At 57.2% G+C, this 461,373-nt stretch carries 399 protein-coding genes, 1 tRNA gene and 1 pseudogene (2 of these 401 running past the window's edge); 215 read left to right on the forward strand and 186 right to left on the reverse strand.

What is annotated here, in order from left to right; translation table 11 throughout:
- Positions 1 to 1,222, reverse strand: partial view of an ABC transporter permease gene (locus E4T21_RS14120; protein ID WP_149285673.1) — the 5' portion only. The gene continues 32 nt to the left of window position 1, outside the view; the window shows 1,222 of its 1,254 coding nt (coding positions 1-1,222); its start codon is at positions 1,220 to 1,222; its stop codon lies off the left edge, out of view.
- Entirely contained in the window at positions 1,219 to 2,250 is a 1,032-nt protein-coding gene (locus E4T21_RS14125; protein WP_149285674.1) for an efflux RND transporter periplasmic adaptor subunit, read from the reverse strand. Before E4T21_RS14125 ends, E4T21_RS14120 begins: the two co-directional genes overlap by 4 nt.
- Before the next feature lie 161 nt (positions 2,251 to 2,411).
- On the opposite strand from E4T21_RS14125, the gene E4T21_RS14130 reads away from it, so the two are divergent.
- Both E4T21_RS14130 and E4T21_RS14135 read left to right on the forward strand, forming a co-directional pair.
- The gene (locus tag E4T21_RS14130) at positions 2,412 to 3,131 is read left to right on the forward strand and encodes a TetR/AcrR family transcriptional regulator (RefSeq protein ID WP_149285675.1); all 720 of its coding nucleotides are present in this window, start codon (positions 2,412 to 2,414) and stop codon (positions 3,129 to 3,131) included.
- A complete protein-coding gene (locus tag E4T21_RS14135; protein WP_149285676.1) occupies positions 3,128 to 3,784 on the forward strand; it encodes a YdcF family protein in 657 nt (218 codons plus the stop codon). Before E4T21_RS14130 ends, E4T21_RS14135 begins: the two co-directional genes overlap by 4 nt.
- Here E4T21_RS14135 and E4T21_RS14140 read toward each other — a convergent pair.
- Positions 3,756 to 4,628, reverse strand: coding sequence for a choline sulfate utilization transcriptional regulator (locus E4T21_RS14140; protein WP_240349153.1), 873 nt, complete (start codon positions 4,626 to 4,628; stop codon positions 3,756 to 3,758). The two genes, E4T21_RS14135 and E4T21_RS14140, sit on opposite strands and share 29 nt — an antisense overlap.
- A gap of 195 nt (positions 4,629 to 4,823) precedes the next feature.
- On the opposite strand from E4T21_RS14140, the gene betC reads away from it, so the two are divergent.
- The 4 genes from betC to E4T21_RS14160 all read left to right on the forward strand — a co-directional run bounded on the left by betC (position 4,824) and on the right by E4T21_RS14160 (position 11,267).
- On the forward strand, positions 4,824 to 6,353 hold the full coding sequence (betC, locus tag E4T21_RS14145; protein WP_149285678.1) for a choline-sulfatase: 1,530 nt from the start codon (positions 4,824 to 4,826) through the stop codon (positions 6,351 to 6,353).
- A complete protein-coding gene (locus tag E4T21_RS14150; RefSeq protein ID WP_240349154.1) occupies positions 6,350 to 7,999 on the forward strand; it encodes a SulP family inorganic anion transporter in 1,650 nt (549 codons plus the stop codon). The genes betC and E4T21_RS14150 overlap by 4 nt, the downstream gene beginning before the upstream one ends.
- Positions 8,000 to 8,009: 10 nt before the next feature.
- Positions 8,010 to 10,079 carry a choline BCCT transporter BetT gene (gene betT / locus E4T21_RS14155; protein ID WP_149285679.1) on the forward strand — a complete coding sequence of 690 codons (2,070 nt, stop codon included), beginning with the start codon at positions 8,010 to 8,012 and terminating at the stop codon, positions 10,077 to 10,079.
- Between the two features lie 186 nt (positions 10,080 to 10,265).
- Positions 10,266 to 11,267, forward strand: a complete 1,002-nt coding sequence (locus E4T21_RS14160) for an aldo/keto reductase (RefSeq protein WP_149285680.1) — start codon at positions 10,266 to 10,268, stop codon at positions 11,265 to 11,267.
- A gap of 27 nt (positions 11,268 to 11,294) precedes the next feature.
- Here E4T21_RS14160 and E4T21_RS14165 read toward each other — a convergent pair whose 3' ends face one another.
- The 9 genes from E4T21_RS14165 to E4T21_RS14205 all read right to left on the reverse strand — a co-directional run bounded on the left by E4T21_RS14165 (position 11,295) and on the right by E4T21_RS14205 (position 20,433).
- A complete protein-coding gene (locus tag E4T21_RS14165) occupies positions 11,295 to 12,086 on the reverse strand; it encodes a slipin family protein (protein ID WP_149285681.1) in 792 nt (263 codons plus the stop codon).
- Positions 12,083 to 13,609: an NfeD family protein gene (locus tag E4T21_RS14170; RefSeq protein ID WP_149285682.1), complete on the reverse strand. Its 1,527-nt coding sequence runs from the start codon at positions 13,607 to 13,609 to the stop codon at positions 12,083 to 12,085. Before E4T21_RS14170 ends, E4T21_RS14165 begins: the two co-directional genes overlap by 4 nt.
- 166 nt (positions 13,610 to 13,775) lie before the next feature.
- On the reverse strand, positions 13,776 to 14,444 hold the full coding sequence (locus E4T21_RS14175) for an amino acid ABC transporter permease (RefSeq protein WP_149285683.1): 669 nt from the start codon (positions 14,442 to 14,444) through the stop codon (positions 13,776 to 13,778).
- A 4-nt stretch (positions 14,445 to 14,448) separates the two neighbouring features.
- Entirely contained in the window at positions 14,449 to 15,189 is a 741-nt protein-coding gene (locus E4T21_RS14180) for an amino acid ABC transporter ATP-binding protein (RefSeq protein ID WP_149285684.1), read from the reverse strand.
- An 18-nt stretch (positions 15,190 to 15,207) separates the two neighbouring features.
- The gene (locus tag E4T21_RS14185) at positions 15,208 to 15,876 is read right to left on the reverse strand and encodes an amino acid ABC transporter permease (RefSeq protein WP_149285685.1); all 669 of its coding nucleotides are present in this window, start codon (positions 15,874 to 15,876) and stop codon (positions 15,208 to 15,210) included.
- Positions 15,877 to 15,946: 70 nt separating this feature from the next.
- Complete coding sequence (locus E4T21_RS14190; protein ID WP_149285686.1) at positions 15,947 to 16,804, reverse strand: transporter substrate-binding domain-containing protein; 858 nt, start codon at positions 16,802 to 16,804, stop codon at positions 15,947 to 15,949.
- Positions 16,805 to 16,855: 51 nt separating this feature from the next.
- Entirely contained in the window at positions 16,856 to 18,055 is a 1,200-nt protein-coding gene (locus tag E4T21_RS14195) for an extracellular solute-binding protein (protein WP_240349155.1), read from the reverse strand.
- A gap of 40 nt (positions 18,056 to 18,095) precedes the next feature.
- A complete protein-coding gene (locus E4T21_RS14200; protein WP_149285687.1) occupies positions 18,096 to 19,808 on the reverse strand; it encodes a chloride channel protein in 1,713 nt (570 codons plus the stop codon).
- Positions 19,809 to 19,950: 142 nt separating this feature from the next.
- Positions 19,951 to 20,433 carry a GNAT family N-acetyltransferase gene (locus tag E4T21_RS14205; RefSeq protein WP_240349156.1) on the reverse strand — a complete coding sequence of 161 codons (483 nt, stop codon included), beginning with the start codon at positions 20,431 to 20,433 and terminating at the stop codon, positions 19,951 to 19,953.
- Between the two features lie 318 nt (positions 20,434 to 20,751).
- Here E4T21_RS14205 and E4T21_RS14210 point away from each other — a divergent pair, with 318 nt between their 5' ends.
- From E4T21_RS14210 to E4T21_RS14245, 8 genes are all read left to right on the forward strand, one after another.
- Positions 20,752 to 29,151, forward strand: a complete 8,400-nt coding sequence (locus E4T21_RS14210) for a scabin-related ADP-ribosyltransferase (protein ID WP_149285688.1) — start codon at positions 20,752 to 20,754, stop codon at positions 29,149 to 29,151.
- A 541-nt stretch (positions 29,152 to 29,692) separates the two neighbouring features.
- Positions 29,693 to 29,884 (forward strand): hypothetical protein, encoded by a 192-nt coding sequence (locus E4T21_RS14215; RefSeq protein ID WP_149285689.1) that lies wholly within the window; start codon positions 29,693 to 29,695, stop codon positions 29,882 to 29,884.
- A gap of 173 nt (positions 29,885 to 30,057) precedes the next feature.
- Positions 30,058 to 31,224: a SctD/MshK family protein gene (locus E4T21_RS14220; protein ID WP_149285690.1), complete on the forward strand. Its 1,167-nt coding sequence runs from the start codon at positions 30,058 to 30,060 to the stop codon at positions 31,222 to 31,224.
- A gap of 32 nt (positions 31,225 to 31,256) precedes the next feature.
- Positions 31,257 to 31,664: a hypothetical protein gene (locus E4T21_RS14225; protein WP_149285691.1), complete on the forward strand. Its 408-nt coding sequence runs from the start codon at positions 31,257 to 31,259 to the stop codon at positions 31,662 to 31,664.
- Positions 31,661 to 31,996 (forward strand): tetratricopeptide repeat protein, encoded by a 336-nt coding sequence (locus E4T21_RS14230; protein ID WP_149285692.1) that lies wholly within the window; start codon positions 31,661 to 31,663, stop codon positions 31,994 to 31,996. Before E4T21_RS14225 ends, E4T21_RS14230 begins: the two co-directional genes overlap by 4 nt.
- Positions 31,993 to 34,155 (forward strand): type III secretion system export apparatus subunit SctV, encoded by a 2,163-nt coding sequence (sctV, locus tag E4T21_RS14235; protein ID WP_149285693.1) that lies wholly within the window; start codon positions 31,993 to 31,995, stop codon positions 34,153 to 34,155. Before E4T21_RS14230 ends, sctV begins: the two co-directional genes overlap by 4 nt.
- A 204-nt stretch (positions 34,156 to 34,359) precedes the next feature.
- Positions 34,360 to 35,718 carry a type II and III secretion system protein family protein gene (locus E4T21_RS14240; protein ID WP_240349157.1) on the forward strand — a complete coding sequence of 453 codons (1,359 nt, stop codon included), beginning with the start codon at positions 34,360 to 34,362 and terminating at the stop codon, positions 35,716 to 35,718.
- A 9-nt stretch (positions 35,719 to 35,727) separates the two neighbouring features.
- Positions 35,728 to 36,180, forward strand: a complete 453-nt coding sequence (locus E4T21_RS14245) for a hypothetical protein (RefSeq protein WP_149285694.1) — start codon at positions 35,728 to 35,730, stop codon at positions 36,178 to 36,180.
- 20 nt (positions 36,181 to 36,200) lie between these two features.
- Here the strand turns inward: E4T21_RS14245 and E4T21_RS14250 are convergent, their stop codons facing one another.
- Complete coding sequence (locus tag E4T21_RS14250; RefSeq protein ID WP_149285695.1) at positions 36,201 to 37,007, reverse strand: tetratricopeptide repeat protein; 807 nt, start codon at positions 37,005 to 37,007, stop codon at positions 36,201 to 36,203.
- A gap of 184 nt (positions 37,008 to 37,191) precedes the next feature.
- Here E4T21_RS14250 and E4T21_RS14255 point away from each other — a divergent pair, with 184 nt between their 5' ends.
- From E4T21_RS14255 to E4T21_RS14350, 20 genes are all read left to right on the forward strand, one after another.
- A complete protein-coding gene (locus tag E4T21_RS14255; protein ID WP_149285696.1) occupies positions 37,192 to 37,776 on the forward strand; it encodes a type III secretion protein in 585 nt (194 codons plus the stop codon).
- A gap of 74 nt (positions 37,777 to 37,850) precedes the next feature.
- Positions 37,851 to 38,036, forward strand: a complete 186-nt coding sequence (locus E4T21_RS14260; RefSeq protein WP_149285697.1) for a hypothetical protein — start codon at positions 37,851 to 37,853, stop codon at positions 38,034 to 38,036.
- Between the two features lie 125 nt (positions 38,037 to 38,161).
- Positions 38,162 to 38,572: a hypothetical protein gene (locus tag E4T21_RS14265; protein WP_149285698.1), complete on the forward strand. Its 411-nt coding sequence runs from the start codon at positions 38,162 to 38,164 to the stop codon at positions 38,570 to 38,572.
- A 51-nt stretch (positions 38,573 to 38,623) separates the two neighbouring features.
- The gene (gene sctJ, locus E4T21_RS14270; RefSeq protein ID WP_240349158.1) at positions 38,624 to 39,427 is read left to right on the forward strand and encodes a type III secretion system inner membrane ring lipoprotein SctJ; all 804 of its coding nucleotides are present in this window, start codon (positions 38,624 to 38,626) and stop codon (positions 39,425 to 39,427) included.
- Entirely contained in the window at positions 39,424 to 40,107 is a 684-nt protein-coding gene (locus E4T21_RS14275) for a hypothetical protein (RefSeq protein WP_149285699.1), read from the forward strand. The genes sctJ and E4T21_RS14275 overlap by 4 nt, the downstream gene beginning before the upstream one ends.
- Positions 40,104 to 40,751 carry a type III secretion system stator protein SctL gene (sctL, locus tag E4T21_RS14280; protein WP_149285700.1) on the forward strand — a complete coding sequence of 216 codons (648 nt, stop codon included), beginning with the start codon at positions 40,104 to 40,106 and terminating at the stop codon, positions 40,749 to 40,751. The genes E4T21_RS14275 and sctL overlap by 4 nt, the downstream gene beginning before the upstream one ends.
- The gene (locus E4T21_RS14285; RefSeq protein ID WP_149285701.1) at positions 40,748 to 42,097 is read left to right on the forward strand and encodes a FliI/YscN family ATPase; all 1,350 of its coding nucleotides are present in this window, start codon (positions 40,748 to 40,750) and stop codon (positions 42,095 to 42,097) included. Before sctL ends, E4T21_RS14285 begins: the two co-directional genes overlap by 4 nt.
- A gap of 30 nt (positions 42,098 to 42,127) precedes the next feature.
- A complete protein-coding gene (locus tag E4T21_RS14290) occupies positions 42,128 to 42,604 on the forward strand; it encodes a hypothetical protein (RefSeq protein WP_149285702.1) in 477 nt (158 codons plus the stop codon).
- Positions 42,604 to 43,800 (forward strand): type III secretion system cytoplasmic ring protein SctQ, encoded by a 1,197-nt coding sequence (gene sctQ, locus E4T21_RS14295; RefSeq protein ID WP_149285703.1) that lies wholly within the window; start codon positions 42,604 to 42,606, stop codon positions 43,798 to 43,800. The genes E4T21_RS14290 and sctQ overlap by 1 nt, the downstream gene beginning before the upstream one ends.
- Entirely contained in the window at positions 43,793 to 44,449 is a 657-nt protein-coding gene (gene sctR / locus E4T21_RS14300; RefSeq protein ID WP_149285704.1) for a type III secretion system export apparatus subunit SctR, read from the forward strand. Before sctQ ends, sctR begins: the two co-directional genes overlap by 8 nt.
- A gap of 6 nt (positions 44,450 to 44,455) precedes the next feature.
- The gene (locus E4T21_RS14305) at positions 44,456 to 44,725 is read left to right on the forward strand and encodes an EscS/YscS/HrcS family type III secretion system export apparatus protein (RefSeq protein ID WP_149285705.1); all 270 of its coding nucleotides are present in this window, start codon (positions 44,456 to 44,458) and stop codon (positions 44,723 to 44,725) included.
- Positions 44,726 to 44,733: 8 nt separating this feature from the next.
- Positions 44,734 to 45,561: a type III secretion system export apparatus subunit SctT gene (sctT, locus tag E4T21_RS14310; RefSeq protein WP_149285706.1), complete on the forward strand. Its 828-nt coding sequence runs from the start codon at positions 44,734 to 44,736 to the stop codon at positions 45,559 to 45,561.
- A gap of 7 nt (positions 45,562 to 45,568) precedes the next feature.
- A complete protein-coding gene (locus tag E4T21_RS14315; protein WP_149285707.1) occupies positions 45,569 to 46,618 on the forward strand; it encodes an EscU/YscU/HrcU family type III secretion system export apparatus switch protein in 1,050 nt (349 codons plus the stop codon).
- A gap of 313 nt (positions 46,619 to 46,931) precedes the next feature.
- Positions 46,932 to 50,888: a DoxX family protein gene (locus E4T21_RS14320; RefSeq protein ID WP_149285708.1), complete on the forward strand. Its 3,957-nt coding sequence runs from the start codon at positions 46,932 to 46,934 to the stop codon at positions 50,886 to 50,888.
- Positions 50,889 to 50,942: 54 nt separating this feature from the next.
- On the forward strand, positions 50,943 to 51,866 hold the full coding sequence (locus tag E4T21_RS14325; protein ID WP_149285709.1) for a LysR family transcriptional regulator: 924 nt from the start codon (positions 50,943 to 50,945) through the stop codon (positions 51,864 to 51,866).
- A gap of 166 nt (positions 51,867 to 52,032) precedes the next feature.
- Positions 52,033 to 52,926: a DMT family transporter gene (locus E4T21_RS14330; RefSeq protein WP_149285710.1), complete on the forward strand. Its 894-nt coding sequence runs from the start codon at positions 52,033 to 52,035 to the stop codon at positions 52,924 to 52,926.
- A gap of 484 nt (positions 52,927 to 53,410) precedes the next feature.
- Positions 53,411 to 55,123, forward strand: coding sequence for a BCCT family transporter (locus E4T21_RS14335; protein ID WP_240349159.1), 1,713 nt, complete (start codon positions 53,411 to 53,413; stop codon positions 55,121 to 55,123).
- A gap of 205 nt (positions 55,124 to 55,328) precedes the next feature.
- A complete protein-coding gene (vapB, locus tag E4T21_RS14340) occupies positions 55,329 to 55,559 on the forward strand; it encodes a type II toxin-antitoxin system VapB family antitoxin (RefSeq protein ID WP_149285711.1) in 231 nt (76 codons plus the stop codon).
- Positions 55,559 to 55,966, forward strand: coding sequence for a type II toxin-antitoxin system tRNA(fMet)-specific endonuclease VapC (gene vapC, locus E4T21_RS14345; protein ID WP_149285712.1), 408 nt, complete (start codon positions 55,559 to 55,561; stop codon positions 55,964 to 55,966). Before vapB ends, vapC begins: the two co-directional genes overlap by 1 nt.
- A gap of 142 nt (positions 55,967 to 56,108) precedes the next feature.
- Positions 56,109 to 56,732, forward strand: coding sequence for a TetR/AcrR family transcriptional regulator (locus tag E4T21_RS14350; protein ID WP_149285713.1), 624 nt, complete (start codon positions 56,109 to 56,111; stop codon positions 56,730 to 56,732).
- Positions 56,733 to 56,746: 14 nt separating this feature from the next.
- Here E4T21_RS14350 and E4T21_RS14355 read toward each other — a convergent pair whose 3' ends face one another.
- Positions 56,747 to 57,559: a pyrroline-5-carboxylate reductase family protein gene (locus E4T21_RS14355; RefSeq protein WP_187775004.1), complete on the reverse strand. Its 813-nt coding sequence runs from the start codon at positions 57,557 to 57,559 to the stop codon at positions 56,747 to 56,749.
- Positions 57,560 to 57,772: 213 nt separating this feature from the next.
- Between E4T21_RS14355 and E4T21_RS14360 the strand changes: the two genes are divergently transcribed.
- From E4T21_RS14360 to E4T21_RS14370, 3 genes are all read left to right on the forward strand, one after another.
- Positions 57,773 to 59,839, forward strand: a complete 2,067-nt coding sequence (locus E4T21_RS14360; RefSeq protein WP_149285715.1) for an NADH:flavin oxidoreductase — start codon at positions 57,773 to 57,775, stop codon at positions 59,837 to 59,839.
- Positions 59,840 to 60,070: 231 nt separating this feature from the next.
- A complete protein-coding gene (locus E4T21_RS14365) occupies positions 60,071 to 61,033 on the forward strand; it encodes a GlxA family transcriptional regulator (protein WP_149287235.1) in 963 nt (320 codons plus the stop codon).
- Positions 61,034 to 61,176: 143 nt separating this feature from the next.
- Complete coding sequence (locus tag E4T21_RS14370; protein WP_149285716.1) at positions 61,177 to 62,424, forward strand: TauD/TfdA family dioxygenase; 1,248 nt, start codon at positions 61,177 to 61,179, stop codon at positions 62,422 to 62,424.
- Between the two features lie 215 nt (positions 62,425 to 62,639).
- Here the strand turns inward: E4T21_RS14370 and E4T21_RS14375 are convergent, their stop codons facing one another.
- Both E4T21_RS14375 and E4T21_RS14380 read right to left on the reverse strand, forming a co-directional pair.
- Positions 62,640 to 63,257 carry a sulfotransferase family 2 domain-containing protein gene (locus E4T21_RS14375; RefSeq protein ID WP_149285717.1) on the reverse strand — a complete coding sequence of 206 codons (618 nt, stop codon included), beginning with the start codon at positions 63,255 to 63,257 and terminating at the stop codon, positions 62,640 to 62,642.
- 470 nt (positions 63,258 to 63,727) lie between these two features.
- Positions 63,728 to 64,726, reverse strand: a complete 999-nt coding sequence (locus E4T21_RS14380) for a GlxA family transcriptional regulator (RefSeq protein ID WP_149287236.1) — start codon at positions 64,724 to 64,726, stop codon at positions 63,728 to 63,730.
- A gap of 163 nt (positions 64,727 to 64,889) precedes the next feature.
- Between E4T21_RS14380 and tmpA the strand changes: the two genes are divergently transcribed.
- From tmpA to E4T21_RS14420, 8 genes are all read left to right on the forward strand, one after another.
- Positions 64,890 to 66,029, forward strand: coding sequence for a 2-trimethylaminoethylphosphonate dioxygenase (tmpA, locus tag E4T21_RS14385; protein WP_149285718.1), 1,140 nt, complete (start codon positions 64,890 to 64,892; stop codon positions 66,027 to 66,029).
- Positions 66,026 to 66,610, forward strand: coding sequence for an HD domain-containing protein (locus tag E4T21_RS14390; protein ID WP_149285719.1), 585 nt, complete (start codon positions 66,026 to 66,028; stop codon positions 66,608 to 66,610). Before tmpA ends, E4T21_RS14390 begins: the two co-directional genes overlap by 4 nt.
- Positions 66,610 to 68,205, forward strand: coding sequence for a 5-guanidino-2-oxopentanoate decarboxylase (locus E4T21_RS14395; protein ID WP_149285720.1), 1,596 nt, complete (start codon positions 66,610 to 66,612; stop codon positions 68,203 to 68,205). Before E4T21_RS14390 ends, E4T21_RS14395 begins: the two co-directional genes overlap by 1 nt.
- An 81-nt stretch (positions 68,206 to 68,286) precedes the next feature.
- On the forward strand, positions 68,287 to 69,492 hold the full coding sequence (locus E4T21_RS14400) for a pyridoxal phosphate-dependent aminotransferase (RefSeq protein WP_149285721.1): 1,206 nt from the start codon (positions 68,287 to 68,289) through the stop codon (positions 69,490 to 69,492).
- Positions 69,493 to 69,499: 7 nt separating this feature from the next.
- Complete coding sequence (locus E4T21_RS14405) at positions 69,500 to 70,294, forward strand: ABC transporter ATP-binding protein (RefSeq protein WP_149285722.1); 795 nt, start codon at positions 69,500 to 69,502, stop codon at positions 70,292 to 70,294.
- 96 nt (positions 70,295 to 70,390) lie between these two features.
- The gene (locus E4T21_RS14410) at positions 70,391 to 71,161 is read left to right on the forward strand and encodes a transporter substrate-binding domain-containing protein (protein WP_149285723.1); all 771 of its coding nucleotides are present in this window, start codon (positions 70,391 to 70,393) and stop codon (positions 71,159 to 71,161) included.
- A gap of 89 nt (positions 71,162 to 71,250) precedes the next feature.
- Positions 71,251 to 71,964, forward strand: a complete 714-nt coding sequence (locus E4T21_RS14415) for an ABC transporter permease (RefSeq protein ID WP_149285724.1) — start codon at positions 71,251 to 71,253, stop codon at positions 71,962 to 71,964.
- A gap of 1 nt (position 71,965) precedes the next feature.
- Complete coding sequence (locus tag E4T21_RS14420) at positions 71,966 to 72,721, forward strand: ABC transporter permease (protein ID WP_149285725.1); 756 nt, start codon at positions 71,966 to 71,968, stop codon at positions 72,719 to 72,721.
- A gap of 109 nt (positions 72,722 to 72,830) precedes the next feature.
- Here the strand turns inward: E4T21_RS14420 and E4T21_RS14425 are convergent, their stop codons facing one another.
- The 5 genes from E4T21_RS14425 to E4T21_RS14445 form a co-directional block, all read right to left on the reverse strand.
- Entirely contained in the window at positions 72,831 to 74,045 is a 1,215-nt protein-coding gene (locus E4T21_RS14425) for a metal-dependent hydrolase family protein (protein WP_149285726.1), read from the reverse strand.
- A gap of 94 nt (positions 74,046 to 74,139) precedes the next feature.
- Positions 74,140 to 75,534: a sodium:solute symporter family protein gene (locus E4T21_RS14430; protein WP_205423395.1), complete on the reverse strand. Its 1,395-nt coding sequence runs from the start codon at positions 75,532 to 75,534 to the stop codon at positions 74,140 to 74,142.
- Between the two features lie 54 nt (positions 75,535 to 75,588).
- Positions 75,589 to 76,188: a TetR/AcrR family transcriptional regulator gene (locus E4T21_RS14435; protein ID WP_187775005.1), complete on the reverse strand. Its 600-nt coding sequence runs from the start codon at positions 76,186 to 76,188 to the stop codon at positions 75,589 to 75,591.
- A 445-nt stretch (positions 76,189 to 76,633) separates the two neighbouring features.
- Positions 76,634 to 77,635 (reverse strand): NAD(P)H-quinone oxidoreductase, encoded by a 1,002-nt coding sequence (locus E4T21_RS14440; protein WP_149285728.1) that lies wholly within the window; start codon positions 77,633 to 77,635, stop codon positions 76,634 to 76,636.
- Positions 77,636 to 77,668: 33 nt separating this feature from the next.
- Entirely contained in the window at positions 77,669 to 78,010 is a 342-nt protein-coding gene (locus tag E4T21_RS14445) for a YbjQ family protein (RefSeq protein ID WP_149285729.1), read from the reverse strand.
- A gap of 217 nt (positions 78,011 to 78,227) precedes the next feature.
- Here E4T21_RS14445 and E4T21_RS14450 point away from each other — a divergent pair, with 217 nt between their 5' ends.
- The 7 genes from E4T21_RS14450 (at position 78,228) to E4T21_RS14480 (ending at position 85,344) form a co-directional block, all read left to right on the forward strand.
- Complete coding sequence (locus E4T21_RS14450) at positions 78,228 to 79,115, forward strand: arylamine N-acetyltransferase family protein (RefSeq protein ID WP_149285730.1); 888 nt, start codon at positions 78,228 to 78,230, stop codon at positions 79,113 to 79,115.
- Positions 79,116 to 79,202: 87 nt separating this feature from the next.
- Positions 79,203 to 79,424 carry a LysR substrate-binding domain-containing protein gene (locus E4T21_RS14455; protein ID WP_149285731.1) on the forward strand — a complete coding sequence of 74 codons (222 nt, stop codon included), beginning with the start codon at positions 79,203 to 79,205 and terminating at the stop codon, positions 79,422 to 79,424.
- A gap of 387 nt (positions 79,425 to 79,811) precedes the next feature.
- Positions 79,812 to 80,066 (forward strand): hypothetical protein, encoded by a 255-nt coding sequence (locus E4T21_RS14460; RefSeq protein ID WP_149285732.1) that lies wholly within the window; start codon positions 79,812 to 79,814, stop codon positions 80,064 to 80,066.
- 11 nt (positions 80,067 to 80,077) lie between these two features.
- Entirely contained in the window at positions 80,078 to 81,604 is a 1,527-nt protein-coding gene (locus E4T21_RS14465; protein WP_149285733.1) for a sodium:solute symporter family protein, read from the forward strand.
- Positions 81,605 to 81,708: 104 nt separating this feature from the next.
- Positions 81,709 to 82,533, forward strand: coding sequence for a FadR/GntR family transcriptional regulator (locus tag E4T21_RS14470; protein WP_149285734.1), 825 nt, complete (start codon positions 81,709 to 81,711; stop codon positions 82,531 to 82,533).
- A 19-nt stretch (positions 82,534 to 82,552) separates the two neighbouring features.
- The gene (locus E4T21_RS14475; RefSeq protein WP_149285735.1) at positions 82,553 to 83,869 is read left to right on the forward strand and encodes a Zn-dependent hydrolase; all 1,317 of its coding nucleotides are present in this window, start codon (positions 82,553 to 82,555) and stop codon (positions 83,867 to 83,869) included.
- A 2-nt stretch (positions 83,870 to 83,871) separates the two neighbouring features.
- On the forward strand, positions 83,872 to 85,344 hold the full coding sequence (locus tag E4T21_RS14480) for an amidase (RefSeq protein WP_149285736.1): 1,473 nt from the start codon (positions 83,872 to 83,874) through the stop codon (positions 85,342 to 85,344).
- A 75-nt stretch (positions 85,345 to 85,419) separates the two neighbouring features.
- Here the strand turns inward: E4T21_RS14480 and E4T21_RS14485 are convergent, their stop codons facing one another.
- Positions 85,420 to 86,631: an MFS transporter gene (locus E4T21_RS14485; protein WP_149285737.1), complete on the reverse strand. Its 1,212-nt coding sequence runs from the start codon at positions 86,629 to 86,631 to the stop codon at positions 85,420 to 85,422.
- A gap of 99 nt (positions 86,632 to 86,730) precedes the next feature.
- On the opposite strand from E4T21_RS14485, the gene E4T21_RS14490 reads away from it, so the two are divergent.
- Positions 86,731 to 87,516, forward strand: a complete 786-nt coding sequence (locus tag E4T21_RS14490) for a helix-turn-helix transcriptional regulator (RefSeq protein WP_149285738.1) — start codon at positions 86,731 to 86,733, stop codon at positions 87,514 to 87,516.
- An 81-nt stretch (positions 87,517 to 87,597) separates the two neighbouring features.
- Here the strand turns inward: E4T21_RS14490 and E4T21_RS14495 are convergent, their stop codons facing one another.
- Positions 87,598 to 87,903 carry a hypothetical protein gene (locus E4T21_RS14495; RefSeq protein ID WP_149285739.1) on the reverse strand — a complete coding sequence of 102 codons (306 nt, stop codon included), beginning with the start codon at positions 87,901 to 87,903 and terminating at the stop codon, positions 87,598 to 87,600.
- A 123-nt stretch (positions 87,904 to 88,026) separates the two neighbouring features.
- A complete protein-coding gene (locus E4T21_RS14500; protein WP_149285740.1) occupies positions 88,027 to 89,757 on the reverse strand; it encodes an alpha/beta hydrolase in 1,731 nt (576 codons plus the stop codon).
- Positions 89,758 to 90,051: 294 nt separating this feature from the next.
- Here E4T21_RS14500 and E4T21_RS14505 point away from each other — a divergent pair, with 294 nt between their 5' ends.
- Positions 90,052 to 91,851 carry a dipeptidase gene (locus E4T21_RS14505; RefSeq protein WP_149285741.1) on the forward strand — a complete coding sequence of 600 codons (1,800 nt, stop codon included), beginning with the start codon at positions 90,052 to 90,054 and terminating at the stop codon, positions 91,849 to 91,851.
- Between the two features lie 64 nt (positions 91,852 to 91,915).
- On the opposite strand, the gene E4T21_RS14510 is transcribed toward E4T21_RS14505, so the two are convergent.
- The 7 genes from E4T21_RS14510 to E4T21_RS14540 all read right to left on the reverse strand — a co-directional run bounded on the left by E4T21_RS14510 (position 91,916) and on the right by E4T21_RS14540 (position 100,562).
- Positions 91,916 to 93,154 (reverse strand): MFS transporter, encoded by a 1,239-nt coding sequence (locus tag E4T21_RS14510; RefSeq protein ID WP_149285742.1) that lies wholly within the window; start codon positions 93,152 to 93,154, stop codon positions 91,916 to 91,918.
- Between the two features lie 134 nt (positions 93,155 to 93,288).
- A complete protein-coding gene (locus E4T21_RS14515; protein WP_240349160.1) occupies positions 93,289 to 93,900 on the reverse strand; it encodes a DUF4256 domain-containing protein in 612 nt (203 codons plus the stop codon).
- Entirely contained in the window at positions 93,881 to 94,570 is a 690-nt protein-coding gene (locus E4T21_RS14520; protein ID WP_205423396.1) for a DUF899 domain-containing protein, read from the reverse strand. Before E4T21_RS14520 ends, E4T21_RS14515 begins: the two co-directional genes overlap by 20 nt.
- Before the next feature lie 176 nt (positions 94,571 to 94,746).
- On the reverse strand, positions 94,747 to 96,156 hold the full coding sequence (locus tag E4T21_RS14525) for an aminotransferase (RefSeq protein ID WP_149285743.1): 1,410 nt from the start codon (positions 96,154 to 96,156) through the stop codon (positions 94,747 to 94,749).
- Between the two features lie 80 nt (positions 96,157 to 96,236).
- On the reverse strand, positions 96,237 to 97,655 hold the full coding sequence (locus E4T21_RS14530) for an APC family permease (protein ID WP_149285744.1): 1,419 nt from the start codon (positions 97,653 to 97,655) through the stop codon (positions 96,237 to 96,239).
- 98 nt (positions 97,656 to 97,753) lie between these two features.
- Positions 97,754 to 99,223, reverse strand: coding sequence for an aldehyde dehydrogenase (locus tag E4T21_RS14535; RefSeq protein ID WP_149285745.1), 1,470 nt, complete (start codon positions 99,221 to 99,223; stop codon positions 97,754 to 97,756).
- Between the two features lie 403 nt (positions 99,224 to 99,626).
- Positions 99,627 to 100,562, reverse strand: coding sequence for a LysR family transcriptional regulator (locus E4T21_RS14540; RefSeq protein ID WP_149285746.1), 936 nt, complete (start codon positions 100,560 to 100,562; stop codon positions 99,627 to 99,629).
- A gap of 224 nt (positions 100,563 to 100,786) precedes the next feature.
- Here E4T21_RS14540 and E4T21_RS14545 point away from each other — a divergent pair, with 224 nt between their 5' ends.
- From E4T21_RS14545 to E4T21_RS14565, 5 genes are all read left to right on the forward strand, one after another.
- A complete protein-coding gene (locus E4T21_RS14545) occupies positions 100,787 to 102,157 on the forward strand; it encodes a flavin-containing monooxygenase (RefSeq protein WP_149285747.1) in 1,371 nt (456 codons plus the stop codon).
- 14 nt (positions 102,158 to 102,171) lie between these two features.
- Entirely contained in the window at positions 102,172 to 102,597 is a 426-nt protein-coding gene (locus E4T21_RS14550; RefSeq protein ID WP_149285748.1) for a RidA family protein, read from the forward strand.
- Positions 102,594 to 103,268: a DUF1028 domain-containing protein gene (locus tag E4T21_RS14555; RefSeq protein WP_149285749.1), complete on the forward strand. Its 675-nt coding sequence runs from the start codon at positions 102,594 to 102,596 to the stop codon at positions 103,266 to 103,268. The genes E4T21_RS14550 and E4T21_RS14555 overlap by 4 nt, the downstream gene beginning before the upstream one ends.
- 87 nt (positions 103,269 to 103,355) lie before the next feature.
- Complete coding sequence (gene argE, locus E4T21_RS14560; RefSeq protein ID WP_149285750.1) at positions 103,356 to 104,558, forward strand: acetylornithine deacetylase; 1,203 nt, start codon at positions 103,356 to 103,358, stop codon at positions 104,556 to 104,558.
- Between the two features lie 511 nt (positions 104,559 to 105,069).
- Positions 105,070 to 106,497: a sodium:solute symporter family protein gene (locus E4T21_RS14565; RefSeq protein WP_149285751.1), complete on the forward strand. Its 1,428-nt coding sequence runs from the start codon at positions 105,070 to 105,072 to the stop codon at positions 106,495 to 106,497.
- Between the two features lie 228 nt (positions 106,498 to 106,725).
- Here E4T21_RS14565 and E4T21_RS14570 read toward each other — a convergent pair whose 3' ends face one another.
- The 3 genes from E4T21_RS14570 to E4T21_RS14580 all read right to left on the reverse strand — a co-directional run bounded on the left by E4T21_RS14570 (position 106,726) and on the right by E4T21_RS14580 (position 110,065).
- Positions 106,726 to 106,935: a type II toxin-antitoxin system VapB family antitoxin gene (locus E4T21_RS14570; protein WP_149285752.1), complete on the reverse strand. Its 210-nt coding sequence runs from the start codon at positions 106,933 to 106,935 to the stop codon at positions 106,726 to 106,728.
- 13 nt (positions 106,936 to 106,948) lie between these two features.
- Entirely contained in the window at positions 106,949 to 109,057 is a 2,109-nt protein-coding gene (gene fusA, locus E4T21_RS14575; protein WP_149285753.1) for an elongation factor G, read from the reverse strand.
- A 105-nt stretch (positions 109,058 to 109,162) separates the two neighbouring features.
- Complete coding sequence (locus E4T21_RS14580; protein WP_149285754.1) at positions 109,163 to 110,065, reverse strand: LysR substrate-binding domain-containing protein; 903 nt, start codon at positions 110,063 to 110,065, stop codon at positions 109,163 to 109,165.
- A gap of 57 nt (positions 110,066 to 110,122) precedes the next feature.
- On the opposite strand from E4T21_RS14580, the gene E4T21_RS14585 reads away from it, so the two are divergent.
- The gene (locus E4T21_RS14585; protein ID WP_240349161.1) at positions 110,123 to 111,142 is read left to right on the forward strand and encodes a DMT family transporter; all 1,020 of its coding nucleotides are present in this window, start codon (positions 110,123 to 110,125) and stop codon (positions 111,140 to 111,142) included.
- A 28-nt stretch (positions 111,143 to 111,170) separates the two neighbouring features.
- The gene (locus tag E4T21_RS14590) at positions 111,171 to 111,560 is read left to right on the forward strand and encodes an ester cyclase (RefSeq protein WP_149285755.1); all 390 of its coding nucleotides are present in this window, start codon (positions 111,171 to 111,173) and stop codon (positions 111,558 to 111,560) included.
- 156 nt (positions 111,561 to 111,716) lie between these two features.
- Here the strand turns inward: E4T21_RS14590 and E4T21_RS14595 are convergent, their stop codons facing one another.
- From E4T21_RS14595 to E4T21_RS14645, 11 genes are all read right to left on the reverse strand, one after another.
- Positions 111,717 to 113,558 carry an ATP-binding protein gene (locus E4T21_RS14595; protein WP_149285756.1) on the reverse strand — a complete coding sequence of 614 codons (1,842 nt, stop codon included), beginning with the start codon at positions 113,556 to 113,558 and terminating at the stop codon, positions 111,717 to 111,719.
- Positions 113,559 to 113,560: 2 nt separating this feature from the next.
- Positions 113,561 to 114,733, reverse strand: coding sequence for an SIR2 family NAD-dependent protein deacylase (locus E4T21_RS14600; RefSeq protein WP_149285757.1), 1,173 nt, complete (start codon positions 114,731 to 114,733; stop codon positions 113,561 to 113,563).
- A 152-nt stretch (positions 114,734 to 114,885) separates the two neighbouring features.
- Positions 114,886 to 115,227: a hypothetical protein gene (locus E4T21_RS14605; protein WP_149285758.1), complete on the reverse strand. Its 342-nt coding sequence runs from the start codon at positions 115,225 to 115,227 to the stop codon at positions 114,886 to 114,888.
- Positions 115,228 to 115,804: 577 nt separating this feature from the next.
- Complete coding sequence (locus tag E4T21_RS14610; protein ID WP_149285759.1) at positions 115,805 to 116,230, reverse strand: N-acetyltransferase; 426 nt, start codon at positions 116,228 to 116,230, stop codon at positions 115,805 to 115,807.
- Between the two features lie 239 nt (positions 116,231 to 116,469).
- Positions 116,470 to 116,865: a GFA family protein gene (locus E4T21_RS14615; RefSeq protein WP_149285760.1), complete on the reverse strand. Its 396-nt coding sequence runs from the start codon at positions 116,863 to 116,865 to the stop codon at positions 116,470 to 116,472.
- 88 nt (positions 116,866 to 116,953) lie between these two features.
- On the reverse strand, positions 116,954 to 117,337 hold the full coding sequence (locus E4T21_RS14620) for a VOC family protein (RefSeq protein ID WP_240349162.1): 384 nt from the start codon (positions 117,335 to 117,337) through the stop codon (positions 116,954 to 116,956).
- Positions 117,338 to 117,387: 50 nt separating this feature from the next.
- Positions 117,388 to 117,873: a VOC family protein gene (locus E4T21_RS14625; RefSeq protein ID WP_149285761.1), complete on the reverse strand. Its 486-nt coding sequence runs from the start codon at positions 117,871 to 117,873 to the stop codon at positions 117,388 to 117,390.
- Positions 117,874 to 118,014: 141 nt separating this feature from the next.
- Positions 118,015 to 118,359, reverse strand: a complete 345-nt coding sequence (locus tag E4T21_RS14630) for a VOC family protein (RefSeq protein ID WP_149285762.1) — start codon at positions 118,357 to 118,359, stop codon at positions 118,015 to 118,017.
- A gap of 97 nt (positions 118,360 to 118,456) precedes the next feature.
- Complete coding sequence (locus E4T21_RS14635; RefSeq protein WP_187775006.1) at positions 118,457 to 118,915, reverse strand: helix-turn-helix transcriptional regulator; 459 nt, start codon at positions 118,913 to 118,915, stop codon at positions 118,457 to 118,459.
- 27 nt (positions 118,916 to 118,942) lie between these two features.
- Positions 118,943 to 119,419 carry an NYN domain-containing protein gene (locus tag E4T21_RS14640; RefSeq protein WP_149285764.1) on the reverse strand — a complete coding sequence of 159 codons (477 nt, stop codon included), beginning with the start codon at positions 119,417 to 119,419 and terminating at the stop codon, positions 118,943 to 118,945.
- Positions 119,420 to 119,481: 62 nt separating this feature from the next.
- Positions 119,482 to 120,243 carry an ArsR/SmtB family transcription factor gene (locus tag E4T21_RS14645; protein WP_149285765.1) on the reverse strand — a complete coding sequence of 254 codons (762 nt, stop codon included), beginning with the start codon at positions 120,241 to 120,243 and terminating at the stop codon, positions 119,482 to 119,484.
- A gap of 107 nt (positions 120,244 to 120,350) precedes the next feature.
- Between E4T21_RS14645 and E4T21_RS14650 the strand changes: the two genes are divergently transcribed.
- Positions 120,351 to 120,698: an NIPSNAP family protein gene (locus E4T21_RS14650; protein WP_149285766.1), complete on the forward strand. Its 348-nt coding sequence runs from the start codon at positions 120,351 to 120,353 to the stop codon at positions 120,696 to 120,698.
- The gene (locus E4T21_RS14655) at positions 120,695 to 121,006 is read left to right on the forward strand and encodes an antibiotic biosynthesis monooxygenase family protein (RefSeq protein WP_149285767.1); all 312 of its coding nucleotides are present in this window, start codon (positions 120,695 to 120,697) and stop codon (positions 121,004 to 121,006) included. The genes E4T21_RS14650 and E4T21_RS14655 overlap by 4 nt, the downstream gene beginning before the upstream one ends.
- A gap of 44 nt (positions 121,007 to 121,050) precedes the next feature.
- Here E4T21_RS14655 and E4T21_RS14660 read toward each other — a convergent pair whose 3' ends face one another.
- Positions 121,051 to 121,620, reverse strand: coding sequence for a dihydrofolate reductase family protein (locus E4T21_RS14660; RefSeq protein ID WP_149285768.1), 570 nt, complete (start codon positions 121,618 to 121,620; stop codon positions 121,051 to 121,053).
- 276 nt (positions 121,621 to 121,896) lie between these two features.
- Between E4T21_RS14660 and E4T21_RS14665 the strand changes: the two genes are divergently transcribed.
- From E4T21_RS14665 to E4T21_RS14685, 5 genes are all read left to right on the forward strand, one after another.
- A complete protein-coding gene (locus E4T21_RS14665; protein WP_149285769.1) occupies positions 121,897 to 122,949 on the forward strand; it encodes a sulfate ABC transporter substrate-binding protein in 1,053 nt (350 codons plus the stop codon).
- Positions 122,946 to 123,179, forward strand: a complete 234-nt coding sequence (locus E4T21_RS14670) for a hypothetical protein (RefSeq protein ID WP_149285770.1) — start codon at positions 122,946 to 122,948, stop codon at positions 123,177 to 123,179. The genes E4T21_RS14665 and E4T21_RS14670 overlap by 4 nt, the downstream gene beginning before the upstream one ends.
- A gap of 61 nt (positions 123,180 to 123,240) precedes the next feature.
- Positions 123,241 to 124,086 (forward strand): sulfate ABC transporter permease subunit CysT, encoded by an 846-nt coding sequence (cysT, locus tag E4T21_RS14675; RefSeq protein WP_149285771.1) that lies wholly within the window; start codon positions 123,241 to 123,243, stop codon positions 124,084 to 124,086.
- Positions 124,083 to 124,973, forward strand: coding sequence for a sulfate ABC transporter permease subunit CysW (gene cysW, locus E4T21_RS14680; RefSeq protein WP_149285772.1), 891 nt, complete (start codon positions 124,083 to 124,085; stop codon positions 124,971 to 124,973). Before cysT ends, cysW begins: the two co-directional genes overlap by 4 nt.
- A 51-nt stretch (positions 124,974 to 125,024) precedes the next feature.
- Positions 125,025 to 126,104, forward strand: coding sequence for a sulfate/molybdate ABC transporter ATP-binding protein (locus tag E4T21_RS14685; RefSeq protein ID WP_149285773.1), 1,080 nt, complete (start codon positions 125,025 to 125,027; stop codon positions 126,102 to 126,104).
- Positions 126,105 to 126,118: 14 nt separating this feature from the next.
- Here E4T21_RS14685 and E4T21_RS14690 read toward each other — a convergent pair whose 3' ends face one another.
- Complete coding sequence (locus E4T21_RS14690; protein WP_149285774.1) at positions 126,119 to 126,670, reverse strand: nuclear transport factor 2 family protein; 552 nt, start codon at positions 126,668 to 126,670, stop codon at positions 126,119 to 126,121.
- Positions 126,667 to 127,539: a LysR substrate-binding domain-containing protein gene (locus tag E4T21_RS14695; protein WP_149285775.1), complete on the reverse strand. Its 873-nt coding sequence runs from the start codon at positions 127,537 to 127,539 to the stop codon at positions 126,667 to 126,669. The genes E4T21_RS14690 and E4T21_RS14695 overlap by 4 nt, the downstream gene beginning before the upstream one ends.
- A 125-nt stretch (positions 127,540 to 127,664) precedes the next feature.
- Here E4T21_RS14695 and E4T21_RS14700 point away from each other — a divergent pair, with 125 nt between their 5' ends.
- Entirely contained in the window at positions 127,665 to 128,726 is a 1,062-nt protein-coding gene (locus tag E4T21_RS14700) for an NAD(P)H-dependent flavin oxidoreductase (RefSeq protein WP_149285776.1), read from the forward strand.
- Positions 128,727 to 128,751: 25 nt separating this feature from the next.
- On the opposite strand, the gene E4T21_RS14705 is transcribed toward E4T21_RS14700, so the two are convergent.
- Together E4T21_RS14705 and E4T21_RS14710 are read right to left on the reverse strand one after the other, a co-directional pair.
- On the reverse strand, positions 128,752 to 129,189 hold the full coding sequence (locus tag E4T21_RS14705; protein ID WP_149285777.1) for a GFA family protein: 438 nt from the start codon (positions 129,187 to 129,189) through the stop codon (positions 128,752 to 128,754).
- A 74-nt stretch (positions 129,190 to 129,263) separates the two neighbouring features.
- Positions 129,264 to 129,731, reverse strand: coding sequence for a phosphatidylglycerophosphatase A family protein (locus E4T21_RS14710; RefSeq protein WP_149285778.1), 468 nt, complete (start codon positions 129,729 to 129,731; stop codon positions 129,264 to 129,266).
- A gap of 395 nt (positions 129,732 to 130,126) precedes the next feature.
- On the opposite strand from E4T21_RS14710, the gene E4T21_RS14715 reads away from it, so the two are divergent.
- The 21 genes and pseudogenes from E4T21_RS14715 (at position 130,127) to E4T21_RS14820 (ending at position 152,636) form a co-directional block, all read left to right on the forward strand.
- Positions 130,127 to 132,955: a type VI secretion system Vgr family protein gene (locus tag E4T21_RS14715; RefSeq protein WP_149285779.1), complete on the forward strand. Its 2,829-nt coding sequence runs from the start codon at positions 130,127 to 130,129 to the stop codon at positions 132,953 to 132,955.
- A gap of 29 nt (positions 132,956 to 132,984) precedes the next feature.
- The gene (locus tag E4T21_RS14720) at positions 132,985 to 137,748 is read left to right on the forward strand and encodes an RHS repeat-associated core domain-containing protein (RefSeq protein WP_149285780.1); all 4,764 of its coding nucleotides are present in this window, start codon (positions 132,985 to 132,987) and stop codon (positions 137,746 to 137,748) included.
- Between the two features lie 12 nt (positions 137,749 to 137,760).
- A complete protein-coding gene (locus E4T21_RS14725) occupies positions 137,761 to 138,159 on the forward strand; it encodes an Imm50 family immunity protein (RefSeq protein ID WP_149285781.1) in 399 nt (132 codons plus the stop codon).
- A 167-nt stretch (positions 138,160 to 138,326) separates the two neighbouring features.
- A pseudogene (locus E4T21_RS21700) lies at positions 138,327 to 138,416 on the forward strand (RHS repeat-associated core domain-containing protein); the annotation flags it as partial.
- Between the two features lie 9 nt (positions 138,417 to 138,425).
- The gene (locus E4T21_RS14730) at positions 138,426 to 138,806 is read left to right on the forward strand and encodes a hypothetical protein (protein WP_187775007.1); all 381 of its coding nucleotides are present in this window, start codon (positions 138,426 to 138,428) and stop codon (positions 138,804 to 138,806) included.
- On the forward strand, positions 138,803 to 139,189 hold the full coding sequence (locus E4T21_RS14735) for a hypothetical protein (protein ID WP_149285782.1): 387 nt from the start codon (positions 138,803 to 138,805) through the stop codon (positions 139,187 to 139,189). Before E4T21_RS14730 ends, E4T21_RS14735 begins: the two co-directional genes overlap by 4 nt.
- 655 nt (positions 139,190 to 139,844) lie before the next feature.
- A complete protein-coding gene (locus tag E4T21_RS14745; RefSeq protein WP_149285783.1) occupies positions 139,845 to 141,950 on the forward strand; it encodes an RHS repeat-associated core domain-containing protein in 2,106 nt (701 codons plus the stop codon).
- A 3-nt stretch (positions 141,951 to 141,953) separates the two neighbouring features.
- Positions 141,954 to 142,571: a hypothetical protein gene (locus tag E4T21_RS14750; RefSeq protein WP_149285784.1), complete on the forward strand. Its 618-nt coding sequence runs from the start codon at positions 141,954 to 141,956 to the stop codon at positions 142,569 to 142,571.
- Positions 142,572 to 142,803: 232 nt separating this feature from the next.
- Positions 142,804 to 143,103 (forward strand): hypothetical protein, encoded by a 300-nt coding sequence (locus tag E4T21_RS14755; RefSeq protein ID WP_149285785.1) that lies wholly within the window; start codon positions 142,804 to 142,806, stop codon positions 143,101 to 143,103.
- Between the two features lie 203 nt (positions 143,104 to 143,306).
- On the forward strand, positions 143,307 to 144,254 hold the full coding sequence (locus E4T21_RS14765) for an RHS repeat domain-containing protein (protein ID WP_149285786.1): 948 nt from the start codon (positions 143,307 to 143,309) through the stop codon (positions 144,252 to 144,254).
- A 53-nt stretch (positions 144,255 to 144,307) separates the two neighbouring features.
- Positions 144,308 to 145,294, forward strand: coding sequence for an RHS repeat domain-containing protein (locus tag E4T21_RS14770; RefSeq protein ID WP_240349163.1), 987 nt, complete (start codon positions 144,308 to 144,310; stop codon positions 145,292 to 145,294).
- Between the two features lie 10 nt (positions 145,295 to 145,304).
- Complete coding sequence (locus E4T21_RS14775; RefSeq protein ID WP_149285787.1) at positions 145,305 to 145,517, forward strand: hypothetical protein; 213 nt, start codon at positions 145,305 to 145,307, stop codon at positions 145,515 to 145,517.
- 602 nt (positions 145,518 to 146,119) lie between these two features.
- A complete protein-coding gene (locus E4T21_RS14780) occupies positions 146,120 to 146,506 on the forward strand; it encodes a hypothetical protein (protein ID WP_149285788.1) in 387 nt (128 codons plus the stop codon).
- 655 nt (positions 146,507 to 147,161) lie between these two features.
- On the forward strand, positions 147,162 to 148,358 hold the full coding sequence (locus E4T21_RS14785) for an RHS repeat-associated core domain-containing protein (protein ID WP_149285789.1): 1,197 nt from the start codon (positions 147,162 to 147,164) through the stop codon (positions 148,356 to 148,358).
- Positions 148,355 to 148,822, forward strand: a complete 468-nt coding sequence (locus tag E4T21_RS14790; RefSeq protein WP_149285790.1) for a hypothetical protein — start codon at positions 148,355 to 148,357, stop codon at positions 148,820 to 148,822. The genes E4T21_RS14785 and E4T21_RS14790 overlap by 4 nt, the downstream gene beginning before the upstream one ends.
- Positions 148,823 to 149,283: 461 nt before the next feature.
- Positions 149,284 to 149,715 carry an Imm50 family immunity protein gene (locus tag E4T21_RS14795; protein ID WP_149285791.1) on the forward strand — a complete coding sequence of 144 codons (432 nt, stop codon included), beginning with the start codon at positions 149,284 to 149,286 and terminating at the stop codon, positions 149,713 to 149,715.
- 146 nt (positions 149,716 to 149,861) lie between these two features.
- Complete coding sequence (locus E4T21_RS21555) at positions 149,862 to 150,425, forward strand: RHS repeat-associated core domain-containing protein (protein WP_275898202.1); 564 nt, start codon at positions 149,862 to 149,864, stop codon at positions 150,423 to 150,425.
- Entirely contained in the window at positions 150,397 to 150,981 is a 585-nt protein-coding gene (locus tag E4T21_RS14805; protein WP_149285793.1) for a hypothetical protein, read from the forward strand. Before E4T21_RS21555 ends, E4T21_RS14805 begins: the two co-directional genes overlap by 29 nt.
- 293 nt (positions 150,982 to 151,274) lie before the next feature.
- Positions 151,275 to 151,721, forward strand: coding sequence for a hypothetical protein (locus E4T21_RS14810; protein WP_149285794.1), 447 nt, complete (start codon positions 151,275 to 151,277; stop codon positions 151,719 to 151,721).
- A 169-nt stretch (positions 151,722 to 151,890) separates the two neighbouring features.
- Positions 151,891 to 152,100, forward strand: a complete 210-nt coding sequence (locus E4T21_RS21735) for an RHS repeat-associated core domain-containing protein (protein WP_205423536.1) — start codon at positions 151,891 to 151,893, stop codon at positions 152,098 to 152,100.
- Between the two features lie 140 nt (positions 152,101 to 152,240).
- Positions 152,241 to 152,636, forward strand: coding sequence for a hypothetical protein (locus E4T21_RS14820; protein WP_149285795.1), 396 nt, complete (start codon positions 152,241 to 152,243; stop codon positions 152,634 to 152,636).
- A 210-nt stretch (positions 152,637 to 152,846) separates the two neighbouring features.
- Here E4T21_RS14820 and E4T21_RS14825 read toward each other — a convergent pair whose 3' ends face one another.
- Complete coding sequence (locus E4T21_RS14825; protein WP_149285796.1) at positions 152,847 to 153,338, reverse strand: hypothetical protein; 492 nt, start codon at positions 153,336 to 153,338, stop codon at positions 152,847 to 152,849.
- Between the two features lie 535 nt (positions 153,339 to 153,873).
- Between E4T21_RS14825 and E4T21_RS14830 the strand changes: the two genes are divergently transcribed.
- The 4 genes from E4T21_RS14830 (at position 153,874) to E4T21_RS14845 (ending at position 158,746) form a co-directional block, all read left to right on the forward strand.
- Positions 153,874 to 155,298 carry a hypothetical protein gene (locus E4T21_RS14830; RefSeq protein WP_205423397.1) on the forward strand — a complete coding sequence of 475 codons (1,425 nt, stop codon included), beginning with the start codon at positions 153,874 to 153,876 and terminating at the stop codon, positions 155,296 to 155,298.
- A gap of 94 nt (positions 155,299 to 155,392) precedes the next feature.
- Positions 155,393 to 155,929: a hypothetical protein gene (locus E4T21_RS14835; RefSeq protein WP_149285797.1), complete on the forward strand. Its 537-nt coding sequence runs from the start codon at positions 155,393 to 155,395 to the stop codon at positions 155,927 to 155,929.
- Positions 155,913 to 157,910 carry a GMC family oxidoreductase gene (locus E4T21_RS14840; RefSeq protein ID WP_149285798.1) on the forward strand — a complete coding sequence of 666 codons (1,998 nt, stop codon included), beginning with the start codon at positions 155,913 to 155,915 and terminating at the stop codon, positions 157,908 to 157,910. Before E4T21_RS14835 ends, E4T21_RS14840 begins: the two co-directional genes overlap by 17 nt.
- 389 nt (positions 157,911 to 158,299) lie before the next feature.
- Complete coding sequence (locus E4T21_RS14845; protein ID WP_149285799.1) at positions 158,300 to 158,746, forward strand: DUF2501 domain-containing protein; 447 nt, start codon at positions 158,300 to 158,302, stop codon at positions 158,744 to 158,746.
- 82 nt (positions 158,747 to 158,828) lie between these two features.
- Here E4T21_RS14845 and E4T21_RS14850 read toward each other — a convergent pair whose 3' ends face one another.
- The gene (locus E4T21_RS14850) at positions 158,829 to 159,740 is read right to left on the reverse strand and encodes a LysR family transcriptional regulator (protein WP_149285800.1); all 912 of its coding nucleotides are present in this window, start codon (positions 159,738 to 159,740) and stop codon (positions 158,829 to 158,831) included.
- Between the two features lie 149 nt (positions 159,741 to 159,889).
- On the opposite strand from E4T21_RS14850, the gene E4T21_RS14855 reads away from it, so the two are divergent.
- Positions 159,890 to 160,948 carry an aldo/keto reductase gene (locus E4T21_RS14855; protein WP_149285801.1) on the forward strand — a complete coding sequence of 353 codons (1,059 nt, stop codon included), beginning with the start codon at positions 159,890 to 159,892 and terminating at the stop codon, positions 160,946 to 160,948.
- 55 nt (positions 160,949 to 161,003) lie between these two features.
- Here the strand turns inward: E4T21_RS14855 and E4T21_RS14860 are convergent, their stop codons facing one another.
- Both E4T21_RS14860 and E4T21_RS14865 read right to left on the reverse strand, forming a co-directional pair.
- The gene (locus tag E4T21_RS14860) at positions 161,004 to 161,363 is read right to left on the reverse strand and encodes a YciI family protein (protein ID WP_149285802.1); all 360 of its coding nucleotides are present in this window, start codon (positions 161,361 to 161,363) and stop codon (positions 161,004 to 161,006) included.
- Positions 161,364 to 161,513: 150 nt separating this feature from the next.
- A complete protein-coding gene (locus E4T21_RS14865; RefSeq protein WP_149285803.1) occupies positions 161,514 to 162,200 on the reverse strand; it encodes a glutathione S-transferase family protein in 687 nt (228 codons plus the stop codon).
- Between the two features lie 539 nt (positions 162,201 to 162,739).
- Here E4T21_RS14865 and E4T21_RS14870 point away from each other — a divergent pair.
- The 6 genes from E4T21_RS14870 to E4T21_RS14895 all read left to right on the forward strand — a co-directional run bounded on the left by E4T21_RS14870 (position 162,740) and on the right by E4T21_RS14895 (position 169,304).
- Positions 162,740 to 163,888, forward strand: a complete 1,149-nt coding sequence (locus tag E4T21_RS14870) for an AI-2E family transporter (protein WP_149285804.1) — start codon at positions 162,740 to 162,742, stop codon at positions 163,886 to 163,888.
- Between the two features lie 5 nt (positions 163,889 to 163,893).
- A complete protein-coding gene (locus E4T21_RS14875) occupies positions 163,894 to 165,618 on the forward strand; it encodes an efflux transporter outer membrane subunit (protein ID WP_205423399.1) in 1,725 nt (574 codons plus the stop codon).
- Positions 165,615 to 166,802, forward strand: a complete 1,188-nt coding sequence (locus E4T21_RS14880) for an HlyD family secretion protein (RefSeq protein ID WP_205423400.1) — start codon at positions 165,615 to 165,617, stop codon at positions 166,800 to 166,802. Before E4T21_RS14875 ends, E4T21_RS14880 begins: the two co-directional genes overlap by 4 nt.
- 16 nt (positions 166,803 to 166,818) lie before the next feature.
- Positions 166,819 to 167,862, forward strand: coding sequence for a DUF2955 domain-containing protein (locus E4T21_RS14885; RefSeq protein ID WP_149285805.1), 1,044 nt, complete (start codon positions 166,819 to 166,821; stop codon positions 167,860 to 167,862).
- On the forward strand, positions 167,856 to 168,302 hold the full coding sequence (locus E4T21_RS14890; protein WP_149285806.1) for a potassium channel family protein: 447 nt from the start codon (positions 167,856 to 167,858) through the stop codon (positions 168,300 to 168,302). The genes E4T21_RS14885 and E4T21_RS14890 overlap by 7 nt, the downstream gene beginning before the upstream one ends.
- A gap of 105 nt (positions 168,303 to 168,407) precedes the next feature.
- Complete coding sequence (locus tag E4T21_RS14895) at positions 168,408 to 169,304, forward strand: LysR family transcriptional regulator (protein ID WP_149285807.1); 897 nt, start codon at positions 168,408 to 168,410, stop codon at positions 169,302 to 169,304.
- Between the two features lie 144 nt (positions 169,305 to 169,448).
- On the opposite strand, the gene E4T21_RS14900 is transcribed toward E4T21_RS14895, so the two are convergent.
- Positions 169,449 to 171,773 (reverse strand): FdhF/YdeP family oxidoreductase, encoded by a 2,325-nt coding sequence (locus E4T21_RS14900; RefSeq protein WP_149285808.1) that lies wholly within the window; start codon positions 171,771 to 171,773, stop codon positions 169,449 to 169,451.
- Between the two features lie 153 nt (positions 171,774 to 171,926).
- Positions 171,927 to 172,172 carry an EamA family transporter gene (locus tag E4T21_RS14905; RefSeq protein WP_149285809.1) on the reverse strand — a complete coding sequence of 82 codons (246 nt, stop codon included), beginning with the start codon at positions 172,170 to 172,172 and terminating at the stop codon, positions 171,927 to 171,929.
- A 193-nt stretch (positions 172,173 to 172,365) separates the two neighbouring features.
- Here E4T21_RS14905 and E4T21_RS14910 point away from each other — a divergent pair, with 193 nt between their 5' ends.
- The 3 genes from E4T21_RS14910 to E4T21_RS14920 all read left to right on the forward strand — a co-directional run bounded on the left by E4T21_RS14910 (position 172,366) and on the right by E4T21_RS14920 (position 175,921).
- Positions 172,366 to 173,310 carry a bile acid:sodium symporter family protein gene (locus tag E4T21_RS14910; protein WP_149285810.1) on the forward strand — a complete coding sequence of 315 codons (945 nt, stop codon included), beginning with the start codon at positions 172,366 to 172,368 and terminating at the stop codon, positions 173,308 to 173,310.
- A 240-nt stretch (positions 173,311 to 173,550) separates the two neighbouring features.
- The gene (locus tag E4T21_RS14915; RefSeq protein ID WP_149285811.1) at positions 173,551 to 174,594 is read left to right on the forward strand and encodes a TAXI family TRAP transporter solute-binding subunit; all 1,044 of its coding nucleotides are present in this window, start codon (positions 173,551 to 173,553) and stop codon (positions 174,592 to 174,594) included.
- 400 nt (positions 174,595 to 174,994) lie between these two features.
- The gene (locus E4T21_RS14920) at positions 174,995 to 175,921 is read left to right on the forward strand and encodes an HNH endonuclease (RefSeq protein WP_149285812.1); all 927 of its coding nucleotides are present in this window, start codon (positions 174,995 to 174,997) and stop codon (positions 175,919 to 175,921) included.
- Between the two features lie 191 nt (positions 175,922 to 176,112).
- Here the strand turns inward: E4T21_RS14920 and E4T21_RS14925 are convergent, their stop codons facing one another.
- A complete protein-coding gene (locus tag E4T21_RS14925; RefSeq protein ID WP_149285813.1) occupies positions 176,113 to 176,478 on the reverse strand; it encodes a nucleotide pyrophosphohydrolase in 366 nt (121 codons plus the stop codon).
- A gap of 715 nt (positions 176,479 to 177,193) precedes the next feature.
- On the opposite strand from E4T21_RS14925, the gene E4T21_RS14930 reads away from it, so the two are divergent.
- From E4T21_RS14930 to E4T21_RS14950, 5 genes are read left to right on the forward strand one after another with little or no spacing between them, the layout of a single operon-like run.
- A complete protein-coding gene (locus E4T21_RS14930; RefSeq protein ID WP_187775008.1) occupies positions 177,194 to 179,164 on the forward strand; it encodes an HsdM family class I SAM-dependent methyltransferase in 1,971 nt (656 codons plus the stop codon).
- On the forward strand, positions 179,157 to 181,658 hold the full coding sequence (locus tag E4T21_RS14935) for a hypothetical protein (RefSeq protein WP_149285815.1): 2,502 nt from the start codon (positions 179,157 to 179,159) through the stop codon (positions 181,656 to 181,658). Before E4T21_RS14930 ends, E4T21_RS14935 begins: the two co-directional genes overlap by 8 nt.
- Positions 181,645 to 185,811 carry a DEAD/DEAH box helicase family protein gene (locus tag E4T21_RS14940; protein ID WP_149285816.1) on the forward strand — a complete coding sequence of 1,389 codons (4,167 nt, stop codon included), beginning with the start codon at positions 181,645 to 181,647 and terminating at the stop codon, positions 185,809 to 185,811. Before E4T21_RS14935 ends, E4T21_RS14940 begins: the two co-directional genes overlap by 14 nt.
- A 12-nt stretch (positions 185,812 to 185,823) precedes the next feature.
- A complete protein-coding gene (locus E4T21_RS14945) occupies positions 185,824 to 188,079 on the forward strand; it encodes a hypothetical protein (protein WP_149285817.1) in 2,256 nt (751 codons plus the stop codon).
- On the forward strand, positions 188,060 to 188,893 hold the full coding sequence (locus E4T21_RS14950) for a phospholipase D-like domain-containing protein (protein WP_149285818.1): 834 nt from the start codon (positions 188,060 to 188,062) through the stop codon (positions 188,891 to 188,893). The genes E4T21_RS14945 and E4T21_RS14950 overlap by 20 nt, the downstream gene beginning before the upstream one ends.
- 39 nt (positions 188,894 to 188,932) lie before the next feature.
- Here E4T21_RS14950 and E4T21_RS14955 read toward each other — a convergent pair whose 3' ends face one another.
- From E4T21_RS14955 to E4T21_RS15025, 15 genes are all read right to left on the reverse strand, one after another.
- The gene (locus tag E4T21_RS14955) at positions 188,933 to 189,154 is read right to left on the reverse strand and encodes an AbrB/MazE/SpoVT family DNA-binding domain-containing protein (RefSeq protein WP_149285819.1); all 222 of its coding nucleotides are present in this window, start codon (positions 189,152 to 189,154) and stop codon (positions 188,933 to 188,935) included.
- A 60-nt stretch (positions 189,155 to 189,214) separates the two neighbouring features.
- Entirely contained in the window at positions 189,215 to 189,442 is a 228-nt protein-coding gene (locus E4T21_RS14960; protein ID WP_149285820.1) for a type I toxin-antitoxin system ptaRNA1 family toxin, read from the reverse strand.
- A 66-nt stretch (positions 189,443 to 189,508) separates the two neighbouring features.
- Positions 189,509 to 189,772, reverse strand: a complete 264-nt coding sequence (locus tag E4T21_RS14965; protein ID WP_149285821.1) for a hypothetical protein — start codon at positions 189,770 to 189,772, stop codon at positions 189,509 to 189,511.
- A 12-nt stretch (positions 189,773 to 189,784) separates the two neighbouring features.
- Positions 189,785 to 191,281: a P-type conjugative transfer protein TrbL gene (gene trbL, locus E4T21_RS14970; RefSeq protein ID WP_149285822.1), complete on the reverse strand. Its 1,497-nt coding sequence runs from the start codon at positions 191,279 to 191,281 to the stop codon at positions 189,785 to 189,787.
- 13 nt (positions 191,282 to 191,294) lie between these two features.
- Positions 191,295 to 191,525 (reverse strand): entry exclusion lipoprotein TrbK, encoded by a 231-nt coding sequence (trbK, locus tag E4T21_RS14975; RefSeq protein ID WP_016416854.1) that lies wholly within the window; start codon positions 191,523 to 191,525, stop codon positions 191,295 to 191,297.
- A gap of 10 nt (positions 191,526 to 191,535) precedes the next feature.
- Entirely contained in the window at positions 191,536 to 192,303 is a 768-nt protein-coding gene (gene trbJ, locus E4T21_RS14980; protein WP_149285823.1) for a P-type conjugative transfer protein TrbJ, read from the reverse strand.
- Positions 192,304 to 192,589: 286 nt separating this feature from the next.
- The gene (gene traI / locus E4T21_RS14985) at positions 192,590 to 194,371 is read right to left on the reverse strand and encodes a TraI/MobA(P) family conjugative relaxase (RefSeq protein ID WP_149285824.1); all 1,782 of its coding nucleotides are present in this window, start codon (positions 194,369 to 194,371) and stop codon (positions 192,590 to 192,592) included.
- Between the two features lie 34 nt (positions 194,372 to 194,405).
- Positions 194,406 to 194,777 (reverse strand): conjugal transfer transcriptional regulator TraJ, encoded by a 372-nt coding sequence (traJ, locus tag E4T21_RS14990; RefSeq protein ID WP_149285825.1) that lies wholly within the window; start codon positions 194,775 to 194,777, stop codon positions 194,406 to 194,408.
- A 606-nt stretch (positions 194,778 to 195,383) separates the two neighbouring features.
- The gene (locus E4T21_RS14995) at positions 195,384 to 195,761 is read right to left on the reverse strand and encodes a hypothetical protein (RefSeq protein WP_149285826.1); all 378 of its coding nucleotides are present in this window, start codon (positions 195,759 to 195,761) and stop codon (positions 195,384 to 195,386) included.
- Between the two features lie 9 nt (positions 195,762 to 195,770).
- Positions 195,771 to 195,983: a DNA-binding protein gene (locus E4T21_RS15000; RefSeq protein ID WP_149285827.1), complete on the reverse strand. Its 213-nt coding sequence runs from the start codon at positions 195,981 to 195,983 to the stop codon at positions 195,771 to 195,773.
- A 621-nt stretch (positions 195,984 to 196,604) separates the two neighbouring features.
- Positions 196,605 to 197,690: a protein kinase domain-containing protein gene (locus E4T21_RS15005; protein WP_149285828.1), complete on the reverse strand. Its 1,086-nt coding sequence runs from the start codon at positions 197,688 to 197,690 to the stop codon at positions 196,605 to 196,607.
- Positions 197,691 to 198,434: 744 nt separating this feature from the next.
- On the reverse strand, positions 198,435 to 199,322 hold the full coding sequence (locus E4T21_RS15010) for a hypothetical protein (protein ID WP_149285829.1): 888 nt from the start codon (positions 199,320 to 199,322) through the stop codon (positions 198,435 to 198,437).
- 272 nt (positions 199,323 to 199,594) lie between these two features.
- Positions 199,595 to 200,656 (reverse strand): tyrosine-type recombinase/integrase, encoded by a 1,062-nt coding sequence (locus tag E4T21_RS15015; protein WP_149285830.1) that lies wholly within the window; start codon positions 200,654 to 200,656, stop codon positions 199,595 to 199,597.
- Positions 200,657 to 200,753: 97 nt separating this feature from the next.
- Positions 200,754 to 200,830 (reverse strand) — tRNA-Ile (locus tag E4T21_RS15020).
- Positions 200,831 to 201,000: 170 nt separating this feature from the next.
- A complete protein-coding gene (locus tag E4T21_RS15025) occupies positions 201,001 to 202,038 on the reverse strand; it encodes a hypothetical protein (protein ID WP_149285831.1) in 1,038 nt (345 codons plus the stop codon).
- Between the two features lie 230 nt (positions 202,039 to 202,268).
- Here E4T21_RS15025 and E4T21_RS15030 point away from each other — a divergent pair, with 230 nt between their 5' ends.
- From E4T21_RS15030 to E4T21_RS15100, 15 genes are all read left to right on the forward strand, one after another.
- Complete coding sequence (locus E4T21_RS15030; protein ID WP_149285832.1) at positions 202,269 to 204,413, forward strand: TonB-dependent receptor; 2,145 nt, start codon at positions 202,269 to 202,271, stop codon at positions 204,411 to 204,413.
- 584 nt (positions 204,414 to 204,997) lie between these two features.
- Entirely contained in the window at positions 204,998 to 206,593 is a 1,596-nt protein-coding gene (locus E4T21_RS15035; protein WP_149285833.1) for a pyridoxal phosphate-dependent decarboxylase family protein, read from the forward strand.
- A gap of 65 nt (positions 206,594 to 206,658) precedes the next feature.
- Complete coding sequence (locus tag E4T21_RS15040; protein ID WP_149285834.1) at positions 206,659 to 208,029, forward strand: lysine N(6)-hydroxylase/L-ornithine N(5)-oxygenase family protein; 1,371 nt, start codon at positions 206,659 to 206,661, stop codon at positions 208,027 to 208,029.
- Positions 208,026 to 209,306 carry an MFS transporter gene (locus E4T21_RS15045; RefSeq protein ID WP_149285835.1) on the forward strand — a complete coding sequence of 427 codons (1,281 nt, stop codon included), beginning with the start codon at positions 208,026 to 208,028 and terminating at the stop codon, positions 209,304 to 209,306. Before E4T21_RS15040 ends, E4T21_RS15045 begins: the two co-directional genes overlap by 4 nt.
- 2 nt (positions 209,307 to 209,308) lie before the next feature.
- Positions 209,309 to 211,882 (forward strand): GNAT family N-acetyltransferase, encoded by a 2,574-nt coding sequence (locus tag E4T21_RS15050; RefSeq protein WP_149285836.1) that lies wholly within the window; start codon positions 209,309 to 209,311, stop codon positions 211,880 to 211,882.
- A 191-nt stretch (positions 211,883 to 212,073) separates the two neighbouring features.
- Positions 212,074 to 212,586 (forward strand): RNA polymerase sigma factor, encoded by a 513-nt coding sequence (locus E4T21_RS15055; protein ID WP_149285837.1) that lies wholly within the window; start codon positions 212,074 to 212,076, stop codon positions 212,584 to 212,586.
- Between the two features lie 87 nt (positions 212,587 to 212,673).
- The gene (locus E4T21_RS15060) at positions 212,674 to 214,170 is read left to right on the forward strand and encodes a DHA2 family efflux MFS transporter permease subunit (protein ID WP_240349165.1); all 1,497 of its coding nucleotides are present in this window, start codon (positions 212,674 to 212,676) and stop codon (positions 214,168 to 214,170) included.
- A 16-nt stretch (positions 214,171 to 214,186) separates the two neighbouring features.
- Positions 214,187 to 215,230, forward strand: a complete 1,044-nt coding sequence (locus tag E4T21_RS15065; protein ID WP_240349166.1) for an ABC transporter substrate-binding protein — start codon at positions 214,187 to 214,189, stop codon at positions 215,228 to 215,230.
- Positions 215,217 to 216,221: a FecCD family ABC transporter permease gene (locus tag E4T21_RS15070; protein ID WP_149285838.1), complete on the forward strand. Its 1,005-nt coding sequence runs from the start codon at positions 215,217 to 215,219 to the stop codon at positions 216,219 to 216,221. Before E4T21_RS15065 ends, E4T21_RS15070 begins: the two co-directional genes overlap by 14 nt.
- Positions 216,218 to 217,291, forward strand: coding sequence for a FecCD family ABC transporter permease (locus E4T21_RS15075; RefSeq protein ID WP_240349167.1), 1,074 nt, complete (start codon positions 216,218 to 216,220; stop codon positions 217,289 to 217,291). Before E4T21_RS15070 ends, E4T21_RS15075 begins: the two co-directional genes overlap by 4 nt.
- Before the next feature lie 10 nt (positions 217,292 to 217,301).
- Positions 217,302 to 217,967 (forward strand): RraA family protein, encoded by a 666-nt coding sequence (locus tag E4T21_RS15080; RefSeq protein WP_149285839.1) that lies wholly within the window; start codon positions 217,302 to 217,304, stop codon positions 217,965 to 217,967.
- Positions 217,968 to 218,188: 221 nt separating this feature from the next.
- Positions 218,189 to 221,248, forward strand: coding sequence for a toxin VasX (locus tag E4T21_RS15085; RefSeq protein WP_149285840.1), 3,060 nt, complete (start codon positions 218,189 to 218,191; stop codon positions 221,246 to 221,248).
- The gene (locus E4T21_RS15090) at positions 221,245 to 222,228 is read left to right on the forward strand and encodes a hypothetical protein (protein ID WP_149285841.1); all 984 of its coding nucleotides are present in this window, start codon (positions 221,245 to 221,247) and stop codon (positions 222,226 to 222,228) included. The genes E4T21_RS15085 and E4T21_RS15090 overlap by 4 nt, the downstream gene beginning before the upstream one ends.
- 51 nt (positions 222,229 to 222,279) lie before the next feature.
- Entirely contained in the window at positions 222,280 to 223,260 is a 981-nt protein-coding gene (locus E4T21_RS15095; protein ID WP_149285842.1) for a hypothetical protein, read from the forward strand.
- A 51-nt stretch (positions 223,261 to 223,311) separates the two neighbouring features.
- Positions 223,312 to 224,292 (forward strand): G protein-coupled receptor family protein, encoded by a 981-nt coding sequence (locus E4T21_RS15100; RefSeq protein WP_149285843.1) that lies wholly within the window; start codon positions 223,312 to 223,314, stop codon positions 224,290 to 224,292.
- Positions 224,293 to 224,490: 198 nt separating this feature from the next.
- Here E4T21_RS15100 and E4T21_RS15105 read toward each other — a convergent pair whose 3' ends face one another.
- The 8 genes from E4T21_RS15105 to E4T21_RS15140 all read right to left on the reverse strand — a co-directional run bounded on the left by E4T21_RS15105 (position 224,491) and on the right by E4T21_RS15140 (position 236,849).
- Entirely contained in the window at positions 224,491 to 224,781 is a 291-nt protein-coding gene (locus tag E4T21_RS15105) for a type II toxin-antitoxin system Phd/YefM family antitoxin (RefSeq protein ID WP_149285844.1), read from the reverse strand.
- A gap of 410 nt (positions 224,782 to 225,191) precedes the next feature.
- Positions 225,192 to 226,472, reverse strand: a complete 1,281-nt coding sequence (gene ectB / locus E4T21_RS15110; protein ID WP_149285845.1) for a diaminobutyrate--2-oxoglutarate transaminase — start codon at positions 226,470 to 226,472, stop codon at positions 225,192 to 225,194.
- 74 nt (positions 226,473 to 226,546) lie between these two features.
- Positions 226,547 to 228,553: an IucA/IucC family protein gene (locus E4T21_RS15115; protein WP_149285846.1), complete on the reverse strand. Its 2,007-nt coding sequence runs from the start codon at positions 228,551 to 228,553 to the stop codon at positions 226,547 to 226,549.
- 5 nt (positions 228,554 to 228,558) lie between these two features.
- Positions 228,559 to 229,332: an HpcH/HpaI aldolase family protein gene (locus E4T21_RS15120; protein WP_149285847.1), complete on the reverse strand. Its 774-nt coding sequence runs from the start codon at positions 229,330 to 229,332 to the stop codon at positions 228,559 to 228,561.
- Positions 229,326 to 231,311, reverse strand: coding sequence for an IucA/IucC family protein (locus tag E4T21_RS15125; RefSeq protein WP_149285848.1), 1,986 nt, complete (start codon positions 231,309 to 231,311; stop codon positions 229,326 to 229,328). The genes E4T21_RS15120 and E4T21_RS15125 overlap by 7 nt, the downstream gene beginning before the upstream one ends.
- A gap of 49 nt (positions 231,312 to 231,360) precedes the next feature.
- Positions 231,361 to 232,695, reverse strand: coding sequence for a type III PLP-dependent enzyme (locus tag E4T21_RS15130; RefSeq protein ID WP_149285849.1), 1,335 nt, complete (start codon positions 232,693 to 232,695; stop codon positions 231,361 to 231,363).
- Positions 232,688 to 234,484, reverse strand: coding sequence for an IucA/IucC family protein (locus tag E4T21_RS15135; protein WP_149285850.1), 1,797 nt, complete (start codon positions 234,482 to 234,484; stop codon positions 232,688 to 232,690). Before E4T21_RS15135 ends, E4T21_RS15130 begins: the two co-directional genes overlap by 8 nt.
- A 220-nt stretch (positions 234,485 to 234,704) precedes the next feature.
- Entirely contained in the window at positions 234,705 to 236,849 is a 2,145-nt protein-coding gene (locus E4T21_RS15140) for a TonB-dependent receptor (protein ID WP_149285851.1), read from the reverse strand.
- Between the two features lie 277 nt (positions 236,850 to 237,126).
- Between E4T21_RS15140 and E4T21_RS15145 the strand changes: the two genes are divergently transcribed.
- From E4T21_RS15145 to E4T21_RS15165, 5 genes are all read left to right on the forward strand, one after another.
- Positions 237,127 to 237,969, forward strand: a complete 843-nt coding sequence (locus tag E4T21_RS15145) for an ABC transporter ATP-binding protein (RefSeq protein WP_149285852.1) — start codon at positions 237,127 to 237,129, stop codon at positions 237,967 to 237,969.
- Positions 237,970 to 238,002: 33 nt separating this feature from the next.
- Positions 238,003 to 238,947: a sucrase ferredoxin gene (locus E4T21_RS15150; RefSeq protein ID WP_149285853.1), complete on the forward strand. Its 945-nt coding sequence runs from the start codon at positions 238,003 to 238,005 to the stop codon at positions 238,945 to 238,947.
- 85 nt (positions 238,948 to 239,032) lie between these two features.
- Positions 239,033 to 239,812 carry a siderophore-iron reductase FhuF gene (gene fhuF / locus E4T21_RS15155; protein ID WP_149285854.1) on the forward strand — a complete coding sequence of 260 codons (780 nt, stop codon included), beginning with the start codon at positions 239,033 to 239,035 and terminating at the stop codon, positions 239,810 to 239,812.
- A 13-nt stretch (positions 239,813 to 239,825) separates the two neighbouring features.
- Positions 239,826 to 240,824, forward strand: a complete 999-nt coding sequence (locus E4T21_RS15160; RefSeq protein ID WP_149285855.1) for an AraC family transcriptional regulator — start codon at positions 239,826 to 239,828, stop codon at positions 240,822 to 240,824.
- 357 nt (positions 240,825 to 241,181) lie between these two features.
- The gene (locus E4T21_RS15165; RefSeq protein ID WP_149285856.1) at positions 241,182 to 243,317 is read left to right on the forward strand and encodes a TonB-dependent siderophore receptor; all 2,136 of its coding nucleotides are present in this window, start codon (positions 241,182 to 241,184) and stop codon (positions 243,315 to 243,317) included.
- 44 nt (positions 243,318 to 243,361) lie between these two features.
- Here the strand turns inward: E4T21_RS15165 and E4T21_RS15170 are convergent, their stop codons facing one another.
- The 3 genes from E4T21_RS15170 to E4T21_RS15180 are packed head-to-tail and all read right to left on the reverse strand — an operon-like array spanning position 243,362 to position 245,825.
- Positions 243,362 to 244,294 carry a 5-oxoprolinase subunit C family protein gene (locus tag E4T21_RS15170; protein WP_149285857.1) on the reverse strand — a complete coding sequence of 311 codons (933 nt, stop codon included), beginning with the start codon at positions 244,292 to 244,294 and terminating at the stop codon, positions 243,362 to 243,364.
- The gene (gene pxpB / locus E4T21_RS15175; protein WP_149285858.1) at positions 244,291 to 245,043 is read right to left on the reverse strand and encodes a 5-oxoprolinase subunit PxpB; all 753 of its coding nucleotides are present in this window, start codon (positions 245,041 to 245,043) and stop codon (positions 244,291 to 244,293) included. The genes E4T21_RS15170 and pxpB overlap by 4 nt, the downstream gene beginning before the upstream one ends.
- A gap of 38 nt (positions 245,044 to 245,081) precedes the next feature.
- Entirely contained in the window at positions 245,082 to 245,825 is a 744-nt protein-coding gene (locus tag E4T21_RS15180) for a 5-oxoprolinase subunit PxpA (RefSeq protein ID WP_149285859.1), read from the reverse strand.
- Between the two features lie 380 nt (positions 245,826 to 246,205).
- On the opposite strand from E4T21_RS15180, the gene E4T21_RS15185 reads away from it, so the two are divergent.
- From E4T21_RS15185 to E4T21_RS15195, 3 genes are all read left to right on the forward strand, one after another.
- Complete coding sequence (locus E4T21_RS15185) at positions 246,206 to 247,177, forward strand: TRAP transporter substrate-binding protein (protein ID WP_149285860.1); 972 nt, start codon at positions 246,206 to 246,208, stop codon at positions 247,175 to 247,177.
- A 90-nt stretch (positions 247,178 to 247,267) separates the two neighbouring features.
- Complete coding sequence (locus tag E4T21_RS15190; protein WP_149285861.1) at positions 247,268 to 247,858, forward strand: TRAP transporter small permease; 591 nt, start codon at positions 247,268 to 247,270, stop codon at positions 247,856 to 247,858.
- 80 nt (positions 247,859 to 247,938) lie between these two features.
- Positions 247,939 to 249,243 (forward strand): TRAP transporter large permease, encoded by a 1,305-nt coding sequence (locus E4T21_RS15195; RefSeq protein ID WP_149285862.1) that lies wholly within the window; start codon positions 247,939 to 247,941, stop codon positions 249,241 to 249,243.
- Between the two features lie 191 nt (positions 249,244 to 249,434).
- Here E4T21_RS15195 and E4T21_RS15200 read toward each other — a convergent pair whose 3' ends face one another.
- Positions 249,435 to 250,046, reverse strand: coding sequence for a superoxide dismutase (locus E4T21_RS15200; protein ID WP_149285863.1), 612 nt, complete (start codon positions 250,044 to 250,046; stop codon positions 249,435 to 249,437).
- A gap of 226 nt (positions 250,047 to 250,272) precedes the next feature.
- Between E4T21_RS15200 and E4T21_RS15205 the strand changes: the two genes are divergently transcribed.
- From E4T21_RS15205 to E4T21_RS15225, 5 genes are all read left to right on the forward strand, one after another.
- Positions 250,273 to 251,040 (forward strand): ATP-binding cassette domain-containing protein, encoded by a 768-nt coding sequence (locus tag E4T21_RS15205; RefSeq protein WP_149285864.1) that lies wholly within the window; start codon positions 250,273 to 250,275, stop codon positions 251,038 to 251,040.
- A gap of 82 nt (positions 251,041 to 251,122) precedes the next feature.
- Positions 251,123 to 252,025 carry an iron-siderophore ABC transporter substrate-binding protein gene (locus tag E4T21_RS15210; protein ID WP_240349168.1) on the forward strand — a complete coding sequence of 301 codons (903 nt, stop codon included), beginning with the start codon at positions 251,123 to 251,125 and terminating at the stop codon, positions 252,023 to 252,025.
- Entirely contained in the window at positions 252,018 to 254,027 is a 2,010-nt protein-coding gene (fhuB, locus tag E4T21_RS15215) for a Fe(3+)-hydroxamate ABC transporter permease FhuB (RefSeq protein WP_149287250.1), read from the forward strand. Before E4T21_RS15210 ends, fhuB begins: the two co-directional genes overlap by 8 nt.
- Before the next feature lie 239 nt (positions 254,028 to 254,266).
- Positions 254,267 to 254,866 carry a peptide-methionine (S)-S-oxide reductase gene (locus E4T21_RS15220; RefSeq protein WP_149285865.1) on the forward strand — a complete coding sequence of 200 codons (600 nt, stop codon included), beginning with the start codon at positions 254,267 to 254,269 and terminating at the stop codon, positions 254,864 to 254,866.
- 120 nt (positions 254,867 to 254,986) lie between these two features.
- Positions 254,987 to 255,427 (forward strand): universal stress protein, encoded by a 441-nt coding sequence (locus E4T21_RS15225; protein WP_149285866.1) that lies wholly within the window; start codon positions 254,987 to 254,989, stop codon positions 255,425 to 255,427.
- A 228-nt stretch (positions 255,428 to 255,655) separates the two neighbouring features.
- On the opposite strand, the gene E4T21_RS15230 is transcribed toward E4T21_RS15225, so the two are convergent.
- Together E4T21_RS15230 and E4T21_RS15235 are read right to left on the reverse strand one after the other, a co-directional pair.
- Positions 255,656 to 257,764 carry a TonB-dependent siderophore receptor gene (locus E4T21_RS15230; protein ID WP_187775009.1) on the reverse strand — a complete coding sequence of 703 codons (2,109 nt, stop codon included), beginning with the start codon at positions 257,762 to 257,764 and terminating at the stop codon, positions 255,656 to 255,658.
- Between the two features lie 121 nt (positions 257,765 to 257,885).
- On the reverse strand, positions 257,886 to 259,571 hold the full coding sequence (locus tag E4T21_RS15235; RefSeq protein WP_149285867.1) for a multidrug ABC transporter permease/ATP-binding protein: 1,686 nt from the start codon (positions 259,569 to 259,571) through the stop codon (positions 257,886 to 257,888).
- Positions 259,572 to 259,901: 330 nt separating this feature from the next.
- Here E4T21_RS15235 and E4T21_RS15240 point away from each other — a divergent pair, with 330 nt between their 5' ends.
- Together E4T21_RS15240 and E4T21_RS15245 are read left to right on the forward strand one after the other, a co-directional pair.
- Entirely contained in the window at positions 259,902 to 260,450 is a 549-nt protein-coding gene (locus E4T21_RS15240; protein WP_240349170.1) for a PRC-barrel domain containing protein, read from the forward strand.
- A gap of 284 nt (positions 260,451 to 260,734) precedes the next feature.
- Positions 260,735 to 261,844 carry a PRC-barrel domain-containing protein gene (locus E4T21_RS15245; RefSeq protein ID WP_187775010.1) on the forward strand — a complete coding sequence of 370 codons (1,110 nt, stop codon included), beginning with the start codon at positions 260,735 to 260,737 and terminating at the stop codon, positions 261,842 to 261,844.
- A 79-nt stretch (positions 261,845 to 261,923) separates the two neighbouring features.
- Here the strand turns inward: E4T21_RS15245 and E4T21_RS15250 are convergent, their stop codons facing one another.
- The 5 genes from E4T21_RS15250 to E4T21_RS15270 form a co-directional block, all read right to left on the reverse strand.
- The gene (locus E4T21_RS15250) at positions 261,924 to 262,733 is read right to left on the reverse strand and encodes an ABC transporter ATP-binding protein (RefSeq protein WP_240349171.1); all 810 of its coding nucleotides are present in this window, start codon (positions 262,731 to 262,733) and stop codon (positions 261,924 to 261,926) included.
- Between the two features lie 24 nt (positions 262,734 to 262,757).
- Positions 262,758 to 263,888, reverse strand: a complete 1,131-nt coding sequence (locus tag E4T21_RS15255; RefSeq protein WP_240349172.1) for a FecCD family ABC transporter permease — start codon at positions 263,886 to 263,888, stop codon at positions 262,758 to 262,760.
- Between the two features lie 100 nt (positions 263,889 to 263,988).
- Positions 263,989 to 264,990: a FecCD family ABC transporter permease gene (locus tag E4T21_RS15260; RefSeq protein WP_187775011.1), complete on the reverse strand. Its 1,002-nt coding sequence runs from the start codon at positions 264,988 to 264,990 to the stop codon at positions 263,989 to 263,991.
- Positions 264,991 to 265,017: 27 nt separating this feature from the next.
- Positions 265,018 to 265,974: an ABC transporter substrate-binding protein gene (locus E4T21_RS15265; protein ID WP_240349173.1), complete on the reverse strand. Its 957-nt coding sequence runs from the start codon at positions 265,972 to 265,974 to the stop codon at positions 265,018 to 265,020.
- 169 nt (positions 265,975 to 266,143) lie between these two features.
- Entirely contained in the window at positions 266,144 to 268,114 is a 1,971-nt protein-coding gene (locus tag E4T21_RS15270) for a ligand-gated channel protein (protein WP_149285869.1), read from the reverse strand.
- A gap of 435 nt (positions 268,115 to 268,549) precedes the next feature.
- On the opposite strand from E4T21_RS15270, the gene E4T21_RS15275 reads away from it, so the two are divergent.
- The 9 genes from E4T21_RS15275 to E4T21_RS15315 all read left to right on the forward strand — a co-directional run bounded on the left by E4T21_RS15275 (position 268,550) and on the right by E4T21_RS15315 (position 277,843).
- Positions 268,550 to 269,500, forward strand: a complete 951-nt coding sequence (locus E4T21_RS15275) for a LysR family transcriptional regulator (RefSeq protein WP_149285870.1) — start codon at positions 268,550 to 268,552, stop codon at positions 269,498 to 269,500.
- A gap of 212 nt (positions 269,501 to 269,712) precedes the next feature.
- Positions 269,713 to 269,931: a DUF1656 domain-containing protein gene (locus E4T21_RS15280; protein ID WP_149285871.1), complete on the forward strand. Its 219-nt coding sequence runs from the start codon at positions 269,713 to 269,715 to the stop codon at positions 269,929 to 269,931.
- A complete protein-coding gene (locus E4T21_RS15285; RefSeq protein ID WP_149285872.1) occupies positions 269,932 to 270,810 on the forward strand; it encodes an efflux RND transporter periplasmic adaptor subunit in 879 nt (292 codons plus the stop codon).
- Positions 270,811 to 270,816: 6 nt separating this feature from the next.
- Positions 270,817 to 272,919 carry an FUSC family protein gene (locus E4T21_RS15290; protein ID WP_149285873.1) on the forward strand — a complete coding sequence of 701 codons (2,103 nt, stop codon included), beginning with the start codon at positions 270,817 to 270,819 and terminating at the stop codon, positions 272,917 to 272,919.
- Positions 272,920 to 273,801: an AEC family transporter gene (locus tag E4T21_RS15295; protein ID WP_149285874.1), complete on the forward strand. Its 882-nt coding sequence runs from the start codon at positions 272,920 to 272,922 to the stop codon at positions 273,799 to 273,801.
- Between the two features lie 89 nt (positions 273,802 to 273,890).
- Positions 273,891 to 275,054: a PQQ-dependent sugar dehydrogenase gene (locus E4T21_RS15300; RefSeq protein WP_149285875.1), complete on the forward strand. Its 1,164-nt coding sequence runs from the start codon at positions 273,891 to 273,893 to the stop codon at positions 275,052 to 275,054.
- Positions 275,055 to 275,155: 101 nt separating this feature from the next.
- Positions 275,156 to 275,545, forward strand: a complete 390-nt coding sequence (mntA, locus tag E4T21_RS15305) for a type VII toxin-antitoxin system MntA family adenylyltransferase antitoxin (RefSeq protein ID WP_240349174.1) — start codon at positions 275,156 to 275,158, stop codon at positions 275,543 to 275,545.
- Positions 275,535 to 275,975: a DUF86 domain-containing protein gene (locus E4T21_RS15310; protein WP_149285877.1), complete on the forward strand. Its 441-nt coding sequence runs from the start codon at positions 275,535 to 275,537 to the stop codon at positions 275,973 to 275,975. The genes mntA and E4T21_RS15310 overlap by 11 nt, the downstream gene beginning before the upstream one ends.
- 200 nt (positions 275,976 to 276,175) lie before the next feature.
- Positions 276,176 to 277,843, forward strand: coding sequence for a BCCT family transporter (locus E4T21_RS15315; RefSeq protein ID WP_149285878.1), 1,668 nt, complete (start codon positions 276,176 to 276,178; stop codon positions 277,841 to 277,843).
- Positions 277,844 to 277,949: 106 nt separating this feature from the next.
- On the opposite strand, the gene E4T21_RS15320 is transcribed toward E4T21_RS15315, so the two are convergent.
- The 4 genes from E4T21_RS15320 to E4T21_RS21495 all read right to left on the reverse strand — a co-directional run bounded on the left by E4T21_RS15320 (position 277,950) and on the right by E4T21_RS21495 (position 282,322).
- The gene (locus tag E4T21_RS15320) at positions 277,950 to 278,666 is read right to left on the reverse strand and encodes a 3'-5' exonuclease (RefSeq protein WP_149285879.1); all 717 of its coding nucleotides are present in this window, start codon (positions 278,664 to 278,666) and stop codon (positions 277,950 to 277,952) included.
- Positions 278,667 to 278,676: 10 nt separating this feature from the next.
- The gene (locus E4T21_RS15325) at positions 278,677 to 280,572 is read right to left on the reverse strand and encodes a DUF294 nucleotidyltransferase-like domain-containing protein (protein WP_149285880.1); all 1,896 of its coding nucleotides are present in this window, start codon (positions 280,570 to 280,572) and stop codon (positions 278,677 to 278,679) included.
- Positions 280,573 to 280,828: 256 nt separating this feature from the next.
- A complete protein-coding gene (locus E4T21_RS15330; protein ID WP_149285881.1) occupies positions 280,829 to 281,212 on the reverse strand; it encodes a DUF4168 domain-containing protein in 384 nt (127 codons plus the stop codon).
- A 387-nt stretch (positions 281,213 to 281,599) separates the two neighbouring features.
- A complete protein-coding gene (locus E4T21_RS21495; protein ID WP_240349175.1) occupies positions 281,600 to 282,322 on the reverse strand; it encodes a DUF4168 domain-containing protein in 723 nt (240 codons plus the stop codon).
- Positions 282,323 to 282,819: 497 nt separating this feature from the next.
- On the opposite strand from E4T21_RS21495, the gene E4T21_RS15340 reads away from it, so the two are divergent.
- The gene (locus E4T21_RS15340) at positions 282,820 to 283,722 is read left to right on the forward strand and encodes a DMT family transporter (protein ID WP_149285882.1); all 903 of its coding nucleotides are present in this window, start codon (positions 282,820 to 282,822) and stop codon (positions 283,720 to 283,722) included.
- 105 nt (positions 283,723 to 283,827) lie between these two features.
- Here E4T21_RS15340 and E4T21_RS15345 read toward each other — a convergent pair whose 3' ends face one another.
- The 7 genes from E4T21_RS15345 to doeA form a co-directional block, all read right to left on the reverse strand.
- Positions 283,828 to 284,787 carry a cyclodeaminase gene (locus E4T21_RS15345; protein WP_149285883.1) on the reverse strand — a complete coding sequence of 320 codons (960 nt, stop codon included), beginning with the start codon at positions 284,785 to 284,787 and terminating at the stop codon, positions 283,828 to 283,830.
- Between the two features lie 49 nt (positions 284,788 to 284,836).
- Positions 284,837 to 285,850, reverse strand: coding sequence for a hydroxyectoine utilization dehydratase EutB (eutB, locus tag E4T21_RS15350; RefSeq protein ID WP_187775013.1), 1,014 nt, complete (start codon positions 285,848 to 285,850; stop codon positions 284,837 to 284,839).
- A 90-nt stretch (positions 285,851 to 285,940) separates the two neighbouring features.
- Entirely contained in the window at positions 285,941 to 287,353 is a 1,413-nt protein-coding gene (locus E4T21_RS15355; protein ID WP_149285884.1) for an aminotransferase, read from the reverse strand.
- 188 nt (positions 287,354 to 287,541) lie between these two features.
- Complete coding sequence (locus E4T21_RS15360; RefSeq protein WP_187775014.1) at positions 287,542 to 289,011, reverse strand: NAD-dependent succinate-semialdehyde dehydrogenase; 1,470 nt, start codon at positions 289,009 to 289,011, stop codon at positions 287,542 to 287,544.
- Between the two features lie 306 nt (positions 289,012 to 289,317).
- Positions 289,318 to 289,809, reverse strand: a complete 492-nt coding sequence (locus E4T21_RS15365; protein ID WP_149285886.1) for an Lrp/AsnC family transcriptional regulator — start codon at positions 289,807 to 289,809, stop codon at positions 289,318 to 289,320.
- Between the two features lie 7 nt (positions 289,810 to 289,816).
- Positions 289,817 to 290,827, reverse strand: coding sequence for a N(2)-acetyl-L-2,4-diaminobutanoate deacetylase DoeB (gene doeB, locus E4T21_RS15370; RefSeq protein WP_149285887.1), 1,011 nt, complete (start codon positions 290,825 to 290,827; stop codon positions 289,817 to 289,819).
- Between the two features lie 10 nt (positions 290,828 to 290,837).
- Complete coding sequence (gene doeA, locus E4T21_RS15375; protein ID WP_149285888.1) at positions 290,838 to 292,037, reverse strand: ectoine hydrolase DoeA; 1,200 nt, start codon at positions 292,035 to 292,037, stop codon at positions 290,838 to 290,840.
- Between the two features lie 257 nt (positions 292,038 to 292,294).
- On the opposite strand from doeA, the gene ehuR reads away from it, so the two are divergent.
- The 3 genes from ehuR to E4T21_RS15390 are packed head-to-tail and all read left to right on the forward strand — an operon-like array spanning position 292,295 to position 295,524.
- On the forward strand, positions 292,295 to 293,740 hold the full coding sequence (gene ehuR, locus E4T21_RS15380; protein WP_149285889.1) for a MocR-like ectoine utilization transcription factor EhuR: 1,446 nt from the start codon (positions 292,295 to 292,297) through the stop codon (positions 293,738 to 293,740).
- Between the two features lie 38 nt (positions 293,741 to 293,778).
- Complete coding sequence (locus tag E4T21_RS15385) at positions 293,779 to 294,669, forward strand: 2-hydroxyacid dehydrogenase (protein ID WP_149285890.1); 891 nt, start codon at positions 293,779 to 293,781, stop codon at positions 294,667 to 294,669.
- Positions 294,670 to 294,687: 18 nt separating this feature from the next.
- Entirely contained in the window at positions 294,688 to 295,524 is an 837-nt protein-coding gene (locus E4T21_RS15390; RefSeq protein WP_420827744.1) for a 2-hydroxyacid dehydrogenase, read from the forward strand.
- A gap of 85 nt (positions 295,525 to 295,609) precedes the next feature.
- Here the strand turns inward: E4T21_RS15390 and yghU are convergent, their stop codons facing one another.
- From yghU to E4T21_RS15405, 3 genes are all read right to left on the reverse strand, one after another.
- Positions 295,610 to 296,479 carry a glutathione-dependent disulfide-bond oxidoreductase gene (gene yghU, locus E4T21_RS15395; protein ID WP_149285892.1) on the reverse strand — a complete coding sequence of 290 codons (870 nt, stop codon included), beginning with the start codon at positions 296,477 to 296,479 and terminating at the stop codon, positions 295,610 to 295,612.
- A gap of 58 nt (positions 296,480 to 296,537) precedes the next feature.
- The gene (locus tag E4T21_RS15400) at positions 296,538 to 297,122 is read right to left on the reverse strand and encodes a TetR/AcrR family transcriptional regulator (RefSeq protein WP_149285893.1); all 585 of its coding nucleotides are present in this window, start codon (positions 297,120 to 297,122) and stop codon (positions 296,538 to 296,540) included.
- A 116-nt stretch (positions 297,123 to 297,238) separates the two neighbouring features.
- Complete coding sequence (locus tag E4T21_RS15405) at positions 297,239 to 297,796, reverse strand: DJ-1/PfpI family protein (protein WP_149285894.1); 558 nt, start codon at positions 297,794 to 297,796, stop codon at positions 297,239 to 297,241.
- 164 nt (positions 297,797 to 297,960) lie between these two features.
- On the opposite strand from E4T21_RS15405, the gene E4T21_RS15410 reads away from it, so the two are divergent.
- From E4T21_RS15410 to E4T21_RS15435, 6 genes are all read left to right on the forward strand, one after another.
- Entirely contained in the window at positions 297,961 to 298,683 is a 723-nt protein-coding gene (locus tag E4T21_RS15410; RefSeq protein WP_149285895.1) for a hypothetical protein, read from the forward strand.
- A 153-nt stretch (positions 298,684 to 298,836) separates the two neighbouring features.
- Positions 298,837 to 299,769, forward strand: a complete 933-nt coding sequence (locus E4T21_RS15415; RefSeq protein ID WP_149285896.1) for a LysO family transporter — start codon at positions 298,837 to 298,839, stop codon at positions 299,767 to 299,769.
- Positions 299,770 to 299,865: 96 nt separating this feature from the next.
- Complete coding sequence (locus E4T21_RS15420; protein WP_240349176.1) at positions 299,866 to 300,921, forward strand: substrate-binding domain-containing protein; 1,056 nt, start codon at positions 299,866 to 299,868, stop codon at positions 300,919 to 300,921.
- Between the two features lie 117 nt (positions 300,922 to 301,038).
- Positions 301,039 to 302,472 (forward strand): ATP-binding protein, encoded by a 1,434-nt coding sequence (locus E4T21_RS15425; protein ID WP_187775016.1) that lies wholly within the window; start codon positions 301,039 to 301,041, stop codon positions 302,470 to 302,472.
- Complete coding sequence (locus E4T21_RS15430) at positions 302,469 to 303,173, forward strand: response regulator (protein ID WP_149285897.1); 705 nt, start codon at positions 302,469 to 302,471, stop codon at positions 303,171 to 303,173. The genes E4T21_RS15425 and E4T21_RS15430 overlap by 4 nt, the downstream gene beginning before the upstream one ends.
- A gap of 11 nt (positions 303,174 to 303,184) precedes the next feature.
- Positions 303,185 to 304,021, forward strand: coding sequence for a helix-turn-helix transcriptional regulator (locus E4T21_RS15435; protein ID WP_149285898.1), 837 nt, complete (start codon positions 303,185 to 303,187; stop codon positions 304,019 to 304,021).
- 37 nt (positions 304,022 to 304,058) lie between these two features.
- Here E4T21_RS15435 and E4T21_RS15440 read toward each other — a convergent pair whose 3' ends face one another.
- Positions 304,059 to 304,652 carry a LysE family translocator gene (locus E4T21_RS15440; RefSeq protein WP_149285899.1) on the reverse strand — a complete coding sequence of 198 codons (594 nt, stop codon included), beginning with the start codon at positions 304,650 to 304,652 and terminating at the stop codon, positions 304,059 to 304,061.
- 215 nt (positions 304,653 to 304,867) lie between these two features.
- Between E4T21_RS15440 and E4T21_RS15445 the strand changes: the two genes are divergently transcribed.
- Together E4T21_RS15445 and betT (E4T21_RS15450) are read left to right on the forward strand one after the other, a co-directional pair.
- Positions 304,868 to 305,524: a hypothetical protein gene (locus tag E4T21_RS15445; protein ID WP_149285900.1), complete on the forward strand. Its 657-nt coding sequence runs from the start codon at positions 304,868 to 304,870 to the stop codon at positions 305,522 to 305,524.
- A gap of 338 nt (positions 305,525 to 305,862) precedes the next feature.
- Positions 305,863 to 307,917, forward strand: a complete 2,055-nt coding sequence (gene betT / locus E4T21_RS15450) for a choline BCCT transporter BetT (protein WP_149285901.1) — start codon at positions 305,863 to 305,865, stop codon at positions 307,915 to 307,917.
- Positions 307,918 to 308,049: 132 nt separating this feature from the next.
- Here the strand turns inward: betT (E4T21_RS15450) and uxuA are convergent, their stop codons facing one another.
- The 8 genes from uxuA to E4T21_RS15490 all read right to left on the reverse strand — a co-directional run bounded on the left by uxuA (position 308,050) and on the right by E4T21_RS15490 (position 316,907).
- Complete coding sequence (gene uxuA / locus E4T21_RS15455) at positions 308,050 to 309,228, reverse strand: mannonate dehydratase (protein WP_149285902.1); 1,179 nt, start codon at positions 309,226 to 309,228, stop codon at positions 308,050 to 308,052.
- A 12-nt stretch (positions 309,229 to 309,240) separates the two neighbouring features.
- Positions 309,241 to 310,716, reverse strand: coding sequence for a mannitol dehydrogenase family protein (locus E4T21_RS15460; protein ID WP_149285903.1), 1,476 nt, complete (start codon positions 310,714 to 310,716; stop codon positions 309,241 to 309,243).
- A 5-nt stretch (positions 310,717 to 310,721) separates the two neighbouring features.
- Positions 310,722 to 312,002, reverse strand: a complete 1,281-nt coding sequence (locus E4T21_RS15465; RefSeq protein ID WP_149285904.1) for a TRAP transporter large permease — start codon at positions 312,000 to 312,002, stop codon at positions 310,722 to 310,724.
- A complete protein-coding gene (locus E4T21_RS15470; protein ID WP_187775017.1) occupies positions 312,002 to 312,571 on the reverse strand; it encodes a TRAP transporter small permease in 570 nt (189 codons plus the stop codon). The genes E4T21_RS15465 and E4T21_RS15470 overlap by 1 nt, the downstream gene beginning before the upstream one ends.
- Before the next feature lie 72 nt (positions 312,572 to 312,643).
- Positions 312,644 to 313,636: a TRAP transporter substrate-binding protein gene (locus tag E4T21_RS15475; RefSeq protein ID WP_149285906.1), complete on the reverse strand. Its 993-nt coding sequence runs from the start codon at positions 313,634 to 313,636 to the stop codon at positions 312,644 to 312,646.
- A 227-nt stretch (positions 313,637 to 313,863) separates the two neighbouring features.
- Positions 313,864 to 314,886: a Zn-dependent oxidoreductase gene (locus E4T21_RS15480; RefSeq protein ID WP_149285907.1), complete on the reverse strand. Its 1,023-nt coding sequence runs from the start codon at positions 314,884 to 314,886 to the stop codon at positions 313,864 to 313,866.
- A gap of 75 nt (positions 314,887 to 314,961) precedes the next feature.
- Positions 314,962 to 316,173: a D-mannonate dehydratase ManD gene (gene manD / locus E4T21_RS15485; RefSeq protein WP_149285908.1), complete on the reverse strand. Its 1,212-nt coding sequence runs from the start codon at positions 316,171 to 316,173 to the stop codon at positions 314,962 to 314,964.
- On the reverse strand, positions 316,170 to 316,907 hold the full coding sequence (locus E4T21_RS15490) for a GntR family transcriptional regulator (RefSeq protein WP_149285909.1): 738 nt from the start codon (positions 316,905 to 316,907) through the stop codon (positions 316,170 to 316,172). The genes manD and E4T21_RS15490 overlap by 4 nt, the downstream gene beginning before the upstream one ends.
- A gap of 145 nt (positions 316,908 to 317,052) precedes the next feature.
- Between E4T21_RS15490 and E4T21_RS15495 the strand changes: the two genes are divergently transcribed.
- Entirely contained in the window at positions 317,053 to 318,234 is a 1,182-nt protein-coding gene (locus E4T21_RS15495) for an alpha-hydroxy acid oxidase (RefSeq protein ID WP_149285910.1), read from the forward strand.
- Between the two features lie 126 nt (positions 318,235 to 318,360).
- Here E4T21_RS15495 and E4T21_RS15500 read toward each other — a convergent pair whose 3' ends face one another.
- Entirely contained in the window at positions 318,361 to 319,890 is a 1,530-nt protein-coding gene (locus E4T21_RS15500) for a carbohydrate porin (protein WP_240349177.1), read from the reverse strand.
- A 491-nt stretch (positions 319,891 to 320,381) separates the two neighbouring features.
- Between E4T21_RS15500 and E4T21_RS15505 the strand changes: the two genes are divergently transcribed.
- The 7 genes from E4T21_RS15505 to E4T21_RS15535 all read left to right on the forward strand — a co-directional run bounded on the left by E4T21_RS15505 (position 320,382) and on the right by E4T21_RS15535 (position 328,285).
- Complete coding sequence (locus tag E4T21_RS15505) at positions 320,382 to 321,665, forward strand: ABC transporter substrate-binding protein (protein WP_149285911.1); 1,284 nt, start codon at positions 320,382 to 320,384, stop codon at positions 321,663 to 321,665.
- 14 nt (positions 321,666 to 321,679) lie between these two features.
- On the forward strand, positions 321,680 to 322,681 hold the full coding sequence (locus E4T21_RS15510) for a carbohydrate ABC transporter permease (RefSeq protein WP_240349178.1): 1,002 nt from the start codon (positions 321,680 to 321,682) through the stop codon (positions 322,679 to 322,681).
- A gap of 26 nt (positions 322,682 to 322,707) precedes the next feature.
- On the forward strand, positions 322,708 to 323,550 hold the full coding sequence (locus tag E4T21_RS15515) for a carbohydrate ABC transporter permease (RefSeq protein ID WP_149287263.1): 843 nt from the start codon (positions 322,708 to 322,710) through the stop codon (positions 323,548 to 323,550).
- Positions 323,551 to 323,578: 28 nt separating this feature from the next.
- Positions 323,579 to 325,234 carry an alpha-glucosidase gene (locus E4T21_RS15520; protein WP_149285912.1) on the forward strand — a complete coding sequence of 552 codons (1,656 nt, stop codon included), beginning with the start codon at positions 323,579 to 323,581 and terminating at the stop codon, positions 325,232 to 325,234.
- A gap of 106 nt (positions 325,235 to 325,340) precedes the next feature.
- Positions 325,341 to 326,447: an ABC transporter ATP-binding protein gene (locus tag E4T21_RS15525; protein WP_149285913.1), complete on the forward strand. Its 1,107-nt coding sequence runs from the start codon at positions 325,341 to 325,343 to the stop codon at positions 326,445 to 326,447.
- A gap of 74 nt (positions 326,448 to 326,521) precedes the next feature.
- The gene (locus E4T21_RS15530; RefSeq protein WP_240349179.1) at positions 326,522 to 327,817 is read left to right on the forward strand and encodes an ABC transporter substrate-binding protein; all 1,296 of its coding nucleotides are present in this window, start codon (positions 326,522 to 326,524) and stop codon (positions 327,815 to 327,817) included.
- 66 nt (positions 327,818 to 327,883) lie between these two features.
- The gene (locus E4T21_RS15535; protein ID WP_476702814.1) at positions 327,884 to 328,285 is read left to right on the forward strand and encodes a DOPA 4,5-dioxygenase family protein; all 402 of its coding nucleotides are present in this window, start codon (positions 327,884 to 327,886) and stop codon (positions 328,283 to 328,285) included.
- Between the two features lie 14 nt (positions 328,286 to 328,299).
- Here the strand turns inward: E4T21_RS15535 and E4T21_RS15540 are convergent, their stop codons facing one another.
- Complete coding sequence (locus E4T21_RS15540) at positions 328,300 to 329,205, reverse strand: LysR family transcriptional regulator (RefSeq protein ID WP_149285914.1); 906 nt, start codon at positions 329,203 to 329,205, stop codon at positions 328,300 to 328,302.
- Between the two features lie 112 nt (positions 329,206 to 329,317).
- Here E4T21_RS15540 and E4T21_RS15545 point away from each other — a divergent pair, with 112 nt between their 5' ends.
- Both E4T21_RS15545 and ycaC read left to right on the forward strand, forming a co-directional pair.
- A complete protein-coding gene (locus E4T21_RS15545) occupies positions 329,318 to 330,193 on the forward strand; it encodes a pirin family protein (RefSeq protein ID WP_240349180.1) in 876 nt (291 codons plus the stop codon).
- Positions 330,194 to 330,241: 48 nt separating this feature from the next.
- Positions 330,242 to 330,868: an isochorismate family cysteine hydrolase YcaC gene (ycaC, locus tag E4T21_RS15550; protein ID WP_149285915.1), complete on the forward strand. Its 627-nt coding sequence runs from the start codon at positions 330,242 to 330,244 to the stop codon at positions 330,866 to 330,868.
- An 80-nt stretch (positions 330,869 to 330,948) separates the two neighbouring features.
- On the opposite strand, the gene adhP is transcribed toward ycaC, so the two are convergent.
- Together adhP and exaC are read right to left on the reverse strand one after the other, a co-directional pair.
- Positions 330,949 to 331,977: an alcohol dehydrogenase AdhP gene (gene adhP / locus E4T21_RS15555; protein WP_187775019.1), complete on the reverse strand. Its 1,029-nt coding sequence runs from the start codon at positions 331,975 to 331,977 to the stop codon at positions 330,949 to 330,951.
- Between the two features lie 143 nt (positions 331,978 to 332,120).
- Entirely contained in the window at positions 332,121 to 333,641 is a 1,521-nt protein-coding gene (gene exaC, locus E4T21_RS15560) for an acetaldehyde dehydrogenase ExaC (RefSeq protein ID WP_149285917.1), read from the reverse strand.
- A 172-nt stretch (positions 333,642 to 333,813) separates the two neighbouring features.
- On the opposite strand from exaC, the gene E4T21_RS15565 reads away from it, so the two are divergent.
- The gene (locus E4T21_RS15565; protein WP_149285918.1) at positions 333,814 to 334,503 is read left to right on the forward strand and encodes a response regulator; all 690 of its coding nucleotides are present in this window, start codon (positions 333,814 to 333,816) and stop codon (positions 334,501 to 334,503) included.
- Between the two features lie 5 nt (positions 334,504 to 334,508).
- On the opposite strand, the gene E4T21_RS15570 is transcribed toward E4T21_RS15565, so the two are convergent.
- Entirely contained in the window at positions 334,509 to 335,435 is a 927-nt protein-coding gene (locus E4T21_RS15570; RefSeq protein WP_149287267.1) for a LysR family transcriptional regulator, read from the reverse strand.
- A gap of 151 nt (positions 335,436 to 335,586) precedes the next feature.
- Between E4T21_RS15570 and E4T21_RS15575 the strand changes: the two genes are divergently transcribed.
- A complete protein-coding gene (locus E4T21_RS15575; protein ID WP_149285919.1) occupies positions 335,587 to 335,898 on the forward strand; it encodes a DUF2798 domain-containing protein in 312 nt (103 codons plus the stop codon).
- Positions 335,899 to 335,982: 84 nt separating this feature from the next.
- On the opposite strand, the gene E4T21_RS15580 is transcribed toward E4T21_RS15575, so the two are convergent.
- The 6 genes from E4T21_RS15580 to ptsP all read right to left on the reverse strand — a co-directional run bounded on the left by E4T21_RS15580 (position 335,983) and on the right by ptsP (position 345,205).
- The gene (locus E4T21_RS15580; protein ID WP_240349181.1) at positions 335,983 to 337,404 is read right to left on the reverse strand and encodes an ATP-binding response regulator; all 1,422 of its coding nucleotides are present in this window, start codon (positions 337,402 to 337,404) and stop codon (positions 335,983 to 335,985) included.
- Positions 337,388 to 338,581: a nitric oxide-sensing protein NosP gene (gene nosP / locus E4T21_RS15585; RefSeq protein ID WP_187775020.1), complete on the reverse strand. Its 1,194-nt coding sequence runs from the start codon at positions 338,579 to 338,581 to the stop codon at positions 337,388 to 337,390. Before nosP ends, E4T21_RS15580 begins: the two co-directional genes overlap by 17 nt.
- Positions 338,582 to 338,682: 101 nt before the next feature.
- Positions 338,683 to 339,249: a putative antibiotic biosynthesis monooxygenase gene (locus E4T21_RS15590; RefSeq protein ID WP_149285920.1), complete on the reverse strand. Its 567-nt coding sequence runs from the start codon at positions 339,247 to 339,249 to the stop codon at positions 338,683 to 338,685.
- Positions 339,250 to 339,603: 354 nt separating this feature from the next.
- Positions 339,604 to 341,379 (reverse strand): PTS fructose-like transporter subunit IIB, encoded by a 1,776-nt coding sequence (locus E4T21_RS15595; RefSeq protein WP_149285921.1) that lies wholly within the window; start codon positions 341,377 to 341,379, stop codon positions 339,604 to 339,606.
- Positions 341,376 to 342,341 (reverse strand): 1-phosphofructokinase family hexose kinase, encoded by a 966-nt coding sequence (locus E4T21_RS15600; protein WP_149285922.1) that lies wholly within the window; start codon positions 342,339 to 342,341, stop codon positions 341,376 to 341,378. The genes E4T21_RS15595 and E4T21_RS15600 overlap by 4 nt, the downstream gene beginning before the upstream one ends.
- A complete protein-coding gene (gene ptsP, locus E4T21_RS15605; protein WP_149285923.1) occupies positions 342,338 to 345,205 on the reverse strand; it encodes a phosphoenolpyruvate--protein phosphotransferase in 2,868 nt (955 codons plus the stop codon). Before ptsP ends, E4T21_RS15600 begins: the two co-directional genes overlap by 4 nt.
- Positions 345,206 to 345,494: 289 nt before the next feature.
- Here ptsP and cra point away from each other — a divergent pair, with 289 nt between their 5' ends.
- Positions 345,495 to 346,499 (forward strand): catabolite repressor/activator, encoded by a 1,005-nt coding sequence (gene cra / locus E4T21_RS15610; RefSeq protein WP_149285924.1) that lies wholly within the window; start codon positions 345,495 to 345,497, stop codon positions 346,497 to 346,499.
- 71 nt (positions 346,500 to 346,570) lie between these two features.
- Here the strand turns inward: cra and E4T21_RS15615 are convergent, their stop codons facing one another.
- The 5 genes from E4T21_RS15615 to E4T21_RS15635 form a co-directional block, all read right to left on the reverse strand.
- Complete coding sequence (locus E4T21_RS15615) at positions 346,571 to 348,925, reverse strand: ATP-binding protein (RefSeq protein WP_149285925.1); 2,355 nt, start codon at positions 348,923 to 348,925, stop codon at positions 346,571 to 346,573.
- Between the two features lie 88 nt (positions 348,926 to 349,013).
- Positions 349,014 to 349,457, reverse strand: coding sequence for a putative pterin-binding protein (locus E4T21_RS15620; protein ID WP_240349182.1), 444 nt, complete (start codon positions 349,455 to 349,457; stop codon positions 349,014 to 349,016).
- A 313-nt stretch (positions 349,458 to 349,770) separates the two neighbouring features.
- Positions 349,771 to 350,199, reverse strand: coding sequence for a universal stress protein (locus E4T21_RS15625; RefSeq protein WP_149285927.1), 429 nt, complete (start codon positions 350,197 to 350,199; stop codon positions 349,771 to 349,773).
- A gap of 12 nt (positions 350,200 to 350,211) precedes the next feature.
- A complete protein-coding gene (locus E4T21_RS15630) occupies positions 350,212 to 352,809 on the reverse strand; it encodes a TRAP transporter permease (RefSeq protein WP_149285928.1) in 2,598 nt (865 codons plus the stop codon).
- Between the two features lie 104 nt (positions 352,810 to 352,913).
- Entirely contained in the window at positions 352,914 to 353,897 is a 984-nt protein-coding gene (locus tag E4T21_RS15635; RefSeq protein WP_149285929.1) for a TAXI family TRAP transporter solute-binding subunit, read from the reverse strand.
- 411 nt (positions 353,898 to 354,308) lie between these two features.
- Between E4T21_RS15635 and E4T21_RS15640 the strand changes: the two genes are divergently transcribed.
- A complete protein-coding gene (locus E4T21_RS15640; protein ID WP_149285930.1) occupies positions 354,309 to 354,839 on the forward strand; it encodes a macro domain-containing protein in 531 nt (176 codons plus the stop codon).
- A gap of 61 nt (positions 354,840 to 354,900) precedes the next feature.
- Here the strand turns inward: E4T21_RS15640 and E4T21_RS15645 are convergent, their stop codons facing one another.
- The 4 genes from E4T21_RS15645 to lysM all read right to left on the reverse strand — a co-directional run bounded on the left by E4T21_RS15645 (position 354,901) and on the right by lysM (position 358,392).
- Positions 354,901 to 356,196 carry a TRAP transporter large permease gene (locus E4T21_RS15645; protein ID WP_149285931.1) on the reverse strand — a complete coding sequence of 432 codons (1,296 nt, stop codon included), beginning with the start codon at positions 356,194 to 356,196 and terminating at the stop codon, positions 354,901 to 354,903.
- Entirely contained in the window at positions 356,186 to 356,662 is a 477-nt protein-coding gene (locus E4T21_RS15650) for a TRAP transporter small permease (RefSeq protein ID WP_149285932.1), read from the reverse strand. The genes E4T21_RS15645 and E4T21_RS15650 overlap by 11 nt, the downstream gene beginning before the upstream one ends.
- A 3-nt stretch (positions 356,663 to 356,665) precedes the next feature.
- Positions 356,666 to 357,616, reverse strand: coding sequence for a DctP family TRAP transporter solute-binding subunit (locus E4T21_RS15655; protein ID WP_420827745.1), 951 nt, complete (start codon positions 357,614 to 357,616; stop codon positions 356,666 to 356,668).
- Between the two features lie 314 nt (positions 357,617 to 357,930).
- Positions 357,931 to 358,392 (reverse strand): peptidoglycan-binding protein LysM, encoded by a 462-nt coding sequence (lysM, locus tag E4T21_RS15660; RefSeq protein WP_149285934.1) that lies wholly within the window; start codon positions 358,390 to 358,392, stop codon positions 357,931 to 357,933.
- Positions 358,393 to 358,703: 311 nt separating this feature from the next.
- On the opposite strand from lysM, the gene E4T21_RS15665 reads away from it, so the two are divergent.
- The gene (locus E4T21_RS15665; protein ID WP_149285935.1) at positions 358,704 to 359,459 is read left to right on the forward strand and encodes an outer membrane protein OmpK; all 756 of its coding nucleotides are present in this window, start codon (positions 358,704 to 358,706) and stop codon (positions 359,457 to 359,459) included.
- Between the two features lie 140 nt (positions 359,460 to 359,599).
- Here E4T21_RS15665 and E4T21_RS15670 read toward each other — a convergent pair whose 3' ends face one another.
- From E4T21_RS15670 to E4T21_RS15735, 14 genes are all read right to left on the reverse strand, one after another.
- On the reverse strand, positions 359,600 to 360,115 hold the full coding sequence (locus E4T21_RS15670; protein ID WP_149285936.1) for a DUF192 domain-containing protein: 516 nt from the start codon (positions 360,113 to 360,115) through the stop codon (positions 359,600 to 359,602).
- A complete protein-coding gene (locus E4T21_RS15675) occupies positions 360,106 to 361,242 on the reverse strand; it encodes an ABC transporter ATP-binding protein (protein WP_149285937.1) in 1,137 nt (378 codons plus the stop codon). Before E4T21_RS15675 ends, E4T21_RS15670 begins: the two co-directional genes overlap by 10 nt.
- A 2-nt stretch (positions 361,243 to 361,244) precedes the next feature.
- Positions 361,245 to 361,916 (reverse strand): molybdate ABC transporter permease subunit, encoded by a 672-nt coding sequence (gene modB / locus E4T21_RS15680; protein WP_149285938.1) that lies wholly within the window; start codon positions 361,914 to 361,916, stop codon positions 361,245 to 361,247.
- Positions 361,917 to 361,926: 10 nt separating this feature from the next.
- Complete coding sequence (gene modA / locus E4T21_RS15685; RefSeq protein WP_149285939.1) at positions 361,927 to 362,760, reverse strand: molybdate ABC transporter substrate-binding protein; 834 nt, start codon at positions 362,758 to 362,760, stop codon at positions 361,927 to 361,929.
- The gene (locus E4T21_RS15690) at positions 362,760 to 363,482 is read right to left on the reverse strand and encodes a GntR family transcriptional regulator (RefSeq protein WP_149285940.1); all 723 of its coding nucleotides are present in this window, start codon (positions 363,480 to 363,482) and stop codon (positions 362,760 to 362,762) included. The genes modA and E4T21_RS15690 overlap by 1 nt, the downstream gene beginning before the upstream one ends.
- Before the next feature lie 189 nt (positions 363,483 to 363,671).
- Entirely contained in the window at positions 363,672 to 365,153 is a 1,482-nt protein-coding gene (gene pyk, locus E4T21_RS15695; protein WP_149285941.1) for a pyruvate kinase, read from the reverse strand.
- 575 nt (positions 365,154 to 365,728) lie between these two features.
- A complete protein-coding gene (locus E4T21_RS15700; RefSeq protein ID WP_149285942.1) occupies positions 365,729 to 366,616 on the reverse strand; it encodes a 2-hydroxy-3-oxopropionate reductase in 888 nt (295 codons plus the stop codon).
- Positions 366,617 to 366,679: 63 nt separating this feature from the next.
- Positions 366,680 to 367,456: a hydroxypyruvate isomerase gene (gene hyi, locus E4T21_RS15705; RefSeq protein ID WP_149285943.1), complete on the reverse strand. Its 777-nt coding sequence runs from the start codon at positions 367,454 to 367,456 to the stop codon at positions 366,680 to 366,682.
- A 259-nt stretch (positions 367,457 to 367,715) separates the two neighbouring features.
- On the reverse strand, positions 367,716 to 369,491 hold the full coding sequence (gcl, locus tag E4T21_RS15710; protein ID WP_149285944.1) for a glyoxylate carboligase: 1,776 nt from the start codon (positions 369,489 to 369,491) through the stop codon (positions 367,716 to 367,718).
- A gap of 393 nt (positions 369,492 to 369,884) precedes the next feature.
- Entirely contained in the window at positions 369,885 to 371,315 is a 1,431-nt protein-coding gene (hydA, locus tag E4T21_RS15715) for a dihydropyrimidinase (RefSeq protein ID WP_149285945.1), read from the reverse strand.
- A gap of 66 nt (positions 371,316 to 371,381) precedes the next feature.
- Positions 371,382 to 372,683 (reverse strand): TRAP transporter large permease, encoded by a 1,302-nt coding sequence (locus E4T21_RS15720; protein ID WP_187775021.1) that lies wholly within the window; start codon positions 372,681 to 372,683, stop codon positions 371,382 to 371,384.
- The gene (locus tag E4T21_RS15725) at positions 372,680 to 373,291 is read right to left on the reverse strand and encodes a TRAP transporter small permease subunit (protein WP_149285946.1); all 612 of its coding nucleotides are present in this window, start codon (positions 373,289 to 373,291) and stop codon (positions 372,680 to 372,682) included. Before E4T21_RS15725 ends, E4T21_RS15720 begins: the two co-directional genes overlap by 4 nt.
- 48 nt (positions 373,292 to 373,339) lie before the next feature.
- Positions 373,340 to 374,392, reverse strand: a complete 1,053-nt coding sequence (locus tag E4T21_RS15730) for a TRAP transporter substrate-binding protein (RefSeq protein ID WP_205423402.1) — start codon at positions 374,390 to 374,392, stop codon at positions 373,340 to 373,342.
- A gap of 96 nt (positions 374,393 to 374,488) precedes the next feature.
- On the reverse strand, positions 374,489 to 375,166 hold the full coding sequence (locus E4T21_RS15735) for a maleate cis-trans isomerase family protein (protein ID WP_149285947.1): 678 nt from the start codon (positions 375,164 to 375,166) through the stop codon (positions 374,489 to 374,491).
- A gap of 380 nt (positions 375,167 to 375,546) precedes the next feature.
- Between E4T21_RS15735 and E4T21_RS15740 the strand changes: the two genes are divergently transcribed.
- The 5 genes from E4T21_RS15740 (at position 375,547) to E4T21_RS15760 (ending at position 380,109) form a co-directional block, all read left to right on the forward strand.
- Positions 375,547 to 376,542 carry a TRAP transporter substrate-binding protein gene (locus tag E4T21_RS15740; protein WP_149285948.1) on the forward strand — a complete coding sequence of 332 codons (996 nt, stop codon included), beginning with the start codon at positions 375,547 to 375,549 and terminating at the stop codon, positions 376,540 to 376,542.
- Positions 376,539 to 377,108 (forward strand): TRAP transporter small permease, encoded by a 570-nt coding sequence (locus tag E4T21_RS15745; RefSeq protein ID WP_149285949.1) that lies wholly within the window; start codon positions 376,539 to 376,541, stop codon positions 377,106 to 377,108. The genes E4T21_RS15740 and E4T21_RS15745 overlap by 4 nt, the downstream gene beginning before the upstream one ends.
- Positions 377,108 to 378,388: a TRAP transporter large permease gene (locus E4T21_RS15750; RefSeq protein WP_149285950.1), complete on the forward strand. Its 1,281-nt coding sequence runs from the start codon at positions 377,108 to 377,110 to the stop codon at positions 378,386 to 378,388. The genes E4T21_RS15745 and E4T21_RS15750 overlap by 1 nt, the downstream gene beginning before the upstream one ends.
- 27 nt (positions 378,389 to 378,415) lie before the next feature.
- Positions 378,416 to 379,180 carry an aspartate/glutamate racemase family protein gene (locus tag E4T21_RS15755; RefSeq protein ID WP_149285951.1) on the forward strand — a complete coding sequence of 255 codons (765 nt, stop codon included), beginning with the start codon at positions 378,416 to 378,418 and terminating at the stop codon, positions 379,178 to 379,180.
- A gap of 182 nt (positions 379,181 to 379,362) precedes the next feature.
- Positions 379,363 to 380,109, forward strand: coding sequence for a GntR family transcriptional regulator (locus E4T21_RS15760; protein ID WP_205423403.1), 747 nt, complete (start codon positions 379,363 to 379,365; stop codon positions 380,107 to 380,109).
- Positions 380,110 to 380,139: 30 nt separating this feature from the next.
- Here the strand turns inward: E4T21_RS15760 and E4T21_RS15765 are convergent, their stop codons facing one another.
- Together E4T21_RS15765 and E4T21_RS15770 are read right to left on the reverse strand one after the other, a co-directional pair.
- Positions 380,140 to 380,988 (reverse strand): bifunctional allantoicase/(S)-ureidoglycine aminohydrolase, encoded by an 849-nt coding sequence (locus E4T21_RS15765; protein WP_149285952.1) that lies wholly within the window; start codon positions 380,986 to 380,988, stop codon positions 380,140 to 380,142.
- Between the two features lie 93 nt (positions 380,989 to 381,081).
- Positions 381,082 to 381,570 (reverse strand): ureidoglycolate lyase, encoded by a 489-nt coding sequence (locus E4T21_RS15770; protein ID WP_149285953.1) that lies wholly within the window; start codon positions 381,568 to 381,570, stop codon positions 381,082 to 381,084.
- Positions 381,571 to 381,835: 265 nt separating this feature from the next.
- On the opposite strand from E4T21_RS15770, the gene E4T21_RS15775 reads away from it, so the two are divergent.
- Positions 381,836 to 383,269, forward strand: coding sequence for a YfcC family protein (locus E4T21_RS15775; RefSeq protein ID WP_149285954.1), 1,434 nt, complete (start codon positions 381,836 to 381,838; stop codon positions 383,267 to 383,269).
- A gap of 98 nt (positions 383,270 to 383,367) precedes the next feature.
- Here E4T21_RS15775 and puuE read toward each other — a convergent pair whose 3' ends face one another.
- On the reverse strand, positions 383,368 to 384,300 hold the full coding sequence (puuE, locus tag E4T21_RS15780) for an allantoinase PuuE (protein ID WP_149285955.1): 933 nt from the start codon (positions 384,298 to 384,300) through the stop codon (positions 383,368 to 383,370).
- Positions 384,301 to 384,750: 450 nt separating this feature from the next.
- On the opposite strand from puuE, the gene E4T21_RS15785 reads away from it, so the two are divergent.
- The 3 genes from E4T21_RS15785 to E4T21_RS15795 all read left to right on the forward strand — a co-directional run bounded on the left by E4T21_RS15785 (position 384,751) and on the right by E4T21_RS15795 (position 388,486).
- Entirely contained in the window at positions 384,751 to 385,512 is a 762-nt protein-coding gene (locus E4T21_RS15785; RefSeq protein WP_149285956.1) for an aspartate/glutamate racemase family protein, read from the forward strand.
- A 71-nt stretch (positions 385,513 to 385,583) separates the two neighbouring features.
- Complete coding sequence (locus E4T21_RS15790; protein WP_149285957.1) at positions 385,584 to 386,945, forward strand: NCS1 family transporter; 1,362 nt, start codon at positions 385,584 to 385,586, stop codon at positions 386,943 to 386,945.
- 86 nt (positions 386,946 to 387,031) lie between these two features.
- Positions 387,032 to 388,486, forward strand: coding sequence for an NCS1 family nucleobase:cation symporter-1 (locus E4T21_RS15795; protein ID WP_149285958.1), 1,455 nt, complete (start codon positions 387,032 to 387,034; stop codon positions 388,484 to 388,486).
- 148 nt (positions 388,487 to 388,634) lie between these two features.
- Here E4T21_RS15795 and E4T21_RS15800 read toward each other — a convergent pair whose 3' ends face one another.
- The 3 genes from E4T21_RS15800 to uraH all read right to left on the reverse strand — a co-directional run bounded on the left by E4T21_RS15800 (position 388,635) and on the right by uraH (position 391,214).
- Entirely contained in the window at positions 388,635 to 389,366 is a 732-nt protein-coding gene (locus E4T21_RS15800) for a GntR family transcriptional regulator (protein ID WP_149285959.1), read from the reverse strand.
- Between the two features lie 144 nt (positions 389,367 to 389,510).
- Positions 389,511 to 390,797: a urate hydroxylase PuuD gene (locus E4T21_RS15805; RefSeq protein ID WP_149285960.1), complete on the reverse strand. Its 1,287-nt coding sequence runs from the start codon at positions 390,795 to 390,797 to the stop codon at positions 389,511 to 389,513.
- Between the two features lie 63 nt (positions 390,798 to 390,860).
- Positions 390,861 to 391,214: a hydroxyisourate hydrolase gene (gene uraH / locus E4T21_RS15810; RefSeq protein ID WP_149285961.1), complete on the reverse strand. Its 354-nt coding sequence runs from the start codon at positions 391,212 to 391,214 to the stop codon at positions 390,861 to 390,863.
- A 182-nt stretch (positions 391,215 to 391,396) separates the two neighbouring features.
- Between uraH and uraD the strand changes: the two genes are divergently transcribed.
- Together uraD and E4T21_RS15820 are read left to right on the forward strand one after the other, a co-directional pair.
- Positions 391,397 to 391,921 carry a 2-oxo-4-hydroxy-4-carboxy-5-ureidoimidazoline decarboxylase gene (gene uraD / locus E4T21_RS15815; RefSeq protein WP_149285962.1) on the forward strand — a complete coding sequence of 175 codons (525 nt, stop codon included), beginning with the start codon at positions 391,397 to 391,399 and terminating at the stop codon, positions 391,919 to 391,921.
- A gap of 385 nt (positions 391,922 to 392,306) precedes the next feature.
- On the forward strand, positions 392,307 to 392,783 hold the full coding sequence (locus E4T21_RS15820) for a PepSY domain-containing protein (RefSeq protein ID WP_187775022.1): 477 nt from the start codon (positions 392,307 to 392,309) through the stop codon (positions 392,781 to 392,783).
- A 116-nt stretch (positions 392,784 to 392,899) separates the two neighbouring features.
- Here E4T21_RS15820 and E4T21_RS15825 read toward each other — a convergent pair whose 3' ends face one another.
- Positions 392,900 to 393,610 carry a glutathione S-transferase N-terminal domain-containing protein gene (locus E4T21_RS15825; RefSeq protein WP_149285964.1) on the reverse strand — a complete coding sequence of 237 codons (711 nt, stop codon included), beginning with the start codon at positions 393,608 to 393,610 and terminating at the stop codon, positions 392,900 to 392,902.
- Between the two features lie 414 nt (positions 393,611 to 394,024).
- Between E4T21_RS15825 and E4T21_RS15830 the strand changes: the two genes are divergently transcribed.
- The gene (locus E4T21_RS15830) at positions 394,025 to 395,728 is read left to right on the forward strand and encodes an L-lactate permease (protein ID WP_149285965.1); all 1,704 of its coding nucleotides are present in this window, start codon (positions 394,025 to 394,027) and stop codon (positions 395,726 to 395,728) included.
- Positions 395,729 to 395,867: 139 nt separating this feature from the next.
- Here E4T21_RS15830 and E4T21_RS15835 read toward each other — a convergent pair whose 3' ends face one another.
- Together E4T21_RS15835 and E4T21_RS15840 are read right to left on the reverse strand one after the other, a co-directional pair.
- Positions 395,868 to 396,392, reverse strand: a complete 525-nt coding sequence (locus tag E4T21_RS15835) for a gamma carbonic anhydrase family protein (protein ID WP_149285966.1) — start codon at positions 396,390 to 396,392, stop codon at positions 395,868 to 395,870.
- A gap of 172 nt (positions 396,393 to 396,564) precedes the next feature.
- Positions 396,565 to 398,034 (reverse strand): alanine/glycine:cation symporter family protein, encoded by a 1,470-nt coding sequence (locus E4T21_RS15840; protein WP_149285967.1) that lies wholly within the window; start codon positions 398,032 to 398,034, stop codon positions 396,565 to 396,567.
- A 154-nt stretch (positions 398,035 to 398,188) separates the two neighbouring features.
- Between E4T21_RS15840 and E4T21_RS15845 the strand changes: the two genes are divergently transcribed.
- Entirely contained in the window at positions 398,189 to 399,013 is an 825-nt protein-coding gene (locus E4T21_RS15845) for a helix-turn-helix domain-containing protein (RefSeq protein WP_149285968.1), read from the forward strand.
- Positions 399,014 to 399,101: 88 nt separating this feature from the next.
- Here the strand turns inward: E4T21_RS15845 and E4T21_RS15850 are convergent, their stop codons facing one another.
- From E4T21_RS15850 to E4T21_RS15885, 8 genes are all read right to left on the reverse strand, one after another.
- The gene (locus E4T21_RS15850) at positions 399,102 to 402,143 is read right to left on the reverse strand and encodes an FAD-binding and (Fe-S)-binding domain-containing protein (RefSeq protein ID WP_149285969.1); all 3,042 of its coding nucleotides are present in this window, start codon (positions 402,141 to 402,143) and stop codon (positions 399,102 to 399,104) included.
- Positions 402,144 to 402,154: 11 nt separating this feature from the next.
- Positions 402,155 to 403,369 carry a pyridoxal-phosphate-dependent aminotransferase family protein gene (locus E4T21_RS15855; protein ID WP_149285970.1) on the reverse strand — a complete coding sequence of 405 codons (1,215 nt, stop codon included), beginning with the start codon at positions 403,367 to 403,369 and terminating at the stop codon, positions 402,155 to 402,157.
- A 211-nt stretch (positions 403,370 to 403,580) separates the two neighbouring features.
- On the reverse strand, positions 403,581 to 404,768 hold the full coding sequence (locus E4T21_RS15860; RefSeq protein WP_149285971.1) for a CaiB/BaiF CoA transferase family protein: 1,188 nt from the start codon (positions 404,766 to 404,768) through the stop codon (positions 403,581 to 403,583).
- Positions 404,769 to 404,794: 26 nt separating this feature from the next.
- Positions 404,795 to 405,589: an enoyl-CoA hydratase/isomerase family protein gene (locus E4T21_RS15865; protein ID WP_149285972.1), complete on the reverse strand. Its 795-nt coding sequence runs from the start codon at positions 405,587 to 405,589 to the stop codon at positions 404,795 to 404,797.
- A 67-nt stretch (positions 405,590 to 405,656) separates the two neighbouring features.
- Positions 405,657 to 406,943 carry a TRAP transporter large permease gene (locus E4T21_RS15870; protein ID WP_187775023.1) on the reverse strand — a complete coding sequence of 429 codons (1,287 nt, stop codon included), beginning with the start codon at positions 406,941 to 406,943 and terminating at the stop codon, positions 405,657 to 405,659.
- A gap of 15 nt (positions 406,944 to 406,958) precedes the next feature.
- Positions 406,959 to 407,537, reverse strand: a complete 579-nt coding sequence (locus E4T21_RS15875) for a TRAP transporter small permease (RefSeq protein ID WP_240349183.1) — start codon at positions 407,535 to 407,537, stop codon at positions 406,959 to 406,961.
- 82 nt (positions 407,538 to 407,619) lie between these two features.
- Entirely contained in the window at positions 407,620 to 408,600 is a 981-nt protein-coding gene (locus tag E4T21_RS15880) for a TRAP transporter substrate-binding protein (RefSeq protein ID WP_149285973.1), read from the reverse strand.
- Positions 408,601 to 408,862: 262 nt separating this feature from the next.
- Complete coding sequence (locus E4T21_RS15885; protein ID WP_149285974.1) at positions 408,863 to 409,324, reverse strand: GlcG/HbpS family heme-binding protein; 462 nt, start codon at positions 409,322 to 409,324, stop codon at positions 408,863 to 408,865.
- 347 nt (positions 409,325 to 409,671) lie between these two features.
- On the opposite strand from E4T21_RS15885, the gene E4T21_RS15890 reads away from it, so the two are divergent.
- The 8 genes from E4T21_RS15890 to E4T21_RS15925 all read left to right on the forward strand — a co-directional run bounded on the left by E4T21_RS15890 (position 409,672) and on the right by E4T21_RS15925 (position 417,510).
- Entirely contained in the window at positions 409,672 to 410,328 is a 657-nt protein-coding gene (locus E4T21_RS15890; RefSeq protein ID WP_149285975.1) for a GntR family transcriptional regulator, read from the forward strand.
- Positions 410,329 to 410,593: 265 nt separating this feature from the next.
- Positions 410,594 to 412,093 (forward strand): glycolate oxidase subunit GlcD, encoded by a 1,500-nt coding sequence (gene glcD, locus E4T21_RS15895; RefSeq protein WP_149285976.1) that lies wholly within the window; start codon positions 410,594 to 410,596, stop codon positions 412,091 to 412,093.
- A gap of 8 nt (positions 412,094 to 412,101) precedes the next feature.
- Positions 412,102 to 413,196 (forward strand): glycolate oxidase subunit GlcE, encoded by a 1,095-nt coding sequence (glcE, locus tag E4T21_RS15900; protein ID WP_149285977.1) that lies wholly within the window; start codon positions 412,102 to 412,104, stop codon positions 413,194 to 413,196.
- Positions 413,197 to 413,210: 14 nt separating this feature from the next.
- A complete protein-coding gene (glcF, locus tag E4T21_RS15905) occupies positions 413,211 to 414,455 on the forward strand; it encodes a glycolate oxidase subunit GlcF (RefSeq protein ID WP_149285978.1) in 1,245 nt (414 codons plus the stop codon).
- Between the two features lie 108 nt (positions 414,456 to 414,563).
- Positions 414,564 to 414,989 carry a GlcG/HbpS family heme-binding protein gene (locus tag E4T21_RS15910; RefSeq protein ID WP_149285979.1) on the forward strand — a complete coding sequence of 142 codons (426 nt, stop codon included), beginning with the start codon at positions 414,564 to 414,566 and terminating at the stop codon, positions 414,987 to 414,989.
- A 78-nt stretch (positions 414,990 to 415,067) separates the two neighbouring features.
- Positions 415,068 to 416,009: a DMT family transporter gene (locus E4T21_RS15915; protein ID WP_149285980.1), complete on the forward strand. Its 942-nt coding sequence runs from the start codon at positions 415,068 to 415,070 to the stop codon at positions 416,007 to 416,009.
- Positions 416,006 to 416,824: a M90 family metallopeptidase gene (locus E4T21_RS15920; RefSeq protein WP_240349184.1), complete on the forward strand. Its 819-nt coding sequence runs from the start codon at positions 416,006 to 416,008 to the stop codon at positions 416,822 to 416,824. Before E4T21_RS15915 ends, E4T21_RS15920 begins: the two co-directional genes overlap by 4 nt.
- Positions 416,824 to 417,510: a TVP38/TMEM64 family protein gene (locus tag E4T21_RS15925; RefSeq protein WP_149285981.1), complete on the forward strand. Its 687-nt coding sequence runs from the start codon at positions 416,824 to 416,826 to the stop codon at positions 417,508 to 417,510. The genes E4T21_RS15920 and E4T21_RS15925 overlap by 1 nt, the downstream gene beginning before the upstream one ends.
- Here the strand turns inward: E4T21_RS15925 and E4T21_RS15930 are convergent.
- From E4T21_RS15930 to E4T21_RS15940, 3 genes are all read right to left on the reverse strand, one after another.
- Positions 417,507 to 418,535 (reverse strand): sensor domain-containing diguanylate cyclase, encoded by a 1,029-nt coding sequence (locus E4T21_RS15930; protein WP_187775024.1) that lies wholly within the window; start codon positions 418,533 to 418,535, stop codon positions 417,507 to 417,509. The genes E4T21_RS15925 and E4T21_RS15930 overlap by 4 nt on opposite strands.
- Positions 418,536 to 418,822: 287 nt before the next feature.
- Positions 418,823 to 420,148, reverse strand: coding sequence for a glycosyltransferase (locus E4T21_RS15935; RefSeq protein WP_149285983.1), 1,326 nt, complete (start codon positions 420,146 to 420,148; stop codon positions 418,823 to 418,825).
- Between the two features lie 226 nt (positions 420,149 to 420,374).
- On the reverse strand, positions 420,375 to 421,286 hold the full coding sequence (locus E4T21_RS15940) for a LysR family transcriptional regulator (RefSeq protein ID WP_149285984.1): 912 nt from the start codon (positions 421,284 to 421,286) through the stop codon (positions 420,375 to 420,377).
- 101 nt (positions 421,287 to 421,387) lie between these two features.
- Between E4T21_RS15940 and E4T21_RS15945 the strand changes: the two genes are divergently transcribed.
- A complete protein-coding gene (locus tag E4T21_RS15945; RefSeq protein WP_275898204.1) occupies positions 421,388 to 422,470 on the forward strand; it encodes a tartrate dehydrogenase in 1,083 nt (360 codons plus the stop codon).
- Positions 422,471 to 422,618: 148 nt separating this feature from the next.
- On the opposite strand, the gene E4T21_RS15950 is transcribed toward E4T21_RS15945, so the two are convergent.
- Positions 422,619 to 423,494, reverse strand: a complete 876-nt coding sequence (locus E4T21_RS15950) for a class I SAM-dependent methyltransferase (protein WP_149285985.1) — start codon at positions 423,492 to 423,494, stop codon at positions 422,619 to 422,621.
- Positions 423,495 to 423,628: 134 nt separating this feature from the next.
- Here E4T21_RS15950 and E4T21_RS15955 point away from each other — a divergent pair, with 134 nt between their 5' ends.
- The 9 genes from E4T21_RS15955 to msrA all read left to right on the forward strand — a co-directional run bounded on the left by E4T21_RS15955 (position 423,629) and on the right by msrA (position 431,273).
- Complete coding sequence (locus E4T21_RS15955) at positions 423,629 to 424,213, forward strand: lipocalin family protein (protein WP_149285986.1); 585 nt, start codon at positions 423,629 to 423,631, stop codon at positions 424,211 to 424,213.
- 100 nt (positions 424,214 to 424,313) lie between these two features.
- On the forward strand, positions 424,314 to 425,333 hold the full coding sequence (locus tag E4T21_RS15960; protein ID WP_149285987.1) for an SMP-30/gluconolactonase/LRE family protein: 1,020 nt from the start codon (positions 424,314 to 424,316) through the stop codon (positions 425,331 to 425,333).
- Between the two features lie 229 nt (positions 425,334 to 425,562).
- The gene (locus tag E4T21_RS15965; RefSeq protein ID WP_149285988.1) at positions 425,563 to 426,552 is read left to right on the forward strand and encodes a succinylglutamate desuccinylase; all 990 of its coding nucleotides are present in this window, start codon (positions 425,563 to 425,565) and stop codon (positions 426,550 to 426,552) included.
- A gap of 259 nt (positions 426,553 to 426,811) precedes the next feature.
- Complete coding sequence (locus E4T21_RS15970) at positions 426,812 to 427,582, forward strand: ABC transporter ATP-binding protein (RefSeq protein ID WP_149285989.1); 771 nt, start codon at positions 426,812 to 426,814, stop codon at positions 427,580 to 427,582.
- 20 nt (positions 427,583 to 427,602) lie between these two features.
- The gene (locus E4T21_RS15975) at positions 427,603 to 428,310 is read left to right on the forward strand and encodes an ABC transporter permease (RefSeq protein ID WP_149285990.1); all 708 of its coding nucleotides are present in this window, start codon (positions 427,603 to 427,605) and stop codon (positions 428,308 to 428,310) included.
- Positions 428,310 to 429,038 carry an ABC transporter permease gene (locus E4T21_RS15980; protein ID WP_149285991.1) on the forward strand — a complete coding sequence of 243 codons (729 nt, stop codon included), beginning with the start codon at positions 428,310 to 428,312 and terminating at the stop codon, positions 429,036 to 429,038. The genes E4T21_RS15975 and E4T21_RS15980 overlap by 1 nt, the downstream gene beginning before the upstream one ends.
- A gap of 171 nt (positions 429,039 to 429,209) precedes the next feature.
- Positions 429,210 to 429,983 (forward strand): transporter substrate-binding domain-containing protein, encoded by a 774-nt coding sequence (locus tag E4T21_RS15985; protein ID WP_149285992.1) that lies wholly within the window; start codon positions 429,210 to 429,212, stop codon positions 429,981 to 429,983.
- Between the two features lie 340 nt (positions 429,984 to 430,323).
- On the forward strand, positions 430,324 to 430,770 hold the full coding sequence (msrB, locus tag E4T21_RS15990; RefSeq protein ID WP_149285993.1) for a peptide-methionine (R)-S-oxide reductase MsrB: 447 nt from the start codon (positions 430,324 to 430,326) through the stop codon (positions 430,768 to 430,770).
- Positions 430,771 to 430,772: 2 nt separating this feature from the next.
- Positions 430,773 to 431,273, forward strand: coding sequence for a peptide-methionine (S)-S-oxide reductase MsrA (gene msrA / locus E4T21_RS15995; protein ID WP_149285994.1), 501 nt, complete (start codon positions 430,773 to 430,775; stop codon positions 431,271 to 431,273).
- 18 nt (positions 431,274 to 431,291) lie between these two features.
- Here the strand turns inward: msrA and cadR are convergent, their stop codons facing one another.
- The gene (cadR, locus tag E4T21_RS16000; protein ID WP_149285995.1) at positions 431,292 to 431,741 is read right to left on the reverse strand and encodes a Cd(II)/Pb(II)-responsive transcriptional regulator; all 450 of its coding nucleotides are present in this window, start codon (positions 431,739 to 431,741) and stop codon (positions 431,292 to 431,294) included.
- Positions 431,742 to 431,877: 136 nt separating this feature from the next.
- Here cadR and E4T21_RS16005 point away from each other — a divergent pair, with 136 nt between their 5' ends.
- Together E4T21_RS16005 and E4T21_RS16010 are read left to right on the forward strand one after the other, a co-directional pair.
- Complete coding sequence (locus E4T21_RS16005) at positions 431,878 to 434,052, forward strand: heavy metal translocating P-type ATPase (RefSeq protein WP_149285996.1); 2,175 nt, start codon at positions 431,878 to 431,880, stop codon at positions 434,050 to 434,052.
- A 143-nt stretch (positions 434,053 to 434,195) separates the two neighbouring features.
- Positions 434,196 to 434,996, forward strand: a complete 801-nt coding sequence (locus E4T21_RS16010) for a TraX family protein (protein ID WP_149285997.1) — start codon at positions 434,196 to 434,198, stop codon at positions 434,994 to 434,996.
- A gap of 73 nt (positions 434,997 to 435,069) precedes the next feature.
- Here E4T21_RS16010 and E4T21_RS16015 read toward each other — a convergent pair whose 3' ends face one another.
- Positions 435,070 to 436,026 carry a LysR substrate-binding domain-containing protein gene (locus E4T21_RS16015; RefSeq protein WP_149285998.1) on the reverse strand — a complete coding sequence of 319 codons (957 nt, stop codon included), beginning with the start codon at positions 436,024 to 436,026 and terminating at the stop codon, positions 435,070 to 435,072.
- 97 nt (positions 436,027 to 436,123) lie between these two features.
- On the opposite strand from E4T21_RS16015, the gene E4T21_RS16020 reads away from it, so the two are divergent.
- Positions 436,124 to 437,152, forward strand: coding sequence for a YeiH family protein (locus E4T21_RS16020; RefSeq protein WP_149285999.1), 1,029 nt, complete (start codon positions 436,124 to 436,126; stop codon positions 437,150 to 437,152).
- 118 nt (positions 437,153 to 437,270) lie between these two features.
- Here E4T21_RS16020 and E4T21_RS16025 read toward each other — a convergent pair whose 3' ends face one another.
- Positions 437,271 to 438,395, reverse strand: a complete 1,125-nt coding sequence (locus E4T21_RS16025) for a 5-(carboxyamino)imidazole ribonucleotide synthase (protein ID WP_149286000.1) — start codon at positions 438,393 to 438,395, stop codon at positions 437,271 to 437,273.
- 36 nt (positions 438,396 to 438,431) lie between these two features.
- The gene (gene purE / locus E4T21_RS16030; protein WP_149286001.1) at positions 438,432 to 438,938 is read right to left on the reverse strand and encodes a 5-(carboxyamino)imidazole ribonucleotide mutase; all 507 of its coding nucleotides are present in this window, start codon (positions 438,936 to 438,938) and stop codon (positions 438,432 to 438,434) included.
- A 246-nt stretch (positions 438,939 to 439,184) separates the two neighbouring features.
- On the opposite strand from purE, the gene E4T21_RS16035 reads away from it, so the two are divergent.
- Positions 439,185 to 439,829, forward strand: a complete 645-nt coding sequence (locus E4T21_RS16035) for a YbaY family lipoprotein (RefSeq protein ID WP_187775025.1) — start codon at positions 439,185 to 439,187, stop codon at positions 439,827 to 439,829.
- A gap of 95 nt (positions 439,830 to 439,924) precedes the next feature.
- Here E4T21_RS16035 and E4T21_RS16040 read toward each other — a convergent pair whose 3' ends face one another.
- The 5 genes from E4T21_RS16040 to E4T21_RS16060 form a co-directional block, all read right to left on the reverse strand.
- Positions 439,925 to 441,931, reverse strand: coding sequence for a TRAP transporter permease (locus tag E4T21_RS16040; protein WP_149286003.1), 2,007 nt, complete (start codon positions 441,929 to 441,931; stop codon positions 439,925 to 439,927).
- Positions 441,932 to 441,986: 55 nt separating this feature from the next.
- The gene (locus tag E4T21_RS16045) at positions 441,987 to 442,520 is read right to left on the reverse strand and encodes a DUF1850 domain-containing protein (protein WP_240349185.1); all 534 of its coding nucleotides are present in this window, start codon (positions 442,518 to 442,520) and stop codon (positions 441,987 to 441,989) included.
- A gap of 104 nt (positions 442,521 to 442,624) precedes the next feature.
- The gene (locus E4T21_RS16050; RefSeq protein WP_149286005.1) at positions 442,625 to 443,587 is read right to left on the reverse strand and encodes a TAXI family TRAP transporter solute-binding subunit; all 963 of its coding nucleotides are present in this window, start codon (positions 443,585 to 443,587) and stop codon (positions 442,625 to 442,627) included.
- Between the two features lie 212 nt (positions 443,588 to 443,799).
- A complete protein-coding gene (lhgO, locus tag E4T21_RS16055) occupies positions 443,800 to 444,996 on the reverse strand; it encodes an L-2-hydroxyglutarate oxidase (protein WP_149286006.1) in 1,197 nt (398 codons plus the stop codon).
- A gap of 441 nt (positions 444,997 to 445,437) precedes the next feature.
- Positions 445,438 to 446,862 carry an APC family permease gene (locus tag E4T21_RS16060; protein WP_149286007.1) on the reverse strand — a complete coding sequence of 475 codons (1,425 nt, stop codon included), beginning with the start codon at positions 446,860 to 446,862 and terminating at the stop codon, positions 445,438 to 445,440.
- Between the two features lie 348 nt (positions 446,863 to 447,210).
- On the opposite strand from E4T21_RS16060, the gene E4T21_RS16065 reads away from it, so the two are divergent.
- Both E4T21_RS16065 and E4T21_RS16070 read left to right on the forward strand, forming a co-directional pair.
- Positions 447,211 to 447,522 carry an XRE family transcriptional regulator gene (locus E4T21_RS16065; RefSeq protein ID WP_149286008.1) on the forward strand — a complete coding sequence of 104 codons (312 nt, stop codon included), beginning with the start codon at positions 447,211 to 447,213 and terminating at the stop codon, positions 447,520 to 447,522.
- A gap of 187 nt (positions 447,523 to 447,709) precedes the next feature.
- On the forward strand, positions 447,710 to 448,375 hold the full coding sequence (locus tag E4T21_RS16070; RefSeq protein ID WP_149286009.1) for a hypothetical protein: 666 nt from the start codon (positions 447,710 to 447,712) through the stop codon (positions 448,373 to 448,375).
- 171 nt (positions 448,376 to 448,546) lie between these two features.
- Here the strand turns inward: E4T21_RS16070 and E4T21_RS16075 are convergent, their stop codons facing one another.
- Positions 448,547 to 450,046 carry a CoA-acylating methylmalonate-semialdehyde dehydrogenase gene (locus E4T21_RS16075; protein ID WP_149286010.1) on the reverse strand — a complete coding sequence of 500 codons (1,500 nt, stop codon included), beginning with the start codon at positions 450,044 to 450,046 and terminating at the stop codon, positions 448,547 to 448,549.
- A 246-nt stretch (positions 450,047 to 450,292) separates the two neighbouring features.
- Between E4T21_RS16075 and E4T21_RS16080 the strand changes: the two genes are divergently transcribed.
- Positions 450,293 to 451,234, forward strand: coding sequence for a LysR family transcriptional regulator (locus E4T21_RS16080; protein ID WP_149286011.1), 942 nt, complete (start codon positions 450,293 to 450,295; stop codon positions 451,232 to 451,234).
- Between the two features lie 99 nt (positions 451,235 to 451,333).
- On the opposite strand, the gene E4T21_RS16085 is transcribed toward E4T21_RS16080, so the two are convergent.
- The 3 genes from E4T21_RS16085 to E4T21_RS16095 all read right to left on the reverse strand — a co-directional run bounded on the left by E4T21_RS16085 (position 451,334) and on the right by E4T21_RS16095 (position 454,942).
- On the reverse strand, positions 451,334 to 451,996 hold the full coding sequence (locus E4T21_RS16085) for a response regulator (protein WP_149286012.1): 663 nt from the start codon (positions 451,994 to 451,996) through the stop codon (positions 451,334 to 451,336).
- Between the two features lie 266 nt (positions 451,997 to 452,262).
- Positions 452,263 to 454,212 carry an acetate--CoA ligase gene (acs, locus tag E4T21_RS16090; protein WP_149286013.1) on the reverse strand — a complete coding sequence of 650 codons (1,950 nt, stop codon included), beginning with the start codon at positions 454,210 to 454,212 and terminating at the stop codon, positions 452,263 to 452,265.
- A 157-nt stretch (positions 454,213 to 454,369) separates the two neighbouring features.
- The gene (locus tag E4T21_RS16095; RefSeq protein WP_149286014.1) at positions 454,370 to 454,942 is read right to left on the reverse strand and encodes a SprT family zinc-dependent metalloprotease; all 573 of its coding nucleotides are present in this window, start codon (positions 454,940 to 454,942) and stop codon (positions 454,370 to 454,372) included.
- A gap of 124 nt (positions 454,943 to 455,066) precedes the next feature.
- Here E4T21_RS16095 and E4T21_RS16100 point away from each other — a divergent pair, with 124 nt between their 5' ends.
- Positions 455,067 to 455,747, forward strand: coding sequence for a YecA/YgfB family protein (locus tag E4T21_RS16100; RefSeq protein ID WP_149286015.1), 681 nt, complete (start codon positions 455,067 to 455,069; stop codon positions 455,745 to 455,747).
- Between the two features lie 33 nt (positions 455,748 to 455,780).
- On the opposite strand, the gene E4T21_RS16105 is transcribed toward E4T21_RS16100, so the two are convergent.
- The gene (locus E4T21_RS16105; RefSeq protein WP_149286016.1) at positions 455,781 to 456,905 is read right to left on the reverse strand and encodes a phospholipase D-like domain-containing protein; all 1,125 of its coding nucleotides are present in this window, start codon (positions 456,903 to 456,905) and stop codon (positions 455,781 to 455,783) included.
- Positions 456,906 to 457,059: 154 nt separating this feature from the next.
- Between E4T21_RS16105 and plsB the strand changes: the two genes are divergently transcribed.
- Positions 457,060 to 459,573 carry a glycerol-3-phosphate 1-O-acyltransferase PlsB gene (gene plsB, locus E4T21_RS16110; RefSeq protein WP_149286017.1) on the forward strand — a complete coding sequence of 838 codons (2,514 nt, stop codon included), beginning with the start codon at positions 457,060 to 457,062 and terminating at the stop codon, positions 459,571 to 459,573.
- Here plsB and E4T21_RS16115 read toward each other — a convergent pair.
- The 3 genes from E4T21_RS16115 to adk form a co-directional block, all read right to left on the reverse strand.
- Positions 459,552 to 460,304 carry a class I SAM-dependent methyltransferase gene (locus E4T21_RS16115; protein ID WP_149286018.1) on the reverse strand — a complete coding sequence of 251 codons (753 nt, stop codon included), beginning with the start codon at positions 460,302 to 460,304 and terminating at the stop codon, positions 459,552 to 459,554. The genes plsB and E4T21_RS16115 overlap by 22 nt on opposite strands.
- The gene (gene tsaB / locus E4T21_RS16120; protein ID WP_149286019.1) at positions 460,301 to 461,002 is read right to left on the reverse strand and encodes a tRNA (adenosine(37)-N6)-threonylcarbamoyltransferase complex dimerization subunit type 1 TsaB; all 702 of its coding nucleotides are present in this window, start codon (positions 461,000 to 461,002) and stop codon (positions 460,301 to 460,303) included. The genes E4T21_RS16115 and tsaB overlap by 4 nt, the downstream gene beginning before the upstream one ends.
- Positions 461,003 to 461,107: 105 nt before the next feature.
- On the reverse strand, positions 461,108 to 461,373 hold the final stretch of the coding sequence (gene adk, locus E4T21_RS16125) for an adenylate kinase (RefSeq protein ID WP_149286020.1). It continues 391 nt past the right edge of the window; the window shows 266 of its 657 coding nt (coding positions 392-657); its start codon lies off the right edge, out of view; it ends in the stop codon at positions 461,108 to 461,110.

The raw sequence follows: 461,373 nt of genomic DNA on the forward strand, positions 1-461,373 counted from the left end.
TGAGACGTGCCGCACGTCTTGCCGGAAGATAGCCAGCCACCGCAGCCGACAGCATGGCAAAGCCGCCAGCGATCAGGTAATGCCAAATGCTCCAGGCTAACGGCAGATGAGTGATTTCCTGGCCCACCACACCGCCGCTGAGCTCAAAGCGAACCATCGACAAGGCAACGCAAAGCGCGAAGCCCAGCAACCAGCCCAGAACCGAACCGGCGACACCGAACATCAGGCCCTCGATCACGAACAGGCGGCGCATGTCTCGCGCCGTGAAACCCAGTGACTTGAGAATGGCGATGTCGCGTGCTTTCTCATGGGTCAGGGTCGAGATGATGTTATAGATGCCAAACCCGGCCACCAGCAGGATGGTGCCGACCACGGTGTACATGATCACATTGCGTATCACCAGAGCCTCGAGCAGCGACTCATTGGCTTCCTGCCAGGACACCGCCTTGTAGCCAACCTGCGCTTCAGCCCGGGCGGCGACGTCGGATGCCATGTCTGGATCGGGCAGGTAGAGGCGAATGTTGTTGATGACATTCGGGCGTTCGCTGAGAATCTGGGCCTTTTTCAACAGTACGTAGCCTTCCCCCTCATCACGCGCCGTGGTGCCAGTGTGAAACAGACCGGTGACCTTGAATGCCCGGGTCTGACCGGTCGAGGACACCAATGTCAGAGTCGTGCCGTAATCGGCTCCCAGTTTATTCGCCAGGCCATCGCCAATGACAATGTTGTTGCCACCACTGAGCAAGGATGAGAAGTCGCCGCGGATGAAGTCCTCCGCCTTGATGGCTTCTACCTCTGTCTCGGGTTGAGGCTCGATGCCGTAGATCGTGATGCCTTGGTCGCGCCCGGCATACTGCACCACCCCTTGAGTCTCCAGACGCCAGACCAGCTCACCTGGCACCCAGGCGCTCAACTGGGCGCGAATCTGCTCCGGGTTGAGCATCCCGCGGCGATCCTCGAGTGGCCGCAGACCGCGAATGCGGGTGGCGGCAAAGACGTTCTCAACCGGTTGCCGGCGGGCTTCGCGCTGTTCGTCGCTGATCTGCACATGCGGCATGTCATTGACCAACTGGTCGATCAAGTCATCCTCACCGCCCTGCATCAATGCGGCCATGGCAATGGAAAAGCCCACTCCCAGCCCTACGCTGAGAATGGCTACCCAAGTCTGACGTCCACGTCCCAGAACATGCGTGACCGCCAGATCCAGGATCAGGGTGGTCATGCATCATCTCCCTCGGTGATGGTCACCTTGCTGCCATCCTTCAGTTCCGCAGGCCAAGGCACAATGATCTGGCTGTCTTCTGCCAGCGGTGAGATCACCTCGACACGCTCGGTTCCGCGAATCCCCACTTCCAGGGTACGCCGATGGGCTTCGCCCTCCTCCACCACGAACACATCATCCTGGTGAAAGGCCTCTACAGGCAGTAACTGCGCATTTTTCACCACACGCGTGATGATATTGGCTTCCACCGTCATACCGATACGCAACGGAGAATCGTCAGACAGGCGCAGGTAGACACGATACGTTCTGGCCACCGGATCCCCTTTGGGAGTGATGCGCTCGACGTCGGCCTGTATCTGTTGTCCGGGGAAAGCATCGGACTGAATCAGTACCCGCTGACCTACCTCCACCACGGGAATATCCTCTTCATTGACCTCGGCAACGACCTCCAGTCCATCTTGCCTGCCAACCCAGAACAGCGCCGTATCTGGGCCGGCAATCTCACCGATATCGCCATCCTGACGCAGTACCTTGCCGGCTTGCGGTGCACGCAGTACATGGTGATCAAGCAAGGTTCGCTGGGCACTGGCCAGGGCACGGGCACGAAGCGCATCGCTACGTGCCTGATCCAGCGTTTGACGACTGACAGAACCCTGCCTGGCGAGACGCTCCATGCGTTGCAGGTCATCGTCCGTCTGCTTCACGCGCGCTTCCAGTTCCTCCAGCCGGGCACCTGCCTCACGATCATCAAGACGCACCAGCACAGTGCCGGCCTCGACCCACTGGTCCTCGCAGCGGCACAGGTACTCGATCCGGCCCCGCGCAAGCGGAGCCAGCTGGGCCCACTCATCGGGCTCGACCACTCCGGTGGCATAGACCACATCCGCCGCATCACCACGTTCCGGCGTCACCGTCGAGACCGGTGTCGGACGCAGCCACCACCATACCGCCAGCGCGATGATCACCAGCAGTCCTAACAGCACCAGCACACGAGATATCTGACGTGAGGACGATTGCACGCGGCTCATTCCCGGGTTACCTTTAACAGACCGACGGTCGGTCTCATTACAGACCCATGGTCGGTCACTGGTCAAGTATTATTCAGGGATTCCTCCAGGAACGCTTCCAAACGCTACGCCTGATGTCCAGGTACTTACGCTGATGTCCAGGTACTACAGGAAACACCATCATGGCTCGCCAGATAAAAAGCGCAGCACAACGACGCGGGGAACTGCTCGATAGTGCGCAGGCACTCTTCTTCGAGCATGGTTATGACAACACCACCGTCAATGACCTGATCCAGCACGCGGGGCTTTCCAAGGGGGGCTTCTATCACCATTTTTCCTCCAAGGAAGAAGTCCTGGAAGCATTGGTAGAACGCCTGGCCAGTGCCAGTATGGAACAGTTGGCTGATGTGCTGGAACATCCGCAGCTGGATGCCCTGGCCCGGCTCAATGCCTTTCTTTCACGGGCCCGGCAGATGAAGGTAGAACAGGTGCCACATATGCGCGGGCTGTTCGATACCCTGTTCCAACCGGGTAACCAGGTGCTCTACCACCGTATCAACGCCGCATCCATGGCCGTGGTATGTCCGCTATTGGCACGCATCATCGAGCAAGGCCGCCAGGAAGGTTGTTTCGATGTGCCAGACGCCCACCTCGCGGCAGAAACCATCCTCCACCTTGGCGCGGCCAGCTATCGCATCGTGGCTCGCGCATTGCACGCAGCAGGCACAGAAGATGCCTCGAAGGCTGCCGATGAGCTGGAACAGGCGCTGCATTTCCAGGGTATCGTGATTGATCGCATACTTGGCCTGGAGGATGGCAGCGTGAACTATGTCGAACATGGCTTCGCACAGGCTATCGTGCAGGCATTGGCAGCGACGGATCGACAGAAGGATGACTCATGAATCCCATCATGCGTAGCGCCCAAGTGTTGTGTGACTTTCTGAGCCAAGGCCATGCCACCCTCGCCGACAGCGATATCGTTGTGGCGTGTGGCTCTTATGACCTGCGTGTCTGCGATCACGCCTGTGAACTAGTGAAACAGGGGCTGGCACCGCGCCTGTTGATCTCCGGCAACACTGGCAACTGGACGCGTTATCTGTGGTCGCAGCCCGAAGCCGAGATATTCGCTCACCGGGCTCAGCAGAACGGCCTTGCCGAAGAACAGATCATCCTTGAACCCAAGGCCACCAACTTCGCCGAAAACATTGCCTTTGCACGCCAGCTCATGCCTGAAGCACGCAGGGTGACCTTCGTCACCAAGCCTTATTCCATTCGCCGAATTCAACAGACGCTACCATTGCAATGGCCCGGGATCGAAGCTGCCGTGAGCGCACCGCAAATCGCCTTTCCCGATGACGTCTCCAATATCATCGGGGTATTCGGCCTGATCGAGGAAATGGTCGGTGACCTGCACCGCATGCAGGTATATCCCGAGCTGGGGTTTCAGGCTCCGATCGAGATACCGGAACCTGTCATCAGTGCATGGCAAAGGTTGATCGACGCGGGGTTCGACCGCCATCTGGTGGCTACACACTCTCCAGCATCCACTCCATGAAAGCCCGCTTGGCGGCTGCGCCCATGCCAGGACGCGCATCGATCAACCCATATCCCCGTGCGGTCTGCACACTCAATTCAGGCAAGCCGACCAGGATGCCGTTCTCCAGCATGTCCTCCACCAGGCCGCGCCAGCCAATCGCCACGCCTTGCCCTGCGATCGCTGCTTGAATCAGCAAGGTGTAGTTGTTGAAGGTCAGCTCAGCGTTCTGGGGGACGCCGGTATACCCCAACAGGCCAAAGTAGCGTGGCCAATCCAGCCAGCGCTGCCCTTGCTCCGCCGTCAATGTCAGTAGCGGGGCCTGGCTCAGGGACTGAACATCCGTAATGGCACCATGCTGCTGGAGAAAACCAGGGCTACAGAGCGGCAGGACTTCCTCACGGAACAACAGCGGCACATCACCGGCCAATGTGCCCTCATCACAGAACAGAACGGCCACATCCACATCATGGGTCTGCCAGTCGAGAATGCCCTGGTTGGTGACGATCTGCACATCGATATCAGGGTGGCGCTGGCGAAATAACGGCAGACGCGGCATTAGCCAAAAGGCTGCGAAAGAGAAGTCCGTCAGAATGTTCACATGTGGATGACGATCGCGCTGACGCAAACGATCGATCGTTCTGTCGATGGTGGTAAAGCCATCCTGGACGCTGGCAAACAACGTCTGCCCCGCATCCGTCAGCCTCACGCCACGATAGATACGATCGAACAGCACCAGGCCAAGCTGCTCCTCCAGTCCACGAATCTGCTGGCTGACAGCGGACTGCGTGGAGCGCAACTCCCGGGCCGCTGCGGTGAAACTCAAATGACGTGCTGCCGCCTCAAACACTTTCAGGCTATTCAACGACGTCGTCCTGCCAATCCACGACATTAGCTCACCTAATAGAAGACATTAGATTTCAACGAGTTTACAGCATCTGGGATTAGACGAGACACTGCAACCAGTCATCACCGTCCATGGCAACATTCCATGGCAGTTGTACATGACGTCAATCCATATCGTCGATTCATAGCGACAATTCACAAGACAGGAGGCCCCATGGCGCGCAAGAAGCCCAACATTCTGTTCCTGATGGCCGATCAGATGGCTGCTTCAGTACTTCCTTTCCATGGTCACCCCTTGGTCAAGACGCCCCATCTTTCACGCCTAGCCAGTGAAGGTGTGGTGTTCGAATCTGCTTACTGCAACAGCCCATTGTGCGGGCCATCCCGCTATACCTTGATGGCCGGGCAACTGCCCTCTCGCATCGGCGGCTACGACAATGCCGCCGACTTCGCCGCCGACACACCGACCTTTGCCCATTATCTGCGTGATGCCGGCTACTACACGGCGCTGTCGGGCAAGATGCACTTCTGTGGCCCCGATCAATTGCATGGCTTCGAAGAGCGCCTGACCACTGATATCTACCCGGCCGATTACGGTTGGTTTGTCGACTGGGAAAACTTCGACACCCGACCGACCTATTATCACAATATGTCATCGGTCACTCAGGCAGGACCTTGTGTTCGCTCCAATCAGCTCGACTTCGATGACGAGGTCGCCTTCCGTGCCCGCCGCTTCCTCTACGACTATGCGCGCAATGGTGAACAGCGTCCCTTCTGCCTGACGGTATCGCTGACCCATCCTCACGACCCATACACCATTCCGCAGGAATACTGGGACCGTTACGATCATGACGCCATCGATATGCCCAAGGTGCCATATTCCCGCGACTTGATGGACCCCCACTCACAGCGCCTGCGTCATGTCTACCAGATCGACGAAGACACCGTCGACGACGCCCAGATCCGCAATGCCCGCCACGCCTATTACGGCTCCATCAGTTATGTGGATGACCAGATCGGTTCGGTGCTCAAGGTACTGGAAGAAACCGGACTGGCCGACGACACCATCATCGTGTTCTCCGGGGATCATGGCGACATGCTGGGAGAACGTGGCCTGTGGTACAAGATGAGCTGGTTCGAGAACTCAGCCCGGGTGCCGATGATCGTCCATGCCCCCAAGCGTTTCGCTCCACGCCGGGTCAAGGAGTCCGTCTCGACCATGGACCTGCTGCCCACCTTTGCCGAGATGGCTGGCGACGGCCAGGCACCAGAGTACGCCGTTCCCCTTGATGGCCGCAGCCTGATCCCTCACCTCACCGGCAATGGCGGACATGATGAGGTCATTGGTGAATACCTCGGGGAAGGTGCCATCGCACCGTTGCTGATGATCCGTCGTGGACGCTACAAGTTCGTCCACTCACAGCCGGACCCGGACCAGTTGTTCGATCTCGAGGCGGATCCCCTTGAACTCAATAATCTGGCCAACGACCCTGTGCACCTCGACCTGTGCAAACAGTTCCGCAATGAAGTCAGCGAGCGCTGGAACTACGAGCTCCTGCATCAGCAGGTACTGGACAGCCAGCGCCGACGCAAACTGGTCTCGCGCGCCCTCATGAAAGGCAAGGTGACAACCTGGGATCACCAGCCCATGTTCGATGCCAGTACCCAGTACATGCGCAATACCATTGACCTGGACGATCTCGAACGACGCGCACGCTTCCCGGTACCTTCCGATCCGTCATGATGAGATCGCCGACAGACCTCCACCGGCAATCGGCCAGACTGCAACGCATCCTGCCATTTCTCGGCTGGCTGCCACGGCAGAATGCACGCTCAATGCGCGCCGATGCCATCGCGGGATTGACCGGTGCGGTACTGGTCGTGCCCCAAGGGGTCGCCTATGCCTTGCTGGCTGGGCTGCCCCCGGTCTATGGCCTGTATACGGCTATCGTGCCGGTCGTGCTGGCCGCGCTGTTCGGCTCTTCGCGTCATGTGGTCAGCGGACCATCAGCAGCACTGTCAATCGCGTTGTTCGCCACCTTGATGCCCTTCATTGAGGCACAAGGTGGTGATTTCATCGCGCAGGTGCTGACACTGACATTCTTGACCGGGGCCTTCCAGCTGTTGCTGGGTCTGGCACGACTGGGAGTGCTGGTCGATCTTGTCTCAAATTCGGTCGTGATGGGGTTTACCGCTGGTGCCGCGCTGATCATCGCCACCAGCCAGCTACCCTATGCGCTGGGGCTGGCACCGATAGAGAGCAGTGGTTTCCTCGATATCTGGCCGCACATGTTTGCTCAGCTTGGCGATATCCACCCCGATGCCCTTGTGGTCGCCGGGTTCACGCTGGCGACATGCCTGGCGTTTCAGCGCTGGTTGCCACGTTGGCCTGGCATGCTGCTTTCACTCGTGGCCGCTTCACTGCTGGCTGCCTGGCTCGATCCAGAACATGTCAGCATCCAGCGTATTGCTGCAGTGCCTGCAGGCCTGCCACCGCTTTCGTTCCCGGACCTCTCGCTCGACACCGTACGCATGCTGACGCCAGGTGCCATTGCCCTGGGGCTGCTGGGGCTGGTTCAGACGGCAGCCATCTCACGAGCCTTCGCCGCGCGCACAGGTGAACGGCTGAACCATAATCAGGAGTTCATCGGTCAAGGGCTATCCAATCTCGGCGGAGCGTTCTGCTCCAGCTATGTCTCATCTGGATCGCTCACGCGTTCGGGGCTCAATGCCAGTGCAGGCGCATGCTCTCCCCTGGCAGCAGTCCTATCGGCACTCTTCCTGGTACCGATCGTGCTGCTGGCAGCGCCTCTGCTGCACCACATCCCCATGCCAGCCATCGCCGGCCAACTGTTGCTGATCGCGGCCAGACTGGTCGATCGACACAGCATACGCGAGGTACTGGTTGTCAGCCGTTCAGAAACGGCCGTCTTGCTGATCACCTTCTTCAGTACCCTGTTGCTGACCCTGGAGTTCGCCATCTATTTCGGTGTGCTGACATCCCTGGTGCTTTACCTGCGCCGCACGACCCGGCCTCCAGTCGTCGAGTGCCCGTTATCCTATGCGCCTGTGGCCATACAACAGGTCACGGACGCCTCCAGCAGTAGCGTCATCAGAATCGACGGTTCGTTATTCTTCGGCGCCTGCGAGTCAGTCGCAAGACGCATCGACCACTTCGACCGCCCCAACCTTGTGATTCTGGCAGCGGGCATCAACTTCATCGACCTGAGCGGCATCCACCTGCTCCAGCGTCAGGCACGTCTTTGCCATATCCGAGGAGGCAAGCTGTACCTGGCCTGGCCCAAGCCCGATGTCCTGGCTCGCCTGCAACGAGCCGGCCTCATCGACAACGACTCCTACCATGAAACGCCCACGGCAATAACAATATGAGAGGCGCCCCATGACATCCAAGCAACATGCACACCCACCAGCCAATCGCCTGAACCCAGCCGTATTCCACGGCTCGGTCGCGGGTATTCTGGTCTTTCTCGCCTACACCATCCTCTTTACCGAGCAGGCCACGGCGTTCTTCAATGCCTGCCTCAACTGGATCGGCCGAACCTTCGGCTGGTACTACATGCTCGCCATCGTGGCGTATCTGGTGTTCGTCATCGCCATCGGCGTTTCCCGTTTTGGCAAGATCCGACTAGGGCCCGATCATTCACGACCGGAGTTCTCGACGCTGTCGTGGGCGGCCATGCTGTTCGCCGCCGGGCTTGGCGGGGCCATCCTGTTCTTCGTGGTTTCCGAACCCCTGACCCACTACCTCACTCCACCGCTGGGTGAAGGCTCGACACCAGAAGCCCAGCGCCATGCCATCGTGCAGACGTTCCTGCACTGGGGCGTTTCCGGTTGGGGCTTGTATGTACTGATGGGCATGGCCCTGGCCTACTTCAGTTACCGCCATCGCCTGCCCCTGGCCATTCGCTCCACGCTTTACCCGTTGCTCGGCCAGCGTATCTACGGCCCCATCGGCAATGCAGTCGACATCACCGCCGTCGTGGCTACCGTATTCGGTATCTCCACGGCCCTGGGCATCGGTGTGATGCAGATGAACTACGGCCTGACCTACCTGTTCGGCATTCCCGAGAGCCTGTTTGCTCAAGGGGGTTTGATCATACTGGTCGTGACCCTGGCCACGTTGTCCGTCGTCAGTGGTGTTCAGCGGGGAATCCGCCGTCTGTCCGAACTCAACCTGCTGCTCATGGCGGCACTGGTGCTGTTCGTACTGCTGCAAGGTGACACCCTGCATCTGCTCAATGCCCTGGTACAGAACACCGGCGATTACCTTGATGCCCTCACAGGTAAAAGTTTCGACACTTACGCCTATGCTCCCGATGCCCAAGGCTGGTTCAGTGGCTGGACCGTGTTCTTCTGGGGGTGGTGGATTGCCTGGGCACCTTTCGTCGGCCTGTTTCTGGCACGTATTTCACGCGGCCGTACCATTCGTCAATTCGTCGCCGGCGCTCTGTTCATACCACTGCTTTTCGTCATGGTGATGATGTCCGTATTCGGCAACAGCGGTATCGACATGGTGGATAACGGGCTAACGGAACTGGGCGAGCAAGCACTCAATACGCCCCAGGCCACCATCTATACCTTCCTTGAGCAGTTCCCCTGGGTGGGATTCACGGCCACGTTGGTCACCGTATTGAGCATCGTGTTCTTTGTCACCTCTGCCGACTCGGGTGCACTGGTGCTTTCCAACTTCACCTATGTACTGCGCGACGTGAACCACGATGCCCCCATCTTGCTGCGCATCTTCTGGTCCGCCATCATTGGCGTCATCACCCTGGCCCTGCTGGTGGCAGGCGGGCTCAAGACCTTGCAGAGTGCTGTGGTCATCACCGCCCTGCCATTTTCGCTGGTCATCTTCCTGACCATGATCGGCATGTACCGCTCTCTGAAGCTGGAAAGCGACAAGGCCGAAACACGCTACCAGAACGGTGCCTCGTCCATCGCCATCAGCGACTGGCGGGAACGCCTGGATCGTACCCTGGACAGCAGCACCCGCACTCAGGCAGAAGACACTCTGCGCCATGCTATCCTCCCAGCACTCAATGAGTTTGCCGAGGAGTTGAACCGGCGCGGGCAGCAGGCCAGCGTGAGCGAGGATAAAGTGGAAGGCACCGAGCTGCTCTGTCCGACACTTCACGTCGAATTTGATGGAGCACCAAGCTTTGTCTACGGTATTCGCCCGCAACGCCTACAAGCCCCGAGTTTCCTGCCTGCCGACGACGACTACTACCTGCGGCTCGACGTCCACTTCGCCGAAGGCGGCATCGGACAGGATCTCAACGGCTACACCCGGCAGCAGGTCATGAACGATGTGATCAATGAATATCAGCACCACCTGCGCTTCCTGGCCCAGGCCAGTGAAGATGGCGGCAGCCTGGATACCATGCCCGCCACGCATGTCGCCGAAGACCTGTACGAGCAGGAGCCCCTTTCACCGCCTGTCAGAGGTTAGCGCTTAGCCGTAGCCGACTGACAACCGGCTACGGCTAACTACCGTCAACGACAGGCAGGGGTTTCTCTACACAATGGCCGAAGGCAGCAGGCGTCGCTGGCTGCCTTCGGCTTTCAGCATCCCTCCTTGCAACTCCCACCCCCACCTCGGCATCATGAGTGGCCCCCACATGTGACGAGGATATTCATGTCGACCATCTTTTCCCTCCTCAAGGAAGTTGCGGCTCCCGCTATTGGCCTAGGCTGCATGAACCTCTCCCACGGTTACGGCAATCCACTGGCGGAGCAGGAGGCACTGCGCGCCCTGGATGCAGCATTTGACATGGGATATCGTCACTTCGACACTGCCACGCTCTATGGCGCAACAGCCAATGAGAAGCTGCTGGGTAAGGCTCTGCAGGGCAAGCGTGACCAGATTCTGCTAGCCAGCAAATGTGGCATGGCCATGGACCCAGAGCAGGGCAAGAAGGTCATCGATGGTCGACCAGACACTCTCCAGCAACAGTGCGAAGACAGCCTGCGGCGCCTGAATACCGATCACCTGGATGTGTATTACCTTCATCGTCTGGATCCCCAGGTATCCATCGAAGAAAGCACAGGTGGCCTGGCCCGGCTCGTGGAGCAGGGCAAGATTCGTCATATTGGCCTCTCCGAAATATCCGCAGCCACCCTGCGCCGTGCTCGTTCAGAACATCCTATCGCCGCGGTGCAGAACGAGTACTCCCTGTGGACACGCAACCCGGAGATCGGTCTGATCAAGGCCTGCCGTGAAGCCAATACGGCACTGGTCGCCTTCAGCCCTCTGGGTAGAGGTTTCCTGACAGGCACCATCACTGACACAGTCAGCTTCGACGATGGCGACATGCGCCGCAACATGCCACGTTTCAGCGCTGACAATTACCCCAGGAATCTAAGTCTGCTGGAAAATTTCAAGAACGAAGCCCACACCCTCGGGGTGACGCCAGGCCAGCTCGCCCTCGCCTGGCTCAGGGCCCAAGGTGACGACATCCTTCCCATTCCCGGTTCACGCTCCATCGAACACATGCGTGAAAACCTGGCAGCAGACACACTCCGCCTGGATGCTGACAGCATCACCCGCGTGAACGGCATGCTGACAGTGGAGCAGGTCGCGGGGCCCCGTTACAGCGAAGCCCAGCAGAGGGAAATAGATACAGAGGAATTTGCCTGACCGCTTCTATGCTGCCTCCCCCCTTCGCTACTCCTCTCCCTCCGACGGCTCCTTGGGTGAGTGTCTTGGGCCTGTGCCGACAACTTTCTGGAACGCTTCCATGATATTGATAGGGAGTGGCACCACGATGGTGGAAGCATTCTTGTTGCTCATGTCGCTCATGGTCTGCAGGTAGCGCAACTGCAAGGCAGCCGGGTTCTCCGACATGATATTGGCGGCCTCGACCAGCTTCTTCGAGGCCTGCAACTCGCCTTCGGCATGGATGACCTTGGCGCGCCGTTCACGTTCGGCTTCTGCCTGCCGGGCAATCGCACGAATCATGCTGTCGTCAAGATCGACATGCTTGATCTCGACATTGGCCACCTTGATGCCCCAGCTTTCTGCCGAGGTATCGATGATTTCCTGGATATCGTCATTGAGTCTGTCCCGTTCGGAAAGCATCTCGTCCAGGTCATGCTTGCCCAGCACGGAACGTAGCGTGGTCTGGGCCAATTGGCTGGTAGCATTGACAAAGTGCTCTACCTGGATGATGGCCTTTTCCGGGTCCACGACCCGGAAATACAACACGGCATTGACCCTGACCGTGACATTATCCCGGGAAATCACATCCTGCTCAGGGACATCCATGGTGATGACCCGCAGGTCCACCACCTGCATCCTTTGAATGGCAGGGATGATGATCACCAGCCCAGGCCCCTTGACGGCTTGGAAGCGGCCCAGGAAGAACACCACGCCACGCTTGTACTCTGGCAGGATACGAATTGCGGCTGCCAGCAGCAGCAAGACCAGAACGAGGGGGACAAGATAGGAAAAGATCATGGTGCATTCTCCTCGTCATTGTCAGCCAGTGACCCCACCGGCTCGACCACTACAGTGAGTCCATCTACTCCGACCACTTTCACGATTTGGTCGCGACATAAGGCATGGTCACTACGCGCATTCCATCGCTCGCCATGCAAGCGCACATGTCCCTTGCCCTGGAAGTCGTCCAGTACCAGGGCCTCACTTCCCAACAACTCTTCCTGCCCAGTGCGCACACGGCTGCGGCGCAGTCCCCAGAAACGTGTCACCACCCACAGCATGATCCCTGCCGCCACCAGAGCCACACCACCAATCAACGGTATGGATATGTTCAGCGTATCTGCATCCATCAGCATCACCGATCCGATCACGAAGGCAATGATTCCACCGATCCCGAGTATCCCGAAACTGGGCATCATCGCCTCGCCGACGATCAGCCCCATTCCCACCACAATGAGCGCTAATCCGGCATAGTTGACAGGTAGCACCTGAAAAGCAAAGAGCGCCAGCAGCAGCGAGATGATGCCGATGGTGCCAGGTACCAGGCTACCAGGGTTGGAAAGCTCGAAGATCAGGCCATAGAAGCCGAGGATCATCAGGAAATAGGCCACATTAGGATTAGTGATCACCGCCAGCAGCCGGGTTCGCCAATCCGGGTCGAAGTGCTGGATGGCAAGATCCCCGGTGGACAGGGTGCGTTTGCCATCGGTCATCACCACTTCGCGCCCATCAATCTGGGTAAACAGATCGTCGAGATCCCGCGCCACGACTTCGATGACGTTCTGATCCAATGCCTCACGGGCAGTGAGGTTATGGGCTTCGCGCACCGCATCCTCAGCCCACTCAGCGTTACGCCCATGACGCTCGGCTAAAGAGCGAATGTAGGACACGGCATCTTCCAAGACCTTGCGCTCCATGGCGGTGTCGCCACGGCGCTTTTCAGGCTGTTCTGACGCTTCCTGCTTTCCATTCTCGCCCTGCTCCGCCTCTGTCGCAGGCTCGGATTCGTCATTGCCAGGCTGTTTGTCGGACGCTTCATCCTGTGCCGGATCATCCTCAGGAGGCTCGGGTTCATCATCGAGTCCCGGCAAGCCACCGCCGCCAAGCTGGACCGGCGTCGCCGAGCCCAGATGAGTCGCAGGCGCCATGGCCGCCACATGGCTGGCATAGATCAGATAAGTCCCCGCACTGGCCGCCCGCGCACCTTCCGGTGCGACATACACCACCACCGGTACCGGCGAGGCCAGCATGGCACTGATCATGTCACGCATCGAAGAATCCAGCCCACCAGGCGTATCGAGGCGCAGTACTGCCACTTCGGCACCACTTTCCTCAGCCAGCTCCAGGCCACGCTGGAAGTAATCACTGGTCGCCGGACCAATGATGTCCGAAAGGGTCATGACCAGGGCCGAGCCCCGCTCCTGTTGAGCCACATTTTGTTGGGCCAGGGCATTCCAGCCCAGAAAAGCACCCAGCAGCAGACACACCAGACTCAGTAAAGTGATGGGGTGATATAGATGACGCCTCCGCTTGACGATCATGACGTCGCGCCTCGGCAGATTGATTCATTCGCGATGAAAGCGCAGGAAGGCACTTGGCCAATGTTTCCATCGCGACCATCAGGTCTTATGTATCAGTGTAGATCTCATCGCGAAAAGTGTTTCAGAAGGATGCGATGTAATGAAGCAGAGGACGATGATGTCGCCATTACTGGGTTGTCACGCCCGGAACGAACGTCTTGCGTTCCAGCCAGCCGAGCAGACTGGCGACACTGGATGTGAGCACCAGGTAAACCAGGCCCGCCCACAGAAATACCTGGAAGAAGTCGAGGGTTCTGGACCCGATGTCCTGGGCAATAGCGGTGATCTCGACCACGCCAATGGTATAGGCAATCGAGGTGAACTTGAGCTCGATGATCGCCTCATTGGACCACTGAGGAATCACCCGACGTAGTGCCTGCGGCAGCATGATGTAGCGAATCGCCTGCCACTGGCTCATGCCGCAGGCACGAGCGGCCACCAACTGCCCCTTGGGTACCGACAGCACCGAACCACGAAAATATTCGGCCTGGTAGGCGGCACTGTTGAGGGTGATGGCAATCACTGCGGCGGTAAAAGCGTCAAACACAATGCCGACATGCGGCAATCCGAGATAAATGAAGAACATCTGCACCAGCATCGGTGTACCACGGAACAGTTCGATATATACCGTACTGAGCCAATAGCAGAATCGATTGCCGTACACTCGTGCCCAGCACAGGATCAGTCCCAGCACACAGCCCAGGCTGATGGCAATTGCCCACAGGGCCAACGTCACCGGGACGCCTTCCAGAATGCGAGGCAGCCATTCGATACCAAAACGAATGAAATCCAGCATTGGCTCACCCATGCTCTGCAATGACATTGAGAAAAGCTCGGGTACGCTCACTGGCCACATGACTGAAGAGGTTGCCAGGAGGGCCCTGCTCAACGATATGGCCATTCTCCATGAAGATGAGCTCATCGGCGGCCTGCCTGGCAAAACTCATCTCATGAGTGACCACCACCATGGTCATGCCATCGCGAGCCAATTGCTGCATCACCCGTATCACTTCGTTGGTCAGCTCTGGATCAAGCGCAGAAGTCGGTTCATCGAACAGCAGCACATCTGGATCCATGGCCAATGCCCGAGCTATCGATACACGCTGCTGTTGGCCTCCGGAAAGTTCCGCCGGATATGCCATCGCCTTGTCACCCAGCCCCACTCGTGCAAGTTCCTGCTGCGCACGCTGCGTCGCAGTTTCGCGATCAATGCCATTGACCTTGATCTGGCAGATTCTGACGTTGTCGAGCACCGTCAGATGCGAGAACAGATTGAAGTCCTGAAATACGAACCCCATGCGAGCTCGCATGGCATCGATATTGCCTTCCCGCACTTCCTCCCCCGAGAGGAAGATGCGACCTGCATCAGGCCTGGTCAGGTAATTGATACATCGCAACAACGTACTCTTTCCTGAGCCAGAAGGACCGATGAGGACCTTCGTCTCTCCCTTGCGCAAACCAAAGCCGATGCCCTTCAACACTTCCAGGCCATCGTAGCTCTTCTTTACGCCCTGCACGTCCAGGATGAGGTCATCAGTCATTGCAGCATATCTCTTGTCTTATTTTTCAAAACCAGGCACCGCCAACTTGCGTTCATAGGCGTAGAGCAGGCTGTTACCTGCCCGATTGAGGACGAAGTAGAGCAAGGCCACCACGGCAAACACGATGAGCACATTGCCTTGGGTGCTGGTAATGATGTAGTGGGCCTGGCGGGTCAGTTCCACGACACCGATGACATAGGCCAGCGAGGTTTCCTTGATCTCGGAGGAAAACTCATTGGTCCACGGACCGATGGCGTGTCTCGCCGCCTGCGGGAAGATGATGTGACGTATCGCCTTGGCCTTGGACATTCCCATGGCCCTGGCAGCCATCATCTGACCCGCCGGAACCGACTTGAAGGCACTGCGAAATATCTGCGACTGGTAGGCGGCCGAGCGCAACCCCATGGCCAGAATGGCCGCAGCAAACGCCGAAATGTCATAGACCCCGGAAATACCGTAATAGAAGATGAACAGCATGATGATGATCGGGACGCCACGAAACACGCGTTCATACAGCAACAATGGCCACTGCAATAACCGTGTCTTCGGACCATAGAGCTGCAACAGGCAGATGCTCATCCCCAGCACAAAGCCGATCATCAGGAGGGCAGCCAGCAGCACGATGGCGACGCCCAGCCCTTTCAACAGAAAGGGAAAGTCACGTATCAAGACATCATAGATATCCATACGCCCCCTCTGGATCTGGAAACAACGATTGGGTAAGCAGAATGGGAAGATTCCGTCCCTTCACACCCTTTTATTCGTTGCCCAGTTCCGGAAGGCCCGCCACCGGCTTGGCATAGGTATCGACGAAATCTGGCATGTTCCCCGGTATGGCTGGAGGCGTGATGCCAGGAATATAGTGACCGATGATTTCCTGCCACTTGCCGGATTCATATATCGCCATGATGCCCTGGTTCAGGGAGGCCAGAATGTCCTGAGGATCGCCCTTGGATACCGCCAGTGCCAGAGGAGCACGAATATAGATCTTGCCGGCTATTTCTATGGGTTTGCCCGCGTTGATATATTCCTGGGCAGAAGTGTCATCGACAATGACAGATGAAATTCTGCCAATCGCCATATCGTCTACAGCAGTGACATAACTGTCGTACTTGGCCAACTCTACATCGATATCGCTGTCGACGACGTTATCTTCCATCCAGGCTTGCTGTGAAGAGCCACCCTGCACGCCGATACGCGCGCCACAGCAGACCGCGGTGAAGACATTGAGATCGGAATCTTCTGGCACCAACACGACATCATTGGTTTCCCACCAGGGAATGGTGAAATCGATCGCCTTGCTACGTTCTTCGGTGACGGTCAACCCCGTCGCCAGAATATCGATCTTCTCTGCTGACAACGCAGGAATCAGTGAGGGAAAAGGCATGTCCTGAAACTGAATTTCGATGCCCATTTCATCGGCTATCGCCTTCATGGCATCGATAGCGATGCCCTTGAATTCTCCGCTTTCTACATATGCCCATGGAGGAAAAGAGGCCTCGACACCTACGGTGTACGGGTCTTGCGCTGATACGGCTGTCGACAGGCTGCTACCCACCAGGACGGCAGCGGCGACGGTAACACTGCGAAACAGGGATGTTGTTATAGATTTCATGATCGCCTCGCATTTTCAGGGGTTTTATTATTAGCTTTCTCACTATCTCCACTATGGTCGCCCGGCTCCAGGACTGTCAATTGAGCCCTGCTCCTCACCTTCCAACATTAAGCCCTTCTCCTCACCTTCCAACATTAAGCCCTTCTCCTCACCTTCCAGCAGTGCAGCGTGAAAGTAATCGCTGACACGTCGATAGGTGCTGGCGTACCAATCATCATCCTGGGTAACCGCACGTTCGGCATTCAATGGATGTGTCGGAATATGCAGGCGCATATCCACACCACCATCAGAATCGGCTCCGATCTGGAGCGTTGCCGAGTGGCGCGACGGCCCGTAGGGAATCAACTGGGCCAGTGCAACCTGGCGCTGGCTGGAAGTGGCAAAGCGAATGAACGCCCGCGCCATGTCAGGATGCGGAGCATGCTGTGGAATTGCCCAGGTTTCATGTTCCTGGACCTGGCCATCCCATAGTATTTCGATGGGCAGACCTCGATTGACAATAGCGTCGAAAAAGCGCCCGTTGTAGCCAGACGCCATCACGACCTTTTTTTCGGCCAGCAGGCGTACAGGAGTATCGCCAGCCTCCCACCATTGCAGGTCCTCGAGTTCGGCTATTCGCTCCAGGGCCAACGACAATCCCCGCTGCGTACTCAGCAGTTGATAGAGTTCCTGCCGAGGAACGCCATAGGACAGCAACGCCCACTCCAGATTGACGGCTGGCGTGCGCTGTAATGCACGAGGTCCGGGAAAACGCTGCTGATCGAACAGGTCATCAATCCTGGTCGGACGATATCCAGGAAAGGCATCTCGACGATAAGCCACCACCGTGGCAAAGATCGAGTGGGTGATGGCACAGCGGCCTAGAGCGCCCTCGATGAAGTCTCGTTGCGCAGGCGACCCATCAGGTGCAGGCGCCAGCAATGACCAGGAAAGAGGCTGCAGCAGGTTCTCACCACATGCTTCCTTGGCCTGACTGCGTGTCATGTCGATGACATCCCAGGGCACCCTTCCTTCTGCCACGGCCTGGCGCAAGTCTCCTATCCCGCCATCGTATTGCTGCACCCGCACAGGAATGTCGGTAGCCGCGGTAAATGGCTCGAACAAGGCTTGTCGTTGTGCACGCTCATAGGCGCCTCCCCAACTGAGCACTACCAGCTCTGTGGCAGCAACCGACGAGATCATTTGACCTGCATCTTCATCTGCACGTAATGCCGGGGACAGCAACACAACAGCAGCCAGCAGCACGCCCACGCACTGACGATACGTCCTGTACTGATAATGCCTTCTGCGCTTACCCCACACCGTGCTCCTCCCGACGCAATTCTGCGCTGTAGTTTAGATAGGCACGGGCAATGCTGGTCTCGTAGACCACACCCAGAAAGGCATCGTCATTGCTGTCATCCACCACGGCGATGGCTTCGCCGGTCACTTCCTGAAGGTATTGCATGGCCGTCCAGACCGAAGTCTCGGGGCCAAGCACCGGGCGTGGTTCACGTGGGCAGTCGCGTAGCAGGCGATCCCCCCATCCCCTGCCGCGCATGGCTTCCAGATGGACGAGCGTCAGGCTGCCCTGGTAATGCTGTCCATCATCGACCAGATGCGCCTCGGTATGGCCGCTGTTGCTGAGCAACGATATCGCATCGTTCACGCATTGTTCGGGGTGCAAGGTCACACAATCATGGCTAAGCAATTGCTTGAGCCGAGCACCTTTCAGCACCGCCTGACTGCGACCAGCCGAGAGATCCAATCCTCTCTCGGCCAGTTGGATGTCAAACAATGAACGGCCAAACAGCTGCGCCGCAATGGGGCTGGCCAGAGTAACGCTGGCCAGTGCAGCCGTCGTCAGCACATAGTTGCCTGTCAGCTCGAAGACGATCAGCAGGGTCGTCAAGGGAGCACCGATGACCGGCGCCGTCACCGCCACCATGCCGCATACGGCGTAGAATACATAAGTATCCGTTGCCAGCCCGACGGCATTCACCAACGTGCCGCACAGTGCACCAAACAAGGTGCCGATCACCAATGCGGGACTAAATACACCGCCCCCGAAGCCCATGCCCAGGCACAGTGCCGTAGCGGCAATCTTGAGCAGCAGCACAATAGCCAGCTCAACACTGCCGAAGGCGCCTTCGATGGTAGCAAAGCGCAAGGTCTCCTTGCCCATGCCCAGGATATCGGGCACCCAAAGCGCCATCAGACCCAACATGGACCCTGCCACTGCGGGGCGTAACGAGGGAATCAAGGGAAGGCGGCCGGCCCAGCGCCCGACAGCGAGAATGGCATGCATATATGCCCCGGACACCAGAGCACCAAAACCACCGATGATGATGAACAGACCAAACTCCCAGGCTTGCGGAACGGCCGTATCATTGACATGAAACAGCGCGCCCTGAGCCAGCACATCGTTGGCAATGACATAACCGACAATGGCGGCCGCGGCGACAGGAGAGAATGCACGCAACGCGTAGTGGCGAAGTATCACTTCATGGGCAAAGACAATCCCGGCCAGCGGAGCATGAAAGGCTGTGGCAATCACGGCTGCCACGCCGCAGGCAATGGCAACGTTATCGTCGGAACGCCCCAGGCGCAGCACCTTGGCACCCAGCGACCCCAGGCTGGCGCCCATATGCACCAACGGGCCATATTGCCCTACCGAAGCCCCACTACCGAGTGATGCCAGAGCGCTCAGCATGGATAACACACCCGCCCTGAACGGCAGCCGCCCACGACGTGTCTGTACTGCCGCAATCGCATCAGCCGGGCCATGGGGCCGGCGCTCAGGTATGGCACGGTGCAACTGCCCTACGACGAGCCCCCCGACAACCGGGACCAGAATCGTTGTCACCACCAGCCACTCAGGATGCGCGAACATCATGCGTCCGCGAGGAGACATCAACAGGACATCATTCAGCCACAGCACCAGACCGACAAAACCCGCCGCGGCAAGTGCCGCCACTCCCCCGATGATCCCACCAAGCACCACCAGCCCCACAAAGCGCAGCATTCCCCGCATCCCTCGAGGCGAAGGATGAAGACCGGTCGGCGCCGGTTGCCCCGGCTGGCGAGTACCGTCTTCCACATTGTTGAGCCTGATGGCCTGATCTTATTCAGGTGTAGGAGGGTTAGTCCTCAAGGGCAAACGATGATCACTTTTCCTCGTGCCCGGCCGTCCCATACTCCACCGCCAACCGCAACCTGTCCTTGTGCTGAATGCCGTGCTCATGAATCGGCTCGTCGTAATGGGTCAGGAAATAATCCCTCTCTACCGCAATGACCCGAAACCCTGCGCGCTGATAAAAAGCCAACTGGTAGCCGAATGTTCCCGTCCCCAATTCGAGTCGACGGGCCGCTTGCTGCCTGGCGGATTCGATCGCGTGCTCCAGCAGCTTCGCCCCAATGCCCTGCCCCTGGTGTCCTGGAGCTACAGCGATGTTCATCAGCTCATGAATACCGTTGCCCAACTCCTGGATGACATACACCCCCACAGCCTGCTCGCCTGACCAGGCAACCCAGCACGTCGAGTCATCAAGATAACGCTTGATGCTCTCCAGAGATGGATCGGCTTCCAGCAGCAAGTCCAAAGGAGCCTCGCAGCTTGAAACACTACCAATGGACATATTGATCAGCATAAAAATCTTCCTGAAGGAAAATAAGGAGATGGAATCCCCTACACGATATTGATGACCAGGAGATGACAATTAAAAACTAATTTTTACATTGCGTTTCATTTTCATGACTAGCTTGAGACAGATGTTCCCTCCTTGTGGAGGGAGGTGTTCCCAATTGTCTAGGGTTTGTCTCAAAAGTCGGCGAGCGATAGTCAGGGCTATCCGTGTTAGTTAAGGCTACCCGTGTTCCCGTCACGGATACGCACTTCCCACATCCATGTGGGTCGCAGCCGGTAACAACAACCTCCCCCCGCCAGAGGCTAGAGGAAGGAGCTTGCGGTGATCAATCTGATTCGAAACATTCGTCAGTTTTCTCAGGCTGACTCTGCGGATGCCTTTGCCTCGATCCTCGGTATCGCCCTTTTCAGCAAGATCCAGAGCCCTCCTCCGCCACCTCCTACACCGAGGTATACCCCGGCTTTTGATGCCATGCCTGCCGGGAATACAGGCATCCAGACACCGATATTTCACTTTCAGCCGCCGTTGAATAATGGCGAGGGGCTGGGTGTCTATTCGCCCAGCTATTCACAACCGTTCCTGGCCCAGCAGGCCAATCCTCCTTATCTGGATAATGCCCCCTTCCAGGCCCAGTACCCGTTGCTCGATACCAGTGGCCAGGGGCCAACGTTTGACGTCACCCAGGTCGATAACGGTTCTGAGCCCAATAATGGCCTAAGCACCGAAGACGCTGAAGCGCTTGCCTCGGATATCGCCGATGGCAAGAGCATCGATCAGGTGGCCGAGGACTATGGCATCAGCCGCGAGGAGGTCCTCGCCCAGCTTGAATCAGATGGTCTGGAAGTCGAAAAGACGAAGTCCGATGACGGCCGGGAACGCACAGTCGAGATCAGTGATCCGGAAAGCGGTGACACGGTTGCCAAGCACGAGCTCACTGAGCAGCAGGACGGTGTCGTCGTCGAAGAAATCACCGATGCCGATGGCGAGACCACCACGACGGTGATCAATGAACAAGGTCGGCGCACGGAACTGAAACCCGAGCAGGACACCACCCGCGCGGGCATCAACGACATCGTCGAAGGCGTTGCCGATGGCCAGAGCATCGAGGAAATTGCCGAAGCCCAGGGACTGTCCCCTGAGCAGGTGATCGCCCAGATCGAGGCCGCCGGTTACGAATACGAGACGGGGACCGAGGGCGAAGGCCCCGCCATTACCTCGACCACACACATTACGGCTGAAGAGGATGGCGAAGAGATCGTCAGCCACGAGACAGGGCCTTCTGGCACTACCACATCGGTAGTGACCGACGCCGAGGGCAACGAGACCCGGCGTACCGAGAATAATGATGGCAGTACCACGCAAACAGTCACCGAGAGAGATGGTCGCAAGACCACGACCACCGAGTATACCGATGGCAGTTCCACTAAAACCGTCACTGAAACAGATGGTCGTGAGACCACCATCGCTGAGGATGCCGATGGCAACAAGACCACCACGGTCACCTACGAGCAGAATGGCGTAACGGTAGAGGAAGTCACCGGTGATGACGGCAAGACCACAACGACAATCATCGATGAAGATAACAACCGTACGGCGCTGGACGACAGCCAGAACATTACTCGCGAAGGCATTGATGACATCGTGGCCGCGGTGGCCAATGGCAAGAGCATCGAGGAAATCGCCGAACAAAATGATCTGACCCAAGCCCAGGTGGAGGCTCAGTTGCGGGCTGCCGGTTATGTTGTCGAAACCAGCAGCGGCCAGCAGACCAATGGGCTGGAGCGCTATACCACCAAGATAGTCAGCACCGATGATCCCGGCGAGGTTATCGCAAGTCATAGCTCCGCGGCGGGTACGACACCAGAAACCTCCCTTCGTGTCGACAGCAATGGCACCGAAACCCGCACCACTGAGTACAACGATGGCCGCAGCTACGAAACCGTCACCCGCAAGGATGGACGCGAGACCTCGACCGATGTAGACGCGGATGGCAAGACGACGACGTCCATCACCGACAACGGCTATACGCTGACCACGCATCCCGATGGCGACCTGACCCTGCGCCGCGATGAAGACGGCACCGAGATCGACCTCGAACAGGGCACCCCCGAGGCCGCACTTGCCGACACGCTGATGGAAATCAACCCCGACAGCGAGGACGGCGCCGAAGCACGAGCCGCCGAAGTCGTCCAGACCGCCATCGAAGGCATGATGGCGGGAGAGCGCATCGAGGACCTGCAGTCGTCCGTCGATGACAAGACAGAGGCGCTGAATCAGGCGATAGAAGACTACGGTCCCGGTGTGAAGCCCGAGAACAACGTCACCACGGAAGATCCCTACGGCGACCCACCGACGGAGGATCCCCCCTCGGGCGGCACTTGGGTACCGATGAACGGTGTGTGGATGGACTCCGCTGTCGCCCGGGCCACGCTGGAGCTGAATGAGCTGGTTTCCGAACAGCTCGAAGCCAGTGCCGAATTCAAGGCCAGCCAGGCACAGTTGGACGTCTATGCCCGGGATAGCGACTACGACGGAGCGCTTGATCGCGCCCAGCAGATTCTCGATGAAGCTCTGGCACCCCATGGCCTGGTATGGGTATCTCCAGAGGAACCTTCCGGTAGCCTGGCCGATGCCCAGGAGCGCCTGGATGACGCCGAAGCCATGGTGGAACAGGCCGGCAACGCCAGCACCGAATTCGCCGATGCCCAAGACCTGCTGGACAGAGCCACTTCCGCCAGCAAAAACGTGCCTGACATCACGGTTCAGGGTGTCTGCACCGCGGATGATACGCCAGACGACCTCAAGCTCATGCGGGATCAGTACGAGCGAGAGCAGAGCGAGCGTAATGCCGCCCTGACCAACGTCGACTCGCTGTTCTACGACATGGGGCTGCATTTCGCCAAGGGCAATAATTTCATGGCCGACTACAGCGTCGGTTTCCATGAACAGCAACTGGCCGAAGCCGAGCCTGGCAGCAAGCAGCATAAACAGCTCACCAAAGCGCTCGAGGAAGCCCAGCAGCAACAGGAAATCAGCAACAGTCAGGTCAATGTCGCTCAGGCCTATTCCAACTACCATCACGCCTTGCGCGACCAGGCCCAGCTACAGTCCGACGCCTACGACATCCGCGATGATCTTCTCAAAGCCTTCAATGAAGACAAGGGGCTGAATGAAGAAGGCAAGGAATTCAGTCGAGTAAGCGGTGACTACCTGGGTGAATTCACCGGAAAACAGGTCATCGAAGAGCGTGAGGATGGCCTTTGGGTCACTACCCATTTCGAGCACGGCACCACGGAAGAACAACTCGCTCCCGAGGAAATGAGCGAGTTCTGGGAAAAAAACCGTGACCCGGAAGTCACCGCAAACTGGCTTGATCACCTGGAGAACCGTCAGGGTGCCCACGAGCAAGTATCGAATGCCGATTCAGCACTGTCCAACGCCCTGAACCAGGACTTCGGCATCCGTCAGGAAAACCTGGCCGACACCATTTCCGAGCTCGAGGCCGAGCGGAAAAAGTTATTCAAAACACATGATGAGGGCACCACGGAAGCCCCGGAAGATGCCTTCCCCGATGGTAGCGAACCCCAGAATATCGGCACCAAGCAACAGCCCGTTCTGGTGACTCAGGACGTCAAGGACACCTTTGATGACAAAGGCCTGCTGGCCGCTCTGAATTCCAGCGATCAGCCCGTAGGGATCAAGATCGATGGCGAGACTCGCTGGGTGCATCCTGACATTGCCATCACCACCATCGCCTTGGAGGCCGCCAAGGCTGACGACCAGGCGATTGACGATATACGTGAGGGTCTGACACAAGCCTCAGACCGCTCCACGCTGATGGCCGAGCAGCCTGCCCAGCGCATGGGCGAGTCCGATATGGACTTCGAGAACCGGCTGGAACTTGGCGCCCTAGAAGACGACAGCGACGAGGCCCTGGATACACTCTTCCAGCCCAGGTTCCAGCAGTTGGCAGAACAGGGCAAGAATGACGAACAAGGCTATGACAACACGTTCGTTACCTACAAGAACGATGAACTGGAACCGATGCTCGATGAAAGATTCGGGCTGAATCGGAACAATGATGACAGCAGCGAAGCGCTGGACGAGGTACTGGAATCGATACATGACACCGGCGGCGACGATCCACAGATCAACATTGTGCCGATGTTTCATGTCGATGAGGAAAACGGCGTCAGCCAGGTCAATCTGATTGCCGTCCAGGGGGACGACGACGAGGTTCGCTACGTCGATATGAGCGGCAAGCATTACTCGGACCTCGAGGACTTCCGCGACAACAACCAGATGTTCAGCGACGATGGCAAGCTGGTCGCACCACGTGACCTGGACATGTCCTCCGAAGATGGCAAATTCGACCTGGAAGTCGTGGATGCGCATGAGACCTCCGCGCTGGACAGCGTGGTCGACCCCCTCGTCGGTATCGGCACCGGTATCGCCACTGTTCTGTCCTTCACTCCTGCTGCACCAGTGGCCGCGCCACTGGCCTTCGCCGGCGGCGCTTATCTGGGCGGGCGAGCGGTCTTCAACCAGATTGATCATGTCAATCATGGCGGTGATTGGAATGACACTGAGTCGTGGCTGAACTATGGCTCGGTTGCCACCACTGCCTTCCCTCTCTTTTCCAGCGGTCTGCGCGCCATCGGCATGGCGCGCACCTTCAATGCAGCGAACTCCAGCGTACAGATGACGCGTGGGCAGGCCGTCCTGGCCAGTATCGGCGGCGTCAAACCTGGCTCTAACGTGGCGGAAGCTGCGACGACATTCATGAGTAGCAAAACGGCCCTGAATCGATTCGCACGATTCTTTGACTGGGCCGCCATCGCCACCGGTGTGCCCCTCATGGGCTACTCGGCCAAGAGCCTGATCACCGATGGCAGCCAGATGTCGGGGCTGCAGTTGACTGATGCCATCGTCGGCCTGACCACCGGTTTTGCCGGTACCGGACTGGGTACCTACGGCCTGTGGACGACGCGCCCCAGCCGCAACAATGGTACTGACACCACCACCAGCAGCAATACCCTGCAGCTGCACGATGTCGACGGAAGCGTGATCGACGCCAGGATTCTCGGCAACCCTCCCGAGAGTACCGAGCATGTCTACCTGCAACCCGAGATCGGCCCACGCCCGCGTGGTGACGAAGCAGGCGTCAGCAACAAGACCCATATTCTCCATCGCGATCCACAGACAGGTGAAGCCTATGTCACACCGTGGATACGCGGAGCTTCCGAGCCTTCAAGGTCACAATCACCCCCAGCGTTTGTCTATCGCCTTGATTCAAGAGACCCCAGCACCGTATTTCAAGACGGCTTTACGCCCAGATTTGGGGAGTGGACAAGGAAATACAGCGATTTTAAAGAAGCCGTCATATCGCACCTTTGGGCTGATGACTCCGTCTTCGTCTCGACATCCAGAGAATTACAGATGGCGAAGGGAGCGGGTGAGGAAGGTGAATGGATCTATATCATCGTAGACCCAAGGACAGGCACTGACGTAGATGCTCTCCTGGGGAGCTCTCACGAATGGGCGGGGTCATCGGAAGTTCTGTACGACGCGATTCCCAGCGAGAATATTATTGGTGCCAGGCAACTGAGTGGAACAAAGGAGTTTAGAAACAGAAGCAGCCAAGGCGAGGAAGGCGATAACCCGACCTGGGCAAATACCTTTTCTGGAGAGTTTGTAAGGAACCCATATTTCGATCGTTCACTATGGACCAGTAGTGAAGGCAGGAATGCTGACACCACTTCCAGCAGCAATACCCTGCAGCTGCACGATGCAGACGGAAATGTCATCGACGCCAGGATTCTCGGCAACCCGCCCGAGAGTGCCGAGCATGTCTACCTGCAACCCGAGATCGGCCCTCGCCCGCGTGGTGACGAAGCAGGCGTCAGTAACAAGACCCATATCCTCTACCGCGACCCACAGACAGGCGAGGACTATATTCTGCCGTGGATACGAGGGGCCTCCGAAGCACCAGGCACGCAATCTGTGCACACACAGCAGACCAGCACGCCTCCCGAAGGAATGCCGCGGCTCTATCGACTCGGCGACCTGGATGCCCTCAACCAGGCATCACAGGATGGCAGCCTGCCTCCAGGGCAGTTCGTGCATATCGTACGTTCGTCCAACCCTGGCATCGACAACGGCAATCTGGTCATTGCTGGCGGCACCGTGCCCAAGAGTGGCCGCGTGAACGATGATGGGCACATCGTGTGGCCATCGACTCGCCCGGAAGACAGCGTGCGCCTTTCTCTGGAATCAGGCAGCAATGGGCAGCAGCAGCTACATATCACCAACACCTCTGGCGATGCCACGCCGCGCGCGCTCAATGTCGGCAATGACACCCACTTCATTGTGCTCAGTACAGAGCGTGTGCGCGATTTCCGGGCACTGGTACAGGGTGGCGGCCTGCCCTTTGCGCTCCACGACAATGGGCAGTGGACCCTGGCTGCCAATCAGGCAACGACAGTACCGCCCCAAGCCAGCGAAGCCACACAGACAACACCCGTGGTGCACCCGACCAATGCGGAAAACGCACCAGCAGCCACGCAAGCGACGGCGGAGTCAGGCTCAGGCACTAGCCATGGTGAAATCACACTCAGCCAGGATGGCCAGGGAACCGTGGTTCACCTGCCAGGAGTGGTGGCAGACAGGTTTTCTGTCTCTGGCCAGTCAAAGCGCAGGTTCACCCCCTCCCCCTACGATCGCCATGCCAATAAAGATGCGGTACCTGACAGCGTGCTCCTGCCCCGTAGCGTGCTTGAGCAGGCGCTGTCGCCCGAAGCCGCCGCCCAGTTGCCTGACGGCGAGCATATTCGCGTATCGTTGGTCACCGACCCAGAAGCGCCGGTACAACCAGCCACCCACCAGACGGCGGACAACAGCACGTCTCCCGCACGCAACAGAACGGCAACAGGCCTTGCCGCCGGGACAGTACTTGGCTCGATGGGGCTGGTACACAGCGCAGCCAGCTTTGGTAAACCCAGCGAGTTGGTACAACGCCCAGCGCAATCAGAAACTTCGTCATATGCGGACTTTGTCGACCCCAACAATGCTCCCGGTCTGCTGTTCAATGGCCCGGGGTTCATTGTCCGCGGCATATTGAATGCCGGGAAGGCACGTTTCGATGAAAAGCTCAGGCTCCACAATGCCGCGATGGATAATGGCGAGTTGAACGCCCAAATGCTCAACTGGGAAGCTAGCCGTATCATCGCTTCGCGCAGGGCATTGAATCTGAACAACGAGCAGGTTTCCCAGGTGACCGGGCTGATCGAGGGCTTATGGGGACGCTATCAACTTCTCGATAATCTTCCCGTCACGCCGGAAAGCCAGCAGCGCGGCTGGACAGAGCAAGCCAAGAAAGCGGCGATCCAGGAAGAGGTCAACAACTACCGTTCTGAATTGGCCAATATTGCCGGGGATGATGCGCTGACCGTCAACCCGATGGAGCCTCGCACCTGGAAAGGCATCGCCTTCAATAGCTCGATCCTGACGACGCACATGATCAATGATGCCGTCTCCTGGCACTACCTGATGAACGGAGGACTGCTCGACTCCAGCTACCCATTGGCACTCCAGATCGTCGACAAGGCCGGACTGGCCGGCTTCCTGGCGGCCAATGTCGTGCTGGCAGGCAGCGCTGCCGTCAAGCTGGGTACTGGCCTGGCCAGGGTCGATCTCAAGTCGCTGCCGCTGGTCAACAAGCTGACCGGCACCAGCACCTTCCTTGGTTCCTACCTCTACGGCATCATGACCCCACCCTGGGCCGCCTTGACGCTACACAGCGCCGCAACCTCCCTGGCCGAAGGCAACTGGGTAGCCGGGGGAACCAGCCTGGCGGCACTGCCCTTCCAGATTGGCCTGTCCTACTACGGTATCAAAGGACTTCGTGATGACGCCTTCAACATGACAGGCACCTGGGACAAGAACAAGAAACCCTACAAGGCCTGGCCCAAGGCCATGACAAACTGGATATATCCAATTCCCAGCACCCTGCTGGCGGGACTTACAGCCACCGAAGCCGCCATGCAATCTTGGCATGGAGATCCTCTCGCCGGAGCGGCTCTGGCTGGAGGCACCGCAATGCAGCTGTATTTCATCAACCTGGCCAGCCGGCGACTCAACTGGGCGGATGTCGATATTCGTCATGGGCCATTCCGTCAGTTGACCGATAGCAATCTCCTCAATGCCGATGGAAACCGTATCTGGAAGGGAGTCGGCCTGACGCTGGCATTAAGCATGGTTCCTGGATGGATCAATAACTGGAGAGAATGGCTGGGAGAAGACCGACTGCCGGATTGGGAGTGGCTGGTTGGCGAACTCGACGATGAGAAGGACAAGGAAAGCGAAGCACCTGCAACGGCGGAAAATGGTTCATCTCCGTCGAACGAGCCTGGTGACGAAGCAACAATACAACCCGGCCTAGAGGATGATGACCCTGCCGCCAATGAAGACATGGCACCGCCATCGCCACAGCCGCTGGAATATATCGTCGGCCAGGGCCATCGCATCAATCCAGCCTTCGAGAATCATCGCGATTACTATGCCATCGATGTACAGCCAGGGCAGACATCGCTGGGCAGTATCATCACCGGTCAGGGATATCACGACGTGGCAGACGTCGTGGCCATGAATATGGAACATATCGTTGACCCTACGGCACTCAGGGTCGGTGATCGTATCTACTTCCCCCGCAAGACAGCCTGAACAATTGCTGTTTTACCAAATTTGACAAGCTGAAACGTCAGAAAGCCTCCCATGAATATCTCATGGGAGGCTTTTGGCATTTTATTTGCTCCGAACCATGGCGCTTTCTGATATTCACCACAATAGAACATTAACATTTAGTCGTAAGAAAATAGACACAAGACAGTAACTTGCAGGTGATACGGAAAGCCTACGAAGACGACACGAGATGACTCTCCGAATACATTTCAGTCTTGTTTCATTATCATGAAAAAACAGGGAGTGTCGCAAGAAACCCCTAAGTAAACTATGAGACAGAAAGTGAACTGATACAATGATTTTTATATATATCAATGAGTTAACATAACACATATCTTATATACACAATCTTACATATAAAGGTATTACTCCATGCAATTTTTCTTCTACTTTGTAGGAACGCATTAGTCCGTAACTTCGGTTTTCTGGAAATCAGTAGGCAAGAAACAAGGAATGGGATCAGCTTTTCAAGCCATCCTTTCTTGAGCAACAGTGTTCAATCCACTCGAAGGAGAGAAGTGAAATGGCCATGTTTTCCCTGAAACACAAGAAACAACAGGTTGAAGGTGCCGGCGACTCTGGTGGCGGCATTGATGTCAACCAGCTTAAGCAAGTGTTTGAAGAAGCTGCAAAAAAATCCATGGAAGTGAGCAAGGCCAAGACCGAAGGTAACACCGAGGTCGATACTGCCAGATCATCACGTCCTAATAACTGATGCCATCGACATCGGTGGCTGGTTTGTACAACAACCGATGTCAGCCACCGGCTACTGCCGGTGGCTCTCTGACACTGCCAGAGGCTTCCTGACAATCGTTTCATTCCCCTTGCCGGCTGCTGTCGAGACATGACAGCAGCCGGCAAGGGGGGTGTTTGGTTAGGTATACGTTCATGTCTTCTGCCTTCACGACATCCCTACGCTCATTGTTCGCTCCGGTTACCGACGTGTACTCGACATTGGAGGTGACGGATGGCTTTCATCTGGGCGTGACGATTCCTATAGAGCAACCTGTCTGCCGGATCGGCTCCTCTGCCCAGGCGGATGTGATGCTCAGCGATACGGGCGTTTCCGCCGAACATGTCACCCTGCGCTTTCATGCCCGCATGGTCGCCATCGAGGCGACGGGTGGCGATGTTTCAGTGGGCGGCAAGCTGCTCACCCAGGGTACCGGATGGCGTACCAGTCTACCGGTCAACTTCGAGATAGGGGGCGCCAAGCTGCAGCTCTCTCAACCCGAGCTGTCGTTGCCTCCCGTCATGCACCTGGCATGGGAAACCATCGAACCTGCCTGGCGAACCATACGCGAGCGTGTGCCCACGCTGTTGACCAAGGTTCAGGCATTGTTGCAGCGTGTCGTGGCGCCACTACGCCGTCCTTTAGCTGCCGGTTCACTGATGGTCAGTAGCTGGTTGGCCAGGATCCCGTTATCCGATGCCTGGCGTGCACGCTTGCAACGCCTGCTGCCGCGCAGGCAGCAACGCGATGCGACTCATCTGAAGCGCAATACCATTGCCACTGTGCTGGGGGTGGTACTGCTGAGTGTGTTCGGGGCCTATTTCTTCGGCGGCGGCGGCAAGGCAGGTGCCACCATCACAGCCACGGCCCTGCAAACCACCGCCATGCTCCATCCGCAGACAGCAGATGCAACGCTGATGCTGGCCGATTTGAGCCGGTCACCGGCAGAAGCCCTGCAGAACCGCCTGACAGAAGCCGGCCTCGACAAGCTGAAAGTGGAGGATGCGGGCAACCACCTGGTCGTATCAGGGGAGTTTGCACCGCACCAGCATGCTGACTGGCAGGCCGTGCAACGCTGGTTCGACGAGAGCTATGGCAGCCGCCAGGTTCTGATCAGCAATGCCATGCCTGGTGTCACACCCGACCATCCGGACTTCCGCTTCCAGGCCGTGTGGCTGGGGGACAACCCCTATGTCATCGGCGACAACGGAGAGCGTCTATATCCCGGCGCCGCCTTGCAGCAGGGATGGGTACTTGCCGAGATTGCCAATGATCGACTCACCCTGCGCCGAGGCGAGGATGAGATGTTCCTGACACTGTAAGCCCATGCCCCCATGAGTGAGTCCATGACGCCATGAAAGTCAGTGCCGATCGCGATATCAACAGCTACCGCCTTCATGATCAGGCCGTAGCAGATCCTCGGGAAACCGGAGCGATCAAGCCCGCCGCTGGGGATGGAGAAACGATCTTCACCCGAGTGGTGGGCAATCACGCGGCAAAACGGCAAGGGGATTCGCTGAGCGCACGCCTGTCACAGGTGGCCTCTCCCACAGTCGAGGACCCGGCACTCTTCAGTGGTGAACGCACCATCGAGCTGCTGCAGTACGTGGCAGACCAGGTGCTTCCGGTGATGAAAAGTGAACTGGAAGGTGGCAGTGACATCGCGGATCTGGCGATACAGCTGATCAACGAAGAAATAGGCATGCGCCTGGAATGGGAAATGCGACGTAGTGATGAACATGGTGAGGAGCAAGAAGCATGAATGACAGCGACGACCGCCAGGCCGCCGAACTGCTGCATCTGCTGGGCCATCTCTACGTGAAAGGCGGCGAACGCAAGCGCGGCCTGATTCTGCTGCTGCTCGCCGCCCACATGCTACCCACGCACCCCGGGATCCTGCACAGCCTGATTCAGGCCTTCATTACCACCGGTGATGCTCCACGCGCGCTGGATGCGATTGGTCGTCTCGAATACCTGCAGGGCCCTACTCCCACCCAGGTGCTGCTGCAAAGCCGAGCATTATGGGTGGCAGGTCAGGCCGATGATGCCCGCCAGCGTTTCCGTGATTACCTGCAGCTCCGGGAGGACGTATGAACCGCATACTGTCCAGGCTCAATACCATTGCCCAGAGAGCGGCGCAGCGTAGTGATGTAGTGATCGCCATGTTCATCGTGCTGGCGGTCGTCATGATGATCATTCCCTTGCCCACGTCCCTGGTGGATGCCTTGATTGGCGTCAACATCGGTTTCAGTCTGCTGATCCTGATCGTGGCGTTCTATATCTCCCATCCAGTCGAATATTCTTCCCTGCCACCGATCATTCTGCTGGCCACGTTATTTCGCCTGGCTCTGTCGATCACCACGACACGCTTGATCCTGCTGGAAGGCAATGCAGGTCAAATCGTCTCGGCATTCGGCAACTTTGTCATTGCTGGAGAAGTGGTCATTGGCCTGGTGGTATTCCTGATCATCACCGTGGCCCAGTTCCTGGTCATCACCAAGGGGGCCGAGCGAGTTGCTGAAGTCGCCGCCCGCTTCATCCTTGATGGCATGCCAGGCAAGCAGATGAGCATCGACAACGATGTGCGCAATGGCCACATCGACCAGGAAGAGGCCCGTATCAAGCGCAGCCGTCTCGAACGTGAGAGCCAGCTTTACGGCTCGATGGATGGGGCGATGAAGTTCGTCAAGGGCGACGCCATCGCAGGCCTGGTAATTCTGTGTGTCAATCTGATCGGCGGCCTGCTGATCGGTATGCTCAAGCGCGACATGCCCTTCGGCGAAGCCGTCAATACCTACTCACTGCTGACAGTCGGCGATGGTCTCATCGCCCAGATCCCGGCGCTGCTGATTGCCGTTGCTGCCGGCACTGTCGTGACACGCGTGAACTCCGATCAGGCTGGCGATCTGGGCAGCGAGATCGTGGCCCAACTGGGCAGCAACTCTCGTGCTCTGGGCCTGACCGCCACGATCCTGTTCTTCGCCGCCTTCATTCCCGGCTTTGCCACCGGCGTATTCCTGTTCCTGGCTGCCGGGCTCGGCCTGGCCGCATGGTGGGTACGGCGGCGTTACCGCCGGGAGCATCCAGAAGACAGCAGCGGCGAATCATCGGCCCCCTCCTCCTCCGTTGACAGCGCTCAGCCCTCTGCTTCTGGCGCAGAAGCATTGGCCTCGGGTCAACAATTGCCAACCACCCAGCACCGGCTTGTCGTGTCGCTGGGGTCAGCTCTGGCCGAGGAAATCCCCCTCGATTCCCTGCGTGGCGTAGTGGATGCCACACGCCAGCGTGTCGCCAGTGAACTCGGCATCGACATCCCTGCCGTTGGCGTACGCAGTGATGCTTTCCGCGAAGCTCAGGGCATGGCGATCGAACTCGATGAAGTTCCCGTGCTGGAAGGTGAAGTTCCTGCAGACCATGTACTGCTTGATGACGACCCCATGCACCTGGAACTGCTTGAAGTCGAATACCTCAGCCGCCCCTCGCTGACCAGCCGCGCCTCGAGCCATTGGGTGGATGCCCAGTCACAGTCACTGCTCGACGAAGCAGGTATCGGCTACCAGCTACCGCAACAGGTGCTGTGCCAGTGCCTTGAGCGCGTCCTGACTCGCTATGCCGGCGAATTCGTCGGCATCCAGGAGACACGCTCTCTGCTGTCGCAGATGGAACAGGATTACTCCGAACTGGTCGGTGAAGCTGTCCGTGTCGTATCCCTGCAGAAAATGGCTGATGTGCTGCGACGCCTGGTGGAAGAAGGTGTTCCCTTGCGTGCACTGCGCACCATTCTTGAAGCCATGGTGACCTGGGGAGCGCAGGAGCAGAGTGTTGGGCGACTAGTCGAACGGATTCGTGGTGCTTTGGCACGTCAGATCTGCCACCGCTATGCGCGCAATGACCGCGTCCTGCCCGCCTGGGTCATCACCCGCCAGTTGGAAGAAACGATTCGCTCGGCATTGCGCGACAACGACGGTACTCCCAGGACCAGCAACCTGCCGGTGCCACTGTCTCGCTCGCTGAACAACTGGTTCCAGCACCGCTTGAGCGAGCTGGACGCAGATGTGTCTCCGGTGATCGTCGCCTCCAGCGACGTACGCCCGGTCCTGCAGCAATGGGTTAATCGCCACCACCTGGACCTTCCCGTGATGTCCTGGCAGGAGATCGCAGCAGAATTCAACCTCCAGGCACTGGCCCAGGTTCGCCTGCCCACGGCATCGACCCAGGGAGGCACTCCTTCGGCAGCGGCGTCCAGGGAGTAGCACAGCGCCATCATGATGACTCACGTCGGAGCAGCGTGCCGATAGGGATAAAAAACATTTAACAACAAGGCATTGGAAGAAAAACATCAGGAGCAAAATGTCAGTAGCACCAGGTTAAAAACAGCACGTTGAAAACAACATTTTTTGCAAACAACATTTTGAAAACAATGCTTTAAAAGCAAAGCCTTGCATGGAGCCATGCCTGTGACGCAAGCAACGTCCATAATGCCCTTGATGGCACGTCGTCCCACCACGACGCCACCGCTAGTCCACCTGTTCTACTGCGCGATGACGCGAGTCATGACGCCGCTGATGCTACTGCTGGCATTCATTGGCCATGCGCATGCCCAATCAGAGTCAGCACTGTCTCTGGAAACCGGGCAAGGCCGTATCCTGCGCTTTGGTCAGGATGTCGCTTCCGTGTTCGTTGCCAACCCGGAGGTTGCCGATGTTCAAGTCGTGTCACCCGGGGTGGTTTATGTGTTCGGTAAGCGCCATGGCGACACCAATCTGATTGCGCTCAGCAGTGACGAACAGACACAGGCATCCATGCGCCTGATGGTCAGCGATGGCGATCAGGGCGCCAATCGTGCGCTGCATGCTGCTGACCGCAACAGCCAGATTTATTTGAGCATGGCAGGCAATCAGTTGATTGCCGAAGGAGAAAGTCAGGATATCGAAGGCGCCATGGCCACCCAGTCCACGCTGGAAAGCCACACACCGGAGAATGGCGGCGTTCTAAACAACACCACCTACGATAGCGCGACCCAGATCAATCTGCGTGTTCGTTTTGCCGAGGTAGCGCGTGAGGAACTGCTGCAGTATGGCGTCAGCTGGAGCGCACTGATCAACAACGGCTCATTCTCCCTGGGCGTCTTCCCCGGCTCGATGGCCAACGCCTCTTTCGGCACTCTCGCTGGTGCTGGAGACAGCGTCGATGGTCTGCTCCAGGCCCTGCAGGAAAATAACCTGCTGCAGATCCTGGCCGAGCCCAATATCACCGCCAAGACGGGCGAAACCGCCAGTTTCCTGGCCGGTGGCGAAATTCCCATTCCCGTACCGGCGGGTAACGAGCTGGTCGGCATCGAGTACAAGCAGTTCGGTGTCTCGTTGATGTTCACACCGGTGCTGCTGCCCAATGGCCGCATCTCGCTGGAAGTACGTCCGGAAGTCAGCAGCCTGACCAACGAAGGTATCGAGATCGCTGGTACCAGTGTGCCAGGGCTTCAGGTACGACGTGCCGACACCATCGTTGAAGTAGGCAGCGGACAGACCTTCGCCATCGCCGGTCTGTTCCAGCGCAACGCCTCCAACGATATCGAACGTATTCCGGTGCTTGGCGATATGCCGATCCTCGGCAATCTGTTCCGCTCCCGGCGTTTCCAGCGTGACGAGACCGAACTGGTCATCCTCATCACGCCTTATGTCGTAGCACCGGTCGAAGGACGCTCGTACAGGACACCGCTGGATCAAGCACGCGTGAGCAATGGCGCTGTGCGTGTCAATGATATGGCACCTCCCCTGCAGGTCAGGGATGACCCCTTCGGCTTCTATCTGCAGTAAGGAGTGGCAATGACGCATTCAAGTAAATCGTCAATCTGGGCCAGGTTCTTGCCGAGGCTTGTGCTGCCAGGGCTTGTACTGCCAGTACTGGTGAGTGGCTGTTCCTCGTCTCTGGGACCGATGTCCTGGGAAACAGGCTATCGCACCACCGAAGTCACCAACTCGGAGAACCCCGAGACCCAGCGCATGGCCTTGATCCCCAATACCTGCGCCTTGCCTACCGGGACGAACGGCATCATGACCTTGCCTTCTGGCTGTGCCAACGACCTCAACCTGCAGTACATGGCAGATCGCCCCCAGGACCTGCTGGTGGGACGGGAAATGGGGCCCGCACAAGCTGGGCCAGTGGCCAGTGCGGCTCGCGAGCGTCTCACCGATCGTGAACAGAGCAGGATACGGCGAGATCGCATTGGCGAAGAAGCACGCGGTTCGACCAGCTACGTCACCACAGGAGACATGTAGTCGATGAGCAGCGGATTCGGTTACTGGTTCATGGCAAGCCCGATGGCTCGCGCCTGCTCGCTGGGCGTGGAAATGTCGCGGATCTGCTGGGCTCGCTCGATCAGCGACTGGCGGCGGGAGACCGGCATGTCAGGAATTCGGATGCTCTGCGCCTGGGCGTCGTCCCCCGCCATTACCAGAACCAGAATCAGGCTGCGGAAATGGCGTTCTTCCGCCAAGGGCGAAGCGGTGACATCCCGCATCAACGCGACAGCTTCACTGCCCCGCCCTGCCAATGCCTGGGCCACGGCAAGGTTGGTCTGGAGGTCAGCATCATCCGGTGCCAGCTCTACGGCACGGGAAAAGTCAGTCACCGATGCATCGCCTTGTCCCAGCAGCGCCTGGGCGGCTCCCAGACGGCTCCAGGCAGCCGGGGTATCAATCTTGGGTGCCGCATGGCGCAGGTTACGCTCTGCACTTTCGACCTTACCCAGGCGCAATTGGGCGCTGCCCAGGCCAAACAAGGCGTCGGCATTGTTGATGTCCTGCTTCAACGCAGCCCGATATGAATCCACTGCGCCCAGGAAGTCACCAGCGGCGAGTTTTGCATCACCGAGGCGCACATGAATATCGACACCATCCCCGCCCGGCACTTCGGCAGCGCGTTCGTACATGCTGGCAGCAGTGGCATAGTCACCGTGTGCAGCAATATCGTCCGCCAGCTTCAGCAGGCGAGATTCTTCGGCACTCTGTGTGGAAGCACAAGCCGCCAGCAACGAACACAGCATAGGGATGGTCAGGCGTACGCAGCAGCGCATCAGGCACTCCTTGTCATGAAGACATGGCATGTTGTTTTTCAAAAAACACCCAATAACCGCGGGTATTGAGTCATTCAATTGCAATCACGTCAACTAGATACTTATTAGGAACACTAGCGTTCCATTGGCAGGATCCCTGAACCACATGATGCCGAAACGAAAAAGATCACAGTGCTTTTTTTACCCTGAAAAAAAGGGAGTCTTGATAACGCAGATGCTGTTCGCGAGCCTGATCGCAGTGGCGATATCCACTACCACTCAGGCAGCTCCTCAGACACCTGAAGGTCAGGTGCACGGGGAAAGCGGATGGATGACACGAGACTATCACTACATCATCGTCGAACAGGATGTACGTGACGTACTGAAGGAGTTCGGTAGAAACCTTGCGCTTCCTGTCGAGGTTTCCCGCAATGTCAGAGGCAAGGTCAAGGGAGAAATCAGGGCCACCACTGCGCGCGAGTTTCTGGAACAGGTCTGCGCCTCCAATGACCTGGCCTGGTATTTCGATGGTGGCGTATTGCACATCGCGACTCGCCAGGAACTAAGCCAGAGGACCTTCGACCTGGCCAGGGTCAATGGCGAGCAATTGATGGAAGATATTAACAATAGCGGCACAGGTGAGCCATTACGCGCTAGGCTGACAGAAGATGGCTCGACACTGCAGGCCTGGGGCATGGATGCCTGGCTGGAAAGTATCGCACGCAACATCGAAAGGCTGCGCAGCCCGGCGGCATCGGGCCGCGGTGAAGTAAGAGTGTTTCGCGGCAGTACCAGTACCGCACCGAGTTCTGCCGAATGACAGTAACGTGGCATTAAGCAACACCTTCAATCGCAGCGTCTTTAATCACATCACCAAAGGCAAAGGAGGTTGATATGGCAACACCAGAAGTTTCAAACGTGGCTGGTGCCGATCAGACATCGGCCCAGGATCAACAGCAAGCCTTCGAGCAGGCTGCCGAGAATGCCCGAGTCCAGCAGATCGTTGGCCAGGCCATCGGCTCTCTGGCTTCCACGCAGTTGATGGAATATGCCGGAGACATGCTCAAGGACGAAGGCTAGGGCTTGTCTGAAAAGTCGGTGAGTTCAGGCACTTTTCTCACACAGCCTTACGCAGCCAGGGATTCAACCGACTGCATGGCGACGGGTTGAATCCCGGGTCACCTTTCAACAACTCAGGAGCGTTGATGATGATTCCCGCGACAGAGGCAGGTGCCACTCCCTTGAGTGCTCCGAATGCGTCAGGTATGCAAAACCTGACCTCACAGAACCTGTTCGAACATATTGCCGGCCAGCAGGGAACGACGCTGCAGGCGACGACACCGGCTGAACTGGGGTCCGATCTCATGAATGCCTTGGAAAACCCCATTGAACAGGCGCAGAGCTTTGCCAGCGCCCTACGAGCAGAACGGGCCGGACATGCGCCTTCCGGTGCCAGCGTGCCAGGCAGTGACGCAGAGGGACTTGGCGACATGCAGTTCGATCGCATGCTCAACTCATTGACCGCCATGTTCGACCACGCAACGTTGATGAAGCTGATGTCGTCCTGCGCGTCCCAGACTTCCGGCGCCTTCCGAACACTGCTGCGAGGACAGTGACACTTGGCTTACATCTCGTCTATGCAAGCTGTTTCCATGAAAGCTGTTTCCATGCAAAACATGTCACCCCGGAAGGTAACGCTTCCGGGCGTCCTCAAGCTGCTGTTGGTGGTGGTCACGGCGCTGCTGCTGCAGGCCTGCGATACCGAGCTCTACACCGACCTCAACGAGCGTGAGGCCAATATCATGGTCGCCAGTCTGGCGCGCCATGGCATCCCGGCAAAACGTGTCGTCCAGGAGGGCGGCCTCATGAGCGTGACCGTCGATGAGGACAACTTCGCTGAAGCAGTCAGTATTCTCGATCGGCTGGGCCTTCCGCAGCAGAAGTTCTCCAATCTTGGCACAGTATTCGAAAGCAACAGCCTAGTGTCCTCGCCAGTGCAGGAGCGCGCCCAGATGGTCTACGCGCTCAGTGAAGAACTGTCCCATACCGTGTCCCAGATCGATGGCATCCTCTCGGCGCGTGTCCATGTCGTGCTGCCGGACAACGACCTGCTCGAACGCAACAGCACTCCCTCGTCGGCCTCGGTGTTCATACGCTACTCACCGACCCTCGATGTCAATCCGCTGATCCCGAAGATCAAGACATTGGTGGCCAACAGCATTTCCGGTCTCGAATATGACAGTGTCTCGGTCGTTCCGGTTGCGGCGGTGTCCCTGGATATCGCTGAAGGCGCGCCCACCATGACCTTGAGCTCTTTCCTGGGTATCGCCATGCCAGCCTCCAGTGTGGCACGCGCCGGCTGGATCTTCGGTACTCTGCTGGTCCTGGTGCTGGGCCTGGCCGCCGCCCTCGGCTGGATCCTGTGGCATCAGCGCCGGCGTGGCCCTTATGAGCTGGAGACACCACCATGAGTTCGGCCGTACCGGACACCTGGCAGGACTTCATTGCATCACCGGCGCGTAGTGTTGCACTGCGTTGGCTGAGCGCCATGCTGGGCGACGTGGCGGATGAAGCGACCCAGACGGCACTGGCACAGCACCCTCGCTTCGAGCAACGTCTGGTCGAGCGTCTGATTGCGCAACACAAGCTGACGCCTCCCGCCGCGTTACCGGTACCGGCAGAGGAAGACATTGCTCTGTTCCGCCTGTCCCCCGATGCGGGAAGCGATCTCGTGCGTCACTGCGGCATGATCTGCCATGCCCCGCTCTTCGTGCGCGAGATCCGGGCTCCGAGGGTGGTCGCGCTAAAGGAACGCTTCGGTGAAGCGCCATTTTTGGCCGCATTGGCCAATCGCGAGCTGGCCATCGTCGACACCGGTAATGCCCATGTTGATGACGATGCACTGGCTCACGCGGTACAGCGTGATGGCCTGGCGTGTTTCGCTGTCTGGCTGTCGCGTCAGCCGACAGAACTGGCCAACTGGCTGCGCCTGGGCATCGCAGAAGATCGGCGCCTTTCTCAAGCTCAAGGGACATCTCAAGAGGCGTCTCCAGACGATCTGGAGATCGCACCAGCGGTGCGTGAAAAAGGCATCGATATTGTGCGTCGTGCCGCCTCGGCCATGCTGAAACGCGGGGAGCTGACGCCATGAACGAGCTACCGACGCGTCCAGGCAAGATCATCCTCAAGGCTCGGGAAGCCCAGGCATGGATCGATGGCTATGCCTTTATCGAGCAGGCCCGACAGCATGCCAGCGATGTCGAGAAGGAAGCGCGACAGACGACCGCAAAAGCCTACGCCGAAGGCTTTGCCGAAGGACGTCGCGATGGCGAAGCCCAGGCGGCAGAACTCTTGTCCCACACCACTCAAAGAGTCGAGGGATATCTTGCTGGGCTTGATCAGTCCATGGCCGAGCTGTGTCTGAAAATGGTGCGCAGGATCTTGGGCGAATTCGACGATGCCCAGTTGATTGCCCGCTGCGTGCGCCAGGCGCTTGTCGAGTACCGTCACGATATGGCCGTGACGGTGCGGGTCGCCCCGGAGCGCGTCAACGAAGTCGCGGCCCAGCTGGCGGCAGATGAGCGCCAGGACAGCCCCTCCTGCCGGGTCGAGGGGGATGCTCAACTGGGCCCAGGCCAGTGTCTGCTGGTCAGCCCCATTGCCGTCGTCGACGTAGGGCTGGAAGCCCAACTGAACGCCCTGAGAGAGGCCCTGGCCCCCGGTTCTGCAAACGGGGCTGATAGAAATAGAAACAGCCATGAGAGCGGAACAGGCAGCATGGGGAGATCCGCATGAGCCCCAGCAAGCCGCTACCCGATATCGATTTCGATGCCCTGTTGCCACGTCTCGGAGAGCGTGCCGAACAGGCCGAACTGCGCCCCGTGCGTGGCCGGGTACGCAGAATTCTCGGCCAACTGGTACATGCCAGCGTCGAAGGCACCGGCATCGGTGAATTGTGCTATCTACGCGATCCTCTCACTGGGCGGCGTGTTGCCGCTGAAGTCATCGGTTTCGAGGAAGAAGCTGCCGTGCTGTCGCCTATCGGCGACCTGCAGGGAATGTCGACGCGAGCCGAAGTCATCGCCACCGGCGCGCCACAGAACGTGCCTGTCGGCAGAGCGCTTCTCGGACGTGTTGTCAGCCCTCTCGGAGAGTTTGTGGATGGCCTGCCGCCCCCTCTTCCCGGAACCCTGAGCGACTATCCGGTACATGGCGAGCCTCCTTCACCGCTGTCGCGTCAATTGATCCAGCACCCCCTGACACTGGGCATCCGTTCCATCGATGGCCTGCTCAGCGTGGCGCGGGGGCAGCGCATGGGCATCTTCGGTGAGCCGGGTGTCGGCAAGTCCTCCCTGCTCTCCGCCATCGTGCGTGGCAGTGAAGCGGATGTCATCGTGCTGGGGCTGGTCGGCGAACGTGGCCGTGAAGTGCGTGAACTTCTGGAAGTACAACTGGATGCCGAGGCACGCCGACGCACGGTATGTGTCGTTGCCACATCGGACCGCCCGGCCATCGAACGCGCCCGTTCGGCGATGGTGGCCACCAGCATTGCCGAATATTTCCGCGACCAGGGACGAGATGTGCTGTTGCTGGTCGACAGCATCACACGCTTCGCCCGAGCCCAACGTGAAATCGGCCTGGCAGCGGGTGAGCCGCCGACACGACGGGGGTTTCCTCCGTCACTGTTCGCCGCGCTGCCGCGCCTGCTGGAACGTGCCGGCCCCGGCACCAAGGGCAGCATCACCGCACTTTACACCGTCCTCACCGAAGGTGACGGCACTCTTGACCCTGTGGCAGAGGAAACCCGGGCCATTCTCGATGGCCATATCGTACTGAGCGCCGACCTGGCACAACGCGATCACTTCCCCGCCATCGACGTACTGGCCAGTCGTAGTCGCCTGATGGAAACCGTGGCCAGCAGCGACCATCGCCATAGTGCCGGTCGCATACGCGACCTGATGGCACGCTACCAGGATGTCGAGCTGTTGCTGCAGGTCGGGGAATACCACCGCGGACAGGATGCACGTACCGATGAGGCCGTGGACAAGCATGCCGCCATCGAGGCCTTCCTGCGCCAGACCAGTGGCGAAGTGAGCAGCCTGGACGACACTCTGCAACGCATGAACGAGATCCTGTCATGAAAGAGATCCTGTCATGAAAGAGCACCTGTCATGAAAGAGCACCAGCGACTCGAGAAATTGATGGCGTTGCGCCAGCAGCGTCTGCGCCGAGCCGAGAATGCATTGGCTGAGCAACAACAACGCTGCCGCCGTGATGCCGAGCAACTGGCGGCCATGACCGAGCAGCTTGCCAGTCAGCGCCAGGACTTCGATCGCCACGAGCAGGCATGGTTCGAAGCCACTGCCAACGACCAGCTGTCTGCCCCCCAGATCGATGATGTGCGCCAGGCCATGGATGACCATTACCGAGCACAGGCCGCCCTGCATGCACAACACAACCAGTTGAACCAGCAATACCAACTTCACCTGTCCGAACGTGACAAGCGCTCCATTGAATGGGCACGCTGTGTTCGCTCGCAACGCGCTCTGGAAATGCTGCAGGATCGCCATCGCGATACCCAGCAGCGTCGTCTTGAGCTGCATGCCGAGCTGGAGACTGAAGATGCCACCTCGCGAGGGGGGCGTTGATGGCAGAAAGGAATATATCTATCGACAGCATGGAGCAGCATCAACAGCATAGTGCCCAGGCCGGGCCGGAAGTTCCCGCCCTGCCCATTATCCCGCCAAGTGCCGTACCAGTGCTCAACGCCATGAGCCGCCCTCGTGGCGCGTTCACGCTGCCCCTTGGCCAACTCTCGCTGACCTGTCATCTCGACCGCCGGCCCATCACGCATGAGGCAGCGCTGTCGCTGGGGCTGACGCTGGGCGACATGCCCGCACTCTTGCGCCTCGACGCCAGCGCGGTGGAGATCCTGTCCTCGCCCTTGTCATTGCAGCGCCCTCTGGCCGGCTGCCCGGCGGATGTCGCCGCGCTGTGGCTGGAATATGCCCTGCTGGAGTGGCTGGAACCGCTGGAAAGTGCACTGGGAGACAACATGCGGCTGCAAGGTGATGACACAGGGGTGAGTGATGACACTCTTCCCATCCAGCTGTCCTTGAACCTGACAGACGGTCATCGGCAGGGAAAACTCTCGCTGTTATTGTCCCAGCCCTTCGCCGAAGCACTGCAGCCCTGGTTCGATGAGACCTGCCCAGTGGCTCCCAGGCCCTGTTCGAACGTGATCTGGCCGCTGCAGGGCATTGCGGGATACCAGACCCTGACCCTCGCCGAGCTGCGTGACCTGGCACCAGGTGACGTGGTGATGCTCGATAGTCCGGTCATCAATGGTTCTGGCCTCGATTCATCCGCCCCAACTCCTCCCGGCCCCGATAACCGCGGACAAGCCTCTGCAGTGCTGGTCGGCGAGCGCCTGATGGCCAGCGCCCAGACTCACCGTGACGGAGTACGCCTGCTGTCCCGACTCCATCCCCTGACCCAAGGAGACCTTGCCATGGCCCCGCCTGCCAACGACAACGACAATAACAACAACGCTCAACCTCAGACTGGCAGCACTGCAGTAGACAGAACTGCAGCAGGCCGCATGACCGCAGACAGCACGGGGCTGGACCAGTTACCCCTTCGGCTGGTGTGTGAGTTCGGCCGTCTCGAACTATCGCTGGGGGAACTGCGTGAACTCGATCAAGGCAGCGTACTGCCCCTGTCACGCCCGGAGGATGAAGCCGTGGACCTGGTGGTTAATGGCCGCATCCTGGGCAAGGGCCGGGTGGTGAAGATCGGCGATGGCCTGGGGGTGCAGATTGTGAGGCTCGCCACCGATGAGTGAATACGAGCCCAATCTGATTGGGATTATCCTTGTCGTCACATCGCTTGGCCTGTTGCCACTGGCGGTGGTGACCATGACCTCGTTCCTCAAGATCTCCGTGGTGCTGTTCCTGATCCGCAACGCCCTTGGCGTGCAGCAGACGCCTCCCAATCTGGTGCTGTACGGCATTGCCCTGGTACTGACCGTGTACATCACCACTCCACTGGTGGGGGACATGCTCTATCGGCTCGAAAACAGCTCGACGGAGTTGAGCAGCGTGGAAGACATCAAGGCGACGGGGGAACTATTGCGTGAGCCGCTCAAGGAATACCTGTCGACCTACGCCGATGAACGCGAGCGGGCCTTCTTCCTCGATGCCACCCGCAGCATCTGGTCGCCGGAAGCCCGCGAGAATGTGCGCGACGATGATCTGGTGACTCTGATACCCGCGTTCGTCACCTCCGAACTGGCCCGGGCCTTCGAAATCGGCTTTCTGATCTACATTCCTTTCCTGGTCATCGACCTGATCGTTGCCAATGTGCTGATGGCGATGGGCATGGTCATGGTCGCGCCGCCATTGATATCGGTCCCGTTGAAGATATTTCTGTTCGTCGCCATTGATGGCTGGTCACGCCTGATGCATGGGCTGATTCTCAGCTATGGAGGGTAACGCTCGATGAGCGAGGATATTTTCCTGACGATCATGAGCGATGCCCTGTGGACAGTACTGTTGCTGTCGGCACCGGCACTGCTGACCGCCATCGTGCTCGGTTTCGGCATTGGCCTGCTGCAGGCCTTGACACAGATTCAGGATCAGTCGCTACCACAGTCCGTCAAGGTGATCGTGATCATGCTGGTATTGATCATCGGCGGTCCTCTGCTGGTCGGTCAGTTGGTCAACCTGGCCGATCAGGTACTCGATAACTTCGCGACCTGGTCACGCTGAGGAAGACCATGGAGTATGACAACCTCGCCAGCGCACTGACCGATCAGGTCTATCCCATTCTGGCTGCCCTGGCCATCTGCATGGCACGGGCCACCGGCGTCATCCTGATCACCCCGGCATTCAATCGCCTCGGCCTGACGGGCCTGATTCGTTCCGCCGTGGCCATGACCTTGTCATTGCCGATGTTGCTGCCGGTTCTCGATAGCCTGTCGGGCATGGATATCACGGGATTCACCGTCGCCGGCCTGTTGCTCAAGGAACTGCTGATCGGCGTGCTCATCGGCATGGTGTTCGGTATCCCGTTCTGGGCAGCAGAAGTCGCAGGGGAAGCCGTCGACCTGCAACGCGCCTCGACCATGGGTCAGTTGCTCGATCCCATGGGCAGCAGCGAATCAGGCGTTACCAGTACGCTGCTGGTGATCACTCTGGTTGCACTGTTCTTCGCCACAGGCGGCTTCAATGTCCTGCTCGATGGCTTCTATCGCAGCTATACCTTATGGCCCGTGGATGCGTTCATGCCTGCGCTGGACACCCGTACGGCACTGGTGATGCTAGGCTTTCTGGATCAAGTGATGAAGATTGGCATCCTGATGGTGGCACCATTGATCATCGCCATGCTAGTCACTGACCTGATGCTGGCCTATCTGGCACGCATGGCACCCAGCCTCAATGTGTTCATTCTGTCACTGCCGATCAAGAACCTGCTGTTCACCTTCCTGATGCTGCTCTACGTCGTCTTCCTGGTACCGCGCATGTTCCACGAGCTAGGGGCGCTTCAGGGACACTACAAGTATTTCGAATCATTGTTCGACGCCCCCTCTTCAAGTAACCGGTAGAAGGCACATGAGCCAGCAGCCCAGCGAAGAAAAATCCCTTCCGCCATCGCAGAAAAAGCTGCGTGACATACGCAAGAAGGGACAGGTGGAAAAGAGCAGTGACATGATCACTGCTGTCGTCATGCTTGGCTGCACGCTCTACCTGGTCTTCTACGTCGACACCATCGAATCCCGGCTGCGTGGTCTGATTTCTCTGACTACGAGACTCTATACCGAGCCTTTCGATACGCTGTGGCCACGCGTGATGGCCGCTGCCATGGAAGTGCTGGTGTGGTCGGTACTACCCATTATCGTGATCACCGTCACAGCGGTCGTCCTGACCAATATCCTCATCATGCGTGGCATGGTGTTCTCGATCGAACCCATCAAGCCAAAATTCGAGCACATCAATCCTGCCGAAGGTTTCAAACGCATCTTCTCCGTACGCGGCATCATCGAATTCATCAAGTCCTTGCTCAAGATCGTGATACTCACCACGGCCTTCGTCGTCGTATGCCGCATGAGCTTGCAGGCATTGATGGAGTCATCACGCTGCGGTTATGGCTGCCTCAACGAGATTTTCCTGGCATTCCTGCAACCCCTGGTCATCACGGCACTGGTCGTCTTCTTCATCGTGGGGCTGCTCGATGTCAGGACACAGCGCTGGCTGTTTCATCGTGACCAGCGCATGACACGTACCGAGTTCAAGCGCGAACGCAAGGACATGGAAGGCGACCCAGAGATTCGCCGGGCCCGCCAACGTCAGCGCAGCGACATTCAGACTTACTCCGCCCGGGCCGGCGTAGAACGTGCCTCTCTGATGATTGGCGCCAGTGGTGACTGGATGGTAGGCATCCGCTATGTCAAGGGCGAAACCCCGGTGCCGGTCGTCGTGTGCAAGGCAAATCCAAGCGGCTCGCCTGCCCTTCAGCGGCAGGCCACCACATACGGGCTTGCCGTGATAGACAATCGCAAACTGGCAGAACGGATTGGCTCACGCAGCGCCAACGGCGACCCTGTCCCGGAAGATACCTTTCAGCCGGTGGCCGATATTCTGGTCGCTGCCGGGTTGCTTTAAATCACTCCGCTTAATCCCTTCATTAAATTACTTCGCTTAACCCCTTCATTCTCCGATATTTCGTATAAATCTAGACAAGTCATCAGCATAAAGTTGTAGATGAAAAATTTGCCCTTCCCGCATTCGTGTTCGATCATTTGATCGATCAATGATTCACTTGATCATCCTGCCAGGCACCATCGCAATACTCGGTGGGTCTTTTTCTGCCACAAACAGGAGGTGGCGATTCTGCCCAGCACCGCCCTTTCACGATTGCCAGCCTGACGATCCCGGAATGTTCATCCGCCACATGCGTTGAGACAGGAGCGAGACCATGTCTGTATCAGGAGTGAAGTCTTCCACCGAAAATGCAGTTGCACTGCGACCTTCTTCTCAAGGCACTTTTCACAACCTGGCGGTGAAGCACAGTCAAAAGCCTGACGGTGAGACAGAGGGGGTCGCGGATGCCAAGGAGTTCCGGGACCTGGCGGAAGAAAACGATTGGAAGGTACTCGAAGAAGGTGATGTGCTGCCACCAGTGTCACAGCTGGATCCAGAACGTCAGAATGCGACGACCATCACCTATGAGTACGATGGAACGACATATGCGGTCTCGTCCTACATCGCACCATTCAAGTATTCCGTACTGGGCAGCAAGATAGCGGGAACCGAAATCAGCCATGTGGATAACAACGTCAAGATCGACGTTGCCGATTCCGAAGCCACAGACTTCATGAATGCTGAAACGAGCGAGGACGGAAAGACCGTCGGCGAGCTGTTTCATGACAAGATGAAGGATGAATGGGGTGACCTGGATCTGGATGATCCCCGCCGCCAGTATTACGAACTGCTGCAGGCCAAGACAGCGCTGGTCGGTGGTTTTGATTACCTTCCCTACCAAACCGAAAAGGATGCTTTCCCCTGGGATGGGGATACCACCGGTTATCTAAAGAACTCGACCATCATGGATCAAGCCAGCACTTATGGCTTGCTCAAGGAAAAGGAAATCAACGATAAGCTGGCTGAACTGTCCGAAGATGAACAAGTTATTGATGGCATCGATGGTTTCATGCAAGACGCCGTCAGCAAGATAAAAGACAAGAAAGGCCTGACCAACAGAATTTATGAGGCCATGAGCAGCCCGGAATACATGGAGATGCTCGAGGGAATGAACAGTGATGCGGCCAAGGTGCGTTTTTCCAACGACCTGAAATCACTGGATTACCTGGATAGCGAAAAAGCCAGCGAGATTAGAAACAACGCTCTGGATCAGGGCCTGGCCGAGGAGATATCCAACATCATCGAGAGTGGAGATTATGCTGGCGAGTCCCTGGAACTTGCCATCAGTGACCATGTGCAAACTGCGTTACAAGGAACCTGGTCCGCAATCTTTGGCCTCTCCTTCTCGGACAGAGCAGTACAGAACTATCTGAAGAATGGTGGCGGCGACTTGCCGGATGATGTGAAAAAGGGCCTGGATAGCTACAAGGCTGCAGTCAAGGTTGCGACCGATGCCGTCACGGATTCCTTCAAGTCCAACGGCAAGTTCGATATCCACGATGTGTCTAAAAAAATCTCTGCTGCATTGCAGGAAGGTCATGAAGGAGCACCAAAAAGTGTTCAAGTTCGTAATGGTGCAGCCGCGCTATTACATGCCAGCATGACCAGCGGTGCCCTCCCCGCCATTGCCGGCACCCTGACCGCAACAGCCGCCATCTACACCCTGACCAAGAACCAGGGTGACACCGTCGAAGAGCGGATGGCTGCCGCTCGTGCGTTAATGATCACTCTGGCAACTTCCCCTGCGATGGCGACCGTGGTACTGAAAACAATATTCAACCAGCCAGGGATGGTCACCAAGCTGGGGTTGGATGCAGGTTCCAATACACAGCTTCGAGAAGCCTACCTGAAATTATTTCCAAAGGCTGATGATGCTGTCAGCGTCCCATCGCAATCCAGCAGCCTTGAGACGCAGGAACAGTATCGTGCGGCTATCGGCGGCGATTTGCCTCAAGTAGGTGGCATTGTTGAAGAAGGCTGGGCCGATGACATCATACGCAGCTTTGATGACATTGGCTCAGGCACAAACGTAGATTTTGAACCGCAGTCCCGTAATGCAGAGATAAGTTTTCAGGAGGTCATGGAAGAGCCGAATGATCGCCTTTCACGGGCCAGTTCGGTCTTCACCATCAACTGGGATATGTTGGAGGAAATGGACCCGGAGCGTCGAGCCGCCATGATGTCGACAGTGGATCAACGTTTCGAAGGTATGGGTATTGATCCCAGTAGCATGGATACCCCCAGTAAGCTCCGGCTGGTGGGAACCATGCTCCATACGGTAGGCGGTCTTGCCGATGTGGCCGGGGGGGTGCTGGACCTGGCACTGGGGGCCATGTCGATCGACAAGCTGATCGGCAATCCCGATGCTCTGGATAGCGAATTTGCCGCCGCCTCTCTGCAACTGCTGGGCGGGATCAGCATTGCAGGAGCCGCAGGCACCAACCTGGCCAGCATGATCGCCGGTGGCTCCTTGGCCACCGGACTCGGCATTGCCTCCGGGGCCTTGGGTATTGCCGGGGTCGCCCTGGGGGGAATTGCCGCCATTGTGATGGGGGTCGTTGCCAAGCAAAAATCGGATCAAAAAGCAGAAGAAGTGCTGAATACTTTTGAGAACTGGAGTGCTCTCGGTATTACCGAGGATGATTGGGGCGACAAGCTCAACTACACCATCCACTCTCGCTATGAATACGACCAAGAATATGGCTCGGATGCTTATTACGACCTTTATCCGGAAGACAAGCCAGTCTGGGAGTCACGTCCGGAGCAGTATGAAGACTTCACGGACTATGTGGCGGACCACAAGAATATCTCCGATGACTGGTTCTCCGACTGGGATGATGAACATGATTCCGGTATCGGAGAGAACGGACCGGATCCTTCCGGGCGACAGCGCTTCGGCGATGACGGAGACCCGGGAAGCTTCGGCGAATTCAAGAAAGATGTCGACCGGGTTGATGTCGGCTCCATCGAGCTTGCCGACAATGGCCGGGTCTTCTTTACCAAGGATGGGGTAAAACAGGTCATCGATCCCTTTATTGGAGAAGAGGCCAGTGACTCCACTCGCCAGAACATCATCGACTATCTCACCCAGTTATATGAAATCTCGCATCCCGATGGAAAGAAAGATCACGATATCATTGATGAAATAACATCCCTCCATGATAAGTCAGATAAATATAACGAAATCGATGACCTGAAACGTGCCCTGGATGATTCACAACCACCGCTCTTCGGCGTTGACGATGACAAGCCAGGCACCTTCGATAACTTCAAGATGGATATCGACCGTGTGGATGTTGGCTCCATTGAGTTAGATCCCAGTGATAGCAGTGTCATCACCTTCGTCAAGGACGGTAAAAAATGGCAGCTGGACAAGGATAATCATGGCGACCTGAAGGACTATCATGCGGAAGACATCTTCGATTATCTGAAAGACCTGCATATTCTGACCCATCCGGACGACAAGCTGGACGAAGACCTGGTCGACAAGATCACCCAGCTTCATGATAAGTCTGATGATTACAATGATATCGAGGATCTGCGTGACGAGCTGGACCTGGATATCGACCCGACAGGACTCCCAGTATTTGGCGATGGAGGAAAGCCCGGGAGTTTTGGCGAGTTCAAGAAAGATGTTGACCGTGTTGACGTGGAATCCATCAAACTACTGGACGATGGCCGGGTGATCTTTGTCAAGGATGGCGTCAAGCAGATCATCAACCCTTCCCAGGGAGACACTGCATCCCGTGAAGTTCGTGATGACATCGTCGAATACCTCGAAGGCCTGTACGATATCACGCACCCTGAAGGAAAATTCAGTCAAGAACGTGCGGACTTGATGAATGAAGTGTTTGGCAGAACCGACGACTATAACAGCCTGGATGATATTCGTTCCTACGTTGAATCAGAAGAAAAGCTGTCCGGTTTTGGCAAGGAGTTCATTGAAAAGAACAGGGACTATATCGACACCATCGTGGAATCCTGGGATGACTGGAATGGCGGCGACTCTATTGTCAGCATGGATAATCTGGAGGACATCAGCCAGGACGATGACAGAAGTAAAGCCGAGCAAGAGGCTGCACAATTTCTGATAGATGAATGGAAATTCTTTGAAACGCTGGATACCGCCAAGCACAAGGATGATGCGGATGGAAAAATCAGCACCAATGACCTGGATAGCTGGTTGGCCTCTGTTGATGAAGGCGGGTTCGACGAGTATTCAAGATCGTAGCCAGACACCGATGAATCCGATATACAGGAGCAATAGTTCATCTTGTGCCTGTATATGGATTCATCGGATACCATCACCCTGGAACGCATGCGCACCTTTGTGCGAGTCGTCGAGCGTGGCAACCTCTCCGCCGTCGCGCGGGAATTCGGCATCGGCCAATCGACCGTGACGCGCCACATCCGGGAGCTCGAAGAGGCTCTCGGTGTCCCTTTGCTAAGCAGAACGACACGCCGGGTCACGATTACCGAGGAAGGCAGCCGTTATTACGCCCATAGCCTCCAGATCCTGCGACTCGTCGAACAAGCAGGCTCTGAAGCGCGCAATGCACGTGGTGCACAGAGCGGGACTATCCGCCTTTCATGCACGGCTGCCATCGGCGTCCTGCACATCAGTCGGCTGATCTTTCAGTTTCAGGATCGCTATCCGGATATCCATATCGACCTCAATCTGACGGATGAACGCATCGACCTGGTTCAGGAAGGTGTCGATCTTGCCATTCGGCTCGGCCCACTTGCCGATAGTTCAATGAAGTTGCGTGCGCTTGGCCAATCACAGCGTGTATTGGTGGCGGCCCCCGACTATCTGAACACTCACGGAACACCGACAACGCCGGATGACCTGATCGGTCACGAAGGCATACGCATGTCCAATGTCGCTGGCAGCGAAACACTTGCCCTGCGAGGACCAGAGGGAGAACACCACGCCCTTCCCTTGCAGGGGCGCTTTGTCGTCGACCATGGCCTGGGCGCGCGCGAGGCATTGATCGCCGGACGCGGCATCGCCCCGGCCCATCGCTGGCTCATCGACGACCTGTTGACCAACGGCCGTCTCAAGCAGATCCTTCCTGACTATGCACTTCCATCCACGCCGTTGAACCTGCTGATTGTTCCCGGGCGAGCCGGCATCGCACGAGTTCGCCTGCTGATCGACTTTCTCATCGAACAGAGCGGCCATATTCCCGGTATCGAAACACCATGACGGCAAGCCTGGTGTTTCTTGGACCAGAGCGCTGACGCTGGGACCTCGAACAATGACGCAAAGAAGACAATCGATCTTGATATGCCGCGTATGATTATCAGCCTAGGCTTTAAAGGGGACTGAACGTTTTCCCTCTGAGCAGGCGCTATCGATCAGGAGTACATGGATGCCGCACTCTCTGCACGACCATCGCCAGGGGCTGATCATGGCCGCTGGTGGCGTTGTTGTCCTCAGCATCGACAGTCTGCTGGTGCGCCTGGCGGCCAGCGATGGCTGGGACATCATCTTCTGGCGAGGCGCCCTGATGGGGCTTTCTCTAAGCCTGTTGTGCCTTGGCGGGAAGCGCTTGGTATCGCTGCGCGGCCACATGATGATGTCTCTCGGCTCTGCGCTCTTGCTGGGCCTGTCCTCCGGCCTTTTTGTGCTCGCCGTGATGAACACCAAGGTGGCCAATGTCGTGGTGATTCTGAGTGCGGCCCCCTTGTTTGCCGCCATCTTCACGCGCATGTTCCTGCATGAAGCCGTGCCCATACGTACCTGGCTGGCCATCGTCCTGGCCATGCTTGGCCTGCTGGTGGTCTTCGCGGGCGGACTGAGCGGCGAGGGGTTGCTGGGCGACCTCTATGCGCTGGCTGCTGCCGCCGCCGTAGGCGGCAACCTGACCCTGCTGCGTCATCACCCTACGGTGGACCGAGTCCCGCTGATTGCCATTGGCGGCTTCATATCAGCATTGATTGCCCTGCCGATGGCCACGCCTCTGGCCCTGGCTCCCAAGAGCTACGCCGTATTGGCGCTAATGGGGCTGTTGCAGATGCCGCTTGCCACTGTGTTGATCAACAGCGCCACTCGCTACCTGCCCTCGGCCGAGGTTGCCCTGTTCTATCTACTGGAAGCCGTATTGGGAACGCTGTGGGTCTGGTGGTGGCTGGATGAGCAGCCTCCCCACGCCACCCTGCTGGGCGGCACCCTGATCCTGCTGACCCTTGTCATCAATGCGTGGCTTGGCCTGCGTCAATCCGGCAACAGGAAAGCGCTGCAGTATGGCGAGTACAGCAAATGACAGCGTTTAGGGTTTGTCTCTTTTTTTAAGCGGTATCTACATCTAGCGATATATGCATTAAACAACATATTTATTCGCTAGGTGGGTAATAACTAGAAGGTCAACAACTAGACGGATAACAAATAAGCGGCATGTTGATCATCAACATGCCCAAAATACATTCTTCGACGAAGAATGCCTCGCTGAAACAGGTCTCGTTGAGAATATCTGTGGATTGCTCGGCAGGAGCAAACAGGAAATGCAAGCAACCGATATTCTGGCATATTTGAATGATAAGGAATCATGGCTCGGACAAAAATAGATCCCTGTGCGTACTGCTCATATCTCTATGCGACATCTTGATCAAAAGATCATAAACAATGCTTCATGAGTTACAAAAACTCATGATTTCATGACGAAAAATATATTGTTCTCTGCCTTCTATCCCCTCAGCCTCGCATAGGTCCGTGACCTCCCCCTGATTCCTCTAAACATAAGAAAATCTATGAGTAACGCCATACGTTCCGAAAGAGGCCTATTAAAGGGCCTCAATCCGACGGTGACCATTGCCTCGAAAGTGCTGGTCATCGGCTTTGTCATCTTCTGTACCATGCTCGCCGACAGGGCTGGCACCATCTTCCAGAATGCCTCGACTGCCGTCCTCGACAATGCCAAATGGTTCTATCTGGGGCTGGTCAGTGCCGTACTGGCTTTCCTGCTCTATCTGATGGTCAGCCGCTTTGGCCATATCCGCCTTGGCAAGGACAATGAACGCCCTGAGTTCAGCTACCTGTCCTGGGTCAGCATGCTGTTTTCGGGCGGCATGGGCATCGGGCTGATCTTCTGGTCCGTGGCAGAGCCGATGCTGCACTACGCTGCCAATCCCTTCACCGAGGGCATGAGTGATGCATCCGCCAGCATGGCCATGCGCCTGACCTACTTCCACTGGGGCCTGCATCCCTGGGCCACCTTCATCATCATTGCCCTGGCCCTTTCTTATTTTTCCTACCGTAAAGGGCTCCCCCTGACGCTGCGCTCCATCCTTTACCCGTTCATCGGAGAGCGGATCTACGGCCCGATCGGCCACACGGTGGATATCCTCACCGTTGCCATCACCGCATTCGGGGTATCCACGTCCCTGGGCATGGGCGTAATTCAGATGAACAGTGGGCTGAACAATGTGTTCGGCATCGAGATCGGTACCGGCACCCAATTGGCACTGATTGTGCTGATCATGGCCTTTGCCATCATCTCCGTGGCCACAGGCGTTGGCCGTGGCATGAAGCGACTTTCCGAACTGAACATGTTGCTGTCACTGCTGATCGTGGCCATCGTGCTGGCCATCGGCCCTACTCGCTATATTCTCAACACCCTGCTGCAGAGCACCGGGGATTACGCCAACAACCTGATCAGCATGAGCCTGTGGAGCGATGCCAACGCCGACAGTGGCTGGCAGAACTGGTGGACCGCCTTCTACTGGCCATGGTGGATGACCTGGGCTCCCTTCGTCGGCATGTTCATTGCCCGCATCTCCCGGGGACGCACCATCCGTGAGCTGATCAGTGGTGCTCTTATCGTCCCGACCCTGGTGACCTTAGTGTGGATGGCGGTATTCGGTGGTAGCGCACTATTCGAAGAACAACAGGTACGTCATGCCCATGAATCCATCATGGCGGCCAGCGAAGTGAAGGTAGATGCGGACTTTGCCGGGGGGGCCGTGCTCCAGGCTACCCAGCAAGACACCACTCATGCGCTGTTCACCCTGTTCGACATACTGGACCCAGGCATGCTGGGCAACCTGCTGTCGGTACTGGCAGTGCTGTTGCTGGCCACCTATTTCATCACTTCCGCCGACTCGGGCACCCTGGTGCTGTGCATTCTGGATAGTGCCGGCAATCCCGAACCTCCCCAGTCCATCAGGATAATGTGGGGTATCGTGATTGCCTGCATTGCTGGCGCCCTGCTGTTCGCTGGTGGCCTGGAAACCATTCAGACCGCGTCGATCATCGCCGGCCTGCCAATTGCCATATTCATCATGGTGATGGCCCTGAGCCTCTATCGCATGTTACGCCGCGAACCGGCCGCGGCCTGGATGCTTCCCCCTGCGGTACGCCCCGACAATGCCGAGCTGGATTTCAGCAGTGGCCAGAATGAGGTGGAACGTACCCTGGCGCAGGATGCCTATCTATCCAGAAAATCTGCCCCCGAAAACGCATAGCACCCTTTAGTGACAGCAAGAAGCCCAGCACATTGCTGGGCTTCTTGCTGTCGCAAGGATGCCATGGCACTGGTGGTGGCCGCTGTTACACCACTTCGTCGACCTCGTCTGGCACCAGCAGCGATAGGATAATGTATATGCCATTGACATATCCCAAACTGCCGCCATGATGTATATACCCAACGTATATCCCGAGGTAGAAAATATGGTCCAAGGATCCGTATTTCAGTCCAACCGTAGTCAGGCAGTGCGCCTGCCCAAGGCAGTTGCCCTGCCTGATGATGTCAAACGAGTTGATGTGGTTGCTGTTGGCAGGACGCGAATCATCACGCCTGCGGGTGAGGCGTGGGATAGCTGGTTTGATGAAGAAGGTGTCACCACAGACTTCATGGGCGAACGCGACCAGCCGCTTGAGCAGGAACGTGAGACTCTCTGATGATCAAATATATGCTCGATACCAACATCTGTATCTATACCATCAAGAACAAGCCGCCTCAGGTGCGTGAAGTGTTCAAGCGACATCATGAGCAACTGTGCATGAGTAGTGTGACGCTCATGGAGCTGATCTACGGAGCGGAGAAATCGGCTAACCCCGAGCGCAACCTGCACGTGATCGAAGGGTTCGCTGCTCGACTCGAGGTTTTGCCATTCAACAATGATGCAGCAGCCCATACCGGCCAACTCAGAGCCGAACTGGCCAAGGCGGGTACACCGATTGGCCCGTATGACCAGATGATTGCTGGCCATGCTCGCTCAATGGGCTTGGTGGTAGTCACCAACAACGTTCGTGAGTTTCAACGCGTCCCTGGCCTGCGCATTGAAGATTGGTCCATGACCTGCTGAGCAAGACCGCTCTTCATGTCCATAACCTCTCATACACATAACCTTTATGTACATAAATTGGACACACATGTACACTGCCCGTTCTTCCGGTGCAGTGCGATATGGCGTGCCGATCCAACCTGTTCCTTGAGAGGCTAACTCCATGCCACCTGCTGACATCAGTGACAAGGGCTCTCGTGACGCCTGGCTCGATGCCGCCTTCAACCTGCTGCTCGAATCCGGCGTGGATAGCGTGAAGATCCTGCCACTGGCCAAGCGCCTCAACCTTTCGCGGACCAGCTTCTACTGGTTCTTCAAGGACCGGGAAGCGCTACTGAATGCCCTGATCGAGCGCTGGCGGGAAAAAAACACCCAGGGCCTGGTGCGTCAGAGTGAGGCTTATGCCGAGAACATCGTCGAGGCGATTCTCAATGTATTCGATTGCTGGCTCGATCCCGACATATTCGATTCCCAGCTGGAGTTCGCCATGCGCAGTTGGGCGTTGCAGTCGAATGCAGTATCTCGGGAAATCGATAACGCAGATGAAGCGCGCATCGACGCACTGACACAGATGTTCGTACGCCATGGCTTCGAACCACTGGCAGCCAACGTACGCGGACGCACCATCTACCTGACCCAGATCGGTTATATCTCGATGAACTCCCAGGAATCCCTGGTCATTCGCATGCAGCGCATTCCCTCCTATGTCGAGATCTTCACCGGTCAGACACCGCAGCAGCGCGACCTGCAGCGTTTTCATGCCCGGCATGCTTACATGCCAGACTAGCGGCCGCAGGTCTTCTATACAGAATCACTGCTCGCCGCCTGATAGGCCGCATCAAGCCCACGCTGGATCACCTCATCGATATTCCCGCCGATCATCGCGCGCAGCCCCTTGGCCGTGGTGCCGTTATAGGCAATCAAGCGTTCCACCATCTCGCCTGGGTCACTGCCCAGGCTTTCCAGCAGCAGGCTGCCCCCCACCAGGGTCTGCATGACAGCTTCAAGGGCAATGTCATCCGCGATTCCCTTGTTCCTGGCATGCTCCAGCATCACCTTGGCCAGCAAGGCCGGATAGGCAGGACCGGCGCCACTCAAGGCCGTCATGTAATCGAGAGCGCTCTCTGAAGGAAGCTCTCGCGCCATTCCACAACTCGCCAGCAACGCCTGCACAAGCTCCTGATCAGGCTGAGTGACCTGCTCCGAGGCATACCAGGGAAAATAGCCACGACGAATTTCCGCTGCCGCGTTCGGCATGGCGCGCACCACACGACAACTCCCGAGCTGGCTGGAAATCGCCTGCACAGGAGCCATCGCCAGCAGCGAAATGATCAGCTTGTCGTGTGCCTCGATATGGATATGGCAAAGGTCCTCTGGACGCACCGACAACACGATGACATCCACCCTCTCAACCAATGCTTGATTGTCCTGAACGCAACGGACCCCGGGCCAGTCACGATAGGCATCACCACGCCCTGAACGCGCGGAAACCACCAACTGGTCAGCCGACAGAAGGTTCTGCTCCAGCCAGGCAAGCCCCAGGGAGCGCCCCATCCATCCCTGGCCACCAATAATCCCGATCGTTGTGTTCATCTTCGTTGTGACTGGCTTCATGATTTTTTCGGCCTTCGCTGCCTGCCTCTGTACACAGGTGAACATCTAATTGACAACTATGTACAGTCACGACTAGTTTTGTCAAGCACACAACAAGACAACGCTCTGAAAGACAACGCTCTGAAAAACTAAGCCCTGAAAGACAAAAGCCCTGAAAGACCAAGCTCTAAAAACAAAGCCTGAAAGACGAGCCCGCAAGATAGAGAACTGACCATGACTAACGATCCGCTGCTGACCCCCTTTCAACTCAAGCACTTGACCTTGAAGAACCGGCTGATGATGACCTCCCACGAGCCTGCCTATCCTGAAGACGGCATGCCCAAGGAGCTTTATCGTGCCTATCACGTCGAGCGGGCCAAGGCAGGCATCGGCCTGACCATGACCGCCGGGTCGGCAGCGGTATCCAAGGACAGCCCGCCTGTCTTCAACAACATCCTGGCCTACAAGGACGAGGTGGTCCCCTGGATGCGCGAACTGACCGATGCTTGTCATGAGCACGGCACGGCAGTCATGATCCAGTTGACTCACCTGGGCCGACGCACGCGTTGGGACAAGGGGGATTGGTTGCCAGCGGTGTCATCCTCTCACCGTCGCGAAGCATCGCACCGGGCCTTTCCCAAGCAGGTCGAGGACTGGGATATCGAGCGTCTGATTCGCGACTATGCCGATGCCGCCGAACGCATGCATGCCGCCGGACTTGATGGCATTGAACTGCAGGCCTATGGCCATTTGATGGATCAGTTCTGGTCGCCACTGACCAATACCCTCGAAGGGCCTTATGGGGGTGACCTCGATAACCGGCTGCGTTTCACCTTCGAGGTGTTGCATGCCATTCGCCAGCGAGTCGGCGAGAAGTTTCTTGTCGGTGTGCGCTACACCGGTGATGAGATGCTGCCAGGCGGGCTGACCGCCAGCGATGGCATGGAGATTTCCCGACGCCTGAAAGACAGTGGCCTGGTGGATTTCCTCAACGTGGTCCGCGGCCATATCGATACCGATGCCGGGCTGACGGATGTCATCCCCATTCAAGGCATGCCCAGCGCCCCGCACCTGGAATTTGCCGGTGAAATACGTCGCCAGGTGGACTTCCCCACCTTCCATGGCGCCAAGATTCAGGATGTCGCTACGGCCCGCTACGCCATCTCTTCCGGTACAGTCGACATGATAGGCATGACCCGTGCCCACATGGCCGACCCGCATATCGTGCGCAAGATCATGGAGGGACGCGAAGAAGAGATTCGCCCTTGTGTCGGGGCCAACTACTGTCTCGATCGCATTTACCAGGGCGGTGCTGCCTACTGCATCCACAATGCTGCCACCGGCCGCGAAACCACCATGCCGCACACCATTCCCAAGGCAGCGCACAAGCGCCGGGTGGTGATCATCGGCGCCGGCCCCGCAGGCCTGGAAGCCGCCCGGGTGGCTGGCGAGCGCGGACATGATGTCGTCGTGCTGGAGGCTTCCAGTGATGCTGGCGGCCAGGTACGCCTGACGGCACAGAGCGAGCGTCGACGTGAAATGATGGGCATCATCGACTGGCGCCTCGCCCGTTGCGAAGCGCTCGGTGTCGAGATCCGCTACAACGTCTGGGCAGAAGTCGAAGATGTGCTTCAGGAACAGCCGGATGTGGTCATCGTGGCGACCGGCGGCTTTCCCCAGGAAGACCAGCCCGCCATGGGCAGCGAGCTAGTGGTCACCACATGGGATGTGATTTCCGGACATGTCGCCCCAGGCCAGAACGTACTACTGTTCGACGAGGCTGGCGACCATGCCGCCATGCAGGCAGCGGAGATCATCGCGGCAACAGGAGCACAACTCGAGATCATGACACCAGACAGGACTTTCTCGGCAGAGATCATGGCCATGAACCTGGTGCCTTACATGCGCTCCCTGCAGCGCCCCAATGTCACCTTCACGCCGACCTATCGCTTGAAGTCCGTGCAACGGGACGACAATGCCCTGCTGGCCAGGATCACCAGTGATTATTTTCCTCAAGGTCCGTCCCCCCAGGACCGGCAGGACCTGGACCAGGAGCGACGCATCGATCAGGTGGTGGTCAATTACGGCATCACGCCAATGGCCGATATCTACTTCGAGCTGAAACCCCATTCCAGCAATGGTGGAGAAGTGAATTACGAAGATCTGATCGTGGGCAGTCCCCAGGCCGTCATCCGTCACCAGGACGGCAAGTTCCAACTGTTCCGCATCGGCGATGCCGTCGAACCACGCAACACCCATGCGGCCATTTATGATGCACTCAGGCTGGTCAAGGACCTGTAACCTCATGCCCCAGCAGACGCCTTGCGCACATGACGCTTTACGCACATGATGCGCCCAAGCCGCTTTGTTGTATGTGTCGGTCACGTCCAGGTATCCACCTCCTCGGACAACATTGACTTTTTCGTCCGAAGATTGATGATCTGGGGTTATGGCAAGCTGGCTGGTCAAGCGCTTGCCAGACCTTTCCGTTCCTTCAGCCAATTCCTTCACCCACCGCCGGTTGCCTTTTTCATGCGCTTACAGCCTCATGTCCCTGCACCGGAATCCATCGGCTTTCTCTTGCTGCCGCGTTTTGCCATGGTGGCCTTCTTCTCGGCCATCGAGCCGCTGCGCATCGCCAACCGCATCAGCGGCCAGACGTTGTTCCAGTGGGAAGTCATCAGCAAGGACGGCGCACCGGTCACGGCTTCCAACGACATGACACTTGCTGCCACCTGGTCGCTGCATGACGCTCCGATGACCCCGAGCCTGGCCGTATGTGCAAGCTTTTCACCGGAAAATGCCATCGATGCGGAATTGGTGGAGTGGCTGAACGCACGGGCCAACGCTGGCTGCATGCTGGGTGGGATGGATACTGGTTGTTTCGTGCTCGCCGCAGCGGGTCTATTGAATGAGCAGACCGTCACCCTGCACTGGGAAAGCCTGCCAGAATTTCGCGAGCGCTTCCCGGATATCGAAGCGGTCGAATCGCTTTATGAGGTCTCGGCAGAAGGCTTCTCCTGCGCTGGTGGCAGCTCTGCCATCGACATGAGCCTGGACCTGATTGCCCGCCGGCATGGCACTCGACTGGCCAGCCTGGTACGTGAGCAACTCATTCACGATCAAGGTCGTCTGCCCGCCAGCCGTCAGCGATATACACCTGTTTCTCCCTGCGCTGATCCTATGCTCGACCGCGCCATCGCCTTGATGGAAATGCATCTGGAAGCACCGTTGAGCATCCAGGCCCTGGCCAATGAGCTTGGCTTGTCCTGGCGTGGCCTCGAACGCCTCTTCGAGCGTTATCTGGGGCAATCCCCGCTGCATGTCTATCGGGAACGTCGCCTCAGCCACGCCCATCAACTGCTGCTCGAAACCCGCCACGGTGTCATGGACATCGCTCTGGCCAGTGGCTTTGCCTCTGCCTCAAGCTTTACCCGAGCCTTCCGCCAGCGCTATCTCCTGACGCCCAGGCAGTTGCGCCAGCATTACCGGTAACCCTAAGCGATCCTTCACGCCTTGAGAAAAGCGTCCTGCAACTGTCGAATCTGGCACAGTCATTGTCGAATCATGTGGCTTTTGTTCCTCCAGCCGCTGGCATGCTGGCCTCACCCAGCACTTGCCAGCCACCAGGAGGTTCCATGACCACCACCGCCCTTCCCCTGACACCGGATTACGATGCCTGGCCGGTCGAGTCCCGCATCAAGCATGTGGAGAGCACGCCTCGCCTGGTCACCGTGCACTGGAGCGACGGTGTGATCAGCCGCTACCACAGCATCTGGCTGCGCGAGAATGCGGCTGACGACACCACGGTGAATCCAGCAACCCGAGAACGCATCCTGGACCTTTCCACCCTCCCCGCCTGGCCGGAAATCGCCTATGCACAAATCGATACCCACGGTGCGCTGTGTATCGATTTCATGCCCGAAGAGCGTCGCCTGCGCTTTCATCCAGGCTGGCTGCGTGCCCACGACTACGACAACGTCTGTGACAACAATGCTGCTGATGGCGAAGCGCCACTGGTTCCCGTCACCACTTGGCGGGGAGGCCCAGGTAGCGCCCCGGATACCCTGGATGCCAGCGGCCTGCTCGACACCTCACCCGGCGCTGAAGCCGAGGAAGCCGTACTGGCTCCGGCGCTGGAAAGCCTGCTGGGCAAGGGGCTGGTACGCTTGCGCAATCTACCCACCGAGCCCGGTTCCCTGCAGTCCATCGCCAACAGGATCGGCCCATTGCGGCCCACCAACTTCGGTGAGCTATTCGACGTCAGGGCCAAGCCTGACCCGGACTCCAATGCCTATACCGCGATTGCCTTGCCACCTCATGTGGACCTGCCGACCCGCGAATATCAACCCGGTCTGCAGTGCCTGCATTGCCTGGAAAACAGTGTGGCAGGTGGTGAGGCAGTGATGCTGGATGGTTTCGCCGTGGCCGAGGCGCTGCGTCAGCGCCACCCCGAGGCATACACCACCCTGACTCGTGTCCGCTGGCGTTTCGCCAACACCTCTCGCAGCACGGATTACGTCTGGCACGCACCAATGATTCGCCAGGATGCCCGTGGAGAGCTGCTTGAAGTACGTATCGCCGATTTCCTGCGCGGCCCATTGCAAGCCACTTTCGAGGAGGTGGAACCTGCCTATGAAGCCTTGATGGCACTGCAACACCTGTTGCGCGAACCCGGCTTCGCCATCCGCTTCAGCTACCAGCCTGGTGACCTGGTGATCTTTGACAACCGACGCCTGCTCCACGCCCGGGACGCCTTCGAAGGCGACAGTGGCCATCGCTGGCTGCAAGGCTGCTACCTGGAACGCGACGAAGTTCGCTCGCGTTACCGCATGATCCTGCGCGCCCGCCGACAACGTCGTCTACTTGATAGTGCTACAAGCTGACAGTACTACAAGCGACAGTGCTAAAAGCTAGCAGTGCCACTAGCTGACACCAGCTTATGCCCTCATCAGGTGCATGCAGTGGCCTGTTGAACCAACCAGAAACAAGCATGCCCCCGGAACTGAGATCATGTTCAGAACCGGGGGCATGACGATAGGCTGCGCGCGGTAAATCAGGTCAATGATGTTTCATGACCCGATTATTTTTCATAATCCGACTATTTTTCATAACCCAACAGAGCAAAATCCTTGGCGAACAGGCGAGAAACGATCTCTCTTGATTCGGGGGTAATGTCCGAGACGGATGCCTTTTTCACCATGCTCTTGTTGACATGTGGCAAGGTGGTATTTTTCAGCCTCAACTTGTCGGCAATGGCGGCCCATTTCGCAGAAAGCTCTTCCAGCTTTATCACCTCATCAACCGCCAGCTTGCCATCCTTTGACACAAGGAAGTCTGCCTGCGGCTTCATGAACCAGTAACGCCCTTTCTTCTCTTCAAAGACGCTATCAAGCCGTGAGATGAAAGCGTTTACCTCTTCCTTTACACCAAGGTAGTTGTATGTGGAAATCAACCGGGCATAGGGGTCTCGCACTACAGTGAACTTGTAGTAATCAGAGAACATCTCCGGTGTGATGTAGCAGTTTTCTGTATATTCATCGGCTGTCAGGTGTGCCAGTCGGGGCGGAGCCTTTTCCCCTTCCACTCTCTCCCTCAACAGCAGCGGTGCTCTGTTGTCCCAATCAAGGCCCAAGTCCTCCATAAATGTCATTTCGACTGATTGCCCACCGCATTTCGGGATATGGACAAAAATGGCCTTGTGGTGATGTGAAATCATGTGGCAACACTCATAATCCTGGATTCATGAAATAACCGCAGCACTTTGGGCCCCAGGTAGAGACAAGAGAATCAGCTCTGCACCATACTGTTGCAGCATCCTATGCGAAGCAGCGTATGGAATACCTGTATCTGGCCCAGCCACCAACCATACCAGATTGATTGTTACGATGAAGGTATTAGTCGGTAGCAACTTGTGTCTCCCAGTGTCCGCTAATGGCGACAATATCTGGAACAAAAGGCTTCCTGTTTCCTGACCATGCCCCACTGGCGCAAGTCACCGGGAGTTGTGCCATCCATGACACAGACAAGCGAACTTCAGTACTGCGATATCACATCAACAGCTCATCGAATTGCAGCGGCAGTCTCGATGAGTGTTACCACTGTAGTCCGATCTTTCTGAATTCATTCGACAGGACACCACTGATATCACTCCTATGCTCCTGCAGCACCTGAAGATGCTGTCTCAGGTTAGCCGCGTTCTGCCGTCACGCTGGGAGCCTCACCGAAGCGGGAACGGTATGTCCGGGAAAAATGGGCCAGATGAGTGAAGCCGGTCGCCAGGGCGGCTTCCGTGACTCGACAACGACTGTCGGCCAACAGGCGCTGGGCCTGATCAAGCCGCATGCCCAGGTAGCATTGCTTGGGCGTCTCGCCCAGGTGGGCCATGAAGCAGCGTGTCAACTGACGCTGTGATTGCCCTACCAGGCGACAGATTTCGGGAATTGGCAACGCCTGGGCTAGATTAGCTTCCATGACGGCCAACGCTCTCAATACGCTACGAGGCAAGTGCACATAGCGTTCATCCTGACTCGATACAGGATCATCATTAGAGCGTTGGTGGACGAGTTGGCGCCCCACCGCGTTCGCCAAAGCCGGTCCATAGACTCGCTCCAGCCACATCAGCATCATGTCGATGCTCGCCGACCCACCTGCACCGGTCATCCGCGATGCACCGAGCTCGAAGCGCGCCTGGCTAACCTTTAGATGAGGAAATTCACGGCGAAATGCCGGCACGCTCTCCCAGTGCATGGCCACCCGATGTCCTTCTAGTACCCCCGCCCGCGCCATGATGAATGGTGCAGTATCCAGGCCACCCAGCCAACCTCCGTGCGCTGCGACCCGGCGCAGCACCGCATGATCCTGCAGACGAACCATCGCCTCTGCTTCATAGGATGAAACCACCATCAGTTGCGCATCATCAGCCACAGCACTGAGTTCATCATCCACGTCGATACGTACACCATTGCTGGCCACCACGCCTTCACCATCGGCAGACAGCAGCCTCCAGGCAAACAGATCCCGACCAAAGCGATTGGCAACGCGTAGCGGTTCCAGCAGGCAGAACAGGCTAAGCATCGAGAACTTGGGCAATAGCCACACATCCAGAGTATGTTCGGCCTCCTCGGGGGTCAGCAGAGGCGGCGAATCCGGTCGTGGATAGGGCCAGGTATCGGCGGTATCACTCATCATGGCCAAAAATATCAAATATAAGGCGAATTTATGCAAATCATATCTGCATAGGGGCGTTAGGGTAAAAGCAGTCGCGTATCGGCGCCGAAGGATGCGGCTTTATCGCGCGGTGTTTGACCGCACAGGTATTTATCAGTGTTTCCGTCCCCGGAGCTTTGTCATGACCGCAAGCCCTATGCTGTGGCTGTCCTCGGCTGGACAGCGACTGAGCCTTGCCACCAACCACCAGACTCATGAATTCGCAGCTCTGTGGCTGCGCGAACGCGCCCCTGACGCCGACACTCTGGATCCACGCACCGGCCAACGCCTGATCGAGGCGGCCGAGCTGCCGCTTGATCTGGCGGTGGAAAGCGCTGAACGAGCAGGCGACCATGTGAAGCTGCGCTTCAGTGACGGCCATGTCACTGACTTTTCCTTGCAGGACCTGCTCGCTGCCTGCCACAGGGCCGATACTATCGTCCCCGGACGCACCCTGTGGGACAGCCGCCTCGAGGAACCACCCAGAGCAAACTTTGCCGCCGCACTCCAGGACGACGCTGCGTTACTCGCCATGCTCGAGGAACTGCATCGAACCGGTTTCGTGCTGGTATCGGACGTGCCCACGCAAGAAGACGGCATGCAGGCACTGATCGATCGCATTGGACCGCTACGCCATACCAACTGGGGAGGTATTGCCGACGTCAAGTCAGTGGCCAATGCCTATGACCTGACCATGACGCAGCGGGGGCTCGAGCCGCACACGGATAACCCCTATCGAGACCCGATCCCTGGCTACATCTGGCTGCACTGCCTGACCAATGCGGCCGATGGCGGAGACAACACTCTAGTCGATGGCTATCAGGCCGCCTTGGCACTCAAGCAACGCAGCCCCGAAGCCTTCGAATGCCTGACGCGTATCGCTCCAAGCTTCCTTTACCATGACGACACGACCCGGCTGGAGGGCGAAGGACCGCTGATCGAACTCGATAGCCATGGCCGTGTGGCCCGTGTGCGTTTCTCCAACCGCACCGAGCGTGTCGATGCACTGCCTGCCGATGAGCTGGAACACTACTATGCCGCACGCCAGGCCTTCTATCGTTTGATCACCTCGGATGAGTTGACGTTACACCTCAAGCTTGAGCCGGGTCAGATGCTGATCATGGACAATTACCGCCTGCTTCATGGTCGGCGCGCCTATCAGCTCTCCGGCGGGATACGCCACCTGCGCCAGGGTTATGTCGACCGTGACAGCACTGCCAGTCGCCGTCTGGTGTTGCGTCAACAACTATCTGCCCACCAGCGCCAGGAGGTCAGCGCATGAACCAGGCCAGCTTTCGCCGCTTCGATGAAAGCCACCTCGAGGAATGGCACCTGATCGACGCCCGCTTTCGCGATTATCAGGCCGATGCCCCACGTCGGGTGCTCGAGCACCTCCAGCGTCTGGCTGGCGACCATCATGGCTACCCGGTAGACCGTTACGAGCACTGTCTGCAGACCGCCACCCGCGCCCTGCGCGATGGTGCCGATGAAGAAATGGTCGTGTGTGCCCTGCTTCATGACATCGGTGATGACCTGGCACCTGCCAATCATGCCGAGATCGCCGCAGGTATCCTCGAGCCCTTCATCGACCCCCTGAACGCTTGGATGATTCGCCACCACGAACTCTTTCAGGGCTATCACTATCGCCATTACTTTGGCCAGGATCGCCATGCCCGAGAGCAATTCCGTGATCACCCAGCGTATGAGCGCACAGTATATTTCTGCGATCACTGGGATCAGGTGAGCTTCGATCCTGACTACGACACCCTGCCTCTCAAGCACTTTGTGCCCATGGTGGAGCGGGTCCTGGGACGCCCTCCCTTTGGTGGCCTCCCCGATCCGATCAAGGAGAACACACAGTGATGAACTGTGCCCAGCGACTGATCCAACTGCTCGAGACCTACGGTGTCGACACAGCCTTCGGCATTCCCGGTGTGCACACCATCGAACTGTACCGAGCTCTGGGCGAGAGCCGAATGCGTCACTGCACACCGCGTCATGAACAAGGCGCCGGTTTCATGGCCGATGGTTACGCACGAGCCAGCGGCAAGCCTGCAGCCTGCTTCATCATCACTGGCCCCGGCATGACCAACATTGCCACGGCCATGGGTCAGGCCCTGGCCGACTCCGTGCCAATGCTGGTGTTCTCCAGCGTCAACCAGCGCACCTCTCTGGGCCGTGGCCAGGGACGCCTGCATGAAATGCCCAATCAGCGTGAGACGCTGGCAGGTGTCAGTGTGTTCAGTCACACCCTGCATGATCCAGAGGCCCTGCCTGAAGTGTTGGCCCGAGCCTTCGCGGTGTTTACCAGTGCGCGACCCGGCCCCGTACATATCGAGATTCCCCTGGATGTGCTGACTGCTTCGGCTCCGGCCAAGCTGGCTCGACCACCTCGTATCTTCCCACCTGCACCAGCGCCAGAAGCCATGGCACTGGCTGCCGAATGGCTCGATAGTGCCTCCCGTCCACTGGTGCTGTTGGGAGGTGGATGCAGCAATGCTGCGGATGCCGCCCGCGATCTGGTCGAACGACTCGACGCTCCAACATTCACCACCATCAATGCCAAAGGTGTACTAGGACTCGACCACCCCCTCGACCTGGGAGCAACAGCCAGCCTGCCTGCAGCACGCCGCTTGGCCCGCGAAGCCGATGTGGTTCTGGCAATCGGCACCGAGCTCGGCGAAACCGATTACGATCTAGTCTTTGATGACGGCTTTGTCCTCGATGGACGGCTGATTCGCATCGATATCGATCCTCAACAGCTCGCCCGCAACCAGTCCGCCGACCTTGCTCTGCTCGCCGAAGCGGAGCAGGCCATGCACGCATTGGCCGAGCAGCTGTCCGGCTCTGCATCACGTGGTGGCAGCGATCGCGCCGTGGCGCTGCGCAAGGAACTGGCACTCACCGACGACCCCGAACTCGCACCCTACGTGCCACTGTTCAAGACACTACGTGAATGCCTGCCTGAAGCCATTGTGGTCGGAGACTCCACCGGTCCGGTCTATGCCGGCAACTTCCTGGCCTCGCTGCCCGCACCTCGCCGCTGGTTCAATGCTGCCACCGGCTTCGGTACCCTCGGCTACGGCCTGCCTGCCGCACTCGGGGCTGCCCTGGCCCAGCCCGATCATCCCGTTGTCGCCCTGGTTGGAGACGGTGGCGTGCAGTTCGTATTAGGTGAACTAGGTACGGCTCGCGACCTGGGCAAGGCCGTCGCCGTGGTGATCTGGAACAACGACGGCTACGACGAGATACGCCGCTACATGGCCATGAATCAGGTACCACAGTTAGGTGTCGACCTGGCAGCTCCGGATTTTCAGACCATGGCACAGGCCTTCACCTGCCGCTACCGCCACGTCAGTGATCCGGCTAGCTTCAGTGAAGCCTTGGCGACACTGGAAGAAGCGACATCAGCGTTGATCATCGAAGTTGATGCGGCCAGTTGGATGACATCTTTATGATCGCGGACTCGCTCATTCACGACTTTTTCATTCACGACTTTTTCTTCCACCACACTACCCATGGCATTCAGTGAGCACCCAATGCGTTATTCCCGACTGACCGAACGAATCGCTGGCGAAGGCGCCGCGGCCTGGAATATCCACAATCGTGCACTGGCACGCCTGGAAGCCGGTGAGGACATCACTGTGCTGTCGGTGGGCGACCCTGATTTCGACACGCCGACCGCGATAGTCGAAAGCGCCGTGGAAAGCCTGCGCAACGGGGCCACACACTATCCGGATATCCAGGGCAAGGCGGCGTTGCGCCAGGCCATTGCCGAACGCTATCGCCAACGTGGCGTCGAGGCGCATCCCGAGCAGTTGATCGTGCTGGCCGGAGCCCAGTGTGGACTCTACGCTGTGGCACAGTGCCTGCTTGATCCCGGTGATGAAGTCATCGTCCCTGAACCTTGTTATGTCACCTATGAGGCGGTACTGCACTCCACCGGCGCCAGCATGATGCGCATTCCGTTACGCGGCGACAGTGGGTTTCGTCTCGACGCGGCGGATATTGAAGCCGCCATCACGCCGCGCACCCGAGCGATCATGCTCAACAGCCCTCACAACCCCACTGGCCAGCTCATCGATGCCGATACCTGGCAGGCCATCGCCGAACTATGCCTGCGCCATGACCTGTGGCTGATTTCCGATGAGGTATATGCCGAACTGATCTTCGAGGGAGAGTATGTCTGTGCCGCCTCTCTGCCAGGATTGAAAGACCGCAGCATAGTGATCGACAGTCTGTCGAAATCTCACGCCATGACGGGCTGGCGTCTGGGCTGGGTATTCGGTCCTGAAGCGCTGATCGAACACCTCGGTAATCTGGCACTATGCATGCTCTATGGCTGCCCGGACTTCATCCAGGATGCTGCCCGGGAAGCCTTGATCCAGGATCGGAATAGCCCGCAACTCAAGGCCATGCGCGAGAGCTACCGCGCACGGCGCGATACGGTATGTGCAGCACTCGCAAATTGCCCCGCCGTGCAGGTCATCAAGCCGGCAGCCGGGATGTTCCTGATGATCGATATACGTGCCACCAGGCTGTCGTCGCAAGCCTTTGCCGACCGACTACTCGACGAGTACGGAGTATCGGTACTTTCTGGCGAGGCCTTCGGCCCCTCCGCGGCCGGTTTTGTCCGCCTGAGCCTGACGGTCAAAGAAGCCCGCCTGACCGCCGCCTGTCACCGTCTGGCCAGCTGCGCCGAAGCAGCGCTGGAAGAGACCGGCCATCTTTCCACCGTCCAATGAGTCGCCTATGACATCATCGTCCAACGCTCACCTTTCACCCCCTACCGCCAATCCAGCGGTACAAGTCCGCCACCTCGTCAAGCACTATGGCGATCTCGAGGTGCTGCGTGATGTCTCCCTCGAGGTTGCCGAGGGCAGTGTCACTTCCATCATCGGCTCCAGCGGGTCTGGCAAGAGTACCCTGCTGCGTTGCCTCAATCTGCTGGAGCGCCCCGACCAGGGCGATCTGGCGATTGCGGGTGAAACCATCCGTTTCGACCGCAATCCCCAGGGCGACGTCGTCGGCCTGGACCGGCGCCAGCTGCAACGTCTGCGTGCCAAGGTCAGCATGGTCTTCCAGCAGTTCAATCTATGGCCACACTTCACCGTACTCGGCAATGTCACCGAAGCACCAATGCGCGTCCAGGGACTTTCCCGCCGACGTGCCATCGAGGTTGCCGAGCACTATCTGGAACGGGTTGGCATGGCCGACAAGCGCAATGCCTATCCGGGGTATCTCTCTGGCGGCCAGCAGCAGCGCGTGGCCATTGCCCGTGCGCTCGCCATGGAACCGCGCTTATTGCTGTTCGATGAACCAACCTCGGCACTCGACCCGGAGCGTGTCAACGAAGTGCTCTGCGTGATCCGTGACCTGGCCGGAGAAGGCCGGACCATGGTGCTGGTCACTCACGAGATGGCTTTTGCTCGGGAAGTTTCTGACCAGGTGGTGTATCTCGATCGTGGCGTCATCGGTGTCGCCGGTGCACCTTCCGAGGTCTTCGACGATCCTCGCTGCCAGCACTTCGTGTCACCGGCAGCCTGATTCCCGAACAGCACCTAACAATACCTAACGACACCCCATAGCACCGAACATGACGCCATAAGACATAACAACACGGCGTCCGATCAGGAGAAAACCATGCAGCGCTCCCTCATCCCCGCCATCGCCCTGTCCCTTGCTACTCTGGGGGCCACAGCTCACGCCGAAGAACCGCTCAAGATCGGCATCTCCGCCGAGCCTTACCCGCCCTTCACATACACGTCTTCCGAAGGTGAGTGGACCGGTTTCGAAGTGGAACTGGCCGAGTCGATCTGCGACGCCATGCAAGCCAAATGCGAGATCACACCTACCGGCTGGAGCGGCATCATTCCTTCGCTCAAGTCTGAGCGCATCGACATGATCATGAACTCCATGTCGATCACCGAAGCGCGCAAGAAGGTCATCGACTTCACCGATCCTTATTACTTCACCCCCGGCGCCTACGTTGCTGCCAAGGATGCGGAACTTAGCCTGCCGGAAGGACTGGATAGCCTGGTACTCGGCGTTCAGAGCGCCACCACCAATGCCACCTTCGCGCGCCAGGCACTGCGTGACACCGGCGTCGATATTCGCCTTTACGACCAGGCCGAGCAGGTCAACCGTGACCTGCTGTCCGGCCGCCTGGATGTGATTCTCGCCGACGAGATCGCCATGACCGAACTGGTCGAACGCGATGAAGCCAGCGATTACGAGATCAAGGGGACTGCCCCCCACCACGAGGCTTATGGCGAAGGGGTTGGCATCGGCATCCGCCAAGGCGACGATGACTTGAAGACCAAGCTCAACGCCGCGATAAAAAAGGTCCAGCAGGATGGTACCTGCACTCGGCTTTCCGAGGAGTACTTCGGCACCGATGTCTGTGTCGGCTGATCCCCTGTCGAATCCATCGTGATCCGAACCGCTGGCTGGTCATGCCATCCAGCGGCCTCGCCTGATCAACGCAAGGTACATTCCTGATCATGAACAATCACTCCCAAGAAGGGCTGGTCGATTGGGCCGGCCCAATTCTCCAGGGGGCTCTGACCACTCTGGAGATTGCTGTCCTGGCCTACGCCATTGGCCTGCTGCTGGGACTGCTCGGCGCCAGTGCCCGGCTCAGCCCCTGGGCCCCGTTACGAGGCCTGGGTACCCTATACTCCACCGCAGTGCGGGCAGTTCCCGAGCTGCTGCTGATCATTCTGCTTTATTACGCTGGCTCCCAGGCACTCACTGCCCTGACCAATGCCATGGGCCTGCCCGGCAAGGTGGCCATCAATGGTTTTGTGACAGCCGTGGGCGTGCTGGCTTTCGTCCAGGGAGCCTACATGACCGAAGTATTTCGTGGTGCCATTCTGGCCATTCCCAAGGGTCAGCTCGAGGCTGCAGATGCCTTCGGCTTCTCTCCCTGGGCACGCTTCCAACGCATTATCATCCCCGCCATGCTGCCCAATGCCTTGCCCGGCATGTCGAACCTGTGGCTGATTCTGATCAAGGATACCGCCCTGATCAGCGTCATCGGCTTCAGCGAGCTGTTCTTTACCATCCAGCAGGCTGCCGCCAGCACTCGTGCCCAATTTCTGTTCTATGCGGCCGCTGGCGTCATCTACCTGGTCATGACACTTTCGTCCACCGCGCTGTTCTCGCGCCTGGAACGTCATTTGTGCCGTGGCCGGCCAATGTCCGAGGAGGCCTGACATGGATTTTTCCTGGCTTGGCGACCCTTTCTATCAGGATTACCTGATAGAAGGGTTCATCAATACGCTGTGGTTGATCGTCATCTCGGCGATCGGCGGGCTGGCTCTGGCCGTGATCATCGCAATCACTCGGCTCAGGGGGCCCAAGCCCCTGGCCTGGTTGGCCCATGGCTTCACCACCGTGATGCGCGGTACCCCACTGTTGGTACAGCTGTTCTTCTTCTATTACGGTGTGGGCCATCTGTTCGAGGGTATCCCCGGCATCCAGGACAGTGTCATCTGGCCGGTACTGCGCGACCCGTTTTTCTATGCCACCCTGACCTTCATCCTGAGTGTCGGGGCCTATTCTGGTGAGGTCATCCGGGGCGCCCTGGTCAATGTGCCACCAGGTGAGCGCGAGGCAGCCCGTGCCTTTGGCCTGACGCCGGTTCAGGTATTCATGCGCATCTGGTTGCCACGTGCCATCCAGATATGCCTGCCGACCCTGACGGGAGAGATGATTTTGCTGCTCAAGTCTGTGCCGCTGGTCTCGACCATTGCCATGATGGATCTGCTGCAGGCGGCCAACATCATTCGCGATGAGACTTTCCTGACCTATGAGCCCCTGATGCTGATCGGTGGTGTCTATCTGGTCATGACTCTGGTACTTACCGCGCTGCTGCGTCAGGTCGAGCGCCATTTCCCCGGCATGCAACCGGAATGCCGGCGCGGCTGGCTGACACGCCATGCGCCTCCTTCAAGCCGCTTGAGCCACTAAGCCCTTTATCGCTGTCGCTGAGGAACGAAGCCAATAACGAAAAGACAGGCTCCAGAAAACAACAGGGCACACAGGAAGTCTTGAACATTCCAGCGTGCCCTGTTGAGGGTTACAGCACGACCCGGCGGCCGCCCTTGATCACTTCCTTCAGGGTCTTGTCGGGGTACTCCAGCACACCCAGGTCTTCATCCGGGCAACCATCCCACAATGCCAGATCCGCCATGGCCCCGGCCTGCACCACGCCAAGCTCACCCTCACGCTCCAGCAGGCGTGCGTTGATGGAGGTCGCCTGCTTGAGTACTTCGACAGGTGTGAACGCTTCTCCGCGCAGGGCGAACTCACGCATCTGGTAACGCTGCATTCCCCCAAGCAGGTCGCTGCCCAGCCCCACCTGAACGCCGGTTTCGCGCAGCAGCTCGAGCGCATCAAGCCCTTGCTGGCGAACATTCTCCACCTTGGCACAGCTCACCGCGGGCAAGCCCATTTCTTCGCCATGCCTGGCCAGAGCCTCGTAGGTACTGACGGTCGGTACGATGAAGGCTTCCTTGCGCTTGGCCAACTCGCAGCTTGCCCGATCGATGAGATTGGCATGTTCGATGGAACGTACGCCGTATTCGAGACAGCGTGAAATCGCCTCAGGAATGTAGGCATGCGCCAGGCAATACTTGCCCCAGGCATTGGCCTCCCAGACAATGGCGCGGATTTCCTCTTCGGTGTACTGCAATACATCAATCGGATCAGAAGGCGAGGCTACCCCGCCACCGGCCATGATCTTGATATGGTGTGCACCCTTGCGCAGCTCATCACGAGCCGCATGCTGGACACTCTCTACCCCATCGGCAATGCGCGAGATGCTGGTTGATGCGCCGCACCCACACAGGCAGCCCCCTTCAAAAGGCGTCCAGTCACCATGACCGCCTGTCTGGCTCAGCGCCTTGCCGCAGTAGAACAGCCGCGGCCCATCGATCAGCCCTTCCTCGATCGCCTGGGCAAGCCCATAGTCGGCTCCCGCTGCATCACGCACGCTGGTGAAACCACGGCGCAACATGTCACGCAACGACTGGTGGGCAAACTGCGCCACATAGGAAGGTGCCATCAGATCGACCTGGCGCAGGCTGGCATGAGCGGCCAGCACATGCACATGGGCATCGATAAGCCCTGGCGTCAGCGTTGCACCCCGTGCATCGATGACCTCGGCAACCGTCGAGCTTTCCCGTCCAGCGACGACTTCGCGGATCAGGCCATCCTCGACAATGACACTCTGGTCATCCTTGACGACATCGTTGACGCCATCGAAAACACGACAGTTGTTGATGATCAGCATTACAGACTCCTTATTGTTTCAAGGCCCGAGCTTATTGTTCCAATGCCCGAGCTTATTGTTCCAATGCTTGAACTTATTGCTTCAATGTCTGAACTTATTGCTTCAATGCCTGAACACGTTCATTGGCTGACTGGGTCAACAGGCTGACAACCACCAGCATCAGCGTGGCCAACGGCATTGCCACCAGCACACTGTTCCAGCCCAGCGGCTTGCCCAGTCCGATTTCCCACACCAGGGTCACGATGCAGCCTGTCAGCATGCCGGCCAGCCCGCCCCAGGACGTGGCCCGTTTCCACAGCAACGCAGCCAGCAAGGCCGGGGTAATGGCCGCCCCATACATGCCGTAGGAATACATCTGGATGGCCAGCACGCTGGGAAAGAAGGAACCCAGGACATAGGCCGCAATGCCAAGCCCAGCAACGCTGATACGGTTGAAACCCAGCCGCTTGTGTTCAGGAATCGATATCTTGAACAGGCCGCTGGCAATGTCCTGGGTCAGGTTGGCCGAAGCCGACAGCAGATAGGAATTCCCGGTCGTCAGAATCAATGCGAGTACCGACGACAGCAGGAACGCACCCACGATGCCGGGCAAGCCCTGCTCTGCCATCACCAGCATGGCGGTATCCGGGTTGATGTCAGGGAACATCACGCGGGTGCTGCATACCAGCACAACAATCAGGACGATGCTGACCATGCCGGTGATGCAGAATCCCAGTGCCGAACGCTTGGCCGTTCCCCCATCCGTGGCAGCGGCAAAACGCTGGAACAGGTTCTGGTCCCCCAGCAGCAGCAGAAACAACGGCAGGAAGAAGCCAATCGCCTGCCACAGGCTGAGGCCACCGGTCCAGCTCTGCTGCTCCACCGGCAAGGCGGCGTACATGCCGGACAGGCCACCGAGCTGACTCAGAATGATCGGTACACCGATCAACATGCTGACAAAGATGATCAACGCGCTGATGAAGTCGGTATAGGCCACCGAGACCAGACCACCGATGGTCGCCAGAACCGTGATGATGACCGCGGAAATCAGCGTGCCCTGCCAGGAGGGAATATCAAAGGCAAGGTGCAGTGCATAACCCGCACCAATGAACTGATAGGAAACAATGCCGATATAGGCCAGCAGGATGATGATCGATCCTACTGTGCGTGCATGGCGGCCATAGCGACGCTCGATCAGCTCAGGGATCGTCATCGCCTCGGATTCGCGAATGCGCTTGGCCAGGAACAGGTACATCACCATCGCCCCGATCGGTGTTCCGGCAAAGAAGAACACCGCGGCCCCAGGCCCGTTCTGGAACACGAAACTGGCACCGCCAATCACCGACCCCGAACCGACAAAGGTGGCCAGCAGGGTACCCGTCAACACAAAGAACGATAGTGATCGGCCCGCGACCAGGAAGTCCTTGTCGTCATGAACCTTGCGTTTTGCGTAATAGATTCCAGCGCAGACCATCAGCACCAGATACAGCGAGAGCACGAATGCATACATCGTGAATGCCTCCCTTGGGGGTTGTTGTTATGTGGCATTGGCCAATTTTCGGGGTTATGCGTCGGTGGGTTTCAACTGCTGACGAAGGATGGTTTTCCAGGTATCGAGTAGCCCGTTGAAATAGGCAGCATCCTCGCGAAAGACACTTTGCGTGCCCATGCCCCGCATCAGATTCATGGTCAGGTTCATCAAGGACTGCGCTCGTTCCGGAGGCAGTTCTGGAAACAGCTGCTGCCAGGTGTCGTTCAAACGACGATGGAAGCGACTTACCAAGGGTGTCAGCGCTGACTTGAACTCTGCTTCATGACGAGACTTGAGCGCGATTTCCAGCGTGACCATGTAGAGCTGATCGCTCATGAGCTGCCAGATCACATCCAGGCAGTCTTCGAGGCTCAGCTTGCCCGAGTGGACATCATCGACCGCGTGCCTCAACTTCTCGACAAACTCGTCGAGCAACACTTCCATGGCTTGGGTGATCAGCTCATCTCGGCTGGAGAAGTGATGCGTCAAGGCGCCTTTGGAGACGTTGGCTTCGTTGGCCACGCGAATCAGGCTTAGGTGATGAAAGCCATCACGCTCCAGGCAGGTCAGGGCGGCACGCAGGATCTTCTCGCGCGTTGCCAGACTCTTCTGCTGCTGCCATTTCATGCTCATGAGCCCTCCTTCTATCGGGCCAATTATTGTTCTTGAGCTGTTCTGATGAGATTGCTCTGATGCATCCTGCATGAACATAGCCATAAGAAAACAAACCGTCCAGTCTGTTTTTAACATTGAGCAGGCAAGGCTGGCTGACAGGCATGTCAGCAAGATCATGTTTTATTTACGTTTCAAATACATGCTTTGGGGAAACGCTGAATAAATCAACCGAGCGGGATGAGACACAAGGGGCACGTAGCACAGAGCACAGCCACCGGAGCCTATTGGGTATAGGTGAGGATTGACGGGGCGGCCATCCGTCGGGCTGGCGATCCAGCACCGCGCACCAATTCGCCGGGAGCGAATGGGAACATCCTTCGGATGGCCCGAAGGGTAGCCGCCATGGATGGCGGCTATAGCCCAGCGGATCGCACGCGTAGTTCACTCCTCAACCTGATGTGCACTAATCCAATGTCAGTACGATCTTCCCGATATGCTTGCTGGATTCCATCATTTCGTGCGCGCGTGCGACATCCTGCAAAGGGAACGTGCTGTGTATCATGGGATGACACCGCCCCGCTTCAAGAACCGGCCAGACATGCTCAAGCAATTCGTTGGCAATTTTCGCCTTCTCGGTTGATGTTCGTGCTCGCATAGTTGAACCGGTAATCACCGCTCGCTTCAGCGCCAGTTCTTGTAGATCCAGTTTTTCAGCACGAATTCCGCCAAGAAAACCGATGATGACCAGCCGACCATCCATTCCCAGGCTTCGCATGTTTGCAGAAAAATAGGATGCGCCCATGATATCGAGAATGACATCAACACCACACCCATCGGTCTGGTTCAGAATAAAATCGGCAAAATCAGTTTCACGGTAGTTGATTGGGGTGCCGCCAAGGTCTGAGATCACATCACATTTTTCATCTGACCCAGCCGTTGCATATGCATGAATACCAAACTCGCGACATAGCATCAGCGCAGTTGTGCCGATACCACTTGTCCCGCCATGAATCAGAGCACTCTGGCCTGATGTTGCGCCACCGAGATCGAACAAGTTAGCCCATACGGTGAAAAAAGTTTCGGGAAGCGCCGCCGCCTCAATCATTGACATACCAGCCGGCACCGGTAATGTCTGGCTTTCTGGCACTACGCAGTATTCCCCATAACCCCCTCCATTGGTCAGGGCACATACACGGTCTCCGACCTGAAAACCACCGACTCCCTCGCCAAGTGATGCGACAGTTCCCGCAACTTCGAGACCTGGTATTGGCGTTACACCTTCAGGCATTGGATAGTGCCCCTGACGCTGGATGACGTCTGGGCGGTTGACACCTGCGGCTTCGACGCGAACCAATATTTCTCCAGGCCCAGGGGCTGGAATCGCCATCACAAGAGGCTTTAGCACCTCAGGTCCGCCAGGTTCGGTAATTTCGATGACGGTCATTTGGTTGGAATTTGAGGACATTGGCGTGGCTCCTTGTCGTTAAATTGGCTCGACTCAGACCTTCTCGACCTTCACTGCGGTACCGGTGGCCACCAGAAACAGCATCGACTTGCCACCGCCGGAGATCTCGCTGTAGTCCAGGTCCACACCAATCACGGCATTGGCGCCTTTCTCCCTGGCTTCCTTGCGCAGTTCTTCCAGGCAAGAGGTTCGCGCATCGCGTAGCGCATTCTGGGATGACTTGTTGCGTCCGCCAAAGATGTCACGAATACCGGCGAACATGTCCTTGAATACATTCATGCCGAACACACATTCTGCCGAGACAATGTCCAGGTGCTCGGTAACGCGGTAGCCCTCAAGGTGGGAGGAAGTGGTGAGAATGATCTGATCGCTCATCGTATGGACTCCTGAATAAATAACTGACTCAGTATCTTCACTCCATAATGCTGCATTTCCAAGAGCGACACATTTCAAAGGGCACGCATTGCCATTGGCTATAAGACCGATAAACCACGCCACTCTTTACCTCAAGTTAACTTCAGGTATTAGGCTGTGCGGCAAGTCGACTGTCCCAACGTCATTGCGGCCCATGCTGCTCTTCAGGAGACCAGAAATGCAAGCAACCACCTCCCCGCTCCCATTGCATGAATCAATCCAATGGAATACTGGCCCGCTCGATCTTGATGCCTACCTGCAACGCATCGGTTATCAGGGTTCGCTGATACCGAGCGTGGAAACCCTGCGCGCGCTGCAACAAGCACACCTCTCGTCCATCCCTTTCGAGAACCTGGATATCATCACTGGCGGGGAAATTCGCCTGGACCTGGAGCATCTGCAGGACAAACTGGTGCACCACCGACGCGGCGGCTATTGCCATGAACAGAACCTCCTGTTCGGTACGCTGCTGAACCAGTTGGGTTTCCAGGTGGTCACCCGAGGTGCGCGCATGCTGATGGGGGAAGAAGCCAGCACGGCCACCGCCGTCGCCCACACCATGCTTGTCGTCAGCGCCGAAGGACGGGATTGGCTGGTCGATGTCGGCGTCGGCAATATCGGCCCCCGCGAGCCAGTACCTCTGGAAGAAGGGGTCGAGGTACGCCATGGCCACTGGGAATATCGCATGGAGCGCTCCCTGCTGGGCCTCTGGCTACTGCGCCACCGGCGCCACGACGGCTGGTTCAATGTCTACCAGTTCGGTGATGAGCTGTACTTTCGCGCCGATGCCGAGAACCACAACTTTCATGTTTCCCATCACCCGGACTCTCCCTTCGTCCGCGGCATCATCGTCCAGCACAATGGAGAGGCAGTCCGTTATTCACTCTCCAATCTGGAGTTGAAGACCTTGTCTCCAGGGCAACCTCACACTTCTCAGCAGATCACGATCAAGGCATTGCCCCAGGTACTGCGTGAGCTTTTCGGCCTGGAGCTTGCTCCGGAACAGGAACATGCCCTGCAACAGCAGGCTGCCATGCTTGTCGCAACGCCGAGCGAAGGCGACTGACAGGCATGACAGCAACATGATGCCGAGAGCAGTGGACAAGGCTCGAGTCGCAAGGAAGCGACTCAAGCCTTATGCCAGGTCACGGCGATGGTGCGCGAGGAGCGTGCCGACTTTGGCCTTTCGGTCGCGCCGAACCATACCGAAGACCTGGAGTTCACGCCGATTCTCGATGACCATAATGTAGTGGTGTGTCCGTTGGGCCATCCCTTGCTGTTGCTGGAACAAGTGCCATGGAGAAGGCTGTCGGCTTCCCCTTTCCTCGGCGGCTCGAGTGTTGTTGGACATGCTGCAAAGCAGTGTTCAACCTGATCGGTAATACAGCAGCCACGATCGCAGTATTCCCGATCTATTGCCCTTCCTTCATCGTGGCTTCCCTTGTCTCACACCGCCCTGCCTCGCATCCCTTGTAAATGCACATAACGAGCCCCTGCAGGGCCATTCCTGGCTGACGTTTGCCAGACATCTTGTCCTTGACAGTCTTGCGTCTGGCTTCTATTGGTATATTTATTCGTATAAATACAACAAATACAGCATTGCCAGCCAGGTCCCCCGCTCACCTGCGTGATCGGGATACAACCCACCCCACCGGCAAGGCATTGGAGAAAGACACGTCTCAAACCAGAACGACGTTTCTCAAACCAAAATGCTCCTCAAACCAAAGCATTCCTCAAACCAAAACAACAGGGGGAAGACACCATGCGCAAGACCTTCACGACCCGAAAACTCGCCATCTATGGCGGCATGCTGCTGGGTTTCATCATGCTGGAAAGCCCGCTCGTCATGGTCGCCAATCATGTGGAGCCCATGGTCATGGGTGTCCCGTTTCTCTTCGTCTGGAACCTGGGCTGGTGGGCCTTTCTCACCATCCTGTTCCTGATCGCCTATCTCACCAACTGGGGCAGTACGACCAGGGGCGGTATGGCAGTATCCAGCCCGAAGCGTGATGACTGAGGAGACATACCATGACCGGAAGCATTCTGATCATTGCCGCCTTCATGATCATCCCGCTGATCGTCGGGCTGGTATCCGCCCGTCAGTCTCAAGGCACCAGTGAGGATTTCTTCGTCCAGGGCAGAGCCATGGGTAGCGTTGCGGTGTTCTTTACCGTCGCTGCGACCTGGTGGAGTGCCTTTGCCTTCCTCGGCTCCAACGCAACCTTCTATACCAGTGGCCCGGTGTACCTGACGGCACTGGCCTGGAACCTGCTGTTCGGATTCATGTACTACTGGATCGGCAAACGCGTTTGGTTCCTGGGCAAGCGTTTCAACTACCTGACCCCATCCGATCTGATGGGCGACTTCTACAACAGTGAAGCACTGCGCATCCTGGTCGCCGTCATCACCCTGGTGTTTACCATTCCCTATCTGCAGATCCAGCTGACGGGCGGCGCCTACCTGATCGAAGTAGCGTCAGGCGGTGTCATTCCCTTCTGGCTGGCCGCCCTGCTGTTCTACTTCATCATCATCGTCTATGTCTGGGTTGGCGGTATTCGCGCCATTGCCTGGACGGATGTCATCTACGGTGCACTGCTGTTCTTCGGCATGATGTATGCGGGTTACTACATCTCCAATCAGGTGGGCGGCCCAACGGCACTGTTTGCCCAGCTCGCCTCGTCATCACCCGCCCACCTGACCATGCCCGGGCCGAACGGCAACATGGGTTACAGCATGTGGTTCTCCCTGTTCATGATCGTTGCCATTGGCGCTTTCATGGGGCCACAGATCTGGCTGCGCATGTATTCGGTCAAGAGCGGCCGGCTGTTCAACCTCATGCCCTTCCTGCTTGGCCTGGCCGCCTTCGCCTACGTGGGCTCCGTGCTGACAGGCTACTCCGGTGTGCTGCTCGAACCTGGACTCGAAAACCCCGACCAGGTCCTTCCGGTCATGTTGATGAACTACGCGCCGTATCTACTGGCTTCCCTGATCATGGCCGCCGGTGCCGCCGCCGCCATGTCCACGGCCAATTCCCAGATTCATGCCGTCTCCACCGTGGTGACGATGGATATCTACCAGCGCTACGTGAACCGGCATGCCAGCCAGTCGCGCATCGTCTTCATCGGGCGCCTGTCACTGGTCGGTTTCTCGCTGGCGGCCTACATCATGGCACTCACCGTGCCTGGGTTGCTGGTGACCATTGGCATCGCCGCCCTGGCAGGTACTGCGCAGCTCATCGTGCCTACCATCGGCGCCATCACCTGGCGGCGCGCGCACCCCATGGCGGCTTTCTGGGGACTGATCGGTGGTATCGCCTGCGTGCTGTGGCTGACCTATGGCGCCAGCGTCAGCAATCCGCTGGGCCTGCACGCCGGCATCTGGGGACTGATCATCAACTCTGGCCTGTTTGTGGTCCTGAGCCTGGCGCTGGAACGTCGCGACAGCGATGTGGTGGAACGCTTTGCCAAGGCTCGTCAGGACTATGTAGCGGAGTATCATCCCGAGCAGTGCGATGACGAGCAGACCGCTACCCCCCAAACCGCTCAGGCACGTTGATGCACATAGCCAGACCCGCTGGTTGTGATGCATGACTGTAGTGCAATGGCTGTGATGCGATTCCGGGGCCCGTATGAACGGGCCCCTCACCCAAGGAGCAGAACATGGTCCAGACACCCTCCCCCCAGCGCCGCCAGAAACTCGCTGAATTGATCAGCGATGACATCAAGCGCTGGATCGCCACTGAAGGCATGGTGGAAGGAGATCGTCTGCCCAACGAGCGAGCACTGATGGAGCTGTACGGCTGTGCCAAGGGCACTGTCCGCGAAGCCCTCAAGATTCTCGAGGTCGAAGGACTGATCACCTTGAAGACCGGACCTGGCGGCGGCGCCATCCTGCATACGCCGAGCATGGAACCGGCCAGCCGCATGCTGCGTAATTTCCTTCACTTTCGCTCACTTGATGGATATCAGGTGTACCAGCTGCGCCGCCTGCTCGAAGTCGAGATGGCGGTCTCCGTCGTCGGCCTTCTCACAGAGAAAGACTTCGCCACGCTGGAAGCCAACATGAGCGACTGCGAGTGCGCACAATCCGACGCAGAAGACCATCGTCGACAGCGCTTTCTGGAGCTTGAGTTTCATAACTGCCTGGCGCGAGCCTGCCCCAACCCCTTGCTGGCTTTCATGTGCCGTTTCCTCAACGACATGCTGCGCGACCTGGTCGTGGTAAAGAAAGCCTATGTGCCTGAGCGCAAGCAGTTCGACAAGGCCAACCATCGCTATCACCGCGAACTGGTAGACGCTTATCGCGCCGAGGATGTCGAGCGGGTGCGAACACTGATGGATGAGCACATGCGCGACGCCGAAGGACATATGTCCGCGCTCGAGGCGGAGATGGCCAAGCAGATGCTGATCGTGCCAGAAACCCTGGCCCAAGGTTCGGAGCACTCACCGCTGCTGCAGATGTTCCAGCAACAACAACAGCAATGACTACCCGCGAGGACCTACGATGACCACTGAACTCTCCTCTTCATGCTCTTCTTCTGCACATCCTTCTCTTGCGCTGGATGTTGCCACGGACAGCGAACGTCTCTGGCAGTCGCTGATGGAGATGGCACGCCCTGGCGCCACGCCCAAGGGAGGGGTCAATCGCCAGGCACTGACCGACCTTGATCGCCAGGCACGCGACCTGTTCATCGAGTGGTGTCGCGCCGAAGGATGCAGCATTCGGGTGGACAGCATCGGCAATATCTTTGCTCGGCGCCCCGGCACCGATCCGAACGCTGCCGTGGTCATGACCGGCAGCCATCTTGATACACAGCCCACTGGCGGCAAGTTCGATGGCTGCTACGGCGTCATGGCCGGGCTCGAGGTCATCCGCACGCTGAACCGTCACGATATTCAGACGCGCGCCCCGCTCGAAGTGGTTGCCTGGACCAATGAGGAAGGCTGCCGGTTTGCCCCCTGCATGATGGGTTCCGGCGTGTTCACCGGCCAGTTGTCCGAGCATGAAATGCTGCACCAGACCGATACCGACGGCGTATCCGTGGCCGATGCACTGGATGCCATCGGCTATCGTGGCAGCGACCAGGTCGAGCGCGAAGGTATCAAGGCCTATTTCGAATGCCATATCGAGCAAGGGCCCATTCTTGAAGACCGTGAGACCACGATTGGTGTTGTCATCGGTGCACTGGGCCAGAAGTGGTTCGATCTGACCCTGACCGGCCAGGAAGCCCATGCCGGCCCAACGCCGATGTCACTGCGCAAGGACGCTCTACTCGGTGCCGCAGAGATCACCCAGGCCATCAATACCATTGCCATGCGTCATCCCCCACACGGCCGCGGCACCGTGGGTGTTCTGCAGCTGCACCCAGGATCGCGCAACGTCATCCCCGGACAGGTGAAGATGACCATCGACATGCGCCATTTCGACGCCGAGACGCTGGCCCAGATGGCGGAAGAGCTGCAACAGGCCGTGACTGACAGCTGCCAGCGCCACGGGCTGAGCGCAGAGCTAACACCAGCGGCGGACTTTGCCCCCGAGCATTTTGCCGAAAGCTGTGTCAGTGCGGTGCGCCAAGCCGCCGAGCGCCTGGGCACCTCGCATCTCGATATCGTCAGCGGTGCTGGCCATGACGCCATTTTCATGGGACGCATTGCCCCCGCGGGCATGATCTTCGTACCGTGTGAGAACGGTATCAGCCACAATGAAATAGAGAATGCGGCTGCCACAGACCTGCATACCGGCTGCAACGTGCTGCTCTATGCAATGTTGGAACAAGCAGGATTGGAACAAGCTGGCCTTGTCGACGGAGGAGAGAAATAAGCATGCCGACTTCTGTCACCACTGACGCTATCTCCACTGAGCTGAAGGATCTTACCGCCTGCGAAGCGCTGGACATGTTTCAGCGCGGCGAGCTATCGCCAGTCGAACTGACCCGGGATTGTCTCCAGCGCATCGACCGCGACAATCCCCACGTCAATGCTTTCAGTTGCCTGGCTGCGGAAACGGCGATGGAAGCCGCCAAGGCTTCCGAAGATCGCTGGCAGGCAGGACGTCCCTGCGGTCCTCTTGATGGTATTCCTGCCACCATCAAGGATCTCACCCAGACCGCCGACATGCCGACCTACTTGGGCTCAAAGACCACAGGCTCGAAGACCACCGGTTCAAAGACTACCGGCTCAAAGACCACGTCGGCCACGGGTCCTTGGCGGGTAGATGCGCCTGTCAGCCAGCACCTCAAGAACGCGGGAGCCGTCATCCTGGGCAAGACCACCTCCCCGGAATTCGGCTGGAAAGGTGTCACCGACAATCCCTTGCATGGCATCACCCGCAACCCTTGGGATACTCGCCTGACCCCCGGGGGATCATCCGGTGGCGCCGGTGCCGCTGCCGCCTTGAATCTGGGCCTGCTGCACCAGGGCAGCGATGCGGGAGGCTCGATACGCATCCCCTGCAGTTTCACCGGCACCTTTGGCATCAAGCCTACCTTTGGCTGGGTGCCGCAGTGGCCGGCCAGTGCCATGTCCACGCTGTCCCACATCGGCCCGATGACACGCACGGCAGCAGACAGCGCGCTCATGCTGAGCGTATTGGCCCAGCCTGATTCTCGCGATGGCTATCTCGGCAACCCACGCAGTGTCGACTGGCTGGCACCGCCTCCCGCTTCCCTCAAGGGGTGGCGTATCGCCTACAGCCCGGCCCTGGGCTACGTGGATGTCGCACCGGATATTGCTGCACGCGTTGAGGATGCTATCGCCCTGGTGAAGGAACTGGGGGCCACCGTCGAGGAAGTGGATCCAGGATTCGACAGTCCCCTCGAAACCTTCAACACCCTATGGTTCGCGGGCGCCACCCAAGTACTGGAACGCCTGGATGATCATCAGAGGGAACAACTGGACCCGGGATTTCGCGATATCGCCCAGCGCGGACAGAACATCTCGCTGTCCCAATACCTGGCCGCTCGCCGCGAGCGTGAACGCCTGGTAGCCCATATGCAGGCATTCCACGAGCGCTATGACCTGCTGATCACACCGACCATGCCCCTGGCTCCCTTCACCGCTGGCCACAACGTGCCACCGGGCGGCCCTTACCGCGACTGGATGGACTGGACCCCGTTCAGCTACCCCTTCAACCTCACCCAGCAACCCGCGGCGTCACTGCCTTGCGGGCTGGACGACCAAGGCCTTCCGGTAGGCCTGCACCTGGTCGGCCCACGCTACGAGGACATGCGCGTCCTGCATGCCGCCATACTGCTGGAACAGCATCTGCCCCGGTTGACACCACCGGCGTTAGGGTAGATCCACCACGCAGCGGGGCTGTAGATGGGAGTTTCACCTTCCTTATACAGCTCCGCTGTTGCTATCGGGTTTCCGTCAACGAACTTTCCGACGCAAGTTACTGGCCTGCACCACAGCTCCCGCTGCAGCAACGACTCCGGCACCAGCCGCCAGCATCCATATCGGCAGGTTCAGAACCAATATCAATCCTCCTCCTGCAGCCCCAATAGCACTACCCAGATACAAGGCAGATTCGTTGAGAGCAACAGCCAGGTTACCGTCTCCCTGCGTTTCTCGTGCATGAATCAACTCATTATTCTGTGGTACCTGTAGTGCCCAACCAACTGCTCCCCAAATTGCGATTGGAAACAGCACCATCCAGACATTCCAGCCTGCTACCAACGGAAGCGCCAGCAGAGATAGCGACAAGGCCAGCATGATGATGAAGGTCAACTTCGGCCCCTGAATGCGATCAGCCAAGGGCCCCACCAGAAAGCTTCCAGCGACACCACCGATCCCCCAGACCCACAGATACGGAGTGATCGATTTGACCCCACCGTATTCCGAGGCCGACAGCAGCGGTGCCAGGAAGGTATACATTCCCAGACTGGCAATAGCAGCCAGTAGCGACACCAGCAGAATGACGACAACATGACCATCGACCAGCAATGACAACTTGCGCCGTAACGGAATGGATGCGGCATCAGGTAATGCTGGTAGGCGCCATGACAATCCCAGCAACGCTCCCAGCCCAAGCAGTGTGACCAACCACAGCGCAGAGGCCCAACCCCACCGTTCTGCCAACAGCAACCCTAGCGGCACCCCCAGCACAGTTCCCGCTGCCATCCCTCCCATGATGAGGGCAATGGCCTTCCCTCTTGTGGATGGAGATATTGCTGCCGCCGTAGCGATTCCCATGGCCAGATATACTCCAGCACCAATACCTGCCAGGCCACGGAATAGAAGAAGCCAGGCGAAGTCTGTGGCCAGAGCACTTGCTGCGTTGGCCAGCACGAACAGCCCTAGTGCAGCCAGTAGGCCGACACGCTGTCGATGACCTGGTAACAGGGCCACAACCACAGGCGACCCCAGCCCATAAGCCAGGGTAAAGGCTGTAACCAACTGCGCCGCAACTCCAACAGGCACGCTGAATGCCTGCTCGATCATCGGAATCAACCCTGCCGTGACATAAGAAGCCATGCCCAGAGCAAAGGCACCCAAGGCAATAAGAGGCACCGTGGGTGCGGTCGAGAATATAGTGATGGCGGGCGCAGTTCCTGCTCCGCGGGGTTCAGTACTCAAGCTCATTGATTGCTTCTCCAAGTGGTAGAAGCGATCATTTTGAGAGCCCATTTAAACTGTTACAATTTAACCGTTTATGCTATTACTTTAAGCAACAGGAACGCCATGCATAACCTCGAACGCTCCCGCGATGAACTTGCTGCCTTCCTGAGAGCAAGACGCGAACGACTTTCCCCCGCTGATGTCGGCCTGCCTAGTGGCAGTCGTCGCCGCACTCCAGGATTGCGTCGAGAGGAAGTTGCGGCGCTCGCTGGCGTAGGCCTGACCTGGTACACCTGGCTGGAACAAGGCCGAGACATCGGTGTATCCACAACCTTCCTCGACAACCTTGCTCGTGCGCTCAGACTTGATGATGCGGAGCGTCGACACCTATTCCTGCTCGCTCACGAGCGTCTTCCCGCCGAACCAGGAAAGACCTTCTGCGTAGTACCGCCCCTGATATTGCGCCTGATGAAGGACATGGCGCCCCATGCCGCCTATGTGCTCAATCTGCGCTGGGATGTGCTGGCATTCAACGAGCCGGCCAACCAGCTCTTCGGCTTCAAGCACCATGCTTCTGCACAACGCAACTTGCTATGGATGCTTTTCACCGATCAGGAACTGCGCGACCGCTTCGTCGACTGGGAAGAACAAGCAATGCAGATGTTATCCAGTTTCCGGCGCGACTATGCCCATGCCACGCAGGAAGCCGATATCCAGGCACTCGTCGACAATCTGCAGAAGGCATCACCTGATTTCCAGGAATGGTGGCGCAGGCATGATGTACATGCCCCGTGCCATGGAGTTCGCAACCTGAGACTCGATGGCAGGGAAATGACTTTCGAACACACCTCGCTGACCATTGATGCCGACCGTCATCTGAGACTGGTGGTGTACGCAGAGAATCCATAGGTGGTATCGATAGGCCTACATAAACCCTATTGCACACGCATCAGATAGAAAGGCGGCCAATGTGGCCGCCTTGTGTGATTATCAGGACAGTTCCGCTCTCCACTGACGAACCGCTTCCATGGTGAGCTCCGAATACTGCCTTGAAAGATCCCTTCCCCTGAAAGGCGACTGGCTGTCCTCGACAATGGGGGCGGTGTAATGGACGTCATGAGCCAGCGCTGAGAGATATTCGTGGCCTCCCTTTTCATAGGCGGCCAGCTCATCATCGTTCAGGGCAATGAGGTAGGTATAGCCAACAAAACTGTGGCTGCAGTTGACGTCCAGCAGCAGCGTTCCGTCATGCTCGAAAAGGAACCACGACTGGTCTTCATGATCGATCACTTTCATCGGCAATGGCTCTTTTCGGCGCTCTGTATAACCTTTCTGGGAAACCTTCAATACTTTCAATCCATCACTACTTTCCATCCATCACTACTTTCCATCCAGCACTACTTTCAAGCCATCAATTCTTCAATACGAGCCCACCTTTACATCACTTTCGGACTCGTCATTCTCTTCCGTTCCGGTTTGACCAGAAGACATGAAATCCACCAACCGCTCGCTGTCCTGCGGCTTCCATCCACGAGGATCGGTCACCGCTGCCCAGGCTTGGGTGTATTCCCCTACCGAGTAGTTATGCCCATGCCCTGGCGGTGTGTCACCGGCAGACAGCATATCCATCGCGACCTCGAAGAAGGACACCACCGGTACCCACTCGAACAACGGCGAGACATCCGGCCCCCTTGGTGGTTTCATCCAGTTGGGTTCGCGGTACCACATGCGTTCATTGAAGAAGGAGATCGCATCGGAGGGATTGACGACATAGGCAATGCGTACCGGCCCCCACTCCTGGCTTTCTACATGTCGTTGCCCCTGAGGGCCGAACACGCGGACCAGCGAACCATCTTCAAACTCCGGCTGCCAGGCAGGAGAGTTACCATGAGGACGACTCTGGATGCGGCGCCACATGCGGTTGCGAAAGGTCGGCCCCGCCCACACGGCGCCCTGAATGGGGTGATTGATGAAGGCATTCAGCGGTGCGGAGTTCTCCGAGCCCAGCGAACCCAGGCTCAAGCCGAATAGGTACAGCCGGGGACGCTCCGCTTGGGGCAAGGTCTTCCAATATTCATAGATCACATTGAAGACGATGGAAGCCGACTCCTGCGCTCGCCCAGGTTCCAGAACCAGCGAGAACGGGCTGGGCAGATAGGAATACTGCACGCCAACAATGGCGGTATCACCACCGTACATGTACTCCAGCGGTGCCAGGGCCCCATTCTGCAACCAGCCGGTCCCCGTCGGGGTCGCAATGACCAGTAGCTCCCGCGAAAATGCCCCCGTGCGTTGCAGCTCCCGAAGCGCCAGCTCGGCCTGCTGCTCTGTCTCATCGGCTGATCGCAAGCCAACATAGGCGCGTATCGGCTCCCTGGCAGGCTGGCCGGAAAAAGCCGTGATATCTGCTGCACGTGGCCCCTGATCCACATAGAGCTTCCCGGCCTTGCCCAGCAGATCCCAAGTAATCAGGGAGTCGGCGCTTCCGGAACGAGTGTCTTGAGCAGGTGGTTCAGCCCCCGGAGGATCACTGATGTCCACCGACGCCTGCACCTGGTCGACTGCGGTAATCGCATAACTGACCAGGGTGCCATTGACGGCATTGACCAACAGGGCAAGGAAGACCACCACCCCCACCAGCGATGCCACACGCCGGCGAATATAGCGCCTTGGAAAGGCTGCCGCTGCACGTATTCCCCATGCAAGCCCAGTTCCCAGAAGCAGCAGCAAGACCGCCACGCCAACGGCAACCAGCACAATCCGGACATAATAGTCACTCTCCACGGGAGACATGCCCATCAGTTGCCGGGTGGAATTCTGCCAGTCCGAGGCATGCCAGAGATGAAAGGCCAGATACACCACGATGAAGGTGACCAGAATCCAGAACAGACCAGGCCGCCAGCGATGACGAATGGTGGGCAGCTCCATGAAGCGCCACAGCCAACTCATGATCAGCCCGAGCCCATAGCCCAAGGCAAACGAAAAGCCGGTCAATATGGCCTGGAACAACCACGGACGAGGCACAAGCGAAGGCATGAACGTCAAGGCACACAGCAGGCCACCGAAAAGGAGCCCTGCCAACGAAGGGTGATACCAGCGTCTGCCTGCCGAGTACTCCGATACGTCTTGCTTTACTGAAGGCTTCAACATTCCTTTGCCTATCCTTTTATCTCGTCCTGCTGATTATCTGGTCCTGCCATTCAGACTGGCTGCTGCCGGCGAAAATGCCACGGATAAAGAGCGATCGATCAGGAAGCTCTGCCAGATGAGCACCGTTGAATCCACCTGAAAGCTCCATAATTTCAGCTTTTTAATCAGGAGTCTGGCTTTTCAATGATGACTTTTTTCTTTCATATTTGATCAAAGGGGAATATCACTCCGCCCTTATCCGTCTTACATTGTTGTAGTTCATCACCATGGACTAAAACAAGGAAGGATAAGGTCATGAAAACCCCTGCCACACTACTGGCCACAGCGCTCTTTACCCTGAGCCTGACGGGACCGGTATACGCCTCTAGTGAGTCCGATGCCGCCACTACCGGCACGCTCAAGCATGATGAAATCCTCACTATCCTGGAGACTCATGCCAAGGAGGTTCCCCCGAGCTTCAATGATTTTCTGCAGCAAGTGAGCGGTGAAAGCGACAATACCGCCCTGCAGTCGGCCATCGAAGGCTATCTGAACGGAGAAACCCTCGAGGGCGACGATTTCACCAACCTTTATCGCCTGCTGGGCATCTATACCCGCCTGCATTACGGCGACGATGTCGTCGACCTGCTCGGTGAAATGGTCGCCATTCCCACCGACAAGAAAGGTGATGCGCCGCAATACGAAAACCCCGGCATCATTCAGTTCGGCGAGCTGATCAAGGCCAAGGCCGAGGAATTCGGCCTGCAGTTCCGCAACGTGGACAACCGCATCTTCGAGGTCGAGCTGCCCGGCAGCACGGATGAAGCCTTCGGCATCCTGACCCATGGCGATACCGTACCCGCCGAAGACAGCTGGACCCTGGACGATGGCACCGAGCTCAACCCTCGTGAGATGACGCTCAAGGACGGCAAGCTCTATGGTCGTGGCACTGAAGACGACAAGGCCTCCATCGCTGCGGCCCTGTATGCCATGAAGACCATCAAGGAAAATGATGTGCCGCTCAAGCGCACCATGCGCCTGATGATCGAGACCACCGAAGAAACCGGCGGCGAAGGCTTCACCTATTACAAGGAAGTCAACGCCAAGGAAAACCAGGAACTGCCAGCCTATAACATCGTGCTCGACAGCGGCTATCCGGCAGTGATCGCAGAAAATGGGTTCGGCACCATCACTACCGATTTCCCACTCGTGGAAGGTAGTGGAGAAAGCTCTGGAGAAAGTTCTGGAGAAAGTTCAGGCGAAGGCCCCGAGATCGTCGAAGTCACGGGTGGCCTGGCCAGCAACCAGATTCCCGAAACCGCGGTAGCGACCATCCAGGCCGATGACCCGGAAGCCGTGAGCGAGACCCTGCGTGCCGAAGGCGAAGCTTATGTCGAAGCCAACGGTGGTGACTTCCAGGTGATGTCCGACGTCGAGGGCGACCAGGTCACGCTGACCGTCAAGGGCAAGTCCGCTCACTCCTCGAAGCCGGACTCCGGCCTCAACCCCGTGCCGCGCCTGGCCGGGCTGCTGGCAGAATCCGAGGTTCCCTTCCAGGACAACCACTACACCGCGGCCATGCATTATCTGAACGATAACTACGGGCTGGATTACCACGGCGAAAAGCTGGGTGTGGCCTATGAGCATGAGTTCATGGGGCCGCTGCTGGTTTCACCGACGTTCCTGCAATTGAAGGATGATCATCTGAACGTTGCCGTCAACGTGAGGGCTCCGGCAGGCGACCGTTCCCCGGAAGAACTGGCCAACGCGATCAGCGAGAAGCTGAATGCCTATGCCGAGGAACAAGGCTCCGACATGCAAGTCGCCGTGGAAATCGACGACTGGATGCTGCGCGACCCTCAAGGCGCCTGGTTGCAGACATTGCTGAATATCTTCGGTGACACCACCGGCCTGCCCGCCGATCCGGTGTCTTCTGCTGGCAGCACCACCGCCAAGCTGTTGCCCAATGCCATCAACTTCGGCCCCTCCATGCCCGGCGAAGATTACACCGGACATACCTCCGAGGAGTTCAAGAAAGTGGATAATCTGATGCTGGATATTCAGATGTTCACCGAGATGTTTGCGCGGATCGGCAATCAGCCTCAGTTGGACTAGGGCTGGACTAATCCCTGGCATTTCTGCCTTCCTGCTGGGCGCCCATAAGGCGCCCAGCTTCTTGTTACGACGGATGCCGTGAAGCCAGTGCAAAGCCCAGCAACCCGATGACCGGGCCTGGCACCAGCAGCCATGCGGCATCCAGACCGACATACTCGAACAGGGCCGACGTCGCGGCAATCGAGACGACAGTGATGGCAAAACCGATGGAGTTCTGAATGGCCAACGCTGCGCCGACCAGTTCCCTTGGGCAGGCCTGCGCCGACAGCGCGGAGAACTGGGGCGAGTCTGCCACCACGGTCACGCCCCAGATCAGCAGGAGCAAACCTAGTGCCGCAGCGGGAAGGTCACGCCAGAACAGGGCAAACACCACGGCACATGCACACGAAGATGCCAACGCTCCCAATGCGACCTTCGCACTGCCGATACGCCGCGACAACAGGCCACCGATCACACAACCCAGCGCGCCGATGCCAATGATGGCGAATGCCATGCCCGATACCCCAAGCCAGGGATACTCACTAGGCAACACCGAGCGCGCCACCCAAAGCGGCACCAGCGCCCAGAAGGCATAAAGCTCCCACATGTGCCCGAAGTACCCCCACGCGGCCGCCCGATAGCGGCTGATCTTGAACACCTGCAGGACACCTGCGCGCGACCCCGCCATGGCCGATGCAAGCGCTTTCCTCTGGCGTGCATCCGGCAGGTGGGGACCGTCCCCCAGCAGATGGATCAGCAACGCTCCCAGCAATGCCAATCCTGATGAGGCGAGGATGACGTACTGCCAGGGCAGCGTCGCCCCCACTTCCCGCAAGGCATGCGGCAACGCCGTACCCAGCGTCAGCATGGCCACCAATTGTGCCAACGCCTGGCCAGTTCCCTCAGGAACCCAGCTGACGATTAGCTTCATGCCCATGGGATAGATGCCGGCCAACGACACACCGACCAGAAAGCGGAACACCATCGCGCTGGCCAGCCCTTCTGACAGCCAGGCAAACCCCGCATTGAACAGCGCACCCGCCACCGCACTACAGACAAAGACACGACTGGCGCGATAACGATCCGCCAGACCTCCGAGCGCCAGGACCAACGTGCCGAGGATGAAGCCACCTTGTACCGAGCTGGTCAGCCAGCCAATATCGGCAGCACTGATATGCCAGATCCCCATGAGGTCATCTGCCGCACTGTTGGCACTGAACCACAGTGAAGTCCCCAACAACTGTGCAATGGCAATGATGGCAACGGGCCTGCGCAACTGCCATGAGTGTCCGGCGCTATCTTTCCTGATGCCTTCCGAGGCCATCGAATTCTCCTGTTCGCATAGCCAGAGATGGTCGAACAGGCCATATGGCCCATTGGTCCCTTTTTATCCCACTTGTTTTTATCTCGCTTGTTTTGATCTCACTTACTTTTGATCTCACTTACTTTTGATCCCACTTACACCTTGAGCGCGCCACGGAATCCTCTGGCAGCGTAATAGGACTGTACGCCGTTGTGGTACACGAACACCGTGCCATAGCGGTAGTCCCCGAAGATCGCGCCACCATGCTGGCGAATCTCATTCGGTGTGGCCAGCCAACTGGATGTCTTGGTATCGAACGGACCGAACTTCTGCAGTTCTCGGTATTGCGCTTCCGTCAGCACGTCAATGCCCATGTCAGCCGCCATATCCAGGGCATTGTTCTCTGGTTTATGGGTCTTTCGTGCATCAAGGGCTTCCCGGTCGTAGCAGACACTTCGGCGACCCTTGGGGCTTTCCGCGGAACAGTCGTAGAAGATGAATTCCCCCGTCGCCGCATCCTGCCCGATGACATCCGGCTCTCCGCCCGTTCTTTCCATTTCGCTGAGTGACCGGAGCTTGTCGGCATTGGCTTCCAGCCTGGCCTGAACATCTGCCCATGCCAGTCCTTCATGGCGAGCCATGTTGGCTTCGAAACGGGCCTTCAATGTGTCGAGTAGTGCTTCACGCTGTGCTGCCTGCATAACGGCTCCTGGTGAGTTCTCGGTGCTTATCTCATCGTGCTGTTGTTCAGTCCGAATATTCGTCATGCATACGCCACCATTCATATGGCGGAGTCTGCGGCCGGCCTTCGGGAGAGTCTTCCCAATTTTCCTGGCGCCCGTACGGCGTAAGGTCCAGCAGCCTGAAATGGGTGTCGAACAACTCCCCGCCGCGATCAGTGGTGAAATAAGTGCGATATATCCGCTGTTCATCATCGTGAATGAACACATTGAGAGCAAACCCCTTTCCTGCGCCAAAATCATCGGCAAAGCGACGGCCGTGATCGGTGTACCAGGGAGCGCTCCAGCTCATGCGCTGCTGCAGTGCCTTGATGTCTTCCTGTGGGGCCGGTGAGGTAAAGACAAAAGTAGTGTCCCGGGCATTTACATGGGCCAGGTTGTGACCGATGTTGTCCATCACCATCGAGCAACCCGAGCAAGGCGCCGCGCCCGGTTCCAGCATGGCGCAATAGACGATCAGCTGCCGACGACCATGAAACAGATCGATCAAGGAGAGCTCTCCCTCCGGCCCAGTGAAGGTGTAGTGCCTTTCCACCGGTACCATGGGCAAGCGACGTCGCTCTGCCGCCAAGGCATCCATCGCCCGGGTTGCTGCTTTCTCCTTGGCAAGCAGTGCAGTGCGGGCCGCATCCCACTCGGCATGTGACGCCACTTTCGGCAGTGCCTTCTTGTTAGCCATCACAGTGCTGGTTTTCATGGCGTGAACTCCTGTTGATCCGATGGGCTCAGAGTGCACTCCATCGTCGAATGAGCGTAGTCGATTTCGACACTCAGCGACGCTCAGCGCAGGCCTGAACCAAAACGCCGCCGCGCCTTGTTCAGGCAGCGGCGGCGGTATCAACAGAACGGTTGTTGGTATTCAGCTATCAGTATTCAGCGCGGCAGGTAACCGTCGACCTTGAGCGATTCGGTGGCGGCTTCGATGCTTTCGCGCAGTGTCTCGACCACGAAGTCGACATCCTGCCGGCTAAGAATCAGTGTCGGCGAGAGGATGTTCATGTGCGCCAGGGGGCGAACGATCAGGCCGCGCTGCTGACATTCGTCGGCGATGCGGTTGCCGATCTTGGCTTCGGGGGCGATCAGTTCCTTGGTGGTTTTATCCGCGACGCTTTCCAGGCACATCATGAACTTGCGGCCACGAACATCGCCGATGATCGGCAACGCCTTGAGCTCATGCAGGCGCTGTTCGAAATAAGCCCCTACGTCCTGAACGTGATCGCAGATGCCTTCTCGCTCCATGATCTCGATATTCTTCAGGCCGGCCGCACAGCTCACCGGGTGGCCGGAATAGGTGAAGCCGTGGGTAAACAGGGCACCATCGGCCTGGGGCTTGCTGATCACGTCGTAGATGCGATCAGAGAAGATCGTCGCTCCCAGCGGCAGGTAGCCAGAGGTCAGGCCCTTGGCACAGGTGATGATGTCCGGAACGATGCCGAACTCGTCCTCGGAGGCGAACATGTGGCCAAGGCGCCCGAAGGCCGTGACCACCTCGTCGGAGACATACAACACATCGTACTTGCGGCACACCGCCAGGGTCTTCTGGTGGTAGCCTGGCGGCGGCACGATGACACCGCCCGCGCCCATGATCGGCTCGGCAAAGAAGGCCGCCACATTATCCGGGCCCAGTTCGAGGATCTTGTCTTCCAGTTCCTGAACCTTCTCGTCGCAGAACGCTTCCAGGCTCTGTTCTTCAGGACGGCGATAAGGATTCGGACAGGAGATGTGATGCACCAGTTGCCGCTCGACATCGAAACCGATGTGGTCGAACTGCACTCCGGTAATCGACATCGCCATGTAGGTGCTGCCGTGATAGCCATCGATGCGCGAGATGATCTGCTTCTTGCTGGTCTTGCCGAGCTGGTTGAAATAGAAGTGGATCAGGCGCACGGCCGTGTCGTTGGCCACTGATCCGCCACAGCCATAGAACACATGGTTGAGATCGCCCGGCGCCAGCTCCGCGAGCTTGGCCGCCAGACGCGCCGCCGGTGCCGTCGTGTGGTGCCCGAAGGTGGAGAAATACGGGATAGCGCGAATCTGCTCGGCGACCGCCTCGGCAATCTCATCGCGGCCATAGCCAATGTTGACGCACCACAGCCCACCGATGCCATCCAGGTAACGCTTGCCATCCGCATCCTGCACCGAGACACCATCGGCCTGCTGGAAGACCATGGAACCGCTTTCCTTGAAGGTCGAGAAATCCGTCCAGGGATGAACGAAGTGATCGCGGTCCTTCTCCCAGACTTCCTGTTTGACGAAGTTCGCAGCGGGATTCTGGCTGGTCATGTTATGACTCCTCGTTGTCTTGACTCGTTGTGTTGTTCTGTATTTGTCGCTTGTGACTAAAGATTGAGTAGCGCAGACATTTATGCAGGGTTTTCTAAAGGTTCAGGGCGAAACAGCGGCTTGCGCATCACCAGCTTGATCCACAGCACCGCAATGACACTGACCACGCCCAGCACAACACCAGCATTGGTGAATACTGCTGCGGTCAGCTCCGGCGCGGGAGAGGCATGCACGATGGCATAGACCATCCCGGCGATACCGACCCATTGCGGCAATGGGTAGAAGGGAGAGCGATACGGACGTTCCGCCTCGGGATAGCGAATACGCAGGGCAATGACGTTGACGTGCGCAATGATGTAGGCGATCAGCCAGGCAATGGCCGCAGACACCAGCAGCAGGCCGACAGTGCTTGGATCATTGCCCCAGATCAGCAGTGGCAGGCCGGTCACCCCGGCAACGAACAGCACCGCCACCCAGGGCACCCTGGTCGTGCGGGTCAACCAGCCCAGCACCGGGAAGGCCTGGCCCTGCTCCGCCATGCCCTGCAGCATGCGCGGCACCGCGGCCAGAGACGTATTGACCGTACTGCAGGTCGCCGTGATCGCTGCCACCGCCAGCAGCAAGGTACCGGAGCCACCAAAGGCGGCAGTGGCATATTCCAGGTGCGGTAGCGAGGCAGAGGTCAGCACGTCCCGAGGCACATAGAACAGTGCTCCCAGGCAATACAAGGCAAAGACCACAAAGATCAGCGTCAGCCCCAGGTACATCGAGCGGGGAATATGACGCTCTGGACACCGTGATTCGCCCACCAATGGGCAGACGAACTCAGCACCCACATAGCCCCAGATGGCCAGCGCAATCAGCGTGAGAGCACCATCGCCCAGGTTGAAATCGGCCGCCAGTTGCGAAGCACCGAACTGGTGCGGAGCAAAACCGCCGCTCAACGCACTGACACCGAGCAGAGTCAGCGCCACCACCATGGCAAAGGCCAGCACATTCTGCAGCTTGGCAAAGACATCAATGCCCAACAGGTTGAGCAGCGTGAAGACGGCAAGAATGGCGAAGGCAATGTATTGTGTGCCTTCAATCGCCGGGTACAGCACGCCAAGCAGATAGTTGACCAGCAGCAGTTCGGCCGATAGCGCAAACATGGCCACTACCACGTAGCCGGAAAACACCGAAATGATCGCCAGGAAGTGCCCCAGAGCAACTTCCGTGTAGGAACTGAGGCTGCCCGCCCGGGGAATCATCAACGACAACTCGCCAAACGACGCGGCGTAACACAGCGCCAGCACCCAGGCGATGGCCAAGGGGACAATGAAGGCCGCACCGGCAATACCGACCCCCTGCAACATCAACACCATGACCCCTTGCGAGACCACCAGACCAACGGCAACCGCCATCAGGGATTTGAGACCCAGCCCTGCACCGCGAGCGGCATGCCGGGGAGGATGGGCGGCAGCGGACACCGCTGCCGGCTTGGATACGGCATCTTGCATTGTCTTAACCCTCTTGTTGTTGTGGGGTTATCGATTGCTTCAGAGAGACATCTGCTTCAGCGAGACATTTGCCTCAACCAAACATCGTCAGGAGAGACTCAGCCAAGCTGAACCCAGGTCGTCTTCAACTGCGTGAACTTATCCAGCGCATGCAGGGATAAATCACGGCCGAAACCGGATTGCTTGTAGCCGCCGAAGGGAGTGGTGAAGTCGATGGCATCCACGGTATTCACCGACACCGTGCCTGCACGCAGGCGCTTCGATACACGATGTGCGCGGGACAGGTCCCGGGTCCAGACCGACGCCGCCAGGCCATAGATAGAGTCGTTGGCAATGGCGACCGCCTCGTCCTCATCGGCAAATTCGATCAGCGCCGCCACCGGACCGAAGATCTCTTCCCGGGCAATGGTCATCTGTGGAGTGACGCCTTCGAACAGGGTCGGCGAGACGAAAGCGCTCGGCTTTCCATCGCTCGTTCTTTCACCACGTGCCCCTCCACTGTCCGGCACCTCACCCAATGCCAGACGCGCGCCCTCTTCCACTCCCAGAGAGATGTAGCCGCGCACCTTGTCGGCATGCTGGGCATCGATCAGCGAACCGACATCAGTCGCCGGATCCAGCGGATCACCAACGACCAGTTGAGAGGCAGCCGCGACGAAGCGCTCCACGAAGGCATCCTTGATCTCTCGCTGCACCAGGATGCGGGAATTGGCCGAGCACACTTCGCCCTGGTTGAAGTAGATGCCTTGAACCGCAGCCTTGGCGGCAGCATCAAGATCACAGTCGGCAAAGATCAGGTTGGGGCTCTTGCCCCCGCACTCCAGCCACACCTGCTTCATGTTCGAGCGCGCGGCATAGTCCAGGAAGCGCTTGCCGGTCATCGTGGAGCCCGTGAACGTCAGGCAATCCACATCCGGATGCAACCCCAGCGCCTGGCCAGCCGTATGGCCAAACCCCGGCAGCACATTGAACACGCCATCGGGAATGCCGGCCTCCTTGGCCAGTTCCGCAAGACGTAGTGCCGTCAGTGGCGACTGTTCCGCCGGCTTCAGGATCACGCTATTGCCTGCCGCCAGTGCCGGCGCCAGCTTCCAGGCGGTGATATCGAGCGGGAAGTTCCAGGGAATCACCGCCGCCACGACACCCACCGGTTCGCGGGTGATGGTCGCCAGGCTATCGCCAGCGGTGGGTGCCACCTCGCCATACAGCTTGTCGGTCGCCTCGGCATACCAGTTGAAGCACCCCGCCGCGCCGGGAACATCGAGTTCAAAGGCATCACGGATCGGCTTGCCGGTATCCAGCGTCTCCAGCAGGGCCAGTTCCTCGCAATGTTCCATCATCAATGCCGACAGACGCTGCAGTATGACCTTGCGCGTCACCGGCGCCGCCTGGGACCAGTCACCCGCTTCAAAACTGCGTCGAGCAGCAGATACAGCACGGTCCGCATCTTCCGCATCGCACGCTGCCACTTCGGCCAAGGCTTCGCCTGTGGCAGGGTTTGAGGTCGTCAGCGTACTGCCATCCGCCGCGCTGACAGGTTGGCCATCAATAAAGGCAGCCGTAGGCATCAGTAGGCAGGTCAGGGCAGGGCACGCATTCGCTATGTGAGCTAGGCCGCAGAATCGTTATTGTTGATACATACAACGAAGACGACTGCGGGCCGTAAGCGATAGGAGCTGTAAGCCGTAAGCCGTAAGCCGTAAGCCGTAAGCCGTAAGCCGTAAGCCGTAAGCCGTAAGCCGTAAGCCGTAAGCCGTAAGCCGTAAGCCAATGATTCAAAAAACTTCGCAGAGCCGTGTAAAGACTCCTTCGCTTTTAGCTTTTAGCTTTTAGCTTTTAGCTTTTAGCTTTTAGCTTTTAGCTTTTAGCTTTTAGCTTTTAGCTTTTAGCTTTTAGCTTTTAGCTTTTAGCTTACGGCTTACGGCTTACAGCTTCTACCACTTACCGCTTCTATCACTTACCACTGCTTGCTCATGGCTTCTTGCTGCCTTTGTGTCCCAGTACCGCGGCCGTCACGTCGCTACCTAATGCAAGGTCACGCAGCGCTTCGGCGGCGGGGCTCAAGCGCAGCCCTTTCAGGCAAGCCAATCCCATGGACAAGGGACGCACGTCATCCTCTAGCTGCAAGGCGGTGAGGCGTCGGCCATCGAAGGCCTTGTCAGTCGTCAGGGGCGTATTGAACAGGGAAAACCCAAAGCCATTCGCCACCAGCCCGCGAATCATGTCCAGTGACTTGGCGCGATAAGCCACCTGGGGCTTCAGCTCAAGGGTTTCGAAAATCGACAGAAAATACTCGCGGCTCTGCGGCCAATCCAGCAGCACCATGGGATATTCGACCAGTTCGGCGAGCTTCACTTGCCCTCTTCCACTCAGGGGATGGTCCTCGGCGACCACGGCATAGGCAGGAAAGCAATGCAGCGGCGTGAAGTCGATATTGACCGGAATCTGCAGGTCATAGGTGAATGCCAGTTCGAACTCCCCCTGATTGAGCCCCTTGACGATATCCACCTGGGTTTCTTCGTGACACAGCAGGCTGACCGCCGGGTAAGCATCGGCATAGCGCCGCAGCAACTGGTGCAGGAACACCGGTGCGAAAGTCGGAAAGGCCACCAGACGCAGCTCGCCGGCAATGTCCTCGCTCAGAGATACCGCAAACTGCTCCAGGCCTTCTGCCTCCCGCAGTAGTTGCTTGGCCCGCACCAGCAACTGTTTTCCGCTCGGGGTCAACGACAGACCCTGGGCATGATGGCGCACGAAAAGCTGCAGCCCGGTGGTTTCTTCGATCTGCTGAATCGCCGCAGAGATGGAAGGTTGTGACACATGCAGCTTCCTGGAAGCCAGGGTAACGCTGGACAGTTCACCGGCCACCGTGAAGTAGCGCAACTGCTTTAGCGTGAAGTGAAACATGGGTACCACCATCAAGATGTCGGGTTTGATGTCGAAAGCCCATTACATAGAAAAAACCGATCCAAAGCCACGAATAACTATATTTTAACTAAGCATGGCGTCCTCCTAAGCTACCCGCACAACGCCAGTTCATAACGTCAGTTCACAAAGACGGTTCATAACGTCAGTTCATAACGTTTATTTATAACGTTTATTTATAACAACAGCCCACTGGAGGACGGAATATGACGGAGAAGACAACCCAGATAGATACGCTCGTTGTCGGTGCCGGTCAGGCAGGAGTGGCCATGAGCGAACACCTGAGCAATCTTGGGGTGCCTCATCTCGTGCTGGAACGTGAGCGGATCGCCGAGCGCTGGCGTACCGCGCGCTGGGATTCGCTGGTGGCCAACGGCCCGGCCTGGCACGACCGTTTTCCCGGTATGGAATTTGCCGATATTTCCCGCGATGCCTTTGCCACCAAGGAACAGGTGGCCGAGTACTTCGAAGCCTATGCGCGCAAGATCAATGCGCCCATTCGCACAGGCGTGGCAGTCCACAAGGTCGAACGCAATGAAGGCCGGCCAGGCTTCACCATTGCGACTTCCGAAGGGTTGATCGAGGCCCAGCGTGTCGTCGCCGCTACGGGACCTTTCCAGCGTCCGATCATTCCGCCGATCGCACCGGACGACGCGTCCATCACACAGCTGCATTCCAGCGCATACCGCAACCCGCAACAGCTTCCCGAGGGAGCGGTGCTGGTGGTTGGAGCAGGCTCATCAGGCGTGCAGATTGCTGATGAGCTGCAACGTTCCGGCAAGTCGGTCTATCTGTCGGTGGGGCCCCACGACCGCCCTCCCCGTGCCTACCGCAACCGTGACTTCTGCTGGTGGCTGGGAGTGCTTGGTGAATGGGACGCCGCCGCCATGAAGCCAGGCACGGAGCACGTCACCATCGCAGTCAGTGGCGCGCGTGGCGGCCAGACCATCGACTTCCGCCGCCTTGCCTATCAGGGCATCACCCTGGTCGGGCGCACGCAGGCTTTCAATAATGGCACAGTGACCTTCGAGCAGGACCTGGCCGAGAACCTGGCACGCGGTGATGACAACTATCTGTCGCTGCTGGATGCCGCCGATGACTACATTGCCCGCAATGGCCTCGATCTCCCGGAAGAGCCGGAAGCCCGTGCCACCCTGCCGGACCCGCAATGCGTAACCCATCCGCTGCAGCAGCTCGACCTGGCCGAAGCCGGCATCACTGCGATCATCTGGGCCACCGGCTTTGCCGTGGACTACAGCTGGCTGCAGGTCGATGCCTTCGATGCCAACGGCAAGCCACGCCATCAGCGTGGTGTATCGAGCGAGCCCGGTGTCTATTTCGTTGGCCTGCCCTGGCTGTCGCGGCGTGGCTCCAGCTTCATCTGGGGGGTGTGGCACGATGCCAAGTTCATCGCCGACCACATCGCCACGCAGCGCCAGTACTTCGTCTACCACGACAGCGCGCAGGCCCAGCATTCACGAGTTCAGAATTCACAAGCTCAGGATTCAAAAGACGTTCAGGACTCCCCCGTTCGAGCCTCTCAGGCTCAGGACCCGCAAGTTCAAGCTGCCAACTGATCGAGGCCAAGTCGATGCCGACGCATACCCGTATCCGCATGTTCAATACCAAGGAAACGTATCCGAATCAGTCATTGGATAACGACTTGTGCCAAGCCGTTCGCGCGGGCAATACCCTCTATGTACGCGGCCAGGTCGGGACCGATTTCGAGGGACGTCTAGTTGGCCTTGGCGACCCTGCCGCCCAGGCCGAGCAAGCCATGAAGAACGTCAAGCAACTGCTCGAAGAAGCCGGTTCCGAGCTGAGCCATATCGTCAAGACCACCACCTATATCACCGACCCGCGCTTTCGCGAGCCGGTCTACCGCGAAGTGGGCAAGTGGCTCAAGGGTGTCTTCCCGATCTCCACAGGACTGGTGGTCGCTGGGCTCGCCCAGCCCGAGTGGCTGATGGAAATCGACGTAATCGCTGTCATCCCCGACCAGGAGAGTGCGCTATGACCTTTTCCATTGCCGGCTTCTGCCGCGACACCGGACAGTTCGGCACCGCCATCAGCTCTTCGAGCATTTGCGTGGCCAGCCGTTGCCCCTTCATTGCGCCTGGCAGGGGTGTCGTCCTGACCCAGAACGTCACCAATCCAGCGCTGGGCCTGCTTGGCGTGCAACTGCTTCAGGAAGGGCTGGACGCCGAACAGGTGCTGGCCCGCCTCATCGAAAGCGAACAGTACCCGGAGTGGCGCCAGTTGCAGGTGCTCGATGGCCAGGGTCGCAGTGCCATGCACAGCGGTACAGAGACGCTGGGTATCCATGCCACCCGCCAGGGTCGCGACTGCGTGGCCGGCGGCAATATGCTGGCAGACAGCAAGGTGATCAGCGCCATGGTCGCGGCCTTCGAAGCCCACACGGGTGAACTCGCCGAACGCTTGCTGGCGGCCATGGATGCCGGGCTGGCCGCCGGGGGGGAAATGGGGCCCGTCTACTCGGCAGGGCTGAAGGTCACCGATCAGGCCAGTTGGCCAGTGGTCGACCTGCGGGTCGACTGGCATATCGCCCCCTTGAGCGAATTGCGCATGATCTGGGAAAACTATCTGCCCCAGCGCGACGCCTATGTGTGCCGGGCAATACAGCCGGACCAGTCGCCGTCCTATGGTGTGCCGGGCGATCAGCGCTAGGTTCTGAGCGAAAGTGCCTGCGCCGAGCGTATCAGCGCCCACATCACACGGACAGACCCACTCGTTTTCAACAGAGCCGGATTCCTCATGTCGCAAGCATCTACCGTCGATTTGCTCGCTGAGTTGGTGGCATTCGATACCACCAGCCATCGTTCCAACCTACCGCTCATCGCGTTCATCGAGAGCTACCTGACGCGTCATGGAGTGAGTTCTCGTCGCGTGCTCAATGCAACAGGGGACAAGGCCAACCTCTATGCCACCATCGGCCCGGTAGATCGCTCTGGTGTGATGCTTTCCGGGCATACCGATACCGTGCCGGTCACCGGCCAGGCATGGCAATTCGAGCCCTTTCAGCTGACCGCCGAGGGCGAGCGCCTGTATGGACGCGGCACCGCCGACATGAAGGGCTTTCTCGCTGCCGTGCTGGCCGCCGTGCCGGCGATGGTCAAGGCCGATCTTGCCGTGCCCATCCATCTGGCGTTTTCCCACGACGAGGAAGTCGGCTGCCTGGGCGTACGCAGCCTGATCGCCGACCTGGCCCGCTATCCGCAGCAGCCGGTGGCCTGCGTGGTTGGCGAGCCGACATCCATGCGCCTGGCCACCGCGCACAAGGGCAAGCTGGCGGTACGCCTGCATGTACGTGGCAAGGCTTGCCATTCCGGCATGGCACCGGAAGGGGTCAACGCCATTCATGCTGCCGCCCGGCTGGTGGCCTGGGTCGAGGACAAGGCCACTGAGAAGGCCAGGCTAGGCCCCTTCGACGAGCGCTTCGCTATTCCCCACACCACGCTTCAGGTCGGTACGATCCAAGGTGGTGCAGCCTTGAACATCGTGCCCCAGGATTGCCAGCTCGACTTGGAGATTCGCAATGTTCCCGAGGATGACCCCGAGGCCCTGCTCGAGGAACTGATGGCTCTGGCAGCAAAGTTGACAAGCGAGATGCGCAAGACTCATGCCGACGCCGATATCCACATGGAGCGGCTCAGTGACTATCCCGGCTTGTCGATGGCCGACGATGATGCGCTGGTGGGATTCATTCTGGCGCTGCTCGACGACCGCACCCGCGAACGCATCGGCTATGGCACCGAAGGCGGGCTTTTCCAGCACGAACTGGGCATTCCCACCCTGGTCTGCGGCCCCGGCAGCATGGCCCAGGGACATCAGCCCGACGAGTTCGTGACCCGCGACCAACTGGCCCGCTGCGACGCCTTTCTGGCGCGCCTTATCACGGCTCTGGAAAGTGCTGAAGCCCGGCAATGCTTGACGACCGGCTCACTGCTGGTGGGTTGATGGAGAGCTAATGGAGGGCTGGCAGCGCTGTCTTGCCTGGCACCGCCCTTGCATAGAAAAAACTGAGGATGCTGTTCGAATAATAATATTTTAGTTAACCAAGGCCCTGGGGCTATCGTAATTCTCGCAGCACCTACAACAACACCTACAACAACGGAGACCCTTCCCCATGACGAGCTATCTCTTTTACTAGGCATCTCTTGTCAGGCACAAGCTGCACTCAGGCTTGCGCTGCTCGGCACTGCCAATCACAGACACATTTCAATAATGCTGCTCCCTATCCGCTGCGTGCCTGCCATGCGGTACGGGACGGGCGTGCCCCATGCCCACCATCAACCAACAGGAGATGACATGGAATCCTGGACTTTCCTCGCATTCGCTATCGCTTCCGCCATCACGCTGGGCCTGGCCGTCGCGGCCCTGCTGCTCGAACGGCGCAGTTGATTCATCACAGCAATTCATCACAGCCATCCATCACAACAACGACAACCCTGTTTCAAGGAGCCCTCTGATGTTGAACTGGCTACTGCTGGGGGTTTCAGCCGCGCTGCTGATTGCCCTGTCGCTCTATTCCATGCGTGCCGCGGGAGACAAGGAGGAATCCGGTTTCCTGGTGGCCAACAACTCTCTCGGCCCTTTCGTCGCGGCAGCCACCCTGGTCGCTACCGGCTACAGTGGCTTCGTGTTCATCGGCTCCCCCGGGGTGGCCTATGAATACGGCTCGCTCGAGCTGTTCTCGAACACCTTCTATACCCCGGCCTTCCTGATTGCCACGCTGTTCTTCGCCAACTACCTGCGCCGCAAGGCCGCTACGCTGGGCAGCCGGACAATCCCCGAATACATCGCCCAGACGCATTCCTCCGGACAGGCAGGACGCTGGTTACAAGGCATCGTGGCGCTGATCATTCTGTTGCTGCTGGGGGTATTCCTGGTATCCCAGATCAAGGCCATCGGCCTGCTGGTATCGGGATGGCTCGGGGTATCGCCGGTCATGGGTGCCTTGCTGATCACGCTGCTGGTCATCGGCTACACCATGTTCGGCGGCCTGCGTGCCGTGGCCTGGACCGATGCCGTCATGGTCCTGGGCATGGTGCTGGGCTCCTGCATCATCGCTTATGTGGTGTTCGTCGAAATCGGGCTTGGCGAACTGATCGGCAAGCTCAACGTCATCGATCCTGAATTTGCCAATCCCACCACTGGCGCGCCCTATGGCGACAGCCCGGCCTCCGCGTTTCTGCTGTTGCCCTATGCCTTCCTGTGGGCCGCTGCCCTGCCCTTCATGTCGGTACGCTTCCTGGCCATCAAGAAGGACGTGAGCATGGCGCGGGTGGGCATCTGGGTCACCGTGCTGGGTTTGCTGCTCAACTTCACACCCCTGGCGGGGCTGTATGCCAAGGCCTATTTCCCCGACCTGGCCACAGCCGACCTGGCCATGCCGACCTTCCTCGAACACGGTGTCGGCCCCTTGATGTCGAGCGTGATCACGCTGTTCATCCTGTTTGCCATGAAGTCGACGGCCAACTCGCTGATGCATACCGTATCGACCGCGCTGTCCTACGACCTGCGTTCCGCCCTGGGTCGACACGAAGGCTTCACCACCACCATGACCTTCAACCGCCTGATGGTGTTGATTGTCGGCATCTGCGCCTTCATCGGCATGGCCTATCTGCCACCGGTGATGATCCTGTGGCTGGGCATCCTCGGCAACGGCACCCTGATGGCTTCCCTGTTCGGCGTCACCCTGTGTTCGACCTTCTGGCAGGGCAACAGCACCGGCGCCTTCGCCTCCATCGCCGCTGGCTTTGGCGTCAGCGCCTACCTGTTGCTGGGCACGGATCTCGGCTGGGTACAGGGCCCGCTCTACGGCTGCCTCGCCTCCGCCGCCTGCTACATCGGCGTCAGCCTCGCCACTCGGCAAAGTGCCGCGTTGGCTACTTGAAGAACAACGCCCCTGCCCCAGTCGCCAAGTTCATTGGCGGCTGGGGGCTCGGAGAGATGAGATAAGGGCTAGCCTAAGTATCCCAGGTGACAGATAGGGACAGGCGACGGAGCCTGGTGATGGTTTCTTTAGTGCATGGACGGCGAATAGGTCACGCCGAAGCGGCCAGCCATTTCCAGAAGGCGCTTATCCAGGGTCCACAAGCGTGTTTCGCGTCGATGAATACGCTCATGGCTCGCTCGGTTCCTCGCGACGGCGCGGTATGTCCTGCGTGTCCGGTGCAGCAGCGCCTAGGGCGGCAAGACGACGGGCTGCCTGTACACGCACATAGGTCTTCAACGCCTCTCGCAAGAGGTCCGACGGTTTATCCAGTCCCGGGTCGGCCACTTCCAACGCCTGTTCGTATAAGGCGTCATCCATCGTGATAGTGATGCGCATGGCAATACCTCATCTAATGATCCTGCTCGTCATCAGGTGAACGATACGCCTTGATCAATCGCCTCTGCACGCTCTCCGGTACCGGCTCATAGTGGCTGAACCGCAGGCTGTAGGTGCCGGCTCCGCCGGTCATGGCATTGAGGCGGCTCGGATAATCGAGCACCTCGGCGAGCGGTACCAAAGCCTGGAAGCTGACCTGGTCCCCCAGGCTACGGGTGTCGAGAATACGCCCGCGGCTTGTTGTGAGATCAGCGGTGAGATCGCCCATGGCGCCACCGGGAGCATCCACGGCGAGTTCTGCCAAAGGCTCCAGCACCAGAGGGCTGGCCTTGCCCACGGCATCCAGAAAAGCCTTGCGACCCGCAATCACAAAGGCGATTTCCTTGGAGTCCACCGGATGCGTCTTACCATCGAGCACCGTGACGCGTACGTCCTGCAGCGGATAGCCTGCCAGGGCACCGCTGGACATGGCCTGACGCACGCCTTTCTCCACCGCCGGCAACAACGATGACGGAATAGCCCCGCCGCGGATGGTATCGCTGAACTCGAAGCCAGCCCCTCGGGACAGGGGCTCCACCTTCAGGAACACTTCGCCGAACTGGCCAGCGCCACCGGTCTGCTTCTTGTGCCGGCAGTGTCCTTCTGCAGGCGCGGCGATGGTCTCGCGGTAAGCAATGGAAGGTATGCTGGTCGTCACCTCTATCCTGAAACGCTGGCCGAGTCGCTCCAGGGCTGTATTCAGGTGCAGCTCGCCGAGCCCCCGCAGCACCGTTTCCTGCGTCACGCCATCCCGCGCGACCTCAAGCCCCGGATCTTCCTCCACCAGTTTGGCCAGAGCTTCGGAGAGGCGCTGCTCATCGCCATGGCGGGTGGTCTGAATCGCCAGGCCAAATACTGGTGCCGGCAGAGCCACCGGACGCAAGCGGATATGGTCTTCATCGTGGGAATCATGCAGCACGCTATCCAGCGTAGCTTCCTCCACCTTGGTCAAGGCGCAGAGTTCGCCGGGCCCACAACGCTCCACCTCTTGAGGGCGACGCCCCTGAAAGCGCAATAGCGTGCCCACTCGAAACGGCTTGCGGGCGTCCCCGGCAAATAGCCGAGTGTCGCGAGTAACAGTGCCTTGATGCACGCGAAACAAGGCCACCTTGCCCAGGTAAGGGTCATGTTCGATACGCACCACATGCGCCAGCACATGGGCCTCGGGATCAGGCTGGGCCAGGAACTCGGTTTCTTGCTTGATCTCGGTTTCTTGCTTGAGTTCTGCCTCTTCCTTGAGCCCTGTCTCTTTCTGGACCTCCGCGCGTAAAAAAGGAGGCGGGTTGCCCTCCAGCGGATTGGGCATCATGCGTTCGAAGACATTCAGCAGTTCCACGACCCCGGCGCCGCTGGTCGCTGAGACAAAGCAGATCGGCACCAGATGGCCCTGGCGCAGGGCGGCCTCGAAAGGATCATGCAGTTGGGCCGGCTCAAGGGCCTCGCCCTGCTCCAGATATAGCGCCATCAGCTCTTCATCCAGTTCCACGACCTGGTCCACCAGCATCTCGTGGACATCCGCCACCGAACCGAAATCCGACTCGCCATCGGGAGCGAAGAAACAATCCACCACTCGACTCGCTCCCTGAGCCGGAAGATTGAGAGGCAAGCATTCCGGCCCGAACTGGTCGCGCAGGCTTTCCAGCAATGCCGGCAAGCGCTCGGGAGCGGTATCGATACGATTGATGACGATCAGCCGGCACAGACCACGCTCCGCGAGCCACTGCATCATCCGCCGGGCACTGACGTCGATACCACGTTCGGCATCAATGACCACGGCCACCGTTTCCACGGCAGGCAAAATGGAGAGCGCCATGCCCTGAAAGTCGGCGTAACCAGGCGTATCGATCAGATTGATATGCGCCTCGCCCCAGGTGAGCCCCATGGGCGTGGCGGTGATGGAGTGTTCGAGCATGGCCTCCTGAGCCTGGCTATCGCCAAGGGGAGTGCCCTTGCGCAGTTGGCTGGTTTCACTTTCTCCAGCCGCCTCCAGCAGCGCTTCGGCCAATCGCGTCTTGCCTACCCCGGCCTGGCCGGCCAGAGCGATATTGCGAATCCGTTCGGGACCTCGTTCGACGTCGCTCATCGGAGCACCCTCCAGGCAGTGGCAGCCTTAAAAGGGTAGCAGCTGGAGCGCTTATCGGATCTATCGACGAATGGCCAGATTCCTTTCGAGAAACGGCCAACTTCCTCACCCTTCTTTGCGTCTTTCTTCTTTGCGCCGTTCCCCATCACCTCTAGGCGAGAGTTCTTCGCGAATCAACTCGGCCAGACGCCGGGCAGGTTCGGTGGGACGCCGCGCAGCCAGGTGCAAGGCCAGTTCCACGGCAGGCAGCGGTGGCAGACCGCTACTCTCGTCCAGCACTCGCAACTGCGCGGTCAGCATGCTGCGGGTGACCACCACGATGGCCAGGCCGGCCTGAACCATCGGTGTCAGGCCAGCCATGGACTGGCTGGTATAGGCCACTCGCCAGTCGCGGCCCGTCGTGGCCAATGCCTGCTCGACCACTTCTTGGCACCAGTCGACGCCGGGCGAGTAAAGCGCCAGCGGCAAGGGATCAGTGAGCGGGGGTTGACGTTCCAGCCCTACGGCCCAAGTCAACGGCTCGCGGCGGATCACCTCGCCCCCGGGCGCATGGCGCTGGCGGGTCACCAGCGCCATGTCCAGTTCATCGGCACGCACCTGCTCCACCAGGGAAGCACTGTTGCCACAGGTCACCTGCAGACGCACCTCGGGATAGAGCTGATGAAACCAGGAGAACACCGAGGTCAGCAGGATCGCATAGTCCTCTGGAATCCCCAGGTTAAGCTCCCCCGTCACCCGCCTGCTGCGCATGTCGGCCAGGGCTTCATCGTTGAGCGCCAACAGGCGGCGAGCGTGCCCCAGTAAGCGCTCACCATCGGCCGTAAACCGCATGCGCCGCCCTTCCCGTTCATGCAACGCCACGCCCAACGCTTCTTCCAGACGCTGCAACTGCATGCTGACGGTGGACTGGGTATAGGCCAGCCGTCGCGCGGCGGCAGTGACACCACCGGTATCGGCGACCGCCACCAAAGTACGCAGCAAGGTCAGGTCGAGAGTCGGGGCACGCATCAATACATCACCCATCTTGATGAATGAAATCAATAAAGATCGTTTTCATGATGAATCATGGCTGATTATGCTGCTGCCGTCATCCACCGGAAAGCAGGAGCTTCGACCATGCAGGCCCAGACGCCCCATCCCTATCCCTCCATCTGGCACGGCACCGGCGCCGCCCTGTTGGCAGTGGTGTTGTGGGCGCTGATCCCCCTGCTGGTGACTTCAGCCGAGGGGCTGCCGCCGCTGCGGCTCTCCACCCTGGCACTGTTGGCCGGTGCCCTGGCAACCCTGCCCATGGCGCGCCGACGCCGCCGAGGCGAATCCGATCAACCGCTCGGCCAGGGGCTGGTGGTCTACGCTGGAGTCTCCCTGCTGATTGCGGTGGCGGTGGGCGGTTGCTTCATGAGCTTTTCCCTCGCCCCGACCGCCGAAGCGGCCCTGATTGCCTATACCTGGCCGGTGTTCTTCCTGTTGGCGAGCCAGTGGTTGACCACAAGGCGCCTGACACTGACCACGCTTATCGGCGCCTTGCTGGCATTTTCGGGCGCGGCCTTGCTGGTCGCTCCCCAAGCGCTGGCGAGCGGTCTTTCCGGACCTTGGCATGGCTATCTGCTGGCACTGGCCGCCGCCCTGTGCTGGGCGCTCTATTCCCTGGCTTGCCAGGTCCCGGCTTATCGCCTCAGCCAGCGCCTGCCACACCTGCTGCTGATCGCCAGCCTGATCACCGGTGCCGCCAGCCTGGCGCTCGAAGGAATGAGCGCCATGCCTTCACCCACGGCACTGCTGGCCACTGCCGTGCTCGGTCTCGGCCCTTACGGCATCGCCATGCTGGCATGGGAACGAGCCCTGCAGGCACCCCAGGCCCAGCGCCTGGGCAACCTGGCCCACGCGGTGCCGGTGCTGGCCACCCTGTTCCTGATGCTGGCCGGAGTGACCGCACCAGACTGGCGCCTGCCGATAGCCGCCGGCCTGGTGGTATGGGGCAGCATCGTCGCCAGCGCCGGAGCCAAAGCCAGCGCACGGAGACTCAGCAACAAACGGCCAGAGATGGATATCGACTTGCAGGATGACCCCGCCCAGCTACATTGAGCGGGGTGCCATTCAATAAGGTAAAGCAATGAACAGCGACGAACTGTCGGCCCGCTATCGCGGTTATATCGAGTGCCTGAACCAACAGGACTGGGACAGCCTGGGGCGCTATGTCAGCGAGAACGTCAGCCACAATGGCAAAACCCTGGGGTTGAGCGGCTACCGTGCCATGCTGGAAGGAGATTTTGCGGCCATTCCGGATCTTTACTTCAACGTCGCCCTGCTCGTCTCACAGCCCCCACACATCGCCAGCCAATTGGTGTTCAACTGCACACCCACCGGCATGCTGTTCGGGCTGCCGGTCAACGGCAAGCCCGTACAATTCGAAGAGAATGTGTTCTATGAATTCGATGAGGATGGAAAGATCCAGAACGTCTGGTCGATCATCGACAAGGGTGCCATTGCAGAGCAGATATGAGGCAGATTGCGGGGCTTTGGGTCTAGTAGAGACTGACGTCTCTTTTCGGCCAAAAGCGGACGTTGAGGCAATGCTGATATAACGCCGCACTCACCGGTAAATTGGGAGCGAAGCGAGTAATTTACCCGTGTGCAGCGCCTTGTTATAACGCTTTTATTAGCTGCACATTCTCTCAGATATTTCCTTTAATTTTTCCAGATATAAGCGATCACTAGCCCACCCTTGAGCAAACGGAATCGTATTCGACTTCGGTAATTGCTCTTCTTTTAAATCTTTGACTCTTACTCTGGAAGGTAGAGCAGCTCCCTCGCCAACAAATATTGCTTCTTGCTGAGATAAAATAGGTAGTGCACCAACCATGCCAGATAACCCATCTGGTAAGAAGCGTGCGACATGCTGTTGATCGGCAGAATTTGTAAGTCTTAAAACGACCCACGTACCACACTGTGATATTACAGTACTGTCTACATCAGCGGGTCGCTGGCTTACCAACATTAGTCCAATTCCGTATTTTCGCCCCTCTCTTGCAATGCGCCTTATTGCGCCTTGAGCTGCTGAATATTGCGCTTCTCCATGATCAGGGACATACCTATGTGCCTCTTCACACACCAGTAAAATAGGATCTTTTTCTTTTTCATCCTGCGTTTGAAAAACCTTATACTGGAAAAGCAGTCGGGCAATCAATGCAGTAAGCGGGCCTGCAACTTCATTTGGAAGCCCTGAAATATCAATGATTCGGATATCTTTCTTTTCCTGCTTTGGTGTACCAACAAACTGGTTCAAAATCTCGTGTAATTTTATTTGATCTTTGTAATCTCGCCAACATTCCATCATAAATGAAAGCCGATTATCTCTTCGAAGAACTTTTAACTTATCTAATACTGATGATACATAAGTCATGCCAGAATCTGATGCTGGTAATGGTTCTATAACTTTTGATCCTTTTTTGAATCTACCACCTTGTATATACCGCACATGACTCTCAAACTCATCCAAGCAAAATGGTCTGGGCTTGTCTCGATCAAACTCCAGGATATCTGAAGCGTCTTTACCATCAAAAAAATCTGGATCATCAATATTGTCTAGATGACTCAAAGTCTCTGAACCAAATTCTCTTGGGCAAGGCTTTACAATTCCGGCAATAACCATTCTTGCATGTGCAAGTGCTTTTTGAACTACATTATTTTGGCTAGTGGCGCTTCTCTCGGATTTTCCAATAACTAGATTCGTAAACTCATCGCTAGCCATTAACCAGTAAGGAAGCTTTATCTCTTCTTGGCCATCCTCACCCGCTGCAATGTCATACGCACGGTATTGGACTGCTCTAGTCTTAAATGCTGAACCGTATTCTCCATGAGGGTCAATAACCACAATCTGAGGTGACAACTCTTTATCATTATTTTTATGAGACAGTACACTATGAATAATCGCTGCTACAGTGCCTGATTTTCCTGACCCTGTAGAACCAAGAACAGCACAATGCATACCAAACATCTTATTGATGTTGGCTCTACATGTTGTAGATTCAGATGCGCTATAAACTGCAAAAGGAACTAGTGGATCAACGGATTCATCTCTTGTGCCTTCTGCCGAACGGTACACAAAAGAAATTTCTTCGTTAGTTAGTAGAAATACACCTTGCTGAGGTAAGGGATAAGTTTTGATGCCACGTTTAAAAGCCAATTTGGAACTGATGTTGTTCCAACTTCCTTCAGCCAGTAACTGCACCTCCATTACGCGTTGATCTGAATCAGCGTTTACGGGAATTCCTGATTCAATTAACTCCTCTGAACGCATTCTGAGCATTGTTACTAGGCCAAAAATTATTTTGCGACCATAGTGAATTTTCACCATACTACCTATTTGCCCAATAGGGTAAACGCGGCCATTGAAGGTTCTGGATAACTCAGATATTGTATCAGATATCTCAACTTTAACATTATTTCCAGATACTTCAACAATTTGTCCTATTTTTAACTCTTCTTCCGGTGTAAACATAACTAAACCTCACATCCATTCTTTAGCACTGATGTTACACCTCTAAATGTCCACCAATAATCGCTATCGGACTTTCTTTTAAATGGTCCTTGATTTCCTACATATAGACCATGCAGAGAAGCAATAATAACTCTTGACCCAAAAAAGGAACTACGCCATCTTTCTAAACATGCTGGTATTCCATCCCTACACTCCAAGAATGCCAGCAATACAGTTTTATTTTCTTCTTTAGATAAGGCGAATTCAATTTCGTTATTAATGTGATCATCGCCAAAGCTGTAGCCACAAACCGCTAGCGTATTACTGTTACTAGAGTTTAGAGACTTTCTAAACAAATCAAACTGAGTAGAAAAAGGGTCTTGTTGGGTAGCAATGTATTTTGTGGCTTGAGGATAAATTAGTACGCGACGATCTACTTTGGGGTAGCGGTCATTGTCCCTAACTCGCCAGACATAACCTTTGTCACAAAGAAACCAATCTATCGACCCATGCATCTTGATTAAGTTTGCGCGCTGTCCATTTGATGGTGTGGGTTCGCCGTATCTCTGGGTACGATGAGCCACCGCTCCTCCCGCAAACCCATCCCAATATGGGACTTTATTTAGTGCTAAGGCATCTTCCAAAAGAGTGTCATAGTTAGTTGTGAAAATGTTAACTGTTTTTCTTCGCTCATGAACACCAGCAGACGCATGGTTAAACAGCGTATCTACAAACTCTAAATGAGCTCCAATATCGACGATTGGCACAGACGGTGTGCCTTCTTCTACTGTATTTCCATCTTTATCTTCCACATAGCCACACCTGATCACATTTGAGATAGATTCAAGAATTATATTATGTGCTTCTTCTAATCTGACTAACTCAATTTCACTACGGTTAATTGTTATTTTCTTTTCTTTGTTTCTTTCAGCTAGTGCGGCATAGTCTCCGAGATGACTGAGGACATGCTCTATATGGCAGTTTTCAGGCAATTCTTCAAAAAGCGGAGTGATAATTTCGTCATATAATTTCTTGTGACTGCTTTCTACATCTTTCTTAACTTTGTTTGTCATTGGGTACATTAGCGGTAATTTAGCATCAAAGCTGATCCCCGCTCCCATTAACCAGCTTTGCTCACTACACTTTAAGTGCTCTTCAATTTGCGAGAACCACTCCTCATCAATCAATTCATCCATTTTCTTTCCTTATTATAAATCTGTGGCCATGCTGGCAAACAAAGCGTTATAACGCTGCCAACGCGCTCAGCTTTTCAGTGGAGGCGAAGCCGCAACGAAAAAGCTGTCGCCGTGCTTGGTCTTGTTAGCAATGACGAGGCTCATAGCTTCTGCTATAACCGTTCAATCTTTTTGCTCAACGAATGAATATCTTTTAACCAATCATCAGGTTTATTTGTCTCGTTCGACTCCCGGTGTTTTTTAAATCCATTTAGGGAAATTTGATAGTTACGAATAGCCTCACTTAGGTCGCCAAGCTTCTCATATGCCGCGCCGATTTCCTTGTAAAAAAGAGGCGTCATTATACAAATAAACGGCGCCTCCTTATCTAAATCTATAATCGTTCGGGCCACCTCGATAACCTGAGCATACTCCTTCGCGCGCTTGCACTCTTTCAGTCTCTTGCGAAGTTCTTGCCAACGATCGAATTTGTTTTGATCCCAGGATGCAGGCATTCTCTTTCACCTTCTTGCTAACATAGATCATCGTACATGCAGCATATACCGAATGAACGTCCCTGCTGCCTTTGCCAGCATGTCCGCTTAGGGTCGTAAGCTGACTCCCTCCACTCCCCTTTATATGAGACACGCCTTACACCAAAACCTAGTCCATTTCATAAAAAAACAAAAGGAAACACAGATGAATCAATGCTAGCCAATAGTAGAACAAAGATTCATCTCAACCTCTTGTTAATGATTTCGCAAAACATGGTGTAAGCACTCACTTTCACTCCCTGCCTAGAAGTTACTAAGTGCTACTTTTTCTGAAGCTATCTAGATCGTGACTTCCTGATATACCTTTCCTGCCGTATAGGAAGGTAACGCCAGCATCCTGGCGACGTTTTGCCGCGGGAATGAGAGGCAGTGTGATAGAGGAAGACGGCGTCATTACCTTCACGCTGGCAACCACATTGGGTGGCTGAACCAGCAGGACCGGGACAATCTGGGCTGCTATGTCAGCGAGAATGTCAGCCACAATGGGAAGATCCTATGGCTGAGTGGATATGCACCCACAGCAAATTACGGCGAGTTTTTACGTGTGATATTCCATGATGAGTTCGGAATGGCCGGTATGTACGTCAACTTGCTCGCCATGGGAAGTAAACCCATGCTTTTCGTAAAACCTGACACTCGGGCTATTGTCCTTATAGACAGTGAGCTGTAAGCGCTCTCTCCTTCCCTTGGCATCGTCAAGCAAAGCCGTTCCCATGCCTTTGCCTTGCATATCTGGAGACACAAAGATCGCCGCCAGCGTATTGCCGAACAGGCTATAGAATCCGGCAATTTTCCCGTTGGACTCAAGCACAAAAGTCTCCGATGCCGGAATGTATATACTGCGCATATCACTAACCTTGGATTGCCAATATTCCGCGTCAACAAAGCAATGGGCTTTAATTGATGCTGACAACCAGATATCCAAGACTTCATTGATATCCGCTTCTTGATACTCACGAATCATCTCGTGGTTCCTTGAAACTCGTCACATCCACCTTCAACTGCCGATACAGGATTGCCTTGCAGCTTTCCTGCAAGGTTCTGTACGAAAAGTGCCTGCACTTGCTCATGCTTTGTTGGACTTGATCTCAAAATGCTCATTTACACCCCGTAAACTCCGCTTTTTCGATCAATTCCGCCTTGCCTGACCATCATTCGTCGACTTTTCGTACAGACCCTAGTCAGACCAAGCATCTCCCCATGCTACCGATCCGCTGGGTGATGGACGCCGTCGTTGGTAGGTACATCGGGAATATCGAAGGGATTGACGCCTTCAAGGCAGCCGACGTTGTATCCGTACTCGTTCGGGCTGGAGCGGCGTTGGTGGTGGGTATAGATGCCGCAGTTGGAGCAGAAATAGTGCTTGGCGGTATGGGTATTGAACTGATAAAGCTTCAGATGCTCTTCGCCCTTGACGATGTGAATGCCATTCAAGGGGACGGATGCGACAACCGCGCCCTTGCGTCTGCAGATAGAGCAATCGCAACGTCTGGGGCTGACGATGCCGTCAGGAAGGTCCAGCTCCAGTTCTATCGCTCCACAATGGCATGTCGCCCGATGCTTGGGCTGAATTACCACTCCGCCAACTTCCTTGAGCATTGGTGTTTTCTCCTCTAGGCACTTTTCGTACAGACCCTATGGCCAGACAGTGATTATCGTATCTATGAACAACGCGCGATTGGTAACTTTATACCGGCTTGCCGGAGGCATGGCTGGAAAAGAAGGTGATGACATGCCCGGCAGGTTCACGAAGGGTAAAGGTTTCATGGTCGATTTCCGGGCGCGGCTCAATCGGCGATGGATCAAGCCCTAGTGACACACATCGCTGATGGGTCGCATGCAGGTCATCCACCATGAGGTCGAATGGTGCGTCACCCGGCCTGATGCTGTCTGCCTGCATCAGGATCAGGTGCGTTCCGCCGCGCATCTCGTAGATGGATACCTTGGCGCCATCGAAGATGGGCCGCATGCCAATGGATTGCATAAACTGGGCAGACGCTTCCATCCGGTCGGTTTTCAGTACTACGTGTGCCACACCCACGGCTGGGCGTTGATCATTTCCATCCATCATTCTGGCCCCCAGCGCATGCAGCGTGTTCTCTGGATTTCCACCCTGCAGCCTCAGCCGCGAAGTGCTGCCTCGATGGCGGCGACGTCGATCTTTCTCATCTCCATCATGGCATTGAACGCGCGCTTGGCAGCGGCAGGGTCGGAACTCGTGACCGCCTGAGTCAGGACCACCGGGGTGATCTGCCAGGAGATGCCCCACTTGTCCTTGCACCAGCCGCATGCGCTCTCTTCGCCGCCGTTGTTGACGATGGCGTTCCAGTAGCGATCCGTTTCTTCCTGGTCGTTGGTGGCCACCTGGAACGAGAATGCTTCGTTATGCTTGAATGCTGGCCCGCCATTGAGCCCGAGACATGGAATGCCCATCACGGTGAACCAGACCGTCAATACATCCCCTTCCTGACCGGAAGGATAGTCACCCGGGGCACGGTACACCCCTTTCACGGCCGAATCAGGAAAAGTCTCGGCGTAGAAACGTGCCGCCTCCTCGGCGTCGTTGTCGTACCAAAGGCAGATCGTGTTCTTTGCTGGCGTTTCCATTTACTCCTCCATCGTGTTGGCCACCCGAAGCGGAGCAGGCAATGCCTGCGCAAGCGCCCCAGTCATGGCATAGGCGGGAGAATAGATATACTCACTGGACGGTCCCTCTGGACCATCCAGTGAGTATAGTTGGACCCGCGTCTAACGCAGTTGCTGAATCCTCAGCAAGTTCCCCGCCGGATCACGCACCGCGAAATCACGCACGCCATAAGGCTGTTCCATCGGCTCCTGGACGATATCGGCGTCGCTGGCCTGCAGGCGCTCGAAGGTGCCATCAAGATCCTTGGTGGCAAACAGCGGCGTACCTGGCCATGGAGCAAGAACAATCGAGGTGCCAGGCTGATCGACAGCGCCAACCGTGATCCAGCGCATGTCCCCGTAGGCCACATCGTTGCGTACCTCGAAGCCGAGGGTGTCGCGGTAAAAGGCCAATGCCGCTTCCGGGTCGTTATGCGGGAGGAAAGTGGAATGAAGGGTGATGTTCATGGTGATAGCCTCAGCCGTTATGGAGTCGCGGAATAAATCACTGCGCTTCATCTTGCTCGTCGATTTATTCAGCGATTCCGGATATGGAGCTATCAGCTTATGCACGCTTCTCGACCGACGCTTCTTGATTCCTGATCGGTCTGGTCACTTGCTTGGCCACGCAAGGTGGAATGCCCGCTGTGGCATATTCTGACTGCTGTCGGTAGACCGTGGGCGGCACGCCCACCAGTTCGGTAAAACGCGTGCTGAAGGTACCCAGCGATGTACAGCCCACCTCGAAGCAGACCTCCGTGACACTGAGATCGCCACGCCGCAACAGGGCCATGGCCCGCTCGATTCTGCGTGTCATCAGATAGGAATAAGGGGATTCACCGTACTCGATCCGAAACTGGCGGCTCAGGTGCCCCGCTGACATGTTCACGCCCCGGGCCAGCGCTTCCACGTTCAGTGGCTGGGCGTAATCTCGGTCCATGCGATCACGCACCCGGCGCAACTTCACCAGATCATTCAGCCGCTTGGTGGAAATGGGGGTTGTAGGAACGGGAGTTTGGGGCACAGGTATTTCACTCCACAGGGGGAAAATTCAACCCAGCAAAAGTGCTTCATCTATCGGGATAAACTTACTGGCCGCATGGACCAATGAGTTGGCGGTGAGCTGAGGCACGCCATACACCTCCACGGTCTTGCCATGCACGCGACGCAGTTTATCGGCCAGCAGATCAAAGTCGCCATCGCCGGATACCAGCACGATGACATCGGCCAGTTCGGCGTATTCCATGGCATCCAGGGTAATGCCGACATCCCAGTCCCCTTTTGCAGAGCCATCCGACCTTTGAATGAAAGGTTTCAGCTTCACCTCGAAGCCAATCGCCCGAAGGATGTTCTGAAATTCACGCTGTTTTTTATCGCCTCTATCGATGGCGTAGGCAAACGCCTTCACCACTTCTCTATCCGCAGTGACTTCTGACCAGAACTTGTTGTAGTCAAAATTGCGCCGATAGGCTTCGCGAACGGTGTAATAGACATTTTGTACATCTACAAATATCGCCACTTTTACCATGTCATGAACTCGTTCTCTCGATCGCTATCCTGGGTGACGACTGCAAAGCCAGCCTTCTGGCATTACACGGCCTTCGCTGTTCTGTCTCGTGTCGCTCTGTCCTGTACTGCTCTCTCTTGTACTGTTCTGCGTTCTTCCACACGCTCCAGTGAAAACAGGGCGCGCAGGGATTTTTCCCCTTCCTGCGTGAACACAATGGTGCGAGATCCCTTCTCGCGCTGTGCCCAGCCCTGTTCCTGAATCCGGCACAACAATGCGGCGCCCAGCGCCCCGGCAAGGTGATACCGGCGCTCGCTCCAGTCCAGGCATTCGCGACACAACGCACGCTTCTGTGCCACCGCCTGCTCGGTATCGATGCCAATACGCTCGAACCACTCACGTCCGCGTTGGGTCAGCGCCAGCCCGCCGTCGTCACGCTGAAACAGGCCATGGCGCAGCATTTCCTGGAAAACCCAGACACCCAACTCTCCGGCAAGATGGTCGTAGCACACACGCGCCTTGCGCAACGCCGGTTCGCGCGGCCCGAACAAAGGGGGAACGGGTACTGAGCTGGCGGCGAGCCCCATCAGCGATTCCAGCAGCTCGGCCACTTCATCGCCTGCCAGGCGGAAGTAACGATGCCTCCCCTGCTGGGCAACCTCGATCAACCCGGCTTCGCGCAGCTTGCCCAGATGCGAACTAATGGTCTGGCGAGTAACACCCGACATGTCGGCAAGCTCAGTGGCGGTAAGTGCATGCCCCCCCATGAGCGCGGACAGCACTTCTGCCCGTGCATTGTCGCCGATCAGCGCGGCAATGCGTGTGATGTTCGGTCCTTCCGCCATGTTTCGATCCCCATCGAATCAAGTTGAACAGGTGCTCCCTTACGCTTTGTCTAGCTCATTCATTGCCTATTCCACTGATTGCTTGCCCATTCACCGGAGACACCAGCATGACGATAGCTTGCGTGATTCGCTACGAAATCGACCCTTTCCAGAAAGAAGCCTTCAAGGCATACGCCGAGAACTGGGGACGCATCATTCCGCGTTGTGGCGGCCATCTCATCGGCTATTTCCTGCCCCATGAAGGCAGCAATGACATCGCCTGGGGCCTGGTCGCCTTCGACAGCCTTGCGGCCTATGAAGCCTATCGTGCCCGCCTGAAGTCAGACGATGGAGGACGAGCGAACTTCATTATGGCCCAGGAGCTGAAACTCATCCTCAAGGAAGAGCGCTCTTTTGTCGAAGTGGTGGAAGGCACCCTGGGTATCGCACCCGTACAAGGAGGATTCGCCCAATGATCGCGGTAATCTTTGAAGTCGAGCCCAACCCCGGCTGCCAGCAAGCCTATATGGATATCGCGGCAGAGCTGAAACCCCACCTGGAAGACATCGATGGTTTCCTCAGCATCGAACGCTTCGAAAGCCTGACCCAGCCAGGCAGGATTCTTTCACTGTCGTTCTGGCGCGATGAAGACGCCGTGCACCAATGGAAGAACTTCGAAGCGCACCGCGCCGCGCAGATCAAGGGCAAGCAAACCCTGTTTGCCGATTACCGCCTGCGTGTTGCGCATGTGGTGCGGGATTATGGGATGGAAGGAAAACAATAACAGAATGACACCGGCTTGCTCAGGCCGGTGTCAGACGTGTCACGTCAGGCATTATCCGGGTTGTCTTTGCGCACGTCATAACGCAGCTCGACCATGCCGCTGCCCATCTGCCGAACAGAAGTCAGGTGTAGAACCGGGCTTAATACCCTGCGGGGAAAAAGCGGTTTCCCCTGCCCCAATGTGGCCGAACCCACTTGCAGGATCAGTTCGTCCAGCAGGCCTGCATCGTAGAACTGTCCGGCAAGATCCCCACCGCCCACTATCCAGATATTCTTTCCTTCGGCAGCCGCCTGCATCTGGGCATGGACGTTGCGCACATCCCCATTGACGAACTGGATGTTCGCCCCCTCGATCATCGGGAGCTGGCGACTCGAGAATACCCAGGCCGGTTGGGTATATGGCCATGCAGACCCTGTTTCGGCAGCCACGCTATCCGCATGACGCAACATCCATTCATACGTTGCCGATCCCATTGCCAGGGCCCCAACACCGGAAATGAATTCGGGATAGCTCGAGTCATTCAAATCGCCGAGGGGAAATAGCCAGTCAAGGGAATCGTCTTCTGTGGCGAGAAAGCCATCAAGGCTCGTCGCGGTGAAGTATTGCGTCTTCATTGCTATGGCGGCTCCTGTTTTATCCGTCTTTTATGTTAACGACCTCTTATGTTAACGACCTCTTATTTTAATGATCTCTTATTTTGTCGGCCTCCCATCCAACAAGTCTCTGATTGTGTCTCGTAAGGATGAGGGCCAAGGCATGCGCTCGACGGTCGTCATGAAAAACCCTGCTTAAGCTAAAAACGCGATAAGAAATTCTTTTTTTATTCGTTACTGTGCTTAAAGCCCGGCATTAAGGTGGCAGGACATCGTCATTCCCGAGGAATTCGCTACATGACACTGCCACCAACACCTTTACGCCAGCTTGCTATCGTGCTGGCCACGACAGCCGCCATTGTCACCAGCGCAGTGCCTTCCAGCCAGGCATACGCGGAAGACCTTGAGCTGCTCAATGTCTCCTACGACCCGACCCGCGAACTCTATCGCGAATATAACGCCTGGTTCACCGACTACTGGAAAGCAGAGACCGGCGATGATGTCACCATTCGCCAGTCTCATGGTGGTGCCGGCGCCCAGGCACGAGCGGTGCTGGATGGCCTGCAAGCGGATGTGGTCACTCTGGCTCTGGCCTACGACATCGACCAGTTCCATGAGCGTGCTGACCTGATTGCGCCGGATTGGCAATCACGCCTGCCCAACAACAGTGCCCCTTATACCTCGACTATCGTGCTGCTGGTACGCGACGGCAACCCGAAGAATATCCAGGACTGGGACGACCTGACACGCAGTGATGTCGACGTCGTCACGCCCAATCCCAAGACCTCCGGCGGCGCACGCTGGAATTACCTGGCGGCCTGGGGCTATGCCCTCGACAAGTTCGATGGTGATGAACAAAAAGCCTTCGAGTTCGTGCGCGATATCTACGCCAACGTGCCGGTACTCGACTCCGGAGCCCGCGGCGCGACCAACACCTTCGTCCAGCGCGGCATCGGCGATGTGCTGCTGGCCTGGGAAAACGAGGCACTGCTGGCCACGCAGGAACTGGGCAAGGGCCAGTTCGAGATCGTGGTGCCATCGGAAAGCATACTCGCCGAGCCCCCTGTCAGCGTGATCGACAAGTACGCCGATGCCCACGGTACCCGCGAAGTGGCCACGGCTTACCTGGAACAACTGTATAGCGATGAGGCGCAACGCCTGGCCGGCAAGCATTACTACCGCCCCTCGAACCCACAGATCGCCAAGGAATTTGCCGATCAGTTCCCGGATGTCGCGCTGTTCACTGTCGATGACGTCTTCGGCGGCTGGACCAAGGCCCAGGAAACCCATTTCAACGATGGCGGACGTTTCGACGAGATCCTGGAACAGGTGGGCACTCCCGCTAATTGAGCGGGGGTATCCGCGCCTTTATCCCGAATCTCAGCCACGGTCTGTCCATTGCCGGCTATCGACCACCTGCTATCTATTGCCGGCTATCGACCACCTACTATCCATTGCCGGCTATCGACCACCTACTATCCATTGCCGGCTATCGACCACCTGCTATCCATTGCCGGCTATCGATCACCAACTATCCACCACTAACGACTCACTGCTGGCAACCAACCACCGACAACTGACAACCCATCACTGATATCCACCTTGGAGCTCTCTGGCTCTCTAATACTGATGAGTGACACCATGCCGTTTCTCAAACCATCCTCCAGAGTGATACCTGGCTTCGGCCTGACCATGGGGTTCTCGCTGTTTTACCTGGGGCTGATCGTTCTGCTCCCGGTCGCAGGACTGCTGGCATTCACCGCCAGTATGGACTGGGCAGACTTCTGGTCGGCGATCAGCCACCCCCAGGTGGTGGCGTCCTACAAGCTCTCCTTCGGGGCCTCGCTGATCGCTGCGGTGGTCAACCTGGTGTTCGGCATGCTGGTCGCCTGGGTGCTGGTGCGTTATCCGTTCCCCGGCAAGCGCATCATCGATGCCCTGGTCGACCTGCCCTTTGCCCTGCCCACCGCGGTGGCGGGTATCTCGCTGGTAACGCTGTATGCCAGTACCGGCTGGATTGGACAGTACCTGGACATCTTCGGCATCAAGGTCGCCTATACCCAACTCGGCGTCATCATCGCCCTGACCTACATCGGGCTGCCCTTTGTCGTGCGTACCGTACAACCGGTGCTGGAAGACCTGGATGCTGGACTGGAAGAAGCCTCGGCCAGCCTGGGTGCCAACCGCTGGACCACCTTTCGCCGGGTGATTCTGCCTGCGCTGCTGCCGGCAGCCCTGACCGGCTTTGCCCTGGCCTTCGCCCGCGCTCTGGGTGAATACGGCTCGGTGGTGTTCATCTCCGGCAACCTGCCTTATCGCACCGAGATCACCCCACTGCTGATCGTGACCAAGATCGAGCAGTTCGACTACCACGGCGCTGCCGCCATCGGCAGCGTGATGCTGCTTACTGCCTTTCTGCTGTTGCTGCTGATCAATGGCCTGCAATGGTGGACCTCACAACGTAGCGAAAGGACCTCCCTGTCATGACCTCATCGACGCTCCCGACGGTGGTCTCCACTCCCGACCTTGCGCTGCACTGGCGCCGGGCCACCGAAGAACCGGCCTGGCTACGGCGTGTGCTGGTCACTATCGCCCTGGTCTTTCTTTCTCTGTTCCTGGTGCTGCCGCTTGTCATGGTGCTCTACAGCGCCTTCAGTCAGGGCCTGAATGCCTGGCAGGCTGCCATCACCGAGCCCGATGCCCTGGCAGCCATCCGCCTGACCTTGCTGGTGGTGGCTATCGCCGTGCCTGCCAACCTGATCTTCGGCGTGGCCACAGCCTGGGCCGTGGCCAAGTTCGAATTTCGCGGCAAGTCGGTACTGATCTCGCTGATCGACATGCCATTCGCCATTTCTCCCGTCGTGGTCGGTTTGATCTTCGTGGTGATGTTCGGCTCCCAGGGCTGGCTGGGCCCATGGTTGTCGGAACATGACCTCAAGATCCTGTATGCCGTCCCTGGCATCGTGATCGTCATCATCTTCGGCACCTTGCCCTTTGTCGCCCGCGAGTTGATTCCACTGATGCAGCAGCAAGGCAAGGAAGAAGAGGAAGCTTCGCTGACTCTGGGGGCCAGCGGCTGGAAGACCTTCTGGCATGTCACCCTGCCCAACATCAAATGGGGGCTGATCTACGGCGTGATTCTGTGCAATGCCCGCGCCATGGGCGAGTTCGGTGCCGTGGCGGTGGTCTCGGGTCGCATTCGTGGCGAAACCAACACCCTGCCGCTGCATATCGAGGTGCTCTACAACGAGTACCAGTTCACCGCCGCCTTCGCCGTATCGTCACTGCTTACCGCTCTGGCCCTGGCCACCATCGTCATCAAGAGCCTGGTCGAATGGCACGATGAACGCCGCCAGCGCCTTGCCAATCTTTGATGGTCCCAGTTCATAGGGCCCACTTCAGACAACGCATTTTTGGAAACCGTCATGAGCATCGAGATCGATCACGTCAACAAGCATTTCCACGACTTCATTGCCGTCGATAACGTCAGCCTCACCCTGCGCGAAGGAGAACTGACCGCCCTGCTTGGACCTTCAGGTTCCGGCAAGACCACACTGTTACGTGTCATTGCCGGGCTCGAACGACCGGATACCGGAAGAATCCGCTTCCATGGCGAAGATACTACCGACCTGCATGTCAGCGAGCGTGGCGTCGGCTTCGTCTTTCAGCACTATGCCCTGTTCAAGCACATGACCGTATTCCAGAACGTGGCTTACGGACTCACCGTCAGGCCGCGCCGCACTCGCCCGGACAAGGCCAGCATCAAACGCAAGGTCATGGAACTGCTGGAACTGGTGCAACTTGACTGGACCGCCCATCGCTATCCGCATCAGCTTTCCGGCGGCCAGCGCCAGCGCATTGCACTGGCTCGGGCGCTGGCGGTGGAACCCAGGGTGCTGCTGCTCGACGAACCCTTCGGCGCGCTGGATGCCAAGGTGCGCGCCGAACTGCGCCGCTGGCTGCGGCGTCTGCATGATGAAATCCATGTGACCAGCGTCTTCGTCACCCATGATCAGGAAGAGGCCCTGGAAGTCTCGGACCGGGTCGTGGTGATGAACAAGGGGCGCGTGGAACAGGAAGGCTCGCCCGAAGAGGTCTACGACCACCCGGCCAACCCTTTCGTCTATCAGTTCCTGGGCAACGTCAATCTGTTCCATGCGCGAGTGCATGACGGCATGGCACGCATCGGCGACGTCACGCTACCCACACCGGAATTCCAGAACTATCGCAACGAACAAGGCCAGGCTTATGTCCGCCCTTACGATATCGAGGTGTTCGCTGATCATCACCCCAACGATGCCTTGCATGCCAAGATCGAACTGGTTTCTGTCGTCGGTCCCACCGTGCGACTTGAACTGCGCACCGACAACAGCGAAGCCCTGGTGCATGCCGAATTACCCAAGCAACACTTCCGCAGCCTGGGGCTGAACCAGGGAGGCGATGCCTGGATACGCCCAACGCATAGCCGGGTGTTTCTTCCAGATGCGCGAGTGGCCAATGGTTAGGGACATCGTTCGGTTCATTTCCTGCCCTGGGACGAACCTCCATGCAGGGCTGCATTTCCCCAGCTCTGCAGGGCATTCTGCTTGATGCTCGATATCTTCCATTCGCCCTGTATGTCACGCAGCAGGAATTCATAGTTGCCGCATGAGTGAAAGAAGTTCTCTTCTGATATTGCCGGCACCTGAGACTGAGTGTGAGCCTGGGACTGATTTTGGGTCTGAGCCTGATTTTGGGTATGAGCCTGACTTTGGGCCTGAGAAAGCTCAAAGCGCAGGATCAGGTAATTGCAGCGTGCACTGACGACGCCTTCATCCGCCTTCTGGCGAATCAGCAGGTTGGAAAAACTATGCTGCTTGGTCAGGCCATCGACCGCATTCTGCCGCCGTTTGACGAAGTCCTGAGCGCTCATGGTCGAAGGCGGCTCCCGCCCCGAGGATGCGTAATCGATGCTGACCTGAGGAGCCAGACACTCAACCATGGATGCCCAATCCCGCTGGTCGAAAGCCAGGAAAAAACGGCAAAGGACATCGTGGACCTGCAGGAAGAGCTTTGGATCGGGAGACTTCATGTTTTCTCCTGCTGAAACAACTGAACAAACGTCTGGAATGCCGGGATCTCGTAGCCGCTGCGCCATATGAGGTGAGTGCTCGCCGAACCCAGCGTCAATGTCGCCAGGCCAGTGGGGACACGGCCCAGGTCCAGCACACTGCGAGGCAGCAAGGTGACACATGAACCTGCCGCGACAGCCGCAATCATCGCGTGATAGGAACCCAGTTCCTGGATGTTCCATCCACTCCCCGCGGTGATGCCCAGCCACTCCTCCGCCATGGCCCTGTAGGTGCAGCCCGACTTGAACGCGGCCAATGAACGGGTGCCTATCTGGGCTGGCGTGGTTACCTCGGCATCACTGGCAGGCAGGAGCAACAACAGCGCTTCGCTCCACATCGGAACACTCTGCAACCCCATTTCGGCCAGGGCGGATTCACCCTGTAGCGCAGCAGGAAGTGCTACGAATGCGCAGTCCAGTTGCCCATTGCGGACCTGATCCAGCAGTTGCGCTGACGGCCCCGTGCTGACCTCGAGCCGGGTTGCTGGATGGGCTCGGTTGTATGCCGCCAGCGGTTCAGGCAACCGGCTGGCCGCGGTACTTTCCATGCTGCCGATGCGTAAGGTTCCCCCACTGCTGCCGCCCACGGCTTGCCGTGCCTCATCCGCCAGGGCAAGCATGCGCTGCGCATAGGCAAGAAAACGCTGCCCTGCCGTAGACAGCGTGATGCGCTTGCCGATGCGAATGAAGAGCTCGACTCCCAGCTCTGCTTCCAACTGCTGTATGCGCGTCGTCACGTTGGAGGGGGCTCGCCCCAGCCGGGTGGCCGCTCGGGTGATGCTCAGCTCAGCAGCCACCACCTCAAAGATCTTCAGAGTTTCCAGGTCCATGGTCTTCACACACGAGGTTCACATTCGACATTCACAAATGAGGAATAATTTGTACATTATATTCTCAATATGAGATCAATAGATACCTGTCGTTCTTGATACGCCATTTCAGAGGAGGCACAGACATGAGCACTGCTAGCCCGCTTGTCGCCCGGTTGGACATCCATCCCATCATTCAGGCACCGATGGCTGGCGTAGCCACCCCTGAACTGGCGGCCGCCGTCTCGAATGCCGGAGGGTTGGGCTCCTTGGGTATCGGGGCGAGCAGCGTGTCCCAGGCGCGGGAGATGATCGAACGGACACGTGCGCTGACTGCACGCCCTTTTAACGTCAACGTCTTCTGCCACCAGCCCGCCGTGAGAGACGCGGCACAGGAAGCCGCCTGGCTCGCGCACCTGGCACCTCTCTTTGACGCATGCGGCGCGGACGTCCCCACTTCGCTGGACGAAATCTACCAGAGCTTCATCGAGGATGATGAAGCATTCGAAATGCTCCTCGAAACCCGGCCTACGGTGGTCAGCTTCCACTTCGGCCTACCGTCGAAGGAGCGGATACGTGCGCTACAGGACGCCGGTATCTACACACTCGCAACGGCCACCCGTCTCCAGGAGGCAAGGCAGATTCAGGAACAGGGCATCGATGCGATTGTGGCCCAGGGTATCGAAGCAGGCGGACATCGCGGCATCTTCGATCCCGATGCTGCGGATGAACAACTGAGTACGTCCGTACTCGTTCGCCAGTTGGTCAAGGAAACCGATCTACCGGTCATCGCTGCCGGCGGCATCATGGATGGCCAGGGAATCCGCTCAGCCCTGGCGCTGGGGGCCGCGGCGGCTCAGCTCGGCACGGCCTTTATCCTGTGCCCTGAATCGGCGGCAAATGAGGGCTATCGCGCTAACCTCAAGAGCCCGCGTGCAGGCGAGACGCGCTTGACCTCGGCGCTGTCTGGACGACCAGCGCGCGGTATTCTCAATCGCTTCATTCGTCATGCAGATTCAGCAACCGGAACCAGACCTGCAGCCTATCCCGTGGCCTACGACGCAGCCAAGCAGCTCAACGCAGCAGCCGCCAAGCTAGGCAACCATGACTTCGCCGCGCACTGGGCAGGCCAAGGCGCAACGATGGCACGCGAGCTTCCCGCAGCCGAACTGATGCGCCAGTTGGTGCGGGAATGGCAAGAGACATGAAGCCAGATATCCCCAGCCTCACGACTCATTCCCGCGAGCCCCGCTTGCAAAGCGGGTCGTCTTCGATACGTCCTTCTTCAAAACGGCTCGCGCCATCACGGTCACGTTCATATTGCGTCATGTGATCAAATGGCGGCAGCCAGGACTCGCGACGGACGCTCCAGCTTTCGTAGGTGGGTACCAGTTGGTCCGGAGTATCCAGGGCCCCCAGGTGCACTTCAATTTCGTCTGCGCTGCGGGCAAACACGGACGAGCCACAGCGCGGACAGAAGAACCGACCGGCGTATTCGCGAGTTTCCCCTTCGATCGTCACCGCATCCTGAGGGAACACGGCAGACGCGTAAAAAAGTGCTCCGTGATGCTTGCGGCAATCGAGGCAATGGCAAAGGCCAACCCGATAAGGGTCTCCTGATGCCACCATGCGCACATTGCCGCAAAGGCAACCACCTGTGAATCGGTCCATGCTGCGCCTCCTATCACATGAGCCCCTGGCCTCTTCTCGTGTGATCCCGGTCCTTTCATCCGAGCCCCAGGCCTTCACGCACGAAAAGTACGCCATAGCTTGAGGGCAATACCGATCACCAGGGCGGCATAAATCGCGGCCACCACATCATCCGCCACGATGCCCACGCCGCCATACAGGGATTCCACCTGGGCCACGGGTGGCAGCTTGAGAATATCGAACAGGCGAAACAGTCCGTATCCCGCAATCAGCAAAGGCACGCGGCGTACCTGAGGATACGCCAGCACGGCCAGCGGCATGGCGACCCACTCATCAGCCACGATAGGCGGCATATCGCCCCCGCCCAGCCAGAGCGAGCCCCAATGGCACAGCGGTATTGCCAACACGATCAGGATAGCTGCCACTGTCCAGCGCTTCACAGGAGGATAACGCAGCAACCACCAGGCCAATGGAATGCCCAGCAAGGAGCCGAACGTTCCCGGTGCCCAGGGGGAAAGTCCCAGGCCAAGCCCTGACGCCAACCACAGCAGAGCATCTTGCATCGGTATCATCCCTATCCATTCGAAAGACACGCATTATCACATCCCTCGGGCATGCAAGACGATATATCGCCTCATCAACTGTTGGTATGGGGAGGACAGTAGATATGGGGAGGACAGTAGATATGGAGAGCGGCAGTTAAAATGGAAAGTGACAGTTAAAATGAAAAGTCACTGTTGGCAAAGAGAGTGAACGGTATACTCTCACATGCACGACTGTTACATGCTTTGACGGTTATATACACGGAAAGCGAACAACATGTATGAGATCTCGTACATGTGATTAAGACTTCGCTTACAAAAATAGCTATCAACCCCGCTGTGTTGAACAGCCTGCTTACTGTAAGGTGCACATCAGCTGAGAGTTGGGTGATATTGGCGCAGAGGAAGACGACATCATGTTCACGGATGATTCCAGTGATCTGCTGGCCCGCATTCTGTCGGGACCGCTGTCACAAAACGAGCGTTTGCTGACACTGCAGTTAGGTGGCACGGACATGATCCCCCACCGGCTGGTCGGCGAAGAGCGTGTCTCGCGCCCCTTCACCTATACCCTGGATGTCATCTCCCAGCGCGGCGATATCGAACTCAAGAGCCTGATTGCCCAATCGGCGCAATTGACCATACGCCAGGCCGACGGCCACTATCGCCCATTGCACGGCCTGGTAGAATCGGCTGCCCTGCTCGGGGAAGATGGCGGCGTCTATTATTATCAACTTGTGCTGGTACCGTGGCTGGCCATGCTCAACCTGGGGCGTGACAGCCGCATCTTCCAGGACAAGACGGTTGTCGAGATTCTCGACGCCGTGTTCGAACAGCACGAGACAGCCCAGGGCCGTTGGCGTTTCGACCTGCGCCGCGAATACCCATCCCGCAGCTTTTGTGTCCAGTATCGCGAGAGCGATGCCCATTTCGTCAGCCGGCTGGTGGAACAAGAAGGCCTGTTCTATTACTGGGAACACGCTGATTCGGAAGACGATTTCAACGGCCATCGTCTGGTCATTACCGATGATGTGGCGACCTGTACACCAGTGGCACCGCAAACCATCCGTTTCCACCGCCAGGCAGCGACCGAACACGAAGACGCCATCACCCAGTGGAGTGGCCAGCGCCGCCAGCAGGCCAAGCGCGTCAGCCTCGCCACCTTCGATTACAAGCAGCCGCGACTGGAAAAACGCACCGGCCTGGAGACCATCCGCGATCAGGGCAACCTGCCGGATATCGAGGTCTACGATTACCCCGGCGAGTACTACTATCACGACTACCCACGCGGCGAGCGCCTGACCGTCAACCGCATGGAAGCGCTGGAATCCCGCGCCAAGCGTTTCCACGGCGCCGGGGGGACTCGGCAACTGGCCGTTGGCCAGTGGTTCGAGCTCAGCCAGCACGCGCGCCATGCCCACGGTGATACAAGCGAACGTCAGTTCCTGGTGCTTGGCCTGAGCGTGCATGCCGAAAATGCCCTGCCCGTCTCGACCCACCTGCGCACCTTGCCAGGCAGCCTGCAGGAACCGCTGGCAAAGGCACGCAAGGCTCATGGGCTCGAAGACGACAGCCAGCATCGCGACGACTATCAGCAAGCCGGTACCGGCCATTACCTGGTCGACTTCGAAGCCCAGCGCCTCAGTCAGCCTTACCGTTCCACCCTCGATCATCCCCGCCCGGAGGTGACCGGGCCGCAGACCGCCATCGTGGTCGGGCCGGAGGACGAGGAAATTCACACCGATCACCTCAACCGGGTGAAGGTGCAGTTCCACTGGGACCGCCAGGGCCAGCGCAACGACCATTCCAGCTGCTGGCTGCGTGTTTCCCAACCCAATGCCGATGCTGGCTGGGGCGGCGTGTTCGTGCCGCGAATCGGTCAGGAGATGATCGTTTCCTTCATTGAAAGCGATCCTGACCGGCCCATGATTACCGGCCGGGTATACAACGGTGACCAGACCCCGGAATGGCACAGCAACGGCATTCTGTCCGGGTTCAAGACCAAGACCTATCGCGGTGGCAAGTACAACGAACTGGTGTTCGACGATGCCACCGACCAGGAGCGGATACGCCTCAATTCCGAGCATGACAAGAGCCAGCTCAACCTCGGCTACCTGATACACCAGAACGGCAATTCGCGTGGCGCTTTCCGTGGCACCGGCTTCGAGCTGCGCTCCGACGCCTACGGCGCCATTCGTGCCGACAAGGGCCTGCTGTTGACCAGTTGGGGGCAGATCGATGCGGGAGGCGAACAGCTCGACCTCACGCCTGCCACCGAGCAACTGCACAGCGCCCATCGCCTCGCCGACAGCCTGAGCGACAGCGCCACACAGCACAACGCCGAAGCCCTGGATGCCCGCGACAATCTCAAGCAGGCCGGTGACGATAGCCAGAGCCGCCATGCACCGCACGGCGCAGAGGCTGCCACCAACGCAGATCAGTCCACCGCTCAAGGGGCCAGCCAGGCAGGACGCGGCGAAGCCTCCCGCCTTGAAGCGCCCTGGCTGCACCTGAGCTCGCCTGCCGGCATTGCCCTGAGCACCCCCTCTTCCACCCATCTGGCACAAGGCAAGTCGCTCAGCGTATCCAGTGGAGAAGACATCAACCTGGCCACCGGCAAGAGTCTGATCGGTGCCCTGGGCGACAAGCTCTCGCTGTTCGTGCAACGTGCTGGCATCAAGCTGTTCGCCGCCAAGGGCAAGGTGGACGTTCAGGCCCAGAGCGATGAAATGGCCCTGACCGCCGAAAAGGACCTCAAGGTCACTTCCACCGAACACAGCGTCAACCTTGCTGCTGCCGAGGAAGTGCTGCTGGTCTGTGGCGGTGCCTATGTACGCATCAAGGGCGGCAACATCGACCTCCACGCCCCCGGCAAGATCGATGTCAAAGGTGTTTTGCAACGCCTGGGCGGCCCGACCAGCATGAGTTATGCGTTGGAAGGCCTGCCCAACAGCACACCTTCCAGCCTGGACCTGGAGCATGTGTACGCCAACGGCGAACCGGTATCAGGGGCAGCATATCGCGCCACATTGCCCGATGGCTCCGTGTTAACAGGTGTCCTGGACGAGCTAGGCAAGGCCTCGTTGGCCGGTGTGTCCCCAGGCGGAGTCGAAGTCGAGTACTTTCAGGACCCAGACGACATTGAACAAAGGCCCCAGGAATGGGCACAGAATCGGGCAACGCCACCAGACCTCTCCGCCTTGGCAAGTGGTAGCAAGCGCAATAACGATGAAGCGGCCAGCTAAGTCCGGTATAGAACGACAGGGAATTCACCATGACCGACCAGACATCGGATAACAACATACCGGATGAACTCCGCGAACTGGGCATCAACATGCGCGTGGTCACGGAGGCGATTGATGCGCCTCCGCAGACACCCAATGTGGATGTTGACCTGGAGCCTGAAAACAGTACCGCACTTCGCATCGTGCGAGAGGCAGCTTACATGCTACCCGTGGTGGGTAATGTCATGTCGCTGGCAGATGTGGCCCAGGATGTCATGGTGCTGTGCGAAGACGATGAGAAAGGGTTGCCGAATACCCAGAACACCTGGCTATGGGTCATTCTCGTCATCGATGCTGTCGGGGTCATTCCTGCTGCGGGAAATGCCTCACGCTCCATTCGAGCAGGTGCCCGGGAAGCCATTCTGACCTTCATTCGTGGCGAGGGCATTGCCATCGTCGCCGAAATTTTATGGGACAAGGCTGGCGGCGCAGCGCTGGACTTTGCCGCCAAAATGCATAAATGGCTGGAGCAGCAAAAACCTGAACTGAAGAAGTTCATTTCAGATATCGTTTCCAAACTGCAGTTGCTAGTTGCCAACCCCGTAGATGGCGCGCAGCAGTTGGGGCTTATTGAAAGCAACCCCGGGTTCTGGGATTTTTACGAACGCGGCAAGACATATGGATTCGAGCTCTTCGACAAACTGATCGAAGCCTTTGGTGAAGATGCCCGCCAAGCGCTGCTCCAGGCCTTGAGTGACCTGGGTGTAGCTGCCAAGGACATGGTCATCAAAGCCATCGACAACCTGCTTCCCGTGGTGGTGGGTTTGGCGGTAGCCATGGTTGCCTACAAGACCCGCAAGGCCAATGTGACCAAACGGGCACAGGCCAGCACAGGGCAACCCAATCGACATCAGCTCAACGCCAGAAGACAGCAATCAACACATGAAGGACGCAAGCCCAGCAAGACCCCGGCGAACTGTGCCTGTGGTGTTGCCGGAGCGAAAGTCCCGTTACAGACAAGTAATCACCCCATCGACTATGCCATGGGGGACGAAAACCTGTGGCATACCGATTTCCACGTTGCAGGCTTGATGGATGTCGAGTGGGTGCGTTTCTACCGTTCCAGCATCGACCAGCTTGATGACAGCGAACTCGGTGCACGCTGGAGTACGCCCTACCACCAGCGTTTCGAGCGGCATGGAGAACAACTGGTCTTCATCGATGTCCTGAACCGTGCTCTCGACATTGAGCCTCTCGCCATCGGTGAGAGCCGCATCCAGCCCCGCGAACGCTTCACGCTCAGCCATCCCGATGCAGATCATTACGTTCTGAGTTATCTGAACGGCACTACTGAGCGCTATCAGCGACTTCAGACAGCCGATGACAGCACTATGCATTTCCGCCTGGTGGAACAGCGCGAGCGTGATGGCCGCGCTCTGACCCTGAGCTACCGTAACGGCCGCCTGGATCGCATCACCGATGGCGCAGCACTGGAGCTTGGCTTCCACTATTACGACAACGGCCTGCTTGAGCGGGTGGTTCGCAGCTATCCACAAGGCTCTGACAGCTCGGAAACGCTGCATGAGCCAGAAGTCCTTGCGCTGTATGCCTACGACGATGAGCGCAACCTGATTACTCATCAAGATGCGCGAGACTATCGCCGCGAGTACTGCTACACCCATCACCTGCTCACGCACTACACCAACCTCAATGGCCAAGGTGTCGAGCTGACCTGGGAGTGGCCGGGCAAGGATGCAGGGGCACTGCCGGAAGCGCGTGAAGCACGCTGTGTGCGTACTCGCCTGGAAGATGGCAGCGAAGATACCCGCTTCGAGTACCATCGCGAGCTTTGGTATACGCGGGTGACCGACGCCCAGGGTGTCGTCACTATCTATCGCTACAACTATCACAACGAGATCGAATCGATCTCACATCCTTTCAACCCAGAGCTGGGTAGTGAATATTGGCAATGGGATAGCCAGGGGCGCATGGTCGCGCATACCGACGGTGAGGGGCGCTCGAGCCACTACCGCTATGACGACCAGGGACATGTCACCTCGTTCACGGATTCAGCTGGCCTCACAACCAGTATCGAGTACAACGAGCAGGGACTTCCTGTACGTGTCACTGACCCGGAAGGACGAATCCACGAGACGCGCTTTGACCGCAATGGCTTGCCGACGCAGGAGGTCGACCCCAGCGGTCGCAAGACCACCTTCGAGCACAACGCGCGAGGCCTGCTCACTGCGCTGACCGATGCCGCCGGCAATACCTACCGCTACGAGTGGAGCGATCAGGGCCTGCTGGTCAGTGCCAGCGACTGTTCCCAGAAGACTACCCGCTACCATTACGACCATCGCGGTCATCTCTGCGAGGTGGTCGATGCGGCAGGCAACCGCACGCATTACGCCCTGGATGCCGGCGGCTTACTACTGAGCATCCAGCATGCCGATGGCGGTGCCGAGATCTTTGCCCACGATGGTGAAGGCAACCTGATCGAATATCTGGACCCTGCTGGCCACAAGACCCGCTACCGTTATAACGCCGAAAACCTGTTGCTGGAGAGACGCGACCCGTTGGGACAGTCTCTCTCCTATCAATATGATCACCTGAATCGCCCGACTCATCTGACCAACCAGAACGGTGATACCTGGAGCTTCCGCTACGACGGCAGCGGCCGGGTACTGAGTGAGCGCGGCTTCGATGGCCGCACCAAGACCTATCAGTACGACATGGCCGGCCATCTGGCGGAAATGCACGAAGGCGAACAGGTCACACGCTTCCGCCGGGACAGCTTCGGCCGGTTGCTCAAGCGCACCACCGAACGCCCCGGCATGCCCCCGGTGAAGACAGACTTTGCCTACGATGCCCTGGGCCGCCTGGTGCGTGCCGCCAATCTCGACAGCGAGACCCGTTTCCATTTCGACGCTGCCGACAACCTGGTCGCCGAGATACAGCACCACCAGTTGCCCAATGGCAGCGAATATCGCGCTGTCACTCGTCACACCTACGACGCCCTGGGTAACCGCGAGGCCACTACCCTGCCGGATGGCCAGACACTGAGCTGGCTGCGCTATGGTTCTGGCCATGTGCATGCCATGGCCCTGGACCAACAGGAGCTGATCGGCTTCGAGCGTGACGACCTGCATCGCGAAGTGCGCCGTCATCATCGCGGGCGCGAGACCCAACTGCGTTATGACCCGGTCGGCCGCCTGATTGGACAGGAAGTGCATCAGGCCGGCGGACGCAAGATCCAGCGTCAGTGGCACTATGCCGAGAACGGCCTGCTCACGGCCATCGATGACAACTTGCGCGGCACCACTCGCTATGGCTACGACCCGCTGGGTCGACTGAAAAGCGCCATTTCGCCTGTTCGCGAAGAACACTTCGCCTTCGATCCGGCGGGTAACCTGGTCGATCCCCAGGACGCAGGCGATGACGGGACCACCGCAGCCACCCGCTGGCGGCAGGAACGTCCGCGTGACGCATTCGACCATGAGCCGCACGAGCGCATTCGTGTGGATTATCCCAATGCGCCCAAGCTGTCACCGGCCATGGGCAACCTGCTCAAGCGTTATGCGGGCACCCATTATCACTACGACGACTTTGGCAACCTGCAGCGCCGTATCGCCCCCAACGGCGAAACCTGGGAATACCGCTACAATGCCGAGCATCGCCTGATCGAAGCCAGCCGCTTCGCTCAGGCCCCGGCTGCCGGCGATGACAGCACGCCGTTGACCCGCGCCCAGTACGCCTATGACGCCCTGGGACGGCGGACCTACAAGCACGTCGAACAACAGCATCAGCCCAGCGAACTGACCGTGTTCACCTGGGACGGCGACCTGCTGCAGAGTGAAGAGCGCTTCCAAGGCAATATGCAAGCATCACGCGCCTTCGCCCTGCCCGAACTGGAACCAGAAGACCCGGCACGCCGCTTCTCGCTACCGCGGGCCCAACGCCAGCAGATGCTGACCGAGATGCCCGGCATCATTCCGCTGCGTCGTGTGGTGTACCTGTTCGAACCGGACAGCTTCATTCCCGCCGCCAAGCTGGAAGCCCAATACGAAGCCGTCGCCCAGGCCACTGGTACACAAGCCTACGGTTTTACCCTGTATCAACTGGCGCAACCCGCGCTCTATTACTTCCAGACCGACCACCTCGGCACCCCGCTGGAAGTCACCGACAGCGACGGCCAACTCGCCTGGGTCGGACACTACCGCGCCTGGGGCAAGCTGGAAAAAGCCAATGACGGCAACAACCGCCAAGCCGCCACGGAAAACCCCTTCCGCTTCCAGGGCCAGTACCACGACCCCGAAACCGGACTGCACTACAACCGCCACCGCTACTATGATCCAGAGATAGGCCGCTTCACCACCCAAGACCCTATCGGTCTGTTGGGTGGCGAAAACCTGTATCAGTACGCACCCAACCCGACTGGGTGGGTGGATCCGCTGGGGTTGAGTAAACAGTGTTGCAATAAGAAAACCTCGTATGAGGCAGCCAGTAGAAGAGATGCTCTCCGACAGGCGAAAAGAGACGCCGGGGTTCCTAATGCTCAGCAGCCCGAGGTTAGACATACTCCTCTGCGAGATGGAAATGGACAAAAAATTATTGGCTCTGATGGGGCGCCAGTTATGACTCGTGAGTATCATTACACAAATACAGATGGTTCTCCTGTAATGATACAGGAACATAGCTTGGGTCATGTAAAAGCAGAACCCTTGCGTGGAGCTGAACCTCACTTCAATGTAAGGCCTATTGATAACCCGAATACAGGCCACGTCCCTGGTACTCATGGACATTATAATTTCTAGAGGCTGTAGTTTATGGATTTCTTGGATCTAATAGATAGAAATGTGTTCCTCACCAAAGTTTTTCCTGACGGGCTCAATGAGCCGGTGAAAATAGGAAAGCTATGTCTTGAGGTTGGAGGGAGATCCTCTATCAATATTCATGTCAAGAAAAAGCCTGATATTGAAGTCAAGAAATGGGGAGAATGGGGAAAAGACTACAATACAATTGTATTGGTTTTATCAGGCGGGAGAGTTGATGAAATAAAGGCAACTAATTGGGAAAAATCTGATTACCAAGATATTCATATAAAATCTATCGAGAAAAAGTACTTGGTATCACAAAAAGGCCAAGATTGGGAAGTTGAGTTTTCTACAGATGGGTTTGTTTTTCAAGAATGTAGAGTATATTTTGATGACTCAACATCGAGCTAGGCACAGGATATTTGGTTTTCTCCCCATAAGATCATCAAATCCATAACATAATTTAATTGCTGAAAAAACATCATTTTTATCAAGCTGGCGGTGTACCACTTCAACAGTATATGTAGCGGACATCGCCTAATCCGGTATTTTAATACTCTAGAAATACGACCCTAGAGATAGGCCGTTTCACTACCCAGGACCCCATCGGTCTGTTGGGTGGAGAGAACCTGTATCAGTACGCACCCAACCCGACTGGATGGGTGGATCCGCTGGGGTTGAGTAAGTCTCAAGGAAGTTCATGTTGTAAATGCTTGTATCGAGGCGTCAGTTCAGGTCACCCTGCTTTAGGTGAGGCAAAACAAGGCATTGTTCGACCAGCAAAATCTGGTGCAAATTTGACACCAGAACAACATGCAGAAGGAGGGTTAACAGGAGCAAGTCAGTATGTATCATGGACTCCTGATAAGTCCCTTGCATTACAACATGCCAATAAAGACGGTGCTGGTGGCGTGCTTCCCACTGTTCCACAGGGTGCTCCTAAACCCGGCGAGCCTTGGTCATGGGGATGGACACATATCAATGACTGGGGAGAAGTGGAAATGCTTCAAGAAGGAACACGAACAGGTGTGCATGTTTCACGAGAAGGATGTCTATGATGATGGATAATCTTAAACATGCGCTATTTTTGCTTAGACAAGGAGACTCCTTGGGGCTATCTGTAGAAGCTAATTGCATATTGGCATCTCAATCCATTGATTTATATGGAGTAAACCCAAGAACATGCTTGGTTTCTTTTGCAATAAGCCAAGCTGAGCACAGAGAAAAACTGACAGAAAAAAACAATCTGCAAGCCTTTGGCATGAAGGAGTTAGTCAAATCACTTCAATCATACAAAGAAGATAAAGAAATATTTTACTATTTTATAAAAACAGAAAAATACTCTGGTGAAGTATATTATACTGGAGATATTTTGATAGGATTTCAATTCGTTAAACGAGGTAAGTCGAAATCCTTAAGAGGGTTAAATCCAAGTATTTAAATCTACATGCTTCATATCAAAAAAATGAAATATGTAGACTACAGCTTCCATTGTTCTTATGACCCACAGAAACAACCCACCAGGCTTGATGGGAGGAGAGAGACTTTATCAGTATTCACCATTCCTCAGTCTTGCGAGAAAAAGGGTTTAATATATGATCATTGAGAGACTAAAAGCATTTGGCACTAAAGTAGGATCTGAAGAGCAGATTGAGCTTGACGAAGTCTCAATCTTAGCTTCTCCTAATGACCTCAAAACTCTGGGGAAATTCTTGATTGAGTCTGCAGAGGATATGTAAGAAATCTTGTGGACTTAGCCTACAATCATGAGAGACCGCTCCAAGCATATTGACTTTTCATCGAAAAAAACTGACTAAGACGGTATACATTTACACAGCATACAAGCTGCTCTGATTGATTGAAGATTTTTGCCAGAAAGAGGTCGATAAAGGCCAGCACTATCGAAGGTAGCTCTTTTACAATTTACTCATAATATCCTTCCATTTCGGGCAACCATTATCTTGTATGCCCCGTAGCGGCGGCTACAGCACCTGACCAACCAGAACGGTGATACCTGGAGCTTCCGCTACGACGGCAGCGGCCGGGTACTGAGTGAGCGCGGCTTCGATGGTCGCACCAAGACCTATCAATACGACATGGCCGGCCACCTGGCGGAAATGCACGAAGGCGAACAGGTCACACGCTTCCGCCGGGACAGCTTCGGCCGGTTGCTCAAGCGCACCACCGAACGCCCCGGCATGCCCTCGGTAAAGACAGACTTTACCTACGATGCCCTGGGCCGCCTGGCACGTGCTGCCAATCTCGACAGCGAGACCCGTTTCCACTTCAATGCCGCCGACAACCTGGTCGCCGAGATACAGCACCACCAGTTACCCAATGGCAGCGAATATCGCGCTGTCACTCGTCACACCTACGACGCCCTGGGTAACCGCGAGACCACTACCCTGCCGGATGGCCAGACACTGAGCTGGCTGCGCTATGGCTCTGGCCATGTCCATGCCATGGCCCTGGATCAACAGGAACTGATCGGCTTCGAACGTGACGACCTGCATCGCGAAGTGCGCCGTCATCATCGCGGCCGCGAGACCCAACTGCGCTATGACCCGGTCGGCCGCCTGATTGGACAGGAAGTGCATCAGGCCGGCGGGCGCAAGATCCAGCGTCAGTGGCACTATGCCGAGAACGGCCTGCTTACGGCCATCGATGACAACCTGCGCGGCACCACTCGCTATGGCTACGACCCGCTGGGTCGACTGAAAAGCGCCATTTCGCCTGTTCGTGAAGAACACTTCGCCTTCGATCCGGCCGGTAACCTGGTCGATCCCCAGGACGCAGGCGATGACGGGACCACCGCAGCCACCCGCTGGCGGCAGGAACGTCCGCGTGACGCATTCGACCATGAGCCGCACGAGCGCATTCGTGTGGACTACCCCAATGCGCCCAAGCTGTCACCGGCCATGGGCAATCTGCTCAAGCGCTACGCGGGCACCCATTATCACTACGACGACTTCGGCAACCTGCAGCGCCGTATCGCCCCCAACGGCGAAACCTGGGAATACCGCTACAATGCCGAGCACCGCCTGATCGAGGCCAGCCGCTTCGCCCAGGCCCCGGCCGCCGGTGATGACAGCACACCACTGACCCGCGCCCGGTACGCCTATGACGCCTTGGGACGGCGGACCTACAAGCACGTCGAGCAACAAGGCCAAGCCAGCGAACTGACCGTGTTCACCTGGGACGGCGACCTGCTGCAAAGTGAAGAGCGCTTCCAGGGCAATATGCAGGTATCACGCGCCTTCGCCCTGCCCGAACTGGAACCGGAAGATCCGGAGCGCCGCTTCTCGCTGCCTCGGGCCCAACGCCAGCAGATGTTGACCGAGATTCCCGGCATCATTCCGCAGCGCCGTGTGGTCTACCTGTTCGAACCGGACAGCTTCATTCCCGCCGCCAAGCTGGAAGCCCGCTACGAAGCCGTCGCCCAGGCCACTGGCACACAGGCCTACGGCTTCACCCTGTATCAACTGGCGGAGCCTGCGCTCTATTACTTCCAGACCGACCATCTCGGCACCCCGCTGGAAGTCACCGATAGCGACGGCCAACTGGCCTGGGTGGGCCACTACCGCGCCTGGGGCAAGCTGGAAAAAGCCAATGACGGCAACAACCGCCAAGCCTCCACGGAAAACCCCTTCCGCTTCCAGGGCCAATACCACGACCCCGAAACCGGACTGCACTACAACCGCCACCGCTACTATGATCCAGAGATAGGCCGCTTCACCACCCAGGACCCCATCGGCCTGCTGGGTGGCGAGAACCTGTATCAGTACGCACCTAACCCGACTGGATGGGTGGATCCGCTGGGGTTGTCCGGTAGCCCAGCAACGGCAACTCATATCACTTATCAAGGAATCGATGCTACAACAGGTAAACCGTACATTGGTTACGCGAGCATGCAAGGACAACATACGGCAGAAGAAGTGCTGAATTACCGGTACGGCGGAAACTTCGAGCGTTTCGGTGGCCAAGCACCTGATGTACTGTATGACGGCTATGGGCAGGCAGGAAAAAACACTGCTCGAGGATTGGAGCAACGGTCATTTGAAAAGCTTGGGGGCTTAGAAGGTACAGCCAACAAACAGAACCCGGTTGGTCCGAACAATCCACGAAGAGATGACTACCTTGCTTCGGCAGATGAACACATGAATGGTGGAAGAAATGGAGGGCGCTGCTGTCGCAGACGTTGACCTATGGCCAAAAGAGTTGTCTGGAAAGTTGGAGATATTGTCAGCATTAAGCTGCGTGAGGATCTGTACACGCTGGGACAGATGCTGACCAATCCAGCAATGCGGTTCTATGATATCAGCAATAGCGATGGCGTCTGGGAGAATGTGGATCTGAACACTATCTCTCCCCTGTTTAGGGTCTTTGTTGGGAAGGCCATAAACAAAGACCTAGTTGTGGAAAAGGTTCAAGTGAAGTCAGTAATATCTAGTGGTAAACCGTACGAACCCCACTGGATCAAGCCTTACACTCTTGCTATGGATGAGAGCCACTATCCTGGCCAGCAAGGCGATTTTCCATTCATGGGAGGTAGAGTCATCGACCTTGGTCCTGATGGAGGAATAAGTACAACGTCTGCTCCGGTGGTGAAAGAAGACCTTACTCTACCTGATGATAGAGAAATAATAGAGAGTCTTGAATTGACTAATATGTGGAGTAGTGAAGATCTCGGGGATCGACTTCGTCGCTACTTTGATTCTGGTATTGACAGAGACGATCTCAAATTTGAGGTATTCCCGGGACTTTGGGAAGACAGGGAGCAACTACGGCCTTTAACTAGACGTCTACCAGTTCCTTTTCGGTAAGTTTCATACATTAATCACGCACATGCTCTACTTTACTCAGTGCATGTGCGTAAAACCGCTCCTAGGGCAAGTACTACGACCCCGAAACCGGACTGCACTACAGCCGTCATCGCTACTATAGATGTAGAGAAAGATAGGTGTCGGAGAGATTGCTTTTTATAGAAACGAATTTCTCCTTATTTAATCGCGGATATATTCATAGAATGATAACTCTCGGCTAAGGAGAGCCAACATGAGAAAATTAATTCCTGTGTCTTTAGCAGCTGCTGTGGTAACCGCCCTTGTCTCTGGATGCACCTACACATCTTCCCAAATGATTGCCCCTCATAAATACAAAGCAGTGAGTAGCGGTAGCATAGCTAATTCAAAGGAACAGCATCTTAAAAATATACGTGACGAAGCTCAGGAAGTTTGTGGCGATTCCAACTACACCTTGGAGGGCAGTAAAGATGATGCCTACTTGAGATATACGCCTACGATGGTTGGCCCCACACCTGTTACCGAGCTTGAACTGATTTTTGAATGCCACTAGGGCTTTTATTGGCGTTAGCTCTTTCACAATTTACTTATAATACTCCTCCATTTCGGGCAACCATTATCTTGTATGCCCCATAGCGGCGACTACAGCACCTGACCAATCAGAACGGTGATACCTGGAGCTTCCGCTACGACGGCAGCGGCCGGGTACTGAGTGAGCGCGGCTTCGATGGCCGCACCAAGACCTATCAATACGACATGGCCGGCCACCTGGCGGAAATGCACGAAGGCGAGCAGGTCACACGCTTCCGCCGGGACAGCTTCGGCCGGTTGCTCAAGCGCACCACCGAACGCCCCGGCATGCCCTCGGTGAAGACAGACTTTACCTACGATGCCCTGGGCCGCCTGGCACGTGCTGCCAATCTCGACAGCGAGACCCGTTTCCATTTCGACGCTGCCGACAACCTGGTCGCCGAGATACAGCACCACCAGTTGCCCAATGGCAGCGAATATCGCGCTGTCACTCGTCACACCTACGACGCCCTGGGTAACCGCGAGGCCACTACCCTGCCGGATGGCCAGACACTGAGCTGGCTGCGCTATGGTTCTGGCCATGTGCATGCCATGGCCCTGGACCAACAGGAGCTGATCGGCTTCGAGCGTGACGACCTGCATCGCGAAGTGCGCCGTCATCATCGCGGGCGCGAGACCCAACTGCGTTATGACCCGGTCGGCCGCCTGATTGGACAGGAAGTGCATCAGGCCGGCGGACGCAAGATCCAGCGTCAGTGGCACTATGCCGAGAACGGCCTGCTCACGGCCATCGATGACAACTTGCGCGGCACCACTCGCTATGGCTACGACCCGCTGGGTCGACTGAAAAGCGCCATTTCGCCTGTTCGCGAAGAACACTTCGCCTTCGATCCGGCGGGTAACCTGGTCGATCCCCAGGACGCAGGCGATGACGGGACCACCGCAGCCACCCGCTGGCGGCAGGAACGTCCGCGTGACGCATTCGACCATGAGCCGCACGAGCGCATTCGTGTGGATTATCCCAATGCGCCCAAGCTGTCACCGGCCATGGGCAACCTGCTCAAGCGTTATGCGGGCACCCATTATCACTACGACGACTTTGGCAACCTGCAGCGCCGTATCGCCCCAACGGCGAAACCTGGGAATACCGCTACAATGCCGAGCATCGCCTGATCGAAGCCAGCCGCTTCGCTCAGGCCCCGGCTGCCGGCGATGACAGCACGCCGTTGACCCGCGCCCAGTACGCCTATGACGCCCTGGGACGGCGGACCTACAAGCACGTCGAACAACAGCATCAGCCCAGCGAACTGACCGTGTTCACCTGGGACGGCGACCTGCTGCAGAGTGAAGAGCGCTTCCAAGGCAATATGCAAGCATCACGCGCCTTCGCCCTGCCCGAACTGGAACCAGAAGACCCGGCACGCCGCTTCTCGCTACCGCGGGCCCAACGCCAGCAGATGCTGACCGAGATGCCCGGCATCATTCCGCTGCGTCGTGTGGTGTACCTGTTCGAACCGGACAGCTTCATTCCCGCCGCCAAGCTGGAAGCCCAATACGAAGCCGTCGCCCAGGCCACTGGTACACAAGCCTACGGTTTTACCCTGTATCAACTGGCGCAACCCGCGCTCTATTACTTCCAGACCGACCACCTCGGCACCCCGCTGGAAGTCACCGACAGCGACGGCCAACTGGCCTGGGTCGGCCACTACCGCGCCTGGGGCAAGCTGGAAAAAGCCAATGACGGCAACAACCGCCCAGCCTCTACGGAAAACCCCTTCCGCTTCCAGGGCCAGTACCACGACCCCGAAACCGGACTGCACTACAACCGCCACCGCTACTATGATCCAGAGATAGGCCGCTTCACCACCCAGGACCCCATCGGCCTGCTGGGTGGCGAGAACCTGTATCAGTACGCACCGAACCCGACCGGGTGGGTGGATCCGCTGGGGTTGAGCAAGAAAAAGTGTAAAGGTTGTAAGACCCCATCATCACCAGGATCAATGCAGAAAGAAGTTGAGCGCGGCCAAGCACCTCGGGAAGTGGCTCGAGTTGACCGAGGACACATCCCAGAGCAAGAGCCACATGTTCATTATACTGATGGCACATCTTCCACAGTGAGTGGTGGAGTACACGACGCTCATCGTGGAATCCCCAGTCCGTCGAAGAAAACCAAAAAATGGCTGAATGGCCATGGATGGGAAGCCCCAAAGTGATTGAGGAAATATGAATATTTACGGATATGAAAGTGAAGATGGTGATTTGCTTAAGATGCAAGAAATCACTTTACAAGCAGATGCAGATGAACTTAAAAAACTTTCAAAATTTATTGATAATACAATTAAATTAATAGAAGAGAATGGAGATAGTTTTGGCCATGAACACTTCTCGGATTTTTCTGGTATGAAAGACGGACCTGACATAATTATCGCCAAGTAAATATTGATACAAAATCTCTTTGAGAGAGGCTATGCCTCTCTCAAAGATGATGTGGTTAAGGCAAAAAACGAATTCCACCGGTTGAGTGGATCCATTGGGATTGAGTAAATGCAAGCACAATGACAACGGAAAATACTTGCTGAAATTGATAATGAATGATAGAAATTCGAAGCTTTACACTATCGTGCGTAAAGCAACTCATAAACGATGGGACCCAATCGGGATTTTGTCATACTCGAATGAAGTTCATGTTGTAAGTGCTTGTATCGGGGCGTCAGTTCAGGTCACCCTGCTTTAGGTGAGGCAAAACAAGGCATTGTTCGACCAGCAAAATCTGGTGCAAATTTGACACCAGAACAACATGCAGAAGGAGGGTTAACAGGAGAAAATCAGTATGTATCATGGACTCCTGATAAGTCCCTTGCATTACAACATGCCAATAAAGACGGTGCTGGTGGCGTGCTTCTCACTGTTCCACAGGGTGCTCCTAAACCCGGCGAGCCTTGGTCATGGGGATGGACACATATCAATGACTGGGGAGAAGTGGAAATGCTTCAAGAAGGAACACGAACAGGTGTGCATGTTTCACGAGAAGGATGTCTATGATGATGGATAATCTTAAACATGCGCTATTTTTGCTTAGACAAGGAGACTCCTTGGGGCTATCTGTAGAAGCTAATTGCATATTAGCATCTCAATCCATTGATTTATATGGAGTAAACTCAAGGACATGCTTGGTTTCTTTTGCAATAAGCCAAGCTGAGCACAGAGAAAAACTGGCAGAAAAAAATAATCTGCAAGCCTTTGGCATGAAGGAGTTAGTCAAATCACTTCAATCATACAAAGAAGATAAAGAAATATTTTACTATTTTATAAAAACAGAAAAATACTCTGGTGAAGTATATTATACTGGAGATATTTTGATAGGATTTCAATTCGTTAAGCGAGGTAAGTCGAAATCCTTAAGAGGGTTAAACCCAAGTATTTAAATCTACATGCTTCATATCAAAAAAATGAAATATGTAGACTACAGTTTTCATTGTACTTATGACCCACATAAACAACCCACCAGGCTTGATGGGAGGAGAGAGACTTTATCAGTATTCACCATTCCTCAGTCTTGCGAGACAAAGGGTTTAATATATGAACATTGAGAGACTAAAAGCATTTGGCACTAAAGTAGGATCTGAAGAGCAGATTGAGCTTGACGAAGTCTCAATCTTAGCTTCTCCTAATGACCTCAAAACTCTGGGGCAGTTCTTGATTGAGTCTGCAAAGGATATGTAAGAAATCTTGTGGACTTAGCCTACAATCATGAGAGACCGCTCCAAGCATATTGACTTTTCATCGAAAAAAACTGACTAAGACGGTATACATTTACACAGCATACAAGCTGCTCTGATTGATTGAAGATTTTTGCCAGAAAGAGGTCGATAAAGGCCAGCACTATCGAAGGTAGCTCTTTTACAATTTACTCATAATATCCTTCCATTTCGGGCAACCATTATCTTGTATGCCCCGTAGCGGCGGCTACAGCACCTGACCAACCAGAACGGTGATACCTGGAGCTTCCGCTACGACGGCAGCGGCCGGGTACTGAATGAGCGCGGCTTCGATGGCCGCACCAAGACCTATCAATACGACATGGCCGGCCACCTGGCGGAAATGCACGAAGGCGATCAGGTCACACGCTTCCGCAGGGACAGTTTCGGCCGATTGCTCAAGCGCACCACCGAACGCCCTGGCATGTCCCCGGTGAAGACCAGCTTTGCCTATGATGCCCTGGGACGGCGGACCTACAAGCACGTCGAGCAACAAGGCCAACCCAGCGAACTGACCGTGTTCACCTGGGACGGCGACCTGCTGCAAAGCGAAGAGCGCTTCCAGGGCAATATGCAGACATCACGCGCCTTCGCCCTGCCCGAACTGGAACCGGAAGATCCGGAGCGCCGCTTCTCGCTGCCGCGGGCACAGCGCCAGCAGATGCTGACCGAGATGCCCGGCATCATTCCGCAGCGTCGTGTGGTCTACCTGTTCGAACCGGATAGCTTCATTCCCGCAGCCAAGCTGGAAGCCTGCTACGAAGCCGTCGCCCAGGCTACCGGCACACAAGCCTATGGCTTCACCCTGTATCAACTGGCGCAACCCGCGCTCTATTACTTCCAGACCGACCACCTCGGCACCCCGCTGGAAGTCACCGACAGCGACGGCCAACTCGCCTGGGTGGGACACTACCGCGCCTGGGGCAAGCTGGAAAAAGCCAATGACGGCAATAACCGCCAAGCCTCTACGGAAAACCCCTTCCGCTTCCAGGGCCAATACCACGACCCCGAAACCGGACTGCACTACAACCGCCATCGCTACTATGATCCAGAGATAGGCCGCTTCACCACCCAGGACCCTATCGGCCTGTTGGGTGGCGAAAACCTGTATCAGTACGCACCGAACCCGACTGGGTGGGTGGATCCGCTGGGGCTGAAGAAGTGCCCTTGTAATGTTAAGTTTAAAAGGTGGAAGGCTGGTGATGCTATCGATAAGCCCATGCCTGATGGCTCAGACCCTTCGTGGGATACTGTGCGATCTAGGTATTGGAAAAATCGAGCCGCGACCTCATCAGATGAGTTTTCGGTTGATAATATGCGCAGGATGAGATCAGGAAAAGCACCTCTGGACTTTAACCCAAGAACTGGAAACTTTGAATCTCGAGAATTACATCATGTTATGCCACAGAGAGCAGGTGGTAGTAACTCTCCACTTAACCTACGGGAACTGACGCCAGACCAACATGGAGCAGTGGATGCTTTCAGGCACACAGTTCCAACTACCGGAGGAATTTTATGAATAGTGATGAGTTTCACCAATCTGTTTCTGTTTTTATTGATTTGCCTAAGGAGTTTTCTCCTGGCGAAATCAATAGGCTGCTAAAAAGCAATGGAGCAACTCTTGATTATGATGTTTATAGCTTTTATAGACAGGAAGAAGGGCCTATCTGGCAATCAGAGTCCATTGTCCAGATTAGACTTTTTCATTCAGAGAAAGAAGTAGACGCCCAAGGTATAGTTGATAGAATTGAGCTAGAGTACCCGCTTGCTACTATAGACTCATCTTATATTAATGAGTTTGCCAGACTGACTTCTTTGTTAACTAAGACGTTTGATGGGGTGGCCACATTGAATGGTAATAGTGTCACTAAAGATGGTCTTATATCTTACTGTGACACACTGGTTTCAGACCTCATGGAAACATGGGGTGAAGAACCGGGGAGTAAAAACCTTCGGATAATGATTGAGTCAATTTATCGATAGTTAAATATATTTTCTCGCCCACAGGATCTGAGTATGAGATCTATCTACTAAGATAAAGTATTTCACGCAGTTTCTGCGGGCGAAATCCATCGAAAATAGCGTTTTCATCACAAAAAATGCCAAGATTGCAAAGTTCAACTTCCTACAGATGATTTTTATTCTCAAGTTAAGAATATACTTTGCGGTTTGATTTTAATTATAAAAATCATTCATTTTATATGGCTTTGTTAAAATAAAATTATCATTTTAAATGAAAACATAGTTTTTGTGGCACTGATTTTTCTTTCATGCCTCTATCAGCTCTATACAGAGAAGGCGTAGAATTCTAGACCATTCTTATGACCACCAAAATGAACGTCCTAAAAAATCAAGAAGCATATATTAATACCAGATAAATAAGCAACACTAGAAATGGTAGCGTCCCTGGAACGCAAGATCACTATACTTTTGGAGATTAACATATGTGTTCATGGGTAGAATTATTAACTGAAAGTAAAAAAATATCCTCAATTTTTTGGAGCGATCCCCTTCTTCTTGAGGATGTTGAACTACATGAGATCAATTTCCATCGGGATGGACCTAAAGTTACACTGAGGATGGATCTAAAAAATTACCCTTCCAATCCTCCTAAAAAGTGGCGATTAAACAATTATAACACTGTTCAAGTTCATCTTGAATTTTTAGATATTCAGTCGTGCACCTTGGAAAACTGGACAAAAACCAGCTATAGATTGAAACTAGACATTAATATGGAAAGCGACCTTGTTTCACTATCAGCAGCCAGCGATGATTTTAAAATAAAACTTAAGTCAAAATTTCTATATGTGTCAGATATTACAGCTTATCAAAATTCGCTCAGCGATGATCAAGAAATAAAAGATCATAAGAATTAATTTTCTATGTAATCTCGTTAATATCTCACATAGACCTTGGTCTTTAACATATTTCTACTGCTCTAGTAACTCGGCGACTGCTGGAGCCCATTACTAGTCTAATCTCCGGGCGATGTTGTGCCTTACCATTCTCCGAGCGCCAGCAAGTGCTGACCGATAGCGACGGCCAGCTGGCCTGGGTCGGCCACTACCGCGCCTGGGGCAAGCTGGAAAAAGCCAATGACGGCAACAACCGCCAAGCCTCCACGGAAAACCCCTTCCGCTTCCAGGGTCAGTACCACGACCCGGAAACAGGGCTGCACTACAACCGCCATCGCTACTATGATCCAGAGGTAGGCCGCTTCACCACCCAGGACCCCATCGGCCTGATAGGGGGCGAGAACCTGTATCAGTACGCGCCTAACCCGACTGGGTGGGTGGATCCACTGGGGTTATGCAGATATTTGCTAGGAAATAAAAAGCAAAAAGTAAACAGTGCAAGTGAAGGCGATATTGTTAGGACTCCAACAACTCACCCTGAAGATTTTTCTAGGGTTAGAGGTGGTGGATATAAAAATGATCATACTGGAGAGCTGTGGAGTAAAAGCAATACTGCCCACAGCGATAAAGCCGGTGAATGGAAAGTAGGCATTGGCAAAGCTGAGCCAAAGCCCCGTCAGAAAATCACAGTTGGAATGAGTGATGGAAAAATTATCAAAGTTGATAAATAGTTCTTTCTCACTGGATGAGATTGATTTTAGTGGCTTTAGTTCATCACCAGGATGGGTGGGGTACTTCGAACTTGTTGATGATTTTAGCTTTTCACAAGTCGATCACGCATTTGAGTTATTTAATGAGTTCTTCAATAGTTCGTTAAATGGTTTTTTTATTTTAAGTGCTCTTTCTTATTGTGACAATAAAGAAGATGACAATGAGGTTATTACAAGATATGGAAAGTATTATGAAATAGTGAAAGAAAAAAAACTGATAAAGCCAATGACGCCTGAATTTGAGTCATATTTATGGGGGGATAGAGACATGCCCGCCAATTTCTTAACCATCGAATTTTCAAATGAGCTTATCGAACCAATTTCTAAGCTTATTATGTGTCATGCAGGAATTGTGGGACAGTCCTTATTTCTAGTCCACCCAGAACTCAATATTGTCATCTATCCACATGAGGACATTGGGTTCGGATGTATCTCACTGAATGGCGATAAGTCCACAGCTGTTAATTTTTTGAAACACTGTCAATCTTCCTCAAGCTTTAGAGTTACTTTTGGATAGTATTCGGTCATAGCATATAAATGGAGAATACATAATATGAACCAACCAAGATAGGAACGACATTATCTCTAGGCCTGACCATTGTCATGTCTGATCAAGAAAGAAAGGCTAACAATAGCAGTGCAGCTGCCTCCGGTACCCCCTTCCGTTTCCAGGATCAGAGCGGAGCTGCACTGCATTCGCCGCCGAGACGATGACCTTAAGGTTGGCCGTTTCCCTCCCAGCCCCCATCAGTTTGATGGTTGTACAGTATTATCACAACTCTAGGGGTCATTTCAGTTAAATGGTGATTCATGAAGCATTCATATAGAGTAACTAAATATTATAAATATGACGATCAAGGTACTCTTTTCTCATCAAGTGATGAGTGGACTAGCTTTTATGATGTTGGTACAAAGGTAGATCTCAATAATTATTTAGTAGTCGAAAAACTGTATCTTGACTTTATTATGGCTGAGTGCTCTGCACATAATATAGACTTCTTGGAGATATCTTCATTAGAAGCAGACAACAAAGAGTTTCCTTATCGAGAAAAAGAGATCGTATCAGGAGAGGACATCAGGAAAGTTGCTAAGCATGTACTGAGGGAAGATGCATGGTGCAAGCTAGTTTCGAAAGATCTACAGATACATTTTGGCTATGATTTTTACATGTACCTTGTTAGTAACTCTCCAATAGATAAATCCACACATACTAATAGTCTATTAAATATAGAAGAATTTCGTTCTCCTTATCTATAGAAAAACATTTCTTTAGATAAAAAATTTTCCATAGTCGCCTGGATCATCATAGACGGGTTTCCCAGGCATGCGTTGCAATAATTAGAAAGAAGATAGTAGCAACAATGGCGACGTAATTAGCATCGATAGCTCCTTCTTCTAGGGACAATATCACGACCCCGAAACCGGGCTGCACTACAACCGCCATCGCTACTATGATCCAGAGATAGGCCGCTTCATCACCCAGGACCCCACCGGCCTGATGGGCGGCGAAAACCTGTATCAGTACGCCCCCAACCCACGACGCCTGCACCGATTTCATGGATGGCTCAACACTTTCGAGATAAAACCTTGCCCTCGATCAACAAAACGATTTCATGGCTGTTGGCGAGGTACGTGATACTTCTGTTCTCCTCTCTATACAGAATACATCTCCCCTGTGCCTGCTCTTCCTGGAGCTGGTGATTTCTTGATATCTGCTGTATGCATTCGGTCTCTTTTCAGATAGAGTCTTGATTCCATTGACAAGGAGTGCTCCTCGTGAAACACATCATCCTGACTGCTCTATTACTTGCCACAGTGTCTGGCTTATCAGCGTGTACAACGACTCAACCTATTCAAGATGTTGAGAAACAAATGGTCACATCGTCAGCAAGTCAAGATGAAGTGCGTCAAGCCATTGTTGATGCCGCAACAAGCCTTGGATGGGTGATTTCCGACGATTACGATAATGAAATAACGGCAGTCATTGATATCCGCACTCATCAAGCGACAGTGAGTATTCCTTATTCAAGTCACGATTATTCTATTCTTTACAAGAATTCCATCAACCTGGATCACCGCGGTGACAAGATTCATCGCAATTATAATCATTGGGTGGCCAATCTTGACCGGGAGATTCGCCGCAATCTCAACATTGCCAAAACAGACCTCTAAGCGACACAGAGCAGAATAGGCTGATCCGTCATTACCTCCCCAAGGGAACGGATATATCGGCATACGGCAAGGAGACGTTGGATGCCGTTTCTTTCAGGCTTAACATGCGCTCATGCAGCGTTCTGATTTTTAAGCCCCGATAGAAATAATGAGTGAGCTGATGGCGAAGTATCACGAAAGGTTATCATTCGTACAATGATGCAGTGTCACTCAGAGTCTGCATCTGCCCACCAGCTCATCTTCTTTACACACATGGGCAACCAGTGCATCAAAACTGACCTTGATAGCCTGAATATCTGAAAAAGTGGGAGGTCGATGGGAAAACCACTCTGCCTCGTCGCGTTCTCGCAGCGCGCTGTGAGGCCAAAATCGAGCCTCACAGGTTTCTCCGATCACAACAAGATAGAAGCTTCTTCGTCCATCGGTGAAGGAAATATTTCGGGGAATATATGCACCTGCTCCACAGGGAAGCGAATACCAGAGATCCTCATTACGCCACATAATATTGCCCAAGGGGGCCTTTACAGAACACCCTATAGAGTTGTGCCGGTTATATAGCACCGTATTGATCTCCGCCATAGGGAAAAGATCACGGACCGCCCTGCTCCGTCGTGACATGGACAACCTGTCCAGCCAGCTCCCTTCTGAACCATTGCCAGATGAAGAACCGCAAAGGCGCTCTTCCCGGTAATAAATATTCATGAGTAAGCCCTTATTGGTACAGTTGAAAAGCTAACACAGACCCTTTCCCCATGCTGCGCTGGATGATATCTCACCAGCCTCTCGCCCCCCAGGCACGATGAGTTGCTCAAGTAGCAGATATCTCACACTGATGGTCATTTATCTCCTACATCTTTTCCCTGACAACAGACCTAGCCTGCAAGTGCGATGCAACTAGTTTTGCATGTATTCATTTCCCACGGATGGCCTCACCCCTCCTGTCTCTGCACTGGCAGGCCAATGACTGATCTCAGTCATGCCATGGTCGCCATGCGCTGACGCTTCAGGAGATCCCACAACAGGAATGTTACCCAGATTGGCAATATGCCGGGACCAGCCGTGCTTGATGGCTTGAGTTCAGGTTGAGCAACGGGCTATTCCGCGGTCTCCGGACGGCGCGATTGTCGTGGCCGCAATTTCAATGACGATTCGGAGGGATATCACCGACAAGTCCAACATCACAGCATCACACCTATGTCCTGACAGCTTCATCTACATCAAGAATGGAGAAAGCCACATGCACGGACAGTGGAGTAAATATAAAGACCGTGGGCAGCCAATTGCCTCTGACCGCCAGGCAAAACCGCAACCGCTGCTGAAACATGGATACCACGCAGGTATCACACTGATCGGGCTGATTGCCTGTAGCCTTTCCACCAGCTTGCCAGCGCAGGAAACAAGTCAGGCGGAACCTGCAGGCGACACCACCACCTTGCCACAACTGAGCCCGACCATCCCTCTTGAAATCCCCCCCGCCAAGGACCCAGTCACGCTCGAATCCTTGCAACACGACTTCGATGTCTTTTCCTGGCAGAGCTTCATTGCGCTGAACTGGCCGGCGACTGCCGACGGTCAGCCGAACAACGACATGGTGATCGGCCAGAATCCTGGCGGCCCCGTTGTCTGGCAAAGCTGGCGCGAAAGCCGCTCGATCTTCCTGCCTGGTGGCGCCCAACCTCCGGCCTGGGGACAAGGCACCGCTGTGCCTGAAGTATGCCAGGGTATCGACCCCACCAGCATTCCCCCGGGTACCCTCCACCTGACCCAAGTCGGCAAGACGCCCGACGTGCTGGATGAAAGCGAAGAACCGTTCGAGACCGGCCCCTTGATCGATCAGAACGGCCAATATACGCGTTACGAGATCCTCACCAACGAGACCATGTTCAACTACGTGTTGGACAACCAGCTCTATTCGAAAGCGGGACAGCAGACCTTCGACAAAGCCAACGAGGTAGCTTTCCCATCGAGCGACACCAAGACGCAAGAGGTGGGATCGATCATGCTGAAAGCTGCCTGGGTCAAGATGGGCGGCAAGTACGACGAGACGAAGTACCACACGGCCACCGCACTGGTATACAACAACCCAGCCGAGCAGCCCGGCGTCAAACCGGCTTGCAGCCTGGAAAAGGTCGGGCTGGTGGGCTTTCATATCGCCCACAAGACCGAAAAAGAACCTCAATGGGTCTGGTCCACTTTCGAGCACGTGGCTAACGTGCCCACCCAGAACGAAGCGCCCCAGTTAAGCGCCTACAATTTTTACGACGCCAGCTGCACTGACTGCCCGGTCAATGAGCCGCCGCCACGTCCCTGGAACCCTGCAAACAGCAACAGCCCACCCTCTCAGATCGAACGCGTGATTCCTATCACCGCTGATACCAAGGCGCTCAATGAGCGGTACCATCAGGCCCTGAAAGCCGCAGTGCCTGACTCCGTGTGGGTGAACTACGAACTGGTGAGTACTCAGTGGCCCACCAATGCCGGCAGCAAGACCGACCCAACAGGAGTGCCAGCACCCTCCTTCCTCGCCAATACCACGCTGGAAACCTATATCCAGGGTGAGGTCAAGCAGACCTCCAGCAGTTGCATGGCCTGCCACAACAACGCTACCGACACGGCCGGCGCCTTCTCCGATTTCACCTATTTATTGCAACGAGCCCAGTAGCGATTGCAACGAGCCCAGCAACGATTAGAACAAGCCCAGCAAGAGCGTGACGGGCCCAACGAGAAGGTTCGCAACGCTTGAGGAGGACTATCCCATGAGCAGCAATGACGACATGGCCAACTTCATCGGCCTAAGCGCCGTCCTGACCGGCTTCAATGCCAACATTCTCAACCCTTTTCTGGATCCGGTGAATATCAAGTCGGAGTACCTTCCGGTTTTCTGCGCAAAAATCGCCGAGGAGTCCAAGAATCCCAAACTGGTGACAAACATTTTTGCCAAGTTCACCCAGCTCCATAACCAGAAAGACCCCAAGTTGAACGATCAACAGATCGGTGAAGCGATGCTCGACCCAGCCAACGGCGCCGACTTCGTGCTCGCCTGCCGCAAGCTGATTTTCATGTGGTACTCGGGAGCCTGGCCGACCATCATTCCCGCCACAGCAACAGCGCCAGCCAGTACTGTCAGCGAGATCATCTCCGCCAAGAGCTATACCTGTGGTCTCGTCTGGCAGGTGATGCAATCGCACCCAATGGGGGATTCCAACCTCCACTATGGCTACTGGGCCAAGGATCCCATCCCGCTCAGCGACTACACCGGCAATGGAGGAGCGCATCATGACAACGCAGAATGATGGGCAGAGCTATGATCTGGTGATCGTTGGCTCCGGCGTTGCCGGATCGATCGTCGCCTACCAGTTGGGATCCCAGGGCAAGAAAGTGCTGATACTCGAAGCCGGTCCGGAAGTGCCGGCGGACCGTAGCGGCTATATGGAGACATTCTTCAAGGCCAACGCCAAGACGCCCGAGTCGCCCTATCCGCCCGCCACACAGGGTGCTCTGGCCTCGACAGCAGACAACCCGTTGGGACTGCCCGATCCAAAACAGGAAAATACGCCGCGCTACACGGTGCTGCAGATAGGCGCCTGGCGCAAACCCGATCAATGCTATTTCGATTACACGCCACAGGACCCGAAGCTGAACGGCGATAGTCCCCAGGCCAAGTTCGCCTTCGGCAGTTCCTACGAACGCATCGGTGGCGGCACCACCTGGCACTGGCTAGGCACCAGCCTGCGTCTGTTCCCCAACGATTTTGAAATGCAGACCAAGTACAAGCAGGGCGTGGATTGGCCTGGCGGCGCCAAGTTCTATGATGCACTGGTGCCCTATTACGAGCAGGCGACCAAGCACATCGGGGTATCGGGCGACAAGCAGGCAATGGACCAGATCTACAGCGCGTTTGGGGTCTCCCCCGATGGTCACTATGGGTCGCAATACGATTACCCCATGCCCGGCATCGACCCGTCGCTGGTCGACAATAGCCTAAACATAGAAGCGGTGACGTCGCTGAAGGTCGACGATATCCCGGTTTCCATCACCCCTACGCCCCAGGGCCGCAACTCCCGACCGGGCGAGCGCCGCCAGTGCGCAGGCAACACGAACTGCATCCCTATCTGTCCTATCCAGGCCAAGTACGATGCCACGGTTACCCTGGCGCAAGCGCTGCAGACCGGTAACGTGGAAATTCGCTACCGCTGCGTGGCCAGCAACATCCGCCTGGACGATACCACTCATGAGGTCAGCGGTATCGACTACATCACCTACGATACTCAGAGCGGTATCCCGACCGGTTCGGGCAAGGCAGTCGGGGAAAAATACTTTCTCGCCGCCCATGCCATCGAGACACCCAAGTTGCTGCTGATGTCGAACAAGAATAAGAATTTCCCCAATGGCGTGGCCAACTCCAGCGACCAGGTAGGGCGCAACTTGATGGACCACATCATGTACCTGGCCTGGGGGCTGGCGAAGAATCCGGTTTTCCCCTATCGCGGCCCGCTCTCCACCTCGGGGATCGAATCGCTGCGCGACGGCAAGTTCCGCAGTGAGCGCTCGGCCTACCGTATCGAGATTGGTAACGAGGGCTGGCAATGGGCAGCCAATGACCCATTCACGACCCTCGCGGATTTCGTCTTCGGTCAGGATGCCAGCCAGACCAACGGCAATGCGGTCAACGCGCAGGAACAACCGCTGAAGTTCGACCCAAGCTTGCCGGACAATGCCCAGCTGTTCGGTGCCAAGCTCGTCAGCACCCTGAACGGGATCTACACTCGCCAGATCCGCCTGGGGTATCTGATCGAACAGTTACCCGACCCGGAGAACCGCGTGGAACTGTCAGAAACCCTAAAGGATCACCTGGGCCTGCCACGTCCCAAGATTACCTACCGGATAAAGAGCAACTACGAGCGCAACGCCTTCGTATCGGCCAAGAAGGTATCGACCGAGATCTTCCAGGCGATGGGAGCCCGTGAGTACACCAAGACACCCCCAGCCCCGGTGTTGTACGGCAGCCCCTCCGAGGTGACGTCCACCAACTTCGAATACCAAGGCCAACGCTTCACCTTCTACGGTGCCGGCCATATCGTCGGTACTTACCGGATGGGTGACAAAAAGGGCAACTCTGTGGTCAACGAACGCCAGCAATCCTGGGACCATTCCAACCTCTACATGGGAGGAAGCGGGCTGTTTCCCACGGTCGCCACGGGTAACCCCACCCTGACCATCGCCGCCCTGGCCTTCAAGACGGCAACGCATATCCTGGAGGACTTTGGTAAATAAGGCTTAAAGCCCCTGCCCTGATGCCTGGGTTTTCCTGGCATCCGGGCGGGGGTTACGCCCCTCTACTCTTTCATCTCTTTCATCTTTTTCATCTCTTTCATCTCTTCCCCCTCCTTCATCTCCTCCGCCTATTTCACCTCTTCCCTCTCCTTCCTCCCGTATGCGCAAGCAAAGCGTTCATATCATCACTCATAAAACCGTCCATAAAGCATTCACAGAATCACAGTGGGTAGGTGTCGTTGGTTCCTGCATATGCCCCTTTTCGCTAGCCGGATATAGCATCCGACTAATGGCGGATGAACTGCCCCGGCGCAGACGGGTCACACCATTGGTCACCGATGTATTTTCGAAGGATTCAGTGACCGCCCCTCAATCATGGAGAATGCTGAATGGATACACGATTCAAGACCATCGCCTTGGCTGGATTGCTTGGTTTCATGTCGATCGGACAGGCGCAGGCCTTGTCTTTCGACAGTGTGAAGGAGAGCGCGAGCAGCATGCTTTCCGAAGGCGGCGGCGAGGGAGCCGGATTATTGAGCTCGCTATCCAGCGGCTCCTTCAGTTCAGGAAGCCTTACCAACCTGACGGGTGTCATCAACTATTGCCAGGAGAAAGGCTATCTCGGCAGTACCGCCGACGTTGCGAAGGATCAACTGATGGAACAGCTTGGTGTTTCCTCGGAGCCCACGGAAGATAGCGCCTACCAGGAAGGCCTGAGCGGAATTCTGCAGGGAGAAGATGGAGAGTCGTTCAATCTGGCCTCCCTGGGTGACACTGTAGGTGAAAAGGCCTGCGGTATGGTGGCAGATCAGGCCGTGTCCATGGTGAGGGGATAAGAGATTGTTCCTGGCCCCGCTCGCTGCAGCGGGGCTCTCTATACCCAGCCTTTTCCCATTCCCCTCTATTCCCATTTCTCCTCTACTCCCTCATCTCTGCTCGCCTGCATGCCGCAATATGATCGAGAAAGGCTCGCAGCTGCGGGGTGACGAGGCGGTTGCCTGGGTAGTAGAGAGAGAACCCGGGTTCCTTTGCACACCATGGGCCGAGCACCTCGACGATATCGCCGCTCGACAATAGCTCCCATGCTTCCGGCTCAAGGAAATAGCCGATGCCAAGGCCGTCCTTGACCGCTCGCAGCCGGGTTGCCACATCATTGGTACACAACGGGCCAGTCACGGCGACCTGAACGGACTGCCCATCACGTTCGAATTCCCACTGGTACAAGTGTCCTCCACTTGGCCAGCGCATGTTGATGCAGGCATGTTCCTTCAAGTCTGCGGGATGCTCCGGTGTGCCCGCCCGCGCCAGATAGGCCGGTGATGCCACCGCAATCCAGCGCAAGGGATCACTCAGCGGCACGCCCACCATGTCCTGCTCCAGGTTTTCACCGAGGCGAAGCCCGGCATCGCATTCGCTTTCTACTACATCTTCCAGGCGATCGGAGACGACAATCTCGACCTCGATCCTGGGATATGACTGGGCAAAGCTCGTCAGGTGTGGCGCCAACGCATAGGCTGCCCCGGTGCGCGATGCATTGATGCGCAGCCGGCCACCGAGTTCGCCCTGCTGGTTCTGCAATTGAGCCTGCGCCTCGGTGATTTCCTTCAAGGCGGGCCGAATCCGTTCATACAACTGCTGCCCGGCTTCTGTCGGCCGCGTGGCACGGGTAGTTCTGTTCAGCAGGCGCTGGCCCAGGCGTACCTCCAGCCGCCGGATCGTCTGGCTGAGCGCTGAAGGCGAAACCCCGAGCCATTCCGCTGCTCGGGCGAAGTTGCCGTGCTCGATGATCGCGGCGAAGGCACGCAGCTCCGCTACGTCACTTCCTTTCATTGCGACCTTCCATGATGTATCCCAGCATCGTTGTTTATTTCAGCGCCACTGTTTATCTCAACTTCATGGTCCATGAAGATATCAGCATATTCTGTCCATTTTGAAACAGATCTATCTTCCCAGGAAGCCAACAGCGGAGGAAAGATCCCATGCAGCTCGACCATTACCGTTTGCTGGGCCGTTCAGGCCTGAAGATATCGCCCATGGCGCTTGGCACCATGACCTTCGGTACGGAATGGGGTTTCGGCGCCGATGAGCCAACGTCCCGCGCGATTTTCAATCGTTATGTCGAACGTGGCGGCAACTTCATTGATACGGCGAACTACTACACAGGCGGCACTTCCGAATCTTTTATCAGCCGCTTCGCCAAAGGGCGGCGTGAACGCCTGGTCATTGCCACGAAATACACTCTGCCAATGCGTACCAACGATCCTAATTCCGGCGGCAACAGCCGACGCAGCATGGTCCGTGCGGTAGAAGACAGCCTGACCCGCCTCGACAGCGATTATATCGACCTGCTGTACCTGCATGCCTGGGACTTCACCACGTCCGTGGAAGAGATTCTGCGTGCCATGGATGACCTGGTGACGGCAGGCAAGGTCGTGTACCTGGGGCTATCCGATATTCCCGCCTGGCAGGCCTCGCGGATGCAGGCCATTGCGGACCTTCGCGGCTGGTCACCTCTGATCGCCATGCAGCTGGAATACAACCTGATCGAACGCAGTGTGGAGCGAGACCTGGTGCCGATGTCCCGCGAAATGGGCATGGGTATTGTGCCCTGGTCACCCCTGGCCAGCGGGTTGCTGACCGGGAAGTACCAGCGAACCGAGCTCGCACCGGAAAGCGTGGCCAGCGGTAGTCGTGCCGCCATCGTGACGGAAGCCGGCCCCGTCCCGGAACGCAGCTTCCGTATCGTCGATGAGTTGAAGCAGGTCGCAGCAGAACAGGATGCATCGCCTGCCACCGTGGCACTGGCGTGGCTTCTCACCCGCCCCGGCATGGCGGCGCCACTTATCGGAGCGCGCTCGGTAGATCAGCTCGATGCCAACCTGGCCGCACTTGAACTGGAGCTGACGGATGACCAGTTGGCCCGGCTCGACAGTGTCAGCAAAGTGTCGCTGGGTTTTCCCCATGACTACCTTCAACGCCCTGCCGTCCAGGCCAATATCTATGGTGGCATGTCGATCGCGACAGTGACTGACGCCTGAAAGTGCCCAGCGCCAGCTTCTGTCTATACGCGCTAGCTTCTGTCTGTAGAAGTCTTCACACCTCAAGCGAGGGCACATCCAGCTCACGCACTGGGCGCACTTCGACACTACCCACCCGTGCAGCGGGAATGCCCTTGGCAATTTCCAGGGCTTCGTTCACATCCTGTGCTTCCACCAGATAGAAACCCGCGAGCTGTTCCTTGGTTTCTGCAAAAGGGCCGTCGGTAACGACGGTCTTGCCGGACCTTACCCGCACGGTCTTGGCCGTCAGCACCGGTTCCAGGGCTTCAGCGGCAAGCATGCTGCCACTGTCCTGGACTTTCTCGGCATAAGCCAGGCATTCCTCGTCGTGCGGACTTTCCGGAAGGCTATGGAGCAATTCTTCATCGCTGTAGACCAGGCATAGATATTTCATTTTCGTCCCTCATTCGTGGGTTGTCGTTCTTATGGTCGCGTCAGGTTGCTGCAGATCGACATACGGTTGTGATTTTTTGCGTTCAACACCACTGAGGGCTCTCTATCCATCATTGGCTGAGGGCTCTATCTACAACACCGCTGAAGGCTCTCAATCACGCCCCTGCGGTGCACCCAGCGGAAACAGGTGTCGATAAGGGCGCGCTTCATCAAGCACCTGTGCATAACTTGAGCGCGCCAGCAGCCGTGTGCGATAGGCGTGGACATGGCTGAATCGTTCGGGAATGGCATGCGTCCAGTCGGCATAAAGGAGCGCTGGTGCTGCGGCGCAATCGGCCAGGCTGAAAGTGTTTCCCGCTACCCACTCACGACCTGCCATGCGCTGGTCGAGAATGGCGTATGCGGTCTCCAGTGCGGTTTTCCATTTCGCGCAGTCATCACCATCGTCAGGCTCGCGCCCGAGCGCGACATAGATCACCCGTTGCTGAGGATAGCTGATGTAATTGTCGAAGAACCGATCCCACATGCGGACCTCTGCCGCCATGACAGGATTCTGCGGAATGAGCCGAACCTGGTCCGGATAGAGCGCTTCGAGATATTCGATGATGCCGGTTGCCTCGAAGATCAGCTGATCACCATCGACCGCTACCGGAAACTTGCCGATGGGCCACAGCGCCGCGAATTCACTTGCCACTGGTTCGCTGCCATCCAATAGCTTCACCACGAATGGCACGCCCTTTTCATAGAAGGCCACCTTTGCCTTCTGGCAATAGGAGGAAAAAGGATGAAGATAGACGGTCAACGCAGCGCGCTGATACATCGTGGCGTCTTGTCCCATGGTGATATCTCCTTGGCGTCGCCGGGTTTGTCCAGTTTCTGTGAGTCGCTTCAGGTACACCCAAATCGACATATCAGCTTGATACGTACTATTGCTGATTACGTACTATTGCTGATTCGGCAATTACTGATCCGGTAGCGCAGGATGCGATCGCCGTTGAATCGATCATGGCTGAAGGCTTTTTCAATTTTAGTTAATGACTCTTTCCATCTCGGCTGAGGGCTCTATCTACAACACCGCTGAGGGCTCTTTCCATCTCGGCTGAAGGCTCTATCTACAACACCGCTGAAGGCTCTATCTACAACACCGCTGAAGGCTCTCAATCACTCCCTCGTATGCCCCAATGGGAGTAAATAAAGATAGAACCATTCCTCATCGAGAGTCAGTGCATGACATCGACAAAGAGTGCTGTAGTCCAAGCAGCGGTTAAGTCCTGTTAAAGCGGTTAACGGAACTTTTCGCCATCATCAACGAACGCCTGGTCTACAGTGCTTTGTGAGTCCGTATAACACGGAACTCGCGCCAGGAGGACTGCCAAGATGCGGACTGATGAGGCGGCACGTAGACGACTACTGAACAAGGATCTTATCGAGGCATTGATTCGTATTGGCTTGATCATCTTCCTGGTGGTCATGTGTATACGAATTTTCGCGCCCTTCGCCAACCTGATGATCTGGGGCCTGATTCTGGCCATCGCTCTCTCTCCCTTGCACCAACGGTTGGCCAAGCGTCTAGGAGGCCGCCAAGGGCGTGCTTCGACACTCCTGGTGGTCGCCATCCTGCTATTGCTTGGCGTGCCGACGGTGATGCTGGGTATTGCCTTCGCAGATCATCTCCACGCACTTTACTCTGCCTTCAACGACCAGACGCTCACCATCCCCACCCCCAAGCCAAGCGTGGCCGAGTGGCCGCTTGTCGGAGAGCGAGTCTATTCAGCCTGGGAGACAGCAGCCACCAACCTTCCAGCACTGCTGGCAGAGAACCAGGAGCTACTCCGAAACCTGGGGCGAAAGGCTCTAGGTACGGCAACCAACACGGCAGGCAGCCTCCTTGGGCTGTTCGCCGCGCTGATCATCGGTGCGGTGATGATGGCCTATGCCGAACCTGGCAACCGTGCCATGGAGCGTATCTTCCGCCGTCTGAGCGATGAGACACGAGGCCCTCGGATGCAGAAGCTTGCGACTGCCACCGTTCGTTCAGTCGCGGTCGGTGTCATCGGCGTGGCCTTCATTCAAGCCGTGTTACTGGGGGTGGGTTTCCTGCTGGCGGGAATTCCGGGGGCTGGCGTCCTCGCTCTGATCGTCATGTTCATCGGCATCCTCCAGTTGCCAGCACTGATCATTTCGCTGCCCGCCGTAGGCTACTTATGGTGGCTGGGCGATGGTTCCACCACGATGAACATCGTCTTTTCGATATATCTCATCCTGGCGGGCATGATCGATAACGTTCTCAAGCCACTGCTGCTGGGCCGTGGCGTCGATGCGCCAATGCTTATCGTGCTGCTCGGCGCCATTGGCGGGATGCTGACAGGGGGACTGGTCGGCCTCTTCGTCGGCGGTGTCCTGCTTGCTGTCGGTTATCAATTGTTCATGGAATGGGTCGAAGCCGACGAGCACAACATTCCCCCGGCTCAAGCGCAGGACAAGCCTCTGAAGAAGCCTGACTCTGCCCCTGACGCTGAGTCCTGACGCTGATGCAAAGCCTTGAACCGGTTCTGAATCCGGACTCGGTGCTGAATCTGGACCCTGTGCTGAGTCCTGACCCTGTGCTGAATCTGAACATAGCGCCTTCCACCGAAGAACAGTGCCTACCCCGGCCCTGCGCATGGCTGGTGATGGTATTGATGCCGTTGCTGTTGAGCGGCTGCATCACTCTAGGCCCTGACTTCGAGGAACCCGAGGTGACCTGGCTCGCCGACTGGCAATCCGACCTCTACGGCCAGGCCAGCGCAGGATCAGGCGAGAGCGACTTGCGCTTCTGGTGGCAACTGTTCGATGACCCGGTGCTCAATGAACTGATCGAGACCGCACGGCGCGAAAATCCCTCTCTAAGGATTGCAGGGCTGCGCATCCTCGAGAGTCGGGCAGCACTCGGTATCGCCGGTAGTAACCTCTACCCTCAGCTTCAGCAGCTCGGTGGCGCGGCGACACGGGTTCATGATCAACGGAGCAATGGTCGAGATCGAAGCCTCACCAGCTATTCCGCTGACTTCAGCCTGGGCTGGGAACTGGATTTCTGGGGACGATTCCAGCGCGGCATTGAATCCGCTGATGCCGCTTTCTTCGCCTCCATTGCCAGCCAGCGCGATGCTCAGGTTCTACTCAGCGCTCAGGTTGCCAATCTCTACTTCGCTTACCGAACAACGCTTCTGCGCATCGAGATTGCTCGGCACAATGCCGCCATTCAGCAGCGCAGTTTCGACATCACCCGAAAGATTTTCGAGAGTGGCCAAGGTTCAGAACTCGACCTGCAACAGGCCAAAACCCAGTATCTGGCCACCCTATCGACCATTCCCGACCTGGAGGCCACGCTGGTCCAGCAGCGCAATGCCCTTGGAGTTCTGCTGGCAAGGCCACCCGGTCAGATGCCGGAGTTACCGACACAAGCCGCTCCTCTCCCCGAGGTAGAGGCGATCATGGTCAGGGAAGTGCCTGCACGGCTGCTGTTACGCCGCCCCGATATCCGAATGGCAGCCTGGCAGGTCGCCATCCAATCCGCTCAGATCGGCATCGCACAAGCAGATTATTATCCGGCGATCACCCTGCGCGGCAGTATTGGCTGGTCGGCCAACTCGCTGGATGGCAGTGCCGATACCTTGCGCACTCTCGGCGGCCCATCGTTGAGCTGGAACCTGTTCGACCACGGCCGTATCACCAATAACGTGCGCCTCCAGGACGCTCGCCTGCAGCAGACCATCGAATCCTTCCAGAACGAGGTGCTGCAAGCCGCTCGGGAGATCGACGATGCCGCGATCGCTGTCGTCAAGGGCGGTGAACAGCTCCAGATTCTGAGTGACTCACGGCGTGCTGCCGAGCGTTCCCTGGAGCTTGCCACCACCCGCTATCGGGAGGGCTATGCCGACTTCCAGCGGGTCCTGGATGCGCAGCGAGTCCTGTTTTCCCAGGCAGAGCGAGAACTCGTCTCTGAAGGGGCCCGCCTTGGAGCGATCATCACCTTGTACAAGGCGCTCGGTGGCGGCTGGTTGGACACGCCGATAGAACAGCTGGTGCCGGAATCCGTGCGCAATACGATGCGCTCACGGACCCATTGGGGACACCTGCTCGATGCCCCCTTGCCTACCCCCGCAGACAGTAGCCTCAAAGACAGCACCTTTGAAGACGGCACTTCTGAAGCCAGCACTTCGGAAGACAGAACCTCTGAAAACAGCACCTTGAGCGGATCGAGGACTTCCCTATGACAGACAAACGCCATCAGGATGACCCCGCCGAGGCTGACGATCAGGCCCAAAGTGACAGTGGCGAGCCATCACCAACGCCCCCGGACGGTACTGAGCAGAAGGATGCCGGGGGCATGGTTCGCAAAGGGGGGATCGGGGTAGCCCTCGTCATCCTGGTCAGCCTGGTCGCCTATCTGCTGGCGGACCGGTATACCCCTTACACCAGCCAGGCAAGGATTGACGGCTATGTGGTCGGCGTGGCGCCCCAGGTCGCGGGCATCGTGACGCAGGTCTGGGTGCGCAACAACCAAGCGGTGGAGAAAGGCGAAAAGCTGTTCGAGATCGATCCCTCACAGTACCGCATTGCCCTGAACAAGGCCCTTTCCGATATCGATAACACCCGTCGCCAGGTGGGAGCCGGTGGCGCGGCAGTAGAAGCCGCCCGGGCGAATCTGGTCGCCGCCCAGGCCAATGCGCTCAAGGCGCAACAGGATGCTACCCGGCTACAGCGTCTGTATGCCGAGGACGCTGGCACCATCTCGGTACGGCGCCTGGAAATCGCGCGCGCCAGCCACCAGCAGGCCGAGGCCCAGGTGGCAGCGGCCAAGGCCAACATTCAGCAGGCCATCGAACAGATGGGGGGAGACGACTCGGAGAACAACACCCTCCTCAACTCGGCGCTGGTCGCAGTGGAGAAGGCCGAGCTGGACCTTTCCAATACCGTAGTCCGGGCTTCATCACGCGGCGTGATCACTGACTTGCGTGCCGATGTTGGACAGTTTGCCGGTACGGGAAGCCCAGTGCTGACCCTGGTGGCGATCAATGATGTCTGGGTCAATGCCGAATTCACCGAAAACAACCTGGGCCATGTGGCGCCAGGTACGCCGGTGGACCTTCTGTTCGATGCCCTGCCAGGACAAGTGTTTCACGGTGAGGTTCGCAGCATCGGCCTGGGTGTGAGTGACGGCCGGAGCCAGCCCGCAGGTACACTTCCGACCCTCCAGAACGACCGAGACTGGTTACGCCAGGCACAGCGCTTTCCGGTCATCGTCAGCTTCGACAGTGCCCAGGATCCCGCCCTGCAGGCACAGCTACGCATCGGTGGCCAGGTGTCTGTCATCGCCTACGGCGAGGGTGCCGGGCCGCTGAGCTGGCTGGGCAAGCTCTACATTCGCATCGCCAGCTGGCTGACCTATGTCTATTGAGCGCCGTACGACAAAGATGCCACTCGCGGCACGGCGCACCTTCCGCTTTGCCCTGGTGGTAGCCCTGTCACTCGTTCTTGCCTACGGCCTCGGCACACCACTGCCCTTTCTTGCCCCACTGTTCGGAGTGCTGCTCACCACGGCGCCTGCCCCACCGGTGGGAGTAAAGGGACTGCTGACACTGACCCTGGTCGTCACGCTCACGCTGGGGATAGGGCTGGTGCTTGCCCCGATGCTCCGCCAATATCCCCTCTCGGCAGTGCTGATCATTGCCGTGAGTCTCTATTTGAGCACCTTGCTCAATGTAGGACTCGGCAAGGGACTGGTCAGCACTCTGCTCATCATGGGATCCACCCTCATTCCCGCCGCCGGGCTGGTCAGCCAGGCCCTCGCCGCCAGCGTGATTCAGGCACTGATCATCGGCATCTTTCTGGCCATCATCAGCCAGTGGCTCATCTACCCTTTCTTTCCCGAGGATTCGGCCAAGCAAGGCTCTGCGCCCCCACCCCCGGATGCCGGCCAGTCAAACTGGATCGCCCTGCGTGCCACTCTGATCGTGCTGCCACCTGTGCTGCTGGCGTTCACCAACCCATCGCTCTACCTGCCGCTGATCATGAAATCTGCCCTGCTGGCCCAACAGGGCTCTGTGGTCAGCGCTCGGGCTGCCGGTCGTGAACTGCTCGGCTCCACCTTCCTCGCCGGTGGCTTGGCCATCCTGTTCTGGTTTGGCCTGAAGCTTTGGCCGAGCCTGTGGATGTTCTTCCTGTGGATGCTGCTGGTCGGCCTCTACGTGGCAAGCAAGCTGTATGGCGTTCTCGCTAGCCGCTTCGCTCCCACTTTCTGGCAGAACGTGATCGTGACGCTGCTGATCCTGCTCGGCCCTGCCGTCGAGGACAGCGCCAATGGCAAGGACGTCTATGAGGCCTTCATCGTGCGCTTCGCTCTGTTCATTGCGGTAACAGCCTACGCCTGGAGCGCAATTTTCGCCCTGGAGCGGCTACGCGCACGTCGCCTCGCTCGCTCCTCGTCTTCTTTCAACACCGGAACCCCACGATGCTGATGAATCTCTTGATCGGCCTCTCCACCATGGCCGTATGTCTTCTGCTACAGACGTTGCTGCTCACCATCGCCATCCGCTATTACACGCGTCACCGCGAGCAGGTCTCCGGCCCATCGGCCTGGAAGACGCTGAAGATTCTCAACATCGTCATGACGATCCTGGTGCTGGGCAACCTCACCCAGGTCACCCTTTGGGCACTGGTCTTCAGAATGCTCGGCGAATTCGAGATATTCAGCACTGCGGTCTATCACTCAGCGGTGAACTTCGCGACACTCGGCTACGGTGACATTGTGATGTCCGAACAGCACCGACTGCTCGGTCCACTGGAGGCGATCAATGGGGTATTGATGATCGGCGTCTCTACTGCCGCCCTGATGGCGACCGTCCAGGATATGGTCAAGCGGACCATCCTCGCCCGGCAGCAGGACGACCACCGTTAAGAGCGTGAGGAGCCCTTTGATTACGTGCTGAGCTGAGCATGACAATCCGCTAGTATCATCATTCGGGCCCAGGTCAGGTCGCCGAATTGTCGCTCAGGTCATGTCATGGATATCAAACAGCTCAAGTTTCTCGTTGCCCTTGATCAAACCCGGCACTTCGGCAAGGCCGCCGATCTTTGCCATGTCACCCAGCCGACGCTGTCGATGCGCATCAAGGGCCTGGAAGATGAGCTCGACCTGGTACTGATAAGGCGCGGCCATCGTTTCGAAGGCTTCACCGAAGCCGGTGAAAGAATACTGGCCTGGGCCAAAACCCTGCTGACCGCCCACGACGGACTTCAGGCCGAAGCCGCCAATTGCCGTGGCCAACTAGTGGGGAATCTGCGGATTGGCATGGTGCCGCTTGCCAGCTTCGACCCCATGCAACTGCTGAAGCCACTCTCGCAACGCTACCCCGAACTTTCCTTCCAGCTCTCATCCATGAGTTCCGAACAGATCATCGACGGCTTGAGCAGCAATGATCTCGATCTTGGCCTTTGTTATCTCGACAACGAAAGCACGGAACAATTCGAGGCGATCGCATTGGATGTCACCAGCATGGGGTTGCTGTCTGATATTCGTTACTTCCACTTCGAAGGCGAAACGCTGACCTGGCAAGAGGTCAGCGAAGTGCCCCTGGGCATGCTGTCGAAAACCATGCGTTTTCGGCAGTCGATCATGCTGAAGATGAGTGGCCTTGGGCTACACCCGACCCCGGTACTGGAAAGCGACTCCACCTATCAGCTGGCGCAGGCCGTCAAGTCCGGTATCTGCTGCGCCATCGTGCCATTGCAGAGCGGCACCGATATCCTGAGTGATGAGCTGCGCATCATCCCGATTGCCAATGCCAACACCAACGCTCCCATTAGCTTGCTCATGCGGCAGGCGGAGCCACGTTCGGCCCTGGCCGAGAAGTGCTTTGAGTTGGCGAAAGAGATCTTCGCCAAGGAAAACTCGGTATAAATAAATGGCTGCGCTATTCAAGAAGCAAAAGCGGTCCATCACGAAAAAAAGCACGAAAAAGGGAGCCTCAAGGGGCTCCCTGTCTTGTTTAGCCTTCTTATCTAGCTATTTTGTTTGGCCATATCTTGTTTGGCCGTCTCTAGTCTAGAGAGCGGCGCTTGGAATGGTGTTGTCTTCCTGGGCCTTTTCCAGCTTGATCGCGATAAATTTCGATGTCGGGGTAAAGGTTCTTTCCCCGTAGCTATCCAGCGGTACCAGGGGATTGGTTTCCGGATAATAGGCGGCGGCCTGCCCTGCGGGTATGTCATAGGCTACCAGCATGAAACCGGACACACGGCGCTCGCGGCCGTCATCCCAGAGGGACACCAGGTCAACCTTGTCGCCTGGCGCAAACCCCAGCCGACGAATCTCCTCTTCATTGACGAAAATGACTTCACGCAGCCCAAACACGCCACGGTAACGATCATCCAGGCCATACAAGGTGGTGTTGTACTGATCATGCGAGCGCATGGTCTGCAGGATCAGGTCTGGCTTGTCCCCCCGTGCTGTCACGCCTTCATTGATGAGCTGCTTGGGCAGCGCACAGGGCTTGAACTGCGCCTTGCCGCTTGCGGTATTCCAGCGCCGTTCGGAGGCCGCATTGCCCAGATGAAACCCACCTGGCTGTTGCAGCTTGGCATTGAAATCGGCGAAGCCGGGAATGGTATCGGCAATCAGGTCACGAATGCGGTCATAGTGAGCAATGACATTGTCCCAGTCGATCGGATGGTTGCCCAGGGTCGCCTTGGCCATGCCCGCAATGATCGCAGGCTCCGAGCGCAGGTGTTCAGAGCCCGGAGGAAGCTGGCCGTAAGAGATATGCACCATGCTGAAGGTATCTTCGACCGTCACGCCCTGCGGCCCTTCGGCCTGCATGTCCACTTCTGTCCGCCCCAGGCAAGGCAGGATCAGTGCTTCCTTGCCGGTCACCAGGTGGGAACGGTTCAACTTGGTGGAAATATGCACCGTCAGGTCACACTTGCGCATGGCCTCGTGAGTCCGCGGGGTATCCGGGGTCGCCTGAACGAAATTGCCGCCCAGGCCGATGAACACATTGGCATATTGATCTTCCATCGCCTGAATGGCGCGCACGGTGTTGTGGCCGTGTTGGCGCGGTACCTTGAAGGCGAAGCGCTGTTCCAGGGCATCCAGCAGCCAGGCGGGGGGCTGCTCATCGATGCCCATAGTGCGGTCGCCCTGCACATTGCTGTGCCCGCGCACCGGAGAAAGACCGGCACCGGGCTTGCCGACATTGCCGCGCAACAGCATCAGGTTGGCGATCTCCTGCACCGTGGGCACCGAGTGGCGATGCTGCGTCACCCCCATGGCCCAACACATGATCACCCGCTCGGCACGACGATACATGTCAGCCGCCAGCTGGATATCGGACAGGCTCAATCCGGACTGTTCGACGATCTGATCCCACGATGTGGCATCCACTTGCGCCAGGTAATCATCCAGCCCAACGGTATGCTGCTGGAGGAACTGATGGTCGAATACTGCAGGCTGGCCAGCCTGTTGCGCTTCACGTTCCCACTGCAACAGGAACTTGGCGATGCCACGCATCACGGCCATGTCGCCCCCCAGGGCGGGCCGGAAGTAGGCCGTGTTGGTCGGCTCGGAGCCATTGCTCAGCATTTCGAAGGGATGTTGAGGATGCTGGAAACGTTCCAGGCCACGTTCCTTGAGCGGGTTGAAGCACACCACTTGCGCCCCCCGTTCGACCGCTTCACGCAGGGGTTCAAGCATGCGGGGGTGGTTCGTGCCCGGATTCTGGCCGATGACAAAGATCGCATCTGCCTTTTCCAGGTCATCGAACACCACGGTGCCCTTGCCTACCCCGATGGTGTCGGTCATGCCGATACCGCTGGCCTCGTGACACATGTTGGAGCAATCAGGAAAGTTGTTGGTACCAAAGGCCCGTACGAACAGCTGATAGAGGAAAGCGGCTTCGTTACTCGCCCGGCCCGAAGTGTAGAACTCGGCCTGATCGGGAGAATCGAGACGCTGCAGATGCTTGGCGATCAGGGCGAACGCTTCATCCCATGTGGTTTCGACATAGTGATCGCTGTTGGCATCGTAGCGCATGGGGTGAGTCAAACGCCCCTGGTACTCCAGCCAATAATCGCTCTGACGCGCCAGTTGCGACACACTATGTTCGGCAAAGAAACGCGGACCAACATAGCGACCGGTGGATTCCCAGTTGACCGCCTTGGCCCCGTTCTCGCAGAACTTGACCAGCCCCTTCTCGGGCGACTCGCCCCAGGCGCAGCCAGGGCAATCGAAGCCACTGTTCTGGTTGGTCTTCAGCATCGCCCGCAGGTTCTTGACCGGCTTCTCACTTCCCAGCCAGCTTTTCGTGACGCTTTTCAGCGCTCCCCAACCCGCCGCGGGTCCTGCGTATTCTTTTACCTTTCCTTTATCGGACATCGAGACTCCAGCACTAAAAAAAACGTCATGATGAGTATTCTTTGAACTCACGATCACGTTGACTTCAAGAAAATACGCTGGCTAACAATCTCCGTCCAATCGATATCTCTTACCCATTGATAAGCACTGTCTATCGAGGTGGTATCAGGAACTTCATCCCCCGGCCGGCCTGTGCACGGCAATGCCGCTCATGACAAGCATGATGCCGAGCAGATCCTGCAGGGTGGGTATCTGCGCCAGGACGATGGCAGCGATGATCGTCGCCGAGGCAGGCAGGAGCGCCAACAGCAAGGCAAATGACTCACGCGGCAGGCGCGACATGGCGAGCTGATCGCAGGCATAGGGAATCACTGACGAGCAGATGCCAACACCCATGCCCACCAATATTACCAATGGCATGCCAAAGGCTCGCTCGGCTTCCAGGTGCTGATCAGAAGTGACCGACCACTCTGATAGAAGTTTTTTACTGTGTTTCTTTTTCCCTTATGCTCCTTTTTACCTACGTTTCGAGCTTCACTGATCGCGATGAATGGCGCAAAGTAGCGAGCTATCTAAAAGAGCCATCAAAAAAGCATTATTTCAGGATTTCCTTATGTCGACTTTCGAGCGCGTCAATCGCCTGTTTCCGGTGTGGGCCATTCTCTTTGCCCTCTGTGCTGCCTGGCAGCCAGAGTGGTTCACTGGCCTGGCTGCCCAAATTCAACTGCTGCTGGCCATCATCATGTTCGCCATGGGGCTGACACTGTCACGACATGATTTTCTCGGTGTGATTCGTGCGCCGTTACCGATCGTGGTCGGGCTGATTCTGCAGTTCTCGATCATGCCGCTGGCGGCGCTGCTGGTGTCCTGGGCACTTGGCCTGTCGCCGGAATTGACCACCGGCATGGTGCTGGTGGGCGCCACTGCCGGAGGCACCGCCTCGAATGTCATGACCTGGCTGGCAGGAGGCAATGTGGCGCTGTCGGTATCCATGACCCTGGTCTCGACGCTGGTCTCGGTGGCAGCCACGCCGCTGCTGACCTGGGCCCTGGTCGGACAGAGTGTCGAGGTCCCCGTATGGGGCATGTTCCTCAGCATTGCCAAGCTGGTGATCGCGCCGATTGCATTCGGTGTGATCATTCACCACTTCCTTGGTCAGCAGATCAAGCGCGTCGAGCCTGCTCTGGCGACCCTGGCGATGGTGGCCATCGTCATCATCATTGCCATTGTGGTCGGTCTCAATGCCGGACGCCTGGCCACGCTGGGGCCGATGGTGGCACTCGCCGTGGTGCTGCATAACGCCATCGGCCTGGCCGGGGGATACAACATCGGGCGCCTGCTCGGTTTCGACAAGCGGACCTCGCGCACCATCGCCATCGAAGTCGGCATGCAGAACTCCGGTCTGGCCGTATCCCTTGCCAGCCAGTTCTTTTCCGCCACATCGGCGCTGCCCGGCGCCTTGTTCTCTGTATGGCACAATGTCTCGGGCTCACTGCTGGCTGGTTACTGGAAGCGCCGTTCAGTGGATGACGAACCGGAACAGTCTCTCGCCAAATAGTCCCCTGCTTGAGATGAGCCCTAGTTGAGATGAACCTTCGTTGAGATGAACCTTCGTTGAGATGAACCTTCGATTGATATGAACCTTCAGGGCCGAGCATGCCAACATGCTCGGCCTTTTTGATGGTGTCAGCGGCGATTGAGTCGCGCAGGCATTTATGTAGTGTTTCCTTAGCACCTCTTTCCGCGGAGACCTAAACTTCAAACGAGGGAAGACCTATATACTCCCAAGGAGGTCACGATGGGCATCCCGATTCTCGCTTCTCAACGCCTCAGCCAACTGACGGGCTCTGTACTGCTGAGTGTTCTCGCCTTGGGGTCCGCCTCGCCTGCCTCGGCAGATACCCCGCTGGTGATTGCCACCGCCAGCCCCACCGGGGTCTACCACATCACAGGTCGAATCCTGTGCCGCCTGGTGCAGACACCCTGTGAAGCGCGCCCTTCCGGCGGTTCCGTCGACAACCTTCGTGCTCTGCGCGCCGATGAAGTGCCCATCGCCCTGGCTCAATCCGACCTTCAATACCATGCGGTGTCAGGGACAGAAGGATTCGCCGAGGCAGGACCCGACGAGAGCCTGCGCGCCCTATTTTCGGTACATAGCGAGCCTTTCACTCTGGTGGCCCGCCGAGACGCCGGCATAGACACCCTGGACGACCTGGCAGGGCATTCGGTGAATATCGGTAATCCAGGCTCCGGGCAGCGAGGCACCATGCTGCAACTGATGGAAGCCCAGGACTGGACCTTCAGCGACTTCGCCGTAGTCAACGAGTTGCCCGCCGATCAGCAGTCCATGGAGCTGTGCCACGGCAACATCGACGCTATGGTCTACACCGTGGGGCATCCCGACACCTCCATCCGCCAGGCCGTCGATCTCTGCGATGCCGTACTGGTGAATGTCGAAGGACCCGCCGTCGACGCCCTGCTGGAAAACGCCCCCTACTACAGCCAAGCGACCATTCCCGCCGGGCTCTATTACGAAGACCAACCCGAGATCACCACCTTCGGCGTGCGCGCCACCCTACTCACCAACGAGTCCACTGACCCCGACCTGGTCTATGAACTGGTCTCCACGCTATTCGACAACTTCGATCGCTTCACCACCTTCCACCCCGCCTATTCCGTCCTCACCCCTGAAACCATGATCGAAGATGGACTGTCCGCACCACTGCACGAAGGCGCCCTGCGTTACTACCAGGAGCAAGGGTGGATGGAAGATGACGACGCGGTTGGGGAGAACGGTATGGGGGATGGTGTGGAGGAGGAGACCAAGGAAGAAGGCGAATAAGTCTTGGTTGACGAGCCATTCTTTATTTTTCATCGATGTTGTGCACCAAGGGTGCACAACAAAGACATTTCTTAAAGAGCTATGTGGCAATCAGTTTGAAAGCTTACTTGGCGGCAAACTGCATGCGGCTGTTGATCGCCCACAGGCTGCTAATCTCCCTGCAGCATGCTGGAAACTGATCAACCTGAATAAGCTGATCGAACAAAAATTCGGGGAAGCACCTAACCCAGCGTAAAGAGCTGGAAGTGCTGCTCCTGACTCTTCATCCACCTCCACCTTCCTACTCGAAACTTCCATTTGAGACCTGCCTCTCCCCCTGCTTGTCGTTTGGCCGCTAGAATCATGCCTTCAAAACGAATCATTTCTACTGCGGCGCATAGAGATTTTCGAGGACGAGGTAATGAATTACTGGTGGGTGAATCAGAATCAGACATATCAGCACGAAGTCCATGGAGGCTATCTGTGGTCTCCCAAGACCAATGCCAACGGTGCTCGTAACCGCTTCTATGATGCCATGACCGAAGTGAGCACGGGCGACATCGTCTTTTCCTTCTGCGATACGCAGATCAAAGCCATTGGTATCGTGAGCGGGTCCCATCAATCATCGTCTAAGCCTGATGAGTTCGGAATTGCGGGAGCAGCTTGGTCTAACGACGGCTGGTACGTGCCCGTTGCCTTCAACAAACTAGCGAACCCAATTCGCCCTAAAGATCATATCGACTTTCTAGCACCTGCCCTTCCTGCCAAATACTCTCCTCTTCAAGCTAACGGTAATGGCAACCAAGGTGTCTATCTAGCCCCAGTCCCTCAACCGCTTGCTGAAGGGTTGATATCGCTATTGGGTGGCCAGGTTGAGGCGATTTTAGAAAAGGCTAGCAGTTCGTCCGACGCTGGAGACAATATCGAGATTAACCACATTCTTGAGAATACAGAGGTAACCACGACACAGCGCACCCAACTTATCCAGGCTCGCATTGGCCAAGGCTTATTCCGGTCCCGTGTCGCTGAGCTAGAACCACGCTGTCGAGTTACGGGAATTGAAGATATTCGCTTCCTGGTTGCTAGCCATATCAAGCCCTGGTCGAAATGCACCAATGAAGAAAAGCTAGATGGTCACAACGGACTATTGCTGACACCTCATATTGACCATCTCTTCGACAAGGGTTACATCACCTTTGATGATGCTGGGCAAATCAAAATCAGCAATCAGCTCCCGGCTTCTGTCCAGCAGGTTTGGGAACTCAAACCGCTTTCCACGCCAGTCGCACTGACAGAGCGCCAAAAAGCCTATATGGACTATCATCGAGAGCATATATTCCGCGGCTGAGTAGATAGCTGATCCTGCTCCCAAGACGGCGTCAGGATCAATCATCTAACATGATTGAGCTAAAAACTGGAGATAAATCAATCTAGCCAAGGATTTTCCAACGACTAAGGAGCAATTGGTAACGTCAAGAATGCCTTACTCAAAATGCCAGCCAAGGCTAGTGCAATTGAAGTTCTTATGACTTCCTGAGTCTACACATCACCGTTTTCATAATGCGTGTACTTCTTTGCACTACCTTTCACCTGCTCCGCGGGATATTTCTTGGCGTTCTTCTCCATTTTCTCCCAGCAAGCCTGTTCAATATCCACACCCAGCTTGCCCGCCAGGCGAATCAGATAAAGCTGAACATCGGCAATCTCGTCACGCACAGCAGCCAGTTGCGCCTCATCCAGATCCTTGGACTGCGCCTCGGTCAGCCACTGAAAGCACTCTTGCAGCTCAGCCGCTTCTACCGTTAGCGCCATAGCCAGGTTCTTGGGCGAATGAAACTGATCCCAGTCACGCTCGGCAGCAAACTGGTTCATGGCTAAGTGAAGCTGCTTGAAAGGGTCGGACATAACAGGCTCCTAATTCTGAATACTGAAAGCATGCCTGTTCTGCGCAGGTGTATCCATCTTGAGCTCCGGTGGATCAGCGCTACCACATCATGGTGCCAGAAGAGTTTACAAGGAAGGAGACAAACGATGGCGCGAGGATCATGAAGCACAGGTCGCCTTACTCGCCCGCACCCTCTCACCGAAGAGGAGATTGTCTTGACCAGGCAAACCTGAAGTCCGATTGCTGTATGGGATAATGGTGGGCCTAGCTGGACTCGAACCAGCGACCAGGGGATTATGAGTTCGCTTTTAAAACAATAAGTTACTGATATACAAGAAAAAGCAACCGTAATCGAGCGAAAGGTACAGTTCTTTTAAATCAGTAGCTTAGCGAAGTTTGAGGATAGCATAAGAAGCTAGTGTGTGTACCAGTGCTGTACCACTCTTATGACCTTCCCTAAGCAACGAAACGCTGAAAGCTATGCGAATGATGCTCATTCTTGACCTACCAGCGTGACTTGCTAGCAGTTGCCATCAAGGGGAGGGTTTTCTGATTGCCGTAATCGTGGCTTAGCTGGTCATCCAGGCCCTTGCAGGCAGGAACTATACGCTTCAGCACCAAGGAAAAGGGCTCGTTGTACTCAGCCTATGGCTCTCGCCATGAGCTCTTCCTAGACGCCAATGACCGTAGGTGAGAAACTTCTCCAAGGCCAGCTTCATGGAAGGAAGGTGCCGCATGCTCCTCTCGAAACAACACCGTCAGCAGCGCAACTACGAGCTCTTGTCGAGCGGGCGAGAAAAATCAAGTGTAAAGCTGGCCCCATTTGGTGCTTCTTTAGTCTCCCAGAGCTCAGATTCATACTACTCATGGGCGTCCTGTAATGGATATTTACCACAAACACCTATTGATCAATATAAGACCCTTTATAAAAATCTAAGCAAAAAACCCATGAGCACTACTTTTCGATCCAACACCACTGCAAACAACCAAACTCTTCGAAAGCAAAAACAGTGTTTTCGAAAATATTTGTCTCAACTGCGTACTCTACCTGACACGCCGCTCCCCCGAGATATCCTTCTATCGATTCTTGATCGTTATCTTGATTCACCGGAGGCTTTCAAGGGCATAGACTATACTTTCGTCAAAAACACAGCCATAGACAATACACTGAAATGGCTCAAATCGTTGAATATCGAGTATGCTGCTTACTGGGCAGGATCCCTTTATTCCAACCTAATCCCCTCAGAATTACGTAAACAGCAAGCGAATTATTTCACCCCTCCTCCGCTGACTAACCGTCTTCTCGATAAGATTAACAACAACGAAAAAAATTTTCTGCTTGGCAGAATCATTGATCCTGCATGCGGCGGTGCAGCTTTCCTTATTCCTGCTCTTCTTCGCCTGAAATGCAATAATAATTTTCAGAGAATGAGCCCGTATGAACGTTTACTTCACGTAGAAACCCACTTCTTCGGCGCTGACATTGACTCTGCTTTGGTCGAGACCACAAAGATTTTTCTCTACGCCATAATGGCCGACGATATTTCTGCCTCTGGCTATAGACCTCAGTGGAACATTCTGACCCAAAATGGTCTAGAGGCTTTCAGTGATACACTGGGTTCCTTCAACCTAGTGCTGAGCAATCCCCCTTATCGGAAAATGAAGCGTGCTGAGGTTGAGCAACTAAGCACCCCTCGTCTGCGAAATATTGTAGAGGGCCAATCAAATCTCTATGCTCTGTTTACTCTACACGCATTAGATCTTCTTCAGGACGGCGGTGAGGCTTGTCTCATTACTCCAATGAGCTTCTTTTCCGGGAGGACATTTTGCAAGCTGCGTCAGGCTCTCGACAACGAAGCGTATATAAAAAGCTTGGACTTGATTCATGAAAAGGGCAGTTCCTTCTTCGGCGCAGAGCAGGATGCGGCGCTGACTCATTTATGTAAGGGGAGACAGCCTAACAACCACCAGACACGAATCAATCTCATTGACACAGAGGAACGGGTAACCGATTTAGGGTTGTGGACCATTAGCCAAGGCTCTTCTCCCTGGACTTTCCCCAGGACAACCGAAGGTGTAAATGTACTGAATCGTTGCCAGAAATTAAATGCAAGAATTGTGGACTACGGTTATAAAATCGTCACAGGGCATCTGGTCGACTATCGAGATAAACGACCGCGATACACCAGTCTAGATAAGGCGCCTAACCCTCAAAAAGTCCTCCCTCTGATATGGGCTCATGCCGTACAGCCGGGTGTACTTGATATTGAACGGGCCCGAGCAGCAGGATGCCCTTGCTTTGTAGATCAATCTACCATTCCAAGCGGAGCCGGTGAAATCCGTACACCAGCTGTAGCCCTTCAGCGAGTTACCGCGCCCAAGCAAGTAAGACGCCTAGTTGCTGCTGCAATTCCTACCAACCTTTACGAGACCTTTGGAGGTGTAGTGGGTGAGAACCATGTCCTATTTCTCGTTGCCATAGAAAATCCACCGCTTGTGCCAGCTGAGGGGTTAGCAGCCCTAATCGGATCGTCCTGGACAAATGAGCAGTTTCGCTGCATCTCAGGAGCGACCAATGTATCCAGCTATGAGCTTAGTCAGTTGAGATTGCCTCCCCCTGAACATTTGGTCGCTGCTTACGAAAAAACAAAGGACTGGATAGAAGCAGTAACACAGATTACTCAAGGGGAGATAACCCATGCATGAAGGGGAGATTAGAATTCTACCCGACCCAGATCAAAAGTCGGGAATTTTTATGGAAGGTCTATTGGCCCTAGAGGACACTCCCGAAAAGGTATTGGAACTGTCCAAATCATTCCTCAGGCTGGTAGAAATAACGCGCACCCTGTTGGATTCTGGCGGTATTGCAGCCCGTCTACTATGGCCTGGCAAAGTGCCACACCCAGGACTAGCCCACCTTATGGCTAACCTTGTCGCCTACGAGGAAGACTCTAGTGCGCTAAGAACCCTAATCTACCCTGCTTCGTTGTCCCGATTTAATCATCTCAACAATTATATCCTTTTCGGAGAGCACTTACGGAAGCTGGCTAACGAGTACCAGGAATACTACCTCTCCGAAACCGGCGGCTTGCGCTACAACACCACACTGCTGCTATTCGCTCTTGCGCGCTTGCCTTGGGTATACGCCAATGAGGTACTGCCGACCTATCATTACCGAACAGGTGAATCCTCATGGCCCGTTCGTCCCGGGAACCTGTTCCGGGAGAGTGACCTCAGCCACCTCAAAGCTGGAGAACGCAAGAATGCCCGCGCACTGATGGAGCAAAATGCCATCCTCGAATCGCCCATGGGCCTACTTTCCATCAGCGGGCGGGTTAAAAATGACGTGGTGACGAGTGAATTGCGCAGTCTTTTCGCCAATCCAGAAGCACGACCGAACTTAGTAATCTTCGATGCCCGACGTATTATGCTCAATCTCTCCGGATGGGATCACAACGTCATGGTGATACGCTTGGCCGAGCTTGTCTCTCTCATGGAGAGAACTACAAATCCACCGGGATTGCTGATTCTCACCGATACCCCTTCCACTTGGCGTCACTTGCAGATCACCCTAAAAAGCCGTAGCGCTAATATCTCCGAAGCCATGACACGCATAATGCTGGATAATAGTGCTATCTGGGCCACCCCTCGTGACCACATACTAACCCAATGTAAAGCGGAGACTTTGCAAGTCTACCAAGCTGAGCTCAACAAGCCATATATCATCGATACTTACGCAGCAAATGTTATCCAGAAACTATATCGTTTGCCCTATGAAATGAGCGCTATTGACCGCAATGGTCGATCCGTACTGAAGCGCGCAGCTAGCGTGCTAGGTAACATCTCCGCCCTGACGCTGAACCTAGAAGAACTCAAAGCTCTGGTACCAGATGCCACAGGCTTCGAACGAGCTTTCGACCGCATAGACTGGCGCAAGGCCAAGCGTGCAGTGCTCCGGTGGGCCCGTGATGCCAACTGGGTGCTCGAAGACTCCGAAATTGAGGCGGTACTCAATGCCGGCGATAAGCTTATCGAATACTGGAAGGCAAAAGGGCAACCCTTTGCCCAAGCTGTAAGAGAGAGCATGAATAAGGTCCAAGGTAACCACCTACAGTTGGTGGTTGGCTCTTCTTTAGAAGCTTATGCTTGGAACCAAGCCGAACTAGCAGGTCTGGAAGCTGTACCAGTGTTCCAAGTTACCGCCAAGGTAGGACCGCATATACCTACTATTTACACGGCATTGACTACACAACTGATCGACGAGTTGCTGCTGAGCCCCCAGTGCGATGATATCGAGATTGTTCTCACCCCCAAGTACGTGCGCCTAGCTCAGCATCATATTGAAGGCCTGCTCGCAAGCTCGGGTCTTGAGCCGTTAAAACCGGCTATCGAGAGATTACTCTCAATATTCAACGAGGCCCAGAGGGACGAGAGCTTTGAAATCCTGGTGCAGAGCCAGACCGGGTCCCAAAACGAGCGAGTCTACGACGATCATAGCTATGACCCAGAGCTCCTCATCCAGCTGGATCACGAGGAGCTCTGGTACCGTTGGAGCAATTCCCAGTTTCTGCGCAGAAATCGCCAAGGGGACATGGAGATAGTGAAGGGACGGGACCTACGTAAAGGTGACCAGGTACTCAGCATCAGTGATGAGCTTCGCGAGGAACTGCGTGAGATTCTCAGCGAGAAAGACTGTGAAGTCCTCATGTCTAGCCATCAGAGTAGCGGCTTGCTGAGTCTATATCACCGCGAAATCTGCCACCGTTATGAAAGCTACCCAGCACCAGAAAGCCAGCGTTTCGGGGCGATTAACGAGGCTCTGATAAAAGCTCACCCCAACTTCAACATCAGCCGTAACATGCTGTGCAGCTGGTTGGCCCCAGCTCTAGAAGAACACCTTAATGGCCGCGCGCATGCACCACAAAAACAAGAGCACTTCAATGCCTTTTGCAATATCCTGGGAGTTCCGGAAACCATGCAGGACATCTTCTGGCAAGCCGTACGCGCCCATCGAGGGGCCCGGCGTCGGGATGGTCGAGTTGAGAGCGGCCTAATCCTCATGTACCTGATGAAGCCGGAAGCCATCGTTTACCTAGACACACCGATGGAAAAGCTGCAGCGCTTCAGAGAGCGCCTGTTGATGAACTTCTCGAAAGTTACAGATATCACCCCATTGGAGGATAACGATGATGAATCGTGATGATCCTACCGATATCCCAGATGTGCTGAAAGAGGCTGTCGCCCTGGGAATCGTGCAAATGCTCAATGACCGAGTTTCCGGGCGGGACGAAGATTCCAGCGTTATTTTTGGTGCAGCACCAGCAGATGTTTTAGTGTCGGGATTCCTGTTACCGCCGCGGCCACAAGGTAGTAGGATCATCAATGATGAAGGGGACGTGGATGGGGCCCTCAAGGCGTTCGAAGACGGCGACCCGGTCACTCGCCAGATTCACATTAGCAATCACGGCCTAGACTTTCTAGTCCACGCGAAAGAAGAAGGCACCCTCGTCGTGCGTCCGCGCTTTTCCATCTACCTGCGCACGATCCCTACCCGAAAAGAGCTCGACCAACATGATCTGTGGCCAGTGCCGAGGCTCTCCGGAGATACCCGCAGAGCTATCAGAGAGAAGCTCAAAGCGCGCAAGGAGAGATCCCCAACGAAAGAGGGGGAGAGTCAGAAGGCGCGCCATGAACGCCTGCTCGACGAAGTGCGCACGGAAATTGGCCTACCGCCGTTGAGCATGGAGAAGGACATGGCTGACGAGGCCGCGGTCTCCCTAGAAGAAGCCGTGAACAGCTTGGTGGTTAAGGCCAAAGAGGACAAGGCAGTGCAGGGCAAGGCTGGTGATACGCCCAGCATCAACGCCCTATTCGACTCCATTCCCGTGCCGCATAAATGGGTACGTATCCCGGTACGTCCCGAACCCCTGATCCTGAATTTCCCCTCCTGCCGGTCTGACCTGGATACCCAGCTTCGCTCTCACGAGGCGCTGATCCAGAAAACCATTCAGGAGGCCATCCAGATCTGGATCCAAGCCGACCCCGAACGGGGCCGGCACCTTTACCGGAGCCGTACGTCCATCCTATACAGCGAGCTAGAAAACTGGGACAGCTTCATTGATCGCGTCAACCGGGTAGATCAGCCTCCTGTGCTGCCTGCACACAAGGTGTCCTGGGATATAACCTTCAGGAGCAACTGGGAAAACCCAGAACAACTGAGCACCCGTATATCCCTGATCAACGACAGCCAGGATCCAGATGACAAGCGGAAACTTCTGCGGGCAAACCGGGACTGGGAAGGTACCCTATTCGATCTAAGCCTCGAAGTGGAACTCGAGGAGACCCTACATGTGCCTTTGAAGATGAGTCGCATCGAGCGCTCCTACCGGGTGAACCGTTTCCTGAATTACCCCGCTATCGGTCTCAACGGAGGTGTGCGCCGCTTGCGTTCGAGCCCCGGGCATATTCACTTGGGAACCACTTGGACGCCGCAATTCACCCAGCCACGAATGGAGCCTGTGCCACACGCGGGCATCAACCGGCGCATTCGCGACCTCGCCCAGCCAGGCGGCCACATTCATCTGCAGAGCTTGCGTGAGGCCTATGCACACTGGATTGATGACGTGGCCAAAAACACTGACCTTGAGGCCATGGGTTTCAGCGGTGAGGAACTGGAGAAAGAAGAAGGGGCTCTCGACCGGGATGTAGAGGAAGGCTGGAAGGTAGAGATGGCCGCGGTCAGTGCCGGTCTGAGTATCCTAGAGGACTCTTATGAAGCCTGGAGTGCCAGGGGGCCACAGAGCGACGCGAAGGCCGCACCGTACGAAGCATGGCTGGCCATGAACGAGACAATGGCGAATATGATGCAGAGCCGTACAGGAAACGACCATGCCCAGTGGCGACTTTTCCAGATCGCCTTCATCCTTGCCAATCTGCCGACCCTTGTGACCCGCATGAAGGCCTTCCATGGCTTGTTTGAGGAATATAGGGACGAGGCGGTAACTCTACTGTACTTCTCCACCGGTGGGGGCAAGTCAGAAGCCTTCCTCGGCTTACTAGCCTTCAACCTCCTACTTGATCGCATCCGTGGCAAGTACTTCGGCGTAACCGCCATGCTCCGCTACCCACTACGGCTACTAACCATTCAGCAGGCCAACCGTACCGCGCGTGTGCTTGCCCAGGCTGAGCTCGTGCGCAAGTCACACCAATACGGCGGCGAGCCCTTCGCTATCGGCTTCTGGGTGGGCAGTGGTGGTTCACCAAACTGGCGAAAAGACGTCAAGGGTGTGCCTCCCCTGAGCAAGGGAGTCGGGCCTCTCTCCGACAAAGAGGCCAGCGCCTACGAGAAGGCGAAGGAAGACTGGCTCAAGATCATCAAGTGTCCTTTCTGCAGCAGTACTACTATGCTGCGCAAGACAGACAACGGGATGCTGGCCCACGTTTGCACTGACGCTCACTGCGAAACTCATGCCGGCCAAGCCTACCAACCTCTGCCGTTCTATATCTGCGATGAGGATATCTACAAGAAGGCACCGTCAGTGCTCCTCGGCACGGTCGACAAGCTTGCCCTTATCGGGCAGAACGACAGCACCCTCAAAAAGGTGTTCAGCATGTTTGGACTCGCCGGGTGGCTCAACGAGAACGGCGAATTGGTGGCACCTACTCGAGCTAACCTCGAAGCGACCGAGAAGAACCAAGGCGGATTCACTCGCCTAAAACCGGCGTTCGAGGATGGTGTGGACTTGTTCCACGACCCATTCCCCTCGTTGCTGGTACAAGACGAAGCGCACTTGCTCAACCAATCCCTGGGCACCTTTGCTAGCATTTTCGAAACTCTCTTCGAAGCTTCGCTCGACCACCTGGGTGAGGTCATGCCTCACAAGGTGGTAGCCCACTATCCGGGAACTGGGGGTACCACCCGCCGCAAGGCCAAGGTCATCGCTGCCACGGCCACAGTATCGGATCCGGAACGGCACATGGAGCACCTCTACCAGCGCAAGATCCCAACTGTGCAATTCCCTCATCCGGGGCCGGACATCTACCGTTCGTTCTACACTCAGCCCAAGGTGCGTGACACCCCACCCGCCGACCTTAAGCCGGATCAGGAAGAGCATGCCTCACATTGGTCGCGCATTTATTGTGCGATCCTCACCAACGGTCGTGCCCATACCTCGGCCACAGCCAACATTCTGGGCAATTTTCATCTGATCATCACTGAGCTTTACGAGGCGCTATACAGTGCTGATGCGGGTCGTCAGGAAGTGGTGCGTCAGCGACTACTGAAGAGCATCGATCCGGAGCACCCCAATGCGAAACAGTTTCGAGACCAACTCCTACAGGAGACAACAACCCCTGAGCGACTACTAACTCTTGTAGACCTACACCGTATCGCACTCACCTATGTAACTAACAAGAAAGGCGGTGATCAGGTTCTGAATGCGGAACGCGAAGAAACCCGAAAGTGCCACGAGAACAAGGGTCTGTCCTATGGCGGCGGGGTAACACGCATGATCACCGGGGATGTCTCCCAGGGCGAAATCCAGAACGTCATCGACATCGCCGAGAACCTTCCAGATCCACATCCCGGCCTGGAAGGGCTCATGCGTTCTGTAATCGCCACTTCCGCAGTCTCTCACGGCGTCGACGTCGACGAGTTCAACTCCATGTTCTTCGCCGGGGTGCCCTCGAACATTGCCGAATACATCCAAGCCTCATCCCGGGTGGGGCGGACGCATACCGGCTTTGTACTGCTGATTCCCACCCCGCAGCAGCGACGGGACCGCTACATAGTTGAGGTCTTCGATGGCTTCCACCGCTTCCTTGAGCGCATGGTTCAACCGGCCCCAATTGACCGCTTCGCACGGCAGGCTATGGAACGAAGCTTCTCCAGCATCTGGCTCAACTATCTCGGCGGAATTCTGCCACTTGCGAAGTTCCTAGATGCGGATAAACAGCGTTGGAGAGATGGTTCCTCCGTGAATCAAATCCTACGCGAGTTTCAAGGAGGCAAGGCAATCATGAACCGGGAGGCATTCAAGACTTACGTCAAAGAGGCGCTCGGCATCAACCAGGAATTCCTAGAAGAGAGTAATTTCGAATACTACCGAAAGCACTTTGACAATCTCACCGTGGAATTGATCAATTACCTACAAAAGGCAGTCAACGAATATAGCGACTCGGGCGACTTGTCGATGTACCGCTACTTCAGCGAATTTGCCCTCGTAAAGGAAGAACAACCCATGACATCCCTACGTGATGTGGATGAAAACGGGATCATCACGCAGAAGACCCAACGGGACAAGATCGTGGCTACGCGCACCTTGCTGCAGGTGGCGAAGCATGGCAAGGCCTGAGGAGAATCGAGGATGAACGACACTACCCAGACGGATGCGAAGGAAATCAAAGCAAAACTCATGTCGCGCTCGCGCAGCCAGCTGTTGTCGAGCTATGCGCCGGGCAAGCTGTTTTCCTTTGAAGACGGACAGGGGAGCTGCAGGATTCTTCCTGTCAATAGTACTCCTTTTCCGGGCAACGATATCCTTTACATCCAGATGGCCTATCTGATTGAGGATACTGCGTCTGGCTGGTACAGCGTAGGTATGCGTAGCAGCGACAACGTAGCCCCTCGTCAGGTGTTAGACAGCTCGCTGCTCACTGAGCATGGTACGGTCAAGCGATTGAAGAAGCTCGACACGTTATTCTACGTCATGAAGCCAGACCAGATGGGTTACGAGGTCTTCCCACTGACCTATACGTGCGACCACTGCGACCTCTTCTTGCACTTCAACAACGAAGTACGCGCGGCGTCATTCTTCAACTCGAATGACACATGCCCACACTGCGGGGGCAAGCCGCAGTGGCGACAGGTCGATGTGGTGAACGTGCACCCTTCTGGTCGGGTCGAACCACTATCGCCGGCCCGTTGGAACGTCGATGAGGATGGCAAGGTTTCTCAATGGAGCAGTGGCTGCACCTCCTGTGGGAACACCAAATACACCCTTGACCACCGCAGCAGCAAGCTAAGCGAATGGCAGTTTATCTGTGCAAATCCAAACTGCACACAACCGCGAGACATCATCAACAACGATCGCGAAACTCTAGAGATCCTCGATAAGCCGATGGAGCATATTCGGCTCGCACGCTTCCGTGCCAGCCCGGCTAATGCATCCAGTACCCACTACACAGTCATGGACCAGTTTGTCATCCTTGGAGGCTTGGAACTCACCGACAGCGCACGCTTGGAGAAACTGAAGGAGATTATCAGCCGAGACGACCACTCTGCCTTGGAGAAATTCATAGCCCAGCAGTATGGCTACGCGGGAGATGAAATGAGCTCTGAGGACATAATCGCGCACCTGGAGAAGAAGAACCTCAAATCAGCTTCTGATGAGCTGAAGCAGGCTGATAAGTTGCTCAAGGAAGCCAAAGAGATGAATCAGGGCATAGGGAGTCGTCTCAGTGAGGAGATGCTCTCTTTCATGAAGAAAAACTTCGAACAAGCTAAAAACAAAGCCCTGAGCGCCTGTGATGAACTGCAGAACAAGGCCTTCCAAGCCCCGCCAGAGATTCGCAACAAGCTGATACCGGAAGTGCGCCAGGAGTTCTCCTCACGCTACGACCCCTTCCTGCTAGCCGTGGAACACGACTCACTGCTCAAGGACATCATCCAGAGCGGGACCCATGACGGTAGCCGAGTGTTTGTTCCCTTTAACAGCCTCGACGACCTCCTAGCTCCCAATGACCCGGAAGAGCGAGCGGCTATTGAAGGCCGTGTCAACCAGGCCATGCGAGATCTGGGACTAGAGGAGGTTGGCCTACTAAGAAAATTCCCTTTATGTCGCTTCAGCTACGGCTTCACCCGCCGCGAGTCCAAACCTTGCGTGGAGGAGCAGAACGTTATCATGCCGGTGCGTTTGAATTTGTTTCCCGTCTTGCGCGGCGGCGACAGCACCGGTCACAAGAAAAGCCACAACAAGCATCCAATCTACGCTATCAATCAAGATAATGAGGCGCTCTACTTCCGACTCAGAGTAGATGCCGTTTGTCGATGGCTGCAGGCCTTCGATGTGCCGCTGGCTGATCATTTCCACTGGTCGCCGAAAGACGAGATCGCCTTTGGCGGCCGCCTCCTGGAGCGAGCCCTTCCCTGGGGGCGCTACGTAGACAAACTCCAGCCGGAGGATACCTACAAGGTGTATCCTATGGTATATACCTTACTACACTCTTTTGCCCACTTGGTAATCAACACCATCGCCCAGGAATCCGGCCTCGACCAAGCCTCCCTCGGTGAGTATCTCTTCCCTGCAGACCTAGCTTTCGTAGTCTACCGAAACGGGGCTACCATGGACCTAGGCAACATAAGCTCTCTTTGGCGTAGCCGGCGCGATGCCTTGTTGAGTGACATGCTTAGCCCACGGGCAACACAGTGTGGCTCCGGCAGCCTGTGCGACAGCCGTGGCGGGGCCTGCCCAGACTGCATCATGATTCCAGAGGTCAGCTGCCTAGCAGGCAATAACCTTTTGACCCGCGCGGTTCTTCGCTCTGGGCCTAACCCCTACGAAGCCTCTCGAAAATGCTGTCCCATCCTTCCGGGGTTCTTTGATGTCAACGAGTCCGCTTGAACCTCCCATTTTAGGCACGCTCCTGGATTTCGGAGATATCAGCGCACGCACGCTACAGGCCTTAAATGCGCTGCACCTTCGCTCGTCGTTCGACATTCACAGCGTGGCCCGCATGGGCCACATCCCTCGAGATCAGCACCGGGTTATCGCGCATATCCTTGAGATACTGATCAAGGCTAATCTACTGGAACCCCTCAGCGGAGAACGATATCGATGTAAACGAGAAATCGACTACGCCTACCTGTCGGGTATCATCGATGGGGCTATGGCAGGGCTTCGGCGAGGTACCTGTAACGAACCAAAGATGATCCTAACCCTCGGCCACCACGCCATCCACTTGCAAGCCGCAGCCCATGCCCAGGGCCTGCGTCCTAACTTCGAGACCACCGGCGATCTCATCAACCACCTGGCAGTACGATCACAAAAGCAACTGACCCTGGTCACGCCGTTCTACGATCACCAAGGGCTTGCCTTTTTAGAGAAACTGGTGCGGGATATCCTACCTGAACAAGCCGAAATCCGCCTGATTACCCGACGCTGGGAGGAAAAACCGCTGGAGACCTGGCTGGCGGACAGACCGGAAATCAGCCGGAGAGTCGCATATCGCTACTACCGAAAGGCGTTAGAGGATAACCGCTATGAGACGTCCCACGCCAAGCTGATCCTTGCCGACGACACCCAAGCCTACGTCGGATCCGCCAACCTCACCGCCGCGTCTCTCGAGTTGAGTAATGAGCTAGGACTTTGGGTACAAGGGGATATAGCACGCGTTCTCTACCGCCTAAGTCAGGCGTTATGGAATGCAGCTACCTAATGTTGCTGTGTACCCTTCAAGCTAATACTTGGTGCCTAGCTACTCATCAGGCCTCCGCCGTTTCAGCTCAGCCCGCGCCCACGCGGACGCCTCAGCCATATCCCGACGCAGTTCGGCCAGCTCGGCGGGCGTCAATAGGCGTACGGCAGCTCCAGTTTCGTTGGCCATCCCCGGAGCAGTACCTCCTTGGCGCTGTTGAAGAAAATCTGAGTCAGCTTTCGGCAGGTCGGTAAAGGACGACCAATCTCTGCTTTCAGGCATGACGAACCTCCTCCACATTGCAGCAAAGGCGGCCAAAATAGCCGCCTTTGCTACTGTTATTCAGTCTAGTGTCATTGCCTGGCGAATAGTGGCTAGTGCTTCTTGCCAGTCCGCCTGTGTTGCCTGTCCAGTTTCGGCCTGGTAGTACAACACAGTGAACATGTTAGCGACAGCCTCCGCTACTGGCGAAACCTGCCGTGCGGTTTCTTGATCGATAAGCTCCAGGGCAGCCAGCTCGGCCGCGGCGTGATGAAGGTGCCAAATTCCGATATCATGCGTGGTTGTCATGTTTCACCTCTCGTCAGGTGGTACGTGGAAATGCGGGTCGGTGCACCACCACCGGCCCGCGTGCTTTTAAAATCTGGTGGAAAATCCTGCCGCCTCCGAGAACGGTGTTCTTCCAGTTCCAGCTCCTGCGTCATTGCTGCTGCGCGTGCTGCGTGATGCTTCCACCCGATGAGTGGGATCCGGTCGGTTCACAAAAGCAGCAATCTCTGCCTCGGCGTTTCTCTCACCCTCAGCCGATAGCTCGACAGCCGGTACGAAAACGGCTTCAGTGTGGGCCTTCCGCTCTTCGTCGAGCATATCCAGGGCTACCATAAAATGGCGTTGTTTCATCGTGGGGTCTCCTTAGGTGTCCTGCTGGCCACGGTTCACAAAGCGAGCGATCTCGTCGCTACGGTCCTGCTGGTGTTCACTACCGCCCAGGCTGTCGCTGTCGAACGAGGGAACAGAATCATCCGCTTCTGCGACCTCACTATCCCCTTCCGGCTTCATGCTCGCGCGGATGGAGGACGCCATGCGGCCACCAGCGGTTTGATCAACCTTGCCCTGGAACTTCCCAGCCATCTTCGACCCAACCCCTTTAGCTAGCTCACCAGCCGTTCCAGCTCCCAAGGATGCTGCTCGCTTGAATCCGCTACCGCCACCAGGTAGGGAGCCAGAACCAGAGAAACCAGCCGCCTGCGCAAATGGGGTGTCGCCGGTGCCAGCTTCATCTCCAGTGGAGCTGCTGCCACTCCCACCACCGCTGCTGTCACCTCCAGTGCCAAAACTCGCCATGTCGGCTCCAGACCCAGACATATTGGACTGGGCCTTCTCGAAGGCAGCCTTGATGGCTGACCCGCCACCTACTGCATTCGCCGCACCGCCCAACATCGCGCTCCCAGCCATCTTGCCCGCCGTGAGGGCCATACCTGCCGCTGTCATGGCTGCTCCGACCGCAGCACCGGCACCGAATGACCCGATGCCCATTGCTCCCACGCTGCCACCCGACACCAGGCCGGAAATCATCGGTGGAATCTTGTTCACCAGAAATAGCAGGATCACCGAAACGACCAGCATCACGACCAACTCCTGGGACGCCATGTTCTCGCTCATCTGCGAGTAGTGGTGAGTAATAAACTCCCTACCGATGGCGACCAGGAGCACCATTGCCATCAACTGAGCTGCTATGCCGAGAATGGCCTTGTAATAGTTGATCGCCATGTCTGATGTCCAACGGGAGCCGCCAAACCCCAGGAAAAACACTCCCGCATAAAGCAGTATCCAACTAGCGGCTAGCAGCAGGAGCAGGTTGACGGAAATGATCGCCAACACCAGCAATACGGCCAAGGCCATACCTTCCATCACCAACGCAGTGGCAAACTGTTTCCAGCTCAACTCTGACGTAGCTTTCACCGTATGGTCGTACAGTTCAAAGCCGATATCGAGGATGCTGGAAGGCCCCAGGTTACTGTTGGAAAGGCCACCGGCTTGTGCCCCAAGGGTTTGCAATGACTGTACGATGGTTCCCGCGATGTTCATGCCCTGAGTCGCGTTCGTCAGCAACCACCAGAAAAAGCCTGTAAAGATGGTGAAACGAGCAAGCTCGGCAAAGAACTCACCAATGTCGGCCTTGCGCAGCGCCATCATGCCGAACGTCCAGACCATCGAGATCACTACCAGGGTCCAGAACAACCGACTGGCGGCCGCTTCTATGGCAGGCCCCCACGTTGATGCCGCGGAATGAAAGCGATCCAGCACATCATCCATGATGTTGCTGCTGGAAAGTTCCTGAGCCATTGCGGTATCGGACAGCATGACGATGGCCATCAAGCCCAAACCACCAAAGACGAATCGTTTCATGCGACGCCCTCCCTCAATATCTGTCGGGGGAGCTGGGTTCAAACTCCCATTCCCGCATGCGTTGGGCCTTCTCGAACGACCGGCAGGCTTCAGTAAAGGCTTTTCGGTTAGATTCCCGGCTTAGCTCGCTGATAGTCTGCTGAAAGGCAACTGGCGCGCACGTGATCGCACTCGCCTCTGGTACCATTTCCTGCTCACAACCTACCAAGGCAACAGCTGCCACAAGTGGGATGATCTTCTTCATCGCGGCCTCCTTAATAGCGATCTGCTGCGCTAGGTTGGTAATTCCAGGTACGCATCTGCCGTTCCCGTGCTTCCCCTCTGGCGTTAGCATCCAGTTCGGCGGCGAGACGGGCGGCTTCAGCGTTCTGCTGAGCAATCAGCAAGCTGCGAATTTGCAGGAGTTGGTTAGCCTGGTTACTGGCGAGCTGGTTGGCGTAACCAATGGCGGCAAGCTGGCCATCCGCGCCCTGGGCGGCGGATTGCAAACGCTCAAGCTGTCGAGCATCAGACGCCAGGTTATCCTGTTGCTGATCCAGCCCTCGGAAGAGCGCATCGTTGGCCGCTTTTTGCGATTCAGACGCCAGGCGACGGTTTTCATCCATCGCTGCACGTTCGGCATCCGTGCAACCGCCGCCATTAAAGCAGGGAGAACTCCGGTAATACGCTACGTCCTGGAACTTGCCTAGGTAGGCATCGAGGCTGCCGAGCTGGTTCTGGTAATGCTGAAGCGCATTGGTGGCTTGGATCAGATCATTAATCGTGGATTGTGCCCTGTCCCAGATATAGGCCGCTGGAGCCATGGTGTTTTGCAACTGGTTTTCATACTGCTGCAACTGCGTCTGGTACTGCTCGATCTGCTTGAGAGTCTGAGAGACGGACTCCATCGCCGTCATGACGTTTTGCTGCAGGTTGGTACCGTCGACGACAGGGATGCCCGCTTGGGCAGGCATGGAAGCGGTTAACGCCAAGGACATGACCGCGACAGGAATTTTAGCCGCTAAAATTCTTTCTCTTCTCATGATTGAGTGCTCTTAGCTTCATCGTGACTAAGTTGCACTCACCAACCTGTAGCGGCTCGCTCATGAAGATTGCGAGCCACTACCCCTGCCGGAGAACCCAGCGGTGAAGTGTGGACCTCTACAGGGATAGCTCGTCACTTACTATCCCGGCGTCCGACCTGCGCGACACCGTCAGAACGCGCGGCCAATGGTTGTTGAACATCGGTGTCATTGTCCTGGGGAACGGTTAGGCTTCCCAAGGGTTAATCGCATCTACTGTTTGTTGCCGCCTTCCAAAGGGAAAGCACTATAGTGAACGTCCCTTCTGTTGTCTTTTTGCCCTTTTGGCGTCCATCTCTGCCCGTAACTTGGCTTTGCGGCGCTCTTGCTCGCTCGGCCCCTGTAGGGGCGGTGCCGGAGTCTTGCCCGCTTGTCCCTCAAGGTGAAGCACATCGGCCTGGGATAGCGATTGAAGCCGGTTCCGGCGCACCGGGGTTGGCGGCTGACCGATGGGCGGCACTCCCGCCCGTTTGCTTCGGGTCTTGGCCGGGGCGATGTTCTCGCCGTTCGCCAAGGCTTGGCGGCGACGTTCCAGCCCGGCGTCCGCAAACCGGATAGGCAACTGTCCATCCGCTGCCGCCTTGATCACCCGCGCTTTGAACTCCGGCGAACCGTTCACGGTGATGCGCTCGCCGTAGCGTTCCATCGCCATCCTTAGCGCTTTCTGGATGCCTGCCTGGTCGGACTCCCTGGACACCTGGAGCCGGTCGCCATCGTCGCGCACGGCGCTGGCTCCGGCCCGGTAAATGATGGTGCCCTTCTTGGTGATGTTGTCGATCACCGGCGTATGGCCGGGCTTCGCCTGTCCCTCACCTTTCAAGGTGTTGCCCTTGAGGCCGTGGGCGGCCTCTCTGGCTCGCAACGCGGCCAGAGCCTCGATATCGCCCTGCAAGGCTTCCCGTTTTAGCCAGTCGGCCCAAGAGCGGCGTCCGTGGTCCTCATGGATCGCCTGACGTTCCTCCCGGTACTGCTTCTGGATCGCGTCAATGTCGGCTTTCAGGGCGCTGCTAGCCTGCGCATACAGCACCTTTTTGGTCAGCCTGCCGCTGGTGAGCTTGATGGCCGCCCGCCGGGCCTTGCCCTTCTTCTTGGCGTTCTCAATCCGACGGTCTTTCTGCCGCCGGGCTTTGTCCAAGGCCGCCGTCTTGTTGGCTGCGGCGCTCTGCTGTTCAGACTTGAACCGGGCGTAAAGCTCAGTAGTGTTCACGCGCAGCCGTACCGGGTCTTTGCGGTACTGGCGGCGGGGTTTGGCCTGTTGCGCCTGGTCAGGCTCGAACGGGCCGAAACGGGCCTCCAGCTTCGGTTTGGAGAATTCCCGCCCCAAGGTGCTCGCCTTGACCACTGCGTGATCACCCGCCACGATAACCAGCCCATTCCCCCGCGCCCGGAGTTCCAAGCCGTTGTCACGCATGACCTGGTGCAGTCCGCCCCAAGACTGCGCGGCTTTGATGTCGTCCAGGCACTCGCGCTTGATCCAGCCGATCAGACTTTCAATACCGGCATGACGCTCCATGTCGGCCGCTCGGGCCTCGGCTCCGCGTCGGCGCGGCATGTGGTTGTCCTGCTGCAACCCGTAATCCCGTTCCATGACCTCGCATAACTCGGCCAGGGTCTGGTGTGGGTAGTAGGGTTCGTGGATGATGTTGCGCGTAGGGTGGATCTTGTTGACGACGATATGGATGTGCAGGTTATCGGTATCGTTGTGAACGGCGCTAATGCGCTGATGCTCTCCAAAGCCCAGCCCCTTGCAAATACGGTCCTCGATGGCCACCAGGGTATCGGCCTCAACCTGTTCCCCAGCCCGGAAGCTGACAATCAAGTGATAGGTCTTGTCGCTCTTCGCTCGGGTATTACCGAACTGGGTCGCTAGTACCTCGCTGACGGCATCCTGGACCGAATACGCCACGCAGTTGGTCAGCCGTACCGCGCCAAGACGGTGCTCCTTGCTTTGCTCGTCGGTGATGTAGTTGACCAGACCAGCAAAGTCTGACTTGCCCAGGGAGCGCATGGGGACGTGTTTGGCGATCATGAGTGCCAGCCCCACATTTTAGCGGCTAAAAAAATCACGACCTGGCCCTTGGCTGTACCACGGATTTCAACACCTGACTCATTTCCTCCTGAGTGGCTTCGATCCTTCCGAGCAGGCTTAGGATGGTAGCCGCCCCGAAGTGAGCTGTTCTCACGTCATCTGTCAGCCAGAGCTTCAGTAATCCTCCCAAACGACCCATGTCTCCATTTACACGAACCAACTCGCGGACATACTCGTAGTCCATAACGCCATTGACCTGATAGCCCTGCCCCACTTCGCGCAGATAACAAGCAACGCTTAGCCCTGCCTGCCTGGCGTTGGATTCAATCAGTTCTCTCTCTTCCGGAAGGCAGTACACCTTGAGCGGAGTGCTGTTCTTCCGTGTCACTCTTTGCTTCTCACTCATGCCAGCTCCTATCTCAGATGCCATGCCTTGCAGAGCAGAATTTTCGTTGAGCACCGCAGGTGCGAATAAGGACCAGTGAAGAGGAACACCACGCTTGCGGGGTGGGACTACTTCACACATCCTGCCCGCACTTCAGCGTTGATTCTTGTAGGTACGCCGTGTGCAAAGCATCGCTATTTCTCTGCATTTCATTGCACGTGTCTGTTTTTTCCTGTGCATCCGTGACAAACGGTCTCGCCCCCTGATGAAGTCGACACTTACGGCGATAATGCTGCACTCCAGAAGCGGTAAAGCAGCGATCTAACAGCGATTTACCCATAGCGGTGTCCGTGCGCTTCCCACATTTAAATACACAGCTTTCCACGCGGTTTCCGCACTGCCCCTCAAATGTCAATGAACCAGAAGTACTGCCCCTCAAGTGTCAACATCGCTGCCACGCAGACCATTTCTTCCACCTTACTGGCTTACTGCATGTCAATTGACGTGGTTGGGCTTTCTTCCTTGGCGTGAAAAACACGGCGAATGCCGTTCATCTACTTACTACCTAAGTACTTACTAGGCTTAGTACTTTGTAGCCTCTTTACTTAGTAGTGTTGGATTTTCCGACTACGGACTATCCGGAGTTGGGTTAACCGCATTCGGAAAATCCGAACGTGGTGGATCAAGCTCAAAGTCGCCTGGTCGGTCAGTGACTAACCATGCGGTGCGCACGAACTTCCCACATTCACCACGCTCCCGCTGAATGCACAGATACCCGGCCTGTTGAAGTTCCTTAAGCCCCGCTCTCGTAGCATCTCGACCAGAGCCAACCTCCTTCTCTTTTGAAAGGTGGGATAGCCTGAGCTGCCAGTTATCTGGCAGAGAAAGCACAAACACCAGAATGCCTAAGGCTTTCCAGGAAATTCGCCGATCCCGAATCAACTCATTATTGAGCGTCGTGAAGTTTGATCGCACCCGACGACGGATGATGGCGGTATCGTCCACAGTTCCCCCTCAGGACTCGTCAATCAGTCCAGCAACGTCAGTTGCACGGAAATAGACACGCCGTCCAACCTTCCTCTTGGCGGCATTCCATTTCACGGCAAACTCTGACTGGCTCTGCAACGATATTCGTAGGCCATCGGGGCTACGCTTCAATAAATCCGATAAATCGGTTAGGGAAAGCAGCGGACCATAACGCTCAAGCAACTGTTCTTCGGTTGTCATAACCATCTCCAGATAACGCAATTAAAGGCTTCGCTTTAAATGTTTACGTTATCTTTAAAAAACTTTCAACATTTTATTGTTATTTTTAAAAGTATAGCTAAACACCAGATTAAAAGTTTATCTATACTTCATCAAAGGCCTTGGTTAAGAAATAAAAGTTCATGTGAAAATAAAAAAGACCATCTCCATCAAGCGCTAACAAACGGCTTGAACGGGTTTTCTTAAGAACAATATTTAGTCACTGCAATTTCATTGACACTTGAGGGGCATTTTTTATAACCACAATATTTCAAGCACATGAGCACTTGAAAAAGTATGACTAGCATGAGAACTGTTATGAGAGTGAAGATGGCATTGAGTATGCGTACCACTGAGCTCACACCAGAAAAGCAGAGGAAACTTTAGCCGCTAAATTTCCCCTATTCATTGCTGAAGAGATGATCACCTTTCAACAAATGTAGTATGTTGTACACTACTACAACATACTACACGCTACATAACGCCCATAACTTAAAATTCTGGTATCGACCAGAAGCTGTTTTTTAGTCGCCTCTGATATAACGCTTTTCTTACCGGAAAATTGCAAGTGTAGCGAGCAATTTATCCGCGCGCAGTAACTTGTTAAATGCACTTTTCAAATTTTGTTTGAAACTGACCCCATCTTTCCCACAAATATGGCCATCTGTTTTTTAATGGTTCTGTCGATGCCTTTTGTTCAAAGTAATTGACAAGGAATTCTAGCTGAACAAAGCTTTCTTGTGATTCACGCTTAACAATATCAAGTAGTGCTATCTTGACCTCCTCAATAGATGGCCTATCAGAGGGATCAACTGAGAGCATATCAAGAACAAGAGATTGGACCTCAGGCTCTATAGGAGATACTCCTTCAAAATTTATACTTGCGGTCTTTGCCCATTTTTTCCAAACCTCAGCTTTAGTCCACTTTTTACTATAAGCCTCAACTGGTCGAGGCCAATAATCGTTGAGCTTTATGCCAACCGGATGGAAACCTCCACTCATTAGCTCATAGAGAATGACCCCCAGCGCAAATACATCTGTTTTAGGTGAAAGCTCAGATTCACTCCACTGTTCTGGAGCCATATAAGGCCGAGAACCACCGAAGACAGATGAGTCTTGAAAAGCATTAGCTAGACCGAAATCAGCGATTAGAGCCACGTTATAGATATCTAGATCAGGTAAATCACGAAATTCGTTTTTTACGTCCCTCAGAAAAATATTAGCAGGTTTCAAATCTTGATGTGCTACTAGACCGCTCTTATAGCAGTGGCTCAAGCCACTACAAGCATAAACCATTATTGAAAGTTTTTCGGTCACGCTAGAAAGTTCAGGCTTTCGTATCACCTTATCAAGGTCACTTCCCCAATAACGAAATAGTGCCACAGGGCTTCCATGAACCTCAATGAAATCAAATGCCCAATGAACAAACATCTGGTGGTTATATGAAAGCTGATTCTTTAGTTCATTGACAAACCTTTTATTCGTTTCCTGAATGGAAGCGTTTTTAAGAGGTTTCGGTATTTTCGCACATACATACCTAGGTAATACATTTTCACCTTGATCAAAGACATAAATCTCTCCGCACATACCTCCAGAAACTGAAACACATGTCCCTTTGTTACCCAAAGCAACCTCTAACATAAATTTCTTCTGAGTATCATCGAGAGCATGAAAATCTATTTGATCCATGGAGCTTATCTTCCTGTGCATTTAACGCCGCGTTAAGTGGTGAGTAACGCTACCACTAAACCTAAACCATTGTGCCGTAAAAATTAAATTCAAAGCAAACCGAAAATGCCAAGCGTTGGGAATCCGTCTTAAACGCTGTGTTAGTTGCAAACCTCAAGTGTTCGTAAGCATTTTTCTTTATGTCCCTCAATTGTTTTCAGGAATGAGCCACACGAGAAACATCTAGTTTTACCTTTTAGGTCTATGCTATTCTGAACGAAAAATTGGTTCCATGACTCAGGATGCGACTGACTTACATGCTGGGTAAGATCAACCACCATTTTGGCGCAGTATGGACAAGAAACTTTATTGCAAACTGGTTTCTTTTTTTTCTTTGCACGCATTTCTTCAATTCGGTGACGAAGATGAGTTTTATATAAATACTCAACTCGATCTATGTGAAACTCAGTCCCTCGACACGAACGGATACCCGCAGATCGAAATTTGATGGAAAGCAAATATAAAGGGTCACCAAGCTCAAGATCTTGGAATAAAATGTACAATTCGCAAGCACTGTTGATAAATTCGGTAGAGTAAGTTGTAGCCCAACTTCCAGAACCGTGATGTGCTGGGAGATATTCTCCTTGCTTGGATTTGCACTTTTCCACTAACGCTCTAATTTGCTTCTGTTTTTTCTTTGATATTTCCATTTATACTCCAAGCAACTAACGCCGCGTTCACCGGCTTGTCCGGTGCAACGCTTTGTTAGCTGCGCTGCACATGTTTCGAAAGATTCGAGACAATTACTTTAAGGTGGCCTATCAATGAGATAACATCATTTTCAGTAATTGAAACTTTCTTCCCCAACTGGTCTGGGTGACTGCCCGTTTTCTTTATGTATTCTTCATCAACTACACCCATTTTATGCGCTAGAAGATGGCGTTTTTGAAACTGCTTTACGACGAACTCCCACTCGGTGCTATCGAGACCTTCAGCAATATTAATTCCGGATTCATCGAGCTTTTTCCTGGCTACGTAAATATTCTGAAAAGACAGCTTAGGATATCGGTCACGACAACGTTCTCGTGAAAATCCATCAAACGCTGAAATGCAGTCCTCCAGCCCATTTTCAATTAGCTTGCTTTTTATATCTGATGGCGCTTCTTTAGCCAGATCAAGTATTTTTATGACCAGATCAAAATTTGCCTCGGCTATCTGTTGTGAGTTGTGCTCTGCACAATCAGGACAGTACCCGAACGCACCATAGATAGCATACTGCAAGGTGCAGTTTTTACATTCGACTTTTTCTTCAAGTTCTTTTTCAGAATAGTAGGTAATGGGAGTTGGCCTTCCCTTTACGGTTATGCCAATAGAGATCAGCTGATTCTTTTTTGGTTTCGTCTCCATCTTCTTCATCATTTTGAGAAGATCGCCAGAAACCTTATTAAGAACAACCGACCGAGCATACTCAATCTGCTGTTTTGTCCAAAAATGGTCTTGCGGCCCCAAGTGTTGACAATAGGGGCAATAACAATCGGAGAAATCAGGGATACCTGTACCCGGCTTTATCTTGAAGTACTTTTCGCACTCGGGGCACTCTCTACCCAAATAGCCTTCATCGTCTTTTTTAATATCCACAGAGTAGGTTTCCACTACTGATTCCTTTTTTCAGCTAACAGTGATTATACGCCCCTCGACATAACGTCAATGAACCCGGCAGCGCGTTCATTCAGGTTATACCGCCTATCATTCACGATCTCTCCCATTGAAATTATAATAAACTAAGTATAAATAGGAAGCATAACATATATTATTGTGCCGGCTTCATAACTCGGCTGAACCAACATGCCGCTTTCGCCGACATAGCCGCTCAGGGTCGGAATCCGCCTGATCGTTCTGCCTAGTTTTCTCAAGCTATTAATGTATTAGACCTCCCTTAGTCTATCCAGCTTCACGACCAAATCCTCGGCTCTCAAGTGCGTATACCGTCTCAGCATCTGCATCGACTTGTGCCCGCTGATCGCGGCGACCTCCTGATCGGATAGTCCTGCCTCTACCAGCCGGCTCACGGCCTCATGGCGTAAGTCGTGGAAGCGAAAGTCATCGAGCCCTGCTTGCTTCTTCGCCTGGTTCCAGAGCTTGGTGTAGGCATAGGGGCCGCGCTTTCCGTCCCTGCCAGGCTCACCGAAGAACACCAGATCGCAGTTGAGCGGGCGCACCGGGTTGTTCAGTGCCTGCTTGAATACCTCGGTGGCGGCCTGGGTCAGCGGCACTAGACGGGCTTCGTTGTTCTTGGTGTCCGTGAGGCGCACCACGCGGCGTTTCACGTCGACCTGTGAGCGAGTGAGGGTCAGGATCTCTGAGGAGCGCATCCCCGTCTCCAGGGCGATTCTAGCGATCCAGGCCAGCATGGGGTTGCTGTGCTGTCGCAGCACGGCAAACAATCGCTTCTCCTCGTCGACACTCAGGCGCCGGTCACGTCCCTCCCCGGGGCTTGGTTTGCGGATGTTCTGAACGGGGTTGTAGGTCAGGCCCAGCCCCCATTCCTGGATGGCCACGGTGTAGAGGTGGCCGAGCAGGGCGAGCTCCAGGCGTACCGTATTGGGGCTGATGGGTTGGCCACGATGACCAATGCTGCTCACGCGGGTATCACGGAAATTGGCGATCAGCTCCGGCGTCAGCGCCGCGAGAGAGTACTTGCCCAGGTGCTCGATCAGCGTGGTGGCCTTGTGGCGCTCGCTCTTCTGAGTGCTGGGCTTCTTGGTAGGGGTGACGTCGGCCAGGTAGCGCTTGAGGGCGGCTTCGAGCGTCATGCGCTCCGAGGCACTGCGCTGGATATAGACGCCACGAACCATTTCATCTTCGGTGCGACGGCTCCAGTCCTGAGCATCACGTTTGGTACGAAAGGTCTTGGCGGTAGTGGGCCAGCCGGTCTTGCGAATGACGGCTTTCCAGCTACCAGAGGGGGTCTTGACGATGGTGGCCATGAAAATCTCCAGGGGACTGAAGAATCGGTACTGTACCGAAACTGTACCCTTGGACTATGGGACTCACCAGAGAAAATTCGTAAGATACTGATTTTATTGGTGGGCCCAGCTGGACTCGAACCAGCGACCAAGGGATTATGAGTCCCCTGCTCTAACCAACTGAGCTATAGGCCCGTCTTGCGAGGAAGGTGCGGTGGTTGCCAGGTTTTTGATCAGCCTGGCAACTCGACGCGGGCGATATAATACCCAAAGCTGCCTGGCGCTTCCAGTGTGCAAGGTCATGATCCGGCAACTTTTCTTATCTTGCACAAGGCACCCGGCTCTCTCTTCAGCTCACACAGGGTTCAGGCGAAGCCGAGGATGGTGTACAGCGCTTCGCAGGAGTGGCGCTCATCTCGCTCGTCGACGCTGCCGAGCTGGTGGTTGCGGTCGTTGTCGTAAGCGACGAACAGTCGTTCTCTGTCGAGCACTGCGAGGCCTTCCGCCTTGTGTTCGAACTCAAGCGGGGTGCCGTCTTCCAGCGTCACCAGGGTGGGATCCTTGCCTTCATGGAAGTCTTCCAGCGACATCGCCCACAGGTAACCGCCGATGACTTCCTCGCCGTCGTTTTCTATCTCGAAGCTGGTCAGCAGATAGATCCGGCCGTGATAGGGATCGTACTCGATGCTCGACAAGGCACACTCGTAGCGCACGCCTGCATGCTCATCGGGGTCGAAGCTGTACACGTCGTGCAGTGCATCGATGAATTCCAGGTTGTGGTCATCATTGATAATGAAATGAGCGCCGATAACGCGGCGCTGATAGGCGAAGTCGTCGTGCGCATTACCCTGCTCGCGAATACCGAACAGCAACAGGCCATCGCCCTTGTCGCTGGGAATAGCCGCCAGGCCTTCGATCTTGTAGTAGGGATCACCCACAGCACCGGTCATCTTGCGGCGCAGCTCCAGTGATCCTTCCACACCGTCGCGCGGGTCAGGGTCGACCACCTGCACTTTCTCCGGCTCACCAACCGGCCAGATCAACAGATGGTTATAGTCGTTCAGGTCGTGGGAATGATCGTCGATACGATCGAAGCCGGTGGTGGCAATCATGTAGCGACCGTTGGTGGTCAGTGCGAAGTCCTCATACTTTTCCGCCTGCTTGATCTTCGCCTGGGTCAGATATTCCAGCCGGGAGTCGTCCGGCCCGCTGCTGTCGAGTGGCAGCTTGAACACGGCGGAGCGCCCTTCTCCGGGAATCGGCTTGTCGCTGGCCAGCATCAGGCTCTTGCCGTCATACGCCACTGCCGACACTTCGACATTGACGTAATTACCCTCACTGTCCTTCAGTCCGGCGGGAAAGCAGTGAATCGTGCCTTGTTGCAGTATGCGCACTTTGGTCATGAGCTTCTCCATCTGATGAACGACAGGTACTCAGACCAAAGCATCCAGGAGAAGTTTTCGCTTTTACACACATCACCGGCCGGAAGGGAAAGAACGGGGTTGAGGTAATGAACCGTCGATGAATGTAAATCTTTATCACTCTGATTGGTTTTTGGTTACAATTCATGCCTGAAAAATGCGCGTTCCAAGAACATCAAAAAAACGATATCCCTGGATCTTCAAGGCAAACCATGAACACTCGAACGACAACTGGCCTCGTGCTGCTTGCCGCAGCGGCGCCTGCCCTGGCCCAAACTCAGGTAACAGATAGCTCCACTTCGCCCAGCGCGGACTCCCACGCGAGTTACGCAGAAGACACCGTTGTAGTGGTGGGCTCGCGTACACCCAAGGCCATCAGTGAGATTCCTGGGGCGGTCTGGGTGATCGAAGGGGAAGAACTCGAAGACCAGATTCGCACGGGGGCGGACCTGAAGACGGCACTGGGCCGCCTGGTACCGGGGCTGGATCTGGCACCCCAGGGGCGCACCAACTATGGCCAGAATATGCGTGGCCGCGATGTGCAGGTGCTGATCGACGGGGTCTCCATGAACAGCTCGCGTGGGCTGTCGCGTCAGTTCGACTCCATCGATCCATTCAATGTCGAGCGGGTGGAAGTGCTCTCCGGTGCGACCAGCCTCTACGGTGGCGGCGCGACCGGTGGCCTGATCAATATCATCACCAAGAAAGGCGATGGCGCGGGCCGTCACTTCTCGACCGAGGCAGGCATCACCACCGGCTTCAATGATTCCAATGACATCGACTACCGCCTGGCCCAGTCCGTCAGCGGTGGCACGGAAAAGGTCAATGGCCGACTGGCAGTGGCCTATCAGGATAACGGTCGCCAATACGACGGCAACGGCGATGAGATCTTCCCGGATATCGCCCAGACTGACCTGCAGGACAACAACAGCATCGACATCATGGGCAGCCTCAATATTACCCTGGCGGAAGATCAGGACCTGACCCTTGGTGCACAGCTGTATCGTTCGAAGTTCGATGGCGATCGGGATGTCTACTTCCCCAATCTCGATGCCCCGGTGCCCAACCTGAACGACGCAGAAATCCGCGATGGCTATTCCTCGGACCGCTCCCCGGCCACCGAGCGCACCATGGTCAATCTGCAATATCACCACGCCAATCTGCTTGGCCAGAACTTCTACCTGCAAGCGTTCCATCGTGAGGAAGAAGCCAGTTTCCATGCCTTCCCCTACGCCGCCGGTGATGAGCTGGAATTCGCCACCTCGAAGCAGAATACCGATCTCTCCGGTATCAAGGCGCTGTTCGATGCGCAGTTGGGTGACAGTGTCGAGCTGACCTACGGCGTGGACTATGACCGCGAATCCTTCGATGCCAACCAGATGTATTTCGACATCGACACCACCAATGCCAGCGGTGGCCTGGAGCAGAAGGAAAGCCGCACCGAGCCGCGCTACCCAAGCTACGACGTGGATACCCTTTCCGCCTTCGCCCAGAGCAGTTGGCATGTCACCGATGCCCTGACCCTAGGCGCCGGGGTTCGCCAGCAGCACATGGATGTAGACGTGGACGACTTCCGCGATGTGCCCGGCGGCAGCAACGACTACGACGCCACATTGCTCAATGCCAGCGCACTGTACGACTGGGGCAACGGCAACCAGAACTGGCTGCAGTTCAGCCAGGGCTTCGAGCTGCCGGACCCGGCCAAGTACTACGGCAAGAGCCCGGAAGTCAGCGTCGATGCCAACCCGTTGGATGCGATCAAGACCAATCAGGTGGAACTGGGTTGGCGCTTCAACAATGCCGACTGGATGACCCAGGCCGCGCTGTACTACGCCTGGTCCGACAAGGCAGTGACCAACGATGAAGACCTGAGCGTCAGCGTGATCGACGAGAAGAAGCGCAACTACGGCTTCGAAGCCTCGGCGACCCGTTACTTCGACCACGGCATCGAAGCCGGCGGCACCCTGCACCTGGTACGTTCCGAGCAGAAGGAAGATGGCGATTGGGTCAAGCGTGACGCCCGCTATGCCTCCCTGTCTTCAGCCACCGCCTTCGTCGGCTGGAAGGACTACAACAGTGGGCGCAGTGCCCGCCTGCAGGCCAACCATGCCCATAACCTGGAAGATGATGAAAACCGTCAGATCGATGGCTACACCACCTTCGACCTGTCCATGGCCCAGAGCTTCGACGTAGGCACCCTGAGCCTCGGCATCGCCAACCTGCTGGATGAGCAATACACCACCGTATGGGGACAGCGTGCCGCGATGTTCTACTCACCCTATTACGGCCCTGAGTATCTGTATGACTACAAGGGACGTGGACGCACCTATACCCTGACCTGGTCGATGGACTTCTGAGGAAGTGAAAAAGAGACTGCGCGCGGAGATGCTGCGTTGGAGCCGCCTTGTGCGCCCCACATGGATGTGGGAAGTGCGGTTGTTCGTTGGGAACGAACATAGCCTTCATCCCGCTCGGCTGATTTATCCAGCGCTTCCTTAAAAATATCCTCGTGACTGCGCCCGCTGCTTCAGCGGGCGCTTTTTCTATGCCCTACCACTCTTTGCTTCCTACCCCCAACGCTTAAAGCTCATAGCTCATAGCTCATAGCTCATAGCTCATAGCTTACAGCTTACGGCTCGCGGCTCGCGGCTCGTAGCTCGTGGCTCGTGGCTCGTGGCTCGTAGCTCGTAGCTCGTAGCTCGTAGCTCGTAGCTCGTAGCTCGTAGCTCGTAGCTCGCAGCTCGCAGCTCACAATACTTAGCCTTCTATCAATTCTCTGAACTTTCTGGTTCAGAAAGTCATCCTAGATACGTCTTATGTGATGGATCTAAATCAATCGCATTTATATTTGCAGTGAATGATCGGTCCCGAGGCCCGTATTCGTCGCCGAAATACGTAGGCCCCGTCTTGCTCCCCCGGCCAGACATGAGGACAACCAAGGATGACAGCCTGGATCGCCCCCGACCGGCAACATGCATCGCCGGAACATGATGTGTCACTGGATGACACCCAGCTCTTTACCCTGCGTCACCGCGATGCCTACCGCGCGCAGGCACAACGCTGCATCGACCTGGTCCACCAGCATCTCGATGATGTCGAACGCCCCTTCAGCGGCGTCACCCCGGAAGAACTGCGCCCCTTGTTCCGCGGCCTCGATCTGGATGCTCCCCTGGGCCAGCTTGAGCCTGCACTGGCTGAACTCAAGCGTCTGTATCTGAATGACGCGGTCTACTTCCATCACCCTCGCTATGTCGCCCACCTGAACTGCCCGGTGGTGCTGCCCGGGGTGATTGCTGAAACCATCATCTCGTCGATCAATACCTCGCTGGATACCTGGGACCAGAGCGCTGGTGGCACCCTGATCGAACAGGCGCTGATCGACTGGACCGCTCAGCGCCTCGGCCTGGGTGAGGATGCCGATGGCGTGTTTACCAGCGGCGGCACCCAGTCCAACCTGATGGCCATGCTGATCGCCCGCGACCGCTTCTGCGTTGCCCATCCCGAGGGTGGCGATATCCAGCAGCAGGGCTTGCCGGGTTTCTCTTCACGCCTGCGCATTCTGGCCTCGGGTGTCAGTCATTTCAGCCTGAAGAAGGCAGCGGCATTGCTGGGGCTTGGCCATCAGGCGGTGATGCCGGTGGCCTGTGATGATCAGTTCCGCATGGACCCGCCGGCACTGCGCGAATGCCTGGAAGAATGCCAGCGCGATGGCCTGCTGCCTATTGCCGTGGTCGCGACTGCCGGTACCACGGACTTCGGCAGCATCGATCCGATCGACGACATCGCCGCCCTGTGCCGGGAATATGGCATCTGGCTGCATGTTGATGCCGCCTATGGCGGCGGCCTAGTGACATCGCAACAGCATCGTCACCGGTTGCAAGGCATCGACCAGGCGGATTCGGTGACCATCGACTATCACAAGAGCTTCTTCCAGCCAGTCAGCTGCAGTGCCTTTCTTGTCCGCCAGCGTCGTGACCTCGGCTATGTCACCTATCACGCCGACTATCTCAACCCCCGCGCCCAGGCCGAGGCCGGGACACCGGACCAGGTCAACAAGAGCCTGCAGACCACCAAGCGCTTCGATGCCCTGAAGCTGTGGCTGACCCTGCGCATCATGGGCGCCGATGCCATCGGCGGCATGCTCGATCAGGTCATCGAGCTGACCGGCGAAGGGTATGAGCTGCTGCGCGAGCAGTCGGACATCGAAACACTGGTCGCGCCATCCCTCAGCACCCTGGTGTTCCGCTTCCGCCCGCAGCATATGACCGCCGACACCGAGCTCGACGCCCTGCAGGACAACATCCGCGCCCGCCTGTCACGCAGTGGCGAAGCGCTGGTTGCCGCGACCCGGGTCAATGGTCAGCGCTACCTGAAGTTCACCCTGCTCAATCCCGATACCCACGCCGACGATCTGCGTGCGGTGATCAACGCTATTCGCGAACACGGTTATGCCTGCCTGCAAGTGCCCCATGCCCCGCGCAGTGCAACACGCGCCAGCGCAACAACGACGGATACGGCCATGGCCAGCCTGGGTTGAAAAAGACAGGTTGAGAAAGGCCGGCTGACATCGCCAATCGCGATACAGAAAGGATGCAAGACAAGATGACCACGACTATCAGCACTCACGAAATCGACGACACACACGACACCGACGGCACCACGACGTATGACTTCATCGGCATCGGCCTGGGCCCGTTCAACCTGGGGCTGGCCTGCCTGACCGAGCCGCTCGATGATCTGAATGGCCTGTTCATCGATCAGGCCGACAGCTTTGACTGGCACCCGGGCATGCTGATTGAAGGTGCCCATCTGCAAACGCCATTCATGGCCGATCTGGTGACCCTGGCCGACCCCACCAGCCGCTTCAGCGTGCTCAACTATCTCAAGCAGACAGGGCGCCTGTACCCGTTCTATATCCGCGAGAACTTCTTCCTGCTGCGCGAGGAATACAACCGTTACTGCCAATGGGTGACGCAGCAGCTCGAGTGCCTGCGTTTCGGTGAGCGTGTCGAACGCGTGGAATGGGAAGCTGAGCATGAGCGCTATCGCGTCGACAGCCAGCGCCGTACCGATGGCAGCCAGATAACACGCTACGCTAGGCGTCTGGTGCTCGGCACCGGCACCCAGCCATGGATGCCCGAATGCACCCGCGACCTGGACCCGGCACCGGTGCACTCCTCGCGCTATCTGGAACAACGCGAAGCGCTTAAGCAATGCGACAGCATCACCATTCTGGGCAGCGGCCAGAGTGCCGCCGAGATCTATCACGACCTGCTCGGCGAGATCGACCAGCACCACTATCGGCTCGACTGGATCACTCGCTCGCCGCGCTTCTTCCCGCTGGAATACGGCAAGCTGACGCTGGAGATGACCTCGCCGGACTATATCGACTACTTCCATGCGCTGCCGGAAGAAAAGCGCGATGAGCTGCAGCAGTCCCAGAAAGGCCTGTACAAGGGCATCGACCTCGACCTGATCAATGCCATCTACGACCTGCGCTACACCAAGGAAGTCGCCGGCCCCGTGGATTCGACGCTGATCACCAACGCCAGCCTGGAATCCTGCCTCCATGCGGATGGCCATTACCTGCTCAACTTCCATCACTGCGAACAGCGGCACGACTTCCAGCATCGTACCCAGGCGCTGGTGCTGGCCACTGGCTATCGCTATCGCCTGCCCGATTTCCTGGCCCCGATCACTTCACGCATCGCCTTCGACAACGCCGGACGCTTCGAGGTGGGCCGCTTCTACGATATCGATGGCGGACGTGGTGATCTGTTCGTGCAGAACGTCGGTATCCACAGCCACAGCCTGACCGCGCCGGATCTGGGCATGGGCGCCTATCGCAATGCCTGCATCATCCGCGCCATGACCGGACGCGAACCCTACAGCGTCGAGAGCAGCATCACGGCCCAGCGCTTCGGTGCACCGCTTGAAGCGCAGTTCGCACCGCAGGAGTCCACTGCCGTATGAGCCCCAGCGCTGATCTCTCCAGCACGCTGTCGGGCAGTACGACACGCCATCAAATTGCCTTGATTGGCGTGACCGCTATCGCCGTGGTCAGCGATGCTGCGCTGCTGCCTTTCGCCCCCCAGGTGCTTGGCCAGCGTTTCGGGGTGGAAAACGATCTGCTGGTCGGCACTTTTCTGGCCTTGAGCACCCTGGTGGTGTTGCTGGCACTGCCGCTATGGGCAAGAGTCGAGAAGCGCTGGGGCACGCTGCAACTGTTATTGGTCACGCAGACGGTCGCCTGCTTGCTGGGGTTGGCCTGTGCCGAGGTCGAATCGCTCACCGCCTTCTGGTGGCTGGCGATGGCCATGTTCGTGGCCAAGGCCAGTTACCTGCTGGTCTACCCCTGGCTGATGCGCATGGCCCGAGATGAGCATCAGGCCAGCATCATCGGTGTGCTGGCCGTGGTCGTGCATATCGGCGGGATCGTCGGCGCCCTGGCCGGCGGGTTGTTACTCGAAGCCTTCAGCGCCGCCGATATCTTCCGCCTGATGGCCGCGGGTGATGCCTTGCAGGTGCTGGTATGCGTGTGGCTGCTGCGTCGAGGGTTGGCCTCCTTGAACAGCACACCGGTCACGGCAACACCTGCCAGCCTGCCGCCGAGAAGCCGGGCCATGTGGCGGCTGGGCATCATGATGCTGCTGTTCTATTTCAGCATCACCCTGCCGCGTCCCTTTCTCGCCCGCTATTGGATGGAGCTGAGTGGTTATCCCAGTGAACTGCTCGCTGGGGTGGTATTCGCCATTCCGGCCATGCTGGCCGTATTGCTGCTATGGCGGGACCACCGGCTCGGCAACAACGGCCACGCCATCGTTCGCCCGTTGCTGATCGGCATTCTCGGCCTGCTGCTGGAGGCCCATGGCGATATCGCCATGCTGCTGATCGGCCGCGTGCTGTTTGGCTGGGCACTGTTCCGGCTTACGGTGCGCCTCGAAGTACGCATGTTCCGCCTCAGCCATCCCGATCGCTACGCCAGGGACTTCAGCCTGCTGCACCTGTTCCAGGGCGGCGGCGCCCTGCTGGCGGCCCTCTGTGCTGGCCTCATTCAGCAGCTTCTCGGCCCGACCAGCCCTTTTCTTGTCGCTGCCCTGGGCCTGTTGTGCTGCGCCCTGCTGTGTCCCTGGCTGCTGGGCCCGCGCCAAACCATGACGCCAGACACCTCGACTGACCACGCCATCACGCTCGATCCCGATGCCTCCAGTGATCGAACCGTCACGACCGATCAACTTGCAAGGAATTGACCATGTCTGTTTCTCAACCGTCTCATTCTCAACCAAGCCTTTATCAACCAAGCCTTTATCAACCGGCTCTATACCAACCAACCCCGACCCTGCGTCCGGTCTTCCAGCGCCATGTTCCAGGTATCGGGCAACTGGCGATTCGCCCGCTGGACGTGGATCAGGATATCGATCTGGTACATGCCTGGGTGAGTGCTCCCCGCGCCAGCTTCTGGGGCATGCAAGGACACTCCACGCTTCAGGTCAGCGGCTTCTACCGCGACATGCAGCACAGTGCCCACGCGCAGGGCTGGCTGGGCCTGTGCAATGGTCAGCCGGCGTTTCTGATCGAAATCTATGACCCACGCCACGACCCGCTCGGTGAGCACTATGCGGTCGAGCCCGGCGACGTGGGCATGCACTTTCTGGTGGCCCCGGCAGAAACGCCTGTTTCCGGTTTCAGCCGTGCGGTTATCACCACCATCATGACGTTTCTGTTCGAATCTGCGGATACGCGTCGCGTGGTGGTGGAACCGGACGTCAACAATGCCGCCATTCACCCGCTCAACCAGCATGTGGGATTCCGCTACCAGCGCCAGATTCAACTGGCCGAAAAGACTGCCTGGCTGGGCATGGCCACCCGTAACGACCTGGCCAATGCCATTGCCGCACGCTCGCCCAGGCTGAGCGCCGATGCCCAGTTGCACATGACCGGCAGCAGCGCACACCTGACGCCCGAACGCTGGGCCGCCGCCAACCGTCACCTGGTACGCAAGGCCATTGCCGAATTCAGCCACGAACGCCTGCTATCGCCGGTTTCCCTGTCTGCCGCCAATGCTGATCCTTCCGCCCCACAGCCCTACCAACTGCACAGCCCGGACCAGCGAGTCTGCTATCGCTTCACTGCCCGCCGCCTAGCGTTGGATCATTGGCTGATCGATGTCGATAGCCTCAGCCGTCAGGCCGATGGCCAGGAACTGCCCATCGATGCCCAGCAGTTCATCAACGAATTCCGTCAGCCGCTGGGCATTCAGGTGCCGATGCTGCCGGTCTACCTCGAGGAAGTCTCGGCGACGCTGTTTGCCCTGGCCTACAAGCTGGATCCTCAGCGCCACGATGCGGATGCGCTGGTCGATGCCGAATTCCAGACCCTGGAAGCGGCCATGATCGAAGGTCATCCGGTGTTCGTGGCCAACAGCGGACGCATGGGCTTCGATGCCGTGGATTTCCACGCCTATGCCCCCGAGGCTGGCAGCGATGCCTCCCTGGTGTGGCTGGCCGTCCACAAGGATTGCGCCCACTTCAGCTGCAGTGCCGAGCTGGACTATCACCAGGTCATGGAAGAAGAACTCGGCCAGGCGCAGGTGCAGGATTTCCATGCCCGCATCGAGAGCCACGGATTGAAGGCCGATGACTATCTGCTGATGCCCACGCACCCCTGGCAGTGGAGCCACAAGCTGGCCATCACCTTTGCCGCCGAAGTGGCCGAACAGCGCATCCTGTGCCTGGGCCATGGGCTTGATGTCTATCGCCCGCAGCAGTCGATCCGTACCTGGTACAACATCAGCCAGCCTCAGCGCCGCTATGTGAAGACGGCACTGTCGATCCTCAACATGGGCTTCATGCGTGGGCTGTCACCGCATTACATGCGGCATACGCCCGCCATCAACGACTGGGTGCATGCGCTGGTCGAGAATGATCCCGAGCTCAAGGCTCAGGGCTTCTGTGTGCTGCGCGAGCAGGCTGCCATCGGCGTACGCCGCGATATCATCGAAGCCCACTTCGACAAGTACAGCGGCTATCGCAAGATGCTCTCTGCCCTGTGGCGCGAGAGCCCGGCACGCTTCACCACCGACGGACACCGCCTGACGACCATGGCGGCGCTATTGCACCAGGATCATCAAGGCCGCGCGCTGCTGCCACGCCTGATCCGCGCCAGCGGGCTGTCTGCCGAGGCCTGGCTGACCCGCTACCTGCGGGCCTACCTGCGCCCTCTGCTGCATTGCTTCTATGCCCACGACCTGGTGTTCATGCCCCATGGCGAGAACCTGATCCTGCAGCTCAAGGACCATGTCCCGGTGCGCGCGATCATGAAGGATATCGCCGAGGAAATCGGCCTGATGAATACCGAGGTCGAACTGCCGGAGGAAGTCGCACGCATTGCCGTGGAAGTGCCCGAGGAACTGAAGGTGCTGTCGCTGCTGACGGATGTGTTCGACTGCTTCCTGCGCTTCGTCGCCGCCATCCTGGTCGACGATGGCTGCATCGATGAATCGCGTTTCTGGCAGCAGGTCGCCCAGTGCATCATCGATTACCAGCAGGACCATCCGCAGTTTGCCGACAAGTTCCAGCGCCACGACCTGTTCGCTCCGCGCTTCACCCTGTCCTGCCTCAACCGCCTGCAGCTGCGTGATCATCAGCAGATGATCGACCTGGCCGACCCGGCAGCCAACCTGCAGTTTGCCGGGCAACTCGACAACCCGATCGCCGAGTTCCGACCTCAGCTATCTCAACAACCATCTCCACAACAGTCTCAAGAACAGTCTCAAGAACAGTCTCAAGAACGGCCCCAGCTTGAGGATGAAGTCATGCCCGGGTGATCACAGCAAGTTTGATGACGACAAGCTTGTTCACAACAACTTGCTGACAACAACTTGCATTACCCATTGCCACGGTGGCCTCAGGCCCCGTGGCCTCTTGCGTTACTGACTTAACGTGACTGACTAAGCGTTACTGAATCAGGCGTTACGAAAAGCTCCACTGCACCATGAAATCTCAACCGAGGAACAACATGCAGGCCCCTCACATCGAAGCTCTCTATCGCCAACATGCCGATGAGCTGCGCCAGTATCTTGCGCGCCAGCTGGGCTGCCGCCACCTGGCCGAAGACCTGTGTCAGGATGTCTTTGTACGCCTGCAATCACAGCAGGACCTGATTGCCATTCACGAGCCGCGGGCCTGGCTCTACCGGGTGGCTCGCCACCTTGTCATCGATCATTACCGTCGCGAAGGCGCACGCCCGGCCTGCATCGGCCTGGACGATCCTGCGCTATGCCTGGCCTGTCCACGTGCCACGCCGGAACATGTCAGCGATGCCCGACAAAGCCTGGAGCGTATCCGCTTATTGCTGACGCAATTGCCGGAGCATCTGCGCAATGCCCTGCTGTGGCACCGCATCGATGGTCTCGCTCAACGGGTCATTGGCCAGCGCCTTGGGGTCTCGGAAAGCATGGCGGGACGCTATATCCGCCAGGCCGAGGAAAGCTTGCTTGCCCGACACGCCATCACAGGTGCCAACGCTTGATTCGCCGTCATCAAGGCGCTCTTGATTAGTTGATAATGCTTTGCATTAACTTTTGCGGTATGCCATTCTTCCGCGTCCGGAAACGTTGTGATCGAAAATGCGCAACGCCCACGACAGACCAGCAAAAACACAAGCAAAGGCGAAAGACGAGAGACCATGTCCCAGGTGAAAATGCACGGCAGTCGAGTATTGATCAGCGTACTGCTGGGCACCTTCACCGTCAGCCTGAACAACAGTGCGCTAAACCTGGCCGTGGCCGAGCTGATGGACACCTTCCAGGCAAGTGCCGTGCTGGTCAGTTGGGTGGTGACGCTGTTTCTGATCAGCATGGGCATGACCATGCCCATGACCGGTTATCTCGCCGACCGCTTCGGCAAGAAACGTATCTACCTGCTGGGCCTTTGGTTGTTCCTGGCCGGTTCACTGGCAGGCGCTGCCGCCCAAGGATTGGGCGGCATCATTCTGGCGCGAGGTATCCAGGGCATTGCTGCAGGCCTGATGATCCCGTTGTCGCTGTCGCTGATCTTTGCCGCCTACCCCAGCGACCAGCGCGGCAAGGCCAGTGGCATCTGGGGCTTCGCGGTCATGCTGGCACCTGCCATTGGACCTACGGTCGGGGGCCTGCTGCTGGAAGTCACCCACCAATGGCGCGCCCTGTTTCTGATGAACGTGCCTTTCGCCCTGGCCGGACTGGTCAGCGCCCATCTTTACCTGCCCAACGAAGCTCCCAATCGGCAAAGGCGCTTCGACTTCTACGGCTTCTTCTTCGTCACCCTGGGCATGGGCGGCGTGCTGTTCGCGCTGGGCAGCATGCGCACCCTGGAAGACCTGCTGTCACTCGACCACCTTGTCCCCCTCGTATTGGGCAGCGTTGCGCTTGCTGTCTTCGTCTGGGTGGAAAAACGCGTGGTACATCCCCTGCTCAACCTGGGGCTGTTCGCGGTTCAACGCTATCGTGCCAGCGTCATCATCGCCTGCATTCAGGCGGTGGTGACCTTCGGCTGTATCCTGCTCATACCGCTATGGATGCAACATGCCCAGGGCTACGGTGCACTGGCTACCGGTCTGATCTTCCTGCCCACCGCCATCGCCGCGGCCTGCTGCTCGCCCTATGCCGGTAGCTTGATCGATCGCTATTCACCCCGCTGGGTCATCACCGCGGGCCTGGTGGTTACCACCGCTAGCCTGGCAGGCATGGGCATGCTCGAGATAGCCGCGCCGTTGTGGATGGCAGGCGCCTTGATGGCCTTGCGTGGCATTGGGCAAGGCTTCGCCTATCTGCCCTCGACCACGGTTGGCCTCAATGACTTGCCCAACGACGCCGTGGCACAGGGTTCGGCGATGAACAATATTTCCCGTCGCCTGCTGTCATCGGTCGGGATCGTGGCCTTGTCGTTGTATTATGAGCTGCGCGTCTCACATCAGCTGGCGTTGGGCGTGCCGATGACCGAAGCCAGTGCCCAGACATCGAGCGAAGCCTTCCTGGTGCTGGCCTTCATGACTTGCCTGGCCATTCCTCTGGCACTGTCCCTGCGCAGCCATCGAGACCAGAAAGAAGAACCACGCTACCAAACCCATCCATGAGCAAGAGAAAACAACGATGGCTTTGCAGTTAATGCACCGCGTGCTGCTGAGATCGGCACTAGCAGGGCTGATGCTCGCGGGGCTGACCATGCCAGGCATCGCCCTGTCCGCTACGACGGGTGATGCGCGAACGGGTGAAGTGCGTACTGATCATGTACGTACGATAGCGAATGACTTCGGGGAAGCTCGCATCGAAGGCACTCCCCAGCGCGTCATCACCCTTTATCAAGGCGCTACCGACACGGCCGTCGCATTGGGTATCACTCCGGTCGGCGTGGTCGATTCCTGGCTGGAAAAGCCCATGTACCGCTATCTGCGCCCGGCCTTGAAGGATGTCGAGCACGTCGGTCTGGAAACCCAGCCCAACCTGGAGAAGATCGCCTGGCTGAATCCTGACCTGATCATCGCAACCCGTTTCCGCCATGCCCAGGTAAAGCCACTGCTCGACAAGATGGCCCCCACCGTGGCCCAGCGCAGTGTGTTCGACTTCAAGGGCACGCTGCAACTGATGGGAGAAGCCTCCGGCCGCGAGCAGCAGGCCACGGCACTGTTGCAGGACTGGGAACACAGGATCGCGGACTTCCGCAGCAAGATTGCCGCCAAGCTTGGCGATGAGTGGCCGCAAAAGGCCGCTGTGGTGCGCTTCAAGAGTGACCATGCGCGGGTCTACAGCACCGGTTTCGCCGGTTCCATTCTTGACGAGATCGGCTTTCTCCAACCGAAAGCTTTCCAGGACCAGGGCTGGGGCATGAAGCTGACCAGCATGGAAAACATTCCGGTGATGAACGCCGATGTGCTGTTCATCCTCATGGACGAGTCAGACCCTGCCATTCAGGCCAACTATCGCCGCTGGTCATCCCATCCGCTGTGGCAGCAACTGGATGCCGTTCAGCACGGGCGTGTCTACCAGCCAGACCCCGTGACCTGGCTGATGGGCGGCGGCATCCTCGCCGCCAATGCGGTGCTGGATGATCTCTACGCGCTGTATGACCTTGAGAATGACCTTGAGAATGGCCTGGAAAAAGCATCAACAAGAGGAGTCGTAGGTGCTGACCACTAGACTGGCAAAACTCACGGGACTGGCCTGTGGCTTGTTGCTTGCCCTCATCGCTTTTGTCGCCAGTGTGGCTCTCGGGCACACGGCAATCAGCGCGACTGATCTGATCGATGCCGTGCTGCACTATGATCCCACCAACATCGACCAGATCATCGTGCGCAGCGAACGCTTGCCGCGTGCCATGATCGCCGCCATTGTCGGTGCCAGCCTGGCCGTCGCCGGGGCGCTGATGCAGACCATGACACGCAATCCGCTGGCCTCCCCGGGCATCCTCGGCATCAATGCCGGCGCCATGTTCTTCGTGGTGGTCTCCGTCACGCTATTGCCCCTGCATTCGCCCTCTCAATATGTGTGGGCGGCGTTGTTCGGTGCCTGTATTGCCGCCGCTGTGGTTTACCTGCTCGGCCGTGGCCGCCATGGTGAGTTATCACCGCTACGTGTGGTGCTGGCCGGAGTCGCAGTCACCGCGCTGTTTGTATCGTTCAGCCAAGGGCTGTTGATCATTGATCAGGAAGGCTTCGAGAGCGTGCTGTTCTGGCTGGCCGGATCCGTGTCGGGGCGCGAACTGGACATGCTCACTCCGTTGCTGCCGCTGTTTCTCAGCGCAGCCGTGCTCTGCCTGGTGCTGATGCGGCATGCCAATGCCTTGCTGCTGGGTGATGATGTGGTCAAGGGTCTCGGCCTGAGCGCCAATGTCATCAAGCTGCTGCTCGGTCTCGTGGTCATTCTGCTTGCCGGCAGTTCGGTGGCACTGGCCGGCATGATCGGCTTCGTCGGCCTGATTGTGCCGCATATGGCCCGAGGTCTGTTTGGCGTGGACCACCGCTGGATGCTGCCTGGTTGCATGCTGCTCGGTGCTGGCCTGCTGCTGTTTGCTGATGTCGTGGCACGTTTCGTGATCCCCCCTCAGGAAATCCCCGTCGGGGTCATGACCGCTCTGCTCGGTACCCCCTTCTTCATCTACATTGCCCGCAGGAGGCTCCAGGCAGCATGAGCCAAGAGCACATCAGCCAAAAGCACATGAACCAGACACTGAACATGCGCGGCAGTGGCAGAAACAGCTACCCTGCGCAACATGCCAAACAGCGCGCCCTGTACATCCTTCTCAGTCTGGGTGCCTTGTTGCTGGCCAGTGCCTGGCTGTCGCTGAGCCTCGGCAGCTATCCTACCCACCCTCTCAAGGTACTCGATGCCCTCGTCGCGCCAGCTTCCAGCGATATCGGTTTCATCATCTGGGAACTGCGCCTGCCGCGTATCGTGCTGGCCGTCCTGGTCGGTGCGGCTCTGGCCAGTGCCGGGGCCATTCTGCAGGGCATCGTACGCAATCCGCTGGCGTCACCGGATGTGATCGGTATCACCGGTGGCGCTTCGGTCGCGGCGGTACTGTTTCTGGTCTCGCTCAGCACCACACTGAGCATGCTGTGGCTGCCTGTTGCCGCCATTCTCGGGGCCTTTGCGGCAGCGCTGGTGGTATTCGCCCTGGCCTGGAGAAAGGGCATGACCCCGACACGCCTGGTGCTGGTCGGGGTGGGCATTTCCGCCGCCATGGGAGCGGTGACCACGCTGTTGATCGTGCTCAGCGACGATACCCTGGCCATGAATGCCTATGTGTGGCTGACCGGCAGTATCTACGCGGCCCAGTGGGGGGACATACAGGGCCTGCTGCCCTGGCTGGTTCTCTTCATCCCCCTCGCCCTGCTCTACTCCCGGCATATGGATACGCTCAGCCTGGGCGACGACACCGCCACCGGCCTGGGCGTCAATGTCACCACAAGCCGCCTGCTGATGATGATCTGCAGCGTGGCCTTGGCAGGCTCCGCCGTGGCCTTCGCCGGCGGCCTGAGCTTCGTTGGCCTGGTCGCCCCGCATATCGCCCGCCGCCTGATCGGACGGGGTTTCGCCCTGCTGCTGCCGGTATCGGCACTGGTCGGAGGTCTGATCGTGCTGTATGCCGATTTGCTGGGCCGGGTGGCCTTCCTGCCGCGGGACCTGCCTGCCGGGATCTTCGTTTCCGGTATCGGTGCGCCGTTTTTCGTCTACCTGCTGTACCGGATTCGCCAATAGGACGTTGCCGATGTCACACGAACCGTCATTTCATGTTCAGTCGTTTCATATTCGACCACGCGAAGAAAGGATTCCTGCGGAGCTGGTGCAGCGCTTCCAGGATATCGCCACGTCCACGCTGGGCCACTTCACCGATTTCGGTGCCATCACCTCGCTGCAGCCGATACGGCGTCCGATCCGCATGCTCGGCACCGCCTTGACGGTGAGGATTCCGCATATCGACGGCAGCATCATTCGCCAGGCCTTGCTGATGGCGTGTCCTGGGGATGTGCTGGTCATCGACATGTCCGGCGATGACAGACGTGCCTGCTGGGGAGAACTGCGTGCCTATGCCGCGCTACGCAAGGGGCTGGCTGGTGTAGTGACGTCGGGGGCAATCACCGATTGGCACCATCTGTCACGCCTGGCGCTTCCCGTATATTCACGCGGTACCAGTCCGCTGACGACGCGCGCCCTGGAGCTTGAAGGCGAGATCAACGTCCCGGTCGCCATCGATGGCGTCAGCATCAACCCTGGCGACCTGGTGCTGGGGGATGACGACGGCATCTTCGTGGTGCCGCCGCACCGTGCAGCTTCCCTGCTGGAACAGGCCATCGACAAGCAGGCCCAGGAAGACCGCCGCCGCCAAGAGCTTGCCGAAGCCTATCCGCATTGGTTTGCGACGCACGCGAAGTAGCTAAGCACAACGCCAAGTGATGCACCAGAAGCAGATCCACTTCTATCGACATAGAAATGAGGATGGCCAACCGGATTGGTTGTGCCGATTCCTGCGCAAAACTCGGCGGATATCATCCTTTTGGTTCCCAGCCACCTCTGCCTCTCACAACATGGTATGTTGCGAAGCCTCAGTGATTGTGTAGTGTTCCGTGTTGAGATGAACGGGAGGAGGCAAGGCAGATGGATCCTGCTATTTACAATGAACGCTGGGTACTGAGTAGACGGGACTGGTCCGGCCAGTATGCAACCCATTGGACCATCACTCCGACTTCGCAAGAAGGTGATGTCGATGTCGTGGTACCGGATGATGTGGACTGCGTGCCACTCTATCCGCTTCGATACGGGCTGACGGAAGAAAGCTGCCGTGTCGACTCCTTGGGCAACCTATCTGTAGCGGAATACCCCGGTGGACCAGAAGGTAAGACGTATGGTCTGCGACTGCTACGGCCACGCAGTATCGTCTACCTGTTCTATATGGATGGGGATGAGCTCCAGCATCTTGTGTATCAGGTCACGGAAGATGTCTGCTTCTCGCCACTTCCGCAGGAACTAGCGGCCAAAGCGGCTGAGAAGAGTGAGTTCGGGGATCAGGATGACTTTCTGTTCCCGATGGGAGCCGTGATCACCCCCTGGTTGCCTGCGCCGAAAATCGAGGTCACGAACACCATCTACCTAATGGTGACCGATACACTGCTGACGACCGAAACCATCGACTCCCTGACCGGACGCTTGGATGAACTGAGCGGTCAGGTTTTGACCCGCGTGCGTACCGATCAGTTGGCCGAAGGTCAACGAGACGTCTTGCCGATCTCCGGCACTCTCGATGACGGTCGCTATGTCCCGGAAATGCAAGGTGAACTGCACTATATCCGTAACCCCGCCAATCTGTCCTGGAGTGAAAGCCGTCCTGAGGCACCGAATGGCAGCCTGGCGGTGTCGACACTGAACCGCTTCTTCAAGCGCTTCAATGGTGAGCGTGAGGACATAGAGCCTCTGGCCGTGGTGCTCCACGATCCCGTTGGGGTGATGAGTGAGCTCAATCACCGCTTGGCCACCCAACTGACAGCGCTGAGTGAGTATTGCCGTGACAACGCCCGTAAGCTCCGCGTCAAGGAGATGATTGAGCGGCTTGGCGATGCCAGATATTCCGAGCTTTATGATCGCCATCTCAAGATAGGCGTAGATGAAGACATTCGGGAAGCGGTGCGTGAACAAACTGGTGTGGACCTCTCCCCAGAAGTGGTTGCCGATGCCCAGGGGCAATTGGCACGTAACCAGCGCTTGAGTAATTACCGCGCTCAGGAGGCAGGAGCCTTCGAGCAAGAGTTTCAGCAACGCCTGAAAGAGCTCGCACAGCAGGTAGAAACCGCTGCGGCTGAGCAGTGGAATGACTGGCAAGGTTTGCAGGAACGCTACCATGCCATGCTGGAGCTGTATGACGAAACCGATGACACCAACTATCTCGATCTGCGTGTAGTGGTGGCGCATACCCTGACCGGGCTGTTCCATGATGAACAGGGCCAGGAGTACCTGAAAGCGCAATTGGACGGTGAACGGCCACTGGTGAATAGCCTGTTCTATCGTGCCCTGCTGGGGCATCCGCTGGTCGAAGCGTATGTGAGCGAGGATGCGACCACGGCCAAGAAGCGTTTCGACGAAGCCCTGGCTGAGCCTCAATTACCCATGTCCTTGGGCAATGCCCAGATCCGCACCCTGGTGGATAACAGTGTCGGTGAAGCCTTGTCACGCTTGCAGCGGGTGCTGAACCAGTTGCCAGATGATGCCGCTTCCGCCCAATTGGGTATGGTCGTCACCGCGCTAACAAGGCCTGCCAGTGGTGCAGCTACAACCTTCTGGCCTTCTTCATGGCGAGCCATGCTGGAAATCCTGTTTGGAGAAGCCGTTATTCCCGAGCAGGTGCCGGCCAGCAAGGTCGGAAGCTGGTTTGCCCATGTGGCTGGGGGCTCGACACACCAAGCCTTCCGCCCTACCGAAGCGGCCAACGATCCACTCTATCTGCTACGCACCCAGAAACTCGATGTCGATGGCAGTAGCCAATACACCCCGCTCAAGGCCGCGTTGAAAGCCCATGTGCATTTCTGGCACGGGGCTAAAGGATTTTTGGGTGGCCTGGGCATGTGGGCTTCACTGGATAGTGTGGGGAAGGCCATCAGGCAGTGGGGTGACAAGGACGGCCAGGCCCTGGCCAACTCGCTTAATCTCGGCTCGGCAATGCTGGCCGTAGGTGCTTCTGGTACTGGCCTTCTGGCTGCGGGTGCCGGCTGGAGCCGTGACGTCAGGATGGTAGAGCAGGGGCGCGAGGCAAGTCGCCGCGCAGCACAGGTTGCTGATCGGGTGGGCAACTGGGCCATTGCCTTTGCAGCGGCAAGTGCATTACTGGCAAGCACATATGATTATATCCTTTCTCGTGAGGAGTCTGGAGATGCTCGTACTTTGACATTGACTGGTTCTCTGATGAAATTTGGCCAGACAGGTGTTGGAGCTGCTCATTTATTAGGAAAAGCAAGGTCGTTTAATAGAGTTATGGGAACTGCTGTGGAGATGTCTGGCAATACCCTTCTAACTCGAGGTATTCAGGCTGGAAGTAGTGCAGCCCTTCGAGTGACTGCCATTAGTGCTAGCACAGTTGGTTGGGTGATTCTAGGTCTCGACGCGCTCTATACCGGAATACGTGCCTGGCATGATCAAGTGGTAGCAGAACAGAAATTCACCGACTGGATCGGCCGAAGCTACTGGGGAACTGGCAATAACAGTGATGGTTATCCATTGCAGGATGTCTTTGGCCAGAACGAGGTTGAAGAGCTACGCCAGTTTTACCGCCTCTTTCAGGCTCCCCATTTCGAAGTCGAACATAGTGCTCCGATTTGGGACCCGGCAATGTCAGGCGTTGTGGAAGATGGCCATACCGAGGTAACCGTCATCTTTCCGGGGTGGCAGCCTCAGGTCAGTCAGTTCCAACTCATTCACCACAGTAAGGTGAAAGTTGCGACTCGGCTCTCTGATTCCACACTGGTCGAAAGCAAGGACGGTTATGGCAAGTTGACCTATCAGACGTGGGCCATGGGCGACAATATCGAGATTAGTTACTGGCCCAACCGCTTTGCGGATGAAGAATTCATCTTGTATGACGAAGCAACTGAGAAGCAGCGTGAACAAGAGCGGCGAGAGCAGTTGGAAAAGTTCAATGCCCGACAGAAAGAACAAGGATCGGCACCGTGAGTGAATCGTTAGGCAAACCGACCTATGAAGAGCTGCTGGAAAATGTCCGCCGTAACAGCGAGTACTCCGAATTGCCAGGTGTCGAGATTTCCATGTGGCCAGAGGACGTGTCTTTTTACGATGACCTCTCCAACCAAGAACGCTTTAATGAGCAATTCCTCGAACCTGCAAAAGGACAACCACCTGAAGGGGGGTATCTACTCTATTTTCTTTTTGGGGCGTGGCATAACTTAGGGGTGATTGTTCTTCTGCATGGGTTGATATTTGATATCGGTACCTGGGGCGATTTTTTCATAGGCTGTGCGCTTTTTTTACTTTTCCCTTGGCTGATTTTTTTAGCCCTTTGGTGGGCAGCAAAAGTAGGAGGTGTTCGATTTAATCGCCAAGCTCAGCTTGTACATATTGGGATGGGGCCGGGTAAGGCTCGGACTTATGCCTGGCGTGATGTCATGCCATTTATGCGTAGTGGTATTGAAACGTCGGGAAGGCTGGAACTTTTCCTCCCGATTTATCCTGAGCTGTATACTCGATTGAGCGATAAACATTTTCGTAGCATACATCGAGAACCAACTGGAATTAATGCCACTCTGGATTTCCGTGATCACGGGCCAGAAGGCTGTATGCACCGCTTCGAGTTCTACCGCCGTTATATGGAGCAAGGGTTGGATGCAGTACAGCCCGATCCCGACAAGCTTCCTTCCGATCTGGAAATCCGTGAACCACACCTGCCTATGTCACGTGGTCCAGTGCTCAAGGTGCTTCACTTTTTGGCAGGTGGCCCGCTGATTGATTGGGCATTGCGCAAGCGAGCCGAGAAGTTCTACTGGCCGGAGGAAGTGGAGCGGCTGTGTGCTCCAGGAGCAGATCTTTCCGGCATCGACACCACACCTGTCAAGCCGAGAGCAGATATCTTCTACCGTGCCAGGGGAGCTCATATCGACTTTGTGGATGCTAAGGGCAAGACGGTTTCCTGGAACTGATGCCCATGGATGGCAAAGGAATGCCACAATGTCAGAGCAAGGATCTGCATCATGAGTCAGGCGGGAAAGCCAACCTATGAAGAGCTGTTGGATAATGTCCGTCACAATAGTGAGTACACTGAACTACCTGGTGTCGAGATTGCTATGTGGCCGGAGGATGTGGCGTTTTATGATGATCTCTCCAATCAGGAACGCTTTAACGAGCGTTTTCTGGAGCCAGAAAAAGGTCAGCCATTAGGGGGGAGCTATATTCTCTACCTGCTTTTCGGCTCGTGGCATAACATTGGCTTATTTGTCGCTTTCTACTCGCTTATAGTAGATGGAGCGGGATGGGGGAAGTTTTTCTTAATATTGGTATTTTCCGTTCCTTTTCCTTGGCTTGTTTTTACCTTGTTCTGGTTTGCTTCTAGTTGGGGGGGAGTTCGTTTTAATCGACAAGCTCAGTTGGTACATATCGGTCAAGGCCCAGGCAAAGCGAGAACAGTTGCATGGAGAGATGCTGTACCATTTTTACGTACGGGAATCGACACGAGTGGTAAGTTAGATATTTTTGTACCCTTCGCCCCTGAAGAATTCGAGGGGATGAGTGATGAGCGTTTTCGGCGAACTATCAAAAAGCCCCGTGTCATCAATGCCACTTTGGATTTCCGTGATCATGGCCCCGAGGGCAGCATGCACCGCTTCGAGTTCTACCGTCGTTATATGGAGCAGGGCTTGGACGCCGTGCAGCCTGATCCAGAAAAGCTCCCTTCCGACCTGGAAATCCGTGAACCGCATTTGCCCATGTCTCGCGGTCCGGTGCTCAAGGTACTCCACTTTTTAGCCGGTGGACCTCTATTTGACTGGGTGCTGAATAAGCGGGCCGAGAAGTTCTACTGGCCGGAGGAAGTGGAGCGGCTGTGTGCTCCAGAGGCAGATCTCTCTGGCATCGACACTTCGCCAGTTAAGCCAAGGACGGATCTCTACTACCGGGCTCGAGGCGCTCATATCGACTTTGTGGATGCCGAGGGCAAGCCAGTTTCCTGGAACTGATGTCCGTGGATGGCAAAGGAATGCCACAATGTCAGAGCAAGGTTCTGCATCATGAGTCAGGCGGGAAAGCCAACCTATGAAGAGCTATTAGATAATGTCCGTCACAACAGTGAGTACACTGAACTACCTGGTGTCGAGATTGCTATGTGGCCGGAGGATGTGGCGTTTTATGATGATCTCTCCAATCAGGAACGCTTTAACGAATATTTTCTGGAACCTAAGAAAGGCCAACCAATAGAAGGAGCTCATTTGCTTTATCTTCTATTTGGGGCATGGCATAACATAGGTGTGATTGTACTATTGCATGGATTAATATTCGATATTGGAACTTGGGGCGACTTCTTATTTGGATGTGCGCTTTTCTTGGTTGTTCCATGGATAGTTTTTCTCTGGGCATGGTTTGGAGCTTCCGGGATAGGAGTACGTTTCAATCGTCATGCACAGTTGGTTCATATTGGGGATGGTTCAGGCAAAGCAAAAACGTTTGCGTGGCACGATGTGGTACCATTCCTACGAACAGGCATTGATACTAGTGGCAAGTTGGTGCTTTTCCTACCAGTTGAGCCAGAAGCATACTCTCGGTTAAGTGACAAACATTTTCGACAAATCCATAAAAAGCCTACATGGACCAATGCTACTTTGGATTTCCGTGATCACGGGCCAGAAGGCTGTATGCACCGCTTCGAGTTCTACCGCCGTTATATGGAACGGGGGTTAGAGGCGGTTCAGCCCGATTCCGAAAAGCTGTCTCCTGGTGAGGAAATCCGTGAACCATACCTACCCATGTCACGTGGTCCACTGCTGAAGGTATTACACTTCCTGGCCGGTGGCCCGCTGATTGATTGGGCATTGCGTAAGCGCGCAGAAAAGTTCTACTGGCCGGAGGAAGTGGAACGGCTGTGTGCTCCGGGTGCCGACCTATCAGGAATCGACACCACACCTGTCAAGCCAAGGGAGGATCTCTTCTACCGTGCTCGAGGCGCTCTTATCGACTTTGTGGACGCCGAGGGTAAGCCGGTTTCCTGGAACTGATGCCCATGGATGGCAAAGGAATGCCACTGTGACAGAACAAGGATCGGCATCATGAGTCAGGCGGGAAATCCAACCTATGAAGAGCTGTTGGATAATGTCCGTCACAATAGTGAGTACACTGAACTACCTGGTGTCGAGATTGCTATGTGGCCTTCCATGATGATCGATCCAACATAGATGACGTTCCATGCCATCTAGTTACTCCTCTTTGCCGAAGAGCGCCCGCATATCCTCGTGGCTAATCGCCGGTTCACTCTCGTATGTGGCCAGCCGGTCTCGGGATACCGCCTCGATGCGCAGATCCTCAAGCTCATCGATCATGTCCTGATATGCCTGTACGTTCATCAACACCGCTGCAGGCTGGTTATCCTTGAAGATCACCAGCCTGTCGGTCATCCGCGTAGAGACCTCTTTCAGTTTTGCACTGAAGCCACGTGCCATGGCAGTGGCGGACACGGCGTCTTCTGGGCGATCCAGTAAGCTGGCCATAAAGCTCTCCTGAAGGCTCACTTATCGACATGCTTTAATAAGCATACTTATGCGTATTCAAACTAAAGCATCCGAGAGATCAAAAAAATCCCCGGGAGTGCCACACTCCCGGGGATTCATTCTTTGGGGAAAGCGCTATCTCAGGAAACGCTGAATAAATCAGCCGAGCGGGATGAAGGCTATGTTCGTTCCAGACGAACAATCGCACTTCCCACATCCATGTGGGTCGCACAAGGCGCACGGAGCGCAACAACCGGAGCCTATAGGGTATAGGTGAGGATTGTGAGCACCGCGCACCAATTCGTCAGGAACGAATTGGAACATCCATCGGATGGCCCGAAGGATAGCCGCCATGGATGGCAGCTATAGCCCAGTGATTCGCACGCACAGGCATTTATGCAGTGTTTCCCTCAAGCTACCGAATGCAATGCCACACTTTTCTTGATACTGACTTCCAGAATCTCCAACCCCGCCAGCAAGTCATCATCGCTGATCGTCAACGGACACAGGCACTTCACCACCTGCCCGGCATGGCCACTGGTCTCGATGACCAGGCCCTGGCGGAAGGCTTCACTGGTAATGCGACCGGCCAAGGCCCCGTCACCTACATCGAGCCCGCGCATCAGGCCACGCCCGCGCTCGGATGCGGCAATGCCCTGGCCATTCAGCCATGCGGCCATGCGCTGCATGTGCTCGGCCACCCGTTCGCCCTTGCGCTGCACTTCCTGTTCCAGCGTATTGTCGCGCCAGAAGGTTCTCAATGCTGCCGTTGCGGTGACCATGGCCAGTCCGAAACCACGAAAGGTACCGTTGTATTGGCCCGGCTTCCATTGGTCGAGTTCAGGCCGCATCAGCACCTGGGAAAACGGCAGGCCCAGGCCGGACAGGGACTTTGAGTTGGTGACGATATCCGGGGTGATAGCGGCATGTTCAAAGCTGAAGAACTTGCCGGTCCGACCACAGCCGGCCTGGATATCATCGACGATCAGCAGGATGCCGTGCTGACGACACAGGCGTTCCAGTTGCTGGAGCCAGGCAACGCTGGCGACATTGATACCGCCCTCCCCCTGCACGGTTTCCACGATCACTGCCGCGGGCAGGTCCAGGCCACTGGATGCATCGCTTAACAGCTTGGCGAAGTAGCCCAGCGTATCGCTGCCATCCCCCAGATAACCATCGAAGGGCATGAAGCTGGTGCCCTGCAGTGGAATGCCACCCGTGGCCTCGCGGAACTTGCGGTTACCGGTACAGGCCAGCGCGCCCATGGTGACGCCGTGGAAGCCGTTGGTGAAGGACACGATGTTATGCCGCCCCGTGGCCAGGCGCGCCAGGCGAATCGCCGCTTCCACTGCATTGGCCCCGGTCGGCCCCGGCAAGTGGACCTTGTACTCCAGGTTCCGCGGCTTGAGGATGGTATATTCCAGCGTCTCAAGATAATCGCGCTTGGCCCGCGTCCACATGTCCAGGCCATGCACGATGCCATCACCGGCGAGATACTCCAGCAGGGCCTGTTTCAGCGCCGGGTGGTTGTGCCCGTAATTGAGCGTGCCTGCCCCGGCGAGAAAGTCGATGTATTCATGGCCTTGCTCATCCGTCAGCCTCGCCTCCCTTGCCGCGGTGAACACTACCGGGAAAGAACGCGAATAGGTGCGAACCTCAGACTCCATCTTGTCGAAGATTGCGGTCTGCATTTAGGTATATCTCCGATAATAGGCACCCCGGAGAACCGAGGTGCCTCACTCGTCAGCGGTTGATCAAGCCCGGCTTATGCCACGCTCTCCTGGGCTTCGCGCTCCAAGCTCTTTCTTTCCAGTGCCTCGCTTTCCTTGGCCACGTTTTCTTCGGTATCGATCTTCCGATCATGAGAAGCCGCACAGCCAGCCTGGCGGAAAGGGTTGGTGGTCTCGCCCTTGCCGAACGGCATGCTGCCGGGGCCGCCAGCGCGCTCGATGATCGGAGCGATCAGCAGCTTGTAGGGCCAGCCAGGAGCATTGAGAAGCTTTTCACGCAGCATGGCGCGATCTTCATCTTCGAACGGAATGGCTTCGATCTGCGTGTCGATGGCCTGTGCCATCACCTGCCACAGCGACGCAGCATCGATCTCGTAGTGCCCCGCCAGGGTATCGATGATGGCGCTCAGGTTGACCTGGATGGCCAGGGTCTGCATCCAGAACAGCAAGGCCTCGAGGTCATCGTGATACAGCGTGTTGGAGTGGCCCTTCTTGATCCGGTAGCACGGGTCCTGCATGCCATGCTGTTCAAGGCGAGACACGGCGATGCGCAGGGAATCGTGGTCACGCAGCAACAGGCCATCGCAGCGGCCGTCCTTCCATACCAGCACAGCGTTCTGACCATGCACTTCCGCCAGCATGCCGAGACGGAACATGCGCAGATTGATGTCGAAGAAGCACTCGCACAACTCGCCAAACAGCGTACTCACGGTCTGGGCAGTGATGGCTTCACCACGCTGCGCCAACCAGTCATCGAAGAAGTGGTGACCACCTTCCGGTAGCGGCGTGCCCAGCGCTGCCATCGGAATCAGGCGGTACGAGGGGTCATCCAACAGTGCCTGCGGATAGCTACGCACCATGGCAGACAGGTGACGCGGCGCTTCGTCGAACAGCGTCGCCTCGGGCGGCATGTAGGCCCACCACTTGCCTTCGTCGCACAAGTGGAGCCCTTCGACCAGGCGGGTATCCTTGGCTCTGGCCTGATGCAGCAGGCGAGCGCTGAGGTCGCCATTGAGCATCTTGACCGCCGGCAGGTAGCGCGACGCCCCCAGGGAATAGATGGCCATCGGCAGCTTCAAGTAGTGGGCGGAACCATCCACGGGCGCCATGGAGCGCAGCGACGACGTTGGCAGCCAGCGCTCATCGCTCACCTCCAGTGTCACGCAGTGGCCCGCCTCGAAGTCTTCTGCCAGCCACTTGGGCAAGGCATGCTGGTGTTGCCAGGGGTGTACGGGAATCGCCACGTGGCTGTCGGCCAGGCCGCGTTCACGAAGTTGTGCATCCAGACGCTGGCGCAGCCCTTCATCGGCCACCCAGGCAACGGGGCCCTGGTCACCTTCGGCGACACCGGCACCGCACAGCATCCGCTCTCTGGGAATGGCTACCCAGCGCAGGCCGACAGGCTGGGCAAACTCGGCCATGTAGGCACGATATTCCTGCTCGTCCATGCCTTCCTTGGCCTTGGCCGTGGGATGATAGGGGCGATCCAGCAGCGAGGCCCACTGCTCCATGATGGCGAAGAACTCCGCCGGAGAACGCTCCAGCAGTCGTTGCGTATCCACCCGGTGGTCCACGGAAGAGGCAGTCTGCCATTCGCTGACGGCAAGCGCATCGAGGAACACTTGCTGGCCCGCGGTCAGCTCGTCCGCATCGAGAGTGTCAGTCAATGCATTCATGCCTTGATACACGGCACGTATCAGACGCTGAGGCGTCAGTGCTTCCCAGGCAAGCGCCTGGCCCTGCTGGCGCTGCTGGAGAACACGGCTGCCCGGCACCTTTTCCCAGGCCTGGGTAACCCCCGGACGCAGCAGCATGACCAGGGCCAGCCCGGCCTTGGCGTCATAATGCCAGCGCCATAACCGCTGTGCAGAATCAGACACCAGTTGGTGGTATTCCGGCAGTTGGCCGATCAGGCTTTCAGCTTCCTGTGCGCTAAACCACTCGGTTTCGACCTTGTCGAAGAAGCCCTCGGCCAGTAGTCCATCCACCAATGCTTGCTGGATCTGGGTTTCGGCATATTGCTGTGCGTTGCTTGCACTCATCTTGATCACTCCTGGGATTCCTTGGCGCTCGCAAGCGCACGTTGTAGGGCGCGAAATGCAATGCCTCGCTCATCACCGAGCATGAAGGCATGCACACCTTTCTCCCGCCATGCGGCCTGGGCCTGCGGATGGCGCAGAAAAGCGCAATAGGGAATGGCGTGGCGCTGTGCACCACGCTGTGTTGTTTCAAGGGCTTGCATGACACTCGGGTGCTGGGTGTCCCAGGTCACGCCAAGTGACTGGGACAGGTCCGCAGCGCCTTCCAGTATCAGATCCAGCCCTGGCACGGCGGCGATGGCATCGATGTTGTCGACCCCAGCGCGGCTCTCGATCATGGCAATCACCATGATTTCGTCATTGGCGCGCCCGACGTAATCCTTGAGCGGAAACTTGCCGAAGGATCCTGGGCGCCCGGCATTCAGGCTGCGTTGGCCAAGTGGCGCATATTTTGCTGCGGCCACCACCTGGGCCAGGGTGTCGGCATCTTCCACCTGGGGCATCACGATGCCCTGGGCACCGGCATCGAGCAGACGCAGAATGACCTTGGCGTCACTGTCAGCCACACGCACCAGCGGGGTCAGCTCATAGCTTTCCGCGGTACGGATCATGTGCTCGATGGTTTCCGGGTTGATCAGCACATGCTCGGTATCGATGATCACGAAGTCGAAACCGGCTTCAGCGATCAGCTCGATGGAGGCAGCTACCGGCAGGGACGCCATCACTCCGAACACTTCCTGCCCTTCCGCCAGTGCACGCTTGAGTCGATTGGGCCTCAGCATGTGGCCGTCTCTTCTGGCTCATGAGCCACAGGCAAATCCTGAGGCCGGAACGGGGCCAGCGGGTTGGGCACGATCTTGATCTGGGCTTCGGCATCACCGAACAGACGACGCTTGGTCAGCGCTTCCACTTCGTAGGTCGGCGCGAACACGTCGAACAGTGCAAAACGCTCGCGATGCTGCGGGTTGGCGTTCTGGTAATCGATGATGACCTTGGCGGCCATGGCCCAGAACTCGCTTTCAGCGAGGTCAAAGTAACGACGCAGGAAGATCGCCATTTCTCCCAGTGCGATGAAGAAGAAGGCATCGCAGGAGAAATCGCGTACCGCATTGACATCATCGGTGATGATGAAAGAGTTGCGGTTCAGCGCCGCATGGCTCGCCGGCACAGGCTCCAGGTCGAGAGCCAGCTCCGGGCGTGCCAGGTGCGCCGGGCTATAACGAATGCCATCGTGGAAGTCCTTGAGCGCAATCCGTTGTGGCCAGCCATCGCGATGGATGACCACGATGTTCTGGCCGTGGGACTCCATGCCCATGCCTTCGGCATAGAGCATATGGATGATCGGCACAATGGAGACGTTGAGCAGTTGCTGCGTCCACGCCTTGAGGCCGTGCTGCTCGATCCAGCGGCCAATGAACGGCACGCTGGGCGAGCCTTCGGCATCCTTCTCGTGCTGGCTGAGGCCATTGAACGGCACCGCCTGCTCGCCATCCTGCAGATAGCTGGCGACATTCTCGCGCCAGATGGCTCCCAGGGTGCCGTACACCTTGGGATAACGTGCCGCCGGGAAGGCCCGTTCATCCAGCGCCGCACCAGCCACCTCACCGAGAATCACGAAGCCGGCACGGCGTGCGGTCTCGTCGCTGGCAATCAGGCTCTGCAGCCACTGGGTGACGATGGGGCCGTTGGTCACTGTGTGACGCGCCAGAATTCGCGTGCTGGAGGTGTTGGTGATGCTCATCGCCAACTTCAGGTAGGCCCTGCCACTGTCTTTCGGTGCCAGGGTGCGAATCGACTGCTGGGCGGTAAAGGGCGCATCGCCCTCGCCCAGGCATGCCACTTCCCCACGCGCCAGTTCAGCATGCAGTGCCTGGACCGTGCTGTTCTGCCACTGCCAGGGATGTACGGGAAGCAGCACCACTTCCTCCCGCGTCAGCTGGTGACGTTGCAGATGATCTTCCAGGCGGGCCAGTACTTCCTCGCCAGCCTGGGCAGCAACGAACGCCTGTGCATCGAGCCTTTCTACCGCCGAAAAGTGTGCATACTGCTTGGGCACTGCCAACCACAGCACACGGATGTCGGCACCAAACTCCGGCCCATAGCGGCGGTTGTCGTCCAGCGAAAAGCCGAGGCGTGACTTGTAGCAAGGATGGTAACTGTGCGCGTCGGTGAAGTACTGCTCCAGAACGTCGGCGTCTAGGTCTTGGGGAGCCTTCAGCGTATTGGAAGCCTTCAGCGTATTGGAAGCCTTCAGCGACTGAGAAAAAGCCCCAGAGAATGCTGTGTACTCGGCGGCGGACTGCAGGTCCTTGACCAGCGTCTGTTCCAGTTCCTCGACGAATCCCGGCTGCGTGGCCTGGTCGCCCAGTGCGGCCTTGAGATCCGCCAGGAAAGCGTGCAGATCCGGCTGTTCAGGCTCGCCATGGGCTGACATACGCTGGGCTGATATGCGCTGAAGAGTGGAGTGGTCCAGGCGGACCAGCTCAAAACTGTCGCACAACCAGCCATGCACCTCGTAATTCACCGCGCCCAGTTCGACCAGGAAACGGCCATTGCCAGACCTGATATCGCTGGTTTCGCCGTTACCAGGCTCAGAGCTGTCAGTGATGAAAGAGTGAGGTACAAAACGATAGCTCAGTACGTCCTCGTAAAGCAGTGTCTGCAACAACTGACCGATGACACGCTGCTGAATGCGTGCATAGTGGCGCCACTGGGAATACGCGGTGAACGGCAGTGGCGCACATGATTCATTGGATGACATACATAACCTTCTTGATGAACGCGCTTGATAAATACGCTTGATAAATACGTCAGACGCAGGAGGCCAATGAGCTCTTAGCTTCGGCAGGCGCGTTATCTGTTTCAGGCTCCTGCACGAAGATCTGTGCTGGACGCGGGTGACACAGAAAATCCGCATGGGAAATGTTGTAGCCATAGGCGCCCGCCAGCGGCAGCACCAGCAGGTCGCCGACCTCGACACCTCGCATGCGCTGGCCTCGGCTGAGCACATCCTTGGGCGTGCACAGCTGCCCCACCACGGTCCAGTCATGGGCTTGGGCCTGAACTTGGGCTGCCGGTGTTGCACCGCTCAGAGGCAGGTGAATCACAGGATGATCATGGCTTTGTGCCGCTGGCAGGCGGAACTGATGGGTGCCACCCCGGCAGACCAGGAAATGCTCGCCATGGCTGGTCTTCTGATCCAGCACCTCGATCACGTAGTAGCCACAGAAGGCACTGATGAAGCGGCCGATCTCGAAGCGCAGGCGCGGTGGGTTGTCGATCTGCGCCAACGCCTCTTCGATGCCTTGGCACAACAGCGGCCAATCGAACTGTTCGCTGTCGTCATGAATCTGGCTGGCGTCATTGATTTGGCCAGCAGCATTGATTTGATAATTCACCCCGATGCCACCGCCGACGTTGAGCTGGGTCAGTGTCTCGGGGCGACTGGCCAGGGCACACCACTGCGGCCAGCGTGACAGGTAGAAGGCAATCAGCTCACGATGGCGTGTGACATCCTTCTGGTGCGACATGGCATGGATATGGAATCCGACCAGCTCAAGATGACTGGCGGCTTCCACGGCACGTACCGCTTCGCCCAGGTCACTCTCGTCGATACCGAAAGGCGTCGGTGCGCCGGCCATCTTCAGGCGGCTGCCGAAGGTGTCGGGTAATGATGGGTTGATGCGTAGCAGCACTTTCTGCATCTTTCCACCATTCCCTCCCCCCGCTCGCTCGGCAATCCGCTGCAGGCGGGCGATCTCGTTGAGGCTTTCGACATGAAAGGCTTCAATGCCACCGGCGATGGCCTGTTCCATGTCCGAATCCAGCTTTCCCGGCCCGGACAGCACCCAAGGCTTGCTCTGGGAACAGCCCAGTGCGCGGGCGATTTCACCACCGGACGACAGCTCGAAGCCATCGACGATGGGCGCCAGAGTTTCCAGAATCGGCGCTTCGCTGTTGGCCTTGATCGCGTAGAACAGCTCCACACCTCGAGGCAATGCAGCCTTGAGTCCACGGGCATGTTCAGCCAGAGCGGTCAGGTCATAGAAGAACGCCGCCAGAGGGTCACGTTCTTGAGAAGATCGCTGCTTGATGGCCGCAACAATGTGCTCAGGAATATGCTCGAATAGTGTTTCCTTACGCATGAATTGCCTCCCTGCGTTTTTCCGTATGCCACGGGCTGGGCAGACGGACATACTGAGCCTGACGGTCCGCCTGGGCCGACAGGCGCAGCTTGAAGTTTGTCTTGCACGGCAGGGCTTCACCGGCAATCAGGGCATCCAGTTCCGGTGCGTCCACTGCCAGCACCTCACGTACCCGCTTGAGCTCGACGAAGACCTGCGCCCAAAGCTGTTCGCCCAGCTCGGGACGCTGCCAGCTCAATGCCAGAACGGCTTCTGAAAGGTGATTGATGAACAGACAGTAGGCGATGCGCTGCCAGCCTTTCTCGCGGCTGTAGATCATCGACTCACGCACTCGGGAAGGCAGGTTGCGCTCTCCTGCGAGCCAGTCGACGCCCTTGTCGTCAGTGAGCTTGACGCCTTCGAAGTCGCGCAGCAGTACCCGCTGCGGACGGCCATCCTGATGCACCAGAACGCAGTTCTGCAGATGAGGTTCCATGACGATGCCATGGCGGAAGAACAGCGCCAGCACCGGTTGGACCAGACCATGCAGGTAGTCATCGAACCAGGCCATCAGCGCCTCTTCACTCGGCAGTTCTGATTCACCCGTCGAACTCGCGCCTGCGACGAAGGCAGGTGCCAAAGGCACCAGCCCCGTGTCGCGGGCGAACAGCGTGCCTGCCATCAGGCAGTTCTCGGCGCCTTCCTGACGACAGAAGTTCTCGCGCAGGATGATGCCGGTCTGTTCACGGAACCACAGCTGGGTCTCTTCATCTGCCCAGGCAGGCGCCCAGTGCAGCGTTGCCGGTTCCTGGGACACACACAGCGCCGCCAGGGCAGGATCTCGCTGCTCCATCAACTGATGCATGATGCGGTCGATGACCAGGGTACTTTCGAGCTCGTACCAGGCGTTCTTGCGTACGCAGTTGGTAATGCGCACATTCAAGGAGCCCTTGATGAAGAAAGGATGATCCGCGATGTACCAGGTACGCATCGACGCCGTCGGCGTCGCGGCAAAGCCGGTCTCTCCCAGGTCGCGCAATACGCCATCACGCAACAACGCTGCCACTCGCGAATCCTGCTTGAACAGCGCCGCCTGCACGGGATGCATGCTGATCACCGCGCGCTCGACATCTGCGGCATGACGCTGATCGGCCACACTTGCCAGCACTGCCTCGGCATCGATGCGATTGGCATTGATGTGCAGGCCGTCCCGCGGCACCTCGAACTGATACAAGCATCCGTCGGGACGGAACTCCGGGCCATAACGGCGAGCATCGAGTTCGGGGGGCCACTGCCGGGCCTTGGGCGTAGGATGATTGGGATGGCCGAACCACAGCCCATGCTCGCTGCCGGGGTAGTCCTGCAACGGTGACTGGCTGTCGCCGGCATGCTGCACGATATCGTGCATCACATCCTGGCTCTGGCAGATCTGGTCCAGCAGTTCTGCGTTGCTGCAGCCATCCTCGAGGTGCTGACAGGCTTCCACCAGCGCGCCAGCAAGTGCAGCAAACTCCGGCACTTGCCAGGCTGCACTCGCTGTATCACGCAGATACAGATCCGACAGATAGTACTGACTGCCCAGGGTAGATTTCCTGTCGACCAGCACGAACAGGGAAAGCCCATTGGGCCATTCGATCAACAAAGGGATTCCATGACTCAACTCTGGAAGCCCTTCCTGGTTGGCAGGCCACTGATAGCTCAGCAGTCCTCCCGGGATGGCCAATTCCTTGACCGTACAGTTGAGCAGAGCATGCCCGGATGCCTGTCGACTGACCTCGTATGGTGTACGAGGATTCAGGGGCTGACTCATATGGTCTCCGCAAATATGACGTTGTTGACGATCGATATTTGCTAGCCACACGGTTTGGAAACACTGCATAAATGCCTGCGCGTGCGAACCACTTCGTGCACTCGACTGCCTTATTCAGCGCTTCCTTATATTAGTTATGTGGTTATTGTTTTGGCTGTTGCTTTACATTGCATCAGGCCCTTGCCGGAGCAAGGGCCTGATGGATCAATGGATCCACGGATCAGAAATCCACGCTATAACCCACAGTTACGGTACGCCCACGACCCGCGAAGTAGCGTTCGTCATCGACCAGTGCACTCTGCGAGTAGTAGGTGATGTACTCTTTGTCGAACAGGTTGGAGACGCCAACATTGACCTGACCGACAGGCAGCTTGTAGCCCATGGCAGCATCGACCAGCAGGTAGCCATCGAACTCGCGTTCTTCTTCATCGAAGCTCTTGTCGAAGGCATAGTTGGCCTGGACGAAGGAGCTGATCTTCGGCGTCCAGTTGGCCGACCAGCTGGCGATCAGGCGATCCGGAGCGACGTTGAGACCATTCAACTTGGCATCCAGAGTGCCGTTGTCGTTGGAGTCGTAACGCCCTTCCATGTGCGAATAGGCGAGGCGAGTCTTGTGCGCATCGTTGAAACGGTAATCCACAGAGGCTTCAACGCCCTTGATCTCGTTTTCCTCGCGACGCAGAACGAAGGCATCATTCTCGCGGTCCACTCGGCCACCGAAGTCAGAGGACGACTCGTAGTAGCTCAGCTCGGCACCCAGCCTGTCACCCTGGTAGCGCACACCGGTCTCGATGTTGTCCGTGACGATCGGTTGCAGATTCTTGAAGTCATCCACGGATTGACCCGGCTCGCTGATGCTGCGCAGGGCACGGCCCACATCCGGGATCGAGAAGCCTTCGGAATAGTTGGCAAACAGGCTCCAGTTGTCGATCGGTGACCACACCGCACCGAAGTTGTAGAGCGTTTCATCGAAGCTTGGTGATCCGCCTTCCACATCGACACCACCACGACCAGCGACGGTCTGATAGTCATCGACTTCAATCTTGGCGTACTCATAACGCACGCCTGCCGACAGGGTCAGGGAGTCGATGGGCTTGAGTTCGAACTGGAGGAATGGCGACAGGTCGGTGTAATCGGACTGAGGTACATAGGTACGGTTCGTCTGATACAGGTACTGCTCAGTCTCGTCGACCAGGGTGTCGAAGCCAGCAGTGACTTTCAGGCGATCGTCCCACAGGTCGCCCCTGGTCAAGGACAGCTTGGTGCCGTACTTGCTCGTGGTGGCATTGGTCTGGTCGTACAGGGTGCCATCCGGGGCGATTGACGGGTCCTGGAAGGAGCCAGAGTTGGTAGCACCAAACAGCGACTCATAGTCCTGATAGAAGGCCAGGAAATTCATCTCCCAACCCGCCAGGTCGTAGTTATCGTAGGTCAGGCCAGTGGTCCACACCTCGTTGTACGGTGCCGCGCCTTCCGGCGTACCACGTTCGGAAGTGGTCGGAACACCATTCTCACGATCACCGGTGACACTGACGTAATCGTTGTTGCCCTCGATCTCGTAGCGATTGACGCTCAACTGCACGCGCTGGTTGTCATCGATCCAGTAGGCCAGCTTGCCGAAGATATCGTAGGCCCGGGAATCCATCAGGTCGCCCTGGGTATTGTCGACCCCGACATAGTCATCATCGCCATCCAGGAACATGCCCTGGTCTTCATAGGTGGCGGAGAACAGATAGTCCCAGTTGCCACTGTTGCCGCTGAAACCATAGTTGGTCTTGTAGCTGTTGGTCTCGTTCTTCAGCTGACTGGTCGGCGTGGTCAGTTGGACTTCAGCATGCTGGTTGAAGGAACCCGGCTCAGGACGCTTGGTGATGATATTGATGGTACCGCCGGTCGCGCCCACTCCATTGGTCGCGTTGGCCCCCTGGATGACCTCGATATGGTCAACCATGGAATAGTCGATGGTATGCATTTCCCGCCCGGTGGGACGCAGCGGGTTGGACTGCGGAATGCCATCGATCATCACCAGCGGAGTACGTCCGCGCAGCGTCTCACCGCTGCCAGACATCTTCTGACGACTGGGAGAGTAGGAAGGCAGCAGATTACTCAGGATCTGGGAGGAATCCGTCGTGATCTGGAGCTGCTGATTGATCTCTTCCTTGCTGATGATGCGGACAGTCTGCGGGGAGTCTTCTTTCGTTGCTCCCGTGCGCGAAGCCGTCACGACGACGACGTCAGAATCGGCATTATTGGCCTTCTGTCCGCCAGTATTGTCGCCTTCTGCAGCGAAGGCAGAAGTAGAGGCCACTAGCCCGATTGCCGACACAAGCGGCAGCAGCGCATGGCAGTTCTTTGAATTTTTCATCCCTTGGGTGTTCCAGTTTGTGCTTTTTGGGTGTTTCGTAAATGCGAACGATTATCCTAAATGTTTGCGAAATGCGTGTCCATGCATAATATGCAGATCATGCTTCTCTAATAGATTGCATGGAAACCTCTGAATAATGAGGGATTCATCCTTTCTCCACAGTCCCTCCACCACCCCCGTCCCCCACCTGCATTGAAAATGAGAACTTTTTGTCATAACGTGCCCGTCCTTGCCCTGATCTTTGCAGCCCTAACCTTTGCACCGACGAGCTCGATCCATGACCGTGTCACCGCCTTCTCACTCTCGCCTGCGAGGTGAACACCTGAGCGCCGGCTATGAATCCCGGCGAGTCCTGGATGGTGTCGACCTGGCGATTCCGGAAGGCAAGCTCACAGTGCTGCTTGGCCCCAACGGCAGTGGCAAATCAACCCTGCTCAAGACCCTGGCGCGGACACTCAAGCCCAGTGCTGGCCGGGTATTGCTCGATGGCGAAGACATTCATCGCAGCAGCACAAGAGAGGTGGCCCAGCGTCTGGGCATCCTGCCGCAAGGCCCCTCCGCTCCCGAAGGCCTGACAGTACGTCAATTGGTGACCATGGGACGCTTTCCCCATCAGCGCCTGTGGCGTCAGAATCGCAGCGAGGATGAGCGAGCCGTCGAGGAAGCCATGGCCTTTACCCATGTCACGGAATTCGCCGAGCGTAGTATCGATGCGCTATCAGGAGGGCAGCGTCAGCGCTGCTGGATCGCCATGGTGCTGGCCCAGGATACCGACCTGATTCTGCTGGACGAGCCGACGACCTTTCTCGACCTGAAGGTTCAGGTGGACCTGCTGGAACTACTGACCCGTCTGGCTCACGAACGTGGTCGCACCCTGCTGCTGGTGCTGCACGATCTCAACCTGGCGGCAGCCTATGCCGATGAACTGGTGATGATGCGTGACGGACGTATCCTCGAATGTGGCTCGCCAGAGGACGTCTTCACTTCAGACAACCTGAAGAAGGTGTTCGAGCTCGATGCCAGCGTCATCCGCGACCCGCACAGCGGCAGCCTGGTATGTGTTCCCTGCCTGCAGCACCGCCAGCCCCAGGTCGAACCCGCCACCGAGGCATCGGGATAACGCTAGAACGATGACAGAGGTTTTCCACGTTTCATGAGTCATACCTTCTGCACTGAACTCAGCCTTGATCAGGACGACCCACTGGCAGGCAGTGCTGCCCATGTCGAGCACAATCTGCTGATCAGTTGGCCGCGAGCCAAGTGGGCACGTAGCCTGCGCATCGCCGGCGATATGCCGGAAGCACTGAGCCAGCGCCTGGATGCCATTGCTGGCAATGGTCGTCGCATCAATCTGATTCACCGCCGCGGCATGCCAAGCCACCTGCACCGCATCTTCTTGATGCCTGAACGCCAGGCTTTTGATGTGCCCCGGGAGTCCCTGGAAGCCTTTCTCGATGCCTGGCAGGCGGGAAAACCTCTCGATAGCTGGTATCACGGCCCGGTGGACCAGGACCTGATGCTGTGCTGTACCCACGGCAAGAAGGACAAGTGCTGCGCCAAGTACGGCTACTCGGCCTACCGTGCATTGCACCAGGCGGCTCAGGAAGGCGAGCTACCTTTCGATGTCTGGGAATGTACTCATCTCGGCGGCTGCCGCCTGGCCGCCAGCTGTATCCTTCTGTCGCCGGTGCGCAAGTATGGACGCATCACTCCCGAGCAGGCTCGTCCGCTGCTCGAACATGAAGCCCAGGGGCAACGCTACCTGCCCTGCTATCGCGGCGATTCCCGGCTCAACCCGGTACAGCAATGCGCCCACCTCGCCGCTCTCGAGTACCTGTCCCGGCATGTGACGAATGATGTTCAACCTCACTTGAGCATCCACGATGACCAAGGGGATGAAGAACAACGCCAGGTGACACTGCACTGGCACATTCCTTCCAGCCAGGGACCAGCCGCCCAGGGAAAGATACGCATCACCTGCCAGGCCCTGACGATCATGCGCGTCGATACCTGCGCAGACCTGGACGAAGGCCCGACACCCAGCCTGGTATGGCGGGCTGGGCAAATGGAAGTCGTGGTTGAAGATCTGGTTGAGTGAAACACGGAACTATTTGATAACAATTCCCATTTAATCCATACTGCTCGGGCGCTGAATCTACAGGAAGTCCACCACGGAAAGTGCCATGACCACCGCGCTATCCCGCTTGTACTGCGGCCCGCTTGAGCAGTTGACGCCTCCCATCGTTGGCATCCCCGCCGATGCCTTGCCTGCTGAGCGTCTACTCGATACCCATGTGCTGGATGAGCTGCTTGAGCGCTACTCCGTGCACTATCAGAGCAGCGATATCAAGGCCATCACCTCGATCTGGTCGAAGTGGCATTTCTCTACTCTGGTAGTGCCCTACCTGGCCGCCAACCTGTTGCTGGAGCGCGATCTGCCCGTAGAACTCGACGACATGGCAGTGCTCATCAATGACGAAGGTTGCACCGCAAGCGTTGCCATCGCCCATGAAGGCAAGCCCCTGGACTCGCTGGATGCCTTCCAGCGCTTCGAGCGGCTGCTGCAAGGGCATGTATCACCACTGGTCGAGACGCTGTCCTGCATCAGTGGTGCAGCACCAAAGGTGTTCTGGAGCAACTTCGGCAACTATTTCGAATACTTTGTCGCCAACTTGGCCCACCACCCCATGGCTCTGCCCCATGTGGCGGACGAAGCCAAACGCCTGCTCGATCATCGGGTTTACCCGGATGGCCGCCGCAACCCGATGTTCATGCCGGTGCGTTATATGGAAGACGCCAGCGGCGAAGTCCAGCGTACCCGCCGACTCTGTTGCCTGCGCTATCGCATTCCGGAGTTTGGCTACTGCGGCAACTGCCCGTTGGATGAATGTGGCAAGGCCAAGGCGGGCAAGGCCCGATCTGGTAAGGCAGGGTCTGGCAAAGCCGTGGCAGTGAGTGGTTGAAGGCGTAGGCAGCATGGGGCTTTCGAAGGCAACCTTCACTGTCAAAGACTTTGTTGGCTTCGGCCAGCGTCATGGCATCGATTATGTGTTTGGTGATACCGACGCCGAAGACCTTTCCATCTTGAAAGGCCGAGTGGTCGAGGCACAGGTCCGGCCTGGCTGGCAACTGACCTTTTCCGATGTTGACGTCCTGCATTCCTATGCTTCCAGCTCGACCCGAACCGCACCGCTGTTCATCTGTGTCGTGCTGGAAGGCGTCATTGATGTGGCCATTGACCAGCGCCAACACCGCCTGAGCGCCGGAAGCGCACTTAGCGCCCGCCTGGCAGAACAGGTTGCCTTGTGCGTGCATCAGGCTGCCGGCCAGCGCCTGCGCACGCTCAATCTGTCACTCGATCAATCCGCCATTGCTGCTCTGGGTGACCATCCGGAGGTGGCGGCGTTACTGCATGCCGAGCGGCCCGATCTGCATATCTGGCCATTGCCTGGATTTCTGACCCCAGTGCTGGAGCAAGCTGTCCAGCTTCAGTCTCAACCCCGGTCTCAACCCCAGTCTCAGCCCCGGTCTCAGCTTCAGTCTCAACCCCGGCCTTCTGCCGGACAGCGCCAGTTGATGCTCGAGGCTATCTGCCTGCAATTGTTGTCCCATGGGCTCGCCTTCGTTCCCCACCAAAGGGACAGCAGCCTCTCTCCCACAGAACGCAAACGCCTGGAAGATGTTCGCCGTCATCTGCACGAGGATCCGGCACACGCCTGGAGCCTGGAGGAGCTGGCCACCCTGGCCTCGATGAGCTCCTCCAGCCTGCGCACCAAGTTCCAGCGCTGTTTCGCCACGTCGCTGTTCGATTACCTGCGCGAGCGTCGCCTGCTACTGGCTCATGAACTGCTGTCCCAGGGTACCAGTGTCCAGCAGGCTGCCTTTGCCTGCGGCTATGGCCACACCAGCAACTTCTCCACCGCTTTCCGCCGTCGCTTTGGCATCCCGCCCAGTGCCCTGGCCCAGCGCGCGTAGCTCATAGCTCATAGCTCGTAGCTCGTAGCTCGTAGCTCGTGGCTCGTGGCTCGTGGCTCGTAGCTCGTAGCTCGTAGCTCGTAGCTTGTGGCTTGTGGCTCGTGGCTCGTGGCTCGTGGCTCGTAGCTTGTGGCTCGTGGCTCGTGGCTCGTGGCTCGTGGCTCGTGGCTCAACCCTGTCATCACGCATAAGCCTCTTGTCACCGCGCATAACCGAGACTCAGTCACAAAATGTAATAATTCGCATTACCAAAACGCATCTCTAACACAACACTCCCGCGGCCTGGGCCTGATAGAAGCTGACAGGAAGTCCATCCATCCATGCTCTGGTGCCGTAACTGACTGGTAAGCGATACCCATGCCCGAACAACGACTGCCTTTCCCGCTCAAACCTGCGCTCGTAAAACTCAGCCCCGCATTGCTGGCCGCCAGTGTTGCCACGGCCTGCTCCTCGGTAGCCATGGCCCAAACGGTCTCCAGCGACAGCGAAGAGCTGTCCACCGTGACCGTGGTCGGCGACGCGGCCACCAAGACTAAAACACCATTCAACGAGACGCCTCAAGCCACCTCGGTGGTCAGCGCCGAAGACATCGAGCAGCGTGGCGCGGAAACCGTGCAGCGCGCGCTGGACTATACACCGGGAGCCTTCACCAATCAGATCGGTTCATCCAATCGCTACGACTACATCGTATTGCGGGGCTTCTCCGACGGTAGTGTTGGCAACACTTTCCTTGATGGCTTGAAGGTCATGGGTGATACCTCGGCCTACAGTTCACTAAGTATCGACCCGTACTTCCTAGAGTCCATTGAAGTGGTCAAGGGGCCTGCATCAGTCCTCTATGGCCGTGCTTCCCCAGGCGGTGTGGTAGCGCTATCGCGCAAGCGCCCTACTTTCGACGACAGTGGCGAGATTCAACTGGGCTTCGGCAATAATGCTCAGCGTGAAGCGGCATTTGATGTCAATGGCACCCTTGACGAGGAAAAGCGTGTGGCCTGGCGTGTCACCGGTAAAGGGCGTGCTGCTGATACCCAGTTTGACCACGTTGAAGAAGAAGGGTATTTCATCGCGCCCCAGCTCGCCTGGGATATCACCGATGCCACCACGCTGAATCTCTACGCTTACCTCTCTCGAGAGCCTGAAGGCGCCTACCATGCAGGCCTGCCCTATGAAGGCACCGTCAAGTCTCATGCCGGCCGCCATATCGACAACACCTTCTTCGAAGGCGAGGATGACTATGACAACTTCGAGCGTAACCAGGTATTGCTGGGTTATGAGCTTGAACATCGCTTCAGTGATGGTCTGACCGCTCGCCAGAACCTGCGTTATCTTGAGGCTGATGTCGAGCTGGACCAGGTCTATGCGTCCGGTTGGGCGAACGATACCGAGCTGTACCGCGGATACTCCGGAGCCGATGAATCACTGAAAGCCTGGACAGTCGATAACCAGTTGGAAGCCAACTTTGCCACGGGAGAGCTTCAGCACCGTGTACTGGCAGGTCTCGACTATCAATATCGTGACAATGATGTCAGTTGGTCCTACGGCACCTTCCCGACCATCGATGCATACAACCCGTCCTATGGTGCAGGTCCTGTAGGTGATCTGGTGGTCTACGAGGAAGGCCACCACAAACTGGAACAGACTGGAGTCTACCTGCAGGACCAGCTGCAGTGGGACCGCTGGCACCTGGCCATCGGCGGACGCTATGACTGGGTCAGCATCGATAACAACAACCGTATTGCGGATACCACCAGCTCTCTGGACGATACTCAGTTCAGCGGACGAGTCGGCCTGCTGTATGCTTTCGACAATGGTGTTTCACCCTTTGCCAACTACACCACGTCGTTCTCTCCTACCAGCCAGGCAGACGCCAACGGCGATCTCCTCGATCCAATGGAAGGCGCTCAGATGGAGGCCGGTGTCAAATACCAGCCCACCGGCACTCAGGACCAGTACTCCCTTGCCCTGTTCCATATCACTCAGGAAAACGTCGCTACCAAGCAGCCTGATGAACTGTACTTCCATGCTGTGGGCGAAATCGAATCCCAGGGCGTGGAGCTTGAGGCCCAGACTCAGTTGACCGACAGCTTCCGCCTCCACGCAGGCTATGCATTCACCGACGCTACTTACTCCAAGAGCGACAACCCCAGCGAGGAAGGTAATGAGATCATTGCCTCTCCCAGGCATATTGCTTCGCTTTGGGGCTACTACGAGGCACAGGACGGCCCCCTGGCAGGGTTGAATACCGGACTTGGAGTGAGGTATCACGCGGATATCCAGGCCGATCGCGCCAATACCGAGAAAGTGCCGGACTACACCCTGGTAGACGCTACCCTGGGTTACGACTTCAGCCATGTCGGCCTCAAGGGCGTTTCTGCACGCCTCAACGTCAACAACCTGCTGGACAAAGACTACGTGGCATCCTGCTACGACCTGAACTACTGCTACTTCGGTGCCGAACGCTCCGTCGAAGCCACCGTCAGCTACCAGTGGTAAGCACTCACGCACCTACACGAAGCATCATTGGAGAACACCAAACCCTAACTCGACCATAAAGCCAGCTGTGCAAGATACTCGCGCCGGGCCCGTTCTGGAGTAATTACCTGAAGCCGTATCGGCTGGCCTGGCATGCATTGCGCCAGCCTGGCACAGGACAGCGGTGTCAAAGCGCCCAGACGTGGGTAACCACCAATGGTCTGGCGATCGTTCATCAGGATGATCGGCTGACCATCTGGTGGTACCTGTACGGCGCCCAGCGGGATGCCTTCGGAAATGATGCCCTTCAGCGAACATGACAACTCTGGCCCGGTCAGGCGCATGCCCATGCGGTCGGCACGCTGGTCCAGGTGCCATGTGCTGTGGAAGACCTTGAACAGGCTAGTGCCTGAAAAAGCCGCCACTTGTGCCCCCGGCACCAGGTCAAGCGACAAGAGCTCACTGGCAACCGGTAACGGTGAGTTAGCTGCCGCTTCAGGTATTGTCCTGTGGCCTTGGGCCATCTGTACTCGAGGCTGCAATACATCGCCCACCGCCAGCGGCCGACCTTGTCCATCGAGCCCACCCAGCCCTTCACGCACAGTGCTCGATACACTGCCCATCACCGCTTCGGCCTGAATGCCTCCAGGCAAGGCCAGATAGGCTCGCAGGCCTCTCTCGGGGCGCTCGAAGGCAAGCTGCTGGCCCTTTGCCAGCACAAAGTGTCGTCCTGGCTTGATCGCCTGACCATCGATCTTCGCCTGTAGATCCGCCCCAGCCAGTGCCAGCGTCGTGTCGGCTTCTGCAACAAGCGTCAGTCCACCCACCATGATCTCGATGCCTGCGGCGTCCACTGCATTGCCCAGCAACCAGTTGGCCCACCCCAGCGCTACCCAGTCCAGGGCTCCGCCCTGAGTCACCCCGAGATGACGCACACCACTGCGCCCACCATCCACCACCAGGGCCATGGGCCCGACATGCTCCACTCTCAGTGTCATGGATTGACCTCTTCGGGTTGGGGCGTGGTGTCACCTCCCTGGGCAACGAAGGTGGCACGATCAATGGCGATGAAGCGTACGCGGTCTCCGGGCTGGAACAAGGTGTAGCCTTCTCTATTGCGGTCGAACAGCTTGACCGCGGTGCGCCCAAGCAGATTCCAGCCTCCGGGAGAGGTGGCGGGATAGATGGCCGTCTGGCGGTCAGCGATACCGACACTACCCGCCGCTACCTTCTGGCGCGGTGTCTTCAGCCGCGGCGTTGCCAAGGCCTCTTCGACCAGCCCCATGAAGCCATATCCAGGAGCGAAGCCAAGGGCAAAGACACTGTATTCATGCGCACAGTGACGAGCGATGATCTCATCACTGGAAACCTTCAAGCGCTCGGCAATACGCGGTAGTTCTGGCCCGACACTGGCGTCATACCACACGGGAATTTCATGCAGGGTCCCGCTTCCGGAAGCCAACGGCTCAAGCCTTGCCAGCGCTTGCCGCAAGCTGTGCCGGGCCTCGTCCAGGGACAGCCGTTCGATATCGACCTGCACCAGCACCGTGGTATAGGAAGGCACCACTTCCAAGGCTCGCTCCTGCAGGGTGTCGCGTACTGCCTTCACGGCAGCCAGCACCCAAGGCATGTGGGCTTCATCGATGGCATCAAACAGACGCAGGATCAGACTATCGAAGGCAACGGTTTCGATACGAACGGTTTCGATACGAGCAGTTTTGGTATCAACGACAGGATGTTTCTCCATAGGACAGGGGTTCAATTCCTTGTATTTATCGCCCCCCGCTAGAGGGCATCGAATGCCTGGCGAATGGCGCGCACGGCAGCCACGGAACTCTCGTTGTCGCCATGCACGCAAAGCGTATCAGCAAGCAGGTGCAACACGCTGCCATCGCGGGCACGGAGTGCCTCGCCCTTGGCCAGGGTCACGGCCTGGGCCACGATGGTCGCCTCGTCATGATGCACGGCCCCTGGTTCACGCCGAGACACCAGTTGTCCAGTGGGCTCATAGGCTCGATCGGCAAACACCTCGAACCACAGTGTCACGCCCTCTTCCTCAGCCAGGGCACGTACCGGCGCTATGTCAGCCGTGGACATCACCAGCAGGGGCAACGCCGGATCATAGGCTTTGACTGCGCGCATAGTGGCACGCAGGAGCTCATGGTTGGCGGCCATGTCGTTGTACAGGGCACCATGGGGTTTCACATAACTGACCCTTGTCCCTTCGGCCCGGCATACGCCATCGAGTGCACCAATCTGATACAGCAGCAGGTTCTCGGCTTCCTCGGCGGAAACGGCCAGACTGCGACGCCCGAAGCCGACCAGGTCGGGATAACCCGGGTGAGCACCGATACGTACGTCGCTGGCAACGGCATAACCGATGGTACGCCGCATCACATCCGGGTCTCCGGCATGAAAGCCGCAAGCAATATTGGCGCAGTCGATATAGGCCATGACATCCGCATCACGTCCCATTTTCCAGGCACCGAAGCTTTCGCCAACATCACAGTTGAGCAGTGGAATCGTCATGAGTCTATATCCTGTCAAAAAGACCATCCTGTCAAAAGACCATCCTGCCAAGGCCAGAAGCGCCTTATTGGGCAGCAAGCCATGAAGATGATGGAACATTGAATCTATTCTTCTCTCCCGGTCGCGTCCACTCAGGCATGGATTGTGCGTGACACTCGATGCCTGCACGTATGAAAAAGCGCTTGGCAGAGGAAGAGCGTTCATTCAGCGTAGAACGCGAGTGCCCACCCCTCGTGTTTGAATCCATGTAACGTCATGTGCAAAAGTCATATGCACCTAAAACAAGATCCAACAAGATCCAACAAGATCCAACAAGATCGTCTTCGACGACTAACCTGCTTCAATGATTGATCACGTCCAACGACAACAAAGGTGAATTCATGATCAAGCAGACAACGGCACTGGGACTGGCGACCATCCTGCTGATAGGGCCGGTGTACGCTACCGACTGGAACCTGGCCACCCCTTACGGCGATGCCAGCTTTCATACAGTCAATACCAAACAGTTTGCCGAGGATGTGCGTGACGCAACCGATGGTGAACTCAACATCAGCGTGCATTCCGGAGGCTCGCTGATCGGCCATGCAGAGATCAAGCCCTCCGTGCGCCGGGGCACCATCGAAGCGGGTGAAGTCTTCCTCTCGATTCTGTCCAATGAATCGCCCGTATTCGAACTCGATACCCTGCCCGGCCTGGCGGGAAGCTACGACCAGGCCTATGCCCTGTGGCAAGCCAGCAAACCCGTGATCGAGGAACTGTTCGCTGAACAGGGCCTCAAGCCTCTTTACGCCGTACCTTGGCCTTCCCAGGGCATCTACACCGATTTCGAGCTCAATGACCCATCTCAGTTCAAGGGCCTGCGAGTGCGCGCACCGAACATCAACACGCAGCGCCTGACAGAAAATCTCGGCGGCTTGCCAACCGAGACCGAAGAGGCCGATATTCCTACCGCGTTCTCCACCGGGCGCGTGGATGCCATGATCACTTCCGTTTCCACCGGCAAGTCCATGTCTGCCTGGGACTATATCTCCAACTTCAGCGATGCCAACCTGTGGATTCCCAAGAATATTATCTTCGTCAACCTGAAGGCCTTCGAACGCCTGGATGAAGAGACACAGCAAGCCGTTCTCGACGCAGCCGCCCAGGCCGAGGAGCGCGGCTGGGAAGCCAGCAAGACCGATGCTGCCATTGGTGCAGAAGCACTGAAAGAGCACGACATCACCATTACCACGCCCAACGACGCGGTGGCAGAAGCACTGCAGGCAGCGGGAGACAAGCTATTCGAGGACTGGGAGAAACGGGCAAACGATCAGGCCAAGGCATTGGTAGAGGATTACCGCTCTCGCCTGTAACAAATGCGCTAGCTGTCTGAAACGCTGCGCCGCATCGGTGCGGTGCAGCGTGATGCCAAGGTGGCGATAAAACGCCTGAGGAAGAGCCCGATGTCTTTTCGCTTGATGTTTCTCTACCGCCTGGGCGGCCTGGGGGCCGCCGTATCGATGGTCGCTATCTGTGCCCTGATCACCCTACAGGTGCTGTTCCGCCTGCTCGATGCCATTCTGGTACTGGTCGGCAGTTCCCGGATAGGGCTTGAAATCAGCGGTGTCTCGGAGCTGGCGGCCTTCCTGCTGGTGGGAGCCACGTTCCTCGGCATGGCCTACACCTTCACCCATCACGCCCATATCCGCATGTCGCTGATCATCCGGCGCCTGCCACGAGTGCTGCGCGTATGGAGCGAACTGTTCTGCTTGATCGTGGCGCTGTTGCTGAACCTGCTGCTGTGCTGGTCACTGTGGCAATTGATGCTGGAGAGCCTGGACTTCAATGATGTGTCTTCCGGCCTGCTGGCCATCCCGCTATGGATCCCCCAGCTAGTTCTGTTCACCGGCATGGCGTTGATGAGTCTGGCACTGCTGGAGGTGCTCTGGGCAACAGCCAGGACAGCGTTCACTGCGCCTGGCAGCTACCAGCCCATGGATGAGCACGATGTCGTCGATATTGAAGATCCTGCCTCTGAGGACAGAAGGCAGTGACAGAAAAGAGCACTGACAAGAACAAGACGCCGACAAGAACAAGACGCTAATAAGCACAAAATATAAGGAGCGCTGAATATATGCTGACCATCAGCCTCGTCACCCTTCTAGCCCTGGCGCTCCTGCTTGGCAGTGGTGTCTGGATAGCCTTCGCCCTGCTCGGCACGGGCTGGATCGTGCTGACACTGTTCTTCCCTCTGCCTGCCGGTCCCATCCTGGCATCTGACTTCTGGGGGGCCAGCTATGGCTGGGATCTGACGGCCCTGCCGATGTTCATCTGGATGGGGGAAATCCTGTTCCGCTCCGGGCTCGGCAACAACATGTTCCAGGCACTGGCCCCCTGGCTGGGGCGCATTCCTGGACGCCTGTTGCATTCCAACATCATCGGCAGTGGCCTGTTTGCTGCCGTTTGCGGCTCATCTGCCGCGACCTGTGCCACCGTAGGCAAGATGACGCTGCCGGAACTGAAGCAGCGCGGCTATGATGAACGGCTCGCCATCGGCACCCTGGCCAGTGCCTCGACCCTGGGCCTGCTGATCCCGCCTTCGATCATGATGATCGTCTATGGCGTAGTGACCGAACAGTCAATCTCACGCCTGTTCATTGCGGGGATCGGTCCGGGCCTGCTGCTGCTTGGCCTGTTCATGGCCTACGTCATTGGCTGGGCACTGCTGGTCGGCAACAAGCAAGGCAAGGTTGGCGAAGCGGTAGCGCCGATGCCACTGGCTCGGAAACTGCGCATCAGTCTGCAACTCCTGCCATTGCTGGCCCTGATCGGCGGTATCCTGGGCAGTATCTACGGAGGCATCGCCTCTCCCACCGAGGCCGCTGCCTGCGGTGTGGTGCTGTCGATGTTGATCGCCCGGGCCAATGGCCACTTCAACGCGATCATTTTCAAGGACGCCCTGTTCGCTGCGGTGCGCACTTCGTGCATGATCGCCTTCATCATCGCCGGCGCCTCTTTTCTTTCCTCTGCCATGAGCTTCACCCACCTACCGATGAATCTGGCTCAGCAAATCGGCGACCTTGGCCTGTCCCCGGCCATGCTGCTGGTGGTGCTGACACTGTTCCTGCTGGTTCTGGGCTGCTTTCTCGACGGAATTTCCCTGATCCTGCTGGTGACCTCGATCATCATGCCCGTGATTGAAACGGCCGGCTTCGACCTGATCTGGTTCGGCATCTATCTGGTGATCGTGGTCGAGATGTCTCAGATCACGCCTCCTGTAGGCTTCAACCTGTTCGTGATCCAGGGACTGACGGGAAAGGACATCATGGCCATCACCCGAGCAACAGTGCCATTCTTCGCCCTGATGATCGTCGCCATCATATTGATGAGCGTATTCCCCGGCATCGCCACCTACCTGCCCCAGGCAATGAGAGGCTGAGGTGCCCCAATACTCGCTTCCGTATTGCAAAAGAATAGCGTCAAGAAAATAGTGTCAAAAGCATAGCGTCAAAAACACCGCGGCCCCCGAAATGGGGGCCGCGGTACGGATGAGGACTCCACGCAGGAGCCCCTTTCCGGGGCACCGACACTCACACGAATGCGAGCGTCAGCTCAAGCGGTCGGCAATGCTCAGGCAGTGGCTGCCTCATAGCGACGCTCGACTTCGTCCCAGTCGACCACGTTGAAGAACGCAGCGATGTATTCCGGACGCTTGTTCTGGTACTTCAGGTAGTAGGCGTGCTCCCACACATCCAGGCCCAGGATCGGCGTGTTGCCGTTCATCAACGGGCTGTCCTGGTTGAGTGTGTTCTCGACGACCAGGCTACCGTCGGACTTGACGCTCAGCCAGGCCCAGCCGGAGCCGAAACGGGTCAGGGCAGCCTGAGTGAAGGCTTCCTTGAACGCTTCGAAGCCGCCCAGGTCCTTGTCGATGGCTTCAGCCACCTTGCTCTTGGGCTGACCACCACCATTCGGGGACATCACGGTCCAGAACATGGAGTGGTTGGAGTGACCACCACCATTGTTGATGACCGCCTGACGCTTGCCTTCCGGCACGCGATCCAGGTTGGCGATCAGCTCATCAACCGGCACGTCTTCCAGACCAGTACCTTCCAGAGCAGCATTCAGGTTGTTGATGTAGGTCTGGTGATGGCGACTGTGGTGAATCTCCATGGTCAGCGCGTCGATGGATGGCTCCAGAGCGTCGTAAGCGTAGGGTAGTTCGGGCAGCGTATGTGCCATGGTGATACCTCCTTCCATGTCAGAATTATTGGGTTGGGGGTTCATACTATAGGGAAGACGAAGTCTTCTCGCTACGCAGGTTCTACATAAAATCCTGAGGGTCCGGCACTTGCCGGTCATCGCTCAAGTAACGAACGGTGACGGAATTGACAATCTGCAGAAAATTGATAACCATTCCCATCTATTTTCCGCGACGTTCCAATACTCTTTCTTCAAGGAAGGTGCAATGTTCGACCTTCAGGCCGCCACCTTCGAGGTGCAGGGTAGAACCCTCCTGCACCCTACCAGTTTGCAGTTCGAGACAGGGCGCGTCCATGGCCTGATCGGACATAATGGCTCCGGTAAATCGACACTGCTCAAGCTGCTGGCCCAGCAACAACCGGCCAGCGCAGGAGATATCCACTTCGAAGGCAAGCCATTGAACGCCTGGGGCCGCCGTGCCTTCGCCCGAGAAGTCGCCTACTTGCCGCAACACCTCCCCAGTGCCGAAAGCCTGACCTGCCGTGAGCTGATTGCCTTTGGCCGTTACCCGTGGAAGGGCCTGCTTGGTCGCTCGCGCAAGGACGATATCGAGCACGTCGACAGGGCCATGGCCTTGACCCACACCGAAAGCTTCGCCGATCGCATGGTGGACACGCTCTCCGGTGGCGAACGCACCCGGGTCTGGCTGGCCATGCTGCTGGCCCAGGGCAGCCGCCTGTTGTTGCTCGACGAGCCCCTGGCCGCTCTGGATATCGCCCATCAGGTCGAGGTCATGTCGCTGGTCAGGAAACTGTCGCGAGAACTCGGATTGGGCGTCATTATCGTGCTCCACGACATCAACATGGCCTCGCGCTACTGCGACCGCCTGGTGGCGCTGCACACGGGGCGAGTCATCGCCGAAGGCAGCCCGACCACCTTGATGCGCAGCGACCTGTTGGAAGATATCTATGGCATTCCCATGCAGGTCATGCCGCACCCCTCCGGGGAACATAGCGTTGCCCTCGTTCATTAAAGGCGGCTCATTGGCCGGATCATTGGATCAGCCGATTGAGTGAGATCACTGAAACCGCCTTGTGCATTGGTTGGAATATCTTGTGCTCCCTATATCGCATCAACAGCTGTCGCGTACCGGGCGCCTGGTGACACTGGCCTGTCTGGCAATCAGCCTCGCCAGCACCAGTGTCTTCGCCTCGCCACGCATTGCCAGTCTCGACTGGACACTGGCCGAAACCCTGATTGCCCTGGAGGCTCCTCCGGTCGCTCTAGCACAAGTCACCGACTACACCAGTTGGGTTGGGGAGAATGTACCGACGGAGGTCACCGATATAGGGCTGCGCAGCCAGCCCAACATGGAGCTGCTGGCGGAATTGGCCCCCGAGGCGATCGTCCTTACCCCTATGTTCGCCAATCTGGTTCCCAAGTTGCAGGCCATTGCGCCAGTGGTCACCTATGAGTTCTATCGTCCTGACAAGCCACTGTGGCCCCAACTGGAAAGCATGACTCGCCGGCTTGGCGAACAGAGTGGACAGCGAGAACAGGCCGAAGCCCTGATCCGGAACAGCGAAGCGGATATCGAGGCACTCAAGGGACGGCTCAATGCCAGCCAGCAGCCACTGCTCGTGGTGCAGTTCATGGATGCTCGTCACGTCCGTATCTTCGGCAATGGTTCATTGTATGACGCCGTCATGCAGCGACTGGGACTGACCAACGCCTGGCCAGAGAAGCCCAATGCATGGGGCTTCAACCTGGTCGGTATCGAACAATTGGCCAAGTTCCATGATGCGCGCCTGGTCATCGTGGAGCCTCGACCAGCCGGCGTAGAGGAAGAACTTGAGCGCAGTGGCCTGTGGCATCAGTTGGGTAGCGTCCAGCGTGGCGACACCCTGATACTTCCTCCTGTGTGGAGTTTCGGTGGCCTGCCCTCTGCCAGGCGGTTTGCCCATGTACTGGTCGATGCCATGACAGCCACCACGGAGACGGCTCATGACGATGCCTGATCGACTGGCGCCCTCCGCGTCTCCTCGTCTTGCCTCTCCTTCCCGGGCCACCCTGCTGCTGTTGATCGTATGCATTGGCAGTGCCTTGCTGTCCCTGGCACCATTGGGTGGTGTCAGCGCGGCACTCTCCGAGCTGTTTTCGCTGAGTTCCAGTGAGCCCGAATCGCTGGTGCTGCATTTCAGCTGGTGGCCTCGCCTGAGCATGTCACTGCTGGCCGGAGGCGCTCTGGCCCTGGCGGGTGTGCTGATGCAACAGGTACTGCGCAACCCGCTGGCAGCCCCCACCACGTTGGGTGTGGCCAGCGGCGCCAACCTGGCGCTGATGGTCGCGACACTGTTCGCCCCGGGGCTACTGGTGCTGGGTCGTGAGTGGGTAGCCCTGGCCGGAGGAGCCGCTGCCATGGCACTGGTCTTCGCCTTGGCTTGGCGACGAGGCCTGTCGCCCGGCGTTGTGGTACTCGGTGGACTGGTGGTCAACCTCTATTTCGGCGCCTTGAGTGTTGTGCTGCTGCTATTCAATCAAGAGAGCCTCAGTGGACTGATGGTGTGGGGTGCCGGTTCCCTGGCCCAGAACGGCTGGGGAGAAGTCTGGTATCTGTTACCCCGCGTCGTCATCGCTGGCCTGGCTGCCGTTTGGCTGATGCGGCCACTGGCATTGCTCGAACTCGATGACGCCAGCGCCAGAAGCCTGGGCGTTTCACTCAAGTGGCTACGTCTGGGCGGACTGGGTCTGGCGATCTTCATTACTGGTTGTGCTGTCGCCAGTGTCGGCATCATTGGTTTCATTGGTCTGGCGGCCCCTAATATCGTGCGTCTGGCCGGAGCCCGCCGGCTCGGTCAGCGCCTTTTGTGGTCCACCCTTCTTGGTGCCTTGCTGCTGGCCACCACCGACCTGTTGCTGCAAGGCCTGTCGGGGCAATTACCGACTTTGATTCCCACCGGTGCCACCACGGCAGCCTTGGGCGCCCCCCTGCTGTTGTGGTTGATCCCACGCATTCGCTTGGCAGCACAACGCCCCCCCACGGCAACCCAGTCACTGGGGCACCGCTATCCGTTGCCCTGGCGACGTATTGGCGGTTTTGCCGTATTGCTCGGCGTGGTCGCTGTGATCAGCCTGGTAATCGGCCGCAGCAGTGATGCCATGGGCCAGTATCACTGGCAACTGACCCTATCTCCCGAAGTGCTGGAATGGCGCTGGCCACGCATGCTGGCTGCTGCCGGAGCAGGCGTGCTGCTAGCCATCGCAGGAACCCTGATCCAGCGAATCACTGCCAATCCCATGGCCAGTCCTGAACTACTCGGTATCAGTGGCGGCGCAGCCATTGGCCTGATCGTCACCGTTTTCCTGGTGCCAGGACCCAGCAACCTTGTACTGATCGCAGCCGGCACCCTGGGCGCCTTGGCTACTCTGTTGCTACTGGTGGTACTTAATGCACGCAGTGGTTTCCAGCCAGAACGCCTATTGCTGTGCGGGGTTGCGATCACTGCCCTGTTCGATGCGGTGCGTTCGATCATCCTGGCGGGAGGCGACCCACGCGGCCAGCAGGTCATTGCCTGGCTGTCGGGTTCCACCTACTACATCGAGCCGGGCTCTGCCTTGATCGTCGTGACCGCTGCCATCATCTTCGCACTGGCCGTCATTCCGCTATCACGCTGGCTCGATATCATGCCTTTGGGAGCGGCGACATCCCGGGCGCTTGGCATTCAGGTGGAAAAAGCGCGCCTGGGCCTGTTAATCCTGGTCGCCATACTCACCGCCTGCGCCACACTGGTAGTGGGTCCACTCTCCTTCGTCGGCCTGCTGGCTCCGCATATGGCACGCATGCTGGGCCTGGCCCGGGCCCGCTTCCACCTGATCGGAGCCGGCCTGGTCGGTGCTGTGCTGATGGTGCTGGCCGACTGGCTTGGACGCCAGTTGATGTTCCCCCAGGAAATTCCTGCAGGCCTGATCGCATCCTTGATTGGTGGTGGCTATTTCATGTGGGGGCTGAGAAAGCTTTAGCAATCCGCCTAGGCTCCACACGTCCAGATCACTGTAGATCCAACTGAGCAGCGGGGCTTGCCTTCAACAGAAGACAGCCCCGCTTTTTCATAGCTGGCGAATTCATTGCTGGCGAAAGGGTCTCTCTGTAAGGCTTTGCCTCTCAATGACGACAGACTTTTCTGTCCCCGATGCAATCTACCCTCGATACAACCTGTCCTCGATACAACCTGCCCCCGATAACTGGAAGGTGACGAGCCATGATCTCAGATGCTTACCATGATGAAGCTTCAGCCGTAGCGTTATCTCGGGTCGCCTTTGGCGGCAACTGCTATTGGTGTACGGAAGCGGTGTTTCAGTCATTGCTTGGCGTGGAGAAAGTCGAACAAGGCTTCGTGGCCGCACAAGGCGGCAGTGATCATGATGTAGATAGCGATCATGATGGAGAAGCAGAAGCGTTTTCCGAAGCGGTCATTGTCCACTTCGACCCCATGGCGATTTCTCTCGCCACCCTGGTCGAGATCCACCTGCATACCCACCACTGCACCGCCCAGCACAGCATGCGCCAGCAATTTCGCTCTGCCGTGTATGTCTTTGATGAACAGCAAGATATTGAAGCCAGGTACATATTGAATGAGCTGCAGGCAGACTTCAGTGCGCCTCTCATTACCCAGGTACTGCCGTTTGCCAGCTTTCGCCCATCCAAGGAGCGATGCCAGAACTATTTCTACAGCAACCCTCAGCGTCCTTTCTGTGAGCGCTGGATCACGCCCAAACTGCGTATTCTCCTGGACAGGTTCAGCCAACAGGCAGACCAGCAGCGGCTAGCCAATGCCGGGCTGGAGATCGACAAGGACTGATCCTGTCTTCAAGGCGTGTCGTCGGGGATTTACTGAAAGAACTTGTCCCAGATCACTTTTGTGCCCAAACAGGCCAACTAGACTCAAAGAACATTGACTGACAAGAGAGGCACCCAAGTCATGTTCAAATCCATTCTCGTTCCTCTAGATGGCTCTGAATATTCACGCCTGGCTCTCAACGTGGCCTGCAAGCTTGTCTCGCCGGAGGGTGGCCAGATCGTTCTCTTGCATATCCCCGAACCCCTGCCCAACGAACCCCTGTTGATCTGGGGATTGATTGCCGTTCCCATGGGAGCCACGCAAGAGCAACGCGATCAGGCCGGCCAGAAACTGCTGGATCGTGCCATCGATGCCGCTCGAGCAGAGGGAGTTGAAACCATCACACCAATGCTCGTACACGGAGATCCCCGCCTGGTCATTCTGTCGGCAGCCAAGGAAAAAGGCGTCGAGGCCATCGTGATGGGTAGCCGTGGGCTCAGTGATATCAAGGGCTTGATGGTCGGCAGTATTGCCCATAAAGTCAGCCACTCTGCTGAGTGTCACGTCATTACCGTGCATTAGTGATTAGCGTACCTTCATGACATACCCCTCCCTATGGCAGTCGGGGTGATGATGTTCGAGAAAAGCTCGAAACAGAAAAAAGCCCGGTCCTGAGGGTATCAGGGCCAGGCTTTCTCGGCAGATCGGAAAATTCGCTCTGGGAAATTTCCCCTTTGCAGTCCTCTTTAAAGGTCATGCCATTTAAACGTCATGCCTTCTAGAAGTTGTACTTTTTAAAAGTTGTACTTTTTAAAAATTGTACCTCAGGCTACCAACCACGCTGCGTCCCTCACCGTAGTAGCACCAGTAGTCACAACCGCTGACATACTCCTCATCGGTCAGGTTGTTGACGTTGACCTGAGCGGTCCAGCTTGGCGTGATGTCATAACGCAGCTTGGCATCCACCAGGGTGTAGTTGTCCACCTTGGTGTCCGAGTTGACCGGGTTGTCCACACTCTCTCCGACGTAACGCACGCCACCACCGACATTGAGACCATGCAGCGCGCCTGGGAACGCGTAATCCAGCCACACAGAGGCCTGGTTGCGCGGAATCAGACCGGCACGCAGGTCCTTGTTTTCGCTTTCGCTACCGACATCGATCCTGACATCGTTATAGGTATAGGCGGCGGTGAGCTTGAGGTCGTCGGTCAAGTAACCCACACCTTCGATTTCAAAGCCCTGTGACTGACGCTCTCCGCCCTGGCGGTTGCTGGACTCGCCACTGGCATACAGCGTGTCGCTCTCGGTGAGGTCAAACACCGACGCCGTGACATAGCCGTCCAGCCAGTCCGGTGCATACTTCACCCCCAGTTCCCACTGTTTGCCTTCGCTGGGCTTATAGGCCTTGCCATCCGGGTCACTGCCGACGATGGGGTTGAAGGACTCGCTATAGCTCAGGTAAGGCGAAATACCGTAATCGCCCAGGTACATCACACCACCGGAGAACGATAGATTATCGTCCGAGGCGTCTTGGTTGGCCCCATCCTTGACGCGGTTCTTGGTATCGACACTGTCATGGCGCAGACCGGCGAGGAAGATCCAGCGATCGTCCAGACGCAGTTGGTTCTGCAGATACACCCCGATCTGGCGCTTGCCTTCCTCGTGCTCGGCGGCTGAATCGCGATCCGCTGGCGTGAAGTTGCCGTACTGTGGGTCGAAGATATCGATGGGATCGCCAAAGGCGAAATTGTCGAGGTTGTCGTAATTGATATCGAGGTGCTGGTAGTCCACCCCTACCAGCAGCGTGTTCTCGAGGCGATCGGTATACCAGCGCCCTATGGCGCGGTTGTCGACGGTAAGCGCATCGTAGTCGCCATCACGATAGGTCAAGCCACGCTGGGCCAGGCGACCATCAGGCTCAGTCAAATAGGAAACATAGACGTCACGTTCAAGCAGGTTCAGCTCGCTGTAGCGCAGGTTCTGGTGCAGTTCCCAGGTATCATCAAGCTGGTGGGTCAATTCATAGCCCAGCGACCATTGTTCGTGCTCCTGGCGCTCATAATCGGGTTCGCCCAGGTTGTCTTCCGGGTCGAGGCGCCCGAACGGTGTATCGTTGACTGTGCCATAGGGCAGCTTGAAGCCATTGGTCGGGGTGCCATGATCCTTCAGGTAACTGGCCAGGAAGGTGATCGAGGTATCTTCATTGATATCCCACGCCAGGCTCGGTGCCCAGTAGACTCGCTCATTATCGGCATCGTCGATCTCACCGTCTTCTGAACGGAACAGCCCTACCACGCGATAACGCACGCTGCCATCGTCGGCCAAGGGGCCGGAGCTGTCGATGCCCACCTGCTGATGATCATTGGTGCCGTACTGCAGCTCGATCATGTTCTGCTGTTCTTCGGTCGGGCGCTTGCTGATGGCGTTGATGACACCACCGGGAGGCGCTTCACCATAGAGGATCGAAGCTGGCCCCTTGAGCAGCTCGACACTCTCCAGGCCGAAGGGCTCTGTGCTCCACCAGAAATACCCCGCCTCCCGAAACTGGCGCAGGCCATCCTGGTAGGTGGAATCTTCTGCATTGAAACCGCGAATGAAGAACCAGTCGGCCTTGTTGTCCTGGCCATAGGGTGCAGACAGCACGCCACTGCGATAGCGAAAGACTTCGTCGTACTTGTTGACAGCATGGTCGTCGAGCTCTTCCCGAGACACCTGGGAAGTGGAACGCGGGGTCTCGAGAACCGGCATGGCAACCTTCAGTGCCGTTCCTGTCACGACGATGGTGTCACTTTCCATGTCCGTGACATTCGCATCCTGGGCCAGGGCCGGTGCTGTCAGGCTCAACAGGGAAATCCCCAAGGCACGGCGCACAGCCATGCTCAGTGGGTGCAGCTTGGGACCAGGAGCAAGAGAATTCATTGGAGGAGCGCCTCGATAGCCGGAAATGCGACAGCGAAAACTTGACGTTTTGTTACATTTTTCCGGCATGCTAATCATTTTTATTTAAAGGCGCAAATCCATCCCTTTTACATTTTTGAATTCAGCTCTCCGGTGATACCTGGCCATCCAGGCGTGCCACGGCATCTCGTGAGGCCAATTCACGATGGTGGCCAGTCAATTCTGTGAGATGTCCGGCCCGCATCTCGAACAGGCGGTCGGCATGCTGAAAATAGTGGTCATCGTGGCTGATGGCGAACACCGTCTTGCCCATGTCTTTCAAACGCGGCAGCAGGTCGCGATAGAAGAAACGCCGGAACTGTGGGTCCTGGTCCGCAGCCCACTCATCGAGGAGCAGGATGTCACGCTCCTCGGCCACCGCCATCAACAGCGCCAGGCGCTTGCGTTGCCCCTGGGAAAGCTCCGGGTTGGTCACTTGCTGGCCATCGAAGTGAAGCTTTTCACGCAGCCCCAGCGCCTCCAGCCAATCTTCTACCAGGGCCGGATCGGCCTTTTCTCCATCAGGTCCTATCAAGCGATCGAACTGATGAAAATCAGTGAACACCGCCGAGAAACGCTGACGATAGCGTTCCCCGGATTCCTCCTCTGTGCCCACCTCTCGGTCATCTACTCGAATCGTGCCAGCCTGGGGGCGATAGAGACCCGTCAGCAACTTGGCCAACGTCGATTTTCCGCTGCCATTACCACCGATCAGGAACACCAGCTCTCCACGATGCAGCGTGAGGTCGACAGGGCCTACCGCGAATCCTTCTGACGCTTCTTTACCTTGGTAGCAGAAACTTACTCCATCGAGCGTCAGGCGCTGCCACTTATCTCCAGCGCTCTCCTGCACCGCAAAACTCTCGTTTGGATCGGCCAGAGACAGCTGGCGCAGCTTGTGAAATGCGACCTGGGCGCTGAGCAGCGTCGGCAGCGCTCCTACCGCTGAAATCAGGGGGGTACGCAGAAACAACAACGTCAGCGCAAACGTCGCTGCCACTTCGGTGGTTGCCCAGCCAAGCCCATTGGCAAGAAAGAACACCACGCCAATGGCGCCCAGCATCATGATGTTCGACCAGTTGACGGCACTCAGGTGATAGGTGTCGGCACGAATCACATGATGGCGAAAATTCAGCGCGTCACGGTCGTATTGCTCTTCGAACATCCACCGTGCACGCCCACGGTTGAGAGCCAGCTCCTTGCGCCCCTCAATGACGGCGGCGTAATCACGATAGAGACGATCTTCAGTCGCCCTGGCCTTGGCCAAGTGCCGATAGACCTTGGCGACCAACCAGGAGCCGCCACCAATGGTGACAGCCACCCACAACGAAGTGACCGCAAGCATCCCCGATGAAAGCCAGCCAAGATACATGGCACAACCAAGCGTCAGCACCACCCCCTGCACCAGTTCCGGCAAGCGCACGAAAGCCAGGGTGATCGCGCGTAGATCGCTGGATAGACTGGCGAGAAGATCCGCACTACCAAGTCGTTCGAGCTGCTCCATATCGGTATCCAGAATCTGTTTGACCAGACGCCCGCGCAGGTCGTAGACAAAGTAATGGCCCAGCGTAGTCAAGGCCAGCTGGGACGCCAGAGTAATCGCCAGCAACACCACGATGATCCCGAGAAATGCTGGCAACACTCCCATGGGTGCACCGACATGTTCAATCAATCGATCATTGATGAAAGCGATAGTCCCGATCCCTAGCGCAGCACTGGCCAGGCTCAGCAGCATCACCGTGATGAACGGCCATCGATAATGGCGATAGACAACGCGCAGCAGCTCCAAGAGACTTCCCCATCAGGCGATATTATGCGAATGGTGAGCATTCTCTCTTACCCGCCTGATCATGAAAAGGTTTCTCATTCATTACGCATCAATCCCTATATGAACAAGGGATTACACAAAACCCATGGATTCATGAACATGAAGATGTATGAATAGCACGCGTAGGTATTTATGCAGTGTTTCTATACGCCATGATATTGATCATAGACATGCATTCATCCCTGGCATCTCACTCATGATCGGCACCATGCTTTCCTTCGTGCACAATGCGCGCCACCAGCGATGTGCTACACCAACAATACATACGAATGACGCAAGAGGAACCAAGGAATGATGATCCACAAGGCCCCACTGACCCGCCTTATCTCAGCCATGATCATGGCAGGAGGCCTTAGTATTGCGTTTCAGACCCAGGCTGATGACAGCAACCAGGGGCTGTACTCTGCCAATGAACTGATCGATGCAAAGGTCTATACCAGTGACTCACAGGAAGAGCCGGTGGCTGAGGTCGAGGACATTCTGCTCGATAATGCCATGACGCTGCAGGCCATCGTTATCGCTCCAGATGAGTTGCTGCACCTGGACGAAAAGCAGTACGTCATCAACAAGGATAACTTCAGCGTCGACACTCTCGAAGGTGACAGCCTTTCAGACATCGAATATGTCGTATATCTCGGCATGGACAAGGCGGATATCAGCCATCAGCCTGAATATACTGAGACTTGGTGGAACCAATCACGGGAACGTGCCCAGGAAGCCTGGGACAAGACCGCCGAGGGGGCCAAGAGCGCTTGGGAAACGACTCGGGAAGCCACCTCTAGTGTGCTGAAATCCGCAGGCGAAGCCCTGCAAAATGCCGCCGACAAGGCAGCCAACTGAACCTCGATGACTTGTTCAAACTGCCCAGCTGACAAACTGGGCAGTATCCCTCGCCAAACCATGCCTCTCGCGGGTAATGCCAAGAACATGTCGGCCTATCACGGTATGTTCACAAGCTCCTTCAAGCACTCATGCATTAAACGGAAAGACGAGAAATTCCATACATTTATATAACAAATAGACACTAGACTATAACGAGCAACTATTATGGGCACATGCTCTCTCCTCCCGCACAATTCAATACGTCCCGCACGACTTACATGGATTGCATGAGGTACCAAGGAATGATGATCTCCAAGAAACCACTGGTTCACGCTATTTCTGCATTGGCCATGGCCGGTGGCCTGAGTCTCGGTGTTCAGGCACAGGCTGATGACAACACTGCCCAGAGCCTGGCCGATAAAGCCCGAGCACAGGCGGATGAGGCGACTCAAGTCCTGGCCGATAAAACTCAGGTGCTGAAAGACGAAGCGCAAACACAGCTCGATGAAGCCACCCAGGCACTGACTGGGGAAGCTCCATCGCAGGCCGAAGAAGCTGACACTACGGCAACCGAGGACACTGAAGCGACAGTGGCCGATGAAGCTGACACGGCGGCAGCCGAAGACACTGACGCCGCCATGGCCGAAGAGACTGACACTACAGCAGCCGAAGACTCCGACGCCGCCATGGCCGATGAAGCTGACACGGCGGCAGCCGAGAGCACTGACGCCGTCATGGCCGATGAAGCTGACACTGCAGCAACCGCGGACACTGACGCCGCGACGGCCGAAGATGCTGATACTGCAGCAACCGAAGACACTGACGCCGCCACGGCCGATGAAGCTGACGCTGCAGCAACTGAGGACACTGACACCGCCACAGCCGAAGATGCTGACACTGCAGCAGCCGAGGACACTGCGGCAACCGAGGATACTGAAACAGCAGTAGCCGATGAGAGTAACCAAGGGCTGTATTCCATCAATGAACTGATGGACGCCAAGGTCTATTCCACCGACTCTGCTGACAAGGACGTGGGCAAGGTCCAGGATGTTCTGCTAGACAACGATCTGACGCTGCAGGCAATCGTGATCGGGCCAAGTGGCTTGCTGAGCCTGGGCGAACCTCACTATGTGATCAACCGAGGTGACTTTAGTGTCGACACAAAGGATGGGGACAATCTTGATGACCTCGAGTATCAGGTCCACCTGAATCTGACCGAGGAAGAGATCAAGACTCAATCTGAATACACCAGCACCTGGTGGAACCAGTCACGGGAACATGCCCAGGGCGCCTGGGAAAAGACAGAGAAAAGCGCCAAGAGTGCTTGGGAATCCACCAAGGATGCCACCTCGGATGCACTGAAATCAGCCAGTGAAGCCCTGCAGAAAGCTGCCGACAAGGCAGCCAACTGAGTCTCGACTTGCCAACATTCATCGCCCGGTCAATTGGCCGGGCGATGTCGTGTGAGTCCGGGACCAGGCATGTAGCTCTTCAAGCCGTACCGACGATACGCCCCAGCCCCGCCAACAACGGCGTACCACATACTGGGTCGTGTACCAGAGTGCACTCCACATCATAGAGCTCACGCACCAGCTCGGGGGATACCACTTGCTTGGGACAGCCTTCGGCAATGACCTTTCCAGCGCGCATGGCCACCAGGTGATCAGCATAACGACAGGCACTGGAAAGGTCGTGTACCACCATGACGATGGTCCGCCCTTGTGCCACCAGTTCCCGCAGCAATTCAAAGACCTCCAGTTGATGACCAAGATCCAGTGCTGATGTCGGCTCATCAAGCAGGATAATCGGTGTCTGCTGGGCAATGGTCATGGCAATCCAGGCGCGCTGACGCTGCCCTCCGGACAAGGTATCCAGTGCACGCTCGGCCAGTTCATCGAGTCCGGCTGCTGCGATGGCACCACTCACTACGCGCTGATCCTCTTCGCTCCATTGGCGATACCAGGCTTGATGAGGCTGGCGACCAAAGCGAATCAGGTCTGCAACACTCAGTCCCTCTGGCGCCAGCGCCTCCTGTGGCAACAATGCCACTCGCCGGGCCAACTCCCGGGCCGGCAGGCGCTGAATCTCACGACCTTCGATAAGCACCTGCCCTGCTGTCGGAGCATGCAGGCGTGCCAGGCCCGCAAGCAGCGTCGACTTGCCACAGCCATTGGGTCCAACAATGGCGGTCAACTGCCCTCTGGGCAGCCTTAGGTCGAGAGCATCGATGACCGTTCGCGCTCCATGACTCAAGGCAAGATCGCGAGTTTCATAGGGCATCGTCGAGTCACCAGCCATCATTCTGTTTCCTGTATTGAAGTGTCATCATCGGCAACCTGCAGCGCAGCGCGACGATGGACGCACCAGTATCCATATCAGCCACGGCCCACCAATCACTGCCGTGACGATCCCCACTGGTAACTCCAGCGGAGCCAGCATGACTCGCCCCAGCAGGTCGGCCAGCACCATGACCAGAGCACCAGCCAGACAGGTCGCCACGATAGGGACTCGACGAGGCGAACTCAGGTGGCGGGCAATTTCCGGACCAATCAGCCCGACCATTCCCACCGGTCCTGCCACGGCGACAGCGAGTGCTGTCAGCATGACAGACGTGCCAAGCACCTGGGTGCGCCGCTGTCTGAGCGCCACGCCCAGGCCAGAGGCTACTGCATCGGAAAAGCGCATCAGGCTGAGAGAACGTGCCAGCCACAGAGACAGTGGAATACCCACGATCAGCCCCAACACCAGTATCCAGGTCGCGCCGGCCGGTCGGCTGTTGAGACTCCCTACCGTCCATGGGTAGGCCGCATTGGCCAGATCAACATCCGTACGCGACAGCATCAATTGGGTAATGGCAGCAAATACTGCCCCGACACCGATACCTGCAACGATGAAACGGTAGCCTCTCGCGCCGCCTCCCAGTGACAGGCCAAAGGTCAATGCGGCTGCTGTCGCCGCACCGGCAAGCGCCATGGCTGAAGGCGCAAGACTCAAGCCTGTTGCCACCACGGATGCCACTGCAAACGCTGTCGCACCGTTGTCGATACCGATGATGCCTGGCGTCGCCAGGCGATTACGTGCCAGGGTCTGCATCAGGCACCCCGCCAGGGCGAAAGCAGCGCCGGTGGCAATGGCAGCTGCCAGGCGAGGCAAGCGCAACTGGCCGACCACGAACTCCGCCATGGCATTACCTTCCCCACTCATCACCTGCCATAGCTCTCCAGGGGTAACCTGCAAGCTGCCGACGCATAGATAAGCCACACAGGTCAGCAGCAGCGCGATACCCAGGCCACAGGCAGCGGCCATGCTGCGACGTTCGATCAGGACACTCATCTCGCCAATGCGAATCAGCCAGGCACCTGAAGGCACTTTCACGGCTGAAGAGGAAGCGACAGTTATCCTCTCCACTCCCTTTGCTAGCGTTTTTATTTTCTCTTCTTCCATATCGGAAGCCATGACAGGCTCTGCGACTTGAGCACTTGAAAATTGAGCACTTGAAGATTGAGCACCTGAGGATTGAGTACGTAAGGACATGCTGGTGTTCACAGAGAAATGTTCATAGGGTCGGTAGTCGCCGCGCCCGCACGACCGCAATCAATACCGGTGCTCCGCATATGGCGGTAAGTACGCCAATAGGCAGCTCGGAAGGCGCCACCAGCACTCGCGACAGTACATCTGCGCTGAGTACCAGCAACGGTCCCAGCGGCAAGCACAGCCATAACGTACGACGCAGTTCCGGTCCGCCCAGAGCCCGAGCAACGAACGGTACCACCAACCCCACGAAGACAATGGGACCGGCTACCGCCGTGGCACCACCAACCAACAAGGCCACAATCAATATCGCCAGCAGGCGCAATCTTCCTGGATGATGGCCGAGCCCCGCACTGGCCCGCTCTCCCAGAGTCAGGCTGGCCATGGGCCGGACCAGCATGAGCAGGACCAGGGCCGCGATGCACAGGCTAGGCAATACCGCCGCCAGGTCGTCCAGGCGGCGACCGGACAGGCTGCCAACCACCCAGAAGCGAATCTCGTCGGCAGTACGACGGTCCATCATCAACAGCAACGATGTCACCGCTGACAACAAGGCATAAAACGCGGCACCTGCCAGTACCAGGCGCACCGGGTCACTCCCCAGCCCACGTACGCGCGCGACACCCAGCACACATAGGCAACCCAGCAAGGCTCCGAGTTGGGCGACACCGATGCGCAGCTCCAGCATGCTCACCCCCAGCGATAATGCGATCGCCACCGCCAAGGCACTACCTGCACTCACCCCAAGCAGACCGGGTTCAGCGAGAGGGTTACGTGAAACCACTTGCAGCAATGCTCCCGACACCCCCAGCGCCGCGCCAACGACGATGCCGACCAGAGTCCGCGGCAGACGCAGCTCCCAGACCATGAAACGGCCATCAACATCCTGGCCGCCAGCCAGGACCGACAAGGAACGCAGAATGCCGACATCGCCTGCACCAATGACCAGGCTCAGCAGGATCGCGACCAGCAGCAATACGACCGCCGCCCACATTGGGCGGCGGATATCACAGACCGACGTACTCATAATATCGTGCTCATAACATCGCACTCATCACGGCTGAGAAGCGCCTTCGATTGCGCTGGCAATGTCATCGAGCACTGCCTGGGCCGCCATGGGCCCGGAAGCGCTGGTCCACAATTGACCATCCACAGGCACCACCCGGTCATTCTCGACCACGCTCAGGCGTCTAAAAGCGTCGCTTTCCTTGGCCGTTGCCAACGCTTGTTCACCATCCTCATTGAGCGTGGCAAGGAAAAGCCAATCGCCGTCGATCTGTGACAGGGCCTCGAGACTCAGTGGATCACTATGCGGGCGCCCCTGTTTGACCAGCCCTTCATCACTGACATCAAAGCCAGCGGCACTGAGCAGACCGGTCGAGAACAGCCGCGTCGACATCACCAACGGGCCTCGTGGCATCCAGCGCACCAGGTGAGTACCTGTCGGCCCGGCCGCCGCGACCTTGTCTTGCAGCTCCGCGGCCCGTTCATCCACCGCAGTGATTGCCTCTTCAACCTTGTCGCGCTGGCCCAGGGCATCGCCGAACAATCGCGCTTCCCCTTTCCAGGCATCCGGAGCTAGACCCTGGGTGTTCGGCACCACCGTCGGCGCCAGTTGGGACAGCAATTCGTACTGTTCCCTGGGCAAGCGCGAAGAGGCCAGGATCAGATCCGGCTGCAGGGCAACGATCTGCTCGATATTGAGTTCAGACACCAGCCCCACGATGTGAATATCCGGCACTTCATCTTGCAGGTAGTTGGCAACACTTTGCCCGCCGCGCGTGGCCACGGCACCGAGAGGTGTGACACCTGCGACAAGTGCTGTATCCAGTGCGCCTTCATACAAGGTCACGACACGTTCCGGGTCATCGTTGACCTCGACCTCGCCATAGGCGGTATCGAGAGTACGGGCCTGAACGTTCAGAGACAGGCCCAAAGCCACAAGTGAGGCGCTCAACAGGCCAAGGGTCTTGCCCCCAGCGCCAACGGAAAGACGGCGTGCAATCATCATGAATGACATCCTTTCAACCCGGCATCCGTTTGGGACACCGGCAGAAGATAATAATGAGTCGTACTAACAAAAGCCTTAACTTCTCGTCACGCAATGTCGAACAAATCGTTCGACATTGCGTGAAAAACAGCCCGGAGAACATGAATGGGCCGAGTACTTCCGGGTTACCCTAGAAAGCCACATTCAACCCCAACCAATAACGCCGTCCATCATCGACATAGCCATACTCGTCATAGGTGATGTCTTCGTCGAACAGGTTATAGATGCCGACCTTGACCTGGGCGTTGTTGGTCAGTTGGTAGCCAACGCCGGTATCGACGAAGGTGTAGGAAGGTGCCGTAATAGTGCTGGATGACGGTCCCGTGGTCGGGTTGCTTTCCTTGCCGCGATAGGTGACCCGTGTCCACTGGGAAAGCCTGTCATTGACGTCCCAGTCCAGCGTCGCCGAAATCTGGTGCTTGGGCAGTTGCGTCAAGGGTTCGCCTTTGTATTCACCGCTTTTCTGCTCAGAGTCGGTATAGGTGTAGCTGGCACCCAGCTCCAGGGACTCTCCAATCGGAGAAGACAGAGACAACTCGATGCCCTGGGTCACGGCTTCATCGACGTTGATACGTGTGGTCGGGTCGGAACCGAAGCTGTTGGGGCCTCCGGGACAGATGGACGCCGGACAGGCAACACGGGTGATCTTGTCTTCGAAGTCGTTATGGAACAGCGTGGCACTGGCAGAGAAGCCATTGGCGGCGTTATACAGTAGCCCCAGTTCCTTGTTCAACGAGGTCTCCGGCTCGAGATCCGGGTTGCCATAGACATCGCCACCCCGACTGGTCTGCCCCCAGCCCGGCGTGATTTCGCGCAGGCTCGGTGCCCGATAACCCGTGGATACACCTCCCTTCAGTGTCCAGGTCGGCGTCATATGCCAGATGCTGTAGAGACGCGGGCTGACCTGACTGCCATAGTTCTCGTCATCATCCACCCTTACACCACCAGTGACCGACCAGTCATCGGTCAACCACCACTCGTCCTCTGCGAAGAGCGCCAGGCTGCTGTTGCGAATACGATCCTGATCCGACAACTGGTTGGACGTGCTGTCATTCAGCTCTTCTTCTTCGAAGCTGGCCCCGATCGTGACCATGTGATCACCCAGCGGCATCACCAGGCTGCTCTTGGCTGTGGTATTGCTGATCTGCATGTCCCGGGACTTGTTGTCGGCCTCTTCCCTTTGGATGAAAGTTTCGCTGGTACCGATCGCCCAGTGCCCCGTGTGGCTCAGAGCCACATGCTCATAAGTAAATTCATTGAAGCTGTCGGTGCAGCCGCCACGACATCCTTCTGATGGTGCCGACTTGCCCATCAGTGACTCACGCTCTTCGGACGTCTTGCCTGCTTCCAGGGAAAAGTCATGCTTGGCGTTCGGCGTCAGGGTCAGGCGTGCGGTCAGGCTGCCGAGGTCCTTGTCTTCGTAGCCATTGGTGATGTCATCTTCATCACGATGGAAAGCACGCCCGTAGACAGTCAGGCCCAGCAGGTTCTCGATCACCGGTCCGGAAGCGTAGAAATTGGCTTGATGGCTATTGCCCGAAGCACTGTCTTCCTGCACTACGGTGTCAAGCTGCAGATTGCCACTCCACTGCTTGTCGACCTTGCGGGTGATGACATTGATCACCCCCCCTATGGCATCAGAGCCATACAACGTCGACATGGGGCCACGCACGACCTCGATACGCTCGATGGCCTGCAACGGGGGCAGCCAGTCCTGTTCAAAGCCCGCACTGCCGTTGGGGCGGGATTCACGGGTACTCATGGGACGGCCATCGACCAGGATCAGGGTGTATTGAGACGGCATGCCACGCATGCTGATATCCGTCCCGCCATCACCACCTCCCCCACCGGTTATGATGACACCAGGAACATCACGCAGGGCATCGGTGATATCGGTATAAAAGCGCTTCTCGATATCTTCCCGAGTGATCACACTGATCGATGCTGGCGCGTCGATGATCTGCTGATCGAAACCGGAAGCGGTCACGACCATGTCTTCAAGTTCCTGGGCTTCCTGAGCCAGGGAAGGTGTCACGACAGAAGCACCTGCCATCGACAGTAATGCTCCTTTGGCCCAGGGGAGAGGCGATAAACGCGACATGAGGTAATGATCTCCTTGCGAGGGAATAGTGCTCCACGCCTGCGACTTCTGACGGTCGCTGGGATAGTTTACGAGGAGCAATTACAAATACTAATATTTCTCATTAGCATTGTTACTAAAAAGTTCCCTCATGTCCTTGTACGTAGCGTTGCGTATCTCGCAACACGTCCAGTCATCCTCCAGAGAGGGAATACTGTCCAGAGAGGGAATACTGTCTAGAAAGGAATACCGTCGTGGCGTATGACAGTGGAGCGTGGTGTCTGACAGTGGAAATAGGCGGATGAAAACAGGGTTAGGGAAATGGCATTGAGGATAAGTCGATAAGATTGGGGCAAATTCATCAGAACGCTAATCATTAACATGCGCAAATGTTATACTTGCTCTCTCCCATTCATTGCTCCCAGCACATGACGATGCCACAGGAGGCCTTGGCTCATGCCTGATCTCAATGCTCTGCATGCCTTCAATCGCGTGATGGAAACAGGCAGTCTGACGCAGAGTGCTGCTGAACTGGGGCTGGCCAAGTCCACGCTGAGCCGGCGTATCAGCCAGCTCGAAGCCGGCCTTGGACAGCCACTGCTCAAGCGTCAGGCCAACCAGCTTCTGCCGACCGAGGCTGGTAGACGCTACTACGCCATCAGCCGTCAGATTCTCGACCTTGCCCAGCGTGGCCAGCGTGATCTGGACTCACTGCGTGAAGAAGTCAGCGGAGATATTGTCGTCGAGGCCCACAGGACACTCACCCGGGCCTGGCTAGGACGTGCCATGGAAGATTTCCTGGAACAGCATCCAGGTATCCGCATCACCCTGCGCACTGGGGAAAAACCCGCCCAGGATCCTGAATTTCCGGGCGTCTGTGTATGGCTGGGCAAGATTCCCGAGTCAGGGTTGCGACACGAAGAAATCGGCAGCCTGAAACTTGGCATCTATGCCCATCCCGACTACCTGGCGCAACATGGTGCCCCCCGGGAACCAGCAGACCTGGCCCGACATTCCTGGGTCGACCTGATGGGCGCCACTCATGGCGGTATCAACCTCTACCATGTGGATGGCCGCCAGGAGCACTTCCAGCCGCCCAGCTCGCGTTTTCGCGTCGACCAACCTGCACTGCATATCGACGCCATTGCCAGAGGCCGTGGACTGGGATTGCTGCCCTGCTGGCAGGTTGCTGCACGCAATGTCGCTCACCCCGGGCAATTGGAGCGTTGCCTGGCAGACTGGTCACCAAACGCCCTGCCGGTGACATTGATCTACGGCTTTGGTCATCACCCGCGCAAGATCAGTGCCCTGCTCTCGCATCTACGCCAGGCCCGCCCCGCCGCCTGGGCAGCTTCGGCCAATCACCGCACTCCAAAGAAGAACGCTGCACAGCAAGAAAGCGCCTGACCAGCGGCGCTATGGCAGCATCAAAGCACCAAGCATTCCTGGCAGTTGGTCGAAAGTAGCGAAGGCAGGCCACATCCGCTTGAACCTGCATATCGATCATGCAAAAGCGAAAGTGATGAATCGTGTCTAGTGATATGGGAAAGCGTAATTTGCTACCCTATCAGGTATATCCCTCGAATTCTTTCCAATGCCCAGGGACCTGCGGAGGTGGCATGGCGCTAAAGGAATACGCGCTTGGTGGCATCTATTACAGCCCCTTGCTGCTCTATGCACTGGTGGGGCTCACCGCCACCATCATCATCCGTTTTCTCGTCCATCGCCTGCTCGGCTCCCGACGTCTGTGGTATCAGGCCTGGGTGGATGCTTCCTTGTTTGTCCTGTGCACCGCTGCTACCGCCTGGTTTGGTGCCACTGCTACTGGAGCCGCCTGAATGCGCCAAGCCTTTCGCCTGATCATCACCCTGCTGATTGTCGCCGCAGCCGTTGCCGCCGGCATGTGGTTATGGCGCTACTACCTCTATTCCCCCTGGACGCGGGATGCCCGTGTCGGTGCCGATGTCATCACCATTGCCCCGGATGTATCCGGTTGGGTATTGGATCTTCCTATTACGGACAATCAGGAAGTGCAGGCTGGAGATCTTCTGTTCCGCATTGATCCAGCACGCTATGAAGCCGCAGTGGACAAGGCCAAGGCCATCGTCAACCAACGTTCGGCACAGTTGGAATTAGCACAACATGAAGCATCCCGGCGCCAACGCTTGAGCAATCGAGCGATCAGCGTGGAAGACCGGGAAACCGCCACGATCGACAGCCATGTTGCAGCAGCCTCACTGGAGGAAGCCCAGAGTGACCTGACCAGCGCTCAGCTTGATTTGTCACGCGTGGAAGTCAGGGCCCCTGCGGATGGTAACCTGCTCAACCTGCAACTGGTCCAGGGGAATTACGTCACCCGAGGCACCCCGGTCATGGCCCTGGTGCGCAAGGACTCTTTCTATGTCACAGCCTATTTCGAAGAGACCAAGCGTCCGGCCTTCAAGCAGGGCGATCCCGCCAAGGTGATCCTGATGAGTGGCAATATCGAACTCGATGGTCATGTCGAAAGCATCGGCTACGGCATCGCCAACGATAACACCACCCCCAACAATCAATTGTTGCCCCAGGTTCAGCCGACGTTCAGTTGGGTACGATTGGCACAACGTATTCCAGTGCGCATCGCTCTAGACGAATTTCCCAAGAGCATTGACCTGAGCGCGGGCATGACAGCGACGGTACGCGTCGAGCCCACCACTGAACAAGCAGAGACAGAGTAAGCCCGTATGTCCATATGGTGGCAGGCTTATGTGACGCCTCCTTCCAGTGCGGTCAAGTTCGCCATCAAGGCAACCCTGGCCATGCTGCTGGCATTGTTCATTGCCCTGGCATGTGATCTGGAACGCCCCTATTGGGCACTGATCTCTGCAGCCTTCCTGCAAACCCGGCCCATGACCGGCATGGTGTTCGAAAAGGGTCTGAGCCAGCTGGTGGGTACCGTGGTAGGTTGCCTGGCTGGCATCGCGATCATGGCATTCTTCGTCCAGGCCCCCTTTCCTGCCCTGGCCAGCCTTACGCTCTGGATCATGCTGTGTACTTATGCCGCCAGCCTGACTCGCAACAATGCCTCTTATGGCTGCATCATTGCTGCGGTGACCGCCATGCTGATCGTGATCATCACGGCCGGTGCGCCGGGCCAACTGTTCGATGTCGCCGTGGCACGCCTGACCGAACTATCACTGGGGGCATTGTGCGCCACGCTGGTCAGTTCATTGCTATGGCCCATACAGGTACGTGACCACTTGACCGGGCTGGCCAATGAAGTCGTCAACAATGCCTTTCTCCATGGCAGTCTGCGATTGGAAAACAGCGAGGATATCGCCGAGATCCAACGTACCCTGAACGCCAGCCTGACGCCTCTCAACCAACTGGAATCGGACAGCCAGTCGGCTCGCTACGAAGGCCCCGAAGGCAGTGGCCGTATTCGTGCCAGCCACGTGCTGACCCAGCGCACAGTACGCCTGCTAGCCATTCTGAGAGTTCTGCAACAATTGCTGCGTGCCTATGGCGAACACTTGTCGGCACCTACTCGGGCGTTGGTCGATGACATCGCCGATGGATTGCGTCAAAGCGCCGAACACAAAGGGACCGCACAAGCCCGTGAGCGTCTACAGGACTTGCGACACAGAGCTCTAAGATGCATTGAATGGGAAGCCAAGGCTGCCAGCGACTCACCTCAGAATGACATCCCCCGTCGTATGACGCTGGGTCTTCGCGAAGCTCTGGGGCATGCGCTCGTGATCCTCGATGCCAGGGAAGCGATTCATACCCCTGGTGACCGCAAGCTGCGTGCCCCCGCCCTGGCCTGGCATCGTGACCATCTTGAAGCATTGCTCAACGCCTGCCGATCAGGGCTGATATTTGCCCTGATTGCCACGTTCTGGGTTCAGACCAATTGGGACAATGGCCAGACGGCCATGATGCTCGGCACATTATTCTCTGCCATGTTCGCCACCCGGGACAATTCCGTGGTGGTCGCCAGCATGTTCCTCAAGGGCATACTGGTGGCCATCCCCAGTGCCTTTATCTTCGGCCATGTGCTGCTGTCTTCTGCGCATGGATTTCCCATGTTGGCTCTGGCCGTGATGCCACCTCTGTTTCTTGGACTACTGGGCTCGGGCACTCCTCAATTGGCCGGCTACTGCCTGGCCTTCACCATTGGCAATATCCTGTTGACCATGCCTGGCAATGGCATGGACCTCACCTTCGATACCTTTGCCAACCGGGCCATTGCCGTACTGATAGGCATTGGTACAGTAGTGATGGCCTTTCGCCTGCTGCCTGGCTTTCCTGCAGGTTTCCGCAAGCACAGGCTGGTCAAGGCCACGGTGAATGACCTGCGTGCATTGAAAGACCTGAGCCCTCATGAAGCCGAATCGCGCTTCGGTGGGGCCATGGCCGATCGTATGCTGCGCCTGGCGCGTCATGACGACCTCATGCCGGAAAACCGCCGTTATCTGTTCAGCCTCGGCCTGACAGCACTTGATCTCGGCTATGGTGCCCTCAATCTTCGGCGGCGCCTGGACAGTGCCTCGGCTGCGACCATCAAGGAGGCACGCGCCTTCATTCAAGCATTGGCCGATGACTACCAGGCCAGTGTACGTGGCCTGCCTCCCAGCACCTCTCTCGAACAAGGCAAGCATCTATGCTCGACGATGGAGGATGACCCCCGTATCGCTGTGGATCAGCGCCATCTGATCCACGGCCTGGTCGCACGCCTGCATCTGTCCCTGGAATGGCAATCCGAGCGTTCACGCAATGCTCTCGGCCTGACTCAGGCGCCTGAGCCGGAAACCGTTACCCCGCCCTCATCACAGGAGAGCCACTGAATGCTCGCGGAACTCTTTGCCGTCATGGCCCCCGTCATCACCGGTGCCGGACTGGGCTTCATATGGGTTCGACGAGGCATGGACTACCCAGTGGCCTTCGTTACCCGGCTGGTGTTCAACATTGGTACTCCATCTCTAGTCATTGCCTCCCTTTCCTCGGCCGAGATCGATGCGTCCAGTTTTGGTCGAACCATGCTAGCCACGGCATTGGTGTTGACCTGCATGGGCGGCGTAGCCTTTCTGTTGGCCAAGGTATTGCGCAAGGACTGGCGGGTACTGCTGGCCCCCACCATGTACCCCAACACGGGCAACATGGGTCTACCCGTCGTGCTATATGCCTTTGGTCAGGCCGGATTTGCCTATGGCATCACCGTGATGGTGACGGTCTCACTGTTTCAGTTCACTCTGGGGACCATCCTGGCCAGCAGTGGCAATCCACTGAAGTCCCTGGCCAAGACACCTACGATGTATGCCATCGTCATTGCCCTGGTGCTACTGCTCACTGACACCGACCTGCCGCTCTGGTTGGCCAACAGTGTCGATCTGATTTCCGGCTTCACCGTGCCATTGATGCTGATTACTCTGGGCGTGTCCCTGGCCAGTATTCAGGTCAAGAGCCTGAGATCAGGCGTAGGTTTCAGTCTGGTGCGCCTGCCTCTCGTGGTGGCTGTCGCCTGGGGGATTGGCACTTGGCTTGAACTACCGACTCTGGCACTGTCGGTATTGATATTGCAGATGAGCATGCCAGTCGCCGTGTTCAATTATCTGTTCGCCCAGAAAGCCAAGCGTGAGCCAGCCTATGTCGCCAGCCTGGTATTCTGCTCCACGCTGCTATCACTGCTGTATCTACCGGCGCTGCTCGCATTCCTGATGCAACTTTGATGACATCGTTGCTGAACATCCAGTTTTGAAGATGGCTCTGATGATATCGCTCTGGTGATATAGCCCCTGTCCACCTCCGGGAGGCAACCATGTCGCTATCGCATGAATTCCAGCACAAGGTACTGGTACCGCATACATGGCTGATACTGGCCCTGTTCCTGGCTGCGCCAACTGCCCAGGCCCAGTTGGCTCTTGGTAGCGTCCAGACTCGAGACTTGTCCTTGCAACTGGAGGTGGTGGCCGATGAGCTCTCCTATCCCTGGTCTATGACCTTCCTTCCTGACGGTCGTCTGTTGGTCAGTGAACGCTCCGGTGCTCTGGTTCTGGTAGATCAGGGCAAGGTGAGCCGGCTTGATGGCATGCCAGAGGTCTCTGCGGTCGCTCAAGGAGGCTTGTTCGACCTCACCCTTCACCCCCAATTCGGGGATGGTGAGCATGACTGGCTGTACTTCAGTTGGGCGCAACCTGCCGACACGGACGATAGACGATACGACGCGACAACCCTGTCGAGGGTCTGGTTCGATGGCACTCGTCTTGGGCGCATGGAGCATCTGTTCATGCAGAACAAGCCAGCCACCCCCGGAAAGCACTACGGAGGGCGCGTGGTATGGCTGGAGGATGGCACATTGATATTATCCGTCGGTGAACGTGGTGATCCGCCACGCTCTCAGGATCCCGGCGACCATGCTGGCAGCCTGATCCATCTGGATGAGCAGGGCAGGCCTCAGTCCACTTCTGCATTGCCCGATGCAGCCCCGGGGATGTACTCCATGGGGCATCGTAATCCTCAGGGGCTGGCCTTGGCGCCCGATGGTATCTTGTGGTCATCCGAACATGGGCCACGTACCGGTGACGAACTCAACCACATCGTTGCTGGAGAGAATTATGGCTGGCCTGAAGTGACCCTGGGGCGGGACTACGCCACCAACCAACCCATTGGACGCGAAAGCGCCCCCGGCATGCGTGATCCTGTACATGTCTTCGAAGGTCGCTTCGCCCCTTCCGGACTGGCCGTCGTGACCAGCGAACAGTTTCCACAGTGGCAAGGAGACCTGCTTGCGGGGGGGCTTCGCAGCGAACGTCTGGTGCGCCTCCAGGTGAGCGAAGGCCGTGTCATTGAACACGAAGTGATACTTGATGCCGAGGTCGGCCGTATCCGAGATGTACGTCAGGGTCCAGATGGCGCGATTTACCTGCTGACCGATGCCGATCCGGGAAGACTATTGCGTCTGCGGCCCGAAACATCACCCTAGGTACTCGTGATAAGAGACCTGGATATCGGCTTCAGTTGCCAGTTACCCCGTCAGTACCGACAATGCCATATAATCAAGTTTCCTTGGTGAAGGAGGTGGGTGTGAGCGACCAACCACTTGCAGCACTAAAACGAGTACTGGCCAAAGAGCCGCAACTCGATTTCGCTGTACTGATTGGCAGTCAAGCAACCAATCAAGCACGCCCTGGCAGCGATTGGGATATTGCTGTCCAATGGCACTCCTCTCCTCCCGTCCTGGCACAACTGGCTCGCCAGGAAACACTTCGCCGCCACCTTGCTACCGCCATTGAAGTAGATGACACCCAGCTCGACCTCATCGACTTGCAACGTGCCAATCTCGCCATGCGGGCTGCAGTAGCCGAAGAAGGTATCCCGCTCAAAGGAGAAGATGAATTGCCTTGGATGCGTTTTCTGACGCGAACTTGGAGAGACCTTGAGCACTGGTACCTGGAGCAGGAATATGCGTCTTGATCTCTATCTGGCCGAGACTCGTCAATTAGCGGCTCATCAGAGTACGATTCTGGACCAGGCCGCTGATCGCCTCCGCAACGAAGCAACGCTCTCTGAACTGGAACAGAATGGTGTGCTGCATGCTCTCCAGGTATTAACCGAGAACGCCATTGGCAAAGCCAAACACACGCTCAAGGCTCTCGGCCAACCAGTACCCGTTTCCGCCTACGATGCCTTTGCAACACTGGCCAGGCATCGACAGATCAACACATCAGACCTTGATGCCTGGAACGCGGCCATAGGTCTGCGCAATCGAATCGTGCATGATGATATCAACCCCATCGTTCAGGACTGCCTCAATCTGGATATGACGATTGTGCTGGACCTCGTCAGGCAGCAGCAATATCACTTTATTCGTGACTATCTGATGGCGCCACCCGACCTGTGCTGATATTTCCCTGGCGCGCAGACCGCTTGTCACCCATGTTACCCTTTAGTAGCGAAAGCTGAATCGAGCAGTGAAAGCAGAACCGTGGGTTGGCTTTCACTGCTCGAATCTCTTGTCTTCGTTGACCATTCAACGAGGCATTTCCCGTGGGGCTTGCCACACTGGAAGAAACAAAGACTCAAACAATGCAAGGGAGTAACTCAATGGAAAAGCACGCGCCCGATGAGTCCGGCACGGCGCCGGGCACCAGCGAGGGTGTCCCGGCCCCGGAAGGACCTGCCAACCTGATTGACACGGATTACGTCATTGGTCAGGACAATATCACCACCCGCACTTTAGGGGTGAATGTTGACCTGCACGGCAAGGTTTTCACCATATCGTCTCTGGTAATTCTCGTCTTCGTCATCCTGTCACTCGCCCTGCAACAGCAGGTTGGTTCTTTATTCGGCGGTGTACGTGACTGGCTGACGACACACCTGACCTGGGTGTTCCTGCTAGGCGGCAATGTCTTCGTGCTGGTTTGCCTGGGATTGATCGTCTCACCGCTGGGCAAGGTCCGTATTGGTGGCGCCCACTCAAAGCCTGATTTCAGCTATAGCGGCTGGTTCGCCATGCTGTTCGCGGCCGGCATGGGTATTGGCCTGATGTTCTACGGCGTATCAGAGCCGATGACTCACTTTTCCACCTCGCTCGCCGGTACTACCGTAGAAGGTGGAGTTCGTACCGACTGGGCCCCGCTAGGCGGTGCGGCGGGTGATGAGTCGGCAGCAATATCTCTGGGCATGGCGGCGACCATCTTTCACTGGGGCCTGCACCCTTGGGCAACCTATGCCATCGTAGGCCTGTCCCTGGCCATCTTTGCCTTCAACAAGGGCTTGCCGCTGACCATGCGTTCGGTGTTCTACCCGATCCTCGGTGAGCGTGTCTGGGGCTGGCCGGGTCATGTCATCGATATCCTTGCCGTTTTTGCCACCCTGTTTGGCCTGGCCACATCCCTCGGCCTGGGTGCCTCACAGGCAACAGCAGGCTTGAATTATCTGTTCGATACCCCCGCTACCAATACCACCATGGTATTGCTGATCTGCGGTATTACTGCAGTCGCCCTGCTCTCCGTGGTTGCCGGGGTGGACAAGGGCGTGAGACGTCTGTCCGAGATCAATATGGTGCTGGCCTTCCTGCTGCTGGCCTTCGTCATCGCCGTAGGCCCGACACTGGCTATTGCTACTGGCTTCTTCGACAATCTGTTCAGCTATGTGAAGGATCTCCCGGCTCTCTCCAATCCCTTCGGCCGAGAAGATGCCAACTTCAGCCAAGGCTGGACCGCCTTCTACTGGGCCTGGTGGGTCTCCTGGTCACCTTTCGTGGGTATGTTCATCGCCCGGGTCAGCCGTGGCCGCACCGTGCGTGAATTCCTCATCGCCGTACTGCTGATTCCTACACTGGTGTCAGTACTGTGGATGACCGCTTTCGGCGGCACCGCTATCAATCAGGTCGTCACCGATGGCTTCGAGGGCGTGCAAAACGCGGCGCTGGAGCTGCAGCTGTTCACCATGCTGGGTCAGCTTCCGCTGACGACCATCACCTCCTTCATCGGTATCGTGCTGGTCATCGTGTTCTTCATCACCTCATCGGATTCCGGTTCGCTGGTGATTGACTCCATCACGGCTGGAGGCAAGGTTGACGCTCCGAAACCACAGCGTGTCTTCTGGGCCATCATCGAGGGTGCCATCGCCATCGCCTTGCTCCTCGGCGGCGGCCTGGATGCCCTGCAAGCCGCTGCGGTATCTACCGGCTTCCCCTTCATCCTGCTTCTCATGGTGGCCTGCTATACCGTCATCAAGGGGCTGATGAGCGAGCCAAAATCGGTGTGACACTCAAAGGCTGCAAGTCAGCCGACAAGAGAGCGCTACACTCATACGAAAACCTCCGCGGACACCCCGCGGAGGTTTTTCTTTCAGCAAGCCTTTACTTCATGGCTCAACTCCACAGCATGCTGATCGGAGTATCAGGAGAGTAATGACCAGCAATCTGAGCTTGCAGCAATTCGGCAGTGGCCAGGGAATCTACCACGGCATGATGGCCATGGTAGTGCGGTAGCCCGTAGCGCAGCCTGCTGTCATGCAGTCGAATGGAGGCTGGCGGACGACCGATCCAGCGCTTGAAACGCGCCACCAGGGACTGGCGATGAATGCGTGCTTCCAGCGACATGGTATCGATCACCGGGAAGCTCAGTTCCTCACCCCAGGTAGAGCGGGCCGCCACGTCGAGGAAAGGCCGTTCAATTCGACGGTAATGCACCACCGGAAGATGCCCGGTCATGATCTCGAGCACCTCTGGCATCACCTCTTCTATGCGTGGAGCGCCTTGTATATCCGCATGGGTGATGTGATGCAGCGTCACCGAAGCAGGTTCAAGCACGCGATGAGGGCGTACCACCCAGTAGCGACGCTTTGGCAAGTGAATGCGCGACAGTGAAAACGGCACCAGACCAATGGAAACAATCTCTGCCTTGCGGGGATCTAGCCCTGTCGTTTCCAGGTCAAGCGCCATCAACGGTGCCTCGCTGATCAGCAGGTCTGGTGAAAGATCGGCACCTGCAAAGAAATCCGCCAGAATGGCATGTTCAGTTGATTCACGCCGACAGGCGAGATACTCATGCCAGTCGGGTACTTTCCGGGAACGCTGCAAACGCATCAGTTCTACCTTACCTGGTCATGGGGTAACGGAACTTGAGGAATTTCTGCGCATTACTCAACGTCTGGAAAGCGTCCTTGAGATGATGGCGTTCCTCACTGGTGACATTCTCCGGTTCGATGTTGTTATCTGGTTCCTGCTCATTCTCGAGATCGATGACCTGATGGCGGATCCGCGACATGGACAGAAACTCCATGGCATAACGCAGTTGATCACTGACGCCCGAAGCCAGTAACTGGGTACGATCGATATCATCAAGGCGTTCAAAGCTGTTCTGGGCACGAGAACCACAAGCCAGGGCATGCACACGAATAAGGTCTACCATCGGCGCCGTACCTCGGCGCTTGAGATTGATCGAATTATTGTGCTTGCCATCCTTTTCCATCACAAAAGTGCGGAAGAAGCCCAATGGTGGCTTACGCCCCAAGGCATTGCGCGCCATGGCAGCAAGAAAGCGCGGGTGTTGTGGTGCCATGCTGGACACCAGGTCCTGCAGCGCTTCAACCAGTGAGTCCTCGCCTTGCACGGGGTCCAGATCAAAGAAGATAGAGCTGTGCAGCAACCCCTCCGCCGAGGGCTGCTCGATCCATTCACTGAAATAGCGCTTCCATACGGAAAGGGGCTGCCGCCAACGTGGGTTGGTGGCCATGATGTCGCCTTTGCAGTAGGCATAACCACAAGCCGCCAGGCCATCGCTCACACGCCGGGCCATCAACATGAAATAGTCATCATGAAGCGCTGGGTCGAAGTCGTCGGACAACACCAGGGCATTGTCCTGATCAGTGACGACTGTCTGCTCATTGCGCGCAATGGACCCGAGAGCCATGAAACAGTAGGCCACCGGGGGAGGTCCTAGCTCCTCTTCGGCCAGTTCGAGCAGGCGGCGCATGAAACTGCGGCCAATGGCCGACAGCGCCATACCGATCATATGGGAGTCGGCACCATCATGAACCATGCGAATTACCGCGGTATGGACATCTGGAGCCAGTTGGGCCAAGGACTCGATGCTGGTCTGATGGAAGATGCTGTTGACCAGATACAGGCTGCTTTGCGTCTCGTGACGAACGACGTCAGAGAGATGCAGCATACCTACCGGAGAACGACGCTGCATCACCGGCAAATGGTGGATGTTGTTGCTCAACATGCACAACATGGCTTCCTGCACCGACTCATCCGACTGAATCGCAATAAGCTTGCGCTCGACAATTTCGCTCACAGCCGTATCCGGCGATAAGCCTTCAGCAACGACACGGGTACGGAAATCGCTGTCGGTGAGAATGCCGACCACCTGCCACAGCTTTCCCTCGTCATCTTCGACGGTATAGCGCGGCCTGTCTCCCGGCTCATCAAGTACCAGTACCGCCGATCCTTGAGCATCACTTATCTGGCATGCAGCCTGCTGCACCGAGGCACTGGCCTTCACCATCAGTGGTGCAAAAGTCACCAGCTTGCGTACCCGCGTCGCCAACATGTCATTTTCACGCTTGCGGCTTTCCACGGCGCTCTCCAGCCGCGGACGATCCACTTCAACAAAGTCGGCGAAGTCTTCATCCAGATCACACAGACGATGAAACATCGCTTCGGGAATGAAGTAGACCAGGGTGTCTTCCATGGCCTTGGCAGGAAAACGCACCCGATGATTTCGCATCAGTCCAAAATGGCCAAAGATATCGCCCTCGCCCAGACGGTCATACAATCCACCGTTGCGCCGAGTGACTTCTACGGCGCCACTACGGATATAACCGAACTCATGGTTCTCTGCATCGAGTTCAAGAATCTGGGTGCCTGCCTTGAAATAGCTGACCTGAACCTGGGCGGCCACCTCGTCAAGAAGCGCTTCCGGAAGCCCCTCGAAAGGAGGGAAACGTCCCAGATGCTGACTGATCTCCAGCAACTCCGCTTGCATGCTCATCCTTCCTGCTCTGCTTTACCCCAAAGTCTGGGGGGCGATCGACAGGCTGTAAAGCAGTTCTCTACATGCCGCTCTTACCGGCAAACAGGCATAGAAAACCCCGTGAGCACTCTGCTCACGGGGTCTTTTGCAGTTCACATGAGGCCTTAGTCACATAAGGACAGTCACATAAGGCCTTGTGACATCAGAGCGCCACATCTATCTCGAGGAGAGTATCCCGAAGAAAGAGGCTCCCTGATCCGGGCCTCGCTTACTCTGTAGAAGCGGCCATTTCCTGAACTCGCTTCATCATCTCAGGATCCTGCTGGATAGCCTGACCGATGGAGTTGAAGGTATCCACTTCCAGACCACTCTGCTGGACTGCTTCAACCATCTTCTGGTTGGCTTCGACACGCACATCCTGCTGAGCTTCCTGACCTTCGGCTTCTTGCAGGCGCTGGGTGTAGTCCTGCGAGATCGCAGAAATATCTTGAGAAGCATCAGCAAACTTCTGCAGATCCTCATCGGCAAAGTTCTGGGCCTGCGCTGCCGCTGGGGCATCAGCTGGTGCGGATGCATCCTGAGCATGAGCAGTGGCGCTCATCAGGCCCGCAGACAGCAGAGCAGCAGTGATCAGTGAAGTCAGTCGTTGCATGAAATCCTCCAATGGATTCGTTTCAGGTTCATCAATCGCTCGTCCTATGAGACGACGACTTCTGCCCTAGGTTCCAAACGTCATGTCACAAAACTCAAAAAGTGGCCTTGAATTGCGACTTTCATGGAGTGTGCCACATGACCATAGGCAAAGATGTTGATACATGGCAATCGAGCTATGTACACCCGCTGGCACCGCCGGCGGGGCATGGCCTCAGGAATGGAACTTGAAAGGCTTCCTGAGGATAGCTTTCGGGGTAGAACTTCAAATAGTACTGGAAGCTAGCACTTGAAATGGTACCGATGGCACCGGAGATGGTCCTGGAGACAATGATCGCGGAAACTCAAGCGATACAGCTCATGAGTCTCCAGGACAAGGCGGTGATGATCAGCGCTGAACCATTGACTGCACACGCTGCAGCAGCTCAGGGTCCTGCTGCACGGCCATGCCGATGGAATTGAAGGTATTTACATCCAAACCACTGCTCTGTACCGCTTCAGAAATCTTCTGGTTGGCTTCAACCTGCAGGGCCTGCTGGGCCTCGACATCCGTTTCAGCCTGTAGCTGCTGAGAGTAGTCCTGGGTAATGCCAGCAACTTCACTGGAGGCATCGGCAAACTTCTGCAGATCCTCATCGCTGAAATCCTGGGTTGCTGCAGCATCAACGCCTGCAGAAGTGCTGGCGCCAGCAGCCATATCACTGCTGTTCATAGAACCTTCCATGGATGTGCCTGCACCCGCTTCAGTCGTGCTGCTGGTACCCATGGCCGCATCAGTGCCGGACTCGACCGCGGAGCTTACACCATCAACGGCACTGGAACCCGCATCCATGGCAGCATCGGCACCGGACTCCACTGTCGAGCCTACACTGTCGACGGCGCTGGAACCTGCATCCATTGCCGCATCAGCACCGGACTGCAGTGCACTGCCCACCCCACCTTGGGTGGATGCGCCAGCACTGGTTTGCGCAGAGACATCCGCACCACCGGCGCTTGTCCCGACACCGACATCAGCAGAAGTATCACTGCCGATTTCCAGAGCGTTAGCAGTCGTACTTGCCAAAGCAGCGGACAGCAGAGTAGCAGAAATTACTGTCGTCAATCGTTGCATATCAACCTCCAGGGAATCGTTATCTCGGCAATGTGTTCGTCAATCGCTCGCATAGTGTGACGTCATGTTTTTACCAAGGGTTCCCAACTTTCGTGTTACCAAGTGCAAGCAGGGTGCCTCCAAATGGCGACACTTCACTTATCATTTTTCCCTGTCAATTCCATCACATGGAAACGTGATGCACTAAAAATGGGCGCTATCCCGACCATCTCTTTTCCTTCAATGAGAAAGCCAAATATATGCAGTACAGACAAAGTCTGTACTCACTGCCCATCCATGGAGAACGCTTCACAGTGTGCATGGAGGTAACGAAAGCCTGCCGGTCCCGGACAGATAAGCCGTATAGAAAGTATGACTTTTCTCTTGGCAGCCAAGGGTTGGGCGCGCCATCATAGGCATCCTGATCCCTATCGGTTCACGGATGATAAAGCACGACTTTCATGGCTCAGGAACGATCATGACCAAGGAAAACTCATGACCAAGGAACAGGAACGCTCATGACACAGGAGCACCGCCCCCCATTTCTGCTGGGCGCGATGCCCATTCTCTTCGTTCTGCTATGGAGCACCGGGTTCATCGGGGCAAAGTTCGGCCTTCCTTATGCAGAGCCTTTCACCTTTCTTGCTCTGCGTGTACTGGCCACCATCGCCATTCTAGTGCCCATGGTATTACTGATGCGCATGAAATGGCCCCAAGGCCCGCACCTGTGGGGACATGTCGCTGTCTCCGGCTGCCTGGTGCATGGTGCCTATCTGGGAGGGGTGTTCTATGGCATTTACCTTGGAATGCCTGCCGGCCTGGCATCACTTCTAGTGGGATTGCAGCCATTGGTCACTGCCGCTCTGGCGGGACCGCTACTGAATGAGCGCCTGTCAATATTGCAGTGGTCTGGACTGGTGCTCGGGCTGATGGGCGTCGTCCTGGTGTTGGGTGGCAAGATGGATCTTACGGCCCTTTCCTTCCATGACTTTGGCTGGCCAGCACTGGCCTGTGTCATGGTCGCCCTGGCAGGCATCACCCTAGGTACGCTATATCAGAAGCGCTACTGCACAGGTATGCCCTTGCTCGGAGGCACCATCGTGCAGTATCTCGGAGCGCTGGTCGTATTTGGACTCGGCAGTCTGTTGTTTGAGTCCCGCGAGATCACCTGGTCAACGACCTTTGTCCTTACCCTGGCCTGGTTGGTCCTCGTGCTTTCCATCGCTGCCATCGTTCTGCTGATGCTGCTGATCAAGAGCGGAGAAGCCTCTCGGGTGGCCAGTCTTTTCTATCTCGTTCCTCCTGTCACCGCTCTGGAAGCCTGGTGGTTGTTCGATGAAAGTCTGCCACTCGCATCCCTCGCTGGCATGGCCCTCACGGTGATCGGCGTCGCCTTGACCGCCAAGGGAGCCCGGCGCTGATTCATCCACCGCCCTCGCCAGAGGTGAGGGCGGTGGGAACTGCAAGGATCGGAAGGCAGGAAAAGTGTCGTAAGGTAAGGAAAGCGCGGAAGGTCAGAAAAGGGCTCACTGTCCTGCAAGTCTCTCCAGGGCGAACCCTGCAATGGCGGTATCCTGCACGCCGGTACCTGTCAGATCGCAGACCGTGATGTCGCTTTCCGAGCTTCTCACCTGCTCGCCCCGAGCAATCAACGCACCCAACTCATGCACCACGAATGGCACGTCACTCTTGCCTGTCGCTGTCACGAAGGCCTTTAGCTCACCGTTATGCTCACTCTGGGCTCGAGTGTCACAGACGAAGGCATCGGCCATGAGCATGACGCTTTCGTGCAGCTCGCGCTTGTCTGGTGCATCGGACCCCATGGCAGTGACGTGGACGCCTTCTGGAAGATCATCGGCATTCAGAATGGGACTCTGGGATGGCGTGGTGGTAACGATAATATCCGCATGGCGGCAGGCATCTGCCACACTTCCGTGAACATGGACCTCGAGCCCCTGATCACGCATCGTTATGGCATAGTCTTGTGCGGCTGACTCACGCCGAGCCCATACATCTACCACCTGGATATCACGTACCAGACGCAGCGCCTCAATCTGCTTGACGGCCTGCTCTCCAGCACCGAGCACCGCAACCCGCCGGCTGTTCTCCCGGGACAGGTGCTTTGCCGAAATGGCGCCCGCCAGCGCCGTACGCACCATCGTCAAGTAGCCTTCATCAAACAGTACGGCATCCACCAGGCCAGTCTTGGCTGAAAACACCATCATCAATCCATTGAGGCTGGGCAGACCGAGCTTGGGGTTATCGAAAAAGCCGGGGCTGACCTTGATGGCAAAGCGCGAGTTGCCACGAATATGAGCCGTCTTGACGTCCACCTCACCATTGGACTCTTCAATGGCCATGGACAGGATCGGAGGTTGCACCACGTCGCCACGGCCGAGGGCGGCAAAGCCCTGCTCCACCGCATTCAGGGCATCCAGGTCGATGCTTACTGCTGCGGCAATCTGCTCACGTTGATAGAGCTGCATAGATGTCTCCCTGCATAGATACAGGCTATTGGACTATCAGTCTGCCGAGCTAGCGTTTGGCGAGCTGTCGAGCCTGGTCCAAGGTCTCCAATGAAACGCCATTACCGGACAGTACCAGCGCAACCTTCTGGCCCTTGATGTCGATCTGATGTTCTTCCAAGGCTGCCAGCCCAACTACTGCAGCACCTTCGACAAGCATTTTCTCTTGCTCCAGCATGTCGATCATGGCGTTGGCAATGGCGCTTTCTGACACCTGGAAATGATCGTCCATGACATCGCGTACCAGGGCAAAGGTACAACGGTTATCCAGGCCAATGCCGCCGCCCAGGGAATCACCCAGACTTTCGACTTCTTCCACTGCCACCGGGTGCCCTGCCGTGAGGCTTTCGAACATGGCCGCGCCGGCAGACAGGCTGACGCCGGTAACGTTCAACTGGGGGCGAATCGCCTTCAGCGCCGCGCCGGTCCCCCCCAGCAGCCCACCACCGGACAGTCCTAGAATGACACGGTCCAGGTCAGGCTGATCTTCCAGCAATTCCAGACCGATAGTGCCCTGCCCGGACGCAATCAGAGGGTCGTCGAATGGGGGGATCAGTGTCATGCCTTCTTCTTTCACCAGGCGCCTGGCTTCCTCGAAAGCATCATCCTGACTCTGACCAATTCTCGTGACAGTCGCCCCCAGGGCCTCGATAGCAGCCACCTTGTTGGCAGGCACCAGTGTGGAAAGACAGATTACTGCCGGGACTCCAAGGCGCGAAGCAGCATAGGCTACGGCCCGGCCATGATTACCGGTGGATGCGGTGGTCACCCCTTTGGCCAGAGCGTCGTGACCATGACGCTCGATCAATGCTGCAATCATGTTGGTCACGCCACGCAACTTGAAAGCCCCGGTCGGCTGGAGGTTCTCCAGCTTGAGGTACACCTCGGCAGCAAAGCGTTCCGACAAGGCGCGCGAGTGCCACAAGGGGGTCCGTGACACCTGGCCCTTTATACGTGCTCGAGCATGGTATATCTCATCGAGCGTCACTCCGTGAGCCGCATCATGAATAGAAGCATGGGGCATGATGTTCTCCTTGCTGCCACCTGACTCAGTACGTACAAACCTAGAGAGGCCGCCCCACAGGAGCGGCCTCGTCAACATCACTTGATGGCATCAAGCGGTCTGCAGGGCACCCTCACGAACCAGTTCATCCGTGACCTTGTTCACCGCACGTTCGGCTCGGGCAACAATCTCGTCCACTTCGCCACGAGTCGTGATCAACGGCGGAGCAAAGCCAAGGATATCGCCCTGAGGCATGGCGCGGACAATCAGGTTCTCTTCCAGAGCCGCTGCGGAGATACGCGGTCCAACCTTGAGGCTGGCGTCGAAGTGACGACGCGCCTCTGGCTCTGGGGAGAATTCCAGCGCTGCCAGCATGCCGATACCACGAGCCTGGCCGACAATGGGGTGGTCACCGAACACATCCTGCATACGCTGCTGCAGGTAGGCACCGGTATCACGAGCATTTTCGGTCAGCTTTTCACGCTCGATGATGGCCAGGTTAGCCAGTGCTGCGGCACAGCCCAGGGCATGGCCAGAATAGGTCCAGCCATGGCCGATGGGACCGAGCTCACTGGTACCCTGCTCCAGCACCTTCCACACACGATCGCCGACAATGACGCCGGACAGCGGCTGGTAGGCGCTGGTCAGGCCCTTGGCAATGGTGATCAGGTCCGGCTTGATACCGAACAGATGGCTACCGAAGTCAGCACCGATACGGCCGAAACCACATACCACCTCATCGGCAATCAGCAGGACATCGTACTTGTCCAGTACCGCCTGGATGGCACTCCAGTAGCCTTCAGGCGGCGGCACGATACCACCGGTACCCAGCACCGGTTCACCGATGAAGGCCGCAACGGTATCCGGCCCTTCGGCGAGGATCATTTCTTCCAGCTTGGTGGCGCAGTAGGCAGAGAATTCCTGCTCGCTCATACCATGCTGCTCCGCGGCGCGATGGTAATAATAAGGCGCCTCGGTGTGCAGGATACCCGCCATAGGCAGGTCAAACTGGTCATGGAAGGCCTTGAGTCCTGTCAGGGAACCCGTCGCCAGACCAGAACCATGGTAGCCACGCTGACGGGAGATGACCTTCTTCTTCTGCGGGCGGCCAAGCACGTTATTGTAGTAACGCACCAGCTTGAGCTGGGTCTCGTTTGCGTCACTGCCGCCGAGGCCGTAGTAGACCTTGGACATGCCGGGGCCTGCCAGCTTGAGAATCTGCTCGGACAGAGCGATCTGCGGCTCGTTGGAGTGGCCTACATAAGTGTGGTAGTAGGACATTTCCAGAGCCTGCTGATAGATCGCTTCGGCCACTTCGGTGCGGCCATAGCCGATGTTCACGCAGTACAACCCGGCAAATCCATCAATGAACTCGCGGCCATCCTTGTCCACGATGCTGATGCCCTTGCCACCGGTGATGACACGACCAGGCGCATCACCATGGGCAAAGTCACGCAAGTGGGTAGAGGCATGAAAGGTGACCTTGCGGTCGCGCTCGATCAGTTCCTGATGGATGTTGCTCATATCGACTCTTCCTTTTTCCGTGGCTCACTGGCAGCCTGCCAGCGAGTTCATGTTTGCGATCTTGTCTATCTCTTGATTCAACTGAATCTGATTCAACTGCCATCTATTTCAACTGCTGTCTGATTCAGTTGATGTCTGACCCAACTGATACCTGACTCCGCCGAAATATCATTCAGCGGAGCCCCCGTTCAGCTGCCAGAAACTGATGCCAACCCACCCAGACAGTAGTACTTGGTTTCCAGGTACTCGTCGATACCCGTCGTGCCACCTTCCCGGCCCAGACCGGACTGCTTGACGCCACCAAAAGGCACGGGGGGTCCGGTCATCTTCACGGAATTCACCGATACCATGCCAAACTCGAGGCCTCGCAGCAGTTTCCAGATACGACGGATGTCATGGGTATAGACGTAGGCCGCCAACCCATACTCGGTATCATTGGCCAGCCGGATGACTTCATCTTCATCCGCATATGCCGTGATGCCAGCAACCGGGGAAAAACATTCTTCACGCCACACCCGCATTTTCGGGGTGACACCAGTAAAAAGCGTTGGCATGCAGAAATTTTCACCTGGAGCCTTCGCCTGATCACCACCGATCATGCTGGCTCCCTTGGAGAGCGCATCATCAATGATGCCAAGGGCATTCTCTACGGCACGACGGTGAATCAGTGGCCCCAGATCGGTCCCTTCTTCCAGCCCGTCACCGACCTTGAGTTCCAGCATGCGTGCAGCAAAATGCTCGACGAAGTCATCATGAATCGACTCGTGCACCAGGATGCGGTTCGCCGCCAGGCAGTCCTGTCCGGATGTCTGGAACTTGGCTGCCACCGCCGCTTCGGCGGCATCCTTCGGATCCATGTCCGGGCCAACGATGAAAGGCGCATTACCGCCAAGCTCCATGGACACACGCTTGACCGTGGCCGCAGATTGCTCAAGCAGCAGTCGTCCTACCCGGGTAGAACCGGTAAAGGACAGTGCCTTGATCCTTTCCTCGGCACACAGCAGGCTTGAAACTTCCGCGGCTTCGCCCAGCACGACATTGAAAATGCCGGCAGGAATACCTGCGCGCTCGGCAAGCTCTGCCAGGGCCAGGGCGGAGAATGGCGTCTCGTTGGCAGGTTTGACGATGACCGGGCATCCTGCCGCCAGGGCTGCCGCCGCCTTGCGCGTGATCATCGCCAGAGGGAAATTCCAGGGCGTGATCAGCAGAGCGATTCCCACTGGCTCCTTGATGGTGCCGAGTGCCGCATTGGGAATGTGGCTGGGCATGGTCTCGCCAAGGGCACGCTTGCCCTCCTCGGCAAACCAGCGCACAAAACTGGCGCCATAGTCCACCTCGCCGCGGGCATCCGCCAGCGACTTGCCCTGCTCATGGGTCATGATCTGAGCCAGATCCTCACGATGGGCCAGCATCAGATCATGCCAGGCCATCAGGTACTCGTATCGCTCGTCGGCACGCAATGCACGCCAGGCAGCAAAGGCCACATCCGCAGCGTCTACGCAAGCTCGAATCTGATGGGCCTCAAGCAGGGGGATATGACCAATGACCTTGCCATTGGCCGGATTGACGACCGGCGCTTCCCTGCCGCCATCAGCGTGGGTCCATCTGCCATCGACGTATGCGTACTGACGAAACAGCCGCGGATCATTGAGCTTCATCACAGCACCTCCTGACCACCTGGGCATCCGGCCCATAAAAAAGAATGATCGACGGCCCAGGAGATCCTCCGCAACCAGTCGATACCTTTATATTTTCTATGCCTTCATGCTAAGGGAGATGCGGGATAAGGACTTTTTGAACCAGCAGAAAGTAAAGGGTGTTTTTTTTGTTGCCTGCAAAGAAGTTAGATTTTTTTCTGGTGCCAGAGTATGAAGCAGGCCTCCAGCCGGACAACCCAACTGGAGGCCTGTAAATTCAAGAAAAATCCTCGACTCAAGGAGAATCACTGGTTCGAGGGCTTCGATTCAGGGAGCCTCGGTTCTGGGCGCCAGGTCTTCGACATCAAATCCCTGGCGCGGGGCCTTGACCGTCTTGGTGACGATGTAAGTGAAGTAACGTTCGATATCGGCATCAGAAGTCAGCCAGTTGTCTATCAGACGTTGATAGGCATCAATGGACTCAGCCTCAATCTTGATCAGGTAGTCGACACCGCCGCCTACCGCCACACACTCGGCGACAGCGTCAGTCGACTGAACCAAGGCTTCGAAACGCTGGAAGCTTTCAGCATTGTGCTGTTTCAACTCGACCTGCATCCACACCGGTGTCCGGTGCACCAGGACTCGAGGGTTGATCCGGGCACTGTAGCCTTCGATGATGCCTGCCTGCTCCAGGCGACGAACCCTCTCCCAGCAGGGACTCACTGAGAGATTGATGGACTCGGCCAGGCGCGATTTGGTGATGCGCCCATCCCGGGACAGAATCGAAAGTATCTTGAGGTCGTATCGGTCGAGTTTCATGACAAGATCAGTCCAGAGAGTCCACCACCTCGGCGATCACCGCGATGGTGTCCCCCATATTGACCTGGGCTGGAAAGCGTCGGGCAGCCAGCAGGCCATCACGTTGGGCTCGGTATTCCACCGGGACCGCTCCGCTGCGATTCATGTCATAGACCCGGGCAATCACATCACCTGTCTTGACTTCATCACCCAGCGACAGGGTCAGTTCCAGCAGGCCGGCATGCTCACTCTGCACATAACAGCTGGCGTCCGGCATATCCAGATAGACCTGTTTCTCGGGTAGCGTGAGTTCACCCTTCTTGAGGCCGAAATGGATCAGGAAATTGTCGATACCACGCTCGGTGAGAGCAATGCTCTCCGGTGTCGAGGTACCACCGCCCCCCAGTTCGGTGGCAACGAAGACCTTACCCTGACGCTCCACCGCTGTATCAAACAGCGCTTCTGCATCCAGCTCGAACATCACCATGGCATAAGGAGCACCAAATGCCTTGGCTCCCTGCAATGCCTGGTGCTGCTGGTCCTTGTCTTCCAGTACATGAGAGGCCGCGAAAGGAATGATATCCAGGGTGCGACCACCAGAATGCAGGTCCAGCACAACATCTACCATGGGCACCAGCTCACGGGTGAAATAGTCAGCGATCTTCTCGGTCACGCTGCCATCCGGGTCACCAGGGAAGCTACGATTGAGGTTGCCACCATCCATTGGCGAAGTACGTCGACCAGCATGGGCTGCCGGCGTATTCATCATCGGCACAATGATCACCCGGCCATGTACATCTTCGGCCTTCAATGAACAGGCTAGCTTCTGGAGCGCAGTAATGCCTTCATATTCATCACCATGATTACCACCCGTGATCAATGCCGTGGGACCCTCGCCATTGCTGACCACCGTGACGGGAATCATCACAGCACCCCAGGCAGATTCATCGTTGGAAATCGGCAGCTTCAGAAAACCGTGCTGCACGCCTTGGGCATCGAAGTCAACGGTGGCCGAGATTGGGCTCTTGCGCTTGCTCATGGTGTCTCCATCATTTGACAAACAGCTGACGCGGGAAATTGGCTAGAGGCTCCGCGCCATTTTCGGTGATCAGAATGCTTTCGGTGATTTCCAGCCCCCAGTCGTCCATCCACATGCCGGGCATGAAATGGAACGTCATGCCGGGTTGCAGGATGGTTTCATCCGAAGGGCGCAGGCTCATGGTCCGCTCGCCCCAGTCTGGTGGATAGCTGATACCGATGGGATAACCACAACGAGCGCCGCCACGGTCAAAGCCGTATTTGTCCATCGCCGCCCCCAGGGCCAGGGCAATGTCCGCCGTGCGGTTGCCGGGCTTGGCGATGGCCAGGCCATTCTCGATACCCTCAAGCAGTGCCGACTCACCCCGCACGAAGTCCTGGGGAGGAGTCCCGAGGAAGACGGTGCGTGACAGAGGGCAGTGATAGCGCTTGAAGCAACCTGCAATCTCGAAGAAAGTCCCCTCCCCCTTGCGAAATGGCGTGTCATCCCAGGTCAGGTGAGGGGCCGCAGCATCACTACCAGTAGGCAACAGCGGCACAATGGCAGGGTAATCACCGCCATGGGTATGGCCATCAGCGTCGGTCCAGCCCTCGATGCCGACTCGATAGATTTCCGAGACCAGCTTCGACTTGGGCAACCCAGGCTCGATCATCTCCAGAATGCGTGAATGCATACCCTCCACGATACGCGCAGCAACGCGCATGTAGGCAATTTCCTGTGGAGACTTGATTGCCCGGCACCAGTTGACCAGGGAGTTGGCATCTGCAAAACGCGCATGAGGCAACTCCTGCAACAGGCTCAGATACGCCTTGGCCGAGAAATAGTAGTTGTCCATTTCCATGCCCACGACGCCTTCGCACCAGCCGCGGTCCGGCATGATCGACTGGGCCAGGTATTCCATGGGATGCATGTCCGGATTCTGGACGTAGTAATCCGGGTAATAGGTAATGTTTTCCGGATCCATCCAGCAGGTGCGTAGTGCACCGTTGCTGTCTTGGCGACGGCCATACCACACAGGCTCACCTTCGAGCCCAAGCAGTACACACTGATGTACATAGAAGGACCATCCATCGTAGCCGGTCAACCAGGCCATGTTGGAAGGGTCGCTGACAATCAACACATCGATGCCACGCATGGCCATCTCAGTGCGCACCTTTTGCAATCGCTCGGCGTATTCCTCGCGAGTGAACGGCAGAGATACCTGAATCATGAAACCACTCACCACAATATCACCACGAAAACCCGGGCACTCACGACAAGGAGGCCCGGCGCGCCATTAAAACGACGTTGCCTCGTGAAGGCTTTCCCGTGCTTTGCCAGCCCCTTGCCGAACTTGGGTAGCGGTGCCTGGTCAGCTATAAATTGTCATGAACCACCAAACCAACATATCATGACAATATCGAGCCAATGTCGTTAGCTTGATACTAGCATTGCTACCAAGCCCGCAGTCAAAGGCTTTATTGAATCATGACAATTGATCTAAAACCCTATCTCGATGACCCTCAATCCGGCTGGCCACAGGGTGGAACGTCACTCTCGACACAACCCAAGTACCTGGCAATTGCCCGGGCCATGTCACGTGCCATTCACGCGGGAGAGTTGATTCCAGGCACTCGCTTGCCCACTCACCGTCAATTGGCCGAGCAACTCGGTGTCAGCGTGCAGACCGTGTCACGAGCTTACGCCCAGGCCGAGAAGATGGGACTGATCCAGGCCAGGATCGGTAGTGGAACCTGGGTCAATGCTCTCGACGATAATCGCGAATCAGCATATTTACGCGCACGAGAACCACATCCAGAAACGGCGATCATCGACCTTTCCATCGCGCATCCCGTCTGTCCCCCCTCCCACCACCTGCGCTTTCGGCAGGCACTGAGCCAACTTTCTGAAAACCTCCACCCGGAAGTCGTCACAGCCAACCGCCCGATTGCCGGACTCCCTCATCAACGAGAACAGGCCAGCCTGTGGCTGACTGAACGGCTGGGAATGCCTGGAGAGGCTGATGATCGCGTGCTATGCAACGGAGGTGCACACGCTCTCATGCTGGCGGTCTCCACCGTTGTCCAACACAGCGATCTGGTACTCACGGAAGCATTGACCGACCATGGCCTGATTGCGCTTTCCCGCACCCTGGGTTTCCAGTTGCGTGGTGTGCCTATCGATGAGCGAGGGGTCATACCAGATGCGCTGGATGCCGCCTGCGCTCGCTACAAGCCGCGTGCCGTGTGTCTGACGCCAACACAGCTCAACCCGACAGGGGCGACCATGGATGAGCAGCGCCGCAACGAAGTCGCCAGCGTCCTCGAACGCCATGGCGTATGGTTGATCGAGGATGATGTCCATGCCTTGCTGGAGCCAACGAAGTTGACGCCACTAAGTGCGCGTATTCCGATGCAGAGCTTCCACATCACCAGCCTGACCAAATCCACGGTGCCTGGGTTGCGAGTCGGCTACCTGACCGTACCGCGCAGCCAGCTCCATCACACCCTGCCACGCCTGCGCGCCACCAGTTGGATGGCGACCCCCTTGATGTTTGAAGTCGCTGCGCTATGGATCGAAGATGGAACGGTCGAGGACATGGCCAGCGCTCAACGGGAATTGCTCGCCGAACGCCAGATCCTCGCTGCACAGATCCTGCACCCACTACCCAAGATGGCACGTCCCTCCAGCCTTCATCTATGGTTACCCTTGCCCGGAGGGTGGCGTGCCGATGAGTTGCAGCAGGTAGCTGAGCAGGAGGGCTTGGCCATCACCACCTCGACACCTTTCATGGTCGAACAGACCGCCGCCCCCAGTTGCATCCGTGTAAGCCTTGGCGCGGAGCCTGAACTGGCCCGCCTGGAAGAAGGCCTCGAGCGCCTTGCCAAACTGCTGAAGGACGCACCGCCACCGATGATGCAGATGGTGTATTGAGACTGACATTCATTGAGACCGACACGAAGGAAACCCTGATGAAAGTCCTTGTTCATATCGATGATGCCCTGGCATGGCGTGATGCACTCAGCCAGCGTCTGATCGACCTGGGAGTAGAGAATGCCGAAGTGGTGACCAGTCAGGAGGCCTCCCGCGCCGAGCGAACAAGTGCCGACTATCTGGCCGCATGGAAGCCTGATGAAGCCTTGTTGCGTGACTGCACGAGTCTCAAGGGCATCATCAATCTCGGGGCTGGCGTCGATGCACTATTGGCCAATCCGGCACTGCCAGCAGGTGTACCCATCGTCAAACTGCGTGATGCCGGCATGGCTGAACTGATCGCCGATTACGTGCGCTATGGGCTATTGCACTTTCAGCGCGACTTCGATCGCTATGCTCGGCAGCAGGCCGAACGCCGCTGGCAACCTCTCGCCCTTGTCGACAAGCAGGATTGGCAGGTGGGTGTGCTCGGCCTGGGCGCCATAGGTGCCAAAGTGGCAAAGGCCATCGCCGCAGACGGTTTCCCTGTACTTGGCTGGAGCCGTTCCCCCAAGAACATTGAAGGCATTCAATGCCATCATGGCGAGCAAGGGCTCAACCAGCTTCTCGGACAAGTGAAAACACTGGTGCTGTTGTTGCCCGATACTCCCGACACCCAACATCTGATCAACGCCAGCACCCTGGCAAAGCTCCCAGCAGGCGCCAGCCTGATCAACCCTGGACGCGGTAGTCTGATCGATGAAACCGCTCTCATCGAAGCACTTGGTGCCCACGATGCCCCTGGCAGGCTGCGCGGAGCCTTGCTGGATGCCTTTGTCGTCGAGCCACTGGCCAACGACAACCCCCTATGGACACATCCCCGCGTCTTGATCACCCCCCACATGGCAGGTCCAACACCTCTGCGAGATGCTCGATCAGGCGATCACTGACAACCCCTGCAACGATGGATCTTCGTCAACGATGTACTGGATCAAACAGTGCTGGAACAGTTGTCTGATGCTGGCGTGAAGCTGGTTGCCTTGCGCTGTGCCGGCTTCAATAACGTTGACCTCGATACTGCCAGGCAGCTTGGCATTCAGGTCTGCCGAGTGCCAGCCTACAGCCCCCAGGCGGTTGCCGAGCACTGCGTCGCCATGATCCTGACGCTCAACCGCAAGACACACAAGGCTTATAACCGGGTACGCGAGGATAATTTCGATCTCAATGGTCTGCTGGGTTTCAACCTCTTTCGCAAGACAGTCGGTATCATCGGCTGCGGGCAGATCGGCCGTTCATTGGCCACCATCATGAAGGGATTCGGCTGTGAAGTTCTGGTCCATGACCCATATCCACAGCAAGGCGACTTCACCCAGGTGGAATTGCCGCAACTACTGGCGCAAAGCGACATCATCTCCTTGCATTGCCCGCTGAACAAGGCGACCTACCATTTGATCAGCGATGAGCAGTTCGCGCAGATGAAGGATGGCGTCATGCTCATCAACACGAGCCGCGGTGCTCTGGTCGATACCCACGCCTGCATCGCGGCGCTCAAGAGCCGCAAGCTCGGCTATCTTGGACTTGATGTCTACGAACAGGAATCTGGACTGTTCTTCCACGATCTCCGCGATACCATTCAGCTCGATGATGTATTCGCTCGCTTGATCAGTTTCCCCAATGTCCTCGTCACTGGACACCAGGGCTTTTTTACCCAGGAAGCCCTGCAGGAAATTGCCACGACCACCCTCGACAGCCTGGAAGCCTTCGGGCGTGGTGAGTCACTGGGTAAAAAAGCGCTGACAAGCTGAGACACCCACATATTAAAGACAAGGGCGCATCGCAGTGCGATGCGCCCTTGTTGGGTCCTGGCCAAACCGCCAACCAGGAGCTTGCCTAGTCTGTGCCAATTTTATCCTGAGTACGCAGCTCAAAGTCGCTGGCATCATGGCGCTCATGCAACTGCTCGGACAGCTCACCGAAGGTGCGGTTGACCATGCGCCCGCGTTTCACGGCAGGGCGTTCAGCAATATTGGCCGCCCAACGCTGCACATTCTTGTATTCATGCACAGCAAGGAACTCGCCGGCGCCATAATTGCGCCCTTCCACCAGCCCGCCATACCAGGGATAGATGGCAATATCCGCGATACTGTACTCGTCACCCGCCATGTAGGTGTTTTCAGCCAGATGGCGGTTGAGAACGTCAAGCTGACGCTTGGTTTCCATGGTGAAACGGTTGATCGGGTATTCGAATTTCTCCGGCGCATAGGCATAGAAGTGGCCAAAGCCTCCACCCACATAGGGTGCAGAGCCCATCTGCCAGAACAACCAGTTCAGGGCTTCTGTGCGGGCCTTGAACTCCCTGGGCAGGAAGGCACCGAATTTTTCAGCCAGGTACAGCAGAATGGAACCAGACTCGAACACGCGTACAGGCGTCTCACCGCTGTGATCCATCAATGCCGGAATCTTGGAGTTGGGATTGACCTCGACAAAACCGCTGCCGAACTGATCGCCATCACCGATACGGATCAGCCAAGCATCGTATTCGGCTCCCTCGTGCCCCTGGGCCAGCAACTCCTCGAGCATGATATTGACCTTCACGCCATTGGGTGTGGCCAAGGAATACAGTTGCAAGGGGTGCTTGCCTACCGGCAAGACCTTGTCATGGGTCGGTCCGGCAATCGGTCGATTGATACTGGCAAACTCTCCACCGTTGGGAGCTTCCCACTTCCAGACTCTCGGTGGCTGATACGATTGATCACTCATGATCTACCTCTCCTGGCTGATAAGAGCAAATACCTGGGTAACAAGCATTCTCTGCTCATCAAGGTTTGAGAAAAGCCAATAGTGTGCACTCAAAGCCGACCAGAGGCGTGCCATCCCGAACTATCTTGGAACGCAGCAATGCTCCCTGCCACCCTGCCAGAATGAAGCTCGCCAGAGCAGTCGCATCAATATCACGGCGAATGCTGCCGTCATTCTGGCCATCCTGCAGACAAGCCGCCAACTGTCGCTCCCGGCGCCGGCAGATGCTATCTAGTGCATCGCGAAGTACATCGCTGTGGGCCGACATCTCCTGGCCCAGATTGCCAATCAAGCAACCACGACGATGTTCGCATGCCACCATGTCAGCCTTCTTGGCAGCAAAGAATGCCTTTAGCCTCTCCAATGGCGCTGTACAGGAGTCTCCCAGCAGTGCCTGGATCGCCGCCTCATCGTCCGCCGCGGCAGCCTCGATCACCGCCAGCCCGAACGCTTCCTTGCTAGGGAAATAGTGGTAAAAGCAGCCCTTTGGCACCCCAGCTTCCTTGAGTACCGCATTGATGCCCGTGGCGTTATAGCCATGCTCGGCAATGAGGTTGGTACCGACCTCGATCAAGAGGTTTCGGGTAGAGGCTCTGGTCGTCATGAAAACCAAAATAGACCAGTCGGTCTACAAAGATCAAGCTGCAGGCAATGACAATCACCATTTCATAAAGAGCCGCGAGAAAACTCACGGCTCATGCCCTTTGCCCGGAAAAAGCCTCAAAGGAGCGCGTGGAACTGCCGCAACCATTCAGGATGCGCAGGCCATGCAGGTGCCGTAACGTAATGACCACAGGTCACGGCATCCGTCACTTCCAGGTCGACAAACTCACCACCCGCCAGACGTACTTCTGGAGCACAGGCAGGATAGGCCGAGATACGATGCCCCTCCAGAGGAGCTGCCGCAGCCAGCAACTGGGCACCATGACAGATGGCAGCAATGGGTTTTTCGCGGTCGACGAAATAACGCACCACTTCCAGCACCCGTTCGTCCAGACGCAGGTATTCAGGTGCCCTGCCTCCCGGAATCACCAGTCCATCGTAATCTTCGACGGTGATATCGGCGAAGGTCTCGTTGAGGGCAAAATTGTGCCCCGGCTTCTCGCTATAGGTCTGATCTCCCTCGAAATCGTGGATAGCTGTCTTGATCGTATCGCCTTCGCGCTTGTCGGGGCATACCGCATCGACGCGATGTCCCATGGCCTGCAGTGCCTGGAATGGCACCATGACCTCGTAATCTTCAACAAAATCCCCTGCAATCAATAACAAACGTGCCATGATCAACTCCTCCGAAATACTTGAAGATACACTGGGTCAAGAATCTCCCTGCCGTCATTCAGCGTACCCATTGAGGCAGCCTGCCGCCAGCCACTCTGGTATGCACAATGGAACCTTCCTCGAAGCTAGACCTCTGAGATGACAACTCTTCGATAGCGAAATAGATGACTGACATGTTTCCCACTTTCTTCTTTCGCCTCATGAGCAACGTCCGGGCTACCTGTCCAGGCCGCCTGTTCAGGAGGACCTCGCTGGCCACGGCCCTGCTGGCATTCAGCCTTGTCGCACTCCCTGTACTGGCACAGGCCAGCGCTCTACGCGCTTTCGATGCGAATTATCATTTATCCGTCGATGGCTGGCCGGATGCGAACATCCATCACTCACTGAAGCGTGAAGGCGATCACTGGCGCAGCAGCATGGAATCCTCTCTCGCCATCGCCAAAGGTCGGGAGAGTTCGCAATTCAGCGATAACGGCGACCAGCTCCGTGCACTCGGCTATCGCAGTGACTATCGTTTCCTGCGCATGGGCAAGGACTACTCTCTCAACCGTTCACAACTGACCAATCGCCCTGACCGCCAGACGGCCCTGGTGGAGTTATCCCGTCTTGCCCAGGAGCAGGACTGCCAGGATGGCTGCGAACTGAACTATGTCGACCACAAGGGCAGAAACGAGGATGGTGTCTGGCGGCGTGTTGCCGACATTCCTCTCCAGGTGGACGGCAAGCGAGTTCAGGCCCCTACCGTGGAGCTACGCGACAAGGACAAGGATGACCGTTACATGCGTATCAGCTTCCACCCACAGATCCCTGGTCTGCTGCTGCGCCTGGATTTCTTCAAGGATGGCGATCGCGTCAGTCGTCTGCGACTCACCAGACTGAATCAGTGACGCAAGGGGCGATATTCAGGATCAACTTTCTCACCGCGCAGAACTTTCCCAAAGCGCAGAAATTGCATAGAGTGGATTCCTTTTAACCGCCCTCCGGGCGGTTTCTTGTTGTCTAATTTCACGTTCTCTATTTCGGGAAAGGAAGCTCAACCCATGCTCAGCGGTCTTCTGATCGTGCTGCTCCCCCTGCTGCTGGGGTACCTCGTACCAGTACGCAACGAGATGGTAATGGCCGCCATCAACCGCGGGGTCAGTGTCTCCATCTACCTCATTCTGGCACTGATGGGTGTAAGCCTCGCAGGGTTGCCGGACCTGTCCAGCCAACTGTCACGCTTGGGTACCCAGGCCCTGACGCTGTTCCTGGTCATTTCGGCCTGCAACATTGCCGCCCTGTGGTGGCTGTCATCGCGCCTGCAGCTGGCATTGGGCGAACCACGAGTGGTGCGCGATGCACCAACCAGCAAGCTGGCTGCCATGGCGGGCTCGCTGGCCCTGGTCGGTGTCGTGTTCCTCGGCATGCTGGCGGGCATCGGACTCGGCACCATCTGGGATACCACCCTGTTCGAACTGGCCGAAACCCTGTCGGAGTGGGTGCTGTATCTGTTGCTGGCACTCATTGGTTGCCAGCTGCGGAATTCTGGAATGCCGTTGCGCCAGATACTGCTCAACCGTCATGGCCTGGTCATTGCAGTAACGCTGGCACTGAGCTCCCTTGCCGGAGGGTTGCTCGCAGCCCCCCTGCTCGATCTGAACTGGAATGAAGGATTGGCCATGGCATCCGGCTTTGGCTGGTATTCACTGTCAGGCATTCTGATTGGCGACCACCTCGGCCCCTTGCTCGGAGGCGTGGCCTTCTTCAACGACCTGACACGAGAGCTGCTGGCCTTCATTCTGATTCCGCTGGTGATTCGTCGTCATGCGCCCCTGGCCATTGGTTATGGCGGCGCGACATCCATGGACTTCACCCTGCCGGTGATTCAGCAACACGGCGGTGTCGCCTGCGTTCCCATTGCAGTGGTCAGCGGTTTTCTGCTGTCCTTGCTGTCGCCACCACTGACGCTGTTTCTGCTCTCGCTTTCGGCGTAACAGCAAGGACCTGGTCTATTCAATGACAGCCTATGCAATGACAGCCACGTCGGCAGCGCTTATGCTGGCCGAGCCAGAATCATGCGGAAAGCCTCTGTGACCAAATCCAAGCAGCCCATCACGCTCAAGGACCTGGCTCGTGAACTGGGTGTCTCCACGGCCACTGTGTCCAATGCCTTCAACCGCCCCGACCAGCTCTCCACTGCCCTGCGTCGACGCATCCTCGATGAAGCCAAGCGCCTTGGCTATCGGGGACCGGATGCCAGGGCACGCAGCTTGCGCACGGGACGTTCGAGGATCATTGGGGTGGTGCTCGCAGAAACCCTGACATACAGCCTCAATGATGCGGTCTCCAGCGAGCTATTGACCGGCGTTGCCGAAGTGCTCGATGCACATGGCCATACGCTGCTGCTCCTGTCTGGACGCCAACCAGGCTCCTCGCATGTTCCGGGTTCGGCCAGCATGGCCGATGGCTTCATCGTCTACGGGCTGATGCCCAGTGATCACTTGATGGGGGAACTCCCGCCACAGAGTCCTCTGGTGGCGGTAGACTTCTATGTCGATGAGCGCCCAACCGTACATATCGATAATGAACCGGCCTGCTATGCCATTGCCTGCCATGCCTTGCGCCACAAGCCCAAGCGGGTTGGGATCCTTTGCTTGCGTCTGCTGGCAGAGGCCCATAACGGCCGTATCGAATCACAGCACAACTGGCTGGACAGTGCCCAGACCATCACCCGCTCACGCCTCGACGGCTTCTACCGGGCGTTGGAAGAGCACGGCATCGAACGTGACCAGGTACCACTGTGGAATATCGAGGAAAACACCCATGGTGTCTGTACACCGGTAATTGAAGAGATTCTCGATCTTCCTGAAGATGAGCGACCAGACCTGCTGCTGTGCATGTCTGACCGCATTGCCCTGACCGCCCTGACACTCGCCGAGCAACGTGGCATTCGTGTACCCGAGGACCTGCTTCTGACCGGTTTCGATGGCATCGAAGAAGGCCAGTACCGTTCCCCACGCCTGACCACGGTGCGCCAGGACAGCATCGAGAAAGGCCGGGTCGCGGCACGCATGATCCTGGGTCTGGACGCGCCTGAGCATCGACGCCTCAATACCACGCTGATACTCGGGGAAAGCTGTCCGTGATGACGACAAACGTCACATAACTGCACAAATATTCCTTCGTTCTCGCCGCTTTTTCACTTGATGCAATGGCATGCTAGCGACCTATCGAAGGAAGTATTGCCCCGGAGCCTGTCTATCATGTTCGCCAAGCGCCTCCCTGCGTTCTCTCGCTTGGGTATCAAACTTTTTGCCATCATCCTGGTGGTCAATGTGGCCATCGCGGGAGCGGTATTCGTTGCTATTTCCCGCAGCCTGGACCAGGGCTTTCTCGACTATCTCAGTCGCTCCCAGACGCAACGTGCCGAGACGCTGGCGGCAAGCCTGGGCGAGGCCTGGTCCGGGCGCCAGAGCTGGCAGTGGCTACGCGAGTCCCCCCGTGCTTGGCACGAGCTGGTGCGCCGCCAGCTATGGCCCGGAAGCAAGCCCCGCCCGATGAGCCTCGAAGGCAACCTGAGCAACCCGCGCAACTTCGTGCTGCATGATGAAAACGGCCTGCCGGTCATCGGACTGCCGCCCGAGGATGACGAAGGCGCTGCCGAACTGCGCTGGATTCCAGTCATGAGCCATGACCGTCAGGTTGGCACTCTGGGTTATCGCCCGCCAGACCAGCTCATGGAACGCATGGATCGCCTGTTCCTGAAACAGCAGCGACGCAACCTGACGATCATCATCATTGCCCTGGCACTGACATCACTGCTGCTGGCAGGCGCCTTGTCCTGGTGGGTGGGGCGTCGGACTCGCAGCATGGCCACTGCCACGCGGCGACTGACCGAGGGAGACTACAGCGTGCGACTTCCTGAACGCGGCCGAGACGAGCTATCCAACCTGTCCCATGACTTCAACGTGCTGGCAGAAACCCTGGAAACCAGTCGTGAAGCCCGCAGCCGTTGGGTGTCGGATATTGCCCACGAGTTGCGCACTCCTCTGGCAGTACTGCGTGGCGAGATTGAAGCCATGCTGGATGGTATCCGCTCGCTGAGTCAGGATAACCTGCACTCCCTGGCCCAGGAGGTTGGTCAACTGGAGCGGCTGGTCGGCGACCTGCGCCTTCTATCACAGAGTGATGCAGGCGCCCTGGAAGTACAGCTCGCACCTCTTGACCTGGCCGAGCACCTGGATTCACGCCTGGAAGAAGCAGGAGGCTGGCTGGATGATCACGGCTTGACCCTGGAACGTCATGTCGACGGACCTGCATGGATTCGGGGAGATCTGCAACGCCTGCGCCAGCTATGGAACAACCTGCTCGACAACACCAGTGCCTATACCCAGTCCCCCGGCCAGCTCAAGGTCTCCCTTGAAAGAGAGAATGATGTCTGGGTGCTACGCTGGGAAGACAGTGCCCCCGGCGTACCGGAAAGCGAGCTGCCGCGCCTGACCGAGCGCTTGTACCGAGTTGAAGGCTCACGCAATCGAGCCAGTGGTGGCAGTGGGCTGGGGCTATCCATTGCCACGGCCCTGGCGCGCGCTCATGATGCCGAAATGACCCCCTCAATTTCTGCGCTTGGCGGGTTATGCTGGACACTACGCTTCCCAGCGCTGTCCAGCCATCTACAACTCGAGGAAGACGAATGAGCGGAGAGAATGCTCCCATCGATCAGATTCTGGTCGTTGAAGACGAACCAAAGATCGCCCGCCTGGTGACCGATTATCTGAGTGGCAGCGGTTACGGCACTTATCATATCGATCACGGTGACCAGGTCATTCCTTGGCTCAGCGATAGTGAGAAGCTCCCAAGCCTGGTGCTGCTGGACCTGATGCTGCCTGGTACCGACGGCCTGACATTATGCCGTGAAATCAGTCAGCGCTGGCCGGATGTTGCCATCATCATGCTGACGGCTCGGGTCGAGGAAGTCGATCGGCTGCTGGGGCTGGAACTGGGTGCCGATGACTATATCTGCAAGCCTTTCAGCCCGCGCGAAGTCGTTGCCCGGGTCAAGGCCGTGCTGCGGCGCAGCCAGGCGGTCAGCAACGATGTCGCCAACCATGACCTGGTGCTGGATGAAAATGGCTGGCGAGCCTTGGCGGATGGCCAGGACCTGGGGCTGACTGCCGTAGAGTTCCAACTGTTGAAAGTCATGATGCAGTCACCCGGCCGGATCTTCGCCCGGGAACAACTGATGGATCACATGTATCGTGATCACCGCATTGTTTCCGAACGGACGGTGGATAGCCATATCAAGAAGCTGCGCAAGAAGATATCCGATATCTGGCCGGAACGTGAAATCATCCGCTCGGTATATGGTGTCGGCTACAAGTACCAGCCCGAGGAGTAACGAGACACGGCATGTCAGCCCCGATGCAGACCGTATCCCGCTTCCTGCGCCACCCCCTGCTACCGCAGGTGGAGATACGCAGGGTATCCAGCGGCAACGCCCTGAGCCACGCGCGGCACAGTCACGACTGTCATTCTTTCGGGGCGATCCGTTCGGGGCGTTCGTCCTATGCCAACGGCAGCAAGCGTATCGATGTCAGCAGCGGTGACGTGGTTGTGGTCAACCCTGGCGATGGCCATGCCTGCAACGCTCTGCCTGAGCATCCATGGGGCTACGACATGCTCTACATGGACAGCACCTGGCTGACTGAACGCTGCCAGGTACCACCAGGAGCCGCTTACTGCGATATCCCCATGTTCAGTGCCCTGACCAGCCGAGAGCCCCGGCTGCACCAGGCCATCGTGACACTGGGAAATGCTCTGGAGAGCATGCACCGTACTCGCCTGGAGCTCGAAAGCCATTGTGAAGTCCTTGCCGACATCCTGCGTGATACGCTGCATCCTCAGCATATTCAAGCCGTGTCACCACGCCATCTGGAACATGCACGGGAATACCTGGCAGAGCACTGGCAACAGGACCTCAGCCTGGAAGCCCTGTGTACGGTGGCCGAGTGCGGCGCCACCAGCCTGATCAATGGCTTCCGCCGCCACTATGGCATGACGCCACATGCCATGCTGATTGACCTACGCATCCGCCAGGCGCGTCGACGGCTGCGCCAGGGCGATGCCATTGCCAGCGTGGCCCAGGACTGTGGTTTCGCCGACCAGGCTCACTTCCAGCGCACATTCAAGCGTCTGCTGGCGGCCACCCCGGGACACTACCGCAGCAAGGTAGCAGCTCCTCCTTAACCCTCTTCTGTATCACCTTCCCTTGCCAATGACATCTCTATCCCAGTGCAATCGCCACTGCGCTTGATGCCAGCAGGATCGCCAGTGCCCGATTGAACCAGCGCATGTACCCCGGAGTTCCGAGCCATGTCGATAGGCGCCCGCCCAGCAATGCCCAACTGCCAATAGACAGGGCACATAGCGTCCCCCACAACACGGCAAACCCCGTCACAGCCGTCACGTTGCCATCACTGACGAACATCCCCATTCCTGCAACAGACGCCATCCACGCCTTGGGGTTCAACCACTGCATCAAAGCCCCGGTCATGGCCCCGGCAGGCTGCTCGCTACCCGCCATCGCCAGTTGTCCATTACTGCACATCAGACGCCAGGCCAACCAGCCGAGAAAGCAGACACCCGCCACCTTCACTAACTGACGCAGCCAAGGTATCTGTTCCCATAAACCCACCAGCCCGATACCCATCAACCAGAGCAGCAAGGTGAAACCCAGACTCGCCCCCAATACCAGCGGGACAGCCTGTCGCCAACCAAACTTCACTGATGTGGACAACACAAGCAGATTGACCGGCCCCGGCGAGATCGAAGCTGCAATGGCAAAAGCCGACATGGAAAGAAACACACTGGACGACATGACCTAAGCCCCTTGTCATTAGAGAAATGGCTGACAGGGTGCCGTCAATGGCATGGCAGGTATTGAAGGAAATTACACTTTCATGAGCTAGCTAACTTGTCTTCTTTTCTACACATTAGCTGCATTCAATTTGCACCAGACGGGTCGATAGTGGAAAGCGTCAAGGGGGCATGGTGCCCCGAGAAACAAGACGCACAACGCTGAAGGAGACACACATGAAGCTATCTTTTGCCAACCGACCTCTTGCCAATCGGTCTTTTGCCCGCAAGGCCCTGCTGCCTGCGGCTATCGCTGCCGCCCTGCTGCCTTTCTCCCTGGGTGCAATGGCAGGCGACAAGCCCCATGAAGGCTTCGAAGGTCGCGGCCCAGGCCATGAATTCCGTGCAGAACTGCTCGACCGTGCCGGTATCGACGAAGAAACCCGCGATGCTCTGAAGGCAGCCAGCGACGAACACCACGAAGCCATGAAAGAGCTCAATGACGAGTATCGTGCTCAACGCAAGGAAATCCTGGGTGAAGATGGCATCGCAGCCCTGAAGGACGCTACCCGTCAGGTGCACCAAGAACGCCTTAGCAAGCTGTTCGATGAATGGCAGCTGTCCGATGACGACCGCAGCAAGGTCGAGGATACCCTGGCCTCCTTCCGTGACGACTTCAAATCCCTGATCGACCAGGACTATGAAGAGCGTGATAAACGCCATGCCGCTTGGGAAGAACTGCGCCAGACCCATCACGATGCGCTGGCAGAAGTCCTCAGCGACGAGCAGATCGATGAGCTCAAGAGCACCATGATGCCCCCACGTCATCATGGAGGCCCTGGTCATCACGGCGAACACGAAGGCAAGCCGATGCCGGAAGCGCCAGCGGCCTGATCCTGTCTCGAGCACCTCGCATCAATCCCTGCTCTACCCTCCCTCTACCTTCAATGCCCGGCTTCTGCCGGGCATTGGCGTTTCTGAATGACAGTCCTGGTGACAAGGCTTTCAGGACCTATCGTTAACGGCTAATCCACGCTTGGGGTTGAAAGCCGGCAGGAGCGCCTGTATTTTTATTAAACGTCCAATCAATAAAACGCTGTTTCTTCCTCTGACGTCGAGACAGCACGAAACCCGTGAGCGATCACGGGCCACCATTCACTTATAGGGACACTGATTCATTGCGGTACAACAACAACTAAATCAGCCATTTCCTAGCTAAACAGGGCTCGTGCATGTCCATCCTCGATGATGCTTCATCTTCTCGCGACCGCCTCAACCCTGCCGTTTTCCACGGTTCGGTAGCAGGCATACTGATCTTTCTGATTTACACCATGACCTTCACCGAACAAGCCGGAAGCTTGTTCAGTGCAGGGCTTTCCTGGGTCAACGACACCTTTGGCTGGTACTACATGCTGGCAGCCGTGGCGTACCTGGTGTTCGTCGTGGTCATCAGCATGTCCAAGGTGGGGAATATCCGCCTAGGGCCTGACCATTCCCGCCCGGAGTTCTCGCTGGTTTCCTGGGCTTCCATGCTGTTCGCCGCGGGTATCGGCATCGACCTGCTGTTCTTCTGTGTTGCCGAACCGCTGTCCCACTACCTGGCGCCACCCGACCTGCCTGCGGAAAGTCAGGAAGCCCTGCGCCAGGCAATTCCTCAGACCTTCCTCCACTGGGGGCTCACCGGCTGGGGCATGTACGTACTGATGGGCATGGCACTGGCCTACTTCAGCTATCGTCACCGCTTGCCGCTGGCCATTCGCAGTGCACTCTATCCGTTACTTGGGAAACGTATCTACGGGCCCATTGGTAATGCCGTGGACATCACCGCGGTCATTTCCACTGTGTTCGGTATTGCCACCAGTCTTGGCATCGGTGTAATGCAGCTGAATTACGGTCTCACCTTCCTGTTCGGGGTTCCCGAGAGCCTCTCGACCCAGGTCGTGCTGATCGTGCTGGTGGTGATCCTGGCCACCATTTCCGTGGTCACCGGGGTGGAAAAAGGCATTCGTCGCCTGTCCGAATTCAACATGCTGCTGGCCGCCGCTCTGCTGCTGTTCGTACTGTTCCAGGGCCATACGCTGACACTGCTCAATGGCCTGGTGCTCAACATTGGTGATTATCTGTCTGGCTTCGTTGCCAAGAGTTTCGACACCTACGCCTATGCCGGTGCCGATGCCCAGGAATGGAAAGGCTGGTGGACCATCTTCTTCTGGGGCTGGTGGATCGCCTGGACACCGTTCGTTGGTCTGTTCCTGGCGCGCATTTCCCGCGGTCGTACCATTCGTCAGTTTGCCGTGGGCGGGCTATTGATCCCCCTCGGATTCATGATGGCCTGGATGTCCATCTTCGGTAACTCTGCCATCGATATGGTCGCCAACCAGGGACTCGCTGAACTCGGAGAACAGGCGCTCAACACTCCTCAGACCACCATTTACACCTTCTTGTCCCAGTACCCGTACATCACCACGACGGCTTCTGTGGTGACACTTCTGGGTGTGGTGTTCTTCGTCACTTCTGCCGACTCGGGTGCTCTGGTGCTGGCCAACTTCACCTCGATTCTCAGTGATGTGAACCATGACGCACCGATTCGTCTGCGTATCTTCTGGGCTGCTGTCATTGGCCTGATCACCATTGCCCTGCTGATGGCTGGTGGGCTCAGTGCCCTGCAGAGCGCTGTGGTGATCACCGCGCTGCCCTTCTCCCTGGTGATGTTTGCCATCATGATCGGTCTGGCCCGCGCCCTGCGCACCGAGACTGGCAAGGCTGAAGCTCGCAGAATGGTGGCCCTGAGCGGTGACAACGGCAACTGGCGCGAGCGCCTGGATCATGCCCTGGATACCTCCAACCGGGCCGGTGCCGCCGCCACTATCGAGCATGCCCTGCGTCCCGCTCTAAAGCAGTTCGCCGAAGAGCTGCAAAGCCGGGGCCAGATCGTCCATCTCAGCGAAGCTCAGGAAGAAGGTGCTCCCCTGCCCAGCCTGACCCTGCAGGTGGACTTCGAGGGCATGCAGAGCTTCGTCTATCATGTGCGCCCGCATCGCATGCGCACTCCCAGCTTCCTGCCGGTGGATGACGACTATTACCTGCGCCTGGATGTGCATCTGGCGGAAGGCAGCCTGGGACAGAACCTCAATGGCTACAGTCGCGGCCAGATCATTCACGACGTACTCGGTGAATATGAGCGTCACGTGCAGTTCCTGGCCATTTCCCGAGCAGACGGAAATGTCACTCCGGCCATGCCTGGCAGTGTCGGCGAACCACCGGAAGGCACCACTCAGGAAGCCTGAGTCAGCTCACCGGTCAGGGTCTCCTGACATGAAAAAACCCCCAGTCCGGCGATGCCGGACTGGGGGTTTGTCTTTCCATGTTCAGCTTGCAGATGCAGCGTTCAGGTCGCAGATAGCCGAGACAACGGCGTATCAGCCCGTCAGCCGCCTGACCGCCATTTCCACGCCACGCAATTCCGCTAGCCCCTTGAGTCGGCCGTACAAGGGATACCCCGGTGCGGTGGCGCGGCTCCGGTCATCAAGAATATGGTGACCATGATCAGGGCGCAGCGGCAAGCGTGGTCCGCCCTCTCGCTCACGCCGACGTTCCTCGTCGACCAGGGCCTGAATCACTGCCACCATGTCGACGTCGCCCGTCAAATGAGGCGCTTCATGGAAGGAACGAGGATCAGGCTGTTCACGCTGTGTCGAACGCAAGTGGGCAAAATAGACTCTCGGACCAAAACGCCGGGCCATCGCCACCAGGTCATTTTCCGCGCTGACGCCATACGACCCCGTGCACAGGGTAATGCCGTTCGCCGGACTGGTGGACGCCGCCAGAATCCAGTCGGCATCCTGCTGCGTCGAGACGACCCGAGGCAAGCCCAACAATGGGCGAGGGGGATCGTCAGGATGGATGGCCATGCGAATGCCCACTTCCTCGGCCACCGGAATGATCGCCTTGAGGAAATTCCCCAGGTTCTCGCGCAACCTGTCAGCATCGATCTCGGCATATTCCGCCAGCACATCGCGAAACTGCTCAAGCGTATAGTGTTCCTCTGCCCCTGGCAGACCAGCAATGATGGTATTCACCAAACGCTCGCGTCCAGACTCGTCCAGGGCATCGAGATAGGCCCTGGCCTGCGCCTTTTCGACGTCGTCATATTCATGCTCGGCACCACGACGGGCCAACAGGTAAAGGTCGAAGGCAGCAAAGGCCGTCTGGTCAAAGCGCAACGCCGCGCCACCCTCGGGTAATGGCCAAGCCAGATCCGTACGTGTCCAATCCAGGACAGGCATGAAGTTGTAGCAGACGACGTCGATACCGCAGGCTGCAAGGTTGCGCAGCGTCTGCTGGTAATTGGCGATATACACTTCATGGCCCGGGCTGGCCTTCTTGATGTCCTCATGAACCGGTACGCTCTCCACGACCGACCAGGTGAGTCCAGCCGCTTCGATCATCTGCTTGCGTGCCTGGATGGCCTCCAGCGGCCAGACTGCCCCATTGGGAATATCATGCAGAGCCGTAACAATACCGGTTGCGCCTGTCTGGCGAACTTCATCCAGTTTGATCGGATCATCAGGTCCGAACCAGCGCCATGTATGTTCCATAAAAAGCTCTTATCAATAATGTTCGTATAAATAATGTTCGAGAGTCGCAGTGACACCACGGGCTTGTAATGCGTAACAGGCATCCACCACAGCATTGATGAAATGCGGATGCTCAGCGAGTTCGACAGGAAACACTTCATCCAGGGAAAGGAAAGCTGTCACCAATGCCTCGGGAGTAGCGTGAGTGGCATGTAGCGCAGCGAAACGATCTGCCATGGGATCGTCCACCTTATGCAGGTTACCCGACAGGTCACTGCCTGCGGTGTAGCGTATCCAGCCAGCAACGCCGAGCGCAGTGCAGGTCACATCACGGCCTGCCTGTAGATTGCTGAGCGTGCCCTGCAACCAACGCTGAGGCAGCTTCTGTGAACCGTCCATGGCGATCTGATGCAGGCGGTGGCGCAGGCTGTCATTGGCAAAACGCACCAGCAGGCTATCGGCATAGGCGGCAAGATCGCTACCCTCCGGCATGCTCAATGTCGGAATGACTTCCTGTTGCATGTAGCGGCGCAGCAACGCCACCAGTACAGGCTGTGCAATGGCATCGCTGACCGTGTCGATATTCTCCAGCGCGCCCAGATAGGCCAGCAGTGAGTGGCTGCCATTGAGCATACGCAGCTTCATGGTCTCGAAGGGAGCGACATCCGCCACCATCTGTACCCCTTCCAGCTCCCAGTCGGGGCGTCCCTGCGGAAAGTGGTCCTCGACCACCCACTGGCTGAAGGATTCACAGACCACCGCCGCAGGATCATCGACTCCCAACTCGGCAAGCTGGGCAAAGCTACTTTCCGTCATTGCCGGAACAATGCGATCGACCATGCTGCTGGGAAATGCCACGTTTTGCTCGATCCAGGCAGCAAGTCGGCCATCCCGTTGGCGCGCCAGTTCAAACACGGCCTGCCGCGTACGCTGCCCATTGTCGGGCATGTTGTCACAACAAAGTACCGTGAACGGCGCAAGGCCGGCAGCATGACGCCGGGCCAATGCTTCCACCAGGATTCCCGGCGCTGTCTGCGGGCTTTGAGGGTGCTCAAGGTCATGGGCGATGGCAGGGGCATCGAGCAGCAATGCACCACTGCTGGGATTGAGGTAATAGCCTTTCTCCGTGACCGTCAACGTCACGATGCGTACCTCGGGCTGACTCATGCGACCCAGCAAGGCTTCCAGGTCCGGTCCGTCGGGACCGGCATAAAGGGCTTCACGAATGGAGGCGATTTCACGCAGCGTAATGTGGCGGCTATCACGTTGTTCCACTACGTGATAGCGCATTCCAACATCATGCAGCTGGGTTACCAGCGTCTGGTTCGAGCGGATATTGGCACTGCATATCCCCCAGCCACCACCATGATGACGGGCTAGATTACGCTCCACATAGACCGCCTGATGGGCCCGGTGGAAAGCACCAAGTCCGAGGTGGACGATGCCGATATCCGCCGCGGAATAATGGCTATTGATTCGTTCAAGGTGTGATTCGTCCCGATGTGACATGGCGATCACTCCCCCATCAGCAGGTTGGGCAACCACAGCGAGATGGCTGGCACATAAGACACCAGCAACAACACGATCAGGTTGCAGATCAGGAACGGAACGATGGCTCGAGCCACTCGCAACATGGGCAGCTTGCCGATACCGGACACTACAAACAGGCAGACGCCGACAGGGGGTGTCGTCAGACCGATCATCAGGTTCAGGACCGCCATCACGCCAAAGTGCACAGGATCCATGCCGATGCCTGTCGCCACGCCCAACAGCGCCGGGAACAGGATGATCAGAGCGGCAATGGTTTCCATGAATGAACCGACGAACAGCAGGATCAGGTTGAGGATCAGAATCACCACAAGGGGGTTATCACTGATCTGCAGGATCCCATCGGCCAGCAGTTGCGGGATCTGCTGGCTGGTCAATATCCAGCCAAACAGGTTGGCCAGGCCGACCAGCAACATCAGAGACGCAGAGGTCAACACGGTATCCACGAGAATGCCGCGCAGGTTGCCCCAGTTGATGCCCTTGTAGACAAAGGTCCCGACCAGTAGCGCGTAGAGACTGGCAACGATGGAAGCTTCCGTGGGCGTGAACAGGCCACCGATGATCCCGTAGAGGATGATGAACGTCATCAACAGTGCCCAGAATGCACTGCGTCCTTCCTTGAGCAGTTCACGCAGCGTGGCACGCTTTCCTTTGGGGTAACCACGGCGTACGGCCAGCCAGTAGACGGTGACCATCATGGCAATGCCGAGCAGCAAGCCAGGAATGGCACCGGCCAGAAACATGCGCCCGACGGAGATGCCGGACAGCGAACCGACAATGATCATCGGCACACTGGGAGGAATGATCGGACCAATGGTCGAGGATGCCGCTGTCACTGCCGCGGCAAAGGGCTTGTCATAGCCTGACTTGGCCATGCCCGGAATCATCACCGAGCCAATGCTGGCCGCATCGGCGACGGCCGTACCGGAAATGCCGCTGAAGATCATCGATCCACCGACATTGGCCAGCCCCAGGCCGCCGCGAATATGGCCTACCAGGGCATTGGAAAAGCGCACGATGTGCTGGGTGATATTGCCCACGTTCATCAGGTTCCCCGCCATCACAAAGCCGGGAATGCACAACAGGACAAAGGAATCGATACCAGAGAACATGCGCTGCGGAACAATGGTCAGCGAAATGCCACTCAGCACGAGATAAGCCAGCGACGAAATCCCCAGGCAGAAAGCGATGGGCAGGCCTATCAACAACAGGACCAGAAACGTGGAGAAGAGAACAGCGATTTCCATTAGCACGCCTCATGATCGAGTGGTTCACCGCGCACCAGAGCGATGAAGCCTTCCAGTGTGCAGATGACGCTGTAGAAAAACAGTGACGCAAACAGCACCACAGAAGACAGGAAGATGTAGATCATCGGGATACGCAGGGTGGGTGATGTCTGGAAGGCACCGATCTGGGCATACTTCCATGCCTCTGGCAGCACAATCAGTGTGAAGCCTGCGGTCAGGATCGAAATCAGCATCAGATAGGCAGCACGCCCACGAAAACCCAGGGCACCATGAAACAGCTCGACGTTGACGTTGCGATGGCGATGCAACACAACACCGGCACCCAGTGACACCATGTAGATGAACAGATAGCGCGTCAGCTCTTCTGTCCATGCCAGGGTAAACGGCAAGAACAAGCGAGATGCGACCTGCAGCAACACCGTGAGCGACAGGCCGAGCAGAGCCATTACCGCAAGCGACAGCAAGGTCTTGTCCAGTACATCGGCGAGCCTGCCAAGGGGCCCCTTGAGTCTCGGGACGCGGTTCAACACCTCCAGAGACTCCTGTATCTCTTGTGCGGGATCCGACATGGGGTTCTCCATGCGTGAAAGGAGACGAGTACCGGGGTGTGATCCACCCCGGTGACGATTGCCGTAAAGGGATTACAGGTCCTGGATGGCGTCGTAGATCTCGCGCTGTTCATCATCGAGCGCATCAAGCACCGCAGGACGGGCCTTCTCGGCAAAGGCAGCCTGATCCACCTCGACGAACTCCATGCCCTTCTCTTTCAGCGATTCCTCCAGACGCTGCTGATCTTCACTGAACAACTGCTCTTCGTAGCTCTGCATTTCGCTGGCCGCATCACGCACCACCTGCTGCAGGTCTTCCGGCATGGCATCCAGCTTGTCCTTGCCGATCACCACATAGATCCAGCTACGCACGTGGTCGGTCATGTTCACGTACTGCTGTACTTCATTGAAGCTGGCGCTCTCGATCAAGCTGAGCGGATTCTCCTGGGCCTCGATGGTGTTCTGCTGCAGAGAAGTGAACACTTCAGAAAACGCCATCGGAGTGGGACGCGCGCCCATGGCTTCCCAGGTATCGACAAACAACGGCACATTAGGGACCCGCAGGCGCAGGCCATCGAGGTCATCCGGGGACTTGATCGGGCGATTGGAGGTCAGTTCACGCGGGCCCCGTTCGAACCAGGCCAGAGGCACCAGGCCAGCACGCTCGGTAATCTGCGCCTCGATCTCGCTGCCAATATCGCTTTCGACGGTCTTGCGCAGATGGTCCTCGTCACGGAACAGGTATGGCACCGCCATCATGGCTGCCTTGGGAGCCCAGTTCTGCAGGCTTTCACCGGTAATTGTCATGTCGGCCGTACCGAGCTGGATGCTGTTGATGACATCCATCTCGCTGCCCAATTGCTCATTCGGAAAGACCTGCACCTTGATGCGCCCATCGGAATTGGCTTCGACCAGTTCCTTGAACTTGAGCGCTGTCTGGTTCCAGATATTCTCCTCGTTGGCCAGGTGGCCGAACTTGAGGGTGAAATCCGCCGCCAGCAGTGACTGGCTGCCGAGCAGTGCCGTTCCCAGGCAAGCGCCAACTACCAGGCGCTTGAGGGTGGTGTTAAATACCGTTGTGAACATGGCGTGATCTCCTGTCTCTCTGTTATTGCATCGCTGTAGGCTGTTATTGATGGCCATGAGCGGCTATAGAATCGCGATGGGTTGTCATGGCGTTGCCATGAGTTGTTATTGCTTTTGCTGATCGGTCTTTTACTGATCGGTCTTTTACTGATCGGGCTTTGCTGATCGGGCTTTGCTGATCGGGCTTTGCTGATCGGGCTTTGCTGATCGACAGTTGGTAGAACGCCTCAGGAGGCGATGTCGACGAGGACCTTGCGCGCCTTCTCGGGAGTGGTATCGAGCATATGGATCGCTTCAGGCATGTCGCCAAGCGCAACCCGATGACTGATCAAGGCCTTGGGATCCAGTCGACCCGCCTCGATATGCGCTATCACTTCAGGGAACTTGCGGTTATTGAGCCGGGAACCGACGAGAGTCAGCTCCTTCTTGATGACTTCCAGCTGGCTCAGGTCGCTGGGTGTCGGGTTGAAGCCAAGCAGACCGATGCGCCCTGCTGGGCAGGCCATGCGCAACATGGCAGGCAGCATGGCAGGAACACAGGCGGCATCGGCAATCAGCGGAATGCCTTCACCAGAGGTCAGCTCGTGCACAGCCTGTTCCAGGTCCTGCTCACTGCCATTGATGGCATGGCTGGCGCCCATGGCACGTGCGGTTTCCAGACGAGTGTCTAGGATGTCACTGATAATGACGTCTTCTATCCCCATGGCATGGGCCATCTGCAGAATGGTCAGGCCGATGACGCCTGCACCGATGATCAGCAAGCGGTCCCCTGGATATGGGTTCATGCGCGACAACACATTGGCAGCAATGGAATAAGGTTCAACCAGGGCCGCAGCATCCAGGTCCAGCGTATCCGGCAGACGATAGGCATTGGCAGCCGGCACATTGACCTGCTCGGCAAAACCGCCATGGCGATGAACCCCGATGACCTGCATGGCAGTACACACGTTGGGCCGCCCTATCCGGCATGGATAGCACTCGCCACAGTTGACCACCGGATCGATGCACACCCGCTCCCCGATTCGAGCGGGATCGACCCCATCCCCGACAGCACTGATGACACCGGCAAACTCATGCCCCGTGATGCGCGGAAAACGCACGAAAGCGTTATCGCCATGAATGATGTGCATGTCGGAACCGCAGATGCCAGCGAAAGCGACATCGATCAGCACTTCCCCTACCCCGGGAGATGGTACGGGCTGTTCACTGACGTCGTAATCGTGCGGGGCCTTGACTTGAAATGCTTGCATGAAACTAACTCCTGTAAACCGTTCGGTGCGCCGCTTGCTCTGATTGATACCGCAGCACCTGACCTTGTTGACGACCTACCAGTGCCAGAGCGTGCCGTCCTCCAGACGGTTGACGGGTAGACTCGCGCGCTTATATGGGAACTTCGCCGCGGCCTCTTCATCGATATCGACGCCATGCCCGGGAGCCTCGCCGACCAGGAAGTGGCCGTCCTCGAAGCGATAGTCATGCGGGAAGACCTGATCGGTCAGGTCTTCATGCGGCATATGCTCCTGAATGCCGAAATTGGGCACCCAGGTATCGAAATGAATCGCGGCCCCCAGGCATACCGGAGACAGGTCAGTGGGCCCATGGAAGCCAGTGCGGACGTGGTAGAGCGCCGCAAAGTCAGCAATGCGGCGCACATGCGTGATGCCGCCGCCGTGCGTCAGCGGTGTACGGATATAGTCGATCCACTGGTTCTGGATCATCTCTCGGTAATCGTGTATCGAGTTGAACACTTCGCCAATCGCCAGCGGCGTAGTGGTGTGCTCGCGAATCAGACGCAGGCTTTCCTGGTTCTCTGCAGGTACGCAGTCTTCCAGCCAGAACAGGTGGTAAGGCTCGACTGCCTTGCCCAGGCGAGCGGCTTCAATGGGCGTCAAGCGGTGATGGACATCGTGCAGCAGGTGCAGATCATGGCCAAAATGCTCACGCACGGCGGCAAACAGCTGCGGCACATGATGGAGATATTTCTCGCTGCTCCACACATGTTCTGCCGGGATTTCAGCATCCGCCGGCTCATAGCGCTCGCCTTCACGCTTGGCGACCCCATAGATCGTCGGAATACCGGGGATGCCAGCCTGTACACGTACCGCACGGTAGCCCAGCGCAACATGGCGTTCGACTTCGCTCAAGCAGCTATCGATATCCTTGCCGGTACAGTGGGCATAGGTCATGACACGCTCGCGACTTCTACCGCCCAGAAGCTGGTATAGCGGCATGTTCGCGGCCTTGGCCTTGATGTCCCACAGCGCCATGTCGACAGCACCGATGGCCGACATCGTGACCGGGCCGCGCCGCCAGTAGGCACCGCGGTACAGGTATTGCCAGATGTCCTCGATGGCACTGGCATCCTTGCCGATCAAGGCAGGAATCACATGCTCGTCAAGATAAGCGACCACCGCCTGTTCACGGCCATTAAGCGTTGCATCACCAATACCGTAGATCCCCTCGTCAGTGACAATCTTGAGCGTCACGAAATTGCGCCCAGGCGAAGTGACGATGGTGTAGGCCTGCTCGATCTTCATTGACTCGCTTCCTTGATGAGTGACTGGGTCTGCTGGTCTTCGAACATCTCGGGGAAACGCTGGACCAGATCAGGCAGAGAGATGAGCACCTCACGCAGGTGAGTGCACATGGCCTCCTCTGCCGCCTCGACATTGCGCTGCTCGATGGCTGCGACGATCTGCGCGTGTTGCTCGATCAGCTTGTCGATGGGCGTGCTGTCGGGAACGCTCAGATAGCGCACCCTGTCGAAATGCGCGCGAACCTCTTCAACGACTTTCCAGGCTGCTTGCTGGTCGACACCCAGTGTCAGGGTGCGATGGAAGGCTTCATCCAGGCTGTAGAAGCGATCATGATCCTGGTGCTCGACACAGCTGCGCTGACGCGCCAGCAGGTCATTGAGTTCGAAAAGAATCTCTGCGCCGAGCCCCTTGCTGGCTGCCAGCCTGACAATGGCTACTTCGATGGCCTCCCGCACGAAGCGGGCCTCGAGCACCGCTTGCTGCGAGATCTTGACCACAAAGGTGCCGCGTTGAGGCCTGACCTCCACCAGCCCTGCTTCGGACAGGCGTATGAATGCTTCACGAACTGGCTGACGGCTCACCGAGAAGATATCGGCCAGCTCCTTCTCCGACAGCGCCTGCCCTGGTACCAGCACCATCTTGATGATCGACTCGCGCAATACCTGATAGAGCCGCGCACGGACCGGATCGCTGGCGCGGGTCTCCTGCCATAACGATTGCAGTGTCGTATTCATGCCATCCCCTCGATGCGATCGGTTTAAGGCTTGGCCGCCTCTTTCTGATATGACTAGTATGGTAGTATGGTGAGAAAACAAAAAGCACCCAAGCCTTAGACTTTGGTGCTATGACGACCGCCTGGGGACTCAGCAGGAGAACAACGTGAAGCGCCGCCGCTATGCAGGAACCGATTACCGCAAGGCACTCAACATCCAGGACCTGGAACGTATTGCCCAACGCCGCTTGCCCAATTTTGTCTTCGAATATCTGCAGGGAGGGGCCGATGATGAGCGGGCGTTGCAGCATAACCGGGCCGTATTCGATGATTACCGCTTCATGCCAAGAACGCTGACCCGAGTGGGTCCTCGAGACCTGTCGACCACACTGATGGGCAAATCCCATGCCCTGCCCCTGGTGATCGGGCCGACGGGGTATAACGGCATGCTGAGCCGGGATGGAGACATCAAGCTGGCCACGGCAGCGTCCAGGGCCAATATTCCCTTCGTGCTCAGCAATGTCGCTACCACCTCACTGGAGGACATCGCCGCACTCGAAGGGCTCAATGCCTGGATGCAGATCTACTTCTACCGAGATCGAGATTACGTCAGAAAACTGGTAGATCGTTGCCAGGCTGCCCAGTACGAGACCATTGTGGTCACCACCGATAGTGCCATCTACGGTAACCGTGAATGGGACCTGCGCAACTTCCGCAAGCCCATGCAGCCGACCCTGCGTAATCTGCTGCACCTGCTCATGCGCCCACGCTGGATCGCCGATGTCTTGATTCCCGATGGCATGCCGACCTTCAAGAACCTGGACGACCTGCTTCCCCCTGGAAAGCAAAGCGTACAGGGCGCCTCAGCAGTGATCGGCCAGCAACTGGACTCGACGCTCAACTGGGATGACATCAGCTGGCTGCGCGACCGCTGGCCAGGCAAGCTCATCATCAAGGGCATCCTCTCTCCCGATGAAGCCGAGCAGGCTGCCAGCCTGGGCGTCGATGCGCTGGTACTCTCCAATCATGGCGGGCGCCAGCTCGATCATGCCTGCTCACCTGTCGAAGTCCTGCCAGAAGCCAGGCAGCGCGTCGGGCAACGTTGTCAGCTGTTCGTCGACAGCGGCTTCCGACGCGGCACGGATGTCGTCAAGGCATTGGCGCTGGGGGCCGATGCCGTGTGGCTGGGTCGCACCACATTGTATGGATTGGCGGCTGGTGGCCAGCCAGGGGTCGCGCATGCGCTGGATATCCTGCGCCGGGAAATCGACCGTACCATCGGCCTGCTCGGTGTCGAACGCATCGCCGATCTGGAGACCAGCATGCTGGTGCCGGATCGACGCCATTGAGCGACCATATCACGAGCGCACATAACAAAACGGCGACCCTTTCGGATCGCCGTTTTGTTCAGGGTTGCTCGACGCACACCCCCTTAGGAAGCGCAGACACTTACGCAGTGCTTGCTGAGGAATTGTCTAGAACCAGGTCTCCGCCTGCACCCCAAACGCCCACTGCCCACCGGCGAACCCTTCCTTGCCGAAGTCGTCATTGGTCATATAGTCGTTCAGCTCATCATCCCAGTCGCTGTAACTGGCGAAGAGGCGAATTTCAGGACGATTCCAGAAGCCTCCCACCTGGGGCTTGAAGGTCGGAGCAATGGTGAAACGGGTATAGGCCCCTTCTGCCGCATCGCCCAGCGCAGCCTGATCGAGGTCCATCCACTGATAGGTTCCTTCGTACTGCATTTCGAAGTTGTCAGTGATTTCATGGGCCAGGCGCGCATTGAAGGTTGCCCAGTTGTACTCGTCACCCTTGGTGTAACGATCCTCACTGGTCTGCGCCAGCACTGCCGGTGCAATTCGCCACTTGGGTGCCAGATAGGTAGTGCCATACAGCGCCAGACGCGTCGTCTTGGCATCATCAGTCAGATTGCCGTCGGTACCCAGGCTCTTGACCTCCGCGCCCAGGCCTTCACCGTACAGCAGCGCCGCCTTGAAGCTACCTTCCCGTAAGCCGAAGAAGCTATCTCCATGGTAAGCCAGCATGGTATGGAAACCGCTGTCTGCCGCCTCGTCGGTATGTTCGTCGAGAACACGCTCATCGTTATCCGCAGCGGACAATCCATTGAGCATCCACTGCCAGTTACCGATACGGTTGTTGATGGTGTAGATCAGGCTATCGGTATCACCGGTGGCCTCAGGGAGGCTGGAATCCACAGGGAAGTCAGAGTAGGTGCGCCCATAAACGGAGAAGTTGGCCTTCCAGTTATCCGCCAGCTTGACGTCATAGATACCTGCACCGGTACCGGCAAGGAACATGATGTCGCTGTCGAGCCAGTGAATATCGAAATTATCCCGGTCGAAGCGCTTGCCCGCCCACAGGGTGGTGCCTTCGAAAGCGCCAGTGAAGCTGGGCAGATCGGACAGCTCAACATAGACCTGGCGCACGTTGAGGTCGGACTCATCGGAAGTCCAGTCATTACTGGTGGTCACGCCATCGGCGATCATCACCTGATAATTGGCCTTGGCACCATTGTCGAAGGTCTGGCGATAACCGAGCTGAGTCTCGACATAGGTATCCGGCTCATTGCCCAAACGACCTACCGCCCCTCCTGTTGCCCCGGCTGGCGTCACGTAGGGGCCGCCAGGCAGGCTCTTGCCATCATCACCAAGCAGCAGGCCCGAACGGGCATAGGCAGAGAACTCGATACCTTCATCGTCATTCAGGCTGCTGCTGGAAGCCTTCTCTTCGACTGACGCCAGGCGCTCTTCCAGGTCGGCATCATTCTGCTGGCGTTGCTCCAGCCTGGCTTCGGCCACATCAGCGCGTTGCTCGGCAGCGGCAGCGCGCTGTTCGGCACTGATGATGCGCTGCTCAAGTTCAGCCAAGCGAGCTTCCAGTTCAGGCGTCATCTGGGCATTGGCCACTCCGGCCAGGCTCAATCCCGCTGCGGCAATTGCCAGAGCCAAGGGAGTCTTGAGCCGAATCATGGGGTTTGCTGTCATCGCTTCCATCCCGGTTGTTGTTATCGAAACTGTTATCGGAACTGTTGTCAGGACTGTTGCTAGAACTGTTGTTAGAACACCGGAGATAGAACTTAAACGATTTAGACAAGCAAGACAGGAGAAAGTCGTAAAATTACAACCAATGTCTAAATAGAAGGCTGGCTATTTGCCTTAAAGAACCCTAACAAGAAAATTTTTACGTATGTTTACTTACTATCAATTAGCTTTCAAACCACTTTCGCAGCCTATTCAATATTTCACAAAACACAATAAAATCAAACAATTAATATCAATCAGCCGCACCTCTCTCGGCGATTTTCCCGCTAATAAGAAGTTTCTTAACACCAAAGTCGATATTGCAGTGGCACCTATCTGTCATTTAACTAGCGACTAGGCAATCTTAAACGATTAAGTTCGTTTCCAACACTTTAGCCAGCAAATCGCCAGGTACTAGCCAAATCCCCAGGCACAACAACAAACGAGGTACCCTCATGAGAAAAACGCCACTCTACGCCACTCTTGCACTGGCCAGTCTTGCCCTTGCCAGCCTCTGCGGCCAGGTCCAGGCTCAGGAAGACGCCGATCTGACCATATCCTGCGGTGCCGTGGGTACCGAGCTGACCCTATGCAAACAGGCAGTGGCCGCCTGGGAAAAGGAAACCGGCCACCGTGTCGATGTGGTCACGACCCCCAATTCCTCTACCGAGCGCTTATCTCTCTATCAACAGGTCCTTTCTGCCCAGTCCGGTGATATCGATGTAATGCAGGTCGACGTGGTATGGCCGGGGCTGCTGGCCAACCACCTGGCAGATCTCAATGAATTGCTTGGCGAAGATGCAGGAGCAGGTCATTTCGAGGCCATCATCGCCAACAACACAGTGGATGACCGACTGGTGGCGATGCCCTGGTTTACCGATGCTGGCGTGCTCTATTACCGCAAGGACCTGCTTGAGCAATATGACTTCGATGTCCCGCAGACCTGGGAAGAACTCACCGACATCGCGACCAAGATCCAGGCCGCCGAACGCGAAGCAGGCAACAGCAAGATGTGGGGCTATGTCTTCCAGGGCCGTGCCTATGAAGGCTTGACCTGTAACGCGCTGGAATGGGTGGACAGCTACGGTGGTGGTTCCATCGTCGATGACGAGGGGGAAATCACCATCGACAACCCCCAGGCCGCTGCTGCGCTTGACCTGGCCGCCAGTTGGATTGGCAGCATCAGTCCGGATGGCGTGCTCAACTACACCGAAGAAGAAGCCCGCGGTGTGTTCCAGGCCGGCAATGCGGTATTCATGCGCAACTGGCCCTATGCCTGGGCCCTGTCCCAGGGTGATAACAGTGACGTCAAGGGCAAGGTCGGTGTCAGCCAGCTGCCCCATGGCCCGGATGGCACAAGTGCCGCAGCGCTCGGCGGCTGGAACCTGGCAGTCTCGCGCTATTCCGAGAACCCTGAGCTTGCCGCTGACCTGGTGGCCTACCTGACGTCGGAAGATGAGCAGAAGCGCCGTGCGATAGAAGCCTCCTACAACCCGACCATGCCTGCTCTGTACGAAGATGAAGAAGTCCTCGCTGCCGTGCCCTTCTTCGGCACGCTTTACGACACCTTCCTGAATGCTGTTGCCCGTCCTTCCTCTGTCACGATGGACAAGTACGGCCGAGTGACCAATGGCTTCTTCAACAGCGTTCACCAGGTCCTGTCCGGTGAACAGAGCGGTGCCGATGCGCTTGCCCAGCTCAACAGCGAACTCCAGCGCCTCAAGCGTCGTCGCTGGTAAGCGAGGAATTCATCATGACATCCACTGTGTCCGACAATAGCGTATCTGACAGCCCCACTCCTCAGCGTGCTGACACCCCGTCCGCTGACCGGACGGGGTATCGTGGCACCAAGGTACGTCGTCAGCGGGTCCGTGCCGCCTGGCTGTTCCTCACCCCGATGCTCCTGTCCCTGCTCATCGTGGCGGCCTGGCCTTTGCTGCGTACTTTCTACCTGAGCTTTACCGATGCCTCATTGTCCGACACCACCGGCGGCATGTTCATCGGTTTTGAAAACTACCTGGTCCACGATGACGGCGCATGGTACGGCCTTCTTGCCGACCCGGTCTGGTGGACATCGGTATGGAATACCGTTTACTTCGCCGTGGTTTCAGTATCCCTGGAGGTCGTTTTCGGCATCATCGTCGCCCTGCTGCTCAACGCCGAGTTCAAGGGACGCATGCTGGTACGTGCCGCGGTACTGATCCCCTGGGCCATCCCCACCATTGTCTCCGCCAAGATGTGGGCGTGGATGCTCAATGACCAGTTCGGCATCATCAACCACCTGTTGATGCTGCTTGGCATCATCGACGCTCCACTGGCCTGGACTGCCGACGCGGACCTTTCCATGTGGGCAGTGATCATGGTCGACGTGTGGAAGACCATTCCCTTCGTTGCCCTGCTGGTGCTGGCAGCGCTGCAGATGCTGCCCAGCGACTGCTACGAAGCGGCTGAAGTCGATGGCATCCATCCGCTCAAGGTGTTCTTCCGTGTCACTCTGCCGTTGATCACACCCGCATTGATGGTGGCGGTGATCTTCCGCCTGCTCGATGCATTGCGTGTCTTCGATGTGATCTATGTGCTGACATCCAATTCCACCAGCACCATGACAATGTCGATCTATGCCCGCCAGCAATTGGTGGAATTCCAGGACGTGGGCTACGGCAGTGCGGCCTCTACGCTGCTGTTCCTGATCATCTCCTTCGCCGTGGTCATCTACCTCTACCTCGGTCGCCGTCAACTGGGAGTCGAGCAATGAATCATCATGCTCTGAACGACAAGGTTCTGAATACTCGAGCCCTGTTCAAGATCGCCAAGCGCCTTGGCTTCTACGCCCTCACTGCCGTCGTGCTGGTCTACGCCATCTTTCCGTTCTACTACGCAGTGATCACCTCGCTGAAACCATCGAGCGACTTGTTCCGCATGGAACTGTGGCCATCGGCTCCTGACCTGGCCAACTACGCCACCATCTTTTCCGAAAGCAGCTTCGTGCGCGCCATCGGCAACTCGGTGCTGGTCGCTATATCAGTGGTGTTCATTGCTCTGTTGCTCGGTATCACCGCGTCCTATGCCCTGGGCCGGGTGCGCTTCCGTGGCCGTACCACCGTGATGCTGACCATCCTCGGCGTCTCGATGTTTCCCCAGGTAGCCGTGTTGTCAGGCATGTTCGAGGTCATTCGCGCGCTGGGCCTGTACAACAATCCAGGTGGCCTGATCCTCAGCTATACCGTGTTCACCCTGCCCTTCACGGTCTGGGTGCTGACCACCTTCATGCGCCAGTTGCCCATGGAGCTTGAAGAGGCGGCGATCATGGATGGCGCCACACCCTGGGTCACCATCACTCGGGTATTCCTGCCCCTGATGTGGCCTGCCATGGCGACCACCGGACTGCTGGCGTTCATCGCTGCCTGGAACGAATTCCTGTTTGCCCTGACGTTCACGCTCACCGACAGCCAGCGCACTGTCCCCGTGGCCATCGCCCTGATCTCCGGCAACAGTCAGCACGAGCTGCCCTGGGGCCCGATCATGGCCGCCTCAGTCACCGTTACCGTGCCCCTGGTCATCCTGGTGATGATCTTCCAGCGCCGCATCGTCTCCGGGCTCACTGCCGGCGCGGTAAAGGGCTGATTCATTTTTCTCTATAAGGAATGACCTCATGCAAGACAACCTGACCTGGTGGCGTGGTGGCGTGATCTACCAGATCTATCCTCGCAGCTTCATGGATGCCAACGGAGACGGCATCGGCGACCTGCGTGGCATCATCGAGCGTCTGGATTATGTCGCCAGCCTCGGTGTCGATGGCATCTGGCTGTCGCCGTTCTTCACTTCACCGATGGCCGACTTTGGTTACGACATCTCCGACTATCGTGATGTCGATCCCATGTTCGGCACACTGGAGGACTTCAAGGCGCTGCTTGAACGCGCTCATGACCTGGGCCTCAAGGTCATCATCGACCAGGTCATCAGCCATACCTCTGATCAGCACCCATGGTTCAGTGAAAGCCGCCAGAGCCGCGACAACCCACGCGCAGACTGGTATGTATGGGCCAATCCCAAGGCTGATGGCACACCTCCCAACAACTGGCTCTCCATCTTCGGTGGTTCTGCCTGGACCTTCGATGCCCGGCGTAGCCAGTACTATCTGCATAACTTTCTGGCCAGTCAGCCTGACCTTAACTTCCACCACCCGGAGGTACAGCAGGCCCAGTTGGACAACATGCGTTTCTGGCTGGACCTGGGGGTCGACGGCTTCCGCCTGGATACCGTCAACTTCTACTTTCATAGCCAGTCGCTCAAGGACAACCCTGCGGTGGAAGCCGGCGAGCAGACCATGGGAGCTCCGGCCACCAATCCTTATAGCCGCCAGCGCCATATCCACGACCTGAGCCAGCCGGAAAACCTCGTTTTCCTGCAACGCCTGCGTGCCCTGATGGACGAATATCCCGGCACCACCACCGTCGGTGAAATTGGCGACGATCATCCACTCGAGAGGATGGCGGAATACACCTCTGGCGGCGACAAGCTGCACATGGCCTACACCTTCGACCTGCTCAACGATCCGCATTCACCTGCCTATCTGCATGGCGTGATCGAACGCTTCCAGCAATTGGCGGGTGATGCTTGGCCGTGCTGGGCACTGTCCAATCATGACGTCAAGCGCTGTGCCAGCCGCTGGGGTGACGGTGAAGACCCCCGCGCCTATCCCAGGGTGGCCCTGGCCTTGCTGTTCTCACTGCGCGGTAGCGTCTGTCTGTATCAGGGGGAAGAACTTGGCCTGCCCGAGGCGGATGTGCCTTTCGACAGGATTCAGGATCCCTATGGCAAGGTCTTGTGGCCGGAATTCAAGGGCCGTGATGGATGCCGGACACCGATGCCCTGGACCTCTGCGGCAAATGCCGGCTTTTCCAGCAGCGGAAAGGACAGCAGCATCGTTCCCTGGTTGCCGGTCTCCGACGCTCAGCGCCCTCTGGCGGTCGCCTGTCAGGAGAAGGACAGCAACTCGACCCTGCACGCCGTGCGCCGTCTGCTGGCCTTCCGTCGTTCACACCCAGCCTTGATCGAAGGCGAACTGGAACTGATCGATCTGGGCGAGGACCTGCTCGGCTTCAGTCGCCGAACTGAAAACGAGCATCTGCTGTGTGTATTCAATCTTCTGGGCCGTACACAGCAGTGCCAGTTGCCGGTAGCCGGCAAGCTCCTCGATGGAAAGGAAAGCGCAGCCAGCGAAGGACACGGCTTCCTCGCCGAGCTGGCCCAGGATCAGTTGACCCTGCCGCCTTACCAGGCGGCCTATATCGCCATCGAACGATAACCCTCCATCAACCTGTAGCGATATATCGATCAACAAGAAATAAAGCGCCGGCCATCCTGAATACCCGCCTGGCCAGCGCTTTTCGCAGATCGTCAGGAGCCCTCTCATGACAAGCGTGACACTGGAAAAACTCAACAAGGTCTTCGGTAGTACTCACATCATCAAAGATGTGGATCTTTCCATCGGCGATGGAGATTTCGTGGTCTTTGTCGGACCTTCCGGCTGCGGCAAGTCGACCCTTCTACGCCTGATTGCCGGTCTGGAATCCATCACCTCCGGCGAACTCAAGATCGGCAATCGTGTGGTCAACGACCTGCCTCCCCGGGAGCGCGGAGTCGGCATGGTGTTCCAGTCCTATGCGCTTTACCCGCACATGACGGTATACGACAACATGGCCTTCGGCTTGAAGCTGGCCAAGGAGGACGCCCAGACTGTCGAACAGCGCGTCATGGAAACCGCACGCACGCTCCAGCTGGAGGAACTGCTAGAGCGCAAGCCCAAGGCTCTGTCCGGTGGCCAGCGCCAGCGTGTGGCCATGGGCCGTGCCATGGCACGTAATCCGGACATCCTGCTGTTCGATGAGCCTCTGTCCAACCTGGACGCCTCACTGCGCGTGCAGATGCGTAACGAAATCGCTCGTCTCCACCATCAACGCGGCTCCACCGTGGTGTATGTCACCCACGACCAGGTCGAAGCCATGACCCTGGCCAACAAGATCGTGGTACTGCGCGCGGGTCGAGTGGAACAGGTCGGCAGTCCCGAGGATCTCTATCAGCGCCCGGCCACGCGCTTTGTCGCCAGTTTCATTGGCTCACCAAACATGAACTTCATGCCCGCCCAGCTCTCCGCAAGCCGTGCAGAAGGCTGCCAGGTCAATGTTCCCGGTATCGGTGAGCTGGCGCTGCCGCACGATGCGCGCAATGAGAGGCAAGGCGACAACCTGACATTCGGCGTACGTCCGGAACACCTGAGCCTTACCGATCCAGCCGGCGATAACGATTTCAAGATCGTCAATATCGAGTACCTGGGCAACGAGATCTACGTCTATCTGGAACCCAAGGCGGGTGACGCCCTGCTGATCCATCGTGGCGACGCACCCAGCCGCTGGCAGATCGGACAACGCGTCGGCCTGAGCGTGGATGTTTCCCATACCCACCTGTTCGACAGCCAGGACAAGGCATTGCCAGCGCATGGTGTGCGTGCCGCCGCCTGACAGACCTTCAATCGCCACGCCAGACCTTCATCAACCACATCAGGCCATCAACAACAAAGACAAGAGAGGATTCGATGCCCCTGTTCAATATGCCATCACTACGTAAACTCCAGCGCTGCAGTCTGTTGGGCCTTGCGGTTGCAGGCGCCGCGCTTGCCGTTCCCCAGGCCTTGGCCGAAACCATCTCCGTGGCCTGCGGTTCCGCGGATGCCAACGACTATTGCCCGATCCTGGCCAAGCGCTGGGCCAAGGAGACCGGTAACCAGGTCGATATCGTCTCTACTCCGAACAACCCGACAGAGCGCATGTCCCTGTATCAGCAGTTGTTGGGGAGCGAATCTGACGAAGTCGACGTGCTGTTTGTCGATATCGTCTGGCCAGGCCTGCTGTCGGAGCACCTGGCGGATCTCTCCGAATATCTGCCCGATACGGCTAGCGATGGCTTCTTTCCCGCCCTGATCGACAACAACACCATTGATGGACGCCTGGTCGCCTTGCCGTGGTACACCGATGCCGGGTTGCTCTATTACCGCAAGGACCTGCTGGAAAAATACGCCAAGCCGGTGCCCCGAACCTGGGAGGAACTGACAGCGACCGCCAACGAGATTCAGGCCGCAGAGCGTGCCGAAGGCAACAAGGATTTCTGGGGTTATGTGTTCCAGGGCCGCGCTTATGAAGGCCTGAGCTGCAACGCCCTGGAATGGATTGCCAGCCATGGCGGCGGCACGCTGGTCGATACCGAAGGCAAGGTGACCATCGACAATCCTGATGCGGCGGCAGCTCTGGACATGGCAGCCGCATGGATCGGCACGATATCCCCCGAAGGCACACTCAACCATACCGAGGAAGAAACCCGCGGCGTGTTCCAGTCCGGCAACGCCCTTTTCCTGCGTAATTGGCCCTATGTGTGGAATCTGGCCAATGGCGACGGAAGTGCCGTCCAGGACAAGATCGGCATGGCCCCGCTTCCGCATGGCCCCGATGGCGAGTCGGCAGCGACCCTGGGTGGCTGGAACCTGGCCGTTTCACGCTACTCCAGACACCCGCAACTGGCCGCCGAACTGGTCGCCTATATCACGGCGGCTCCACAGCAACGCGAGCATGCCATCCAGGCCGGTATGAACCCGACCATCGAAGCGCTTTATCAGGATCCGGAAGTGCTCGCCAGCAATCCTTCCATGGGTGAGCTTTATGACACTCTGGTCGGCGGCATACCGCGCCCATCCTCGATCACCAAAGCCGCTTATCCGCGCGTGTCCAATGCCCTGTTCAACCGCGTTCATGAAGTGCTTTCCGGCGACATCGACGGCACCACCGCAGTGGCTCAACTACAGGGTGAACTGACCCGTATCGGGCGGCGCAACTGGTGACGCTCGACTTCATCAGGTCACTGGAAAACGATGGATTCAACGGGCATGCTGGAGTTTCGTTCCAACATGCTTCGTTCCACCACTGCAGGACAGAGTGCCATCATGCCCGCCACTTCCCCTTTTTCCCCTGACACTATCCGCTACTACCATGCCCACCTCTACTACACGGATGAGGCGGGCATGGCCAGGGCACAGGCCCTGGCAGAAAAATGCGCCGAACACTTTCCGATTCGGATCGGTCGCTTCCACCAGAAACCGGTAGGACCACATCCTCTCTGGAGCTGCCAACTGTCCTTTGCTCCAGAAACCTTTGGCGACATCATTCCCTGGCTCGCTCTGAACCGTGGCGATCTCGACATTTTCGTTCATCTCGGCACCGACGATGACCTGTTCGACCATACCCAAGGTGTGATGTGGCTAGGCAAGAGCCATGAGCTGAATCTTGCCCAGTTCACTGACAGGCAGTGACCCTTTCTGTCATCTCATTCCTCATGAATGACAGCAAATTGAGCGGCCAGATAATCCACCAATGCACGTACGGATGGCAGCATGCCACGCCGGCTTGGAAAGACAGCATGGATGATTTCCCGGCGCGGTGCCCACTCCGGCACGACCTTGACCAGGGAACCTTCCTCCAGTTGCTCTCGTACCATCAGCAAAGGCAACTGGACAACACCTATCCCCGCCAGGGCTGCGTTGCGCAACGCGATCATGTCGGTTGTCACGAAACGTGGTGAATGAGGCACTCTGGCTTGTGCATCTTCGGGCCCATACAACACCCAGGCATATGCTTGTTGCGGTGCTCCCAGCCCCAGGCTGGATAATCCGCTCAAGTCGGCAGGCGAGATAGGAAAGCCTTCCTTGCGCACCCATGCAGGACTGGCCACCAGACATTGGCCACGATCCGCCAGCACCCGCATGACCAGATCACTATCCTCGATCGGCGGTGGCCGAACACGAATCGCCACATCGATACCTTCGCTCACCACATCGACACGACGATTGGTCGCTTCCAGATGCAGCGTGATGGCGGGATACAAGGCCATGAAGTCCGCCAGCATGGCGCCGACATGCACATGCAGCATGGTGATGGGACAGGTGACACTCACGACGCCACGCGGTTCTGCCTGAATACCTTCAATGGCCTCCTGTGCAGCTTCAGCCTCCACCAGCATGGCCTTGCAGTGTGCATAGTATGTCCGGCCTATTTCCGTCACTACGAACTGGCGCGTCGTGCGCTGGATGAGCCTCACTCCCAGGCGCTCTTCCAGATGGGCAATACGGCGACTGAGCTTCGACTTCGGCATCCCCAGAACTCGCCCGGCGGGTGCGAATCCACCGTGATCCACCGCCTGGACGAAATAATAAAGATCGTTCAGATCCTGCATCACCGTTCACCAAATAGAACTATCAGTTCGATTTTCACAGTCTACATAGCTCAGCGTCCCATGTTTATGCTTTCTTCAACAACCCTGGCACCACACTTATGCGGAGATCGCCATGAGCATGAAGAAGACTCTCGGTATCTACAGCGCCCCTCGTCCTCACTGGGTGGGTGACGGCTTCCCGGTGCGCTCTCTGTTCTCGTACAACAGCCACGGCAAGCAGACCAGTCCTTTCCTGTTGCTCGACTATGCTGGCCCGGCAGACTTCTCCCCTGCGACCAAGCCTCGCGGTGTCGGCCAGCATCCCCATCGTGGTTTTGAGACCGTCACCATCGTCTACAGCGGTGAAGTGGCGCATCGAGACTCGACGGGCCAGGGCGGTGTCATCGGGCCGGGAGACGTTCAATGGATGACCGCAGGAGCTGGCATCCTGCATGAAGAGTTTCACTCTCCTGCTTTCAGCCAGTCAGGCGGCAAGCTGGAAATGGTTCAGCTGTGGGTGAACCTTCCTGCCAAGGACAAGATGAGCGCACCGGGATATCAGGCCATTCTCGAACGTGACATCCCGACAGTGGAGTTGCCCAACGATGCAGGCCAGATGCGCATCATTGCAGGTCAGTTTGGCGGGCAAGCAGGTCCAGCGCACACCTTTACGCCCATGAATGTATGGGACTTGCGTCTCAACCAAAGCAGCTTCAGCGCGCTGACGCTGCCCGATGGCTGGGCAAGCATGCTGATCGTATTGCATGGAACCGTGCAGGTGAACGGAGATGCCGTCGTCCGCGAAGCAGAAATGATCGCGCTCGATCGGGCCGGCCAGGAGATCAGTATCGAAGCCAACACGGACGCCAAAGTCCTGCTGCTGAGCGGAGAACCTATCGATGAACCCATCGTAGGGCATGGTCCCTTCGTCATGAACAGCCAACAGGAAATCGTGCAAGCAATCGACGACCTCAACAGCGGTCGGTTCGGGCAGATAGCAAGGCCGTAAGGCAAACCGGTGCCATCCAGGCACCAGACCCCCTGAAAGGAGAATGTCATGAGCAAGCCATATGTACGACTCGACAAGAACAATGCTGCCGTGCTGCTGGTGGATCACCAGGCCGGGCTGCTGTCGCTGGTGCGGGACATTGACCCGGACAAGTTCAAGAACAATGTGCTGGCTGTCGGGGATCTGGCCAAGTATTTCAACTTGCCGACCATCCTGACCACCAGTTTCGAGACCGGCCCCAATGGCCCTCTGGTTCCCGAACTGAAGGAGATGTTCCCTGATGCGCCCTATATCGCCCGTCCTGGCCAGATCAATGCCTGGGATAACGAGGACTTCGTTCAAGCCATCAAGGCCACGGGCAAGAAGCAGCTGATCATCGCTGGCGTGGTCACTGAAGTGTGTGTGGCCTTCCCCGCGCTGTCCGCGCTGGAAGAAGGATTCGAGGTATTCGTGGTCAGCGACGCCTCGGGCACCTTCAATGACATGACCCGCCACGCGGCATGGGATCGCATGTCCCAGGCCGGCGCGCAGTTGATGACCTGGTTTGGCATCGCATGTGAACTGCATCGCGATTGGCGCAACGATATCGAAGGATTGGGAGAACTCTTCTCCAACCACATTCCTGACTATCGCAATCTGATCACCAGCTATAACGTCAATTCAGCCGATCAGTGACGAATCAGAACGACAAGAGGTAGGCACTGGTGCCCCTGTCTTGGCAAATTTGCAGAGTCAGGGGCGCCAGCTTCAACGCATCAAGCATTCATGTCCAGCACGACACGCCCTTCGATCTTGCCTTCGAGCATGCGTCCAAACACCTCGTTGATATTCTCGAGACTATCGGTCGAGACGGTAGCATGCACCTTACCCTCGCCAGCAAAGTCCAGGGCTTCCTGCAGATCCTGGCGTGTGCCGACGATGGAACCCCGGATGGTGATACCATTCAGCACCGTGTCAAAGATCGGCAGCGGGAAGTCGCCTGGCGGCAATCCATTCAGAGAGATGGTGCCACCACGCCGGACCATACCTTGGGCCTGTTCGAAGGCCTTGGGAGATACGGCAGTCACGAGCACCCCATGAGCCCCACCGATATCGCGCTTGAGTGCTGCAGCAGGATCCTCATGCATGGCATTGACGGTCACACTGGCACCAAGGCGTCTGGCCAGTTCAAGCTTGGTGTCATCGATATCGACCGCGGCAACATTCAGGCCCATGGCGCGTGCATACTGGACCGCCATATGGCCCAGGCCACCGATGCCCGAGATCACCACCCATTGGCCGGGGCGTGTATCCGTCACCTTGAGTCCCTTGTACACCGTCACCCCGGCACATAGCACCGGTGCGATATCGACAAAGCCGACATTGTCGGGCAGATGTCCCACATAACCCGCATCTGCCAAGGTGTACTCGGCGAACCCTCCGTTGACGGAATAGCCGGTATTCTGCTGCGATTCACACAGCGTTTCCCAGCCGCCCAGGCAGTGCTCGCAATGCCCACAGGCACTGTACAACCAGGGCACTCCGACCCGGTCGCCTTCCTTCACATGACGAACCCCATCACCCACTGCCGCCACATGACCGACACCTTCATGTCCAGGAATGAACGGAGGATTTGGCTTGACCGGCCAGTCACCATGGGCAGCATGCAGATCCGTATGACAGACTCCGGATGCCGCAATCTTGACCACGATCTCGCCACGCCCGGGACGCGGCACAGGAGCCTCTTCAATACTCAGCGGTTGACCGAACGCACGCACTACAGCAGCTTTCATCGTACTTTCCATGAGCATTACCTCGAACCAGATAATGGTATAGACCCGCCACTCGCATGAGTGGCGGGAGTATCGAGTACTGCACTGAAAGTCAGGGGGAATGTCCGCTCGCCTGTTGGTGAAAAACCATCAGGCGAGGGCTTATCAGAGGTTCCTTAGAAGAAACCAAGCGGGTTGATGTCATAGCTGACCAGCAGGTTCTTGGTCTGCTGGTAGTGCTCGAGCATCATCTTGTGCGTTTCGCGGCCGACACCGGACTTCTTGTAGCCACCGAAGGCGGCATGCGCTGGATACTGGTGGTAGCAGTTGGTCCAGACACGACCGGCCTGAATCCCGCGACCCATGCGGAAGGCCACATTGATGTCCCGGCTCCACACCCCGGCACCGAGCCCGAACTCGGTATCATTGGCAATCGCCAGCGCCTCGGCTTCGTCCTTGAAGGTAGTCACGGCCACGACCGGGCCGAAGATTTCCTCCTGGAACACGCGCATCTTGTTGTTGCCCTTGAGCAGGGTCGGCTGAATATAGAAGCCATGGGAATAGGCGGGGTCGACACTCTCCTTGTCACCACCGGTGATGAACTCGGCCCCTTCCTGACGCGCGACCTCCATGTACGACATGATCTTGTCGAACTGCTCCTGGGATGCCTGGGCCCCCACCTGCACATCGGTATCCAGCGGATTGCCACGCTTGATCTTGGCGACCCGCTCCATCACCTTGGCCATGAAGGGCTCGTAGATGCTTTCCTGAATCAGCGCACGGGATGGGCAGGTACACACTTCCCCCTGGTTGAAGAAGGCCAGTACCAGTCCTTCTGCCGCTTTTTCGATGAACTCCGGCTCGGCGTTCATGATGTCGGCGAAATAGATGTTCGGAGACTTGCCACCCAGCTCCACCGTGGAAGGGATGATGTTCTCGGCAGCGCACTTGAGAATGTGGGCACCCACGGGGGTGGAGCCGGTGAACGCAATCTTGGCGATGCGCTTGCTGGTGGCCAGCGCCTGGCCGGCTTCAGCGCCATAGCCGTTGACGATGTTGACCACACCTGGTGGCAACAGGTCACCGATGACCTTGACCAGCTCCAATATCGAGGCGGGGGTCTGTTCTGCTGGCTTCAATACCACACAGTTGCCGGCGGCCAAGGCAGGCGCCAGCTTCCAGGTGGCCATCAATAGCGGGAAGTTCCAGGGAATGATCTGCCCTACCACACCCAGCGGCTCATGAAAGTGATAAGCCACCGTATTGGCATCGATATCCGCAGCAGTGCCTTCCTGCGCGCGGATACAGCCTGCAAAATAACGGAAATGATCCACTGCCAGGGGAATGTCGGCGGCCAAGGTCTCGCGTACCGCCTTGCCATTGTCCCAGGTTTCGGCAACGGCAAGCTTTTCTAGGTTGGCCTCGATACGATCCGCTATCTTGAGCAGGATGTTGCTGCGTTCCGTCGCGGAGGTCTTGCCCCAGGCTGGCGCCGCCTTGTGCGCCGCATCCAGCGCCAGCTCGATGTCTTCCGCCGTGGAGCGGGGTATCTGACAGAACACCTCACCATTGACCGGACTGATATTGTCGAAATACTCGCCCTTGACCGGCGGCACGAACTCTCCGCCAATGTAGTTACCGTAACGTTGTTCGAAGCTGACAACGGCACCGGAATGACCGGGGTTGGCATAAATCATGGCATGACTCCTGAGCTGATTCGTCGTCTTGGCGACGTCATTATGGTTGTGATCGAATCCATACCTATCCAGTCTTGGTCACCAGGGCGAGTTGCGACATACTGCCCAGGCAGGAGTTGGCCTCATCCTTCGGTAGGAGACGCCACCCCACCAATAACAAGGAGCAACTGTCATGTACCGGCTACTAGTGGCCGACGACCATCCGCTGTTTCGCGACGCTCTCAGCGGCGTCGTGGATTCCGCCCTGCCAGGAAGCGAGCTTTGCGAAGCCGACTGCTTCGCTGATCTGCTGATGCATCTCGGTGAGAACGATGAAGTGGACCTGGTGTTGCTCGACCTCAACCTGCCGGACGCGGCAGGTCTCGACGGTCTGGCCCGGTTGCGCCAGCACTTCCCCGAAGTTCCTGTGGCCGTCGTGTCTGCCGAAAGCGATCGCCGCATCGTGCTGGATGCCTTGGACCTTGGTGCCGTTGGCTATGTGCCCAAATCAACACCACGCTCGGCGTTGATGGCGGCACTGCGCCAGATTCTCGATGGTCAGGTCTATCTGCCTGCGGAGCTGTTGCGACGTCCTTCATCACCGGGCCAACACCCGCAGCACTCTACTGATACGCCGACCTCTGAATTCGGACGACGCCTCGAGCAGCTCACCGACAAGGAGCTTAACGTGCTGATGCTGCTGATACGCGGCGGATCCAACAAGGCCATTGCCCGACAGCTCGATATCGCGGAAACCACGGTCAAGACGCATGTGTCGGCCATTCTCAAGAAGCTTGGCGTCACCAGCCGAGTCCATGCCATCGTAGCCGCCGATGAAGCCACTCTGGCCAGGGTGTTGGCTAACCGACCAAAGAGAAGATGAGCTGACTAGTTCCTGCGCCACTCCCGCGGCAACCGTTCCGTCAGAAAGTCCATGAACGCCCTGACCTTGGGTGTGACATCCTTGCGATGGCCAACACACAGGTAAATATCCATGGGTTCGGACACCGCACGCACACGCTCATCACTGCCGGGATCGAATAGCGAGACCAGCTCCCCGCTTTCCAGATAGGGCTGGGCAATAAAAGCCGCTAGTCGGGTGATTCCCCCATCAGCCAAGGCCATGCGTGCCAGTACATCGATATCATCGCTGATCATGGCCACTCTGGTATCCGGCTCGAAGCGAATGCCATCGCGGATGAACCCCCAGCTCAGAAACTTTCCATCGAGGGGAAAGCGAAATGCCAGGCAATCGTGCTCCTTGAGCTCTTCAGGAGTATGGGGCGTGCCTGCGCGGCTCAGATATGCCGGAGACGCGCAAAACAGGAAAGGAATCGACGCAATATGGCGCGCCACCAGCCCATCTTCCAACTGAGGAGTGATGCGGATGCTGATATCCACGGTCTCACGGATATGGTTCACGCTGCGGTCCGTGGTCAGCAATTCAAGGGTAAGGTGCGGGTAGGCAGCATTGAAATCAGGTATCAAGGGAGCCAGCACGTGGCGACCGAAGGCGGAGGTAGAGGCAATTCTCAAGCGCCCACGCGGTGCGGCCTGCAGGGAGGCAATCGCGTTATGTGCCTGCTCGATGTCTCGCGCGATGTGCTTCACCCGCTCGTAATACACCGTGCCACTGTCAGTAAGTGCCATGCGCCGGGTGGTCCGGGACAGCAACCTGACATCCAGGTGGGTTTCCAGTCTGGCGATACTCTGGCTGACAGCAGCAGAACTGATACCGAGTTGCCTGGCACCTTCCGCGATACTGCCCGTCTCGACGACGCGCACAAAACACTCTATGGCACGCAAGGTATCCATATCAGCCATATACCCTTAGGTTTTACAAAGAATTTCACTACTGATTATTAAGAATAGGTTTATAGAGATATTAGTTTCAGCCGTCTACTGCAGAACATGCACCTGGGATAGGGTGGTCATCCATCAGCCATCACCCACCAGGAAGCCCACAATGGATTCACGCTCAAGCGCCGCATCTGTCAGCTCCAGCATGTCCAGGAACGTCTTCAGGCGTGTCGTGGAAAGGCGGGGGTTGCCTCATCGCCTCACCCCCGTCGTCTTTGCCTTTTACATGTCGGCCATCATGGCTTTCTTGATGTGCCTGGTCATCACCGCAGCCAACAGCGGTATCGGCCCAGGCTATATAGACAGTGCATGGAGAGCTTACAAGCTGGCCATGCCAGTGGCATTTGTCTGTGTCCTGATTGTCAGGCCGGTCGTGGTGCGTCTGGTAACGCTGACCATTGAACGAAACCAAGAATGAATGAAGCTATGAAAGAATGAAGCTACGAATGAATGAAGCCCCGACTGAACGGGGCCACAGCAACTCATGGCATGACGGCGTGTTTCAGGGGCCGTCATGCCCCGCCTCACCCAGTAGATGGATCAGCGCCTGACGCAACCGCAGTGGCTTGACCGGCTTGAGCACGCAGGGAAAACCACGCTCGCGACAGCGCCGCTTGATCTCAGCATCATGGTTGGCAGTGATCAGCATCGGCATGACCCAGGGATAACGCTGGATGAGCCGCTCCGCCAGCGACAGGCCGTCGCCATCTTCTGCATCCAGGTGGTAATCGATCAGCAGTACACCCCGCCATGCACTGCCGGCTTCCGCCGGCTGTTGTTCCCGTTGTTCTTCCAGCTGTTGTTCAAGTTCTGCGGCGCACGTGGACACGCGAACCTGGCACCCCCATCCACATAACAACGCCTGCATGCCATCGAGAATGCTGGCATCGTTATCGAGCACCCACAGGCAGGCACCTTTCAGGTATTCGCTGCCCCGTAACGGCACCACGGTGGTGACTGCCGGCTCCACGACCGGGGCTCGAGCATAGGGCAGCATCAGCGCAAACAACGTGCCATGACCAGACTGGCTTGCCAGCTGCAAGGGATGGTCGAGCAAGCGCGCAATGCGATCCACGATGGCCAGGCCAAGCCCCAGCCCGGGCGACTGCCGGGAGACTTGATCACGTCCACGACGGAATTCGAGAAAGACTTCCTCGCGACGAGACTCTGGAATGCCGGGGCCAGTATCGGCAACCACTATCTCAAGCCCCTCGGCACGACGCCGACATCCCAGCAAGACCCGGCCTGTGTCGGTGTAACGCACCGCATTGGAGACCAGGTTGCGTATCACTCGGGCCAACAGCGCCAGATCCGATTCCACCACGGCAGAGCTGGCAACATAAGAGAACGCCAGGCCCTTGGCCTGTGCCATCTGCCACGACTCTTCCGCCAAAGCATCGAGCAGCTCAGCCACGGCAAATGGGGCCACATCAGGGGTCAAAACGCCGGCGTCCAGGCGTGAAATATCCACCAGAGTCCCTAGTAACTGTTCCACATCCCGCAGGGAGCGTCCGATATTAGTGACCAGGGTTCCTGCGTTCCGCTCCAGGGGCAGCTCTTCCAGTGCACTGGTAAACAACCGCGCTGCATTCAGCGGCTGCAGCAGATCGTGGCTGACCGCTGCAAGAAAGCGGGTCTTGGAATGATTGGCCGCTTCCGCCTCGCGGCGCGCATCTTCCAGGCGTGTATTGGTCTCGGCCAACTCATCCAGAGTGCGATGCAAGGTATCTGTTCTCTCACGCACCTGCTCGGCAAGCAGTACCGCATGCTCGAAGGCACCATAGGGGGCTCGGCCGGTTCCTGCGGACTCCACCCTCTCCATCAGTGCCTGGCAGATACGCCGCAGGCGCCGATTCTCCTCGAACAGCTCCTGTTCCAGAGGGCTCTGCGGTTCGCCATCGGCGACTTTACTGAGCAAGTCCAATTGCCACTCCGGTAAAGGTCTGATTCACATGCATGCCGTGATGCTGCTCACCATAGGTGTTGAAGCCTATCACTCGGGCAGCGGCCAGACGCTGGGAACCTTCCTCGATCAACCCGAGGGACTCCAGCTCCAGGCGGCGCAGGAAGCAGTCGCAACCAATGATCAGCCCGGGACGTCCCAGGCGAGCTTCCAGCCCTGCCATGGTCTCATCCAGAGCATCAAGCTGCGAGACAGCTTGCATCGCCGTGAGCACGATGCCGGTTTCCACGGCGCAATAGAAGCTCAGGCTGCCATCGTCATTGACACTCTGTATCGAGCGCACGAACCAGGCATCGCCCAGTTTCACTGCCAGTGGATGACGTGCAAACACCCCTTCGTTCAAGGCTTCGACTGGCAACCCTACCAAGCGTGCATATTCCTCCACTGCCGGCAGGGCATTGAGTTCCACGACGCGGCGAGCCGAAGGATCTGCCTGGGTCACGACCAGCTTTTCACCCCGAGAAACCAGATGATGGGCGGAAAACACTTCAAAGGGGTGATGGGTCGTGATCAGCACGACCACGGCAGCATCACTGTGAAAGCGCTCACCGGCAAAGACATGGGTATGCGCCAGGTGGTTATCGTCACCGGCAGAACCACCAAAACTCGGGATGCCTCCCAGGGCAGCATCCAGGATTGCCAATACCTGCTCCTCGCTGGCCGAAAGCCCATCGAGCAGGGTCAAGGCAAAGGTTTCACCACCGTTACCGGAAAAGCGCCGGCGGGCTTCCTGCACCAGGCTATCAACCCGGCGTTGAGCGGCTTCCAGCGTCACACTATCGAGTTCGTCGATCAGCGTTGCAGCCACACCGAAGTGACGGCAATCAAACCCCATGGCCACGATGCAGCCCCGTTCATAGCCCGCTGGGGTAATTTCTCCTGCCGTGGTACAGCCCGCCAGCGGGGTCTCGTCAAAGGCGGCACTCAAGGCCTCACCGAGGGGTTCGAGTGGATATTCCGCACTGACGAAGAACAGTACGAACCCCAGGTCGGGATGCATCAGCGCTTGGCGCAGCTCCTGCGCGACCTGCTGTGGATCGTGACTGCGGCTGACAGCGATACGGACACCTTGTTCCAATGGCAACCGGGAATATTCCAGTGGCAACCGGGAAAGCGCCTTGTCTCGGGATTGCGCCATGCAAGGACTCCTGAAGGATCATGCTGCTCATCCTGTCAGGAGTGCGTAGGACGCTCAACGCGACCATCTGAGTAGGTGTACTACTCATTGCAGGTGCTGTGTCATCCTCTCCTGGCTCGCAGACGCAACTTGCGTCCAGACTGGGCTTGCAACCAGGGCGCCAGAAGTCGTGTCACCAGGGGGATGAAGAAAAACACCATCACTGGTGTCAGCATCAGGGTATTGGCCAGAATCCGAGGCAGCAGTGGCAGGCTGGCCAGGGCTTCACCGAACACCATCTGGAACAGCAGCGATACAGGGAAGAATGCCAGCCAGATGGCAATGGCCTGCTTCCAGCGCGGAGGTGTTCGCGGGCCCGGCGCGGAAAACCATCCATCGATGCCGCTTGCTCGCTGTTCCTGGGGCGACTCGAACAGCCCTGTTCCACGGCTCAACCATGCCCGACGGGATGCTGAGTGTTCCCAACGGGCCAGGGTCCGGTCATCCTGGAAGCGAAAGATGATCTGATATTGGTCGTCGCCAGGCGGCGGCGCCAGAATGCCGGAGCCCAGGTAGCCGGGAAAATCGGCAGCAAGCTCCCTGCCCTCGTCCAGCCAGTGCATGAAATCCTGGTAGCGCCCAAGAGCTACGCGGCGAGCCACCATCAAGGTAACGGGTTGTGTCGACATAGGGATCTCCTCGTCGCATCCAGGCCCGGCATCACTTCCGGATAGGAAATGCTGCCAAGGCATGTTCGGAGCAAGATGGCTGACAGTTGCCTGCCAACCGCCTCGGTGGGCCAGGTATAGCCCGGTGCATTTACTGCACTGCAATATGCGCGCCATTATGCCACGCAATAACAATATTCAAATATTTTTCTGACAGATAAGACAAATACAGATAAATCATCGGCATATCTGCGTTTTTTACACATAAAAAAGGCCTGACAATTCTGTCAGGCCATAAGGGTCATCTTCTTTCTGGAGCATCCATGCATGCCCATGCCTCTTTCATGGGCATGCTGATGTACAAGGGCTCATGCCTCAGCTGTTGACGGTTATTGCCATGGGAGCGGCTTCGCTACGCTTGAGCGCGGCATAACCCAGCCCGGTCACGACGGCCCCCGCAACGATAGCCAGCAGGTACCACATCACTGGCGTGATGGCGTTGGGAATCAGCAGCACGAATATGCCGCCATGCGGTGCCATCAGTTGAGCTCCGAACAGCATGGACAAGGCACCTGTCAGGGCGCCACCCAGCATGCTGGCAGGAATTACCCGCAGCGGATCCTTGGCCGCAAAGGGGATAGCCCCCTCCGTAATGAAGCAAAGACCAAGGACGAAGGAGGCCTTGCCCGCTTCGCGCTCGGCAACCGCGAACTTGTTACGTGCCACAAAGGTGGCGATGCCCATGCCAATCGCCGGCACCATGCCCGCCGCCATGATCGCGGCCATGGGAGCATAGGTTTCCGAGGCCAGCAGCCCCACACCAAAGGTATAGGCTGCCTTGTTGACCGGGCCACCAAGGTCGAAGCACATCATGGCACCGAGCAATGCCCCCAGCAGCACGGCATTGGTGGAGCCCATGCTCTTGAGGAAGGCGGTCAGCGCACTCAGGATACCTGCCACCGGCGTACCGACGATGTAGATCATCACCAGCCCCGTCACCAGGCTGGCCAGTAGTGGAATGATCAGAATCGGCTTGAGCGACTCCACACTGGGCGGCAATTTGACGTAGCGTATGATGGCCTTGGCGGTGTAACCGGCGAGAAAGCCGGCCAGAATGCCACCGATGAAACCAGCACCCAGGTCCGCTGCCAGCAGTCCACCGATCATGCCGGGTGCAATGCCGGGGCGGTCGGCAATGGAATAGGCGATATAACCGGCCAGTACCGGCACCATCAACTTGAAGGCAGTGCCTCCGCCGATCTGCATCAAGGCGGCAGCCAATGTGCCTTCTTCCTCGAAAGCTTCGATGCCGAAGACAAACGACAGGGCGATCAGCAGACCTCCAGCCACCACCATCGGCAGCATGAAGGACACCCCGGTCAGCAAGTGCTTGTAGACCCCCTTTTCCTTGAAGCTCTTGGCGGCCTCGGACCGATCTCCGGCCTGGCCTGTAGCCCCCTCACTTTCCACCAGGGCTTCGGCAGCGGCGCTCTCTATGGTCTGGCGTGACTTCTTCAACGCATTGCCCGTGGACGTGCGGTAGATGCGCTTGCCAGCAAACCGGTCTGCATTGACTTCAATGTCGCAGGCCAGGATGACCAGATCCGCGGCCGTGATCTCTTCGTCACTCAATTGATCCTGAGCACCTACCGACCCCTGGGTTTCCACTCGAACCTTGTGCCCCAGGCTGCGCCCGGCTTCGGCCAGGGCCTCGGCTGCCATGAAGGTATGCGCGACGCCAGTGGGGCAAGCTGTCACGGCGACAATGTTGAGCTTGCCATCCGTGTTTTTCGAGCCTCTGGCAACCGTTGGAGAAGCCCCCCCGGAAAAAGCATCCCCGGAAAAAGCCTCCGCCTCACGGCTGGCACGCTGGAGAAAGGTCTCAGGTTCGGGCAGTACCTCCTGGAGACTGGCTCGATACAGCCGCTTGCCAATAAAGCGGCCGGCATCAGGAAGCTGGTCTCCTACGGCAATGACCAGCTCCGCGTCCTTGATGGCATCGGCCGACAGAGGTTCAACCCTGGCCAGACTCGAATGCAGCTCCACATCAATGTGCCAGTTCAGCGCCTCGGCAGCCGGCTTGAGACGTTCCACTGCCAGGTAACTCGTGGCAGTACCATTGGGACAGGTACTGATCAGTATCACATTCATGCTAGTGCTCCCCCGGCCACGACGTCATTGAGACGACGCACCCTGGTGTCATCAAGAAGGTCGGAAAAATCACTGGCTGTCATATCGCCAACACCTACGTGGCGAACAGCTTCGGCAGATAGCGCAGTGGCCAGACGCAATCCCTCGTCAGGATTCATGCCCGACAACACGGCATGCAGCATGGCGGCAAACAGGGTGTCGCCAGCGCACACGGTGTTGGCGACAGCCACCTTGGGCGGCAAGGCCTGCCATACGCCCCGGGCACTAACCCAGGTCACACCCCTTGCGCCATCGGATACCACGGTCTCTTCGATGCCTTGGCCATATAATGAGAGCGCCGCCTGATGCAGTGCGTCCTCGTCAGCGATCGGCTGCCCAGCCCATTCAGCCAGCTCTTCTCGGTTGGGCTTGACGGCATTGGCCCCGGCACTCACTGCTGCGTTCAGCGCCGCACCACTGGTATCCACCCAAAGCGGCACGCCATAGGCCCGCAGGCGCTTCACCATGCTGCCCATCGCCGAGGGAGGAAGACCCGGAGGCAGGCTGCCGCCAATCATCAGAGCATCAGGACGTTCGTAGGCCAGGCGGGCTTCGATATGCTCGATCAGACGCCGCCAGCTATGTTCATCCACTTCCAGCCCCGGTGCATTGATATCGGTGACGTTGCCATTCGCTTCGCTTAGCTTGGTATTGATCCGAGTGGCCCCCGGAATGCGCAGGAAGTAGTCCTCTGCGCCCATGTCCGAGAATGCCCTGACAAAAGCCGCATCATTGTCCGCACCAAGAAAGCCGGTGACCGTTACCTGATGTCCCAGAGATACCAGGACCCTGGCCGTGTTGACTCCCTTGCCTGCTGCCTGAAGCTCGATGGATTGAGCCCGGTTGAGTTCAGCGAGACGAAGACTGTCCAGAGATATCGAAAGATCCAGGGCAGGATTGGGAGAAATGGTCATCACCCTCATGAGAGGCTCTCCAGCATGTCACGCACCGCTTCTGCCGTGGGCTGTTCCAGTGCCTGGCGAGCCTGTTCACGGGCCTGTTGCATGTCGAAACCACGCATGCGCTCCTTGACCATGGGGACCTGACGAGCACTGACAGAGAGTTCATCGACGCCAAGCCCCAGCAACACTGGAAGTGCCAGACGATCGCTGGCCAGTTCGCCGCATACCCCTACCCACTTGCCATGAGCATGAGCAGCATTGACGGTCAGCTCGATCAGGCGCAGTACCGCAGGATGCAGGCCATCGGACTGGGCAGACAGTTCAGGATGGCCACGGTCGATGGCCAGGGTGTATTGGGTCAGGTCGTTGGTGCCGATGGAAAAGAAGTCCACGTCCGGGGCCAAGGTTCCGGCCAGGAGAGCACTGGAAGGAATCTCGATCATCACCCCCAGTTGCAGGGTGTCGCCGTCGAGCACTTTGCCTTGCTCTTCGGCCACTTCGTCGAAAATGGCCTTGGCAGCCCGGAATTCAGCCACATCCTTGACCATGGGCAGCATGATGCGCAGTGGCCTGCCATTGGCAGCACGGATCAGAGCGGTGAACTGGTCACGCAGTACCTGAGGACGAGTCAGGGCCAGGCGAATGCCACGCAGGCCAAGGAAAGGGTTGTCCTCCTGAGGCAGGGGCCAGTAGGCCAGCGGCTTGTCACCGCCGACATCAAGGGTACGGGCCACCAACGGACGCCCATCGAGGGCATCCAGGGCGACACGGTATTCCTGCTCCTGGGTTTCCACATCCGGCATGTCGGCATGAGACATGAACAGGAATTCCGTGCGCAGCAGGCCGACCCCTTCCGCCCCGCGAGAGACGGCATCCCCGGCATGCGCAGTGTTACCGAGGTTGGCGGCCACCTCGACCCTGACACCATCACGGGTCTGAGCTGGCTCGAAGCGGGCATCCCATGCCTTGGCCGCCAGTTGCTCACGCTCTTCCATACGCTTGAGAAAGCGCTCACGACGCTGTGCCGATGGCGCGATCACGATCTGCCCACCTTCACCATCGAGCAGCAGCTCATTACCATCTTCCAGGGCCAGAATACCGGCACCCGCCCCTACGACAGCCGGAATTCCCAGAGCTCGGGCGAGAATCGCACTGTGCGCGGTGGCACCGCCCCGAGCAGTGAGAATTCCCCGTACACGCTGAGTATCCAGGCGCGCCACATCGGAAGGACCAATATCATCGGTCACCAGAATATATGGGCTATCCGGTGGTTGCGGCAGCTCTACGGCACATAGCACCCCAAGTACGCGGCGGCCCACATCTCGCAGGTCTGCTGCACGTTCCGCCAGCAGTCTGTCGGCCAGTTGCTCCTGGGCCCTGGCTGCCGTGTCGATAGCCTGCCACCAGGCAGCCTCTGCCGACTGCCCTTCATTGATGCCTTCTTCCGCCGCCTGGATCAACTCAGGATCTGACAGCATCTCCTGGTGCATCGACAGGATGTTTGCCACTTCTCCGCCAGCGGTACCTGCAACGAGGGCCTGCAACTGGGCAACCCCTTCTTCCATAGCAGAGTGCAGACGCCTGCGCTGTTCTGCTGCATCACTGGCCGTTTCAGGATAGAAAAAGTCAGGCGTACGCAGCACGAACAGCGGCGCAACGGCCAGGCCTGGAGAAGCCGCCACGGCCATGATGGGGGTATCGGCCTCAGGTGCTCTGGGACGCTCGGCCTGGGGTGTGGCCGGTTGCCTTCTGGGGGCGCGGCCTTCCTCGAATGGAACGACCTGCTCGCCCAGGCCGTCGGTGACTGCGGCAATCAGAGCATCCAGCGCCGCATCAGCCCCTTCTCCCCGGGCAGAAAACACCAGTTCCTGACCACGGCGGGCACCAAGGCTAATGACCTTGGTGAGAGAGGATGCCGAGACCGGTTGGCCATTGCCTTCCGTCAGACGTACCTGTATCGGCACCCCTGTGTCCCGGGCCTTCTGCACCAGGACCTTGGCCGGACGCGCATGCAGGCCATGGGCGTTGAGAACCCTTGCCCGGCGGCTGGTCGTGCCACTGGTTTCTCCGGCCAGGCAGGCTAATACCTGCTCGGCATCCCATTCCCGGGGAGACGAGTCAGCATCCAGCAGCGACAGCACTGAAGTCAGCAATGAACGGCTGGCCTCTCCCTGTGCCGCAAAGCACAGCGCCATCTCCACCGGCGTCTCGCCTTCATGGATGGGCGCAGAAGGCGTCACCACGGCAAGTCCAGGAGCCTGGACACCATGCTCGACAGCATAGAGCCACAGCCCCTTTCCCAGAGACGTCGGCCTCTGTTCGAGCAGTGCAGATACAAAGGAAGTATCCACCAGGCCAAGGCGGCGAAGTCGCTGCGCGCCTGCCAGCCCCAGGTCGAGCAAGTCCTTGGCATCGTGACGCAGACACAGGGTGTCACGATCCAGGCGAGCCTGAACCACAGGCCTGGACAGCAGTTCGGCAACGGCTTCGGCGCTCTCGGCACTGGCCAGGCGTTCGGCGATGCCTTCCTGATCGAGCACATGAGTGAGACTACGCAGGATATCCAGATGCTCATCACTCTGGGCGGCAATGGTCACCAGAACATGCACTCGGTTACCGTCATGCCACTCAACCCCCTTGGGGAACTGAAGCACCCGGACACCGGTCTTGAGAACAGCATCACGACTTTCGGGAGTGCCGTGGGGGATGGCGATGCCATTGCCTAGCCAGGTAGAGGACTGTGCCTCACGGTCACTCAGGCCATGGCGATAGCCTTGATCGACCAGGCCGGCAGCGCAAAGGGTATCGAAAGCCGCATCCAGCGCGTGCTGCCATGTCTCGGCCTGACAACCGAGCACAATATCGTTGGAGCTGAGCGTCAACATAAGAGATTCTCCGACGGACCTTGCTGTGCGAGATGACATTCCTCACCCAGTGGCCTCTTGAGTATCAAGGTATTTGGTAAGATGCTGAATCGTGTCACTTACTATAATTCAAATGCTGATACGATTCTCGGATCATGGCAAGGCAAGCTTGCTACAACTTTCGCAGGGTGCAGCATGTCCATAAGCAGGTAGAATGCGTTGCCAGTGGGCGCAACTGCCTGCCAGGCAGCAAGTAACGCCGCTAACGCCGCAGGGGCAACTTCAGGAAGCGCTGAATAAAGGAGATGTCATGACATTGGCCGAGATCGCGCGACTGGCTGGTGTTTCACGTACCACGGCCAGCTATATCGTCAATGGCAAGGCCAAGGAGCGACGTATTCGCCAGGACACCATCGACCGGGTCATGACGGTGGTCAGGGAGCACGGTTATCGCGTGGATGCCCAGGCCGCAGCCTTGCGGCGCGGTTCCAGCCGTATCCTCGGTCTGATCGTTCCGGACCTGGAAAACAGCAGTTATGCTCGCCTGGCCAAGCACCTGGAACGGGGCGCTCGTGCGCAAGGCTATCAGCTGCTGATTGTCGGCTCTGATGACAGACCCGACAGTGAGCGAGAACTGGCCTTGTCGTTGCGCGCCCAGCGCTGCGAGGCACTGATCGTCGCCAGTTGCCTGCCGCAAACCGATACGTTCTACTCCGAACTGATGGACAGCGGGTTACCCATCATTGCCGTGGACCGGGGTCTGGCCGCAGAGCGCTTCGCCAGTGTCGTCAGCAACGACGCAGAAGCTGCGCAACGGCTGACCCGCTCGGTCATCGGTCCGACAGTGAAGAAAGTCCTGTGGATGGATGCTGTGCCACATCTTTCCATCACCAGCGAGCGCCGTTCCGGTTTCGAGGCCGCGCTGGCCGATGCTGGTCACGAGGTGGAGTGCACACTGCTCAGCGCCGAGCATTATGCGCGCGAGGAAGGCGCCCGCATCTTCCGCGACTACCTTGAGCAGAACGGCTTGCCCGATGCCCTGATCACCGCTTCATATACGCTGCTCGAAGGGGTGCTGGACACGCTACTGGCCCAAGGAGGTCTTCCCCCTCGCCTGGCCATGGCCAGCTTTGGCGACAACCGGCTGCTGGATTTCCTGCCCTTGCCGGTGAATTCGGCCGTACAGGACCATGAAACGATTGCCCGGCATGCACTGGCATTGGCCATGGAAGCGATCAATGGAGAGTACCGGCCACAACGCGTGGTCATACCTCGCCACCCACGTTGGCGCCTGCCGCCGGCTGCCAGTGCGTGACCTCCTGGCATACATGTCGCTGAAAGAACCAAATACATGGCCGCCAGAAGCCATCCGCCCTCTGTCGCAGCTTACTGTTGGAAAGCTCGCTCATAGGCGGCCATGGTCTCCTTGAGCAAGCGAGGTAATCGTTCCAGACAGTCGGTCGTATCCTCGCAGCGCCCTTCCCGGGCACGACGCTCCAGCAGTTCTGCAGTCGCCGCCATGGCGTCGGCACCAATGCCTGCGGACTCTCCCTTGAGCTGATGCGCCAGGCGCCCGAGCTCGGAGGCATCATGACATTCTGCGGCGCGAACAATCATCGGCAGTCGCTCTTCCACCTGTTGCTGGAACAGCTGCACCAGACTCTTGCATTGCTCATCCCCCAAACTACCACGCAAGGAATCAAGGGTCTCCGCGTCCAGCACTGAACCCATGGCTGGTGTTGCGGGCACTTTCACTACCGTGTCGAAGAGATAACGCTGAAGCAGCGCCGACAGATCATGCCTCAGAATCGGCTTGGTCAGATAGTCGTCCATTCCCGAGGCATGGCATTCTGCCTGATCGTACATGGCACCGCCGGCCGTCATGGCCACGATGGGAACACTGGAGCACCAGTCACCACGAGCCCTCAGACGTCGCGTTACTTCGCGGCCATCAAGGTCCGGCATCTGAATATCCATGAGGATCAGGTCGAAGCGTCGCTGTTCGCACAGCGATAGCGCTTTCTGCCCGGAAGCAGCGAGACTTACCCGACATCCCAGGCTTTCCAGCATGGCCTGCGCCACTTCCTGATTGACCACATTATCTTCGACGACCAGCAACTCGACTTCGCTCGGCGCCTTTGGCTGTGACAGCCCCCGGACGTTGGAAAGACCTGCAGCCTTAGTGGCTTCACCATCGGTGGGATGGGAGGGCTTGGCACTGGCTGAGCTAACCGATGACTCGCTGCTGGCGAAGGGCTCTTTTAAACTGGCTGAAGGCTCTTTTGAACTGGCTGAGGGCTCTTTTGAACTGGCTGAAGGCTCTTTCGCACTGGCTGAGGGCTCTCCCGGTGCATACACCTCCCCCTGTGCCGAAGGAGCTTCCCAGGATGGCAATGGCAATTCGAACCAGAAACGGCTGCCTTGCCCTTCACTGCTTTCGACACCGATCTTGCCATCCATTGCTTCGACAAGACGCTTGCATATAGCCAGGCCAAGTCCCGTGCCACCGTAACGCCGGACGATAGTGGGCCCCCCCTGGCGGAAAGGCTCGAACAACTGACTCAACAGCGCTTCATCAATCCCTCTTCCGGTATCGATGACCTCGAACAGCACCTGGTCACCATGCCCTTTCCTCGCCAATACCCTCACGCTGCCCACCTGGGTGAACTTGATGGCATTGGTCAGAAGGTTGAGAAGAACCTGGCGCAAGCGCCCCGCGTCGCAACGTACATAACGTGGTAGATCCGAGGCCAGATCGGCACTGAGGGAAATTCCCTTGGCTTCCGCCCGGGGCAGAAACAGGGCAATGGCATCATCGACCAGGGGCTTGAGTTCCACAGCCTGAATATCCAGGTCCATGCGCCCGGCCTCGATCTTGGAGAAGTCCAGGATGTCGTCAATCAGGCCCATCAACTTGTAGGCACTGTCGTGGATGGTATCGGAATAATGACGAGCCCGCTCTGGCAGCGGCTGCTCGCGCATCAACTCACTCATGCCAATGACACCATTGAGCGGCGTGCGTATCTCATGACTGACCGTGGCCAGAAAGTCCGACTTGGCCTGGCTGGCCGACTGCGCCTGACGGGCACTGACTTGCAGTTCGGCACTGAGTATTTCCAATGCCTGACGCGACGCTTCATTGTCACGCGCCTGACGCAGCAAGGCCATCAACATCACGACCCCAGCCAGGCTCATGCCAAGAATCAGGACCATCAGCCACATGTACATGCGCTGTAGATGCAGGCGCTCTTTATAGGCGCTATTGGCCAGATGCTCATTGATGGCAATGATCAGTCGCTCGGTAGGCTCGCTCAGTTCGGCCAGTTGCTGGCCAATCACCGAGACCGTCCTGGCATCCAGATGTTCCAGTCGCTCGATCTCTTCGTCCATTGCATTGAGACGAAATTCGATTTCATCCAGCAAGCGTGCTGCCGTCGCAGAACTTTTCAGCATCTTGCGACTCTCACCGCCCTGGAACAGATTGAGTTTGCTATAGAGTAATTCGAAGCCGAGGCGAAAGCGCTTCAAGGCCGCCTCATCAAGCCCGTCACGGAGAAGCTGGTGACGCAGTACTACCGTATCCCGGTCAAGCTTGTAAGCATGCCAGGTAACGTTTTCCCCCAGGCCATGTTTCAAGTTGTCGTGGCGCCATAGCGAAAGCCCGATCAGCACCATGGCGGCAGTAAAAAAGGCCAAGGCAGCAACTGCACTGATCTTCAATCGCAGCGGATATTTCTGCACCAGTGCTCTCTCCTGCCGGGAATGGCCGACTTATCCCAGTTCATGGCGATTCCCATGCTCTCTCAAGGCACCCTATCAAGGCACTCTATCAAGGAACAGGGACTTCGATAGAGTCCACCTGCCATACGGAACGAAAGCGGATGGCCTCATTGTTGTTCAACTCAGGGTATTCATCGAAAGGATAAAGCACGAACAAGGGACCAAAGTCCCGAATCGCCATCGGTTCGCCATTGCTGGTCATGGCCAGAATCACATCATAGTGGTCGATATCGGTCACTGGGATCTCGGCTGCAAACCCATTGAGGGCATGTATCACGACATATTCAGATTCAATGCCGGCAGCATTCAGCACGCTGCGTAACAGTGGCCCCTTGAAAACGTTGGCCTTGCGGTGCCAGGGAGTATCAGTCACCAGGGTGCGACCTTCCAGAGAGCTCAGCATTGCCCGGTCAAGCCATAGCTCATCCCCCACATTGGGATGATCGATGTTACCGGTGACCTTCAGAATCACTTGCCCTGACGGAACAGGCAATGGATCGCTCTCCCTCTTTGAAGATATTTGAGCCGAAGCCAGGAGCGCTCCCGTCATCAGCGCAGTGGCCAAACCCCAAAGAAGTATACGTTTTAACATGACGTGACTCGTCCCATTGATTCTCACCCGCTGATATCCCCAGCCAATACCTGTTTCAGCGAGGCGGGAGCAAAGCCAATATGCTCGCACAGTCATCAGCCTAGTTGAACTGCAATAAGCTCAACATCGTGTCCAGGACAGTGATAACACTAAATGAAAGCCCCCCAGGCCGAGGACATGGCTCAGTCTGGGGGGCAGTGGCAGCACCAGAGGATCAGCGCACGATCATTACGGAGATCTTGCTGTGATGGACCACATGTTCCGCATTGGGCCCAATCACATGATCGACAAACTTGCGCTTGGTATGGGAGGCCATGACGATCAAGTCAACTTTCAGCTTCTTGCTGGCCTTGAGAATGCTCTCCCAAGGCGATCCATCAGCCAGAACAGTATGTATTTCAATATCCTCCGGCACGTTGTCCTTGACGAACACCTGCAGGGCTTCCTTGGCGGTTTCATGCGCCTTGGCAGCGAAGTCTGGTGGAAAGTAAGCCCCTACCATCGGCATGCGATAGTCCGGCAATACCGTGACAATATGCAGTGACGCACCAAAGGTGCGACACAGCGCCACTGCCACCGGTAATGCCTTCTTCCAGGACTCCTTCTCATTGAGATCCACGGAAAGCAGTATCTTCTCGTACATGGCATTCCCTCCTCAGGCCTCGGCGCCTGTCGCTTGCTGGTGGCTGCGACGCCGACGTTGCAACAGCACCACCAATCCGAAGACAACCAATGCCGGGAACCACATCAGTTCTTTGGGCCAACGCGATACCGGCGCCAGGACTTCCTCGATCTGCTGATCGAAATCGAAGCCCATTTCCTGCGCTTCACTGCCGAACGTCACCATGTCCACGATCGCCTTGTCATCTTCGATCAATAGCTCAAGCCCCAGGTTTTCCAGGCGCTCTTCACCCGTCTTGCCCTCTGGCACCGGCAGTGTCATGTAAGTGACCTGTTCATCACCGTAGGCATCTTCTCCACGCACCTTGAGGCGCAACGGTGTCTCTCTATCAGCCTCTCCCAGGGCCTGGACGAACTGGGCCGGGGGAATGCTTTCATAAGGGTCGTGGATCATGTCCATCCAGAAACCGGGACGGAACAGAGAGAACGCCACCAGCAGCAGCAGAATACTCTCGTACCAGCGGTTACGGGTGATCATGAAGCCCTGAGTTGCAGCGGCAAAGATCAGCATGGCAATGGTTGCCACGATAAAGACCAACACCCCTTGCAATGGTGAGACATCAATCAGCAACAGGTCCGTGTTGAAGATGAACAGGAACGGCAAGGCAGCAGTACGCAGGCTGTAGTAGAAAGCCTGGAAACCCGTGCGAATAGGATCACCGCCAGATAGCGCCGCCGCGGCAAACGATGCCAGCCCCACCGGTGGTGTCACATCCGCCATGATGCCGAAATAGAACACGAACAGGTGCACGGCGATCAGCGGTACCAGCAAGCCATTCTGTTCGCCAAGCTGGACAATGACCGGTGCCAGCAAGGCCGACACGACAATGTAGTTGGCGGTGGTGGGCAGGCCCATGCCAAGAATCAGACTGAGGACAGCCGTCAACAGCAGGATCAGCATCAGATTGCCCATGGACAGGATTTCCACGACATCCGCCAGCACCAGGCCGACCCCCGTCTGGGAGACAGCACCAACGATGATGCCCGCTGTCGCCGTCGCGATACCAATGCCAATCATGTTGCGGGCACCTGCTATCAGACCTTCCCACAGATCCAGAAAGCCTTCGCGTACATCTGCCGAGAAATTGCTGCGCCCACGGAAAAATGCCGTGATCGGGCGCTGGGTGATCATGATGATCATCATCAGGACCGTCGCCCAGAAGGCAGAGAGCCCTGGCGACAGTCGTTCGACCATAAGGCACCACACCAGCACCAGCACCGGCAGGATGTACTGCAGCCCCACCAGTACCGTAGGCCGGGTCTGGGGTAGCGTGAACACCGGCTCGTTGGGATCATCGAGTTCCAGCTCGGGATAGTTCGAAGCCAGCTTGAGCAGACCAACATAAATCGCGGCCAGAACCACGGCAGCTACCCACGGCGTTGCATCGCCCAATATCGGCTTCAGCCAGCCAAGCCCGTAATACACCACCAGGGCCGCTATCATCATCAACAGCAGGCCACCAAGGAAGCCGATCAGCTTGCGTACCAGCGGCTTGGGCGGATTGGAGCTCTTGAGGCCCTGCATGTTGGCCTTCAGCGCCTCGAGATGAACGATGTAGACCAGAGCGATATAGGAGATCAGCGCAGGAAGGAAGGCATGCTTGATCACTTCCACATAAGAGATGCCGACATATTCCACCATCAGGAAAGCCGCAGCGCCCATGACAGGAGGCATGATCTGGCCATTGACTGATGAAGACACTTCCACGGCTCCGGCCTTCTCAGCCGAAAACCCTACTCGCTTCATCATCGGAATGGTAAAGGTTCCGGTCGTGACCGTATTGGCAATGGAGGAACCAGAAATCAGACCGGTCATGCCGGAAGCCACGACAGCCGCCTTGGCGGGGCCACCGCGATAGTGCCCCAGCATCGAAAAGGCAACCTTGATGAAATAGTTGCCCGCTCCTGCCTTGTCGAGCATGGCACCAAACAGGACGAACAGGAACACGAAACTGGTCGACACCCCAAGGGCAATACCGAAGACCCCCTGAGTGGTCAGCCACTGGTGGTTGACCAGGCCATAAATGCTGACCCCACGATGAGCGAGAATACCCGGCATCCAGGGACCGGCCAGGGAATAGATCAGAAAGATCGAAGCGATGATTGTCAGAGGCGGCCCCAGAGCTCGCCGCGTCGCCTCGAGCAGCAACAGGATTCCAATCACACCGACGATGACGTCCTGCAAGATAGGTGAACCAGGGCGATGGGAGAGTTGTTCATAGAAAATGAACATATAGGCCCCGGCGCTGGCGGCGATGATCGCCATTATCCAGTCTTGCAATGGAATGCGGTCTCGCGGCGAACGTTTGGTCGCCGGGTAGGCCATGAAGGCCAGGAACAGGGCAAAGGCCAGGTGGATAGAACGTGCTTCAGTGGCATTGAACACGCCAAACCCCGCCATGAAGGGTAGCGGGGATGCAATCCACAGCTGAAAGAGCGACCACACTGCCGCTACACCTACCAGCAGTTTTCCTGGAGCGCCGACCGGCTTGCGCGCTCCGGAATCACTTGATGCGACCATCTCTTCGAGGTCCACATCAGCTCTCGCGGCCTGTTTGTTGTCCTCAGTCATAAGCGTGCCTTGCTCTTGTGAGGGTTGATGAACGGACTGCGCGGCCGCCCAGAGGGAAGCCGCGCAGTAATGACGCAACCATTGAATAAAGGCAGCTCGATAACTTACTCGATCCAGCCCTGTTCACGGTAATAGCGCTCGGCACCGGCGTGCAGCGGTGCAGACAGACCTTCGGAAATCATGTCCTCAGGTTCCAGATTGGCGAAGGCCGGATGTAGCTTCTTGAAGCGGTCAAAGTTCTCAAATACCGCCTTGACCGTCTGATAGACCAATTCCTCATCAGCATCTTCCGAGGTCACCAGAGTAGCCGCTACACCAAAGGTCTCGACATCATCCGGGTTGCCCTTGTACAGGCCACCAGGAATCGTGGACATGGTGTAGTAGGGGTGCTCCTCGACAATGCCTTTTACGGTGTCATCATTCAGAGGAATGAGACGAGAATCGACCGTGGTCGTGGCTTCCTGAATGGCACCATTGGGGTGGCCAACCACATAGGCCATGGCATCGATATTATTATCAGACAGGGCAGAAGCCATCTCGGCAGCATCCAACTCGGAAGCCAGCGAGAACGTATCGGTTGTCCAGCCCTTGGCATCCATCACCACTTCCATGGTGTTGCGCTGGCCAGAGCCCGGGTTGCCGATATTGACACGCTTGCCTTCCAGGTCATCCAGTGTCTCGATGCCTGAATCGGCCCGGGCCAGCAGGGTCAGCGGCTCACCATGCAGCTTGAAGATGGAACGAAGTTCCGGGTAGGCCTTGCCTTCGAAATCACCTGTACCGTTGTAGGCTTGATACTGTACATCAGACTGGGCAACACCCAGGGTCAGTTCGCCACTACGGATGCCGTTGACGTTGGCCACGGAACCACCGGTGGACGGTGCGTTACAACGAATACCGGTCTCTTCGGCGTTGCGGTTGACGAAGCGACAAACGGACTGGCCGACGACATAATAGACGCCGGTCTGGCCACCAGTGCCGATGGTGATGTACTTATTGTCGTCCTGAGCCATGGCCGGGGATGCAAACATCGCAGCTCCCAGAATGGCACCGGATACGGCAGCGGTGAAGAAAGCATGGCGCTTCATGGTCACACCTCTCTGACATTATTCATTGACATTAAGCGGGTCTCATCGAACGTTCTCTGGTCCGGCAAGGCACTCGCAACCTGCTACTTTAGCGGAAAACGTACTGGAATTGCGCACGGATTTTCCATCAAGGCGGAGAGTCTAGCCGTAGGTAACGTTTAGTGGGCGTTAATTTTTTTCTTTTTTGTGCCGGGTCAATCAGCATGGTCTCGGGGGCACAGCAAGCTCAGCATTGTTGTTATTACCTTTTGCTCACCTTCTTTTGCTCATCTCTGTTATCAGAGCATAGCGGCTTGCCCGGAACGCGCCAGCCTGGCAGGTGGAACAATCACGACTATCCGACAAATGGACTACCCTTTACGCATTTCCTCCAATGAGTGCTGACGCACTTCGGCATGAGCAAGAATCGAGATGAATACCCAGCCCCCTCTGATTGAATGCATTCAGGGAGATATTGCCGCACAAGCGGATATCGATGCTGTCGTCAATGCGGCCAATGCTCAACTGCTGAGCGGCGGGGGCGTTGCTGGCGCCTTGCATCAAGCCGCCGGGCCGGAGCTTGCCGAGGTCGGTCGCTCGTTGGCACCTATCCGTCCAGGCCAGGCGATCATCACTCCCGCATTTCGACTCCCCAATCGCTACGTGATCCACTGCCTGGGGCCGGTCTACGGTATCGACGAGCCAAGTGACGAGCTCCTGGCAAGCTGCTATCGCGAAGCACTGAAGCTGGCCGAAGACAACGCTGTCACCAGCATCGCCTTCCCGGCCATTTCTACCGGAGCTTTTGGCTACCCATTGCTGGAAGCGACAGAAATCGCCCTGGGCAGCGTGCTGACCACCCTACCCTCATGCCCCAGCATTCAACTGGTGCGCTTTGTCCTGTTTGATGGTGCCAGTTGGCGATTGCATCAGCAGTGGCTGGAGAACCTGGTACACCCGTGATATGCAATAAGCGTGAGGAAGTCGCCTTCCTCACGCTTCACTTCGCCTGCCAGCCACCCACTCAGACGTTGTAGCCCAGTACTCTGGGCAACCACAGGGCGATTTCCGGGAACAGCGCAACGACTGCCAGGGCCGAGCCCATGGCAACGACGAACAACAACGCCCAACCCACTGTCTGCTCAAGGCGTATCCTGGCCACTTCAGCGGTCACCATCAGGTTCACCGCTACCGGAGGGGTAAACTGGCCGATGGCGATGTTCATGGCCAGCAGAATGCCGAACCACACCGGATTCCAGTCAAAGTGCTGCATCACCGGAATCAGGATCGGCATCATGATCAAGTAGATCGAGATGGCATCCAACAGCATGCCGGCAGCCAGTACCGCGAGCATGACCAGCACCAGAAGCAGTGCGCCGTTATCCGTCAGGCCGATCACCCATTCCGCCAGATGGCGGAAAGTACCCAGCATGGTGCCGGCCCAGGCAAAAATGCCAGCCAGGGCAATGATCAGCATCACGATGCCGGAGATCACGGCGGCTTCGCCAAACAGTGCCCACAGGTCCTTGAGCGACAGCTCCCTGGTCCACCACAAGCCGATGACAACGCCATAGGCCACTGCCACTACCGCCGCTTCTGTCGGAGTGAACAGGCCACTGCGCAAGCCGCCCAGAATCAGCACCGGAGCAAAAAGAGCCGGTATGGCCTGGCGAAAGCTCTCACCCAAAGGAGGACGCTCGACACCATCCGGTTTCTCCCAGCCATGCCGACGAGACAACCACAGCGCAGGTATCAACAGCGACAGGCCTGCCAGTATTCCCGGGAACAACCCGGCAGCGAACAAGGCGCGCAAGTCCACTCCGGGCACCACGATGGAATACAGGATCAGTGCCACAGAAGGTGGTATCAGGATGGCTGTGGAGGCCGAAGCGGCGATAAGAGTAGCCGAAAACGGCTTGGGATAACCGGCTCGGGTCATGCTGGGCAACATCACCATGGCCACGGCTGCCGCATCGGCAGGACCGGAACCACTCATGCCCCCCATGATCATGCACACCAGCACGGCCACCACGGCAAGGCCACCATGACGAGGACCTATCAGTGCCTGAGCAAATCGCACCAGACGGGCCGCCACACCGGAGCGTTCGAAGATCAGCCCCGTGAGAATGAACAGTGGAATCGCAATCAAGGGGTACTTGGCGATGCTGTTGTAGGTATTGGTGCCCAAGGTGGACAGCATCGCTGGCGGCAGTCCGGCAATGATACCGACCGCTCCGGAAAGTCCCAGGGAAAAGGCCACCGGCACCCCAACCAGCAGAAAAGCGAGGAAGGTCACCAGCATCCATAGATCAGGCGTCATCCGTGAACCTCCCACGCCACCGATCGAAGGCTACCTGGCATTGACGCAGCAGCATCAGTGCCGACATTAACGGTAACCAGATCAGGTACCACCATTGCGGCAAGCCAAGACCAGGAGACAAGGTCTGCCATTGATACTCCTGCCAGGTCATGGTTCCGCCAAACCAGGTAATCAGGCCCAGCACCACGACCCCGCACACACCTTGAAACAGGATCAGTACGCGGCGACCTCGCTCGGGCAAGGCTCTCTCGAGCAAGCCAATGCGAATATGGCGGTGAGAACGCAAAGCGACCGAAGCCCCTGCGAAGGTCAGCAGTACCAGCAGAAACACAGAGAACTCTTCCGTGAAGGCAAAAGAGCCCCCGGTGATATAACGCACCACGACATTGACCAGGCTGATCAGACCGATGATCACCAGTGCCAGGGTTGCCAGGATACGTTCGAATCTAGCGTCAGGACCTTTCACGCCTCACTGCGCCTCGATCGCATTGCGCGCAGCTTCGACCAGTTCCTCACCAATGCGCGGTATCCATTTGTCATAGACATTGGCCGTGGCATCCACGAAGGCCTGGTATTGCTCATCGCTCAGTTCCGTGACAGTGACACCTCGCTCCTGGATGTCAGCCAGCCTGCCGGCTTCCTGCTCTCGGGTCATCGCCACTTCCCAGGCGCCAGCTTCGACCGCCGTTTCCTTCAGCAGCGCCTTCTCATCGTCAGAAAGTGACGCCCACACTTGCTGGTTGGCGGCAAAGATCAGTGGATCATTCATGTAGTTCCACAGGGTCACATGGTTCTGACCAACCTGATCGATACGCGCCACATCGAAAACCGACAGGGGGTTTTCCTGCCCATCCACGGCACCAGTGGTCAAGGCAGGCTTGGCATCAGCCCAACTCATCTGAGTCGGATTGGCACCCAGCGCGGAGAAGGTATCCTGGAACAGCGGCGAACCTACGACACGGATCTTGAGCCCTTCGAGATCCGCAGGTTCGTCAATTTCGCCGGAAGAGTTGGACAGCTGGCGAAAACCGTTCTCCCCCCAGGCCAAGGGGACAACGCCACGAGCCTCGATCGCTTCGAACACCATGTCGCCCGCTTCACCTCCCGTCACTGCATCGACTGCTGCCTCGTCAGGCATCAGGAACGGCAAGGAAAACAGGTTGAGTTCTGGTACCTGGGGTGACCAGTTGATGGTCGATCCAACGGCAAGATCGATCAGTCCAGAGCGCATGGCCGAGAATTCCCGGGTCTGGTCGCCATTGACCAGTTGCGAGTTGGGATACACCCGCAGCGTCAACTCACCATCAGAGCGCTCTTCCACCAGATCCGCCCATTTCTGAGCCGCCTGCCCCCAAGGGAAGGCATCGGACAGCACCGTGGAAACGGATAATTCCCGGGCCTGGAGGCTGGTGGCAAACATCGCCGCAAAGGCAGTGCCCACCAGTGCGCATGACAGTCGTGATAAGGAGCGTGAAGGGAGATAGGAAAACATGGCGTGTCCTTGCATTGCACCTGTGGAAGGAAACACCCACTTGCCGCTGCATCCAGGCCGCAAGTTCAGTCGTTCCCCCACCCAGAGCGAGTGAATCGAATCAGCGTTTTTATTGGTCTAACCAGCAGACCAATATGCCTGTAAACCCCGATGCCCTACAAGGTTTAGCCATGAAAAACGGCGGCTTTTCGCCACCGTTTTTCATGGGACACATCTAGTACAAAAGTATAAATAAAATGCGATCAGCTTTCCGCCAAAGCGGGAATACGCAAGACCTGACCTGGGTAGATGCTATCCGGGTCCGAGAGCATCGGCTTGTTAGCCTCGAAAATGACAGTGTATTTGGCGCCATTTTCCTTGCCGTAATTCTCTTCGGCAATCTTCCATAGATTGTCGCCCTTCTTGACGGTGTAGAAGACCGCCTCCTTGGTGGCGCCCCCTGTCTCGGCAACCTTCAGCTCATCAGCCTGTACCTTGGATACTCCAAGGGTGTTGCCGACAGCGATCACCACCTTCTCGAAGGCCGACTGATCCGCTACTTCTCCCTTCAAGATGACCTGCTCTCCATCTACCGACAGTTCAACGTCATCAGTACCAAGCTGATGAGAGTCGAGCTCCTTTTTCAGCTCAATGACATCTGGAGCTGCATCGTCCACCACACCCAACTTCTTGCCTACCGACTTAACGAAATCGAAAACACCCATATCAGCTTCTCCTGTTTCAGGCCCGAAATAATGGGCTCACGCAGGCCCCTCGTTCAACTACCAATGCCTCAGGAGTCCGTTTTGGCACAACACTCTTTCAGGTCCCTTATTACCTGACTCCCCCAGTGGCGGTACCCCAGCAGTCCCTCCTCGTGGACACACAATCTGTGCCACACGAAGCCACTAACATGTATACACACAATTGACATATTGAATACAAAAAACTAGCTTGATTGGGTCCCATATGAGCGGCCTATAGGCCAATCAATGACAACGACCTCATAACAACCACAACCGAAGAGGGACGAGGAATGAAGAAGGCCTCACTTTGCCTGCTTGCTGGATTCACTGCATTGGCAACCCAGAATGCCTCAGCGGCTTATAGCACCACCAAGGTTGAAGCACTGTATGGCTGGGATTATGAAGATCAGGCCGATGCCGGCTTTGGCATCGACAACAGGCAACACAGTATCCTGACGTTCGCCAATGCCAGCGGCTGGACCTATGGCGACAGCTATTTCTTCGCCGATTTTTCCAACTATGACCAGAATGCCGAAGATGAGCAGGACTACGGCAGCACTCATGCAGAGTGGATCGTACGCGGTAATATTGGCGCCATGACGGGTACAGATCTGTCATTCGGCCCGATCAAGGCAGTCTATGTAGCGGGAGAACTAGACCTCGACCGTAACGCCTCCGTGCGCAAGACTGCCCACCTGGCCGGCCTGAGTTTCGATGTAGATGTACCGGGTCTGGATTTCTTCAAGGTACATACCCTGTACCGCAATGATGAAAGCAGTGCCGCGAAAGGAAGCTCCCAGCAATACACCCTGGTGTGGTCGAAGCAGTTCGACATTGCTGGCCAGCCTTTCTCCTTCGAAGGCTTCCTTGATTACATTACCGAGGAAGGCGACCTGGCCAAGCAGATCCTGACCCAGCCACAGCTGGTATGGCATGCCAACGATCACTTGGGCATCGGCATCGAGTATCAATACTGGCAAAACAAGTTCGGCCTTGAAGACACTGACGAGTCGTTACCCCAGGCCATGGTGCGCTGGACCTTCTGAGCGCGGACCTTCTGCACAAAAAAGCGCCGCCCTCGTCGAGGGCAGCGCTTCTCTCTGCTATCTGCGTTCTTGTAAACAGTTGTCTTATCAGCAGCTTGCTTGTCAGCCGCTCAATTGATCCGCTATTCGCCTGCCTGCCATCATGAAGACTGTCCCGCAGGCCCTTCACAAGTCCCGGTGCTACCGGGCCAGGTCACACAATCGCCGACGCGAATGCCAAGCTTGTCGAAGGTACCGGCATTGACTTCCAGAGCAGCCAGATAAGCTTCACGTGGCTGTGTGGCAGGACAGCTGGAGGCCTGGCCGAGGCACGGCTGCATATGCTGAATCTCGAGAATATGCCCTTGCTCATCAATGAAGGCGATGTCCAGCGGCAAGAGTGTCCGATACATCCAGAAGCCATTGAATACAGGCCGGTCGTAAAGAAACAGCATGCCGCCATCCGCTGCCAGAACAGTGCGTTCCATCAGACCACGGTTACGCTCCGGGTCATCATCGGCCACTTCCACATCGAAACGTGTAGGCCCCTGCCCACCATGGATGACCAGGGGCACCGTCTGCATATCTTCAGCAAAGGCCGCACTCGCCCAGTTCACGGACAAGGCCAGCGGGGCCAATGACAGACCTTGGAGAAAGTGCCGACGACTCAGGGACATGGTGGTTCCTCGTTAACAGCAGATGAAGAAGGCGGCGACACATCCATGATATGGATACCCGCCGCCAGCAACGATATGCGTACCTGGCTACCTGGCTCCAGACCATTCCTCCGGGCAGCGTGAGTGGCGATATCAAAACGCATGGTCTGTGTTTCATGCGCGAAGCTCAACGTCAGTGTACTGAATCCCCCCAGAACGACCTGTTGTTCGACCTGGGCTTCGACCAGGTTTTCCCGCAATCCGCGGGAAGTAGTGCCTGAACGCTGCAGGACAATATCCGACTCCGGCAAGTACCAGGTCACCTCACTGCCCTCGGCCACGCCCTCAAGGCCATGGTGAACTTCCAGAAGCCAGTCGCCCCAGGCCAGCCGCGAGCCTTCCGGCCCATGCACGACTCGGCCAGTGAAGACATTGGTACGGTCAAGCAGCCTGGCCACATCGGGGCTGGCAGGGTGACGAAAGACATCGTGAGGTGCGCCTTGCTGAAGGGAGCGGCCGGCATGCAGTACACAGATGCGATCCGCGAGGGCATTGGCTTCATCCAGGTCATGGGTGACCAGCACGATGGGAATGTTCAAGCGTTCCCGCAACACGGCAAGCTCCATCTGCAGGCGGCGTCGCGTTACCTGGTCCACGGCGGAAAATGGCTCGTCGAGCAAGAGAACGCGGGGGTCCCTTGCTAACGCCCGTGCCAGGGCCACTCGCTGACGCTGCCCTCCCGAGAGCTGCCTGGGGTAACGATGCTCCAGGCCTTCCAGGCGAACTCGCGCCAGCCAGGTACGTGCTCGCTCACGACGTTCACTCTTTGGTACATGGCCCAGAGCGGTTGCGATGTTACCCAGAGCATCCAGGTGAGGAAAGAGTGCATAATCCTGGAACACCAGGCCGACACGACGGCGCTGAGGCGTCAGCTTGATGCCGCTGGCGCTGTCATACCAGACCTCCCCCGCACAACGGACGTTTCCCTTGGCAGGAAAATACAACCCAGCGATAGAGCGCAGCAGTGTCGTCTTGCCACTGCCGGATGGCCCGACCAGTGCCAGCAGTTCTCCCGGTGCGCACTGGAATTCCGCCGCCAGAGGAATTGGCAAGTCCTGATGAAGACTGACTTCCAGGCTCGCTGACATGCTCAACCTCTCCCTTGCCAGCGATGCCTACCGGCAAGGCCATAGACGATACCGATGGTGACAAAGGATACCGCCAACAACATGGCCGACATGGTTCCGGCGGCTGTCTCGTCGAAGGCCTGCACATGGTCATAGATGGAGATCGCCAGCGTCCGCGTTTCGCCATCAATGGCACCGCCCACCATCAGGATGACGCCGAACTCCCCCAGGGTATGAGCGAAGGTCAAGGCAAAGGCCGAAATCAGGCCAGGCCGGACCAATGGCAGTTCGATACGCCACAGCGTCTGCCAGGTAGATAACCCCGAGCACCACGCCGCCTCTCGAAGATGGGCGGGCACCGCTTCGAAGGCACGCTGAACCGGCTGAACGGCAAAGGGCAGATTGACGACCAGGGAGGCCAGCAGGATGCCACTGAAAGTGAAATTGAGACTGCCTCCCGTCAAGACTTGCCAGGCAGCGCCAAGCGGCGCTTCACGACTGAAGGAGAGCATGAGATAGAAACCGAGCACCGTAGGAGGCATCACCAGAGGCAACGCGACCAATGCTTCGGGCAGGGCTCGCCAGCGAGAGCGCATCTGGGCCAGGCACCGGCCCAGCCACAACCCCAGTGGTAACAGCAACAAACTGGTCATGATCGCCAGCTTGAGCGAAACGCCAAATGCTGCTCCATCCATGTTTCAGTTCCTATTCCTCCGATGGGTTCGGAGTTGAAAAGCCATAACGCGACAGCAGTTCCGCGGCTTCTGGGCTACTCATGAATTCAAAGAAAGCACGTGCATCTTCGCTTGCCCCCTTGACCAATACCATGCGTTGCACCAGCGGCGAATGCCAATCGCTGGGAATCAGCCGATAGCCCTGCTTGTCCTGCTCGGGTGATGCCACCACCAGAGAATATGCCACCAAGCCGCCCGCTGCTTCCGCCGATAGCGAAAACTGCGCTGCCTGAGCGACGTTTTCACCCATCACTTGCAACGGCCTGCTACGTTGCCAAAGGTCAGCATGTTCAAGCACCTGCTGAGCCGCAACACCATATGGCGCATGCAAAGGGTTGGCCAAGGCGATACGTGCCTTGACTCCATCAGCTTCGTAGCGTTCGACGGCCTGGCGCACGGCCTCCAGCGGCGCATCTTCTGGCGGCAAAGGCTGCCCATCACGCTGCAGCCAGGCCAGCCGTCCCAGCGCATAGGTCTTTCCCTCGCTCTCAGTGAGCCCCTTGTCCTCCAGCGCCCTGGCTCGCTCATCATCGGCGGAGAGGAATACCTCAAAAGGGGCGCCCTGCTCGATCTGGCGCTGGAAATTGCCCGAGGCGCCATAGGTTGTCCTGACTTCGACACCTTGCTGGCTCTCAAAACGCTGGATCAGTTCTGGCATGGCAAAGCGCAATGACGACGCGGCGGCAACAGAGACACCCTGGGCATGGCCAGCCACCGGCAACAAGGACAACCCCGTTGCCAGAACACCGACCAGGATCGAACAAATACGTGAACAACGCACCTGGGAAACGGCCGTTATCCACATTACACATTGCCCCCAAGGATTGCCTTGAGGTCGATGCTGCTATCTCTTGGCCCCAGATCCAGCAACTCCTGAAGGCTGTCCAGATGGCGTTCGATATCGGCCCGGGCACCAGCTCCATCGCCCTTGCCCAGATGCTCCAGCAAGCGAGGGTGATCGCCTTCAAGGTAGCAACTGCCCAGCCCTTGGCGCTTGTACAGGGCAATGACGATGGAAGTGCGCAGAATCAGGTCGGTGAGCATGGCACCAAGCACCCGATTGGGAGAGTGCTCTGCCAGCAGATGATGAATGGCCAGAGAGTGCTCAATGCGCGCGGCCTCATCATTGGCCAGGAAAGCTTCTCGCTCACGGTTGGAACGGTCTTCGACCTGAAGCAGTATGCGCTTGTCCAGTGTCCCGGCAGTGAGCGCAGCGACTTCACCTTCCACCAGACGCCGTGCTGCAAAGGTTTCACGAGTCTCGTCCACATCTGGAGCCCTGACTCTGGCCACCTGGTTGGGGCGCTGATCCACCACATGCTCTGAGGCCAGGCGCGTCAGAGCCTTGCGCACCACAGAACGACTCACGCCAAAGACTTCGCCAAGCGTCACTTCCGGCAACCGGGTGCCTGGCGGCAGACGCTGCATCAACACGGCTCGGCGCACCTGCCGTACGATATCACCATCACTGACTCGGCCACCGGGCTTGATCTCAGCCAGAACCTCTTGCTGCCAGACATTGCTCATTGTCGTGTTCACCTTACCAACAGGAATCATGACCTTCTCATGTTTGTGCCGACAGCACCATATCTACCAAGCAAACTGGATACAATAAATACCAAAAAATGTGTACAAAAAACGCCCGAGCCTGTGGCTCGAGCGTTGAGATCATGAAAGGATCAAAGGCTTTCTACATGTCAGCAGCCTGGTAACAGATCAGCCTGCGCCATTTACATGCTCTTCACTGATATCGAGAATCTTCATCGTGTTCGTGCCGCCATGGGCGTTCATGTGGTCACCTCGGGTCAGGATGACGTGATCTCCCTGGCGGGCCACCCCATGAGCAACCAGGCGTTCCACGGCACGGTCATTGAGCTCGGTTGCACTCATCTCGCTGGTATCGAAGGGTAACGAGATCACCCCCCGATACAAGGCCATGCGACGTTGGGCCACAGGGTTGTGAGCCAGGCCAACGATAGGCAGACCTGAACGAATCCGGGAAGCAATGAGTGGCGTATATCCCGTGGATGTCATGCAAGCAATTGCCGCGACACCAGACAGGTGATTGGCGGCATACATGGCCGACAAGGCGATGGTCTCGTCAATTCGCGAGAAACCTTCATGAATGCGATGTCCAGACTCTTGGGCCACACGCTCGCGCTCGGCGCCGAGACATACACGGTGCATCGCTTGCACGGTCTCGACCGGGAAGTCACCCGCAGCGGTCTCGGCAGACAGCATGACCGCATCCGTGGCATCAAGCACGGCATTGGCCACATCAAAGACTTCCGCACGCGTCGGCAGCGGTGATTCGATCATCGACTCCATCATTTGAGTCGCGGTGATCACAGCGCGGTTATGCTGGCGAGCATGCTTGATGATGCGCTTCTGGGTACCGATCAGCTTCTCATCACCGATTTCCACGCCCAGATCACCACGGGCCACCATCACCGCTTCGGAAGCTTCAATGATGCCATCCAGTGTCTCGTCGTTGGCAACCGCCTCGGCACGCTCCAGCTTGGCGACCAGGCCAATTTCCTTGCCACTTTCTCCAAGCAGTCGGCGAGCTTCACGCATGTCTTCTGCAGAACGTGGGAAAGATACCGCCAGGTAGTCGACCCCGATATCGATGGCCGTCTTGAGATCTTCCTTGTCCTTGTCCGTCAATGCAGGGGCAGAAAGGCCGCCGCCCTGCTTGTTGATGCCCTTGTTGTTGGACAGCTTGCCGCCAACCACGACACGGGTATGAATCTCGCTTCCTGCAACACGCTCTACATCCAGTACGACACGGCCGTCATCCAGCAACAGACGATCACCAGCCGTCACGTCATCGGCGAGTTCCTTGTAGTCGCAGCCCACTCGAGAGGTATCACCGGCCTGGCTATCCAGGGCAATATCGATGACGAAGGAAGCTCCTTCATTCAGATGTACGGCCCCTTCTTGAAAACGCGCGATACGGATCTTGGGGCCCTGCAGATCTCCCAGTGCAGCAACGCTGCGTCCCAGTTGTTCCGCAATCCTGCGTACTTCACTCAAACGGCGCCGATGGTCGTCTGCACTACCGTGAGAAAAGTTGAGACGCACGACATCGACACCAGCCTTGAGCATCTCCTCGAGGACTCCTTCACGATCACTGGCGGGCCCGAGGGTGGCAACGATCTTGGTACGGCGAACGGGGAGATGCGGAAGTTGGCTCATGCTGTCCTCGATAGATGTCGAATATGACGCAAGCAGGTGCCGCCACGATATGGCAGCGTTTCCTGTAATTTTACTACAAAAATGTGATCAATGCGACTCCAGGAAAAGTTGCTGGAGTACTTCGCAAGAGACAGACGCTTAACTTTAACTAATTGTTTTTAAACTTATCTGTCATGATTTTCAGTCAACCAGATTAACATTTAGCGTACATGATGAGTATGACGACCATACGACACCACATCATTCAAGCATCATGCATCTGTAATTTAACTACAAATCAGTTATCAAAATAAGAAACGAAGCACGCTAGGCAATATAAAGCATAGCGCTTAAAGCGATTTCTGGAGTCAAACGATGCTTCATTTCATACGACGCGGAAATAAAAAAAGCTCGCCGACAGGCAGGAACAGGGGGAAGCCAGCCAGCGAGCAAGGATCGCACAGCGATCCTGACAGACGACGACCCGACGCCTGCCTTTCAGGGAGCAGTCACCTCCCCCGTCCGCCGTCGACCATACGCACCATGACCGACGGCTGACTCTCGTTATTGGAAACGCTGAGTCAATCCACGTTTCCTTACTTCTGGCCAACCTCATGGCTGGCCAGGCTTTCCAGGGCACGCAGGATACCTGCATGGTCCCAGTCGCCTCCGCCCTGGGCCGCACAAGCCTGGAACAGCTGCTGTGCGTTGGCGGTGCCCGGCAGTGCCAGATTCAGGCTGCGGGCTCCTTCCAGAGCCAGGTTCAGGTCTTTCTGGTGCAGGCGAATACGGAACCCAGGATCAAAAGTACGCTTGATCATGCGCTCGCCATGCACATCGAGGATTTTCGACTGAGCCAGGCCACCGAGCAGAGACTCACGTACCTTGGCGACATCAGCACCAGCCTTTGAAGCGAACAGCAGGCCTTCTGCAACCGCTTCGATGGTCAGGGCGACCACGATCTGGTTGGCCACTTTGCAGGTCTGGCCAGCGCCATGACCACCAATATGAGTGATGGTCTTGCCCATCACTTCCAGTACCGGCTTGGCACGCTCGAAACCTTCCGGAGTCGCCCCGACCATGATGGTCAAGGCCGCATTGATGGCACCACCTTCACCACCGGATACCGGTGCGTCGACGTATTCACCGCCGGCGGCATGAATGCGTTCGGCAAACTTCTGGGTAGCGATCGGGGCGATGGAACTCATGTCGATCACCAGAGTGCCGGGCTTGAGCCCTTCGACGACACCACCTTCACCGAACAGGACTTCTTCTACATCCGGGGTATCGGGCACGATGGTGATGACGATATCGGAAGCTTCAGCCACGGCCTTGGGGTTCTCGAGCTCGCGCACCCCCTTGGAGGCCAGGGTAGCATCAAGGGCGCCACGCTTGACTGTCGTCAGCTCGTGGCCTGCATCAAGCAGGTGACCTGCCATGGGACGGCCCATGATGCCCAGACCAATAAAACCGATCTTGCTCATAATGATTCTCCTGACAAATGAATTCGTGACAACAACACTCTCGGTGCCTTGAAGGCAGTCGCCTTAGAGACGGCTTTCTGCCCAACCAAGACCCGCTTCCGTTGTCGTGGCTGGCTTGTATTCACAACCAATCCAGCCCTGGTAGCCGAGGCGATCGAGGTGATCGAACAGGAAGGGGTAGTTGATCTCCCCGGTTCCTGGCTCGTGACGGCCTGGGTTGTCAGCCAGCTGAACATGCGCGATGCGTGCGAGATGCTTCTCGATGGTTGGCGCCAGGTCCCCTTCCATGATCTGCATGTGGTAGATGTCATACTGCAGCTTGAGGTTGTCGCTAGCGACCTCGTCGAAGATTTCCAGCGCCTGTTCAGTACGGTTGAGGAAGAAACCTGGAATGTCACGCGTGTTGATCGGTTCGGCGATCAACAGGATGCCGGCTTGCTTCAAGCGCTCGGCGGCGTAGCGCAGGTTCTCGACCAGTGTGCGACGGGCATCTGCCTGGCTGACGCCCTGCGGTACGATACCGGCGAGACAGTTGACCTGCTTGCAGCCTAGCGCAGTGGCATATTCGATGGCGGTATCGACACCAGCGCGGAACTCTTCGATGCGATCCGGATGACAAGCGATACCTCGCTCACCCGCGCCCCAGTCGCCAGCCGGCAGGTTGTGCAACACCTGGGCCAGGCCAAACTGGTCCAGGCGTGCCTTGATCTCGGCAGCCGGGTAGTCATATGGAAAAAGGTACTCCACCCCTTTGAAACCGGCCTTTGCGGCGGCTTCAAAGCGGTCGAGGAAATCGACCTCGGTAAACAGCATGCTGAGGTTGGCAGCAAACTTTGGCATTTTGTTTCTCCCCTGTTTTTGGGAAACACTGCATAAATGTCTGTGCTACTCAATCACTGCGTTGCGCGGTGCTCACAATCCTCACCTATACCGCATAGGCTCCGGTTGTTGCGCTCCGGACGCCTTGTGCTTGAGCATGCTCGTCGATTTATTCAGCGTTTCCTTGATAGAGGCATCAACTGGATCAGGTAATGCCCCCGTTTGCCAAATGGCTAAAGTGTGCTTATGACGACAGTGCACTTACTGACGACAGTGGCGATCAGGTCAGTGCCGCGATGGAGCTGGGCGCGTCCTCAAGATTCTCGGCCAGCGCTTCGAATTCGTTGATGCCGCCCAGGTCAGTCCCCATGGCGATGTTGGTCACGCGCTCGAGGATCACCTCGACAACGACTGGTACGCGATGCTCTTGGGCCAGTTCCTGGGCCTTGCGCAGGGCCGGTGCGATGTCATCGGGCTTGGTGACGCGCAGTGCCTTGCAGCCCAGACCTTCGACCACTGACACATGGTCGACGCCATAGCCATTGATCTCTTCGCAGTTGATGTTCTCGAACGACAACTGCACGCAGTAATCCATGTCGAAGCCACGCTGGGCCTGGCGAATCAGGCCAAGGTAGGCGTTATTCACCAGCACATGGATATAGGGCAGCTTGAATTGAGCCCCCACTGCCAGTTCTTCGATCATGAACTGGAAGTCATAGTCACCGGACAATGCCACGACGTTGGCATCGGGATCGGCACGACACACACCCAGCGCCGCGGGAATGGTCCATCCCAAGGGTCCGGCCTGGCCACAGTTGATCCAGTGACGCGCTCCGTAGACATGCAGGAACTGGGCACCGGCAATCTGCGACAGACCGATGGTGCTGACGTAGCGAGTGTCACGACCGAAGACCTTGTTCATCTCTTCGTAAACCCGCTGCGGCTTGACCGGCACGTCATCGAAGTGCGTCTTGCGCAGCATGGTGCGCTTGCGTTCCTGGCAGGATTCCGCCCAGGCACTACGATCCTTCAGACGACCGGCAGCCTTCCACTCCTTGGCCACTTCGATGAACAGCTCAAGCGCTGCCTTGGCGTCGGAAACGATGCCGTAATCCGGGCCAAAGATGCGCCCGATCTGGGTCGGCTCGATATCCACATGCACGAAGGTACGGCCTTCGGTGTAGGTTTCCAGGTTGCCCGTGTGACGATTGGCCCAGCGGTTGCCGATGCCGAGCACAAAATCGGACTCCAGCATGGTGGCGTTGCCGTAACGGTGTGATGTCTGCAAGCCCACCATGCCTGCCATCAGCGGGTGATCGTCCGGCACAGTCCCCCACCCCATCAGGGTCGGAATGACCGGCACACCAGTCAGCTCAGCGAATTCCTGCAGCTCGGCCGCAGCATCAGCATTGATGATGCCGCCACCGGCGACCAGCAACGGTCGCTCGGACTCGTTGAGCATGGCCAAGGCCTTCTCGATCTGAACACGGGTCGCAGCAGGCTTGTACACCGGCAGCGGCTCATAGGTGTCCGGATCGAACTCGATTTCCGTCATCTGCACATCAATCGGCAGGTCGATCAGCACCGGGCCTGGGCGACCGGAACGCATCAGATGGAAAGCCTGCTGGAAAGCACGCGGTACCTGGGCTGCCTCCAGCACGGTAATCGCCCACTTGGTCACAGGACCGGCAATGGCCTTGATATCCACCGCCTGAAAATCTTCCTTGTGCAGCTTGTTGGTCGGCGCCTGACCCGTGATGCACAGAATCGGAATGGAGTCCGCCGAGGCCGAATACAGACCAGTGATCATGTCAGTGCCGGCAGGTCCAGAGGTGCCGATACACACGCCAATGTTGCCCGGCTTGGTACGGGTATATCCCTCGGCCATGTGAGAGGCGCCTTCCACATGGCGCGCCAGTACGTGATCGACGCCGCCTACGCGGCGCATGGCAGCGTAGAAGGGGTTGATGGCAGCGCCGGGCAAGCCGAAGGCAACGTCGATACCTTCCTTGCGCAACACGTGAACGGCAGCGTCGGCAGCGGTCATGCGAGCCATGATGCGTCTCCTATGGATTTATATGATTGTATACATTTTTAGCGTGATAATGATCATCACATTAATTTTATGAAAATCTTTTCCAATATTTTTAGCAGGCCCGCAAAAGCTTATCCAGAACTTTTTTGAAAAAAATTTCCGAAAACGCCGAAAAAAAATTCGAACTGCATTTAATACATTGTTTTTAAAACAGAATTATATCTTGCAGCGCATCAAGAAATGCCAGCCACGCAAGCGTGGCTGGCAGGAAGATGGAGGAAGGAAGAAGCTAAGTGAAATGGGTAACGTCAGGCGGTCAGGGAAATATCGTTGGAAACAGGAATCCGCACCTTGCCTCTGTGCGCAGCAAGTAGACGCTACTCACACGATGGATGATGCCTGCATGGATCGTGATCAGAACCCCTTGGCCATACCTCGCGGACGCGCAGGTTGTGGCCTGTCACATTTGAGGAAACGTCCATATCCCACCTCACCGGTAAGCTCCCCGTCACGGGAAACTACCAGGCCGCGGCACAAGGTCATCATCGGCTTGCCCATGAGCTCGAGTCCCTCATAAGGCGTGTAATCCACGGCATGATGCAGTTCGCTGTTTGTCACCGTGGTTCGGGCCTGAGGATCCCATAGCGTGAGGTCCGCATCACTGCCGATGGCAATGGTGCCCTTGCGTGGATAAAGACCATAGATCTTAGCAGGGTTGGTCGCCGTCAACGCAACGAAGCGTGTTGCGTCGATACGCTGCTTGATCACCCCTTCGGAAAACAAGATCGTCAGACGTGTTTCCAGTCCCGGAATGCCATTCGGGATGTGGGTAAAACTGGCCTCATCACCATGCAGCTTCTTGCCCTTGGGATCGTCATAGCGGAATGGTGCATGGTCCGATGAGAACACCTGAAACACCCCATTCTCCAACGCCTGCCATACCGCTTGTTGAGCAGCCGGATCACGCGGCGGTGGACTGCAGACACACTTGGCACCTTCGAACCCCTGCTGATCCAGGTCATCAGCCGTCAGCATCAGGTATTGCGGGCAGGTCTCGCCATAGACCCGCAGCCCGCGCCCCTGGGCCCAGCGTATCTGCTCAATGGCTTCAGGACCGGAAACGTGCACGATCAGCAGTGGAACATCGATCAGTTCGGCCAGCGAAATGGCCCGATGTGTTGCCTCCCGTTCGGCAATGGAGGAGTGGGCTTCCGCATGGAAGCGTGGCGCTGTCTTGCCCTGCTCCTCCAGCAACTCGGTAAGGTAGGCAATGCAATCGGCGTTTTCCGCATGCACCATTACCATCCCCCCCTCGCGGCGGGCCATGGCCAGGACGTTGAGCACTTCGCGGTCATTGAGCTTGAGGTCATCGTAGGTCAGATAGATCTTGAACGAGCTATAGCCTTCTTCGATCAATGCGGGCAGCTCTTGCTTGAGCACTTTTTCGCTGGGATCGGTCACGATCATGTGGAAGGCATAGTCGATCCAGGCCTTGCCCTCACTACGCCGATGGTAATCCTCCACCGCAGTTCTCAGGCTCTGCCCCTTGAACTGGGCGGCAAAGGGAATCACCGTGGTAGTTCCGCCGCACGCCGCCGACCGCGTCCCGCTATCGAAGTCGTCAGCCATCACTGCACCGTCACCCAACGGCTGGTCAAGATGGCAATGTGCATCAATGCCTCCAGGCATCACCCATAGCCCTTCTGCATCAATGACTTCCTCTGCCTCCCCGAGCTCCTGCCCTAATGCCACGATACGACCATCGCGGATACCGATATCCGCGCTGTAGCGGTCTGCTGCGGTAATGATCAAGCCATTCCTGATCAGCGTATCGAACTTGTGCATTGCCGTATTACCTCGTTGTTATATTGTCGAACCCATCATTCATGATCATCACTTGCTTCCACGGCTTCAGCCCATGGCCTCAGGCATCCACAGCACCAGCTCCGGCCACAGGATGATCAGCCCGACGAACAGCAACATGACGGCGAGAAACGGCAGGCTGCCGAGCATCACATCGGAGATCGGTCCTCGCCCTCGCACACCCTGTACCACATAGAGGTTCATGCCGATGGGAGGCGTGATCAGTGAAATCTCCATCATGATCACCAGGAAGATACCGAACCACACAGGATCGAAGCCGAACTGCACCACCATCGGCACCACGATGGGCACCGTGGCGATCATCATCGACAGCGTCTCGAGAAAGCAGCCCAGCACCAGGTAGAAGATCACCAGTGCAAGAATGAGCCCCAGAGGAGAGAGCCCTAGACCAGCCACCCATTGGGTCAAGGCATGCGGAATACCGAGAATGCCGACGATGTAGTTGAGGAAGAATGCCGCGACGATGATCAGCATGATCATGGCGGTGGTGCGAGCCATGGACAGAAAGCATTCATGCAGCATCGACCAGCTCAGCTTGCGGTTGATCGCCGCCAGCACCAGCGCAGCCACAACCCCCAGAGCAGCAGCTTCGGTAGGTGTCGCCCACCCGCTATAGATACTGCCCATGACAATAGCGAAGACAGCGGCAGGAGGAAGCAGGTCCACCAACGCAGCAAGACGCACTCGCAGAGGTACTCGGGGCTCAGTGGCCCCGGCCACTTGCGGACGCAGTACACTGATCGCCATGATCACCAGCATGAAAGCCGCCGCCAGCGCCAGCCCAGGGAGAATGCCGGCAATGAACAGCTTGCCAATGGAAGTATTGGTAATCGCCCCGTAGATGATCATGTTGATGCTGGGAGGAATCAGAATGCCCAGCGTCGCACCGGCGGCCAGGGTACCGAGTGCCAGGCGCTCGCTATAGCCCCGCTCGGAGAAAGCCGGCAATGCCACGGTACCTATCGTGGCAGCCGTCGCCACCGATGAACCAGACATGGCGGCAAATACCGAGGATGCACCGATGTTGGTATGCAACAGCCCGCCCGGTAGGCGATTCAGCCATACCGCCAAGGCTTGATACATGCGATCAGTGATCCCGCTGCGCAGGAGCAATTCCCCGAGCAGGATGAACAGCGGAATTGCGGTCAGAATGAAATCATTGAGCGTTCCCCACAAGGTATCGCCAAAGGAATACAACAATGGCATGCCCAGGTAAGCCAACGTGCCAATCAGAGCGACGCTGAATATCGCCACTGCCACATGCACACCAAGAGCCATCATGCCAAGCATGACAGCAAAGCCAACCAGCACTTCGAATGCCCCCATCATGTTTGCTGACTCCTGGGTGCCACGGTCCCGCTGTCGTGGTGAACGTAATCCTGTTGAGCGTCGTCCAGTTCGTCCTGGGCAGAACGCGGACCGAACTCAGCATTGAGCCGCGCTATCCGTCCCAGCAGCAGCACGGCTCTTGCGGCCAGCAGCGTAGCCAGGGCTGCAAACACACCCAGCCCGAAAACCCACAAGCCTTGGGGAATCCATAGCGGTGTCTGTAACGGCGTACTCGCCAGGCTGCCGAACTCAAGCGTTTCTTGCAGTGTCGCAATGGCCCGCCACAACATGAACAGGGAAAACACTGCCAGCAACACCATGGCCAGGGCATTGAGCGGGCCCTGCAACCAGGCCGGTAAACGCGTCAGCACAACATCCACGCGGGTATGGGCGCGCTGCAGCAAGGCATAGGCAAAACTGAACGACACACCCACAGCCAGCACATAGCCGCCGATCTCATCAGCACCTTGCAGGGAAAAGGAAAATATCTTGCGCGCCACCACTTCGAAGGTGATCAGCAGCGACAGACCAAGGACGGCATAACCAGCGGCAATGGCAGCGCCACGCGCCAACCGCTGTACCGGGGAAAAGGGATTTTGCGACGCCATAGTGCCCCCTAGCCCCCCGCAGCCAAGATGCCACGAGGGGGCCTGAATTTACTGAATGGTCAGGTTGGTGGCATTACCCACCGTCTCGTTCCATACAGCAGCACATTCCGGATATTGCTTGGCACAGGTCTCTGCCCAGACCGGCAATACCACGTCCTTGGTGAGCTCCTCGACTCGCTGGCGTGACTCAGGATCAATGTCGACCAGCGTCATGTCATAACGCTGATGATCAGCACAGCTGTCCTGCCCCGTATTACAGGCAATGGCATCGTCGTTGACGTTATAGGCCAGGTCCCACATCTGCTCTTCCAGACGCGCAAACGCTTCCGTCAGCTGCTTCTGCTGTTCTTCATCGAAACGTTTCCAGGTATCCAGGTTCATGAAGTGCCCCTGGACCGAATAAGACAGCGGCAGTGGTACGAAATGATCGGTGACCTCAGGCCATTTACCATTGCTGCCAGCAGATGGTGCGGTAACACCGCAATCGGCGACGCCTCGTTGCAGGGCCAGATAGACCTCGCTGAATTGCAGGGTCACAGGGATGGCCCCCAACCCTTCCACCAGCCGTGACATGGAAGGAGTAAATACACGAACTTTCTTGCCGGAAAGATCGTCGACGCCTTCGATATCGCCATTGCAGAACATCATTTGTGGGCCAAATGGCCACAAGGTCATCAGCTTGGTATTGAAGCGCTGCTGCAAGCGTTCATCGAATTTCTCGCGTATCGCATTCACTGCTTCACGCTGGGCATCCAGATCCGGTGCCACACCCGCCAGGTCGATGCCTTCGAAGAAAGGCTCATCACGCGATGCCATGCCAATCTGTACCGACATCACATCAAAGGCACCCGAACGAATCAGGCGCAATGCATCCGCAGCTTCAACACCAATGGCATCCATCGGGTTGTACACCACAGCCAGGTCATCACGAGCAGCAAGCTCCTCGAAAAAGGGGCGCTCCACCCCTTCGACATGCAGCGTATTACCAGAAAAATTACCGACCACTCGCAATGTCGTCTCAGCCTGGACCGCACCGCTCAAAACCAGCCCTGTCGCCAGCGAGATTCCTGCAACGGCACCCTTGTTTATCATTGTTGGCATGGTGTACCTCGTTGTTATGGAACATACGTTATGGGACATACGTCATGGAACATACGTTGTAAGAAATACGTGTGGAAAATGCGTACCGGGATAGCGTCATGAGGCCAGGCGCGGGTCCTGGAACAACTCGCCCCACCCCTGTATCCGCGCAGGATCGACATCGGTCATGACCAGCGTCTTCCACACCGTGACACTGACCGAGTCGTAGATGGGAATACCGATTTCCTGCTCCAGTGCCGCGACGATTCCAGCCCCGCGCAGGTTGGTACAGAGGATCGTGATGGCCTGAGGCCGGGCCTTGCCACGGTCATTCAGATGGCGCTCGGCGACCACCTCGATCCCCTCATCACGATAATTGGCAATGATCCTGGCCTGGATATCATCCAGATAAGGCGTTACCAGCCCCAACCGACTCACTGCGGTACGTTGCAGAATCTCGTTCAACGCCAACACACAGCTTGTCGCCGGTATGCCGGTGGTTTCCGTAATGGCAGAACAAAGCCTACGGTCGCTATCAAAGCCCAGCCAAGCGGCCGACGTACCATTCCAGGCGATGACGTCCATGCACGCATCACTGAGCAGGCTTGCAGCTTCCAGTTGCGGAGCCGGGTCGAACTGGGCCAGCGCAGCCTCAGCCAATGAGATTTCCTTGACCCTGAAACGCTGGAAATGGGCCGTGACAGAAGGCGTCAAGTCGCTCAGCAAGGCCGATGTACAGGGTTCAAGGACGGTGTTGGAAGAAGGGGTCAACATCCCGATAAGCGTGCGCTGCATGAACTTGGCCTCTGTGCTTGTTGTCGTTATCGCACCAGAATTTGGTATACCGAATACTAAATACTGGATATCTAGCCTTGCACAAGTTCTGAATTTTGCAACCCACTTGGCAATCTCTCTTGATCACCCGCTTTTCGGTCACAACCATGAATACAATTTAAAAATCAAATAGATAACAAACATTAGAACACTATGATATCTATCCATCGTATTTTTAAAAAATACATAAGCAAATGTTTTATATGTAGAAATAAAAAAATAGTATTCAGTATTTTGTGTTCCGTCATGTTCTGACCTATGGTGTTCTTGCAACGGTGCTGTGAATCACCGCAGCTGCCGCTACCAACAAGATCAACAACACCGCAGCAAAGGACATCCCCATGACAACAAGACGTATTCCTCGCTATGGTTCCGCCCTGCTGATGGCCCTGGGGCTAAGTGCCCCTTTCCTGGCAGGAGCCGAAACCCTGCGCTTTGGTGGCAACTTCACCGCTGACCATTCCAGCAGCCGTGCCATGGAGATGTTCAAGGAAGAACTGGCAGAACGTACCGACGGAGAGCTGCAGGCTCAGCTGTTTCCTGACATGCAGCTAGGAGGAGCCGGCGAGAACGTCGACCAGGTCAGCTCCGGCGCCATCATGGGCACCTGGATCGGCATTTCCTATCTGTCACGCACCGTTCCCGAACTTGAAGCCCTGGGCCTGCCATTCGCGATCGACAGCCGCGAGGATGCCTTTGCCTTGATCGATGGCGAGGTGGGTGACCTGATCGATGCAAAGCTCGCCGAGAAAGGTTTTATTGCTCTGGGCTACATGGAGCTGGGCTTTCGCCACGTGACCAACAATGTGCGGCCCATAGAATCCATCGACGACTTCCAGGATCTCAAGATCCGCCTGCAGCCCAACCAGACCCACCTCGATACCTTCCGTGCCATTGGTGCCAACCCTGTCTCCATGGATATCAACGAAGTTTATGGGGCACTGCAGCAGAACGTTCTCGATGGCCAGGAGAACCCCTACAGCATCATCAGCACCAAACGGCTCGATGAGGTACAGAAATACCTGTCGGACACAGGACATTTCTATGACTACATCGTGGTGGTCGCCAATCGCGACAAGTTCAACGCACTAGGTGATGAACAACAGCAAGCCGTACGTGACGCCATGGCCAAAGCGGTAGCCTGGCAACGCACCACCGCTGCCGAGGAAGATGAAGCAGCGCGTGAAGCACTGATCGAACGTGGCATGCAATTCACCCCTCTCAGCCCCGAAACTCGCACAGCATTGCGTGAAGCAAGCCAGGGCGTAGTGGATGAACTGCGCGACAAGATTGGCGCCGAACTGATCGACCGAGTGCTCGAGGAGCTGCAGTCATGACGCCCGCCTGGCACCGGCTGGAAGCACACGCTTCCAGTCCTGTGGCACGTCATTATCTGCATTTCCTGGCCCTGCTTGATCGCACTTCCTATTACGCCATTCTGGTATCGATGGCGGTCATGACAGTACTGGTATCCCTGCAGGTGTGTGCCCGTTATCTTTTCGGCACCTCCATCGATTCCGCCGATGAGCTCTCCCGGCTGTTCTTCGTATGGGCCATCTTTCTGGCGATACCCCATGGCATCAAGATCGGTATCCATGTCGGTATCGATGCACTGGTGAGCGCCCTGCCCAGCGCCATTCAACAGGCATTGGCACGTGTAATGGCACTCATCTGTGCCGTTTTCATGGCTGCCCTGTTCTGGATCAGCCTTGGCGCCGTTGCAGACAAGTGGCAGGAATTGATGCCGACCCTGCCGGTCACCGCTGCCGTGTTCTACATTGCCGTGCTGGTATGTGCCGGCCACAGCTGCCTGCACTTGATTGCTCAGGCCTTCCATCTCGAACCGCTGCCCAGCGAGCCACTGTCAGCCCCGCCCTCCCGCCAGCATGGAGGCTCCAACTGATGACACCAGCTATCGTCTTCACCTTCCTCGGCTTCGCTTTGCTGCGCATGCCGCTGGCCTTTGCTCTCGGCCTGGCTTCTCTCGTCGGACTCTATGTGGGCGGCATGGACTTTTCCGTGCTTCCCCAACGCATGATGCACTCAGTCAATAGCTTTCCGTTGATGGCCATTCCCCTGTTCATGCTGGCCGGGGAATTGATGGTTGCCGCAGGCATCCTGCAACGCCTGGTGGATTTCGCCAACTCCTTGATCGGGCGAGTGCATGGAGGCCTGGCCCATGTGGCTATTGTTGCAGGCATGGTACTCGCGGCAGTCAGCGGGGCAGCCGTCGCCAGCGCCAGTGCCTTGGGCAGTTCCCTGGTACCCTCCATGCGCCAGCAATACGATACCGGCTACAGCAGTGCCGTAGTGGCATCTGCGGCTAACCTGGGCGCCATCATTCCCCCCAGCAATGCCATGATCGTGTATGCCCTGATGGCAGGCTCCAGTGTATCGGTGGGAGGCCTGTTCATGGCCGGAGTAATACCTGGGATCATCCTCGCACTAGGCTTCATGGGCCTGGCAAGCTTCATCGCCATGCGCCGCCGCTACCCTCTGGCCGGAGGGTCCATTGGACTGCGACATGTGCTGATCCAGACCTGGCGTGCCCTTCCGATCCTGCTGATGCCTATCGTGGTGGTTGGGGGCATCGTCGTGGGCGCCTTCACTCCCACTGAAGGCGCTGCCATCGCGGTTATCTATGCACTATTAATCGGCTTTTTCGTCACCCGCCAGCTACGCCTGTCTGACCTGCCCAAGGCAATGTTCAATGCCGCTGTCACCGCGGCCATGGTTGGCGCATTGATTGCCTTCGCTTCGACGATGACCTTTGCCTTCACCATCGACCTGATTCCGATGCAACTGACAAGCTGGCTGCAGAATGTCACTTCCGATCCGCTGGTATTCCTGCTGCTGGTCATGGCGCTGCTGATCGGGGTCGGCATGTTCATCGAGTCGAACGCTGCCTACATCATGCTCGTTCCTTTGCTGGCTCCCATTGCCCTGGCCTATGGCATCGATCCCCTGCTGTTCGGCTTCCTGTTCGTGATGAACCTGGTGGTCGGCATGATGACGCCACCCGTGGGCGTTCTGCTGTTCGTGATGTGCGGCATTTCCAAGATCAGCCTCAACGAACTGATGAAGAGCGCCTGGCCCTTCATCTTGTTTCAGTACGCCGTCCTGGCTGCCTGCATCGCCTTCCCGAGCATCGTCACCTGGCTGCCGCGCGCTCTGGGCTACTAAGAAAAAAATCAAACACTGGAGCACGCTATGAAACTACTCGTCATCAACCCCAATATCTCCCATGACGTCACCCGCCTGATCGAGGACGAAGCACGCCGCAGTGCCCGCCCAGGCAGCATATTGACCATGGCTACGGCACCTTTCGGCGTGGCTTATATCGAGACTCGGGCCGAAGCGCAGATCGGCGGCTATGCCGCCATGCAGATCGCCGCAGAGCAACACGACCAGCACGATGCCGTCATCGTTGCGGCCTTTGGCGACCCAGGCTTACCTGCATTGCGCGAGATGCTGCCCATCCCGGTAGCGGGAATGACCGAATCAGCACTGGTTTGTGCTTGCCAGCAGGGCAGCCGCTTCTCGGTCATCGCCATTTCTCAGCGCATCCAGTCCTGGTACCGGGAAACCATTGCCAGCTACGGCTTTTCCGAGCGCCTGGCCAGCATCCGCGCACTTGATGACCCCTTGGCTCATATTGGCCGTGTCCAGCAAGACCAGGGAGATCGTCTCGTGACGCTGGCCGAGCGGGCAGTACAAGACGATGGTGCTGATGTACTGATTCTCGCTGGAGCGCCCCTGGCCGGGCTTGCCCGCAGCGTCAGCCATCGCTTGCCGGTTCCTGCTCTGGACGGTGTTACCTGTGCCATGCACCAGGCCCAGGCCATGGTGGACCTGGCACCTCATACCCCGCGCGGCGGCAGCTACTCCCCTCCTCCAGCCAAGGATTGCCAGGGATTGGGAGAAGCGCTCTCCGCATTGGTCGGCCGCCAGCCGCTGGCCGCGCAAAGAGCCTGACCCAATACAGCATTCACTCACACTGGAGCCACTCACCAGTCTGCAGGCAGCGCACTAACGTGTCCCATGGCAACATAGTGATCATCGCCACCGGGATTCCGGCGGCCTTCCCGGCCCATAAAAACACAAAGTATACTGAATACATGCCATGCCTCTCGCCAGCTCACCTATAAGGTTTCGCTATGACAATGGATAGCAATGCGACTTCTGCTGTCGATGCAGCCTCTCATCGGCGCCGTATCCAAAGCACCTCCCTGGCCCAGGAAGCCTATCAGGTGCTACAGCAAATGATTGTTCACGGCGAATTGCCCCCCGGGGCCCGCATCGTCGAACCTGCGCTATGTGAACAGCTCGGCATCTCCCGTACCCCCTTGCGTGAAGCCCTCAGCATGCTGGCCAGCGATGGCCTGGTCACCCCCAGGCGCAACCGTAATGCGATGGTCAGCCTCATCGATCCACAAGAGCTGGAGCATCTGTTCGAGGTTGAAGCTGGCATCGAGAGCCTGGCCGTCAGCCTGGCGGCCGAACGCATGACCAAGACTGAACTCAAGCAATTGGAAACCCTCCAGGAACAGTTGGAAAAACTTCTGGAAAAGGGTGATCGGGACGCCTATTTCGCCCTCAACCAGCGCATTCACGGTTTGCTGGTAGCCGGAGCCAAGAATCCCGTACTGGAAGAAACCCATCGCCGTCTGCTGGGGCGCCTGGAGCGCGCACGTTATCTGGCCCTGGACCGCATCGGTCGCTGGTCAGAGTCCACCGATGAACACCGCGCTATTCTCGAGGCCCTCAAGACCCGCGATGGAGAACGCGCGCGCCAGCTGCTTTCCGACCATGTTCGCCATACCGGCGATGCCATTGCCGCCATCAACCGGGAACCAAAAGGCAATGATGGAAACGACAACACCCCCCAGGCATCCGATACCTGAGGGGTGTCCGAGATAGATACCGCCTGGGCGTCAGCCGCGCTTGCTGTAGGGAAGCGCCATATGACGGTTGACGTCCTTGTACAGCAGATAGCGGAAGGGGCCGGGGCCACCGGCATAGCATGCCTGAGGGCAGAAGGCGCGTAGCCACATGTAATCGCCGGCCTCGACCTCGACCCACTGCTGGTTGAGGTGATAGACCGCCTTGCCTTCCAGCACGTAGAGACCATGTTCCATGACATGGGTCTCATCGAAAGGAATCACCCCGCCCGGCTGGAAAGTGACGATCGTCACATGCATGTCGTGACGCATGTCTTCCGGGTCAACGAAGCGAGTGGTTGCCCAGACCTCATTGCAGTCAGGCATCACGGAAGGCGCGATGTCATTCTCGTTGACCACGAAAGCCTCCGGTACATCGATGCCATCGACCTTTTCATACGCCTTGCGAATCCAGTGAAAGCGCACCGCTGCATCTGACTCATTGCGCAACTGCCAATCACTACCTGGCGGAATGAATGCGTAGCCGCCCGGCGCCATACGGTGCTTCTCGCCAGAAATGGTCAGCGCCATTTCGCCTTCCACCACGAACAGCACACCTTCAGCACCCGGGTCGCTTTCAGGACGTTCACTGCCACCGCCCGGTGAGACTTCCATGATGTATTGGGAGAAAGTCTCGGCAAAACCAGACAACGGCCGCGACAGCACCCACAAACGGGTATTGTCCCAATGCGGCAGCCTGCTGGTGACGATATCTCGGTAAACCCCTTTCGGGATCACCGCAAAGGCTTCGGTGAACATGGCACGGTCAGTGGTCATGACCTTCTGGTCGGGATGACCGCCATGGGGAGCATAATAGGTGCGATTCGGTTTGGCTGTGCTCATAGTCTTTCTCGGATATGTCTTGTTGGTGATGATATTGCGAGCGCTTATGTCGTTGATATTCTTGCTATTGACATGTGTCGCACGGATATCTGATCAGGCAAGGGTGACACGAATGTCCAACGGATACTCATCACAGTTGTTGCCATCGCCACCACGATCGACAACCAGGAACTCCCCTTCGCGTTCGAGTACCGACTGGATGGCATGCCAGGTTCCTGCGCGATAATTGACGCCTTGGCGACCATCAGTGACAAAGGCACGTACTTCTGCAGGATCTATACGATCGCCAGGTGGGGCCACCACGATAATGAAGCGTTCCTCGTGCAGAGGCATGAAAGCCTGACTGCCTAGAGGATGGCGCTCGAGAAAGGTCAATGCCAACGGCAGCGTGATCGGCTGGCTGACAAAGATGCTGATCAAAGGTCGGGCGTTTTCCCCCAGCGTTTCGACCTGGGCCAGGTCATGATGGCGCTGAGTACGACCGGCATTGATCGGGAAGTGCTCGGAAGTACGGGCATCGATGATGTCCCCGAAAGGCGCGAAAGCTTCCTGGGTCAATGGCCCAGCGACAAGTTCCAGCATAGAGATTCTCCGTTGCAGCGCATCCACTACCGCCCAGCCTCGCCTGGTAGCGGTGGGTATCGCACCAGTCCATGGAAAAAAATTCCCAGCCACTGTGGAAATATTTTCCATCTTAATATCCAATAGCGAAACGACACAATCGACAGATGGTAAAAATGTCATCGAAGGATCCCCTGCTCCTCTCGATGCCATGATCATTCGTCGGTGCCGTGCATCTCCTCTTGTACAAGAGCCCCTATCAAGTCCAATAACATGCGAGGGCCCCATGCAGACCCCGACCAACAGTACAACAGCCAGCAAGAAACGCTCGCTGCGCATACCCCATATCTATGTCATTCTGTTCATCTTCATTGCCCTGGCATCGATTGCGACCTACTTCGTGCCTGCTGGGCAGTATGAGCGGGTTCCTGGTCCCAATGGCCGCATCACCATCGACGCTGAGTCGTTCCAGTTCGTCGATAGCACGCCAGTGGGAATCACTGACTTCATGAAGGCGATTCCCAATGGGCTGATGAGCGCCGGAGAGGTGGTGTTCTTCACGTTCATGATCGGCGGCATGTTCATGGTGTTGCGCCGTACAGGTATCATCGAACTCGCTGTCGACAAGCTCAGTCGTCGTTTCACCCACCAACGCCTGCTGCTGATACCGGTGCTGATGACGGTATTCGCTCTTGTCGCCACCATCATTGGTACCCAGGAACTGGCGCTGGTCTATGTTCCTGTCATATTGCCGCTGATGATCGCGCTGCGCTTTGACTCCGTCACGGCGGCGGCCGTAGCACTTTGTGCGACGACGGCAGGATTCACTACCGGTGTACTCAACCCCATCAACACCGGTCTTGCACAGCAGCTCTCGGGGCTGCCGCTGTATTCCGGCTTCATGCTTCGTGCCTTGGCTTTCGTCGCCATTCTGGCTGCTGGCATCTTCTTCGTGATGCGTTATGCGCGCCGGGTCAGCCGAAACCCGGAAGCCAGCCTGCTGCACGATGATCCCCAGGAACTCGAGAAGCGCCACCATTACCTGCACGCTGCCGATGAAGGTGAGCTGACCGCTACAACGCGCCAGAAGCTTGCCAGCCTCGCAACATTCGCCTTCATGGCTCTGCTGGTGTACGGCGTACTGGCCCACGGCTGGTTCATGATGGAAATGGCCGGCCTGTTCATCATCATGGGCATTGTCGTCGGCCTGATTGCCGGACTTGGCACTGAAGACATCTGTGAAGGCTTCAACCAGGGCTTTCGCGATGTACTGGTTGGCGCCATGATCGCCGGTATCGCCCGAGGTGTCGCCGTCGTGCTTGAAGACGGCCAGATCATGGACACCATGGTACATGGGCTTGGTAACCTGGTCGGCGAGCTGCCAACACTGCTGTCTGCTGCTGGCATGTATTTCTCCCAGCTTGCCTTCAACTTCGTCGTACCTTCCGGCAGTGGCCAGGCCCTGGTGACCATGCCCATCATGGCTCCTCTGTCCGATCTCATCGGCGTCACCCGTCAGACTGCAGTACTGGCCTATCAGCTCGGTGACGGCATCGGCAATATCCTTTACCCCACCTCAGGCTACTTCATGGCGACCCTGGCATTGGCCGGTGTACCGTGGCAACGTTGGGTGAAATTCTTCTTCCCGCTGTTCTGCGTCTGGGTCCTGATTTCACTTGCTTTCCTGATCGTGGCCCAGGCCACCCACTGGGTTGGCTGACTGCTAGAGACAAACAGTTTTTTTGAGACAGCGCACCTTCCCGACACCGCCAGCAGATCCTGCTGGCGGTGTTCTTCCATCACAACCTGTGACCTGCCTCAGCGAGCCGGGTGATGCTCGGCCCAGTGCCGGGCGATATCCACACGACGCGTCACCCAGACACGATCATGCGCTTCGATATGATCAAGGAAGCGCTGCAGGGCGCGGAAACGGCCAGGACGCCCGATCAGGCGGCAATGCAGTCCAATGGACAGCATCTTCGGCGTATCTTCGCCTTCCGCATAAAGCACATCGAAGGCATCACGCAGATAGGTAAAGAAGTGATCTGCCGTATTGAAGCCCTGCGGAGCAGCAAAGCGCATGTCATTGGTGTCCAGGGTGTAAGGCACGACCAGATGGGAACGCTCCTGGCCTTGACTGTCGGCCTCACGCGTCCAGAACGGCAGGTCATCTCCGTAATAATCGCTGTCATAAAGGAAGCTGCCTTCATCCAGCACCAGACGACGGGTGTTGGGGCTGTCGCGTCCGGTATACCAGCCCAACGGACGTTCGCCGTAGAGGTTTTCGAAGATTTCGATGGCCTTGCGCATGTGTTCGCGTTCGACTGACTCAGCTACCTGCTGATAGTGAATCCAGCGGTACCCATGGCAGGCGATTTCATGGCCAAGTTCCTTGAAGGCATGGGCCACTTCCGGATGACGCTCCAGAGCCATCGCCACGCCAAAGACGGTCAGCGGCAGGCCACGGCGTTCGAACTCACGCAGGATGCGCCAGACTCCCGCACGCGAGCCGTATTCATAGATGGACTCCATGCTCAGGTGACGGTCTGGGTAGGCATCTGCCCCGATGATTTCGGAAAGAAACTGCTCAGAACCTGCATCTCCATGCAGCACGCAGTTCTCCCCACCTTCTTCGTAGTTGAGTACGAACTGGACGGCAATCCTGGCCTTGCCCGGCCAGTTGGCCTCCGGTGGCGTGCGCCCATAGCCGATCAAGTCGCGCGGGTAGGAAGAAGAGGAAAGCGTGCTCATGATCATCTCCTGTCAAGCCATCGCGTCCTGTCAGGACGCGATTCTTCGGCATGCCGATATATTGTTGGTGTCGCTGAGCTTTTAGCTGCCAGCTTATGTATACAAAGAAAAGATAGACTGTATCCAACGTGACATCAAGCGCTTTTCATGGCTCAGAAGCCATTGAGCGACATTAAATCCAGTAATGACGAGTAGTTACTGATTTTTCCAATCATTTTTGTATACAAAAATACAGAAAATGCAGCACATGAGTTGAAAGAAAAGATGAACAATAAAAGTGATCACGCCTGACAACCATTTCAATAGCAGTCAAATAAAATCAATAATTATCTGTTTTTAAACGCTTTTTAAAACCTTGCGATATTTTTCTCTCGCATGCTTGAACCGTATTCGATGCCGGTCTATTTTGTGTACAAAGATAAAAAATTCCGTACTCGAGACTTTTTACCTATGCGCATCCACCTGATCAATCCCAATACCACCTCGGGCATGACCGAGACCATCCGCAACGCGGGCGTCACCATCGCCGCTGCAGACACTCGTATCACCGCATCTCAGCCCATCAGCGGCCCGGTATCCATTGAGGGCCATTTCGACGAGGCCATCAGCGCAGTCGGCGTCCTGGATGAAATCCTGCGCCTGGACCAGGAGACGGATCAACCAGACGCTTATGTCCTGGCCTGCTTCGGCGACCCGGGGCTACTGGCCGCCCGTGAAGCCACTCGAGCCCCCGTCATTGGCATCGCCGAAGCCGCCTTCCATATGGCGACATTGATCAGCACGCGTTTCTCGGTGGTCACCACACTCGGACGTACCGTGATCATCGCCGAGCATCTGCTCGACCAATACGGCTTCCGCCATCACTGTCGCCGCGTGCGTGCAGCGGAAATTCCTGTACTGGACCTGGAAGATGACAGCGATCGCGCCCTTGAGAAGATCATCGAGGAAGGCATTCGAGCCCGGGATGAAGACGGCATCGGCGCCATCGTGCTGGGCTGTGGTGGCATGGCCAACCTGACCGACACCATCAGTCGAGAAGTCGGCCTCCCGGTGGTGGAAGGCGTCACTGCAGCGGTGAAGCTGGCTGAGGCCCTGGTTGGCCTGAAACTTGCTACCTCCAAGGTCGGAGACCTGGCTTTCCCGCGTCCAAAGCCCTTTACCGGCCACTATGCCCACTTGTCCGACCTCGACCTCAACCGCAGGAATAGCTAGACAACACCGGGGATGGAGCCTACTCCCTCCCCAGGACACCAACATAACAACCACAACATGAGGCTCCCAACATGACCTCTACAAGCACATCAACATCGTCCGAGGCCAACGCCGCGGCCACAGGTACCAAGGGGGTGGGCGATGAGTCCCTGGCCCCCCAGAAAACCCGCATCATGGGGCGTACCTCCTACCTGCTGGCCTGGTTCGGAGGCTGCGTATCCATCGGCACCTTCACCATGGGTTCCAGCGTCGTCGGCACACTCAATCTGATTCAGGCGACCTTGGCCATCGCTATCGGTTGCTTCGTCATCGGGATTGCGCTGGCTCTGAATGGTGCCGCTGGCTACAAGTACGGCATCCCCTTCATGGTGCAGGCGCGCAGTGCCTTCGGCTTCCAGGGAACTCGTCTACCGGGGCTGGTCCGTGCGGTGCCTGCCATTGTCTGGTATGGCTTCCAGAGCTGGATCGGGGCCGGGGCCCTTAACCTTGTATCGGCGACACTGTTTGGTTACGACAACCTGATCGTGTTCTTCATCGGCTTCCAGTTCTTGCAGATTGCTCTCTCGGTCACCGGCTTTCAGGGCATCAAGTGGCTGGAGAACATCGGTAGCGGCTTCATCCTCGCCTCACTGGTATACATGTTCTACAGCACTGTCGTGCGCTACGGAGACACCCTGTCGGCCAACCTGATCACCATGGAAGGCTCCTGGGGCCTGCCATTCTGGGGTGCCACCATGCTGTTCCTGGGTATCTACTCGACCATGATACTCAATGTCAGCGACTACGCTCGTGAACACAAGAAAGGCACAGGCCCGGGCCTGCTGACCACGATCTACGCCATGTCTATCCTGCCTTGCACCCTGTTCATGGGCCTGATTGGCTTCATGGTCTCGGAAGCTACCGGCGTGGCCGATCCAATCAAGGTGTTCTCCAATGCGGTGGACAACACACCTCTGCTGATGACCACTCTGCTGTTCATTGCCTTTGCCCAGGTCACCACCAACGTACTCAACAACGTGGTACCCCCTACCTATGTCCTGATGGATACCTTCAAGCTGAGCTATCGCAAGGCCAGTGTCGTCGTCGGATTGCTGGCCTTCGCCACCTTCCCCTGGGAGCTGGTCAAGGATGAGTCCGCGGCTGGCCTGCAGGTCTTCGTCCAGACCTACTCTTCCTTCCTTGGACCGATCTTCGCGGTACTGATAGTCGACTACTACCTGATTCGCCGCCGCACGCTGGATCTGGCAAAACTCTACGATGAGAACGGCCCTTATCGTGGTATCAACCTGGCCGCTCTGGTCGCCACTGCAGTCGGGGTGCTCGCAGCCTTCAGCATGCCAACCGTGTCCTGGTATGCCAGCCTGATTCCTGCCGGGCTGACTTACTGGCTGCTGATGCAGTACTGGCCGACCTGCCGCCGCTTCGCTGAATGATATTCAGCCCCAGACACCACCACCCCCAGTGAACGCCTGCCAGGCGTTCACTGGGTGCCGCCGATAATGACAAAAGGACGGTGACAATGTCCCAAGATGATCTGACCATCGACACATCGCGTGCCGATCCTTCGTTGTACAACGAAGACCTTGCACCGCTGCCCCACAGCAAGCGCAACTGGGGGGCCTTCGAAATCTTCAACGTGTGGTCCAACGATATCCAGAGCCTGTTCGGCTACACCCTCGCGGCTTCCCTGTTCCTCAGCTACAACCTCAACGGCTGGGCCGTGATGGCGGCCATTATCCTGGCGGGTGTGATCGTCATGTTCCTGGTCAATCTCACTGGCTCGCCCAGTGTGCGCTACGGCATCCCCTTCCCGGTGATGATACGTGCCAGCATGGGAGTTCGAGGCTCCAACCTGCCAGCACTGCTGAGAGCCGTCGTGGGAATCTTCTGGTATGGCGTACAGACCTACTTTGCCTCCACTGCTGTGACCCTGATGATCACGGCGTTGATCGGTAGTGATGGCGGTAGCGGAATGCTTGGACTGTCTCCGGTAGCCTGGCTGTCTTTCCTGTTGGTATGGCTGTTCCAGATGGCAATCTTCTGGGCTGGCATCGAGCGCATCAAGCACTTCCTCAACTGGGCCGGTCCCCTGGTCTATGTGGTGATGGTGGTGTTGATGGGCATTGTCTGGTGGGAAGCAGGCGACCAGTTGCTGCCTGCTGTCAGTGAAATATTCACTGCTCAAGGTGAAGGCCAGGGCGGTATCGCAGCCTTTGCTGCCATCGTCGGTACCATGGTGGCCTACTTCGCAGCGGTGGTGATCAACTTTGGTGACTTCACCCGCTTTGTCAGAACCGAACGTCAGATGAAACTCGGCAACCTCCTTGGCCTGCCACTCAATGTGGCGTTCTTCTCCTTCATTGCCTTGATCATTACCGCCGGTACCGTGGTGCTGTTCGGGGAGGCGCTGACCAATCCGACCGACATTGTCGAGCGAGTCGACGCCCTGCCCTTGACCCTGCTCGCCGCAGTCACCTTCTTCGCGGCTACTGTCGGGATCAACCTGGTCGCCAATTTCATTCCCCCGGCCTACGACCTGGCCAACCTGTTCCCGCGCCACATCAGCTTTCGTACCGGCGGGCTGATTACCGCCTGTGTCGCACTGGTGGTCGGTGCTCTTTGGGTATCAGTGATCAGCCAGATCGGTGTCCCCGGTTTCGTCAACGCCGTAGGTGCCATTGTCGCGCCTTTCTACGGCATCATCGTCGTTGACTACTACCTCATCAAGGGTGGCAAACTGGATGTACAGGCACTGTTTTCGGCACGTGAAGGGGATGCCTATACCTATACCAACGGCTGGAACATTCGCGGCCTGGTTGCCTTCGGTCTGGCAGCCATGTTCTCGCTTTCGACGGTAGTGGTGCCTGCAATGGAAAGCCTGGCTGGCTTCGGCTGGATGATGGGCGCAGCCCTGGGAGGCATCCTCTACCTGGCCTTGATGCGCAGCCAAGCAGTCACGGCTCCCGCCCAATGAAGAGGTTCTGACAAGGAAACTTCTCCTGTCAGCATGCCACATGCTCAAGCCCCGGCTACCAGGCCGGGGCTTGTCTTTGTCATGATTGTCATGATCGCCATGGATGGCATGGAGACTGGGCTATCTCCCTTTGAGCAGGGACAGGCGCCTAACTCGCGAAGATATCGAACAGGTCGGGCGCCTCGTTCTCTTCTTCCACGATCGACAGCGAGGCTTCGATTGCCTTGAGATGCCGGCTCATGAATGCCTGAGCACGCTCTCCCTTGCCTTCGGCCAGATAGTTGATCAGATCCTGATGATCGTGAGACTCGCACCCCAGATGGCCGGTATTGCCATAGACTGCAAGAATCAGCGACGAACGCGAGCATAGACGCTCGACGAAGTCTGCCAGAGTACGGTTGCCGGAGATGCCGGCCAGGTAAGAGTGGAAGTCAGCGGACAGGCGAATAGCGGAACTCTGCTCACCTGACTGCAGCGCCTCGCGCTCACGCTGGGCCATGTCCCGTAGTTTGGCAATGTCACTGCTGGTAATACGGCGGGCAATTTCCGGCATCAGTCCACATTCGATCATCTGCCGTGCATCAAAGACATCCTTGGCCTCTTCCGCAGTAGGTCGCGTGACACTAGCGCCGCGCCGCGGCGTCAACGTGACCAGTTGCTCCAGTGCCAAACGCTGGAGGATCTTGCGAATCCCGGTACGGCTGACCCCAAAGACCTCGGCCAGGGCATCTTCCCGGAGCCGGGCTCCAGGCTTGAGACGATGTTCAATGATCGCATCACTGATCGAACGGTGAATCGCTTCATGACGTTCAGCTCCATCACCGTTCTTGCCCTGACGCGGAGCTGGCGTGGCGGGGGAAGCCTTCACGCGCTGATTCATTGACGCACTCCTGATGTTCTCATCTCAATAGGCCTGACGGCTTTCCATTGACCTATTGTATACGACTATCCGGGTGCAGGACGAGCCAGGGCCCACTTCCTATGGAAGCAGGCCCTGGCATGCTGCGCTTGGACAATAGGCAACCTATTCGCTCCAGTTTGCGATCAGCGCACGCTCGTCGTCAGTCATCTTGGTCAGGTTGCCCAGCGGCATGTAACCACTGGCCACAACCTGCTGAATGATGGCTTTCTGCTGCTCGGTCTCCGCTTCAGTATCCAGAGCGATACCCGCAGGCGCCGCGCTGAAGCTGGGATGGTCCGGCGTTGCTGAATGACACGTCGTGCAACGCTCCTCGATAACCGAGTGGATGCTGGCCAGTTCAGAACCGCCGTCGCCATCTCCCGAGCCATCCTGAGACGCCGCTTCACTCTCTGCATCCGTTGCCGTGCTTTCCTGAACCTGAGCCGGTGCCGAGGCCTGGGCAGGTTTGGCAGTGCTCTTCAGAAGCGGCGACCCAATGGCAAAGGCCAGCAGAATCAACGCCACCCCAGCAGCCGGATAGGCAGGCTTGTGCTGGCCAGAATGCATCAACACGAAGTACTGACGAATCAAGGCACCAGCAAAGATCATCAACGCCATGATCACCCATGCCCACTCATTGGAGTATGCGAAGGAGTAGTGGTTGCTGATCATCAACAACACGACAGGCAGGGTGAAATAGGTGTTATGCACGGAGCGCTGCTTGCCGCGCTTGCCGTCAAGCGGATTCGGCGTCTCTCCGGCCTTGAGCGCCTTCACCATGCGACGCTGCCCAGGGATGATCCAGAAGAACACGTTGGCGGACATCGCCGTGGCCATTACCGCACCGGTAAGCAGGAACGCCGCTCGACCAGAGAAGATATGCACGCTGAGATAACACACCACCACCATCATGATGGCGACACCTACACTCAGCAGGCCATCCCGCTCCATATTGGGGCTGACACGTTTGCACATCTCGTTATAGACCAGCCAGCCACCAAGCAGGAACAGCAAGGCCACGACATTGGCCTGCCAGCCACTCATGCTGGCTGCCCATTCCCAGGGACTACCGGGGTTGACCAGATAGAAGCCCGGATTGGCCATGTACAGGATGATGAACAGGGCAAAGCCCGACAGCCAGGTGGTATAGGACTTCCAGAAAGACCAATGCAGGTCATCCGGCAACTTCTCTGGTGCAGTGGCATATTTCTGGTTGTGGTAGAAACCGCCACCATGCACAGCCCACATTTCCCCGAATACGCCCTTCTTGCGGTCGCTCTCGGCCTTGGGCGTCTTCAGCCCATTGTCCAGCATGACGAAATAGATGGATTCGCCGATCCAGGCAATAGCGGCGATGACATGCAGCCAACGCAGCATGAAGTTGATCACATCAAGAAGATACGATGACATGGTGATATCTCAGCTATCTTGTTGTTAATAATGATAATTACAGCCTACAGAGAACTTCCCTGATCAGCTGCCACGGTAAGTGGAATAGCTGTACGGTGAGACCAGAAGTGGCACGTGATAATGCTCACTGGCATCGGCTACTCCGAAGCGCAGGGGAATACGGTCCAGGAAGCGCGGTTCACTGGCCTCGATACCTTGTGCACGCAGATAGTCACCAGCGTGGAACAACAGTTCGTATTCACCGCTGACAAAGGCTTCACCTTCCAGAACCGGGTTGTCGCAACGGCCGTCGTCATTGGTCACGGCTTCGCCAAGGCGGATGCGCTGGTCGCCTTCAATGCGAAAGATTTCAATGCGAATACCTTGGCCCGGACAGCCCCGTGAGGTATCCAGCACATGCGTTGTCAAGCGGCCCATAGGATTCTCCTCTCCTCCAGATACGAATGATGAACATCATTGCTTCAAATGATAGTACAGTTCAATACATTTTTTGTATACAGTTTTGCTGTACAATCCCTCGGACAACGCTCAACCTTGCGTATATAACATCTATAACTTCGTACAAGACCACACCTACACCTAGATTCTCAGGAGGTTGCATGGCCAAGTTGCTGCTCACTGATCGCCCCAGCCAGATGGACAAGGCTACCTTTGTGGCCACTTATGGAGACGTCTTCGAGCATTCCCCATGGGTGGCTGAAGAAGCCTACGACCGTGGCCTGAGCGAGGCTCATGATGAGCCCGGCATGCTCGCCGAACATATGGGCAAGGTACTCGAAGATGCCGATATCGAACGCCAGATGCAGGTCATTCGCGCCCACCCGGACCTCGCCGGCAAGGCAGCAGCTGCCGGGGAGCTGACAGACGACTCCACCCGGGAGCAGGCAGGTGCAGGGCTTGACCAGTGCACAGCGGACGAACTGGCCCGTTTTACCCACTTGAACGACGCCTACAAGGCGCGGTTCGGCTTTCCCTTCATCATGGCGGTGAAAGGAGGCAACCGACACGCCATTCTCGCTGCCTTCGAAGAGCGCTTGAACAACAGTATCGACCAGGAACGTGATGAAGCCGTCCTGCAGATCAACCGTATCGCCCGCTTCCGTCTGGAAGATCGCGCCCGTTGACCCTTTATTGATGCACCACAGAAAAGGCCAGTCGCAATCGCGGCTGGCCTTTTTGATTTATCTACCGATCACGAGAATATTTTTCGATGGAATACCATCTTCCTTTCTTCCTTTCTTCCTTTCTTCCTTTCTTCCTTTCTTCCTTTCTTCCTTTCTTCCTATATAGCTTCGTGCCTTCAAGCAACATAAAACATGCATGGCATACGTGCACATATCACCAGGAGTCTTGCCCGGGTGGATCAAGACCAACATGAATAAAAAATGAATTCCTGTGTCAGCTTACAGACAGACAGCTATTGTCATGATGGACCCACTCGCCAATGAATCTCACTGCACAAGTATGGACATTGGTGCATTAACATCATCAAAGACAGGAAGCGACAACATGAAAAAGACTCTGACTCTCGGCCTTGCCACTCTGACTCTGACCGGCGCTATGGCGACCACCGCTCTGGCTGATGACGGCGCTACTCGTGCGGACATTGATCGCATGCTGAAAAGTGCCCAGGACTATGGCTTCACTCACTTCGATGAATTTGGTGTCGATGACGGCGACCAGTTCGAAGTCGAGGGCTGGGGAGAGGATGGATCACGACTGGATGTCGATATGTCCATGAGCGATGGCAGCGTGTTGCGCGAACAGAAGAACCAGGGCGAAGTACCCGACTGGAGCCTGAGCAGCGATGAGGTCAGCAAGGCTCTGGACGGTGCTCAGAAAGCCGGCCTGGAACACATTGGCTCACTCGATGTCGACCGCATGGGCCAGATCGAGATCGAAGGTTACGACGCTAAGTTCCAGGAACTGGAGCTGCGCATGAACCGCGAGACCTTCGAAGTCATGGATGTACAGCAAGACGACTGATCTGATTCATGTGTCCTGACGACCTGGAAGCATGCAAGGATACCGCCGACTGGCGGTATCCTTGTTTTTTGGCGGCCACTTCACCTGCCGTTCTCTATTCGAGAGCCCTTGGCGGCTCAGCGATAGGCTCCCTCGACGTCCGTGATGCGCAATGCCTTGCGCCCCAGACCATCGTGCAAGTCCAGCATGCGCTCGATCCAGTCGTAGACAGGATCGGCATTGGACACCAGGTCAGCCGATGAAACACAGCGCGCCCACATGAAGAAACCAAACACCAGATAGTCGGCTCCCCCGGCGGATTTGCCATCAAGATACTCGTTATCCGTGAGTGCCCCACGCATGGGTTCCAGGGCGGTGTCCAACTGCGCCAGCCCCTTGGCAGGCGAATGAAACTCCTCGAGCGTACGACCGAAGCGCTTTTCCCGAGTGTCACGGAAATACTCGCGATCCTTCGGATGCACGGCATTGATCAGGTCCATGATCACGGTTTTCAAGATGGCCGGAGCCAGTAACCGTTCACCAAAATACTTGAAGAACCGGGCACGAGCCTCAGCTTCACCGGAACCTAGCAGCGCAGGCGTATCAGGATAGGCACGATCAAGGTATGCCATGATCTGATAGCTGTCGGTCACGACCTCATCGCCATCCACCAGCACTGGCACCTTGTCATAGTAGGCAAATTCCAGAGCGTCCTTGTCAGTGAAATGCCAAGGCCGGCACTCAACATCCAGCCCCTTGTGCGCCAAGGCCAGCTTGACTCGCCAACAGTAAGGGGAAAAACGCAGGTTCTCATCGATACCACAGAGGTCATACAAGACTCGATTCATAGTGTATCCCCGAATCCTCATTGGTCGGCTTGATATGCACTCGAGTGTGGCAGGCTTTGCCATGGCTCGCCAATACCACATTCCTCCTGTGGCTGACGATCAGAACACTGCCCTTTAGTCTAAGCTGTCTCGTAGATCACTCTTGTATCCATCTTTATGGACACCTTATAACCATTTGATTTTAAAATATTTAACAACAACTCTAGTGTCAAATCAGCATTCCGGATTTTGGTAAGACCAATTTTCCACAACTAGTCATCATCGCAAGGGCGTCTTATCTTGCGACCGTCCCCTATTGCGATGCATAGGCGACATCTGCGCAGCAACAATACCCATGCAGAAGCAGTCCCCCATGCAGAGACAACACCATGGTTCCGCATGGCGACCAACAATAACCAAGGAGACTCTCGTCTCATGATTGATACCACCCTTGCATTGCTCGCCTTCGTGCCCTTGGTACTGGCCGGTGTCTTGCTGATCGGATTTCGCATGGCAGCCAAGATGGCCATGCCGATCGTTTTCGTAGTCACTGCCCTTATCGCCCTATTCACCTGGGAAATGAGCTTTAACCGCGTTCTGGCCTCCACGCTGCAAGGATTGATTCTTACCGTTGCAATCCTGTGGATCATCTTCGGCGCAATCCTGCTGCTCAACACGCTGAAGCACTCGGGGGGCATCACCGCCATTCGCAATGGCTTCTCCGGCATCAGTCCCGATCGCCGTGTACAGGCCATCATCGTCGCCTGGCTGTTCGGTTGCTTTATCGAGGGCGCTTCAGGTTTCGGTACTCCCGCAGCGGTGGCAGCTCCGCTCATGGTCGCTCTCGGTTTCCCGGCTCTGGCAGCCGTCGTGGTCGGCATGATGATCCAATCCACTCCCGTGTCCTTCGGGGCAGTGGGCACCCCGATCGTGGTGGGCGTCAGCGGGGGCATCAACCAGGAAGCCATCACCGCTCAGCTGGAGGCTGGTGGCTCCTCCTGGCTGGAATATTTCCGCCTGATTGCCGGTGAGGTGGCGGTTACCCACGCCATTGTCGGCACGCTGATGCCTCTGATCATGGTCATCATCATGGTGCGCTTCTTCGGTGCCAACCGCTCATGGAAAGAAGGTCTTTCCATTACCCCTTTCGCCATCTTTGCCGGTATCTGCTTTGTGGTGCCCTATGCACTGGCGGGCGTACTGCTGGGACCCGAGTTCCCCTCGATGATCGGTGCCATGGTTGGCCTGGCCATTGTCGTACCAGCCGCTCGTCGAGGCTTCCTGATTCCCAAGGACACCTGGGATTTCGCCGAGAGTCAGTCCTGGCCTGCCGAGTGGCATGGAAAGTTCGATATCAAGCTGGATGAAGTGGCGGGCAAGCCTCCCATTTCCACCTTCATGGGCTGGCTGCCCTATGTGCTGCTCGCGGTCTTTCTGGTCGCTTCACGCACCATCGAACCGCTCAAGACCGCGCTGAACTCACTCAGCTTCGGCTGGAGCGACATCATGGGTGAAGCCGGGGTTTCCGGCAGCATTGAGCTGCTTTACCTGCCCGGCGGCATTCTGCTCATGGTCGTCCTGGTCACTGCCCTACTGCACCGTATGCGTGCCGGCGAACTCAAGGCCGCCTTCAGCGAATCCTCGAAGACATTGCTCGGTGCAGGCTTCGTATTGATCTTCACCATCCCCATGGTGCGTATCCTGATCAACTCTGGGGTCAACTCTGCTGACCTTGTCTCCATGCCGGTGGCCATGGCCCAGCTCGTTGCCAACAGCGTGGGCAACATATATCCCTTCTTTGCCCCGGCCGTCGGCGCCCTTGGAGCATTCATCGCCGGCTCCAACACGGTTTCCAACCTGATGCTGGCCGACTTCCAGTTCAATGTGGCTCAGACCTTAGGTATCTCCACCGCTTTCATGGTATCTCTGCAGGCAGTTGGCGCTGCCGCCGGCAACATGATCGCGATCCACAACGTGGTGGCCGCTTCTGCCACTGTCGGTCTACTAGGTCGCGAAGGGATCACGATTCGCAAGACGATCCTGCCGACCCTCTACTATCTGGTCTTCACCGGTGCTATCGGACTGATAGCCTTCTACGTACTCGGTATCAGCGATCCTCTGCTGAGACTTGGTAGCTAGGTCTTGGTAGCCAGGTCTTGGTAGCCAGGTCTTGGCAATCGAGTCTTGGCAACTGATGTCTGACAAACGAAATTCACCACCACCCCAGCCATCTGGGGTGGTGTCGTCTCGGGCTGACAGTGCACTGTCAAGACAGCATCTAGCCTATTCGGGCTAGTTGCGTACGATGCAAGCGAGCCTTCTTCACATACCCCTCGGCGTTGGCCTGGAGCTCTGCCACAGCTTTTTCATCGAGCTGACGGATGACCTTGGCGGGCGCACCGACAATCAGGCTATTCTCAGGAAACTCTGCGTTTTCCTTGACCACGGCACCGGCTGCTACCAGGCAGTTCCTGCCAATCACCGCACCATTGAGTATCACGGCCTGGATACCGATCAACGAGCCATCGCCAATGGTACAACCGTGCAACATGGCCTGATGTCCCACCGTAACCCCCTCGCCCACAACCAGAGGTGTGCCAGGATCGGCATGCAGTACAGCACCATCCTGAATGTTACTGCCTCGCCCCACCTCCAGCGAATCGGTATCTCCACGTAAAACGGCCTGGTACCAGATACTGGCATCCTCAAAGATGCGTACCTGGCCGATCACTTCTGCGCTTTCGGCGACATAAGCACTGCGATGAATCTGGGGGGAATGATTTCCCAAGCGATAGATGGCCATGTGTCCTCCCGACAACATTTTCCTCTGCTGACACAATTACCGAGTCCGGTTCTTGTTCTCCTACCGTCAGGCTAGACGATAGACCTTTTATCGTGCGAACGAAAAAGCCGTACCCATCCATCAAGAATAGGTACGGCATAATGTTGAAAGCTGGGATTATCTGTCTATAGGATCAGCTACTGCGAGCGGGAGAGCTGTCTGGCAGGTCCTGCAAGCGCTCCATGTCCTCCGGTTCCAGCTCCCATGCTTTAGCATCCAGATCAAGTTCGGGATGCTGCCGAACATCGAAGACTGGCCGCTTGATGCCTTTGCGGAACTGATCATCGAAATCCTTGAGAATACGCAGGCCAGGCTTGAACAACAGAATCAAGGCGATCAGGTTGACCACTGCCAGCATCCCCATGGTGACATCGGCAAAGCCAAACACAGTGCCCAGATCCGTGGTGGCGCCCCAGCACACCAGCAGCACGATGGCGATACGGAAGCCATTGAACAGTTTCTGGTTATCACGCGAGAAGAAGTGGAGGCTGTTCTCACCGAGATAGTAGTTGTAGAGGATGGTGCTGAAGGCAAACAACAGCAACGCCAGGCTGACGAAGGTCCGGCCCCACTCTCCGACATGATCTGCCAGCGCCGCCTGTGTCAGGGCAATGCCCTCTACATTGCCGCTGGCACCAGGAATATAGGCATCGCTGAGCAGGATCAGGAAAGCAGTTGCCGAGCAGATGATCACGGTATCGATGAACACGGAAAACGCCTGAACAATCCCTTGGTTGGCGGGATGCGGTACATAAGCCACAGCAGCCACATTCGGGGCGCTACCAAGACCGGCTTCGTTGGAGAACAAGCCACGCTTGAGCCCCATCATGATGGCGGCACCAATGCCGCCACCCACGGCCGGTTCGAGGCCAAATGCACTCTTGACGATAAGCACAAACATCTCGGGGACGCGATCAATGTTCATGCCCACGATGATCACGGTGATCAGCAGATACCCCACCGCCATGACCGGCACCAGGACTTCAGAAATACGTGCAATGCGCTTGATGCCGCCAAAGATGATCAAGCCAACCACGATGGCCAGGGCAATCCCGCTATAGAGCACAGGAACACCAAAGGCATCGCCAAAGGAAGTTGCCACGGAATAGGACTGTAGAGCGGTGAAGGCAAAACCGAAAGTGATCAGCAGCAGTACGGAATAGAAGCCTGCCAGCCACCCCCAGCCCTTGCCCAGGCCTTTGACAATGTAATAGGCCGGGCCGCCACGATAGGAACCATCGCCTTCGGCCTGCTTGAAGGTCTGGGCCAGGGTGCACTCTAGGAAGCTGGTCGCCATGCCCATCAGGCCTACCAGCCACATCCAGAAAATGGCACCAGGTCCACCCAGGGTAATGGCTACCGCGACGCCGGCGATGTTACCGCCGCCCACACGCCCAGCAACGGACAGCACCAACGCCTGGAAAGAACTTAAATGTCCGTGCTTGTCGCGCTTGAAGGCTTCTCCCGCGCCAAGAATGCGGAACATGCGGCCGAAGTAGCGAAACTGAACAAAACGTGAGGCAATGGTGAAACCGATCCCCACCGCCACCAGCAGCACCAGGAGGACCTTGCCCCAGAGGAGGTCATTCAGAAAATCCAACATTGAAAATCTCCACTGTTCTTATGTTTGGAGTATTGAGAGTGTGAGACGATTGAAACAGCCGCAGGAATAAAGCGAACTTGGCGGAACGTTGCACTCCTGCGCACTAACCGCCAAAGTAACTGCACCAGACTGCATCACCCTCCAGGACACCTCCATGCACGACGACTTTGTGGCTAATCTGCATCTACTGTGCAGCTATTACCCATCTATTGCTGAAATATGTCGCCGCTTGCCGATGAACCGGACACAGTTCAATCGTTACTTGAGCGGACGTTACCGCCCACGGCATATGGCCATGCGCAGAATCTGTGCATTCTTTGGTGTGGAAGAACATGAGCTGTATCTGCCCCAGGCAGATTTCTGCAACCTGGTGCAGATGGGAAGGATCGCAGTCAGCCAGCAGTCCTCGGACAGCGAGTTACTCACAGGCAGCATTGGCTGGCCGGATGAACTGGTGTTGCGCGGCAAGCAGGGCATGACGCACTACCTGGGATATTACTTCGAGTATTACTACTCCATGGCCCGGCCGGGCATGATCATCCGTACCCTGGTCTGCCTTGAATCGAGAGATAACGGGATCGTTTATCAACGTACGGAACGCACGCAGCGTTCCTCTCAACCCCGTCCATGCCACAACCGCTATACGGGGGTAGCCGTCAAGCTGGGTGAGCGCATCTTTCTGGTCGACCACGAAACCCTCAATGGCCACGAAATCACCCAGACCATCCTTTTCCCCAGCTACCAGAGCCAGGTGACACGGCTGACGGGACTCCGGCTTGGCGTAGCGGACAACAGCGAGCGCATGCCCTGCTGCGTTCGGGTCCTTTATCAACGCCTCGACGAGCAGACCACACTGCGTCAGGCACTGACGCAGTGTGGGTGGCTATCTGCCGATGCCCCAGAGCTGGATGACGAGCTCCTGCAAGCCATCCGCAATGATGTAGCACCCGGGGAATACCATTTCAGAGCCCGGCATTAATTCCATATTCATCAGTTCCATATCCATCGAAGCTCAATGGCACTCTCCAGCCTCCAGTGCTGGCGTTTCCTGCGCCTCACCAACGATCTCATGCCAGTGCCTGGGCCAGGACCCTTGCCACATGCAGCGCTTCTCGCTCAGCGCCATCGCGAATCTGGTGTCGGCAACTGGTGCCATCCGCCACGATCAAGGCATCGCCTGCCTCGCGCACCGCAGGCAGCAGCGCCGCTTCGGCCATCTTTATCGAAGCATCATAATGCTCGCGCTCATAACCGAAACTTCCCGCCATGCCGCAACAGGATGAATTGATGGTTTCCACCTCGAGCCCTGGAATCCAGCTCAGCACTTTTTCTACTGGCCGAACCGCATCAAAAGCCTTCTGATGGCAATGCCCGTGCAGCAATACCCTGGACTGAGGCAATGAATTGAGCGCCAGCGTCAGATGCCCCGCTTCCTGCTCGCGGACCAGAAACTCCTCGAACAGTAGACAGGCTTCCGCGAGTTTCTGCGCTGCCTCCTCCATGCCATAACCGAGAAACTCATCGCGCATGGTCAGCAGGCAGGACGGCTCAAGCCCTACAATGGCAACTCCTCGCTCGACATAGGGAATGAGGGTTTCCAGAGTGCGCTTGGCCTCGGCACGAGCACGCTCCACCTGACCAGCAGCCAAGTAGGTGCGGCCGCAGCACAGTGGACGCTTGTCAGGTCCTTTGGAAAACACGACACGATAACCTGCCGCTTCCAGAACGCGATGCGCTGCTTCAGCGTTACTGCCTTCCATATAATTGTTGAAGGTATCGACGAACAGCACGACTTCCCGCTGGCCTGCCTCGGCGCTGGCAGCACACGACCTGACCCGTTGCAGATAGTTGTCGGTGACCAGTGGCAGTGCTCGCTGCTCCGCCAGCCCAAGTCCCCGTTTGATGGTGCCTGCCAGCCACGGCAGACGTTCAATCACCTTCGTCACTGGAGCGAGATGCTTGAGCGTTGGCGCCAGACGCGGCAGTTCGGCAATCAGCCTTTCACGCAATGCCACACCATCACGCGCTACCCGGGCAGCACGCGCCTCAATCTTGATCCGTGCCATATCCACACCAGTCGGGCAATCACGTTTGCAGCCCTTGCAGGATACGCAGAGATCCAATGCTTCCTTGACCTCGTCACTGGCCAGTCCTTCACGCCCCAGTTGCCCCGACAGTACCAGACGCAGGGTATTGGCACGCCCACGGGTCAGGTGTTGTTCATCACGAGTGATGCGATAGCTGGGACACATGGTTCCCGCATCGAACTTGCGACAATGGCCATTGTTGTTGCACATCTCCACGGCACTGGCGAGACCGCCGGTGACATCTCTGCCAGTACCCGGGGCGCTCTGCTCGCCAGTCAACGGATCACGAGTCACATTCCAGGGTGACCAATCCAGCACCGGGGTCAGCGGAATGGTCTGGTATGTCGGCGGGAAGCGGAACAGGTGCTCGTCGTCCATTTTCGGCGTATCGACGATCTTGCCGGGGTTCATCAGATTACCGGGATCGAACAGTCCCTTGATCTCACGGAAGGCATCATTGATGGCATCACCGAACTGCCAGGCCACCCACTCTCCACGGCAGATGCCATCGCCATGCTCGCCGGAATAGGCGCCCTTGTAGTCACGCACCAGGGCCGCAGCCTCTTCGGCAATGGCACGCATCTTCGCAGCACCACCGTGGCGCAGATCGAGAATCGGACGTACATGCAAGGTGCCGACGCTGGCATGAGCATACCAGGTGCCTTCCGTACCATGACGATGGAAGACATCAGTCAGGCGCTCGGTATATTCAGCGAGATGCTCCAGCGGTACTGCACAGTCTTCGATGAAGGACACTGGTTTACCATCGCCCTTCATGCTCATCATGATGTTGAGCCCAGCCTTGCGCACATCCCACAGTGCCTTCTGGGCCTTGGCATCCGGCATGTCCACCACCGAGCCAGGCAAGCCCAGGTCGGCCATCAGCTCGCTGAGTCGTTCCAGTTGCTCAAGCAACTGATCACGATTCGTGCCGGAAAACTCCACCAGCAGCACTGCGGCGGGACTACCGATCAGTGCCGTCTCGATCACCGGGCGGAAAGCCGGGTTCTCCATAGCCAGCTCGATCATGGTGTGATCGACCAGTTCCACCGCTGTAGGCGCCAGGGGGACGATGTGCTGTGTCATGTCCATGGCCTGGTAGAAGGTCGGGAAATTCACCACCCCCAGAACCTTGTGCTCAGGCAACGGTGAAAGCTTCAGCTTGAGGCGGCGGGTGACCGCCAGGCTGCCTTCCGACCCGACCAGCAGATGAGCCAGGTTGGCCCGGCCATCCAGATCATAGGGTAACGGATTCTGGCAATCGAAGATGTCGAGGTTATAGCCCGCGACCCGGCGCATGACCTTGGGGAAGTGCTCGCGAATGCGCTGCTGCTCGCGCCCGGCGATCCGCCGCACGGCCTCGGCCAGTTGCATCTCGCGTGAACCTGGAGCCAGCTCATCGACAAAGCTGAAGCTGGCCTGGTAACCATCGGCCAGCAGTGCATCGATACCCAGCACGTTATGCACCATGTTGCCGTAATGAATCGAGCGCGAACCGCAGGAGTTGTTACCCGCCATGCCCCCCAAGGTGCACTGGGCGGCAGTCGACACATCCACGGGATACCAGAGGCCGTGCGGCTTGAGCCAGGCATTGAGGTGATCAAGGACGACGCCCGGCTCGACCACTACCGTTCGCGCTTCGGGGTCGAATTCGACCACCTGGTTGAGCCAACGGCTAGCATCGATGATCAATGCTTCTCCCACGGTCTGACCACATTGACTGGTACCTCCCCCTCGCGCCAGCATCGGCACGCCAGCATCACGAGCGATATCGACAGCCAGTTCCAGATCGCGCTGGTGGCGGGGGATCACCACGCCAACCGGCGTTATCTGATAGATCGACGCATCGGTCGAGTAGCGCCCACGAGACGCATTGTCGAACAGCACGTCACCTTCAAGCTCCTTGCGCAGACGTGCCGCCAGCTCGGTGACGGGTGGCACTTTCGCATTGCGACTGCCACCGGCATCACGACCGGCGGCATCTCGGAGGACCGGCTTTGCTGGGGAGGTAAAGGCAGTCATAGTTCACCTCCTCAAGAATCACTGGCATGAGCGGGAGCGTTCTCGGCGAAATAGTGCATGGCAGCCTCCACACCGCTACCGGCCAGAGAGATGCCGGACAGCTTCATGCCCATCTCACAGCCTGCCAACGTCGCCATCAGCGTCAGATCGTTGCAATCTCCCAGATGGCCGATACGGAACATGCGTCCACGCGCTTTGCCCAGCCCCATGCCCAGCGACAGATCAAAGCGCCGATAGATCAGATTGCGCACGGCATCGGCATCAACGCCTTCCGGCATGACCACCCCTGTCAGCACCGGAGAGTACACCTCTGGATCCTGACACTGGATCTCCAGTCCCCAGGCATTGACGGCCGCTCGCACTCCAGCAGCCCAACGCTGATGGCGAGCAAAGACATTGTCGAGTCCCTCCTCGAGCAGCATGTCGAGCGCCTCATTGAGGCCATAGAGCAGATTGGTGCTGGGCGTATAGGGCCAGTATCCGGTTCGGTTGGCTTCGAGTATTTCATCCCAGGCCCAGAAGCTCTTCGGCAGCCCGGCCTTCAAACTGACCTCAATGGCCTTGTCCGACAGCGCATTGAAGCTGATGCCCGGAGGCAACATCAGGCCCTTCTGCGAGCCCGAGATCGTGACATCGACACCCCACTCGTCATGACGATAGTCGGCACTGGCCAGTCCGGAGATGGTATCGACCATCAACAGTGCTGGGTGCCCGACAGCATCCATGGCACGACGCACTGCCGCGATATCGCTGGTAACCCCCGTGGATGTCTCGTTGTGCACGACACACACCGCCTTGATGCGATGGTCACTGTCCTCGCGCAGCCTAGCCTCGATCATGTCGGCCTGAACGCCGCACCGCCAGCCCTCACTACCGGGTAACCCGATAAATTCAGGCTCCAGCCCCAGGCGACGCGCCATCTTCTGCCACAGGGTGGCAAAGTGCCCCGTCTCATACATCAATACCGTATCACCCGCCGACAGAGTATTGGCCAATGCCGCTTCCCAGGCTCCTGTCCCCGAGGCTGGATAGACGATCACCGGGCCCTGTGTCTTGAACACTTGACGTGTCTTATCGAGCAGCTCAAGGCCAAGCGCGCCGAACTCCGGCCCGCGGTGATCAATGGTCGGCAGGCTCATGGCGCGCAGGATGCGATCCGGAACCGGAGACGGACCAGGAATCTGCAGGAAGTGACGGCCGGATGGATGGAAATCGAGTTTAAGCATGTCATTGTCCTCGCCAGTGCCACGCAGGCACTCCTGTCGTGGAGGTGCTCTTGTCGTGGGGGCTCTTGTCGTGAAAGCACTGTTGTCATGAAAGAGCGGTTGTCATGAAAGAGCGGTTGTCAGAAAGACCAGCCATCATGAGTGAGCTGAGATCATGAAAGCCTTTTTGTAATTATGAATTCACATGAGCAGAAAAAAATTTCCGCCATCTTCAACACACCCCGCCCTGTCTGCGTAGCTCATCAATCTCCTCATCAGACATGCCAAGGCCCTGCAACACCTCGTCGGTATGTTGGGCCAACAGCGGAGCCGGCATGCGAATTTCCAGCGGTGTCGCCGAGAATTTGGTCGGGAAGCCAATGGTCTTCATGCGCCCCATCACGGGGTGATCCATCTCCTGCACCATACCCCGGGCCAGATAGTGCTCATCATGCATGGCCTGGTCGAAATCATTGATCGGTCCGGCGGGGACACCGGCCTGGTCACAACGCTGCAGCCAGAACGCACGATCATGACCGGCCAGGATCCCCTCCAGCACTTCCTCGAGAGCTTCGACATTGGCACCGCGATCCAGATTGGTCAGAAAACGGGGATCTTCCAGCAGATCCGAGCGCTCGATCACCTCGGCACAGAACCGCTCCCAGGTACGCTGGTTGGCACAACCCAGCACCATGTAGCCATCGCGCACCCGCATCGCCTGATAAGGCGCAGAAACCCGATGACGCCAGCCGGTCGCGGAAGGCACGCGCCCTTCAGAGAAATAGGCAGCGGCTTCCCAGGTGAACCAGGGCAGACCACATTCCGCGATGGACACATCTAGATGCTGCCCCTCTCCCGTCTTCTGACGATGGATATAGGCCGCCAGTATCGAGTAGATGGCGGTGATGCCCGCACCGATGTCATATACCGCAACCCCCGTCTTCAACGGACGCAGCCCCGGTTCGCCGGTCATCGACATCAAACCGCTCAAGCCTTGTGCCACCAGATCGAACCCACCCTTGTGGTGATAGGGACCCGTCTGCCCATAGCCTGAAATCGAGCAGTAGATAATGGCGGGGTTGAGCTTCCTCAGGCTCTCATAGTCGATCCCCAGAGAACGCGTCACACCAGGACGGTAGTTCTCCACCACTACATCGGCCTCACGAGCCAGGCGATAGAAGATCTCACGCCCGCTCTCGTTCTTGAGATTGAGTGAAATGCTCTTCTTGTTACGGTTGATCTGTGCAAAACAGGTCGATTCATCATTCACGTATGGGCCCATCTGACGGCTGTCATCGCCGCCATTGGCCTTCTCGACCTTGATCACCTCAGCGCCCATGTCACCAAGGACCATCGTGCAGTAAGGGCCTGCCATGATCTGAGAGACGTCGAGGACCTTGATGCCTTCAAGTGGCAGCATGTAAATCTCCTTGCCGAAGTTCGGCGTCAGCGCCCTTTCCAGGAGAAAGGCGTCTTGTTGACAAACTTGTTCACCGCAGCCCTGAAGTCTTCGCTGGTATAACAGGTGGTGATCCAGTCATCGCTGCCATCGTGCGGTGCACGCTTCTCGTCCAGCACACGCTGGATGACCTGCTTGGCAGCCTTCACGGTCAAAGGCGCACGTTGCTTGAATGCGGTAGCACGCTCAGCCACCAGTGCCTCGATCTCTTCGGCAGGCACGACCTCGGCCACCAATCCGGCAGATAACGCTTCATTCGCCCTGATCAACTCACCGGCCATCATCACTTGCTTGGCACGGGCCACGCCGGCGTGTTCCACCAGCCTCGCTACATTGGTAATCGACAGGCAGTTGCCGAGGGTTCGTGCGATAGGGATGCCGAACTTCAGCGAAGGTGTGGCATAACGGAAATCACAGGCCAGCGCGATGGCGGCGCCACCTCCGACACAGAAGCCTTCCAGAAGCGCCAGTGTCGGAAGCGGCAACCGCTCTACCCGGCTCACCAGTTGATCGATGCGCCGCTCATAGGCGATGGCGTCGTCTCCACTGGAGAAATGGGCAAACTGCTTGATGTCGGTGCCAGCGACAAAGGCTTCTCCTCCCGCTCCTCGCATCACTACCGCCACGATGTCAGGGTCCTGCTCGATCGCTTTGCAGTGCGCCTCGAGCTGGTCATACATGTGCCAAGTCATGGCATTGCGGCTGGACTCCCGGTCGAAGGTCAGCCAGGCAATGCCTTTCTCGACCCGGTAGTGAACCTGGCCTTGATCGTTGTCACTCACGACGCTCTCTCCTTTTCGCTTTCATGCCTTGCATCCTCATGTCTTGCTTCATTCGCCTGTACGGCGATCAGCCACCGTAGATCAGGTTGACCAATGCCAGAGCCACAGCGGGCACATAGGTGTTGATCAACAAGATCAGGAACAACACAGCGAGGAACCACAGATTGGTTCGTGTCGTGGCCCAGATATCGGCCTTGGCGATAGAACATGCCGCGATCAAGACACTGGCCACCGGAGGAGTCTGCTGACCAATGGCCAGATTCAGGGTAACGATCAGGCCAAAATGCAGCGGATCAATGCCCACCGCGGTGACCAATGGCAGCACAATCGGTACCACCAGAATGATGGCCGCAGCGGAATGCAGGAAGATGCCCAGGATCAGGAAGACAATGTTGAGCAGCGCCAGCACGACGTATTTGTTACTGGTCATGTCGGCAATCGAATTGGCCAATGCCTGGGGTAGCTGAGTCTCGGTCAAGTAATGGCCGACGACCGCCGAACTGGCAACCAGCAGCATCACCACTGCCGTCTGCACCCCGGCGTCGAGACAGGCTTTGTAGAAGTTCTTGAGAGAGAACTCGCGATACACCACGGCACTGATGAAGATCGCCACGATCACCGCCAGGGCCGCACCTTCCGTGGCGGTCACGATGCCACCGAAAATACCACCGAGAATGATCACAGGAATCAATAACGCCCAGGCAGCGCCCTTGAAGGCCTTCCACAGACGCCCCGCATTAAAGCGTTCTTCTGCAGGAAGGTTGTAGCGCCGTGCCAGGAAGTAGCACATCACTGCCAGGCCAATGGCACCGAGCAGGCCCGGGAAGATACCGGCGACAAACATCTTGACCACCGACTCTCCCGACATCACCGCATAGAGGATCATCGGAATGGAAGGAGGCAGGATAATCGCCAGACTCGCCGCTGATGATGAGATGGCAGCGGCAAATTCCTTCGAATACCCTTTGCTGCGCATGGCCGGGATCAACAGACTGCCGATGGCCGACACTCCCGCCACGGCCGAACCGGAAATCTCGGCAAAGAAGATCGAAGCCCCGATGGTCACCATGGCCAGGCCACCCTTGACGAACCCCACAAGAGCAGAGGCCAGCTCGATCAAGCGCCGCGAGATACTCGAGGCGTTCATGATCGCCCCGGCAAGAATGAACAGCGGAATGGCAATCAATGGAAAGTTGGTGGCGCCGTCAAACATCACCATACCGATATTTGGCAAGGCATAGATGCCATAACTGACCACTGTGGCCAGTGCCCCGACTATGCCAAGCGCAACCGCCACCGGCACATTCATCAATATCAGCCCGATCAGGCCGACGAACATGGAAGCTATCATCATGGTTCGTTCTCCTGTTCAGCTGGGCTGACGGGACATGGAGGATGTGTCAGGGTGACGGGCATCGGCTGCAGGATTCATCGGGATACCCGCCTCTTCCAGCTCGTGATCAATGAATCCGGCCCCACGGGCGCTTTCGATCACCTCAGGCAAGCGCAACAGCTGGGCGATGATGAACAATGCCGAACCGATCGGGATCACCGACTGGGTAATCTGCAATGAGACGCTGGTCAGGCTGACCATGGTCGACCCTTCGAGAATCTGCACGACCTGATAGCCCGTAATGCCGAGCAGGACAAAGAAGCCGATGGTGCACAGCTCTCCCAGCAGAGCGACCGGAAGACGAATGGATGGCGGCGCCATGTTGATCACGCTTGGGCAGGCAATATGCGCCCCCTTGATGGCAGCCAGTGCTGCACCGTAGTAGGTCAGCCAGGCCAGACACACAGAGGCCAGCTCGTCGTACCAACTGAAGGGCGACCCCAGCAGGCGCGACAGAAATCCCACGGAAATAATCAGTGTCAGCGCCAGCACATTGAGAAAGACGATGACTTCGAGCATACGTTGGTAAGCTCTGGATAATGACTTGAGAGACACGGCGTGAACCTCCCGAAGGGATATTCGCCTCCTATGGCGTGGCCACTGCTGGAGGCTGGTTGAGGAGGACAGTCAACGATTGTTATGGGCGCAGCGCTTCAATCTGGTCGAGCAGCTGCTGACCGCCTTCCACTTCGGCGGAGAACTTCTCGTAGATAGGCGCTGAACCTTCAATAAATGCTTGAGTATCAACCTCGTTGATTTCCATGCCCGCGGCTTCGAATTCCGACAGCAGGCTGTCATCCAGAGACTTGCCCTGCTCAAGCGCATAGTCCTCGACTTCCCTTGCCGTCTGCTCCAGCACTTCTTGCACATGCTCAGGCAGGCGATCCCAGCTTGCGCCCGCAATCACATAGGCAGGGGTGTAGACGTGGTTGGACAGCGACAGGTAGTCCTGCACCTCCTGGAAGCGCTGGGAAAAGATCTGGACCAGCGGATTTTCCTGTCCATCCATGGCGCCAGTCTGCAGGGCCACGAAGGCTTCGGACAGAGCCATTGGAGCCGGATTGGCGCCATAACTCTTGAACATCTCGACCCGCCAGATGCCATTTGGAGTGCGCAGCTTGATACCCTTTAGATCATCTGGCTTCACGATGGGACGCACATTGTTGGTGATCTGGCGGAAACCGTTTTCCCAGATACCGATCAGGTGATAACGCTTTTCCTCTGCCGCCTGACCAAGCACATCGCGGAGAACGTCATCCCGCACCTTGCGAAAATGGTCGCGATTCTCGATCAAGTAAGGCATCTCGAACACCGAAAACTCCGGTGCCACGCTAGACATGACCGATGACGGCAAGGCCATGTCGATGGTGCCCAGCTTCAGCTTGCTGAGCATCTGAGAGTCGTTACCCAACTGACTTGAGCCATAGATCACGACGTTGGCCTCACCCTCGAGGCGCTCGTTGGCAAGCCGCGCAAACTCCTTGGTAGTGATCTCGAATAACGAACCTGGGCCACCTACATGGCCGAACTTGATTTCAATCTCATTGGCCTGGGCGCTGCCGGCACCCAATACCAGTACTGATGCCGCCAGAACAAGAACACGCTTCAGCTGTTTCATCTCGGTTCTCCGGAGCCTTGTTGTTGTGAATCGTTGTTGTGAATCGTTGCGAATGGTCGATACCACACTGACGATCGGCTCTTGGAATATGGATACATAATTCAAAATTAGGTATTATACTTTTGTCGCCGAGCCTGGCGTAAAAAATCCAGTTTTTACTTTTATTTTCATATGGATACGGACCTTCCGGCATAAATCGGCACATGAACAAGAATCAAAAAAAGGGCCTCAGGCCCTTTGGTGATCCCTTCCACTCAGCTATTCAGTCAGGTGCCAGCCCCACCTTCCAGCGCAGGGATTCAATGCCGTGTGACGCGACTTGCTGGTCCTCATCGGAAGAGGCGCCGCTGACGCCAACCGCACCGATCACACAGTCATCACTGTCGAGAACCAGTACCCCACCAGCAACCGGCACGAAGCATCCCTCCGCGGCAGCGGCCACGCTGGCGAGAAATGCTGGGCGTTCCGCATTACGTGCTCCAATGGTGCCGCTGGAAATGCCCATCCCCAGCGCCGCATTGGCCTTGCCAAGCGCCACCGCATAGCGCAATGCGCTGCAGCCATCTTCTCGCTCAGCTACCACCACGTTACCTCCTGCATCCAGAACGACCATCGTCAAGGGCGGCAGGGCCTGCTCACGAGCAAAGGACAACCCCGCGTCAATCAGCGCCCTGACCTGGCGACGCTCCAGCATCACTTTTGCCATATAAACTTGTCCGGCCATACGTGTTCTCCTGGCAGTCTGTACATGATTGTTGTGCTTAGTCGTTGTGGCTGGCATGCAGGCAGACCCGTGGTAGAAAAAGCGGATTGGCCTGAATGCATTTTGAATTCATAATACCTAAAGACTGATGACGTCAAGCCTGCCTATCAGGAGACTTCAGCCAGTGCATTGCCCGGCACGCATGTCTTGATATGCCTGCTGTGAAGTACACGCATTTCTATGCATGACGAGCTATGCATGACGAGGATGACACGGCGTTACCTCTGCGAAGGCCGTATTGTCCGGTACGGCAACATGCGGCAAGGTAACGTGACGGCGTGGAACTGCCATGACTCAGGGAATATGAAATGGAAAAAATTCAGCCGCGCAGCCTGTATCTGGAAGTGGCCGACAGGATCCGCGACCTGATCGAACGGGGAACGCTGCTTCCCGGCGAGAAAATCGCCGAGAAGCAGCTCTGCGAAAGCTTTGGCGTCTCAAGAACTCCACTACGCGAAGCCCTCAAGGTACTGACCTCAGAGGGGCTGGTGGAAAACCTGCCCAATCGCGGCTCACGGGTTGTGCGTCTGACTCGCACTGGCGTACAGAATACCTACGACGTCATGGGAGCTCTGGAAGGACTGTCCGGAGAACTGGCCTGCCCTAATATCACCGATGCAGAGCTTGCCAGAGTACGCAAGCTCCACCAGCGCATGCTCGAGTTTTATCGGCGCAAGGAAATCAAGCCGTACTTTGAGATCAACCAGCAGATCCACGAAGCCATTCTCGCCGCCTCGCACAATGACGTACTTATCGAGATGTACAACAATCTCAGCCAACGCGTTAAACGCGTTCGCTACAGTGTGGAAATGGGCGAGGACAACTGGACTCAGGCTGTCAGTGATCACGAGGCTATGCTCGAGGCTCTGGAAGCCCGGGACGGTCCCCGGCTTGGTGCCATCCTGCGCCAGCATCTGCGTCACAAACTGGAAGTGGCAGAGGTGTCAGGCATCATCGACGCCTAGTGCCGTTCTATAACACAGCATGACAGCGCCGGTAGGCGCTGTCCCCTTCCTTTGGCATGCCTGGCCAACTCCTGATCGGCGTCTTACCGCTGGAAAATTAATTTTCCATGCAGGCCTCACAACGTTGGCAAAGCTGATACATTGGAAATAATTTCCACAACAAATCCAATAATTGGTATTACCAATATACCAAAAGTAGACAAGCCCGGTGAGAAACCTCACATTGGGGGCCCAGCAGACCAATAACGATAAACCAGGAGGAGCCATGAACATCCTCTATGATGAACGCCTGGACGGCAGGTTGCCTCAGCGCAGCAAGGATGAGGTAGTGGCTGAGCTGTCCCGTTCCATACCGGATCTGAACCTTCTTCATCGCGAAGAAGACCTGCGCCCTTTCGAATGCGATGGCCTATCTGCTTACCGGGTACTGCCCATGCTGGTGGCCCTGCCGGAGACCCTGTCTCAGGTAGAGGCTCTGCTCAAGCAGTGCAACAGGCTCAAGGTCCCCGTAGTGACACGTGGCGCTGGCACAGGCCTTTCAGGTGGCGCATTACCCTTGGAACAGGGAGTGCTGCTGGTCATGTCACGCTTCAATCGTATCGTGCACATTGACCCTGAAGCCCGCATCGCTCGCGTCCAGCCTGGAGTGCGCAACCTGGCCATCTCGGAGGCAGCCTCTCTCTACGGACTCTATTATGCGCCAGACCCCTCTTCCCAGATTGCCTGCTCCATCGGAGGCAACGTGGCCGAAAACGCGGGTGGTGTGCACTGCCTCAAATATGGCTTGACCGTGCATAACGTCCTCGCGGTGGACATCCTCACCATCGAAGGCGAACACATGTCCATTGGCTCTCAAGCACTGGACTCTCCAGGTTTCGACCTGCTCGCCTTGATGATGGGATCGGAAGGCATGCTCGGCGTGATCACCGAGATCACCGTCAAGCTGCTGCCCAAGCCGGAAACCGCCAAAGTCCTGATGGCCAGCTTTGATGATGTGGAGAAAGCTGGAGCCGCAGTAGGCGCAATTATCTCCGCAGGCATCATTCCCGGAGGCCTGGAGATGATGGACAACCTGGCTATCCGCGCCGCCGAGGACTTCATCAAGGCGGGGTATCCCGTGGAGGCCGAGGCCATCCTGCTGTGTGAACTGGATGGTGTCGAAGCGGATGTCAACGATGACATCACTACCGTTCGAGAAGTGCTGGAAAGCGCCGGTGCAACAGACATCCGGCTCGCCAAGGACGAGGCCGAGCGTGCGCGCTTCTGGGCAGGACGCAAGAATGCTTTCCCCGCGGTAGGCCGGATGTCGCCCGATTACTACTGCATGGACGGCACCATCCCCCGCCGTGAGTTGCCACGCGTCCTCAAGGGCATCAGTGACCTATCCAGACACTATGGATTGCGCGTCGCCAACGTGTTTCATGCAGGAGACGGCAACATGCACCCGCTGATCCTGTTCGATGCCAACCGCGAGGGCGAGCTGGAAACGGCCGAAGCCCTGGGGGGCAAGATACTCGAACTGTGTGTGGAAGCCGGAGGCTCCATCACCGGTGAACATGGTGTCGGGCGGGAAAAGATCAACCAGATGTGCGCTCAGTTCAACCATCTCGAAATTGCGACATTCCACGCCGTGAAAGCCGCCTTCGATCCACAAGGCCTGCTCAATCCCGGCAAGAACATTCCCACCCTGGCCCGCTGCGCCGAATTCGGTGCCATGCATGTCCACGACAATCAGCTACCGCACCCGGAAATTCCGCGCTTTTGAGGCTTACCATGTCAGACCAACGATTCCCCACACAGGATGCATTGGACTCACTGCGCGCACAGGTCCGGCAGGCCAGCGAGAATGAGTCACCTCTGCGCATCGAAGGGGGCAATACCAAGGCTTTCTATGGCCGCCCGGTAGCAGGCGAGACCATTTCCACCATCGAACATCGCGGTATTACCCACTATGACCCGGTGGAACTGATCGTCTCGGTACGCGCGGGTACCCCTCTGGCAGAGCTCGAAGCCGCCCTTGCCAGTGAAGGCCAGATGCTGGCCTTTGAGCCGCCCCATTACGGCCCGGGCGCCACCATCGGTGGAACCATTGCTACCGGCCTGTCCGGACCACGCCGACCCTGGTCGGGTGCCGTTCGGGACTTCGTGCTGGGGGTACGCCTGCTCAATCATCAGGGCCAGGAACACCGCTTTGGTGGGGAGGTCATGAAGAATGTCGCGGGCTACGACCTGTCACGCTTGATGGTCGGCGCTCAGGGCACCCTGGGGCTGATCACGGAAGTCTCGCTCAAGGTACTGCCAAAGCCTGGTGCCTGCCATAGCCTGCGCCTGGATATTTCCCTGACTGAAGCCTTGAGCCAACTGGCCAAGTGGGGCCAGAAACCCTTGCCGCTAAGTGCTGCGACCTGGCATGACGGCGCCCTGCACCTACGCCTGGAAGGCGGCCCAAGTTCAGTGGCCGATACCTGCAGAATGATTGGCGGAGATAGCCTGGACAATGCCTACTGGGAGGATCTGCGTGAGCAGCAATTGCCCTTCTTCCAGCAAAACGACATGCCTCTGTGGCGTCTGTCGTTGCCGGCCAATACAGCACCGCTGGAGATTCCCGGTATCGATGCCGAAAGCCTGATCCATGACTGGGCTGGCTGCCAACGCTGGCTGCATGCCGATGTCAACACCGGCACCTTGCGTAGCATCTGTGCACAAGCTGGAGGCCATGCCACCTGCTTCACTCCGGACAAGCTCCCGGAATCCGCTGGCCCGTTCACGCCACTCGAGCCAATGGTCGCCAAGTATCATGACCGCCTCAAGGAGCAACTGGATCCTCAAGGTATCTTCAATCGTGGCCGCCTCTATGCAGAATTCTGAGCAGGAAGGATGACATGCAGACCCACTTCAACGAACAAGACCTTCAGAAACCGCATATTCGCGAAGCCGACCGCGTGCTGCGCACCTGTGTGCATTGCGGTTTCTGCAATGCCACCTGCCCGACCTACCTGCTGCTTGGTGATGAACGCGATGGTCCGCGTGGCCGTATCTACCTGATGAAACAGCTGCTTGAAAAGCCCGATGACAAGGAGATCGGCGAAGAAACCCGCCTGCACCTGGACCGCTGCCTGACTTGCCGCAACTGTGAAACCACCTGTCCCTCTGGCGTCGAATACCACAAGTTGCTGGATATTGGACGAGCAGAAATCGAGCGCCGAGCACCTCGTTCGCTCAAGGAAAGAGGGCTCCGCCTGGGCCTGCGCATGACCATGGTCGAACCCGCCAGGTTCAAGGCGTTGCTAGCGTTGGGACAGACCTTTCGGCCCATGGTACCAGTCACACTCAAGGACAAGATTCCTGCCCAGCCGACTCCTGCCGGCGTGCGCCCCGATGGCAAGAAGCACTCACGCCAGATGCTGATTCTGGAAGGCTGTGTACAGCCTGCGCTTTCCCCCAACACCAATGCTGCAACGGCTCGTGTCCTGGACCAGCTCGGGATTGGCCTTGCCCCGGCACCTGAAGCCGGCTGCTGCGGTGCCATCGACTTTCATCTCAATGCCCAGGACGCCGGCCGGGAACGTGCCAGACGCAACATTGACGCCTGGTTGCCACTGCTCGAACAAGGCTGTGAGGCGATTGTCCAGACAGCCAGTGGCTGTGGTGCTTTCGTCAAGGAGTATGCCGACATTCTCGCCGACGATCCGGACTACGCAGCCAAGGCCCGACGTGTCAGTGCAGCTGCCAAGGACCTTGTCGAGATACTCGACAGCAGCAATCTCGATGATCTGGCCATCAGTGCCGACAAGCGGCTGGCCTTCCATTGTCCTTGCACTCTGCAACATGCGCAGAAACTAGGAGGAGCAGTGGAAGGGGTATTGCAACGCCTGGGCTTCGAGCTGACGCCAGTACAGGATGCACACTTGTGCTGTGGTTCTGCCGGCACTTATTCGATCACCCAGCCACACCTCTCTCGTCAGCTTCGCGACAACAAGATGGCAATGCTGGAGGCTGGCCACCCCGAGGTAATTGCCACCGCCAACATCGGCTGCCAGACCCATTTGGCCTCTGCCGATCGAACGCCGGTGCGCCATTGGATCGAAATCGTCGATGAAGCGCTGGGTTCTGCCCAGCAAACCTGATTGCCAAAGACTGATTGCCGCAACCTGCAAGCCAATAACAGACAACACCGCAGTCACCATACAACAACATCAACGACCCATTCCCACTTCTTGATTCTGGAGACAACCATGACAACCAAGCCAATCTTGGATCAGATACACGTTCAGGCCCTGCTGGATAACGCTCAGCATGAGGCCGAAGCCAACGGCTTTGCCGTGACCATTGCGGTAGCTGATGATGGAGGGCACTTGCTTGGCCTGCGCCGACTCGATGGTGCCGGCCCCTTCAGTGCCGAAGTCGCGTCAGCCAAGGCCCGAACTGCGGCCATCGCGCGCAAGGAAACCCAGGTGTTCGAGGACATGATCAACGCTGGGCGCAGTGCCATGCTTTCTGCACCTTTCCAGGGCCTGATGACCGGTGGTGTACCCGTGATCATAGATGGACAGGTCGCAGGCAGCGTAGGGGTTTCCGGCGTCAAGCCCGAGCAGGATCGGCAGGTTGCACTGGCAGCACTTGAGGCGCTTGCTTCCCGAGCAACGACTTATCCGACATGACCTGCAATGAGCGGCAAGATTGAGTAACCTTGGATATCCCGCTGCGGTGGGATATCCAAGTTTGTGCAAGGACCCTTCATGCCCCGCTCTGCAACACTCCCTGCCCTGGCCTGTCTGGCCCCTCTCGGTGCCGTGTTGATCTGGTCCGGCAACATGACCATCAACCAGCTTACCGTAGGCACCATCGCTCCCAGCACTATTGCCTTCCTGCGCTGGGTATTGGCCCTGCTGGTTCTGACCCCCATCGTTCTTCCCAAGGCCTGGCGAGAGCGTGATGCCATTTTCCGAGCATGGCCTAAACTGGCGGTCCTTGGACTTCTCGGCATGGCCCTGTGGCAAGGACTGGCCTATATGGCAGCGGAAACTACCAGTGCCACCAATATGGGCATCCTGGCCGCCATGGTACCTCTTTTGACCGTATTACTCAGTGCGCTGATACTGCGCGAAACACCTACCTGGGGTGGTGTCGTTGGTGGATGCCTGGCGTTGGTCGGCGTCTTATGGTTGCTCAGTCGCGGACATTTCAGCGCCCTGGCCGAGCTTGAGGTTGCCACTGGCGATTTTCTCATGATCATCGCTGCAATCTGCTATGCCCTGTATGGCGTCATGCTCAAACGCTGGCCGCTGGATCTCTCACCTTGGGTCATGCTCTATGTCCAGGCCGTCTTCGCCACCCTGCTGCTGCTGCCGGGTTACTTGCTGGGCCCCATGACGCCGATCAACTCAACCAATGCCGGGCTTATCCTCTATGCAGGCATCCCCGCATCGATCATCACCACTTACCTGTGGATGATGGCTATTCGCCATCTTGGTGCCAGTCGATCGAGCATCTTCATCAACCTGATGCCAGTGTTCAGTGCTCTCATTGCCATGCTGCTGCTTGGTGAGAGGCTTGCCTGGTATCATCTCAGTGGCGGCCTGCTGGTATTGAGTGGCGTTCTGATGGCCCAACTTCTCACGCGTCCACTCAAGCGTTCACGAGTACAGCCCCTTCAAGACTCCAGGACAACGGCAAGATGATCCTGAAACGTTGGCAACAATGGAGAGCCGAGCGCTTCAGCGCCCGACATCCCTTTCCCGCTGAACAATGGCATGATGCGCGCCAGCGCTTGCCCTTGCTTGGTCTGGTGCCAGATGAGCATGCCGAGCGTCTCGGCCAGAGGGCCTGGCATTTTCTCCATGACAAGCGTATCAGCCTGCATCCTGACCTGGCCCTGGACAATGCAGCCTTCGATGCTACCGAGCAATTGGCTTTGGCAGCCCAGGCTTGTCTGTTGACACTGGGCTGGAGCGACAGGGAGCATCACGAGGCATTCGCCAACGTTCATGAAGTTCTGATTCTTCCCGATGCCTTCCGCCGCGAGGTGGAGGAAATCGACGAGGCCGGCGTGGTCCACAGGTGGGAGGATGAACGAGCTGGAGAGACCTTTCACCAGGGGCCCGTGATTCTGGCCTACCCCGAAGTCATGGAAAGCGGGGGACTGGATGGCTTCAATGTCATCATCCATGAATTTGCCCACAAGCTGGATATGGGCAATTCATTCGATGCGGATGGATTTCCACCGTTGCCCAGCGATATTACCCCCCAGGACTGGTACCGGGAGTTCACGGCCACCTGGAATGACCTGCATGCGCGCATCAGCAAAGGAGAAGACACTCCTATCGATGAATATGCTGCAACTTACCCCGGAGAGTGTTTCGCCGTGTGTTGTGAAACCTTCTTCAGCGCTCCCGTTCGCCTGTCCCAGGCCTACCCGGGGCTGTATTCATTGCTGACCCGCTACTTTCAGCAGGCACCCGATAGTTGGGCCATTCGCAAAGGAGATGCTGGTTGATGGCGCGCCGTTGGTTATTACCACTGACATTACTCGTGCTGCTGGTGCTCCTGGCGCTGATGTGGCAATGGCTTTCCATGCAGGGACTGCTGACCGTTGACACATTGATGACCGCAGTGCGTTCGAGCATGACCTGGCTGAAATCCCCCTGGGGTATTCCTGTCATTCTGGTACTTTATGCCGGACTGTCACTGATCATGTTCCCATTGAGCTTGCTGGTCGCCGCCACTGGCCTCATCTTTGGACCATGGTGGGGCTTCGGCTATGCCCTTGCTGGTACCTTGTGTGCCTCCATGCTGACCTGGTGGGTAGGGCGTAAAATTGGTCGCGATGCTCTGCTGCGCCATGGCGGCCAGCGACTTCATGGGCTGTCTCGCTATCTCGCCGGTCGCGGCGTCAGAACCATGGTGGTGGTCAATCTATTGCCACTAGCGCCCTTCACCTTGACCAACATGATGGCAGGTGCTTTCCACTTGAAGTTTCGTGACTACATGGTGGGGTCGATCCTGGGCATCATTCCAGGTCTTGCAGGCGTGACCTTGCTCGGAAGCCAACTCGGCCAACTGGTCAATGCCGACAGTCGCAACGATGCACTTTATGCAATCGCAGGCCTGCTGGTCGGAATAGCACTGCTGATGGGATTGAAGTTCTGGGCCGAACGCAAGAAAGCCAAGCGCCGCAGCTAATAGATGTGAGTGAACTCGATACGATTGCGTCCGGCATTCTTGGCTCGATACATGGCACGATCGGCCTGGCCGATCAGGAAGTCGAGATCTCTCGGCGCACCATCGATCAGCAAGGCACCGACACTTGCGGTCACGCTGATATGAGTATCCCCAAAGGACACGGACATCTTGCTCAACGTATCGAGAAAGCGATTGAGCATAGCCATGATGCCGTTTTCATTCACGTCCACCATGATCACACAGAACTCCTCGCCTCCCATGCGTGCAATCAGGTCCGTCTTGCGACAACTTTTGGCCAGCAACTCACCAACCTGAACCAGAACCTTGTCGCCAGCTTCATGGCCATAGGTATCATTAACGACCTTGAAGTGATCAAGGTCGATCAGGGCAACCCCCAAGGAGACCTCCTCACTTTGCCATCGTTTGGCGATAGAGGCAAAACGGCTGGAAAAGGCACGGCGATTGAAGACCCCTGTCAGAGGATCGGTTTCCGACAGCGCCATCACTTCTTCGACCTGGTGATGGATGCGGATGCAGGCCGCCAGCCAATGCGCCATCGCTTGCATGCGCAAACGATCACGAAGGGTAAAGGCATTGGTGTCTTCATGGGCCACATTCATCGTGCCGAAACACTGATTACCACTGATCAACGGAACATCCAGACAGCACTTGAGCCCCGTCTCATAAAGCTGCATGCAGTCCAGGTCCCTGGTCATGCTGAAGTCCGCCATATATTCTGCCTGACGGTTAAGAAACACCCGCCCCGCCATGGTGCCTTCAATGGGCAGCAATTGATCCATGGGTATGGCTTCCTTGCCTTCCATGGCGATCAGCTTGAGATGGGTATCGGACTCTACCAGAGTGATGGAGGCACGATGAGCCAGGAACACAGACTGGGACCAGCGCGCGACGGTCTTGAGGAGATCGAACAACGAGACAGCTGCCGACAGTTCGTGAACGAAACGTACCGGTAACTCGATCGACAGCTCCTGGTGTTCGTTTGTTTCCGGTTCGAATGACGGCATGCTGCTCTCTATGGGGCTCATATCCATGTCAACGGAGCCCGCTTCCATAGCATTGGCATCTGCGGATCTCGATCCTTGTTCTCTAGACCCTTGTTCTCTAGACCCTTGTGCTCTTGAAACTTGAGTTCTCGAAATCAGTGTTCTGGGATCTATTGTTCTCGTATCTTCATGCGCACTCACTTGGCTGGCTCCTCGGGGTCCCCCATTCGCATAATGGCATTTGGCTAGTGTACCTCGAAGGTCGATTGGGTCTGTAAGTGTATTCTTATGAATTGAGGATATTTCAGCTACTTTAGTAACTGGTCTGTCTCATTTTCCTCTTCTCCTGGCCACCAAGAGGGACGTTCTTCCCGCCACTCTTCTTTCATCAGCTGCCTCAATAGACGACCTCTGTAGCGTAACATTTGCCACTCCGCTCCCAGGCGACTACGCACTTTTTCCCATCCCCCGTCGTCGGCATGGGTAAAGGCGCCACCTCTCGCAATGGCCAGCCGATATACCACCAGGCAACGCCGCGCGCAGCGCGACTCGTCATAGCCCTCTGCCGTTACCAGGGCTTCCCTGCGCATGCGCTCTCTGCATGCAGGTGCAGCACACTCCAGCAGTGCCTGGGAAAAGGCGCCACTATCCTCCTCCTGCAATAGACGACCGTTGCGACCATCCTCGACAACTTCTCGAACACCCGGAGCATCCAGCGCGACCACTGGCAGTCCTGCCGCCATGGCCTCCGCGATGACCATGCCTTGCGTCTCGCTATGGGAAGCGAAAGCGAACACGTTCATGGACTGATAGGCATCGATCAGTTCTTGCCCCTGCAGGCGGCCGGTGAAACATACTCGTTGTTCGACACCGTGACGCCGGGCACATGCCTGCATGGCTTCCCGCGACTCTCCATCGCCCACAACCAGCCACCAGCAGTCTTTATCCTGGGCAAGCGCAAGACATACCCCCTCAGCCAGAAAATCGAGATTCTTTTCCTTGGCCAAGCGCCCCACATGGCCCAACACAGTACTGTGAGAAGGAATGCCAAAGATGGTACGCCAATGCTGGCCATCACCTTTGCCGAATCGATGAATATCCACACCACTGGGAACCACCGTAATATCGGCATTCGCCTGACGCTCGATCAAGAGATCTCGGATGCTCTCACTGGGCGCAATGACTTCGTCACACAGGCGTGTGTACTGCGTTGCCAGAGCAACGACGAAGCGCCGCATACGCGGCGAATCCCCTGGCACATAGTGGGTGTAGTGCTCATATAACGTGTGATGAGTGAACACCAGTGGCAGACCATAAATTTCCGCCACCCGTATGGCAGTATCTCCCAACAGGAAGGGATGATGGGAATGTACGATGTCCGGCTCGAAAGCCTCTATGGCATCGTAGAGCAGGCTGGGAATGGGGACCGGCAGGGAAAAGTCGCTGCCATTGAATTGCTGTACTGCTGCGACCCTGAACACTCCTTCTTCATGTCGTGGCTGGCCATGGAAACGTGGAGCCACGACCATCACCCGGTGACCGAACTGTTGCAACTGCCCCTTGAGGCGTTGAACCGACTCGCTCACCCCACCGACAATCGGTACATAGGTATTGGTGAACATCAGGATATTCACGTTCGGTCAACACTCCTCGTAACGACTGACACGCCGCGGCTGATACTTGGGTACCGCCTCAGACTGGATCCTGGAATATCGGTTCCGCAGCATCGCATGGGAAACACATGACAAAAGAAACATATGTTATCCAAAAGACAAGGATGCTTTCAGATTACTGTCTAGTGTATGCCGGATTGTCCTGTGAAGGAGATACCAAATCGCGCATTGCTCTAATGGCTTGTTATCATGCAGGTAAAGTCGGCACTCGCTCTCCGAGTTGAGTGACCAGGAAGTCGATGAAAGCGCTCAAGCGAACCGGTACATGACGGCGCTGCGGGTAGATGGCATAGAAATCAGCGCGCACTCCCTGCCAGCCCGGCAACAGTGGCATCAGTTGTCCTTCAGACAGCTCCGTATGCACATCCCACCACGAGCGTAGCAATATCCCATGCCCCTCCAGGGCCAAGCGTTTCACGACCTCACCATCGTTGCTGGTCAGCCGCCCGGTCACCTTGACCGTCTGAGGGCGCCCCCCATCACTCGGCATGAAACGCCAATGGGAAAAGTCACTATCATTTTCCCTTAATACCAGGCATTGATGATGCATCAGGTCTCGAGGAACCTGTGGGGCAGGATGCTTCTCCAGATAGGCCGGTGCTGCACAAGGCACACGTCGATTGGCAAGCAACTTGCGAGCAATCATGCGTGAGTCGGGTGGTTCACCGACACGGATACCCAGGTCGACACCTTCCCCCAGAGGGGCAGGAAAGTTGGACAGTTCCAGCCCCGCTTCAATGTCTGGGTGACGACGACAGAACTCCGACAGCAGAGGGGCAATATGGCGCCGCCCGAAGCCGAAGGTGGCATTGATTCTGAGTGGGCCCGCCAGCGCTTCACGGCCATCCCCCAGGCCCTCTTCCAGGGCTCCCAGCTCATCGAGCAGCTCACTACCCCGAGCCAGGTAATGTTCGCCTTCAGCCGTCAACGTCAGGCGTCTGGTGGTGCGTGATGCCAACTCTACACCCAAGCGTGCTTCAAGCTGCTTGAGACGTTTGCTGACAGCGGACAGAGACAACCCCAGCTCCCGGGCTGTCGTCGTCAGGTTGCCGGCCTGGGCCAGTTGGCGAAAAAAGGCAAGATCGTCGAGGGAAGCCATGATTATCCACCCAGATTCAACAATAGATTGAATTCTACCCTGATTATCTCCCTGCTGTTCACCTCTACACTGACCCGTACTCAATCATGTGGAGAATCCTGATGACAAAGCGTATCGCAGTGCTCGCTGGAGATGGTATTGGCAAGGAGGTCATGCCGGAGGGAATCCGTTCTCTCGAGGCTGCCGCAAAACGCTTCAATATCGACATTGAACTCACCGCCTTCGATTTCGCCAGCTGTGACTACTATCTCGAGCACGGCAAGATGCTACCCGACGACTGGCGCGACATCCTGATTGAGTTCGACGCCATCTTCTATGGCGCCATCGGTTGGCCGGAAAAGGTCCCTGACCATATCTCGCTGTGGGGCTCGCTGCTCAAGTTCCGTCGCGAGTTCGACCAATACGTCAATCTGCGGCCCTGCCGCCTTCTTCCGGGCATCAAGAGTCCTCTAGCGGGCCGAGTTCCCGGCGATATCGATTTCTATGTCGTGCGCGAGAACACTGAAGGGGAATACTCCAGTGTCGGGGGCACCATGTTCGAGGGTACTGAGCGCGAGGTGGTAATCCAGGAAACCGTGATGACCCGCCATGGTGTCGACCGTGTACTCAAGTACGCCTTCGAACTGGCACAAACTCGCCCACGCAAGAAACTGACATCCGCCACGAAGTCCAACGGCATTGCCATCACCATGCCCTGGTGGGATCAGCGAGTTGCCGAAATGGCCAAGCAGTACCCGGACATCGATGTGGACAAGTTCCATATTGATATCCTTACCGCCAACTTCGTCATGCATCCAGACTGGTTCGATGTAGTCGTGGCCAGCAACCTGTTCGGTGACATCCTCTCCGACCTCGGCCCCGCCTGCACCGGCACCATTGGCGTAGCGCCTTCCGCCAACATCAACCCTGAAGGCAAGTTTCCCAGCCTGTTCGAACCCGTGCACGGTAGCGCCCCCGATATCGCCGGCAAGGGCATCGCCAACCCCATCGGCCAGATCTGGTCCGGTGCCATGATGCTGGAACACCTGGGCTACAAGGACGCCGGAGACGCTATTCTCGCTGCTATCGAAGCAGTGCTGGCGGAAGGCGACGATCGCTTGCTGACGCCGGATGTGGGTGGCCACGGTAATACCGCCAGCCTCGGTCAGGCCATCAGCGAGCGGATTGAAAAGAGCGAGCCGTAAGCCGTAAAGCCGTAAGCCGTAAGCCGTAAGCCGTAAGCGCCGAGCCTCGAACTACGAGCGACGAACTGTCCAGAGCAGTCCTCGGTTCACAGGTAAAAGTTCGGGGCTCGGGGGGAATTCAGGTTCGGGGTTACTTACAGCTTATAACTTACAGCTCGAGCGGCTCGCCGCTCATTCCCCATACCCCCTGAATCACCCGGACGCGATCATTGGCCAGGTTGGCCTGCAGGTTGCGTCCCATGCTGGGGAAGTCCTCTCCGAACAACAGTTGGGCACCGGGCAATTCCACTTGCTCGACAACCGCGGACTGCTGCTCTCGCCGCCCATGATGACGTCGCCAGGACAGGGCCTGTTCAGTGACATCGATCAGCCTCAACTGGCGAAAGCCGGCATGCTGCAGGCGTTGTTCCAATGCCTGTCGCGAATCGAGATGACTGTGCTCGGGCTGCCGAGCCCAGGGCACCGGCAGGCTCAAGGGCTCCGGATTCTCCCCGGCCACGACTTCATGCAGCAATACCCGTCCTCCGGGTATCAGTATTCTCCGCCACTCATTCAGTACAGCGTCCTGATCAGGCATGTTGAGAAGAGCGTGCTGACACCACAATGCCTCGATGCTGTCAGATGCCAACGGCAGTTCGGCGGCGTCGGCACACAGAAAATGGGTTTGCAACGAGAGACCGCTAGCCTGGCTCAGCCACCGCGCCACATCAATGAAAGCCGGGGTGATATCGACCCCCACCACCTCGCAGCCCAGTGCCTGTGCCAGCAGGCGGCTGGCTCCACCGGTGCCGCATCCCACATCCAGCATCCGAGTGACACCCGATAGCTCACTCAACTCCAGCAGGCGCTGACTGGAACCGCGCCCCCCGAGGTGCAACTGGTCAAGGCCCGCCATCTGCGTCGGTGTCAACTGGTCAGGGTTGATTCCAGCCTCGACGAATGCCTCTCGCAGGCGATCGATCAGGGCCACCTGATCATTCCCGGCATAATGCTGGCTCAAGCCTGATAGCGTCTGGTCCCTCATCCGCTCTCCATCATGGCTGTGTTCTGTCTACCCACATCTCTCATTATCCTGCATGATCGATGACAAAACCGACATGCTTGCCGCACCGCTATCCTCCCTTCACGCAAGCCGCTCACCTTAGAAAAGGACTTCCGATGACCAGGCTCAAACTCTTCCGTCGCTCAAGCTGCATCCTGTTATGTGCTTTGCTGGTGACATCCTGTACTGGCATTCCCCAAGGCACCCAACCGATCAACGATTTTGTTCTCGATGACTACCTTGGGCGCTGGTACGAAATCGCACGCTTCGACCATTCCTTCGAGGAAGGGCTGGACTGCGTCACCGCTGACTATTCCCTGCGCGATGATGGAGGCGTCCGCGTCATCAACCGCGGCCTCAACCTGGACAGCGGTGAAACCGACGTGGCCGAAGGCAAGGCCTATCCATTGGGCGCTGCCAATGAGGGACGGCTCAAGGTGAGCTTCTTCGGTCCCTTCTATGCCAGCTACAACATTCTGGCGCTGGACGAGCATGGTCAATGGTCGCTGGTCACCGGACCTGATCGTGACTACCTGTGGATTCTTTCCCGTACCCCACGACTTGATGATGCCACTTACCGGCAATTGGTCGAAATGGCACGTGACCTCGACTACCCCGTCCAGCAACTGCTCGAGGTGGAACAGGGTGAGGCCTGCTCGGTACTGAAGGACCGGGAGCAGGATACATCACCCGAGACATGATCGAGCATCGGAAAAATGTATAACATACAGAATCGTGGATAACACATATCTTGAGAGGACGTTCCGATACCAATGATTCCTCCAGCAGAAGGATAGTGTCATGTCCCTTGCAAGACGCCAGTTCCTCGTCGCTTCCGCCGCCCTGGGTGCCGCGGCGGCCGCCCCGAACCTGTTCGCTAACACAGGTGCTCCATCACGCTATCCGGACGAGGCCTGGCAGGTGATCGACGAACGTTTCCAGAAGTATGTGCTGTTCAACACTCCTCTGGAACGTCAATGGACAGGCGGCCTGTGGCTCGAAGGCCCCGCCTGGAACGCCGTGGGGCGCTATGCGGTATTCAGCGATATACCCCGTGCACTGCAGATGCGCTGGGACGAGGCAAGCGGAGAAGTCAGCATCCTGCGCCACAAGGTGGGACATTCCAACGGCAATGCCTTTGATGACCAGGGGCGCCTGGTGGCCTGTGAGCACTCCCCCGCCCGAGTGGTACGCTACGAGTGGGACGGTAGCCTCAGCGTGCTTGCCGAAAGCTACGACGGCAAACCACTCAACGCTCCCAATGATCTGATCTGCCTGGATAACGGCGGCATCATCTTCACCGACCCCGGCTATGGTGCCCACGTCGAGTATGAGGGTGCGGCTCGCGAGCTTGAACTGGATACCACTGTCTATTACTGGGAAGATGGCATGGCCGAACCCCAGCCACTGACCACGGAACTGTTCAAGCCCAATGGCATTGCCCTGGGGCCGGACAAGCGCAGCGTCTATATCGCTGACACCGCGCCTTCTCATTATCCCGACGAGCCTGCGACCATTACTCGCTTCACCCTCGGCGATGACGGTAAATCACTGACCGATCCAACGCGCCTCGTGGAAAGCCGCGAAGAAGGCTATGACGGACTTGCCTGCGACCAGGATGGCAACATCTGGGCAGGCACTTCGGGAGGAGAGGGCCACGATGGAGTGACGATATTCGCTCCTGACGGTACATTGATCGGACGTATCCTGTTGCCGGAAGTCTGTGCCAATGTATGTTTCGTCGGCGAGGACCGCAATCGCCTGCTGATGACGGCCAGCCAGTCCATCTACACGCTCTACACCAACACCCGCGGCGCCTGACTTCTCTTCCTCGTCAGTCTCCGACTGCGCTCGACGGTCCTGCCGTCGAGCCTTTCATTTTCTCACCGGTGGTTTTCAACAGTCCGACGCTCCCGCTTGCATCCCGCGTATTCTCGCTGGATGGTGATCCTCCACATCCAGGGTTGGCGCTATACAACACCTGCATGATCAGGAGACACAATAATGAAAGTGAAGGACATGCCACTGACGTTCCGCTCGAGAGGCCACCATGCTTGCTGATTGGTTATCCGCTACTCTCGACGACACCCCTTCCTTCGCCCGTGAAGGCAACGTCGGTGACGGTCGCTACCATATCGAAGCACCAGGCATCATCACACTGACGCCCGCCGAACTCTCGTCCGATGCCAGGGCCGTAGTGATCTCGGTGGGCATCCATGGCAATGAAACAGCACCTATCGAGCTGCTTGGCGAATGCCTGGCACGCCTGGAAGCAGGCCTTGCCACGTTAGGTGCACCGGTGCTGGTGATTCTGGGTAATATTGAAGCCATTCGCCTGGGCGTGCGCTTTGTCGAAACCAACCTGAATCGCTTGTTCAAGCGTGAACTCGACCTAGAGAGCAATGAGGCCAACCGTGCCCGGGAGCTGATGGCCGCGGTGGATGCCTTTTATGAGCGCTACGCGCAGCTCCCCCGCCTTCACTATGATCTTCATACCGCGATCCGTGACAGCCAGTACCCACGCTTCGTGGTCGATCCATTTGCCGATACCCAGACCAACGATGAACAGTGGCGCTGGCTCGCCGGAGCCGATATCCAGGCAGCCCTGCAACAGCACCAGCACAGCTGGACCTTTTCGCATTACAGCAAGCACTACCATGGCGCCCAGGCATTCACCCTGGAACTGGGCAAGGCCTTGCCCTTCGGCAATAACGACCTGATTCCTCTGGCCCCCATGGGGCAATTGCTTGAAGCACTGATAGCCGGGCGGCAACCGACCGAAGGCGACGTATCCCACATGGCGGGTTTCAAGGTTGCCGTTGAGGTGTTCCGTGAAAGTGAAGGCTTCGAACTATGCTTTGCTGACGATACGCCCAATTTCACCGCCTTCGCTCCTGGAGAAATCGTCGCCAGAGATGCCAAGGCGGGTGATACCCAGGTTGGTGATATCCCCCTTCGAATCGTGTTCCCCAATGCCAAGGTTGAACTTGGTGCCCGAGCAGTATTACTGGTGAAGCCGACCGAACTTTCACGAAGATAAGTCAAACGACCGATTTATTTTTACACCAAGCAGCCCCATTTCCAGTGCTTACATAAAATCTTCTAAAAACAACAATCTGGAGACATAACGATGCATTTACATACTCTAACAATAGACGAAGGTATAATCTCTTTCAGTCTGCGATCGTCTAGCGAGCTTTCCTGAGCCTGTTAGAATCCCCCCCTTTTCGCGCCAGTCCGCGCTATCCGGCACTCTCCCCAGGTAATAACAATGTGCCGACCTATCTGGAGCTCGATTCATGGCTGATACCCCGATTCCGCTGGAAGTGCGTAATATCCGCAAGCGCTTCGGCAACAACGAAGTACTCAAGGGCTTGTCTCTGCAGGCCTACAAGGGTGACGTCATCACGCTGATTGGCGCATCAGGTTCCGGTAAAAGTACCTTTCTGCGCTGCATGAACCTGCTCGAACAGCCTGACGATGGCGAACTCATCGTTCATGGCGAATCCGTTCTGTTCAAGGACACCAAGCACGGCCGTGAGCCAGCCGACCAGAAGCAGGTGGTACGCATGCGTGCCAAACTGTCCATGGTCTTCCAGAGCTTCAACCTGTGGTCGCACATGACCTTGCTGGAGAATGTCATCGAGGCTCCCGTGCATGTCCTCAAGCAACCCAAGCACGAGGCCATCGAATACGCACGCCAACTGCTGGAGCGAGTAGGGCTGGCAGAACGTGCCGACTATTATCCATCGCAGCTTTCCGGCGGTCAGCAGCAGCGCGGAGCCATCGCCCGAGCCCTGGCCATGGACCCGGAAGTCATGCTGTTCGACGAGCCTACTTCGGCACTCGACCCTGAACTGGTGGGCGATGTACTCAAGGTCATGCGGGACCTGGCCGAAGAAGGCCGCACCATGATTGTGGTGACACACGAAATGGCATTTGCACGGGATGTTTCTTCCCAGGTCATCTATCTCCACCAGGGTCTGGTCGAGGAAGCAGGCGCTCCGCAGGACGTGCTCGGCAACCCGAAGTCCGACCGCCTGAAGCAATTCCTTGCCCCCAAACACTGAGCCCAGCCCAGGAGAATCCGATGATTGACCTGCAAGGCTACGGCCCCAGACTGCTCCAAGGCGCTCTATTGACTATCGAGGTCGCGGGGCTGTCACTGATTCTGGCGGTAATTCTTGGCCTGCTCACGGCCAGTGCCAAGATGTCACGCAACTGGCTGTTGCACCGCATTGGAACCCTCTACACCACCATCATTCGCGGTGTGCCGGATCTGGTGATGATGTTTCTGCTGTTTTTTGGTGCCCAGGTCGGCCTCAACATGGTCACCGACTGGATGTATGAGCAATTCGGCTGGGACCTGTACATCGAGATCAATTCCTTTGTTGCCGGAGTCATCACCATCGGCCTGATATTTGGTGCCTACATGGGCGAGACCTTCCGCGGGGCATTTCTGGCTGTCGATCGTGGCCAGATAGAAGCCGGGCGTGCCTATGGCATGACCCATGGCCAGGTATTCCGCCGCATCCGCTTTCCACAGATGATGCGGCACGCCCTGCCGGGCCTTTCCAATAACTGGATGGTGCTGCTCAAGACCACTGCTCTGGTTTCGATCATTGGTCTGAGCGATATGGTGCGAGTCGCTGAGGAAGCTTCCAAGGCGACCCATCAACCTTTTGTCTTTCTAACTATCGTGGCCGTGATCTACCTGGCCATTGCCAGCGTTTCCGAATGGGGCTTCTCCAGACTGCAGAAACGCTACAGTGTGGGCTTCACTGGAGGAGAAGAGTGATGGAATGGCTGACTTCTCTACAGACGCTGCTGAGCGACCATACCATACTGACACCTGCCAACCTGGCCCGTTATGGCGAAGGTCTGACCACTACAGTACAACTGGTGTTTCTGTCACTGATTGCAGGCCTGATCCTGGCGGTACCGCTGGCGATCGGTCGCGGTTCGAAACGCCGCTGGATCAAGCTGCCGATCTATGCCTACACCTATGTGTTCCGTGGCACGCCACTGCTGGTTCAGTTGTATATGATCTACTATGGGTTGCCCAGCATCGACACACTCAGGGACTGGAAGTACTGGAGTGATATCGATCAAGCACATGTCTGGGCACTGATAGCCTTCACCCTGAACACCGCCGCCTATACCACCGAAATTTTCCATGGCGCGATCAAGACCACGCCGCGTGGTGAGATCGAGGCAGCCAAGGCCTATGGCATGTCCTGGGGACTGCGCATGCGCAGGATTATCCTCCCCAGCGCCTTCCGCCGCGCCTTGCCGGCCTATGGCAATGAAGTCATCTTCATGCTTCATGCCAGTGCCGTAGCCAGCGTGGTCACCATCATGGACTTGACCGGCGCAGCCAGATTCATCGTCACTCGCACTTATGCTGCCTTCCAGCCATACCTGTTCGTGGCAGTGATCTATCTGTGCCTGACCTTTGCCATTCTCTACCTGTTCCGTTATCTGGAAAAACGCCTGCTGGCGCACTTGAGGCCAGTAGATGGCTGAAAGAAGGCACGCGATATCGCGTGCCTTCCGTAGCCGACATGGAGCGTCAAACAAACGTTGGGAACTCTCGTTTCACTATTCAAGTTCCCCTCTTTCTGAATGCCGCGGCATTCGCTATGGTGCATTTGTGACGTCGCCAAGGCGTTCCCAAACAACAAGGGGTCTACCCATATGACACTACGCAAGGTTTTTACTGCAGGACTGATCGGTGCCGCACTCCTCGCATCCTCCGCTCAGGCTGAAGTGCGTGATATCCGCATTGCCGTCGACGTACCCTACGAGCCAATGGAATTTCGTACCGCCGATGGCGAACTGACGGGTTTCGATATCGACCTGGGCAACGCCATGTGTACCGAGATCGGCATCGAGTGTGAATGGGTGGTACAAGCCTGGGACGGTATCATCCCAGGTCTGATGGCTCGCAAGTATGATGCCATCATGTCTTCCATGACCATCAACGACGAACGCCGCGAGCATGTCCTGTTCAGCGAACCGTACTTCACACCTCCTTCTGCCTGGTTTGCCCCGGCTGGCCTGGAGATGGATGCGGCCGATGCCGAAACACTCAAGGGCCTGACCATTGGCGTCCAACGCGGCACCCTGCAGGACAACTACGTTACCGATATGTATGGTGACGTGGCCAAGGAAGTGAAGCGTTACGGCACTGCCGATGACCTGGTACTGGATATGGATGCCGACCGCGTCGATATCGGTTTCCTCGACTATCCGGTCGGCAAGTCCACTCTGCTGGACAGCGAAGAAGGTGACTACAAGGTCGTGGGTGAACAGATTACCGAACCGAAGAAATACTTCGGTGACGGCTTTGGTATCGCCTTCCGCAAGCGCGATCAAGATCTGGCCGATGCCTTTAACGCCGCCCTCGCGACGCTGAAGGAAAACGGAACCTATGATGAGATCGTCGCCAAGTATTTCGACGAGAAATAATGTCCTCAGTCCCTGGTGTACCCAAGCACCAGGGACCTCTTCAACTACCACGTAAGCACGACTACCCGCTTTTCACTTCCCGCGATCCTCGGCCGTCGGCCCATCTCGCCTTGTTCATTCTCTTTCCCTCTCTTTTCTTTTTCTCTACTTTCTTTCTCACGCCATCGAGAAGTATCTGTCGTCGGCACCAACCAACAATGCCTTCAAAAAACCTGAATTATGATGCCAGAGCAGGATATTCTCCCAGCTTGTAAGGAAATCGTTTGATATGACACTAACAACCTGTTCAGTGGGATCAGTTCCTCACTGTCGCTCCCTGTCATCGGGATGAGGAGAACCTATGAAACGCTACGATAAATCCCCTGAAGCCATTGCCCGCCTGAATGATGAGCAGTACCGCATCACTCAGGAAAATGGCACCGAACGTGCCGGCACTGGCGAGTATCTCGACAACAAGGAACCCGGCATCTACGTCGACATCGTTTCCGGTGAGCCGTTGTTTGCGTCTTCAGACAAGTATGAGTCGGGTTGTGGCTGGCCGAGCTTCACAAAACCCATCGAGCCCGCTCATGTCAATGAGCTGACGGACACGTCACATAGTATGGTGCGTACCGAGGTGCGTTCGACCCATGGGGATAGCCATCTGGGCCACGTGTTTCCCGATGGGCCACGTGAGCATGGTGGTTTACGCTACTGCATCAACTCCGCCTCGCTGCGCTTTATCCATCGTGACGACATGGAAGCCGAAGGCTACGGCGAGTATCTGAATCAAGTCGAGGAGGTTTGACCATGGCACACGAGCGAGCAGTACTGGCAGGTGGATGTTTCTGGGGCATGCAGGAGTTGATTCGCCAATTGCCCGGTGTAGAGGGAACCCGTGTCGGCTATACCGGCGGTGATGTGCCCAATGCCACCTATCGCAACCATGGCACTCACGCCGAAGGCATCGAGATCATTTTCGATCCCGAGGTCATCAGCTACCGTCGCCTGCTGGAATACTTCTTCCAGATTCACGACCCGACCACGGTCAACCGCCAGGGCAATGACCGGGGCATGTCCTACCGTTCGGCGATCTACTATGTCGACGAGGCTCAGAAGGAAGAGGCACTACGCACCATCAAGGACGTCGATGCCTCCGGCCTGTGGCCAGGCAAGGTCGTCACCGAAGTCGAGCCGGTAGCTGACTTCTGGGAGGCCGAACCCGAGCATCAGGACTACCTGCAGCGTCTGCCCAATGGCTACACCTGTCACTTCCCGCGCAAGGACTGGGTGTTGCCATCCAGCCACTGAAAATTGCCGGGGCTCTGATCAACCTCTCACGTCATGAGTTCCCGGCACGTGCGGCGCTGGTGCAGCCACTTCCTTCACCGGCTGCGCCAGCTCCTGCAGGATGCCACATTCCGCCGTAGTCCCCCTTCCCGTACAGCGTTGGCGCAAAGCGATAAGCTGGCGCTCGAGGCGCTGCAACTGGTCAATCCGCAACGCGACGTGCTCAAGGTGCGCCTCGATCAACGTATTGGCCTCATCGCAAGGCTGATCGGGACGATCGTGCAGTTCGAGCAGCGTACGCACTTCATCCAGCGTCATATCGAGGGCACGACAATGGCGGATGAACGCCACCCGCTCGGCGTGCTCACCACTGTAGAGGCGATAATTCCCGGCACTTCGCGCCGGCTCCGGCAGCAGCCCTTCCCTTTCGTAGTAACGCAGCGTTTCCACCGCGCATCCGGTACGGCTGGCCAGCTCTCCAATCTTCATCTGTCTCACCTCGCTTCATCCATCTCGTCTCTCTTCATTCATCTCGTCTCGCTTCATCGATCTCACATCGGGGGCTTGACTCTGTAGTTACTACAGGGTGTGTCATCAGCCTAGCCAATGCAAATGGAGAGGAATCATGGCCAGTCAGACTTCACATTCCGAGGCGCATACCGACTCGGCAGTGAGCTCCTGCGGTGGATGCTGTTCATCACAGGCTCCCACTGCGGCCGAGCCAGCACCCCAGGTGAACAGCCAGCGACTGGTCCTGATCATCGACGAGCTCTGTTGCCCGAGCGAGGAACGTCAGTTGCGCAAGGCACTCGAGGACATGCCGGGCCTCGTCGAGCTGCGTTTCCAGTTCATCGATCGCCGACTCGAGATCCTGCATGACGGCATTGATACCGCCGATGCCATGGAACGTATTCGCCAACTTGGCATGAGCCCACGCACACAACGCGATCAGCAGACAGCACCTCAGCAGTCCTCCATCCCATGGACAAGGCTGGCCATTGCCGGTGCCATGGCCGTGGCCGCCGAGGTGCTCAACTGGGGCGGAAATGTTCCGCAGTGGGTACTGGCGGCACTGGCCCTCTGCGCCATTGCGCTGGTCGGGCTCGACACCTGGCGCAAGGGCTTCATTGCCTTGCGTCAGGGAAGCCTCAATATCAATGCGTTGATGAGCGTTGCCGTTACCGGTGCGCTGCTGATCGGCCACTGGGCCGAGGCCGCCATGGTGATTGTGCTGTTTACCATCTCCGAGCATGTCGAAGCACGCTCACTGCACCGTGCGCGCCAAGCCATTCGCGGACTACTCGACCTGGCGCCACCGCGGGCCAGGGTGCAACAGCAGGATGGCGAATGGCGAGAGGTCGAGGCCGAACTCGTTCAGCCCGGCGACCTGCTGCGTGCACGTGCCGGTGAACGACTGGCGCTGGATGGCGAGATTACCCGTGGCCATCCCTCGCTGGATGAATCGGCAATCACCGGGGAAAGTCTGCCCCGCGACAAGCAACCCGGCGACCAGGTCCATGCCGGCAGTATCAATCTCAACGGCGACATGGAGTACAGAGCAACCCGTGTAGTGTCGGATACCACCCTGGCGCGTATTATCCACGCCGTGGAACAGGCCCAGGCGAGCCGCGCTCCAACCCAGCGCATGATCGACCGCTTCGCGGCCGTCTATACCCCCGGTGTCTTCGTCCTTGCTCTGGCCACGGCCATCGCCTGGCCATTGCTGGGCCTGGGCCCCTGGTTGGATGGTGTCTATCGTGCTCTGGTGTTACTGGTCATTGCCTGCCCCTGTGCACTGGTCATCTCGACACCGGTCACCATCGTCAGCGGTCTGGCCGCGGCGGCGCGTCAGGGGATTCTGATCAAGGGCGGGGCTTACCTGGAGCAGGCCCAGCGCCTGAAGCAGGTGGTACTCGACAAGACCGGCACCCTGACCATCGGTCGCCCCAAGGTCAGTGACTGGCAGACCACCGGCCCCCTGAGCGCCGAGCAATGCGCCAGCCTGGCGCTATCGCTGGCCAGCAGTTCCAACCACCCCATATCGAGAGCCGTTGCCGAACATCTGCAGGGCACATCGCTGAGCGAGCTAGAAGGCATCGAGGAGCGCGGGGGACGCGGCATGATCGCCTCTCATGAAGGACTGGCAATCTGGTTGGGCAATGCCCGTATGGCTCGCGAGTATGGTGCACAGGTGGATGAACAGACCACTCAGGCACCGCTCTGGCTGGGTCGCGGTTCGCAAGTACTGGCCACCTTCCAGGTCAGCGACAGCCTGCGTTCCACCAGTCAGGCAGCCATTGACCGTCTGCATGAACTGGGACTCAAGGTCAGCATCCTGAGTGGCGACAGCAAGCCGCGTGTGCAGGCAATCGCCGATCAGTTGAGCATCGATGAGGCCCACGGCGAACTGTTACCCGAGGACAAGCTACGGCATCTCGAGCAACTGACACGCCAGGCGCCCACCGCCATGGTCGGCGATGGCATCAATGATGCACCAGCGCTGGCACGCGCCGATCTCGGTATCGCCATGGGTGTAGCGGGCAGCGATGTCGCCATCGAGACCGCCGACGTGGCCTTGATGGATGACGACCTCGGCAAGTTGGCGCGGCTGGTGGAATTGTCACACGAGACCCGGCGCCTGCTGATCCAGAACATTGCTCTGGCCATCGGCATCAAGGTCGTGTTCCTGGCCCTCGCCCTGACCGGCCACGCCACGCTGTGGATGGCTGTCTTCGCCGATATGGGCGCCAGCCTGCTGGTGGTCGCAAACGGGCTAAGGATTCTGCGTATTGTGCCATAGCGCGCCGCACAGCAAGAAGCTCCCGTATAATGGTGGATTGGAACTTGGCCAGGCTGCCTCCTGGCCGAGTCGGAACTTGGCTGTCGAACAGTAGTCTTATGGCCTCGTTCCAGAAACAACGCTTCCACCACAGGGAATCCTTCATGCCCCATACTGCTGCTGCCTCTTCTCTGGCCCGCCCTTCATCCGCCTGGACAGGTTGGGGACAGTGGCTGGCGTTGATCACCATGACCCTGGACCATGTGGCCCGCTACCTGGCAACCGACAGTTGGGGTATGGGGTGGGTCGACAGCAGTGTCGGACGCATAGCCTTTCCTCTGTTTGCCGGCATGGTCGCCTGGCACGGCCTGTTCAACACCCGGGATCCGGTTCGCTATGCCCGACGCACCCTGGTGATCGGCCTGATCGCTCAGTTGCCCTATCAGTTGATGCCACGGGAAGCATTGTTCCAGCTCAATATCTGCTTCACCCTCACCCTTGGTTTGTTGGCCGGGGCCTGGCTGATGCAGTTGACTCGTCGCATGGAGGACCAGCAGTTGGGCTATCCACGCCTGGCGCTGGAAACCCTGGGCGTGGCCTGCGCCTGGTATATTGCAGGCTTCTGGGTTGAATATGGACATGAAGGATTGCTGCTGGTGCCATTCTTCATGCTTGCTGTGCGCCAGCTTCACCGTGGTGGTAACAGCATGCTGGAACGTCTGGAAGCGGTTGCCGCCTGCCTGCCGATACTCGCCATTGCCGGAATGATGAACAGCTCTGACATGGCCAAATCCATAACCGTTGCCACGACATTCAGTGTACTGCTAATGGCGTCCGGCGTTCATCGCATGGTGCCTGAAGCAACAATAAAGATGCCTCGTCGCCTATGGCTGGCCTGGTATCCAGGGCACTTCGCCGTCATTGCCGCCATTCTGCTGTGGACCGGCAACGCTGCATATCCCTGAAACCTGTTCTCACTGAAACCTGTTCTCACTGAAAACAGGACACGACTCCAGCAAGGGGAGTGAGGATCATCCCTCACTCCCCTTCTTTGTTCCCCTTCCTCCCTTCCTGCTCCACCTCCTCGGCTGGGCAAGATGCCCCTGGTCGCCGTTCTCCCAGAAACACCTTGAACGCCTGCCACGCCGGACTGCGATAGCGATCCGGGTGCCACACCAGAGAAAAGTGACGCGTCAGGGGCAGGTCATGAGGCAGTGCCTTGAGCTCTCCTCTCTCCAGCTCGCCCCGTACACTCAAGCGCGACAGACATCCCAGGCCCAGTCCCGCGGCCACGGCTTGCTTTATTGCCTCGTGCTGCCCTAATTCCATGCGTACCTTGAGCCGTATCAGCCTGGGCAGGACCGCCGCCTCCAGGACCTCACGAGATCCCGATCCCGGTTCACGCAGAATCCACTGCTCTGCGGCCAGGTCATCATCTTCGACAAGTATCTTGCCGGCTAGAGGGTGCCCCGGGGCACAGACAATCTCCATGCGGTCCTCGCACCAGGGCTCACTGATCAGTCCAGGCTCATGGCAGCGCCCTTCGATCAACCCCAGATCTGCATCGAAGCGCTGCACATCGGAAATGACTTCACCGGTATTACGCAGTCGCAGGCGAAAATCCACACCCGGGTGCAGAGAACCAAACTCACCTGCCAGTGGCGGCAACAGATACGTGCCAATGGTGGCACTGGCCGAAATCACCAAGGTGCCATGCAGGATATCCTCTGGTTCTTCGGCAGCCGCAACAAAGTCCGCCAGGCCATCCAGTAGTTGCTCGGCACGAGGCAGCAGACGATGCCCCATGTCATTCAGGGTCAAGCGCCTCCCTGGGCGCTCGAACAGCGATACACCCAGTTGATGCTCAAGATCGGATAGCCCCTGGCTGGTGGCAGACTGGGAAAGACTGAGGCGCTGAGACGCTGCGCTGACAGTTCCCAGCCGGGCGACAGCAACAAAGATCTCGAGTTGGCGCAGAGTGATGTGAGATCGCATATCGGTTTTACCGAAGAGTGGATTCGTTATTTACTGATAATAATTTGGCATAAGCAACCCTAGACTGAGCTCATCCATCATCGAGGGGGCTACCAACATGTCAAAAGGGCTGCTGTTCTGTGCACTGCTCACCTTGCTCGGCTTCGGGCTTGCCAAGGTGCCGTTCATTGCCACCAGCGGTGTCAGCCCTCTAGTCTTCGCCCTGCTGCTCGGGATTATCGTGGGCAACCTGCCTATCAGGAAAACGCTCGAGATTGCTCAGCCAGGGCTGGCCTTTGCCACTCGCTGGCTGTTGCGCGGCGGTATCGTGCTGTTTGGTCTGTCACTGACCTTCACTCAAGTGCTGGACCTTGGCCCCAAGGTGTTGCTGCTTGATGCATTGGTGATCACCAGCATCCTGATCGCGGGTTACATGATTGGCACCCGTCTGCTGGGCATGGATCGCGAAACGACACTCTTGACCTGCGCCGGCAGTGCCATCTGCGGTGCCGCAGCTGTCCTTGCCACGGAATCCACCATTCGCTCCCGCCCCGCCGCCGCTTCCATGGCGGTAGCTACTGTCGTCCTGTTCGGGTCACTGGCAATGCTGCTGTACCCGATGATATATCCGTGGCTGGGCATGAATGAGGGACTGTTCGGTGTCTACATCGGCGCCACCATCCATGAAGTTGCCCAGGTCGTCGCCGCAGGTGATGCCGTAGGCCCGACCGCATTGGCCAACGCCGTCATCGTCAAGCTGGTCCGAGTGATGTTGCTGGTACCCTTCCTTCTGATCGTTGGCCAGTGGTGGTTGCACCACAATGTCTCGACACACAACGTCGCGACAAGCGAATCTACAGACACCGGTCAGGTGGCCGAAAAGGGAAAGCTGGTGATTCCCTGGTTCGCCCTGGGCTTCATCGTCATGGTCGGCGTCAACAGCCTGGAAGTGATTCCCGCAGGGCTACATGATGGGCTGGTACTGTTGGGTCAACTGTCCCTGACCATGGCCATGGCGGCCCTGGGACTCAATACTCGCATGGAAAAACTCAAGGCGCTGGGGGTAAAACCTTTTCTGCTGGCCCTGATCCTGTTCATGCTGTTGATCATCGGTGGAGGAGCCGCCAGCTGGATGTTGATGGGATAAACTGCAGCACCACGCCACGAGCGGCTCAATGCATCGCCATTGCACAATGACCCGACACGCGTCCGGCCCCTTAACTGGGGCCGGATTCTTTGGACTGCTCGAAGCTCAAGGCTCGTCGCTATTTGCCCTTTCCTTCGAAACTGAAGCGTGGGGCAGGTGCATCCGGCACAAGCGTTGCACAGGCCCGAACCTTTTCCAGCAGCGCCTCATGCGTCGGAGCTAGCAGATTGATATGGCCCAGCTTGCGCCCGGCTCTCTCGCTCTTGTCGTAACGATGCAGGTGTGCATCTTCGATAGCCAATACCGCGGCTGGGTCCGCCTCGCGGCCGATCACATTGATCATGCAGGTCGGCATACGCGCGCTGGTATCGCCCAGCGGCAACCCTTGAATCGCACGCAGATGATTCTCGAACTGGCTGGTCACGGCACCATCCATGCTCCAATGACCCGAATTGTGCACTCGTGGAGCCATTTCATTGGCCAGCAAGCTGCCATCGGCACATTGGAAGAGTTCCAGAGTCAGAACACCGACATAGTCGAGTTCATCCAGCAGCGCCCGGATATAGCCATCGGCAGTATGCTGAACGGCATCATCCAGGTCCGGCATGGGGGCCAGTGAGTAGCGCAGGATGCCATCTACATGGACATTTTCAGCCATGGGATAGAACACCACCTGGCCGTCACGACCACGCACGGCGATGATGGAAACTTCACGGACGAAGTCAACGAATGACTCCACGATCAGGCGCGGATGATTGATGCGCTGCCAGGCTTCTGTAGCCTCGGACGGGTCGCGCAGAACCGCTTGCCCCTTGCCGTCGTAACCTTCCGTGATGGACTTGGCAACGACCGGAGTACCCAATTCTCGAGCTGCCTGTTCCAGCGCCTCGGCACTATCCACCAGACGGTAGGCCGGAGTAGGAATCGACAGACGATCGAACAATGCCTTTTCCTCAGCACGGTTCTGGCAGATTCGAATCGCTTCACTGGATGGGTAAACCGGTTTCTCGGACTCGATGTCCTGGACCAGCGCCACGGGAAGGTGCTCGAACTCGTAGGTCACCAGGTCAACCTGGGAGAGAAATGCTTCCAGGTGCTTGTGGTCGGTATCAATCATCACATCTCCGATACCAGCACTTGGGTGCCCCGTGGTATCCAGAAAAGTGAACTGGTTGGCCAACGGGTATCCCGCCAATGCCAACATCCGGCCAAGCTGGCCTGCACCGAGAACGCCAATCTTCATTGCTTTATCCTCACACAACATCCTCACGCAACTCGCTTACGGTTGGCTAGGGTCGGGATTGTCGAGCACCGTTTGCGTCTGCTCGGCACGGAACGCTTCCACCGCACTACGTATCCCGGCATCGCCAAGTCCGACGATCTGAGCAGCCAACAGCCCGGCATTGGTCGCCCCTGCCTTGCCAATGGCCAAGGTCCCGACCGCAATGCCTCCAGGCATCTGAACGATGGAAAGCAAGGAATCCAGCCCTTTAAGGGACTTTGACTCTACTGGCACTCCCAGAACAGGCAGAGCCGTCTGGGAAGCCACCATTCCTGGTAGATGAGCAGCGCCACCAGCACCGGCCACAATCACCTGCAATCCTCGATCCGCCGCGGTCTTGGCATATTCAAACAGAAGATCCGGCGTGCGGTGAGCGGACACCACTCGGGTCTCATAAGGCACCCCAAGGCGCTCCAGCATGGAAACTGCATGTTCCATGATAGGCCAATCTGATTTGGATCCCATGATCACACCGACGCGGGGTGACGGGCTTGTTGATGGCATCTGCTGCTCCTCGGAAAACGACAGACAGCGGCAATGATAAAAAAATTTGCCGCAACGAGTGAACGAATGAGAAGCGGCATAGTCTAGCAGAGCCGAGGGACGACTACCTCTCCCACGATGCATGTCGCCGCAGAACGACAGCTATGTCCGCCCTTTATCCCCATTCATCTGGTAGGGTGCATTCATATTGCGGCATGGATCGATATGACGACAGACAGTATTTACCGATTTCCAAGGAGAGAGCCCATGAAACGCTCCCTGTTGCTCATTGCCGCCCTGTCAGCCGGCCTGGCCTTGACCGGCTGTGGTGACGGCAATGCCGAAAAGACCTCGGACAGCAACACTGCCAGTGCCGGTCAAGCGGACCATGAGCAGACTCTGACCGGCACCTTGAGCCTCGCTAGCAGCGACCAGCCTCTACCGGACAATACCCAGGTAGTTGTCAGCTTGAATGATGCGACACTGGCTGACGCCCCCGCAAAGGTCATCGCGGAAAACCGTGTCGACATGGACCAAAACTCCGTGGATTTTCATCTGAATTATGCCAGTGATGAGGTAGACCCGAGCCATCGCCATCTCCTCCGCGCTGAAATTCACGATGCCAATGGCGAGCTGAAATGGACCACCACCGATGCCTATCTGGTCAGTGTTGGAAACGATGCCGAGCAAAGCGAGGTTGCCATTGTCCTGCACCCGGTAGACGCCAACGGACAGGCCCAGGGAGCAAGCCTGCAGCAGGCCCAGGAGCAACTGCTGTCCAGTGGCGACGAGCCTACACAGGAGGAAGTGGAAGCTGCTGAAAACCTGGATGCCATCAGCGAGCAATCCGTGAATACGCAAAAACCCGAACAACCTGCCGTGGATGGAAGCAACGACGCCCCCGCACAGTAATCCCGCCTTCTCTTTACTGCCCGCACGAAGACTTCATGTAAAAAGCCCCCATGCCATCAGGCATGGGGGCTTTCATGGTGCTGCTACCACCCTGCCTATGCGGTAGAAACCTTGGTCCGCGCCTGCCACCAGTTGGCAACGATGATCAGCAGCATCACCGCAGCACCGGCGACATCGTAGACCAGCGAGGGGGTAAAGACGCCGATGATGGCCGGCAATAGCAGCACACGCTGCCAGATGGGTATGCGGTCAAACAGATAGCCCTCCAGAACAGCGGCAAAGGCGGCAAGCGCCAGGATCCCGGTGATGGCTTTCCAGACCAGGATATAGACCGGGCCACCGATGATGATCTCGGGGTTATAGACCATGAATAGTGGTACCAGATAGAGCCCCTTGGCGAACTTCCAGGCCTGAAAGCTGGTCGCCATCGGCTTGGCACCGGCAATCGCCGCTCCCGCGAACCCCGCCAGGGCAATGGGAGGAGTGACGTTGGAATCCTGGGAATACCAGAACACCACCAGGTGAGCGATGATCAACGGCACACCAAACTCATTGGACAAACCCGGCCCCACCAGCACGATCAACACGATATACGCTGCTGTCACTGGCAAACCCATCCCCAGCACCAGGCTGGCCAACAACACCATGACCAGAGCCAGCAGCAGGTGACCGCCGGAAAACGCCATCATCATGGCAGAGAACTTGAGTCCCAACCCCGTAAGGCCAACGATACCGACGATAATTCCAGCCACGGCGCAAGCCATGGACACAGCTACCGCATTGCGCGCCCCCAGTTCCAATCCTTCGACCAGCTTCAACAGACCGCTGCGACAAGCAATGCCCAGGCGCTCTCCATTCACTGGCTGGCCTTCCTTGGGTGCGACAAAGAAGAACCACACGGCAAAGCGCAGTATGGCCACCAGTAACATGCAGACAATGGCATAGAACCCCACTCGCATTGGTGACATGTTCATCACCAGCAGCCATACCAGCACGGCGAGCGGCAACAGGAAGTGCCAGCCACTTTTCAGCACATCGCTCATCTGTGGCAGTTCTTCCTTGGCCATGCCCTGCATGCCTTCCTTGAGCGCAATGATATGCACGAACAGGTAGACAGTACCGAAATACATGATGGCAGGCAGAATGCTGACCTTGACGATCTCCAGGTAAGGTACCCGGGTGTACTCAGCGATCAGGAAGGCCCCAGCCCCCATCAGAGGTGGCATGATCTGCCCACCGGTGGAAGCGGCGGCTTCGATGCCACCAGCCTGGTGGGGCTTGTAACCCAGCTTCTTCATCAGCGGAATGGTGAAGGCGCCCGTTGTCACTACATTGGCAATGGCACTGCCGGAAATGGACCCCATGCCAGCAGAAGCAATTACAGCAGCCTTGGCTGGGCCACCACGCTGCCGGCCAGTCGCGGCATAGGCCAGATCGATGAAGAACTTGCCCGCCCCCGTGATTTCGAGAAATGCACCAAACAGAACGAAAATGAAGATATAGGTGGCTGCCACCCCCATCGGCAGGCCAAAGATCCCCTCCTGCCCCAGATAAAGCTGGCCGACGACACGGTCCAGGTTATATCCACGATGCTGCAGGATGCCCGGAAGCCACTCACCCAACCAGGGCAACTCGCCGCGAGGTCCTGCAAAGGCGTACAAGATGGCGATGATGCCGATCACCGTCATGCCCAGACCAACCGCACGCCGGCTGGCTTCCAGCACAGTAACGGTGGCTACGATGCCCGCCATGATGTCAGTTTGAGTCCAGAATCCTGCACGGTTGAAGATGGCATCCAGGTTCCATGCCAGGTATCCACCGGTAAACACTGCTCCGAAGAAGAAGGCCATATCTATGATTCCGCCGATGACCCCACGAGAGCGCTTGGGCCCGAACAGCGGGAACATCAGGAATGCCAGCATCATGACCAGAGACAGATGGATACTGCGCTGATAGAACAACCCCAGCGGCTGAATCCCTGCTGAATAAAGTTGAAACAGCGACAAGCCCACTGCCACCAAGGTGATCAGCCACAGCACCATACGAGAATGGTTGGCCTCACTGCCGGGGACAATCGGGGAGTGGGAAGCATCAGCGCTCATTAGGGCTCCTCCCGGACATGCGTTCGCTGGAACAGGCATGACCGCACAAGTCTATTTATTGTTGTGGGCAGATACATTGCGTTGATGTCTCCTCTTCACAATCTTCCAGATTCACACTGACCCGTTGGTTGGCCGCCAGAGCACTGATGCTGATCGGGGTCACTGCCTCGGGTACGGATGCAGGCAGTGCATCCGCACAGTCTTCACGTGCCTGACGAATCAAGGTTTCCAGGCGTCCTCTATCCCGGTTGACCAGGCGGTGATCCACCTTCATCGATCCGGCTCTCAAACGATAGTGGTTACCAGGCACCGGCTCATCGATATCTTCGATCCAGTAGCCACCATGTCCGTCGGAGAGCTGACGCCCACGTTCGAAGATATGATCAAGCCCGGCGGCAAAATCCGGAAGGTGACTACGCTCAAGTACCATCTGGCCAGCCACATTGCGATAACAATCAAGAACTTCGAAGCCCTTCACCGAGTGATTCCAGGCCATGCACCAGCCACTACCAGGCGGCATGGGAAGAGTGATCAATGCCTGCCCTTCACTATCCTTGATCACCAGCTTGCCTGATTGAGCATCGGCCACAGCGGCACATGTCCATATACTCAGCGCTAAGCTAACCAGCAACAGCAAGGCGGGCCTCTTGGCCCGCCTCCTGTTGCACCTGTTCAACTCATCAAGGTCCTGCATCACGGGCGCTGCTTGTCCTGAATGTCTGCCCCGACCTCTTCGTAATAGCGCAATGCGCCCTCATGGAAAGGAATGGGCGTGGAAGCCGTGGAGAATTCCACCGTGGTGTCATTGGCAGCCGGATGAATGGCAATCAGCTCATCGGTTTTCTCGAACAGCATCTTGGTCAGTTGATAGGCCAGCTCATCATCCATCTCGCTGCTGGTAATCAGTACATTGGGGATGCTGATTGTCTGTACCGGCTCGTCCATTCCCTCGTACAGATTCGCCTTGAGTTCGTAAGCAGCAAACACCGGCTCGTCTTTCTGGGCATTGGCAATCTCTTCATCACTCAAGCCAATCAGACGCACATCGTTGGTGGTGGCCAGGTTGAGAATCGAGCTGGTGGGCGGCCCTACACTCCAGAAACCCGCATCGATATCACCATTGCGCAGGGCATCAGCAGTTTCGTTGAAGTTGAGGCGACGGGCGTCGAAGTCATCATAGGTGATGCCGTTCGACTCCAGCAGTGCCTTGGCATTGAGCTCAGTACCACTGCCTGGCGCCCCCACGGATACAACCTTGCCCTTGAGGTCTTCCAGAGACTCGATATCAGAGTCGGCCATGGTCACGATCTGCACCGCATTGGGGTAGACCGAGGCAATCGCACGAATGTTATCCAGCTCACGCCCTTCGAAGGCACCCGTGCCGGTATAACCCTGGTAGACGGTATCAGCCAGGGCCAGAGCCAGGTCAGAGTCTCCTCGCCATACCAGGCCCATGTTTTCGACCGAGGCCCCTGTAACTTCTGCCACTGCATCATAGCCGTCGATGTGTTTCTTGATCATCTCGGCAAGACCACCCCCAATGGGGTAATAGGTACCGCCAGTACCACCGGTGGCAACAGACAACTGTTGCTGAGCAACCGCAGCCTGGGCTCCGATCAACAGCGATGCAGCCAAGGCCAGCTTCATGGCTCGCATGACATTCCTCCATGCCTCATGGGCATTTGTTGTTAGTAAGAGATGACCACCTATGCATAGACGCACCTGTGCAAACTAGCAACGGGGGGTTCACCTTGCAAAGGGTTTCATTGCGCAGTTTTTTCAACACATTATCAATCCGCACAAAGTCTTAGGTGAACGGTCAGCACATGCTACACAAGCTTTTTTACATCACGCTGACATCGCATGATTCATTTTTCGACCAGACTCTTCACCTTCTCCACGATATGCGCGCCAATCGGCAACGCCGAGGTAGCCGCCGGAGAAGGCGCGTTACCCACATTGACCGTGCGGGCCGTATTGACGAAGAGAAAGTCATCGATCAGTTTGCCATCCCGGGACACAGCCTGTGCCCTGACACCGGCAGGATAAGGCTCGAGGTCTTCGACACTCAGACTCGGACAGTATTTGCGCACCTCATCGAGATAACCGCGCCGCGACAGAGAGTTCTTCATCTCGCGCATGCCAGGCTTGAGATGACGCCATAACACTTTGAGAATCCCCGGGTGCGTCAGCATGCCAGCTACATCGGGTGCGGAAACATGGGTCTTGCGATAGCCCTCCCGGGCCAGCGCCAGTACAGCATTGGGGCCTACCGTGACACTGCCGTCAATCATGCGGGTCAGATGCACCCCTAGAAATGGCATGGAAGGATCCGGTATCGGATAGATCAGGTGATTGACGATCTGGTTGTGACGCTCACCCAGACGGAAATATTCACCACGGAAGGGGCAGATGGTAAAGCCCGGTTTCTTCCCCAGCATGCGTATCATGCGGTCAGCCATCAGGCCTGCACAACTGATCAGATAACGCGTAGAGAACGTCTCGCAGGATGTCGTTACCACGACTTCCTGGCGACGTTCCTCCAGGGCCCGGACCTGATGATCATAGCGAATCGTACCTCCTAGACGCTGGAATTCATCGGCCATGGCCTGAGTGACCCGAGCATAATCCACGATGCCACTGGATGGTACGAAGATCGCCCCCAATCCCGTGATATTGGGTTCACGCTCATGCAAGGCCTCGGCCTCCAGCCACTCGCGCTCGAGACCATTGGCCTCCGTGCGGACCCACAGCGCCCGCATGCGTTCCATCTCGACCTCATTGGTCGCCACCAGCAGCTTGCCACAGCTGTCGTAGGGGATAGCATGCTCATCACAGAAAGCCTTGGTAGCACGGTTACCTTCCAGGCAGAAACGTGCCTTCAGGCTGCCCGGGGTGTAATAGACACCGGCATGAATCACGCCGCTATTGTGACCCGTTTGATGGCGTGCAGGCCCTGCTTCCTTTTCCAATACCAGCATCCGCCTGTCTGGATAGACCTGCTGAAGCTGCATGGCGGTGGACATGCCAAGAATGCCACCGCCTATGATGATGAAATCATACATTGCACATCTCATTGTCATTGTTGGCCAGTCCGGCATCGCCAGCCAGACCAGTCCTGAAACTATCGTCTTGCGTGCAGACGTCTTGCGCGCAGATACCACATGGCGAGGGGAAGCGAAGAATGCTCCAGCCACGAGTCATAACACACATGCCACCACTCAGGCGCGTATCTCGTGTGCTCATATCCTATTCTTCATCAATATCGATTCAGGCAAGGGCATTCATGATGTCCTTCCGCCAGCTTATTAGCTATATTTTCATAAAATATCTACATTTACAGTATCCATCAATAAAAAACCCGGACATTGCCAGGCTCTCGACTAAAGCATGAGGCCGCCTTTTGGCGGCCTCAATGAAACAAATGACAACGATCGTCGCTCGCGTATAACGGGTAGGGTTCAACGAACAGGGCTCAATGATCGGGGTCAGCTGGCAGAGTGCCACTAGGCAGCATCGCCACTCATCTCCCGAGCCATCTGCCGCTCACTATATTCCGTGCCGTACTTGAACCTTGACCATACGTAGAGCCCCAGCCCTACTGCCATCCATCCAGCAAACAGTAGCCATTCAATCGGTTTCAGAGCGGATGGACTCCCGGGCAGATACAGGCCGATCATCCCCAGAGACAGCAGTACTGCCAGCCAGCCAACCAGGCGAGCATGACGGACACGGAAAGGCCGCTCCATTTGTGGCTCCTTGCTGCGCAAGATCAGGAAGGACAACGAGACAAACAGATAGGCAATGACAATGCCGAGCCCTCCAGCCACCACCAGCCAGACCATGGCCGAGCGTCCCAGTAGCGGTGCCAGACTGGAGATGACCCCGATCAGCAGGATGGCATTGACCGGAGTACGGTGCCGCGGATGCAGCTTACCGAGGAAGGCAGGCAGCATACCGCAGTGCGCCAGCGCATAGAGTGCCCGGGAACCTCCGATATAAAAGGCATTCCAGCTGGTCAGGATACCGGCTATCCCCGCCAGCACCATCAGCTTGCCCGCCCAGGGCGCCTGGAATACGGCTTGCATGGCATCCGGCACGGCCAGGGAACTATTGGCCAGTTCGGAAGGATTCAGCATCAAGGAAGTACCAAGAATGATCAGGGCATACCAGAACACCGCCATGATCACCGAGATCATCAACACTCGCCCGATTTCACGGAATGGCAAGTTGATCTCTTCGGCTGCCTGGGGGATGACATCAAAGCCGACAAACATGAACGGCACCATGATGATGACCAGCATGATGCCACCTGCCACACCATTCTCGCTGTGGAACAGCGGCTGCATGGTACCGAGCTCACCTTCGAACAGCGCTCCGCTGACAAACATCACCCCTACCACCAGTATCAACAGCGTCACGACTTTCTGTACCAGGGCCGCAGTACGCACCCCGACATAATTGATCAACATCATGATCAGGGATCCCGCAACTCCTACGGCAACCCAGGTGGCCTTGACATCCCAATCTGCCAGTGTCCAGAGATGACCAACAGCATAGGAGGGGAACAGGTACTCGACGACGGTGGGCAAGGCCACGGCTTCAAAGGCCACGACGCTGATGTACCCCAGTACAATCGACCACGTACACAGGAAGGAGGCAAAATGCCCCATGGCCCGATAGCTGTAGACATGTTCACCGCCGACCTGGGGCATGGCCGACGCTAATTCAGCATAGGTCAGCCCTACCAACACAATCACCAGGCCGCCCAGGACAAAAGCAGCGATAGCGCCAAGGCTTCCAGCAGAGGTGATCCAGCTACCGGTCATGACAATCCAGCCCCAACCGATCATTGCCCCAAAGGCCAGCGCCAGGACATCCTTGCGGGCCAGTACCCGGTGGAGTTCGGCTCCCGTGGTGGAGTCGCTCATGGCAACATCTCCTCGTTTAAGGCCGCACGCTGAAGGCAGGATACGACCGTTGTTTTTATTAGCTTATCGTCGAAAATATCACACAAGATATCGAGAGCAATACCTTGGATACCTTTTTGAACCGCAAAATCTAAATGGTCTAGATCACACTTCAGACCATATTAGTCAGCAAAGCCAATGAATCGAGTCATCGGTGATATCTAGCGAGATCCCTATGAAGAAACCAGAACAATGCTCAGCACCGCGTAGCACATTCCTGCCTATCTGCGCCATCGATACTACGGAGGACTAGCGAAACTCGTTTAAAGGTTGCATGCTGTACGTGTCACCCCTACACAATGGAGCATCATGAGTACCGCACATTCCTCGTCTCGAGAAGCCGATAACAACGAACCTCCTCCTCGACGATGCCCTGACATCGATACCAGAAGCGATGTAAAGGATGATGTAAGGGACTTAGAACAGCGCACACGCCTGATGCGCATCGTGACACGGCTCATCGCAGTATCGGATCTTGGTAGCCGTGAGATCGCCCGCCGTGCAGGCCTTCCCATGCAGAAGATGAGCGACCTTCTGTCTGGACGTCTGGAACACTTCAGCTACGACGAGCTGCGCTCCATCCGTCGTATCATTGACGAGGGACAACTCTCGACCTCCTGATCCACGTTCCTCAACGACATCCACTACCCAGTTTCCCTTCCCAGCGCTCTGGCTTTGCCTGGAGCGCTGGGAATCGTCGTGCACGCTTTCTATTCTTTTCCCGGCAACAAGCACATTGACCAGGAAACTAAGCATGACTTATGTGATCGAAGCCATAAGTCCATGCCTGTAAAGGAGTATGTATTCTATGCGCCGCGTCATATCCGCCCTGCTGATGTGCATTCCCTTATCTGCTCTGGCCGATGGCCAGGCGTCACTGATTGATGGCAAGGGCGACCCTTCCAGCGCTGTCGAAGTACGCTGGGCCGGAGACCAGATGCGGGTCGATTTTCCCCGACATGCATCAAAGGGTTACCTCCTGATGCAAGGCAATAATGGTTACCTGGTCACTAATATTTCAGGCCAGCCCCTGGCTCTGGATATTCGCGATGCACAGGCTCTTGCAGGACAGCTTGGTTCCGACAAGGCTGCCAGCCTGAGCAGTTACCAGGCCCGAAGCGTATCCGCGCTGAGCCCCACTGGTGCAAGTGAAGTCGTCGCGGGTATCCAGGGCCAGGTCTATCGCCTGGACTGGGTAACTCAGGAAGGAGAAAACCGTCAGGATCAACTGGTATTGAGCGATGCGCCTGAAGCGCAGGAGCTATTGACCATGTTCGACCGCTATCAGACCAACCTGACAGGTCATGCCGACCCTGTGGCCGCCATGCTGCGTGAACGGGGCCTGGGCATCCTGCGCTTCGGAGACAAGTTCCAGGTGGCATCCTTGTCATCCACCACTCCCGACACATCACTGTTCGCCATGCCAGCCAAGAGCGGCGGACTTAACGACCTGCTGAAATCAATGATCCAGTAATGGATACCGCGTCTACAGGACTACCGATAAGCATCATGGCTGCGGCAGAGCTTATAGGGTGTCAGTAGATCGTAGATTTATGTAGAGCCTCAGTAGAGCATGGTAAAAGGCCCGCCTTCTGCAACAAACAGAGGCGGGCCTTTGGCACGTCAGCAAGCCTTCAGCAGGCATCTAGCCAAGCGAAATCGTGCTATTGATGCCACTGGATACATTTTCCGGCTCAAACCAGCGCGAGGTGACTGTCTTGGTCTGGGTCCAGAAGGAAATTGCCTGCTTGCCGTTGGGCCCCAGGTCGCCCAGCTTCGAGCCTCGTGACCCCGTAAAGCTGAAGTAGGCCACGGGTACTGGAATCGGGACATTGATCCCCACCTGCCCGACATCAACATCACATTCGAAGCGGCGTGCCACCCAACCGGAATTAGTGAAGATGGAAGTACCATTGCCATTGGGATTGGCATTGATGAAGGCAATTGCATCATCCAGAGTATCGACCTCTACCACGCACAGTACCGGGCCGAAGATCTCCTCATGATAGATGCGCATTTCAGCCTTCACACCGGCAAATAGCGTCGGCCCAATGAAATTGCCGTCAGGATATCCTGCTACCGTCACGCCTCGGCCATCGACCAGCAAACGTGCTCCCTCCTGTTCACCGCTGGCAATCAACTCCTCCACTCGGGCCTTGGCTGCCGGGGAAACCAATGGCCCCAGGTCCGCTGAGCGCTCGCTGCCGGGCCCTACCTTCATGTTGCGAGCCCCTTCGGCAATGTCATCCAGCCACTGACGGGCTTCCCCCACCAGGACCACGACTGAATTCGCCATGCAACGCTGACCCGCGGCACCAAAAGCCGAGCCCAGCAGATTATTGATGGCTTGGCTGCGGTTGGCATCAGGCATGATGACGCAATGGTTCTTTGCCCCCATCATCGCCTGTGCACGCTTGCCGGCATCACTGGCACGACGATACAGCTGTGTACCCACCGCCGTGGAACCAATGAAGGACATGGCCTTGATATCCGGGTGTTCGCATAGCCGATTGGCAACTTCCGGGCCTCCGTGCACCACATTCAACACCCCCGCTGGGACGCCAGCCTCGAGTGCCAGTTGCGCCAGACGCATGGATGAGCTCGGATCCTGCTCGGAAGGTTTCAGCACAAAGGTATTGCCGGTCGCAATGGCCAGCGGAAACATGAAGCAAGGCAGCATGACAGGAAAATTGAACGCCGTGATCCCCGCTCCCACGCCTAGCGGCTGGTTAAGCGTATAGACGTCCACTTCGTTCGCCGCATTTTCCGCGACTTCACCCAACTGCAGTGACGTAATGGAACAGGCGTGTTCGACAACCTCGAGGCCACGCCCCACCTCGCCTTCGGCATCAGGTAGCGTCTTTCCGTGTTCCTCGGTGATCAATGCAGCCAGCTCGGCGGTATGCTCACGCATCAACGCCTGAAACTTGAGCATGATGCGCATGCGCTTGCTCAGGGGAGTCTTGCGCCAGGAAGCAAAGGCGGTCTTGGCACTGGCCACGGCTCGGTCGACTTCCTCCAGCGTACAGAAAGGCACCCTGGCCACCACTTCCTGGGTAGCAGGATTGACCACATCGCGCCAGTTACCGCTCTGGGATGCGACGGGTTCACCGTCGATAAGCATGGAAATTTCACGAATGGACATGAGCGTACTCCTATTTATCTTTATAGATACATGTCTTTATAGAGGCATGTCGTTATAGCAATACGTTGCACAGAGGCAGCTGTAGAGGGTCGTTTGCCGAAATGCCTCAACCAATGTCTTTGATAGCCAATGCCTTTGATAGAAAGATAGCCACAGGTCGGATGGTCAAACAATCAGCATGCAGGCACATTGATTGTGCATAAATGCACAACAACACCCTTTCCATGCCCCCAGGAGGACAGCCCCTTGCTCGACTGGCAGGATCTGCAGATATTTCTCGAGGTCACACGCCACCCCAGGCTTGCAGATGCTGCCCGGCGACTGGGACTGGACCACTCCACACTGTCGCGGCGCACTCGGCGCTTCGAGCAAAAGCTCAATACTCAGTTGTTCGAACGCAGCACTCATGGCTATCGCCTGACAGAGGCTGGTGCACAATTGCGTGCTCATGCCGAGCAGATGGCGCGCCATGCCAGCGACGCTGTCGAGAGCCTGAGTGACCAGAACCTGCGCCTGGATGGCCAGATTCGGCTCGGTGTCACTGAAGGTTTCGGTACCTGGGTCATCGCCCCACTGCTCTCGGCATTCTGTCAACGTCATCCAGGCGTCACCCTTGACCTGCTGACCCTGCCGCGCGTTGTCAGTCTGAGTCGCCACGAGGCCGATCTCGCCATTACCATCGAGCGCCCCAGCAATCCTGGAATGGTGGTTGCCAGCTTGTGTCGGTATCGACTCAGGCTATATGCCAGTGACACTTATGCCAGGCGCTACGGCTTGCCTCAGCATCTGGATCAATTGGCCCGGCACCGCCTGGTCGGTTATGTCGATGATTTGCTGTTCAGTGACCAGCTCAATTACTTGGACCCCTTATTGGCAACGGAGATCCAGGGCGATGAACAGCCTCATTTCGCCCTGCGCAGTACCAGCGTGACGACGCAGTTCACAGCGACCTTGAGCGGGACAGGACTCGGTATACTGCCTTGTTTCATGGCAGCTGAACGGAAGTCACTATCGGCGTTACTGGAGCAGGAAGTAGACATCGTACGCCAGTTCTGGATTACCGCTCGCCAGGAACAGCGCCAGCTGACCCGGGTACGCTTGCTATGGGATTTCCTGCGCGAGGCGCTGGAACTCAACCAGGCCTTCCTGATGGGCGAGGACGACCAGTTGATCATTCCTCCAGTGTAGACTCAGTCCCTATGAGCGATCACCCTGAAACGCATCACCCCGCCTGTTGGCGGGGTGATGCGGCAATGAAATACACAAGGGTTCGAGCCAACTCGCAGCTCAGGATTCAACCTTGGGGGGCTCGACTTCCAGACGCTGGGCTGCGATGACCGCCTGCGTGCGAGAATGGACGCCGAGCTTGCGCAGAATGGCCGTTACATGCGCCTTGATGGTTGCCTCCGACACATTCAGCTCATAGGCAATCTGCTTGTTGAGCAGTCCTTCCGTCAGCATGTTGAGCACACGGAACTGCTGAGGAGTAAGAGAGGCAATGGCCTCAGCAAAGCGGGCCTCTTCCTCATCGACTTCGCCGAGGGCTTCGGCCATTTCTTCAGGGAGCCAGACTTCCCCTTCGAGGATTTCACCCACGGCTTCAGCAATCAGTGCCAGAGACGAGGACTTGGGAATGAACCCCGAGGCACCATAATCGATGGCTCGGCGTACAACATGGACTTCATCACTGCCAGAGACGACGGCAACCGGAATATCCGGCGTCTGGCCACGCAATTGGATCAAGCCGGAAAAACCATGAGCACCCGGCATGTGCAGGTCAAGCAGAATCAGGTCTGCATCCGGATGACGCGTGACGACCTCAGTGGTCGCCTCCATCGTGTCTGCCTCGACAATCTCGGCTTGCGGCGCCAGCTGGCGTAGCGCCTGAGTCAAGGCTGCACGGAACAGCGGATGGTCATCGGCAACGATGAATTTCTGGGCAAAGGCCATGGATATTCCTCCGATTCCGAAACAGCGCTATTAGGCCAGCACGCTGTCACGCAAGACGCTTGTTTGTACAGCATGTTACCCCATGCTGGGTAGTTGCCCAAGACCATGCGGTCGGTATGAGGTCAATACTCTATCTTTACACTACATCTTTACACTACCTTTTGCTGAGTCTCCACACTCAGCCAGGCAACATGATCAACGGCAATGGTCAACGGATACGACAACGCCGACCATTTGGCCGGCGTTGTCGTGTCAGGCAATCAGATTTAACTGTTGGCACGGTGGGCGATCAGATCATCCACCACGGCCGGATCTGCCAACGTGCTGGTATCTCCCAGTCCATCACACTCATTGGCAGCGATCTTGCGCAGGATACGGCGCATGATCTTGCCAGAACGCGTCTTGGGCAGACCCGGAGCCCATTGGATATGGTCTGGAGATGCAATAGGTCCGATGTCCTTGCGTACCCATTGGACCAGTTCCTTGCGCAGCTCCTCCGTAGGCTCTACATCATCATTCAACGTGACATAGATGTAGATACCCTGGCCTTTGATATCGTGAGGGAAGCCTACCACTGCGGCCTCGGCGACAGCTGCGTGCGCCACCAGGGACGATTCGATCTCGGCAGTTCCCATACGGTGACCGGAGACATTGAGCACATCATCCACGCGGCCAGTGATCCAGTAATAGCCATCCTCGTCACGACGGCAGCCGTCACCGGTGAAGTAGCTACCTTCATAGGTGGAGAAGTAAGTCTGCACGAAGCGCTCATGATTCTGCCAGATGGAGCGGGCCTGGCCGGGCCAGGAATCGAGCAGCACCAGATTGCCTTCGGTAGCCCCCTCCAGCACCTTGCCTTCATTGTCGACCAGGGCAGGCTGTACGCCGAACACAGGCAGGGTTGCCGATCCTGGCTTCAGGTCAATGGCACCAGGCAGAGGAGCGATCATGATGCCGCCGGTCTCCGTCTGCCACCAGGTATCCACTACCGGACACTTGCTGTTGCCAATGACTCGGTAGTACCACTCCCAGGCTTCAGGGTTGATGGGTTCCCCCACGGAACCCAGCAGGCGCAGACTGTCGCGCTTGCTGGAAGCCATGACATCATCGCCATGGGCCATCAGTGCACGCACGGCAGTTGGAGCGGTATACAGGATGTTGACCTTGTGCTTATCGACGATTTCCCCCATCCGGCCATGGGTTGGGTAGCTTGGCACCCCTTCGAACATCAGCGTGATCGCCCCATTGGCCAACGGACCATAGACGATATAGCTATGCCCCGTTACCCAGCCCACATCAGCGGTACACCAATAGACCTCACCATCGTGATAGTCGAATACGTACTGATGGGTCATGCTGGCATAGGTCAGATAGCCCCCCGTGGTATGCTCCAGCCCCTTGGGAGTGCCAGTGGAACCCGAAGTGTAGAGGATGAACAGAGAGTCCTCTGCTCCCATCTCCTCAGCCGGGCACTCCTTGTCCTGGCCATCGACCAGGTCGTGGTACCACACATCACGACCTTCCTTCCAGGCGATATCGCCGCCGGTACGCTTGACCACCAGCACCTTCTCGACAACATCTGTACCTTCGCGGGTCAGGGCCGCATCGACGTTATCCTTCAACGGTACCTGCTTGCCACCGCGCACGGATTCGTCGGCAGTGATGACCACCCGGGAGGCGGCATCCTTGACGCGCTGAGCCAGAGCATCAGGGGAAAAGCCACCGAATACCACTGAATGGACAGCGCCAATGCGGGCACAGGCGAGCATGGCTGCGGCCGCCTCAGGAATCATCGGCATGTAGAGAGTGACGGTGTCACCCTTCTTCACGCCCAGGCCCTTCAGCGCATTGGCCAGTTGGCAGGTGCGCTCATAGAGCTGACGGTAAGTGATGTGCACTGACTCATTCGGATCATCACCTTCCCAGATGATCGCGGTCTGGTCGCCACGCTGCGCCAGGTGACGATCCAGGCAATTGGCACTGACATTGAGCGTGCCATCTTCAAACCAGCGAATGTCGACATTGTCGCTGGCAAAGGAGGTGTTCTTGATCTTGGTAGGCGCCTTGATCCAGTCCAGGCGCTTGGCCTGTTCCTTCCAGAATGCCTCGGGATTCTCCACGGACTGGCGATAGAGCTCGTGATAGGTCTCCTTGTTCGCCCAGGCATTTTGGGCGAACTCTTCAGGAACCGGATGGACGTGCACTTGTTCACTCATGGTTACTGTCCTTGGATATCTTATTAATATGAACGAGCCAGCCGCCATTGCCCTCCCGACCGGCACCATAAAGCTGCCTGCCAGCATAACGTTGCATTCGGCAGGATTCCCCTAGACATTGGTATGACTAATTTTCTTTTTTATAACAACACTTTAGTTATTGTCTTTTTGCTTTTTTCAGCCCTGGTTCCGGACAAAACTGTAACCTTGAGCGGCAAATTTTGCAGCAGTACTCACGCCCGGCCCGGGCATTGGCATGGCGCTGCGCGGAGAAATGATGCTCGCGACAATCGCATCGGTATCGATAAGGGGCAGGGCTGGAACGAGCAGTATCAAAACAGTGAGTGACATTGGGCGGCAGGCCAAAAAGCCGCACCATGACCGTCTGCCATTCACGCCCATGAGGACGAAACAATGGCCCATTTTCCAGGTGCCACACCATCCAGTGGGCCATCTCATGCGGCACGACTTCCGTCAGGAAGGCAACTCGGTTGTCTTCGAGCAAAGGAACATTGAAGCGCAGCCCCTTGCGCCCGAAATGGGCTTGCCCTGCACTCTTGCCACGCAGATCGAACCACACCTCAGGCGCAGGCAGTGCAGGGTGAATGCTACGACACAGTGCCAAGGCCTCATCGACACGCATCAGCACGGCCTGTTTCAAGCCTTCACGGTCCAATGCCTGCAGAACAGCAGCATCGACGTCAGGCAACACGGGGACAAGTTTTGACATGGTCACAACAGGACACAGCGTGACATTCTGGAGAGTGCTAGAATGCCGCCTCATAGCCAGGTGGTAAAGGGCTCTAAAGCTGCCCTCGCCTTTGTGTTCTATGTGATAGCTAAACGAGCACCCCATGTCTGACGCTGAAACGCCGCTTCCCCAGCCCTTGCTGGAGGACGAAGCCCTGGATTTACTGGATGATTTTCTTGAAGAAAGTGCAGGCCCCGATGCCCTGGATCTGATCGGCGCCCATGGTTTCCTCGCCGCTCTGGCAGTAGCGCCGCGGGAAGTCCCTGCCAGTGCCTGGGTCGCGGAGCTGTTCCATGGCACACCGGAATTCCAGGACGAGCAGGAGCGCGAAACCGTACTGGGCCTGCTCGAGCAGCTCAAGTCCAACGCTATCGATGTCCTGGAAGGCGGTGGGTTGCCTGAGCTGCCCTTCGAACTGACCCTGGATGGCATCGCCCCAGAGGAAACCCCCATTGGCGACTGGTGTGCCGGTTTCATGGAAGGGGTCTTTCTCGATGAGCCTGCCTGGTTCGAAGGCGATGAAGAAAGCGTCGCAACCCTGTTGCTGCCGTTCATGGCGCTGTCCGGGATCTTCGCCGATGAGCCAGACATGGCTGATCTGTCCAGCGATGCCGCGCGCCTGGAAAGCCTGGTGGCCCAGCTACCTGAGCTGGTACTCGATCTCTACCTGCACTTTCGTGTTCCACCGGATACCCCCAAGCCCAAGCCACGCCCCAAGCGTCCGTCGGGAAAGAAAGGCAATTCGCACAAAGGCAAACAGGGTCCTAAGGGCAAGAAGCGCTGATCAAGCTGCTCCCACACCTTCCTCGATAAGCGGTCAGCGAAGTCGCGTCAGCAACCCATCCAATATCCCGAACACCATGGTCCGGATGCGCATCCACCGAGGTCTGCGCATCCACTCCTCCAGGGTGATTTCCTGACTCACCTGAAATTTTTGCTCGAACAATTGCTGCACCTCGGCAGCGAGAAGAACGCTCTCGATCTCCTGGTTGGCCTCCAGGTTCCAGTGCAGGCTCCAGTGATCGAAGTTGCAGGAACCAAGGCTGACCCAGTCATCGGCCAACACAAACTTGGCGTGAATGAAGCATGGCTGATATTCATAGATACGTACTCCCGCTCGCAAGAGTCCCGTGAAGAAACGCTGGCTGGCATAACGAATGCCAGGGTGGTCATGGCTCTGCCCTGGCAGCAACAGGCGCACATCACCCCCCCTTCTGGCAGCGCTTCGCAAGCGCCGGCGCAGGCTGCGGGTCGGAGCGAAGTATGGTGTGCATAGCCACAGGCGGCGTTTGGCAGAAGAACTTCGCACCAGCAAGGAATAGCGGATGGCCTGAAAGCGATAGCCCTGCCCCCAGATGACTCTCCCTCGCACCCCGCTAACCGACCCCGGGGAAGATGGCCGCGGAGTTATCCGTGGCGCCTGCTCTCCTCCTCGCGTCAGCGGTGACTCCCAGACCTTCAGGAACAACCTCACCCAATCCGCAACCACGGGTCCTTCGATACGTATCGCGACTTCGAACCAGGAATTGAGAAACGCATCCACTGCACCGAACCCTCCGGTGAAGGCAATACGCTGATCCACTACCACCAGCTTACGATGATCACGGCTGATATTACGCGTGAGATTCCAACCCAGAGGATTGAAGTCACGCAACCACACTCCATTATCAGTGAGACGCTGCCTGTCGGCCGCGGACAGCCCCATGGAACCGAAGCCATCCAGCACCAGATAAACATCGACGCCACGATGAGAGGCCGAGACCAAAGCGTCAATCACACGGTTGGCCAGCACACCGGACTCCATCAGATACAGTTCGATCAGCAGGCTTTCCCTAGCCCCTTCCACGGCTTCCAGCAACGCAGGCATGAAGCGCCTTGCCTCCGGCAGCAACGTGACGTCATTCCCTTCCTGCCAAACCCCTCTCTCCCTCCGGGTTCTCATGCCGTCGGCTCCTTTTACTGATCAGCCGCTCATGTGTTCCTAAGAAATCGCTGAATAAATCAGCAGTGTTTCCCTGATGCTGCCGAGGTCACTTACGACCGCTATACTGGCGACACTTGATGCCTGTTCAGACTGCTTCCACGGATGGACTCTTATGCTTGACCTGATTCGCACTTCACTTTTCCATCCGCTACGGTCTCCACTACGCCACCTGTTAGCGGCATGGACGGAAGTGCGTCTCTCCGAACCCGCTCCGCAAGCACTCGGCCTCGATGCCACATTGCCCACCATCTATGTGCTGCCACGCCCTGCGCTGAGCGATGCGCTGCTGCTGGAAGCATTCACCCGCCAGCATCACCTTCCGCCAGCCAAGGGTAGACTAGAGCTGGATAATCTCAGTGTACCGTGCTGCATGGCATTGCCTGCACCGCGTTCGCGCTGGTGGCCCGGAAGCAAGGCCGCAGAAGCCCCTTTCGCGGAACTGATCGAAAGAGGCATCGATGTCCAGCTGGTACCTGTCAGTGTGTTCTGGGGCAGGGCTCCGGGCAAGAATTTCGGTTTCTGGCAGCTACTTGCCGCTGATAGCTGGCAGCTCACCGGACGCCTGCGCCGTGCACTTTCCGTACTGGTCAATGGTCGCGATGTGGAAATTCAGTGGGGAGCGCCATTGAGGCTCACGGAACTGAGCAAGAATGACGCTGGCACGTTGGATCCCGCTCGAACCCACCGCAAGGTGGCACGTTTGCTGAGGGTCCACTTTCGCCGCGTCAAGACCCGCGTGCTGGGACCTGACCTGTCCCACCGCCGCACCCTGATTCAAGGTGTGATATCCAGCCCTGCCGTGCATCAGGCGATTGCCGAGACTCATGCAGCAGGCAATGGCTCACGTCGTACCGATCTCTCTCGGCTCAAGCGACGTGCCGCACGCTATGGCAATGAAATCGCATCCAGCATGACCTATCCCGTTCTGCGCTTTCTTGCCGGCATATTACGTAGACTGTGGAATCGTCTGTACGACGGCGTCGAGGTAACCGGATTGGACAAGGTCAAGGCACTGGCCGGAGACCACACCTTGATCTATGTGCCCTGTCACCGCAGCCATATCGATTACCTGCTGCTCTCCTACGTGCTCTATCGGGATGGCCTGATGCCACCGCATATCGCAGCAGGACGTAATCTCGATATGCCGCTGGTAGGCCCGCTGCTACGCCGTGGTGGCGCCTTCTTCCTGCGTCGCAGCTTTCGTGACAACCGCCTGTACGGCGCAGTATTCACCGAGTACCTGCACCGCCTCCTTGCGCGAGGCTACCCTATGGAATACTTCATCGAGGGTGGGCGCTCACGCAGTGGACGCATGCTTCCCCCTCGCCCCGGCATGCTAGCCATGACGCTGCGCTCCTTTCTGCGTAGCCAGCAGGAGCACGCTCAACCGATGGTCTTCGTACCCATCTATATCGGTTATGAGCGTATCCTGGAGAATGCCAGCTACCAACGTGAGCTGGGTGGAGGCCGCAAGCGCAAGGAAACGCCACTGGCCCTGATCAGAACGCTTGGTCGCCTGCGCGAGCCTTATGGACGTGTATCCGTCAATATCGGAGAGCCGCTGGACATCGCCACATTCCTCGACGACAGCCATCCTGGCTGGCGCGATATTCCTCCCCCATCTGCCGATGACAAGGCCGACTGGTTCAAGCAAGCCATACCGACGCTAGGTGACACCATCATCAAGCGGATCAATGCCGTAGCGGCACTCAACCCCGTCAACCTGGTCGGCCTGGCATTGCTGGCCACACCGCATCGTGCTCTGGAAGTCTCGACGCTACGCAGCCAGCTCGACATTCTGAAGGCCATGGCCCTTCTGACCCCCGGTTCAACCTTGCCGGAAGGCTCAGCAGCAGAGTGGATCGAGCATGTCATGCAGCTGGACATGATCGAACAGCGACGTCAGACACTGGGGGACATTGTCACAGCCAATGCCCAACAGGCTGCTCTGCTGGGATGGTACCGGAACAATGTGCTGCACCTGTTTGCCTTGCCAGCCCTGGTGGCATTTGCCTTGTCCAACGACACTTCCCACGACGGTGGCTGGTACCGGCTTGATGACCTGGAAACCTTGCTGGCACCGCTGTGGCCGATACTGGCCCGGGAACTGTCGGTGTCGACAGGCAATGATCTGCGCGCTCAGATTGCCGGCATTCTCAATACGCTGGTCGAGCTTGAGCTCGTCGATGAAAGCGTGGCGGGATACATGCCGATGGATGGCCTGCAGGAACGGGAGTCCCTGCACCTGCTTGGCGGCATGATCCAGCCATCTCTGGAACGCAATACCCTGCTGCTGGAAGTGTTGCTGGAAGCAACACCCGGCACCCTGAAGCGTGATGAGTTGTGTGAACGTGCCCGGGGACTCGCCGAGCGCCTGGCGGTACTGACCGGGCGCGAAGCGCCGGAGTTCTTTGACGCACGCCTGTTCGAAGGGCTGGTCGACAGCCTGGTCAAGGAAGGCTGGGTATGGATGGCAGAAGAGCGCTTGATGTTCGACGAACACCTGCGTGAAACAACACAGCGAGTTGCATACCTGCTGGACCCGGCATTACGTCAGCGCCTGGCGCTGATCCACCATGGAGGAGATGCTGGCAATTCGGCGGATCAAACACCCGTCAGTGACTGATGCACGTAGATATCATATCGACTGGTCTTCTCTTCCAGCTGGTGACGAGGTTCAGGCCCGTCGATGGGAGGCGCCTTGCGCGGACGCTTGACCACTACCCGATGTGTCGCGACATCCAGTGCAGCTTCGAGCAACCGAGGGGCATCATCATCCGTCCCGGCCAGCTCTCGAAACAGGCGCATTTCCTTCTTCACCAGCGCGGACTTGTCGCGGTGAGGGAACATGGGGTCCAGATGGATGACCTGAGGCGCGAAACCACTGGCTTCGACCAAGGCTGACAGGTGTTGCGTGCTGTCACCATGCCTCAGTTGCATGCGAGCAACGATCTCGGCTATCTCTGGATCAGTGGCTGCCCGCATCAAACCGTCTTCGAGCAAGGCAGCAATGGCTGCTACGCGCTCGATCATCAGCACCTCCGCCCCTAACGTAGCCAGCACGAAAGCATCACGCCCCAACCCAGCAGTGGCATCGACAACCGAAGGAGTCACTCCCTTGGCCAGGCCGCAGGCCCGAGCCACCAATTGCCCCCGTCCGCCGCCAAAACGACGTCGGTGCGCAGAACGTCCAGCAACGAAGTCGACCCATAACGGGTTGCCATAGACCTTGCTATCGCCTCCCAGCACCAGGCGCCCTTCAGCGTCACGCGCCAGGCTCAAGCCAGCCTGAGGATCAGGATCAATGGAAAAACGCTGGGCCAGCTCTCCCAGCCCCTCACCCAGAGCAACTCTCATCGTGCTTTCTTCCAGGCCACCTGATCACGCAGATAGACCGGTTGGACATCGTGGGGGCACTGAATGTCACCCGCGTCGAAAGCATCCGCAGCCAGCACCGCCATATCGGCAGCAGCAGGATCGACATCCGTTAGACACAACCCCAGCCCTGCCTGTACCTCTGCCGGCATGGCATCCCACAGCGACCACCCAGAGCCCAGCCCGACCCAGTCGTGGTCGTCATGTCCCTTGGGGAATTTCAGCCGCTCTGGCGGCAACACAGCCTCTTCCATCAACGCCACAGGGCGGTTTTCACGAATATGCCACGCCGCGGCATAAACCTCGTTCATGCGTGCATCCAGCGCAGTGAACAGATAGCGATACTGATGGCGCAGGAAACCACCCAGGGCAAGCGCCTGCAAGGTAGAGACACCAATCAACGGGCGTCCCAGTCCATAAGCCAGCCCCTGGGCAACTCCTGCCGCAATACGCAATCCGGTGAATGAGCCCGGCCCACGTCCATAGCACACAGCATCCAGTTCGGATGCCTTGACCCCTGCCTCAGCCAGGACTTCATCAATCATCGGCATCAGCTTGCGAGTATGCTCTCGTGGTGTCAGCTCGAAACGCGAGATGATCTCGTCATCGCCATTCTGGCGACGCAGCAATGCGGCGGAACAGGCGCTGGAGGAAGCATCCATAGCCAGAATCAGGGACATGTCGGAAACCCCAGAAAATCAAATGTGGGCGCATTATAAATGACTCTGGCCCGCCAGGGCGGGCCAGATGAGGACACAATTGAGGCTAGAACACTCGTCTGTGCCTCAGCCTTCCAGAGCGTTCAGCACCTGCTGTGTGATAGCCTCGACACTGCCGACGCCTTCCACACGATGGTAGCTCGGTGCATTGGCCTGATCCTTTGCCGCCCAGTCCTTGTAGTAGCCGACAAGCGGTTCGGTCTGCTCGTGATATACCGACAGACGATGACGTACAGTACTTTCCTGGTCGTCTTCGCGCTGGATCAGTGCCTCACCAGTGACATCATCCTTGCCATCTTCCTTCGGCGGATTGTGCTCGACATGATAGACGC

The sequence above is a fragment of the Halomonas binhaiensis genome (assembly GCF_008329985.2).
GTDB lineage: Bacteria > Pseudomonadota > Gammaproteobacteria > Pseudomonadales > Halomonadaceae > Halomonas > Halomonas binhaiensis.

Bases quoted from the DNA above. Each gene is read 5' to 3' on its own strand.
- E4T21_RS14125 (WP_149285674.1), bottom strand. From the start codon at position 2,250: ATGAGCCGCGTGCAATCGTCCTCACGTCAGATATCTCGTGTGCTGGTG.
- E4T21_RS14130 (WP_149285675.1), top strand. From the start codon at position 2,412: ATGGCTCGCCAGATAAAAAGCGCAGCACAACGACGCGGGGAACTGCTC.
- E4T21_RS14135 (WP_149285676.1), top strand. From the start codon at position 3,128: ATGAATCCCATCATGCGTAGCGCCCAAGTGTTGTGTGACTTTCTGAGC.
- betC (WP_149285678.1), top strand. From the start codon at position 4,824: ATGGCGCGCAAGAAGCCCAACATTCTGTTCCTGATGGCCGATCAGATG.
- E4T21_RS14150 (WP_240349154.1), top strand. From the start codon at position 6,350: ATGATGAGATCGCCGACAGACCTCCACCGGCAATCGGCCAGACTGCAA.
- betT (WP_149285679.1), top strand. From the start codon at position 8,010: ATGACATCCAAGCAACATGCACACCCACCAGCCAATCGCCTGAACCCA.
- E4T21_RS14160 (WP_149285680.1), top strand. From the start codon at position 10,266: ATGTCGACCATCTTTTCCCTCCTCAAGGAAGTTGCGGCTCCCGCTATT.
- E4T21_RS14165 (WP_149285681.1), bottom strand. From the start codon at position 12,086: ATGATCTTTTCCTATCTTGTCCCCCTCGTTCTGGTCTTGCTGCTGCTG.
- E4T21_RS14170 (WP_149285682.1), bottom strand. From the start codon at position 13,609: ATGATCGTCAAGCGGAGGCGTCATCTATATCACCCCATCACTTTACTG.
- E4T21_RS14175 (WP_149285683.1), bottom strand. From the start codon at position 14,444: ATGCTGGATTTCATTCGTTTTGGTATCGAATGGCTGCCTCGCATTCTG.
- E4T21_RS14180 (WP_149285684.1), bottom strand. From the start codon at position 15,189: ATGACTGATGACCTCATCCTGGACGTGCAGGGCGTAAAGAAGAGCTAC.
- E4T21_RS14185 (WP_149285685.1), bottom strand. From the start codon at position 15,876: ATGGATATCTATGATGTCTTGATACGTGACTTTCCCTTTCTGTTGAAA.
- E4T21_RS14190 (WP_149285686.1), bottom strand. From the start codon at position 16,804: ATGAAATCTATAACAACATCCCTGTTTCGCAGTGTTACCGTCGCCGCT.
- E4T21_RS14200 (WP_149285687.1), bottom strand. From the start codon at position 19,808: ATGCTGCGCTTTGTGGGGCTGGTGGTGCTTGGTGGGATCATCGGGGGA.
- E4T21_RS14205 (WP_240349156.1), bottom strand. From the start codon at position 20,433: ATGCTGATCAATATGTCCATTGGTAGTGTTTCAAGCTGCGAGGCTCCT.
- E4T21_RS14215 (WP_149285689.1), top strand. From the start codon at position 29,693: ATGGCCATGTTTTCCCTGAAACACAAGAAACAACAGGTTGAAGGTGCC.
- E4T21_RS14220 (WP_149285690.1), top strand. From the start codon at position 30,058: ATGTCTTCTGCCTTCACGACATCCCTACGCTCATTGTTCGCTCCGGTT.
- E4T21_RS14225 (WP_149285691.1), top strand. From the start codon at position 31,257: ATGAAAGTCAGTGCCGATCGCGATATCAACAGCTACCGCCTTCATGAT.
- E4T21_RS14230 (WP_149285692.1), top strand. From the start codon at position 31,661: ATGAATGACAGCGACGACCGCCAGGCCGCCGAACTGCTGCATCTGCTG.
- sctV (WP_149285693.1), top strand. From the start codon at position 31,993: ATGAACCGCATACTGTCCAGGCTCAATACCATTGCCCAGAGAGCGGCG.
- E4T21_RS14245 (WP_149285694.1), top strand. From the start codon at position 35,728: ATGACGCATTCAAGTAAATCGTCAATCTGGGCCAGGTTCTTGCCGAGG.
- E4T21_RS14250 (WP_149285695.1), bottom strand. From the start codon at position 37,007: ATGCCATGTCTTCATGACAAGGAGTGCCTGATGCGCTGCTGCGTACGC.
- E4T21_RS14255 (WP_149285696.1), top strand. From the start codon at position 37,192: ATGCTGTTCGCGAGCCTGATCGCAGTGGCGATATCCACTACCACTCAG.
- E4T21_RS14260 (WP_149285697.1), top strand. From the start codon at position 37,851: ATGGCAACACCAGAAGTTTCAAACGTGGCTGGTGCCGATCAGACATCG.
- E4T21_RS14265 (WP_149285698.1), top strand. From the start codon at position 38,162: ATGATGATTCCCGCGACAGAGGCAGGTGCCACTCCCTTGAGTGCTCCG.
- sctJ (WP_240349158.1), top strand. From the start codon at position 38,624: ATGCAAAACATGTCACCCCGGAAGGTAACGCTTCCGGGCGTCCTCAAG.
- E4T21_RS14275 (WP_149285699.1), top strand. From the start codon at position 39,424: ATGAGTTCGGCCGTACCGGACACCTGGCAGGACTTCATTGCATCACCG.
- sctL (WP_149285700.1), top strand. From the start codon at position 40,104: ATGAACGAGCTACCGACGCGTCCAGGCAAGATCATCCTCAAGGCTCGG.
- E4T21_RS14285 (WP_149285701.1), top strand. From the start codon at position 40,748: ATGAGCCCCAGCAAGCCGCTACCCGATATCGATTTCGATGCCCTGTTG.
- E4T21_RS14290 (WP_149285702.1), top strand. From the start codon at position 42,128: ATGAAAGAGCACCAGCGACTCGAGAAATTGATGGCGTTGCGCCAGCAG.
- sctQ (WP_149285703.1), top strand. From the start codon at position 42,604: ATGGCAGAAAGGAATATATCTATCGACAGCATGGAGCAGCATCAACAG.
- sctR (WP_149285704.1), top strand. From the start codon at position 43,793: ATGAGTGAATACGAGCCCAATCTGATTGGGATTATCCTTGTCGTCACA.
- E4T21_RS14305 (WP_149285705.1), top strand. From the start codon at position 44,456: ATGAGCGAGGATATTTTCCTGACGATCATGAGCGATGCCCTGTGGACA.
- sctT (WP_149285706.1), top strand. From the start codon at position 44,734: ATGGAGTATGACAACCTCGCCAGCGCACTGACCGATCAGGTCTATCCC.
- E4T21_RS14315 (WP_149285707.1), top strand. From the start codon at position 45,569: ATGAGCCAGCAGCCCAGCGAAGAAAAATCCCTTCCGCCATCGCAGAAA.
- E4T21_RS14320 (WP_149285708.1), top strand. From the start codon at position 46,932: ATGTCTGTATCAGGAGTGAAGTCTTCCACCGAAAATGCAGTTGCACTG.
- E4T21_RS14325 (WP_149285709.1), top strand. From the start codon at position 50,943: ATGGATTCATCGGATACCATCACCCTGGAACGCATGCGCACCTTTGTG.
- E4T21_RS14330 (WP_149285710.1), top strand. From the start codon at position 52,033: ATGCCGCACTCTCTGCACGACCATCGCCAGGGGCTGATCATGGCCGCT.
- E4T21_RS14335 (WP_240349159.1), top strand. From the start codon at position 53,411: ATGAGTAACGCCATACGTTCCGAAAGAGGCCTATTAAAGGGCCTCAAT.
- vapB (WP_149285711.1), top strand. From the start codon at position 55,329: ATGGTCCAAGGATCCGTATTTCAGTCCAACCGTAGTCAGGCAGTGCGC.
- vapC (WP_149285712.1), top strand. From the start codon at position 55,559: ATGATCAAATATATGCTCGATACCAACATCTGTATCTATACCATCAAG.
- E4T21_RS14350 (WP_149285713.1), top strand. From the start codon at position 56,109: ATGCCACCTGCTGACATCAGTGACAAGGGCTCTCGTGACGCCTGGCTC.
- E4T21_RS14355 (WP_187775004.1), bottom strand. From the start codon at position 57,559: ATGAAGCCAGTCACAACGAAGATGAACACAACGATCGGGATTATTGGT.
- E4T21_RS14360 (WP_149285715.1), top strand. From the start codon at position 57,773: ATGACTAACGATCCGCTGCTGACCCCCTTTCAACTCAAGCACTTGACC.
- E4T21_RS14365 (WP_149287235.1), top strand. From the start codon at position 60,071: ATGCGCTTACAGCCTCATGTCCCTGCACCGGAATCCATCGGCTTTCTC.
- E4T21_RS14370 (WP_149285716.1), top strand. From the start codon at position 61,177: ATGACCACCACCGCCCTTCCCCTGACACCGGATTACGATGCCTGGCCG.
- E4T21_RS14375 (WP_149285717.1), bottom strand. From the start codon at position 63,257: ATGATTTCACATCACCACAAGGCCATTTTTGTCCATATCCCGAAATGC.
- E4T21_RS14380 (WP_149287236.1), bottom strand. From the start codon at position 64,726: ATGAGTGATACCGCCGATACCTGGCCCTATCCACGACCGGATTCGCCG.
- tmpA (WP_149285718.1), top strand. From the start codon at position 64,890: ATGACCGCAAGCCCTATGCTGTGGCTGTCCTCGGCTGGACAGCGACTG.
- E4T21_RS14390 (WP_149285719.1), top strand. From the start codon at position 66,026: ATGAACCAGGCCAGCTTTCGCCGCTTCGATGAAAGCCACCTCGAGGAA.
- E4T21_RS14395 (WP_149285720.1), top strand. From the start codon at position 66,610: ATGAACTGTGCCCAGCGACTGATCCAACTGCTCGAGACCTACGGTGTC.
- E4T21_RS14400 (WP_149285721.1), top strand. From the start codon at position 68,287: ATGCGTTATTCCCGACTGACCGAACGAATCGCTGGCGAAGGCGCCGCG.
- E4T21_RS14405 (WP_149285722.1), top strand. From the start codon at position 69,500: ATGACATCATCGTCCAACGCTCACCTTTCACCCCCTACCGCCAATCCA.
- E4T21_RS14410 (WP_149285723.1), top strand. From the start codon at position 70,391: ATGCAGCGCTCCCTCATCCCCGCCATCGCCCTGTCCCTTGCTACTCTG.
- E4T21_RS14415 (WP_149285724.1), top strand. From the start codon at position 71,251: ATGAACAATCACTCCCAAGAAGGGCTGGTCGATTGGGCCGGCCCAATT.
- E4T21_RS14420 (WP_149285725.1), top strand. From the start codon at position 71,966: ATGGATTTTTCCTGGCTTGGCGACCCTTTCTATCAGGATTACCTGATA.
- E4T21_RS14425 (WP_149285726.1), bottom strand. From the start codon at position 74,045: ATGCTGATCATCAACAACTGTCGTGTTTTCGATGGCGTCAACGATGTC.
- E4T21_RS14430 (WP_205423395.1), bottom strand. From the start codon at position 75,534: ATGTATGCATTCGTGCTCTCGCTGTATCTGGTGCTGATGGTCTGCGCT.
- E4T21_RS14435 (WP_187775005.1), bottom strand. From the start codon at position 76,188: ATGAGCATGAAATGGCAGCAGCAGAAGAGTCTGGCAACGCGCGAGAAG.
- E4T21_RS14440 (WP_149285728.1), bottom strand. From the start codon at position 77,635: ATGTCCTCAAATTCCAACCAAATGACCGTCATCGAAATTACCGAACCT.
- E4T21_RS14445 (WP_149285729.1), bottom strand. From the start codon at position 78,010: ATGAGCGATCAGATCATTCTCACCACTTCCTCCCACCTTGAGGGCTAC.
- E4T21_RS14450 (WP_149285730.1), top strand. From the start codon at position 78,228: ATGCAAGCAACCACCTCCCCGCTCCCATTGCATGAATCAATCCAATGG.
- E4T21_RS14455 (WP_149285731.1), top strand. From the start codon at position 79,203: ATGGTGCGCGAGGAGCGTGCCGACTTTGGCCTTTCGGTCGCGCCGAAC.
- E4T21_RS14460 (WP_149285732.1), top strand. From the start codon at position 79,812: ATGCGCAAGACCTTCACGACCCGAAAACTCGCCATCTATGGCGGCATG.
- E4T21_RS14465 (WP_149285733.1), top strand. From the start codon at position 80,078: ATGACCGGAAGCATTCTGATCATTGCCGCCTTCATGATCATCCCGCTG.
- E4T21_RS14470 (WP_149285734.1), top strand. From the start codon at position 81,709: ATGGTCCAGACACCCTCCCCCCAGCGCCGCCAGAAACTCGCTGAATTG.
- E4T21_RS14475 (WP_149285735.1), top strand. From the start codon at position 82,553: ATGACCACTGAACTCTCCTCTTCATGCTCTTCTTCTGCACATCCTTCT.
- E4T21_RS14480 (WP_149285736.1), top strand. From the start codon at position 83,872: ATGCCGACTTCTGTCACCACTGACGCTATCTCCACTGAGCTGAAGGAT.
- E4T21_RS14485 (WP_149285737.1), bottom strand. From the start codon at position 86,631: ATGAGCTTGAGTACTGAACCCCGCGGAGCAGGAACTGCGCCCGCCATC.
- E4T21_RS14490 (WP_149285738.1), top strand. From the start codon at position 86,731: ATGCATAACCTCGAACGCTCCCGCGATGAACTTGCTGCCTTCCTGAGA.
- E4T21_RS14495 (WP_149285739.1), bottom strand. From the start codon at position 87,903: ATGAAAGTGATCGATCATGAAGACCAGTCGTGGTTCCTTTTCGAGCAT.
- E4T21_RS14500 (WP_149285740.1), bottom strand. From the start codon at position 89,757: ATGTTGAAGCCTTCAGTAAAGCAAGACGTATCGGAGTACTCGGCAGGC.
- E4T21_RS14505 (WP_149285741.1), top strand. From the start codon at position 90,052: ATGAAAACCCCTGCCACACTACTGGCCACAGCGCTCTTTACCCTGAGC.
- E4T21_RS14510 (WP_149285742.1), bottom strand. From the start codon at position 93,154: ATGGCCTCGGAAGGCATCAGGAAAGATAGCGCCGGACACTCATGGCAG.
- E4T21_RS14515 (WP_240349160.1), bottom strand. From the start codon at position 93,900: ATGACGAATATTCGGACTGAACAACAGCACGATGAGATAAGCACCGAG.
- E4T21_RS14520 (WP_205423396.1), bottom strand. From the start codon at position 94,570: ATGAAAACCAGCACTGTGATGGCTAACAAGAAGGCACTGCCGAAAGTG.
- E4T21_RS14525 (WP_149285743.1), bottom strand. From the start codon at position 96,156: ATGACCAGCCAGAATCCCGCTGCGAACTTCGTCAAACAGGAAGTCTGG.
- E4T21_RS14530 (WP_149285744.1), bottom strand. From the start codon at position 97,655: ATGCAAGATGCCGTATCCAAGCCGGCAGCGGTGTCCGCTGCCGCCCAT.
- E4T21_RS14535 (WP_149285745.1), bottom strand. From the start codon at position 99,223: ATGCCTACGGCTGCCTTTATTGATGGCCAACCTGTCAGCGCGGCGGAT.
- E4T21_RS14540 (WP_149285746.1), bottom strand. From the start codon at position 100,562: ATGTTTCACTTCACGCTAAAGCAGTTGCGCTACTTCACGGTGGCCGGT.
- E4T21_RS14545 (WP_149285747.1), top strand. From the start codon at position 100,787: ATGACGGAGAAGACAACCCAGATAGATACGCTCGTTGTCGGTGCCGGT.
- E4T21_RS14550 (WP_149285748.1), top strand. From the start codon at position 102,172: ATGCCGACGCATACCCGTATCCGCATGTTCAATACCAAGGAAACGTAT.
- E4T21_RS14555 (WP_149285749.1), top strand. From the start codon at position 102,594: ATGACCTTTTCCATTGCCGGCTTCTGCCGCGACACCGGACAGTTCGGC.
- argE (WP_149285750.1), top strand. From the start codon at position 103,356: ATGTCGCAAGCATCTACCGTCGATTTGCTCGCTGAGTTGGTGGCATTC.
- E4T21_RS14565 (WP_149285751.1), top strand. From the start codon at position 105,070: ATGTTGAACTGGCTACTGCTGGGGGTTTCAGCCGCGCTGCTGATTGCC.
- E4T21_RS14570 (WP_149285752.1), bottom strand. From the start codon at position 106,935: ATGCGCATCACTATCACGATGGATGACGCCTTATACGAACAGGCGTTG.
- fusA (WP_149285753.1), bottom strand. From the start codon at position 109,057: ATGAGCGACGTCGAACGAGGTCCCGAACGGATTCGCAATATCGCTCTG.
- E4T21_RS14580 (WP_149285754.1), bottom strand. From the start codon at position 110,065: ATGCGTGCCCCGACTCTCGACCTGACCTTGCTGCGTACTTTGGTGGCG.
- E4T21_RS14585 (WP_240349161.1), top strand. From the start codon at position 110,123: ATGGCTGATTATGCTGCTGCCGTCATCCACCGGAAAGCAGGAGCTTCG.
- E4T21_RS14590 (WP_149285755.1), top strand. From the start codon at position 111,171: ATGAACAGCGACGAACTGTCGGCCCGCTATCGCGGTTATATCGAGTGC.
- E4T21_RS14595 (WP_149285756.1), bottom strand. From the start codon at position 113,558: ATGTTTACACCGGAAGAAGAGTTAAAAATAGGACAAATTGTTGAAGTA.
- E4T21_RS14600 (WP_149285757.1), bottom strand. From the start codon at position 114,733: ATGGATGAATTGATTGATGAGGAGTGGTTCTCGCAAATTGAAGAGCAC.
- E4T21_RS14605 (WP_149285758.1), bottom strand. From the start codon at position 115,227: ATGCCTGCATCCTGGGATCAAAACAAATTCGATCGTTGGCAAGAACTT.
- E4T21_RS14610 (WP_149285759.1), bottom strand. From the start codon at position 116,230: ATGATTCGTGAGTATCAAGAAGCGGATATCAATGAAGTCTTGGATATC.
- E4T21_RS14615 (WP_149285760.1), bottom strand. From the start codon at position 116,865: ATGCTCAAGGAAGTTGGCGGAGTGGTAATTCAGCCCAAGCATCGGGCG.
- E4T21_RS14620 (WP_240349162.1), bottom strand. From the start codon at position 117,337: ATGATGGATGGAAATGATCAACGCCCAGCCGTGGGTGTGGCACACGTA.
- E4T21_RS14625 (WP_149285761.1), bottom strand. From the start codon at position 117,873: ATGGAAACGCCAGCAAAGAACACGATCTGCCTTTGGTACGACAACGAC.
- E4T21_RS14630 (WP_149285762.1), bottom strand. From the start codon at position 118,359: ATGAACATCACCCTTCATTCCACTTTCCTCCCGCATAACGACCCGGAA.
- E4T21_RS14640 (WP_149285764.1), bottom strand. From the start codon at position 119,419: ATGGTAAAAGTGGCGATATTTGTAGATGTACAAAATGTCTATTACACC.
- E4T21_RS14645 (WP_149285765.1), bottom strand. From the start codon at position 120,243: ATGGCGGAAGGACCGAACATCACACGCATTGCCGCGCTGATCGGCGAC.
- E4T21_RS14650 (WP_149285766.1), top strand. From the start codon at position 120,351: ATGACGATAGCTTGCGTGATTCGCTACGAAATCGACCCTTTCCAGAAA.
- E4T21_RS14655 (WP_149285767.1), top strand. From the start codon at position 120,695: ATGATCGCGGTAATCTTTGAAGTCGAGCCCAACCCCGGCTGCCAGCAA.
- E4T21_RS14660 (WP_149285768.1), bottom strand. From the start codon at position 121,620: ATGAAGACGCAATACTTCACCGCGACGAGCCTTGATGGCTTTCTCGCC.
- E4T21_RS14665 (WP_149285769.1), top strand. From the start codon at position 121,897: ATGACACTGCCACCAACACCTTTACGCCAGCTTGCTATCGTGCTGGCC.
- cysT (WP_149285771.1), top strand. From the start codon at position 123,241: ATGCCGTTTCTCAAACCATCCTCCAGAGTGATACCTGGCTTCGGCCTG.
- cysW (WP_149285772.1), top strand. From the start codon at position 124,083: ATGACCTCATCGACGCTCCCGACGGTGGTCTCCACTCCCGACCTTGCG.
- E4T21_RS14685 (WP_149285773.1), top strand. From the start codon at position 125,025: ATGAGCATCGAGATCGATCACGTCAACAAGCATTTCCACGACTTCATT.
- E4T21_RS14690 (WP_149285774.1), bottom strand. From the start codon at position 126,670: ATGAAGTCTCCCGATCCAAAGCTCTTCCTGCAGGTCCACGATGTCCTT.
- E4T21_RS14695 (WP_149285775.1), bottom strand. From the start codon at position 127,539: ATGGACCTGGAAACTCTGAAGATCTTTGAGGTGGTGGCTGCTGAGCTG.
- E4T21_RS14700 (WP_149285776.1), top strand. From the start codon at position 127,665: ATGAGCACTGCTAGCCCGCTTGTCGCCCGGTTGGACATCCATCCCATC.
- E4T21_RS14705 (WP_149285777.1), bottom strand. From the start codon at position 129,189: ATGGACCGATTCACAGGTGGTTGCCTTTGCGGCAATGTGCGCATGGTG.
- E4T21_RS14710 (WP_149285778.1), bottom strand. From the start codon at position 129,731: ATGCAAGATGCTCTGCTGTGGTTGGCGTCAGGGCTTGGCCTGGGACTT.
- E4T21_RS14715 (WP_149285779.1), top strand. From the start codon at position 130,127: ATGTTCACGGATGATTCCAGTGATCTGCTGGCCCGCATTCTGTCGGGA.
- E4T21_RS14720 (WP_149285780.1), top strand. From the start codon at position 132,985: ATGACCGACCAGACATCGGATAACAACATACCGGATGAACTCCGCGAA.
- E4T21_RS14725 (WP_149285781.1), top strand. From the start codon at position 137,761: ATGGATTTCTTGGATCTAATAGATAGAAATGTGTTCCTCACCAAAGTT.
- E4T21_RS14735 (WP_149285782.1), top strand. From the start codon at position 138,803: ATGATGATGGATAATCTTAAACATGCGCTATTTTTGCTTAGACAAGGA.
- E4T21_RS14745 (WP_149285783.1), top strand. From the start codon at position 139,845: ATGGCCGGCCACCTGGCGGAAATGCACGAAGGCGAACAGGTCACACGC.
- E4T21_RS14750 (WP_149285784.1), top strand. From the start codon at position 141,954: ATGGCCAAAAGAGTTGTCTGGAAAGTTGGAGATATTGTCAGCATTAAG.
- E4T21_RS14755 (WP_149285785.1), top strand. From the start codon at position 142,804: ATGAGAAAATTAATTCCTGTGTCTTTAGCAGCTGCTGTGGTAACCGCC.
- E4T21_RS14765 (WP_149285786.1), top strand. From the start codon at position 143,307: ATGGCCGGCCACCTGGCGGAAATGCACGAAGGCGAGCAGGTCACACGC.
- E4T21_RS14775 (WP_149285787.1), top strand. From the start codon at position 145,305: ATGAATATTTACGGATATGAAAGTGAAGATGGTGATTTGCTTAAGATG.
- E4T21_RS14780 (WP_149285788.1), top strand. From the start codon at position 146,120: ATGATGATGGATAATCTTAAACATGCGCTATTTTTGCTTAGACAAGGA.
- E4T21_RS14785 (WP_149285789.1), top strand. From the start codon at position 147,162: ATGGCCGGCCACCTGGCGGAAATGCACGAAGGCGATCAGGTCACACGC.
- E4T21_RS14790 (WP_149285790.1), top strand. From the start codon at position 148,355: ATGAATAGTGATGAGTTTCACCAATCTGTTTCTGTTTTTATTGATTTG.
- E4T21_RS14795 (WP_149285791.1), top strand. From the start codon at position 149,284: ATGTGTTCATGGGTAGAATTATTAACTGAAAGTAAAAAAATATCCTCA.
- E4T21_RS14805 (WP_149285793.1), top strand. From the start codon at position 150,397: ATGGAAAAATTATCAAAGTTGATAAATAGTTCTTTCTCACTGGATGAG.
- E4T21_RS14810 (WP_149285794.1), top strand. From the start codon at position 151,275: ATGAAGCATTCATATAGAGTAACTAAATATTATAAATATGACGATCAA.
- E4T21_RS14825 (WP_149285796.1), bottom strand. From the start codon at position 153,338: ATGAATATTTATTACCGGGAAGAGCGCCTTTGCGGTTCTTCATCTGGC.
- E4T21_RS14830 (WP_205423397.1), top strand. From the start codon at position 153,874: ATGCACGGACAGTGGAGTAAATATAAAGACCGTGGGCAGCCAATTGCC.
- E4T21_RS14835 (WP_149285797.1), top strand. From the start codon at position 155,393: ATGAGCAGCAATGACGACATGGCCAACTTCATCGGCCTAAGCGCCGTC.
- E4T21_RS14840 (WP_149285798.1), top strand. From the start codon at position 155,913: ATGACAACGCAGAATGATGGGCAGAGCTATGATCTGGTGATCGTTGGC.
- E4T21_RS14845 (WP_149285799.1), top strand. From the start codon at position 158,300: ATGGATACACGATTCAAGACCATCGCCTTGGCTGGATTGCTTGGTTTC.
- E4T21_RS14850 (WP_149285800.1), bottom strand. From the start codon at position 159,740: ATGAAAGGAAGTGACGTAGCGGAGCTGCGTGCCTTCGCCGCGATCATC.
- E4T21_RS14855 (WP_149285801.1), top strand. From the start codon at position 159,890: ATGCAGCTCGACCATTACCGTTTGCTGGGCCGTTCAGGCCTGAAGATA.
- E4T21_RS14860 (WP_149285802.1), bottom strand. From the start codon at position 161,363: ATGAAATATCTATGCCTGGTCTACAGCGATGAAGAATTGCTCCATAGC.
- E4T21_RS14865 (WP_149285803.1), bottom strand. From the start codon at position 162,200: ATGGGACAAGACGCCACGATGTATCAGCGCGCTGCGTTGACCGTCTAT.
- E4T21_RS14870 (WP_149285804.1), top strand. From the start codon at position 162,740: ATGCGGACTGATGAGGCGGCACGTAGACGACTACTGAACAAGGATCTT.
- E4T21_RS14875 (WP_205423399.1), top strand. From the start codon at position 163,894: ATGCAAAGCCTTGAACCGGTTCTGAATCCGGACTCGGTGCTGAATCTG.
- E4T21_RS14880 (WP_205423400.1), top strand. From the start codon at position 165,615: ATGACAGACAAACGCCATCAGGATGACCCCGCCGAGGCTGACGATCAG.
- E4T21_RS14885 (WP_149285805.1), top strand. From the start codon at position 166,819: ATGCCACTCGCGGCACGGCGCACCTTCCGCTTTGCCCTGGTGGTAGCC.
- E4T21_RS14890 (WP_149285806.1), top strand. From the start codon at position 167,856: ATGCTGATGAATCTCTTGATCGGCCTCTCCACCATGGCCGTATGTCTT.
- E4T21_RS14895 (WP_149285807.1), top strand. From the start codon at position 168,408: ATGGATATCAAACAGCTCAAGTTTCTCGTTGCCCTTGATCAAACCCGG.
- E4T21_RS14900 (WP_149285808.1), bottom strand. From the start codon at position 171,773: ATGTCCGATAAAGGAAAGGTAAAAGAATACGCAGGACCCGCGGCGGGT.
- E4T21_RS14905 (WP_149285809.1), bottom strand. From the start codon at position 172,172: ATGCCATTGGTAATATTGGTGGGCATGGGTGTTGGCATCTGCTCGTCA.
- E4T21_RS14910 (WP_149285810.1), top strand. From the start codon at position 172,366: ATGTCGACTTTCGAGCGCGTCAATCGCCTGTTTCCGGTGTGGGCCATT.
- E4T21_RS14915 (WP_149285811.1), top strand. From the start codon at position 173,551: ATGGGCATCCCGATTCTCGCTTCTCAACGCCTCAGCCAACTGACGGGC.
- E4T21_RS14920 (WP_149285812.1), top strand. From the start codon at position 174,995: ATGAATTACTGGTGGGTGAATCAGAATCAGACATATCAGCACGAAGTC.
- E4T21_RS14925 (WP_149285813.1), bottom strand. From the start codon at position 176,478: ATGTCCGACCCTTTCAAGCAGCTTCACTTAGCCATGAACCAGTTTGCT.
- E4T21_RS14930 (WP_187775008.1), top strand. From the start codon at position 177,194: ATGCTCCTCTCGAAACAACACCGTCAGCAGCGCAACTACGAGCTCTTG.
- E4T21_RS14935 (WP_149285815.1), top strand. From the start codon at position 179,157: ATGCATGAAGGGGAGATTAGAATTCTACCCGACCCAGATCAAAAGTCG.
- E4T21_RS14940 (WP_149285816.1), top strand. From the start codon at position 181,645: ATGATGAATCGTGATGATCCTACCGATATCCCAGATGTGCTGAAAGAG.
- E4T21_RS14945 (WP_149285817.1), top strand. From the start codon at position 185,824: ATGAACGACACTACCCAGACGGATGCGAAGGAAATCAAAGCAAAACTC.
- E4T21_RS14950 (WP_149285818.1), top strand. From the start codon at position 188,060: ATGTCAACGAGTCCGCTTGAACCTCCCATTTTAGGCACGCTCCTGGAT.
- E4T21_RS14955 (WP_149285819.1), bottom strand. From the start codon at position 189,154: ATGCCTGAAAGCAGAGATTGGTCGTCCTTTACCGACCTGCCGAAAGCT.
- E4T21_RS14960 (WP_149285820.1), bottom strand. From the start codon at position 189,442: ATGACAACCACGCATGATATCGGAATTTGGCACCTTCATCACGCCGCG.
- E4T21_RS14965 (WP_149285821.1), bottom strand. From the start codon at position 189,772: ATGAAACAACGCCATTTTATGGTAGCCCTGGATATGCTCGACGAAGAG.
- trbL (WP_149285822.1), bottom strand. From the start codon at position 191,281: ATGAAACGATTCGTCTTTGGTGGTTTGGGCTTGATGGCCATCGTCATG.
- trbK (WP_016416854.1), bottom strand. From the start codon at position 191,525: ATGAAGAAGATCATCCCACTTGTGGCAGCTGTTGCCTTGGTAGGTTGT.
- trbJ (WP_149285823.1), bottom strand. From the start codon at position 192,303: ATGAGAAGAGAAAGAATTTTAGCGGCTAAAATTCCTGTCGCGGTCATG.
- traI (WP_149285824.1), bottom strand. From the start codon at position 194,371: ATGATCGCCAAACACGTCCCCATGCGCTCCCTGGGCAAGTCAGACTTT.
- traJ (WP_149285825.1), bottom strand. From the start codon at position 194,777: ATGAGTGAGAAGCAAAGAGTGACACGGAAGAACAGCACTCCGCTCAAG.
- E4T21_RS15000 (WP_149285827.1), bottom strand. From the start codon at position 195,983: ATGACAACCGAAGAACAGTTGCTTGAGCGTTATGGTCCGCTGCTTTCC.
- E4T21_RS15005 (WP_149285828.1), bottom strand. From the start codon at position 197,690: ATGGATCAAATAGATTTTCATGCTCTCGATGATACTCAGAAGAAATTT.
- E4T21_RS15015 (WP_149285830.1), bottom strand. From the start codon at position 200,656: ATGGCCACCATCGTCAAGACCCCCTCTGGTAGCTGGAAAGCCGTCATT.
- E4T21_RS15025 (WP_149285831.1), bottom strand. From the start codon at position 202,038: ATGACCAAAGTGCGCATACTGCAACAAGGCACGATTCACTGCTTTCCC.
- E4T21_RS15030 (WP_149285832.1), top strand. From the start codon at position 202,269: ATGAACACTCGAACGACAACTGGCCTCGTGCTGCTTGCCGCAGCGGCG.
- E4T21_RS15035 (WP_149285833.1), top strand. From the start codon at position 204,998: ATGACAGCCTGGATCGCCCCCGACCGGCAACATGCATCGCCGGAACAT.
- E4T21_RS15040 (WP_149285834.1), top strand. From the start codon at position 206,659: ATGACCACGACTATCAGCACTCACGAAATCGACGACACACACGACACC.
- E4T21_RS15045 (WP_149285835.1), top strand. From the start codon at position 208,026: ATGAGCCCCAGCGCTGATCTCTCCAGCACGCTGTCGGGCAGTACGACA.
- E4T21_RS15050 (WP_149285836.1), top strand. From the start codon at position 209,309: ATGTCTGTTTCTCAACCGTCTCATTCTCAACCAAGCCTTTATCAACCA.
- E4T21_RS15055 (WP_149285837.1), top strand. From the start codon at position 212,074: ATGCAGGCCCCTCACATCGAAGCTCTCTATCGCCAACATGCCGATGAG.
- E4T21_RS15065 (WP_240349166.1), top strand. From the start codon at position 214,187: ATGGCTTTGCAGTTAATGCACCGCGTGCTGCTGAGATCGGCACTAGCA.
- E4T21_RS15075 (WP_240349167.1), top strand. From the start codon at position 216,218: ATGAGCCAAGAGCACATCAGCCAAAAGCACATGAACCAGACACTGAAC.
- E4T21_RS15080 (WP_149285839.1), top strand. From the start codon at position 217,302: ATGTCACACGAACCGTCATTTCATGTTCAGTCGTTTCATATTCGACCA.
- E4T21_RS15085 (WP_149285840.1), top strand. From the start codon at position 218,189: ATGGATCCTGCTATTTACAATGAACGCTGGGTACTGAGTAGACGGGAC.
- E4T21_RS15095 (WP_149285842.1), top strand. From the start codon at position 222,280: ATGAGTCAGGCGGGAAAGCCAACCTATGAAGAGCTGTTGGATAATGTC.
- E4T21_RS15100 (WP_149285843.1), top strand. From the start codon at position 223,312: ATGAGTCAGGCGGGAAAGCCAACCTATGAAGAGCTATTAGATAATGTC.
- E4T21_RS15105 (WP_149285844.1), bottom strand. From the start codon at position 224,781: ATGGCCAGCTTACTGGATCGCCCAGAAGACGCCGTGTCCGCCACTGCC.
- ectB (WP_149285845.1), bottom strand. From the start codon at position 226,472: ATGCAGACCGCAATCTTCGACAAGATGGAGTCTGAGGTTCGCACCTAT.
- E4T21_RS15115 (WP_149285846.1), bottom strand. From the start codon at position 228,553: ATGAGTGCAAGCAACGCACAGCAATATGCCGAAACCCAGATCCAGCAA.
- E4T21_RS15120 (WP_149285847.1), bottom strand. From the start codon at position 229,332: ATGCTGAGGCCCAATCGACTCAAGCGTGCACTGGCGGAAGGGCAGGAA.
- E4T21_RS15125 (WP_149285848.1), bottom strand. From the start codon at position 231,311: ATGTCATCCAATGAATCATGTGCGCCACTGCCGTTCACCGCGTATTCC.
- E4T21_RS15130 (WP_149285849.1), bottom strand. From the start codon at position 232,695: ATGCGTAAGGAAACACTATTCGAGCATATTCCTGAGCACATTGTTGCG.
- E4T21_RS15135 (WP_149285850.1), bottom strand. From the start codon at position 234,484: ATGAGTCAGCCCCTGAATCCTCGTACACCATACGAGGTCAGTCGACAG.
- E4T21_RS15140 (WP_149285851.1), bottom strand. From the start codon at position 236,849: ATGAAAAATTCAAAGAACTGCCATGCGCTGCTGCCGCTTGTGTCGGCA.
- E4T21_RS15145 (WP_149285852.1), top strand. From the start codon at position 237,127: ATGACCGTGTCACCGCCTTCTCACTCTCGCCTGCGAGGTGAACACCTG.
- E4T21_RS15150 (WP_149285853.1), top strand. From the start codon at position 238,003: ATGAGTCATACCTTCTGCACTGAACTCAGCCTTGATCAGGACGACCCA.
- fhuF (WP_149285854.1), top strand. From the start codon at position 239,033: ATGACCACCGCGCTATCCCGCTTGTACTGCGGCCCGCTTGAGCAGTTG.
- E4T21_RS15160 (WP_149285855.1), top strand. From the start codon at position 239,826: ATGGGGCTTTCGAAGGCAACCTTCACTGTCAAAGACTTTGTTGGCTTC.
- E4T21_RS15165 (WP_149285856.1), top strand. From the start codon at position 241,182: ATGCCCGAACAACGACTGCCTTTCCCGCTCAAACCTGCGCTCGTAAAA.
- E4T21_RS15170 (WP_149285857.1), bottom strand. From the start codon at position 244,294: ATGACACTGAGAGTGGAGCATGTCGGGCCCATGGCCCTGGTGGTGGAT.
- pxpB (WP_149285858.1), bottom strand. From the start codon at position 245,043: ATGGAGAAACATCCTGTCGTTGATACCAAAACTGCTCGTATCGAAACC.
- E4T21_RS15180 (WP_149285859.1), bottom strand. From the start codon at position 245,825: ATGACGATTCCACTGCTCAACTGTGATGTTGGCGAAAGCTTCGGTGCC.
- E4T21_RS15185 (WP_149285860.1), top strand. From the start codon at position 246,206: ATGATCAAGCAGACAACGGCACTGGGACTGGCGACCATCCTGCTGATA.
- E4T21_RS15190 (WP_149285861.1), top strand. From the start codon at position 247,268: ATGTCTTTTCGCTTGATGTTTCTCTACCGCCTGGGCGGCCTGGGGGCC.
- E4T21_RS15195 (WP_149285862.1), top strand. From the start codon at position 247,939: ATGCTGACCATCAGCCTCGTCACCCTTCTAGCCCTGGCGCTCCTGCTT.
- E4T21_RS15200 (WP_149285863.1), bottom strand. From the start codon at position 250,046: ATGGCACATACGCTGCCCGAACTACCCTACGCTTACGACGCTCTGGAG.
- E4T21_RS15205 (WP_149285864.1), top strand. From the start codon at position 250,273: ATGTTCGACCTTCAGGCCGCCACCTTCGAGGTGCAGGGTAGAACCCTC.
- fhuB (WP_149287250.1), top strand. From the start codon at position 252,018: ATGCCTGATCGACTGGCGCCCTCCGCGTCTCCTCGTCTTGCCTCTCCT.
- E4T21_RS15220 (WP_149285865.1), top strand. From the start codon at position 254,267: ATGATCTCAGATGCTTACCATGATGAAGCTTCAGCCGTAGCGTTATCT.
- E4T21_RS15225 (WP_149285866.1), top strand. From the start codon at position 254,987: ATGTTCAAATCCATTCTCGTTCCTCTAGATGGCTCTGAATATTCACGC.
- E4T21_RS15230 (WP_187775009.1), bottom strand. From the start codon at position 257,764: ATGAATTCTCTTGCTCCTGGTCCCAAGCTGCACCCACTGAGCATGGCT.
- E4T21_RS15240 (WP_240349170.1), top strand. From the start codon at position 259,902: ATGATGATCCACAAGGCCCCACTGACCCGCCTTATCTCAGCCATGATC.
- E4T21_RS15245 (WP_187775010.1), top strand. From the start codon at position 260,735: ATGATGATCTCCAAGAAACCACTGGTTCACGCTATTTCTGCATTGGCC.
- E4T21_RS15250 (WP_240349171.1), bottom strand. From the start codon at position 262,733: ATGATGGCTGGTGACTCGACGATGCCCTATGAAACTCGCGATCTTGCC.
- E4T21_RS15255 (WP_240349172.1), bottom strand. From the start codon at position 263,888: ATGGCTTCCGATATGGAAGAAGAGAAAATAAAAACGCTAGCAAAGGGA.
- E4T21_RS15260 (WP_187775011.1), bottom strand. From the start codon at position 264,990: ATGAGTACGTCGGTCTGTGATATCCGCCGCCCAATGTGGGCGGCGGTC.
- E4T21_RS15265 (WP_240349173.1), bottom strand. From the start codon at position 265,974: ATGATGATTGCACGCCGTCTTTCCGTTGGCGCTGGGGGCAAGACCCTT.
- E4T21_RS15270 (WP_149285869.1), bottom strand. From the start codon at position 268,114: ATGTCGCGTTTATCGCCTCTCCCCTGGGCCAAAGGAGCATTACTGTCG.
- E4T21_RS15275 (WP_149285870.1), top strand. From the start codon at position 268,550: ATGCCTGATCTCAATGCTCTGCATGCCTTCAATCGCGTGATGGAAACA.
- E4T21_RS15280 (WP_149285871.1), top strand. From the start codon at position 269,713: ATGGCGCTAAAGGAATACGCGCTTGGTGGCATCTATTACAGCCCCTTG.
- E4T21_RS15285 (WP_149285872.1), top strand. From the start codon at position 269,932: ATGCGCCAAGCCTTTCGCCTGATCATCACCCTGCTGATTGTCGCCGCA.
- E4T21_RS15290 (WP_149285873.1), top strand. From the start codon at position 270,817: ATGTCCATATGGTGGCAGGCTTATGTGACGCCTCCTTCCAGTGCGGTC.
- E4T21_RS15295 (WP_149285874.1), top strand. From the start codon at position 272,920: ATGCTCGCGGAACTCTTTGCCGTCATGGCCCCCGTCATCACCGGTGCC.
- E4T21_RS15300 (WP_149285875.1), top strand. From the start codon at position 273,891: ATGTCGCTATCGCATGAATTCCAGCACAAGGTACTGGTACCGCATACA.
- E4T21_RS15310 (WP_149285877.1), top strand. From the start codon at position 275,535: ATGCGTCTTGATCTCTATCTGGCCGAGACTCGTCAATTAGCGGCTCAT.
- E4T21_RS15315 (WP_149285878.1), top strand. From the start codon at position 276,176: ATGGAAAAGCACGCGCCCGATGAGTCCGGCACGGCGCCGGGCACCAGC.
- E4T21_RS15320 (WP_149285879.1), bottom strand. From the start codon at position 278,666: ATGCGTTTGCAGCGTTCCCGGAAAGTACCCGACTGGCATGAGTATCTC.
- E4T21_RS15325 (WP_149285880.1), bottom strand. From the start codon at position 280,572: ATGCAAGCGGAGTTGCTGGAGATCAGTCAGCATCTGGGACGTTTCCCT.
- E4T21_RS15330 (WP_149285881.1), bottom strand. From the start codon at position 281,212: ATGCAACGACTGACTTCACTGATCACTGCTGCTCTGCTGTCTGCGGGC.
- E4T21_RS21495 (WP_240349175.1), bottom strand. From the start codon at position 282,322: ATGCAACGATTGACGACAGTAATTTCTGCTACTCTGCTGTCCGCTGCT.
- E4T21_RS15340 (WP_149285882.1), top strand. From the start codon at position 282,820: ATGACACAGGAGCACCGCCCCCCATTTCTGCTGGGCGCGATGCCCATT.
- E4T21_RS15345 (WP_149285883.1), bottom strand. From the start codon at position 284,787: ATGCAGCTCTATCAACGTGAGCAGATTGCCGCAGCAGTAAGCATCGAC.
- eutB (WP_187775013.1), bottom strand. From the start codon at position 285,850: ATGCCCCATGCTTCTATTCATGATGCGGCTCACGGAGTGACGCTCGAT.
- E4T21_RS15355 (WP_149285884.1), bottom strand. From the start codon at position 287,353: ATGAGCAACATCCATCAGGAACTGATCGAGCGCGACCGCAAGGTCACC.
- E4T21_RS15360 (WP_187775014.1), bottom strand. From the start codon at position 289,011: ATGAAGCTCAATGATCCGCGGCTGTTTCGTCAGTACGCATACGTCGAT.
- E4T21_RS15365 (WP_149285886.1), bottom strand. From the start codon at position 289,809: ATGAAACTCGACCGATACGACCTCAAGATACTTTCGATTCTGTCCCGG.
- doeB (WP_149285887.1), bottom strand. From the start codon at position 290,827: ATGAGCAAGCGCAAGAGCCCAATCTCGGCCACCGTTGACTTCGATGCC.
- doeA (WP_149285888.1), bottom strand. From the start codon at position 292,037: ATGATTCAGGTATCTCTGCCGTTCACTCGCGAGGAATACGCCGAGCGA.
- ehuR (WP_149285889.1), top strand. From the start codon at position 292,295: ATGACAATTGATCTAAAACCCTATCTCGATGACCCTCAATCCGGCTGG.
- E4T21_RS15385 (WP_149285890.1), top strand. From the start codon at position 293,779: ATGAAAGTCCTTGTTCATATCGATGATGCCCTGGCATGGCGTGATGCA.
- yghU (WP_149285892.1), bottom strand. From the start codon at position 296,479: ATGAGTGATCAATCGTATCAGCCACCGAGAGTCTGGAAGTGGGAAGCT.
- E4T21_RS15400 (WP_149285893.1), bottom strand. From the start codon at position 297,122: ATGACGACCAGAGCCTCTACCCGAAACCTCTTGATCGAGGTCGGTACC.
- E4T21_RS15405 (WP_149285894.1), bottom strand. From the start codon at position 297,796: ATGGCACGTTTGTTATTGATTGCAGGGGATTTTGTTGAAGATTACGAG.
- E4T21_RS15410 (WP_149285895.1), top strand. From the start codon at position 297,961: ATGACTGACATGTTTCCCACTTTCTTCTTTCGCCTCATGAGCAACGTC.
- E4T21_RS15415 (WP_149285896.1), top strand. From the start codon at position 298,837: ATGCTCAGCGGTCTTCTGATCGTGCTGCTCCCCCTGCTGCTGGGGTAC.
- E4T21_RS15425 (WP_187775016.1), top strand. From the start codon at position 301,039: ATGTTCGCCAAGCGCCTCCCTGCGTTCTCTCGCTTGGGTATCAAACTT.
- E4T21_RS15430 (WP_149285897.1), top strand. From the start codon at position 302,469: ATGAGCGGAGAGAATGCTCCCATCGATCAGATTCTGGTCGTTGAAGAC.
- E4T21_RS15435 (WP_149285898.1), top strand. From the start codon at position 303,185: ATGTCAGCCCCGATGCAGACCGTATCCCGCTTCCTGCGCCACCCCCTG.
- E4T21_RS15440 (WP_149285899.1), bottom strand. From the start codon at position 304,652: ATGTCGTCCAGTGTGTTTCTTTCCATGTCGGCTTTTGCCATTGCAGCT.
- E4T21_RS15445 (WP_149285900.1), top strand. From the start codon at position 304,868: ATGAAGCTATCTTTTGCCAACCGACCTCTTGCCAATCGGTCTTTTGCC.
- betT (WP_149285901.1), top strand. From the start codon at position 305,863: ATGTCCATCCTCGATGATGCTTCATCTTCTCGCGACCGCCTCAACCCT.
- uxuA (WP_149285902.1), bottom strand. From the start codon at position 309,228: ATGGAACATACATGGCGCTGGTTCGGACCTGATGATCCGATCAAACTG.
- E4T21_RS15460 (WP_149285903.1), bottom strand. From the start codon at position 310,716: ATGTCACATCGGGACGAATCACACCTTGAACGAATCAATAGCCATTAT.
- E4T21_RS15465 (WP_149285904.1), bottom strand. From the start codon at position 312,002: ATGGAAATCGCTGTTCTCTTCTCCACGTTTCTGGTCCTGTTGTTGATA.
- E4T21_RS15470 (WP_187775017.1), bottom strand. From the start codon at position 312,571: ATGTCGGATCCCGCACAAGAGATACAGGAGTCTCTGGAGGTGTTGAAC.
- E4T21_RS15475 (WP_149285906.1), bottom strand. From the start codon at position 313,636: ATGTTCACAACGGTATTTAACACCACCCTCAAGCGCCTGGTAGTTGGC.
- E4T21_RS15480 (WP_149285907.1), bottom strand. From the start codon at position 314,886: ATGCAAGCATTTCAAGTCAAGGCCCCGCACGATTACGACGTCAGTGAA.
- manD (WP_149285908.1), bottom strand. From the start codon at position 316,173: ATGAAGATCGAGCAGGCCTACACCATCGTCACTTCGCCTGGGCGCAAT.
- E4T21_RS15490 (WP_149285909.1), bottom strand. From the start codon at position 316,907: ATGAATACGACACTGCAATCGTTATGGCAGGAGACCCGCGCCAGCGAT.
- E4T21_RS15500 (WP_240349177.1), bottom strand. From the start codon at position 319,890: ATGACAGCAAACCCCATGATTCGGCTCAAGACTCCCTTGGCTCTGGCA.
- E4T21_RS15505 (WP_149285911.1), top strand. From the start codon at position 320,382: ATGAGAAAAACGCCACTCTACGCCACTCTTGCACTGGCCAGTCTTGCC.
- E4T21_RS15510 (WP_240349178.1), top strand. From the start codon at position 321,680: ATGACATCCACTGTGTCCGACAATAGCGTATCTGACAGCCCCACTCCT.
- E4T21_RS15520 (WP_149285912.1), top strand. From the start codon at position 323,579: ATGCAAGACAACCTGACCTGGTGGCGTGGTGGCGTGATCTACCAGATC.
- E4T21_RS15525 (WP_149285913.1), top strand. From the start codon at position 325,341: ATGACAAGCGTGACACTGGAAAAACTCAACAAGGTCTTCGGTAGTACT.
- E4T21_RS15530 (WP_240349179.1), top strand. From the start codon at position 326,522: ATGCCCCTGTTCAATATGCCATCACTACGTAAACTCCAGCGCTGCAGT.
- E4T21_RS15535 (WP_476702814.1), top strand. From the start codon at position 327,884: ATGCTTCGTTCCACCACTGCAGGACAGAGTGCCATCATGCCCGCCACT.
- E4T21_RS15540 (WP_149285914.1), bottom strand. From the start codon at position 329,205: ATGCAGGATCTGAACGATCTTTATTATTTCGTCCAGGCGGTGGATCAC.
- E4T21_RS15545 (WP_240349180.1), top strand. From the start codon at position 329,318: ATGAGCATGAAGAAGACTCTCGGTATCTACAGCGCCCCTCGTCCTCAC.
- ycaC (WP_149285915.1), top strand. From the start codon at position 330,242: ATGAGCAAGCCATATGTACGACTCGACAAGAACAATGCTGCCGTGCTG.
- adhP (WP_187775019.1), bottom strand. From the start codon at position 331,977: ATGGAAAGTACGATGAAAGCTGCTGTAGTGCGTGCGTTCGGTCAACCG.
- exaC (WP_149285917.1), bottom strand. From the start codon at position 333,641: ATGATTTATGCCAACCCCGGTCATTCCGGTGCCGTTGTCAGCTTCGAA.
- E4T21_RS15565 (WP_149285918.1), top strand. From the start codon at position 333,814: ATGTACCGGCTACTAGTGGCCGACGACCATCCGCTGTTTCGCGACGCT.
- E4T21_RS15570 (WP_149287267.1), bottom strand. From the start codon at position 335,435: ATGGATACCTTGCGTGCCATAGAGTGTTTTGTGCGCGTCGTCGAGACG.
- E4T21_RS15575 (WP_149285919.1), top strand. From the start codon at position 335,587: ATGGATTCACGCTCAAGCGCCGCATCTGTCAGCTCCAGCATGTCCAGG.
- nosP (WP_187775020.1), bottom strand. From the start codon at position 338,581: ATGGCGCAATCCCGAGACAAGGCGCTTTCCCGGTTGCCACTGGAATAT.
- E4T21_RS15590 (WP_149285920.1), bottom strand. From the start codon at position 339,249: ATGTCGACACAACCCGTTACCTTGATGGTGGCTCGCCGCGTAGCTCTT.
- E4T21_RS15595 (WP_149285921.1), bottom strand. From the start codon at position 341,379: ATGAATGTGATACTGATCAGTACCTGTCCCAATGGTACTGCCACGAGT.
- E4T21_RS15600 (WP_149285922.1), bottom strand. From the start codon at position 342,341: ATGAGGGTGATGACCATTTCTCCCAATCCTGCCCTGGATCTTTCGATA.
- ptsP (WP_149285923.1), bottom strand. From the start codon at position 345,205: ATGTTGACGCTCAGCTCCAACGATATTGTGCTCGGTTGTCAGGCCGAG.
- cra (WP_149285924.1), top strand. From the start codon at position 345,495: ATGACATTGGCCGAGATCGCGCGACTGGCTGGTGTTTCACGTACCACG.
- E4T21_RS15625 (WP_149285927.1), bottom strand. From the start codon at position 350,199: ATGTACGAGAAGATACTGCTTTCCGTGGATCTCAATGAGAAGGAGTCC.
- E4T21_RS15630 (WP_149285928.1), bottom strand. From the start codon at position 352,809: ATGACTGAGGACAACAAACAGGCCGCGAGAGCTGATGTGGACCTCGAA.
- E4T21_RS15635 (WP_149285929.1), bottom strand. From the start codon at position 353,897: ATGAAGCGCCATGCTTTCTTCACCGCTGCCGTATCCGGTGCCATTCTG.
- E4T21_RS15640 (WP_149285930.1), top strand. From the start codon at position 354,309: ATGAATACCCAGCCCCCTCTGATTGAATGCATTCAGGGAGATATTGCC.
- E4T21_RS15645 (WP_149285931.1), bottom strand. From the start codon at position 356,196: ATGACGCCTGATCTATGGATGCTGGTGACCTTCCTCGCTTTTCTGCTG.
- E4T21_RS15655 (WP_420827745.1), bottom strand. From the start codon at position 357,616: ATGTTTGCCACCAGCCTCCAGGCCCGGGAATTATCCGTTTCCACGGTG.
- lysM (WP_149285934.1), bottom strand. From the start codon at position 358,392: ATGGGTGTTTTCGATTTCGTTAAGTCGGTAGGCAAGAAGTTGGGTGTG.
- E4T21_RS15665 (WP_149285935.1), top strand. From the start codon at position 358,704: ATGAAGAAGGCCTCACTTTGCCTGCTTGCTGGATTCACTGCATTGGCA.
- E4T21_RS15670 (WP_149285936.1), bottom strand. From the start codon at position 360,115: ATGTCCCTGAGTCGTCGGCACTTTCTCCAAGGTCTGTCATTGGCCCCG.
- E4T21_RS15675 (WP_149285937.1), bottom strand. From the start codon at position 361,242: ATGTCAGCGAGCCTGGAAGTCAGTCTTCATCAGGACTTGCCAATTCCT.
- modB (WP_149285938.1), bottom strand. From the start codon at position 361,916: ATGGATGGAGCAGCATTTGGCGTTTCGCTCAAGCTGGCGATCATGACC.
- modA (WP_149285939.1), bottom strand. From the start codon at position 362,760: ATGTGGATAACGGCCGTTTCCCAGGTGCGTTGTTCACGTATTTGTTCG.
- E4T21_RS15690 (WP_149285940.1), bottom strand. From the start codon at position 363,482: ATGAGCAATGTCTGGCAGCAAGAGGTTCTGGCTGAGATCAAGCCCGGT.
- pyk (WP_149285941.1), bottom strand. From the start codon at position 365,153: ATGAGCCAACTTCCGCATCTCCCCGTTCGCCGTACCAAGATCGTTGCC.
- E4T21_RS15700 (WP_149285942.1), bottom strand. From the start codon at position 366,616: ATGAGCAAGATCGGTTTTATTGGTCTGGGCATCATGGGCCGTCCCATG.
- hyi (WP_149285943.1), bottom strand. From the start codon at position 367,456: ATGCCAAAGTTTGCTGCCAACCTCAGCATGCTGTTTACCGAGGTCGAT.
- gcl (WP_149285944.1), bottom strand. From the start codon at position 369,491: ATGGCTCGCATGACCGCTGCCGACGCTGCCGTTCACGTGTTGCGCAAG.
- hydA (WP_149285945.1), bottom strand. From the start codon at position 371,315: ATGCACAAGTTCGATACGCTGATCAGGAATGGCTTGATCATTACCGCA.
- E4T21_RS15720 (WP_187775021.1), bottom strand. From the start codon at position 372,683: ATGATGGGGGCATTCGAAGTGCTGGTTGGCTTTGCTGTCATGCTTGGC.
- E4T21_RS15725 (WP_149285946.1), bottom strand. From the start codon at position 373,291: ATGGCGTCGCAAAATCCCTTTTCCCCGGTACAGCGGTTGGCGCGTGGC.
- E4T21_RS15730 (WP_205423402.1), bottom strand. From the start codon at position 374,392: ATGCCAACAATGATAAACAAGGGTGCCGTTGCAGGAATCTCGCTGGCG.
- E4T21_RS15735 (WP_149285947.1), bottom strand. From the start codon at position 375,166: ATGCAGCGCACGCTTATCGGGATGTTGACCCCTTCTTCCAACACCGTC.
- E4T21_RS15740 (WP_149285948.1), top strand. From the start codon at position 375,547: ATGACAACAAGACGTATTCCTCGCTATGGTTCCGCCCTGCTGATGGCC.
- E4T21_RS15745 (WP_149285949.1), top strand. From the start codon at position 376,539: ATGACGCCCGCCTGGCACCGGCTGGAAGCACACGCTTCCAGTCCTGTG.
- E4T21_RS15750 (WP_149285950.1), top strand. From the start codon at position 377,108: ATGACACCAGCTATCGTCTTCACCTTCCTCGGCTTCGCTTTGCTGCGC.
- E4T21_RS15755 (WP_149285951.1), top strand. From the start codon at position 378,416: ATGAAACTACTCGTCATCAACCCCAATATCTCCCATGACGTCACCCGC.
- E4T21_RS15760 (WP_205423403.1), top strand. From the start codon at position 379,363: ATGACAATGGATAGCAATGCGACTTCTGCTGTCGATGCAGCCTCTCAT.
- E4T21_RS15765 (WP_149285952.1), bottom strand. From the start codon at position 380,988: ATGAGCACAGCCAAACCGAATCGCACCTATTATGCTCCCCATGGCGGT.
- E4T21_RS15770 (WP_149285953.1), bottom strand. From the start codon at position 381,570: ATGCTGGAACTTGTCGCTGGGCCATTGACCCAGGAAGCTTTCGCGCCT.
- E4T21_RS15775 (WP_149285954.1), top strand. From the start codon at position 381,836: ATGCAGACCCCGACCAACAGTACAACAGCCAGCAAGAAACGCTCGCTG.
- puuE (WP_149285955.1), bottom strand. From the start codon at position 384,300: ATGAGCACGCTTTCCTCTTCTTCCTACCCGCGCGACTTGATCGGCTAT.
- E4T21_RS15785 (WP_149285956.1), top strand. From the start codon at position 384,751: ATGCGCATCCACCTGATCAATCCCAATACCACCTCGGGCATGACCGAG.
- E4T21_RS15790 (WP_149285957.1), top strand. From the start codon at position 385,584: ATGACCTCTACAAGCACATCAACATCGTCCGAGGCCAACGCCGCGGCC.
- E4T21_RS15795 (WP_149285958.1), top strand. From the start codon at position 387,032: ATGTCCCAAGATGATCTGACCATCGACACATCGCGTGCCGATCCTTCG.
- E4T21_RS15800 (WP_149285959.1), bottom strand. From the start codon at position 389,366: ATGAATCAGCGCGTGAAGGCTTCCCCCGCCACGCCAGCTCCGCGTCAG.
- E4T21_RS15805 (WP_149285960.1), bottom strand. From the start codon at position 390,797: ATGTCATCGTATCTTCTTGATGTGATCAACTTCATGCTGCGTTGGCTG.
- uraH (WP_149285961.1), bottom strand. From the start codon at position 391,214: ATGGGCCGCTTGACAACGCATGTGCTGGATACCTCACGGGGCTGTCCG.
- uraD (WP_149285962.1), top strand. From the start codon at position 391,397: ATGGCCAAGTTGCTGCTCACTGATCGCCCCAGCCAGATGGACAAGGCT.
- E4T21_RS15820 (WP_187775022.1), top strand. From the start codon at position 392,307: ATGAAAAAGACTCTGACTCTCGGCCTTGCCACTCTGACTCTGACCGGC.
- E4T21_RS15825 (WP_149285964.1), bottom strand. From the start codon at position 393,610: ATGAATCGAGTCTTGTATGACCTCTGTGGTATCGATGAGAACCTGCGT.
- E4T21_RS15830 (WP_149285965.1), top strand. From the start codon at position 394,025: ATGATTGATACCACCCTTGCATTGCTCGCCTTCGTGCCCTTGGTACTG.
- E4T21_RS15835 (WP_149285966.1), bottom strand. From the start codon at position 396,392: ATGGCCATCTATCGCTTGGGAAATCATTCCCCCCAGATTCATCGCAGT.
- E4T21_RS15840 (WP_149285967.1), bottom strand. From the start codon at position 398,034: ATGTTGGATTTTCTGAATGACCTCCTCTGGGGCAAGGTCCTCCTGGTG.
- E4T21_RS15845 (WP_149285968.1), top strand. From the start codon at position 398,189: ATGCACGACGACTTTGTGGCTAATCTGCATCTACTGTGCAGCTATTAC.
- E4T21_RS15850 (WP_149285969.1), bottom strand. From the start codon at position 402,143: ATGACTGCCTTTACCTCCCCAGCAAAGCCGGTCCTCCGAGATGCCGCC.
- E4T21_RS15855 (WP_149285970.1), bottom strand. From the start codon at position 403,369: ATGCTTAAACTCGATTTCCATCCATCCGGCCGTCACTTCCTGCAGATT.
- E4T21_RS15860 (WP_149285971.1), bottom strand. From the start codon at position 404,768: ATGCTGCCACTTGAAGGCATCAAGGTCCTCGACGTCTCTCAGATCATG.
- E4T21_RS15870 (WP_187775023.1), bottom strand. From the start codon at position 406,943: ATGATGATAGCTTCCATGTTCGTCGGCCTGATCGGGCTGATATTGATG.
- E4T21_RS15880 (WP_149285973.1), bottom strand. From the start codon at position 408,600: ATGAAACAGCTGAAGCGTGTTCTTGTTCTGGCGGCATCAGTACTGGTA.
- E4T21_RS15885 (WP_149285974.1), bottom strand. From the start codon at position 409,324: ATGGCCGGACAAGTTTATATGGCAAAAGTGATGCTGGAGCGTCGCCAG.
- E4T21_RS15890 (WP_149285975.1), top strand. From the start codon at position 409,672: ATGGAAAAAATTCAGCCGCGCAGCCTGTATCTGGAAGTGGCCGACAGG.
- glcD (WP_149285976.1), top strand. From the start codon at position 410,594: ATGAACATCCTCTATGATGAACGCCTGGACGGCAGGTTGCCTCAGCGC.
- glcE (WP_149285977.1), top strand. From the start codon at position 412,102: ATGTCAGACCAACGATTCCCCACACAGGATGCATTGGACTCACTGCGC.
- glcF (WP_149285978.1), top strand. From the start codon at position 413,211: ATGCAGACCCACTTCAACGAACAAGACCTTCAGAAACCGCATATTCGC.
- E4T21_RS15910 (WP_149285979.1), top strand. From the start codon at position 414,564: ATGACAACCAAGCCAATCTTGGATCAGATACACGTTCAGGCCCTGCTG.
- E4T21_RS15915 (WP_149285980.1), top strand. From the start codon at position 415,068: ATGCCCCGCTCTGCAACACTCCCTGCCCTGGCCTGTCTGGCCCCTCTC.
- E4T21_RS15920 (WP_240349184.1), top strand. From the start codon at position 416,006: ATGATCCTGAAACGTTGGCAACAATGGAGAGCCGAGCGCTTCAGCGCC.
- E4T21_RS15925 (WP_149285981.1), top strand. From the start codon at position 416,824: ATGGCGCGCCGTTGGTTATTACCACTGACATTACTCGTGCTGCTGGTG.
- E4T21_RS15930 (WP_187775024.1), bottom strand. From the start codon at position 418,535: ATGCCGTCATTCGAACCGGAAACAAACGAACACCAGGAGCTGTCGATC.
- E4T21_RS15940 (WP_149285984.1), bottom strand. From the start codon at position 421,286: ATGGCTTCCCTCGACGATCTTGCCTTTTTTCGCCAACTGGCCCAGGCC.
- E4T21_RS15945 (WP_275898204.1), top strand. From the start codon at position 421,388: ATGACAAAGCGTATCGCAGTGCTCGCTGGAGATGGTATTGGCAAGGAG.
- E4T21_RS15950 (WP_149285985.1), bottom strand. From the start codon at position 423,494: ATGAGGGACCAGACGCTATCAGGCTTGAGCCAGCATTATGCCGGGAAT.
- E4T21_RS15955 (WP_149285986.1), top strand. From the start codon at position 423,629: ATGACCAGGCTCAAACTCTTCCGTCGCTCAAGCTGCATCCTGTTATGT.
- E4T21_RS15960 (WP_149285987.1), top strand. From the start codon at position 424,314: ATGTCCCTTGCAAGACGCCAGTTCCTCGTCGCTTCCGCCGCCCTGGGT.
- E4T21_RS15965 (WP_149285988.1), top strand. From the start codon at position 425,563: ATGCTTGCTGATTGGTTATCCGCTACTCTCGACGACACCCCTTCCTTC.
- E4T21_RS15970 (WP_149285989.1), top strand. From the start codon at position 426,812: ATGGCTGATACCCCGATTCCGCTGGAAGTGCGTAATATCCGCAAGCGC.
- E4T21_RS15975 (WP_149285990.1), top strand. From the start codon at position 427,603: ATGATTGACCTGCAAGGCTACGGCCCCAGACTGCTCCAAGGCGCTCTA.
- E4T21_RS15980 (WP_149285991.1), top strand. From the start codon at position 428,310: ATGGAATGGCTGACTTCTCTACAGACGCTGCTGAGCGACCATACCATA.
- E4T21_RS15985 (WP_149285992.1), top strand. From the start codon at position 429,210: ATGACACTACGCAAGGTTTTTACTGCAGGACTGATCGGTGCCGCACTC.
- msrB (WP_149285993.1), top strand. From the start codon at position 430,324: ATGAAACGCTACGATAAATCCCCTGAAGCCATTGCCCGCCTGAATGAT.
- msrA (WP_149285994.1), top strand. From the start codon at position 430,773: ATGGCACACGAGCGAGCAGTACTGGCAGGTGGATGTTTCTGGGGCATG.
- cadR (WP_149285995.1), bottom strand. From the start codon at position 431,741: ATGAAGATTGGAGAGCTGGCCAGCCGTACCGGATGCGCGGTGGAAACG.
- E4T21_RS16005 (WP_149285996.1), top strand. From the start codon at position 431,878: ATGGCCAGTCAGACTTCACATTCCGAGGCGCATACCGACTCGGCAGTG.
- E4T21_RS16010 (WP_149285997.1), top strand. From the start codon at position 434,196: ATGCCCCATACTGCTGCTGCCTCTTCTCTGGCCCGCCCTTCATCCGCC.
- E4T21_RS16015 (WP_149285998.1), bottom strand. From the start codon at position 436,026: ATGCGATCTCACATCACTCTGCGCCAACTCGAGATCTTTGTTGCTGTC.
- E4T21_RS16020 (WP_149285999.1), top strand. From the start codon at position 436,124: ATGTCAAAAGGGCTGCTGTTCTGTGCACTGCTCACCTTGCTCGGCTTC.
- E4T21_RS16025 (WP_149286000.1), bottom strand. From the start codon at position 438,395: ATGAAGATTGGCGTTCTCGGTGCAGGCCAGCTTGGCCGGATGTTGGCA.
- purE (WP_149286001.1), bottom strand. From the start codon at position 438,938: ATGCCATCAACAAGCCCGTCACCCCGCGTCGGTGTGATCATGGGATCC.
- E4T21_RS16035 (WP_187775025.1), top strand. From the start codon at position 439,185: ATGAAACGCTCCCTGTTGCTCATTGCCGCCCTGTCAGCCGGCCTGGCC.
- E4T21_RS16040 (WP_149286003.1), bottom strand. From the start codon at position 441,931: ATGAGCGCTGATGCTTCCCACTCCCCGATTGTCCCCGGCAGTGAGGCC.
- E4T21_RS16050 (WP_149286005.1), bottom strand. From the start codon at position 443,587: ATGCGAGCCATGAAGCTGGCCTTGGCTGCATCGCTGTTGATCGGAGCC.
- lhgO (WP_149286006.1), bottom strand. From the start codon at position 444,996: ATGTATGATTTCATCATCATAGGCGGTGGCATTCTTGGCATGTCCACC.
- E4T21_RS16060 (WP_149286007.1), bottom strand. From the start codon at position 446,862: ATGAGCGACTCCACCACGGGAGCCGAACTCCACCGGGTACTGGCCCGC.
- E4T21_RS16065 (WP_149286008.1), top strand. From the start codon at position 447,211: ATGAGTACCGCACATTCCTCGTCTCGAGAAGCCGATAACAACGAACCT.
- E4T21_RS16070 (WP_149286009.1), top strand. From the start codon at position 447,710: ATGCGCCGCGTCATATCCGCCCTGCTGATGTGCATTCCCTTATCTGCT.
- E4T21_RS16075 (WP_149286010.1), bottom strand. From the start codon at position 450,046: ATGTCCATTCGTGAAATTTCCATGCTTATCGACGGTGAACCCGTCGCA.
- E4T21_RS16085 (WP_149286012.1), bottom strand. From the start codon at position 451,996: ATGGCCTTTGCCCAGAAATTCATCGTTGCCGATGACCATCCGCTGTTC.
- acs (WP_149286013.1), bottom strand. From the start codon at position 454,212: ATGAGTGAACAAGTGCACGTCCATCCGGTTCCTGAAGAGTTCGCCCAA.
- E4T21_RS16095 (WP_149286014.1), bottom strand. From the start codon at position 454,942: ATGTCAAAACTTGTCCCCGTGTTGCCTGACGTCGATGCTGCTGTTCTG.
- E4T21_RS16100 (WP_149286015.1), top strand. From the start codon at position 455,067: ATGTCTGACGCTGAAACGCCGCTTCCCCAGCCCTTGCTGGAGGACGAA.
- E4T21_RS16105 (WP_149286016.1), bottom strand. From the start codon at position 456,905: ATGAGAACCCGGAGGGAGAGAGGGGTTTGGCAGGAAGGGAATGACGTC.
- plsB (WP_149286017.1), top strand. From the start codon at position 457,060: ATGCTTGACCTGATTCGCACTTCACTTTTCCATCCGCTACGGTCTCCA.
- E4T21_RS16115 (WP_149286018.1), bottom strand. From the start codon at position 460,304: ATGAGAGTTGCTCTGGGTGAGGGGCTGGGAGAGCTGGCCCAGCGTTTT.
- tsaB (WP_149286019.1), bottom strand. From the start codon at position 461,002: ATGTCCCTGATTCTGGCTATGGATGCTTCCTCCAGCGCCTGTTCCGCC.